At 58.5% G+C, this 461,373-nt stretch carries 386 protein-coding genes, 10 tRNA genes and 1 pseudogene (2 of these 397 running past the window's edge); 193 read left to right on the forward strand and 204 right to left on the reverse strand.

All coding sequences use genetic code 11. The features are described from left to right. The 3 genes and pseudogenes from K0V07_RS07500 to K0V07_RS16520 all read right to left on the reverse strand — a co-directional run. Window positions 1-2,372: the 5' portion of a S8 family peptidase gene (locus K0V07_RS07500; RefSeq protein ID WP_220623912.1), read on the reverse strand. The gene continues 193 nt to the left of window position 1, outside the view; the window shows 2,372 of its 2,565 coding nt (coding positions 1-2,372); its start codon is at window positions 2,370-2,372; the stop codon falls past the left edge of the window. Window positions 2,373-2,375: 3 nt separating this feature from the next. Further along, window positions 2,376-3,347, reverse strand: coding sequence for an ATP-binding protein (locus K0V07_RS07505; protein WP_220623913.1), 972 nt, complete (start codon window positions 3,345-3,347; stop codon window positions 2,376-2,378). Between the two features lie 546 nt (window positions 3,348-3,893). After that, window positions 3,894-4,031 (reverse strand): annotated as a pseudogene (locus K0V07_RS16520) (IS1595 family transposase); the annotation flags it as partial. Window positions 4,032-4,655: 624 nt separating this feature from the next. Here K0V07_RS16520 and K0V07_RS07510 point away from each other — a divergent pair. From K0V07_RS07510 to K0V07_RS07520, 3 genes are all read left to right on the forward strand, one after another. After that, window positions 4,656-4,904, forward strand: coding sequence for a hypothetical protein (locus tag K0V07_RS07510; protein ID WP_220623914.1), 249 nt, complete (start codon window positions 4,656-4,658; stop codon window positions 4,902-4,904). Next, complete coding sequence (locus K0V07_RS07515) at window positions 4,894-6,183, forward strand: hypothetical protein (RefSeq protein WP_220623915.1); 1,290 nt, start codon at window positions 4,894-4,896, stop codon at window positions 6,181-6,183. Before K0V07_RS07510 ends, K0V07_RS07515 begins: the two co-directional genes overlap by 11 nt. 183 nt (window positions 6,184-6,366) lie before the next feature. After that, the gene (locus tag K0V07_RS07520; RefSeq protein ID WP_220623916.1) at window positions 6,367-6,870 is read left to right on the forward strand and encodes a hypothetical protein; all 504 of its coding nucleotides are present in this window, start codon (window positions 6,367-6,369) and stop codon (window positions 6,868-6,870) included. A gap of 2,032 nt (window positions 6,871-8,902) precedes the next feature. On the opposite strand, the gene K0V07_RS07525 is transcribed toward K0V07_RS07520, so the two are convergent. Next, a tRNA-Asp gene (locus tag K0V07_RS07525) sits at window positions 8,903-8,979 on the reverse strand. A 193-nt stretch (window positions 8,980-9,172) separates the two neighbouring features. On the opposite strand from K0V07_RS07525, the gene K0V07_RS07530 reads away from it, so the two are divergent. Further along, the gene (locus K0V07_RS07530) at window positions 9,173-10,237 is read left to right on the forward strand and encodes a vWA domain-containing protein (RefSeq protein ID WP_220623917.1); all 1,065 of its coding nucleotides are present in this window, start codon (window positions 9,173-9,175) and stop codon (window positions 10,235-10,237) included. 32 nt (window positions 10,238-10,269) lie between these two features. Here the strand turns inward: K0V07_RS07530 and K0V07_RS07535 are convergent, their stop codons facing one another. After that, window positions 10,270-10,803 (reverse strand): hypothetical protein, encoded by a 534-nt coding sequence (locus K0V07_RS07535; protein ID WP_220623918.1) that lies wholly within the window; start codon window positions 10,801-10,803, stop codon window positions 10,270-10,272. A gap of 42 nt (window positions 10,804-10,845) precedes the next feature. Here K0V07_RS07535 and K0V07_RS07540 point away from each other — a divergent pair, with 42 nt between their 5' ends. After that, a complete protein-coding gene (locus K0V07_RS07540) occupies window positions 10,846-11,583 on the forward strand; it encodes a DUF374 domain-containing protein (protein ID WP_220623919.1) in 738 nt (245 codons plus the stop codon). Between the two features lie 199 nt (window positions 11,584-11,782). Here K0V07_RS07540 and K0V07_RS07545 read toward each other — a convergent pair whose 3' ends face one another. The 7 genes from K0V07_RS07545 to ppdK form a co-directional block, all read right to left on the reverse strand. Then, window positions 11,783-12,181 carry a hypothetical protein gene (locus tag K0V07_RS07545; protein WP_220623920.1) on the reverse strand — a complete coding sequence of 133 codons (399 nt, stop codon included), beginning with the start codon at window positions 12,179-12,181 and terminating at the stop codon, window positions 11,783-11,785. 150 nt (window positions 12,182-12,331) lie between these two features. After that, window positions 12,332-15,097 carry an MMPL family transporter gene (locus K0V07_RS07550; RefSeq protein WP_220623921.1) on the reverse strand — a complete coding sequence of 922 codons (2,766 nt, stop codon included), beginning with the start codon at window positions 15,095-15,097 and terminating at the stop codon, window positions 12,332-12,334. Window positions 15,098-15,224: 127 nt separating this feature from the next. Beyond that, window positions 15,225-16,097 carry an outer membrane lipoprotein-sorting protein gene (locus K0V07_RS07555; RefSeq protein ID WP_220623922.1) on the reverse strand — a complete coding sequence of 291 codons (873 nt, stop codon included), beginning with the start codon at window positions 16,095-16,097 and terminating at the stop codon, window positions 15,225-15,227. A 90-nt stretch (window positions 16,098-16,187) separates the two neighbouring features. After that, entirely contained in the window at window positions 16,188-16,838 is a 651-nt protein-coding gene (locus tag K0V07_RS07560; RefSeq protein WP_220623923.1) for a response regulator transcription factor, read from the reverse strand. A 212-nt stretch (window positions 16,839-17,050) separates the two neighbouring features. Further along, complete coding sequence (gene hflX / locus K0V07_RS07565) at window positions 17,051-18,340, reverse strand: GTPase HflX (RefSeq protein ID WP_255568173.1); 1,290 nt, start codon at window positions 18,338-18,340, stop codon at window positions 17,051-17,053. An 82-nt stretch (window positions 18,341-18,422) separates the two neighbouring features. Then, the gene (locus K0V07_RS07570; protein ID WP_220623924.1) at window positions 18,423-18,815 is read right to left on the reverse strand and encodes a GxxExxY protein; all 393 of its coding nucleotides are present in this window, start codon (window positions 18,813-18,815) and stop codon (window positions 18,423-18,425) included. 157 nt (window positions 18,816-18,972) lie between these two features. Continuing rightward, window positions 18,973-21,729, reverse strand: coding sequence for a pyruvate, phosphate dikinase (gene ppdK / locus K0V07_RS07575; RefSeq protein ID WP_220623925.1), 2,757 nt, complete (start codon window positions 21,727-21,729; stop codon window positions 18,973-18,975). Between the two features lie 127 nt (window positions 21,730-21,856). On the opposite strand from ppdK, the gene tatC reads away from it, so the two are divergent. Both tatC and K0V07_RS07585 read left to right on the forward strand, forming a co-directional pair. Further along, on the forward strand, window positions 21,857-22,675 hold the full coding sequence (tatC, locus tag K0V07_RS07580) for a twin-arginine translocase subunit TatC (protein WP_220623926.1): 819 nt from the start codon (window positions 21,857-21,859) through the stop codon (window positions 22,673-22,675). Between the two features lie 137 nt (window positions 22,676-22,812). After that, entirely contained in the window at window positions 22,813-23,568 is a 756-nt protein-coding gene (locus tag K0V07_RS07585) for a thioester domain-containing protein (protein ID WP_220623927.1), read from the forward strand. 168 nt (window positions 23,569-23,736) lie between these two features. Here the strand turns inward: K0V07_RS07585 and K0V07_RS07590 are convergent, their stop codons facing one another. Together K0V07_RS07590 and K0V07_RS07595 are read right to left on the reverse strand one after the other, a co-directional pair. After that, the gene (locus K0V07_RS07590) at window positions 23,737-24,246 is read right to left on the reverse strand and encodes a hypothetical protein (protein ID WP_220623928.1); all 510 of its coding nucleotides are present in this window, start codon (window positions 24,244-24,246) and stop codon (window positions 23,737-23,739) included. A gap of 292 nt (window positions 24,247-24,538) precedes the next feature. Then, window positions 24,539-24,784 carry a hypothetical protein gene (locus K0V07_RS07595; protein WP_220623929.1) on the reverse strand — a complete coding sequence of 82 codons (246 nt, stop codon included), beginning with the start codon at window positions 24,782-24,784 and terminating at the stop codon, window positions 24,539-24,541. Between the two features lie 219 nt (window positions 24,785-25,003). On the opposite strand from K0V07_RS07595, the gene K0V07_RS07600 reads away from it, so the two are divergent. Next, window positions 25,004-25,261, forward strand: a complete 258-nt coding sequence (locus K0V07_RS07600) for a YecH family metal-binding protein (protein ID WP_220623930.1) — start codon at window positions 25,004-25,006, stop codon at window positions 25,259-25,261. A gap of 18 nt (window positions 25,262-25,279) precedes the next feature. Here K0V07_RS07600 and K0V07_RS07605 read toward each other — a convergent pair whose 3' ends face one another. Further along, entirely contained in the window at window positions 25,280-26,212 is a 933-nt protein-coding gene (locus tag K0V07_RS07605; RefSeq protein ID WP_220623931.1) for a hypothetical protein, read from the reverse strand. Between the two features lie 204 nt (window positions 26,213-26,416). Here K0V07_RS07605 and K0V07_RS07610 point away from each other — a divergent pair, with 204 nt between their 5' ends. The 3 genes from K0V07_RS07610 to K0V07_RS07620 are packed head-to-tail and all read left to right on the forward strand — an operon-like array spanning window position 26,417 to window position 30,308. Continuing rightward, window positions 26,417-26,938 carry a DinB family protein gene (locus tag K0V07_RS07610; RefSeq protein WP_220623932.1) on the forward strand — a complete coding sequence of 174 codons (522 nt, stop codon included), beginning with the start codon at window positions 26,417-26,419 and terminating at the stop codon, window positions 26,936-26,938. Then, window positions 26,926-27,669 (forward strand): NRDE family protein, encoded by a 744-nt coding sequence (locus tag K0V07_RS07615; protein WP_220623933.1) that lies wholly within the window; start codon window positions 26,926-26,928, stop codon window positions 27,667-27,669. Before K0V07_RS07610 ends, K0V07_RS07615 begins: the two co-directional genes overlap by 13 nt. Before the next feature lie 5 nt (window positions 27,670-27,674). Continuing rightward, complete coding sequence (locus tag K0V07_RS07620; protein WP_220623934.1) at window positions 27,675-30,308, forward strand: alpha/beta fold hydrolase; 2,634 nt, start codon at window positions 27,675-27,677, stop codon at window positions 30,306-30,308. Window positions 30,309-30,510: 202 nt separating this feature from the next. Here the strand turns inward: K0V07_RS07620 and K0V07_RS07625 are convergent, their stop codons facing one another. The 3 genes from K0V07_RS07625 to eno form a co-directional block, all read right to left on the reverse strand. Further along, complete coding sequence (locus K0V07_RS07625; protein ID WP_220623935.1) at window positions 30,511-31,020, reverse strand: response regulator; 510 nt, start codon at window positions 31,018-31,020, stop codon at window positions 30,511-30,513. 117 nt (window positions 31,021-31,137) lie between these two features. Further along, complete coding sequence (locus K0V07_RS07630) at window positions 31,138-32,058, reverse strand: tetratricopeptide repeat protein (protein WP_220623936.1); 921 nt, start codon at window positions 32,056-32,058, stop codon at window positions 31,138-31,140. Window positions 32,059-32,457: 399 nt separating this feature from the next. Then, on the reverse strand, window positions 32,458-33,768 hold the full coding sequence (gene eno, locus K0V07_RS07635; protein WP_220623937.1) for a phosphopyruvate hydratase: 1,311 nt from the start codon (window positions 33,766-33,768) through the stop codon (window positions 32,458-32,460). A gap of 366 nt (window positions 33,769-34,134) precedes the next feature. Between eno and K0V07_RS07640 the strand changes: the two genes are divergently transcribed. Continuing rightward, window positions 34,135-35,403, forward strand: coding sequence for a DEAD/DEAH box helicase (locus K0V07_RS07640; RefSeq protein WP_220623938.1), 1,269 nt, complete (start codon window positions 34,135-34,137; stop codon window positions 35,401-35,403). 256 nt (window positions 35,404-35,659) lie between these two features. Here the strand turns inward: K0V07_RS07640 and uvrA are convergent, their stop codons facing one another. Together uvrA and K0V07_RS07650 are read right to left on the reverse strand one after the other, a co-directional pair. Next, window positions 35,660-41,158 carry an excinuclease ABC subunit UvrA gene (gene uvrA / locus K0V07_RS07645; protein ID WP_220623939.1) on the reverse strand — a complete coding sequence of 1,833 codons (5,499 nt, stop codon included), beginning with the start codon at window positions 41,156-41,158 and terminating at the stop codon, window positions 35,660-35,662. Between the two features lie 281 nt (window positions 41,159-41,439). Beyond that, window positions 41,440-42,030 (reverse strand): TetR/AcrR family transcriptional regulator, encoded by a 591-nt coding sequence (locus K0V07_RS07650; protein ID WP_220623940.1) that lies wholly within the window; start codon window positions 42,028-42,030, stop codon window positions 41,440-41,442. Window positions 42,031-42,242: 212 nt separating this feature from the next. Between K0V07_RS07650 and K0V07_RS07655 the strand changes: the two genes are divergently transcribed. After that, window positions 42,243-44,498, forward strand: a complete 2,256-nt coding sequence (locus K0V07_RS07655; RefSeq protein ID WP_220623941.1) for a hypothetical protein — start codon at window positions 42,243-42,245, stop codon at window positions 44,496-44,498. A gap of 176 nt (window positions 44,499-44,674) precedes the next feature. On the opposite strand, the gene K0V07_RS07660 is transcribed toward K0V07_RS07655, so the two are convergent. Continuing rightward, window positions 44,675-45,133 (reverse strand): acetolactate synthase, encoded by a 459-nt coding sequence (locus K0V07_RS07660; protein ID WP_220623942.1) that lies wholly within the window; start codon window positions 45,131-45,133, stop codon window positions 44,675-44,677. Window positions 45,134-45,218: 85 nt separating this feature from the next. Here K0V07_RS07660 and mgrA point away from each other — a divergent pair, with 85 nt between their 5' ends. Next, window positions 45,219-46,208 (forward strand): L-glyceraldehyde 3-phosphate reductase, encoded by a 990-nt coding sequence (mgrA, locus tag K0V07_RS07665; protein ID WP_220623943.1) that lies wholly within the window; start codon window positions 45,219-45,221, stop codon window positions 46,206-46,208. A gap of 68 nt (window positions 46,209-46,276) precedes the next feature. Further along, entirely contained in the window at window positions 46,277-47,062 is a 786-nt protein-coding gene (locus K0V07_RS07670; protein WP_220623944.1) for an endonuclease/exonuclease/phosphatase family protein, read from the forward strand. Between the two features lie 163 nt (window positions 47,063-47,225). Here K0V07_RS07670 and K0V07_RS07675 read toward each other — a convergent pair whose 3' ends face one another. Further along, window positions 47,226-47,999 carry a hypothetical protein gene (locus tag K0V07_RS07675; protein WP_220623945.1) on the reverse strand — a complete coding sequence of 258 codons (774 nt, stop codon included), beginning with the start codon at window positions 47,997-47,999 and terminating at the stop codon, window positions 47,226-47,228. A 185-nt stretch (window positions 48,000-48,184) separates the two neighbouring features. Between K0V07_RS07675 and K0V07_RS07680 the strand changes: the two genes are divergently transcribed. Beyond that, window positions 48,185-49,261: a quinone-dependent dihydroorotate dehydrogenase gene (locus K0V07_RS07680; protein ID WP_220623946.1), complete on the forward strand. Its 1,077-nt coding sequence runs from the start codon at window positions 48,185-48,187 to the stop codon at window positions 49,259-49,261. Window positions 49,262-49,609: 348 nt separating this feature from the next. Continuing rightward, entirely contained in the window at window positions 49,610-51,250 is a 1,641-nt protein-coding gene (locus K0V07_RS07685; RefSeq protein WP_220623947.1) for a fumarate hydratase, read from the forward strand. A gap of 291 nt (window positions 51,251-51,541) precedes the next feature. Here K0V07_RS07685 and K0V07_RS07690 read toward each other — a convergent pair. Continuing rightward, window positions 51,542-51,626: transfer RNA gene (locus K0V07_RS07690), tRNA-Leu, on the reverse strand. Window positions 51,627-51,915: 289 nt separating this feature from the next. Here K0V07_RS07690 and K0V07_RS07695 point away from each other — a divergent pair. Continuing rightward, window positions 51,916-53,742, forward strand: a complete 1,827-nt coding sequence (locus K0V07_RS07695) for a hypothetical protein (RefSeq protein WP_220623948.1) — start codon at window positions 51,916-51,918, stop codon at window positions 53,740-53,742. Between the two features lie 88 nt (window positions 53,743-53,830). On the opposite strand, the gene tsaE is transcribed toward K0V07_RS07695, so the two are convergent. The 7 genes from tsaE to K0V07_RS07730 all read right to left on the reverse strand — a co-directional run bounded on the left by tsaE (window position 53,831) and on the right by K0V07_RS07730 (window position 59,953). Further along, window positions 53,831-54,286 (reverse strand): tRNA (adenosine(37)-N6)-threonylcarbamoyltransferase complex ATPase subunit type 1 TsaE, encoded by a 456-nt coding sequence (gene tsaE / locus K0V07_RS07700; RefSeq protein ID WP_220623949.1) that lies wholly within the window; start codon window positions 54,284-54,286, stop codon window positions 53,831-53,833. Further along, on the reverse strand, window positions 54,283-55,221 hold the full coding sequence (locus K0V07_RS07705) for a thiamine-phosphate kinase (protein ID WP_220623950.1): 939 nt from the start codon (window positions 55,219-55,221) through the stop codon (window positions 54,283-54,285). The genes tsaE and K0V07_RS07705 overlap by 4 nt, the downstream gene beginning before the upstream one ends. Before the next feature lie 38 nt (window positions 55,222-55,259). Next, window positions 55,260-56,111: a CPBP family intramembrane glutamic endopeptidase gene (locus K0V07_RS07710; protein ID WP_220623951.1), complete on the reverse strand. Its 852-nt coding sequence runs from the start codon at window positions 56,109-56,111 to the stop codon at window positions 55,260-55,262. A 12-nt stretch (window positions 56,112-56,123) separates the two neighbouring features. Next, on the reverse strand, window positions 56,124-57,401 hold the full coding sequence (locus tag K0V07_RS07715; RefSeq protein ID WP_220623952.1) for a dihydroorotase: 1,278 nt from the start codon (window positions 57,399-57,401) through the stop codon (window positions 56,124-56,126). Continuing rightward, window positions 57,398-58,351, reverse strand: coding sequence for an aspartate carbamoyltransferase catalytic subunit (locus K0V07_RS07720; RefSeq protein WP_220623953.1), 954 nt, complete (start codon window positions 58,349-58,351; stop codon window positions 57,398-57,400). The genes K0V07_RS07715 and K0V07_RS07720 overlap by 4 nt, the downstream gene beginning before the upstream one ends. Continuing rightward, a complete protein-coding gene (pyrR, locus tag K0V07_RS07725) occupies window positions 58,348-58,884 on the reverse strand; it encodes a bifunctional pyr operon transcriptional regulator/uracil phosphoribosyltransferase PyrR (RefSeq protein WP_220623954.1) in 537 nt (178 codons plus the stop codon). Before pyrR ends, K0V07_RS07720 begins: the two co-directional genes overlap by 4 nt. 64 nt (window positions 58,885-58,948) lie before the next feature. After that, window positions 58,949-59,953 carry a site-2 protease family protein gene (locus K0V07_RS07730; protein ID WP_220623955.1) on the reverse strand — a complete coding sequence of 335 codons (1,005 nt, stop codon included), beginning with the start codon at window positions 59,951-59,953 and terminating at the stop codon, window positions 58,949-58,951. A gap of 63 nt (window positions 59,954-60,016) precedes the next feature. Here K0V07_RS07730 and K0V07_RS07735 point away from each other — a divergent pair, with 63 nt between their 5' ends. From K0V07_RS07735 to K0V07_RS07810, 16 genes are all read left to right on the forward strand, one after another. Then, window positions 60,017-61,555 carry a sigma-54 dependent transcriptional regulator gene (locus K0V07_RS07735; RefSeq protein ID WP_220623956.1) on the forward strand — a complete coding sequence of 513 codons (1,539 nt, stop codon included), beginning with the start codon at window positions 60,017-60,019 and terminating at the stop codon, window positions 61,553-61,555. Between the two features lie 60 nt (window positions 61,556-61,615). Beyond that, window positions 61,616-62,762, forward strand: a protein-coding gene (prfB, locus tag K0V07_RS07740) for a peptide chain release factor 2 (protein WP_220623957.1) whose coding sequence is annotated in 2 segments (ribosomal slippage) — window positions 61,616-61,690 and window positions 61,692-62,762 — 1,146 coding nt in all. Because the reading frame shifts where the segments join, the coding sequence is not laid out codon by codon here. Window positions 62,763-62,786: 24 nt separating this feature from the next. Then, on the forward strand, window positions 62,787-63,524 hold the full coding sequence (locus K0V07_RS07745) for a hypothetical protein (protein WP_220623958.1): 738 nt from the start codon (window positions 62,787-62,789) through the stop codon (window positions 63,522-63,524). Between the two features lie 106 nt (window positions 63,525-63,630). Next, the gene (locus K0V07_RS07750; RefSeq protein WP_220623959.1) at window positions 63,631-65,049 is read left to right on the forward strand and encodes a hypothetical protein; all 1,419 of its coding nucleotides are present in this window, start codon (window positions 63,631-63,633) and stop codon (window positions 65,047-65,049) included. Between the two features lie 176 nt (window positions 65,050-65,225). Further along, entirely contained in the window at window positions 65,226-65,993 is a 768-nt protein-coding gene (locus K0V07_RS07755) for a DUF3450 family protein (RefSeq protein ID WP_220623960.1), read from the forward strand. 21 nt (window positions 65,994-66,014) lie between these two features. Continuing rightward, a complete protein-coding gene (locus K0V07_RS07760) occupies window positions 66,015-67,406 on the forward strand; it encodes a MotA/TolQ/ExbB proton channel family protein (protein ID WP_220623961.1) in 1,392 nt (463 codons plus the stop codon). Window positions 67,407-67,416: 10 nt separating this feature from the next. Next, complete coding sequence (locus K0V07_RS07765; RefSeq protein WP_220623962.1) at window positions 67,417-68,001, forward strand: MotA/TolQ/ExbB proton channel family protein; 585 nt, start codon at window positions 67,417-67,419, stop codon at window positions 67,999-68,001. Window positions 68,002-68,019: 18 nt separating this feature from the next. Beyond that, complete coding sequence (locus K0V07_RS07770) at window positions 68,020-68,418, forward strand: biopolymer transporter ExbD (RefSeq protein ID WP_220623963.1); 399 nt, start codon at window positions 68,020-68,022, stop codon at window positions 68,416-68,418. Between the two features lie 9 nt (window positions 68,419-68,427). Next, a complete protein-coding gene (locus tag K0V07_RS07775) occupies window positions 68,428-68,832 on the forward strand; it encodes a biopolymer transporter ExbD (protein WP_220623964.1) in 405 nt (134 codons plus the stop codon). 9 nt (window positions 68,833-68,841) lie between these two features. Further along, window positions 68,842-69,498 carry an energy transducer TonB gene (locus K0V07_RS07780; protein ID WP_220623965.1) on the forward strand — a complete coding sequence of 219 codons (657 nt, stop codon included), beginning with the start codon at window positions 68,842-68,844 and terminating at the stop codon, window positions 69,496-69,498. Continuing rightward, window positions 69,495-70,898, forward strand: coding sequence for a tetratricopeptide repeat protein (locus K0V07_RS07785; protein ID WP_220623966.1), 1,404 nt, complete (start codon window positions 69,495-69,497; stop codon window positions 70,896-70,898). Before K0V07_RS07780 ends, K0V07_RS07785 begins: the two co-directional genes overlap by 4 nt. 36 nt (window positions 70,899-70,934) lie before the next feature. Beyond that, entirely contained in the window at window positions 70,935-71,714 is a 780-nt protein-coding gene (locus tag K0V07_RS07790) for a hypothetical protein (RefSeq protein ID WP_220623967.1), read from the forward strand. After that, window positions 71,707-72,498 carry a hypothetical protein gene (locus K0V07_RS07795; protein ID WP_220623968.1) on the forward strand — a complete coding sequence of 264 codons (792 nt, stop codon included), beginning with the start codon at window positions 71,707-71,709 and terminating at the stop codon, window positions 72,496-72,498. Before K0V07_RS07790 ends, K0V07_RS07795 begins: the two co-directional genes overlap by 8 nt. Before the next feature lie 249 nt (window positions 72,499-72,747). After that, on the forward strand, window positions 72,748-75,843 hold the full coding sequence (locus K0V07_RS07800) for a TonB-dependent receptor (RefSeq protein ID WP_255568176.1): 3,096 nt from the start codon (window positions 72,748-72,750) through the stop codon (window positions 75,841-75,843). 94 nt (window positions 75,844-75,937) lie between these two features. Continuing rightward, a complete protein-coding gene (locus tag K0V07_RS07805; protein WP_220623970.1) occupies window positions 75,938-77,515 on the forward strand; it encodes a hypothetical protein in 1,578 nt (525 codons plus the stop codon). A gap of 103 nt (window positions 77,516-77,618) precedes the next feature. Further along, window positions 77,619-78,380, forward strand: coding sequence for a PEP-CTERM sorting domain-containing protein (locus tag K0V07_RS07810; RefSeq protein ID WP_220623971.1), 762 nt, complete (start codon window positions 77,619-77,621; stop codon window positions 78,378-78,380). Between the two features lie 167 nt (window positions 78,381-78,547). Here K0V07_RS07810 and surE read toward each other — a convergent pair whose 3' ends face one another. The 8 genes from surE to K0V07_RS07850 all read right to left on the reverse strand — a co-directional run bounded on the left by surE (window position 78,548) and on the right by K0V07_RS07850 (window position 87,280). Further along, entirely contained in the window at window positions 78,548-79,333 is a 786-nt protein-coding gene (gene surE, locus K0V07_RS07815) for a 5'/3'-nucleotidase SurE (protein WP_220623972.1), read from the reverse strand. Window positions 79,334-79,593: 260 nt separating this feature from the next. Then, a complete protein-coding gene (locus K0V07_RS07820) occupies window positions 79,594-81,828 on the reverse strand; it encodes a polyribonucleotide nucleotidyltransferase (protein WP_220623973.1) in 2,235 nt (744 codons plus the stop codon). A 167-nt stretch (window positions 81,829-81,995) separates the two neighbouring features. Next, window positions 81,996-82,262, reverse strand: coding sequence for a 30S ribosomal protein S15 (gene rpsO / locus K0V07_RS07825; RefSeq protein ID WP_220623974.1), 267 nt, complete (start codon window positions 82,260-82,262; stop codon window positions 81,996-81,998). Window positions 82,263-83,151: 889 nt separating this feature from the next. Next, window positions 83,152-83,520 carry a DUF721 domain-containing protein gene (locus tag K0V07_RS07830; RefSeq protein ID WP_220623975.1) on the reverse strand — a complete coding sequence of 123 codons (369 nt, stop codon included), beginning with the start codon at window positions 83,518-83,520 and terminating at the stop codon, window positions 83,152-83,154. 25 nt (window positions 83,521-83,545) lie between these two features. Continuing rightward, on the reverse strand, window positions 83,546-84,256 hold the full coding sequence (locus K0V07_RS07835) for an HAD-IA family hydrolase (RefSeq protein WP_220623976.1): 711 nt from the start codon (window positions 84,254-84,256) through the stop codon (window positions 83,546-83,548). Between the two features lie 60 nt (window positions 84,257-84,316). Continuing rightward, window positions 84,317-85,483: a glycosyltransferase gene (locus tag K0V07_RS07840; RefSeq protein ID WP_220623977.1), complete on the reverse strand. Its 1,167-nt coding sequence runs from the start codon at window positions 85,481-85,483 to the stop codon at window positions 84,317-84,319. After that, the gene (locus K0V07_RS07845; protein ID WP_220623978.1) at window positions 85,476-86,273 is read right to left on the reverse strand and encodes a glycosyltransferase family 2 protein; all 798 of its coding nucleotides are present in this window, start codon (window positions 86,271-86,273) and stop codon (window positions 85,476-85,478) included. The genes K0V07_RS07840 and K0V07_RS07845 overlap by 8 nt, the downstream gene beginning before the upstream one ends. Beyond that, window positions 86,270-87,280 (reverse strand): glycosyltransferase family 9 protein, encoded by a 1,011-nt coding sequence (locus tag K0V07_RS07850; protein ID WP_220623979.1) that lies wholly within the window; start codon window positions 87,278-87,280, stop codon window positions 86,270-86,272. The genes K0V07_RS07845 and K0V07_RS07850 overlap by 4 nt, the downstream gene beginning before the upstream one ends. On the opposite strand from K0V07_RS07850, the gene K0V07_RS07855 reads away from it, so the two are divergent. Together K0V07_RS07855 and K0V07_RS07860 are read left to right on the forward strand one after the other, a co-directional pair. Beyond that, window positions 87,255-88,325 (forward strand): glycosyltransferase family 9 protein, encoded by a 1,071-nt coding sequence (locus K0V07_RS07855; protein WP_220623980.1) that lies wholly within the window; start codon window positions 87,255-87,257, stop codon window positions 88,323-88,325. The two genes, K0V07_RS07850 and K0V07_RS07855, sit on opposite strands and share 26 nt — an antisense overlap. Then, on the forward strand, window positions 88,322-89,152 hold the full coding sequence (locus K0V07_RS07860) for a glycosyltransferase (RefSeq protein ID WP_220623981.1): 831 nt from the start codon (window positions 88,322-88,324) through the stop codon (window positions 89,150-89,152). Before K0V07_RS07855 ends, K0V07_RS07860 begins: the two co-directional genes overlap by 4 nt. Window positions 89,153-89,422: 270 nt before the next feature. Here the strand turns inward: K0V07_RS07860 and K0V07_RS07865 are convergent, their stop codons facing one another. Next, entirely contained in the window at window positions 89,423-90,601 is a 1,179-nt protein-coding gene (locus tag K0V07_RS07865) for a glycosyltransferase family 9 protein (RefSeq protein ID WP_220623982.1), read from the reverse strand. 193 nt (window positions 90,602-90,794) lie between these two features. Here K0V07_RS07865 and K0V07_RS07870 point away from each other — a divergent pair, with 193 nt between their 5' ends. Beyond that, the gene (locus K0V07_RS07870) at window positions 90,795-91,706 is read left to right on the forward strand and encodes a glycosyltransferase (RefSeq protein ID WP_220623983.1); all 912 of its coding nucleotides are present in this window, start codon (window positions 90,795-90,797) and stop codon (window positions 91,704-91,706) included. 9 nt (window positions 91,707-91,715) lie between these two features. On the opposite strand, the gene K0V07_RS07875 is transcribed toward K0V07_RS07870, so the two are convergent. The 10 genes from K0V07_RS07875 to K0V07_RS07920 form a co-directional block, all read right to left on the reverse strand. Next, on the reverse strand, window positions 91,716-92,297 hold the full coding sequence (locus tag K0V07_RS07875; RefSeq protein ID WP_220623984.1) for a class I SAM-dependent methyltransferase: 582 nt from the start codon (window positions 92,295-92,297) through the stop codon (window positions 91,716-91,718). Window positions 92,298-92,613: 316 nt separating this feature from the next. Next, window positions 92,614-93,540, reverse strand: coding sequence for a hypothetical protein (locus K0V07_RS07880; RefSeq protein ID WP_220623985.1), 927 nt, complete (start codon window positions 93,538-93,540; stop codon window positions 92,614-92,616). A gap of 41 nt (window positions 93,541-93,581) precedes the next feature. Next, window positions 93,582-94,484, reverse strand: coding sequence for a glycosyltransferase (locus K0V07_RS07885; protein ID WP_220623986.1), 903 nt, complete (start codon window positions 94,482-94,484; stop codon window positions 93,582-93,584). A gap of 141 nt (window positions 94,485-94,625) precedes the next feature. Further along, window positions 94,626-95,525: a hypothetical protein gene (locus tag K0V07_RS07890; RefSeq protein WP_220623987.1), complete on the reverse strand. Its 900-nt coding sequence runs from the start codon at window positions 95,523-95,525 to the stop codon at window positions 94,626-94,628. Window positions 95,526-95,624: 99 nt separating this feature from the next. Next, a complete protein-coding gene (locus K0V07_RS07895; RefSeq protein ID WP_220623988.1) occupies window positions 95,625-96,560 on the reverse strand; it encodes a hypothetical protein in 936 nt (311 codons plus the stop codon). A 3-nt stretch (window positions 96,561-96,563) separates the two neighbouring features. Further along, a complete protein-coding gene (locus K0V07_RS07900) occupies window positions 96,564-98,249 on the reverse strand; it encodes an ABC transporter ATP-binding protein (RefSeq protein ID WP_220623989.1) in 1,686 nt (561 codons plus the stop codon). 169 nt (window positions 98,250-98,418) lie between these two features. Next, complete coding sequence (rfbA, locus tag K0V07_RS07905) at window positions 98,419-99,276, reverse strand: glucose-1-phosphate thymidylyltransferase RfbA (RefSeq protein WP_220623990.1); 858 nt, start codon at window positions 99,274-99,276, stop codon at window positions 98,419-98,421. An 81-nt stretch (window positions 99,277-99,357) separates the two neighbouring features. Beyond that, window positions 99,358-100,425, reverse strand: a complete 1,068-nt coding sequence (rfbB, locus tag K0V07_RS07910; protein ID WP_255568178.1) for a dTDP-glucose 4,6-dehydratase — start codon at window positions 100,423-100,425, stop codon at window positions 99,358-99,360. A 189-nt stretch (window positions 100,426-100,614) separates the two neighbouring features. Then, the gene (typA, locus tag K0V07_RS07915) at window positions 100,615-102,453 is read right to left on the reverse strand and encodes a translational GTPase TypA (protein WP_220623991.1); all 1,839 of its coding nucleotides are present in this window, start codon (window positions 102,451-102,453) and stop codon (window positions 100,615-100,617) included. Window positions 102,454-102,686: 233 nt separating this feature from the next. Beyond that, a complete protein-coding gene (locus K0V07_RS07920) occupies window positions 102,687-103,169 on the reverse strand; it encodes a hypothetical protein (protein ID WP_220623992.1) in 483 nt (160 codons plus the stop codon). A gap of 132 nt (window positions 103,170-103,301) precedes the next feature. On the opposite strand from K0V07_RS07920, the gene K0V07_RS07925 reads away from it, so the two are divergent. From K0V07_RS07925 to K0V07_RS07975, 11 genes are all read left to right on the forward strand, one after another. Then, window positions 103,302-104,411 carry an oligogalacturonate lyase family protein gene (locus tag K0V07_RS07925; protein ID WP_220623993.1) on the forward strand — a complete coding sequence of 370 codons (1,110 nt, stop codon included), beginning with the start codon at window positions 103,302-103,304 and terminating at the stop codon, window positions 104,409-104,411. Between the two features lie 293 nt (window positions 104,412-104,704). Then, window positions 104,705-104,780, forward strand: a tRNA-Thr gene (locus tag K0V07_RS07930). A gap of 196 nt (window positions 104,781-104,976) precedes the next feature. After that, the gene (locus K0V07_RS07935) at window positions 104,977-105,462 is read left to right on the forward strand and encodes a hypothetical protein (RefSeq protein WP_220623994.1); all 486 of its coding nucleotides are present in this window, start codon (window positions 104,977-104,979) and stop codon (window positions 105,460-105,462) included. Window positions 105,463-105,852: 390 nt separating this feature from the next. Then, window positions 105,853-106,713 (forward strand): hypothetical protein, encoded by an 861-nt coding sequence (locus K0V07_RS07940; protein WP_220623995.1) that lies wholly within the window; start codon window positions 105,853-105,855, stop codon window positions 106,711-106,713. A gap of 270 nt (window positions 106,714-106,983) precedes the next feature. Then, window positions 106,984-108,018, forward strand: coding sequence for a LacI family DNA-binding transcriptional regulator (locus K0V07_RS07945; protein ID WP_220623996.1), 1,035 nt, complete (start codon window positions 106,984-106,986; stop codon window positions 108,016-108,018). A 121-nt stretch (window positions 108,019-108,139) separates the two neighbouring features. Beyond that, entirely contained in the window at window positions 108,140-108,814 is a 675-nt protein-coding gene (locus K0V07_RS07950; protein ID WP_220623997.1) for a type II secretion system protein, read from the forward strand. A gap of 31 nt (window positions 108,815-108,845) precedes the next feature. Beyond that, window positions 108,846-109,463: a hypothetical protein gene (locus tag K0V07_RS07955; protein ID WP_220623998.1), complete on the forward strand. Its 618-nt coding sequence runs from the start codon at window positions 108,846-108,848 to the stop codon at window positions 109,461-109,463. 21 nt (window positions 109,464-109,484) lie between these two features. Next, window positions 109,485-111,428 (forward strand): heparinase II/III family protein, encoded by a 1,944-nt coding sequence (locus K0V07_RS07960; RefSeq protein WP_220623999.1) that lies wholly within the window; start codon window positions 109,485-109,487, stop codon window positions 111,426-111,428. Between the two features lie 55 nt (window positions 111,429-111,483). Continuing rightward, entirely contained in the window at window positions 111,484-112,170 is a 687-nt protein-coding gene (locus K0V07_RS07965) for a DUF6250 domain-containing protein (protein WP_220624000.1), read from the forward strand. Between the two features lie 1,024 nt (window positions 112,171-113,194). Further along, entirely contained in the window at window positions 113,195-113,422 is a 228-nt protein-coding gene (locus K0V07_RS07970) for a hypothetical protein (protein WP_220624001.1), read from the forward strand. 59 nt (window positions 113,423-113,481) lie between these two features. Beyond that, a complete protein-coding gene (locus tag K0V07_RS07975; RefSeq protein ID WP_220624002.1) occupies window positions 113,482-114,129 on the forward strand; it encodes a Fic family protein in 648 nt (215 codons plus the stop codon). A gap of 263 nt (window positions 114,130-114,392) precedes the next feature. Here the strand turns inward: K0V07_RS07975 and K0V07_RS16660 are convergent, their stop codons facing one another. Both K0V07_RS16660 and K0V07_RS07985 read right to left on the reverse strand, forming a co-directional pair. Next, window positions 114,393-114,692 (reverse strand): topoisomerase DNA-binding C4 zinc finger domain-containing protein, encoded by a 300-nt coding sequence (locus tag K0V07_RS16660; protein ID WP_345778164.1) that lies wholly within the window; start codon window positions 114,690-114,692, stop codon window positions 114,393-114,395. Next, on the reverse strand, window positions 114,649-115,068 hold the full coding sequence (locus tag K0V07_RS07985) for a nuclease-related domain-containing protein (RefSeq protein WP_220624004.1): 420 nt from the start codon (window positions 115,066-115,068) through the stop codon (window positions 114,649-114,651). The genes K0V07_RS16660 and K0V07_RS07985 overlap by 44 nt, the downstream gene beginning before the upstream one ends. Before the next feature lie 425 nt (window positions 115,069-115,493). On the opposite strand from K0V07_RS07985, the gene K0V07_RS07990 reads away from it, so the two are divergent. From K0V07_RS07990 to K0V07_RS08005, 4 genes are all read left to right on the forward strand, one after another. Further along, entirely contained in the window at window positions 115,494-116,210 is a 717-nt protein-coding gene (locus K0V07_RS07990) for a hypothetical protein (RefSeq protein WP_220624005.1), read from the forward strand. A 7-nt stretch (window positions 116,211-116,217) separates the two neighbouring features. Next, window positions 116,218-117,696, forward strand: coding sequence for a serine/threonine-protein kinase (locus K0V07_RS07995; RefSeq protein ID WP_220623315.1), 1,479 nt, complete (start codon window positions 116,218-116,220; stop codon window positions 117,694-117,696). A 181-nt stretch (window positions 117,697-117,877) separates the two neighbouring features. Further along, on the forward strand, window positions 117,878-119,845 hold the full coding sequence (locus tag K0V07_RS08000; protein WP_220623316.1) for a DUF5131 family protein: 1,968 nt from the start codon (window positions 117,878-117,880) through the stop codon (window positions 119,843-119,845). Window positions 119,846-119,858: 13 nt separating this feature from the next. Then, window positions 119,859-120,938, forward strand: coding sequence for a hypothetical protein (locus tag K0V07_RS08005; protein WP_220623317.1), 1,080 nt, complete (start codon window positions 119,859-119,861; stop codon window positions 120,936-120,938). A 241-nt stretch (window positions 120,939-121,179) separates the two neighbouring features. Here the strand turns inward: K0V07_RS08005 and K0V07_RS08010 are convergent, their stop codons facing one another. From K0V07_RS08010 to K0V07_RS08020, 3 genes are read right to left on the reverse strand one after another with little or no spacing between them, the layout of a single operon-like run. Continuing rightward, a complete protein-coding gene (locus K0V07_RS08010; protein ID WP_220624006.1) occupies window positions 121,180-121,737 on the reverse strand; it encodes a hypothetical protein in 558 nt (185 codons plus the stop codon). Window positions 121,738-121,765: 28 nt separating this feature from the next. Next, complete coding sequence (locus K0V07_RS08015) at window positions 121,766-122,194, reverse strand: hypothetical protein (protein WP_220624007.1); 429 nt, start codon at window positions 122,192-122,194, stop codon at window positions 121,766-121,768. Window positions 122,195-122,204: 10 nt separating this feature from the next. Further along, window positions 122,205-123,389 carry a hypothetical protein gene (locus K0V07_RS08020; protein WP_220624008.1) on the reverse strand — a complete coding sequence of 395 codons (1,185 nt, stop codon included), beginning with the start codon at window positions 123,387-123,389 and terminating at the stop codon, window positions 122,205-122,207. 130 nt (window positions 123,390-123,519) lie between these two features. Here K0V07_RS08020 and K0V07_RS08025 point away from each other — a divergent pair, with 130 nt between their 5' ends. The 7 genes from K0V07_RS08025 to K0V07_RS08055 all read left to right on the forward strand — a co-directional run bounded on the left by K0V07_RS08025 (window position 123,520) and on the right by K0V07_RS08055 (window position 134,116). Further along, window positions 123,520-123,789 carry a helix-turn-helix transcriptional regulator gene (locus K0V07_RS08025; RefSeq protein ID WP_220624009.1) on the forward strand — a complete coding sequence of 90 codons (270 nt, stop codon included), beginning with the start codon at window positions 123,520-123,522 and terminating at the stop codon, window positions 123,787-123,789. Window positions 123,790-124,215: 426 nt separating this feature from the next. Then, window positions 124,216-124,392 (forward strand): type II toxin-antitoxin system ParD family antitoxin, encoded by a 177-nt coding sequence (locus K0V07_RS08030; protein WP_220624010.1) that lies wholly within the window; start codon window positions 124,216-124,218, stop codon window positions 124,390-124,392. Window positions 124,393-124,397: 5 nt separating this feature from the next. Then, window positions 124,398-126,416 carry a class I SAM-dependent DNA methyltransferase gene (locus tag K0V07_RS08035; RefSeq protein WP_220624011.1) on the forward strand — a complete coding sequence of 673 codons (2,019 nt, stop codon included), beginning with the start codon at window positions 124,398-124,400 and terminating at the stop codon, window positions 126,414-126,416. A 161-nt stretch (window positions 126,417-126,577) separates the two neighbouring features. Beyond that, window positions 126,578-127,672, forward strand: coding sequence for a restriction endonuclease subunit S (locus K0V07_RS08040; RefSeq protein WP_220624012.1), 1,095 nt, complete (start codon window positions 126,578-126,580; stop codon window positions 127,670-127,672). A gap of 3 nt (window positions 127,673-127,675) precedes the next feature. Then, window positions 127,676-128,878 (forward strand): Shedu immune nuclease family protein, encoded by a 1,203-nt coding sequence (locus tag K0V07_RS08045; protein ID WP_220624013.1) that lies wholly within the window; start codon window positions 127,676-127,678, stop codon window positions 128,876-128,878. Next, entirely contained in the window at window positions 128,871-131,846 is a 2,976-nt protein-coding gene (locus tag K0V07_RS08050; protein WP_220624014.1) for a DEAD/DEAH box helicase family protein, read from the forward strand. The genes K0V07_RS08045 and K0V07_RS08050 overlap by 8 nt, the downstream gene beginning before the upstream one ends. A 32-nt stretch (window positions 131,847-131,878) precedes the next feature. After that, window positions 131,879-134,116 (forward strand): DUF262 domain-containing protein, encoded by a 2,238-nt coding sequence (locus K0V07_RS08055; RefSeq protein ID WP_220624015.1) that lies wholly within the window; start codon window positions 131,879-131,881, stop codon window positions 134,114-134,116. Window positions 134,117-134,411: 295 nt separating this feature from the next. Here the strand turns inward: K0V07_RS08055 and K0V07_RS08060 are convergent, their stop codons facing one another. The 4 genes from K0V07_RS08060 to K0V07_RS08075 all read right to left on the reverse strand — a co-directional run bounded on the left by K0V07_RS08060 (window position 134,412) and on the right by K0V07_RS08075 (window position 137,747). After that, window positions 134,412-135,929: an IS66 family transposase gene (locus K0V07_RS08060; protein WP_220622081.1), complete on the reverse strand. Its 1,518-nt coding sequence runs from the start codon at window positions 135,927-135,929 to the stop codon at window positions 134,412-134,414. A 45-nt stretch (window positions 135,930-135,974) separates the two neighbouring features. Further along, complete coding sequence (gene tnpB / locus K0V07_RS08065) at window positions 135,975-136,331, reverse strand: IS66 family insertion sequence element accessory protein TnpB (RefSeq protein ID WP_220622080.1); 357 nt, start codon at window positions 136,329-136,331, stop codon at window positions 135,975-135,977. Further along, complete coding sequence (locus K0V07_RS08070) at window positions 136,325-136,630, reverse strand: hypothetical protein (RefSeq protein WP_185676817.1); 306 nt, start codon at window positions 136,628-136,630, stop codon at window positions 136,325-136,327. Before K0V07_RS08070 ends, tnpB begins: the two co-directional genes overlap by 7 nt. Window positions 136,631-136,829: 199 nt before the next feature. Then, a complete protein-coding gene (locus K0V07_RS08075) occupies window positions 136,830-137,747 on the reverse strand; it encodes a hypothetical protein (RefSeq protein ID WP_220624016.1) in 918 nt (305 codons plus the stop codon). A gap of 136 nt (window positions 137,748-137,883) precedes the next feature. Between K0V07_RS08075 and K0V07_RS08080 the strand changes: the two genes are divergently transcribed. The 4 genes from K0V07_RS08080 (at window position 137,884) to K0V07_RS08095 (ending at window position 143,189) form a co-directional block, all read left to right on the forward strand. After that, window positions 137,884-138,207, forward strand: coding sequence for a hypothetical protein (locus K0V07_RS08080; protein WP_220624017.1), 324 nt, complete (start codon window positions 137,884-137,886; stop codon window positions 138,205-138,207). Window positions 138,208-138,210: 3 nt separating this feature from the next. Further along, on the forward strand, window positions 138,211-139,698 hold the full coding sequence (locus K0V07_RS08085; RefSeq protein WP_220624018.1) for a hypothetical protein: 1,488 nt from the start codon (window positions 138,211-138,213) through the stop codon (window positions 139,696-139,698). Window positions 139,699-139,823: 125 nt separating this feature from the next. After that, entirely contained in the window at window positions 139,824-140,822 is a 999-nt protein-coding gene (locus K0V07_RS08090) for a WYL domain-containing protein (RefSeq protein WP_220624019.1), read from the forward strand. 114 nt (window positions 140,823-140,936) lie between these two features. Then, window positions 140,937-143,189 carry a DUF262 domain-containing protein gene (locus K0V07_RS08095; protein WP_220624020.1) on the forward strand — a complete coding sequence of 751 codons (2,253 nt, stop codon included), beginning with the start codon at window positions 140,937-140,939 and terminating at the stop codon, window positions 143,187-143,189. Window positions 143,190-143,258: 69 nt separating this feature from the next. Here K0V07_RS08095 and K0V07_RS08100 read toward each other — a convergent pair whose 3' ends face one another. Continuing rightward, window positions 143,259-143,498 carry a hypothetical protein gene (locus K0V07_RS08100; protein WP_220624021.1) on the reverse strand — a complete coding sequence of 80 codons (240 nt, stop codon included), beginning with the start codon at window positions 143,496-143,498 and terminating at the stop codon, window positions 143,259-143,261. Then, the gene (locus K0V07_RS08105) at window positions 143,485-144,003 is read right to left on the reverse strand and encodes a 3'-5' exonuclease (protein ID WP_220624022.1); all 519 of its coding nucleotides are present in this window, start codon (window positions 144,001-144,003) and stop codon (window positions 143,485-143,487) included. Before K0V07_RS08105 ends, K0V07_RS08100 begins: the two co-directional genes overlap by 14 nt. Window positions 144,004-144,086: 83 nt before the next feature. Here K0V07_RS08105 and K0V07_RS08110 point away from each other — a divergent pair, with 83 nt between their 5' ends. The 6 genes from K0V07_RS08110 to K0V07_RS08135 all read left to right on the forward strand — a co-directional run bounded on the left by K0V07_RS08110 (window position 144,087) and on the right by K0V07_RS08135 (window position 147,995). Beyond that, on the forward strand, window positions 144,087-145,217 hold the full coding sequence (locus K0V07_RS08110; protein WP_220624023.1) for an RHS repeat-associated core domain-containing protein: 1,131 nt from the start codon (window positions 144,087-144,089) through the stop codon (window positions 145,215-145,217). After that, window positions 145,207-145,563, forward strand: coding sequence for a hypothetical protein (locus K0V07_RS08115; RefSeq protein ID WP_220624024.1), 357 nt, complete (start codon window positions 145,207-145,209; stop codon window positions 145,561-145,563). Before K0V07_RS08110 ends, K0V07_RS08115 begins: the two co-directional genes overlap by 11 nt. A gap of 66 nt (window positions 145,564-145,629) precedes the next feature. After that, the gene (locus K0V07_RS08120; protein WP_220624025.1) at window positions 145,630-146,394 is read left to right on the forward strand and encodes a hypothetical protein; all 765 of its coding nucleotides are present in this window, start codon (window positions 145,630-145,632) and stop codon (window positions 146,392-146,394) included. Continuing rightward, on the forward strand, window positions 146,378-146,776 hold the full coding sequence (locus K0V07_RS08125; protein WP_220624026.1) for a hypothetical protein: 399 nt from the start codon (window positions 146,378-146,380) through the stop codon (window positions 146,774-146,776). Before K0V07_RS08120 ends, K0V07_RS08125 begins: the two co-directional genes overlap by 17 nt. A gap of 4 nt (window positions 146,777-146,780) precedes the next feature. Further along, window positions 146,781-147,158 carry a hypothetical protein gene (locus K0V07_RS08130; RefSeq protein ID WP_220624027.1) on the forward strand — a complete coding sequence of 126 codons (378 nt, stop codon included), beginning with the start codon at window positions 146,781-146,783 and terminating at the stop codon, window positions 147,156-147,158. 270 nt (window positions 147,159-147,428) lie between these two features. Beyond that, the gene (locus K0V07_RS08135; RefSeq protein ID WP_255568187.1) at window positions 147,429-147,995 is read left to right on the forward strand and encodes a DUF1573 domain-containing protein; all 567 of its coding nucleotides are present in this window, start codon (window positions 147,429-147,431) and stop codon (window positions 147,993-147,995) included. A 264-nt stretch (window positions 147,996-148,259) separates the two neighbouring features. Here K0V07_RS08135 and K0V07_RS08140 read toward each other — a convergent pair whose 3' ends face one another. From K0V07_RS08140 to K0V07_RS08170, 7 genes are all read right to left on the reverse strand, one after another. Next, window positions 148,260-149,030 (reverse strand): DUF932 domain-containing protein, encoded by a 771-nt coding sequence (locus K0V07_RS08140; protein WP_220624029.1) that lies wholly within the window; start codon window positions 149,028-149,030, stop codon window positions 148,260-148,262. A 260-nt stretch (window positions 149,031-149,290) separates the two neighbouring features. Next, window positions 149,291-149,527, reverse strand: coding sequence for a hypothetical protein (locus K0V07_RS08145; RefSeq protein WP_220622020.1), 237 nt, complete (start codon window positions 149,525-149,527; stop codon window positions 149,291-149,293). After that, on the reverse strand, window positions 149,511-149,783 hold the full coding sequence (locus K0V07_RS08150) for a hypothetical protein (RefSeq protein WP_220623350.1): 273 nt from the start codon (window positions 149,781-149,783) through the stop codon (window positions 149,511-149,513). Before K0V07_RS08150 ends, K0V07_RS08145 begins: the two co-directional genes overlap by 17 nt. Next, on the reverse strand, window positions 149,780-150,601 hold the full coding sequence (locus K0V07_RS08155) for a PD-(D/E)XK nuclease family protein (protein ID WP_220623351.1): 822 nt from the start codon (window positions 150,599-150,601) through the stop codon (window positions 149,780-149,782). The genes K0V07_RS08150 and K0V07_RS08155 overlap by 4 nt, the downstream gene beginning before the upstream one ends. Beyond that, complete coding sequence (locus tag K0V07_RS08160) at window positions 150,598-151,074, reverse strand: hypothetical protein (RefSeq protein WP_220624030.1); 477 nt, start codon at window positions 151,072-151,074, stop codon at window positions 150,598-150,600. The genes K0V07_RS08155 and K0V07_RS08160 overlap by 4 nt, the downstream gene beginning before the upstream one ends. Window positions 151,075-151,216: 142 nt before the next feature. Further along, on the reverse strand, window positions 151,217-152,614 hold the full coding sequence (locus K0V07_RS08165) for a hypothetical protein (RefSeq protein WP_220624031.1): 1,398 nt from the start codon (window positions 152,612-152,614) through the stop codon (window positions 151,217-151,219). Window positions 152,615-153,082: 468 nt separating this feature from the next. Next, window positions 153,083-154,114 (reverse strand): LacI family DNA-binding transcriptional regulator, encoded by a 1,032-nt coding sequence (locus tag K0V07_RS08170; RefSeq protein WP_220624032.1) that lies wholly within the window; start codon window positions 154,112-154,114, stop codon window positions 153,083-153,085. Between the two features lie 237 nt (window positions 154,115-154,351). Here K0V07_RS08170 and K0V07_RS08175 point away from each other — a divergent pair, with 237 nt between their 5' ends. The 4 genes from K0V07_RS08175 to K0V07_RS08190 all read left to right on the forward strand — a co-directional run bounded on the left by K0V07_RS08175 (window position 154,352) and on the right by K0V07_RS08190 (window position 158,589). After that, on the forward strand, window positions 154,352-156,448 hold the full coding sequence (locus K0V07_RS08175; RefSeq protein WP_220624033.1) for a heparinase II/III family protein: 2,097 nt from the start codon (window positions 154,352-154,354) through the stop codon (window positions 156,446-156,448). Beyond that, window positions 156,420-157,103, forward strand: coding sequence for a hypothetical protein (locus K0V07_RS08180; RefSeq protein ID WP_220624034.1), 684 nt, complete (start codon window positions 156,420-156,422; stop codon window positions 157,101-157,103). Before K0V07_RS08175 ends, K0V07_RS08180 begins: the two co-directional genes overlap by 29 nt. Window positions 157,104-157,161: 58 nt before the next feature. Continuing rightward, window positions 157,162-157,782, forward strand: coding sequence for a hypothetical protein (locus K0V07_RS08185; RefSeq protein ID WP_220624035.1), 621 nt, complete (start codon window positions 157,162-157,164; stop codon window positions 157,780-157,782). 84 nt (window positions 157,783-157,866) lie between these two features. After that, window positions 157,867-158,589: a hypothetical protein gene (locus tag K0V07_RS08190; RefSeq protein ID WP_220624036.1), complete on the forward strand. Its 723-nt coding sequence runs from the start codon at window positions 157,867-157,869 to the stop codon at window positions 158,587-158,589. 248 nt (window positions 158,590-158,837) lie between these two features. Here the strand turns inward: K0V07_RS08190 and K0V07_RS08195 are convergent, their stop codons facing one another. Further along, on the reverse strand, window positions 158,838-159,665 hold the full coding sequence (locus K0V07_RS08195; RefSeq protein ID WP_220624037.1) for an AraC family transcriptional regulator: 828 nt from the start codon (window positions 159,663-159,665) through the stop codon (window positions 158,838-158,840). 449 nt (window positions 159,666-160,114) lie between these two features. Between K0V07_RS08195 and K0V07_RS08200 the strand changes: the two genes are divergently transcribed. From K0V07_RS08200 to K0V07_RS08220, 5 genes are all read left to right on the forward strand, one after another. Next, entirely contained in the window at window positions 160,115-160,801 is a 687-nt protein-coding gene (locus K0V07_RS08200) for a prolyl oligopeptidase family serine peptidase (protein ID WP_220624038.1), read from the forward strand. A 330-nt stretch (window positions 160,802-161,131) separates the two neighbouring features. Next, window positions 161,132-161,911 (forward strand): AraC family transcriptional regulator, encoded by a 780-nt coding sequence (locus tag K0V07_RS08205; RefSeq protein WP_220624039.1) that lies wholly within the window; start codon window positions 161,132-161,134, stop codon window positions 161,909-161,911. 244 nt (window positions 161,912-162,155) lie between these two features. Then, entirely contained in the window at window positions 162,156-162,977 is an 822-nt protein-coding gene (locus K0V07_RS08210; protein WP_220624040.1) for a PEP-CTERM sorting domain-containing protein, read from the forward strand. Between the two features lie 126 nt (window positions 162,978-163,103). Continuing rightward, window positions 163,104-163,793 carry a type II secretion system protein gene (locus tag K0V07_RS08215; protein WP_220624041.1) on the forward strand — a complete coding sequence of 230 codons (690 nt, stop codon included), beginning with the start codon at window positions 163,104-163,106 and terminating at the stop codon, window positions 163,791-163,793. Window positions 163,794-163,843: 50 nt separating this feature from the next. Next, a complete protein-coding gene (locus K0V07_RS08220; RefSeq protein ID WP_220624042.1) occupies window positions 163,844-167,122 on the forward strand; it encodes a hypothetical protein in 3,279 nt (1,092 codons plus the stop codon). A 443-nt stretch (window positions 167,123-167,565) separates the two neighbouring features. Here the strand turns inward: K0V07_RS08220 and K0V07_RS08225 are convergent, their stop codons facing one another. After that, window positions 167,566-169,860 (reverse strand): hypothetical protein, encoded by a 2,295-nt coding sequence (locus tag K0V07_RS08225; protein WP_220624043.1) that lies wholly within the window; start codon window positions 169,858-169,860, stop codon window positions 167,566-167,568. Window positions 169,861-169,963: 103 nt separating this feature from the next. Continuing rightward, window positions 169,964-171,802, reverse strand: coding sequence for a hypothetical protein (locus K0V07_RS08230; RefSeq protein ID WP_220624044.1), 1,839 nt, complete (start codon window positions 171,800-171,802; stop codon window positions 169,964-169,966). Window positions 171,803-172,066: 264 nt separating this feature from the next. Between K0V07_RS08230 and K0V07_RS08235 the strand changes: the two genes are divergently transcribed. Then, window positions 172,067-172,966: an AraC family transcriptional regulator gene (locus K0V07_RS08235; protein WP_220624045.1), complete on the forward strand. Its 900-nt coding sequence runs from the start codon at window positions 172,067-172,069 to the stop codon at window positions 172,964-172,966. A gap of 204 nt (window positions 172,967-173,170) precedes the next feature. Further along, on the forward strand, window positions 173,171-175,072 hold the full coding sequence (locus K0V07_RS08240; protein WP_220624046.1) for a beta-L-arabinofuranosidase domain-containing protein: 1,902 nt from the start codon (window positions 173,171-173,173) through the stop codon (window positions 175,070-175,072). A gap of 222 nt (window positions 175,073-175,294) precedes the next feature. On the opposite strand, the gene K0V07_RS08245 is transcribed toward K0V07_RS08240, so the two are convergent. After that, window positions 175,295-177,124: a hypothetical protein gene (locus K0V07_RS08245; RefSeq protein ID WP_220624047.1), complete on the reverse strand. Its 1,830-nt coding sequence runs from the start codon at window positions 177,122-177,124 to the stop codon at window positions 175,295-175,297. Window positions 177,125-177,619: 495 nt separating this feature from the next. Between K0V07_RS08245 and K0V07_RS08250 the strand changes: the two genes are divergently transcribed. After that, window positions 177,620-178,585, forward strand: a complete 966-nt coding sequence (locus tag K0V07_RS08250) for a LacI family DNA-binding transcriptional regulator (RefSeq protein ID WP_220620920.1) — start codon at window positions 177,620-177,622, stop codon at window positions 178,583-178,585. An 85-nt stretch (window positions 178,586-178,670) separates the two neighbouring features. Here the strand turns inward: K0V07_RS08250 and K0V07_RS08255 are convergent, their stop codons facing one another. The 4 genes from K0V07_RS08255 to K0V07_RS08270 all read right to left on the reverse strand — a co-directional run bounded on the left by K0V07_RS08255 (window position 178,671) and on the right by K0V07_RS08270 (window position 183,246). Then, window positions 178,671-180,035: a sulfatase-like hydrolase/transferase gene (locus K0V07_RS08255; protein WP_220620921.1), complete on the reverse strand. Its 1,365-nt coding sequence runs from the start codon at window positions 180,033-180,035 to the stop codon at window positions 178,671-178,673. A 95-nt stretch (window positions 180,036-180,130) separates the two neighbouring features. Beyond that, entirely contained in the window at window positions 180,131-181,174 is a 1,044-nt protein-coding gene (locus K0V07_RS08260) for a hydroxyacid dehydrogenase (RefSeq protein ID WP_220620922.1), read from the reverse strand. A 105-nt stretch (window positions 181,175-181,279) separates the two neighbouring features. Further along, on the reverse strand, window positions 181,280-182,116 hold the full coding sequence (locus tag K0V07_RS08265; protein ID WP_220620923.1) for a hypothetical protein: 837 nt from the start codon (window positions 182,114-182,116) through the stop codon (window positions 181,280-181,282). 104 nt (window positions 182,117-182,220) lie between these two features. Next, entirely contained in the window at window positions 182,221-183,246 is a 1,026-nt protein-coding gene (locus K0V07_RS08270) for a LacI family DNA-binding transcriptional regulator (RefSeq protein ID WP_220620924.1), read from the reverse strand. A 74-nt stretch (window positions 183,247-183,320) separates the two neighbouring features. On the opposite strand from K0V07_RS08270, the gene K0V07_RS08275 reads away from it, so the two are divergent. Next, complete coding sequence (locus K0V07_RS08275; RefSeq protein WP_220620925.1) at window positions 183,321-183,929, forward strand: prepilin-type N-terminal cleavage/methylation domain-containing protein; 609 nt, start codon at window positions 183,321-183,323, stop codon at window positions 183,927-183,929. Between the two features lie 72 nt (window positions 183,930-184,001). Continuing rightward, window positions 184,002-185,891: a heparinase II/III family protein gene (locus K0V07_RS08280; RefSeq protein ID WP_220620926.1), complete on the forward strand. Its 1,890-nt coding sequence runs from the start codon at window positions 184,002-184,004 to the stop codon at window positions 185,889-185,891. Window positions 185,892-185,933: 42 nt separating this feature from the next. On the opposite strand, the gene K0V07_RS08285 is transcribed toward K0V07_RS08280, so the two are convergent. Then, on the reverse strand, window positions 185,934-186,902 hold the full coding sequence (locus K0V07_RS08285; protein ID WP_220620927.1) for a LacI family DNA-binding transcriptional regulator: 969 nt from the start codon (window positions 186,900-186,902) through the stop codon (window positions 185,934-185,936). Between the two features lie 278 nt (window positions 186,903-187,180). Here K0V07_RS08285 and K0V07_RS08290 point away from each other — a divergent pair, with 278 nt between their 5' ends. Further along, on the forward strand, window positions 187,181-188,140 hold the full coding sequence (locus K0V07_RS08290; protein WP_220620928.1) for an NAD(P)H-quinone oxidoreductase: 960 nt from the start codon (window positions 187,181-187,183) through the stop codon (window positions 188,138-188,140). Window positions 188,141-188,169: 29 nt separating this feature from the next. Here the strand turns inward: K0V07_RS08290 and K0V07_RS08295 are convergent, their stop codons facing one another. The 9 genes from K0V07_RS08295 to K0V07_RS08335 form a co-directional block, all read right to left on the reverse strand. Beyond that, the gene (locus K0V07_RS08295) at window positions 188,170-188,958 is read right to left on the reverse strand and encodes an alpha/beta hydrolase (RefSeq protein WP_220620929.1); all 789 of its coding nucleotides are present in this window, start codon (window positions 188,956-188,958) and stop codon (window positions 188,170-188,172) included. Window positions 188,959-189,080: 122 nt separating this feature from the next. After that, entirely contained in the window at window positions 189,081-190,919 is a 1,839-nt protein-coding gene (gene ilvD / locus K0V07_RS08300) for a dihydroxy-acid dehydratase (protein WP_220620930.1), read from the reverse strand. A 226-nt stretch (window positions 190,920-191,145) separates the two neighbouring features. Beyond that, window positions 191,146-191,604 carry a hypothetical protein gene (locus K0V07_RS08305; protein WP_220620931.1) on the reverse strand — a complete coding sequence of 153 codons (459 nt, stop codon included), beginning with the start codon at window positions 191,602-191,604 and terminating at the stop codon, window positions 191,146-191,148. A 35-nt stretch (window positions 191,605-191,639) separates the two neighbouring features. Further along, entirely contained in the window at window positions 191,640-192,101 is a 462-nt protein-coding gene (locus K0V07_RS08310; protein WP_220620932.1) for a DUF5069 domain-containing protein, read from the reverse strand. A gap of 24 nt (window positions 192,102-192,125) precedes the next feature. Then, window positions 192,126-192,554, reverse strand: a complete 429-nt coding sequence (locus K0V07_RS08315; protein ID WP_220620933.1) for a nuclear transport factor 2 family protein — start codon at window positions 192,552-192,554, stop codon at window positions 192,126-192,128. Window positions 192,555-192,623: 69 nt separating this feature from the next. Continuing rightward, window positions 192,624-193,184: a carboxymuconolactone decarboxylase family protein gene (locus K0V07_RS08320; protein WP_220620934.1), complete on the reverse strand. Its 561-nt coding sequence runs from the start codon at window positions 193,182-193,184 to the stop codon at window positions 192,624-192,626. 89 nt (window positions 193,185-193,273) lie between these two features. After that, the gene (locus K0V07_RS08325) at window positions 193,274-193,834 is read right to left on the reverse strand and encodes a TetR/AcrR family transcriptional regulator (protein ID WP_220620935.1); all 561 of its coding nucleotides are present in this window, start codon (window positions 193,832-193,834) and stop codon (window positions 193,274-193,276) included. 138 nt (window positions 193,835-193,972) lie between these two features. Beyond that, complete coding sequence (locus K0V07_RS08330) at window positions 193,973-194,656, reverse strand: LrgB family protein (protein WP_220620936.1); 684 nt, start codon at window positions 194,654-194,656, stop codon at window positions 193,973-193,975. Then, on the reverse strand, window positions 194,640-195,050 hold the full coding sequence (locus tag K0V07_RS08335) for a CidA/LrgA family protein (RefSeq protein ID WP_220620937.1): 411 nt from the start codon (window positions 195,048-195,050) through the stop codon (window positions 194,640-194,642). The genes K0V07_RS08330 and K0V07_RS08335 overlap by 17 nt, the downstream gene beginning before the upstream one ends. Window positions 195,051-195,126: 76 nt before the next feature. On the opposite strand from K0V07_RS08335, the gene K0V07_RS08340 reads away from it, so the two are divergent. The 3 genes from K0V07_RS08340 (at window position 195,127) to K0V07_RS08350 (ending at window position 199,101) form a co-directional block, all read left to right on the forward strand. Continuing rightward, window positions 195,127-196,011 (forward strand): LysR family transcriptional regulator, encoded by an 885-nt coding sequence (locus K0V07_RS08340; RefSeq protein WP_220620938.1) that lies wholly within the window; start codon window positions 195,127-195,129, stop codon window positions 196,009-196,011. Window positions 196,012-196,202: 191 nt separating this feature from the next. Beyond that, a complete protein-coding gene (locus tag K0V07_RS08345) occupies window positions 196,203-198,086 on the forward strand; it encodes a beta-L-arabinofuranosidase domain-containing protein (protein ID WP_220620939.1) in 1,884 nt (627 codons plus the stop codon). Between the two features lie 166 nt (window positions 198,087-198,252). Continuing rightward, window positions 198,253-199,101, forward strand: a complete 849-nt coding sequence (locus K0V07_RS08350; protein ID WP_220620940.1) for a helix-turn-helix domain-containing protein — start codon at window positions 198,253-198,255, stop codon at window positions 199,099-199,101. Between the two features lie 47 nt (window positions 199,102-199,148). Here the strand turns inward: K0V07_RS08350 and K0V07_RS08355 are convergent, their stop codons facing one another. The 11 genes from K0V07_RS08355 to K0V07_RS08405 all read right to left on the reverse strand — a co-directional run bounded on the left by K0V07_RS08355 (window position 199,149) and on the right by K0V07_RS08405 (window position 212,635). After that, entirely contained in the window at window positions 199,149-201,479 is a 2,331-nt protein-coding gene (locus tag K0V07_RS08355; RefSeq protein ID WP_220620941.1) for a glycoside hydrolase family 2 TIM barrel-domain containing protein, read from the reverse strand. 105 nt (window positions 201,480-201,584) lie between these two features. Beyond that, window positions 201,585-202,952 carry a hypothetical protein gene (locus K0V07_RS08360; RefSeq protein ID WP_220620942.1) on the reverse strand — a complete coding sequence of 456 codons (1,368 nt, stop codon included), beginning with the start codon at window positions 202,950-202,952 and terminating at the stop codon, window positions 201,585-201,587. A 27-nt stretch (window positions 202,953-202,979) separates the two neighbouring features. Continuing rightward, window positions 202,980-203,813, reverse strand: a complete 834-nt coding sequence (locus K0V07_RS08365) for a class II fructose-bisphosphate aldolase (protein WP_220620943.1) — start codon at window positions 203,811-203,813, stop codon at window positions 202,980-202,982. 2 nt (window positions 203,814-203,815) lie between these two features. Further along, complete coding sequence (locus K0V07_RS08370) at window positions 203,816-204,895, reverse strand: (Fe-S)-binding protein (RefSeq protein ID WP_220620944.1); 1,080 nt, start codon at window positions 204,893-204,895, stop codon at window positions 203,816-203,818. Window positions 204,896-204,943: 48 nt separating this feature from the next. After that, a complete protein-coding gene (locus tag K0V07_RS08375; RefSeq protein ID WP_220620945.1) occupies window positions 204,944-206,383 on the reverse strand; it encodes an FAD-binding oxidoreductase in 1,440 nt (479 codons plus the stop codon). A gap of 44 nt (window positions 206,384-206,427) precedes the next feature. Continuing rightward, window positions 206,428-207,924: a xylulokinase gene (xylB, locus tag K0V07_RS08380; RefSeq protein WP_220620946.1), complete on the reverse strand. Its 1,497-nt coding sequence runs from the start codon at window positions 207,922-207,924 to the stop codon at window positions 206,428-206,430. A gap of 9 nt (window positions 207,925-207,933) precedes the next feature. Further along, window positions 207,934-208,728, reverse strand: coding sequence for a 5-deoxy-glucuronate isomerase (gene iolB / locus K0V07_RS08385; RefSeq protein WP_220620947.1), 795 nt, complete (start codon window positions 208,726-208,728; stop codon window positions 207,934-207,936). An 18-nt stretch (window positions 208,729-208,746) separates the two neighbouring features. Further along, on the reverse strand, window positions 208,747-209,676 hold the full coding sequence (locus K0V07_RS08390) for a PfkB family carbohydrate kinase (RefSeq protein WP_220620948.1): 930 nt from the start codon (window positions 209,674-209,676) through the stop codon (window positions 208,747-208,749). A gap of 283 nt (window positions 209,677-209,959) precedes the next feature. Further along, a complete protein-coding gene (locus tag K0V07_RS08395) occupies window positions 209,960-210,763 on the reverse strand; it encodes a DeoR/GlpR family DNA-binding transcription regulator (RefSeq protein WP_220620949.1) in 804 nt (267 codons plus the stop codon). 107 nt (window positions 210,764-210,870) lie between these two features. Beyond that, window positions 210,871-211,737 carry a glycoside hydrolase family 16 protein gene (locus tag K0V07_RS08400; RefSeq protein ID WP_220620950.1) on the reverse strand — a complete coding sequence of 289 codons (867 nt, stop codon included), beginning with the start codon at window positions 211,735-211,737 and terminating at the stop codon, window positions 210,871-210,873. Window positions 211,738-211,801: 64 nt separating this feature from the next. Then, window positions 211,802-212,635, reverse strand: coding sequence for a hypothetical protein (locus K0V07_RS08405; RefSeq protein ID WP_220620951.1), 834 nt, complete (start codon window positions 212,633-212,635; stop codon window positions 211,802-211,804). 305 nt (window positions 212,636-212,940) lie between these two features. Here K0V07_RS08405 and K0V07_RS08410 point away from each other — a divergent pair, with 305 nt between their 5' ends. After that, the gene (locus K0V07_RS08410; protein WP_220620952.1) at window positions 212,941-213,999 is read left to right on the forward strand and encodes a LacI family DNA-binding transcriptional regulator; all 1,059 of its coding nucleotides are present in this window, start codon (window positions 212,941-212,943) and stop codon (window positions 213,997-213,999) included. Window positions 214,000-214,124: 125 nt separating this feature from the next. Here K0V07_RS08410 and K0V07_RS08415 read toward each other — a convergent pair whose 3' ends face one another. Beyond that, window positions 214,125-215,141, reverse strand: coding sequence for a hydroxyacid dehydrogenase (locus K0V07_RS08415; protein ID WP_220620953.1), 1,017 nt, complete (start codon window positions 215,139-215,141; stop codon window positions 214,125-214,127). A gap of 263 nt (window positions 215,142-215,404) precedes the next feature. Continuing rightward, window positions 215,405-216,940 carry a bifunctional GNAT family N-acetyltransferase/carbon-nitrogen hydrolase family protein gene (locus tag K0V07_RS08420; RefSeq protein WP_220620954.1) on the reverse strand — a complete coding sequence of 512 codons (1,536 nt, stop codon included), beginning with the start codon at window positions 216,938-216,940 and terminating at the stop codon, window positions 215,405-215,407. A gap of 223 nt (window positions 216,941-217,163) precedes the next feature. Between K0V07_RS08420 and K0V07_RS08425 the strand changes: the two genes are divergently transcribed. The 5 genes from K0V07_RS08425 (at window position 217,164) to K0V07_RS08445 (ending at window position 221,090) form a co-directional block, all read left to right on the forward strand. Next, window positions 217,164-217,679, forward strand: a complete 516-nt coding sequence (locus tag K0V07_RS08425; RefSeq protein ID WP_220620955.1) for a hypothetical protein — start codon at window positions 217,164-217,166, stop codon at window positions 217,677-217,679. Window positions 217,680-217,696: 17 nt separating this feature from the next. After that, entirely contained in the window at window positions 217,697-217,858 is a 162-nt protein-coding gene (locus K0V07_RS08430; RefSeq protein WP_220620956.1) for a hypothetical protein, read from the forward strand. A gap of 19 nt (window positions 217,859-217,877) precedes the next feature. Then, entirely contained in the window at window positions 217,878-218,558 is a 681-nt protein-coding gene (locus K0V07_RS08435) for a PspA/IM30 family protein (RefSeq protein ID WP_220620957.1), read from the forward strand. A gap of 21 nt (window positions 218,559-218,579) precedes the next feature. After that, window positions 218,580-219,275, forward strand: coding sequence for an OB-fold-containig protein (locus tag K0V07_RS08440; protein WP_220620958.1), 696 nt, complete (start codon window positions 218,580-218,582; stop codon window positions 219,273-219,275). A 75-nt stretch (window positions 219,276-219,350) separates the two neighbouring features. Beyond that, the gene (locus tag K0V07_RS08445; protein ID WP_220620959.1) at window positions 219,351-221,090 is read left to right on the forward strand and encodes a flotillin domain-containing protein; all 1,740 of its coding nucleotides are present in this window, start codon (window positions 219,351-219,353) and stop codon (window positions 221,088-221,090) included. Between the two features lie 110 nt (window positions 221,091-221,200). On the opposite strand, the gene K0V07_RS08450 is transcribed toward K0V07_RS08445, so the two are convergent. Further along, window positions 221,201-221,276 (reverse strand) — tRNA-Ala (locus tag K0V07_RS08450). Window positions 221,277-221,630: 354 nt separating this feature from the next. Here K0V07_RS08450 and ndk point away from each other — a divergent pair. Then, window positions 221,631-222,050: a nucleoside-diphosphate kinase gene (gene ndk / locus K0V07_RS08455; protein WP_220620960.1), complete on the forward strand. Its 420-nt coding sequence runs from the start codon at window positions 221,631-221,633 to the stop codon at window positions 222,048-222,050. Window positions 222,051-222,172: 122 nt separating this feature from the next. Here the strand turns inward: ndk and K0V07_RS08460 are convergent, their stop codons facing one another. The 4 genes from K0V07_RS08460 to K0V07_RS08475 form a co-directional block, all read right to left on the reverse strand. Continuing rightward, window positions 222,173-222,880, reverse strand: a complete 708-nt coding sequence (locus K0V07_RS08460; protein WP_220624077.1) for a prepilin-type N-terminal cleavage/methylation domain-containing protein — start codon at window positions 222,878-222,880, stop codon at window positions 222,173-222,175. Window positions 222,881-223,263: 383 nt separating this feature from the next. After that, window positions 223,264-223,887 carry a DUF445 family protein gene (locus K0V07_RS08465; RefSeq protein WP_220620961.1) on the reverse strand — a complete coding sequence of 208 codons (624 nt, stop codon included), beginning with the start codon at window positions 223,885-223,887 and terminating at the stop codon, window positions 223,264-223,266. A 124-nt stretch (window positions 223,888-224,011) separates the two neighbouring features. Next, complete coding sequence (locus K0V07_RS08470) at window positions 224,012-226,186, reverse strand: right-handed parallel beta-helix repeat-containing protein (RefSeq protein WP_220620962.1); 2,175 nt, start codon at window positions 226,184-226,186, stop codon at window positions 224,012-224,014. 62 nt (window positions 226,187-226,248) lie between these two features. Further along, a complete protein-coding gene (locus tag K0V07_RS08475) occupies window positions 226,249-227,511 on the reverse strand; it encodes a tagaturonate epimerase family protein (protein WP_220620963.1) in 1,263 nt (420 codons plus the stop codon). Window positions 227,512-227,597: 86 nt separating this feature from the next. On the opposite strand from K0V07_RS08475, the gene K0V07_RS08480 reads away from it, so the two are divergent. The 9 genes from K0V07_RS08480 (at window position 227,598) to K0V07_RS08520 (ending at window position 236,261) form a co-directional block, all read left to right on the forward strand. Beyond that, on the forward strand, window positions 227,598-228,641 hold the full coding sequence (locus K0V07_RS08480; RefSeq protein WP_220620964.1) for a LacI family DNA-binding transcriptional regulator: 1,044 nt from the start codon (window positions 227,598-227,600) through the stop codon (window positions 228,639-228,641). A 105-nt stretch (window positions 228,642-228,746) separates the two neighbouring features. Continuing rightward, a complete protein-coding gene (locus tag K0V07_RS08485) occupies window positions 228,747-229,724 on the forward strand; it encodes a phosphoglycerate dehydrogenase (RefSeq protein ID WP_220620965.1) in 978 nt (325 codons plus the stop codon). Window positions 229,725-229,854: 130 nt separating this feature from the next. Next, window positions 229,855-230,955, forward strand: a complete 1,101-nt coding sequence (locus tag K0V07_RS08490) for an Ldh family oxidoreductase (protein ID WP_220620966.1) — start codon at window positions 229,855-229,857, stop codon at window positions 230,953-230,955. Window positions 230,956-231,036: 81 nt separating this feature from the next. After that, window positions 231,037-231,510: a hypothetical protein gene (locus K0V07_RS08495; protein WP_220620967.1), complete on the forward strand. Its 474-nt coding sequence runs from the start codon at window positions 231,037-231,039 to the stop codon at window positions 231,508-231,510. 47 nt (window positions 231,511-231,557) lie between these two features. Further along, the gene (locus tag K0V07_RS08500) at window positions 231,558-232,655 is read left to right on the forward strand and encodes a sugar kinase (RefSeq protein ID WP_220620968.1); all 1,098 of its coding nucleotides are present in this window, start codon (window positions 231,558-231,560) and stop codon (window positions 232,653-232,655) included. Between the two features lie 58 nt (window positions 232,656-232,713). Next, window positions 232,714-233,112, forward strand: a complete 399-nt coding sequence (locus K0V07_RS08505) for a GxxExxY protein (RefSeq protein WP_220620969.1) — start codon at window positions 232,714-232,716, stop codon at window positions 233,110-233,112. A gap of 34 nt (window positions 233,113-233,146) precedes the next feature. Further along, window positions 233,147-233,926: an SDR family oxidoreductase gene (locus K0V07_RS08510; protein WP_220620970.1), complete on the forward strand. Its 780-nt coding sequence runs from the start codon at window positions 233,147-233,149 to the stop codon at window positions 233,924-233,926. Between the two features lie 193 nt (window positions 233,927-234,119). Beyond that, a complete protein-coding gene (uxaC, locus tag K0V07_RS08515; RefSeq protein WP_220620971.1) occupies window positions 234,120-235,529 on the forward strand; it encodes a glucuronate isomerase in 1,410 nt (469 codons plus the stop codon). Window positions 235,530-235,553: 24 nt separating this feature from the next. Continuing rightward, window positions 235,554-236,261 (forward strand): thioredoxin-like domain-containing protein, encoded by a 708-nt coding sequence (locus tag K0V07_RS08520; RefSeq protein WP_220620972.1) that lies wholly within the window; start codon window positions 235,554-235,556, stop codon window positions 236,259-236,261. Between the two features lie 17 nt (window positions 236,262-236,278). Here K0V07_RS08520 and K0V07_RS08525 read toward each other — a convergent pair whose 3' ends face one another. Together K0V07_RS08525 and K0V07_RS08530 are read right to left on the reverse strand one after the other, a co-directional pair. Next, entirely contained in the window at window positions 236,279-237,727 is a 1,449-nt protein-coding gene (locus K0V07_RS08525; RefSeq protein ID WP_220620973.1) for a DUF2867 domain-containing protein, read from the reverse strand. Between the two features lie 67 nt (window positions 237,728-237,794). Continuing rightward, window positions 237,795-239,105: an acetylxylan esterase gene (locus K0V07_RS08530; protein ID WP_220620974.1), complete on the reverse strand. Its 1,311-nt coding sequence runs from the start codon at window positions 239,103-239,105 to the stop codon at window positions 237,795-237,797. Between the two features lie 275 nt (window positions 239,106-239,380). Here K0V07_RS08530 and K0V07_RS08535 point away from each other — a divergent pair, with 275 nt between their 5' ends. From K0V07_RS08535 to K0V07_RS08545, 3 genes are read left to right on the forward strand one after another with little or no spacing between them, the layout of a single operon-like run. Continuing rightward, window positions 239,381-240,535: an efflux RND transporter periplasmic adaptor subunit gene (locus tag K0V07_RS08535; RefSeq protein WP_220620975.1), complete on the forward strand. Its 1,155-nt coding sequence runs from the start codon at window positions 239,381-239,383 to the stop codon at window positions 240,533-240,535. A 13-nt stretch (window positions 240,536-240,548) separates the two neighbouring features. Beyond that, window positions 240,549-243,701: a multidrug efflux RND transporter permease subunit gene (locus tag K0V07_RS08540; protein WP_220620976.1), complete on the forward strand. Its 3,153-nt coding sequence runs from the start codon at window positions 240,549-240,551 to the stop codon at window positions 243,699-243,701. Then, window positions 243,691-246,135, forward strand: a complete 2,445-nt coding sequence (locus K0V07_RS08545) for a TolC family protein (protein ID WP_220620977.1) — start codon at window positions 243,691-243,693, stop codon at window positions 246,133-246,135. The genes K0V07_RS08540 and K0V07_RS08545 overlap by 11 nt, the downstream gene beginning before the upstream one ends. 140 nt (window positions 246,136-246,275) lie before the next feature. Here the strand turns inward: K0V07_RS08545 and K0V07_RS08550 are convergent. Further along, a tRNA-Pro gene (locus tag K0V07_RS08550) sits at window positions 246,276-246,353 on the reverse strand. A 231-nt stretch (window positions 246,354-246,584) separates the two neighbouring features. On the opposite strand from K0V07_RS08550, the gene K0V07_RS08555 reads away from it, so the two are divergent. The 12 genes from K0V07_RS08555 to K0V07_RS08610 all read left to right on the forward strand — a co-directional run bounded on the left by K0V07_RS08555 (window position 246,585) and on the right by K0V07_RS08610 (window position 259,223). After that, window positions 246,585-247,700, forward strand: a complete 1,116-nt coding sequence (locus tag K0V07_RS08555; RefSeq protein WP_220620978.1) for a TIGR02597 family protein — start codon at window positions 246,585-246,587, stop codon at window positions 247,698-247,700. A gap of 45 nt (window positions 247,701-247,745) precedes the next feature. Then, window positions 247,746-248,444 (forward strand): hypothetical protein, encoded by a 699-nt coding sequence (locus K0V07_RS08560; protein WP_220620979.1) that lies wholly within the window; start codon window positions 247,746-247,748, stop codon window positions 248,442-248,444. Between the two features lie 352 nt (window positions 248,445-248,796). Further along, window positions 248,797-249,249 (forward strand): type II secretion system major pseudopilin GspG, encoded by a 453-nt coding sequence (gspG, locus tag K0V07_RS08565; RefSeq protein ID WP_255567916.1) that lies wholly within the window; start codon window positions 248,797-248,799, stop codon window positions 249,247-249,249. A gap of 85 nt (window positions 249,250-249,334) precedes the next feature. Then, window positions 249,335-249,871, forward strand: a complete 537-nt coding sequence (locus tag K0V07_RS08570; protein WP_220620980.1) for a prepilin-type N-terminal cleavage/methylation domain-containing protein — start codon at window positions 249,335-249,337, stop codon at window positions 249,869-249,871. Next, on the forward strand, window positions 249,868-250,338 hold the full coding sequence (locus K0V07_RS08575) for a prepilin-type N-terminal cleavage/methylation domain-containing protein (RefSeq protein ID WP_220620981.1): 471 nt from the start codon (window positions 249,868-249,870) through the stop codon (window positions 250,336-250,338). The genes K0V07_RS08570 and K0V07_RS08575 overlap by 4 nt, the downstream gene beginning before the upstream one ends. Then, complete coding sequence (locus tag K0V07_RS08580) at window positions 250,335-251,000, forward strand: prepilin-type N-terminal cleavage/methylation domain-containing protein (protein WP_220620982.1); 666 nt, start codon at window positions 250,335-250,337, stop codon at window positions 250,998-251,000. Before K0V07_RS08575 ends, K0V07_RS08580 begins: the two co-directional genes overlap by 4 nt. Window positions 251,001-251,034: 34 nt before the next feature. After that, on the forward strand, window positions 251,035-252,108 hold the full coding sequence (locus K0V07_RS08585) for a type II secretion system protein GspK (protein WP_220620983.1): 1,074 nt from the start codon (window positions 251,035-251,037) through the stop codon (window positions 252,106-252,108). A gap of 24 nt (window positions 252,109-252,132) precedes the next feature. Continuing rightward, on the forward strand, window positions 252,133-253,449 hold the full coding sequence (locus K0V07_RS08590) for a PilN domain-containing protein (RefSeq protein WP_220620984.1): 1,317 nt from the start codon (window positions 252,133-252,135) through the stop codon (window positions 253,447-253,449). Next, window positions 253,446-253,985: a hypothetical protein gene (locus K0V07_RS08595; protein ID WP_220620985.1), complete on the forward strand. Its 540-nt coding sequence runs from the start codon at window positions 253,446-253,448 to the stop codon at window positions 253,983-253,985. Before K0V07_RS08590 ends, K0V07_RS08595 begins: the two co-directional genes overlap by 4 nt. Window positions 253,986-254,013: 28 nt before the next feature. Further along, window positions 254,014-256,203, forward strand: coding sequence for a secretin N-terminal domain-containing protein (locus K0V07_RS08600; RefSeq protein WP_220620986.1), 2,190 nt, complete (start codon window positions 254,014-254,016; stop codon window positions 256,201-256,203). A gap of 17 nt (window positions 256,204-256,220) precedes the next feature. Beyond that, the gene (locus K0V07_RS08605) at window positions 256,221-257,939 is read left to right on the forward strand and encodes a GspE/PulE family protein (protein ID WP_255567918.1); all 1,719 of its coding nucleotides are present in this window, start codon (window positions 256,221-256,223) and stop codon (window positions 257,937-257,939) included. A 9-nt stretch (window positions 257,940-257,948) separates the two neighbouring features. Next, complete coding sequence (locus K0V07_RS08610; RefSeq protein ID WP_220620987.1) at window positions 257,949-259,223, forward strand: type II secretion system F family protein; 1,275 nt, start codon at window positions 257,949-257,951, stop codon at window positions 259,221-259,223. An 8-nt stretch (window positions 259,224-259,231) separates the two neighbouring features. Here the strand turns inward: K0V07_RS08610 and K0V07_RS08615 are convergent, their stop codons facing one another. After that, a complete protein-coding gene (locus K0V07_RS08615) occupies window positions 259,232-260,236 on the reverse strand; it encodes an ABC transporter substrate-binding protein (protein ID WP_220620988.1) in 1,005 nt (334 codons plus the stop codon). A 59-nt stretch (window positions 260,237-260,295) separates the two neighbouring features. Here K0V07_RS08615 and K0V07_RS08620 point away from each other — a divergent pair, with 59 nt between their 5' ends. Both K0V07_RS08620 and K0V07_RS08625 read left to right on the forward strand, forming a co-directional pair. Then, complete coding sequence (locus K0V07_RS08620; protein WP_220620989.1) at window positions 260,296-261,597, forward strand: amidase; 1,302 nt, start codon at window positions 260,296-260,298, stop codon at window positions 261,595-261,597. Between the two features lie 90 nt (window positions 261,598-261,687). Further along, the gene (locus K0V07_RS08625; RefSeq protein WP_220620990.1) at window positions 261,688-262,701 is read left to right on the forward strand and encodes a hypothetical protein; all 1,014 of its coding nucleotides are present in this window, start codon (window positions 261,688-261,690) and stop codon (window positions 262,699-262,701) included. Window positions 262,702-262,796: 95 nt separating this feature from the next. On the opposite strand, the gene tsf is transcribed toward K0V07_RS08625, so the two are convergent. Genes tsf through K0V07_RS08640 form a run of 3 tightly spaced genes read right to left on the reverse strand, consistent with a single transcriptional unit; the run spans window position 262,797 to window position 264,599 of the window. Further along, window positions 262,797-263,387, reverse strand: a complete 591-nt coding sequence (tsf, locus tag K0V07_RS08630) for a translation elongation factor Ts (RefSeq protein ID WP_220620991.1) — start codon at window positions 263,385-263,387, stop codon at window positions 262,797-262,799. A gap of 23 nt (window positions 263,388-263,410) precedes the next feature. Continuing rightward, entirely contained in the window at window positions 263,411-264,277 is an 867-nt protein-coding gene (rpsB, locus tag K0V07_RS08635) for a 30S ribosomal protein S2 (protein ID WP_220620992.1), read from the reverse strand. 16 nt (window positions 264,278-264,293) lie between these two features. Further along, on the reverse strand, window positions 264,294-264,599 hold the full coding sequence (locus K0V07_RS08640; RefSeq protein WP_220620993.1) for a hypothetical protein: 306 nt from the start codon (window positions 264,597-264,599) through the stop codon (window positions 264,294-264,296). Between K0V07_RS08640 and K0V07_RS08645 the strand changes: the two genes are divergently transcribed. Next, window positions 264,563-264,639 (forward strand) — tRNA-Met (locus tag K0V07_RS08645). The two genes, K0V07_RS08640 and K0V07_RS08645, sit on opposite strands and share 37 nt — an antisense overlap. 364 nt (window positions 264,640-265,003) lie before the next feature. Here the strand turns inward: K0V07_RS08645 and K0V07_RS08650 are convergent. From K0V07_RS08650 to K0V07_RS08660, 3 genes are all read right to left on the reverse strand, one after another. Then, window positions 265,004-267,307: a hypothetical protein gene (locus K0V07_RS08650; protein ID WP_220620994.1), complete on the reverse strand. Its 2,304-nt coding sequence runs from the start codon at window positions 267,305-267,307 to the stop codon at window positions 265,004-265,006. Between the two features lie 158 nt (window positions 267,308-267,465). Beyond that, a complete protein-coding gene (locus K0V07_RS08655; protein WP_220620995.1) occupies window positions 267,466-268,485 on the reverse strand; it encodes a glycoside hydrolase family protein in 1,020 nt (339 codons plus the stop codon). 197 nt (window positions 268,486-268,682) lie between these two features. Next, entirely contained in the window at window positions 268,683-269,768 is a 1,086-nt protein-coding gene (locus K0V07_RS08660) for a LacI family DNA-binding transcriptional regulator (RefSeq protein ID WP_220620996.1), read from the reverse strand. A gap of 260 nt (window positions 269,769-270,028) precedes the next feature. Here K0V07_RS08660 and K0V07_RS08665 point away from each other — a divergent pair, with 260 nt between their 5' ends. From K0V07_RS08665 to K0V07_RS08680, 4 genes are all read left to right on the forward strand, one after another. Further along, window positions 270,029-270,943 (forward strand): LamG domain-containing protein, encoded by a 915-nt coding sequence (locus tag K0V07_RS08665; protein ID WP_220620997.1) that lies wholly within the window; start codon window positions 270,029-270,031, stop codon window positions 270,941-270,943. A gap of 105 nt (window positions 270,944-271,048) precedes the next feature. Next, window positions 271,049-273,664: an endo-1,4-beta-xylanase gene (locus tag K0V07_RS08670; protein ID WP_220620998.1), complete on the forward strand. Its 2,616-nt coding sequence runs from the start codon at window positions 271,049-271,051 to the stop codon at window positions 273,662-273,664. A 69-nt stretch (window positions 273,665-273,733) separates the two neighbouring features. Next, window positions 273,734-274,432: a DUF1559 domain-containing protein gene (locus tag K0V07_RS08675; RefSeq protein WP_220620999.1), complete on the forward strand. Its 699-nt coding sequence runs from the start codon at window positions 273,734-273,736 to the stop codon at window positions 274,430-274,432. A gap of 92 nt (window positions 274,433-274,524) precedes the next feature. Then, entirely contained in the window at window positions 274,525-276,576 is a 2,052-nt protein-coding gene (locus tag K0V07_RS08680) for a sialate O-acetylesterase (RefSeq protein WP_220621000.1), read from the forward strand. A gap of 202 nt (window positions 276,577-276,778) precedes the next feature. Here K0V07_RS08680 and K0V07_RS08685 read toward each other — a convergent pair whose 3' ends face one another. The 7 genes from K0V07_RS08685 to K0V07_RS08715 all read right to left on the reverse strand — a co-directional run bounded on the left by K0V07_RS08685 (window position 276,779) and on the right by K0V07_RS08715 (window position 282,822). Beyond that, the gene (locus tag K0V07_RS08685; protein WP_220621001.1) at window positions 276,779-277,579 is read right to left on the reverse strand and encodes a heparin lyase I family protein; all 801 of its coding nucleotides are present in this window, start codon (window positions 277,577-277,579) and stop codon (window positions 276,779-276,781) included. A 396-nt stretch (window positions 277,580-277,975) separates the two neighbouring features. Next, window positions 277,976-278,785: a heparin lyase I family protein gene (locus tag K0V07_RS08690; protein WP_220621002.1), complete on the reverse strand. Its 810-nt coding sequence runs from the start codon at window positions 278,783-278,785 to the stop codon at window positions 277,976-277,978. 326 nt (window positions 278,786-279,111) lie between these two features. Continuing rightward, window positions 279,112-279,435 carry a quaternary ammonium compound efflux SMR transporter SugE gene (gene sugE, locus K0V07_RS08695; protein WP_220624080.1) on the reverse strand — a complete coding sequence of 108 codons (324 nt, stop codon included), beginning with the start codon at window positions 279,433-279,435 and terminating at the stop codon, window positions 279,112-279,114. Between the two features lie 196 nt (window positions 279,436-279,631). Next, window positions 279,632-279,722: transfer RNA gene (locus tag K0V07_RS08700), tRNA-Ser, on the reverse strand. A 148-nt stretch (window positions 279,723-279,870) separates the two neighbouring features. After that, window positions 279,871-280,656, reverse strand: coding sequence for a heme ABC transporter ATP-binding protein (locus tag K0V07_RS08705; protein ID WP_220621003.1), 786 nt, complete (start codon window positions 280,654-280,656; stop codon window positions 279,871-279,873). A gap of 5 nt (window positions 280,657-280,661) precedes the next feature. Next, window positions 280,662-281,720, reverse strand: a complete 1,059-nt coding sequence (locus K0V07_RS08710) for an iron ABC transporter permease (protein ID WP_220621004.1) — start codon at window positions 281,718-281,720, stop codon at window positions 280,662-280,664. A gap of 127 nt (window positions 281,721-281,847) precedes the next feature. Further along, window positions 281,848-282,822, reverse strand: a complete 975-nt coding sequence (locus K0V07_RS08715; RefSeq protein ID WP_220621005.1) for an ABC transporter substrate-binding protein — start codon at window positions 282,820-282,822, stop codon at window positions 281,848-281,850. 71 nt (window positions 282,823-282,893) lie between these two features. On the opposite strand from K0V07_RS08715, the gene K0V07_RS08720 reads away from it, so the two are divergent. Beyond that, window positions 282,894-283,961, forward strand: a complete 1,068-nt coding sequence (locus K0V07_RS08720) for a ChuX/HutX family heme-like substrate-binding protein (protein WP_220621006.1) — start codon at window positions 282,894-282,896, stop codon at window positions 283,959-283,961. 287 nt (window positions 283,962-284,248) lie between these two features. Here the strand turns inward: K0V07_RS08720 and K0V07_RS08725 are convergent, their stop codons facing one another. Beyond that, complete coding sequence (locus tag K0V07_RS08725) at window positions 284,249-284,941, reverse strand: PEP-CTERM sorting domain-containing protein (protein WP_220621007.1); 693 nt, start codon at window positions 284,939-284,941, stop codon at window positions 284,249-284,251. Between the two features lie 93 nt (window positions 284,942-285,034). Here K0V07_RS08725 and K0V07_RS08730 point away from each other — a divergent pair, with 93 nt between their 5' ends. Both K0V07_RS08730 and K0V07_RS08735 read left to right on the forward strand, forming a co-directional pair. Next, window positions 285,035-286,399 (forward strand): hypothetical protein, encoded by a 1,365-nt coding sequence (locus K0V07_RS08730; protein WP_220621008.1) that lies wholly within the window; start codon window positions 285,035-285,037, stop codon window positions 286,397-286,399. Window positions 286,400-286,416: 17 nt separating this feature from the next. Beyond that, a complete protein-coding gene (locus K0V07_RS08735; RefSeq protein WP_220621009.1) occupies window positions 286,417-287,298 on the forward strand; it encodes a prepilin-type N-terminal cleavage/methylation domain-containing protein in 882 nt (293 codons plus the stop codon). 414 nt (window positions 287,299-287,712) lie between these two features. On the opposite strand, the gene K0V07_RS08740 is transcribed toward K0V07_RS08735, so the two are convergent. Then, window positions 287,713-288,723, reverse strand: a complete 1,011-nt coding sequence (locus tag K0V07_RS08740; RefSeq protein ID WP_220621010.1) for a glutamine synthetase beta-grasp domain-containing protein — start codon at window positions 288,721-288,723, stop codon at window positions 287,713-287,715. Window positions 288,724-288,880: 157 nt separating this feature from the next. On the opposite strand from K0V07_RS08740, the gene K0V07_RS08745 reads away from it, so the two are divergent. Both K0V07_RS08745 and K0V07_RS08750 read left to right on the forward strand, forming a co-directional pair. Continuing rightward, on the forward strand, window positions 288,881-289,300 hold the full coding sequence (locus K0V07_RS08745; protein WP_255567919.1) for a serine/threonine protein phosphatase: 420 nt from the start codon (window positions 288,881-288,883) through the stop codon (window positions 289,298-289,300). A 1-nt stretch (window position 289,301) separates the two neighbouring features. Further along, complete coding sequence (locus tag K0V07_RS08750) at window positions 289,302-290,138, forward strand: protein phosphatase 2C domain-containing protein (RefSeq protein ID WP_220621012.1); 837 nt, start codon at window positions 289,302-289,304, stop codon at window positions 290,136-290,138. A 112-nt stretch (window positions 290,139-290,250) separates the two neighbouring features. Here the strand turns inward: K0V07_RS08750 and pstB are convergent, their stop codons facing one another. The 5 genes from pstB to K0V07_RS08775 form a co-directional block, all read right to left on the reverse strand. Next, window positions 290,251-291,057, reverse strand: a complete 807-nt coding sequence (gene pstB, locus K0V07_RS08755) for a phosphate ABC transporter ATP-binding protein PstB (protein WP_220621013.1) — start codon at window positions 291,055-291,057, stop codon at window positions 290,251-290,253. Between the two features lie 15 nt (window positions 291,058-291,072). Continuing rightward, on the reverse strand, window positions 291,073-292,128 hold the full coding sequence (pstA, locus tag K0V07_RS08760; RefSeq protein WP_220621014.1) for a phosphate ABC transporter permease PstA: 1,056 nt from the start codon (window positions 292,126-292,128) through the stop codon (window positions 291,073-291,075). A gap of 18 nt (window positions 292,129-292,146) precedes the next feature. Next, window positions 292,147-293,715 carry a phosphate ABC transporter permease subunit PstC gene (pstC, locus tag K0V07_RS08765; RefSeq protein WP_220621015.1) on the reverse strand — a complete coding sequence of 523 codons (1,569 nt, stop codon included), beginning with the start codon at window positions 293,713-293,715 and terminating at the stop codon, window positions 292,147-292,149. Between the two features lie 118 nt (window positions 293,716-293,833). Beyond that, the gene (locus K0V07_RS08770; RefSeq protein ID WP_220621016.1) at window positions 293,834-294,715 is read right to left on the reverse strand and encodes a phosphate ABC transporter substrate-binding protein; all 882 of its coding nucleotides are present in this window, start codon (window positions 294,713-294,715) and stop codon (window positions 293,834-293,836) included. A gap of 98 nt (window positions 294,716-294,813) precedes the next feature. Beyond that, a complete protein-coding gene (locus K0V07_RS08775; RefSeq protein ID WP_220621017.1) occupies window positions 294,814-296,043 on the reverse strand; it encodes an N-acetylmuramoyl-L-alanine amidase in 1,230 nt (409 codons plus the stop codon). A gap of 95 nt (window positions 296,044-296,138) precedes the next feature. On the opposite strand from K0V07_RS08775, the gene K0V07_RS08780 reads away from it, so the two are divergent. From K0V07_RS08780 to K0V07_RS08790, 3 genes are all read left to right on the forward strand, one after another. Continuing rightward, on the forward strand, window positions 296,139-296,888 hold the full coding sequence (locus tag K0V07_RS08780) for a uracil-DNA glycosylase family protein (RefSeq protein ID WP_220621018.1): 750 nt from the start codon (window positions 296,139-296,141) through the stop codon (window positions 296,886-296,888). A 204-nt stretch (window positions 296,889-297,092) separates the two neighbouring features. Beyond that, the gene (gene ykgO / locus K0V07_RS08785; protein WP_185675278.1) at window positions 297,093-297,218 is read left to right on the forward strand and encodes a type B 50S ribosomal protein L36; all 126 of its coding nucleotides are present in this window, start codon (window positions 297,093-297,095) and stop codon (window positions 297,216-297,218) included. Window positions 297,219-297,235: 17 nt separating this feature from the next. Then, window positions 297,236-297,487 (forward strand): type B 50S ribosomal protein L31, encoded by a 252-nt coding sequence (locus tag K0V07_RS08790; protein ID WP_220621019.1) that lies wholly within the window; start codon window positions 297,236-297,238, stop codon window positions 297,485-297,487. Between the two features lie 264 nt (window positions 297,488-297,751). Here K0V07_RS08790 and K0V07_RS08795 read toward each other — a convergent pair whose 3' ends face one another. The 6 genes from K0V07_RS08795 to K0V07_RS08820 form a co-directional block, all read right to left on the reverse strand. Further along, a complete protein-coding gene (locus K0V07_RS08795; RefSeq protein WP_220621020.1) occupies window positions 297,752-298,015 on the reverse strand; it encodes a hypothetical protein in 264 nt (87 codons plus the stop codon). Window positions 298,016-298,018: 3 nt separating this feature from the next. Then, the gene (locus K0V07_RS08800; RefSeq protein WP_220621021.1) at window positions 298,019-299,683 is read right to left on the reverse strand and encodes a ComEC/Rec2 family competence protein; all 1,665 of its coding nucleotides are present in this window, start codon (window positions 299,681-299,683) and stop codon (window positions 298,019-298,021) included. Between the two features lie 76 nt (window positions 299,684-299,759). Continuing rightward, on the reverse strand, window positions 299,760-300,671 hold the full coding sequence (locus K0V07_RS08805) for a bile acid:sodium symporter family protein (protein WP_220621022.1): 912 nt from the start codon (window positions 300,669-300,671) through the stop codon (window positions 299,760-299,762). Between the two features lie 17 nt (window positions 300,672-300,688). Further along, window positions 300,689-301,486 carry a bifunctional hydroxymethylpyrimidine kinase/phosphomethylpyrimidine kinase gene (gene thiD, locus K0V07_RS08810; RefSeq protein ID WP_220621023.1) on the reverse strand — a complete coding sequence of 266 codons (798 nt, stop codon included), beginning with the start codon at window positions 301,484-301,486 and terminating at the stop codon, window positions 300,689-300,691. A gap of 136 nt (window positions 301,487-301,622) precedes the next feature. Next, window positions 301,623-302,651: an NAD(P)-dependent oxidoreductase gene (locus K0V07_RS08815; protein WP_220621024.1), complete on the reverse strand. Its 1,029-nt coding sequence runs from the start codon at window positions 302,649-302,651 to the stop codon at window positions 301,623-301,625. A 91-nt stretch (window positions 302,652-302,742) separates the two neighbouring features. Further along, the gene (locus K0V07_RS08820) at window positions 302,743-303,567 is read right to left on the reverse strand and encodes an MBL fold metallo-hydrolase (protein ID WP_220621025.1); all 825 of its coding nucleotides are present in this window, start codon (window positions 303,565-303,567) and stop codon (window positions 302,743-302,745) included. Between the two features lie 30 nt (window positions 303,568-303,597). Between K0V07_RS08820 and K0V07_RS08825 the strand changes: the two genes are divergently transcribed. Next, window positions 303,598-304,512, forward strand: coding sequence for a hypothetical protein (locus K0V07_RS08825; RefSeq protein WP_220621026.1), 915 nt, complete (start codon window positions 303,598-303,600; stop codon window positions 304,510-304,512). Window positions 304,513-304,575: 63 nt separating this feature from the next. Here K0V07_RS08825 and K0V07_RS08830 read toward each other — a convergent pair whose 3' ends face one another. The 3 genes from K0V07_RS08830 to K0V07_RS08840 all read right to left on the reverse strand — a co-directional run bounded on the left by K0V07_RS08830 (window position 304,576) and on the right by K0V07_RS08840 (window position 309,590). Then, the gene (locus K0V07_RS08830; RefSeq protein ID WP_220621027.1) at window positions 304,576-306,711 is read right to left on the reverse strand and encodes a heparinase II/III family protein; all 2,136 of its coding nucleotides are present in this window, start codon (window positions 306,709-306,711) and stop codon (window positions 304,576-304,578) included. An 8-nt stretch (window positions 306,712-306,719) separates the two neighbouring features. Further along, the gene (locus tag K0V07_RS08835; RefSeq protein ID WP_220621028.1) at window positions 306,720-308,180 is read right to left on the reverse strand and encodes a sulfatase; all 1,461 of its coding nucleotides are present in this window, start codon (window positions 308,178-308,180) and stop codon (window positions 306,720-306,722) included. A gap of 336 nt (window positions 308,181-308,516) precedes the next feature. Further along, entirely contained in the window at window positions 308,517-309,590 is a 1,074-nt protein-coding gene (locus tag K0V07_RS08840; RefSeq protein ID WP_220621029.1) for a LacI family DNA-binding transcriptional regulator, read from the reverse strand. A 188-nt stretch (window positions 309,591-309,778) separates the two neighbouring features. Between K0V07_RS08840 and K0V07_RS08845 the strand changes: the two genes are divergently transcribed. From K0V07_RS08845 to K0V07_RS08855, 3 genes are all read left to right on the forward strand, one after another. Then, window positions 309,779-310,630, forward strand: a complete 852-nt coding sequence (locus tag K0V07_RS08845) for a PEP-CTERM sorting domain-containing protein (protein WP_220621030.1) — start codon at window positions 309,779-309,781, stop codon at window positions 310,628-310,630. A 221-nt stretch (window positions 310,631-310,851) separates the two neighbouring features. Next, a complete protein-coding gene (locus K0V07_RS08850; RefSeq protein ID WP_220621031.1) occupies window positions 310,852-312,246 on the forward strand; it encodes a sulfatase in 1,395 nt (464 codons plus the stop codon). Window positions 312,247-312,412: 166 nt separating this feature from the next. Further along, window positions 312,413-312,499: transfer RNA gene (locus tag K0V07_RS08855), tRNA-Leu, on the forward strand. 1 nt (window position 312,500) lies between these two features. Here the strand turns inward: K0V07_RS08855 and ugpC are convergent. From ugpC to K0V07_RS08870, 3 genes are all read right to left on the reverse strand, one after another. After that, entirely contained in the window at window positions 312,501-313,619 is a 1,119-nt protein-coding gene (gene ugpC, locus K0V07_RS08860) for a sn-glycerol-3-phosphate ABC transporter ATP-binding protein UgpC (RefSeq protein WP_286652997.1), read from the reverse strand. Window positions 313,620-313,806: 187 nt separating this feature from the next. After that, entirely contained in the window at window positions 313,807-314,427 is a 621-nt protein-coding gene (locus K0V07_RS08865) for a carbonic anhydrase (RefSeq protein ID WP_220621033.1), read from the reverse strand. 360 nt (window positions 314,428-314,787) lie between these two features. Then, a tRNA-Arg gene (locus K0V07_RS08870) sits at window positions 314,788-314,864 on the reverse strand. 262 nt (window positions 314,865-315,126) lie between these two features. Here K0V07_RS08870 and xylA (K0V07_RS08875) point away from each other — a divergent pair. After that, the gene (gene xylA, locus K0V07_RS08875; protein ID WP_220621034.1) at window positions 315,127-316,434 is read left to right on the forward strand and encodes a xylose isomerase; all 1,308 of its coding nucleotides are present in this window, start codon (window positions 315,127-315,129) and stop codon (window positions 316,432-316,434) included. Window positions 316,435-316,453: 19 nt separating this feature from the next. On the opposite strand, the gene K0V07_RS08880 is transcribed toward xylA (K0V07_RS08875), so the two are convergent. Together K0V07_RS08880 and K0V07_RS08885 are read right to left on the reverse strand one after the other, a co-directional pair. Then, window positions 316,454-316,804 (reverse strand): diacylglycerol kinase family protein, encoded by a 351-nt coding sequence (locus K0V07_RS08880; RefSeq protein WP_220621035.1) that lies wholly within the window; start codon window positions 316,802-316,804, stop codon window positions 316,454-316,456. 68 nt (window positions 316,805-316,872) lie between these two features. After that, window positions 316,873-318,201 (reverse strand): PQQ-dependent sugar dehydrogenase, encoded by a 1,329-nt coding sequence (locus K0V07_RS08885; RefSeq protein WP_220621036.1) that lies wholly within the window; start codon window positions 318,199-318,201, stop codon window positions 316,873-316,875. Window positions 318,202-318,309: 108 nt separating this feature from the next. Here K0V07_RS08885 and K0V07_RS08890 point away from each other — a divergent pair, with 108 nt between their 5' ends. Continuing rightward, window positions 318,310-319,443: an ATP-dependent 6-phosphofructokinase gene (locus K0V07_RS08890; protein WP_220621037.1), complete on the forward strand. Its 1,134-nt coding sequence runs from the start codon at window positions 318,310-318,312 to the stop codon at window positions 319,441-319,443. 108 nt (window positions 319,444-319,551) lie between these two features. Further along, window positions 319,552-321,051 (forward strand): FAD-linked oxidase C-terminal domain-containing protein, encoded by a 1,500-nt coding sequence (locus tag K0V07_RS08895; RefSeq protein ID WP_220621038.1) that lies wholly within the window; start codon window positions 319,552-319,554, stop codon window positions 321,049-321,051. A 72-nt stretch (window positions 321,052-321,123) separates the two neighbouring features. Here the strand turns inward: K0V07_RS08895 and K0V07_RS08900 are convergent, their stop codons facing one another. The 4 genes from K0V07_RS08900 to leuA form a co-directional block, all read right to left on the reverse strand. After that, the gene (locus K0V07_RS08900) at window positions 321,124-321,792 is read right to left on the reverse strand and encodes a hypothetical protein (RefSeq protein ID WP_220621039.1); all 669 of its coding nucleotides are present in this window, start codon (window positions 321,790-321,792) and stop codon (window positions 321,124-321,126) included. Window positions 321,793-321,883: 91 nt separating this feature from the next. Next, window positions 321,884-322,867, reverse strand: a complete 984-nt coding sequence (locus tag K0V07_RS08905; protein ID WP_220621040.1) for a hypothetical protein — start codon at window positions 322,865-322,867, stop codon at window positions 321,884-321,886. A gap of 90 nt (window positions 322,868-322,957) precedes the next feature. Then, window positions 322,958-323,908, reverse strand: a complete 951-nt coding sequence (locus K0V07_RS08910; protein ID WP_220621041.1) for a hypothetical protein — start codon at window positions 323,906-323,908, stop codon at window positions 322,958-322,960. Window positions 323,909-324,260: 352 nt separating this feature from the next. Beyond that, window positions 324,261-325,964: a 2-isopropylmalate synthase gene (leuA, locus tag K0V07_RS08915; protein ID WP_220621042.1), complete on the reverse strand. Its 1,704-nt coding sequence runs from the start codon at window positions 325,962-325,964 to the stop codon at window positions 324,261-324,263. Window positions 325,965-326,287: 323 nt separating this feature from the next. Between leuA and K0V07_RS08920 the strand changes: the two genes are divergently transcribed. Further along, a complete protein-coding gene (locus K0V07_RS08920; protein ID WP_220621043.1) occupies window positions 326,288-326,845 on the forward strand; it encodes a flavoprotein in 558 nt (185 codons plus the stop codon). Window positions 326,846-326,999: 154 nt separating this feature from the next. Here the strand turns inward: K0V07_RS08920 and K0V07_RS08925 are convergent, their stop codons facing one another. The 4 genes from K0V07_RS08925 to ispH all read right to left on the reverse strand — a co-directional run bounded on the left by K0V07_RS08925 (window position 327,000) and on the right by ispH (window position 331,404). Continuing rightward, window positions 327,000-327,752 carry a DUF2071 domain-containing protein gene (locus K0V07_RS08925; RefSeq protein WP_220621044.1) on the reverse strand — a complete coding sequence of 251 codons (753 nt, stop codon included), beginning with the start codon at window positions 327,750-327,752 and terminating at the stop codon, window positions 327,000-327,002. 160 nt (window positions 327,753-327,912) lie between these two features. Continuing rightward, on the reverse strand, window positions 327,913-329,319 hold the full coding sequence (locus K0V07_RS08930) for an aspartate aminotransferase family protein (protein ID WP_220621045.1): 1,407 nt from the start codon (window positions 329,317-329,319) through the stop codon (window positions 327,913-327,915). Between the two features lie 277 nt (window positions 329,320-329,596). Continuing rightward, window positions 329,597-330,490, reverse strand: a complete 894-nt coding sequence (locus K0V07_RS08935; protein ID WP_220621046.1) for a DUF3313 domain-containing protein — start codon at window positions 330,488-330,490, stop codon at window positions 329,597-329,599. Between the two features lie 41 nt (window positions 330,491-330,531). After that, window positions 330,532-331,404, reverse strand: coding sequence for a 4-hydroxy-3-methylbut-2-enyl diphosphate reductase (ispH, locus tag K0V07_RS08940; protein WP_220621047.1), 873 nt, complete (start codon window positions 331,402-331,404; stop codon window positions 330,532-330,534). Window positions 331,405-331,508: 104 nt separating this feature from the next. Between ispH and K0V07_RS08945 the strand changes: the two genes are divergently transcribed. Next, entirely contained in the window at window positions 331,509-332,525 is a 1,017-nt protein-coding gene (locus K0V07_RS08945; protein ID WP_220621048.1) for a tRNA-dihydrouridine synthase family protein, read from the forward strand. A 304-nt stretch (window positions 332,526-332,829) separates the two neighbouring features. Then, window positions 332,830-334,551 (forward strand): ATP-binding cassette domain-containing protein, encoded by a 1,722-nt coding sequence (locus tag K0V07_RS08950; RefSeq protein WP_220621049.1) that lies wholly within the window; start codon window positions 332,830-332,832, stop codon window positions 334,549-334,551. Between the two features lie 236 nt (window positions 334,552-334,787). Here the strand turns inward: K0V07_RS08950 and K0V07_RS08955 are convergent, their stop codons facing one another. Continuing rightward, window positions 334,788-335,681, reverse strand: a complete 894-nt coding sequence (locus tag K0V07_RS08955; protein ID WP_220621050.1) for an alpha/beta hydrolase — start codon at window positions 335,679-335,681, stop codon at window positions 334,788-334,790. A 197-nt stretch (window positions 335,682-335,878) separates the two neighbouring features. Between K0V07_RS08955 and K0V07_RS08960 the strand changes: the two genes are divergently transcribed. The 3 genes from K0V07_RS08960 (at window position 335,879) to K0V07_RS08970 (ending at window position 339,063) form a co-directional block, all read left to right on the forward strand. Beyond that, window positions 335,879-336,259 (forward strand): hypothetical protein, encoded by a 381-nt coding sequence (locus tag K0V07_RS08960; RefSeq protein WP_220621051.1) that lies wholly within the window; start codon window positions 335,879-335,881, stop codon window positions 336,257-336,259. A 70-nt stretch (window positions 336,260-336,329) separates the two neighbouring features. Then, window positions 336,330-338,294 carry a hypothetical protein gene (locus K0V07_RS08965; RefSeq protein ID WP_220621052.1) on the forward strand — a complete coding sequence of 655 codons (1,965 nt, stop codon included), beginning with the start codon at window positions 336,330-336,332 and terminating at the stop codon, window positions 338,292-338,294. A gap of 172 nt (window positions 338,295-338,466) precedes the next feature. After that, the gene (locus tag K0V07_RS08970) at window positions 338,467-339,063 is read left to right on the forward strand and encodes a PEP-CTERM sorting domain-containing protein (protein WP_220621053.1); all 597 of its coding nucleotides are present in this window, start codon (window positions 338,467-338,469) and stop codon (window positions 339,061-339,063) included. Between the two features lie 55 nt (window positions 339,064-339,118). Here K0V07_RS08970 and K0V07_RS08975 read toward each other — a convergent pair whose 3' ends face one another. After that, a complete protein-coding gene (locus K0V07_RS08975) occupies window positions 339,119-339,928 on the reverse strand; it encodes a cation diffusion facilitator family transporter (protein ID WP_220624081.1) in 810 nt (269 codons plus the stop codon). 282 nt (window positions 339,929-340,210) lie between these two features. Here K0V07_RS08975 and K0V07_RS08980 point away from each other — a divergent pair, with 282 nt between their 5' ends. From K0V07_RS08980 to K0V07_RS08990, 3 genes are all read left to right on the forward strand, one after another. Further along, window positions 340,211-340,621, forward strand: a complete 411-nt coding sequence (locus K0V07_RS08980; RefSeq protein ID WP_220621054.1) for a biopolymer transporter ExbD — start codon at window positions 340,211-340,213, stop codon at window positions 340,619-340,621. Window position 340,622: 1 nt separating this feature from the next. After that, window positions 340,623-341,054, forward strand: a complete 432-nt coding sequence (locus K0V07_RS08985) for a biopolymer transporter ExbD (RefSeq protein WP_220621055.1) — start codon at window positions 340,623-340,625, stop codon at window positions 341,052-341,054. Window positions 341,055-341,285: 231 nt separating this feature from the next. Next, a complete protein-coding gene (locus K0V07_RS08990) occupies window positions 341,286-341,675 on the forward strand; it encodes a hypothetical protein (protein WP_220621056.1) in 390 nt (129 codons plus the stop codon). 129 nt (window positions 341,676-341,804) lie between these two features. Here the strand turns inward: K0V07_RS08990 and trxB are convergent, their stop codons facing one another. The 3 genes from trxB to K0V07_RS09005 all read right to left on the reverse strand — a co-directional run bounded on the left by trxB (window position 341,805) and on the right by K0V07_RS09005 (window position 344,604). After that, window positions 341,805-342,746 (reverse strand): thioredoxin-disulfide reductase, encoded by a 942-nt coding sequence (gene trxB, locus K0V07_RS08995; RefSeq protein ID WP_220621057.1) that lies wholly within the window; start codon window positions 342,744-342,746, stop codon window positions 341,805-341,807. A gap of 94 nt (window positions 342,747-342,840) precedes the next feature. Then, the gene (locus K0V07_RS09000) at window positions 342,841-343,467 is read right to left on the reverse strand and encodes a peroxiredoxin (RefSeq protein ID WP_220621058.1); all 627 of its coding nucleotides are present in this window, start codon (window positions 343,465-343,467) and stop codon (window positions 342,841-342,843) included. 246 nt (window positions 343,468-343,713) lie between these two features. Beyond that, on the reverse strand, window positions 343,714-344,604 hold the full coding sequence (locus K0V07_RS09005; RefSeq protein WP_220621059.1) for a PEP-CTERM sorting domain-containing protein: 891 nt from the start codon (window positions 344,602-344,604) through the stop codon (window positions 343,714-343,716). Between the two features lie 226 nt (window positions 344,605-344,830). Between K0V07_RS09005 and K0V07_RS09010 the strand changes: the two genes are divergently transcribed. Then, window positions 344,831-345,613 carry a hypothetical protein gene (locus tag K0V07_RS09010; RefSeq protein WP_220621060.1) on the forward strand — a complete coding sequence of 261 codons (783 nt, stop codon included), beginning with the start codon at window positions 344,831-344,833 and terminating at the stop codon, window positions 345,611-345,613. A 52-nt stretch (window positions 345,614-345,665) separates the two neighbouring features. On the opposite strand, the gene K0V07_RS09015 is transcribed toward K0V07_RS09010, so the two are convergent. Beyond that, a complete protein-coding gene (locus tag K0V07_RS09015) occupies window positions 345,666-346,973 on the reverse strand; it encodes a serine protease (RefSeq protein ID WP_220621061.1) in 1,308 nt (435 codons plus the stop codon). A 152-nt stretch (window positions 346,974-347,125) separates the two neighbouring features. Between K0V07_RS09015 and K0V07_RS09020 the strand changes: the two genes are divergently transcribed. Continuing rightward, window positions 347,126-347,923, forward strand: a complete 798-nt coding sequence (locus K0V07_RS09020) for a TatD family hydrolase (protein ID WP_220621062.1) — start codon at window positions 347,126-347,128, stop codon at window positions 347,921-347,923. Here the strand turns inward: K0V07_RS09020 and K0V07_RS09025 are convergent. The 6 genes from K0V07_RS09025 to K0V07_RS09050 form a co-directional block, all read right to left on the reverse strand. Next, window positions 347,910-348,512, reverse strand: coding sequence for a hypothetical protein (locus K0V07_RS09025; protein ID WP_220621063.1), 603 nt, complete (start codon window positions 348,510-348,512; stop codon window positions 347,910-347,912). The two genes, K0V07_RS09020 and K0V07_RS09025, sit on opposite strands and share 14 nt — an antisense overlap. An 84-nt stretch (window positions 348,513-348,596) precedes the next feature. Beyond that, complete coding sequence (locus K0V07_RS09030) at window positions 348,597-349,193, reverse strand: LemA family protein (RefSeq protein WP_255567925.1); 597 nt, start codon at window positions 349,191-349,193, stop codon at window positions 348,597-348,599. A 31-nt stretch (window positions 349,194-349,224) separates the two neighbouring features. Beyond that, window positions 349,225-349,926 carry a hypothetical protein gene (locus K0V07_RS09035; protein WP_220621064.1) on the reverse strand — a complete coding sequence of 234 codons (702 nt, stop codon included), beginning with the start codon at window positions 349,924-349,926 and terminating at the stop codon, window positions 349,225-349,227. Between the two features lie 60 nt (window positions 349,927-349,986). After that, window positions 349,987-350,832 (reverse strand): TPM domain-containing protein, encoded by an 846-nt coding sequence (locus tag K0V07_RS09040; protein ID WP_220621065.1) that lies wholly within the window; start codon window positions 350,830-350,832, stop codon window positions 349,987-349,989. A gap of 227 nt (window positions 350,833-351,059) precedes the next feature. After that, window positions 351,060-352,304, reverse strand: a complete 1,245-nt coding sequence (locus K0V07_RS09045; protein ID WP_220621066.1) for a DUF1501 domain-containing protein — start codon at window positions 352,302-352,304, stop codon at window positions 351,060-351,062. A 16-nt stretch (window positions 352,305-352,320) separates the two neighbouring features. Continuing rightward, window positions 352,321-353,811: a DUF1800 domain-containing protein gene (locus K0V07_RS09050; protein ID WP_220621067.1), complete on the reverse strand. Its 1,491-nt coding sequence runs from the start codon at window positions 353,809-353,811 to the stop codon at window positions 352,321-352,323. A gap of 98 nt (window positions 353,812-353,909) precedes the next feature. On the opposite strand from K0V07_RS09050, the gene K0V07_RS09055 reads away from it, so the two are divergent. Next, window positions 353,910-354,512 carry a hypothetical protein gene (locus K0V07_RS09055; RefSeq protein ID WP_220621068.1) on the forward strand — a complete coding sequence of 201 codons (603 nt, stop codon included), beginning with the start codon at window positions 353,910-353,912 and terminating at the stop codon, window positions 354,510-354,512. Between the two features lie 84 nt (window positions 354,513-354,596). Here the strand turns inward: K0V07_RS09055 and alr are convergent, their stop codons facing one another. The 5 genes from alr to K0V07_RS09080 form a co-directional block, all read right to left on the reverse strand. Continuing rightward, entirely contained in the window at window positions 354,597-355,730 is a 1,134-nt protein-coding gene (alr, locus tag K0V07_RS09060; protein WP_220621069.1) for an alanine racemase, read from the reverse strand. 191 nt (window positions 355,731-355,921) lie between these two features. Then, complete coding sequence (locus K0V07_RS09065) at window positions 355,922-356,584, reverse strand: hypothetical protein (protein WP_220621070.1); 663 nt, start codon at window positions 356,582-356,584, stop codon at window positions 355,922-355,924. 15 nt (window positions 356,585-356,599) lie between these two features. Next, complete coding sequence (locus tag K0V07_RS09070; protein ID WP_220621071.1) at window positions 356,600-356,911, reverse strand: hypothetical protein; 312 nt, start codon at window positions 356,909-356,911, stop codon at window positions 356,600-356,602. Between the two features lie 17 nt (window positions 356,912-356,928). Beyond that, window positions 356,929-358,383, reverse strand: coding sequence for an RNA polymerase factor sigma-54 (gene rpoN, locus K0V07_RS09075; protein ID WP_220621072.1), 1,455 nt, complete (start codon window positions 358,381-358,383; stop codon window positions 356,929-356,931). Between the two features lie 60 nt (window positions 358,384-358,443). After that, complete coding sequence (locus K0V07_RS09080) at window positions 358,444-359,427, reverse strand: serine/threonine-protein kinase (protein WP_255567926.1); 984 nt, start codon at window positions 359,425-359,427, stop codon at window positions 358,444-358,446. Between the two features lie 106 nt (window positions 359,428-359,533). Between K0V07_RS09080 and K0V07_RS09085 the strand changes: the two genes are divergently transcribed. After that, a complete protein-coding gene (locus K0V07_RS09085) occupies window positions 359,534-359,851 on the forward strand; it encodes an iron-sulfur cluster assembly accessory protein (RefSeq protein WP_220621073.1) in 318 nt (105 codons plus the stop codon). Window positions 359,852-360,182: 331 nt separating this feature from the next. Here the strand turns inward: K0V07_RS09085 and K0V07_RS09090 are convergent, their stop codons facing one another. The 3 genes from K0V07_RS09090 to K0V07_RS09100 form a co-directional block, all read right to left on the reverse strand. After that, the gene (locus K0V07_RS09090) at window positions 360,183-360,569 is read right to left on the reverse strand and encodes a VOC family protein (RefSeq protein WP_220621074.1); all 387 of its coding nucleotides are present in this window, start codon (window positions 360,567-360,569) and stop codon (window positions 360,183-360,185) included. A gap of 246 nt (window positions 360,570-360,815) precedes the next feature. Beyond that, window positions 360,816-361,511, reverse strand: coding sequence for a bifunctional demethylmenaquinone methyltransferase/2-methoxy-6-polyprenyl-1,4-benzoquinol methylase UbiE (ubiE, locus tag K0V07_RS09095; RefSeq protein ID WP_220621075.1), 696 nt, complete (start codon window positions 361,509-361,511; stop codon window positions 360,816-360,818). Window positions 361,512-361,595: 84 nt separating this feature from the next. After that, window positions 361,596-362,087: a hypothetical protein gene (locus tag K0V07_RS09100; protein WP_220621076.1), complete on the reverse strand. Its 492-nt coding sequence runs from the start codon at window positions 362,085-362,087 to the stop codon at window positions 361,596-361,598. Window positions 362,088-362,234: 147 nt separating this feature from the next. Between K0V07_RS09100 and K0V07_RS09105 the strand changes: the two genes are divergently transcribed. Continuing rightward, window positions 362,235-363,074, forward strand: a complete 840-nt coding sequence (locus tag K0V07_RS09105; RefSeq protein ID WP_220621077.1) for a hypothetical protein — start codon at window positions 362,235-362,237, stop codon at window positions 363,072-363,074. Window positions 363,075-363,407: 333 nt separating this feature from the next. On the opposite strand, the gene K0V07_RS09110 is transcribed toward K0V07_RS09105, so the two are convergent. After that, window positions 363,408-365,003, reverse strand: a complete 1,596-nt coding sequence (locus tag K0V07_RS09110; RefSeq protein ID WP_220621078.1) for an AAA family ATPase — start codon at window positions 365,001-365,003, stop codon at window positions 363,408-363,410. Window positions 365,004-365,234: 231 nt separating this feature from the next. On the opposite strand from K0V07_RS09110, the gene K0V07_RS09115 reads away from it, so the two are divergent. From K0V07_RS09115 to K0V07_RS09150, 8 genes are all read left to right on the forward strand, one after another. Next, complete coding sequence (locus tag K0V07_RS09115; protein WP_220621079.1) at window positions 365,235-365,561, forward strand: HU family DNA-binding protein; 327 nt, start codon at window positions 365,235-365,237, stop codon at window positions 365,559-365,561. 367 nt (window positions 365,562-365,928) lie between these two features. Then, the gene (locus tag K0V07_RS09120; protein ID WP_220621080.1) at window positions 365,929-366,276 is read left to right on the forward strand and encodes a metalloregulator ArsR/SmtB family transcription factor; all 348 of its coding nucleotides are present in this window, start codon (window positions 365,929-365,931) and stop codon (window positions 366,274-366,276) included. 32 nt (window positions 366,277-366,308) lie between these two features. Continuing rightward, window positions 366,309-366,485, forward strand: a complete 177-nt coding sequence (locus K0V07_RS09125; RefSeq protein ID WP_220621081.1) for a hypothetical protein — start codon at window positions 366,309-366,311, stop codon at window positions 366,483-366,485. Next, window positions 366,476-367,429, forward strand: a complete 954-nt coding sequence (locus tag K0V07_RS09130; protein ID WP_220621082.1) for a permease — start codon at window positions 366,476-366,478, stop codon at window positions 367,427-367,429. Before K0V07_RS09125 ends, K0V07_RS09130 begins: the two co-directional genes overlap by 10 nt. Before the next feature lie 124 nt (window positions 367,430-367,553). After that, complete coding sequence (locus K0V07_RS09135; protein ID WP_220621083.1) at window positions 367,554-368,741, forward strand: DUF2851 family protein; 1,188 nt, start codon at window positions 367,554-367,556, stop codon at window positions 368,739-368,741. A gap of 33 nt (window positions 368,742-368,774) precedes the next feature. Next, window positions 368,775-371,972 (forward strand): AsmA family protein, encoded by a 3,198-nt coding sequence (locus tag K0V07_RS09140; protein WP_220621084.1) that lies wholly within the window; start codon window positions 368,775-368,777, stop codon window positions 371,970-371,972. A gap of 49 nt (window positions 371,973-372,021) precedes the next feature. Next, complete coding sequence (locus K0V07_RS09145; protein WP_220621085.1) at window positions 372,022-373,314, forward strand: anaerobic sulfatase maturase; 1,293 nt, start codon at window positions 372,022-372,024, stop codon at window positions 373,312-373,314. Window positions 373,315-373,398: 84 nt separating this feature from the next. Then, window positions 373,399-374,034 carry a hypothetical protein gene (locus K0V07_RS09150; RefSeq protein WP_220621086.1) on the forward strand — a complete coding sequence of 212 codons (636 nt, stop codon included), beginning with the start codon at window positions 373,399-373,401 and terminating at the stop codon, window positions 374,032-374,034. A gap of 355 nt (window positions 374,035-374,389) precedes the next feature. On the opposite strand, the gene gatB is transcribed toward K0V07_RS09150, so the two are convergent. The 10 genes from gatB to rpmI all read right to left on the reverse strand — a co-directional run bounded on the left by gatB (window position 374,390) and on the right by rpmI (window position 384,401). Further along, complete coding sequence (gene gatB, locus K0V07_RS09155) at window positions 374,390-375,859, reverse strand: Asp-tRNA(Asn)/Glu-tRNA(Gln) amidotransferase subunit GatB (protein ID WP_220621087.1); 1,470 nt, start codon at window positions 375,857-375,859, stop codon at window positions 374,390-374,392. Window positions 375,860-375,899: 40 nt separating this feature from the next. Beyond that, the gene (locus K0V07_RS09160; protein ID WP_220621088.1) at window positions 375,900-376,415 is read right to left on the reverse strand and encodes a hypothetical protein; all 516 of its coding nucleotides are present in this window, start codon (window positions 376,413-376,415) and stop codon (window positions 375,900-375,902) included. A 24-nt stretch (window positions 376,416-376,439) separates the two neighbouring features. Continuing rightward, window positions 376,440-377,903, reverse strand: coding sequence for an Asp-tRNA(Asn)/Glu-tRNA(Gln) amidotransferase subunit GatA (gatA, locus tag K0V07_RS09165; protein WP_220621089.1), 1,464 nt, complete (start codon window positions 377,901-377,903; stop codon window positions 376,440-376,442). A gap of 105 nt (window positions 377,904-378,008) precedes the next feature. Further along, window positions 378,009-378,302: an Asp-tRNA(Asn)/Glu-tRNA(Gln) amidotransferase subunit GatC gene (gatC, locus tag K0V07_RS09170; protein WP_220621090.1), complete on the reverse strand. Its 294-nt coding sequence runs from the start codon at window positions 378,300-378,302 to the stop codon at window positions 378,009-378,011. A 112-nt stretch (window positions 378,303-378,414) separates the two neighbouring features. Next, window positions 378,415-379,668 carry an SLC13 family permease gene (locus K0V07_RS09175; RefSeq protein ID WP_220621091.1) on the reverse strand — a complete coding sequence of 418 codons (1,254 nt, stop codon included), beginning with the start codon at window positions 379,666-379,668 and terminating at the stop codon, window positions 378,415-378,417. A 173-nt stretch (window positions 379,669-379,841) separates the two neighbouring features. Next, window positions 379,842-382,265 carry a phenylalanine--tRNA ligase subunit beta gene (gene pheT, locus K0V07_RS09180; RefSeq protein ID WP_220621092.1) on the reverse strand — a complete coding sequence of 808 codons (2,424 nt, stop codon included), beginning with the start codon at window positions 382,263-382,265 and terminating at the stop codon, window positions 379,842-379,844. 58 nt (window positions 382,266-382,323) lie between these two features. Then, window positions 382,324-382,524, reverse strand: coding sequence for a hypothetical protein (locus tag K0V07_RS09185; protein ID WP_220621093.1), 201 nt, complete (start codon window positions 382,522-382,524; stop codon window positions 382,324-382,326). A gap of 49 nt (window positions 382,525-382,573) precedes the next feature. Next, window positions 382,574-383,614, reverse strand: a complete 1,041-nt coding sequence (pheS, locus tag K0V07_RS09190) for a phenylalanine--tRNA ligase subunit alpha (protein WP_220621094.1) — start codon at window positions 383,612-383,614, stop codon at window positions 382,574-382,576. 141 nt (window positions 383,615-383,755) lie between these two features. Further along, a complete protein-coding gene (rplT, locus tag K0V07_RS09195) occupies window positions 383,756-384,115 on the reverse strand; it encodes a 50S ribosomal protein L20 (RefSeq protein ID WP_220621095.1) in 360 nt (119 codons plus the stop codon). Window positions 384,116-384,200: 85 nt separating this feature from the next. Next, on the reverse strand, window positions 384,201-384,401 hold the full coding sequence (gene rpmI, locus K0V07_RS09200) for a 50S ribosomal protein L35 (protein ID WP_220621096.1): 201 nt from the start codon (window positions 384,399-384,401) through the stop codon (window positions 384,201-384,203). Between the two features lie 219 nt (window positions 384,402-384,620). Here rpmI and K0V07_RS09205 point away from each other — a divergent pair, with 219 nt between their 5' ends. Beyond that, window positions 384,621-385,040 carry a Minf_1886 family protein gene (locus tag K0V07_RS09205; protein WP_220621097.1) on the forward strand — a complete coding sequence of 140 codons (420 nt, stop codon included), beginning with the start codon at window positions 384,621-384,623 and terminating at the stop codon, window positions 385,038-385,040. A gap of 188 nt (window positions 385,041-385,228) precedes the next feature. Here K0V07_RS09205 and K0V07_RS09210 read toward each other — a convergent pair whose 3' ends face one another. The 4 genes from K0V07_RS09210 to K0V07_RS09225 all read right to left on the reverse strand — a co-directional run bounded on the left by K0V07_RS09210 (window position 385,229) and on the right by K0V07_RS09225 (window position 391,392). Then, the gene (locus K0V07_RS09210) at window positions 385,229-385,957 is read right to left on the reverse strand and encodes an ATP-binding cassette domain-containing protein (RefSeq protein ID WP_220624084.1); all 729 of its coding nucleotides are present in this window, start codon (window positions 385,955-385,957) and stop codon (window positions 385,229-385,231) included. 175 nt (window positions 385,958-386,132) lie between these two features. Beyond that, the gene (locus K0V07_RS09215) at window positions 386,133-386,969 is read right to left on the reverse strand and encodes an ABC transporter ATP-binding protein (RefSeq protein ID WP_220621098.1); all 837 of its coding nucleotides are present in this window, start codon (window positions 386,967-386,969) and stop codon (window positions 386,133-386,135) included. A gap of 23 nt (window positions 386,970-386,992) precedes the next feature. Next, the gene (locus K0V07_RS09220; protein ID WP_220621099.1) at window positions 386,993-389,455 is read right to left on the reverse strand and encodes an ABC transporter permease subunit; all 2,463 of its coding nucleotides are present in this window, start codon (window positions 389,453-389,455) and stop codon (window positions 386,993-386,995) included. Next, the gene (locus K0V07_RS09225; protein WP_220621100.1) at window positions 389,452-391,392 is read right to left on the reverse strand and encodes an ABC transporter substrate-binding protein; all 1,941 of its coding nucleotides are present in this window, start codon (window positions 391,390-391,392) and stop codon (window positions 389,452-389,454) included. The genes K0V07_RS09220 and K0V07_RS09225 overlap by 4 nt, the downstream gene beginning before the upstream one ends. A gap of 167 nt (window positions 391,393-391,559) precedes the next feature. Here K0V07_RS09225 and K0V07_RS09230 point away from each other — a divergent pair, with 167 nt between their 5' ends. Next, entirely contained in the window at window positions 391,560-392,099 is a 540-nt protein-coding gene (locus K0V07_RS09230) for a hypothetical protein (protein ID WP_220621101.1), read from the forward strand. Between the two features lie 276 nt (window positions 392,100-392,375). Here the strand turns inward: K0V07_RS09230 and K0V07_RS09235 are convergent, their stop codons facing one another. Beyond that, window positions 392,376-393,494: a LacI family DNA-binding transcriptional regulator gene (locus tag K0V07_RS09235; RefSeq protein WP_220621102.1), complete on the reverse strand. Its 1,119-nt coding sequence runs from the start codon at window positions 393,492-393,494 to the stop codon at window positions 392,376-392,378. 60 nt (window positions 393,495-393,554) lie between these two features. On the opposite strand from K0V07_RS09235, the gene K0V07_RS09240 reads away from it, so the two are divergent. The 3 genes from K0V07_RS09240 to araD are packed head-to-tail and all read left to right on the forward strand — an operon-like array spanning window position 393,555 to window position 397,472. Beyond that, window positions 393,555-395,330 carry a ribulokinase gene (locus K0V07_RS09240; RefSeq protein ID WP_220621103.1) on the forward strand — a complete coding sequence of 592 codons (1,776 nt, stop codon included), beginning with the start codon at window positions 393,555-393,557 and terminating at the stop codon, window positions 395,328-395,330. After that, window positions 395,266-396,768: an L-arabinose isomerase gene (araA, locus tag K0V07_RS09245; protein WP_220621104.1), complete on the forward strand. Its 1,503-nt coding sequence runs from the start codon at window positions 395,266-395,268 to the stop codon at window positions 396,766-396,768. Before K0V07_RS09240 ends, araA begins: the two co-directional genes overlap by 65 nt. A 5-nt stretch (window positions 396,769-396,773) precedes the next feature. Next, window positions 396,774-397,472 (forward strand): L-ribulose-5-phosphate 4-epimerase AraD, encoded by a 699-nt coding sequence (araD, locus tag K0V07_RS09250; RefSeq protein ID WP_220621105.1) that lies wholly within the window; start codon window positions 396,774-396,776, stop codon window positions 397,470-397,472. Between the two features lie 76 nt (window positions 397,473-397,548). Here the strand turns inward: araD and K0V07_RS09255 are convergent, their stop codons facing one another. Then, complete coding sequence (locus K0V07_RS09255) at window positions 397,549-398,307, reverse strand: AraC family transcriptional regulator (protein ID WP_220621106.1); 759 nt, start codon at window positions 398,305-398,307, stop codon at window positions 397,549-397,551. A gap of 98 nt (window positions 398,308-398,405) precedes the next feature. Here K0V07_RS09255 and xylA (K0V07_RS09260) point away from each other — a divergent pair, with 98 nt between their 5' ends. Beyond that, the gene (gene xylA, locus K0V07_RS09260; RefSeq protein ID WP_220621107.1) at window positions 398,406-399,713 is read left to right on the forward strand and encodes a xylose isomerase; all 1,308 of its coding nucleotides are present in this window, start codon (window positions 398,406-398,408) and stop codon (window positions 399,711-399,713) included. 39 nt (window positions 399,714-399,752) lie between these two features. Next, window positions 399,753-401,312, forward strand: coding sequence for an FGGY family carbohydrate kinase (locus K0V07_RS09265; protein ID WP_220621108.1), 1,560 nt, complete (start codon window positions 399,753-399,755; stop codon window positions 401,310-401,312). Between the two features lie 12 nt (window positions 401,313-401,324). Here K0V07_RS09265 and K0V07_RS09270 read toward each other — a convergent pair whose 3' ends face one another. Continuing rightward, entirely contained in the window at window positions 401,325-402,866 is a 1,542-nt protein-coding gene (locus K0V07_RS09270; protein WP_220621109.1) for a YifB family Mg chelatase-like AAA ATPase, read from the reverse strand. A 365-nt stretch (window positions 402,867-403,231) separates the two neighbouring features. On the opposite strand from K0V07_RS09270, the gene K0V07_RS09275 reads away from it, so the two are divergent. After that, on the forward strand, window positions 403,232-409,945 hold the full coding sequence (locus tag K0V07_RS09275; RefSeq protein ID WP_220621110.1) for a LamG-like jellyroll fold domain-containing protein: 6,714 nt from the start codon (window positions 403,232-403,234) through the stop codon (window positions 409,943-409,945). Between the two features lie 220 nt (window positions 409,946-410,165). Here K0V07_RS09275 and K0V07_RS09280 read toward each other — a convergent pair whose 3' ends face one another. Continuing rightward, window positions 410,166-410,501, reverse strand: coding sequence for a hypothetical protein (locus K0V07_RS09280; protein WP_220621111.1), 336 nt, complete (start codon window positions 410,499-410,501; stop codon window positions 410,166-410,168). Window positions 410,502-410,513: 12 nt separating this feature from the next. Between K0V07_RS09280 and K0V07_RS09285 the strand changes: the two genes are divergently transcribed. After that, a complete protein-coding gene (locus K0V07_RS09285; RefSeq protein ID WP_220621112.1) occupies window positions 410,514-412,616 on the forward strand; it encodes a heparinase II/III family protein in 2,103 nt (700 codons plus the stop codon). Window positions 412,617-412,663: 47 nt separating this feature from the next. Here K0V07_RS09285 and K0V07_RS09290 read toward each other — a convergent pair whose 3' ends face one another. Together K0V07_RS09290 and K0V07_RS09295 are read right to left on the reverse strand one after the other, a co-directional pair. Further along, window positions 412,664-415,327: a hypothetical protein gene (locus tag K0V07_RS09290; protein WP_220621113.1), complete on the reverse strand. Its 2,664-nt coding sequence runs from the start codon at window positions 415,325-415,327 to the stop codon at window positions 412,664-412,666. A 308-nt stretch (window positions 415,328-415,635) separates the two neighbouring features. Then, window positions 415,636-415,869, reverse strand: coding sequence for a helix-turn-helix transcriptional regulator (locus K0V07_RS09295; RefSeq protein ID WP_220621114.1), 234 nt, complete (start codon window positions 415,867-415,869; stop codon window positions 415,636-415,638). A 100-nt stretch (window positions 415,870-415,969) separates the two neighbouring features. Between K0V07_RS09295 and K0V07_RS09300 the strand changes: the two genes are divergently transcribed. From K0V07_RS09300 to K0V07_RS09340, 9 genes are all read left to right on the forward strand, one after another. After that, window positions 415,970-417,127 (forward strand): SGNH/GDSL hydrolase family protein, encoded by a 1,158-nt coding sequence (locus tag K0V07_RS09300; RefSeq protein WP_220621115.1) that lies wholly within the window; start codon window positions 415,970-415,972, stop codon window positions 417,125-417,127. A gap of 62 nt (window positions 417,128-417,189) precedes the next feature. Next, the gene (locus K0V07_RS09305; protein WP_255567930.1) at window positions 417,190-418,557 is read left to right on the forward strand and encodes a replication-associated recombination protein A; all 1,368 of its coding nucleotides are present in this window, start codon (window positions 417,190-417,192) and stop codon (window positions 418,555-418,557) included. A gap of 182 nt (window positions 418,558-418,739) precedes the next feature. After that, complete coding sequence (locus K0V07_RS09310) at window positions 418,740-419,852, forward strand: substrate-binding domain-containing protein (RefSeq protein WP_220621116.1); 1,113 nt, start codon at window positions 418,740-418,742, stop codon at window positions 419,850-419,852. Between the two features lie 120 nt (window positions 419,853-419,972). Then, a complete protein-coding gene (locus K0V07_RS09315; RefSeq protein ID WP_220624086.1) occupies window positions 419,973-420,674 on the forward strand; it encodes a prepilin-type N-terminal cleavage/methylation domain-containing protein in 702 nt (233 codons plus the stop codon). Window positions 420,675-420,808: 134 nt separating this feature from the next. Then, the gene (locus K0V07_RS09320; protein WP_220621117.1) at window positions 420,809-422,632 is read left to right on the forward strand and encodes a hypothetical protein; all 1,824 of its coding nucleotides are present in this window, start codon (window positions 420,809-420,811) and stop codon (window positions 422,630-422,632) included. 93 nt (window positions 422,633-422,725) lie between these two features. Then, window positions 422,726-424,696, forward strand: coding sequence for a heparinase II/III family protein (locus tag K0V07_RS09325; protein ID WP_220621118.1), 1,971 nt, complete (start codon window positions 422,726-422,728; stop codon window positions 424,694-424,696). Window positions 424,697-424,821: 125 nt separating this feature from the next. Beyond that, window positions 424,822-425,751, forward strand: a complete 930-nt coding sequence (locus K0V07_RS09330; protein ID WP_220621119.1) for a dihydrodipicolinate synthase family protein — start codon at window positions 424,822-424,824, stop codon at window positions 425,749-425,751. A 103-nt stretch (window positions 425,752-425,854) separates the two neighbouring features. Then, window positions 425,855-427,687, forward strand: coding sequence for a hypothetical protein (locus K0V07_RS09335; RefSeq protein ID WP_220621120.1), 1,833 nt, complete (start codon window positions 425,855-425,857; stop codon window positions 427,685-427,687). 140 nt (window positions 427,688-427,827) lie between these two features. Further along, on the forward strand, window positions 427,828-429,369 hold the full coding sequence (locus K0V07_RS09340; RefSeq protein WP_220621121.1) for a sulfatase: 1,542 nt from the start codon (window positions 427,828-427,830) through the stop codon (window positions 429,367-429,369). Window positions 429,370-429,513: 144 nt separating this feature from the next. Here the strand turns inward: K0V07_RS09340 and K0V07_RS09345 are convergent, their stop codons facing one another. Beyond that, complete coding sequence (locus K0V07_RS09345; RefSeq protein ID WP_220621122.1) at window positions 429,514-432,330, reverse strand: FAD-dependent oxidoreductase; 2,817 nt, start codon at window positions 432,328-432,330, stop codon at window positions 429,514-429,516. Between the two features lie 111 nt (window positions 432,331-432,441). On the opposite strand from K0V07_RS09345, the gene K0V07_RS09350 reads away from it, so the two are divergent. After that, window positions 432,442-433,515 carry a LacI family DNA-binding transcriptional regulator gene (locus K0V07_RS09350; RefSeq protein ID WP_220621123.1) on the forward strand — a complete coding sequence of 358 codons (1,074 nt, stop codon included), beginning with the start codon at window positions 432,442-432,444 and terminating at the stop codon, window positions 433,513-433,515. 61 nt (window positions 433,516-433,576) lie between these two features. On the opposite strand, the gene K0V07_RS09355 is transcribed toward K0V07_RS09350, so the two are convergent. The 8 genes from K0V07_RS09355 to K0V07_RS09390 all read right to left on the reverse strand — a co-directional run bounded on the left by K0V07_RS09355 (window position 433,577) and on the right by K0V07_RS09390 (window position 445,502). Beyond that, a complete protein-coding gene (locus tag K0V07_RS09355; protein WP_220621124.1) occupies window positions 433,577-436,756 on the reverse strand; it encodes an alginate lyase family protein in 3,180 nt (1,059 codons plus the stop codon). Between the two features lie 232 nt (window positions 436,757-436,988). Further along, complete coding sequence (locus tag K0V07_RS09360) at window positions 436,989-437,897, reverse strand: hypothetical protein (protein WP_220621125.1); 909 nt, start codon at window positions 437,895-437,897, stop codon at window positions 436,989-436,991. 207 nt (window positions 437,898-438,104) lie between these two features. Continuing rightward, window positions 438,105-440,096, reverse strand: coding sequence for a heparinase II/III family protein (locus K0V07_RS09365; protein WP_220621126.1), 1,992 nt, complete (start codon window positions 440,094-440,096; stop codon window positions 438,105-438,107). A 29-nt stretch (window positions 440,097-440,125) separates the two neighbouring features. Further along, window positions 440,126-441,166, reverse strand: a complete 1,041-nt coding sequence (locus K0V07_RS09370; RefSeq protein ID WP_220621127.1) for a LacI family DNA-binding transcriptional regulator — start codon at window positions 441,164-441,166, stop codon at window positions 440,126-440,128. A gap of 213 nt (window positions 441,167-441,379) precedes the next feature. Continuing rightward, window positions 441,380-442,228: a PEP-CTERM sorting domain-containing protein gene (locus tag K0V07_RS09375; protein ID WP_220621128.1), complete on the reverse strand. Its 849-nt coding sequence runs from the start codon at window positions 442,226-442,228 to the stop codon at window positions 441,380-441,382. A 171-nt stretch (window positions 442,229-442,399) separates the two neighbouring features. After that, window positions 442,400-443,158 carry a hypothetical protein gene (locus K0V07_RS09380; RefSeq protein ID WP_220621129.1) on the reverse strand — a complete coding sequence of 253 codons (759 nt, stop codon included), beginning with the start codon at window positions 443,156-443,158 and terminating at the stop codon, window positions 442,400-442,402. Between the two features lie 148 nt (window positions 443,159-443,306). Further along, on the reverse strand, window positions 443,307-444,161 hold the full coding sequence (locus tag K0V07_RS09385) for a PEP-CTERM sorting domain-containing protein (RefSeq protein WP_220621130.1): 855 nt from the start codon (window positions 444,159-444,161) through the stop codon (window positions 443,307-443,309). Between the two features lie 180 nt (window positions 444,162-444,341). Continuing rightward, window positions 444,342-445,502, reverse strand: a complete 1,161-nt coding sequence (locus K0V07_RS09390) for a hypothetical protein (protein ID WP_220621131.1) — start codon at window positions 445,500-445,502, stop codon at window positions 444,342-444,344. 221 nt (window positions 445,503-445,723) lie between these two features. Between K0V07_RS09390 and K0V07_RS09395 the strand changes: the two genes are divergently transcribed. The 5 genes from K0V07_RS09395 to K0V07_RS09415 all read left to right on the forward strand — a co-directional run bounded on the left by K0V07_RS09395 (window position 445,724) and on the right by K0V07_RS09415 (window position 449,509). Continuing rightward, complete coding sequence (locus K0V07_RS09395; protein ID WP_220621132.1) at window positions 445,724-446,191, forward strand: hypothetical protein; 468 nt, start codon at window positions 445,724-445,726, stop codon at window positions 446,189-446,191. Window positions 446,192-446,254: 63 nt separating this feature from the next. Further along, window positions 446,255-446,737: a phage holin family protein gene (locus tag K0V07_RS09400; RefSeq protein ID WP_220621133.1), complete on the forward strand. Its 483-nt coding sequence runs from the start codon at window positions 446,255-446,257 to the stop codon at window positions 446,735-446,737. Between the two features lie 158 nt (window positions 446,738-446,895). Continuing rightward, window positions 446,896-448,293 carry a dihydrolipoyl dehydrogenase gene (gene lpdA / locus K0V07_RS09405; RefSeq protein ID WP_220621134.1) on the forward strand — a complete coding sequence of 466 codons (1,398 nt, stop codon included), beginning with the start codon at window positions 446,896-446,898 and terminating at the stop codon, window positions 448,291-448,293. A gap of 262 nt (window positions 448,294-448,555) precedes the next feature. After that, on the forward strand, window positions 448,556-449,191 hold the full coding sequence (locus tag K0V07_RS09410) for a histidine phosphatase family protein (RefSeq protein ID WP_220621135.1): 636 nt from the start codon (window positions 448,556-448,558) through the stop codon (window positions 449,189-449,191). A 243-nt stretch (window positions 449,192-449,434) separates the two neighbouring features. Beyond that, window positions 449,435-449,509, forward strand: a tRNA-Arg gene (locus tag K0V07_RS09415). A gap of 99 nt (window positions 449,510-449,608) precedes the next feature. Here the strand turns inward: K0V07_RS09415 and K0V07_RS09420 are convergent. From K0V07_RS09420 to K0V07_RS09435, 4 genes are all read right to left on the reverse strand, one after another. Then, window positions 449,609-450,421, reverse strand: a complete 813-nt coding sequence (locus K0V07_RS09420; RefSeq protein WP_220621136.1) for a carbonic anhydrase family protein — start codon at window positions 450,419-450,421, stop codon at window positions 449,609-449,611. A 204-nt stretch (window positions 450,422-450,625) separates the two neighbouring features. After that, window positions 450,626-451,057 (reverse strand): L-fucose mutarotase, encoded by a 432-nt coding sequence (gene fucU / locus K0V07_RS09425; RefSeq protein ID WP_220621137.1) that lies wholly within the window; start codon window positions 451,055-451,057, stop codon window positions 450,626-450,628. Window positions 451,058-451,174: 117 nt separating this feature from the next. Next, window positions 451,175-452,242 carry a Gfo/Idh/MocA family oxidoreductase gene (locus K0V07_RS09430; RefSeq protein WP_220621138.1) on the reverse strand — a complete coding sequence of 356 codons (1,068 nt, stop codon included), beginning with the start codon at window positions 452,240-452,242 and terminating at the stop codon, window positions 451,175-451,177. Between the two features lie 104 nt (window positions 452,243-452,346). Further along, entirely contained in the window at window positions 452,347-453,138 is a 792-nt protein-coding gene (locus K0V07_RS09435) for a TIM barrel protein (RefSeq protein ID WP_220621139.1), read from the reverse strand. A 111-nt stretch (window positions 453,139-453,249) separates the two neighbouring features. On the opposite strand from K0V07_RS09435, the gene K0V07_RS09440 reads away from it, so the two are divergent. Further along, window positions 453,250-454,059 (forward strand): helix-turn-helix domain-containing protein, encoded by an 810-nt coding sequence (locus K0V07_RS09440; protein WP_220621140.1) that lies wholly within the window; start codon window positions 453,250-453,252, stop codon window positions 454,057-454,059. Window positions 454,060-454,314: 255 nt separating this feature from the next. Further along, window positions 454,315-455,274: an FAD-dependent oxidoreductase gene (locus K0V07_RS09445; RefSeq protein WP_286653062.1), complete on the forward strand. Its 960-nt coding sequence runs from the start codon at window positions 454,315-454,317 to the stop codon at window positions 455,272-455,274. An 8-nt stretch (window positions 455,275-455,282) separates the two neighbouring features. Here K0V07_RS09445 and K0V07_RS09450 read toward each other — a convergent pair whose 3' ends face one another. Continuing rightward, window positions 455,283-456,134 carry a hypothetical protein gene (locus tag K0V07_RS09450; protein WP_220621142.1) on the reverse strand — a complete coding sequence of 284 codons (852 nt, stop codon included), beginning with the start codon at window positions 456,132-456,134 and terminating at the stop codon, window positions 455,283-455,285. Window positions 456,135-456,335: 201 nt separating this feature from the next. On the opposite strand from K0V07_RS09450, the gene K0V07_RS09455 reads away from it, so the two are divergent. The 5 genes from K0V07_RS09455 to K0V07_RS09475 form a co-directional block, all read left to right on the forward strand. Beyond that, the gene (locus K0V07_RS09455; RefSeq protein WP_220621143.1) at window positions 456,336-457,403 is read left to right on the forward strand and encodes a hypothetical protein; all 1,068 of its coding nucleotides are present in this window, start codon (window positions 456,336-456,338) and stop codon (window positions 457,401-457,403) included. Window positions 457,404-457,458: 55 nt separating this feature from the next. Beyond that, a complete protein-coding gene (gene coaE, locus K0V07_RS09460; protein WP_220621144.1) occupies window positions 457,459-458,055 on the forward strand; it encodes a dephospho-CoA kinase in 597 nt (198 codons plus the stop codon). Between the two features lie 74 nt (window positions 458,056-458,129). Continuing rightward, window positions 458,130-460,238 carry a transcription termination factor Rho gene (rho, locus tag K0V07_RS09465; protein WP_345778155.1) on the forward strand — a complete coding sequence of 703 codons (2,109 nt, stop codon included), beginning with the start codon at window positions 458,130-458,132 and terminating at the stop codon, window positions 460,236-460,238. Window positions 460,239-460,446: 208 nt separating this feature from the next. Beyond that, window positions 460,447-460,875 carry an Rrf2 family transcriptional regulator gene (locus K0V07_RS09470; RefSeq protein ID WP_220621145.1) on the forward strand — a complete coding sequence of 143 codons (429 nt, stop codon included), beginning with the start codon at window positions 460,447-460,449 and terminating at the stop codon, window positions 460,873-460,875. An 82-nt stretch (window positions 460,876-460,957) separates the two neighbouring features. After that, window positions 460,958-461,373 carry the beginning of an SDR family oxidoreductase gene (locus tag K0V07_RS09475; protein WP_220621146.1) on the forward strand. It continues 430 nt past the right edge of the window, so only the first 416 of its 846 coding nucleotides appear in the window; the start codon lies at window positions 460,958-460,960; the stop codon falls past the right edge of the window.

Consider the following 461,373-nt stretch of genomic DNA (forward strand, 5'->3'; position numbering starts at 1 on the left):
GCAACGGTCCAGTCTTTTTGCACTGTCCCGTTTTTGCGATGACCACCTCGAATCACGCCGTGATTATCTTGTCTGGCCAACATCCAACTGAAGGAATTACCTCTGATAGTGGGGTCATCGCTGAAGTCTTTAATTGCTCGATTCTTGAAATCGTGGAAATCCTCCCCCGAGTTACTGGTATGCCAATCTAGCCAAACCCCGAGATAGCCTCGTCGCGATTTACGTGTTCTCCTAGGCTCTGCAACATACGAGAGTGTTACATCGATTCGAACCGGAAAATCTGCTCCGGGAGCTCGAATTGCATCTGGAATCGGAACACCAAAAATCAATCCTTCTCCGGCCCTGATTTCATACTCTTCGTCTGGAATGAGGCAAACGCGCGTAGGAGCATTCTCAGTTGCCCTTTCTAAATTGGGCACACCGTATCCGAGAGTCTTTAAGGCAAAACATTGTTGTGTTGGGTCGGCACGCTCAGCCCAATCGGGCCAGCGTGCTGAGTTTACAATCAACGCTCGATACAGAAGTGGACTTCGATTCTCAAATTGCGTGGCTAAGATGCCTGCGATGTGTGCGACCTTAGGGGCTGAGAACGATGTCCCGACTTGGTCCCGAGCTATTGCAGGACCACCGTCTAAAGTCGAACGTGCCATCTGAGGGCAGACCTCAGAAACAGTGCTCAACGAAGGTGGCACCCCTGTATCGCGAACTAAGTCTCCGCCATATTCAACCACTTCGGGTTTAATGCTATTCCACATTCCAAACCCAGAACGGCTAAAGGCAGAAGGATGTAACGCATCCGAAACAGAGCGTTTGATGCCATTATCATAAAAATCGCTGCTTATCGATCCTACGGTCAATGCTTGAAGGCTTTGAGCAGGATTGGCAATGCGGCTGTTGGGTTCTTCTAGGTAAAATGGATATTCCCGACCGGCAGAAATGTGGTCGATGATTCCGGGATTTGTAGTGCGGCTTCCTCTGTCGTGGATGTTACCTGCTGCTTGAATGAATAAAACGTCCTCATGATAACTCAAATAATCGATGGATGCCGCCCAGGTGCTCATTCGCTGGGTTCGATATGGCATATTTGCAGCAATTGAATGCTGGTAAATTCTGGTTTTTTCCGAATAACGACGAACTATTTCCTGAAGAAGAACTGGAGGATACAAGTTTAGCGGAAGATTGCAGTGACGATCAAGCACACGTGCATTTATAAGCCAAAATGGAGAAACGTGGATGCCTGTGTCTGGAACATTTTGCGGATAAAGGCATGTACTTGCAACCCGAGTCCCATGGCCTCCCTCTACTACGTAGTCGGCAACATCGTCATACGGTTCGCCTGGGATAAAGCAAAAGGAATCAGCAGTAGCAATGGCTGCGGCCAACCATCGGTGGCCCTCTTGTATTCCGCTATCGACAACACAGATTGACGGGGCATCCGAGCTCGGTTGGCTGAGTTCAAAATCGTCACCATCGGATGGGGCGTTGAGCGGTGACGTTAGTGGCTGCTCTACTTCATCAGGAATCGTAATTTCGAAGACATTCGGGTGGTTTTTTATTAGATCCGTGAATCCCTCGCCGCTCATCTGAATCCGCATGGAGAAGCTATCGGGGAATTCAACCAAGCCATCATCAAAAATCCCTTTTATTTCGCCGCCATAGTGCTTGATGAGTTCTTCAAGATCAGCTTCTCGCTGGAGTCTCAAAGTGTCATATGCATCCCAATAATTTCTGACATCACGGGCGTGCTCTTCACGCTTCTTTTGGTTGGTTTCGGGCTTCCACCTTTTGTTTTGTTTGGGCTTGGCCTTCGGCTTCTTGTGAGGAGCAACTTCAATGGAGACATCTAAGGTAAAGGGGGCGTCCTTGCGGAAGGGCCAGTAATCTCTAAGTTTCTCGTCGAGTAACCGTTCGATTCGCCTTGGGTCATCTACTTCTGGATAGACTTCGAGGATGCTAGCCATCTTTCCTCCACCATGCTCCTCCTTTATGAATTGTTTGAGGCGCTCTTGAACGGTTTGAAGGTTGACGTCCTCTGTGGCGACGATGACGAACCCTTCATCATATTCTGCCACAAACTCTAAATTTAGCGTTTGAGAAAGCCATTCCAATACGTCGTCGTCTTCATCTGGAATCTGTAGAAGAAATGCATCGCCTCCAGATATTTCAGGCAGGCCAGCGGTCTTTCGTTCTTCCTTTCGATTCCGTGCAGATTCTGAGAACGAACTGAATCGATCAGCTAGATAGGCCCCATGCTCTGCCCTTCGCTCCTCATTTTCTTTGACGCGGTCCGGTTTTTCGCCTCCGCCTTCCAGCTTTGCATTGCCTCGAAATTTGTGGATGAGGGGTAAGTGGGGAAAGTCGGTGTTGGCCATTGCTTAAAAATGTCGTTTCACGTCCTGAGCTGCTGATTCTAGATCTTCCAAGGCTACCTCTTTACGGTTTGCCATAACTGAGCGCTTCGCAGCGTTCTGAGCAATACGCTCAACTTCACTGAAACTGAAACCATCTAAACTAGCCGCGAAATGCTCCAGATGGAGCTTTTTTGATACCTTCAATGCGGACAAGCTTTGTTCAAGCAAACGTGCGATCTCGATGATCCCAGGCATTGGGATTTCGACAGCTTCGTCAAATCGACGATATATTGCCTGATCCAGAGCCTCATAATGGTTTGTTGCAGCAATAACCAGTCCATCGCCACGATAGTCCTCTAGTAGCTGCAGCAGCATATTAACAACGCGGGAGACTTCGCCAACGTCATTATGGGCACCCCGTGCACGGGCAATCGTATCGCATTCATCCAAAAAGAGAGCGCAGGGCTGTGCTTCTGCTGCCTCGAAAATTTTGCCTAGATTGGATGCGGTCTCTCCAAAGTATGACGAGATTAAGGTGTCAAAGCGCACTTTGTGGAGAGGGAGTCCTGTTGCCCAAGCAATTCGTTCGGCCCCCAAGCTTTTCCCACAGCCGGGAGGGCCGTAGAAGAGGATGCGTTGGCGTGCCCTCAAGCCAAACTTCGACAATCGAGTACGAGCGGCATACTCCTTTTCTATGCGAAAAAAACGTTGCTCAATCGTGTCTGGAAGAACCATGTGATGCCGTAACTGATCATGCTCCAGTACCTGGACTAGAGGAGCTGAATCTCGGCGGGTTGAGGGCAAGGGAGCAAGCTTGCGAATCGGTGCTGACTGCTTGGCATCTGCTTTGGCGAGTTTACGCTCAAGGTCTTCGGCTAGTTTCGTGTGCCCTAGACGCTTCTCGTCTGCCACAATAGCACGACATACCGCCTTCAAGTCCAAGTCGGAACCGGCTTGGACACTGGCGAAAAGGCGTTTGAGGAGAGTGGCTTTCATGCAGATTTATGTAACAAAAGATAATATATGGTAGATGAGAGAAATTCTGCAATCTTTCTTGCCATATCTTTGTGTATGAGCGCTGTCAAAGCATCCGTTCTTGCTCTGAACCCATTTCCATGGTTGAAGATACTGATCAACAGGTTCTTACGTTCGAATTGGAATATTCCCTTGAATAGACTGCTTACAACGTTTCTGGGGTTTTATGGCTGGCTGGATCAGCCGTTGCCAACGGTTGACCGTCGATTATCTTCTGGAGGAAAAGCTTCACAGACAAAGGGCTGTGAGGGCCGATCATAAAAGTGGACGGTTAGGCCGGACCCCGATGAGCCGCCGGAAAACAGGGAGGAGGTGCCCGAAGCGGTCTGAAAACCCATTCGTTAACAATTTTTCGACCTTCGGAGATTGCGGAGAAAATCTTCAACTTTCCGAACTGCGCCACGCTTGGGCAGCCAAAATTTCCTTTCGGAAACGCTCCCTGCTTCCGATTGACTCCTGAGACCCCGAGACCACGTTTGGCTCGGAATTTTTTAGGGGCTGACCTAGCTAATGGTGTTTATTTGCGCCTCGGACCCAGTGTTTAAGCTGGCTGAGGAGCTGTTTGTGATTTCCAGGGTTAAAACGCCATTCGCACTCTTTTAGAAACCAGTAGAAATTGTCGGGTTTAATGCTGTTGAAGCGCCGTGCCTGAGTCCCACCTTTTGGCCCAGCGGTTATGATGGATTTCCGGTTGTGTGGCTGTGTTGGTTGGTTTAATTGCTTGGCAAGCTGGGTCGGGGTGAGCAAGCCCAGAGAACGATGAGACTTTAGTGATTATGCGGAGGCCCGCAGTCATCGAAGATGACGCGTGATTCACTGGGGGAGATGAATTCGCAATTGAGGCATGTTTTCACTGCGTTCGAGTGTCGCCAAGGCGGAGTCGAAGAAGCGATAACCCCTACGTCAAGGGATACTGACTAAAGCGAACTGGTTGCCTTACCATTTGTCACTGCCTCGCTTTTTTGCGCAGCTGGCCGCTATCGGCGCATGGCTATGTCCATTGGTTGCGTATAATGCCGTGAATGGATTTGTGCGTTTTTACCGCACGATAAGTCTGATGAGGCGTCCTAAATATCTACTGGGATGCAGGTGGCTTGCACCTAATCTGTTGCAAGCATCGTTCGAGCATCGCTATGGGCGATCTATGCGTGTGTGGAGTTCAGCGGTAAACGGGCGCAATTAAGGCAATTTGGGGGAAATTTAGGGAACATGCTATTTTTTTGAAAAAAAACTTGGTGATTTTCGCCCGATTGCTCAAAAGGAGATATCATGGAAAATTCCAACGAACTCAATTTAACTCCTAGTAATAATACTCTCAGCATTGAGAAATATACCAAGGTCCTGAAGGATAATGGACTTGATCCTAATGCTCCGGGCTTATTGCAAATCTTGATACGGAAGCACAGTGAGTCACTCACGTATGGTCTTGTGTCTAGAGCATACGCCGAGTGGAGGTCGCAAAAAAATAAAGCTAAGGATCGTGCCAAATCGGCGGAGGAGGGTAAAAATGAAAAATAAAAGATCCCCGCTTAGGGGAAGGATTTCATCCAAGGTAAATACGGATCGAGCGATTGAGCACCTAGACTCACAGAGTAAACAGCATCGAAAAGATCAAGAGTTTATTCAGGAGGCTCGTTCACATGCCAAAAATAAGTATGGAGACGCTTTTAATATATTTCCTAATACTAGGCTAAAATATCCGAGTCTTAAAGGTGGAATGCGACTGGATCGGGACGGAATGATGCTGTCAAAAGAGCAGTATAAGCTCCTGATGAAACGCATCAGTGAGGATAGAGGTTGGTATTACTCTGTAGTGGTTGACAAGTATGGTCGTAATAGAACGCGAAAACGAAAAACAACCCCACTAAGGCAGATTGCAATTTCCTTTCGCCCGGATTTTGCGTTAGCGTTTAATGAGCTAGAGCATTCAAAGAATCCGCCTGTTGGTAACTTTTTGAAGAACGTTTTGATGCCTGCGCTGGTGCAGGAATTTGTAATAACGACAGGCTTACAGATTGTGGCATCTGCGGTACACCCGGAGGAAGGTATGCTTCACGTGCATCTTATTTATTCATGCGTTTCGGAGGAGCATCAACTACTTTGGGCGAAAGATGGTCGTGGCCGTCGGGGGGTGCGTTTGCTTGGACCTTCAGGGACGGGTGTTTTGCGTTTGGAAGAGGGTGGGCTGATGGACGCAAAAATTGCTGAGCAGTCCAGACTCAACCTGAGAGATCGGCTAGCCAGTACGCAGGGTGAGGAACCTCTGGATTTACGCCTATCTTATACCGTAGATGCGCTGTGCTCAATGTTCTTTGAGCGACGCGGTTTAACTTCGTTGCTGGCTAAATCAAGAGACCAGTATCGGTCTTATTTGGTCCAAAAAATTAAGCAGCGTCCCGAGTCGATGAAGAAAGAGATTCGGTCACTAAGAGATAATCTCAGCGAGATGGAAGCGAAGATAAATAAGCTTCAGGAGGCGTTATTAATAAAAAAACATAGTGAACGTAGATATCTAGAGGTCTCGATCCATGAGCGTTTGAAAGGCATTGTTCCAACTGAGATCCTTCGTAACTCGAGTTCATTTCAAGATATTCTTAGTCAGCTATATGAAGACGGTACCGATGCTACTCTAAAAATAGTAAAGAGCCTCGCGTCCAATCATGAAATTCCTGTTAGTTTCGAAGAGAGGGAGATGGCCTTGTATGATATTTCCCACTGGTATGTTGGTCGTCCAGATCCAGGGATTAAGCGTACCATTAATACTAAAGAAAACAAAATCGATAGGGACATCTCGTGATGAATTCTATCTATTTTATGAAGAATATTGTGATGTAGCAATCGGCCAAGTTAAACTAAACTTTAATTTTACCTGTTTTTTACGAAAAAAATCCACAGTGCCTTGGATTTTTTTAGATTAAACCACATAAGAAACTAGGCGCTCATGCTTAAATAAAAAAATATAATTAATGCTATGAAAAATATGTTCAAAGACGAACCAAAAACAAGCAACGATTGGTTTCAGCTTAGCCTGACATCCGATACACCACAAAAGGCAGTTTTAAGCTATGGAGGTACGGAGATCGCATCCGCTGAATGCAAGATTAAATATCTTCTGGTGGCTCTTGGTGAAGGGCCTCGTGAATTTCATGATTTATCTCATAATCAGTATTATTTTTACGATACCCATTTGCCGATATCCTCATTCTACGCATGTATTATTGCGGATCTGCTAAGCACTTTGAGCGTATTTTGCATGATGGATCATCGCCAAAAAATGCTGTATGATGCATGGACGACAAGTGATTTCCTGACGAGATTTAATGGAGGTATGTGCTTGATCAAAAAGAAGTTAAAAGATGAGACTCCTGGCGGTGTGATGAGTCTATTTAAGGATTTTGATGATCAACGGACTCTTATTTCGTACCGGAACTATCAGATAAATGTAATATACTTGGATTGGGAGAAGGAGCTTGGTATTTCATGAGGCAATGACTGTGTCCGCAGAGGTCTGTTTGTAAAGAAGGTCTATCTCCGTTCTTAATGATCTCACTGCCAATCAAAGGCACAAGTGTTCGTTGAGGCATGTCTTCGCTTCGCTTGCGTGTCGCCGTGTCATAGGCACAAGCTTGGTACGTCTCTGTCTTTGCCGTTGACGCTTTTGACGTAGACGCCTGGGCTTGGGGTTCCGGACTGCATGATCTCTCCCTGCGGTCACTTTTCTTCAAAAAATGTCCGAAATCGATGCTCGGGTGACTCTTTCCCATCGACTGATATGCGCTGAAGCGACAAAATAATGAGCATATGATTTCGCTTTCCAATCTGAAAAAGACTATTGGTACGCCCAAGTGACTGAGTGATGCGTATTAATGCGACTACGTGCAATACTGCAGATTTCATTACGCCTTAACTCAAAAATGAATGAAGTCACTGTTTGCTGATAATCGGTGACTTGTGTGAGTACCCAGGCCCGTAACCCAATCCCCCATATATTACATGTTTTCCTATTGATGGTGTCTGAGTCCCACGCTTTAGCCCAGTAGTGAAAGAATATGAAATCTGTAAGGATTCTGAAGGCTTGGAAGGGAGGCAAAGGTGATGATTTTGATGACTTATCTGGGTATCTTGCGATAAGATGCTCAGAAACTGTGATGCCGACCGTTGATTTCTAGACCGAGAGAGGGTACCTCTGTGTGACCTAATTCGAAGTCTAATACTTCTATAAGTAGATATGTATCTAGCATATATATTCTTAATGGCATGGGGATGGTCTCGATTTTAAGTAAGCTATTTATTAGTTTTTTTCCTGGTCGAATCTTATTGTTCAAGACGCGAGATAGCTCTGACCGAGAAACTCCCAGAAAATTTGCAAATTCGTAAACTTTCATATTTTGGTCTAATCTCATGTCGTTGATCATTGAACAGAGGTCTTGCGTGATAGATGCTTGATATTCGGCCGGGACAAATTGTTTACTCATTCCAAATGACATAGTTCATTTTAATTATTATATCGAGTAAGATGTGCGGAGAAAACGCACAAATACGTAAAATCGGCTGAAGCGTGCGGGAAAAGCGCACAACATTAAGGTAGGCAGGCTGCCTGCCAATATATTACCGGCCAGATAATATCGCGGTTTCGTATCGTTAACCTCATGATTTTACCCAAATTGCTGGTATTATAAGATATCGATAGTCTTTTTTTCACTTTCTCCTTTTTTTTGGATCTGGTCGGGCCATATGAAGGAGGGTGAACCCAGTTACATCACCTTACAGTCAAGACAGGGATTTGTCGTCTTTGAGGGGGAGTTGTGGGATAAAAATAACGGAAGGCTGTTTTTACGAAGGTGTCTATTTTAACGGCTATGTACCAATATGGATTCGCCCACCTGAATCAGGGGAACGATGCCCCTGGACCACGTTATCCCATGGCGGGTTTTATGACTGGATTAGTAGTTTGGGACGACGAACAATTATATTTAAGTTTAACCCGGATACGGTGACGGGAACACGACTATTTTGGCTACCGAGTGTCATGTGTGCGTTTCGAGGAGGACGGTGCAAGCAAACTGCGCCATATCGTCATGAACTTGATGATCGAAAAGTACTTTTTCCTCCAATACCTCCCAAATTTATTCGTGCCCCTCGGAGGCATCAGCATTGTCCCTGGACGGGATTGTCTCAAAGTGGATTTATATCCATTCAAAAGCGTTATGGCCGACGTATCGCGTCACGTATGGATGATTCTAAGGGCAGGGGGACGACCTTAGTTTGGTTGCCCGAATTAATTCAGGAAATGATGAATGAGGCAGAAAATTTAGGTTATTGGCTCACTGAATAGTGTGTGTGCGGGCGGCTTTGCGTGGGGTTGGGGCTGTTTCTGAATGCTCGTTTCGAGTGTGCATATTGACGCCATTGTGTAGGCTGACGGATGTAGTGGTGTGGTAACTTTGTGGTAACTTTTGCCTGCATGGGTATGCAAAAAAGCCTGTAAGCGATTTGCTTACAGGCTTTTAAAAAAGTGGCGGGATGGACGGGACTCGAACCCGCGACCTCCGGCGTGACAGGCCGGCGTTCTAACCAACTGAACTACCACCCCTCGAAAGAGGAAAGAGGCCGAAGTTAGTTGATGGGCGCGGTATGTCAAGCGGTCAATTCGCACTTTTTTCAGAAAGGTTGCTTTTTCTTTTTCGGCATCGGTCTGAATCCAGTATTTATGGGCTCTCCAGTAGGTTTTATGGGAGTAAAGTTCGCAGTTTACGAAGCGTGGGCGGGTGTCTAGCGTGCCAGATATGCCGGATCGCCAAAGCCCGGGCCGCCTGGCCGCTATGAAGTCTGCCCACCGGGGGCGGGGGAAAACCGGTGCCCTGGCTATGGCCTTGGTCGTGCAGGCTATACTGCTGCTGGCGGCGGTCGTGGTGATGGTTGCGGTGCCCTCAGGGCGTAAAGACCCGGCTTTTGTCGCGGGTAAGCGCATTAGCCTGCCGCAACGAGAGCTCGACCACCGGGTGGCCCTGAATGAGTTTCAGCAGGCAGCTGGGGTCTCGATGCCTGTGGAGAAGATTTCGGCGGTCTCGCTACTGGCCGAGGATACGCTGCCGGAACTACCCGAGCTGCCGAGCGATAGCTTCAGCCCCTTCGTGCTGGAAAACCCTGCCCCTGATGCGCAGGCGATGCTGGGAGAGTCCGGGCTGAGTGCGGCTCTGGAGGGGTTGGGGGGCGGCGTCTCAGAGTTGGACCTATTCGGCGTCCGGGAGGGGGCGGCGCGCTTCGTCATTGTGGTGGACACCTCGAACTCCATGTTCGAGCGCCAACGCGATGGCGTGAAGTACCGTTTCGACTTCAGTCTGATAAAAGACGAGATCACCGCGCTCATCGCCGGGCTGAGCTCAGATACGCAGTTTGACCTCATCGTCTACGAGGGCGGATCGCTCGCCTGGCAGCCTCAGCTCATGCGGGCCTCCCTCGCAAACAAGGAGGCCGCTACCGAGTGGCTGAGGGGGCTGAGTGAGAGCCCAGGGGCCTCCATCTCCAGTCGTAGCAGCCCTGGCCCGAAACTTATCGAAGGCGGTGGCACCCGGCTCGATACCGCGCTAAAGCAGGCCTTTAGCTTTGCCCCGGAGGTCATCTTTGTCGTTACAGACGGCGAGATCAACCGCTCCGGCAAGACCATTTCCGAGGAGGAGGTGCTCGATATCATCCGGGAGCTGCAGCGTTCTCTGCCTGAACCGGCCCGTATCCACGTCATCCATTACCAGACGACGGTCAGCAAGCCGGAAGAGGTGGCCTCCATGCGCGCGATTGCGGGTCGCAACAGTGGGCGCTTTCGGCAGATCGAGGCTGTGCCGGTCGAGTGAGACCGAGGACGTGGGGCAGTCTTTGGGCCTTCTCAGGGATTTTCGAGTGCTAGTAGAGCGCTTCGCCACAGGTCTGCCTCCCCGGGGTGTCCATGGGCGGAGAGTCCATCGCTAATCGCGCTATCCGTGGGCTCGGCCACGATATGGCGTGGGTCGCCCGGGAGTTGTGGATCAACGGCCCGTACGAGCCGCCAGCAGGCCCAGGCGCGCCAGCTCTTGCGGGCAGCGTCACTCCCGCGCACACGGTCAGCCAGGTGCTGGAAATGCACGCGAGGGTTACCGATAAAGACGCCGGTTGGATTGTGAGCGACGATCCATGCTGTAGCCCTGTAGGGGAGCGGCCACTCCCTCAGGACTGGCTCAGAGCCATCCATCTGCGCGAACAGAGCTCTATCCAGAGCCAGCAGGCTACGGGCTGAGAGGCCGCGCATCCACAGGGTTTGTGCGTAGCGCAGGGCGACCGGATAAAAGTCGGCACCGGGCGAGGAGCGGTAAGGGGCGAGCGAGCGCCATGACATGCCAGGATCGGCCTCAGGGAGGTAGGGGCAGGGATCGGGCGTGTCCATCGGAGGTAAGGTTTTCGTACGCGGGGATGGCTTGCAACGTCAATGTGCCTGCGCTTGAATGCCGCCGTATTGGAGACGCCGCAGACACAGAGAAAACGCCGAGAGGCTCAGAATATCCGGGGAAAGGAACGCTTTGCGATCTGGCTGGGCTCCTGGCTGGTCTGGGCATGGACACGCTCTCTGCGCCTGCATGCGGACGAGCAGACGCGTGCTGTGCTCTCGGAGCGGCTGACCGGTGTGCACATGCTGTGGCATAACCGGCTCTTCATGATTTCCGAGGTGGGGCGTCGCTACATGAAGTACCCAGGCCGGAACTTCTATGGCCTGATCAGTGGCAGTAAGGATGGAGCCTGGCTCTCAGGGATTTTTTCCAAGCTCGATATCGAGCCGATACGGGGCTCCAGTAGTTGGCGAGGGACGGAGGCCCTCCGCGAGATCGTCCGCTTACTGCGGGACGGGAATGATGTCGGAATCACCCCGGACGGCCCCCGTGGGCCCTGCTACAGTGTGCAGCGTGGCGCACTGGTGGCTGCGCGTAGTGCGGGGGTCGCTATCACACTGACTGCGGTCAACCCCGCCCATACCTGGCGCTTGAAGAGCTGGGACCGCTTTTACCTCCCGGTCCCGTTTACTCGGGTCGAGGTGCGCTCGATCAAGTTCAAGAATTTCGCTGAGCTGGAACGCGCTGCGGGTGGTGAAGACCCGGCAGCGTATATCCGGCGTCGCCTGCTGGAGCTTTCCGGGATACAGGAGTCAGAGGCTGACGCGGGGAATGAATGACGCGTGCCGAGGCTCTGAGCTATAAGCCGGCGACGGCTCTACTGGCTTCTCGAAGAAGGTAACAGTAATACTGGCCAGACGGGAACGATATCCCAGTCTGTCGGTACAAGCGTCTCTGCCCAAAGAACACAGCAACCGGTCGGGCTGCGTACAGCCGTTAACCCGGTTTGAGGCGTTGCTAAGGGCAGCAGAGGCGAGCTTAGAAAGTCGGCGAAGAGACGGAGGTGCCGCCTGCAGCTACGGTGAGGTTTTCACCTTCGGCCCAGATTTCATCATTGATGACGAATTTGAAGACGACGCCTTCCTTGGCGCTTGCCGTCGACCAGGTCCAGTCACCATCCACACAATCCATGAGGAGGCCCTTGTCCCAGTCGAGACCGCCACCTTCACCGCGGATGTAAAGGTTGTTACCCCAGCCGATGTCGACCTTTGCGATCACCGTGGTGAGAGGGGAGGCAGCCTTTTTAACCGTCTTCTTGGCAGCGACTTTCTTGGCAACTTTCTTTGCAACCGTTTTCTTTACTGCCGTCTTTTTAACAGCGGTCTTCTTCACGGCGGCTTTCTTCACAGCCTTCTTTGCAGCTTTTTTTGTAGCCATAGTTTTGTCAGTTTAGATTGAGGGGCAGTCCCTAACCCTTAGCACATGAGTGGGTGACTGCAAGTCGATTCCCTAACCGTCTTATCATCGTGACGCACGATGTGCATGTATTAGCGGGCTGTATCCAAAAAAAACTATTTTGGACGTTAGCTACTTGCTTTGGCTTTTGGGCGGGAACGGGTTGTTGGTGTTCATGCGCGAGAGGGAATCGTTGAGGCGCATGCCTAAAACACGTGAGAGATTCAGGAACAGCTTACTGGAAAGGAATGGGCTGGAGCGTTGGAGCTTGAGCATGCTGTCCCAGTCCAGGACGAGCAGCTTGCCCGCGGTGCTTGCGGTTACATCGGCGGTACGGCGCACGCTGGAGACCAGGGCAACTTCACCGACTACACCGCCCAGCGAGAGCGTGGAGAGGACGAGTTTATTGCCTTCAACCTGCTTGCTGACTTCAAACTCCCCATCGATCACCACGTACATGCGGTGCCCGAGCTCGCCCTCGCGGATGATGCGTTGGCCAGGCTCGCAGTCCTCGATGTTGGCCAGCAGGATCAGCTTTTTCGCCTGCCATTTACTCATGCCTGCAAAGACCGGCGAAGACTCGATGAGCGCCTGACGAAGGTTAAAGCCGATGACATCCCAGAGGGTGATCAAGCGTGTGGTGGACAGCAGCACGGGCGTCAGCAGGACGTCGGCCGCAAAGGCCAGCAGCATGACGAAGGCGCTCAGCAGGCCGAACTGCATGACGGGCAGGAAACTGGAAAAACCGAGCACGAGAAACCCGCCGGCCAGGCCGAACGAGGTCGTCATCACCGGGTAAAACTCGGAGCGTAAAGCGCTGGCGATGGCGGGCATCTCCTCCTTGTGCACCTTCAGCTCTTTGTTATAGCGCACCATCAGGTGCAGGGTGTCGTCCACGGCGATGCCAATGGTGATGGCGGCCACCATGCAGGTGCCGACGTTGAGCGGGATGCCCGTCAGCCCCATCAGCCCGAAGACCATCAGTACGGCGAAAACATTTGAAAAAACCGTCAGCAGACCTGCGCGGCACGAGAGGAACAACAGGCCCACCGTGATGAACAAAAAGGCGATCATGCTGGAGAGTGAGAGCACCTGCCCGGTGATCACCTTGTCCACAGCGCGGGAAGCCAGCACGGACTGCCCCGTCACGCTGTAGCCATGCATCCCGAACTCTCCGCTGCCGAGTTTGTTCTCGATCTCGTCCACGAGTTGATTGAAGGCGCTACTGTCATTCAGATTGCAGCGCAGGGTCAGGTTGACGGCAGAAAAGTCACCGCTGACGTACGGCTGGAGAGTGGAGCGGTGGAAAAACAGCAGGTACTGAGCGACCAGCCCATCCTTGTCCGGGACTTTGAGCATGGCCGGGTCATCTCCGAACATAGCCTTGTTCACGAGGGCGAGGTAGTCATTCAGGCCGATGACCTTATCGACATCATCGCGCTGCCGCAGCCACTCGCTGAGCTTCTCCACCTGCATTAGCTTCTTGGCCTGACGGTATTCGCCCGGCTCGCCTTCCAGGGTGATGTAGGCGACCTTGCTGCCACTCAGGCGCGACGAGACCGTGTTGAGCTTTTCCAGGATGGGAGAGTCTGGCCGCAGGAAGCTCAGCAGGTCGTTGCTGACCTTGATCTGCGGGATCAGGAACAGGCAGGGTACGCAAAGAATCGCGAATACGGCGATGACCGTGCGCGGGCGGCCGATCGCATGGGTCATGATCCAGTGGCGGACTCGCAGAGTGAGGCGGCGCTGGCGTGAGTTTTGCTCGCTGCCCTTGGAATTACTGCGGATGAAGCGCCCGAAGAAGCGCAGATACGCAGGCAGAAACATGGCGGAGACGGCGAAGCGGGCAATCAAGCCGAAGGCCGCACTCATGCCGAAGTCCTGCATGATCTGCAGGGCATTGATGCCCGTCACGGCAAAGCCGAGCGTCGTCGTCATTGCGGTGAGCATCAGGGTCAGCCCGATACGCCCGGCTACGGCCTCGATGGCGGCCAGCCCGGTGATGCCCTCGTCGCGAATCTCCCGATACTCGGTCAGGATGTGGACATCCTCGGTGGCCCCGATGATCAGGATCAGCGCCGGGACGATGTAGTTGAGCATCCCGATGGGGATACCCGCCATGGACATGAAGCCCAGGGTCCAGATCGTAGCGATGGCGGCATTGATGACCGGGATGAGCGATGCCTGTACGCTGCCCATGAGCAGCCCGATTAGCCCGATCAGGATCAGGCAGGAGAGGGGCAGGAGAAACTTCTGGTCGCCGAGGATGTAGTCGCTCATCCACACGTGAATGGCGGGTGAGCCGACTTGAAAGACCCGGTCAAACTTCCCGTTGTAATTTTTCAGGATACCCTCGATGCTCTCGTAGACTTTGCGGTCGTAATGACTTTCCGAGGAGGTAGAGGGCTTGAGGTAAAGGCTTAGCAGAGTGGCCTCGCCGTCTTCGGACAGGATCGCTCGCGTCAGCAGGGGATTGGCCTTTGCGACTGTTTTGAGCCAGTCAGCTTCCTTCTGCGTCTCAGGGACGCGCTTCACGAGTGGAGAGGTGTCGACCCAACCGCCGGAGCCGGTGATGTTTTTAGCGGTAAAGAGGTTCTCCTCCCGCTGGACCTCGGGGAGCTTTTTCAGGTCCAGTGTCAGCTGCTTGAGCAGAGCCAGCTTCTCGGGGCTAAACAGCTGGGTGTCCTCGATGTAGACTGAGGCCAACTGGTCAGAGCCGAATTCGTCGCGCACGGCTTCATAGCGCATGCGTTCGGGGCTATCGTGCGGGATGAGTTCGTCCGTGGAGACGTTGATCTCCAAGCGCATAGCCTGCCACAAGCCGAAGCCTGTAAGCAGCAGAAATACCCCAAAGACTCCCAGGGCATGCCGGTAGCAAAACTGGAAGAGACGTGACACCCGTTAAGCGATCAGCGAGGGCGTGATTACCCGTGCTGATGATCTTGCAACATAGGGGTTTTACCCTCGGTCACAAGCGAAATGCGTGTAGGACAGTATCGTAATTAACGAATTTGCCCAGAGCCGTTCAGCTCTTGTTGCTGTCGTCCGTATGCGGCTCGTCAAGGATCTCCAGGAGTGCTTCGTTGCTGGCATCTTGGGTTTGGAGGGATTCAACCGTGAAAACCTCTTCGGGGACATCCTTGTTCAAGCGGGCCTTGAGCACCGTCATGATCGAAGTGGTGTTGTTCAGGTGGTTGTTCATCGTGGCGCGGCGCGGGCGCTCCGTCATGCCGTCCACCTCGGAGGAGTTGTAGTCGTAGCCGTTAAAGGTCTTATACGGTTCGCGCTCACCCTCGGCGTAAAACTCGACGCGCAGGATGTTGTAGTCCTCCTTGTCGATGTAGAGCAGGCGACTGGCGTAGTCCTGCCGGTTCTTGATGTCCACATTCGCAGGAGCCGACATGATGACATACACCTCGCGGCCCTCCAGCTCCTCGTCGAGCAGACGGTAGTACTGGAACTCGTTCGTATTCTCCTTGCGCAGATCGTCAAAGGTGAAGTCCGAGCCCATGAAGGGTGTATTCTTCTGCGAGCCGGTGATCTGACGCGCCTGTCCGAGCGCTGGAAGGTAAAAGTACTGTTCGCTTTCGTCGCCGCCTTTTTCCTTGGTCAGCAGAGCGACCCCGCTGATATCGTCGGGGGCGAGGAAGCGGATCAGGTAGCGCAGGTTGCCGTCTTTGTCGGGTTTCACCGCGCTGAGCATCTCGCGCACCTGGGTGTTCCCGCCTTCATCGACGATGACCATCTTGATCAGGTCGACCTCGGAGTTCACGGCCTGGCGAGTCTTGAGCTCGCCCATGATCTCGTCGGCGGTTTTGTAGCTGGCTTTGCGAAAGCCCGACAGCGGAAGTATGGCTGCGAGCAGTACACAAGCGATGGCGATCCGTGGGAAAGTCATAACCGTAGCAGGAATAAACTTAATGTAGCGTATTAGGGCGGCTGTCAATGAAAGTTGGTCTCCCCAGACGCATATCAGCTCAGTTACAGGCTAGTTAAGCTGCTGGGGATTGTCGATCAGGCCAAAGGAAAGAGCCTGGCGAGTGAGGCCTGCGACGTCGTGGACGCCGAGCTTCTTCATCAGGTTCGCGCGGTGGGTGTCGGCCGTCTTCACGCTGATGTCGAGTTTCGCTGCGATTTCCTTGCTGGTGCAGCTCTCGGCGATCAGTTGGAGGACCTGCCGTTCGCGCGGTGTCAGCTCCTCCAGAGAATCCCCTTGGCTGGGGTTGATCATGATTTCGCGCATGATGTCCACGATGCGCGGGCCGAAATAGCTCTGGCCGGCCGCAATCTTTTCCAGTGCGACCTCCAGTTCGTTCAAATTCGCGTCCTTCTCGATAAAGCCCTCGATACCGGCTTCGAGTACCTTGCGGACCACGTTTTTACTCGGGAAGGCCGAGAAGACGAGGATGTCCGGCTTGCGGTCGGCGTTTTTGAGCTGGCGGAGCACCTCGACGCCGTTGAGCTGCGGGAGCATGATGTCCAGCACGACGATGTCAGGCTTTTTATCGTTAATCTCACGCAGGGCCTCGTGCCCATCAGCCAAAGCCCCGACGACTTCGATACCGGGGTACGACTCCAACAAGCGGCAGATCAGGTCCCGCAGGATGGTTTGGTCTTCTACAACAACGACGCGCTTCATGAGAGATATCAGTGACACTACAATGATCGCCCCGGCTTTGGCAATCCCCTTTACGACAGGGAAACCGCTGTGCGCAAGGGGCTGTGATCCTGAGAGGGGCGTGAAGAATGACCCTGACTGCCTACAAGAAAGCCTGTAGTCCCCGGCGCAGGAGAAGCAGAAAGAAATACTGGCTGCTCCAACGATAGCCGTATCGGAGCTCTGAGTGTCGACTACGATTGGACAAACTTGAACTCCGCGACCGCGTCCACAAGGCGGGTGGGGATGTTACCGTGGATGAGGACGCCCTCGTTCTGCGCCTCCTCGTCCTGGACGGCTCCGGCCTCATGGAGCTTGTTGATCAGGTCGTAGCGGCTGTGGGGGATGAGCAGGGTCATCGGTTCGGCAAACTCGCGCAGCATCTGCTCACACTTGTCCAGTAGCTGGTCCATGCCCTCGCCGGTGTGGGCGCTGATAAAGATCGCGTTGGGGTGGTCGTGGTGCAGCTCGGCCTCATGCAGGCCGTCGATGCCTCGGTCGATCTTGTTAAAGACCGTGAGGATGTTTTTCGTCTCGGCGCCCAGTTCCTTGAGGACGCTGAGGGTGGTTTTGTAGTGGGCCTCGGCTTCGGGGCTGGAGGCATCGACCACATGGATGAGAAAGGTCGAGACGATGGCCTCCTCAAGCGTGGCCTTGAAGGCCTCGACCAGGCGGTGCGGCAGACGGCGGACAAAGCCGACCGTGTCGGTGACGAGCAGGGCCTGCCCGGAGGGTAGCTCCATGCGGCGGGTGGTCGGGTCGAGCGTGGCGAAGAGCTTATCCGCGGCGAGGACCTTGGACCCGGTCAGGCGGTTGAGCAGGGAGGATTTACCGGCGTTGGTGTAGCCGACGATCGCGGCCGAGGGCAGGGGTACCTTCATGCGTTGCTTGCGCTGGGTCTCGCGGTGGCGCACGACGTCCTTGAGCTCGGTCTTGAGCTTTGAGATGCGCGTGCGGATCATGCGCTGGTCCAGCTCGAGCTGGGTTTCCCCGGCGTCACGCTGGAGAGCGCCACCGCCGCGCTGGCGGTCAAGGTGGGTCCACGCGCGCTTCATGCGCGGCAGCTGGTACTCAAGCTGAGCCAGCTCGACCTGGAGGCTGGCTTCCTTAGTCGAGGCGCGCCGGTTGAAAATGTCCAAGATGATTTCCTGCCGGTCGATGACGAGGATCTTTCCGTCGCCCTCACGCTCCCAGTTGCGCTGCTGCGCGGGGGTGAGCTCCTCGTCGAAGATGATCGAGTCGCACTCCTCCTTGGCAACCTCTTCGAGCACTTCCTTCACCTTGCCGGTGCCGAGCAGGAACGCCGACTGCGGCTCACGGATGCGGACGATCTTGCGCAGGCCGACGCCGACCCTGAGGTTTGCCGCCAGCTCTTCGAGTTCATCAAGCAGGCTCTCGGCTTCGCCCGCGTACATGCCGGGGCGCTCCACGCCCAGCAGGCAGGCGCGGTTGATCATGGGGTTCAGGTCGTCAGTATCGATCATGGAAAGAGAAGGGGATTAACCGCAAAGGCGCAAAGACGCAAAGGAGAATGTTGACGCAGTTGGAGAACGGTTTGGGCCGTCTTTAACGGCTTAGGACGAGACGCCGGATACCATGCTTGATTAACGGGGTATTGAAGTTGATGAGAAGACCGAGTTGGTTACCGGTTAATTTCAGGTAAGTGAGTAATTGAGCCTGATGTAGCGGTGTCAATTCCTCGGTCGATTTGAGTTCAAGGATGACTTTTCTTTCCATCCAGATGTCGAGTCTGAGGCCAGCATCCAGTTGTACGCCATCATAGATGACGGGGAGGCGGACTTGTGTCTCAATGCTCAGGTTTTGCTTGGAAAGTTCATGGAACAGGCACTTCTCATAAACTGATTCCAGCAACCCGGGACCGAGTGCCGTATGTACTCTGTAGGCGCAATCAACGGCTTTTTTAGCCAAGGAGTTTTCAATTCCCAAGAGGGGTTCCATTTATTTCTACTACAAAGACCGAAAGCGCGGAGGCGGTAAAGCCAGAAGTCAATGCTCCTCCTTTGCGCCTTCGCGTCTTCGCGGTTAATTCCCTCCCCCAAAAAAAAGCCCCGGCGCGAGGGCCGGGGCTTTGAAAGGAGGGAATGCGCTTCGCGGGTTAGGCGAGGGCAGCCTGCGCGGCGGCCAGACGGGCGACCGGGACGCGGGGCGGCGAGCAGCTGACGTAGTTCAGGCCCACATTGTGGAAGAACTTGATCGATGCCGGGTCGCCACCGTGCTCACCACAGATGCCGAGCTTGATGTCGGAGCGGGTGGACTTACCACCTTCGACGCCCATTTCGACGAGCTTGCCGACGCCGTTCTGGTCGATGCTGGCGAAGGGATTCTGCGGCAGGATGTCGAGATCCTTGTAGCGCTGCAGGAAGCTGCCAGCGTCGTCACGGCTCATGCCCAGACCGGTCTGGGTGAGGTCGTTCGTGCCGAAGCTGAAGAACTGGGCGGACTCGGCGATCTCGGCGGCGCGGACAGCGGCGCGCGGGATTTCGATCATCGTGCCGACCATGTAGTCGATCTTGACCTTCTTCTTTTCCATGACTTCGGCGGCCACCTTGTGGATCACCTCGGACTGGAGCTTGAGCTCGGCTGCGAAGCCTACGAGCGGGACCATGACCTCGACCTTGACCGGAACCTTCTTCTTGCCGGTGAGGCAGGAAGCGGCGGCCTCGAAGATCGCACGGGCCTGCATTTCGGTGATTTCCGGGTAGGAAATACCGAGGCGGCAGCCGCGGTGGCCAAGCATCGGGTTTTCTTCGTGCAGGCTCTTGACGCGCTCGGCGACGAGCTCGGAGCTGACGCCCAGCTTTTCGGCAATGGCGTTACGGGCAGCGGCGTCGTGCGGGAGGAACTCATGCAGCGGCGGGTCGAGCAGGCGGATGGTGACCGCGCGGCCTTCCATAGCCTTGAAGAGACCGGTGAAGTCCTTGCGCTGGAAGGGCAGGAGCTTCTTCAGAGCCTTGCGGCGCTCGGCTTCGTCGCTGGCCAGGATCATCTGACGCATGAAGGTGATGCGATCGCCTTCGAAGAACATGTGCTCGGTACGGGTCAGGCCGATGCCTTCTGCGCCGAGGGCGACAGCCATCTTGGCCTGGGCCGGGGTGTCGGCGTTGGTGCGCACACCCAGCTTGCGGTACTTGTCAGCCCACTTCATGACCGTGTCGAAGATCTGGTAGGTGTAGCTCTTGGCAGGCTTGAGCTTGCCGCTGAGCACCTGGTCGACTTCGGACGGAGCGGTCGGGATCTGGCCGGCGAAGATAGCACCGGTGGTACCGTCGATGGAGATGAAATCACCTTCCTTGAGGACTGTGCTGCCGACTGCGAGGGTCTTCTTTTCGTAGTCGATCATGACTTCCTGAGCACCGCAGACGCAGACCTTGCCCATCTGGCGGGCGACGAGGGCGGCGTGCGAGGAAACCCCGCCACGGCTGGTCAGGATACCTTCGGCGGCGATCATGCCACGGAGGTCTTCCGGGGAAGTTTCGACACGGCACAGGACGCACTTCTTACCCTGGTGGGCGTAGTGCTCAGCCTGGGCGGCGGAGAAAACGATGTGGCCGGTGGCGGCACCGGGGCCGGCGGGCAGACCGGAGGTCATCGGCTTGGACTTCTTGACCTCGGCGATGTCGAAGACCGGGACCAGCAGGCTGGAAATGGAGTCAGCCGGGATGCGCTTGACGGCAGCCTTTTCGCTGCACAGGCGGGACTTGTTCATTTCCACGGCGATGCGGACAGCGGCGAGGCCGGTGCGCTTACCGTTACGGGTCTGGAGCATGTACAGCTTCTTGTCCTCAACGGTGAACTCGAAGTCCTGCATGTCCTTGAAGTGCTTCTCCAGCTTGCGGCGGACCAGTTCGAGTTCATTGTAGGACTCGGGCATTTCCTCGGCCAGCTTGGCGATCGGCTTGGGGGTGCGCACGCCGGCGACGACGTCTTCGCCCTGAGCGTTGATCAGGTACTCACCGTAGAAGACGTTTTCACCGTTGGCGGGGTCGCGGGTGAAGGCCACACCGGTGGCGGAGGTGTCACCCATGTTACCAAAGACCATGGTCTGGACGTTGACGGCCGTACCCCAGGCGGCGGGGATGTTGTACTTTTGGCGGTACAGGATGGCGCGCTCGTTCTGCCAGGAGCCGAAGACGGCACCGACGGCACCCCAGAGCTGGTCGTAGGGATCTTCCGGGAAGGAGCTCTTGGTGCGCTGCTTGATCAGCTTCTTGAAGCGGGAAATCAGCTCCTTGAGGTCGTCGGCGGAAAGGTCGCTGTCGAGCTCGGCACCGACTTCCTTCTTGAGGGCGGTCATGACCTCGTCGAAGGGTTCGTGCTCGTGCTCGGTGCGGGACTGCACGCCCATGACGACGTCACCGTACATCTGGATGAAGCGGCGGTAGCAGTCGTAGGCGAAGCGCTCGTTACCGGAGCGGGTGGCGAGGGCTTCGACGGTCTTATCGTTGAGGCCGAGGTTCAGGATGGTGTCCATCATGCCGGGCATCGACTCGCGAGCACCGGAGCGGACGGAGAACAGCAGCGGGTTGGTGCTGTCGCCAAATTTCTTACCTGTTTGTTTTTCTACCGTGGCGACGGAGGCCTTGACCTCGGATTCGAGGGTCTTGGGGTAGGTGCACTTATTATCATAGTAGTAGGTACACACTTCCGTGGTGATGGTGAAACCGGGAGGCACCGGCAGACCGATGCGGGCCATTTCGGCGAGGTTGGCACCTTTGCCGCCGAGGAGCGACTTCATGGTCGTTTCGCCGTCGGTCTTCTTACCGAAGTCGTAGACGTACTTGACTGCCTTTGCGGAGGCGGCCTTTTTGGTCTTGGCCGAACGTACGGTTTTCTTTGCTGCTTTTTTGGGCATCCTGTTTATGGGTAGTACGGCGGCGGATTTGCCGCACGTGACGTGGTTTAAGTATTGAACGTAGGTAAGGAAACCGCGATAGAAAAAGGTTTCCAGCACACCTGTCAACGGAAAGCTGGTGATGGCTATGATGGACGAACCGCATAACGGCGAAGAACTCACGGACGATTCCTCTCAACAGGAACCCAGCACGATGGGGCTCCTCGATCACCTGGAGGAGCTGCGCTGGGCCGTGCTCAAGAGCATCAGCGCCGTGATTGCCGGTGTGGTTATCACTGCGTTTTTCTTTCCAAGCTTCTTTGCGGCTCTGCGCTATCCTCTGGACCGGGCGGTGAAAAATGAACCGAGCGAGTTGGTTGCGCTGACGACGACGACCGTCATGGGCGTGTTTTCCGTCATTATCCAGGTGTGCATGATCGGGGGGATTGCGCTGGGACTGCCTTTTGTGCTGTACCATTTTTCGCGCTTTGTTGCGCCGGGACTGACGGAAAAAGAAAAGCGCGTACTCGTGCCGGCATGTGCGGCGACGTTCGTGCTTTTCGTGCTCGGGTGTCTGTTCAGTTATTTTATGGTGCTGCCGGTGGGCCTGGAGATGACGCTGTTGCTGAACAAGCAGCTCGACCTCGGCATTATCTGGACAGCGCAAAGCTACTACAGCCTGGTCGTTTGGATGATGGTCGGGGCGGGGCTAGCGTTTGAGTTTCCGCTCGTGCTGATCTTGCTGCAATACATCGGCGTCGTAACGCCGCAGCAACTGCGAGAACACTGGCGTGTGGCGATTGTGCTGGTCGTGGTCGCCTCGGCGTTTCTCACGCCTGCCGATCCGATTTCGACCATTATGCTCGGAGTCGTGCTTTTCCTGTTTTACTTGGGATCGATTTATATCGGTGCGCGACTCGTGCGCAAACGCGATGCGGATATCGACGCCTATCTAGACGGAGAGTAACGCTGCCAGGAATTTTCCTGCCCGTAGCGCCTCTTGTTTTTGTTCCTTTGAAACTCTGAATAAGGTGCAACGATACTTGTTTCTCATTGTTGAACGGGATTGCTATCTGATGTACCGTTATTTATATCCTCTGAATTATGAAGCCTGATCGGTTTATCTTTCCCTTGGGGAAACTCATATCTGCTGCGGTGATACTTGTGGCTGCGGTAGCCGTGCAGGCTACACCGGTTTCGTTCACCTTTAACAGCTTCACCCACTCCAAGACCGTCAGCGGGAGCTATGACGGAGGGAATCTTTCCGATCTCTATGTGGGTAATATCAATATAGCATTCAAGGACACGTCGGGCACCAGCAGTGCCAATGTCGTGGCCTTCTGCATGGAGCTGTCCCAGGGGCTAAACATAGGGCAGTCCTACAACTACACGGCAACGACGCTGACCGCCGCGGGGCTTTCTGATGCCCAGGCCCGCCTCGTTTCGATCCTTTACGACCAGTACTATGCCGGTCCGACGACTCAGGACTGGAATTCCGTCAATACCGGGGCTTTTCAGCTGGCGCTCTGGGAGTTGACCCACGATACGGATGGCAGCCTGTGGTCTGACGAGGGTGACTTCTATATTCAGAGCGAGGGTAGCAACAAACAGGTGTCGAAGATTGCTAACGAATATCTGACCGATATCTATGAGCTGGCATCTGACGCAAACTACGAGCCCTATTCACAGCTGGTTTCCCTGACCAATGCCGAGAGCCAGGATTTGATCGTGATGGCCTCGATGGTGCCCGGCTATGATGGCGGGACTGTGGTTGCCGTTCCCTTTGGGGTTAATCCGCTACCGGGCATGGCCATTGTTGGTCTGTTTGCCTGGCGCAGACTAAAAAAGCGCAGGGCTTGAGCCTGTAATAAAGCTTTTCCGAGAAGCTCCGGTCGATGGCCGGGGCTTTTCTTTTGGGGTAAATCCTGGAATTTGGGCAAAAAAGGGGGAGTCCGTCTCTCACCCCGGACTCCCCACGCCGGCTCTAAAGGCCGGTTAATCCCCTAATCTATTCTCTCTGTCTATACCTCAAAAAGTCTCTTGCGAAACTTCTAGGAGGGATAAAAGCACGTAACGGCCGACCTTGGTTTCTACCGGACGGGCGTTAATATGGTAGCTGCGTGTTTCATGATTACTGCCATTGACGGTGCGCAGCGTGCAGTCGTCTTTGGCGTCCTCGCCCTCGAAGGCGCGGTCCACTGTCGTGTTGACAGGGCATTTGCCGCAGCCTGGGGCTGTCCCGCAGCCCGAACGGCGCAGGGTGGAGGATTCGCAACCGAGCAGTTCGCCGATTCGCAGACCAACCAGCAGGCTGTCATTGGCCATATCGAGGAGGCCGGAAAAGCTCCGGTTGGCGAACACTACCTGGCGATGACGGTTCAAAACCGCCCAGGCGCCGGGCATGACTTCGATCACGCGCCGCAGATGGGAAAGCCGCTCGATGCGGGAGGCTTCCTGACGGATCGACTCCTTCGAGCAGCGCACCGGAGCGGCGCGACGCTTCGAATTAGTAGACCGTGTTGCTGCGGCTGTTGTCATATTGCCGTTACATTAGTCACACTCATGGGCTATGCAATAAAAGATTAGCAAAAATGGATATCGCAAACGCACAAATTAAATATGCTAATTGAAACAAACAGGCAACCTTTCCTAATGGGGCTTTGGCAAACGCATGAGTGCTAAGCCTCATTCTGCCCGGGAGGTCAGACTCCGACTGGGTTCGCGGTCATATCCCTATAACTCAAGGGGAAGTGACCAGTGGTCCGCTGGGGTGGGACAATAAAAAAGGGCCTATTAGAGGCCCTGAAATACAGTGTGTTCTGCTGTGATTTTAATTGCTCTTTTTTCGGCGCATTTGGTCGACCAATGTGACCCGAAACAGGCAAAGGGCCAGCCAGGTAAAGCCGCCCATGACCACCGAGCAGTAGCCCGAGAAGATCATTTTCCACACCGGATCATAGATCGGCACGTGCGGAGGGATGATCACGAACATGAACACGAGAAAAACACAAAAGGCGATCGCCACATCGACGAGCGCTCCCGTAATGCCAACCAGCTTCCGGTTTTCACTTTCCATGGGCCTAACGTGTATGAACCGAGCCCGGCAGTCAAAATAAATTTATAGGCGTGATTACGGATGCTTGCGCCCGCCGCCGGTGATGCTGCCATCCCTCGGAAAGTGGAGATTTTAGCGGTGTATGAAAGATCTCTGAAACGTTTGCCCAAAGTGGTGCTTGTCGGTCTGGCTGGCATCGGGATTGCTCCCGGACAGCAGTAACTATCCGCCAAAACGAGAATGTCAGAAGATAATAAGCAGATTCACGGGCATGCGGTCATGGATATGATGATCGCTGCGGACAAACCTTATTCGCGCGAAACCCTGCGGGCAGAGATCATCCAGCGCTACGGGGAGGATGCCCGCTTCTACACCTGTTCAGCGAGTGATCTGGATGCGGACGAGCTTATTGATTTTCTGGAAGCGCACGGTAAGTTTGCGGGAGCGGACAGCTCCTTCCGTGTCGATCCTTCGAAGCGCTGTGCTGACGACGAATAGGCGAGTGCTTCAAGTAGCCTAGAAGCTGGCGCCGATTTCAAAGCCGAGGGTCGCACCGGGTTCGGCCTTGATGGTCTGGTACTTGTTGCGGTTGGCCCGGAAGTCGTACTCGCGGAAGAAATCGCCCTGGGCAAAGGCACGTACGTAAAACGGCCCGCCGAAACGGTGGGTGACACCCAGTGTCGCGCTGACGGATTGAGCTTCGACGGACGGGTTGACCTCGCTGCTGGCTGCGGCGACGTACTGCTTGTTGAGCTGGAAGCTGCTTGAGTTGTACTGCACCGTGAAGTCGAGGATCGTTTCCTGGTCGGCATTGAGGTCGTAGACCAGGGTGATGCCGTTAAAGCTGCGGACACGGAGGTTTTCGTTCACCTTCCACTCGATGAAGGCGACCGGCCAGTAGCGGACGGACTGCTCAAGGTTGGAGATGACCAGGACCCCGAAGGAGAAGCTGAAGTTCTTGAAGAACTCGTAGCTGGCACCGACGCTGGCGGAGTAGGAGTCGCCGCCGGTCAGGGAGGCGTCGCCGGACTCGGCCCCGAGGCTGCCGCTGGCCATGGCATATGCGCCCCAATCGCTGTCCTCAAACTGGTACTGGTAGATAGCGCTGAGTTCGATCTGGTTGACATCGCTGAAGTAGCTCGTGGCGCCGCCGGACCAGTCGTAGTCGCTGTAGCCGTAGTTGAAGGTCACGTTCAGGCGGTTTTCGTTCCAGGCCTTTTTATAGCTCAGGGTGGTCTCCAGCTCCATGACGGACACGTCGCCGTTGACGCCGTTTTTCAGGTTGCTGGGGAAGGCGTAGCTCACGCCTTGGCCGATGGTGATGCCGACGGGGACCTCGGGGGAGAAAATGTCGAGAAAGGTGCCCGAGGTGGTCAACTGCTGGGCCTGTGCGCCCGTGGTCAGAAGTCCGACGATGGTGAGAATGGCAAAAAGTTTTTTGTGTCGCATGAAAGAGTATTATTCAAAAAGTTATTGGAATAATGTCAAGCTCTCCAGAACGGCGTTTTTTTTCGGAGTTTGTCGCTTGATGAGATGGTTCCTATTGAAAGGAAACCTTGCCATACACGTCAAATTGAAACATCACAAGCGGGACAGGCACGCGGTATGCGTCCCCTGATCCAGCTCTCTCTTTATAACCCATCGGGAACCACTATGTTGCAACTTGTCCACGACAATGTGCGCTGCCTGTGTCAGGGGATTGACCTGATCAACTCTCTGCCCGAAGGCGAGTACACGCGTCGTCATTCGGAGTGTTTCGGCAGTACCATCGGTGGCCACATGCGCCACAACCTCGACCACTACGAACGCTTTATGCAGGACTGGCGCTCCGGCCGCATCGACTACGATGCCCGCAGCCGCGATCCGGGGGTGGAGTCCGACCCAGCTCTCGCGCTCAATCGCCTGCTGGAGATAAAGGCTGGCCTTGAGGCGGTGGGTGAGTCCGATCTGGATGCTTCTGTGACGGTGATCATGGACAGCGGTGGTGATCCCTCTGTGTGCGGTCCCAGTCGCTCCAGTGTCAGGCGCGAGCTTCAGTTTTTAATCAGCCATACGGTTCACCACTATGCGCTTATCACCGTGCTGTGCCAACTGCGCGGCATCGAGACGGCTCCGGACTTTGGAGTGGCTCCCAGTACCTTGCGCTATCGCGGGCAGTCCTCATGTGCACGGTAACCTGGTGGAGCACCTCTGACGGCTACGAGCTGTACTTCAACCGCGACGAGTTCAAGACGCGGCTGCCCGGCCTGCCTCCCGAGGAGCTGGAGCTGGCGGGCGTACGCTATCTGAGCCCGAGGGATGCCGATGAAGGTGGGACCTGGCTGCTCGTTAACGAGGTCGGCCTCTGTGTCTGCCTCATCAATCAGCACCCCCTGCGTAGACCGGTGCCCCGTGGGGAACGGGTGAGCCGCGGCCATCTGGTGCGCGGCATGGCATCTTGTCTAAAAGCGAGGGAGGTTGCCGAGCGCCTGCGCGGGTGTGACCTGTTCGCGTATCGGCCTTTTCAGATGATCGCGGTCGAGCCGGGTGGCAGCGGGACGGCCTGGACCTGGGACGGGCACGAGCTGGCGGAGTCTCTCAATGCTCATGAAGCGATGCCCTTTACCTCGTCGTCTTATCTGTCCGAGCAGATCATCCGGCACCGCCGGGAGCGTTTTGCCCAGATCGTGGCACAGCGTGGGGACCCGAGTCCGGAGGATTTGCTGGCCTTTCACCGTGAGCACAATGTCGAGGCGGGCGCCTTCTCCGTCTGCATGCAGCGTGACGATGCCGAGACGGTGAGCTTGGCTCAGGTGGTTGTCCGCCCGGATACGATCGCCATGACCTATTCGCAGAAAGTTCCGGGACAGCCCGCATTTGCGCAGCCGGTACGCGCTAGCCTGAAACCCAGATCCTGCCTCTCCTGACCAATATGTCCGCTGCTAACAAGAATCCGCGTGAAAGCCGTAAGCTGCGCCTGCGTGCGACATTGACAGGCGTTTTTCTGCTGGTGCTGCTTGCCTCCTGGCTGTGGCGGCACTTTACGCTGCCCGAGGAGGGGCCGCTGACATCCGGCCAGCAGCGCATCGAGCTGCCGGAGTGGAAGGTGGACCGTGAAACCGGCAAGAACATCCAGCTCGCCTATCGTGACCTGCCCGCTACCTCAGGCGAGGCTGATGCCCCGGTGCTCATCATGGTGCACGGCAGCCCGATGGCCTCTGAGGCTTTTGATAAACTCATCCCCGAACTCAACGAACACTGCCGGCTCATCCTGCCCGATATGCCTGGCTTTGGGGGCTCGACTCGCGACGTGCCGGACTACTCGATCCGCTCGCATGCGCATGCGGTGCTCGATCTGATGGATGCGCTTGATATCGAGCAGGCCAACCTGCTCGGCTACAGCCAGGGTGGGGGCGTCGTGCTCAACGTGGCCGAACTCGCGCCGGAGCGCGTCGAGAGCCTGACCCTGCTCTCGGCTATCGGTGTGCAGGACTACGAGCTCACCGGAGACTACACGCTCAACCATGGCCTCTACGGGATGCAGTTGCTGGTGCTGACGATTGCCCGCGAGGTCATTCCGCATTTTGGAGCACTCGATCAGTCCATGTTTAACGTGCGCTATGCGCGTAACTTCTGGGACAGCGACCAGCGCCCTCTGCGTGGCATCCTGGAGGATTACGATGGTCCGATGTTGATCGTGCAGGGGGACCGCGACTTTTTTGTTCCGCCCTCCGGTGCCAGAGAGCACCACCGCATCGTGCCTCAGAGCGAGCTGGAGATACTTGGTGGCGGGCACCTGCTTCCCTTTAAAAAGCCGCATGAGGTCGGTGAGCGTGTAAAAGCCTTTGTGCAAAAGGTAAAAGCGGGCGCGGCGAAGCTGCGTCACGATGCCTCGCCGGAGCGTCTGCTCCAGGCCGCCTCTGATCAGCGGGTGCCCCGTCGTGAGGCGGGAGGGCGCACGCTGGCCTTTTACAGCGCGCTACTCGTGCTGGGCACACAGGTCGCCGAGGACCTGACGTGCATCTCTGCCGGTTTCCTTGCGGCGCGGGGTGTGGTGCCATTCTGGGTCGGGACCGTGGCCTGTATCTTCGGTATATTTGTGGGAGACATGCTGCTGTATCTGGCCGGGCGAATCTTTGGCCGCCGCGCACTGCGGCATGCACCGATCAAGTGGATGCTCAAGGAGCGTGACCTGAGCTCGATGGAGGAGTGGTTCCAGCAGCGCGGCCCGATGCTGATCGTGGCCTCACGGTTTATGCCGGGCACGCGCATCCCGGTCTTTTTCGGGGCGGGTATGCTGCATATGTCCACCGGTAAATTTGCCCTCTACTTCTTCCTCGCGGCTGCAGCGTGGACGCCCTGTCTGGTTGGCTTGGCCTGGTGGATGGGGGATGCCTTCATCGGCTACTTTGAGCGTTTTGAGAAGTTCGCCATCGTCGGCCTGCTCGGGGTGGTAGTCCTGATCATGCTGGTTCTGCACTTGCTGGTCCCGATGTTTACCTGGCGAGGACGCCGCCGTCTATATGGACGCTGGCGCAGATGGGTCCGCTGGGAGTATTGGCCGACCTGGGTCTTTTACCCGCCGGTGGCGCTGTATGTTTTCTGGCTGGGGCTGCGCTACCGGCATCCGGCTCTCTTTACAGCGGTCAACCCCGGGATGGGTAACGGCAGCGGCTTCTCTGGTGAGTCCAAAGTGGAGATCCTGGATAAGCTGCGCGGGGCGGGTGAGGCTGTGGCAACGTGGACTGTGCTCGGGGTGGATACGCCTCTGGCCCTCAAAGAAGCTGAGCTGCGGGCCTTTATGGCGCAGGATGAGGTGGACTTTCCCCTCGTGCTGAAGCCCGATGTCGGCGAGCGCGGCAGCGGTGTGGCTATCGTGCACGACTGGGAGCAGGTCCGCGACTACCTGCAGCGCTGCCCGGATACCGTTATCGCTCAGCGTTATGTGCCTGGTCGTGAATACGGCATCTTTTATATCCGCTACCCCTGGGAGGAAAAGGGGCGTATCTTCGGCATTACCGACAAGCGCTTTACGTCAGTGACTGGCGACGGCAAGACGCCGCTGGAGGAGCTGATCCTGCGTGATGACCGCGCCGTGTGTATGCGCGCTTTCTTCGAGCAGAAGCACAGCGACCACCTGAGCGATGTCGTCCCGGCCGGGGAGACGTACGTGCTCGCCGAGTTGGGGACGCACTGTCGCGGGTCTCTCTTTCTGGATGGGAGCCATCTGACGACAGAGCCTTTGCGGGCCTGGGTGCAGTCGGTCAGCGATTGCTACGAGGGCTTTTACTTTGGCCGCTACGATGTGCGTGTGCCCTCGGAAGAGGATCTCAAGGCTGGCAAAAACCTTACGGTGATCGAGCTCAATGGCGTCAGCTCAGAGGCGACCTGGATCTACGACCCTAAGCATTCGGCTCTGTTTGGCTGGCGCACGCTGTTAGAGCAGTGGCGGATCGCCTTTCAGATCGCGGATTGGAATCGCAAACACGGAGCACGGCCCGATACCTGCCGGGCAACCCTGCGCGCGATCTTCAGCCGTGGCGTGCGCGAGCCCTTCGAGGCCTGACCAGGGCTAGCCCTGGACCCGTGATCCTTCAGATCACTCTTGGAATTTTCAGGAGAAAATGCCGTGTAGATGTATCGGCTCTTTGCCAATGAATCGCATTTTATGGGGGTAACCGCATTGTTGAGGTTTTGATTCAGCGATGTACGGGATCGAAAGTACTGGCACAGTCAAACCTGCTATGGGGTCTGCGTGCGCAGAGCCCCTAAGCCCGTAAATCACGCTCAGGGCTACTTCCCAGCTCTGCGCGCAGGCGGGCGTTTTCCTCTTCGAGCTTTTTGTTGGCCTGCTGGAGGCGAAAGAGTTTTTCCTCAGTGGCGCGCTGGAAGGCCATGCGCTCGATCGCATTATTGAGCGAGCGCAGCAGACGATCGGGGGAGAGGGTAGGCTTTTTCAGGTAATCCTGCGCCCCGCGCTTCATCGCCTCGACCGCGGTGGCTTCGTCGCCGTGGCCGGTCAGGACGACGATGGGCCAGCAGAGGGCCTTGAATGTGCGGCGAAGTTCCAGGATGAAGTCCAGCCCCTGCATGCCCGGTAGTTGGAGGTCCAGCACGATCGCGTCCACCTTGACCGTGCGGCAATAGTTAAGCGCCTCGTCGGCATTAGCGGCCTCAAGGACTTGATTGGTAAATTCCTGATCGGTCCCCAGGTACTGCGTAATCAGTCCGCGGTCCAGGGGATTGTCATCAACAACGAGTATGCGGCGTTTGTCCAAAACTGCCTTTGTCAGGGGTGAAGGGTCCAAGATACTGTTTTATCGGTGTAGTGCAACGGTTTGTTGTTCTTTGCCAATCGCTAATGATCGGATGTCCACCGCGAGAGGGGGGGCAGCCTATGGCTGTGCCTGGGTGAGTTGGTGTTCACTTGCCTCCTGCAAGGCTTTGGCGCGGACGTCGTTGGGATCCTTTTGCAGGAGTTGCTCTGCGTAGAACTGTGCCGCAGCGGCGTCTCCGCGCAGGAGCAGCAGCTCGGCCTTCGCGTAGGGGAACTCGCCGTACCAGGGAGCGGCCCGCTCGGCATTGAGGAGGAGTGCCTCTGCCTGAGCCGGGTTGCCGTTAATGGCTTCGAGCCGTGCCCACTCGACGGCTGCAGCGACGTTGCCGGAGTTGGTTTGCGCGGTGTGGACGATGCGTTCAGCATCGCCGCGCGACCAGCGAGCGGAGTCTTCGACGGACAGGGCTGCAACCCATACGCATAGCCCGATGCCAACAAGCAGGTAGAGCTGCTTCCAGGGGGCGGGGCTACGCGGCCGGCGCGCGATACGAAAACACTGGATCAGCAGACTGGCCATCATCAGCGACAGACCCAGCCCGGGGGCGAGCAGGTAGGCCTGCGAAAACGGTTGGCCGCCCAGCTCGATCGCGATGCCGACTGGCAAGAGCCAGAGCACTGCCCAGCCGAGGCCGATCACGACCCACGGGTTGTATTTACGCAGACGCCAGGCATGCCGGAGCATGAGCACGAGGATGAGCCAGAACAGCAGGTTGATCGCAAAGAGCGCCTTGGGATCGAGTGGTCGCAGCACCCAGTCCCGCCCAAAGGGCCACAACCACCAGCCCATGTGCTCCAAAATGACGTAGGCCAGCGTGAAAAATCGTTCGCCAAATGAGGATGGGGCGATGAGCGAACCGATGAGCGAACTGGGCGTGCTCGGTGCGCCCATCAAGACGGACTGGGTCGCCGGGGCCAGCAGCCAGATGATCGCGGCCAGCGAGAGCAGCTTCTTGTCGGGAGGAAAGGGTTTAGGCTTCAAGAGACGAACAGGATTGGCGGTTCGCCGGGGCGGTTCAACCTTTTATGCGGGCTTACGCAGCCCGCACCCGCGGCAGCCGAGGGCTGCACTTTCGATGCTGCGCATCGTGTCGGCGCTTACGGTAATGAACTAAGTTCATTACCGTAAGCGCCGAGCAGAGCATCAAAACTGGGGTGCCACCGTCACTCGCGGGAGATGGCATTTCCTTGCACAGGCCCCAGATTTGTTTGTGTCAGTGTCGATCCTGTTGGCCATGCCACCGCGTTGGCGGTGGCATCAGTGATGCGTTAGCATCACGGGTGCAGGGCATGCCCTGCAAAAAAAGCCCGGTCGTTTTCACGACCGGGCTTGGAAAGGGTGCTAATTTAAGCCGTTGGCTTAGAGCTTGCCGACGGCAGCTTACAACTTGCCGCCGTAGATGGCGTCGTCACCCAGTTCCTCTTCGATGCGGAGGAGCTGGTTGTACTTGGCCACGCGGTCGGAGCGGCTGAGCGAACCGGTCTTGATCTGGCCGGCGTTGGTAGCCACAGCGATGTCGGCGATGGTGCAGTCTTCGGTTTCGCCCGAGCGGTGGGAGATAACCGAGGTGTAACCGGCTTCCTTGGCCATTTCAATGGCGTCGAGGGTTTCGGTCAGCGAGCCGATCTGGTTCACCTTGACGAGAATCGAGTTGGCGGTGCCGGAGTCGATGCCCTTCTTGAGGAACTGCGTGTTGGTGACGAAGAGGTCGTCGCCCACGAGCTGGGTCTTGTCGCCGATGGCGTCGGTCAGCTTCTTCCAGCCGTCCCAGTCGTTTTCATCGCAGCCGTCTTCGATGGAGCGGATCGGGTACTTCTTCTGCAGGTCAGCGTAGAAGGCGACCATTTCCTCAGCGGTGAGCTCGTCACCCGAGGACTTCTTAAAGACGTACTTCTTCTTCTTCTTGTCGTAGAATTCGCTGGAGGCGACGTCGAGGGCGAAGACGATGTCCTTACCGAGCTTGTAGCCGGCGTCCTTGATGGCCTTGGCGATAGCGTCGAGAGCGTCCGTGGTGCTGTCGAGGTTCGGGGCGAAGCCACCTTCGTCACCGACGGCGGTGGAGAGACCCTTGGCCTTGAGAACCTTCTTCAGAGCGTGGAAGGTTTCAGCGCCCATGCGGATAGCTTCGCGGAAGGTCTTGGCGCCGATCGGCATGATCATGAACTCCTGGAAGTCGATCGGAGCGTCGGAGTGGGCACCACCGTTCATGATGTTCATCATGGGGACGGGGAGGACCTTGGCGTTCGGGCCACCGATGTACTTGTAAAGGGGCAGGCCCAAGGCGTCGGCAGCGGCGTGCGCGGTAGCGAGCGAAACGCCGAGGATGGCGTTGGCGCCGAGCTTCTTCTTGTTGGCGGTGCCGTCGAGGGCGAACATGGTCTTATCCACGCCGACCTGATCGCAGGCATCCATGCCGATCAGCTCAGGGCAGATGATCTCGTTGACATTGCGGACAGCCTTGACGACGCCCTTACCGAGGTAACGGGTCTTGTTACCGAAACCCTTCGGGAATTCCTTGGCGGCGACGGTGCCGTCGCGCAGTTCCCAGGCTTCGTGCTCGCCGGTGGAGGCCCCGGAGGGGACAGCGGCGCGGCCGATGGACCCGCTTTCGAGTTCGACGTCCACCTCGACGGTGGGATTGCCGCGTGAGTCGAGAATTTCGCGTGCGCGTATATCAACGATGGTGGTCATAGCGAGTCATGGACTATCCTAGAGGGGCGTTCTGTCAATGGTTAATGGGAACACCCTCATAATTAAAGCTAACTGCGAAGTGGCCATAATCTAGTCTTATGGGCGTGATGATTTTTATTCGACAGGTGGCATTAGCTGGGGCTTTGCCGTCCATTAACGGGGCCATGCTTTGAACTTGCCAAAAACGTGTAAAAGGCTTTTGTATGTGGGTGTGGAGCCGTTTGCTCCGCGCGCCCGCGCCCTCGCGCCGGTGCTATCCGTACCGGGTGACCGAGCCGGGCCCGCGCACAAGACTGTGCCGCCTTTTTCGTTTACCTGACCCGATTGATTCGGGGCAGTCTGCCCGGTTTATCCGAAAAAGTACACATGTCAGAAATTACATTCCACGATCTGCCGCTGGCAGACCCGCTTCACCGTGCTCTGGGTGAGCACGATTACCAGACTCCCTCACCGATCCAGGCCCAGGCCATTCCCGTTATCCTCGAAGGACGCGACCTGCTGGGTAGTGCTCAGACCGGCACCGGCAAGACCGCTGCCTTTGCGCTGCCGATCCTGCACCGGATTCACACGCAGCCCCGCGAGCTTGAGCCCAACGAAGTGCGCGCCCTGATCCTCGTGCCGACGCGCGAGCTGGCCGTGCAGGTGGACCGCAGCTTTGAAAAGTACGGCGCCTATGTCGATTTCCGCGCGCTCGTCGTTTACGGCGGGGTGGGCTTCGAGCATCAGGTCAAGACGCTGAAAAAGGGCGTCGATGTGCTCGTGGCAACACCGGGCCGTCTGCTCGACCTGCACAGCCAGGGTTACGTAGACCTGAGCAATGTCAAGGTGCTCGTCCTGGACGAAGCCGACCGCATGCTCGACATGGGCTTCCTGCCTGATATGCGCCGCATCATTTCCATGCTGCCGCACGAGCGCCAGACGCTCTTCCTCTCAGCGACGCTCGGCCACAGCATTCAGAGCCTGGCCAAATCCATCCTGAAGGACCCGGTCACCGTCACGGTGAACCCGCCGTCCTCCACGGCCGAGAAAATCGAGCAGCAGGTCCTCTTTGTCCGCAGCAACGACAAGGCCGAACTCCTCGCACACCTGCTTCAGCAGATGGGTGACGACGAGGCTCAGCTCATGCTCGTCTTTTCCCGCACCAAGCACGGAGCCGAGCGCCTCGTGAAAAAGCTCCGCAAGGCCGGCATCGAAGCCGATGCCATCCACGGGGACAAGACTCAGGGTGCCCGCGAAAAGGCCCTCGACAAGTTCCGCGAGGGTAAGGTCAATGTGCTCGTCGCCACTGACGTGGCCGCACGCGGCATCGACGTCAAGGGCATCACGCACGTGGTCAACTACGACTTTCCGAATCAGCCCGAGTCCTATGTGCACCGTATCGGCCGCACCGCCCGCGCCGGTGAGGAAGGCGAAGCGATTACCTTCTGCTCGGACGAGGATATGAATGTCCTCTGGGATGTGGAAAAAATGATCCGCCAGCCGATCAAGATCCTCAAGGATCATCCCTTCCACTGTGAAGACCTGGAGCAGCTCCACCTCGGTCGTCGCGAGGCGCTGAAAAAGATTGTGAAGCAGGAACGTCCCCGTCGCCGTAACCGCGGTGGTGGCCCCGTCCGCGTCCGCAAGGCATTCTAATCTTTTGCGGGCTTACGCAGCCCGCACCCGCGGCAGGCAGAGCCTGCACTTTCGATGCTGCGCATCGTGTCAGCGTTTATTGAAAGCCGTTACACGGCTTTCAATAAACGCTGGGCAAAGCATCAAAACTGGGTCGAACCATCTCAGGGGTGATCCGTTGCCGGGGTAGCGACTGCAAGGAGCGTAGGGGCGCTAGCCCCTCATTGCCAGCGGAGGCACTCCGCCGTGGGCGCGGGGCGCGGAGCCCCGCAATTTCCTACAGCTTCTCCTTCAGATACGGAGCGGTCGGGCTATTCTTGGTTTTTATCAGGCCGGGGAGAGCGCCCTGGTAGAGGATGTGACCCCCGGCTTCGCCCCCGTCGGGGCCGACCTCGACGACGTAGTCGGCCTCGGCGATGAGGTCGAGGTTGTGCTCGATGACGACAACGCTGTGCCCCTGGTCCACCAGCCGGTGTAGCAGCTCGATCAGGCGCTCGCAGTCGCGCATGTGCAGACCGATGGTCGGCTCCTCCAGCAGGTAGAGGTTGCGGCGCAGCAGGCCGCGCGACTTTTCCTTAAACGAGGGCAGTCCGGTGGACAGCTCGCTGACGAGCTTCAGGCGCTGAGCCTCGCCGCCGGAGAGGGTGGGGCTGCTCTGCCCGAGTGTGAGGTAGCCCAAGCCGGTCTCTACCATGAGCCCGAGCATGTCGGAGAGGCGGCTGTGGAAGCTGAAAAACTCCGCTGCCTCCTCGAAGCTCATAGCGAGCACATCGGCGATAGTCTTGCCGTTCCAGCGGATATCCGCCAGCTCGGGGCCGTAGCGGGTGCCGTGGCAGTCCTCGCAGGGGACATACTGGTCCGGCAGGAAACTCATCTCCAGCTTGATCCGCCCCGCGCCCGCGCAGGTCTCGCAACGCCCGCCCTTGGTGTTAAAGGAAAAGTGCCCGGCGGTGTAGCCGTGGATCTTCGCCTCGGGCAGCGATGCGAAAAACTGCCGGATGATGTCAAAGGCACCGATGTAGGTGGCGGGTGTGGAGCGCGGGGTTTTTCCGATCGGCTCCTGATCGACCTCGATGACGGCCCGGAAGGCGTCGGCGTTGTAAAGGTCCTTGCAGGGCAGTCCGAGGTCGGTGCCGGTCAGCTTACGGGATTTCTTTTTGATCGCGGTCTCGACCGCGGGCTTGAGCAGGCCGCGGATGAGGGTGGACTTGCCCGCTCCGGAGATGCCGCAGACCATCACGAGTCGTCCCAATGGTAGTCGCAGGTCATCGCCTTTCAGATTGCGCAGGGCAGGCTCGCGCAGGGCGAGCCAGTCGTGCGCCTTCGAACGCGGGGACCATTTGGTCGGAAGCTTGCGGTACTGACCGCGTAGCGGGTGAGCGATCCCGTTCTTTAAGTACTCCCCTGTGAGCGACTCGGGATTCTTGATGATTTTATCGTAATGGCCCTCGGCGAGGAGATTACCACCGTGGATGCCAGCGCCGGGCCCGAGGTCGATTATGTTGTCGGCAGCGCGCATGGTGTCGTCGTCGTGCTCGACCACGAGGAGCGTGTTACCCTTGTCGCGGAGGGCGTGGAGCGAGCGGATGAGCTCGTCGTTGTCACGGGCGTGCAGGCCGATGGAGGGCTCGTCGAGGACGTAGAGCACACCGGAAAGGTTTGAGCCCAACTGCGCGGCCAGTCTGATGCGCTGAGCCTCGCCACCGGAGAGGGTGTTCGTCGCACGATCGAGCGTGAGATAGCCCAACCCTACGCGGTCCATGAACTTCAGGCGCTCCTCAATCTCGGGGGTGATTTCCTTGGCGATGCGCTTGCCGCGCGGATCGAGCTTGAGCGCATGAAGGGTGTCGAGCAGGCGCTGAGGCGGTAGGGCAAGGAGCTGTGGGAGGGAGAGGCTGCCGCTGGCGGTGTCGATGAGGACGGCACGGCTGACGGGGTTCAGGCGGGTACCCTCGCAGGTGGGGCACGGTTCACCGTCATCGGTGTCGTCGGGGACCTCTTCGAAGTCCTCATTGTCGCGCATCCACTTAAAAATCCGCCCGTAGCCGTGGCAGGCCGGGCACCACCCCTTGGCGGAGTTCCACGAGAAGTGCTTCGGGTCGAGCTCGGGGTAGGCCTCACCCGTGGCCGGATCGGTGCGTGTCGTAGAAAACCATGACAAAATGCCGCCGCGGGTGCTGAGAATAAAGCACGCGCCCTTGCCGTGTTTGAGGGCCTCGGGCAGGAGCTTCAGGGACGCGGGCTCGTCCTGCGGGTCGAGCTCCCAGACCAGCTCGATGTCGTGCTCGCTGTAGCGGTCGAGTTTTTTAAAATTGTCCAATTCGACCAGATCCCCATCGCAGCGCATAAGCGTGAAACCGTGGTCGCGGGCCCAGTTGGCCAGTGGCTCGTGGTGGCCCTTGCGGGCGCGGACGACGGGTGCGCACAGGTAAAGTGAGCGGGCATTGGCGGCTTGCTTTGAGGCGAGAGTCTGGAGGAACTTTTTGCGTAGCGCCGGGCGCGACATGGCCACAAGCGGCTCTCCGGTGACAGGGCTGTGCTGCGTGCCGACCTTGGCGTAGAGCAGGCGCAGGTACTGGGCCACCTCGGTAATCGTCGCTACAGTGGATTTGCGGCTGCCGCGGGTGACACGCTGCTCGATGGCGACGGTCGGCTGCACGCCGCTGAGGTCGTCAATGTCGGGGCGCTGGAGCTGCTCGACGAACTGCCGCGCGTAGGACGACATCGACTCCATGAAGCGCCGCTGCCCCTCGGCGAACACGATGTCGAAGGCGAGCGAGGACTTGCCTGAGCCGGAGACACCGGTCACGACATTGAGCTGATGCTGCGGGATCGAGAGGTCGAGGTTACGCAGGTTATGCTCGCGTGCCCCGAGGATACGGAGCTGGCCGTCGTGTGAGGCGGGCTTGGTGCGGGCGCTTTTTTTCTTGGAAGTTTTTGTCTTCGTGGGCGTCGTTGCTTTTCCACTACAAAGCTCCTTGAGAAATGGAGCTGTCGCGCACTTGGTCTTGGTGAGTCCTTGGGGTGGCCCCTGGAAGACGACCTGTCCGCCGCCGGAGCCGGCCTCGGGGCCGAGCTCGATCACCCAGTCAGCGCAGCGGAGGATGTCGAGCTGGTGCTCGATCACGACCAGACTGTGTCCGGCACTGACAAGCTTTTGCAGGACGCCGATGAGGCGCTTGACGTCATCGCGGTGCAGGCCGGTGGTCGGCTCGTCGAGCAGCAGGAGCGCGTTTTCCTCGTTGGCGCGCGCGAGGTACTTAACCAGCTTGAGGCGTTGGCACTCGCCGCCGGAGAGGGTGTTCAGAGGCTGTCCGAGGGTGAGGTAGCCCAGGCCGACCTCGGCAAGGGACCGCAGGCGGCTGACGATGCGTGCGCTGTCCTTGAAAAAGGTCAGTGCCTCGTTGACATCGAGCGCCAGCACATCGGCGACGCTTTTGTCATTCCAGCGGATGGCGAGCACCTCGGGCTTGAAGCGCTTGCCTTCGCAGACGGGGCAGGGGACGAAGACGTCGGCCAGGAACTGCATCTCGATGCGCTCGTAGCCGAGGCCCTGGCAGTGCTCGCAGCGGCCCTGCCCGCTGTTAAAGGAAAAGTGCGAGGCGGTCAGTCCGGCGGCCTTGGCCGTCTCGGTACGTGCGAACTGCTGGCGGATGTCGTCCCAGGCCTCGCAGTAGAGGGCGGCGTTTGAGCGAGGTGTCTTGCTGACGGGGGACTGGTCCACGAGGACAATGTCGCCGAGCTTATCGTCACCTGAGATAGCAGCGATTTCTGCCGGGTCTTCGGCCATCTTTCCGCGTTTGGCGAGCAGGCCCTGGTGAATGACGTTGGAGAGGAGGGTGGATTTGCCGGAGCCACTGACGCCGCTGAGAGCGACGAAGCGCCCCAGTGGGATCTCCACGTCGAGATTCCTCAGGTTGTGCTTGCTGGCTTTCTTAAAGGCGAGCTTTGGCGTGTTTTTGACGGGGCGGATTGTATCCGTATTTTCAATACTTAAACGCCCGGATAGGTAGCCACCGGTGAGGCTGGTTTTGCTCTTAAGGATTTGATCCGGGGTGCCCTGGAAGACGATTTGCCCGCCCGCAGAGCCGGGCTCGGGGCCGAGCTCGATCAACTGGTCAGCGGCGCGCATGACGGCCTCGTCATGCTCGACCACGACCACGGTGTTACCCGCGTCGGTGAGGCGGCGCAGGATGGAGACCAGCCGGTCGATGTCTCGCGAGTGCAGGCCGACGGAGGGCTCATCGAGCACGAAGAGCGTGTCCACCAGTGCCGTTCCGAGGCAGGTGGTGAGGTTGACGCGCTCGACCTCGCCACCGGAGAGGGTGCGGCTGGCACGGTCGAGGGTGAGGTAGCCGAGGCCGACCTCGTTGAGGTAGCGCAGGCGGGTGAGGATGGCCTCGTGCGCCAGCTCGGACTGGTGGGCGCGGTCGTTGTTCTTGGCGCGTGCCGGGGCGTGCTTCTCGATCAGAGCGAGGAGGTCGGAGACGGGAAGCTGGTATAATTCGGGTAGCGTGTGATGCTGCCACTTCCAGTTAAGGGCCTCCGGGATGAGGCGTGTGCCGTGGCAGTCCGGACAGGTGGTGTAGGAGCGAAATTTTGAAAGAAAGACCCGCACGTGCATCTTGTAGGTCGTGCTTTCGAGCCAGTCGAAGAACCGCCGTACGCCATACCACTTGCGGGAGCTTCCGGGCTCGTTCCAGTCGTAGTCGGGCTCGCCTTCGATGACCCACTCGCGGTCCTTCTCCGGCATGTCACGCCAGGGGACATCCGTGCGCACGCCTTTCTTTTTTGCACGGGAGACAAGGTCGCGCAGGCTCTCGCTGTAGACCTGCCCCTGAAAGGCGCGGATCGCACCGTCTTCGATGGAGATTGAGCTGTCGGGGATGACGAGCCGGTAGTCGATCTCGATGACGCGGCCAAAGCCCCGGCACTTCGGGCAGGCACCGACGGGGGAGTTGAAGGAAAAGAGCCCAGGGCGGGCTGGGCGGTAATGCTTGCCGGTGGTGGGGGAGTGGAGCCCCTCGGAGAAGTGCCCCAGCTCGACAGCTTGGTCTTTGTCGCCGGAGAAAAGAAATAACTCTCCCTGCCCGAAGTGGAGCGCCTGGGTGGCGGCCTCCAGAAAGCGGGAGCGGGCGGCCTGCTCCAGCTTGAGCTTGTCGGCGATGACCCAGACGGTCGTACCCGTGAAGTCTGTATCGAAGCTCTCAATACGATGGACGTTCCCGTCGGCGATCAGACGCGTGTAGCCCTGAGCGGATACGGGGCCAAGGATGTCGGGCCACTTGAGCTTGGCGGGTTTTTCGATCTTAAAGCAGACGAGGGCCTGGCTGCCGGGCCAGGCCGCGAGCGACTTCTTCCAGATCGAGGCGGGATTGTCGTCCTCGATGACCTCTCCTGTGTCGGGATCGTGCAGATGGCCGACATGGCAGAACCACACCTTGAAGTAGTCGCATAGCTCCGTCATGGTGCCGACGGTGGAGCGCGAGGTTTTGACCGTGTTGCTCTGCTCGATGGCGATAGAGGGGCGGATGTTCTCGATGGCATCGACCTCGGGCCGGTCGAGCATTTCGAGGAACTGCCGGGTGTAGGGCGAGAATGTCTCGACGTAGCGGCGCTGACCCTCGGCGTGCAGGGTGTCAAATACGAGGGAGGACTTACCGGTGCCGCTCAGACCCGTTACGCAGATGAGTTTACCCAGCGGGAGGTCGAGGTCGAAGCCCTTTAAATTGTTCTGATGGACGCCGCGCAGGCGGATGGAGTCGAAGGTAGCCATGGTTGCGAAGTGCTAAACATGTGTGCACTTGTTGAAAAAAGCAAGCGGTGCGTGACCGCACGGGACATTAATGGGGCTCTGCCCCATCGCTCACTGCGTTCGCTGCCCCGGCAGGACATAGTCCTGCACCTGTGATCATCCTGGCATTTTTAGGAGATAATGCCATACGCAGTGATTTTGGCCCACACATCAGTAATCACTCACACGATGCGCCGCATCGAAAGTGCAGGGTCCGCCTGCCGCAGGTCCGGGCTGCGCAAGCCCGGGGAAGTCCTGCCAGCTTAGAGCAGATTGGTGGGGAGGTCTTCCTCTTCCGGCTCGGGGGGGGCGGTTTGCAGGGCCTTTTCGCGGGCCTCGGTGGGCACGCTGGGCGCGTAGGCGAAGCTCTTGAGTGCGATCAGGACATCTTCGTCGGGCACGCTATCTTCAAGGACCGGTCGCAGACAGCTCAGGAAGGCGCGCCCGGCCTCGTCGCCGGGATGGGCGAACTCCTCGACTTCGCGCCAGAAGTGTTGGCGCTGCTCATCGATGGCCCGCGTAAGCGGATTGGTGGTATTCGTACGCCAGGAGAGCAGGGCACGCGTGAGCGGGCGTGAGCGCAAGGCCTTGCGGTAGGCGTCGACAAAGGCTTCCAGGCTGCCGGTGTCGTCCTCGGGAAAGAGAGTCGCGGCGGCAGGAAAGAACTCGGTATGGGTGGCGATGTGGGCAAGCAGCCCATCGAGGCCCTGAAAATAGCGGTAGATGAGGACCTTGTCCACGCCGGAGCGGGTTGCGACCAGGTTGATCCCGAAGCTGTTGAAGCCGTCTTTGACGATCAGGTCCACCGCGGCCTGTACGATACGGTCTTCGGTCTGGGCGCGGTTTCGCTTCATGGGGTGTTCATATAAGGGGTCGGCTGTGAGACTGTCAAACGCAAGTATGAGCGAGAAGCGTGCCTGTCTTCCGGAAGTGGTATCAAAGCGGCGGATTTTGTTTTAATTTTCATAAAACCTTGTCAGTCATCGCTACTGCCGTATCTAGTGAAAGGCAGTACGTGACCGAGGATTTGTCAAAAGCAACCCCAGGAGCCCCCACGGCGAAGTCTGTGCGCTATTTCCGTGCCGGTGGCTTTAACCAGCTCTATCTGGAGACGGTGGAGGATCTGAAGGTCCTTGCTGATCTGGACCAGACGCTATGGGTCGCCTCCAGCTGCCCCACGACCGGGCTCGATCTGGAAGAGGCCACCCTGAAGCTGATGGATACCGACGGGGACGGGCGCATTCGTGTGCCGGAGATTCTCACGGCTGTCCACTGGACGCTCGATGTGCTGAAGGATCCCTCCAGCCTGCCCGAAGGACGTGACTGGCTCTCGCTGGACCAGCTCAATCAGGACAATGACGCCGGAGCACGCCTGTACGAGGCCGTGCGGCGAATCCTGCGCAACCTCGAGCGCTACGATGACACGAAGATCGCCCTCGCCGATGCGCTGAACCGAAAGGGCATCTTTGCCGTGGCCAAGAGTAATGGCGACGGTGTGATCCCGGTGGCGGCGGCGGATGGACCGGTTGTGGCGCAGGTCATTCAGGACATCCTCAATACGGTCGGAGGTGCCACGGATCGCAGTGGCGAGACGGGGATCACCGCTGCCGGTGTAAACACCTTTTACACGGCCCTGCAGTCCTATGTGGACTGGTGGGCGAATGCTCACCCTGCCATGCGCAACCAGCTCCTCGCAGAGGGGACCGAGCCCGCTGATTTACCGGAGCTGGACGCCACGATCTTCCCGTTGGGTGACCAGACGGCAGCGGCATCGGCTGCCGTGGAGGCCATTGCCGCGAAGATCGAAGACTACTTCGAAAACTGCGAAGTAGCGGCCTTTGATGCGCAGGCGGTGAACTTTTTCAACTTTTCAGACCGCGACCTGGGGCAGCTCGGTGGCCGGACAAAGGCTGAAGTCGAGGAGATGCTGCAAAAGCTGCCGCTGGCACGCGTTCAGGCGGATCAGCCGCTACCGCTGGCCGAGGGGGTAAACCCGTACTATGCCTCTGCGCTGACTGCGCTTAACCAGGCGGCGATTGCCCCCGTCCTCGGAGAGGAAAAAACCGTCCTCATGCGTGAGGAGTGGAGCCGCCTGCGGGCGACCTTTGCGCCCTACCGGGCCTGGATAGCCGCCAAAGCCGGTGGTGAGGTGGAGAAGCTCGGCCTGCCGCGGATCTTGGAGCTGCTGCGCGAAAACATGCGCCCCGCCCTCGACGTCCTGATAAAGGTGGACGAAGCCATCGCGGCTGAAATCCTCGCCGTGGATGAGGTCGAGAAGCTCCTGCGCTACCACCGTGATCTTTTCCGGCTGTTGAAAAACTACGTGTCCATGCCCGAGTTTTTCGATACGGACAGCCGTGCGGTCTTCCAGATGGGCAAGCTGATCATCGACGGGTGCGCACTGAGTCTGTGCGTGGATGTCGAGGACATGAACAAACATGCGCTCATCGCCGAGAAGTCCGGCATCTTTTTGGTTTACTGCGAACTTACCCGCAAGGACCAGCCCGCCAAAAAACTGATCTGCGCCGCAGTGACCTACCGCAGCGTCGGGCGCATCACGGTCGGCAAGAACGCGGTCTTCTACGACCGTTTCGGGAAAGACTGGGACGCGCGTGTCGTCAAGGTGATCAGCAACCCGATCAGCCTGCGCGAGGCCGCGCTGTCGCCCTTCAAAAAGATCGGGGCGTTGATCAGTACGCAGATGGATAAGCTGGCGTCCTCTCGTGAAAAAGCGATTGAGACAAACGTCACTCAGGGGTTTTCCAACGTCGACAAGTCGCTGGCCTCCGGATCGGGGGCCAAGCCCGCGACAACGCCCGACAAGCCCAGTGGCGGGCTCGGTGTCGGCGGTATGCTGGCCGGTGGTGGTGTGGCCCTGGCCGCGTTGACCTCGTCCTTTGCCTTTATCGCGCAGACTTTTCAGAAGGTGAACAACCTTCAGATCCTGTACACGGCGATTGTGATCATGCTGTGTATCATGCTGCCCTCGATGCTTGTCGGTTATTTCAAGTTGCGTTCACGGGACATCGGCATGGTGCTGGAGGCTTGCGGCTGGGCCATTAACGGCCGGATGCGGATCAACCTGCGCCTGGCCCGCCAGTTGATGCAGGTGGGGCGCTTCTCGAAGCTCTCCCAGCGCACCTACCCGGACTACGCCCAGAAGCGCGGCGGCGTCTGGCGTGTGGTGCTGTGGCTATGGTTCTTCGGGCTGGCTGTGACGCTGGGCACTTACCTGTATCGCACCTACTGGATGAAGCCGAAGCCCGAGCCGGTACCTGTCGTGCAGGAGGTGGAGGCGGCGCCCGCGAGCGAGCCCAAGTAGCGTTTAGGTACTCGTGTACCGTTGGCTTAGTTCTTTAAATAATGAACTGGCCACAAAAAGGCACAAAATGCGCCATCGATGTCAGAACCGCTCTGCGCCTTTGCGTCTCTGCGGTGAAATATTTTCGCGAAGAATATAGCTAACACCATACTAGGGGTGCAGGACTCTGTCCTGCCTCAGCGGGCGATGTCGGTGTGGCAGAGGACGCGGATGCCGCTTTGGGTGAGGACTTCGGCAGCCAGGTCGTTATCCTCCAGACGCATGACCAGCCCGCTTTTACCGCCGGGGCGGGTCAGCATGGGGTAGGCGTAGTGGATGTTGATCTCGGCCTGTACGAGGGCACAGGTGACCCGCTTCAGGTCTTTCTCGGTATTGATCTCGGCCACCACGACCTCGTTGAGCGAAAAGGCGAAGCCCTGCTCGTGGAAGAAGGCGTTCGCCTGATCCCAGTAATCGACGATGATGCGGATGATGACATTGTCGGTCGTGTCGACCGAGGTCACCGACATGATGTGGATGTCGTGCGAAGCGAGCATCATGATGATGTCGTTCAAACGGCCCACTTTATTGTCCGCGAAAATGGAAAATTGCCGGACCGCTTCGCGGCCGGGGTTCTGAATCGTTTCAGACGGCATGAGTGCTTAATGTAACGCAGTTTGCGCAAATTGACAGTTAAAAAGCGGCTTGCGCTCGCGGGGGGCATACAGCCAATCTCATGCCATGAGCTATCGCCCCGCTGACAACCGCTACGAAAAAACGCCCTACGTCCGCTGCGGGCGCTCAGGCCTGAAGCTGCCAGAGATTTCACTGGGGCTGTGGCACAACTTCGGGGGCGTGGATGTGGAGGAAAATGCCCGGGCCATGATCCTGCACAGTTTCGACCAGGGGATCACGCACTTCGACCTGGCGAACAACTACGGGCCGCCTCCCGGCTCGGCTGAGGAGACCTTTGGGCGTGTGCTCAAGCGGGATCTGCTCCCCTGGCGTGACGAGTTGATCATCTCGACCAAGGCCGGCTACCACATGTGGAAAGGCCCTTACGGCGAGTGGGGATCACGCAAATACATGCTCAGCAGCCTGGACCAGAGTCTTGAGCGCATGGGGCTGGACTACGTGGACATCTTTTACTCACACCGCCCGGACCCGGACACGCCGCTGGAGGAGACGGTCGGGGCGCTGGCCACCGCCGTGCAGAGTGGGCGGGCGCTCTACGTCGGGATTTCCAACTACGACGCGACCCGCACACGGGAGGCTTCGCGCCTGCTGCGCGAGTGGAAAATCCCCTGCCTGATCCATCAGCCGCGCTACAACATGTTTGACCGCTGGATCGAGCCCGAGCTGTGCCCGGCATTGAGCGAGGAGGGGATCGGCTGTATCGTTTTCAGCCCGCTGGCGCAGGGAATGCTGACCGGACGCTATCTGGATGGGCTGCCGGAGGACTCCCGCGCGGTCAAGTCCCATGGATTTCTCAAGGAAGCCGCTGTCCGCGAGCAATTGCCCAAGATCAAAGCCCTCAATGAGGTGGCCCAAGCCCGTGGTCAGACCCTGGCGCAGCTCGCCATTGCCTGGGTGCTGCGTCTGCCCGAGGTGACCTCCGCCCTGATCGGGGCCAGCCGTGTCGCGCAGATCGACGATTGTCTGGCCGCGCTCGACGCCCCGGCTTTCAGTGATGAGGAGCTGGCCAAGATCGAGACGATTCTGGCGGAGTAGGGGGCTTCGTACGCCTTTAACCGTATGGCAGGGTTGCGCCCTCTCGAAGATGCTATATAAAGACTGACGTGGGACAAACGCTCAAACTCCTGACCTTTAACATCGCGCACGGGCGCGGCCTCTCGCTCTACCAGGGGTTTCACTCGGAGAAGGCGATCCGGCGTAACCTGTCGCGGATTGCCGGGCTGCTGAGTGAGAGTGGCGCGGACATTGTCGCCCTGCAGGAGGTGGACGAGCGGTCGCACTGGAACAAAAACCTCAACCTCGCCCGGCTGATTCAGGAGGAGGCGGGCTATGGGCATGCGCAGATCGGCGTCAACAACCGGCGTGCCGGGGGCAAGCCACTGGCCTACGGTAACGCCATCCTTTCGCGCCACCCGGTGCATTTCTGGGAGAACAACCCCTTTGGCAGTGCTACGCTCGGGGAGAAGGGCTTCCTGTACGCCGAGGTGGACGTGGGTGGGCACCATGTACCGTTGATCAACCTGCATCTGGACTTCCGCTCGCGCAAACGGCGCATCTGGCAGGTCGAGCGTGTGGTGCAGTACATGCGCCAGCGACCTTGCCCACGCAGTGGGGAGGGCGTGGTCGCGCCGATTATTTGCGGCGATTTCAATAGCCGTTCCTCGCCGGACGGGGACGCGGTCAACCACCTCTTTCAGACTGTGCTGGCCCATGGTGACTACCGGCTCTATCCGACCGATGCGAAGACCTTCCCGACCTACTGGCCGCGCAAGGCGATCGATTTTGTCTTTGTGCCGGAGCCGTACCGGGTTGTGCAGGAGAGCGTCCCCAAGTCCTACCTGTCGGACCACTTGCCCGTGCTGGTCGAGCTTGAGATGCCGGGACGATAGGCCAGGACCTGCGATCCTCCGGATCACTTGGACATTTTCAGGGGAAAATGCCGGTGGTGAGCGCTTTGCTTCCATGGGAACGTGAGGCCACATCAAGCGTTCGCATGAAAAAACCGCCTCCGGGTCGGGAAGCGGTTTTGAAAAGCAAAGCGTGGTTCAGGACTTACTTGCGGCGGCGTGAGCGAGGTTCTTCTTCCTCCTCTTCATCGTCATCGCTGTAGTCGTCGTCATCACTGTCGGAGTCGCCGTTTTCATCGTCTTCGTCCTCCTCGTCTTCGTCCTCGTCCCACTTCATGGTTTCGTCTTCTTCGATCTTTTCATCGTCGTCGACGTCCGGGAAGTCTTCCTCGATTTCGTCCTCGGGGTTCTTTTCCTCGGCTTCGTCGTCCTCGAGCTCGGCTTCATAGCCAGCGGGGACGTATTCGAGGATGGAGTTGAGCTCGACAAAGACGTGGATGGCGCGGCCTTCCATGAAGTCGGCGTTCTGCTCCTCGCGGATTTCCTCCTCCAGCTCCTCGATGGTGAGCTTCTGCTCGAAGTCGATGGTGTCGTTGAGCAGCTTCACACGCAGGCGCGTGATGTGGTCGAGGAAGTCGGCGTAGGGGCCTTTTTCCTCGTCGATGATGTCTGCCAGGGCGAAGAGCATGTCCTCGCTCTCCAGGAGCGAATCATTGACGCGGACGAGGCGGAGGCGGTTGTCGTCGAGTTTCTTGTCGATCTTGAACTTGTAAAAGGCCGACTCGAGGACTTCCGGCTGAAAATCGTAGTCGCGCAGCGGCTCGATCTGATCGATGACGTGCGAGACCTGGCGGGGGTCGATGATGCTCAGCCCGTCCACGTCCCAGTGGACGTCGTCGCTGATTTCTTCAACCCACCAGTTGAGGTCTTCACCGAGGCGGACGATGCACCATTCCAATACCGAAGATGTTTTTGCCATATGTGCGATTGGGGATGTTCGAAAATAAAGGTTTGTCAAGGGAGGGCAAAAGGTGTGTGCATTTTCCTCCGTTAGTTTGTTGAATGCACCAGCTTTGAAAGTTTTTTAAGCGCTATTCCAAGGGAAAAATGTAATTTTTTTGCCATACGCCATAACTCGGCGCTGGCAGCCTGAACTTTAGATATATGGGAGACCTGTACGAACACGTCGTCCGCCCCGTCCTTTTCAAGACTGACGCGGAAAGCGCCCACGAACGCTCGATCAGCTGGCTGAAGCTGCTGATGCGGGCTCGTCCGTTGGCAAATCTCATGGCGGCCTACAACCGCCCTGGCAAGAATCGCCCCGTGAAATGCTTCGGGCTGACCTTCCCGAACCCGGTGGGGCTGGCCGCAGGCTACGACAAGAATGCCACGGTCTGGCCGGTCATGCCGGCTCTGGGCTTCGGCTTCGTCGAGGTGGGCACCGTCACCTGGCACGAGCAGCCCGGCAACCAGCGTCCGCGTATCTTCCGCCTGATCAAGGACGAGGCCGTGATCAACCGCATGGGCTTCAACAATGACGGCGCCAAGGCCGTGGCCGAGCGTCTGGCCCGCTCCGGCGAGTTTAAGCGCCGCAAGATCCCCCTGGGGATGAATATCGGCAAGAGCAAGATCGCCAGCCTGGAGCAGGCCCCTGAGGATTACCTGAACTCTTACCACGCCTTGGCCGACTTCGCCGACTACTTTACCATCAACGTCAGCAGCCCGAACACGCCCCAGCTGCGTGAACTCCAAGCCAAGGCCCGGCTGCGTGACCTGCTCTCGACCCTCCTGCAGGCTGACGCCGAGCGCGCCCGCAAGCTTGGAGTGGCCCGTCTGCCTTTCCTCGTAAAGATCGCTCCCGACCTGACCTACCGTCAGGTGGACGATGTGCTGGAAACGGTTCAGGACCTGGGAATGGCTGGCGTAGTCGCCACCAACACCATGGTTGAGCGCCCCGAAGGCATTGACGATGGCGGTGAGAGTGGTGGCCTCAGCGGCCGCCCCATTCACACTCGCTCGGTGCAGATGGTGAACTACATCCACCGCTCGACCGGCGGTAAGCTGCCCATCATCGGCGTGGGAGGCATCATGGATGCCCGTAGCGCCGGGCAGATGCTGGACGCAGGAGCCAGCCTCGTGCAGGTCTACACCGGCATGATCTATCGCGGTCCCTTCTTCGCTCGCGACATCGTGCAGGCCCTCCAGTGGAACAACGCCGAGTGGGTTGGTGCCCGCGCCTAGGCGGGTTGCACCCGCTGGCACTCCGGCTGGAGCAGCATACATGGGGCTCTGCCCCATCGCTCGCTAGGGCTCGCTGCCCCGGTGCGTGACCGCACAGGAAAATGAGTGACTGTGCGCCCCCAAGCGCTGCGGTAGATACGTTGGACCTGCATTTGTTCAGCGAGTCTGTGGCGATAGAAATCTCGCCATGGCATTTTCTCCTGAAAATGCCATCCAGATGCGAAGCATCTAGGGTCCAGGGCCGCGCCCTGGGGATTTTGGTGTTGCAAGGGTGGGAGATTATTAGCTTTTCTACTTGGATGCTGCCGGGCGTATCCGGTGGCTTAATGACTGTACCGACTACTGGCCATGCCGACACCGCAATTCGCCTACCAAGACACCTTCCCGCTGGGGAAGGACGACACTCAGTACCGCCTCCTGTCCAAGGAAGGCGTCTCCACCGCCGAGTTTGAGGGTAAGAAGGTCCTCAAGGTGAGCCCGGAGGCCCTGACTTTCCTGGCTCGCGAGGCTTTCAAGGACATCGCTTTCCATCTGCGCCCGGCGCACCTCAAGCAGGTTTCCGCCATCCTCGACGACCCCGAGGCGAGCGAAAACGACCGCATGGTGGCGCTGACCATGCTCCGCAACGCCGAAGTGGCCGCGCACGGCATCCTGCCTTTCTGTCAGGACACCGGCACCGCTACCGTGGTGGGCAAGAAGGGCCAGCAGATCTGGACCGAGGGTGACGACGCCGAGGCCATCTCGCGCGGCGTGTACGAGACCTACACGCAGGAAAATCTGCGCTACTCGCAGACGGTGGCGCTCGACATGTACAAGGAGAAGAACACCGGCTGCAACCTGCCGGCGCAGATCGACCTGTACGCCACCAAGGGCGACGCCTACAAGTTCCTCTTTGTCGCCAAGGGCGGCGGCTCGGCCAACAAGACCTACCTTTATCAGGAAACCAAGGCCCTCCTGAACCCGAAGAGCCTGGAAAAGTTCTGCATCGAGAAGATGGCCAGCCTCGGTACTGCGGCCTGCCCGCCGTACCACCTGGCCTTCGTCATCGGCGGCACCTCCGCCGAGACTTGCCTGAAGACGGTCAAGCTCGCCTCCACCAAGTACCTCGACTCCCTCCCGACTGAGGGCAACGACGGTGGCCAGGCCTTCCGCGACGTGGAGATGGAAAAGCTCCTGCTCAAGCGCGCTCAGGAGCTGGGCATCGGCGCTCAGTTCGGCGGTAAGTACTTCGCGCTGGACGTGCGGGTGGTTCGCCTGCCGCGCCACGGGGCTTCCTGCCCGGTGGGCATCGGCGTCTCCTGCTCGGCTGACCGCAACGTCAAGGCCAAGATCGACGCGGACGGCATCTGGCTCGAACAGCTTGAAAACGACCCGGCCCAGTACATCCCCGAGGAGTACCGCCAGCTGGGTGAGGACAAGGATGCGGTCAAGATCGACCTCAACCGCCCGATGCCCGACATCCTGGCTGAGCTGACCAAGTACCCGGTGACGACCCGCCTGTCGCTCTCCGGCACGATCGTGGTCGCCCGCGACATCGCCCACGCCAAGCTCAAGGAGCGCATCGACGCCGGTGAGGGACTGCCCGAGTACATCAAGAAGCACCCCGTCTACTACGCTGGCCCTGCCAAGACCCCCGAAGGCTACGCCTCCGGCTCATTTGGGCCGACCACGGCAGGCCGTATGGACAGCTACGTTGGGCTTTTCCAGGAAAACGGTGGCTCCATGGTGATGATTGCCAAGGGCAACCGCAGTCAGCAGGTGACGGATGCCTGCCAGAAGTTTGGCGGTTTCTACCTCGGCTCCATCGGTGGCCCGGCTGCTCTGCTGGCCAAGGAGAACATCAAGAAGGTCGAGCTGCTCGAATACCCGGAACTGGGTATGGAAGCCATCTGGAAGATCGAAGTGGAAGACTTCCCGGCCTTCATCCTCGTGGACGATAAGGGCAACGACTTCTTCAAGCAGATCCAGGGCTGCAACGTCTGCCACTAAGGCAGCGAGAGGCCCCTCCAGAGCCGTCTGAGCACGGTTCTGATCCTATTTACAACGCCTCGGCCAATCCGGCCGGGGCGTTTTTGTGTCTAGTGGGGGAGGGTGGCGCGAGTGGCGGTTGCGTGACTGAAAAGTGACTGTTGGTAAACGCCAAAACACCGCAATAACCCGCAAAAACCGCATTGTGCGCGCTGAGCGCCTTTGTCTAAGAAATACCAGCACACGCGCATAACCTTCTGGATATAAGCACTTAGAACGAAAAAAAAGCCCGCAAATGCGGGCTTTTAAAAGTGGTGCTCAGGATGGGACTCGAACCCATACACCTCTCGGCACCGCCCCCTCAAGACGGCGTGTCTACCAATTCCACCACCTGAGCAGATCGTGTGAAATGAAGCAGAAAGAGAAAACGTGTTGCGGGAGCCTGCGCAACAAAAAACTTCATCTGTTTTCTGATTTCGTTCCAGCAAGGGTGCTTCGATGGTATGAAAAACGCTTTGAAAAGGCCAAATCACCTTATTCCATGGGCACATCTTCCCTATAAAGCTTATTGCCATGGGTCCGTTTTTCCTCCTAGTGTGCGGTCTTTCGCTTGGAAACCCGACCCCATTGCCTGGACGGTAAACGCTACAAAACTTTTTCCTCTTCACATTCTCTGCTGCGGTAACATGGCTGGAACATCACAATCCGGTAAGGATGCGGACAACCCCTCCGCTATTGACTTAAGCGAACTGCAGGACCTCAGTTTGGGGCCTGACTGGACGAGCGGTAAGTCCATCACGACGCATACGCGGGACCGTGGTCGTAATGACCGTGGCCCTGCTGGCAAGCGTGGGGGACCTCCCTCCGCGCGCCGTGACCGCCGCCCGGCGCGTCCTCCCCGCGAAGGAGGCTCACGCGATGAGCGCGCCTCGCGCGACCAGCGTGGCGGGGGCAACCGTCGCCGTGACCGCCGTGAGGAAGCCGCCCCGCAGGAGGAGTACCAGCCGATCGTGGAGGTGCTTTTCTATCCCGAGGATATTCCTTTCAAGGCCCTGTGCCACGCGATCAAGACCTCTTGCCGCACCTACGAACTTTTTGAGCTGGCCCGCCTGATCCTGAGCAAGCCCGAGCGCTATGTGACGGTGATGAAGCCGCTGCCCGGTATGCCCGGCTCGATCGAGCGCTTTGTGGTTTCCGTGCCAGACGGTCTGCCGTTCGAGTCCGAGGAGGCCGCGCTGAGCCACGTGATGGAGCAGCATCTGGATCGCTTTTTCACCACTGAAGAGGTTGAGATCGACCCGCCCAAGGGCTCGTTCCAGATCGTCAATCGCTGCGGGGTGACCGGTGAGCTGTTGGGACCCCCCAACTACCACCGCTATCAGGCCCTGCTGGCTGAGCACCATGCCCGCCGCCTGCCGAATATGCCGTTTGAGCGTTTTCAGCAGAAGATCGAGGCGGTCAAGGAGCAGGAGGTCATCGATGCATGGCTGAAGAAAATGTCCTGCGTGACCCGCTTCAAGGTCATCTCCCCGCGTGAGGGTGAGCCTGAGGCTCTGGATGGGGTCGAGGCCGCAAAGCATTTCCTGCTGGCCAAGCGCCGCAGCGAGGTCGTCCGCGACTCCGAGCAGGTACGCCTCTCCGGCAAGCTTGTGGAAAAGCTCCCCGATGGCCCGATCGCCCGCTCGGTCAAGGCTGTGCACGAGCGTCAGCTGCGCTTCCCGCTGGATACGGCGAATAACCTGCGCGGCCGCCTGCGCCGGATGAACTTCACCATCTACAAGCGTGGCGCCAAGGGCGTTTCCTACGTCTGCGCGGTGAAGCGTGCCTTCCGTGAGCAGGGCAGTAACTTCTCCGAGTCCATTCAGGAACTGATCGATTTTATCGAGAACCACCAGAACATCAACGTCTCGGCACTGCCGGAGGCGTTCCTGGGGATCTCGCTCGACAAGACGGGGCCGCAGCCCCTGCCGCCTGAAAAGGCCCCGGCCATCGAAAAGGTGCCCGAGGAAGAGGCTGCGAAGATCGTCGAGGCTCATGAAAAGAGCCGTCTGGCTGAGCAGGAAGAAGAAGCCTCCGCCGAATCAGAAACTCCCGCTGCCGAGCCCGCCCCCGCTGCCGAGAAGAAAGCATTGAGCGCCGAGGATAAGCAGCTCCAGCAGCTTTTTGCCGATTTGCGTTGGCTGGTCGGTGAGGGCTACGTGACCGAGTTTGGCGACGGGAAGCTCTTCGCCAATCCGCCGGTGGCCGCTCCTGCTCCCAAGGCTGAGAAGCCTGCTCCGACCTCTGACGAGAAAGCGACTGAAGCCGCCTCCGAAGAAAAGCCTGCCGAGCCTGTAGCTGAGACCGCTGCCCCTGAAGCACCCGCTGCCAAGGAAGCCCCGGTAGAGGCTGCTGCCGAATCTGAGAGCCCGAAGTCCGAGGATGCTGAGTCTGTTGCGCCTGCGGCAGAGGTATCTGAGACCGAAGCTCCGTCGGAAGACCAGTCTGGCGAGGAAGATAAGCCCAAAGCCTGATCACTGACTCGGACGCTTGATCGCTCTGTGACTCTCTACCCGCCAGGGGGAGGTTTTCCCGTCGCCCATTTTCGGGCGGTGTCTGGGATTACGTCCCCGTGCTTTCGAGCCGGACGGTGCGTACGCTGCCGCTCTCGAAGCTGAAGCGCAGCCGCCAGGCTTTACGGAGCCAGTAGGGCTCGAAGCGCTCGGGCCACTCGACGGCGAGCAGCCAGGGGGACTCAAGCAGATCCTCAAGCATCAACCCATCGGCGTCACCGCTCTGCTCCAGCCGGTAGGCATCCAGATGGATGAGCTGGCGCGTGCCGCGGTAGAGATTGTAGATGTTGTAGGTCGGGCTGGTGACGGGGCGCGTGATGCCGAGTCCTCCGGCCAAGCCGCTGATAAAGGTGGTCTTACCGGTGCCCAGGTCACCGTAGAGGGCAAGCACGGTGTCTGCTGGTAAAAGCCCCGCCAGCTCGCTGCCCAGCTCGCGAGTCTCATCGCTGCTCTCACTGCGGACGCCTGCGCGGAGTCTCTCCAGAAATGCCGTGTCCATGCTCATTGGCCACTCAGGTGCTGATAGCCTCCATTCGGAAAAAGGGGCTTATCGGTCGCGTCGTCGATCATGTGGCCGGCGTCGTCGATGGAGTCGGCTTCCGCTACACGGCCGATCAGGCTCAGGGATAGTTCGAAGTCTTTTTTCCACGCCTCCATGAGGGGGGCTAGGTCCGTCTGCCCATCCAGGATGGTCAGCAGCTCATAGTCTTCTCCGTCGCAGCAGGCATGCTCCAGGGCGCTGAGGCCATCCTGCTCCGAGCGGGCATGAGCTGCGGCATCGATAGGGACAGAGGAAATGTCCAGCCGGGCACAGATGTCCGGATGCAGCATCGCGGTCAGGTCCTTGGCCAGGCCATCGGTAAGGTCCATCATCGCCTTGACCTCCGGGCGCGCGGCCAGCCACAGGCCTTCGTTCAGGCGAGGGACAAAGGCTGCGTGTTTACCCAGCAGGCTGCCGCCGAGACTTCCGGTGACGGCGACATGGTCGCCGGGAGCGGCTCCGTGGCGAACCACCGGCCGCTCCGCCTCGCCGTAAAGGGTCAACGTCGCCGAGAAGCTACGGCCGTCGGTCGCGCTGATGTCACCCCCGACAATCTGGGTTTTGTAGGTCAGGGCGCAGACCTTCAGGCCGTTGAAAAACCGTTCCAGCCAGTTGAGCGAAACGTTGGGCGAAAGAATGAGCGAGACAACGGCGCTCACGGGGCGTCCACCCATGGCCGCGATGTCGCTGAGGTTGCGCTTGAGGAGCTTGGCGCCCGTCTGCTCCGGGGGCAGGCTATCGTCGAAGTGCCGCCCATAGACGACCGGGTCCACCGTTAGCAGCGGGCTGCCATGGGGCTGGGGTAGGACGGCGCAGTCGTCGCCCATACCGGCAGGAGGGGGCGGAGAGGCTGTGCCGAGCCAGCCGTTGATACACCGGATCAGAGCCCTTTCCCCCATACTGCCTACACATTGGACGGAACTATGGCTGAAAGGTGTCATACAGGATTCGATTGGAGGATTTCAGGAGCGATCGCGAAGACCAGAAGGGTGTTCAGGTTGAAACAGGCATGCAGGGCGATGGGGACCAGGATCGAGCCAGAGCGTTCGTAGGAGCGCCCCAACAGCATCGCCAGTAAGAACAACGGCACGAATTGCAGCAGATTAAAGTGCATGAGGGCAAACACCAAGGAGCTCAATGTCAGCGCGACCAGCGGATGCAGGCGTCCCTTGAGGAAGCGGTAGAGCGCGCCGCGGAAGATCAGCTCCTCGACCACCGGGGCGATGATACCGGCCATGAGGACGACCAGCAGCCATTCGACGGGGCCGTCGAGCTTGCCCAACTGCTCAACCAGTGCCTGGTACGGGATTTGAGCAATCCACCCCAGATCCCGCAACCATGAGAGGATATGCCGCCAGATCAGACCCGTAAAGGTCAGCAGGGGTATCGCGGCCATGAAGTAGAACGCACCCGTACGCAGAGCGGTAGTGGTACGCAGGCGGGCCGGGTTCAGCATCAGGGAGAATCCCTGGCTGTGCCGCATCGCTACCGCGAACAGCCCGAAGACGCCGACCTGTGCGGCCAGAAACTGGAAGACCGTCCCGTACGGCCACCGCGCTTGCTCACCCGCGAGCGAGGTAAATATCCGGTAGCCGATGTCTTGCCCCACCGCCTGGATGGCGAAGATGCCCAGAAAGAACGCGACGAACTCAAAGATGCGGATCCGCCAGGGCTCCAGCCCGTAGCCCTTGGTGCGCAGGTTGCGCTGGATGTCCAGCCCCAGGCAGATGCAGCCACCGACCAGCAGCAGCAGCGAGTAGGTGCTGGCAATGAGTTCGGGGGTCAACATGCCCTCGGTCAATTAATTCAGGACGTTGCGCCCGTTGACAAAGGTGGCCTTGACCTTGCCGTGCAGGGTCTGGCCGAGCCAGGGCGAGTTGTGAGAGAGGCTTTGCAGGTTCTCCGCCGTGACGGTCCATGACGTCTCCGTGTCAAAAACGGTGATGTCCGCGTCCGCACCCTCGGAGAGCGTGCCTTTGGGCAGACCGATGACCTTGGCGGCCTTGTGCGTGAGGAAGCTGATGAGCTGCGGCAGACTGCAGTGGCCGGTCTTCACGAGGGTTTCCAGGCAGACCGAGAGCGCCGTCTCCAGGCCATTCATGCCGAAGGGCGCGTAGTCGAACTCGCGGTCCTTTTCCATCTCGGTATGCGGGGCATGCGCGGTGGCGATACAGTCGATCGTGCCGTCGCAGAGGGCTTCGATCAGGGCCTGGCGGTCCTCTTCGCTGCGCAGGGGCGGTACGGTCTTCAGATGGGTGTTGTAGTCCTTCAGGGCGGCGTCGGTGAGGGAAAGGTGCTGGGGGGTGACCTCAGCGCTGACGGGGATGCCCCGCTCCTTGGCGCGGCGGATGACGTCCACGCTGTAGGCAGAGGAAACCTGCTGGATGTGGATGCGCGCTCCGGAGTGGTGCGAGAGGATAACGTCGCGGCCGACCATGATGTCCTCGGCGGCGCGGGGCATACCGCGCATGCCCAGACGCAGGGACCACTTGCCCTCGTGCATGACGCTCTTATCCGTCATGGCGGCGTCCTCGCAGTGGTCCAGCACGACGAGCCCAAACATCGCTGCGTACTCGAGTGCGCGGCGCATGATCTCGTTGTTCTGGATGCAGTGGCCGCCGTCGGTCACGGCAACAACCCCGGCCTCCTTGAGGGAGCCGGTGGGGGCGAGCTTCTTACCCTCGCGCCCGGCTGTCAGGCAGCCGGTGGGGAATACGTTGACGACGGCATCGCGCTCAATGCGCTCGTTGATAAACTGGATGGTCCCGGCGTTGTCGGCAGGGGGCTTGGTGTTGGGCATGCAGACGATGCTGGTGTAGCCCCCGGCGGCAGCGGCGCGGGTGCCCGAGGCAATCGTCTCCTTGTGGCTGTCGCCGGGCTCGCGCAGGTGCACGTGCAGGTCCACAAAACCGGGGCTCACGATCATGCCTTTGGCGTCGAATACGGTGGCATTCTTGCGCTCGTCATCCGTTAGGGAGGCGGCGATTTTACCGTCGCGCACATAGAGATCGCCGGTTTCGTCGCGGTTGTTGGCGGGGTCGATGATGCGCCCGCCGCTGATGCAAAGGATTTCGCTCATTGGGCCGTGGAAAGAGACTGGGTGGAGGCGCACAGGTAGAGGGCGGCCATGCGGACGGCGATGCCGTTGGTGACCTGGTCGAGGATGACGGAGCGGCTGGAGTCGGCCAGATCAGAGTCCAGCTCGACGCCGCGGTTGATCGGTCCGGGGTGCATGATGATGGCCTCGGGCTTCAGCCAGGCGGCGCGGCGCTTGTTCAGGCCAAACATGCTCGTGTACTCGCCGAGGGAGGGGAAATGGGTGGAGGTCTGGCGCTCGTGCTGAATGCGCAGCAGCATGACGGCGTCCGCCCCGTCCAGGGCTTTTTTAAGGTCATGGCAGACGGTGACGCCCATTTCCTCAAACCCGTGGGGCACGAGGGTGGAGGGGCCGGCCAGGGTGACATGTGCGCCGAGCTTTTGCAGGCACCAGATGTTGGAGCGAGCCACACGGCTGAAGAGGATGTCCCCGAGGATGGTGATGCGCTTCCCGGTCAGGTCGGGGCCGATCTTTTCCCGCAGGGTGTAGGCATCGAGCAGGGCCTGGGTTGGGTGCTCATGGGCACCGTCACCGGCGTTGACGACGGGGATGTCGATAATCTCGCTCAGGTACTTGGCCGATCCGGCGGCCGAGTGCCGCATGATGATCATGTCCGCGCTCAGGGCCTGAATGTTTCGGGCCGTGTCGCGCAGGGTCTCCCCCTTGACGAGGCTGCTGGCATCCCCGGTGACGGTGATGACATCCGCGGACAGGCGGGTGGCGGCGATTTCAAAGGCCAGCCGCGTGCGCGTGCTGGGCTCCATGAACAGGTTAACGACGGTTACCCCCCTGAGGGAAGGTAGCTTTTTGACTGAACGGCCAAGGGTCGATTTGAAGTTCTCGGCAGTGGCAAAAAGAATGTCGAGCTCTTCGCGGGAAAGATCCTCGATCGCGATCAGGTCTTTACGGGTCCAGGCGGGCAAAGGCGTCATGCTTGCAGAATTTCCACAGTGTCAAGCGACGGGTTTTCGGTGTCCAGTTTAACTTTCACTTTTTGCGCAGGGTCGGTGTCCAGCGGGAGTCCGGTGAAGTCCGGCTGCACGGGCAGGCGGCGTCCGCCTCGGTCGCACAGGACGGCCAGATAGACACGGGCCGGGCGACCGAGGTCAAATACCTCATTGAGGGCGGCGCGAACGGTGCGCCCGGAGTGGATGACATCGTCGGCCAGCACGACAGTCGCCCCCTCGATGGGGAAGGGCAGGTCGGTGCGGTCCTTGACGCTTGGGATCGGGTTGCTGCGGATGTCGTCGCGGTGAAAGGTGACGTTGACGCTTCCGACAGGTACCTCGTACCCGAGCTTGGCCGAGAGCGCGGTAGAAAGCTTGTGAGCGAAGGGGATGCCGCCGTTGGCGATACCGATTAGGGCCAGATTTTTGACTGGGCCGGCAGCCTCGGCAATCTCCGCGCCCATGCGTTCGAGGGCCTCGCTGATACGTGCGGCCTCAATCGTGGTTTGGGTCTTCATGCAATCGGGAGAGATTACGCCTCTTGTCTCACGTTGCGCAATGGCATTTTAAGACCCGAGCTCATCAGTGTTGCGGAGGCAGAACCGGCGGCTGGGGAGGCGTGTTGGGGCCGCTGTAGGCCTGACCGTGGGCGCTGCTTCTGAACTGGCGGCGGGTGTGGGCGATGTGCAGCGCCCGATCAAAGAAGGCCGTCCGGACGGCTCCGACAAAGGAGTCCCCCTCGAAGACCGGGTAGAGGCGGTCGGCCTGGGACTTGAACAGCGGAGCGTAGAACTCCAGCGGCCAGACGGTTTGCAGGACGGGGGTGGTGCCGAGCAGCGGCTCAACTTCCTCCCAGCGGGCGGGCAGGGTGACGTCCGCGATGGTCAGCCCGGCGTAGGATTCGACCGTGCGCAGCTGGCGAAACTCCATTTCCCCGCCGATGATAATGAACGCGAAAAGCGCCACTGTCAGCGGGCTGTGCAGGTAAAAGGCCGCCCCGGCTATGGCGAGAATCCCGAGCACCTTACCCGTGTGGACCGCGATTTTGGTCGCTGTCAGGTAGTCGTAGCGCATGGCCAGCAGCGCTCGCAGCACGCGCCCGCCGTCCATCGGAAAGATGGGCAGCAAGTTAAACAGGCCCATGATGATGTTCCAGGCTATGAGCATGGTCAGGATCTCCAGCGGATGCAGGCTGAAGGGGTTGTAGCTGAAATAGCTCGGTACGCCCAACACCGCGAACAGTGCGCCCGCGATGAGGAAGTTGACCAGCGGCCCGGCAGCCGTGATGATCAGCTCCTTGCGGGGCTCACGCGGGATGTGGCTAAACTGCGCCATGCCCCCGATGGGCAGCAGTAAAATGCGGGGGATGCGTACGCCGTAGCGCCGCGCAGCCAGGCAGTGCCCGTACTCGTGCATGAGTACGGAGGTGAAAATGAGCGCCGTAAAGATCATGCCGCCGGCGATTCCGGCCGGTCCGGCCTCCTGATAGCCCCACATGGCGACGAGCCCCAGTAGCAGCGCGAAGCTCGCATGCACCTCCACCTGGATGCCAAAGAGACGAAACAACTTGATTGACCACCTACGCATGTCCGCTAGAGCATGTATCTTTACCCCGGCCTCATCGGGCACGGGTGTAATAGTTATTATTCCATGAGCAAAAAAAGTCCAGTCGTTCTGGTTATTGATGACGATACCGAGATCCGCTACTCGCTGGAGCGCATCCTCTCGGCCCGCCAGTACCAGGTCGTTACCGCCGACAGCGGGGAAGAGGGCCTGAAGGTCGCCAAGGAGGTGAACCCGGTGGTCATCCTGCTGGATAACCGCATGGGCGGGATGAGCGGGATCGAGACCCTCCAGCACCTGCGCCACACCAGCCCGCAGGCCATGGTCATCCTGATGACCGCCTTTGGGACAGCGCAGACCGCGATCGAGGCGATGAAGTTCGGGGCCTTCGACTACATCATCAAACCCTTTGACGTGAAAAAGATCCTCGGCCTCGTCGAGAAGGCCGTTTCGGCCTACGAGGATTCGCACCAGGAAAAGGAAGGCGTAGCCCCCGTCCTGAACTCCGAGGACTACAAGGAGGGCATCGTTGGCTCCTCCGAGCCGATGCAGGAGGTGCTGAAGATCATCGGCCAGGTCGCCGCCAGTGATGCTACTGTCATGATCACTGGTGAGAGCGGGACCGGTAAGGAACTGGTCGCCCGCTGCATCTACCAGCACAGCCACCGCAACGGTAAGGCCTTTATCGCCGTCAACTGTGCGGCCATCCCCGAGAATCTGATCGAGAGCGAGCTGTTCGGGCACGAGAAGGGCTCCTTCACCGGGGCCACCGGCCAGCGCAAGGGCAAGTTCGAGCTTTGCGACGGGGGAACGATCTTTCTGGATGAAATCGGGGACATGTCGCCCCCGACACAGACCAAGATCCTCCGCGCCCTTCAGGAGGGTGAGATCCAGCGCGTCGGCGGGACCGATACGATCAAGGTCGATGTGCGCCTGATTGCCGCCACCAACAAGGATCTGGAGCACATGGTTTCCGAGAACACTTTCCGTGAAGACCTCTACTACCGGTTGAATGTCTTCCGCATCCGCCTGCCCAGCCTGCGCGAGCGGCTGGAGGACATCCCGATGCTGGTCGAGTACATGCTCCAGAAGCTGGTCAAAGACCGCAAGGCGCGCGTCAGCCGTGTTTCCACGGATGCGCTGGCCATTCTCCAGGCCCACAACTGGCCCGGTAATGTCCGCGAGCTGGAGAACGTGATGTTCCGCAGCGCGGTCATCGCACAGGGCGACACGATCCTGCGTAAGGACCTGCCGACGGAGATCGTATCCGCCGTCGGGGATAAGGTGAAGCTTGCCGCGGTGCCATCCGAGGATGCTCCCGCTGAAGAGATCGAGGTCCGTGAGCCGGATCAGCCAGAGGCAATGGGAGCGCCCGCCGCCGTGCAGGAGCCGACCACGATCATTGCCGATACGCCTCCTCCGCCCAGCCCGGACGAAGCCTTTGATCTGGCCTTTGCGACCGCGCTGGAGCGCAACGACACAAATGTGCTCGTCGAGGTCGAAAAGGAAGTCATCCGCCGCGCCCTGTCGCATACGGGTGGTAACCAGGCCAAGGCCGCCAGCATCCTCGGCATCACCCGTGCGACTCTAAAGAAGCGCATGGACCAGTACGACATCACGGTCTGAGCCAGGGAGAGCCCTGCTGACCACCCATATCTTTCATTTAACTTTTCACTTTCATTACCCATGACTATCGAACCCGAATTGCGCACCCTGATCGACGAAATCACCAAGAGAGCCGGATACCTTTGGAGGTATCTTTGACGTCGAGGGTAAGCAGCAACGCATAGGCGAGCTGGAGCAGGAGATGGGTGCGCCCAGCTTCTGGGACAGCCAGGAAGCGGCCCAGAAGGTCATCGGTGAGTCCAACCTGCTCAAGAGCGCCATCAGCGGCATCGTCGGCTACAAGGCCAAGGTCGATGACATGAAGGCTCTCGCCGAGCTGGTCGAGGAGGCCGATGACGAAGAGGGCGAGGAGTTTGTAGGCGAACTGGCTGCGAGCGTCGAAGCTCTGCGCAAGGAGCTCGACGAGATCGAGATCCAGTCCTTCCTCTCCGGCCCGATGGACCGCAACAACGCCATCCTCAGCATCCATGCCGGGGCGGGCGGGACCGAGTCCTGCGACTGGGCGGACATGCTCCTGCGCCAGTATACTCGCTGGGCCGAGCGCCGGGGCTTCACCGTCGAGGTGCTCGACATCGGTGCCGGTGAAGAAGCCGGGATCAATAGCGCTTCGTTGCGCATTGTCGGCCCCTATGCCTACGGCTACTGCAAGGCCGAGCGCGGCGTGCACCGCCTTGTGCGTATCAGTCCCTTTGATGCGAATAAGCGCCGCCACACCTCTTTCTGCTCGGTGGACGTGATCGCCGAAGTCGCCGACGATATCGACATTGAGATCAACGATGATGACCTGCGCATCGACACCTACCGCTCCAGCGGCAAGGGCGGTCAGCACGTCAACAAGACCGACTCGGCGGTGCGCATCACGCACTTGCCGACGAATATCGTCGTGCAGTGCCAGAACGAGCGCTCCCAGATCAAGAACAAAGCCAGCGCGATGAAGCAGCTCAAGAGCCGCCTCTACGAGTTTGAGGAGGACAAGAAGCGCTCCGAGATGGAAAAGTTTTACGGCGAGAAGGGCGAAATCGGCTGGGGCAACCAGATCCGCAGCTATGTCTTCCAGCCGTACCAGATGGTGAAGGACCTGCGTACTGGCGTCGAAACCGGTAACATCCAGGCCGTGCAGGACGGCGATCTTGACGCCTTCATCCACGCCTGGCTCCGCGCCGGCTGCCCGACCTCCCGCAATAAAGACATCAAGATGGACGATTAACCGAAAGGCCGTTGTTCTATCCTTATGCTCGGAAGCTACGATCTCGCCGTCGCCATCTATGGTGAGCAGCTGCACGCAGTCAACCGCAAGGGTAAGCGCGCCTCCGCGCCTTTGCCTGCTGGCTTCCCACTGGCTGGAGATCCGGTGGCACAGGATAAGGCGTTTCGCGAGATATTTAGGCGCGTCAGTAAACCGCTTCTTCCGCGTTTGTTCCTGATTCCGCCGAGAGTCGTGCTGGCGGCGAATATGGTCTCCGAGTTGCAGCGGCGGTTTTATAAGGAGTTAATGATTCACGCCGGATGTCGCGAAATTCTGCTGCTGGAGGGCGGGATGGCCGTTGCTCTAGGCTCGTCGGACCAGGACGTCTTCAAAGGCGTGAAGCGGACCTACCTGTTGTGCGAGCCGGGGTGTCTGGAGTTGTACGCGATTGACGGTCCGAGCTGCGCACTTGCGGTCCGCGTGCAGGCCGAATCGTTTTTTCTTTCGCGACCGTTTCCGACACTTGTCCAAGAATGCGGAAATACGGGCTTTACTCACGAAGGCTTCCAGCGCCTTCGCGGTGAGCTGGATGCCCTGCGGGTTGAGAAATATCTGGAGGAAGGACTATTTGTGTGGTCAGCGCATGAGGTCGACAAGGAGACACTGGACTGGATTAGTCAGCTCAATGTGAGCACGCAGGTACTGAGCCCGGAGTGTATGCTTGATGGTGCGCAAGCGATTTTACCCGACCTGAAGGTCACGCTGGCGGTGAAACCTTCCTGAGGGGGCTCATTGCTTCCTTCATAAAAACACGCCGCTGACTTGCTGTGGGGCGGAAAAGGTTTTCCCTTTTCAGGTTTACTGATTATGGATGGAGCCCACCTTTGCCATGCCTACGCTTGATTACCAGACCATCAAGGCCTCGCTTGAGGCTCAACCGCTTTTCGAAGACAAGACCTGGCGCCTCTCGCCCGAGGCTTGGCCGTTGACGCCCGCTCAGCTTAAAGAGATCGAGCAGATCGGGCAGGCGTGCCGCGATTTTTACCTCGCCCTCGACATCCTCTACCGGCGCTCCTGGGAGGGGAAGAACCTCCTGCGCAACAAGGAACTCGTCGCCCCCTGGGTGGCTGACTACCTCGACCGCGGCAAGCCGATGCGTGTGATCGAGCATGCCCGCCACCCGCAGTTCAAGGGCTTTATGCCGCAGATTCTGCGGCCGGATCTGCTCCTGACGGAGGATGGCTTTGCGCTGACCGAGATGGACTCCGTCCCCGGTGGCATCGGGCTGACCGACTTTTTAAACGGCCTCTACGCCGGTGGCGAGGACGACGCTGTTATCGGCGGTGCTGACGGCATGCGTCAGAGCTTTTATCGTGCGCTGGCTGCGACCGCGCCGGATAAATCCGACCCGCTCATTGCCGTGGTGGTCAGCGACGAAGCCGTCACCTACCGGCCCGAGTTTGAGTACCTCGCCGCGCGTCTGCGCGAGGAGGGTAAGCGTGTGTACGTCTACCATCCGACGGACATTATGCCGCTGGGCAGGACGCTCTGCGTCAACGTGGACGGTAATCCTGAGCCGATCGACATCATTTACCGCTTCTTCGAGCTGTTCGATCTGGGCAATGTTTCCACTGCGCAGTTTATTTTGGAAGCAGCCGAGAGCGGGGATGTCGTGGTGACGCCCCCGATGAAGGCCTTTCAGGAGGAGAAGCTGAACCTCGCCCTGCTGCACCATCATGTGCTGGACGACTTCTGGCGCGAGAATCTGCCCAAGCGCTCCTACAAGACGCTGAAGAAAATCGTGCCGCACTCGTGGATCATGGACCCGGTGGAGCTGCCGCCGAACGCCGTGCTCGACGCTCCGCATGCGCAGGGTAAGCCCATTCGCCGTTGGGAAGAGCTTGGCGAAGCCACGCAAAAGGAGCGAAACCTGATTATCAAGGCCAGTGGTTTTCACGAGCTGGCCTGGGGGGCGCGCAGTGTCGTGCTCGGCTCGGATGTCTCCAAGGGCGACTGGCAGGAAGGCATCGCCAATGCGGTCGAGATGGCCGACTCCACGCTTCACGTGCTACAGGATTACCACAAGCCCAAGCGCACGCCACACCCGGTGTATAACGAGGAGGGTAAGGCCTCTGCGATGGAGGGACGCCTGCGTTTGTGTCCGTTTTATATGATTGAGGGCGATGCCGTGTCTTTGAACGGGATACTCGCCACTTTTTGCCCGGCCGATAAGAAGATCATCCACGGGATGAGAGATGCCGCAATGTTGCCCTGTCGAGCCCTTCCTGCGGCTGATCGGGCAGGGTGATTGCAACGAAATTGTAACAGAGCAGTAAAGGCGCTTGGGCATTGGGCTTAAGCGCCTTTTTTGCGTCCGCAATTGTTACAAAATTAGCCCTTCGTCACCCAACTTTAACATTAGAAACCTAGTCAGGGCGGGCTTTTTTTGCTCAGTAGGCTGCTTTCCAAAACCTTTTTGCGTCTATGAAGCTGAAGCCTATTTTTATGATCACGCTCTGCCTGGCAGCGACTCCGTTGCTCGGGCAGGATGCTTCGCCGGTTAAGCAGGCGAAGAGCAAGCTCGATAAGTGGGTCGAGACCCAGCAACTCATCTCGGAAGAGAAAAGCGACTGGACGGCAGAGCAAGTGTCGCTGGCCGATACCAAAGAACTTTTGCAGAAACAGCTCGAAGCCCTTGATGAGAAAATCAAGGAGATGGAGGATACGGCGACTGAGGCCGATAACGAGCGCAACGATCTGCTGCTCCAGCGTGCTGGATACATGCGTGCGAATAAGAGCCTCGCGGAAACGATCAGTGGCCTGGAAAAGCGCCTGAAGGATCAGACCGCCTATTATCCGCAGCCACTGCTGGATATGGTTGATCCGCTGCTGGTGCGTATCCCCGAGAACCCGGAAGAGACGGATGCCTCTCTCGGCCAGCGCGTGCAGAACATCGTCGGGATTCTTTCCCAGGCGCAGAAGTTTAACAACATGATCACCTTCATCGGTGAGACACAGGATGTCGAAGGCAGTGACAAGCAGGTGCAGGTCTGGACGTTCTACTGGGGATTGGGCGCAGCTTTCTATGTTGATGAGCTCGGCCACGTCGCCGGTTACGGGATGCCCACTCCCGAGGGATGGGTCTTCACACAGGACGATAGCATCGCTGCTCGGGTGAGTAAGATGCGCGCCTACTACGAAAACACCGATCAGGACATCAAGTTCGTTCCGGTTCCGGTAACGATCCAATAACTTTCAAGTTCTCAGCAAACCATGAAATCTCTTTTTAAGACCTTCGCGGGGGCGCTACTCGCCTGTTGTGCCTGTCAGTTCGCCTCCGGCCAGGATATGAATCAAGTCCAGCAGAAAGTGGACGCCGACCTTAGCCGGTCACTCGCTGAGCTGTCCGAACTGCGCAGCCAAATTGCCGAAGAGAAGATTCCTCTCTCTAAGGAAATCAGCAGCCTGGAAGACCAGGTACTGAGCCGCCAGCGTGAGTACGATCGCTTGCTGAGAGCTCGCGACAGTCGCAACCTCGACCTTGATCAGCTCAAGAAGCAGGTGGACTCGATGGCCAAGTCCAACGAATACATCACCGGGCTGCTCAACGAATACGTGCGTAACCTGGAAGCGCAGATCCCGATCAGCGAGTTTACCCGCTATGAAGACACGCTGAACAAAGCTAAATTTGCTCCCGGTAACACGAACCTCGATCAGGAGGAGAAGCTGGCCGCTCAGGTGCAGGCTCTCGATGTCGCCCTGGCGCGGATGGACGAGCTGATCGGCGGTTACACGTTCGAGGGGCAGGCACTTTCGCCCGACGGTATTCTTGAGGACGGTAAATTCCTCGTTCTGGGGCCGACGGTTTTCTTTGCCAGCAATGACGGACTGGTCGTGGGTCAGGCCGAAACTCAGGTCAATACTGCTGACCCCATCGTGGTTCAGTTGCCCGCTCAGTTTAATGCGGGGCTCTCTGAGTTGATCACCCAGGGTACCGGTACCCTGCCGGCTGACACCACACTGGGCAAGGCCATCAAGGTCGAGCGCTCGAGCGACACCTTTGCCGAGCACATCGAAAAGGGCAGCTATGTGGGCTATGTCATCATCGGACTGGGCGTGGTAGCCTTGCTGTTGGGCTCGTTCAAGGTGATCGAGATTTCGAGCTTCAAGACCGCGTCTGTAAAGGATGTGCAGGACACGCTCGATCTCTTGGCTGAGGGTAAAACCGAGGAAGCCGAGGCGCGCGCCAATCAGGTCAAGGGAGTTGCCGGTGAAATGCTTGCCCGTGGAGCGGAGCACTCCAAGGAAAAGCGCGGTGTGATTGAGGAGCTGATGTATGAGCGCATCCTCAAATGCCGTCCGAACCTCGAACGTTTTCTTCCCTTCATCGCCCTGATTGCGGCAGCCGCTCCTCTTCTGGGGCTGCTGGGTACGGTTATCGGGATGATCCGCACCTTTAACCTCATCACGATCTTCGGTACCGGGGATGCACAGTCGCTCTCCAAGGGTATTTCTGAAGCGCTGGTGACGACGGAGCTCGGCCTCATCGTTGCCATCCCTGCACTGCTGCTGCATGGCGGTTTATCCCGCTTTGCCAAACGCAAGCTGGCTCAACTGGAGCAGGCCGCCGTGGCCTTCCTCAACGGGCTTAGCCTGATCAAGTAGGTACGCATCCATGTGGGAAAAAATCATAGATATCTGGGACGGCGGAGGCTGGGTCATGATACCGCTGGCTCTGCTGGCGTTCATGACGTATGCGACCGCCTTTCAGGTGCTGCTTTATTTATTTACGACCAACTTGGGCAAAGTAAATGAAGAGGTCTGGAAGAAGTGGATCGATAATCCTGAAGAAGGCGAAGGCCGTGTCGGTGAGATTATCAAGTATGCCATGTTAGGGGAGGGGATGCAGAAGAACATCCGCCGTCGTTTCGATGAGGTTCGCCTGAGTGTGACCGGTATGATCGACCGCCGGGTGATCTTTATTTCTTCTCTCGTGGCGACTGCTCCACTGATGGGGCTACTGGGTACGGTTATCGGGATGCTCCTGACGTTCTACGGGATTTCTCAGTCCGGCGGAGCCGAGACGGCCGAGGTTGTGGCCGATGGTATTCGCAAGGCCCTGATCACGACACAGACCGGTCTCACGATCGCCCTGCCTGGCGTATTTATCGTTATGGTTATTCAACGCAAGAAGCACGCCCTGGAGGCCTGCCTCTCCCGCCTGGAGTCCATGGTCCTGACCGTGTCCAAAGCTACCTAGCTCCTACTTTTTAGTTGTATGCCACGCCACAGAGTTATCGAGGAAGAAGCCGCGCCGGAGATCAACTTATCTCCGATGATCGACTGTATCTTTATCCTGCTGATCTTCTTTATCGTTACGACGGTCTTCGTCGAGGAAGTCGGTCTGGATGTGAACAAGCCGCAGGCGGCCTCTTCTGTTTCCATTGAAGAAAATGACACCATCGAATTTCTGGTCACCGCCGATGGAGAGGTCCTCTACGAGGGCGAGGATATCGGAGTGAATGGTGTAGCCCCGAAGATCAAGCAGTTGATGGTCGGTGAAGATATTCCCGTCAGCATCAAGTGCGAGAAGAAGGGGCAGTTCGGAATGATGGCCAAGGTATATGCCGAGGCCGTGAATGCCGGAGCCGAGAACGTACACTACGTACCCAAATGATTTTCAGCCATGCCACGCGCTAGCATAACCGACGAGCAGGATACCGTAGCGGAGATTAATTTGTCTCCGATGATCGACTGTATCTTCATTCTGCTGATCTTTTTCATTGTTACAACGGTCTTCGTGGATGAAGCGGGGGTCGATGTGAACAAGCCCAATGTCGCGACATACCGGAAACTGGACAAAAACAGTATCCAGATAGCGATTACCGCTGACGACCGTGTGATCTATGGGGGTAAGGAAATCGGTGTTGGGGGCGTGGCTCCCCGCATCAAGCAAGCTCTCATCAAGGGCACGGTTCCGGTTAATGTCCAGTGTGATGAACGCGCCAGTGTGGAGACCTTCGACCGGGTCGTTACAGAGGCTAAGCTGGCTGGAGCCGCCGAGGTGAACTTCTCAGCACTCAAACGATAGGGCCTACGCATGACGCAGATTTATCATCCGTCGAAGACAAAGCCACGGCACGTTGTGCTCGGTCTACTTATCGGCGCTGTTTTTACCTTCATCGTTTTCCTGTTGGTGCCGCTTACGCAGTTCATCGCTGAGGTTAAGCTGGAAGACGACGATATTGAGCAGATGGACATTGCCTTTACTCCGCCCGATGTCCTCGAAGTGGAGGAAGAACCACCGCCACCGAAGGAGGAGGAAGAGCCGCCTGAAATGGAGGAGACTCCAGACCTTTCTCTTGAGCAGCTGGAGCTGTCCTTGAACCCCGGCATGGGGGGGGACTTAGCGGGGGATTTCGCCTTACCCGGTATGGGTATCGGCAAAGCGGATTTGGACATCTCGTCTATCTTTGACCTGGACGATCTGGACAAGCAGCCGCGCGCCTTGAACCAGCCGCCACCACGATACCCGCGCGCCTTCATGCGTAAGAAGATCAGCGGTTTCGTTAAGCTGATGTTCGTCGTCGATGAAAATGGAAAAGTGCGAGACATCGAAGTGCTCGAGTCCACGCACAAAGACTTTGCTGATGCGGCCGTCGAGGCTGTTAAACGCTGGAAATTTGAACCCGGAACCAAGAACGGGGAGAAGGTACGCACCCGCGTACGCATCCCGATCCCATTTAATATAAAATGAACAATAATCTGATGCTAAAAACCATCCTCGCGATGGCTCTCTGCAGCTTCGGCTCGGCTCTGGCTCAAGGGCAGGAGACTGAAACGGTGGTGGTGAGCGCAGCGCCAACTTCCGCCTATGCTCAGCAGTTCTGGAGCAACCCGGAATTCATCAAGCGTTTTCTGGGTAGCTATGGCTTTAACTCGCAGATAGAGCCCGAGGTCACCGACGACGAAGTCGAGCTGTTCCGTGACCTTGTGGAACTGATCCAGGTCGACCCGCAGGCGGCTGCACTCAAGCTGCAGGAGGAGATGGACGGCAACAGCAGCGCCGCGCTGAATTTCGTTTTGGCCAATTTGTATTTCCAGGACGGAGATTTGGACAACGCCGCGAAGTACTACTCGGTTGCGATCGAGAAATTCCCGGATTTCCGCCGTGCTCATAAGAATCTTGGGCTGCTCAAAATGCAGCAGCAGGATCTGGCTGGTGCCGCTGAGCACCTGAGCCGTGCGATCGAGCTGGGTGATTATGATGGCCGTAACTACGGACTTCTGGGCTATTGCTACATCGACAGCGAGGATTACGTCGCCGCCGAGTCAGCCTACCGGACAGCAATCCTTCAGGAGCCGAAAGTTAATGACTGGAAGCTCGGTCTGGCTCAGGCTCTGCTCGGGCAGGAAGAATATTCCGAGGCTCATGCGCTTTTCCAGAGCCTGATTGAGGCTGACCCGACTAACGCTGACCTGTGGCTTTATCAGGTTAATACCGCCCTGGGGATGGACCGCGCACGTGAGGCTGCGGTCAATATCGAGGTCGTGCGCCGCCTTGGCGGTGTCAAGCCCTCCAGCCTGAAGCTGCTCGGTGATGTCTACATGAGCCTGCGCATCTACGACAACGCGGTTGAGGTATACGAGGAGCTTCTGAGCCAGGACGAAAAGGGGCAGTATAAGGACGCAGGGATGCGGACCGCCAAGTATCTGACCATGGCTGGACGGAGCGAACAGGCGTCCATGCTGATCGAAACGGTTGAAACCCGCTATCCCGATTTGACCGAAGATGATCAGATCGAGCTGCTGCTCCTCAAGGCACAGGTCGCGCGCAAGGAGGGTAATGATGAGCAGGCCAAGCAGGCCTTTGCTGATATCGTTGAGCGTGATCCGCTCAATGGTGAAGCTCTCATGGAGCTGGCCTCCTATGAGCAGGGCGCTGGCAACACCGCCAAAGCGATGTTCCTCTACGAAAACGCGGCAAAGGTCGACGGTTTCGAATTCAAGGCCCTCTTAAGCCAGGCTCGTATCAAGGTTAGCGAGCGCAAGTTTGACGAGGCGATCCCCCTTCTGCGCACAGCTCTGCAGTACAAGGATGACGAGCGTGTGGCTCAATTCCTGGAGCGTGTCGAGCGCGCCGCGAAAAATACCTGAGTCCTGTTTCTTCCACTCCTGGCGAATCTCGAACCAATGAAACGACTGTTCAGAATAGGCTCTATGATGATGGTACTTCCCTGTGCCATCATGAGCGGTCTGTCGGCTTTCGGTTCCTTGAGTGAGCATTCACCTTTCCTTCCTCCTGGTCACAACGAAACGAAGCCGCTGCCAAGCACTGCTAAGGCTCGTACGCCTGTATCGACGATGCCCAATTTGACGCTACGTGGCGTGATGCAACTGGGCGGACGCGAAATGCTGAGCATTCAGAACGAAAGTAGCGGGAAGTCTGAGTGGGTGGAAGTGAATGGCCATGCGATGGGCGTCAATGTCATTGCCTACGACTCCAGACAGCGCTGTGCGACACTGATGTATCAAGGCCAACGGGTACAGCTCTCGATGGCAGATATGGAGGAGCCTTCTCCCTCTACAGTGTTCCGGGGGCAATTGAGTCAGCAAGAGGTCCAAGCATCTTCGTCCTCATCCATGACGAATGCAGTGGGCCCCGGTGAGACCGGCACGATCGCATTCGAGAAACTCAACCCTCGTTTGCGCGCCTTGTACCTGCGTGGCGATCATGCTGATGACTTGCGTAGAGCAGGCGTGCGTGGTGGCCCAGGGCAAAACAAACAATCGCAGTCGTCTGAATCTCAGGTGGCAGAGCTCGTCGCGCAGGAGAGGCAGAATGCCATGAGCGCACAAAGTGCACCGCGTCAGAAGAAGAACCCCACGGTTTTCACACAGCCAACCATCAACAACGCACTCACTGCCGCTGAAAAAGCGTTAAGGCGACAACAACTGGGTTACAATGAATAAAGAATTGCTCATCATTATGGCAGCGATTGCCTTGGGCGCTTCATCTGTCCGGGCGGCATCGACACCAGAATACGAGGTCTTTTCGGAGTATTGGCCACAGCGAGTGGAAATGACCGAGGCTTTGAAGCTGGATAACGGTACCCAGTTGAAGGCCGGTCAGGGCTTTATCCTGATCCGGGTGCAAGATGGTAAACTGCTGGCCGACTTTGGCCATAAGGGGCTCCAATACATTGATCCGGGTCTGACGGATTTTAAGGAGCAGTACGCCAGAAATCTCCATGAAAGAACATGGGACAATCCTGGCAATACGACGTCTGTTCTGGGGCGGACGTGTTTCATGCCCGATACCATGAAGCAATGTCAGCCCGATCAGTTGGATTCCTATGACTTTGTGTTGCTGGTCTATGTAGATGTGGGGGCAGAGGGAACGGCCGAAATCATCGATTCCGTAAACGCTATTTCAAATCGTGTCGAGATGCCTCAGGCACAGACCGCCGTTGTCATCATCCCTCTGGATGAAACCAAGGAGGAACTCAAAGAGGACCTGGCCAAGAGCGATATAAGCCAGCCCGTTATGTTTCAGTTCCTGGCTGAGGGCTATCGAATCTCATTTGATCATCATCCCGAGAAAACACCCGCCGTACTGCTAGATAAAAATGGTCGTGTGTTGAAGTCCTTCCGGCTGGAGGAGGTCCTGGATAAGCCAACCTTTGTCTCGAAGGTTTATGCGGCGGAGCAAGCTCAGCGAGCCGAGCGCTCTGCTCCCCAAAGGGAAAGTATGTAGCTCGCAACTGCGGGACGTGAACGCGTACCGCCTCGAAATTTTACATCGGCTATGAATTGCTACTTCATATTTATTTCCAACTGCTGTGCCCGCTACGGGAGGCGAATGGCTGCATGGGCGGCCATGGCTCTGCTGGGCTGCCTGTGCTCTTATGCGCAGGATACCGGTGACGATCAAAATCTGGATCCGCAAGCAGCGGGTACGGGCACTGTCCAGGGTTCAGTGATAGATTCAGCAACAGGGGAGGCCGTGCCGTCGGTAGCGGTTGTCCTGGAATGGCCAGATGAAGCTGGTCGTGAGCTTTCGAACGAAGTTGATCGCAAGAAGACTGTGCTGACGGATGAGCAGGGCGCCTACGAGATCAAGGACCTGCCTGCTGGTACCTACAACCTCAAGATGATCAAGGCCGGGTATGAAGTGGGTACCCTGCGGCAGGTCAAGGTCGAACCCGGTAAAGACACAGAGTCCAACTTTGCGCTGCTGCCCAAGAAGGCCGAGATGAGCGATGACATCTTTGACCTGGAAGCCTTTGAAGTGACCGCCGAAAGCTATGGCGAGGGGAGCCAGGACTGGCTGAGTAATTTGAAACAGGAGTCGACCGGCTCGATTGACTTTCTCTCTGTTGAGGATTTTGCGAAGTTTGGTGGGACGGACTTGTCTGATATTGTCCAGCGTATCCCTGGTGTCACCGTTGTCGAAGGTCAGTTCGCGGTGGTGCGTGGTCTTGGTGACCGCTACAACAGTACGCTCGTAAACGGTCTGCCGGTGCCCAGTCCGGACCCTGTCCGCCAAGGTCTCCAGCTCGACCTGTTCCCGACCTCGATCATGTCGAGTGTGGTGACGCAAAAAACATTTATGCCGGATATGCCGAGTAACTCGTCGGGGGCCGGATTTAATTTGATCACGAAGAGCTATCCGGAAGAGACGACTGTGTTCTTCAAGGCCGGTGTCCGCTTTAACTCAAATTCTCAGGAAACTTTTTTGAGCAACCCAGAGGCCGGGATGGCCGATAACTTTGCGAACGGCGTTAAGGAGCGGCCGAGTGCGCCCTCTCCGGGGCCTTCGGCGGAGGTGCGTGCGCAGACTTCGCGTCAAATCGTTCCCGTGACTGGTAAGGCTCCAATCGGATTGTCCTTCGAGGCTGGCGCGGGCTCTACCATCGAAGTGGGGGGGCGTAAGTTGGGCCTGGTGTTTTCTTCGGCTTACAACAGCTCCTACGATACCCAGTTTGGGGAGCAGCAGGACCGCTATGCTACCAATAGTACGTACCGGATCGTTCCTCCCGGCTTTCCGGGGCCGACCTTCTTTGGGGATCCTGGATCTCTTTTTGAGAACGAGTTGTGGGCCAGTGGCCTGCACTATGATATGACGACTTCTGAGGCTCAGGTTCAGATTGGCATTCTCGCTGGAGTCGGGTACGAGTTGGATAAGGACGGGGATAACCGCGTTGATTTCACCTTCCTGTTCAGCCAGACTGGAACGGACTTTGTTCAGACAGCCGAAAATGGCTACCTGCCGAGTGGTTATAGCCAGGGGACTACCGGTAACCCCGATACCGACCGTGGGTTCGGGGACCCGACTGCAGGTGGCCTGGTCAATAATATCGTGGGGCGTGACGGTAACAATACCCTCACCGTAAATACGAATACGATCTCCTACGAGCAGCGTAACCTGCAGATATACCAACTCAGCGGTGATCACACCTTGAACGAGTTGGACGACCTGCACGTTAGCTGGGGGGCCACCATCTCCTCGACAGAGAGCAAGACTCCGCATGAAACCGTAACGAACTACCTGTATGATAACGGTACTGGCCCGACATCAGAAGGCTACCTGTATGCCCGGCCCAGCTCGATCGGTACGGATGAAGCATTTTTGACCGAAACATGGAGAAACATCACCGAAGACCTCTATGGGGCACGGATGGATTTTGATTACAATTGGGAGGATCCGTATTCAGACTTTCTGTTCGGCAAACTCCTCAGTGGTATTTTCTGGAGTAAGTCGACGCGTGATACCGAGCAGGTAGATACGGTCTTTTACGGGACCACGAATAATGTGCGCTATGATACTGAGCAGGAAGTCGTAGATGCGATTCTGTCGAGTGCTTCCACCAGCGCCGCAGTTAATAATGCCTTCGCGTTGAACACACGTGACGACATAGCCGGCTATGTTTCGATGGACATTAACATCACCGACTCGTTTAAGATTTCGGGGGGTGGGAGATTTGGGAACCTGCAGATCACCTCACAGGGGGACTCTAACTACTCCCCGACGGTGACACTGGCTGACTTTCTGAACTCCAAAGGCCTTGGTAATCCTGATATCCGCAATGGCTCATTGTTGGGCTTTGAGACGCTTCCCAATGACAGCCAGTCTCTCATCCTGATTCAACAGCAGTTGGATGCAGGAGGAGAGATTAACCGAACGTTTGGCCTTCCGGCAGCCAGCTTTGCCTGGGATATCACCGATGAGGTCGTGCTACGCGGCGGCTATAGCCAGACCATCGCCCAGCCTTCATTTCGAGAGCTTTCACCGATATTTTCGCGTGAGCTGGGGACGGGGGATACCGTGGTTGGTAATCCGCTGCTGCAGCTATCCGATGTGGAAAGCTTTGACCTGCGACTGGAGTACAACTTCCGCCCCGGAAGCACGGTCTCTGTGAGTGGTTTTTATAAGACGATTGAAAATCCAATCGAGCAGATCGTCCTGCTTGATCCAGGCGGTGGTAACTCTGTGGTAAGCTTTTTTAACAACCCAAATACGGCAACTGTTCGTGGGGTTGAGTTCGATTTTCAGACCTCGATGGACTTCATCGCTGAAGAACTGGCCTATTTTTCCTTTGGGGCGAATTTTACCTACATCGATGCCTGGGTGCCGTATTCAGACAACGTTCTGGCAACTTACTTTACCGGCGTGCCGGGTACGAATGTCTCGGGACCGTATGTCGGGGATGACGGCCCACCTCTGGGGAATAACGACCTGCCTTCGAAGCGTCGTCTCTTTGACCAGCCCGAGTACATCGCCAATGCGAACATTACCTACAATAACCCGGATTGGGGCTCGGCGATTACTCTGTCGGTCTACACGCAAAGCGACGTGCTGACGGCTGTTGGTTCCGGTACCAATAACAGTGTGGACCAGTATACGGCAGCGTTTTATCAGCTGGACCTTACTTTCAGTCAGGAGCTTACGGAAAATATGCAGCTGAGCTTTCGCGTGACGAATCTCACGGATACCACGCGGTCCATTATTTATGCGCCTGATCAACTGGATAACACGGAGACCCGCCAGAGCTACAAGCTCGGTCAGAGCTACTCGATTTCCCTCAAGTACACCTTCTGAGGAAGTCTTTGTCACACAAATGTAATAAAGACGCAATCAAACTGCCACCTGCTTCGTGGATAATGGCCACTCATTTCACTAACCCATTACATACATGACTAACAAACTCTACGTCTACGCTCTGAGTACATTTGCCGCTGTGGCTGGTCTCCAGGCCCAAACGGTTTTGGACCAAAACCTGCCGCAGATCGACCTCGTCGGTACTAACTACGAAATTAACGCTGACCTGACTCTCAACCTGGCCGGTAGCCCTTATATCCTTGAGGGTACGACCATTGTGACTGCTGGTCACACGCTCACGATCGAGCCTGGTGTTATCGTTCGCGGTCAGCCCGAAGTTGTTGAAAACTCGGACATCCCCGGTAGCCTGATCGTCGCTCGTGGCGCTACCATCGATGCTGAAGGCACCGTCTCCGATCCGATCATCTTCACGACCGCCGCCACCCCGTCCCGCACACGTTGGACGTCTGGCGCCTTCCTTGATTCCGATCCGGCCGGCAGCCCGCTGCCTCCTACGGATGGCACTAATGATAATGTCGCTCTGTGGGGTGGTGTGGTTCTGCTCGGTTATGCACCGACCAACCTCGGCTACAACTCTGACACATCTGTCAGCGGTGAAGGTACGATTGAAGGTTTCGGTCAGACCGGTGAGAACTTCACCTACGGTGGCCGCAATCCGAACGACAGCTCCGGTACGCTCAAGTACGTCTCCATCCGCCACACGGGTAACTCCATCAAGGAAGGTGACGAAGTGCAGGGCCTGACCATCGGTGCTGTCGGCATGGGCACGCAGCTCGAGTACATCGACATCTACTGCTCCAGTGACGACGGTATCGAAATCTTCGGTGGTACGTCCGCTCTCAAGTACATCATGATCAGCTACGCTGCTGACGATGGCCTCGACCTCGACCAGGGCTACTGCGGCTACATCCAGTTCGCCTTTATCCTTGGTAATGGCCTGACCAACTCGGCTGGTGGCCTCGGTCCGAACAGCCTCGCTGAGTGGGACGGTGACGACGGCTCCGACACCATCGACGGCGCTCCCTTCGCCCACCCGACCTTCTACAACTTCACCTTCTTCGGTACGGGTACGGCTTCCATCAACTATGAAGACCAGATCGCTTTCCGCCTGCGTAACTCCTTCGGTGGCGACCTGTACAATAGTGTGATCGCCTTCATCCCGCAGATCGACATCCTGTCGATCCAGACCCAGGGCAACACCTACGCCACTGGTGCTGGCTACCCGAGCCCCGCTCCGAGTGCTCAGGTCCAGGCTGGTACGCTCAACATCGCCGGTACCCTCTGGTGGGATGTGTCTGGCAACGACGCTACTGCCATCGCTGACAGCGCCATCGGTACGGACATTCTCCAGAACAACCTCGGTGGTCTTGCTCCCGGTGCCAGCAACAATGTCGTCGGCACCAACCCGTACTTCGCCGGTTCCGGTCTCGTGGCTGACGCCAACGACCAGTCCGCTACTAACGGCCTGAACCCGGTTCCGTACGTCGGCGTCTCCCCGGCCCCGATCGCCTACACCAACGTGTTCTTCGACAAGGTTGACTACATCGGTGCTTTCGAAAACAGCGCTGAAAAGCCCCTGTGGACCACCGGTTGGACCGCTATGAACATCCGTGAAGTCCTCGTCGACAACGGTAACGGCGACACCCTGTAAGATCTGAAGAAGTTTTTCTAGAAGATCTATACTCTGCTAATTCTATAATACACAACTGCCGTCGGGGTAAATCCCCCGGCGGCAGTCCAAAAAAACAACAAGCATGAAAAAGTTTATAGTTGCCGCAGCCCTTCTAAGCGTGGCTGCCTCTTATTCGAGCGCTGCTCTGCTTGTCGGTGGATGGTCATTTTCCGACAGCTTGCAGACGAACTCCACATTTACCAGCGATGTGACTGACATGACCGGTGCTACTATCTACATGGATGGTACAAACGGTTCGGACAGTTTCCAGCAGGCCGAGTTCCCTCCCGGTGCTCAGCAGATCGTCGGTGATAATGTCGCTCAGAACACGGATATCCTCAGCCGCCCGACGGTCGGTGATAACTATGCGCAGATGAGCAACTCCCCCGCCAAGAGCCTGCTCTTTGTGGATAACACCTACTTCGGTAACGAGCGTGACGCTAACGGCCTGAGCTTCGTCATTGCTGCTGATGCTCTGAACACGGGTTACTACACGGACATCACGCTGAGCTACGGCGCTGCCCTGCTGAACTCGGCCGGCTCGACGACCATCACTTGGGAGATCAGCTACACTGGTGCTACCAGCGGTTTTGAGCAGACTGTTGCTCTGACCACGACCACCGCCCTCTCCAGTGGCGGTGAGCTGGAATCCACTAGCTTTACCGGCTCCGGGACGCAGTTCTGGATCAAGGGTACCCTGAGCGATGTGACTGAAGGGAATGCCTTCCTGGTGGACAACCTCCAGGTCTACGGTAACGCTGTTCCGGAACCCTCGACCTACGCCGCTATCGCCGGTGGTCTGGCCCTGGCCTTCGTGGCCCTGCGTCGCCGCCTGCGCAAGTAAGCGTATCGGTTACTGCTTTAAACAAAAGCGCCTCCCAAACGGGAGGCGCTTTTTTTGGCGTTTCGTGCCGAAGAGTATCTGAGCCGAATCGCCTACGGGTAGGGCTCCGCGCGGTTATTATGGTGCGTCGGGGCCGATTGCCCTATGTCGAGCTTCAGGGGCCGCTTTTAACTGGCCGGCGTCGGTACTGCGATGGAGGCTAGGTCGAGAACCGTATAGCTGATTTTGCCGGCGTTGAGGGCCTGCATATCGTCGAGCTGACCATGGGGGACGGGCTCGCGCTCGACCTTGTTGAAGTGGAAGTGGTTCTCCCCGGTACGCGCGAACAGGGAATGCATCGGCATGGGGGAGGGGATGGTACGGACGACCTCGGTGTCTGCGTAGGTGCGCTTGGGGAAGTTGATGTTGTGGACCGTCGGCGAGGTCGGACGCTGCCCGGTGACGGCCAGGGCCAGCTCCACGCCCTGCACGGCCGAGCATTTGACGGACTCAGCCATTTCGCCTTCGGCCTGACCGTTTTTCTGGCGGATAGCCTCAAAGTCCACCTGCGGGATTACGTGCGAGAACGCCACGGCGGGCAGCCCCCAGAACGCCCCCTCCATGGCGCCTGCAACGGTACCAGAGGACAGGATAAGCGGCAGGCAGGCGTTGTAGCCCAGGTTGATGCCGGAGCAGACGACGTCGGGCTTACGGTCGCCCATGAGGTGCCCGAGCGCGATGTTGACGCAGTCGCTCGGCGTGCCGTCCAGCGCGTAAGCGGGGCAGTGCAGCCCGGCGACCTCGGCCATATCAATCTGGCGGCGGCGGCTCATGGCGCGGCCGATCCAGCTCTGTTCGCCCATAGGGGCGGCTACGAAAACATCAAATTTGTCGAGCATCGCCTCGACCAGTACCCGCAGGAACCAGGAGTCGATGCCGTCGTCGTTTGTGATCAGTGCAAGCGGTTTGGACATGGAAATAGTAATAATAGAATAAGCCACAGAGTCACAGAGAGCGCAGAGTCTATTCTTCAGGAAGGCCTTGGCGTCCTGTGGTGGTAAAGGAAAAGGGTAGTCTCAACTTTTATTAAGAGTGTCGCAACCCACAAAAAATCCCGGCTCCTTGCGGAACCGGGACTTGTTAAATGGATGTTGCCTGTGGGCTGGCAGTGTCCCATTCAGGATAGGCGCGTAGCGCCGTAAGGGCGGAGCCCTTCAATGCCACTAGGTGCAACCTAGTCGCGGGGGCGGCGGTCGCCACGGCCACCACGCCCACGATCGCCACCACGGCCACGGCCGCCACGGTCACCACCGGAGCGTTCGGGCTTGGGCTTGGGCTCGTAGGGGATGCCCTGGGCTTCAGCGAGAGCGGCGCGGCGGCTCAGGCGAACCTTGCCGCGGTCGTCACGACCGATGCACTTGACGACGATCTCGTCGCCAACCTTGCAGACGTCCTCGACCTTTTCGACGCGGAAGTCGGCCAGCTCGGAAACGTGGACGAGGCCTTCCTGGCCGGGCAGACATTCGACGAAGGCGCCAAACTCCTTGGTGGAGCGGACGATACCCTTGTAGGTCTTACCTTCTTCGATTTCAGCCGTGACCATTTCGACTTCCTTGACGGCGCGGGCCATGCTTTCGCCATCGGTGGCGAAGACGAAGACCTTACCGCTGTTGTCCTCGGCGATATCGAGCTGGGCACCGGTGATTTCGGTGATGCGCTTGATGTTCTTACCGCCGGGGCCGATGAGCATGCCGATCTTTTCCGGGTCGATCTGGAGGGTTTCAATACGCGGGGCGTATTCCTTCAGCTCGCTGTTCGGAGTGGCGATGGCTTCGGTGATGAAACCGAGGATCTGGTCGCGGGCAATCTTGTTGCGCTTGACGGCTTCCTTGGCGATCTCGAAGGGCAGGCCCTGGATCTTCAGGTCGAGCTGGAAGCCCGTGATGCCTTCGGAGGTGCCGCAGATCTTGAAGTCCATGTCGCCGAAGTGGTCCTCGGCGCCGAGGATGTCCGTCAGGATGACGTGCTGGTTGATCGTGCCGCTTTCGTCAGTCTTGGTGACGAGGCCGCAGGAGATACCGGCAACCGGGGCGGTGATCGGCACACCGGCGTCCATCAGGGCGAGGGTACCACCACAGACGGAGGCCATGGAGGTCGAGCCGTTGGACTCCATGATGTCGGAGACCACGCGGATGGCGTAGGGGAACTCGTCCTCAGCGGGGAGCACGGGCAGGAGCGAACGCTCAGCCAGGGCACCGTGGCCGATTTCACGACGGCCGGGGCCGGTGAAGCGGCCGCACTCGCCGACGGAGAAGGGCGGGAAGTTGTAGTGCAGGATGAACGACTTCGAGCGGGGACCGCCGGTGAGGCCGTCGAGATCCTGGGTGTCACGGCTGGTACCGAGCGTGATGTTAACGACGCTCTGGGTTTCACCGCGCTGGAAGAGGGCTGAACCGTGGACGCGCGGGAGCACGTCGGTTTCGCAGAGGATCGGACGCAGGTCTTCAGGACCGCGGCCGTCAACACGCTTGCCGGAGTCGAGGATGTTCTGGCGGTAGACTTCCTCCTGGAGGACTTCAAAGGCCATGGAGATCTGGTTCTCGTCGAACTCTTCTTCGCCGACCTTTTCCTTTACGAACTCGGAGCAGGCATCCTTGAGGGCATTAACAGCGGCCTCGCGGTCCTGCTTCTTGTCCTGGAAAACGGCTTCGGAGAGCTTACCAGCGGTCTGCTCGCGGCACATTTCGAGGATCTCGGGCTTGGCGTTGTGCAGCTCGAATTCCTTCTTGGTCTTGGCGACCTGGGCGGCGAGGTCCTTCTGGGCGGCGATGATGGGCTGAATGGCCTGATGGGCGAACTCCAGAGCGGCGACGAAGCGGTCGTCCTCCATCTGGTCGGCCGAGCCTTCGATCATCATCATTTCCTTTTCGTTACCGACGTAGATGAGGTCCAGGGTGGACTCGAACATCTGCTCGTTGGTCGGGTTGACGACGAACTCGCCGTCGATCTCGCCGAGGCGGACGCAGCCGATGGGGCCGTTCCACGGTACATCGGAGCACATCAGGGCGGCGGAGGCGCCGTTGACCATGAGGACGTCCGGCTCGTTAACGAGGTCGGTCGTCATCAGGATACCGATGACCTGTACTTCATTCAGGAAGCCCTTGGGGAAAAGCGGGCGCAGGGGGCGGTCGCAAAGGCGCGAGGTCAGGATTTCCTTTTCGGAGGGGCGTCCTTCACGCTTGAAGTACCCACCCGGGAAACGCCCGGCAGCGGAGAACTTTTCGCGGTAGTCGACCGTAAGGGGGAAGAAGTCCTGGCCGGGCCGCATCGTGGTGGCGGCGGTGGCACTGACGAAAACTTCCGTTTCCCCCAGGGAGATAGTGACGGCGCCGCTGGCCTGCTTGGCGATGGTGCCCGTCGAGATAGTGATTCCGAGGTCACCAGCGGTGACCGAGTATTTTTGCTTCATTGGGATTCGTTTTGGATTACGGGATATGCCGGGGACGGATCGGACGTCGTAGCGCCGGCATGACGCTATTTGTTCGGAGTGCAGCACGGCTCATTGAGTCGCGGCGCCTCCCGAAAGTGGGTTATAAAAAAGCCGCCCGAGTTAACCACTGGGCGGCCTTTGCTGGACTAGCGGCGCAGACCGAGGCGACCGATGATCTCGTTATACTTATCGAGCTGGGTACGCTTCAGGTAGTTCAGGAGTTTTCTGCGGCGCGAAGTCATCGCGATCAGCCCGCGGCGCGAGTGGAAGTCCTTCCGGTGCGTGCGCAGGTGGTTGGTGAGGTGGGTGACGCGGGCGGTCAGAAGCGCGATCTGCACTTCACATGAGCCGGTATCCTTGTCGTGTACCTTGTATTCTTCGATGACTTTGTTTTTGTCTACAGCTTCAGCCATATTGATGTTTTTCGATTGCACGGCTGCCAGGACCGCCTCGCAGGAGGGGCCGTATCCCCAGCCACTCGCCGGAGATACCGTTAACAGCACCCGGAGGTGCTGGGCCGCGGAAGCGGACGAACGAGCCGTCGGCTTCTAACGCAAAGGCAAGGAGCATGTGGTTTTAGCGGAGACTTTCAAGGACAATCTTACCCACCTTTATACCGCCTTTTGGGGCCGTCTACGCCCGTGATAATATTTTATCATTTAGGCTCAGGCCCGCTGGGGGGTAGCAAAGCGGGCCGTCTGCGTGCCGACGACCCGCCCGCTAGCCGTGATGCCATGAAAGTGCTATCACGGGATAGCTTGTCTTAAGATGCTTTCAGGGGTTTAGATATTCCAAGAAATCTAATCCTGGTTCTGCGGCCCACCTCGTCACTCTTATTGAAGGTGGGCCGCAGAGGGGAGTGCAACTCATCTAACTGTGTTGCTTTGGGGTATGTCTCTCTCTCGCTTACAGGGGTAGTCAGAGTCGTCTTCGGTAGCGCGGGAGCGGGCCGCCTGCGTGCCGGCGGCCCGCTTGCCAGCGTGGGTCAGCCTGGGAGCTGAAACCGCACTGGCGAGATTCCCTAGAACCTAGACGGTATGCGGGATGTCATTCTGGATCTTTGGGGTTCGGGGTAGGGGTTGAAGAGCCTTTTAGGAGGGGGAGTCTTAATTGGCTCTATGCCTGATTATATCGGTATGATTAGACACTCTTTAAGAGTGATTTAGGAAAAATTATCACATGCAAATAGATTGCAGTTTAAGCCCCCTGCGGAGCCTGAGATACCCCCGTCCAGTCGGGGGACTTTTCACAGAGCATTTGCCGTCGTATGATAGGCCTTCGAAGGGCCCTAAGTGCCTGCGATCAACCGTTGAGAATCGCGATCTCGTTAATCGTGTGGCAGCCGGGCAGACGGTGGATCTGGCGCAGGATACGGTGCTGGTTGAACTGCAGCTCCTGGCGAATGACGGGGCTCCCGGCGAGGATGATCAGCTTGCGGCCATTGGCGATGCGCTGCGGACGGCAACGGTGTGCGGTGCGTTCGCCCACGATCTCCTTCCAGTGCTGCATGATCACGTCCTCGATGTTGTCCTGGCCGATCTGGTGACGCTCCAGCAGGACCTCGACCAGATTGTCGAGCGAGGTGGTTCTGCGCATCTTGGCCCGCGAGCGGCTGCCGGGAATCCCGCGCAGGCTGGCGATCAGATCTTCAATGTCGGGCCGGAAATGCACAGCCCCTACGCAAGCGCATTTCGGCTCACTCTGCAAGACTTGCCGCCAGTTCCGGTAAACCATCCATACGCGGAACGCCGGGAGTGGGCTCGCCCCGCTCGTTGACGAAGGCTGACTTCTTCCCCACCTGCACCACGCGCCATCCGGCGTTGAGCGCCCCGGCAATGTCCTCGTGCGGGGTGTCTCCGATATGCAGCAAATGCTCCGGGGCTACCCCGAGTGCCTGCTCGGCGGCGGCAAACATCTCACGGCGTGGCTTCCCTGCTCCGACGACGCTGGAGAGGATGACGGCGTCAAAGTACACGTCCAGCTCCAGGGCCTTCAGTAGTCCCAGCAGGCGCTCGTCATTGTTCGAGAGGATGCCCAGCCGGTAACCACGCTCGCGCAGCAGACCCAGAATCTCGTGCACACCGGGAAGCATCCGCCAGCTGGTGGGCCGCGCGTAGCCGAGCCATAGTTCCTCGAAAAGCTCGGGGAGCGTTTCCGGCGGGCACAGGCCCTCGAAGGTTAGCTCGACGATCTGACTCCAGCCCTCACGGTTGAGGATACCTCCGCGCGGCCCGGCATTGACCTGCTTAAAGGCCCGTACGAAGCGCCGCTGAAGCTCGGTGGAGTCCGCATGGTGCCCAAACAGTGCCAGAGCGGCTGCATAGGTCTCGCCCACGGAGGGGTGGGGGTCCAGCAGAGTACCCGCCACGTCGAAGGTGATGGCGCGGATGTTTTCAAAAATACTCATCGTAAAAAGAATACTTGGAGGTCCATTGGTGCCGCAGGGGGCAGCTTCAAAGACGCTCCTTTAATACCCAACCGACTGAATGACCTCGCGGAAGTTCTCCACGCTGACCATCCGGGCGTAGGCGTGGAGCTGTGGGGTGAAGGTGTCGCGCCACTGCGGGTAGGTGCCGAATATCTCGGTCAGGACGCGGAGCAGATCAGTCTCGTTCTGGTCCTTGAAGGTGAAGCCGAGCTGATGGTTCTCCACGGTCTTACCGATCAGGTGATGGTCGCTGGCCAGTACGGGGCGCTCGGCCAGAGCGGACTGGGAGAGCAGGTTGGCCACGCCGTAGTGCCCGAGGTAGGGGATGGTGACGAGGTCCGAGGCGCGCAGGCAGTCGGCCTCTTCCTGGCTGGAAATGTAGTAGTTGAGCACCTTGCCCTTGCCGGATTTTTCCAGCCGTTCCAGGGCGGGGAGCCACTCGGCATCGGCGGGTTGGCGTCCGGCCACCACGAGGCGGTAGTCCGTCGCAGGCGGGAGTTTTTCCAGTGCCTTGAGTAAAAGGTGCAGTCCCTTACGGCGGGCGCCGAGCCCGTAGTGCAGGAGTACGGGGACGTCGGCGGGCAGACCGAGACGCTCGCGGGCTTCCTCGCGCGGGGCGGTAAACTCCCCCTCGGCTGGGCACGGACAGTAGTGGAACTTCGTGCGAAACTTCTCCAGGGTGGGGCGACCGATGAGGGTGTCATCGAGCAGGAAGACGTGCTTGAAGAGTCCGGCCTTATCGAGGCGGGAGAAGCCGATCTTTTTGCTCAGGTTGCGCGGAGACAGGCCCGGCTCCAGGAAGCGCGGGCGGTGGTAGATGCCGGAGAGGCCGCAGCGGATGGCCTTGAGCGGGTTGGACCCGAGAGCGGCAGTGCGCAGGAGCTTCGAGCCAAACTCATCGAGGCTGTTAACGAAAACCGCGTCGGGCTGTACTTGCTCATAGGCGTGAAGCAGGGCGGGGATGGCCGCGCCGCCGTGGAGCTCGCCGTCCTCGCCATAGAGGCTGATGAAGCGGCTGCGCTCGGCGATGTGCGGGTGCTTCTCGGTAAGGATTTTCAGGGCCTTGTTCTCGCGCAGGTCGGCGGCCACGGTGACCGTGTAGCCCTTGTCGGCGAGAGCCTCGACGATGAGGCCGGTCCAGAGCATGTGGTGCCCTTCCGTGCGGGGCTCGAAGAAGAGAATGTGGGTGCCGTTGGGCTCACTCATGGGGAGGTTCCTGCGCGCGGACAAACTTGGCCTCGTAGATCTTACTGTAGCGGTAGAACGTGGCAAAGGCCTGGAAGAACGCGATGTAAAAGCCCGGGAACCCGTCGAGGAACCCGCGCCGGATGAAGTAGGCGCGGAAAAAGCGCCAGAAAGAGCGGAAGATCACCGGGAAGGTGTGCCAGTGCTTGGTTTTGGCCGCCTTGCGTTCGGCGAAGATGTCCCCGAAGTAGGCGATCTTGCTGGCCTGGTGGTTGAGGTCACGGAAGCTGAAGTGGAGCAGGTCACCGTCGAGTTTACGGGCTTGCCCGTCGAGCTCGATTTTGTCGTGCTCACGGCTGCCGGTCCAGCGGCCCTTGCCGTTGCGGAACAGGCGCAGGCTGTGGTCCGGGTACCAGTCCCCGTGGGTGATCCAGCGCCCGAGGAACCAGACCTTGCGGGGAAAATACGCTCCATTAAACGCCGGATCATCGGCCTCGACAAAGGCGCGGATGGAGGCGGCGAGCTTTTCGGAAACGACTTCGTCCGAGTCGATACACAGGACCCAGGGCAGGGTGGCCTTGGAGAGAGCGATGGCCTTCTGGTCACGGTGACCGTGCCAGGGCTCTTCGTAGAGGGTGGCGCCGTACTCGTCGCGGGCGATGGCCTCGGTGCCGTCGGTGCAGTCGTTGTGGACGAGCACGATCTCGCTGGCCAGGTCCTTGACGCTGTCCAGACAGCGCCGGATGCGGTCGGCCTCGTTACTGGCGATCACGCACACGCTGAGCGGAAGTTTTTGCGGGGCAGTCGTCATCGGGCAAGCATCTCCAGGGCGGTTTCGCAGGCTTGGGCGACGGAAATGCCGTCCAGGCAGCGCTGGGGCTGGGCGCAGGTGTGCAGGTGTCCGGAGCAGGGGCAGAGACCGCCCTGCAGGTGGCGGTTGGCGGGTCCGAGCGGAGCCCAGCGACTGGCCGCGCTCGGGCCGAAAAGCCCCAGCGTGGGCACACCCAGTCCGGCGGCAATGTGTAGCGGGGCGGTGTCGGGCGAGATAAAGAGCCGGGCTCGGGCCACGGTGGCGATAAAGAGATCGAGCGTGGCGAAGCGGGGCAGGATGTTCGCCTGAGGATCGGCCTGGCGCAGCTCGTCGAGCAGGGCCTGCTCGCGTTCGCTCGGCCCGGCGGTGAAGGCCACCGGATGCCCGGCGGCGGAAAGTTGCTGGCCGAGCTCGGCCCAGCGGGTGGCGGGCCATTCCTTTTTCGGCTGACTGGTCGAGAGGTGGCACAGGACGGTTCCCGCGGGCAGGAGTTGCTCGGCTTCAGGGGAGGGGGCCGGGGCTGCCAGATGCGGGACGCATTCCTCGGCCAAGAAGGGTACGTCCCAGCCGCTGAGGACATGAGCATCGCGCACGACCTCGTGGCGGGTCAGATCGAGCTCCTCGACCGTGGTGCTGTAGCACCACTTGCGGCCCGCAAAGCCCTTCGGCGCGAAAACCCCGAGGCGCTCCTTTGCGCCGATCAGGCGGCTGACGATAGCCCCGCGGTCGTTACCCACGAAGTCCACCGAGCGGTCAAACTTCTCCGCGCGTAGCTGGCGGATCTGGGGCCAGCAGGCGCTGAGGCGCACTTTTCCCCGGGTGCGCGGAAAGCTCCAGACCCGGTCAATCCAGTCCAGCCCTTGCAGAAAGGGGGCGGCCTCGGCGGCGACCAGCACATGCAGCTCGGCCTCGGGCCATTGACGCCGGAGCATGCGCAGTGACGGAAGCATGATAATTACGTCACCAAGATACTTGAACTTAATGGCGAGAATCTTCAGCTTCTTCACGGTGAATGTGGTTTCTGATAGCCCGGATGCGGCGCATTTTTATGAAAAGATCAGGCAGGCTCGCAAGGTGCTGGTGCTCGATCTGGGTTTTCTGGGTGATACCGTCCAACTGATACCCGCCTGCCGCCGTATCAGGCAAGCACTTCCTGAGGCCGAGCTGCACGTGATGGTGGCCGACCACATCAAGGCTGTGCTGCGGCTGACCCCGTGGATCGACCGCGTGTGGGGTTATCCGCGCTTTCCGAAGTCCGAGAGCCTGCTCAAGGACCTGCCCCGTGTGAAGCAGCTGAGACGGGGAAAATTTGACGCCGTTATCAACCTCAACGGCTCGGACCGCTCCAGTATCCTGACCGCTCTCAGCGGCGCGAAGCACCGGCTAGGGCGCGTCCCCCCGAAGCCCGCGCTGTTCTGGAAGTGGTGCTTCACGGACTGGGTGTACGCTCCATTTGGGCAAATGCCGGTCTGGCAGGCCCGCTGGAATTGCCTCGATGGGGCCGGGTTTCCGCAGGCGGAGCCGGACTTCGGGGCGGAAATCCCGGCTGAGGTCCGGGCGTCGGCAGCGGAAAAGCTGGGCGAGGCGGGCGAGTACCTGCACATCAGCCCCTTTACTACGCTCGACTATAAGGAGCTGCCCATCCCGCAGTTGGCGGCATTTTTGAACCAACTCAACGCCGAGTCCGGGCGGCGACTGGTTATCTCCTGCGCTCCCAACGAGCGCGAATGCGGCAAGCTGCGTGAACTGCGTGCAGCGTTGAATTTCGAGCCATGGCGGGTCTTTGACGGGAGCCTCTCGCTGCTGGAGGTGGCCGCCGCTATCGCCGGGGCACAGCTGCACATCGGGGGTGACTCCGGGGCCATGCACCTGGCTGTGATGATGGATACGCCGACCTTTACCTGGTTCCGGCGCTACGATAACCTCGTCGAGTGGATGCCCACCGGCGAAAAGCACTGGCAAGTCATCGGCGAAGCCAGTGAGCAGGGCCTGCAAGGCATTACGCCCGAAGCCATGCTGGAAAAGGCGCGGGAGGCGCTGGCCGTATTATGAAGTTTAGTGTCGTCACCCCTTGTTTCAATGCCATGCGTTTCCTGCCGGATACGGTGGCCTCGGTGCGCCATGCGCTGGCCGGGCGCGACTACGAGCACGTGGTCGCCGATGGTGGCAGCACAGACGGAACGGTGGACTTTCTGCGTGATCAGCCGGACCTCAACTGGCGCTCTGAGCCGGACGGCGGCATGTACGAGGCGCTGAACAAGGCCGTCTCGCGGGCCAGCGGAGAGGTCATCGGCCACCTCAATACCGACGAGCAGTACAACCGGGCGGGCTTGCAGGCGGCGCTGGACATTTTTGAGAGTGACCCGTCTGTCGATGCGGTCTTTAGCCCCACCGTGATGGTCGATGCCGAGGGGGAGTTTATCCAGCTGTTTAAGCAGGTGGTGGTGCCTCGTGTGATCGACACGCATTGGCATATGCCCGTGCAGTCCTGCTCGCTGCTCTACCGTCGGCGCTGCTGGGAGCGCGAGCCCTACGATACCTCCTACCGACTGGTGGCCGACCATGTGTGGTTCCGGCACCAGATGGAGCGCGGGATGAAGCTGGCCTGCGTGCCCGAGCCGATCGGTATCTTTACCTGGCACGCGGATAACCTTAGCAGCTCCGAGGGCAAGACCTCGGGCGAGGACGCGCTGGCCGACATCGACCGCAAGTCCATGCGCATCAAGCTGGCCAAGGACACCTACCGGCTGCGCAAGTGGTTGGCCGGAGGCTACAAGCCTACGCCGGTGCGCTACGAGCAGTTTCATCAAGGGAAGCTGGAAACGCACACCGTAGAGCGCCCCTGCCTGAAGGTCCGTCGTGACCTGCGCGGGGGCTAGTGTGCTGTTACCGAAGTTCGTGGTATAATTATTTCACCGCAGAGACGCAAAGACGCAGAGCGGTCTCTGGCAGTATGAGGGCTTTTGTACATTTTGTGGCCCTGTTCGTTAATGAATATTGGACTCGTGTGGGGGGCCTTTTCTTTTGGATGCTTCTCTTGGATCACTGCTTTCCAGCAACGCTGGAAAGCAGTGATCCAAGATGCGATGCGGTAGCATCGAAAGTGCAGGCTGTGCCTGCCGCGGGTTTGAGGGCGCGTAGCCCCAAAATCAAGTGTCCAGCGCGGTCCGCATCTGCTCGGCAAAGGCGCGGACGTCGATCTCGTGGACGCAGCGCGGGACCGGGTAGGGGCACTCCCAGTCGCAGCCGTAACAGGGGAGGCGGTGATGGAGCCAGACCTGGCGGGCTGAGCGCGTCCAGGGTCCCCACTGGCCGAATTGGCCCCCTGCCAACACGATGAAGGCGCGTTTGTCCAGGGCGGTGGCGAGGTGGGCGGTAAAGGTATCGGTGCTGACCACCGCGTGCGCCTGGCCGACCTGCTCGACGAAGGCTTTCAGGCTGGCCCGGCAGGAGACCTCGGTTTTCAGGTCGGGACGCTTTTCGCGCAGAAACGCTGCCAGCTCCGTAAGTTTGTTTTCCTGGGAGGGGCTACCGCAGAGACGAAGCAGGTCGATGCGGTCCGCAGTAAAGGGAGCGACGAGCTGAAGGAGTAGCTCGGGCGGGATGTCGCGGATCGGCTCGGAGCCCAGAGGAGATACGATCAGGGTCGCGTTCGTATCCTCAGGGGCTGGCATTTGCGGGAGGAGGGCCTCGACATTCGCTGGGGCGGGTGAGATCTGCGAGAGCACCGCCAGGTGGCGGTACAGTTCGGTCGGCTGCGTGGGGGTTGTAGGGGGTGTAAATACCAGCGGCTTCAGCCACCCGGATTCGCTCTTGCGTAGCCAGTCTTCGTCCTGACTGGAGGGCAGGGCGAGGGCGTGAATGCTTTTCGCCTGTATCCAGCTCAAACAAAGTGAAAAGAAGTCGCTGCGCTGGTGGCGCAGGCAGATGAGCTCGTCGCAGGCGATGGCACTGAGTTGAGCGCGGATCTTAGCGCATTTTTCCTGTTCCTTGCGCGGCCGACAGTCAAAGGGGATGGCGAGTCGGGGAAACCCCGGCAGAAGTATCTCTGCCAGGGGCTCTGCCACCTCGGAGACGATGAGCAGGCACTGCTCAGGAGGATGATTACCACAGGCCGCGCGGATACTGGCCGATGACAGTAGCAGGTCGCCCAGGCGGTCGGGCTTGAAGATCACCCGTTTATACGCACGCGTAGCTTCAGCACCGGGCATGTGCCCACGCAGCCTGTTATAGGCCCGTTGGCTTTTGATTCTTCTCAACCACTTCACAGCGTTCAGGATGCGCCCGTAAAAGGCGCTGGCTGCGCCGGGCAGTTCAGGTCGCAGCATCCGTAGCCAGTGCCCCCGAGGCAAGTCAATTACTCAAACGGGATAAGACTGGCAGGTTGGACTGGATTTTTAGATCATCCGGGCTTAGCTTCCTACCTTCTCTTTTCTGTCTCATCGCGCCTATCATGCATCTTCCCGGATTGGCTGAAGTGGGTTGAGGGGATGAAAAGGGGCCGCGTTAAAAAGGACATCCATGGAGACCATCGTAGCAGTTTTTTCTTACAAACGGGCAGATAAGCTCCGGGCCGTTCTGGACGCCCTGAAGGGGCAGTCGATCGACAAAGTTTATCATTTTTGCGATGGGGCACGGACACCGGCCGACCAGGAGGCCGTCGAGGAAAACCGCCGTCTAGTGCAGGCTTTCGATCCCGGCTGCCCGCAGGAGGTTGTCCTGCGCGAGAAAAACCTCGGCCTTGCGGCAAATCTCGTGGGTGGGCTCAACTACGTCTTTGAGCGGCATGAGACGGCAATCATCCTGGAGGATGATATTGTTCCGAGGCCGGGCTTCTTTGAGTATATGAGCAGCGCGTTAGAGCGTTTTTCGGACCGTAAAGACATCTTCTCCGTCTCTGCCGCCCATGAACTCAAAGGCTACCCTGGGGAGTTGCCGGAGCTGTTTCTGAGTCGACGTTTTTTCTGCTGGGGGTGGGCCAGCTGGGCGGACCGCTGGCAGGCGATCAGCGAGGATGTTACCGCTGGGGTCATCCCCTACAAAAAGTATTGGGAGGTGCCCAGGCATAGTGGTGGTGACTTTCCGTGGTTGGTCAGGAGTCATTACCTGGGCCGAAATGCTAACCTGTGGGCTTTCAAGGTTGCCCTTCATACCATGTCACGAGAGTGGACGCATGTCTGCTGCCGTGATATCCTGGTGGACAACATTGGTTTCGACGGCACGGGTGAGAATTGCCCGGAGGATGCCGAAGCTTTGGCATCTGCGACCATGCCTGCGCACCGGGTCGATGATATGCCCGAGCCGGAGACTTCACCGCTGATTGATGCAGCTGTGGCCGCGGCTCATGTGGTCGATGAGGGGAGCCATTGCAAGCGTCTCCGGCGCCGGCTATCCTACTACTTTATGCGGCTTATGGGCTCCGGGAACGCTTGAGCAGAGTGCTCAAACCAGATGCTCCCGGGCGAACTCTGCGTCCGGTATTGTCCGACTTCCGAACTGTTTACGGTACCGCTTGCACCGCTTAGCCGATGAGCGGCGAATCTTTTTCAGGAGTCTCTTGCTGGTCGGCTCCTTGGAGAAAAGATGGATGTCGTAGTCGCTGCAAAAATGGTAGCCAAATGCCTGACCTAAGCGCCTGAGGCTTTCCTCAGTGTAGAATGCAACGTGTTGACCATCGTCCAGAAAATACCACCAGTCTGGGTCCTGACCGGTGTATAGGCATGTGCTGAAGAACACATACTCCGGGTCGAAGGCAAAGATTTCCTTGAAGTCCGTCATCGGGTCAGGGAAATGCTCGGCCACCTCAAAGGCCGTGATCATGCGTGGCTTTGTCCCGGCGGGTAGCCGGTCTGCTTCAAACCCAATCGCAAAAACATTGGAGGCGTACCGGTCATAATAATGGTAGTTCATACCATAGTCCCGGCATATTCGGACCATCATCCCAGTCCCTGCTCCGAAGTCCAGGCAGGGCTCGTCCCCACCGATCCCCAGCTTGTCCGCGAGGGCGACCGTCAGCTGTCCCATCCCCAGTGAGCGAGATACCATCCCTGTGTCCGGGGCGAAGGATAACTGTGCATAAGCCTCCTCCAGCCAGTACGGTGGCTCTGTTTGCACATGCCCACATTCCGGGCACTTATAGAACGCCACCGGATATTTCTTTACCAATTGTTTCTGGAAAAAGAAATGGGTGCTTGAGCCACAGATACGACAGTTCGTTGTGGCGTCTGTTGGGTGATGAGTAGTGATAGGGGCGTCCGGTTGATTTTAGATGTTTTTCGCTCTGCGAATCCTGGATAATTTCATTATCAAATGATGTGACGGAGCCAACAAAAAATGCGTGTCAGCCGGCCGGGTTTTCCCAGTAGCCCTGAGAGTAAAGATCGTCAACGGGCTGGAAGTCCTCCAGTCTTAGCGTCTGCGATTCCTGGGTGATCTCGTAGCGGGGGATGCCAGCGATAAAGGCGCTCCAGTGATTGAAGGTCGAAGGCGGGCCCATGACATAGTCGCACACGCTCAGTGCGTACAAATCACCGGTGAGCGACCCGGGGCCGGGCTTCCAGTCAACCCCGGGAAAGGCATCGGTGGGTATGGGTTCATCTGAGCAGGCAATGAACGTCGCCTTACGCCCGCCCAGGTTGCTCACGAGCGACTTGGCGAGTTGGGCGTATTGATCCAACGAGAAGTAAAACTCGCCGCCTCCGAACTCTCTGTAGTCGCCGCGCCGGATATGGACGCCGACTAGAATGTCTTCGGCCTCGGCTCGTACCTGCTCGAGGTATTGACGCTCCGCGTTGCTGGGCTTGAGGGCGAGAAGTTCCTGCAACTGTGCACGGTGCTTTTGCAGGATGGCAGGATGGCAGTAAGTGTAAAAGCTTGGCAGGAGCGTCAGTCGGCAGTTGAAAACAGCAGCCAGTGACTCCGGAGAGGATAGCAGGAGCGGTTCGGCCTTGGTTCCTTCAAGGATTTGGCAGCGCAACAGTCGCTGTAAAAAGGGGGACTTGAGAGTCCAGTCCAATATCTTTCTCTGAAGCCGACGCCAATGCTTGCGGATCGGGTGCCCGGCATAGTGGACCAGGCTGGTGTCATAACTCTCCAGGCTGTAGAGCTTGACTCTAAAGCCGTACTCCAGGGCTGTGGCCAGCGTATACGCTGTGCACTGGAGGCGGTTCCCGAAGCGGCCACTTCGGCTGATCATGGCTACCGTCGGGCGCTTGAAGCGCCGTTTTTCCGCAGGGAGGCTGGGGATTTGTCGAGGGTCTCTGCGCACGGAGGGTGGTTCTGGAGTCGGAGATTGCATGTTGGGCCTCTCTATGCCCAGTCCGGAAGGGTGCGCTTGAGCAACCAACGCTTGAAGCCGGTGACGGGCCCTGCGGGGGCTGGCCACGGATTGAAAGAGCGCATGCGTTTCTTGGCGGGCCCCTGAAAGTGCAACATCAGCGCAGGGATGACCTCGCCGCTGTCCTCGCGCTTGAGGGTGGGGACGAGCCTGCCGTCCTGTTGTTCCCAGCGCACGCACTTCACCGTGCGCCGTCCGGCTTTAGCACTGACGAAGCCATCGGGCACGTGTATGTTAATATCCAAGTACCCGGCGCAGGAGATTTTGTCGTACTGCTGGCCGTCTTGCCCGGAGGAGATGTACTCGTAGAAGAGCTGCATTTCGCCGAGGGTTTTGAGCTGCTTCTTCTTGCGGGCCTCATCGTGGAGGCGCTGTGCGTTCGCGAGGTACTCTTCGTCGGTATACCGGCTCAGGATGTGGTCGAGGAAGCCGTCCAGCGGCCCCCGAATGACCGAGAAGTGCGGCGACCAACCGCAGCAGTACAGATGCTTATCACCGAGTTGGGCCAGGAAGGGGCTGACATCCCCGAAAACCATGACATCGCTGTCGACCAGGAAGAGCGTGCGCCCGCCCAGTTCCTGGCGCAGGGTTTCGAGCATATACCAGCGCTCCAGCACGAAGCGTTCGTAGAACTCGTCAAAGACGGAGATGTGGCGGTAGCTCTTTTTGAAGCGTTCCAGTTTCTCCGAGGGTAGAGAGGCAAAACTCCGGCACTCGACCTGGTATTCATCTTTCCAGTCTGGAGTATGTTCACTGACTAGAATAATCCCGGCTTCGGGGTTCGAGCTGCGCACGCTTTCGACCGCGAAGCGCAGGTACTTCGGGAGTCGACCATAATGAAAGAATACGAAACTGGGGGGCTGAGCGGTTTCCACGGTATAGCCTGGGTGGGTCTGTTTAGGTCCATCGGGCAGTCCCGAATAGATTAAACTGAGGTATCATGAATTCGGGCCGGATGGGGTCAATGGCATATTGGGTAGCTCCAAGACAGTGAACAAAGCCCCGCTTCGCCCGCTTTACCAGTAGCAGCCGTCTTCTACCACGCCGATTTTGGAGGGGCGTTCGTCCCCGCTGGGAGTGACCCAGTGCTCATTGATGTACGGGGTAAAGGGCGTGTCAGCCTCCGCCCAACGTTTCCCGGTGACTCCGAACCATGCCTGTGTCGATCCGCCCAGATGAATGCCGATCTTACCCTGCTGTTTGGCATGTGTGCACAGGGGCATGGACCAGGCACCAGCCCCTACGAGCATAACGTCGTAATCGATGGTGTCCATCTGTGCTTTGAGCGCATCAAGTGCACTGAACCAGTCTGGGTACTGTGGTTCATCAAGCATGTAGGAATAGAGGGGGACCTTGAGGCCCTTGATCTCGAACTCCGGCAATACCGTGTGGGGGTGGCGTTCCCAGATCAGTTCGCGTTTGCGGTATTGCTGTATGATGCTCTCGCAGAAGGGCGAGACCACGAGCACGCGCTTACCGGCCAGCTCTTCCGTCCAGGGCGTATACTCCACTCGGTTGATGCAATCGAGCCCGCGAAAGGGGATCAGAGTGGCTTGAGGGACGTATTTGGTGAGGATATTCTCTTCGCCCTTGTTATACCAGGCGATCAGCATGTCCGCCTCGGGTAGTATCTCCCGGTAGAGCCGCACCATCCGGTAGAAGATATCCTTACGCATGGGGTAGACGCCGGAAAGCTCGTACAGAGTTTTTCCTGGGCGCTTCCAGCTCAGGTTATAAGGAAAAGGCGGGCGGAACCACCGCTCGGCGAAACGCAGGCACTTACACTCGGTGCCGCCAATTTTACCAATGACTGCCGGTGTGGAGGATGAGATCGTATCCCGTATGCGTGCGATGGCGTCCTCAACACTCAAGAGCGTGCGACCTGCATAAGACTGTGGAGCGGCTGGTTGTGTCATGGGTTGTTGTATGCGGTTGCTTCAGAAAACGGTGCTCTGCCCCCGGGCGCAAACCAAACTTACCGTGAGAGTACCCATACGTGGGACGGGAAGTCCTGCTTAAAAGGGGAGCTTTTTACGTAGCTTGCGGGCGTATTTGTGTAGGGTAAACGAGCGTCGGTTTCTTTTCCAATCCCTGACGATCGCCGGGTCGCTCAAGCGTACCCAATCTTTCATCTGCCATTTAGCTTTGCCTCCGCAATGGAGCCCCAGAAAGGGAATCTTTTCTCCATCCTCAAGCCAAAGGCCGTATGGGCGTCCATTTTCCCAGTAAAGGCGAACGAGGCCATCCTGCATCTCCCAGCCTGTCTCGACGCCCATATTGTGGTCGATGGCCTGCTGCCCTCGATACTCGGAGGGGCAGGTATTCAGGACGCGGTCCCGGTTACGCTCATAGAGCAGCCCGATGGCTATCATTTCCGTGACGGCGGCCGGGTTGTGAGGATTGCTATCGCCCCCGTGCTTGAGATAGTCCTCGTCGAGCTCACGACTCAGAGAGCTTGGCTCAAACATCTCGCGCATGATGTCCACCATTTGGTCCAGCAGCGTGACATCCTGAAGCAGCGAAAGGGCTCCTGTCGCTGTGATCAGCCCTGTCTGTGCGCGGCTCACCGTGAGCCCCCAGGGGGCCAACTCGGTCCGTAGCTCAACCAGGTCACCAAAGATAAGCACGTCGGTGTCTATGATGAAGCAGCTCTCCAGCTCATGCGCTTTGATAAAATCACGCATGAAGGCCCACTTCTGAAAGCAGAAACGCAGCCACTCCGCATGCCGGGGCACCGGGTTGCGGTGGCGATAAAGCTCTCCGATCTCCCTGGCCGTCTGGAAATAGTCGCTGTAGGCGTAGTGCTCGACGCCCTTATAGTACCGGTTTATGTCGTCTCCCAGCAGGATGAGCCGAGAGTCCGGGTTGGACTGTCGGGCCTGGGCAATCGTGTGAGAGATATAAAAGCTGTCGCCCTGGTGGGGGATCAGGATGGCTGGAGCCGAAGGCATCGTTTAGGATTGGTTGGTGACAAGCTTCTGGAAGACAGGAGAGGTCAGCATCAGTTCTTCATGGGTGCCAGAAGCCACGATTTTCCCGCCGTCAAAGACCAACAGTCGCTCGGCGTGTTTGAAGGTGCTGCGGCGGTGCGCGATGGTGATGACCGTGCGATTTTTGACGAGTTTATCGATCGCTGACTGGATGCAGGCCTCGCTCTCGGCGTCCAGCGCAGAGGTCGCTTCGTCGAGCAAGAGAATCGGTGCGTCTCTGAGGATCGCGCGTGCGATGGCGATACGCTGTTTCTGGCCCCCTGAGAGCAGGCGACCGTTTTCGCCGCAGGATGTGTTATAGCCTTCCTTGAAGTCGCTGATGAAATCGTGGGCGTAGGCTTCGCGGGCCGCCTGCATGACTTCCTCGTCGGTGGCGCCTGGCCGACCTAGACGAATGTTCTCTAAGAGCGAAATATTAAAGAGCACCGGGTGCTGCGATACCAGGGCGATCTGATTGCGCAGGTCTGCGAGGCGCATGTCCTGACTGGCAATATCGTCGATCTGGATGGTGCCCGAAGTCGGATCGTAGAGCCGGGGTATCAGCTTCATGAACGTGGACTTACCCGAGCCACTTGGGCCGACCAATGCGCAGTGCTGGCCAGCCGGGATGGTCACGCTGATATCTTCCAGCACCGGGGTGTCCACTTTATACTCAAAGGATACATTCTCGAAGGTTACGCTCCCCCGGACTTTATTGACTGTGACGGGGTTCTCCGGGTCCGTTATCGGGTTTTCCAGTTGGAGTGTCTGCTCCAGACGGTCGAAGGAGGCGTGGGAGCTGTGGAAATTGTTTACGATGTTCAGGATCTTCTTGAGCGGATCCAGCGTCATGTAGAGGGCGAATCCCAACCCGGCAAACGTACCATAGTCGATGTTGGAATAGTACGCATACAAAAACAAACCTGCGATGATCGTGATGGACATGATCTCCATGATCGGGTTCTGCATGCGCTGGTACTTGATCATCTTGAGCTCGTTCTGGATGTATTTATCCATCTCGATATTGTAGAACATGCGCTGCTGGTCTTCGAGGTTGAAGGCCCGGACCTCTTGCACCGCATCCAGGTTTTCCTTCGTCATCTGAGTCATCGAGGCGTAGCTCTCTTGGAGTTGCTTGCCCCGTCTCTTCAGCTTTTTGCGCAGCAATATCACCGGGATGGCGAAGCAGAAGGCTGCTGCGATAAACCCCAGAAAGAACGCGGTCTCACGGCTATCCCAAGAGAGGTAAACCAGGGCACTGATCCCCGATATCATGATGAACGGCTGCCGTAGTAACTCGGTGAGTACCTCCATCACCACGGTTTGCACGCGGCCGGTATCGCTGCCGATACGCGTCAGCGTGTCTCCGGTTGAACGGCTGTCAAAATACGAAATCGGCAGTTGCTGGAGCTTATGAAAGATATCGTTGCGCAACTGCTTCATGCTGCGCCAGCTGCAGATGCTCATCAGGTAGGAGCTGAAGAAGTTACTGATGCCACGGATCGCAAAAACCAGCGGTAGCAACGCAGCTACGCCGATAATTTTCCAGGTCTCAACCTCGATCGCTTCCTTACCGGCCTCGTGAAGGAAATTCTTGATGACTTTTTCCGTGATGACGGGCAGCCCGAAGCCGCTGAGCACGCTATAAATAAGCCCACATGTAAAAGCCACGGCAAAGAGCTTCCAATGCGGTCTTATGTATCTGCTGTATTTGAGTATATGCTTGAACACAATTAACTGCAATCTCTGCCTTCGGGCCTTTCAAAGGCAACCCAAATCTCCCGACGCAGATGGTTGGCAAGAGGCTCATTCCCCCCCTCTGGTAGATGAATTTCAGGTATTACTGTAGCTTGAGGAGGTAGTCGCCGTACCCGCTTTTGGCGTATTGTTGGGCGAGGTCGGCGAGTTGGTCTCTGGAAATGTAGCCCATGCGCCAGGCGACCTCCTCGATGCATCCGATTTTAGTCCCTTGGCGCTCCTCGATCACGCGTACAAAGGTGGAGGCCTCGTTCAGCGAGGCGAAGGTCCCGGTATCCAGCCAGGCGATGCCTCTGTTAAACGGGCGCACATTCAGGCATCCCTGCCCCAGGTAGGCGTTGATGACAGAGGTGATCTCGTATTCGCCCCGGGCTGACGGCTGGACGGACTTAGCGATATCACAGACCTGCTCATCAAAGAAATACAGGCCCGGAATCGCGTAATTGCTCTTGGGGTGGGGTGGTTTTTCCTCGATGGAGAGGGTCTTCCCGTCGGCTGAGAACTCTACCACGCCGTATCGCTCTGGATCTTTGACCGGCGCGGCGAAGATCGTGCAGCCGGGATTTTTTGACTGTTGACGAAGCATTCCCCCAAAGCCGGACCCATAGAAGATATTGTCACCCAAAATGAGGGCGGCTTTCTCTCCGGCCAAAAAGTCTTCCCCGATCACAAAGGCTTGAGCCAGACCATCGGGGGCCGCCTGCTCGGCGTAGCTGAATGAACAGCCTAATTTTGCTCCGTCTCCCAGTAGGGCTTCGAAACTGGCCCGGTCCTGCGGCGTGGTAATGAAAAGAATCTCCCGGATGCCCGCCAGCATCAGGACGGAGAGCGGGTAGTAGATCATCGGCTTATCGTAAACCGGGATGAGCTGCTTCGAAATCGCCAGCGTGATCGGGTGCAGACGCGTGCCGGACCCTCCTGCCAGGATAATGCCTTTCATTGTCTGTTAATGGTAGGGGGACGTATCGGGCTGACTCAAGCCGCAATACTGGACCCCGGCTGAATATAAATCTCCGCCCAGTTATGCGCGCCGGGTGTCGAGGCCGAGTCGATTCAGTTGGTACTCTCCACTCAGGATGTGTTCCCACCAGGTTCGGTTGTCCAGGTACCATTGGACGGTTTTGCGCAGGCCGGAGGTCAGACTTTCTGTCGGAGACCAGTCCAGCTCACGCTGGATCTTACGTGAATCGATGGCATACCGCAGGTCGTGCCCCGGACGCTCTTCGACGAACGAGATCAGGCTCTCGTAGCTCTTGCCGTCGGGGGCAGGCTGAAGCTCGTCGAGGAGCTGGCAGAGCATTTTGACCAGGTCGATGTTCCGGCATTCGCTATTGCCCCCGATGTTGTAGGTCTCACCGGGCTTGCCGTGCTGCCAGGCTTTCCAGAGCGCCCGGCAGTGGTCACCCACATAGAGCCAGTCGCGGACATTCTCCCCCTTGCCGTAGACGGGGATGGGCTCTCCCTTGAGGCACTTGAGGATGGCGACCGGGATGAGCTTTTCCGGAAACTGGTAGGGGCCGTAATTGTTTGAGCAGTTTGTGACGATCACCGGCAGCCCATAGGTGTGGTGCCAGGCGTGTGCCAGATGGTCAGAGGCGGCCTTGCTGGCAGAGTAGGGGGAACGCGGCTGATAGGCCGTCGTTTCGCTGAAGGCCGGATCGCTGGGGCCGAGGGAGCCGTAAACCTCGTCTGTGGAGACGTGCAGGAAGCGGAACTGCCCGCGCTTACTCTCGGTGAGGCTGTGGTAGTGCTCCAAGGCTCCTTGCAGGAGGTTATAAGTGCCCAGGATGTTCGTCTGGATAAACTGATCGGGGCCGTCGATCGAGCGGTCCACATGGGACTCGGCAGCCAGATGCAGGACGCCATCGGGCTGATGCTCGGCGAACAGCTTGCGTACAGCACTGGCGTCGCACAGGTCGGTCTGGCAAAAGGTGTAGTTGGGCCGGTCTTTGATGTCGGCCAGAGATTCCAGGTTGCCCGCGTAGGTGAGCTTGTCGACATTGACTACGTGCACCTCTGGTTGCGTAACCAGATACCTGACCAGATTTGAGCCGATGAAACCTGCTCCGCCAGTGAGGAGTAACTTCATGATGTTGAGTTGTGCGGCAAGCTGTGTCATGGCCGCCCGGTTATGCCGTTAACGCATGAACGAGGGGCCGGGAGGTCGTTGCTGTTCACCCTCTCACATTTGGGCACGCAGAGGCAAGGGCGCAATGCTGGTGCCCTGCGCGAATCTCTTGCCAGCGGTTGGGCCTGCAACCCTCGCCGAGTGGTCCGTTTAGTCGCGCTTCATGCGCTTGGTGATCTTGCGGCGCATCTCGGAGTCGAGGATACGCTTGCGCAGGCGCAGGTGGTGCGGGGTGACCTCTACCAGCTCGTCGGCGGCGATGTACTCGATCGCACGCTCCAGCGAGAAGCGGATGGGCGGGGCCAGCTGGACATTTTTGTCGTTCCCGGAGGAGCGCATGTTGTCGAGGTGCTTGGCCTTGCAGGGGTTGACCGGGAGGTCTTCCTTACGGGGGCATTCGCCCACGATCTGGCCGTTGTAAATATCCTCACCGGGGGCGACGAAGAGCTTGCCGCGCGCCTGGATGATGTCGAGGGAGTAGGGCATACTCGTGCCCGTTTCCATCGAGACGAGGGTACCGGTCTGGCGGGTGACGATCTCGCCGCTGCGCGGGCGATACTCCAGGAACATATGTGAGCACACGCCGTGGCCGCTGGTCAGGGTGACCAGATCGCTCTCAAAGCCGATCAGCCCGCGGGTGGAAATCTCCGCCTCGACGGTGACGCCTGCCGCATGGTGCTCCATGTTCGTGATCTGGGCCTTGCGGTTGGAGAGGTTCTCCATGACCGAGCCGAGCATGTCCTCGGGGACTTCGACCCAGACCTGCTCGTAAGGCTCGCATGTGGTGCCGTCGATTTCTTTATAAAGCACGGTCGGGCGCGAGGCCATGACCTCGTAGCCTTCACGGCGCATGGTCTCCAGCAGCACGGCGATCTGCATCGCTCCACGGGCTGCGACGAGGAAGCGCGTGCCCTCGTCGGTGTCTCGGACCTGGATGGAAATGTTACTCTTGGTCTCGCGGATGAGGCGCTCGCGGATTTGGCGCGAGGTCACCTTCTTGCCGTCTTTACCGGCCAGCGGACCGTCATTGACGTGAAATTCCATCTCGATCGTGGCCGGGTCAATGGTCACAAACGGCATGGGCTCGGCTTCCTTTTCGGCGGCGAGGGTGTCCCCGATGTCGATCTCTTCAAAGCCAGCGATGCCCACGATGTCGCCTGCACCCATGGTCTCGACAGGGGTCACCCCGAGGCCGGTGAAGCGGATGAGCTTGGTGATCTTGATGCGCTGGCGTTCGCCGTTTTTGCGCAGAGCGTAAATGGTGTCACCGTTGGAAACTGTGCCCGAGAGGATACGGCCGATGGCCAGGCGCCCGACGAAGTCGTCCCAGTCGATATTCGAGACCAGCATGCGGAACTCGCCCTCCTCGACCTGCGGGGCCGGGACGTGCTCGACGATCGTTTCAAAGAGGTCGGTCATGTTCTCGCGCGGGCCGTCCAGCTTGTTGTCGGCCCAGCCGTTCTTGGCCGAGGCATAGAGGAAGGGGGCGTTGAACTGGTCTTCGGAGGCCTCCAGATCGAGGAATAGCTCCAGCACCTTGTCGTGCACCCAGTCGGCGCGTGAAGTCTCGCGGTCCACTTTGTTGATCACGCAAATGGTCTTCAGGCCGTGGCCGAGGGCCTTGCGGAGCACCCAGCGGGTCTGGGCCTGCGGGCCGCCCACGGCGTCGGTGAGCAGCAGCACACCGTCCACCATCTTCATCACGCGCTCAACCTCGGCACCGAAGTCCGCGTGCCCTGGCGTGTCCACGATATTAATCGTGTAGCCGTTCCACTGGATGGCGGTGTTCTTGGCCTTGATGGTGATGCCCTTTTCGCGCTCGAGGTCCATGCTGTCCATGGCGCGCTCGGGGACGGCCTGGTTCTCGCGATAGGTGCCAGCTTGTTGCAGCAGACAGTCCACCAGGGTGGTCTTACCGTGGTCGACGTGTGCGATGATTGCGATATTGCGGATCTTTTCCGCTGTTGCGAGGGTGGCCGTGGCGCTCATAGAAATCTGAATAAAGCGCGCCAAGGTGACAGCTTTCCGGCAAATAGCGAGCCCGGAGTTGGGCGGACGCAAAACACCGTCCGCCCCCGATTCGTGGTCATTTTAGGGTCGATGAGGTGTTGCTGGCATCAACCCTCTAATCGGCAGTGGCTTACGGGATTGTTCTAAAAGCTTGGGATATTTATGCCACCGTGAGGTTGTTTGGGGCGACAAGCGTAATTTCTTTTTGTCGCTCAGTCGTCAGTCAGGCGCTTTTGCAGATCCCAGTCCTTGATCGCCTTCATCTGTTCTTTCGTTCCTATGTAGAGACTCCCGCATCCCTTCGTATAGGGGTTGCCGTTAGCGATCGGATAAAAACCCAGGTGCAGATAACCCTCGGCTGGGATCTTGATCCGCAGCTCAAAGGGGCCACTGCCACTCTCAAGGTAAAGCTTCTGGCCGGTCTTCAGCTGTGTCTTTCCATCGCCACGGGTCTGGGTGACGGTCAGTAGCATGATCGCCTCCTGGTGACTCTCCAGCTGGTAGTGCCCGCGTACGACGACTACGTCGCCCGGCTCGAAGTCCCCCCGCGTGGCGTAAACCTCCTCGATCTCGACGTGGTCCCCCTCCAGAAATGCGCTTGGCCCCAGCGTGTAGGGAACCTCGTGGATGACGACCTCGGCCCGCAGCAGAGACAGGCCTGCACATAGAATCAGCAGGGGTAGGAGGGCTTTCATAGCCCGAGTCTGGCCTTGTCCCGTGAGGGTGTCAATCAAGCTGAGCGAAGCGGCTGATCGAGGCTCGCCTTATGCGTATGTGTGCGTGGGGTCTTACTGGACTTTGACCGGTGATATTAAGAGAAAATTAGGATGCGTAGAGAACTCAAGACTCAGGCCGATCCTGTTTCCGGTATCGAGGTGACACAGCTCACGGATTACCGTGGGCACAGCCACCATCTGTATTTTACGAATCCGGGATGGTACGATGACGGCAAAAAGCTGCTCTTCGCATCGGACCGTGAGAACCGCAGAAACCTCTTTGGGCTGGATCTGAAAAGCGGCGACATCGAGCAGCTCACGGATCTGGATGAGCACTACCGGAGCTTTCTCTCGGTCTGCGTCAACCCCGTGCGCCCGGAGGCTTACTACCGGGACCGGGAGGGCTTTTACGCGCTTGATCTGCACACCGGCAAGAGCCGCCAGATTTACCACATCGACGGGGACTGGAGGCTCCACATGAGTAACTGCGACGCCAGCGGCGAGTATGTGTATGTCGGTATTTTTCATGACCCGCACAAGCTCTCCGAGCAGGGCTTTACGACCTTTGTGCAGATGTGGGAGTCCCGCCCCCTGAGCCGCATCGTCCAGATCGCCTGCCAGACCGGGGAGAGCCGGGTCATTTACGAAAAGGACTGCTGGACCGGGCACCTGAATACCTCTCCGACCCGCCCTGAGCTTATCAGCTTCTGCTACGAAGGCCCCTGGGACAAGGTGGGGCAGCGCATCTGGATCATGAATGTCGTCACCGGTAAAATTCATCCCCTGCGGCCTGTGACGGGTGAGGAGATGATCGGCCATGAGTACTGGTATGCCGACGGCGAGCACATCGGGTATCACGGGCATAAGCGCCCCGGCCTGGCCATGCTCGGTTTTATCCGCTACGACAATACCGACCAGTGCGATACGGACTTCCCGACGGGGGGCAACACCGGGCACATCTTTTCACTGGATGACCAGTTAATCGTCGGCGACGGGGACGGTCTGATTAAATGCTGGCGGCGTGAGGGTGATGGCTACTCCAAGCCCCGCATCATCTGCTCGCATGATTCCGGTTTGCGGTTTCAGATCACCCACCCGCATCCCCGTATCTCCCCCGATGGCCGCAGCATTATCTTCACCTCTGACCGCACCAGCTACGGCAACCTATACCGCGTACCGGTTCCGCCCTTCGAGGAGCTGGAGGAGTACGTTCAGCCCTAAGCGAGCGGGGGGCATCCCATGCAGCGATATAGGCGTGGGCCATGACTGCCCTGCCAATTGTCAGCATCGGGCCAGCTTATTCTGGGAATAACCCTACGCATCTGCCTGTTGGGTAAATCGCTGGAGGTGCCATCATAGAGTGGCTCATCACACGGCTTTGCAGAGAATGTGCGAATGCCGATATCCCACTTGACGAGTGCCCGGTGAGAGCTAGTATGCGCCCCAGATTGGCAAATGTCACTCGCGTGAACGACCGGCCCTCTGCGCCACGTTACGCCATGTTTCGCCAGCATGCCGGGTTAGCTCAGTTGGTAGAGCAACTGATTTGTAATCAGTAGGTCGTCGGTTCGACTCCGTCCCCCGGCTCCACTTTTCTCAAGCGGTTTTCGCTGATAAGCAGGGGCTTACGAGATGTTTGGGTATATGGGCCGAGTCTCATCCAGTCTCAATAAATTTCGCCCAGTCTCGAAAAACCCCCTGTTTTTGGGCAACTATTTGGGCAACTATTTTTGAGCTTTTCAGACCTGTTTCGGACGGATAGTCCTCATGGTAGTAATCCTGCCCGATGAGCGCTGCCCCGAAGTACGATCCCAACAACGAGATTTTTGTCCGACGTGAGGACTTTGACCGTGTCTTTTTGAAGGCCATCCCCAAGGCGACATTCCACCGCTGGGTCAGTGAAGGTAAGATCAAGAAGGCCCGGGACCTGGAGGGGTGGTACCTGCTGAACAAAACGCTCGTACACCAAGGGATGGAGCCAGTGGACGTCGAGGAGTTCCGACAGGAGCGGCAGGAGGTGCCCCAGGGCCTAAAGAACAGCCAGTTACTTTACATCGCCGTCCTGCAATCCGACGCCGCCTTCGAGATATTATCCCCACCGCGTTTTAAACTTCCCGGCACACTGACCCCGGAAGAGGTCGGCAAAATCCAAATCCTGAAGGCCGAACACCTGAAGGTCATGGACCTTTACACGGAACGGTCCGAGCGCATCATCTACCGGCATGGTTTCCTGGATGCCCTGGATGCGGCAGCTTTCGTTGATCGAGAATAAGTGGTAGGGGCTTGGGATGCGTCCCTAGGATATCTTCAGATATAATCCATGGCTATCATCATGGGATGGCCTTCATGCTGTGGCATCTGGGCGGTACTTCGGCTCCGAACTCTGCATGGTTGCTTAGGGCTTGTGCTGGAAACCCAGAACACAGCAGCGTCACCTGTCGTATCCATTTTGAGTAATGCTTTGCTCTATAGTTAGAACATAATGTGTATTGTCTCAGGTGAGCTGTTTTCGTAAATGATGGTGCCGTAGATGTGGTAATGAATACCCCAACATCCAGGCCGGATGACGATGCTTGTGCTGTCTATTGAAAACAGGGCAAGGCAAGTATTACTTGCGCACAGACGCTTTCCCATAAAATCAAACCCTAAGACCATACTATCAATGAAGAACAAAGCCCTAACCCTTGCACTGTTTTCCTGTGTTGTTTGCACCGCTGGCTTCGGCCAATGGACGTCCCAGCTCTCCGACAACTTCGACAGCTACAGCTTCGGAGATCAGCCGGGTGGCTACTGGTACAACTCCAGCGCCACGACGGATACTGGCGCAAACTCCCTCGTGACCAATCAGGACGGGGGTACCAGCTCCACCAATGTGACGCTGCCAGCCAATAACCTCGGAGGCGGCAATGCCCTCTATTTCTTTGACACTTCTGGCGGGGCTACGCGTGCGGCGATGAATGTCAGCTCCACAGGTAGCAACTTTGATGTCGTGCGGGTAAGCTTCGACTTCAGCCTTCCGACCATTGTCAGTGGTACATCGACCTTTGGTGTAATCACGCTGACCAGCGCTGATAACACTAATTTTTCCAGCAGTAGCGACCGGGCTGTCTCGATCAGTGTGAAAAACGATGGCCAACTGGTCTGGAGTGGCGGCAGCCATACGCTGAGTAACCCGAGCAGTGCGCATTCGCTCTCGATCGTGGCCAATGGTACGGACGCCGACTATTCCTATGCTGCTCTTGATGGTAGCGGGACGAGCACCATCTCCAGCTACAGCTTCGACCTTTACGTCGACGATGCGCTGATCAAAACATCTATCGCATTCTCTACCGATTCGGTTGAGCTGGGACGCTTTGGGTTTACGACATTTGGCGGGGCACAGGGAGACTTCATGATTGATAACCTGGAGATGTACTCTGCCGCAATCCCCGAGGCCTCCACCATGATGCTGCTCGCGCTGAGTCTGGGGGTGCTCCCGATGGCGTTGCGCTATCGGGCCCGCCGGAAGTCGCGTACGAATTAGTAAAATCATTGGGGATATACTGAGGTGTAGGCGCTCCCGTGCCAGGAGTACCTGCACCTGATGAAGGGGACATCCGTAAAGTCTCTGTTGTGGTTGTGTGCCCGCGTGTGAGGATTATTGGGTTTTTCCTCACCCGGGCACGCGAGGGTTGAGAAGACTTTCAGGACGAAATAACCTCGATCGCATAGATGCGCCTGCGTTGCTGCAGGTTAGCCTCTTTGTACTTTATTGTTCGCGTATCGGGCGAAGAAAACTCATTTTGCGCGAAGAGTGAAACGCGTTACCCTTAAGGATGTCGCCCAGGAGGCGGGGCTTCATGTCACCTCGGTGTCCATGGCCATGCGGAACCATCCGCGTATCTCATCGGCCACTCGGGAGCGGGTTCAGGCGATTGCCAAGCGTATGGGCTATTGTCCGGATCCGGTTTTGTCTGCACTGAATGCCTATCGCCATAGTAAGCAGCGGCCCGCCTATCAGGCGACGCTGGCCTGGATCAACGACGGACCCCACCGGCCAGAGAATGAAATGCCGTGGTGGTACAGCGATTACTTTGTCAGTGCGCAGGAGCGTGCCCAGGAGCTGGGCTACAAGCTTGAGGAGTACTGTATCCCGGACCTGAAGATGGACGGCGTCGGCATCTCCCGTATGCTGAGCAGCCGGAACATTCCGGGGATCATTATTGCTCCCCTGCCACTGGGGCGCACGCATACCATCGACCTGAAGTGGGACCGTTTCTCTGCGCTCGCTATCGGGTACTCCCTGATCCGTCCACGCCTGCATGTTGTGACTAATCACCACTACCTGACGATGCAGGAGGTCATTACAAAGCTGCGTTCCCTGGGCTATGAGCGTGTGAGCCTCGTTTGCTGTCACGATAATGATCGCCGGGTCAACTACGCCTATACGGCCATGCACTGGGTGGATTATTATCAGCAGCCGACTTCACGCCGAGTGCCGCCCTTGATGTTCAAAGAGGCGTTGCCCACGCAAGAGAAGCTTTTGCGTTGGTATGAACGCTATAAGCCCACTGCTGTGATCTGCAATGACCAGAAGATTACCCAGATGTTTGTCGATCTCGGCATTATGCCAGGGCGGGACATTGCTGTTGCCAGTGCGCGTGCGAGTAATCCGCCTGGCGAGCGGGTCCATGCCGGAATGGATCAGAACGGCCATTCCATCGGTTCGCTGTCTGTGGATATTTTGGTTGGGATGATGCAGCGTAACGAGCGCGGTATCCCTGCTGTGCCAAATGTGACGATGGTAAACAGTCAGTGGGTCTCTGGCTGGACTGTGAAGGAAGATTGATTCTCCTGTCCCTGGCAGTGCGTGCAATGCGTAGCTATTGGGAGCATATGTCTCCTTGTTGCTCTATAGATAGAACTATGGAGTGTTTGCTGGGGTTGATGACCGGAGACATATTGAATGCATGCTTAGTACCCGTCGTTACCCCCTGTGGCGAGGATTCACCCTGATTGAGCTTTTGGCAGTTATCGCTATTATGGCGGTCTTGATGGCGATTCTCATCCCGATGGGCCGCAGTGTGCGCGCAGCAGCCGATGATGCGGGATGCGCTTCAAACCTGAGACAGATCGGTACGGCCGTTCAGCTCTATGTAAACGAAAACTCCGGCTACCTGCCGGGGCCATCATGGTCGGCGATCTCGGTGCAGTACAGCCCCCGTGCTGATATTCAAAACACCACTTACGGGATCCGCTATAATCTGTTTACGCACTTGGTCCCTTATTTAAGTCACCTTTCGCAGACAGGTGCCCGTACCTACGAGGAACTCGCGTGTCCGGGCTGGCGGAGGGAAGCCACTGACTTAACCAAGCCCTGCTACATCGCCCAAGACACCTTGCGCGATAGTAAGGGCGTTACTTTCCGCCCATGGGGTAATGCGGGATCCGGTGAGGCGCCGAGCGAATCCGTTTACCAGATCGAGTCGCCGTCCAGCACATGGGCAATCCGCGATGTGGATAAAGGTAATTTCTCGAATACATCCTCCTCTTACTATTCCAGTTTGCCGGACAGGCCTGTTCATGGTGATCACCGGAATGTCCTCTACTTCGACTGGCATGTTGGCTCAGTGGATGCAGACTAAGCCTACTCCTTGAATACGAAAATTTGAATCCATGACCTGCGCTAAAACTTATCCCTCATTCTTCTATTTGAAACGTGTGCTGATGGCTGGTCTGATGCTGGCTGGCACCACTATGCTGCATGCCTCTGACGATCTGATCGAGAACGGCACTTTCGAGCACGGAAAGAGCAATTGGCGTATCTATATCCCTGACGGTAATGATGGGGTCGGCGCGCAGTTCGACATCACGCAGGAAGCACAGGACGGCGTTGTTTCTTCCGTAGCCTGTCTCAAGTCGACAGAGACAGCCCGCTTTTGCATCAGCCAAAAGAAAACACCTACGCTGGAACCGGGGCGGTATCGCCTCCAGGCTCGTGTACGTGCCGGGGATGACTTTGAGCCTAAGAAATGGACGCCGGGTTTTGTGGTGCGGCTGACGCAGAAGTTCAAGGATGGACGCAAACCCGTTCACGTCTTTGTTAACTGGAAAGGACAAAAATCCACTTCGATCAAATTCCCGGGTCAAGACCCTCTGCCAACGTCATGGACGACGATAGAGGTCGTGCTTGGTGTCGATGATACTACTCGCGACGTTAGCCTCGACTTCTTTATCTGGGAGGGGAAGGGGAGCGTTTATCTGGATGATGTTTCGCTGGTTCGCCTCGACTAGTTGGATTTTACCATGTTTGCCATGAAAACCCCCATCTCCTACATGTGTCTGACCGTTGTCTCTTTGTTGATTACGGCTGCCTGCTCAAGGCCATCCGTGGAGGTGCCTGCCTCCTCTGAAGGCGCGGCTTCCTCAGTCGCTATCGATAATGCTTCGGCAGATGTGTCCTCCCAGGTTCCGCTCTTGCTCTCGGGCGAACGGCTCTCTCATATCCGCGAGCAGGCTCGTCAGGACCCCTTGCTGGAGGAGGTGCTGGAAATGTTGCGATCGGTGGGTGAGGCTAACCTTGAAGAGCCGCCGATTGGCCCCCTGGAAAAATCGCCGGAGTTGCAGCAATGCCGTCGCGCTTCCAGCCGTTTGCTGACGAATGCCTTTCTCTATCGACTGGATGGCGATGAGCGCTACCTCTACCGCACGCGTGAGAACCTGTTGCAGGTCTGCGACTGGCCGGACTGGAACCCCCGCAAATTTCTCTGTGAGGGTGAGACGGCCTTTGCCGTAGCCGTTACGTATTCGTGGATCGCAGACAAGCTGTCGGAAGAAGACGCGGCCACCATCAAGGCTGCGCTCTACGACAATCTTCTCAGGGATGCCCCGCAGTATTACTCGCGTACGCCGATCAAGGGGCTGAACTGGCACGCTTTCGGAGAGAGTGCCAAGACCATCAATAACTGGAACTTTATCTGTAACGCGGGCTTCCTCGCCGCGGCGATTGTTTTGCAGAGTGATTACCCCGAGCTGTCGGGGCAGGTGATTACGGATGTGGGAGAATCGTTGCCGCTGGCAATGGTCAACTACGCGCCGGATGGTATCTGGCCAGAGGGCCCCGTGTACTGGCACTATGGGACGGGCTATCTGGTCAATACTCTTGAGTTGCTTCATCAACAGGGCGGCCAGGCGGCTGTCGTCGAGGAGAAGCTGGTGCAGATGTCGGGCTTTGCCAACACGCTGGACTACATCCTCAATGCTTTTGGCCCGAGCGGAGTGGCATTTAATTATGCCGACTGTAAGCCCGTGCCGGAGTATCGTGGCAATATCTTTAACCATCTGTGGCTGGCCAAACGCTTTCAGCGTAGCGATACGCTGCCACTGCTCAGGGACATCGTCAAAAAACGGCTCGATGCCTCTACGGGTATGGATTGGTCCCGGGATGGTCGCCCGCTACTCTTTTCGGCACTGTATTTCCCGAGCGAGCAGAAGCAGGGGGCCGAAACACAACTGCCGCTGGATATCTTTATGGATGGAAACACCGAGTTGGTGGTCATGCGCTCGGACGATGGGCCTGAGCCGATGTGGGCTGCTCTCAAGGGCGGGTTTAATGGACTGCCTCACGGGCATCTCGACCTGGGCTCATTTGTGCTGGAGTCGCAGGGCGTACGCTGGGCTCAGGATCTCGGCCCAGAGGCTTATCTGCCCGGCTATTGGCAGGACCAAAACGGCGGCTCGCGTTGGGAGTTTTACCGGACGAATAATCGCAGCCACAGCACGCTGACACTGGGTGATGCACTACAGGATGCTAACGCACAGGCAGAGGTCGTGGAATTCTCCTCAATGCCGGATGAAGTCTCGGCTACGATTGATCTGTCGGCGGTTTATCCGGGGCAGGTAGACAGCCTGACGCGTACGCTCACGATGTGGCGATCTGCGAGTGACGATGATAATTCACCACCTGAGTTGCTGGTCGAAGATACCTTCGAGGGGCTGAGAGGTGGCACAGAAGTGACGTGGCGTATGATGACGCAGGCTCAGGCTCGTATTGCGGAGGATGGCCGATCAGTCGTCTTGGAGCAGGCAGGAAAGTCGTTGCGGCTGGAAATCGTTGAAGGCGATGCCTCCGCGCAGTTTTCGCTGCGTCCGGCCATCCCACCGACCATGCTTGAAGATCCCAATGAGGGCTATTCTGAGTTGCTTATTAAGTGGACGCCGACCGAGGATAACGAAGTGCTCGGTGTGAGCATCCGGTAGTCATTCAATCGATTGTTTTGGTTTAGGGATGTGCTTTTCAAAAGTAGTCCGGGGCGTGCTATCTGTAGCCGCGGTGCCACTCATCCCGTCTGCCTTGTCGGGTGACATTTACGAGGTCGGCGGTCGCGATTATTGTGTGGAGTGGAGGCTGAATGAGACCTTTGACTCGGATGGCTGGGCGAGTCGTTGGACGGTGGAAAGCCAGGGTTCAACGGTCGTTGCCGAGGAGGGGATGCTACGTATTCGCCGTAACGGTGTTGATAAGGCGACGGGAGGGGTGACGGTGTGGTACGATGAGGATTTGCCGAAAAATGTTCTCATCGTCGTCGATGCCTCAACGGCACCGGGAGATCATGCCTGTAATCTGAACTTCTTCATCCATGCAAGCGAAGCTGACGGTAGCCCACTGATCTATGGGCGCAGTGCTGAGTATAAACTATACCATGAGATTCCGAACTACCTCTTTACGCTGACGGGAGGGTTTATGGACGGGTGGGCTCGGGGTCGCCGTAATCCGGGCTTTGTGCTGGTGCACGAAGACAAAAGTATCCGCGTTGAATCGGGCCAGCGCTACGAGATCACCATAGTTGTCGATGACGGCCAACTGAGCTATTACCTGAATGGAAAGTTGATTCACCGCTACGTGGATGAGGATCCTCTTCCGGGAGGGCGTTTGGGTCTAAGAAGTTGGTTTTCGGATATAGACTTCGATCGGATACGGATCGCAGCCATCGTAGAATAAGGGCAGTATTCAGATCTAAAAACTTGGTACAACTGCTATTCATCACTCCGATGCCCAACGTAAAAGCTCGGAGTTCTCCTTCTCCAAGTCGCGTAGCCTCACGTCCAAGCCGCCATACTTCCGCTTGTAGCGGTGATACGTCGCCCGTGCTCGCGGCAGGCTTCTTCTAAGTTTAGAGCTTCGCTTGCGCGAAGGGTACGGATAATCTCTTCGGTGCTTCGTCTTCCTCGTTTCATCCTCGAATATCTGTCATTTGACAGAAAATCATTTCATTAACAATGGACCGGTTTTGAGAGGCTCAGACATGGTTTCCTGGATGCCCTGGATGCGGCAGCTTTCGTTGATGGAGAATAAGTGGTCGGGAGCTGGTAGGGGAGAGAGGAAGTAACCCTGTATTCGCTATCATGAAACGACATATCATCGGGCACATAACAGCCCTCTGCGCCGACTTTTTTGACCTCGTTGGCGTAAATCACGCAGAAAACAAAAACGAACGTGCACCTGGAGTACCCTGAAATCCGGGGGAGGGGATCGATTTGGGGTCAAATCCTAGTGGGCTTAGAAAAGGTATTTATTTCTTAAATTGCTTATTGATAGGTGTTTAAGTAGTTTTTTCTTGTTATGCTGTGTTTGGGCGAGTGTTTTCGCTTACTAATATTTAGCAAAAAATTATGCGCAAAATTCTACTAAGGGGTGAATTGCGGGCGATAAGTAGGTGTTATTGACGCTTAATAGTAACTATTTTTCCCAAAAACAGGCCTTATTATTCTTATTGCTACTAAGACTGACCTTATTGGGAATCGGTTTTGAGAGGTAGCCCGACGAGGGGGTGGGGCGTTTTTTGAGGAGGGCTGAAATGTGTCCCCCCTGAGGGATATTCAGGTGTAAACTATGGTTGTCATTGAGGCTATGTTAAATGCCCACATTCAGAATATGACTATTTATTATTGTTTTAGAATGTGCTCAGTCCTATGAAATTTAGGCAGGAATATGGATTGATGAGCGTTACTAGTGCAGTACACTCATGGCACATTACTGCACAGTTAGACTTGAGGCCCGCCTCATGGCCTTCGCCATCGTTTTCGACGAGTGGCTCGCGGAAGGAAAAGTCCGCGGCTACGCCGAACTGACCGCGATCAGTGGTATGGACCGTTCCGACGTCACCCACATCATGAACCTGCGCCTACTGGAACCGGAGAAGCAGGAGCGGCGGCTCGGGATTCGCCTTGAAGCAGGAACCGGTTGTCCGTAGCGTGTCTCTATACTTGTGAATGGCAAATACCGCAGTCTTGAAATCAGGATGGAGTAAGCATGAGTGTAGGCAAGTATCAAACCTCTGCGGGAATTGAGGGCGAATACCAGCCCGGTTCCCGAAAGCGTGTCCTTCGCAATTTATTGGGCATTACCAGCAAGCAGGCCATGGACGAGGCGGAATTCGAGGCTCTGATCGGCGTTCAAGACTGCTATTTGGATGGGGTGACGGAAGATACTGTTTTCACTGCGAATCTATTGCGTCAAATGCACAGGGAGTGGTTGGGGAGCATTTATGAGTGGGCAGGGAGCTATCGAACGGTGGAAATGTCGAAGGCCGGCTTTACGTGGCCCCCTGCTTTTCGCGTTGCGGCCAACATGGAGAGCTTCGAAAGGGATATCCTTCGGAAGATGACACCGTTTCGGCTGGAGGGTCTTGATGCCGGATGCGTTGCCTTGGCCCAAGTGCATGCCGAATTTCTATTGATCCATCCTTTCCGCGAAGGCAACGGTCGAATGGCTCGCTGGTTGACGGATTTGATGTGCCTGCAGGCAGGTTTGCCGCAACCCGAATACGGGTTCGTGGGGCGAGGAAGCCGCCAGAACCAACAGGCTTACCTCCAAGGCGTCATTCGTGGGTATGAGCAAGATTACCGCGCCTTGGCGGATTTTTTCCAGAAGTCCTTGGAGCGAAGCACCACCCGGTGATTGCGAGGCAAACGCAAACCTTCAAAAACGGAGGACTCGTAGGTGCGCCGCTCCAACAGAGAGCGAATCTCCGCAACAGAGTGCACCGCTAGGTGGGGATTGGACTGGCGAAGCGACGGCATGATTTTCCCACAAATATAAGGCATCCTTTTCCAATCGTCAACCGGAATAGCCCGTGATGGAGAGGGCATTTCTGGGGGGTAGAAAAAATGTTCGTTCTTCTGCGTGGGCGTTATTCGAGGATTCCGGGGTACCCCTGCAATTTACAGGCTTTTGGTATATTTGCATTTCGGATACGCCGAGCAACCGAGAAAGGAGTTGCCTGCGTTTTTACCACTCCTGGCGGTTCTGACGACTAATGCTTTTCCGCATTTGGGGCAGACGGTTGTGGAGGCATGACGGCTCTCCAGCGATTGCAGATGTGCCCGACGAGTGAGGGTGGGGTCGTTCCGCAGGCCGGTCAGATATCCCAAGGCCAGGGATGCTTCTTCGGCGCTCACGATCAGTTCGCGGAAACTCTTAATGTAGGGAACCAGGCCCCGGTTCATGACATTGGCGGGCATTTCGGTTTTGAAGGTGCATTCCCCGATGAAAAACACGACGGAGAGGAAACGGTCTTCCGGCAACCCCCATAGATGCGCTCAGGCACTTGATGTGTCGATAATTCTGGTGCAGGGGATTTTGAAAGCTGGATTTTTTGCCGTAAAGTGATTGTGTCCACTTGGCCTGCTTCTCCCCGCCGAAGATCCAGCCGGAATAGTTTTTCGTCTCAATGACAAAGATGCCGACCCGGGAAACAATGACATGGTCGATTTGCGTAGTGCCGTTAGTGGAGGGGGCGATCACGTCATGAAAACGCGGATAGCACTGCTTATCGAGCGTCGCCCAAATCCCAAGAGAAGTCATTTTCTCACCAAGCCAGCCTTTCAACAAACTCATACAACTGGATATTGACTGTTGCATGGCTGAACGCCATTCGATTTTTATCCGTTTTGCATTCCCCAGTCTTATCGGATTGTTGATTTAACTGGGCCGATTCTGAGGTGGTTTTCAGAAAATGGGGCCGGATTTTTGGCGGGTCGGTGTGCCCGCGACAGGGAAAAAATGGGGTAGCAGAGCGGACTTGTCCTGCCGCCCGCATGCACAACTTTGAGGCCTGTCTGCCCTGGTCCCATGTCCTTCAATCCCTATATCTATGGGCGTTCGGGGGCGATTGGCTCCTTCCCGCGATGTCAACCATGGTTGACACCCAACCCTCAGTATTGGTGGGATTACGGACTTTTTAGGGTGTTTTTTCATGGACCACGGGAAATAACCAAATAGAGATAAGGGAGTTTTCGTATCTTTATGACCCCCTGATAGCGATGAATAGCACGCGCAGTGATATCCCCGAGACGACCCGTACGACGGTCGATATCCTGCTTGGCCCGGATAATCCCAGACGTCAGGCCCGCGTTGCTGAAATCGCCGCGATCTATCAGCCTGTTTTAAGAGGGGTTGCCGCCAGCTTTTTGCTCAAGCATGCGGGCAATGGCGAGGGCTTATCAGAGGTGGAGGACCTTGCTGGCAATGAAGTCCTGCTGATGCTGGACCCCGGTCGCGATTATTTCTCGACGTATGACCCGATACGTGGACGGCTGAGGCATTGGATCAAGAGCAGGATCCGCCGCCATGTGCTCGACCACTGGCGTAAGCGCAGGAAGCTGGTGGCGTCCGAACTGGACGAGGAGCACATGCACTCGGAGTCGCAAATCGTCCAGTGCATCGATGAGCTTGAGGTGAACGAAGTCTTTCGTTTGGCCATGCGTCTGACCGCCGAGCACTATGCCGAGCTGGGTCAGTCCGAGCGCTATGAGGCCTATAAGGAACTGAAGTCCGGACAGGAGCGTTCGTCCGGCGTGCAGGCGATGGGCGAGTGGGAGATGCGCACCATCAAGAGCGAGGTGGCCTCCTACATCCGTCAGCAGGCTCTCTGGCGGGCAGCCTTGACGGTGTCCGACAACCCGGAGGATGTGTACGAGCTGGCCGGGGCAGTCTGGGACCGGGCCAAGAACAAGAAAACCCTCGATCTGGATTTTTAAGGGTGTCATGGATTTTTCCGACGACGAGTTGAAGGGCCTGATCGCAGGAGACGGCGGTGCTTTTGACCCCGGAGAGATTATCGGCAATAACTTCGAGGTCCTGGAGTTTATCAAGGAGGGAGCGGACGCGGAGGTGTACCGCGTCAGGAACCTGACAGACGGGCAGGAGTATGCGGCCAAGGTGCCGAAGGATGCGAATGCCTATGGGCAGTTCGAGCACGAGATCGAGTTGTATAATATTTTGAGTCGTCGGCATCGTTCGGAGCACTTGGTGCGGGTGCACCCCTCGATCGACCACCATGGCTGCCCGGTCTTCATTATGGAGTATTTGCACGGTCATACCTTGGCCGAGCGTATTCAGTCCGGGAAGGCGCTTCGCCCGCGGGAGATCGTCAAGATCATCAAAGATATCCTCAGTGGGCTGTCCGAGCTGCACCGCTCAGGGATTATCCACTGCGACGTCAACCCGAACAATGTCATGATCACGCAGCACGGGGCCGTGTTGTTCGATCTGAGCGCGGGCGTCCTAAGCGAGAAGGTCGGTGGGCGTACGCCCAGACGCGGGACCAAGGGCTACATGCCGCCGGATGAATACCTTTCCTATGCCTGGGATGTTTATTCGGTCGGCGTGATTTACTATCAGCTGATGCTCGGAGATTACCCGGCCTGGACGCGACCGGTCGGTGTGCAGGACGAGACGACCAAATCGCTGACGATACCAGAGAAGTTCGGGCGCTACCTGGGGGCGCGTCCGATCGTGGAAAAGGCCCTGCAGCTGGACCCGGATAAGCGCTACCGCAATGCCACGCAGATGCTCGCTCAAATGCGCAACCCGGTCCACAGCCAGCGTTTGTTTGAGGGGATGAATATTTTTAAACGCCGCCACCCACTGTCGTTCTGTGTATTGGGCTTCGTGCTTGTGATCGTTGTGCTGGCTGGTGTTGGGGGCTATCTTTGGTCTACTGGACGAGCCGAGAAACTCAGGGATACCTACTCGCTGAACCTGACCCATCAGGACCATGCCCTCGGATGGTGCTTTCTGTCGAGTGAGGCCTGGGACCTGCACAAGCAGATACAGACGCAACAAAGCGCAATGGATTCACAAGACGGGGCCATCGTAGCAATCGACGAGGTGTTGCTGCGTCTGAAGGATGATGGCAGTAAGCAGTATACGCTCACGCTTGAGTTTTCTTCGTTAGCCAGTGGCAGGTCAGAGGCGGTGGAATTTCCGTTGGAGTGGTCGGAGGTCCAGGGCGGCTACTGCCTGGACCTGAAAGATGCCAGAGTGGTTAAGGGGATCACCCCGAAAACCCGCGTGCTTATCAAATTGAAACGTCACCGGCGTTTGTGGTTGGATAAGGAGTACGCGGCCCCTGAGCGGGCTTTCCAGAGACTTCAGCCTACCCCGAATGGGTGGGTGAGCTGGGAGGACGATGGTACGTCCTTCAGCCTGAGAGTTGGCGGCAGCTACCTGTCCGCGAACTGAGTTTTGCCCCCGGATCGAGATCGATCGGAGAGGGTATTGCTGTGTTTAGGCCTGTGTCCATGCTGGATTTGCGGGGCCGTGCTGTCTTTGCATTTTGAATGCGGGGTAGGGGGATGAGCCTGCCCTAAAAACTTTTTTTCAAAAAAATCCCTCAGGGTGCGGGTGCTCATGCGTAACGGGTATGAAGGGTCGAAACAACTTCGGCCTAAAACTCAAAAATATAAGAAAAACCATGAGTAAAGAAACTCATCCGACCTGGTGCGACAGCACCGCGAATCCCATGATGGGCGGCAAACACAGTGAACTGTTTGCTCCCGCCGACACGATCCTCGATAGCATCGACAAGGTCGTTCATGCCCAGTGTGGCGACTGGACGGAAGGCCAGGCCCGCGAGCTCTACGCAGAGCTGATTAACGAAGCCTACGATGCGATCGAAGCGCCCAGCGAGCATCACAGCAAAGCACTCACCACCACGAACCTCTACCACCTTCGCAAGAAATTTATCGCGAAGGTGAAAGCCGATTACGGGAAGCATTCTTCCGCTGCTGCCCATCGGGCAATTGAGGAGCGGATCACTAGCCATGCTGCCATGCAGCATTTCAAGAAGGGCTACAGCCTGGTAAATCCGGAACGTAAGCCGAAGAAGGGATATGCTCCCACCTTTGAGAGCGTGACCAAATTCAATGGCAGGGGCCGTAAGGCTGCTGCCCTGTCAGACCTGCTTGGCTGTCGCTCGGCAAATGAAGCATGGAAAGTACCGCTCGCCCGCATCATCTGCATCGGTGACCTCGGAGATGCCTTCAGCGATGAGGCGAATTTCGAGTTTCTCGAAGCAGAAATGAAGCAGGCAATCCGTAGTGAAGCAGGCCAGAAACACCTCTGGGTCTGGTCAACCATGTGCCCCGATGTGATGGGCAAGTTCGCTGAACGCATTGGCGGTTTTTTTACCAATGTCTGTGTGATGACGACGCTCACCCGTGTCGACGAAGTCAATCTGAAGCGCTTGGATGATCTCAAGGCCGTCAACGCAGCCATGCGGGCACTATGCCTCATGCCCGCAGCCGAGATTGAGATGGATAAGCTGAATCTCGATAGCATCGACTGGGTCATCCTCGAAGGGGAAAGCAAGCACGGCAAATATCCTCGTGCCTTGACGGTTGAGTGGGTGGAAAAGCTGCGTGCGCACTGTCAGGAGCAGGGCGTGGCTTTCTACCTGCAGCAACTGGGCGGCAATCCATCACAAAACGGCATGACGCTCGGGCTGAAGGACGGGGACGGTGCGGACTGGGACGAATGGTCCTCCACGCTACGTGTGCGCGAATTCCCGCAGGCCTTCCATGAGTTCCGAAAAGAGGAGTTGGATAGTCCGGGCACGGAGTATCCCGACCGGAGTAAGGGGCGTCCGAATACGTCCACCTTGCCCGCTCTGCCTATGGATAAGCTCAATGAAGCCGAGCGCGAGGAGCTGGAGCAGTGCGAGGAATGTATTCAGCGTGGAAAGCATGTATTCGAGAAAGTCGGCTATGCGCTGCTGAAGATCAAGAACGACCGACTCTACCGCGAAAAATACAAAAGCTTCCAGGAGTACTGCGAACTGAAGCATGGGTTCTCGCGTCAATACGGTTACTTGGTAGCCAATGCCGTTGCAGCAAAGGAAATTATCTCTCCGAAGCTTGCCGCGCGTGGTCTGCCGTTAATCGAAACGGAGCGAGGCTTGAGGCTCTTCGGTGGCCTCAAAGGCAGTGCCTATGATGAGGTGATCGATATCGTTGCGGAGGAAATCGGTGAGGAAAAGGCATCCATTCCTTACCCGATTATCGAAAAGGCGGTCAAAACCATCAAGCAGAAGTCCAAGAAGCCGAAGGGGCCTGAACTCGATGATTCTATGGAGGACAAGGCACCGGTGAACGATGCTGTGATGCTCGGTACCGATCTGATGATCGATGAGGATGACACGCCACCGATAAGGCTGAGCAAGCCGATATTCCGGGGATTTCTCCCTCAATCGACCAGCGATAAGTGTACTTCGTCAGGCGAGGGACTCGCTGCCAAACTGCGGCGAGCTGTATCAATGGCAGAAAAAGGTGATCTGACTCAGGTCTACGAGGTTTTGGAAGCGATCCTGAAAGAAAAGGAAGTCAGGTCCTGAACGATAACTCACAATGGCCCGTCAGGCGTGGAAATATGCCTGGCGGGCAACCTTTAACAAAAAAAACATGAACTACACATCACCTTATTCCTACAACTTCAAGGAGTTGATCCGTCAGCGAAAACGATATGCCAAGGCTCTGGTTTCATTATGTGCAACGCTTCCTGGACCGAACAAGGGGTTATACACACTGATCATTCGGGACCTGATTTATCACTTTGACCGTACCGCAGCAGGCTATTGCCGATCCTCTATCAAGCATGACGGTAGACTCTGGAATGCGGATAACTACGAGGTCCTGACGAAGCGGTATAATAGGAAACTCAAAAAGCCTGTCAGCGTAAAGACCGTGAAGCGGTACCATGCTGACATGAAGAAAAATGGGCTGCTCTATACCTCTCGCTACATTTTTCGTGGCAAGAATACCCTGCATCGAAGCATTAATATCCCGGTTATGGAGGAGGTGCTTCTGAGCGTGGATCGAGCAATTCGCCTGCGCAACGATAAAGCGTTGCAAGAGCACGAATATGACGAACTGAGGTCTATGGTTGATGAAGCGAAACGCAAAGACATATGCCGCGAGAAATATGGCGTTGTCCCGTTTACCTATCAGACGAACGGTGAAATCGATCAGATTGTGGAATCCACGATCGAATTTGGCCACCTGTTGTTCAACCTGGGGCGGCTTACCGACACGGCGAAACGACCGACGCAGCGAGCTCGGGCCAGAATCAGGCGATTGGTTGAGCTTCGCATTCTCGGCCCTCAGTTTCTTGTTTGTTTGCGAGCCGCAATAGACCATGGGGAGTTCGAGAACGAAAAGTCTATCATCACGCACCGTTTTTGGCCAAATTGGCTGGAGACTTTTTACCCCGAAGAAGGAGAGGAGTCTATTGAGGATGGCCTTGCCGCTTCCTGGTTCCAGTTTGATGGTGCAGAGGATTCGACATGGATGACGCCCAGCATGCGGTACAACTTTCGGCGATGCCATGGGTTGTTCTGCGGGTATCTGGATAGTGTGAGGTACGCTGAAAGTACCAAAAAACTTGTTCAGGAAGCTACGGAGAGTACGGGTGAAAACGAGATTGTGTAATGTCCCTGATCCTTCCGGATTTGTCCCTGGGAAGCCATATTTTTTCCTCAAGGCTGTCCCTAAGGAATGTCCCCAATATTACTGAATGTGTTACTGAATTGAATATACTGAATATGTCCTGAATTCTTATCTGAACAATATAAAGAGAAAGAGACCTCACCTTACTGGTGAGGTCTTTCTATGTCTTTTATATTTAGCTAAACACGTAGATCCATGTCGTCCATGCTTGTCGTTCGACAGATCATCCATCGGCTGTGTGCTGGTACTGTACTCCATCGAAGATATAAACATGCTGGGAGTGGGGGATGCCTGTGTTCAGGGTTTGATGTCCTTCCTCGTTCACAAACTCCAGGGAACCATCACCGTCAAAGTCCCAAAAGTAATACACCTCTCCAGTCCCCTCTATCGGGGACAGTTCTTTAGGCCCATCCTCATGCAGGATAAAGACGCGCATCACCCAGGCAGGGGAACCCGACGCGGGAAAGGTTTTTACGCTCTCCAGAACAGCCAAGGCTGGGACCCCGTTTACAGGTATCGGTTCCCAAGGTTCCAGAAAACAGAAGATCGACATAGGCTCATAGGGCAGTTCCAGGCAGGTGTCCGCGCCCAACCTCTTTGCATACCTTGGCCTAATCGTTAGGGGCACCTGATCCTTCAGGGGGATTTGGATTTCTGTGACATAACCTTCAGCGTCTTTTTCCAGGTTAATCTCATGCTCACTGGCAGCCGTTGTTGCCATACCACTTAGGAAGCACGTCAAGAAGGCCACCAGGAGGGTGCTGGAGAGCGTTTTAATCATCAAAGGCCAGATGGGTTGCTTGCCGCATTTAAAGAGGCTGAGAGGGCGTTTGGGCGTTGGGCTTCTTGGGGCACAGGTTGATCCCGTTTCCCAGGCGGATCGGAATGACCCGTATCGGCAGTTCGAAGCTCTGCACGACCTGTTGCAGACGCGTCAGATATTTTTCCTGATCAGGCTTTTCGATGACCAGGATGATGGCTGCTTGTCGTCCGGTTTGAGCAGCGTAGTTCAGGCTCTGCCCGATGGCTTCGGCCCACTTGTCAGCAAAGTCCACCTCGATGGCATAGGTATCGGTCAGGATGTCGCAGCGGGTGCCGTTGGGGAGGGCGACCTCTGTCTGGCCGTTCAACTGCGTGGCCGCACGTACCTGATAAAACGCTTCCGGGTGTTCACGCGCTGCCTCCAGGGGCAATGAGCAGATGCCTGCCAGCCCAACCACCAGCAGGAGACGGAGCACTGTGCCCGCGCTAACTGGACTCGGTTGGCTCATCCTCTGCCTTGGCGGGTATCGTGTGCTGTTGTTTGTAGGCGTTGATGACCTGCATGCGCCGCTGGTTCAGCTTCGCTCCCTGTTCGCACAGGTCGATCCGTTGCAGGGTGTCATTACGCCACTCCAGCTTTTCAGAGGCAACCTCCTGCATGATCGGGAAGGTTCGCTGTGAGCCATCGGCCATCATGATGGGGTCCGAACGTCCTGCGTAGACCAGATCCCGTTCTGCCCACCCGGGGGTATAAAAGACCGTCTCTTGCGTCCTGATGAAGACCAGCTGCTCTCCGACCTCGACCAGGTAAGCCCTCCAGCCCTCACCCGTGATTTCCTGGTCGATCGATGTTTGGCTCAGGTAAAACCGTACCCTTTCTCCGAACTCCTCTTCGCGCTCCTTCAGCATTTCCTGCAAGCCCTTTCCGTACTTTTCGTAGGTCATAGAGGGCATGCCCGTCGTTGTCATCAGGCCCCCCTTGTCGTCCTGCACATAGGCATACGCGTTGTCGTAGGCGATAGAGGACTCGTTTTTAGGCATCATGGTGAGTCCAGGGATTGACGGGAGTCTGTCCCATTGAGCGAACACGCTTTGGTAAATGGTTTCCTGGGTATCCACGGACAGCGCTGACAGGGCAATCCGGTAGTACCGGTCGCCGCTGCGGTAGATGATCGCGTCCAACCCGTCGAGCATCACCACGCAGCCCTCGATGCTTTGCCCAGCGGCATTTTCGAGAGTCATGGGATCGGTTAAACTCCGTCCGTGTCGCAGCGAGTCCAGACGTCCTTGCAGGTCTTTGACCGCGTTGACCACGTGCTCGTTTTGCTCCAGCTCACGACGAGATTTTCTCAGTAGCTGCTCCCCTCGGGCCCGTATGTCTGCCTTGCTCAACGACCGTCCGCTGACAAAGCTTCTCATGTCGCCGGTATTACTCATGCTCTGAGCCTCTTTGATTTTGTCCATCAGTTGCGCATTGCGGAGCTCCAGGCGCGTCAGCAGCGATGGCCACACAGACGGATCGTCCAGACTGTAGTTGCGGCACCATGACGCGAAGGTCGGGTCCTGCTTCAGCAGGATAAAGAGGTCGTCGCGCTCATAGCCTGATTTGTTCAAGGTCTCGTTGATGGAGAACGCGTCCGGCCCGCCGAAAGCCAGAGGGGACACGCACATGATCAGAAGTGCACACAGGGCCAAGTGTACGAGACTTTTAACCGGCCAGTAGGAGAGGGGCGTATTCACAAAACAACCCCAGCGATCACGGGTAACAAAGGCAAGTCTTTTCCCCTACAATCACTGGGGTATGGATTCCGTCGAACGTGTCGCCCGCCGAACCCGTGAGCTTCGTCAGAAGCACGGCCTGACCCAACAGGAGTTGGCCGAACTGGCCGACATGTCAGAGAAGTTCCTCCAGCAGATCGAGGCCTGCCGTAAAAAGGAAATCTGGGTCAGCACCGTTGAGCGCATCGCCGCCGCCTTCAGCCTGGACGTGCATGAATTCCTCGCCCCCGACCTTCCCAGCACCTCTAGGCTTGCCAAGAAAGTCCCCAGCAGCCGGGTACATAGAAGGTAAGGGGATAGGGAGTCTGCTCGGAATAGTGTCAACCATGGTTGACATCTTCCCTCGGGGTAGGGTTGGGCCGTACACTCGGGCTGCTCACCACACTTGGGTTTCGGTAAAAGAAATCGCACCCGATCCCTTCGAAACCAACCTCCAAGGCATGGGCTACACTCGGGCTATGCCCTCCTTCCGCCCAAGCCTTGACACCCCTCTACAACTTAACACTCAATCACATTATTAACCCGCTCAGACTAACAATCAACGCGGTACAGTTTGTATAGGCAGGTCCGCTTCAATATACCATCCTCCTGGTGATCGAACGCTACACGGACTCGCACTGTTTCGTGTTCATCCCTTAGTAAAGGATAGCTGTTGGACCAATAGTTTATTAGTAACAAACTTTGACATTATTGGTCGTTCGTCCAGCATCATGGCGGAATGAATGTTTCCCTAACCGATAAGCTGGAGGATTTCGTCAACGAACTGGTGGCGCAGGGCCGCTATCGCTCTGCCAGCGAAGTCGTCCGCGAAGGGCTTCGGCTGCTTGAAATTAGGGAAGCTCAGCTCAAAAGCGCGTCTGAGATACCCAAAGTGATCAAGACACCTAAGAAGTAACTTTTATGCCCGAAGCGAATATTTCCAACCTAAGTTCCTTTTCATGGTCTATCGCAGAAATTCTGCGGGGTGACTTCAAACAGTCCGAGTATGGCAAGGTGATCTTGCCTTTTGTGGTGCTTCGGCGTTTGGACTGCATTCTCGAAGCCTCGAAGGATGCCGTGCACGCTGCGAATGACAGCTTGCCCGATGGCATCGATGATGCCACGCGGGACATGATGCTCTTCGAGGCCGTTGGTGACGGCATACAGGTCTACAATACGAGCAAGTTCACTTTCGCGAAGCTCAAGGGACAGGATGCCGCCGACCTGCATTCCAATTTGGTCAACTACATCACCAGCTTCTCGCCCAACGTTCGCGACATCTTTCTGGATAAGTTCCGTTTCACGGAGCAACTGAAGCGGCTCAAGGATGGCGGTATCCTCTGGCAGGTCTTCGAGCGTTTCGCATCTATCGACCTGCACCCGTCCGCCCTCACCAATCTGGAGATGGGCTACCTCTTCGAGGATTTGATCCGCCGCTTCTCGGAAATCTCGAATGAGACCGCAGGGGAACACTTTACCCCGCGTGAAGTGATCCGCTTGATCGTCGAGCTACTGATTGCTCAGGACGACAGTAAGCTGGCGGGTAAAGGCGTGATCAGGCAAATTTACGATCCGGCTTGCGGCACGGGCGGTATGCTCGCACTGGCTGAAGAAGCCTTGAAGCAGTTCAACCCCGATGCGCGGGTGGAACTCTTTGGTCAGGAGCTAAACCCAGAGTCCTTTGCCATTTGCCAGTCCGACATGCTGGTGACGGGGCATGACCCCGCCAATATCGCTTTCGGCAATACTTTGACCGAAGACGCGCACGGCTCGAAAAAATTTCACTACATGCTCTCCAATCCGCCTTATGGCGTGGACTGGAAGAAATACGCTGATCCGATCAAGGATGAGCACGCCGAGAAGGGCTTTGATGGACGTTTCGGTGCAGGTTTGCCCCGTATCAGTGACGGTCAGCTTCTCTTCTTGCTGCACATGATTTCCAAAATGCGTGACGACGAAAACGGCAGTCGCGCAGGTATTGTCATGAACGGCTCGCCGCTCTTCACGGGGGGCGCAGGCTCCGGTGAAAGCGAAATCCGCCGATGGATGTTTGAGCAAGACCTTGTTGAGGCCATCGTCGCGCTGCCGACTGACCTTTTCTACAACACGGGCATTCAGACTTATGTTTGGCTCCTAAATAACCGGAAGCCGAAACAACGCCGCGACAGGGTGCAGCTCATCGACGCAAGCAGTGAACGCTTTTGGCAATCAATGCGTAAGAGCCTTGGCTCTAAACGTCGTGCTATTCCCGATGATGCACGCCATGAGATTGTTAAAATCTATGCGGGTATGCTCAACGGCGACGGCGAGTATGCCGAATTCTCGAAAATTTTTGATGCCTCAGACTTTGGCTATCGTGAGATTCGTGTCGAGCGTCCGCTCAAGCTGAACTTCCAAGTGACGGATGAACGCCTAGAGCAACTCAAAGAGGCGAAACCATTCCAGAAACTGGATGAAGCGGATCAGGAAAGCATCCTCGATGCTTTGGCTCAACTTCCCGACGAGAAGTTTATGAACCACGATAGGTTCAGTAAAGTGCTGAACAAAGCCTTGAAAACAACGGAACTGAAAATCGGTGCCCCCATCAAGAAAGCCATTCTTGCCGCACTCTCGGAGCGCGACGAAGAAGCCGATGTTTGCACCGATAAAGACGGTAATCCTGAACCGGATACGGAATTGCGCGATCATGAGCTCGTTCCGCTCAAGGAAAATTGGAAGGAGTATGTTGCCCGTGAAGTCACGCCATTTGTTCCTGATGCATGGGTCGACGCCAACCACACTGATACACAGGACGGCGAAATCGGGCGTGTCGGTTACGAGATCAACTTCAACCGTTACTTTTACCAGTATGTTCCACCGCGCCCATTGGACGAAATCGACACGGAAATGAAGACACTTGAGGCGGAAATTGCCAACTTGCTCAAGGAGGTTGCAGGGTGAGTTCGATATCCAATCAGAGGTTTACAAAGATTACGGACTGCACGCGTTGGCCGAGCAAACGCGCACGCTTTTTATTTCGTGAAAGCCGCCAGAGGGCATCCGATGGCGATGAGGCACTCACTGCTAGCCAAAGCCATGGAGTGATTTCTCAAAAGAGATACATGGAGCTATCTGGAAATCGAGTGACGCTAGCATTAGCTGGGACTGATAACTTTCTTCATGTTGATCGTGATGATTTTGTAATCAGTCTGAGAACCTTTGAGGGCGGGATTGAACGCGCCTATGACACAGGATGCATTAGTCCTGCATACACGGTAATGAAGTCTTCGAGTGAAGTGCTTCCGCCGTATTATCATTATTTGCTAAAGTCCCATAGTTTCATTTCAGGGCTTCAAACTACCGTTACTGGAATACGAGACGGTAAGACGGTAAGATTTGATAACTTTGCTGACTTGATATTGCCAGTTCCCGCGCGCAAAGATCAGCAAGCGATTGCTGATTTCCTTGACTACGAGACCGCTCGCATTGACCAGCTCATCGAGAAGAAGAAACGGCTGGTTGCTTTAGCTTCTTCCTACGTCGAATCACTTGTGGATAGAGCAATTTCTGACTCAAGCTTACCTCGCAAACGCTTTGAGTATCTCACCCGCCGAATGACTCGACCTGTTGATCTTAACAATCACGACGAACTCGTTCGGTTAGGCTTATACAATAGAGGTCGAGGGATTTTTAAAAAGCCTGCCGCAGATGAGGAGGGTATGGGTGCGTCAGATTTCCATTTTATAAAATCTGGCGATCTTATCATAAGCGGCCAATTCGCATGGGAAGGCGCGGTAGCGATGGCAACAGATGACGAGGAAGGATGCGTAGTCTCCCATCGCTATCCTGTTTTCCGAGCTACCGACTCTATAAAGACCGCTTATTTACTCGGCTTTCTCAGAACAAAGCTAGGCGATTTCCTCCTGAATGACTGTTCACGGGGTTCCGCTGGAAGAAACCGACCTTTGAATGCTTGGCGTCTTGGCAAGGAAAAGATTCCAGTGCCTTCTATCGCCTTACAGGAAGAAGTCGAAAGAGCCGTAGTCGCCCATCGAAAAATCAAAATAAAGACTGAAGAATCCATCGAGAAACTGAATGAGTTCCGTTCTGCCTTAATCACGGCGGCAGTCACGGGACAAATCGACGTAAACAAATGGAGCCGCCGAGGGCATTCCGACGCGAAGCTGGATGCCATTGCGAAAGAAATGGAGGCCTAGCGTATGATCGATTTCACAAGGCACGAAGACAAACTCATCATGCGCTATCAGCCAGAGCGCAATGAGGCGTGGCTTGTGGAGCCGTTACAGCGGGACGACGACATCCCGCTTTCGAGCAGGACGTTCTTTGTCCGACAAGAGATTTACCGAGCAGACATAGATGACAGTGATTACGGCATGGATGCCTGCTATCGATTCATCGTCGGGCAGCTCGAAGGCGAGTATTATCGGATGGATAGGCGTTTTCTGGGCATTGAATACGATCTATTCATGCACCAGTCGCTTGCCTTCAAACGCACGACGTTTGTGGCTAAGACTAATCTGGCGATTTTCAGGGGCTTTAATAATTACGGCTTTGAAGAGCTTTGGATCGGCGGGGATAGACCTGATGCATTGCCCAAGCCAGTCTTTGAGGAAATGCTCGATCAGTTCCCGACGACTTGGGAGCTGAAGAGATACGCCAATGCCAGGGTGAGCAGCATCATACGGAACTATGTGCCGCACGAAGTCGATTTTGAGGAGAAGTATCGCTCCTACATGGAGCGAAAACAGTCTCGACAAGGCTTTCAGCCATTGGAGGTCTTTTCCGATTACGAAGCCGAGAAATACTCCGACCTACTGGAGAAGCTGAAGGACATGCTTGCGCAGGCCGAAGGCTATACCGAAGTGCAATGGCAGGCAGAGATCATTCAGATCATTCAGCTACTTTATCCAAAATACGTGCATGCCATTCCCGAAGCTCCCGTTAGAGATAGCCTTGCGGGTAAAAATCGTAAGATTGATTTCATGCTAGTGGATGCATCCGGCTACGTGGATGCCGTCGAGCTGAAGAAGCCCTTTGCTGAGTGTATCGTTACGAATAACCGTTACCGCGATAATCACGTTCCCATGCGTGAACTGAATGGCACGGTCATGCAGCTCGAAAAATACCTGTATCATCTGAACCGCTGGGGGCAGCAGGGAGAGAAAAAACTGAATGAACGCTACGGCGACCAGCTCCCTGATGGTGTAGCCATTAAAGTCGTGAACCCAAGCGGCATGATCATCATGGGGCGCGACAAAGACCTCACAGAGGATCAGCGCAACGATTTTGAGGTGATACGAAGGAAGTATCGCCATGTCTTAGAAATTATGACTTACGATGATATGCTAAGACGCCTTGAAGTTATCCGAAACCAATTGAAGAGAGACGCAGACAATGGCTAAGACGAACAGCTCCATCCACAAAGAAATCGTGCTAGAAGAGCATCTGGTGCAGAACCTATGCTTTGGCTTGGGATATGAAGAGCGCTCGCCGGATGACTTTGACCGCAATCTGGCACTCGATACGGACGTGCTGATCGAGTTTATCCAGCAGACCCAAGCGGATGAGTGGGAAAAACTGACCGCACAATACGCAGACAGCGCGAAGGCCGAGCTACTGAAGCAGCTTGAGAAGGCATTGAAATCTCGCGGCACTCTGGACGTGCTACGCCATGGTCTGAAGCTGATCCCGAATATCCAGCTTCGCTTCTGTTTCTTTCAACCCGCATCCGGCCTGAATGCGGAGCTGGTTTCGCTTTACGAGAACAATCGCCTCACGGTGATCCGGCAGCTCAAATACAGTCAGAAGAATGAAAACGCCATCGACGTTGGGCTGTTTCTAAACGGCATCCCTGTGGCGACACTGGAGCTGAAGAACCTGCTTACAGGTTCCACCTTCAAACACGCGGAGCGGCAATACATCAAAGACCGCTCTCCGGCGGGAGAGCCTTTGCTGACCTTTAAGCGCGGGGCACTCGTGCATTTCGCTCTGGATGAAGACAACGTGTCTATGACTACACGCCTCCAGAACGGAAAAACCCACTTTTTGCCCTTCAATCGGGGCAATGAAGGCGGGGCTGGCAATCCAGACGTGCCGAATGAATTTCGTGTCGCCTATCTCTACAACGACATCGCTGACGAAGACTGGCAGCGCAAAGCGGTATTCAGCCGCGAAGCTTTGCTGGCGATCATTGGCCGCTTCATGCACTTGAGCAAGGAGGCGAATAAGGCCGAAGTGATGATCTTCCCACGCTTTCAACAACTGGATGCGGTATTGAAAATCATGGCACACGCCAAAGCGAAAGGCACTGGCCACAATTACCTCATCCAACACTCGGCTGGCTCTGGTAAGTCCAACACGATTGGCTGGACAGCCCACCAAGTCATCAACCTACACACCGAGGCGGACGAACCGATTTTCGATACGGCGATTATCGTGACCGACCGTATCGTGCTCGACCGCCAGCTTCAGAATACGGTGAAGCAGTTTGAGCAGACGAAAGGCGTGGTGAAAAAGATCGATGGCACGTCCAAGCAGCTCAAGAAGGCGATTGAGGGCGGAGCGCGGATCATCATCACGACAATCCAGAAGTTCGGCACCGATCATTTGAAAACCGTGGCGGGGCAATCAGAGCGAAAATTTGCCATCCTGATTGACGAGGCGCACGGCTCGCAGTCTGGAAAGACTGCTCAGGCCATGACCGATGCACTGACACGGGAAGCCTCTTCGAGTGACGACATCGAAGACATTATTGCCGAATATCAGAAAGGCCGAGGCCCTCAGCCCAATATCAGCTACTTCGCTTTCACCGCTACACCCCGCAACGTGACACTGGAGCGTTTTGGGATACGCGGAGCAGATGGGCTGCCGAGGGCTTTCCACCTTTATTCTATGCGACAGGCTATCGAAGAAGGCTTCATTCTTGATGTCCTGCAAAACTACATGACCTACTCGGCTTACTACAAGCTGGAGAAAACGATTGAGGACGATCCGACGCTGCACACGAAGAAAGCACAGCGTAAGGTGGCTAAATTCGCTCACCTGCATCCGACCGCAATCAGCCAGAAAGTCGAAGTGATTGTGGAACACTTCCGCCGACACGTCATGCAGGAGCTGCATGGACAAGCCAAGGCAATGGTCGTCACTGCCAGCCGTGAAGCCGCCTTGCGCTACTATCAGGGGCTTCAGGAATATATCCGCAAGCAGGGCTATACGGATATGAAGGCACTGGTCGCATTTTCCGGTGAGCTGGAAATCGACGGTGTAACCTATACCGAAGCTGCCGTGAATGGGTTCTCGGAAACGCAGCTTCCCGAAAAGTTTGATACCGAAGAAGACTATCGCCTTCTCATTGTCGCGGAGAAATATCAGACGGGCTTCGACCAGCCGAAACTTTGCTCCATGTATGTGGATCGTAAACTGGCCGGACTACAAGCAGTGCAAACCCTGTCCCGCCTGAACCGCACAATGGTAGGCAAGAAGAACACGTATATCCTCGATTTTCAGAACTCAATCGACGACATCAAAGAAGCCTTCCGTCCCTTCTTCCAAGCGACCACGCTTGAAGAGACTTCAGACCCCAATCAGATTTATGACCTCGAAGCCAAACTCAGGGGCTTTGCCATTCTGGACGAAGGTGAAATCGACCGCTTTTCCGAGATTTTCTTCAGTGTCGATTTAACTTCGAATGATCGAATTCAGCTCGAAGGCTTGGTGCGGGAAGCAGTCAATCGCTTCAGCTATGAGGATGACGAAGGGAAGCAGGAGGAATTTCGCCAGCTTCTGAGGAGCTTCATGCGCTTCTACGCATTTGTCGCCCAGATCGTCAGGCTCTCCGACAACAGCTTGGAAAAGCTTTATGCTTACACCGCTTGGCTCGTGCGCTTGTTGCCGAACCGCGAAGTGCCGCCTGAAATCGAAATCACCAACGAGATGTTGGAGTTGCAGGCGTTCAAAGTCAGCCAGCTGGAAGCTGGCAGCGCGTCACTAGGCGTTGAGGAAGATCAAGCCTTGTATCCAATCAAGGAGTTTGGAGCGAAAACTTACACTCCCGAAGAGGAAAAGTCGCTATCTGAAATCATTGATTCATTCAACGACCGACACGGCACGAACTTCAGCAAGGAAGACTTCCTGCGCTTCGAGCAGGTAAACAAGGAAATCATGGATGAGGACATGAAGGAAATGCTGCGAAACAATCCGCCGGACGTGGTTTTCTCAGCCTTCAGTAATGCCTTCTTCCGTGGCGCAATCCGTATGTTCCAACGGGATTCCGAGATGAAGAACATCATCCTAACCGATGAGAAGGCACGCGAGCAGGCCATCCAGCATTTCTTCAGCCGCGCCATGCGCGAAGCACGAGAGAGCGCGTAGAATAATCTAGAAACAGCTTATACAACCTTGACATGAAAGACGCACAAAAGCCCGACCATATCAGCCTGAACACGCTCATTTCGCGATTAAAGGAAGGGCGTTTTATGATACCCGACTTCCAACGTGAATTCGAGTGGAAGCCATGGGACATTCGTGACCTGATGCGATCAATATTCCTCGATTACTACATCGGGAGCCTGCTTTTGTGGAAAGGTAAGGATGAGAATTTCGAGGCTTTGAGTTGCGAACCTGTTTACGGCACAGATGGAGCTGGAAATCGCGAGCACATCGTGCTCGATGGTCAGCAGAGACTCACCGCGATGAATTATGCGTTCACCGCGCCCAATCAGCCACTTCCATCCAGAAGTAATCCATACTATTACTTCATTCGAGTGGATCGGTTTATGGCTGAGGAGTATGACCAAGCCTTTGAGTATGACTGGACAAAGCAGCGTCGGAACAAGTTGGAAAACGATCTCGAACACCAATATGCCGAGCACATTTTCCCTCTCTGGATAATCGGCCAAGGCGGTCGAAAGCTCTACAAGTGGTCAGACGGCTACGCGGACTATTGGAAAAAGAAAACGGAAGAAGCAGCGACCTCAGGCGATAGCGCACTTGAAGAAATTGCCCGTAAGCATTCTGAGAATGCATTGATCTTCGATGAGCATATTCAAGGCATCACGGAGCAATACCAAGTTTCATATATCGAATTGGATCGAGATATTGGTGTGGATAAGGTCTGTGACATATTCACCCAGATCAACAGCAAGGGCGTTCGCCTCGATGTCTTCGACCTTATCAACGCACTGCTGAAGCCAAAGGGCTTGCAGCTGAAACACCTATGGCGTGAGGCCAAAAGCCGTTTGGAGTTTGTCGAAAGTGATAAGCTAAACGTCTATATCCTTCAGGTGATGTCCATTCTGGTGCAGGCGTATTGTTCGCCGAAGTATCTCTACTTCCTTCTTCCAGCACAGGAGAAACCAGTGCGTGATCCTGATGGCACCCGACGCAAGGAGGTTCTTATTCCAGATACGAATGCTTTTGAAAGCCGTTGGAACAAGGCTGTCGATGCACTGGAAAATGCAATCAAGATTCTCAGGCATCCGCAGGAGTATGGTGCGGTATCGTCCAAATATCTGCCATACGTTTCTATTCTCCCTGCTTTCGCGGCAATACGCCAAGCTACGAAGTTGGTTGAACCGAATAAGCAGATAGATGCTCAGCGAAAAATTCGTCACTGGTATTGGGCTTCTATCTTCAACAGTCGCTATTCAGGCTCCGTTGAATCAACAGCCGCACGTGACTTTCTGGATATTAGGGAGTGGATCGACGATGACGCAGCGCAGCCGGCATTGATTGCTGAATTCTCTCAGAGATTTCGCAACCTAGATTTTCGTAAGGAAACCAGCACTCAAAGCTCGGTCTATAAGGGGGTGTTCAACTTGCTTGTGTTGAAAGGTGCCCGTGACTGGATGACCAGCGATGTTCCCCATCACGATGAGTTGGACGACCATCACATCGTTCCGGTTTCGCGCGGAAAGGATGATTTGGACCTCAAGGGCGATGCCATTCATACCATCCTTAACAGAACACCGCTCACCGCTGACACCAATCGCAAGGTAATTGGCAACAAGCTTCCCAATGAGTATCTCCCTGAACTGATACAAGAGAACGGATTAGAGCAGGTTCGAGGTATGATGGAATCACACCTCATATCCGCTAAAGCCTTGGATATTTTGCTCAGAGATCCGTTTGCGCCGGATGATTTCGACGAATTCATCAGCGAGCGGCAGCGAAGTATTCAGGAAGCCATTGAAAATCTTCTGATTAAGGAACGCCTCGACCTCAGCCCTCAGTTGAGAGAGCTGGATGAGGCAGTCGAAACGACCGAACTTGGCTTGAGATACTGTGTGCAGGAAATCGTTGCACAGGATGGCAAAGAGTTTCCGCCTCACATTCTGGCCAAGGTTAAGGAGCGCATCCAGAGGGCGGACAAGAAGGATGCATCCTTCGATGCAGATTATTATTCAGAGATAAAGGGGCAGCTCGAATACTTCGACCTCAGAGAATTGCAGGACACAATCCTAAACAAAGCTCTATGGCCTGACTTTGAACCAAAATTCAAAAACAAAGAGGCTCTGATGACTAAATTCGGGCAGCTCGCCGAGATGCGCAATGGCATTCGCCATAGCAGAAACCTCAGCGAGATTACCCGTAAGGAAGGTGAAGCCGCGCTTCTTTGGTTTAAAGAGGTGCTTGGTAATTAAAACTACGTCTCATGGATACCATCAAAAAGCTAAGGATTATCTGTCTGAGCCTCCCTCAAGTGGTCCATTGCTGATGAGATGATTTTCTGTCAAACGACAGATAATCGAGTATGAAACGAGGAAGACCAAGCACCGAAGAGGTCATCCGTATTCTTCGCGCAAGCGAAGTGTGCATTCATGGGCCGTAAGCGTCATGCCAAGCACCGTTTGATTTTGCTTGCCGCGTCGTTTGCGGTGTCGCTTGCGTTGGAGGGGGGCGCGTACGCCGTGTCCCCGGGGATTGGGCTGGTCGGCCTCAGGCGGCGTTTGCCGGCAGGAGTCGTTTGCTCTTGGCGATGGCGGCAGGGGTGTAGGCTTGGATTTGCCAGTTGGTGGCGGCGGGGAGTTCCCTGAGCAGGAGGAGGAGGTACTGGTAGGGGTCGAGTCCGTATCGTTTGGCAGACTCGATGAGGGTGTAAAGGATGGCAGCGGTTCTTCCTGATGTTTCCGAGCCGATAAAGGTCCAGTTTTTGGCGCCGATCTTGGTGGGGCGGATGGCTCGCTCGACCTCGTTGTTGTCGATGTCGATGGCCCCGTTTTGGAGGAAGGCTTCCAGTCCGCTCCACTGGCCCAGGGCGTAGTCGATGGCCTTGGCCATGGAGCACTGGGGGCGGTAGCGCTGGCGCAGGATGGGCAAGGCCCTTTTCAGGCGGGCCACGACGGGGGCCGACTGCGTGGCACGCCGAGCTGACCGCAAGGCGGGTCCGGCCTTGTCGTCACGCAGGCGTTGCTCAACGCGGTAAAGCTGGGCGATCTGCCCGAGTATCCATCCGGCCACGCTCGGGGCGTGTTCGCGAGCTTCAAAAAACTTGCGCCGGGTATGGGCCCAGCAACTGGCCAACTGAACCGGTCCCTGTTCCAGCTCCAGGTCCGGTCCGGCGCGTTGTCTGGCCACACTGGGATAGGCGGCGTAGCCGTCACACTGGATAATGCCTCGGTAGTGCTCGGGGAGTATCTGCTGGAGGCACTCGGCTGAGCGGCTCGGATGCCAGATGTAAATGACGTAGCCGTTGGGCAGGGAGCAGACCCACAGGTAGCCCTTGGCGGTTTGGCCCCGGCCCGGATCAAGGTACGGGATGGGCGTCTCATCGATTTGCAGGTAGGCGTGGGCCATCTGCTCGCGGGCCATCCACTCGTAGAGCAACTGGCAGGTATCGGCGGCCAGGTCCACCCAGCGACACAGGGTCTGCCGCGAGAGCTCCACGCCTGCGCGCCGGTAAATCTGCGACTGCCGGTAAAGCGGAAGGTGATCGGCATATTTGCCGATCACCACCTGAGCGATCAGTTCCGGGGTGGCCAGGCAGCGTTCCTGCATACACGGAGGCAGCGGCGCGATCACCGGCGCGGTAAAGGGAGCGTCCTTGCGGACGTACTTGCGCCGGATCAGGCGGCGACGGTAAAAGCGCCCCGGCTCGTAATCGAGCTGCTCGCTGACCTCTTCGCCCATCAGCCGCCACTCTTGCGGGCAAGCCAGCACCTCGTCCGGGTCGAGCACGACTTCCTTCACCGGCAGGTGCTCGGGCACGCGCGGACCGGGGCGGCGGGGCTTGCTCGGAGCCTTTTGGGTGACTCCCGCGGGCGGCTCAACGGCGGCGGGAGCCTCGTCTATTTTTTCCGCAAGCCCTCCGAGCAGCTCAAGTTGCGCGGGGTCCAGCTTCTCGCTCTTTTTGCCGTAAAGGGCACGCACCAGCGCGTCGATCTTCTCCCGCAACAACCGGTTTTCCAACTGAGCCGCCTCCAGTTTGGCTTCGAGGGCGGCTTCGCGGTCGGTCATGATGCCATCACTGTATCCATTTTAGCATGACAGTAAAGCTCATTATCACGGCTCGCGTTCATACCAGGGTAAAAACTTTGCCCCCTGCATCTGCACCCCGTCGCACAACAGCACAAACGCCTCCGGGCGCAGCCGCAGCTTCACTGCCGTGGGGTCCGTCGAGACTGGCCAACTGAAGCGACCAACCTCCAACCTTTTGTTCAGGAGCCACAAACCCGTCCCGTCGAAGTAAAGCGCCTTCAGGCGTGTGCGCCGCTTGTTCGTGAACAAAAACAGCGCTCCCCCGCGCACCGATTCCTTCAGGCGCTGCGTCACCAGCGCTTCCAGTCCACTAAACCCTTTGCGCATGTCGCAAGGCTCCAGCGCCACGAACACACGCAGACTCCCGCTGAAGCTCAGCATGACTCCTCCCGCAAGGCCCGCAGCAGCGCCACCGCCAGGGCAATATCCTCACGCCGGGCGATATGCACCTTCAGCCCGCCCGGCGTCTCCACCTCGACAGAGCCTCCAGTGCCCGCGCCCCCATCCAACACCGCCTCAACCAGCGCAATAGGGCCGGTCGTTCCGGTCAGCCCGGCTTCCCCGCTAAGAACACGATGCCGCGCCCGCACCCACCGCCTGAACGTCCCATCCCTCACCCCCAGACCCTCCGCAAATGCTCGCTCGCTCAGCCCGCTACGCTCGAACGCATCCAAGATCAACTCTCGCTGCCCGGGCGACACCCTCGACACCCCAGCCAGCTCCCGCCTCAGCAACTCAAGCTCACTCAAGCCTGCGCTCCCGGCATCACATTCTGGCGGACAAGGCGTAATCTCCATGCCTACCGAATATACGACAACCCCCGCCCCCGCGGGCAGAATAAATCAACGGCACTTGGTATGACGCTTACCATGGGCCTGCTCAATGATCAGTGGACGAGCTTATAAATTGCCATACGCCCGGATTCTCGAGCAATAGGTCAAATCCAGCATTTTGATGGACAAGGTTCAATAGGGCATGATCCCATTGGACGCCTGGATTTATAGCCAAGCGTTCCCAGTTAATGCGGTCTGCATAACGCATCACCAGTTGGTGATCCCATGGAACTGCTCGATTTGCAGACAGGGCGTTCCAATTCCAAGCGCCTGTGAATTTATCCATGATTTCGTTGCTAAAACAGAACCCCTCATTCTGGCTAAGCAAGTTCCAGTGTTCCAGTTGTGCCCATTGCAGAAAATCGTCAAAGTCCACCGGGTAGGACGCATTTTTCAAGAGGTTGAGACGTTCTTTCGGAGATAAGAACTCCGTTGTAAGTTGCTGCAAGACATGACTGCTCCACGGTAATGCCGGGTTATCGGCCATCATCAGCCAATTGAGCGACTCTTTTTCGCTGTAGATGAAGTCGATACTCCAAAAGCTTCCTCGGTTCTGGCTGAGCGACCAATAGTGCACCTGTTTCCGGAACCGCTCAATACGACTGGAACACCAATAAATCGATGCGTTATTGCTGATTGATTTCCAATGTAGGTTATCGCTTTCGTTGCTCAGGAAATCATCTGTCCATGGAAAGCCAATGTTTTTGGAAAACTCTGCGCGGTGCCACGGGAAGCGGTAGTATTTATCTACGGACCACGGCAGGGATGGGTTTGAACTGAGATTGTACAGGTCTAGTCGATCCATTCGCGCTGAAATGAAATTCCACGACCACTCAAAGCTCTGATTTAGGCTTAGTAGCCGCCAGTCCAATGCGTGCTCGATGCGTGGGGTGTCAGAGGGTTTGAAATGCCCATACCTTGATGCCAATTGAGCAACGAGTGTTCGAAATGTTTCAGCGTCCATCGTTCCGGGAGATGATTTTTGTCATGGAGTGGGTTTTTGACAGTATATCGCCTCCCGCGACACAGTACGTCGCACTCGAGTGTATGATGGGAATGTGATCAAACAGATCACATCAATTAACCTATTCATCGATCACATGGCTAAACTCATACTCGAACACCCTGCGACAGGGATTATCAAAAACGCGCCTGTCGGCTTCTCTTGGACGACACTTTTCTTTCCTGCCTTACCCGCTTTATTTCGTGGGGACATAAAGGGATTTATCATCCAAGTTTTTCTGGATTGTTTGCTTTTGGGGATTCCTGTCGTCGTCTTCCCCTTTATCTACAACAAGCAGTTTTTGATGCGTCTTTTGCGTGAGGGCTATAAAGTGGTTGAGGCCAAAGGAGGCAATTTGGAGTCAGCAAGCCACAAGCTGAAAATCAAACTGCCAACATTGGAGCATTCGGCCTCTGTCTAACACATGGAGAACGCTTTCCGCTGGATAATCTCCCTCGGAACGTCTGATTCCAGTTCTATTCGCCCACCACTATCAGTAACGATGGATTTAAATAAAAACAGGCTCTACGTTTACGGACAACTCCCGAGACGCCAAAAGGAAATGGATCTTCAAGGGCTCTGTAAGCTTGGTTTGCACGAGTGCTACGGCGTCGATTATGATGAGATACGCATTGGCCAGTCAACCGACGGGGGACTGGGTTGCTGTTCAAAGCCTAGTCTTCGCTCATTCCAGCTTTGTGAACGAATGGATTACGAGTTGAGTCAGATCAAGGAAGCTGGGCTTGAGGGTGATTTTCTCCTTGCATGGGACATTGTTAATTGGGCTCGTGAGCAAGGCATCGCAGTCAGTCCAGGAGCCCGAGCTGCCCCGAGCTCTCTGGTCTCTTATTTGCTACGGATTACCGATGTGTGCCCCATCCGCTTCGGTTTGCTATTTGAACGCCTGCTAACCGACAAGCCGACGTTTTTCGTGGAGCTGTGCATGCACAGAGGAAAAGAGGTTCTTGACTATGCGAAATCTAAGTATGGTCAGCGTTGCACCATCCGTCAGGAATCGGCGACTCCCTCGGAGATTCATGAGATGAGGGGAGTTGAGTATCTAAAGCCGTGTACGCTGGTTATATCAGATGTGCTGACCGATCATGAAGCTCCGTCGCCTAAAGGTTCCGTGAAGAGTGATTTACCCCGCGTTGCCCCAGGAGCTGAATATGGCAAATCCTTGGAAATAGGCATGCGAGGGCTGAATGCACTAACGGTGATTCAAGATGCGGTGAGACGCATTCGTAGGCGGGCGGCATACCGGCGCTTTGATATAGAGCGTATCTCGCTTGATGACCCGGCGACGTTCAAATACATTTGCGACAATAGTACGACGGCCATCTTCCAGTTGGGTGTTGGTGGAATGGATGAACACTGTCGAGAATGCAGAGTGCACTCTGTAGAGGATATTGCTGCCCTGATTGCGATGTGCGGTGTGTTTGCGGGGAAATTTATCCCTCAGTATCTTGGGGGAAGAAAGCGCGCTGAAAGAATTCGAGCAGAGCATCCTCTCTTGGCGGATATGTGTAAAGAAACGTCCGGTATACTGCTCTACCAGGAGCAATTGATGCTGGCCCTTCAGGCTATTGCTGGTTTCAGCCTGATTGAAGCAAACACGCTCCGTATCGATTTTGGAAAGAAGACCAAGTCGACCATGGAAGTGCACCGGGAAGCGTTTATCAAAGGTGCACAAAGGGTAAAATATCTCCCAAAACAGGAAGCCCATGAGTTGTTCGGTCTCTTGTATGAATCTGTGGTGTACACCTCTAGTAAGTCGCACGCCCTTGCTTATGCGGTGACGAGTTATCGCACCGCATACTTGAAGGCACACTTTTACAGCGAGTACATGTGGGCAATCGTTAACTCGGCATCTGGGATGGCCTTTGTGCAGGAGGAATCGTCCGTGCGATGACGGGGCTGTGTGCTGGATGTTGTTCGGTTTTCGTTCTCTCCGTGGCTTTTGTAAATAAAACTTGATAACGTTAGCAGTTGCGACATGAAATGACGCATTAATGGGTACCATTTGAGCCGCAACTTATGGCAAAATCGCATAATTATTTAGCTGTCGAACGTCAGTGGACTCTGCTTCGCCTTATCCCGGAGCATCCCCCTGGTGTCACCACAAGTCAGCTTTTTGAGCGATTAAAGGAAGATGGACACTCGGTTGCCAAGCGTACGGTTGAGCGGGATCTTGAGCAGCTGTCCCGGCAGTTTGGTATCGCCTGTAATGACGTTAGCAAGCCGTACGGTTGGTATTGGCTGAAGGGCAAAAAAGACCTGCTCGAATCGCTGGAGATCAAGGAGGCTGTGTCGTTGGCGATGGCTGAGAATATCCTGAGCCAACTACTTCCCCTGCCAATGCAAGAAGAGCTGGCTACGATCTTTGCGGATGCGCGTAAAAAACTGAGCGCATTGTCTGGGCATCCATTGGTGCGTCTTCAGGATAAGGTCCGCTATGTTGCTCCAAGCTTACATTTTGAGAGACCTTACATTCGCAACGGCATCCTCAAGGTCCTGAAGGAGGCCTTGATGGAGGATCGACAGATCACCTCGCAGTACGCTCCATTTGATCAAAAGGATAGGGAACTGCGTCTGCATCCGCTGGGGCTCGTCCAGCGAGGGCCGGTTCTGTACCTGGTGGCAAGGGCTTTTGACTATGACGATGTACGCTTTTATGCCGTTCATCGCTTCAGCAAAGTCGAGCTGCTTTCAGAAAAAGCCACGGCTCCAGCTGGTTTCTCCATCGATGAACTGGTTGAGCAAAACGCCTTTGATTTCGGATCGGGCGAGATGATTACTGTTAAGGCCCGGCTCAACAACACGCTCGCCATGTACTTGGCTGAGACACCGCTAGAGCCCAAGCAAAAACTCTCGCCTCAAAACGGACACTACATGCTCACAGCTCGCGTTCGCGACAGTTGGCAACTGTATTTCTGGATACTTTCACAGGGCGATCAGATCGAAGTTCTCGCGCCAAAATTACTGAGAAATGCGATTGCTGATACGGTGAAGGAAATTTACAAATTATATCATTAGGCAGGTCACTGGTTCAGCCTCCAGAAAACAAATGCCATCCACGCTTTACCTTCGTTACTTGAATTCAATTACCAATGGCAGCAATGGCTGTCGCATATAATCAGTACATATTCTATGAACATTTGGAGATTGTCATCAAGCTGGAGCCAAGATGGGAATTATGACTCCACTATCCTTGATATTTTTTGGAAACATGGAGTCGTTTTTATCCGCGATGACGGAAAGCCCTTACATTCCGTTAACCATGCCGATAATGATGAGGAAGGAGACCTTATCGCCGTAACCGATGGTGATCGCATCGTGGGTTTAGCAAAGCCCCTAACTGCCGTTTTAGACTTCACTGAGCTGAAGATGGGGCTGAGAAAGTCGGATGCACAAAGACTGTCTGATGCCGAGGCCGACATCCGGGGATTTCGAGTGCGCTTCCTCAATGTATCTGATCTGGATGATCTTGGGGATCAAGAACCGAGTCGCTTTTGCCGTATTAATGACGAAACACTCAAAACTCGACTCAAAGAGATTTGGACGTCGAAGAATTGTGAAGACGCCAGCAAAGCTTTCAAAATTGAGGCATCAACCAAGACCTTGGATAAACTGATTCGCGAAAAGGGTGACCAGGATGTGACCCTCTACCAAGTTCCCGTATACCAGCGCCCATATGCCTGGGGAGAGGATCAAATACAGCGTTTTCTTGGTGACATTATCCGAGGCATAAACAAGGGCGAAGACATGTTTATCGGAACCATACAGCTTTCGGCGAAACGTTTGTTGGATCCAAGAGGCGAATACTACCAGGAAGTCATTGATGGACAGCAAAGACTGACTACCTGCGCTCTGATTTTGAAAGCTCTTGAGCTCCTCAGTCCTGATGAGTCTTTTTCGGCTTTCACGAAACAGTTCACTTGGATCGAGACACGAGTCAGCAACGGCCTAATGCAGAAGTATCTCGATCAAACCCTGTTTGAAAACGCGTTGGAAGATAGTTCGGAGCTGAATATCTATGCGACCAACCTCAAGCTTATCAAAAAAATACTCGAAGAATGGATGAGCAAAGACGGGGAAGAAAATTCATGGCAATACAACCCGCTTGAGCTCTTTGAATACCTCACAAAGAAGCTTCATTTCGTTGTCATCCAAACCGAGGCCGGGCTTTCCAAAACACTCCAGATTTTTAATACCATCAACACTGCAGGTCTAGATCTCAACGGAGGCGACCTGTTCAAGGTTAGAGCATACGAATACTTCAAGGACTATCATCAATTCGACTGTTTCGATGACATCAGCGAACTGTATGAAAAGATTGACCGTATAAACTCAAACAAAAGACGTTCAGTTTGCTCGATTCAAGAGGTTCTCAATATATACCAGACTATCATCGTGGGCAAGACATACGACCCCACTCCAGATAAACAGTCAGGACTCCCCATTTCCACGATCCGTTTTGCTCCAGAAACGTTCTTCGAGCGTCTTTTTGATACCCGTTTCGGCATTCAACGTTGGGAAAACTTTACCAGCGTCACCAAACTCGACCTAGCAAGTCGCATCATCGACCTGAATGAACTTCAATGGATTGTCGAAGAATGCAACCGACTCGATAGTAAATGGTATAGTAACAATCTGTATACTGAGACTTTTTTGGCGTTCAATCTGATCTATAATAGTCGATATTCGGAGTATATACATCTCTGGCACGTCTTCAGGTTTGCCTACAAAGACCATGAAAACAGGCAAAAGCTTTCGACGGAATACATGAAGGCCTTGGCTCGCCTATTTACGATCTACAGTATCATCTATGCCAAAAAGGTGAACGAGATGCATACCTATATTGGAAATCTGGTTCGTGAGATGTTCAACGAGTCGGCAGAAAATATCATCGATAAGCTAAATGAAAAAATTGAAACAAAAAGAGACCATTTCTACTCAGAACTCGATTCGCAGTTCGCATGGTATCCGACCCCAAAGAACCTGCTCTGCCGGCTTTTGGAATGGTTGGCCAGAGAGCCCGCCCAAAGAGACCCTAGTGAAACTCGCATGATCTTTGAGGGATCATACGACATTGAGCACATTCAGTCTTTAAACGACATTAAACAAGAGGAGCGAGAGGCAATCTCAAAGGAATGGGGTGATAAGATCAACGGGCTTGGCAACCTGATGTTGCTCGAATACGACATCAACCGCTCCATCGGTAATAAGACCTTTGATTTAAAAATCCTTCGCTATGGCGGCGACGAAGAGGATTGCAGTAAGCTAACAGTCCCCAACTCCATTTCCAAAGACTATCAAGGAAACAAAATCTGGAAAATGGAATTTGGAGAGAAGAAGCTTCAGAACGATAAAGAACAGCTGATGCGCTTCATCTTCGGATAGACTGATGACCTGGCCGTGTCCTCTAGAACTGGACCGCTTGCAAAGTTAGTCTGAGTGCTTAGAAAGGACTCAGAAGATGAAAGGCAAGCCGTCCTCTACAGACTGATGCTGATACTTCTTCAGCAGTGACTCGAAGTGGGCGTGGCGGTACTCCTCCGAAGGGGAGTCTGTCGGGGTGTACTCCAGCCACTCGGCAATATCTTCTCCATTCAAGTCCTCGTCCTTGAGGAATTTCGTGAGGGTGCGTGGTGGCCGCAGTAAACGTACGGCCCATGGTTTTAGGCAACTTGTGAGGTCAAACGTTTCCATATGTGCTTTCAATGGCTGTTAAAGAAGCTGGTACTTGGTTTATGCAGCACCTCAGGTAGAGTGTTGCACAGGCCATTGCATCGGAAAGGGCGTCGTGGTGATTCAGGGGGATGCCAAGCTCCTGGCAAAGGGGCCCGAGGCCTTTTCCGTAAATCCGATACGTGCAGTGCCCCGAAAAAGTCGGCATTTCCATCCCGTAATGAGAGAGGGTTTGCTCCAGGCAGCCGAAGTCGAACGAGCTGTTATGGGCGACGACAGTTTGGCCTTCGATATACGGGTGTATCTGGGGCCAGACTTGATCGAAGGTTGGAGAGTTTTGAGTATCCCACCTGTGAATGCCGTGTATTTTAGAGAAAGAGCGCCAGTAGTAATTGTCTGGCGGCTGTACAAGCAGGCTCAGTTTATCTACGACCGTACCGTCAACTACACGCACAAGCCCAACTTGGCAAATGCTCCAACGGTAGCCCTGCGCGGTTTCGAAATCGAGTGCAGTGAATGTTTCCATATATGGAATTCTTTTGTGTGTGACTTGTGCAGTATAGGGCTTTTGTGCGTCAGAATATGACGCATGGAGCAGATTATCTCGCTGTGGCAGAGGAGACCGGTTCGGTTTACCTGGCCCCGAACCCAGAGAATTTTGTTTACGACGCGGACGGCAATCTTAAGCTGGATGGACGTTGGTCCTACTCCTGGGACGCCGAAAACCGCCTCATCGCCATGCAACCAACCACGGATGCCCTTGCCGCCGGTGTACCCAACCGGAAATTGGAATTTTCGTATGATGCGCAAGGCCGCCGCTATAAAAAGACGGTTTTGGACTGGAGCGACGCCAGCTCGGCCTATGTTGTCTCCTCGGCCACACTATATCTCTACGACGGCTGGAACGTGATCGCTGAGCGCTCGGCCACGGACAAGTATTACCTGTGGGGGCTAGACCTGAGCGGCTCGCTCCAAGGAGCAGGCGGCGTTGGCGGGCTGCTGGAGGTCTCCGTGACAGATGAAACCGCCGGAACGCACACTTATGCCCCCGCTTACGACGGTAATGGCAATGTCATGGCCTATGTGGACGCCTCCAGTGGCGAAGTCGCTGCGCAGTTCGAGTATGGCCCCTTCGGTGAGCCCCTGCGTGCGACCGGTAGCGCTGCCGACGAGCTCACCTACCGCTTCTCCACTAAATACACCGACCCCGAGTCCGGTCTCCTCTACTACGGCTATCGCTACTACTCTCCCGGAATAGGGCGTTGGCCATCTAGAGACCCAATCGGTGAGGACGGTGGAGTTAACCTTTACGGAATGGTCAATAATGACCCGATTAATTACTGGGATGTGCTGGGTCGTTGGCCAAATTTTCTTTCATGCTTTGGGGTTACTGGAGATGCAAGTGAGTATCCTGATCCGAGGGAAACCTGCCTGACAAGCAACCGAGAGGGTTTTTACAGGCATTGCGTTAACACTTGTTTGCTGAGTAGATGCTTATCGACGATTAATCCAGTATTGGGACCAATTATAGCAGAGCAAGTCGCTCTTGAGGCAGGAGGCGATCGTGGCACAGGCAACTCCGATACAGAAGCAAATGAACATGGAGTCGGAAACACGTATGGGGTCGGAACATGTGAGAGTATGTGCCTGAATGACTTCAATTCATACGTAGCTGAAAATTGCTGTAGCACTGACGAGATGCTAGATAAGTCTGATTCGTCTTGTTGTGATGAAGAATAATAAGATTATATTATTAGCATTCTTTCTAGTGCTACTGTGTGTTGCACTTATTGGAATGACTTTACTTACAAGCATGAAGCTAACCTCATATCGAAATCTTGCTAATGCAGTTCACTTTGAAACTAAGAATGATATTGTGGAATCAGGTGGGTTTAGTCGAGTCGAGCACTTATCGAGTTACGAGTTTATCAAGGGCTCTATCCCTGAAGGCCTAGACATTGATGATCTCTGGGTTAATACACAAATTGAAGTTTACTCGGCAGGGGGTGTGCCAGCGAGATTTGCTATTTTCATTATAGATAAAGATACGAAAGATATCTTATTTTATTATTGGGTAGCTGCGTAGTGAGTTTTCGTTTTTCCGAAGGAATCCCCCTTAGCCGCCTTCATTACTTAGGCTGATGCCCGTAAAATGGTCGCCATCAATCAAGCCTACGCCCTGAGCGAAACAGGCAACCCCACGCAAAACCGCGTCGGGAGTTTTTTTGATCGCACCCAGCCCCGTGCCTGGCGAAGCCAGCCGCCAAGCCGCACAGCCACTAAGGAAAAAACAGGCACCCTTACGATAACCGTGTCGGGTCGCCCCTTTTGGCTCTCAAGAGACCCGATTGAGGAAAAGGGAGGGCTGAATTTGTATAGTTTCGTTAAAAACGATGGAATTAATTTCTTGGATGTTGCTGGCTTAGAGGCAGTCGGAGGAACCCCAACTGTACCTGGTTTGCCTCCGACAACTGAATTTCAGCCTCCGACCCCGCCTGCTACACCAAGTGGGGCAAGCGGTTCTGCGGCTGATTTGGCAACGCAGGTCAAAGAGTTCATGGATAAGCTAGATGATGCAAAGATAGATGCTGACTTAACTTCACTACTAAACGGTTCAATGTTAATTTGTCATCAGGAACGTATACAGATGGGTGAGCCTGAGGGCTGTGGGTGTTGCATATTAAGAATCTTGGCAGAGATGCAGTATCCTCGGACGAAAGGTGGTCGTGGTCTGTTTAATATTGGTCCGTACAGACCAGGCTTGCCACCCAGTGGTCGCATTGAGAAAATAAGATCTTACAAAATTCGCTATGTACCCAAAAACTGTGATAAAATCAGCTACTCTTCAGTTTTCGAAGATGAAGTATATAGTGCAACAGATTACAGTGCAGTGATTTATTATGGGCGGACTCTTTAATATAAGATGCGTTATTGCACTGCTATCATGCGTTTATTTGGTAGCATGTACTGACAATGATGATTCGCCAGGGGCTCCAATTGTCCTGAAGCGCGGCGACAATATTCTGTTTCGATCTGACTCCGTTACGGAGATAGATGTATATGGGATGCGAGCTGAAGTGGATTTATCTAGTTCTGACTCAATCGAATTGGCTAAGTCTATCGGCTTGGAACAGGGGAATGGTATGGTTTATGATTTATACCTTGGAGAAATACTATATATGAAAGATGTTAATTTTGTTTTTAGTGAAGACGATGATTTTGATTTGCTTTCTATACCATTTTCTATGGATTGTGTTTCTAGATTAAACGAAGTCGGTATTGATATTATCTACAAATAAATTCATGAAAATTATAGCTTTATTATTGGTCATGTCATGTTTATGGACCTCCTGTGGGTTGGGTGTAAAAAGGGGGGTTCCTGTTGTTATTAAAAACGGTGATAAGGTGCTTTTTGAATCAGAACCAATCAGTGAGGTGCGTATTGGCACAGGTAGTGCGGATTTTATTTTTTCAACTAATGACTTGAAGCGTTACGAAAAGTTCATGCGTGAAGGTGCTTCCAACGGTTTGTCTGTTGATGTTTATTTAGGTGATTTGCCATATGTCAAAAACGCGCCAATTGTTTTTTATTCAGATGGGATTAGAACTAAGCCCATTATACCACTTCCAAACGACTATGAATCTAAATTTGAAGAAGCTGGATTCAGTACTATACGCTAGTAATCCCAATCCAACTAACAAATCCTCCGCGATGCTCCCTCCACAGTCGTCAAAGCCAAGCTCCTGAACGAAGCCATTGACGCCGATTAAATCATAGGTGTCATAGCTACGGGATCAATGACGACTACGATTTTAAATGACTGCTGCAATTGCAATCCAACGGCGCTCCACGTGACGCTTACTATTAATGTCACATTCTTGAGTTTTACGCTGTGCGTTTTCCCCTTGTTCGCACATGCCGGGCTTCGGTGGGAGCATACGCGTTTGACTGTGCCGGTGGAGGTGGGGCAGGAGCAGGCCGTGGGGGTATATGCCTTTAAGAATACCGGGAATGAGCCAGTGACGATTCTGGATATCCACTCCAACTGCGGCTGCACGGTGCCTGAGCTGGAAAAAAAGACTTACGAGCCGGGCGAATCCGGCGAGATCAAGGCCATCTTTACCCTCGGTGACCGTACCGGACCACAACGTAAGGTGCTGACGGTGAACACAGATATGCCAGGGCACCCGATCACCCGTCTTGTCCTGGAGGCCAATATCCCCAAGTTGATGACCATTGCGCCCAGAATTCTCATCTGGCGAAAAGGGACCGCCAACGAGAATAAAGAGATCTATGTAACGACGGATCCGGCGAATAGCATCTCAATCGAAAAAGATGCCGATGGCTACGATGCTCCGTGGTATGAGCTGGTGCCGGACGAGGATAAACCCGGGCGCTACGTCGTGCTCGTGCACCCCGAGAGCACTGAAGTCAGCAGGAAGCTGAAATTCCTGATCGTCGTGACTACCCCCGAGGGGAAGCAGGTAAAAAACGGCGCCTTTATCCTCGTGCGTTGACCCTCGCGGGCGATACGTTGGCTATCGTTTCTGAGCTTGGATAAAGGATACGATGAACTACAGAGTTCGTTGCCTGCTCGGACATATCGTTTCTAATTGTCCTGCACCTTCCAGCTAAAAGAAAAGCCCCCGTGCGCCCCTTGTATGCGGGACGACAGGGGCAGGGGCTTTTCTAGATGTAAACCATGGTTTACATGGTAGGTGATTGCACTGCTTAGAGCGCCCCTACCTGCACAGGATGGGTGGCAGTGCCTCTCATCCCCCTCAATTCAAACCCAGTGCTGTATCGAGGAGTTGGTGGAGGCGGTGGGTACGGGTGGGCAGGAGGTTGAGGTTGCCTTTGAGGGCCTCGGTGAAGGCGTTCTGGAGGCTCCAGGCGGTACGGGGCTTAAAGGCCGCGTGTCGGGGTTGACGCCACTCCTGCAGGACCTTGGGGATGGAGCTGTTGGCCATGACACCGGCATCGACGGCACGTACAATCAGATCGTGAGCGGTACGATCCTGAAGCGTGATGCGACGGTAGTAATCCACCCGGCGGTCATGTTTATCCCAGTGATGCTTGAGCCCTGACACCGCCTCCCGGGCAAGGCCAGGCAGATCCTGCAGGATACGCGGAGTATGTTTGCGGGCCAGTTGAATTTCTCCTGAGAACGAGAGATTATCGCAAACTAAAACCTGGCTCCCGGCTACGACTCCCGCTGAGAAGCGTTGATCGTGGCTGTTGCGGACGCCGACGACATAGGTGTATTCAAGTCCGGATACGGGGGCGTCCACTTCGATCAGCCCGAAGTAACGCGCATTGTCATGGGTGAGCCCGTGGGCTTGGCCTGTGACGGTAAAGCCCTGTTCGAGCAGGGCACGTTCGACGACTTGTAACAACCGGATGTGCGGGATCGGTCTCCAGGTGGAGGTTGCCCGGGGAGTCTTGATCTGGGCAAGGTCGCACCGGCTGACGGCATGGCTGCCGCAGTGCAGGAGCAGGTTGCAGCGTTGAGGGGCTGCGGGTGAGACGGGTTCAATCGTGTCTGTGATCATGGTGTTGATGTGTTGAGTTTGAGGGTTAAAAACTACGAAAAACGTCCTGTTTTCGTAGCTTTTGGAAAATGCTGATTCGCCTGTATGTTAGGTAAATACTGGCCTGAGAGGCAGTGGTGTCGTAATCGAGTATGGGATGTCCCAGACCCTGTTACCGCACCGAAGGGGCAGATGGGATGGCCTCCGATGTTTGGAAAAACAAAAGCCCCGCCTCGTGTGATCGAGGCGGGGCTGTATTGGCCGGGCATGACATGTGAGGCTCAGCGGTAGCGTTCACGGTCCCGTTCGTACTCGGGGTATTCCGGGACGAAGGGCGAACGTCTCACCGCTCCCACGGCATAACCAATGGACCCGATGAGGACGGCTACGGAGATGACCAGGAACGGGCTGAGCGTTTCCTTGGCCTCATTGACCGCCCCGATGGCGACCGGCCCCACCAGCGTGCCGACGCTGTAGGCAGTCAGCGCGACGAGCACGAGCTTAAGGACGGCATTCATGATGAGGCTGACTGTTATGTTTACGTTTTATCCGGCGCTGCGGGTTCAGGTGCTTATACCTGGCCGCCCGCACAATACTGCTTCCCCAGATGAGAGAACAGGCGACCGAGCATCCCCCGACCCAGTAGAGGGCATGGGCCAGTGGCAGGAGGACGGGTTGCTCGACCGGAGGAGGTGAGGGTGGCTCGTCGTGGTCGTTGAGCATAAAAATGCCCGCGCCCACGCTGATCACGGTGATGAGGATGGCCTGGATCATCGCGCCCCTCCCGTCCATTTTGCGCACTGCGAGCGGTAGCTGCACCAGGCACAGTGCATGCCTGGCTGTGGATGAAACCGCTCATGGTAAATGCCGTCCACCGCCGCACAGGCAATGTCCAGCACGCGCTGTTTCTCTCGTTCGCTCGCCGGTGCCAGCCGGTGTACGATAATCTTCGGGACCTTGGTTTTTACGATGAAAACCAGTTCGCGGCCCTCGACCTTTTCGCCCGTTGCCGATTCGATAAGCAGTTGGTAGAGCGTGAGCTGTGCCTCGTGCTGGAAGGCTTCGAGCTGGATGTTTGGGGTGCTCGCGCAGGTCTTGTAATCGACCGGTACGTTGCCCACCCGAACCAGATCGATGTACCCGAGCACGGGGCTGGGGATGTCCGGCAGGTCCTCCTCCAGTTGGACTTCGACACCGAGTGGAAGCTCTGTCATCTGCCCGTGCTCGGAGTCCAGGTAGGCCTCGACCATTTTGATGCCTTTGTCGTGATTGGTCTGTCGCGTATCCATGTTCGGATACACAGGGGCCTCATCAGGCGTATTAAACGCCTGTGTGAAGGCCTCGATCACCGTCGTCCGCTCATGGCACTCCCCACGCCAGCGAGCGCGGTGGAAGTGCTGCAAGGCGGCGTGGACAGCCTTACCCAGGTGCAGGCTGGGGGAGACAGGCTCGGACAACTTAAGGACCTTCTTGTACCAGAACTTCAGCGGACAGGTCAGGTAGAGTTTGACCGTGCTGGCCGAGATGTGATCAAGCAGGCCATCGGTGGAGGGATGCTGGCCGTTGTGGTCGTGTTCCAGTGGCTGGATCATGACCGGTTCCTCCCCTTGGCAGAGCCGTAGGTGCCGATCAGTTCGTCGATCAGCCCGGAGGCCTGCATCTTGTTGAGGCGGGTGAGGGGCGTCTGGAAGCGGCTTTGGGATAGCTCTTCCAGCGCATCTGTCGTGATGCCGTGCTCCTTCATCATCCGCTCGATCAGGGCCTGTTGTTTAGGTGAACAAGCCCACCCGGTCGATGCCTGTCGGTTGAAGTCCGGGCGGTTGGGATCTGCCCGTAGCGGTGTACGTGCGGGCTCGTGTAGCGATGAACCGGATACAGGCAAAAAGCCCGTCTCCTGGATGTCCCGGTCCACCGCGTCCTGCAGTTGCCGGTACAGGTGCGTGCTGGCCTGCTGGATGTGGGCGAGGTCGTTAACCTCCGTGCGGACCGTGATCGAGTACTGGTGCGAAGAGTACTGCGGCAGGCCCAGCTTCTTCGAGTAGTTGGCTTCGAGGGTGATAGCCATGAGGAATCCTTTCGAATGCGACCGTGTGGGTACGAAAAAGCCCGGCGACGGGTCAGTGTCTGCCGGGCTTCTGATAGCGAGATCGTCCCGCCATCACCGATATATAACGCAGGTCGAATGCTTTTTGCGCAGGGGAGGGGGCTTACAGCCCGAGTGCCCGTTGTCGCTGCCAGTAGCCGTTCTTGGGCAAGTCGATCTTGTGCTTGATGCAGCGCTTGCGGATCGCGTTGTCCGAGATCCCTAAATCCTTGGACAGCTTCGATAATGGTTTTTCCCACACCAGTTTGGCCAGCTCTGTGTCGTCGGGCCAGTTGTCGAGGCCTTGTCCCGTGGGAAGATCGACCGTGACGGTTTTCAGGGATTCAGGAGAAATTTCCCAGTAGGCATCGACGGACTTGGGATCATCGATGACGTCGCGGTAATGCCGCTCGATCATCGTTCTGGACGTGCCGTTGTTGAACGCTGTGTAAGCGTCATCCTTGTCGCGCTCCAGCTGAAAGCTGATCGAGGTGTGCCGGATGATGTCCTGCACCCAGTGCTCGGCTTGAGTGGCTGCTTTGAGGACCTTCATCTTATAGGCTGAGCCCTTGGGCTGACCTGTAAATGGAAACTTTTTCAGCCAGGTGGAAAGGATATCCGGCTTGGGAACCCGTCTGTTCATCTGACGACGTAATTTCCCTCCTGTGACAACGATGTACTCGTCCTTGATGTTCTTGGGCTCAAGGTCATCGATTTCACTCGGGCGTAGTCCTGCAAAGAGCCCAAGTGCGATGACCGCAGCCATGGCTCCGTCGCTGTAGAGCATGGACGCTCGGAGCAGGCGCTTAGCTTCATCGAGGGACAGGATTGAAACCTGGGAGGTGTCGGCTGGAAGCTTGTCTAGCCTGATGCACGGGTTTTCAACCGCATAGTGATGACGAACGCACCAGTTGAAGAAGGTGCTTAGACTGCGTCTGTAGGTTCGCTGCGTGTTGATATTTTTGTACTTGGCCAGCAGTGGCTCAATGGCTTTCAGCCCGATCTGATGCACCAGCGTATTCGGGTTCATGCGCTGGAGGAGTTTCAGGCCTGTCGTATAGTAGGCGAGGGTTCGCTTACTGTGCCCCTCTTTGCTTTTCAGAAAACGTTCAATCGCAGCGCCGACGGCTATATCTTCAAGCTCAGGCTTATAGTGTTGGGCGAGAAAATGAACGGCCCCATCCAGAGATAATCCTGTTTTGGCATGGACTGCGGCTTCCAGCTTTCGGTAGTGGGCTACAATCTCAGCCACTGAGGTCCCTGATGCTAAGTTGATGGCACTCTCGGCATCAGCCAACTGCTCACGGGATAAAGAGGTGCGTTGGAGCTGGTAGTTGATCGCAGCGCCCTCGGCCTCGGTTTCTATGCGTGCTCTGTGTTCGACGGCATCGGATTTGTAGCGGAAATTCTTCCGTTCTCGCTTCCCGTCGGGCCAGTAACCCGTTACTCTCCAAGATGTGGTACCACTATCGTTCGTGTATGCTTTGACCTTGAAACGTTCATCTTTCTTGGGCCGGGACATAGCTGATATTGGGCAACTATTTGGGCAATTGGCAACTCTTTTGTCGAATATATATTTTTTAGTTGCTGTATAACATAGTTTAACAAAACTTAGATGTAGGTTTTGTAATCAGTAGGTCGTCGGTTCGACTCCGTCCCCCGGCTCCACTTTTCTTAAGCGGTTTTCGCTGATATAGAGAGCGTTACGAGACGCTTGGGCATATGGGCCGAGTCTCATTCAGTCTCAATAAATTCCGTCCAGTCTCGAAGAACCCCCTGTTTTGGGGCAACTTTTTTGGCCACTGTTTTTGAGCTTTTCGGGTTAGCCGCAGACGAATCGTTCTGTGGTATCAACCCTGACTGATGAGTGCTTCTCCAAGTACACCTCGGACAGCGAGACTTTTAACCTGCGAGTAGGAGAGGGGCGTTATCACAATTACAACCCCAGCGGTCGCAGGCAACAAGAGGGAGCCTGGAAACCCAGTCGTGTTCAGCTTTGGTATGCGACGGTTTGTCCATCCACCCATCTCCCGTCAATGAGGTGGAAAACCGGGACATCTGGGACGCCACGTTCTCTTCGGTTTATCATTTCAATTAGAAAATCAACCGCCTTTGCTCCTATGATTTTAGGATTCTCATGAATGCCCGATAGCAGTTCCCCATTGTCTTGCACAGAGATCATGGCAAAGCCGGTTTCTTGTGGGACTCGCACACCAGCTTCTTGAAGCCAGCCGTAGGGCTCGATGTTGATACTGATCACGACGTCAGGTCTGTGTTTTTGAAACCACTTTAAGAATATCTCATCGGTGAAGTTCTTGGATATGAGCGTGGGAATCCGCTCTCGACTGCCAAAGTGCTGTCGTTGTAAGGAATTGAAGGTGTTGGACCAGCTATGGTCAACTCGTGCGTCGCTTTCTTCGCGCACCGCCATTCCGGGACGTTGATAGCCCATCTCAATCAACTTGCTGAACGCAATTTTCATGGATCGCGCATGATGCATGGTGACGACATGTAGTTGCGGTTTGACCAGGGTGTATCCAAACGCGATGGCCGAGAACTGCTCGAAGCTGAAATCCAGAATGGTATTGGGGTTTGGCTGGGGGGCCAGCAGAAGCCCGTCGATACCGCGCGCATGCAGGATGCGCTCCATGCGGGTATGACTCATGCCCTCAGAGCGCAGGGCAAAGTCCTCCAGTGTGTAGCCCAACTCCGCTGCGCGCTCACTGGCACCTGCATGATACTCTTCAAAAATCGACAAGGATCGCCATGTCCGACCATCTGAATCGTTGGAAATCCACGCAAGGTTCGCGTGAAAACGAGCCGCCTTGGTCCGCTTGCGGTATGATGCCAAGCCACTCAGATAAGGGTCGGGAGAGTAATTGAGCTCCTGGGCAACGCGTTGGACTTCAGCACGGGTATCGGGTGGAATGCTGGAATCATTGCGTAATGCACGCGATACCGTTGACTGGGTCAGTCCCAGTTTTTTGGCTATACTGCTTTGGGTAACGCGGGGGGGCTCCATTAGTGGGGAATTTGGCAGAGAAAGTGGAGTATTTCAAGTCCACGCATATGTATGCGCGCCACTAGGGTGGTATATGGCTCCCGAGGATATATGGTGGATGGTATGGTAACAATGCGCGATCAAAGCCTGAAAGCAGCTGTTGTCACTCGATGCCCCCTACATCGCTTTTCCCGTTGCGAGGATAAAGGCCTTTGGCGTGGTGTCGGTAGTCGTGTGGTCAGGCAACGGAGGCATTTCATGGATCGTCTGCCTACCGGACAGGGTCTTTCCCGGTACCCCACAGCGCTGCGGACGTCGCTCTACTTTTTCGCATGCTTATTTTTTGCCAGTGGGTGCTTCGGCCAGAATGCTGAGGAGTTAACCGTGATGCCTGCTATCGGAGATGGGGATGGACGTTTTGTAAAAGTTGAAAAGACGAGGTTGCCCGCTCCAGATCCGATTAACGCAGAAGCCATCGCCGAATTGGTACCATTTGTGTCGGAGGAACCTCTTGGGCTGGGAGCACCCGTGTCGGACCGGGCGTTCTGGGAGCCTTTGGCCCGTCTTCCCGGGGCGGATGAGGTCATAGCCTCCGCCGAGTCTTTAGTCGATGCTCCGATACCCCAATTGACCGAGGAGCTGTGGCTGCGTTATCAGACTGAGAATGATCGTTATGCCTATCAAACGCCTTACACGCAGCTCACCTATCATTTGACGGATCTGGCCTTGGCGGAAGCTCTTGAAGATGCTGGCCGTTTTCTGCCGCAGATCGAAAACTATCTAGAGGCATTTCTCGATTTACCGACGTGGAGCACTCCCGCTCATGGAAGCGATATGGCGGTCTATCGTGGTGAGTGTATCGTCATCGATCTGCATGCCTCCCAAACCGCTTGGCTTCTTGCCACTGTGGAGTATTGGTTCGCGGATGAGCTTCCTGAGGAATTGAATCTTAGATTGGTAGAGGAGGTTAAGCGGCGCGTGCTCACTCCATACTTGTCTGCTATCCGCAGGGGACAGCCCTTGTGGTGGATGGTGAGACCGAATAACTGGACTGCTGTGTGTGCGGGCTCAATCACCGGCGCAGCTCTTGCTCTTGAGCCAGACCCGGAGACGCGCGCAGAGTATATCCTATGCGCGTCTGAGTTGCTTGAGCGCTACATCGACACCTTCTCGGACGAGGGCATTTCCGACGAGGGGATGAACTACTGGACCTACGGCTTTTCGCACTTCCTGTGGGCAAGTGAGGCGATACGCAAATCCACCGGTAATCAGGTGGACATACTGGCGGATGACAAAGTCTTCAAAGTCAGCCAGATCCCACGCTCCATGGCTATTTCCGGAAAGACCTATCCCGCCTTTGGTGATCAAAAGATTTATGGAAAGCCGGATGCATCCTTGTACGATTTTGCCTCCATGCGGTACGGGCTTCCGTACTCACGGGATTTCGACAAGGTAGACATCGGCATACACAGCAAGGTGCGTCCACCGCTGGCTGCTTTGTCCATCGCCCCCTTCGGTTCTTCTGCCCCGCAGGTGCAGGATTATTCACCACCTTCGAATGCGTTGGAGGATCAGGGCCTGCGCAGTTGGTTTCCCGGCAGTCAGTATTTTGTTTGTCGTCCGGGGACTGTCGATAGCTCTGGACTGGGAATCGCGATACATGGCGGGAATAATGGCGTATCGCATAACCACAACGACCTGGGGAGCTATGTTGTGGTCAAAGACGGTGTCCCCGTTCTGCTGGACCCCGGCTCTGAGATTTATACCGGCCTTACATTTGGGCCTACCCGCTACCAGAGCCAGATGCATAATTCGTATGGGCATCCGGTGCCACTTGTCGCAGATCGCATGCAGAAAACAGGGGCTGAAGGCTATTCCACCGTCCTCCATGCGGACGCCACTCCGAGCGTGGATAGCATAACGCTGGACCTCACCCATGCTTATCGTAGTGATTCACTGCTTTCGGTTACCCGCACACTGAGCTACCAACGCTCAGCAGAGCCGGTCAGCGCGTCAGTTCGCATCGTGGATGAGGCTTCTTTTAGCCAGCCCCAGAATTTCTCGACAGCGCTCATCACGCTGGGAGATTTCCAGATTATCAATGCCACGACGGTCATGATCACCTACGAGGGAGTCTCTCTTTATGCGCAGGTCGATACTCGCGGCGCTGATTTCACTTTTATCGAAACCCCAGTTACCGGTTTCAAGCTACCCAATGGATTAGAGCCAAAGCGTATGGGAATTGCGCTTAACTCTCCTCTAATGGCCCCATATGTCGCCGTCGAGATAACATCGAATCCACCCCAAATTCAGAGTTTGCCAGCGAATGAAGAACTTACCTCTACCCAAAAATGAGAAAGCATCAAAGGCCTTTGCCCTCATTGAGCTCATCACAGTCATATCTATCATCTTAATCCTGGCAGGTATCCTGATCCCTGTCATGGGGATCGTCAGAGAGCAATCATCCCGGGCAATTGAAACATCAAACCTGCGCCAAATCGGCTCGATGGTATTGCTCTATTCCCACGATCATGGGGATACTCTGCCCGGTCCGCTCTATCCGAAGCAGAAGCCTCGGTACAAAGAGTTGATCGTGAATGATGATGGTGTGAGGACCAAGGACCTTGCATCTATGTTGGCGACCTACGCCGATCTGCCACTCGATGGGAGGCAATGGCGAGATTTTTCACTGCTAAGCTCGCCAAAATTTGAGGCAGCCCGTGAATCGAATGGCTCAGGATTCGCGACCTACTCCTATCTCATGCAGCAGGAAGCCAGTGACAATAATCGGCAAAGCCCCTGGGGGACGATAAGCACCGATCAGCCGTTTACGCTCGCGCAACTCGCGGAGAGGGTAGACGGCCAGCGATGGGCGATGCAGGCGCTGGACATGGACAATCTACCTTCAGGTATGAACTCCTCGAATGTCCTTGCCGATCCCGTTTTTGAGGATTCACGCGCTACGCTTTATTTTGATTGGCACGTCGATTTTGTGCCCATCGAGAACTGAGAATCAGGCTTATCCGAAAGACAAAGACAGACACCACTCGTTTAGAAATATCCTAGAGATGAAAATACTTCCCATAATTCTTATATTTTTCTCCTCACTGGCGTGCGCGCAAGATGATGTTCTTGTTTCCTACTCATTTGATGGCGCGAGCAGTTTAAGCGAGATGCTGTCTCCCTCAAAGGTTCATCGCCAGGTCTCTGCAACGTCTATCACCGGTAAGAATCTCACCGTGGTGCCGCAGCACGCTTTCGCGAGATCTTTGGAGAACCGCCTGGCGGCGAGAGCCAACATCAAAACGCGTCGCCCCTCGGTCAATGATGCACTTGAGAATAATACTTATTTCTCTTTCACGATTACTCCCGAGGCGGGTCAGGAGATCGTTTTCAGCGAGCTGACATTCACTGCTCAAGGTGGAGGGGAGTCTCCCTGTCGGGCCTTCTACGTCTTTTGCCAGGCTGATGGGTTCTCCGCTCAGGACCTGCTTCTCAGTGCGATCCAGGCGGGCAATGAAGATGACACGCTGAACAGTGAAAACCCAACCTCTTATTCCATTAAGTTGCCCGACATGCGTGTAAATGCGCCGTCGGAATTTCGCATTTATATCAATTCAGACTCAGACCGTAAGACTGTGATCTTTAATGATATCACACTGCACGGAAAGGTGTCCGCCGGTCGATGATCGGTGTTGGCATCAAGTATAAATTCTAATCACGAGAGTGACAATAAACCCTCACCAAACAATAACCCAAAATACATCGAATAAATGACAGTACCTACCTCAAAATTAAAACATCTGTTTTTAGCAGGCTTATTCATTGCTGCCCCGATCGTAACGCACGCAGATGTCATCGTATCCTATGGCTTTGATGGTGCTTCATCTTTGTCCGAGATGCTAGAGCCCTCCTCAGTTGCTAACAATGTAGCGGCCTCATCGATAGCTGCAAACAATGTGACCGTGGTTCCTCAACATGGCTTTGCCAGCGACCCTGATAATCAGTTGGCGGCTAAGGCCGATATCACCACATCGTCCCTGTCGGTATCGTCGACGCTGTCGAATGAGACATATTTCTCCTTCACGTTGACGCCGGATGCTGGCCAGCAAATCACATTCGATAGCCTGACGTTTACCGCTCAGGGTGGTGGTTCCTCCGTTTACCGCGCCTTCTATGTCTTTAGTAGCGCTACGGGATTTGAGGCGGCCGATGTCCTAGAGAGTGGCATACAAGAAGGTGAAGCCACAGACACGCTGAATAGTACGGGCGAGACGCTCTATACGATCACGTTTTCCAGCTTGGTCGTTACCTCTGAGACGGAATTCCGGTTTTATATTGATTCGGACTCAACCAGCCGGACGGTCATCTTCGATGACGTAACGGTTAACGGAACGGTCTCAGCGGTCCCGGAGGCATCGACCACTGCGCTTGTCATCGGTGTATTGGCGATTATGGCCACGCTTATACGGCGCAGAGCAGGCAGCCTCAAGTAAGGGCCATTCGTTGACCAGCGAGCGCATCATCACGGTGGTGCGGTATTGTTCAGGCATTTCTTGAATGCCTGCATGTCATTCTATGTGAACTTAGTGAGCGGGTCCAGGCCTGCTGCCAGGGGCATTTTTATTCGGAGGGTGAGTGAGGCCGAGTTTGCCGGGAAGGCTAGGGTGGCCTTCTGGATAGACAGCTTTATGCTTGAGGCGCGGGTGGGGTGACCGGATTGGAAGTGGGTGGGATGTGGATGTTATCCCGTCGTGTGCCGATCGCGAAACGCACGCGGAGAATCGCCTCCCACTCGCTTAAAGAAACGCGAGAACTGGAATGCATCCGGGAATCCGAGCTCGGTGGCGATTTCTCCGACAGGCAACGGTGACTCCAAAAGCAGCCTGCGTGCGACTTCGAAGCGATACTGATCTACAAACTTCTTGGCCGGCATGCCGAGGTAGCGTTTGAAGATACGGTTCAGGTACTGCGTCGAGCAGCCTGCTGTTTCGGCCAATTCGCCTACTCGTACCGACTTCCCTGCGGCCACACGCGATTCGACAAGCTTTTTGGCCGCGCTGATCATCTCGTCCTCAACCAGCGATGGTCGTTTTTCGCCAATATGGATCGCGAGCACGGCAGCGATCAGGTGCTCAATTACTACGCGTGTCTCCTCGTCGGGATTATCACCTGTCGCTGTCGTATCCAGGAGTGCCTGGTGCAAGCAGTTACGGAGGGGCCCCGGTTTCACGGTAGACACCGGGTAGAGTGATGTGAGTTCATCCGCTGAAAACTTGAAAGTCCATCCGAGCTTGCCTTGGGGATGGATGAACAAGTGAGAGCATTGCGGTGGGATCAGTACAATATCTCTGTCTTTCGGCCTCAGCTTTTTCTCGCCGAAACGTATCGTAAACCCACCCGTCTCGACCACTTCCATCTGCCAATAGGGGTGCACATGTTCGGTGTGCTTCCAGCTCTTGGTTTTATGCCCCTCGATCTGTACAAGGCTCACCTCAATCGGGGAATATGCTCGGCGATGGTTGAGCTTGTCAAGGTGCTGGTCCCACGCGCTGTTGGGTTCGATCGGCATATTGGAGGAGTTTCCTTTTTGCTATGTTTTGCATGGGTCCATCTATTCTGCAAGCGCGATTACCCTGCTATAGTTACATCGTAAACTTTTCAGCCAATACCGATATGAGTGTAAACCAGCCCGCTAGTTTTGACCCTGTTCTTAGCCATGTTCGCCTTTGTGAGCAGAGTAAGCCCGTACTCACATGGGGAGGTCATGGCTTTCCCGAATGGAGGGCTCAGGCTGCTGCCCGGCTCTCGCAGCTGTTGGGGCTGGACACAATGTTTTTTCAACTCCGGCCATCCCTCGATGTGCGGAGCGTATGGCACCGTGAGCATCCGCTCGGGACTATTGAGAAAATCATTTTTACCAGTGAGCCCGGTGCGGATGTCCCCGCCTATGTTTGTATTCCCCATGGCTTTCGAGCACCCGGACCTTTTTTTGTCTGCCTCCAAGGGCATTCGACGGGCATGCACAACAGCATTGCGGTCGACATTAAAGATGAGCGCCTGCCTATCGAAATCAAGGGGGACAGAGACTTCGGTCTGGGCTGTATGAAGCGCGGTATCGCCGCCCTGTGTATCGAGCAGCGGGCTTTCGGGGAGCGCGAAAGTCCGCGTGACGGACAGGGGAATCGGTGCCATGCCGCCTCGATGCAGGCGTTGATGCTTGGTCGCACACTTATCGGTGAGCGTATTTACGACGTCGATCGTGCCTTGGATTATCTGATGACTCGCGGGGATGTTGATCCGGCCCGCATTGGGGTTCTGGGGCAGTCCGGTGGAGGAACCGTGGCCGCCTTTGCAGGCGGTCTGCTTGGGCGTATTACCCACATCATTGCCTCGTGTAGCTTCAGCAGTTTCGCGGCCTCCATCATGAGTGTGCATCACTGCCAGTGTAATTATGTGCCCGGGCTGCTCCGCTATCTCGAAGCCGCAGATGTCGCTGGGCTTGCCGCCCCTAAACCTCTGGTGATCGTAAACGGCCGCCACGATGATATATTCCCGCTTCAAGCCGCAGAAAGCGAATTTGAGCGCCTGCGTTCCATTTACGCCGCGGCTGGAAGACCGGATAACTGCCGCCACGTCGTCGGTGAAGAGGGGCACCGCTTTTATGCGGACCTTGCGTGGCGAGCGATGTTTGATCTTCTGAACTGAGCTTTAGGTTTCTTGAGGCAGCACCGTTGAGTGTATCGCCGCCGCCTTCTGCTGGACGTGCACGAATTCCGTGCCCTCGACCTACCCAGCAACCGCCAAACTCGCCAAAGCAGCCGCCAGCAGCCGGGTGCACTGGAGGTGAGGTACATGCGTGTTTGTACATTCGCGGATATTGAAATCTACGGACTAAAACCTTGTCTTGTATCAGTATGTAGCTTTGATCGCATTTTAATGTGTAGCCTGCTTTCTCTTACCCCTGAGTCATGGCAACAGTGCCGCGCGGATCTGCTGTGTCTGCGATGGGGGGCGCCTGCTGAAGATGGCCGAGTCATGGAGTGCAGCCCCAATGAGCTCACTGCCTGGTACATCGAGGCCGGCCAGGTCAAGGTGACAACATCGCGGAGAAAATTCACTGTCCGAAAAGGGGAGTGGATCTTCTTGCCGACGGGATACCGACGTCAGGAGTTCAGCGATGCTTCGCGTATTTTTTCGGTTGCTTTTGACGTGAGCTGGCAGGATAGCCACCGGCCGGTTCTGGATTTACGTCCTGGTCTCGTCGCGCCCTCTACGGACGCTCTGGACGCAGCGATGAAGGTCATCCGTCGCCAGCGTGAGAACTCCGAGAAGTTTGAGTGGCACTTTCACCATATCGTGTGTGATATGCGCGAAAACTTTGAGTTTCAAAGCTGGTTCCTCGGATGGCTCAGGGACGTGCTTTCTGTTTTGCGCGATTATCTGCCTGAGCTTGAGAACTCAAGTGAGATGGACCCCCGGGTGGACGCAGCCCGTCGCTGGATTGAGGATCAGCCAGAAGCTCAGCCTATTGCCGATTTTCAGGGGGCGGCGGCTCAAGCCAAACTGAGCCTGGGTCATCTGAATAAGCTCTTTCTTGATTGTTACCATCAAAGCCTGCATGGCTTTCATGAGCAGCGTCGTTTTCGCTATGCCTGCAGTCGGTTAATTGAGCCTGACAGTCGCATCAAATCCGTAGCCTATGAGATGGGGTTTAACGACCTGTCCAAGTTTTCGAATTGGTTTAAGCGGCTCAAGCAAGTTTCTCCCAGGGAGTACCGGCGAAAGAATGCGAGTGATGCAGCCGGAAAGGGGTAAATAGCTCATTGCCGAGCTTAGCATTTTGAGGTGTTCTCAATGCTATAGTTAAGAGGCTAGATTGCACCTTTCATTGACCTTTATACCAGCTTACTTGCTAGGGGTTGGGATGTGTGTCTTGTGTAGTTTTCTAAAGTTTTTGGGCCATAATTGGCCAAATTTATGAGAAAATGTAAAGTTTTGCTTAAAATGAGCAACTTATTCGCCTTCCCGTTAAGCGATGTGACAGGCTATTTTACTAGCCATGATCTACAATACCTCGAGACATCCCATCTTCGCCTTTTCTAAATTAATCGCGCTGGGGGCGCTTGCTACCCTCGGCTTTGCTGCGACATCGTCGCTGTCAGCCCAACTCATCGAGAACGGCTCTTTTGAGAGTTGGACAGACGGCATGCCGGATGACTGGACGCTAGCATCCGCCCCCGAGCCCACCCAGATTAGTGGTCTCGTGGCGGGATCGGATTCTGCTGTGCTGATGACAACCGGTGGTCGGATTTCTCAGAATATTGTCGAGGCTCCTGAGCAGGCTGTACTTTCCCTGACGTTTGCTTCCAGTGCTGCCGCTACTTCGAGCGCTCGGGCTTTCTCGATCGCTATCGGTGTTAATGGGGGGATCCCTTCGATTAATCTTCGTCTCTTTAATACGACGGGAGACTCTGGTTCTCAATTGCTGAGTCTGCGCGCCTACGATGGCATTTCGAAACAGTATGTGACCATCGCTGAGAACGCCTTTACTGCGTCCGTCTATGACACTGAGGCAGGGTCGTTCACGACCTTGAATGCTTACAACATGTCCATCAATGTCGACTATATGTCCGAAACGCCGTCCTATTCTATCGCTTACGGCGCAGTCGGCGGGGAAATGACGACGATTTCGAATATAAGCTATTTTCAGGATGCGACGATCTCGACGGTGAATGCTGTCTATCTCACTGACGCTGGCGCTGGCTGTTACTATGCGGTAGATAATATGTCTTTGGCTTCCGTTCCTGAGCCGGAGTCCTCCACCTTCATCTTGCTTGGGCTTACGCTTGCTTTCATGCTCTTCCTGCGTCGTAGGAAATAAGCCTCGAACAGCTTTCCTCCAGAGCGTTTATTGCTTTCTACATAAGTAGACATGCGCTTACCGTTTATCTGCTGAAGGGCAGGATAAACGCTCCTACCCATGCCCCCACGGAACTTAAAGTTACGCATGAAGAGATTGCGGCCAGATCTTGGTTTTTCTCTGGTCGAGTTGCTGTGTGCGATTGCTGTGATCGCTATACTGATGATGGTTGTAGTCTCCACTCTCTCGCGGGTGAAGGTACATTCTCAGCGATCACAAAGCGTTGCCAATCTCAAGTCTATCGGTCAGGCTATCATGCTGTACAGTGCTGACCATCAAGGGGTTCTCCCATTGATGTGCTCAGCGGACCGGTGGGGGAGTCCGATCTGGAGCACAAACGTACTGCCAGAGTATCTGGATAATAACATGACCGAGGTGCCCGGCGACAGGACCATTAACTCGGTGTTTGTAGATCCGTTACTGGAGTTCGAGAAACATGGTTCGCTCGGTGATTACGCTGCCAACGCTGAAGTGCTGCGGGGGTTCCCAAGCTATCCTGGCGAGGATGGTCTGCGGCTATCCAAGCTGGCACAGGCTGATACCTCGCGTCTCATGATGGTGATGGCTGCAGAGAATGGCGGCTCGGACCTGCTTCATGGGATGTGGTACATACTCCCGATTTACTTGAGAGGGAGTTTGTTTGATAACCCCAGGGCGAGACCGAGTACACGCGACATTGGAGTGGTGTTGGGCGTATTCGTGGACGGACATGTTGCTGCTGTTCCCGAGGCCGAGTTTGCCGAGAACTACCGTGATTACCTTTTTCTGGAGCCTTGAATGATCATCGTATCGTTATCGGCCGTCTATAATCATAAAATTAGTATAAAATGATTTTTAGAAATTTACTTATTGGCTTACTCTTGGGAGGTGCACTTGGCTATGCGAATGAGGGCGATTTACTGTCCGTCTGGCAGTACGATACGCCCGGCGATTATCGTTTTCATGTGGTGCCCGATAATGTTGCGACGATTGACAGCAACACGGGTGAGGTGACTCCCGGCGGTGAGAAAGCTGTCGCCATCAGCTTGGTAAAGCTGGTTTCAGGGGCATTACCGTGGGATATTCAATTCTCTTGCGACTATGATGGCGCGCTCAGTGCCGGAAAGAGCTACGAGGTCAGCTTTGCCTGCCGGGCCACTGTGCCGGGCGTGATTAAAGTTTGCTCGGGACTTCGCAATAAGCCGTTTACGCCCATTGCCGGATCCATGGCGGATATCGATGTGACGGAGGACTGGAGGACTGTATCCTTCCGGTTCACCGTTGATCAGGATTGGCAACCACCGCTCACAATCTCACGTATGATGCTGGCAGATTACGGTGAGCCCTCGACTCTGTACATCGGCCCCATCTCGCTGCGTGAGTTGCCGTCGCTGCTTCCTCTGGCTGTCGAAGACGAGTGGGTGGTGTGTTTGGATGCCGATAAGCCAATGGATGTAGCGACCTTTCAGGATGGGTTTGCCACCTCGAAGGGGGAAGCCTCTCCCATGCTGGTGACAGCTACCGAAGGTGATATCGACCTGGCGGCTTTGGCTGGTGAGAGTCAGGAAAAGCGTAGTGCTATTCTCTACAACGAGTTCTATTCACCGAGTGCAGGGAAGATGCGAATCGGGGTTTCCGCCGATTGGTGGATGGAGATTTTCGTCAACGGAAAATCAGTCTATAGCACGCTAGCGGCAGGCAATCTGTCGAATAGCTTTACGGTTAACGACCATGTCGTAGAGTTTCCCGTCATGGAGGGAGTGAATCTCCTGGCTGTGCGTGTCTTGAGTGGCTCAGAGGGTTGGCGTTTTACCTATGGCGTGCCCACCCGGGCACCGGATGAGGTTGGGCTTTATGTTGTGCGGCCGAGTCACGAGTGGAAGCCTGTGAATATGGGAGCCTACATCGTCAAGGCCGGGACGGCTTTGGACTTTTCCCGGTTGCTGGGAGAGCCGGTACCAGCGGGGACGTTTGGGCGTCTGATCGTTTCGGAGGAGGGGAATCTGGCTTTTGAAAACGCCAAAGAGAAGCCGGTGCGCTTTATTTCCTTTAACTGCATGCTCAGCAAATGGCGAAAAAAAGTGCATACCTGGACGAAGCAGGATATCGAAAACTATGCGGATGCTATAGCCCGGCAGGGATACAATATGGTCCGCTTGCATTTCAATGAGCGCTTCCTGTTGGGATACAAGATTCATGATACTCCACATCGGACACTTGCGGAAACGGGTATCCCCGAAAGCGCCTCAGAGATACCGTTTGATGAAGAGAACTATGAACGCTTCGAGTACCTGATTTACTGCCTGAAAATGCGGGGGATTTATGTCAACCTCGACTTGATGGGATCGCACGGGGGTTATACGTTGGCATACCCGTCTAAGGTCGCCTCAGAAAACAGCTTTCGGGTACAGCTACTCATTAACCCTGAGTACCGTAAGCACTGGTATCAAGCGATCGAGTACTTGCTGACGCGGGCCAATCCCTATACGGGCCTAAGCCTGAAAGACGACCCCATGATTGCCCTGGTTGAGCCGCTGAATGAGCAAGATCTTCGTCTGTATGATAAAGGAATGATGGCTGCTCTCACTCCCGCCTTCACCGAATATCTGAAGAGTAAGTACGGCACCGACAAAGCGCTTCAAGAGGCGTGGGGCGAGGCATCCGTCACTTTTGCCACAGTGCCTGATATTGATGAAACGATACTGAGAAAAGGGGACACCCGGTCGGATGATGCTGGTACTTTCCTGATCGATACGATGTCGGAGATGACAAAGTGGTACTACGATTCGCTACGTCAGATCGGCTACAATGGGTTGATCTCTCAGTGGGACATGATCATGCGGACAATGGAGATTCCGGTGCGGGCGTTGATGCCGGTGATTGCCCAGCACAGCTACTTTAGCCACCCGACTCATGGCATCCCGACTAAGAATTTGGCGCAAAAGTCAATGAACTGGCGATACACGCTGGGTAATCCCGATTATGACGTCATGGTGGTACAGGAAAGCTCCCTGAACTCCAGTTACTTCAGGGCTTCAGCCGCCGCACGCTTTCTGGACCGTCCATTTCTGATCACGGAGTACTCACATAGTTCATTTAATCGTTACCGTCATGAAAGGGGCCTTTATTTCGGAGCCTACGCCGCGTTTCAGGATTGGGATTGTCTGACTGCGCATGGCGAACTGGCAGCGGTCAGAGACACGACTGCTGAGCCTTTGGCTACCTTTGAGAGTGCCGTAGATCCTATCTCCAAGGCTTCCGAGACGGTGGCAGCACTTGCATTCCTGCGGCGGGATGTGGGTGAAGCAAAGCATTCGGTCGAGTTCCCGTTGACGCGTGACCTCCTTTTCCCACAGCACTTTTTAGCTGCGATTAGTGATGACTATGCGAAGCTCTCCATGCTGACCAAGATCGGTATATCCTATAACCAGGTCGAACCGCTGATGCCTGTGGGGGTATGTACTCCGACGCTGCAAATCGTACCGGAGGATTTCTCGCCGCTCCAGGTTACCACTTGGTACGTCAAGGCGTCTTCATCGGATTCAAACATGCTTCCTTCCTTGGTTCAGGATGTCCGCGAGGCAGGGATCCTCTCGGGCCAGAATAAAACTAACGCCGAGGAACACATTTACCAAAGCGATACCGAGGAAATCATTCTCGACGCTCAGGAGGAGACCATGACGGTGATCAGTCCTCGTCTCGAAGGCGCAATCGTGAAAGAGGATGTCCCAGTGCAACTGGACCGTATGCATATTGATTCATGTTCAAAGCCTGCGTCAATTGTGCTCGCGTCTCTGAATCGTGATCAGGATATACGGGATGCTGATCGTCTGCTGCTGGTGCTGGCGACGAACGCCCTCAATGACGGCATGACCTTTGAGCGTCCAAATATGGTTCTTCTCGCAGAGGTCGGCCAACTTCCAGTCCTCATGGAATCTGTTCAGTGCGAGATCAAGATTGAAACATCACAGTCCACGCTTCCCAGGGTGTTTGCCTTGAATATGGACGGAACCCGGTCCGAAGAAATTTCCAGCAAGTTGAGGGATGGAAAGTTGATCATAAGCCTGGATACAGCGAAGCTTGAGTACGGAACACCGTACTTCGAGATCGTCTATTCCGAAAAATAGGCGCATTGGGTAACCTTTACGACGAGGCCCTCACTTTAACTAGAAGTGGGGGCCTCATTTTGCCTGAAGGGGTACAGCCGCTGCAATCAGTGACAGCTGTTGCGCCTAGGCACAGAGGGGTCGCAGGGGAGGCATTGCTTCTCTGGTTATCGCGTCGGAGCGGGAGTGTCGGTAATCGTGTCGATAGGGGGAGCGATAAGCATCAGGCTTAGCTTTTTCTACCGGGGACACGGCGCTCAACGCGCAGCCTGCGAGGGCTTGCTCCGTGAGTCGAAGGCGCGGCCTGGCCTGCCGGTTTGCATGTTGTGTGACCGCATGCTCCGGGGGCGGTGTGTGCATGTTTATACGGGCTGTACTTTGACTTGCGGCGGGTGACGTGTGGCCTTCTGCCCCCTGCTCCCGGCGACTGCGGGACACTCTCCGGGCAGCGTGTGCCATAGACTCTACTTGTCCTTATCGTCAGCCTTTGTGCTAAAGGCGGCTTTGTCCATGAGGGAGACTTCTCCCTCTACGCGACCATCGTCGAGCGGGTTGTCGATGCGGTTCTTCAGGTCTCGGAACAGTTGACGGGTATCAATAATCCCACCGATCATGAACCAGATCGTGCTGACCATGCCCATGATGGCCGGGACCATGATGAACGTGATGAAAAAGTACACGCTCCACCAGTGCTTGGGCCAGGGGCTGATGAGGTTCCAGATCAGCACAACCAGAAAGGACAGGAAAAACTTGAAGAAAATGGAGTAATAGAAGATCGCCCAGGCGATGATGCGGTCTCCCTTGGTGTAGTCGGGCGTGATGCCGATGAGTTTCTTGAACACCGTGCGCCAGCTCCAGGCGGTATCGATGTGCTTCTCGCCGTCGATGTTGTACTTACCGCGGTGGAGAAGTCGCTCCAGGTTGTAGGGCTTCTTACAGGTCAGCAGCGACACGACTACATAGCCCAGGATGCCGAGCAGGATGGCCATGAAATACAGCTCGTACGAGTTGATCGGGAACTTCACGGCGCTCATCTTCCACTCGATGTAGGGCGAGAAGGGGCTGGAAACGGTAACCAGAAAACGACCGATCGGGTCCACCCATCCGTGTTGGTCGAGGAAGGGGTAGATGACGTCTGCCCATTTGCGCTGAAGGAATAGGCCCAGGATGGAAAAACCACTGCCAAAGGTCAGCGCGGTGTAGGCGCCTGCCGTCGTTCCGAATCGGCTGTACAGGCCAAACACCATAATCGGCCCAGCTCCTCCCATCCAGATCGCGGTCATGATGGTTACAAACATATTGATGTAGTCCAGGCTGACAAAGAGCATGGAGAAACACCAAAAGAAGACGGCAATGACGAGGGAGCAAAGGCGAAGCACCCAGATGTGCTGACGCGGTGTGAGTGGCCTTTTCAGGTTGGGCAGTATCACGTCCTGCACTATGCTCGCCGAGCTGTTGAAGATGCGTGAGTCATCCGTCGAGAGCATGAGCATCAGCATGAGCAGGCAGAACAGGCCCGTCAGCCCGATGGGGAATATCTGCCGCAGGGCGACAGGCATCATCATCTGAAAGTACTGGGTGCGATACTGCTGGAATTGGCGATTCCCGTCCGCGCTGTCACCGAGCACTTCGTGGGCGGTATCGAAATACACCGTGTCGAGATTGCTTTTCTGGGAGAGTGGGGGATCCATGCCAATGACATGATGTTGCTCCGGGAGCGCCGCGATTCGTGCATCCAGCTCTCCGCGCAGCGAGTCGTCTTCGATGACCTTTTCCGTGATCTTCTCCGAGAGTTCGGCACGGATTTCATGCGCCTGTGTGGCATGATTACGGTGGGTCATGACCGTGATGATCAAGATCGCAATCGCTATGCCCATGAACGCGGAGAGCCCTGCCCGCCAGGCTCCCAGGAGGCCCGCCATTTTCTGCTCGTGGGGTGTGCGGGCCGAGCACGAGGTGTCGCTGCCTATCCAGCTGGCTCGGTTCAGCACAGAGCTGACCACCTGCACCAGGAGTGCAAAAATGTTAAAGTCTCTCAGTTCATCGATGTCAAAGGGGTTTAGAAAGCTCTGCCCATCGACTCGGTCCAACATCGTAGGGGCGATCTCGCTGCCCCAGGAGACATGGAGAATCAGGTAGCCGGTGATAATGACAAAAACCGGGTATGCGATCAGACCCTGGAAACAGTCCGTCAGCAGGAGCGAGACGCGTCCACCCGGCCAGATGATGATGATGGCCATGATCAGGACCAGAGTGACCACAATCCCGTAGCACGGAATCGGAATCCCGAAGATCATAACCTGGTGCGGGAGTCCGAGATAGTAGATGAAAAAGTTGGCAGCGATCGCAGGGCCAATGGCGTTGGTCAGTAGCTCAGATAGCGTACGTAGTATCGAAGCCAATACACGAAAGCGCCGACTGTAGCGCATCTCCAGAAACTGCCCCATCGAGAGCGCCTTGGTTTCGCGGAAGCGGTAGACGCAGTAGCCCGTCAGACCCATGAATATGCTGACAGGGATCGTCAGGAAATACCAGAACGCCAGCCCGTAGCCGGTTTGATACTTCATCTCTACCATCCCCACCAGCGTGATGATGCTGAGTGTGGCGGTCATGTCGCCGACAGAGATCACGTAGCGCCCGGCGACTCGCCCTGCGGCCAGAAAGTCAACCACGCCGTGGATATACCTGCGCGAGTAGGCAGACAGGAGCAGGATCGATAAGGTCGGGATAATGACGATCAGGTAGTCAACAAGATGCATGGCGGGGGTATATTTGCGGGCATGGGGGGCAAAAAGTCGAGGAGGTGCCCGGCAGGCACATTGCCGGGCACTCCTGTCGATACGAGGACACGCGCTATCAGCCTCAGACTCGCGTGTTATCGTACTCTAGCTGATATAGCACACTATCAGGAGCTTGGAGAGTATCCTCGAAGCTGTCGCAATCGGTGGCTACGACACGTCCGGAGAACAGTTCTCTGACACTGCTGCATTTGGCGGGAAGCTGGAACGTCCTGAGGCCGCCCGTGGCGGTATGGGCGGCGAGGAGGCGAGAGTTGGCATAGACGGGCTCACCCACTGCACCGTAGAGATGCACGCCAGCAGAGTCGGCTATGGCGCGCAGGGAAGCGGCCGAGGGGCTAAGGTCGGAGTGCAGGACAGATGTCCAGCCCCCAAAGTCTTTCTCCTGAATGCTGCCTGGCTTGTAGGGGAGACCGGTTAGTTTCTCGACATTGGCCTCATCGTAGTGACCGTCAGCGATGACGCCTGCCATGTGAATCCAAAGGAGAGTCCGGCCTTGCGCGGCGATTTTGTTTTTCAACTCCTCGGCTTTGTCAGTGTCGCAGGCGAAGAGATTGGGGAAGATGACCAGCTTGAACTGCGTGAAGTCGATCCTGTCGATATCGGCAGTGGAGTAGAGGCTGTAGGGAGCACCGATACGCCCAAGAGGTTGACGCAACGTTCTGAACACATCGATCACGCGCTTGTCGTATTCGTTCAGGGCGAGGCAGCTGTCGGCATCGACGAGGACGGCGATTTCGCTCGCGTCTGCCGCGGGCGTCTCAACTTGCTCATCCCAGATGTCTTTCATCTGCTCCAGAGCCTGCAGGACATTCTTGGAATCGTACCAGTGGTTCCACATGTCGAACCACCAGAGCGAAACACCCTTGGTGAGAGCCAGTGAGAACTCTCGACGCAGCCCGGCTATGGACGAGGGCTCATCGGACCAGCGATGATTCCACGATTCGCCCCAGGGGATGCCCCATGGGAGAAGGGGGTTGCCGTTTGCCGTATGCGTAAAGTGGTCAATCTCCCGGATATAGCCCTTACCGTGCAGCTTCATGCTGTCGATGAGCGACATGTACCCGCTGGCACCTCCCATCTCACGATCCGCATAAGTGCCGGGAGAGATAAAGAAATCGATGTCGTCGGAGGCGAACACCTTGTCGTATCCCAAGTGCCCGTAGGAGACGAGTCGCTCGTGTCCGTGCTCGAGGACGTAGCCGTAGAAAACACCGAGATCGACACGGTGGTCGATGATCGACTGGGCCTGCTCGGCAAAGTAAAGAATCGTATCGGCGATCAGGTTACGGCTGAAATCCCAATACCGGATGCTGAGCCCGTCTGCCTGAGGGTCTTTCAGAAGTCCATGAGCAGCAGATGTACGCTCTCGCATAGACGGTAGATCAGTCGAATCTTCATTGCCCTGCTCGGCACACCACTGGCGCCACGCATCGATCCTGCTCGGTGACTCCTGCCCGTGGGAAGCGTCTTGCCATTCGCAGGTTGCTCCGGCGCACAGGATATAGCTTTTGATATGTTCGCCGTACTTCTGCTCACAGTGTTCCAAAAAGGCGTGCAGGTACTCGGTGGCCTCTTTGCGCCACCGCGTGTCGCCAGCTACCTTGCCGAGGTTGTAAAAGGAGTCGTCATAGCGGGAAAAACGCGTGAGCCAGTTTGGCGTGTTCAGGTCGATCATGCAGAGGAACTGCGTGCTCGGGTTGACCTCCAGTATCTCGTCAAACTGGCGGTCCAGGTACTCCCACTTATAGACGCCGAAGTGCATCCAGTTGGGGCGATGCTGACTGTATTCGACACCCAGGCTGTTGAGTGTGTTGGAGGGGTAGATACACACCGTATCGACTCCGAGTTCCACGAATTGGGCAACGGTATCCTGTTTAGGCCAGAATGAGCGGTAGGCCATAAATGGTTTTGCCTTGGAGGATACTCCTCCATCTATGGTGCCGGATACGGTCGCGGTGTTGCTTTCAGCAGCCGCGTGTGAAGGGGGGCGAATCGAGTGTGTCATCCCTAACAATGCTCTCTCGCTTCACCGCAATCCTCAATCTGATTGAGTTTCCCATTTTTCACAAAACTTTAGTTTTATGAAGATTTTGGCCGTTGGATATAATCTTTGTGTTTTCGACTCATGGTGGACAATATCCAATATTTTTGCTAGATGCATGGCATGTCTTTGAAAGACGCTCTTCCTGGCGTCTCTTTGTCCCCAAACGGTTTTATCTTCATGTCTGTACCAGATTCTAGCTCATCGGTGGATGGTAGGGAATCCCATGTGAAACATGCCTCTCCGCACCACGGTTTTATTTGTGGGTATCGTCACTGTCAGCCGGAAACTTCGCCCTGGAAGCAGCGTATCACTGATCGGGCCGGATTGCTACTGTGCGTGGACGGAGAGGGAGTTATCTCCTACGGGGATGATGATCGGCTGTCCGCTGTGTCTGGTGATCTTATTCTTCTGAAGCCCAGTGTCGCACACGCCTTTCAACCTGTCGGGACCTGGCATTTTCTCTGGTTTCATTTTCCGATCCGGTCGCATGTCATGCATGCTCTGCAGTGGCCAGAGCCGATTCCGGGGCTAGGGAAGGCAAGCCTTTTGCACGAGGACTTTATGCAGTCGCAGACTTCGCTGCTGGAGGCCCATCGGCTTGATTTGCAGCGTACACGTAATTGGAGTGAGCTGGCTCTCATCCTCGTGGAAAGTGCACTGGTGCGCGGCTACAATCAAAACATGGCGGAAGCGGCGGGTATCGACCGTAGGGTGCAGGCTGCTCAAAAGCTTCTGGCGGAGAGCGATGGGAGTATCGATCAGATTGCCAGACTATGCGGTGTGTCCAGGACGGCTCTGTACGAGAAATTTAAGAAAGCTGTCGGGGTTTCTCCTCGGCAGTACCGTGAGGAGGCTTTGCTTAGGCGCGCAGTACAGCTCCTTGCATTGCCTGAGTTGTCGATTGCGGAGATCTCGGAGCAGGTTGGCATGCCAGATCCCTATTACTTCTCCACGCGTTTTCGTAAGGCGTTTGGACAGGCTCCCCGAGACTATCGCAAGCGATTGTTTGCGGGCAGTTAATAGCCCTGATTTTTGTCACAGGCACAGCGCCGACCATCTCGCGTCATACCGATTTGTCTGCGTGTTTGATGTCGAGCCGGTGTTTTCGGACAAAATTAAAGGTAATATGGATGTTAAGCTATTTTCGGAATGCCTGTAATAAAGTATTCTATGAGCGATCTGTATTTTGAGTCACCTGTACCTCCTAAAAGATTGGAATCGCTTATGAAAGTATCCTCACACTCCGAGACTTTGCCGCCTTCATTGGGCCGACTGCGCCTGAGCGGACCTGTTGCTGAGCACCTGGAAACCTTTGCTTACGAGCGCATCATCTCCGAGCGGGCGCATCGGGTGGTCTTTCACGAAGCGGAGGACGCATTTCGCAATAAGCTGGACGACAGCTCCGGCGTGCATGGCATCTGGCAGGGCGAGTACTGGGGTAAATGGATGATCGGCGCAGTGCGTCACTGTGAGTATGTCCACGACACGGAACTTAAGGAGTTTATCCGAACCAGCGTGCATACGCTGATGGAGATGCAGGAGCCCTCCGGGTATATCGGCACTTACCGTGACCCGATGAACATTTTCCCCGCTGACCCTGCTGTGACCGAAAAGGCGCTGGGGTGGCCGTGTAACTGGAACTGGAACATCTGGTGCCGCAAGTACACCCTGTGGGGCCTGCTAGAGGCCTACCGCCTGCTCGGCGAGTCGGAGATCTTGCACGCGGCCGAGCGGCTGGCCATGCACTTAATTACCTCGCTGAAGGAGAATGGGATACGACTCGGACAGACGGGAACCTTTGCCGGGGTGGCCAGCGGCTCGATTCTCAAGCCAATGCTGCTGCTGTATCGTCAGACCGGGGATGAGCGCTACCTGGAATTTTCCCAGGAGATCGTGGCTGATTGGAGGCGCGAGGACGACCTGTGTCCGAACCTTATCACTAACGCGCTTAGCGGAAAGCCGGTCCATGAGTGGTACGGGAATCCCCATGACTTCGCCAAGGCCTACGAGATGATGTCCTGCTTCGAAGGAGTCATCGAGCTCTACCGAATCACGCGAGAGCGCGAACTGCTCGAAAGCGTCATCTGTTTTCACCGGCTGCTAAAAGAGCATGAGTACAACGTGGTCCACTCGGTCGGCTTTAATGACATCTTTCACCATGGGTCCTCGCAGATCAGTGCCATCACTGAGCCCTGCGATGTTATCCACTGGATGCGCCTGAACGGAGAGCTCTACCTGGAGACCGGTGACAGCGTTTACCTGGACGATTTTGAGCTGGCATTCTATAACCCCTTTCTGGCCTCCGTGTGTCGGGACGGTAAGTGGGGAGCCCGTGGCGTGCGCAGCCATACTCGCCATCTCTACGTTTTTGAGCAGGCCAAAATGAAGCATAACCACTGCTGTGTGGACAACATGCCGCGAGGCTTCCTCAACTTCGCCCAAATGGCCACCACCGTGAACGATAACGGTGTTTCGGTGAACTTCTATTCGCCTTTTGAGTCCGAGCTGGAGCTGCCCTCCGGCGGCTCGATCAAGCTCTGTGTCAGCGGTGACTATCTCGGTACCGGTAAGGTGCAGATCACCTGGGATGCAAAGCTTGATAAGCCCATTGTGCTGCGCCTTCGTATCCCGGGATGGGCGATGTCAGCCACGCTGGAGATCGAGGGTGCGCTGGAAACTGAGCGTACGACGCCAACGGGAGAGGGGGAGTGGTTTGACCTTGCCGTCGAGTCCGGTCAGTCCAGTGCAGAGTTGTGCTTTGAGCGCGAGCTTGTTGTGCGTGAGCACGCAGCTACGCCTGATGTTCCGGCCTGGCACCGCAAGCGCTGGATTGAGCCAGGCATCGAGTCGTTGATGCGTACTGAGCGTGGCAGCACTCTGCAGTACGGGCCGCTATTGCTCGCCCGCAGTCGTTTTATCGGAAATACGGAGGAGGAGATGTTTGGCCCGCCGCTGTCGGCCGGTTTTACGTGCACGCTCACGCCCATCGCACCCAACGGAGTGGACTATGCCTTCGAGGCCGAGATACATGATGGCAGTCGATCGCTTCAGACAAAGGTCTGTGACTTTGCATCTGCCGGGAACGTCATCACCGAAGAGGCGAAGCTGTTCAGCGTTTTCTTTTAGTATCGAGGGGCGACGTGTGTCTGCGCGGCATCTGTGGCATTTGAAGGGTGCGGAGTCAAGGCATGCTGAGAGCTGCGGCTGGCTTAACGTGCTACCAGAACTTTTCGAAACTAACCTTTAAGTCATGGGCTGCCTTTATAACCAAACGCTCAGTCACACCATTGACCCGTCTGGACTGAATCTCAACGGGGTACTGTTTGCGTAGACAGGTCAAGGCCACGGTCAGGCCTGGTCAGACCCGGTTGCAGCCTGATTGAGATTGCCGACGTGTTCGGGCTCTTCCTTTTCTGAGGCCTCCCGAGCCGCCATAATAGCCTCCACGTTTTTCTGCGCACGGAGCCCGCCGAGGTATAGCAGCAGTCCCGATAGGATGACGAAAAGGGACACCGCCAGGATGCAGAGGCGGCTGAATAGATCATTGGGGACGAGCAGGATCAGCATAATCAGCGCTCCCACCGCCATGACGGACTTACCCAGCAAGTAGTACTGAGCATAGTCGATGGTGGACGAGCCAATCTCCTTCTCGTAGTCGATCGGCTTGTGCATCATCTTGAAGAAGTTGTCGATCTCCTCACGAGATTTCTCGGAGGAGGTACGGTTCATCAGGCGGCAGACAATGGTCGCCAGTGTCCCACAGATCAAAATCCACATCGTGCGCTCCTGGACCGTCCACTGCTCGCCGCTCAGGTAGCCGTCGATAAACGACCAGATCGAGGGGATCATGCAGCCTCCAAAGATCGGGAAATATGACCATTTGGGTAGCTTTTTGAGCCACAGGCCCATCAGCTTGGGGAAGCCCATCGGCACGCCGATGACCGAGCCGATGATCAGATAGGCATCAAAGAGTGCGATCTCGCTCTGGTTCGCCAGCAGCAGCGCATAGCTCACAATGATCAACCCGAGGATCAGCGTTGAGATATGGCAGATGCGGATATCTGTTTTCGGTGAAAGTTCCTTGTGGTACCCAAGCGCCCCCCGCAAGCGAGGGATCATGTTGCGGGCAATAACGCCCACCTGGCCGTTTAGCCCGGAGTCCATGCTACTCATCGTAGCCGCAAACATGGCCGCAATCATCATGCCCATCATGCCGTTGGGGAGGAGTTTCATGGCGATAAACGCGTAGGCTGTCTCGGTCGGTTTCTCCACAGCACTGGCCATGATCTCATCCGCGAACATGAACCGCGCAACCATCGGCGGGACGAACCAGATCAGGCTCCCGATGGCCATCATGATAAAGGCCCACCAGGAGGCACGGGCGGCTTCCTTGCCGTCGCGCGCCGAGATATAACGCCCGGCTGAGCTGAGGCTGATCTGACTGTATAGCTGCATGAAAAAGATCACGATGGCCCACTTGTATGTGAAGCGGTCTCCCGAGAAGTGACCCGGATCGTTAAAGAAGCGAAAATCCTCCGCGAAGCGCGGATCGCTGAAATAACTGAAGAACTCTCCAAATCCCCCAATGGCTCGCAGCGACAGGAAAAACACCAGCGCCGTAATCGCAAACATCACCAGTGCCTGCACAAAGTCCGTCGCCATGACCGCCCATTTCCCCCCGGTGGTGGAGTAGAAAACCACGATCAGGCAGATCGTTATCATGACGGGCACCAGTGGCAGGTTCAGCACCGTGCTGGCAAAGAGCGAGAGCGCGTACAGCTGGATGGCAGCCCCAAACGGCCCCAGGAACACACCGGCGATGGCCGAGAACTGCTCGACCGATATGCCGAAGCGCATGCGTATCACATCCACGGTCGTGTAGGCCCGCGTCTGCCTGAACCATGGACCCAGGAACAGCCCCCCGACCGCAAATCCAGCACAGTTAGCCAGGTAAAGAACCAGCAGGCTCGGCCCAGCCTCGTAGGCTGCCGAAGCGTTTCCCGTAAAGGTGAAGGCACTGATTCCACTCATCAGGATACTCGTACCGACCAGCCACCATGTGCCACGACCACCGCCGCGCACGAAGTCGCTGAGGTCTTTGTTGAAACGGGCAAAAACCATGCCCAGCAGAAGCAGGACACCAAGATAAAGGGAAAGGGTAATGTATTCGATATTCATTTTTTTGAGGGAGCCTGGACTATAGCCTAAACTCCTTTTTCTTATAAGCGGATTCGACCAATACCCCATTTCGCCCTGTACTGTGGCAGTCGGATATGCTGCGGACACCGATTGCTGTGCACGCGGTGGTCAGAGGTTGTGGGGTATGTGTGTTCATGAGTGTTCAGGGGAATGCGTAGGCCGATACTCTGGACAGCTTCTTATCATGAGGTCTATAAGCTTCGGAACAAGGACAATGCTGAAAACATAATGTAAATAGAGGTGTAAATGTCGTCAGCTTTCATTTTGTTTACAATCCATAGGAGATTGGGACGATAGTTGTCCTGCTATGTGTCTAATGTCAGCGACGCTGGTTGTCTTTTCAGTGTAATGGTTGGCTTTTATACCTGACGAAAGTCACAAACCGGCTCCGTGGTAAGCGTTTCTGTGAAAATTGACTGTAAATAGGCGTGGGATTATGGTTTTTTATCCTCAACTTTCAAAATTACCCCCAAAATGCCTACGATCCATGAAATCGCCAGGGAGGCTGAGGTCTCGATTGCGACCGTTTCCCGTGTGTTCAGTAACCACCCCAATGTGAAAGAGGAGCTGCGTGAGCGCGTCCTGCGCGTGGCCCGGGCGCATGACTACTACCCACGCCTGTCCAATCGACGTCGCACGGTGATCCTGATCACGCCCTCGCGCTCGGAGCACCCCGTGCAAAACTACGTGGACATGGTCGTCTCCCATCTGGCAGAGGCCTCCTCCCGGCGTGGCTACCGGATCGAAATCCTGTCCGAGGACGGCCTGGACAAGCTCGACAACACGCAGTTTTGCGGGGCCATCCAGATCAGCTCCGGCGAGTCTCCCTGGAAAAACTGGGGGCGGCGCTTCGACGCTCCGCTGGTTATCATCGACCGCGAGGTGCCCGGTGGCTTTGAGCAGGTCACATCCGTGCGCTCAAACGAGGAGCAGGGGATGGAGCTGGCCATCGACTATCTCTACCGGCTGGGCCATCGCCGCATCGGCTGCCTCATCAGTAACTCCCGGTTGGGGAACCCGCAGCTGCGCATGCGTTGCCTGGAAGAATCCCTGACCCGGCGCGGGCTACCGGCAGAAAGCTATTTCCTGCGGCTGGCGAGTGAGGTCGAGTATGTGGAGGAGGTGGGTAAGCTGCTGCGTCACGGCGTGGACGCCATCTTTGCGCCGGGGGGATCGGGCGGTATCATTACCGCCTATGCGCTCTCCCTGTATGGTAAGCGGATTCCCGAGGAGATTTCGCTTATCTCCTCGGAGCGGGTGATGGTCTCGCGCTACTGTGTGCCCTCACAAACAACGATTACACAGGATTACAGTAAGCTGGCGTCGATTGCTGTGGACGCCATCGACGCCGCTCTGCGCCGGGACTCTTTCCCGCGCGAAACGATCCTCGATTACCAGCTCATTGAGCGGAACAGTGTCATCGACAGAAAACCGGCCTGACCATCTGGAGTTGTGTCACGGCTCGCACTGAAGTGTGCGAGCGAGGCCATGCCGACTCAATCAGCTTTGAGTGTAGACCGCATTCTTACGCGGGGGCCGTGTGGCGCATGAAGCAGTTCTTAAGCTCTTCGACTTTTTGCGTATTTTCTGCGGCGATGTTGTTGAGTTCGGCTGGGTCGTTTTTGAGGTCGAAGAGCAGGTCCGGTACGGGCTGGGGGGCATCGAGCTGCTGCTTGAAGCCGCGGTTGGTGTCGTAGCCGGTTATCCACTTCCAGCGCCCGTCGCAGGCAGACTTCCAGTTGCCCAGTCCCGAGAAGACCGCCTCGCGGTTTGAGCGCGCGTTGCCCTCCAGGATTGCACGCAGGGAGCAGGCGTCATTGTAGCGTGGAGTTTCCCCGCAGGCGTAGTCCAGGAAGGTTGCGGAGAGGTCAATGAGGGAGACGGCGGAGTCGTTGGTCCCGGTGGCCTTCACGCCCGGCCCGGCGATGCAGAGCGGGATGCCGACGGAGGCCTGATAGGGCAGGTTCTTACCGAAAAATCCCTTGTCGCAGAGCATGTCGCCGTGGTCGCTGGAGATGACGATCAAAGTCTCCTCATCCTCCCCGCGCTCATGGATGACCTGCAGCATGCGGCCGACCCAGCGGTCGATGTTTTCAATCATGGCGGCGTAGGCGCGCCGGGTGTTCTGGCGGGTTTCGGGGTCCGCCAGCTCAGAGGGAGGCGGCTCTCCAAATGTGCGCCCGCGCACGGAGTCAAACATGCTGTGGGTGGTGTCCATGGGGGAGTGCGGCCCGCAAAAATTCACCTGTAGGAACCAGGGGGATTGTGTACCAGCGCCCTGCAGTAGATCAACGGCCTGCTGGCCGACAAAGTTGTCCAGGTAAGCCCGGTCGGGGAGGGGAGTCGGCGCATTGCTGTAGTAGTCCCTACGCCCATTCAGGTCGGCGATGTGGACATCGAGCAGGCCTTCACTTTTGAGAAAGGATGTGTAGGGGCACAGATTGTCGCGGGCTCCTTCGGTTACGCCGTCGATTTTACCGCTGACATCGGCGCCGCCGTTGAAGCCCCAGTGGTCGAGGCGGTTGGTGCCGTCAGGCAGAGGGTGCTGCCCGTTTGGGCTCCAGTCGTTGGCATCCTTGGCCAGGTCGTACTTGCCACAGCCGAGCACCTGGTAGCCGGTTTCGCGCAGGCGCTGATAGAAGGTCTGTTCATCCAGATCGAGGTCGTCGCTGTTGCTCTTGACCGCGCAGTGCTCGTACTCCCTACCTGTGGCGAGGCAGGCGCGGGCCGGTGCGCAGAGGGGAGAGGGCGTGACGGCATGGCTAAAGCTCAGGCCCCGCCGTGCCACACTCTGGCAAAAGGGGAGCCGCAGCGGCAGCTCACTCTGCCAGGACCAGTCGTGCCGCCACTGGTCGGGAAAAACAAAGAGGATGTTCGGTGGTCTTTTCATCAAGTGCGATTATTGAGAAGCTGCTGAGCAGATGACTGTTCCGGGTGAACCTAGGCCGGTCCGCCTTTATCAATTACTATGGCATGACGGTCCGTTTATGTGGCCCGGTCATAGCTGATGAGGTCCACTAGATCATGCGGAGATTCTCCGCGCAGGAATCGTTCTATATTCTGCACGGCGTGTTGCCCAAGTAATGCGAGCTGGTCGGCCGTCGGACCAGCGATATGCGGTGTCGCGAGGAGCCCGGGTGTTGTTACCAGAGGCGAATCGCAGGCCATCGGTTCAGTGATACAGACATCGGTGGCGATGCGAAGTCTGCCGCTGGACGCTTCCTTTAGCAGGGCATCCTCGTCCACGATAGCACCGCGCCCGACGTTGACGAAGATAGAGCCGTCGGGGATGGTCGCCAGCAGTTCTGCCGTCAGGCTGTCACGGGATAGCTCGGTAAGGGCTTCACAGCCGAAGAACACGTCGCAGGATTGGCAAAGTTCTTTGAGCGACTGGCAGGGGGTGACTCCTTCCTCATGCATGAGCTTGTGCGGGACACCCTCAGAGAATGCCCGTATCTCGACGGAAAAAGGGCGTAGCAGCTGGACCAGTGTACGAGCCACCCGTCCAAAGCCGTGGATGCTGACACGCTTGCCGAAAAGGGTACGCGTGCCCAGATGCGTCAGCCTGCGCTGCCGGGGTGGTTGCTGGATATACGCAGGCCACTGGGGCAGACTGCGCAGAGCACCCAGGGCCAGTAGCAAGGCGTACTCGGCTACCTGAGGAGCGCACATCGCACCCCAGTTTGAGACGAGCCCGCCACGCTCGATAAAGGAGCGGGGGACGATGCCACGGACAGAACCGGTCACATGGCTGACGTAGCGCAGCGGACAGTCCTCCTGCTCCAGCCAGGCGGAGGGCAGGGGAGGCGTGCTCCATGAGGTGAGGAGGACGGTTGGCCGCAGGGTCTGGAGCTGCTCCTCCCAGTCTTGGGCCGGGACGTCTATCGCCTGGGCTCCGTCGATCTCTGCATCGATCCCGTTGGGGAAAAAGTATTGCCGACACCGTTCGTTCAGGGAGTAAGCGATGCGTTGTTGTTTGAGATCGTCTGAGGCGTTCTCCCGTTCTTTGGCTGAGTTCTGCTTTAACATAGGTACAAGCATCCCGTGTTGCACGCTTGGGGCGCCAACTCGCAGGAATCGATATGGGGTTTATATACGGAGGGGCGTCTAAAGAGATATACCCCAAGCCTGCCCTTAACGGCGGCCCTTCACTCGCTTCAGGAACGCCAGCAGCAAGGTCGCAGCAAGCAGTATGGCGGCACTTTCCGACGGCTCGGGGATCGAGGCGTTACTGTCGATGGACAGATTATCGATATAGAGTGAGCCCACATACTGAGCTTTGGACACGAAGTTAAAGCTGTTCAGCGAGGTACCGGTGCTGATGTTGCCGGTGTTACTGACGCCGCTGGCAACGCGTGTCCCGTTGAGCCACACATCCATCATGCCGGAGGCCACGGTGCCACCCTCATAGGTCAGTGCTGAGCCCGTATTGTTGAAGACGACCACGAGGTTGTTGACTGTGTCTTGAGTGTAGCTCGCGACGGCATCCTGCTTCGTGATGGAGCCGCCCGTGTACAGGTAGAAGGATCCGTCCTGGATCGACAATGCGAATGCGGAGGTGCTGTTACCGTTACCGGTGCCCCAACGCATGATCCAGCCGTCACCCGTGCTGCCAGTGGGGTCGTAGAAGTCCAGGGAGATTTGTCCGCTCTGAGTGGAGTTGAAGGTATTGGTAGCCGCCATGGGCTGGAGGCTGGTATCATAGCTGGTGACAGCCATGTTCAGGAACTGGTTGGATGTCCCCTGCCCGAACAGATTTCCGGTGTCAGCAACGACGGTAAAGGTCTTGTTGGCATTGGTGAGGGTCGTTTTCCAGATTTCCGGGGACTCACCTGTAGGCAGTGACTCTGGCACTGGCGAGTAACCGTTGAAGTTATCCTCGACGAGTACGGCCCCTTGCGCGCAGAGACTAAAACTGGACAGGGCACCACAGAGTAGAAACAGGTAACAATTTTGGGATATTTTTTTCATAGGCCTTTACTCAATCTCAGTCTGATTGATTTCACAAACCATGGGTTGTTCACCAAGGTTAATGATAACCGCTATATTCCAGTAGAAAACGGTAACGCCAGGGCTTACTGAGCGGAGCGCAGGCTTCCGCCGTTGTACCAGCTGCCTTCTATCAGGATACAGCGCGGGTTGTCGCTCAGTCCTCTCTCGCCGTTGTGGAGCATGGACACGAGCATGGTGACCGCTTCTTCGCCGATGAGTGTCGAGTTCTCGACGATACTGGAGACGCCCGGAGTCTCGGCAGAGTAGGTGAACCCGGCTACGCCGATGTCACGCGGGCATTCCAGGCCAGCGGCATCCAGTGTCTTCTTGATTTTCCAGTCAACCGTGACGACCGCATCCAGCCGGTTCTCATCGACCCACGCACGAAACTCCTGATGGTAGCCTTTGTGATCATAGGACAGGGGCGGGATCGGCTCAAACCCGTACAGGTGTACGGCTGTCAGGTAGCCGGCGAGGCAGTTGTAGTCCGTGCGTTCGTTAAATTCCCAAGGGTAAGCGTAGCCAATGCGCTTATAGCCGCGTCTGGCCAACTCCCGCATCGTCGTCAGGACGTTTTTGCAGTGGGCCGCCGTTATCATATTCAACCGCGGCTTCTGAAGAGTGTAGCCAAAGGTGACGGAGGCGAAGTTCTCCCACGGGAAGTCGATTTGTGTAAGCTGGTTGGGCTGGGGGCAGACAAGGATACCCGCGATGTTGCGAGCCTTGAAAATAGAGGCCATGCGCTTGGAGGTCATGCCTGCAGTCGTTAAATCGAAGATCTCCAGCTTATAGCCGTGACTGGCAGCCTGAGCTTGGGCTCCGTTGAAGTAGTCTCGATAGTGGCGGACATTATGCCAGTTCCACTCCTGCGAACTGCGGACCATCCAGGCCAGAGTCCCGTGAAAGGCGACCGGCCGGGACTGCGAACTGTACGCGGCCAGGGCCGAGAGCATCGGGTCACGCACGTAGCCCAGCTCTTTGGCCAGCTGCATGATGCGCTCACGCGTTTCCTGCGGTATACCGGGATGGTTCTTGAGCGCCAGACTCACCGTAGAGCGGTGGACGTTCGCCTTCTCGGCGATGTCTTTCTGGGTAACTCGCTGTGCCATTCACCTTGGTTAACGGACGATGGGTTGTCTGACAAGCTTACTTGTGCAACTTTATGGGCATAACCAACCCCGTTATGCTTTTCTCCAAACCCCACCGGGCATTTTCGCTGCTCGAGTTATTGGCGGCCATCGCGATTATAGCGATCCTGGCATCCATCATTATCCCCATTGGTTTCCGTAGTATCGCAACCACTGAGAAGACCCGCTGTGCTGCCAACCTGCGTCAAATCGGCCAGACGCTGCAGCTCTATCTGAATGATCACAGCCTTCAGTTTCCCGGCCCCTTATACTCGGATATGAGTGCGTGGGCGCCGCGTGGTAGTCACATGCCGACTGTGCTGGAGGACTATATGACGCCGTCAGAGACGATTGGCTCCCGGCGCTATTTCGATATGTTTTTCTGCCCGGCCTGTGTCCGTCGCGCTACAGATACGCGCTCGATGGCAGAGATTAAATCTTACAGCACCGGGAGAAATCCACGGATATTTGGCTACCAGCACAACCGATACCCTCAGGCGGTGATGCGGTTGACCGATATCGAATCTCCGCCCACCACCGTCGTGCTGCAGGATGCTTCTGGAGCTTCAAACGGCATCACCAGCACCGCCCACGAAGCCTTTCGAAATGTGCTCTACGTAGACTGGCATGTGGAGAGCGTGCCCGAGGAGGAGTTCAGTAACTAGCTTCAGCTTTTCACTAAGCCACGATTCATGACTGCATTTCAAAAAAGATATATTTTGATCATTTCTATTTTAATGGCATTTGCGCTCGCAGGCTGCTCCGATCCGGATCCCGCCCCGCAAGCCTACGCATGGGAGGTGTCCGATTCTGCGCTGGAGGATCGGGCCTGGGATATCGCCGGCATGCTTCCGGTGGAGCCTGGCTCCTATGTGCCGCCAGTTAGTGATCGTAGTGCATGGGAGGCATACGGTCGGCAGAGCCCGCAGCTGTTAGCCAAGGCTAAGACGTTCCTGAATCAACCGGTCCCGGCCTTGCCCGACGACCTCTATCTGACGTTCACAACCAAGGGTACACGCAAGGGGTACGAGCGCCCGTATTCCGCACGAATCGAGCGTCTGGGCACATTCACCGCCGCAGAAGCTGTCGCAAACAACGGGCAATTCATCCCTGCCATCGAAAGGGAGCTGCAAGCCATCCTCGTTGAGAAGACGTGGGTGATGCCGGCGCATGACCGTGACCTCAAGAACTTCAACGGCGAGGTCGTCGATGTCGATTTGGGGGCGTCCCGGCGAGGGCTCGCCGTCGCTGGTGTGCTGACGCTCTTGGGAGATAAACTCTCTCCTGAACTCACTGAACAGGCTCACGCTGAGCTGAAGCGCAGAGTATTTGATCCCTACCTGAAGCGTTTGACGGGCCAGGACGACTCGCTGTGCAAATGGATGAAATGGGATAACAACTGGAACGCCGTCTGCCACTCGGGTGTCGTGGCGGCAGCACTCTTTACACTGCCTTCTGAGGATACGCGCGGGTTGATCGTGGCCGGGGCAGAGGCCGCACTGCCTCGCTATTTTAACAGTTTTCGCAGTGATGGTTTTTGTACCGAAGGCCTGTCCTACTGGAACTATGGATTCGGGCACTATGTGACCTTGGCGGAAACGCTTTGGCGATTGAGCGAAGGCGAGATAGACCTCTATGAGAGCCCACTGGTCCGCAAGATCGCCACCTATCCGGCGCGTCTGGAGATGGCTCCGCGCCAGTTCCCCTCCTTTGGGGACAGCCCGCGAAACCCTCAGCCAGAGGCCTGGATACTCGATGTGTGTGCCAGCCACCTGCCGCTGTCCGGCGATGTGAAACAGGAACCGTACCCTGCGATCCCGCTGTTTCTGGAGCAGTGCTTTCGGGTGTCGTTTAGCCCGTCCAGACCGCTCTCGCTCGCCGCGATGAGAGAGGACCAACTGCGCAGCTGGTTCCCGGAGGCGCAGGTCTATGTCGGGCGCATGCCGGGTGATTCTTCTGAGCAAATGGCGATCGCCGTCAAGGGCGGGCGCAACGGAGAAAATCACGGACACAACGATCTGGGGCAGTTCATCATCGCTAATCAAGGCCGACAGGTCATCACCGACCCCGGCGGTGAGGCGTACACGGCGGCTACTTTCGGCCCCAAGCGCTATGAGTCGCCGATGCTGAACTCCATCGGCCACCCGGTGCCTGTCATTGCCGGGCAACTACAGGGCAGCGAAAGAACCGCGACGACAGAGGTGGTGAGCACTGATTTTACCGATGGGGAGGATCGGGTCGTCTTCGATCTCAAAGGCGCGTACGCGGTCTCTACGTTGGCAAAGCTCGAACGCGAGTATGTCTATATGCGTCAGGGCGCAGGCGAGCTGCAGGTGACCGATACGGTGGCATTCTCCAAGCCCGAGGCCTTCGCCAGCTCATTGATAACTTACGGCAGTGTTGAGCAAATGAGCCCCAGCGAACTCCTGATTACGGATGGAGACGCCCGTCTGCATGTCAAAATAGATAGCGGCGATGTGCCCTTCTCAGTCGAGCAGGAGCTGGTGCGCCCGAAGGGGCCTCTACGTGTGCTGATCTCGCTGGATGATCCTCTTGTGAAGGCGACCATGAGCTACCATTTTTCCGTAGGATCGGAGATAGCCCCGCAGCATGCGAATGAGGAATGAGCCCCCGGCTCCTGCCGTGAGGTAGTAGGCGGCTTCGTCTCCTCAGGCCCGCGCTGCGACACTGTCGCGTGAAATTAACTGGTAGGGGAGCATCGTGCTGGCCGGGGTGGTGTCTCCCTCGATACGGGCTTCGATCAGGTCTGCGGTGCTAGCGGCCATGGCCTGATAGTCGGGGGTGATGGTCGTCAGGGGCGGGACTGTGTACTGGGATATTTTCGTCTGCTCCGAGGCGATGAGTGCAATGTCCTCGGGGACGCGGCGGTTGTAGAGCGAAAAGGCGTACAGGGAGACGATCCCGGCATTACCGCCGGGGCAGAAGAGCGCGTCGATGTCCTGCTTGAGGAGCTTTCCGATCAGCTCCACATATTTGTCGCTGCCCGGTCCCGAGAAGCAGACCAGCGAGTCGTCGCAGGGCAGGCCAGTCTCCTTGAGTGCTTTGAAGATGCCGTTCTGGCGCCGCGTGGCATTACCGGTATGGGGGGAGCCGTGAATGATGCACCCGATCTTTTTGTAGCCGCGCTCATGCAGGTGCTGGATAGCTTGCCGCATGCCCTGCTCCTCATCTGAGCGCACGTAAAAGACGTCCGGGCTCTCGGTGGGGCCTTCGCGGTCCATGATGATCAAGGGCATGGCGTAGCGTTCGCTCCAGTCGCTGAACTCCGCAGGCTCGGCGCCGATGGCGATAGCCGCGCAAAACTGGATGGCATCGAGACGTTCCCGGTTATCGCCGGGAAGGATCTCCAGCCGGAACCCTCGCTTGGACATTTCCTGGACGAGGGCCATGAGGATCATGTCCACGCAGCTCTGCACGGGATAGACCGGGTCGTAGGGAGTGATCACGACCACGTTCTTCTGCTTCAGGGTCAGGCGTGGATGATAGCCGTGCTCGCGTGCGACCGAGAACACCCGTTTACGCACCTCCAGGCGGATGTTCGGATGGTGGTTGAACACGCGTGAGACGGTTGCGGCGGATACGCCTGCGATTTTTGCAATTTCGTGAATCTTAGCCATAGCAGGCCCTGGGGGTGATTGTTTTTCAGTGGGTATTTGATATTTACACGATGTGGGCGCGTTTTTCGCTCTTGGTTTCAATCATGTGCATGATTCGTGAAACTTACACATGCTATATGCAAATTATTCCGTTGATGGGCAAGATTTTATCTCCTGAGATAGGCCATGCCTCAGGAGGTTTTCCTTCCGTCTTCAGGGACTGTTAACGCCTGCCGAGGCCATCCTGTTGCGGCATCTGCCGCACCCTAAACCTTTACCCCCTTACTTTGACCTAACCTATGAACGCCGTAATCATCGACGACGATAAGCGCCTCGTCTGGTCCTCTGTGGCGGACCCTGTGCGCGCAGAGAATGAGATTTTAGTGCAGGTACATGCCGCCGCGCTGAATCGCGCTGACCTGATGCAGCGCGAGGGTAACTATCCGCCCCCGCCCGGATGGCCGGAGTGGCCGGGCCTGGAGGTGGCGGGCGTCGTCCTCGAAGCACCGTCTGGCTCCCGCTGGAAGCCGGGCGACAAGGTCTGCGCCCTGTTGGGCGGAGGCGGCTATGCTGAAAAAGTCGTTGTCCCTGCGGACATGGCGCTACCGGTCCCGGAGGGGCTCAGCATGGCCGAGGCTGCGGCGATCCCGGAGGCTTTTGCGACGTCCTACCTGAACCTGTGCCTAGAGGGCGGGATGCAGGCTGGCGACACGGTCTTCATCCAGGCCGGGGCCAGTGGCTTGGGGATGGCGGCCATCCAGCTTGCCAAGACGCTCGGCGCTAAGGTCGTGACGACGGTCGGCTCCGAGGATAAGGCGCGCTTCGTCCGCGAGCTGGGGGCAGACGTGATCATCAACCGCAAGCAGCAAAACATTGCCGAGGTCCTCGCCCAGCATCCGGTCGATGTCGCCATGGACTGTGTGGCTGGTCCAAACCTCGGACCCTGCCTGGAGACGATGGCCCGTGGTGGGCGCTGGATTATCATCGCCACCTTGGGTGCTGCCAGCAGTGAGCTGAACATGCTCGATTTCTTTAAGCGCGGGGTGAAACTCATCGGCAGCACGCTACGCAGTCGCACTAGCGAGATGAAGGCCGATATCCTCAAGGGGCTCGAAGATCAGCTCTGGCCCGCTTTTTCCTCCGGAGCGATCCAGGTGCTCATCCATGAGACGCTGCCCATGGCCGACGCTGAGAAGGCGCACGCGATCCTCGAACGACAGGAGAATCTCGGTAAGGTTGTCCTCACGCTGGAGCCTTAGGCAGCATCGTTCAGCCAACGCCGGTAAAGTTACCGGTGCTTGGCGAGCATGCGCAGGATGGCGTCACGGACTTCGGGCACGAGCGTGCGGTCCGCGAGATTCGCCTCTCCGGCACCGTCTTGAAACAGCCCGTGCTTGTCACCCGGTCCATCGAAGCGGAAGACCTCGCAGGGCCTGTTCACGGCTCGGTAGGCCTGCTCAATGATGTCGGCGTGCTCGATGGTCACGAGCTGGTCGTTCTCGGAGTGAATGCAGTTCAGGGGAGGGGACTGATCGCTGACGTAGTAGCGTGGCGAGGCGTCTCTTAAAAAGGCTTCCTCGACCGGGCCGCCGGTGAATTTTTCCCAAAACTCCGGCTTATCCAGACAGAACTGGGTCTGCCACAGCGCCACATCGGTGATACCGGAAAGGTTCAGGATCGAGCGTACCCGCTGCAGGGGCAGGCGAAGTCCTGCCATCAGGGCGAGGTGTCCACCGGCCGATCCTCCGACGATGTCAATCTGGTCGAGATCCAGTTCACGCATGGCCGGGTGGCCAGCGTCCATCAGGAACTTTGCCCCGCGGATGCAATCATCGCCACAGGCTGGCCACGGGTGGGTCGCTGTCAGTCTGTAGTTAATGTTGAATACAGCATAACCATGCTCCGCCAATAGCCTGGCGATGGGCTCGATACTCGTCTTTTCCATCGATACCCATCCGCCCCCATGGATGAGTAGGGCTGCTGGTGCCCCACGGGGGTTGTCGGGCAGGAACAGGTCGGCTTTCCCATCTGTGCCGAGGTCGTCTGCGAAGGAGATGTCGTTGATGCGCTGATACATGCTACAGGGATGAGATGAATACGTAAAACCTAGCCCTGTCTCCTGGGGGAGAACGAGCAAAAAGGCGCTAAGTATATCGCAGCCGATCTCACCTGCCGGGCAGGTGGCTTCGCTGCCTGACGCTACTGATTGAGGTCGCGCACGCCGCCACGGTCCGCACTGGTGGTCAGGCGGGCATAGGCCTGCAGGGCGGTGCTCACGACGCGGTTGCGCTTCGGCTTCCAGCCGTCGGCCCCCTTGGCGTCTTCGGCAGCACGGCGTTTGGCCAGCTCCTCATCACTGATGGTGATGTTGATCGTGCGTCCGGGGATGTCGATCTCGACGGTGTCGCCCTCGTGGATCAGCCCGATCGCGCCGCCGCTGGCAGCCTCGGGGCTGACGTGGCCGATGGAGAGTCCACTCGTGCCGCCGGAGAAACGTCCGTCGGTGATGAGCGCGCACTGCTTACCGAGGCCCTTGGACTTCAGGTAGCTGGTCGGGTAAAGCATCTCCTGCATGCCGGGGCCGCCCTTGGGGCCTTCGTAGCGGATGACGACGACGTCGCCAGCCACGACCTGGTCGGTCAGGATGGACTGGACGGCGGCGTCCTGGCTCTCGAAGACGCGGGCGCGTCCGGTGAACTTGAGGATCGACTCGTCCACACCGGCGGTCTTCACGATGCAGCCGTTGAGGGCGATGTTGCCCTTGAGCACGGCGAGGCCGCCATCCTTGGAGTAGGCGTGCTCGACATCGCGCACGCAGCCTTCGGCCGGGTCGGTGTCGAGGGACTCCCAGCGAGCTTCCTGGGAAAAGGCGCTCGTGGTACGCTTGCGACCGGGCGCGGCGGCGAAAAACTTTTTGGCGCTTTCGGTGGCCTTGCCGCGCAGGTCCCAGAAATCGATGGCTTGGCCGAGGCTGACCGAGTGCACGGTGGGAATATCGCGATGAAGGAGCCCACCACGGTCCAGCTCCCCGAGCAGGCGCATGATGCCCCCGGCGCGGTGAACGTCCTCGATGTGGTACTTCTGTGTGTTCGGAGCGACCTTACACAGGCAGGGGACCTTGCGGGAGAGCCGGTCGATGTCGTCCATGGTGAAGTCCACCTCGGCGCTCTGGGCACTGGCCAGCAGGTGCAGCACGGTGTTGGTGGAGCCGCCCATGGCGATGTCGAGGCTCATGGCGTTTTCAAACGCCTCAAAGGTGGCGATGTTGCGCGGCAGCACGGACTCATTGCCTTCTTCATAGTAGGCGCGGGCCAGCTCGACGATGCGGCGGCCAGCCTCCTGGAAGAGACCCTTGCGGTCCTTGTGGGTGGCCACGACCGTGCCGTTACCGGGGAGACTCAGGCCGAGGGCCTCGGTCAGGCAGTTCATGCTGTTGGCGGTAAACATGCCCGAGCACGAGCCGCAGGTCGGGCAGGCATTCTGCTCGATGAGGTCAATCTCCTCGTCGCTGACGCTTTCGTCGGCGGCGGCGACCATGCTGTCCACCAGGTCGAGCTTGCGGGTCTGCCCGTTAACGACGGTGACACCAGCCTCCATCGGACCCCCAGAGACAAAGATGGCTGGGATGTTCAGGCGCAGGGCAGCCATGAGCATGCCGGGTGTGATCTTGTCGCAGTTGGAGATGCACACCAGGGCGTCGGCGCGGTGCGCGTTGACCATGTACTCGACCGAGTCGGCGATGATCTCACGGCTGGGCAGGCTGTAGAGCATGCCATCGTGGCCCATGGCGATACCGTCGTCCACGGCGATGGTGTTGAACTCGCGACCGATGCCGCCAGCCTTGGCGATTTCCGAGGCGACGAGCTGTCCGAGATCCTTGAGGTGGACGTGCCCGGGTACGAACTGGGTAAAGGAGTTCGCGATGGCAATGATGGGCTTGCCAAAGTCTTCGTTCTTCACGCCGGTGGCGCGCCACAGGGCGCGTGCGCCGGCCATGTTACGGCCGTGGGTGGTGGTGCGGGATCTGTATGCTGGCATGTCTTTTCTAAGGGTAATCACATAACCAAACCGAAAAACGCCCTTAACTCAATAGCTGAAAGCTTAAAGGTGAAATCCGTCCGCGGACCCGAATCGAGAAATCAAAACCCGTTTAAAGCGTGCATCCGTATGACTTGCAAAGAGATATGCGGCTTTGGTGCGCACAAAAAAGCATGGCCCATCTGGGCCATGCTTCGAAAGTGGGTGGATCGCTCTGGCGTGCGGGTTAGCAGGCGGTTGCCTCTGCCGCTTTTTTAGAGCAGCAGCTCATTGCTCCGTCCGGGGACTCCTCACGGAAGCAGTACGCCAGCGGAATCGCGTAGAGCCAGTGGCGGGCCATCGACAGGACGGGGAAGATGACGCCTCCCTCCAGCCCGGCTATCCCCAGCCCCAGTAGCGGGAAAAGGAGGAACCAGACCAGCATCACAGTCTCCAGACTCGTGAAGAACAGCGCACGGAGCCAGCCCGGACCGATAAGCGACGGTGAGAGCGCCGCATAGATGGCGGCGAGGGCAACGCCATTACCGTAGTGCATCAGGAGCGCGACCGCGAAGGGCACGCCCACGGCATCGGCGAGCACGTGGGGGATGTCCCACCAGGTGCCGGTGAACAGGAAGCCGGTGATATCAAAGAGCAAAGTCCCAATGACGCCGGCGAGTATTGCTTTATACCAGTTTATTTTCATGTGTTTACCTTTCTGTAGGGGATAAAGTGAGGGGCTCAGGCCTGCCCGCCGAAGCGGAGGTAGTCGTCGAGGTCCAGGTACTCAAAGAGCGTGCCGATGTCCGGACGTGACGGGGTCTGTGCGCCCGCGAATTCCGCAAACCAGCTGCGAGCTTCGATACTCAGACCCGGCAGGTTCTCGATCCAGTGGCTCCATGCCTGAACCTCGTGTGGGCGAAGCTTTGGCTGTGCGCTCTCTTGCACCCACTGGAGAATGGCCCAGTCTCCGGTAGTCACGCCTACCTGAGTAAGAAAGGCGTCGGGGCTTAGCCCGATGAATTTAAAGAGCTCCATGTCGAGCAGGCTGTCATCGCCATAGAGATAGTCGCCGAGGGTTCCGGCGAGCTGGGCCCGGGCTTTGTCAATCAGCCGGGGCAGGTGGGCGAAGCCACCCAGGCGGACGCGTGCGCTGCGTGGAGCGCGCGTGCGTAAGTCGTGGAGTTGGTGTGAGAGTGTCATGCGTTAGAAGAGGGTGGAGGTTGATTAATGGGCCTGAAGCCGACGCTTGGCCTCAAGGATGGGTTGGTCGTTGATGGACGCGAAGCGGCGGGCCATGAGCCCGTTTGCGTCGAACTCCCAGTTCTCGTTGCCATGCGAGCGGTACCATTGGCCGGAGTCATCGCGCCACTCGTACTCGAAGCGTACCGCGATGCGATTGTCGCTGAAGGCCCAGAGGCTTTTCCTGAGCTTGTAGTCCAGCTCGCGTTCCCACTTGCGGGTGAGAAAGGCGACGATGGCCTCGCGCCCATGGATGAACTCCGCACGGTTGCGCCACTCGGAGTCCTCGGTGTAGGCGAGGGAGACGCGGACCGGGTCCCGGGAGTTCCAGGCGTCCTCGGCCAGTTGGACTTTTTCGCGGGCAGTGGCCTCGGTAAATGGAGGCAGGGGAGGGCGTTGTGGTTGTGTGTGCATGGTTGGTTTCTTTGAGGCGGCGGAAGGGTGAGGCTTCCGCCGCCCGGAGGTAGACAGGTTGTTGGCCGCTTAATGGGAGCAGGCACAGCTCGGCCCGTGGGACTTCACGACAGGGAAGTCGATCTCCGTCTGGGCGAAGCGGTTGAAGTAGTTGGTGAAGACGTTCAGGGCTACGTTGGCGACGACCTCGGCGGCCTCCTCCTCCGTCACGCCGGCATCTGCGATGCTCGCGTAGGTCCGGTCAGAGACGTTCCCCTGAGTCGCGAGGAGGTGGCGCGTCAGTACGAGAATCGCCTGCTCCTTACGGTCTTCGGATTCGCCGTTGCGTGCCGCCTCGATCTCGGAGGCGGGGATCTTCATCACACCGCCGATGGCTGTGTGGGCGCTCAGGCAGTAGTCGCACTGGTTCTGCTCGGCTACCAGCAGGGCGATCTTCTCGCGGGTCACAGCCGGGAGCTTACCGCCGGAGACGGCGCCGCTCAGGTTCAGGTAGCCCTGGAGGGCTGACGCGCTGTGCCCGAGGGCTTTTACCATATTGGGGACGAGGCCCAGCTTCTTCTGCACAGCCTCGTAGAGGGCGGCGATGGGTTGCGGGACTTCGGTGGATTCGAGGGTCTTGATTCTGCTCATTGTTTTTAGGTGTGTTTGTTGTTATTGCCATAAACCGACCGGTCGGTCTGTTTGTGGGTAAAGAAAAAGACGTATGAAAATGAATAACCTTACAAAAGGTTGTTGGCCTGCTGCTTGGCAGTCTGCGCAGGCCAGGGCGCGCGAAAGTTCTGCATATGAACGATCGAGGCCTCGAAAAGCAGGAAAAGCGTGTTCGCTGTTTGCTCACGCTGAGCGCGGGGGAGGTCGGGCTGGTGCTTGTCCACGAGGGACTGGAAAAAGTCGAGGAGGCCCTGCTTGTGGTCGAGGATCTGTTTGCGCAGGGGGCTGTCAGGCTCAGGGGTTTCGGCGAGTGTGTTCAGGAAGGCGCACCCGCGGTAGTCGCAATCCGCCATCCACTGCTCCAGGAAATCGAAGGCGGCGAGGATCTGTGTGCGAGGTGTTCGTTTGGTGTCCACGGCGTCATGGAGCCATTTGTTCCAGGTGTGGTGCCGGGCCTTCAACCAGGCGACGCCGAGCTCTTCCTTGGACTTGAAGAAAGAGTAGAAGGTGCCCTTTGCGGCCCCGGCCTGCTGGATGATCTGCTGGATGCCGGTCTGGTGGTAGCCCTGCTCGTAGAAAAGCTTGGAGGCTACCTCCAGAATGTTATCGCGCTTAGTTTTGTGCTCCATGATGGAAGTGAATTTACGCAAACCGACCGGTCGGTCAAGTGGTTTTTTAATTTTAGAAGAATCTGGAATTATCCGGGCAGTGTCTGGGGCTAGGGGGATCTTGCTTTGTACCGCTAAGCACTCCTACGTCGCTCGTCTTTAAAAGAGGGTATAGAGCGCGACGGCGAGGATAGTGAATTGTCCGGAGAAGATCATGATCAGGCTGGCGATAACGCCCTCCTCTTGTCCGAGCTCAGTGGCCTTGGCGACCCCGGCTCCGTGAGCGCCCATCCCGAAGAGAGCCCCCCGCGCGAAGCACGAGCGCACCGGCAGAACGTGTAGGAGCGTCTCTCCGACAGCCGCACCAAAGAGACCTGTCAGCGCTGTGAATACGGCGGTGAGCTCAGGGATGCCCCCCAGCAGCCGTGAGGCGTCCATGGCCAGTGGAGTGGTGATCGAGCGTGGAAGCAGACTGGCCCGCAGCTCAGGGGAAAGCTCAAACAGGGATGCGAACGCCCAGGAGCTGGCGATGGCCAGCGTGCTGCCGATGACGACCCCTGCGCACAGCAGTACCCAGTGCTGGCGAATCATCGTGCGGTGCCGGTGGATCGGAATGGCAAAAGCAACCGTGGCTGGGCCGAGGAGCCAGACCAGCCAGTGCGTCCCGCGCAGGTATTCATGGTAGGATGTGCGCATGAGGACAATCAGCAGCCCGCAGACGACCCACGTCACCAGCATGGGCGAGCTCCACCAGCGTCCATAGCTGCGGTGCAGACGCCGGGCCGCCAGGTATACACCCAGCGTACACAGGCACCAGAAAAGCGCTTTAGCGAGCGGCGGCATGGTTTAGCCGGAACCCAAGCTCTACCACACAGGCCGTACCCATCATCACGATGAGAGTGCAGGCCAGCACAGTGATAACCAGTTTAACCCCCAGCAGGCTGAGCATCTCGGGGTGGTCTACGAGTGCGAGCATGGCGGGTACGAAGAACAGCATGAGGTGGCTCAGCAGGCTGTCGGCCCCGTGCTCGAACCATCCTAGCGGCAGGATGCCGCGGTCCAGCATGAGCCAGAGCAGCATCAGCCCGACCAGACTACCGGGGATCGGTAGGTGCAGGTATGAGGAAAGCATTTGAGCGAGCCACCAGACGCCGATCAAGGCCCCGACCTGGAGCAGCTGCCGGGAGGCGCGGATCGGGAGAAAAGGTGCCATTGAGGATCGCAGCTCGACTTTCATGGTCCGGATTATAACACGCCGATAGATATTCTATAAATGAATTGATAGAATAATAAATATTCTTAAAAGGAATAACATGGAGCTGAGGCATTTGGAGTGTTTGGCGGAGGTCGTCCGTCGGGGCGGGTTCTCCGCTGCGGCGAGGACGCTGGGGATGTCACAGCCCACGGTGAGCAAGGCCCTCGGACAGTTGGAGCACGAGTGCGGGGCGCGTCTGCTGGACCGGCTGAAGGAGGGAGTACGCCTGACCGAGGCCGGCGAGCGTGTCCTCAAGCGAGCCAAGGTCATGCTGGCCGAGCGAGACCACCTGAACGCGGAACTGGCCGAACTGCGTGGACTCGAGACCGGGCGTTTACGCCTCGGCCTGCCCGTACTGGGCAGCAGTATCCTTTTCGCGCCGCTCGTGGCTGAGTACCGCCGGTGCTATCCCGGGATCGAGGTCGACCTGCGCGAGCATGGCAGCCGCCACTTGGAGGAGCAGGTGCGCAGTGGTGAGATCGAGATGGGGGCGACGCTGGCCCCTGTGCCCGCTGACTTCGAATGGCAGCAGGTGGCCGACGAGCCGCTGGCCGCGCTGCTGCCCGCCGGGCATCCTTTGGCCGAGCGCGAGACGGTGAAGTTTAAAGAGCTGACGGACAGCCCCTTTATCCTCTTTGAGAGCGGCTTCGTGCTGAATGTCCTGCTGGGCAAGGCCTGCCGTAAGCGAGGGGTCGAGCTGAACGTCGCTGCCCGTGGTGCGCACGCTGACTTTATCATCGCGCTGGTATCGGCGGGGCTCGGGGTGTCTGTGCTGCCGCGACTGGTGATCGAGACACGCAACCATAGCTCCATCCGTACTCCGCTTATCGAGGACAAGGACATGCGCTGGAAGCTGGGGCTGATCTGGCGGCGGAACCTGTCGCTATCGCCCGCTGCCAGCCGATGGCTGAGCCTGGTGCGGGAGCATCGCGGGCAGGGTTAGCGGAAGCGGAGGGCTTACTCAGCGCGCACATGGCGCAGAGATGACCTCTGATGGTGACCTTGCTGGTTTAGACTATATCAAAGGTTTGTTGGACCATGGCTCATTCCCTAAAAAGGCGTTTGCGGATATAATATTCGCCCAGTACGGACTCCGAAAATGAGGTCCGGATAACCCGAATACTTTATCCAATTGTGAAAACATCATCCTCCCGTAAGTCTTCTCCCTCCAGCCTTGGAGCCCTGCACCTGAGCGGCCCGGTCGCCCACCACATGGAGCGTTTTTCGTACGAGCGCATTACCTCGGAGTGCGCGCATACGGTCGTCTTCCATGAGGCCGAGGAGGCTTTTCGTACGAAGATCGATGACAGCTCGGGCGTTCATGGGATCTGGCAGGGCGAGTACTGGGGTAAATGGATGATCGGAGCCGTCCGCCACTGCGAGTACACGGAGGACGCCGACCTGAAGGACTTTATCCGCAAGAGCGTGCATACGCTGATCGCGATGCAGGAGCCCTCCGGCTACATCGGGACCTACCGCGATCCGATGTATGTCCTGCCAGCAGACCCGAAGGTGACCGAAAAGGTCCTCGGGGAGGCCCTGGACTGGAACTGGAATATCTGGTGCCGCAAGTACACGCTGTGGGGCTTGCTGGAGGCCTACCGACTGCTCGGCGAGTCGGAGATCCTGCAGGCGGCTGAGCGTTTGGCCGCCCACCTGATCAGTTCTCTGCGTGAACTTGGTATCCGCCTCGGGGAGACCGGGACGTTTGCAGGTATTCCCAGCGGCTCCATCCTCAAGCCCATGGTGCTGCTCTACCAGGCAAGCGGTAACGAAGCCTACCTGGACTTTGCCAGGCAGATCGTCGCCGACTGGCAGCGTGAGGATGGCCTGCGCCCGAACCTGATCGCTAAGGCGCTCAGCGGGCAGCCCGTGCATGAGTGGTACCCCGACCCCAAGCGCTGGGCCAAGGCCTATGAGATGATGTCCTGCTTTGACGGCATCATCGCCCTCTATCGTGTCACCGGGGAGTCCGTGCTCCTTGAGAGCGCGATCGCGTTTCACCGGCTGCTCAAGCAGTACGAGTACAACGCCGTCCACTCGGTCGGCTTTAACGACATCTTTTACCATGGCGCATCGCAGCTGAACGCCATCTCCGAGCCCTGCGATGTGATCCACTGGATGCGTCTTTGCGGCGAGCTGTTTCTGGAAACAGACGACAAGGCCTATCTGGACGACTTCGAGCTGGCCTTCTACAACCCCTTCCTGGCCTCTGTCTGCCGGGACGGCAAGTGGGGCTCACGCGGCGTTCGCACCCATACCCGCCACCTCTATGCCTTTGGGCAGGCGAAGATGAAGCACAACCACTGCTGCGTGGATAATGTCCCACGCGGGTTCCTCAACTTTGCCCAGATGGCCGTCACCCTTGAGGCCGATACGGTCTCGATCAACTTCTATTCACCCTTTGAGAGTGAGCTGGCGCTACCCGATGGAGGTGCGATTTCGGTCGGCATCAGCGGAGATTATCCCGGCGACGGTAAGGTCGCTATCAACTGGAATGTCGCAGGGACCTCCCCCGTAAAGCTTCGCCTGCGTATCCCCGCATGGGCGACGCAGGCCACCCTGGCGCATGCCGGAAGCGTGCAGACCGGGGCAGGGGACTGGTTTGAGCTGGTAGCCGAACCGGGCGCGGGAACGGCGGAGATGGCTTTCGACCGCGAGGTTGTCGTGCGCGAGCACGCCGCCCAGGAAGACATCGCTGACTGGTACCGGATGCGCTGGACGGAGCCGGGTATCGAGGAGCTGATGCGCACAGAGCGCGGCAGTACCCTGCAGTATGGGCCGCTGCTGCTGGCCCGCAGCCGCTTCCTGGGGAATACCGAGGAGGAAATGTTTGGCGACCCATTGCCTGCCGGCAGTACTTGTACTCTGAGCCCGATTGAGTCCGACGCTGTCGACTATGCCTTTGAGGCGGAGTGGAAAGCCGGTGATCGCAGCCTGCTTACCCGAGTCTGTGACTACGCTTCGGCGGGTAATCAGGTGACGGACGACACAAAGCTGTTCAGCGTCTTTTTCTAGCCGATTGAGGTAGGGTTTGGCTGATCGCCAGGTAACTCATCGGCCCGCGGTGTGCGTGCTGCTATCCTTTGGGCTTTATCTCGCACTCCTGCTGACCATGCTGGGTAGAGTGATCGCGGGCTGAGCGGGAGAGCCATGCCACCACCCTGAGCCTGCCCAGATGACGATGTCAACGCGCCCTCCAGTAACGCCCATTATAAGCAAGCACATCAAGAACCCGGATGAGCAGAACGACTTCATCTGCGGGTATCGCTATTGTCATGCCGAGACCGTGTCGTGGCAGCAGCGGATTACAGACCGCTATGGGCTGATGCTGTGTGTCAGGGGCTCGGGGGAGATTTCTCATGGCTCCCAATGTCTGAAAGTGAAGTCGCGCGACCTGATCCTGCTCAAGCCGAACTACGACCACGCCTTTCACGCATGCGGGGATTGGGACTTCTTGTGGTTTCACTTCCACACGCGCCCCCACGTGACCTCTGCGATGGATTGGCCTGAGGCAATCCCGGGAGTCGGCCGCACTCACCTCGTCAAAGCCGAGTATGATGCATCTCTGGCCGCGATGACCGAGGCCCACCAGCTGGACTTAAAGCGCTCCAGTAACTGGCGGGAGTTATCGATGCTCCTGCTGGAGTGCACGATGATTCGCGGCTACAACAGTCACGCCAGCGAGTCAGCCGGTATCAACTCCCAGATGCAGATGGCCCAGCAGCTTCTCATCGACTCGGACGATAGCATTGATCAGATCGCTCAACGCTGCGGGCTTTCCCGGGCGGGGCTGTTCGCAAAATTCAAAAAAGCCGTCGGGGTCTCTCCCGGCCAATACCGGGAGGAGGCCCGCCTGCGCCGGGCTGCTCAGCTCCTGGAGATGCCGGGCTTCACCGTGTCCGAGATCGCCGATCAGGTTGGGATGCCTGACCCCTTTTATTTCTCCACACGCTTCCGCAAGGTCTATAAAATTTCACCCAGCCAATACCGCAAGCAGCTGCTCAAGGACGGTCGCCGCTCAAGCCGCTAGCGCGGATATTCAGCCCTGCTATCTGTCCGGGCGTTAATCTGCGAAAACTACAGGTCGATTTCCAGTGTGGCGGGTTTTAAGCCTTCGGCGTGAGCATACACTCTGAGTTGGCCGGGCTTGCTGCCGACTCTGATCGCACAAGCGCACACTCCGGCCCACATGCGCCGGTCCGGGCACTGAGGGGGAATATGGTCGGTATGGTCGGAGCCGGTACCGGCCACAGACCCGAGCCCATTTGTCGTGAAGCTAATGAAGGGTGACGCATCGGGCACCAGCTGCCCCGCCTCATCGACACAGGTGCAGTGCACGACAGCGAGGTCACAACCGTTGGGGCTCAGGTCATCGCCATTCATGAGCTCGAGGCGTAGTTCACGGGCTTGCCCGCTCGTTACCTTGAGGTCTTCACAGACTGGCTGACCGTCGCGGTAGCCCACGGCTTTGACTTCACCGGGGTGGTAGGCGACCTGAAATTCGACATGCCCGTAGGGCTCGTTCTTTTTGCGGCCGAGGCTTTTCCCGTCCTGAAGGAGCTCCACTTCCTCGCAGTTGTGGTACACGCACGCGCGAATCATTTCGCCCTCGCGGCCGGACAGGTTCCAGTGCGGCAGGATGTGCACCATGGGTTGGTCCGTCCAGTGAGACCTGTTTTGCCAGAAGGCGTCTTTCCTGATCAGGTATAGATCGTAGGCGCCGGAGACAGAGCACAGGCGGGGCCATGCCGCCTCACCTCGGTGTTCGATGCCCGCCCACTGGAATGCACCCGCCAGCCAGGGGCGTGCCATGAAGTACTTCCAGGTGCGTTCCCGCCCCATGAAGGACTGGTTGACGTCGCGGTCGTAGCAGTCGAGGCGGCCGCGATACTCGTCCTCGGGTAGATACCAGCCCCGCGTCGTGCCGGTGGCGCAGCACTCGCTGGAGATAATGGTCTTGGTCGGGTATTTTTCGTGGAGGGTGTCGTAGGCCGGAAGATTATAGTTCACCCCGATGATGTCCGAGATGTCGTTGACGGTGGCCATAGCCGGGTTATTGGAGATGGCTGTCATCACCGGGCGTGAGTCATCGAGTCGCTTGGCGTAGGCGTACATGGTCTGCACGATACGTCGGCCCTCGTCCGTCTCGTGGAAGGGCTCTTCGTTACCGACGCTCCACATGATCACGCTCGGGCGGTTACGGTCGCGCTTCATGAGCATCTCCAGCTGAGCCAGTCCCTCCGGAGTGGACTCAAACCAGCGCGTTTCGTTCATGACCATGAGCCCGAGGCGGTCGCAGGCCTCCATCGTCTCCTCGGCATGCGGGTAGTGAGCGGTGCGCAGGGCATTGGCGCCCATGTCTTTCATCAGGCGCATCCGGTAGCGGTGGATGTTGTCCGGGACGGCCTTACCCGTGAGCCCGTAGTCCTGATGGCAGCAGACACCCTTGATGACCGTTTTCTCGCCGTTCAGCCAGAAGCCTTCACCGTTAAACTCGAGCGTGCGAAAGCCAAAGCTCACCGAGTACTCATCCAGGGGATCTCCCTGCGGCGAGCGAAGCGTGGTTCTAAGCGTGTATAAATGCGGGTGGTTCATGTGCCACAGTAGCGGATTCGCTACCTGCATCTCCGCTTGGGCCTTGCCCAGGTGCTTGCGGTTCACGCTCACCGCTGTATCCGCCGTGCAGATACAGCTCCCATTGGGGTCGATGACTTCGTGAGTGATGTTGATCTCGGCAGGCTCAAAGGAATCGTTGCGTATCGTCGTTTCAACCGGGACGCACCATTGGCCGTCGTCGAGTGCTTTGGGGTTTACCCACACACCATAGGTATCTACCGAGAGCAGGGCTGTTTTCTTTAGCCAGACATGGCGGTAGAGTCCGCCGCCTTGGTACCACCAGCCCTCGTGGCTATCGGATTGGACGTACACCGCGACCGTATTGTCTTCTCCGTAGCGCACGACGTCCGTGATATCGACTTCGAAAGAGGTGTAGCCGCAGAAGTTATGCGCCATCTGGCAGCCGTTGACATAGACGGTGGCGTGGGTTGCCACACCGTCGAAGTACAGCGACAGCCTTTTATCCCGGTCCGATTCCTCCACTACGAAACGTTTGCGGTACCAGGCATTGTCGTATTTGAAGAAGCCCAGCGTTTGGTTTTTCGCAGGGTCCGGCGTGCCTTCGATGATGTAATCATGCGGCAGGGTGACGTGCTCCCAGGGAGTGTTGTCAAGGAGCTGGTCTCCCCCGTACACATCCAGGCTGTCACGGTAATAGCGTGCAGCCGGACCGCTTAGCATGCGTTCGGTCTTTGAGGATATGTAAGTCGCGCTCTTCAGGGTGGGGGACGGCACGTCGATATCCCCACGATGAAAAAGCCAGTCTTCGTCAAAGCAGATTTGTTCTCTCATGGCGTAAACTTTCTCCAGTCAGTGAATGCGACTTCTGTGCTGGAGATTGGACGGGGGTAACCCAATCGGTGTCTAGTGTAGGAGTGGTGCTACGCGAGCCCAAGGTTAATCGATGACAACGGGTTCGATTTTGCGGAGTCGGCAGAGGTCTTTAAGCTCCTCGACGATGTCGCCGTGGATGACAGAGAAGTGGTGCTCGAAGCCGCCGTAGACAAGTGTCTCGGATATCTTCGACAGGTCGGCGTCGAACTTGATCTTCATCGGATTGCCGCGCAGGACCTGCTCGGTGGGGATGGCGGTGCCGGTGGTAATGAGCATGCGGTAGCCGTCTCCGTTTTGGTTTTCGCTCAGGCGGGCCATGGTGACTTTTCCGGTTTTGATTGGGAACTCCATGGTGAGGCCCTTCTTGCCACCGCCGTCCATGATCGAGTGCTTGCGCAGCTCGGGCTTGGCTGATGAGCAGCAAAGGGAGGCCGGAGCTGCCCCGCAGTGCCAGGTCATGCCGACGTTTTCATCCGAGTCGATAGAGATCAAATCGCAGAAGAAGGGCAGCTCGCCGGTCAGCTCGTGCTCCATCATCATCGTGACGGTGCCGTAGATGTCGCCTTCGCAGCCGGTGAGGATGCCCTCGTCGTTGAGGAGGCTGGAGATCGCGCACACGGCGATGCCGAGCATGTCCCCAAACTCCGGCCAGCAGCGCACGGCGAAGCTGGTGAGATGGTACTTGTCCTTTAGTTCGAGGAAGGCCTCGTAGAGGGCAGCACCTTTGCTCAGTTCGGACTCGTTTACGCCCTCTGACGGGGTCCCGGAACCCGTCAGCACCTTCAAGCCTTCGGCCTGCTTTTGCTCGGAGATTTTGCGGGTACTTTCGATCAGTTCCCAAAGTGTGATCAGCTCGATCTCCACGCCCAGCTCACGGCGCAGCAGCAGCTCGTCCGCATTGGAGGCATAGAAGCCGGGCACGCGGTTGCCGACGACCCCGAGCTTGAAGCGCGAAAGCGACTTGAGACACTTGAAGACGTTGAGCTTTTTCCCCAGCGCCCCGGCTGCATCCTCCAGCGGCGCGTGTACGTGCAGGTACTCGTAGCCGAGCACCCACATCGCGTGGGCGTTCATGTTGACCGCGCAGAAGGAGTTCGAGCTGATGCGCCCGCCCTGCATCGGCGGCTCTGGCATCGACCACAGCAGCACCGGCACCTTTAGACGCTCGACCAGCATAGGGACGACTGCGCCGAGAGCGAAGGTGATGAAGTGGACCACAAGCACGTCCACGCGCTCTGTTTCGAGCTTCTCGATCAAAGCCTGCGCCTCGGCCTCGGTGGTGATGATGGTCTCGCCGCCTACGGTGCGTGCGCCGGGTGAGGACTGGATAAGAGCCTCCCGGCCCTGAGCCCGAATCGCTTCGAGGTGTTTGTCTACCCAGCTGCCTTTGGCGCAGGGGACGTAGCCGATGGTGAGGTTAGAATCGCTCATAAGAATCAAGAGGTAACAAGTCGGTGACTATGCCCGGCCGCAGGCCAGGCGGATTTTCTGTTGAGCCAGCTTCGAAGCGTGCTCGGTGACGGGATCCATAAAAAGGTCGATGGCGTTGAACTTACCCCGCTGGGCGTCTACCTGCGCTTCGAGTGCTTTCAGGTATTCGGCCATGAACTCGGTGGCGATGTTCATCTTGGAGAAGCCGGCGGCGATCACTTCCTTGACCTTATCCTCCGGCGTATCCGAGCCGCCATGCAGCACCAGTGGTATGCTGACGGCCTCCCCGCAGGCGCGGGCGAGATCCGTACGGATGACGGGAGTGGTTTTATAAAAACCGTGGGCAGTGCCGACGGCAGCCGCCATGGCGTCCACGCCGGTCTCCTCCACGAATGCCTTGACCTCGTCCGCGCTCGGCAGGGGCGGGGTCTCGGTGTCCGTGCCGGGGATGTGCCCGAGCTCACCCTCGATGCTCAAGCCCGCCTCATGGGCGAGCTTGACGGCCTCCCTGGTCTCGCGGATGTTCTGTTCGTAGGGCTTGGCCGATCCGTCGTACATGACAGATGAAAAGCCGTACTCGATCGCCATCCTGACCTGCTCATGCGTCTGCCCATGGTCCATGTGCAGCGCTACCGGCAGCGATGTCTTCGAGGCCAGATGTCGCACCAGCGCAGCCATGTAGGGGGCCTTGCCGGTATTGAACAGGCGATGGTACACCTGGAAAATGACCGGCATCTGCTCACGCTCAGCAGCCTGCAAGACCGCCAAAGCGGTCTCCGTGTTGACGACATTAAATGCGCACACGGCGCGCTTTTCGGAGCGCGCCTGTGGCAGGATTTCGTTAAGGGTGACCAGTGGCATGACTAGACGGCGGCGGGAGTTTGAGCTTGGGCCAGGCAGGCCTGCTCCAGTGTGAGGACGTTCAGCTTCGGCTCGGTGCAAGCGGTCAGTACCTCATAGGTGTAGGGGCTGGCGGTGACGAGGATATCCTCGGTGCTGTCCATCTCCTGGATCAGGCGAGCCCGCAAGCGGGCGGCCAGGGTGGGGCGGATCTTATCAAAGACAACCGAGCCCTCGCCCAGCGCGAACGACTCTTCGGCGTTTGTGCCGAGCGGGCGCAGATCGCATCCGGCGGCCTTGAGCAGGGCTCGCGGCTCCTCGGCCATGTCGTTGTAGTTACGCAGAAAATCGCTATCGATGTAGTAAACCGTAGAAGCGTTTTCGGGCAGCTTGAGCTTTCCAGATTCGACCAGCTTGAGCAGGTACTCGCTGGTGTGAAGGACTTCGATGCTGTCGAGTGCAGCGCCCCACTTGGCGAAGTCGTTCTTAAGCGCGTCATACGCAGCCGGGCAGGAAACAACCACACTCTTGCAGCCGCTCTTCTCGATCAGCGCCTTGACCTGTGCAGCCAGTTCGGCGGCGTCCTTGGTATAGCCCAGCGCGCCCAGGGCCTTGCCGGTGTCGCTGACGGAGAGTGTTTCGTAAGACACACCTGCCAGCTCCATCAGGCCGGCGAAGGCGTCAGCCGCGGCGATGGCGCCGGCGGTGTATGTCGTGCTTTTCAAATACAGCACTTCACAGCCCTCTCCGCTCAGCTGCGGATCAAAGTCCGCCTTGAGCGCGTCGGCCACGGCCTGTACCTCGGCGGGTGCAAGGCCCTGCTCGACCACATCGCAGCGGGCGGCCAGGGCGAGCCCGGCCTCGTCAAAGTGACTGACGCAGTGCTTGCGGCAGGCGGCCGAGAGTGTGTTGTCGTAGAAGGTCTTGATGAAGTCCGGATTACTCCACTGCTCGGGCTTCATGCTGAGGCGGTCGATGATGAGCGCGTTGCCGCGCGGGATGTCAGCCTCGCGAAAGCTGACGTTGGCGGTCGTCGCCAGGTGCCGGCACATGAAGCAGAAGCGGCAGGCATTGATGACGTCGCGGTAAGAGTCGGTGTTCATAGTCGTGATCCTCTCAAAGATGTATTTTAGGTTGTCATACTGCGGCAACTACACGCCGAAGCCCATTTTTCCGGGGTTCATGATGCCGAGCGGGTCCATGGCGGTCTTGATGCGCTTGAGTACGTCGAAGGCCTCGCCGTAGAGCTCGGGCATCATGCGGCCCAGCTTGAGCCCGACGCCGTGGTGCTCGTTGATAACTCCGCCGTTGGCGATGGCGGCGCGCACGGCCGTGTCCCAGATTTTGTTGTAGAGGGCGACAGCTTCGTTGGGGTCCTGCGGCGGCTCCTCGATGATGAAGCGCGCATAGAGCATCGCTCCCCACTCGTACCAGTGCGAGAAGTGACCGATGAATGTGGCCTCGGGGAAGTTGTCGTTGACGGCGTTTTTCATCGCCCAGTAGACCTTCTCGATGTTGGTAAAGGTGGCCACCGTATCGAGTGTGCCGAAGGCCTGTGGCATGTGGAACATGTAGGGCGGATAGAAGAACTTGTAGCGGTTTTCCCACCAGGTTTCCCCAGCTTCGGTGCCGAGATCCTCGGGGTCCTGTTTTTCACAGATCGCACAGGCCTTGGCCATTTCCAGGTCCACCATCTCCCTGGGGCCATCGAAGCCGAAGACCAGGTACGAACCTTCGCGGTCAATGTCCAGCACGCGCTTGATCAGGCGGGCGGTTTCAGGATTGTCGTAAAGACGGATCGCGCACGGACGCAGACGCGAGGTCATGATCTCCGCTCCGGCCGCCATCGCCGTGTGCATATCCTTGAAGAGGTAGGCGTGGAATTTCCGACACTCGGGGATCGGGTGAATTTTCAGCGTGGCCTTGGTCATGACACCCAGCGTGCCCTCGCTGCCGAGGAAGAGCTGGGTGAGGTCCGGACCAGAGGCATGGCGCGGCACGGGTAGGGTGTTAATGATCTTCCCCTCGGGGGTGACCATCTCCACGGACATGGTCATGTCTTCGATTTTGCCGTACTTGGTCGAAAGCACGCCGGTGCCGCGGTGGGCGAGGAAGCCCCCGAGCGTGGCGCAGCCGATCGATGCCGGGAAGTGCATGGTGGAGAAGCCCGCCTTTTCCGTGGCCCACTCCAGCTGCTGCATATTGCAGCCGGTCTCCGCCGTGATGGTCAGCGCCTTCTCGTCAACCTCGATCACGCGGTTGAGTTTCTTCGTATCCAGGCTGATGCCTCCGAAAACGGGCAGCGCGCCGCCCTGCGAGCCGGAGCCGCCGCCCCAGGGTGTGACGGGGATCTTGTACTTGTTGGCGATTTTCATCACCTCGGCCACAGCCTCGGTCGTCTCCGGAGTCACGATGATGTCCGGGCAGCGCGGGGTCTCGCCACGGTCGTGCCAGAGTTCGGGCACCCAGTAGTAGTCGATGGAGTGCCCCAGCTTATCGGAGGCATCGATGGAGACATTGTCTTCGCCGATGGCCCAGGTTAGCTCGCTGCGGATCATCTCGAAGAGGTAATGCGTCGTTTGCGGAAGCATGGGATTTTTCTAGTTTGGATTAAAGGCCGCGTGCCCGGCGCTCGTTAGTCGATTTCACGGTAGACATCCGCCAGCACGTCGTGGATGCGGGTGTACAAGGGAAAGGCTTTGGCGTAGCGGGCGACATTGTCGGGCTGCGGCTTGACCGGCTCGCGCTCACGCAGGCATTTTTTCACCGCGTCGCGTTCGTCGCTAAAGACGCCGGTACCGACACCGGCCAGCAGGCAGGAGCCGTAGGAGGCATCGCAGCCGGAGGGCCGGATGATCTCCCGCCCAAAGACATCGGCCACGATCTGCGTCCACAGCTCGCTCTTGGCGCCGCCGCCAATCAGGCGCAGTTCATTCACGGGCAGCTGCATCTCTTCAATCGTGCGGAAGCAGTCGCGCAGGGAGAAGACGACCCCCTCCAGCAGGGCACGGATGAAGTCGTCGCGTGTGTGGCGCATGGTCGCGCCGACAAAGCTTGCCCGCAGCTTTGGGTCCCAGTACGGGGCGCGTTCACCTAAAAGATACGGGTGGAAAAAGAGACCATGTGCACCGGCGCTCGAACGCGCAGCAGCATCATCCATCAGGTCGTAAACCTTACGGCCCGTACGGGCGGCCTCGTCGATCTCGGCTTGGCCAAAAAGGTCGCGGAACCACCGCTGAGAGCGGGCGGCGCAATTTGTCGCCACCACCGTGAACCAAAGTCCCGGCACCACATGCGAATAGGTCAGTGTGCGAGCATTGGGCACGGGTTTGTCCGTCATGACATTGACGTTGCCCGCCGTAGCCATCTTGAGAATAAGGCTACCTGGCTCAATCGCGCCCGCGGCATAGTCTTCAATCGCAGCGTCGGATGTGCCGCATACGACCGGAATGCCTGCGGGCAGCCCAAACTCTCGGGCGGCCTGTTCAGTGATAGTACCCGTCACCGTCGTCGGGTTGACCAGATCAGGCAGGATCTCCTGCCGGATGCCTGCGAGCTCGCACAGCGGCTCGGACCAGTCCTGCCGCGCCATATCAAAAAAGAGCGTGCCCTGCGCCTCGATCTTATCCGTACAACACACGGCGGTGAGACGCCAGCGCACGTAATCTTTCACAAAGAGCATGTGCTCGGTCTTGCGTAGCGCCTCCGGCTCGTGCCGACTCAGCCAGAGCATCTGCGGCAGCGTCCAGGTCGGCGCGGCCATCTGGTAGGCGGTCTTGAAAATCAACTCGCCGTGCTCGGCGTTGAGCTCGGCTGCCTCTGCAGCGCTCCGCTGGTCGGTCCACATGATGACCGGGCGCACGGGCTGCATGTGTTTGTCCAGCAGCACGGCGTTGTGGGTAGAGCCGTCCACGGCGATGGCATCGACTTTTTTCAGATCGATCTTTTCGCGCAGCTGATCGAGGCAAGCGCGTACGGCCACGCACCAGTCCTCGGGGTTCTGCTCGGCCCAGCCGGGATGCGGCTGTGCGCTCTCGTACTCGGCGAAGCCCTCGCCATGCACGACGCCACTCGCGTCGATCGCGGTGACTTTGCAGCCACTGGTGCCGATATCTATGCCTAGAAGGTACATGGCGAAAGCCTACTGCATGCGCGCTGCATGGACGGGGTCTTCGTAGCGCTTGAAGCCGCGTTCGTGTCCCGCCATGACCCACAGGTAGTACATGGTGTATCCGGGGGTGTTCACCGTCGGGTGGTAGCCCTCGGGGATGACGATCGTGTCGTTTTCGCGCACTGGGTAGGCGACATCGGTGCTGGTGTCATCGGTGTAGATCAACTGCAGACCGAAGCCGGTGGACGGGTTGAAGCGGTAAAAGTACAGCTCTTCCATGTCCAGCTCGCCGGGCGGGTTGTGGAAGTCGTGGCGGTGCGGCGGGTAGCTGGCCCAGTTTGCCGAGGGCACCCAGGCCTCGCCGACGAACAAGTGCTGCGCGGGTGCGTCGTCACCGATCATGATGACCGCCTCGCGCTGGCAGCCGTCCTTGCCCAGCTTCATATACGTGTCCTTGACGTCATCGGCGGTGTAGAGGACGGGCTCTCCGGATTTGTCGCAGGGGGATTCGGCGATGGCGACCTCGACCGCGCTCTGGCCGGTCAGCTTGACCTCACACTGGGGCGGGATGTAGAGCGTGTACGGATCGCCAGAAAAGACATCCTTGCGGGCTCCGATCACGCCAAAGTCTTTGCCGCCCGCCTCAGCGTTGCAGGTGCCTCCGAGCACGACGAGCACCAGCTCCTTTTCGCCGGAGTTCACGGACCAGTCTTCGCCGGGGGCAAGCTTGAGCAGTCCAAAGCCGGTCATTGCCATGCCTTTTTCGCCAATGTCAAAGATGCGGTTAAAGCCGTCCGCAGCGGGGGTTTTGATTAAATGTGTCATGATAAATGGGGGCTGTGTTTAAAGGGATGGCGCTGTCGCGCTCTTGATAAAGGCGAGGGCTTCCTCACGGGTCGGGATGCCGGTGCGACCGCCAAGCTTGCGGCACTTCATGGCCGCAACTGCGGAAGCAAAATGCAGGCAGTCAGCCAAGTCCGGGCCACTGGCCATCGTGTCCACATAGCGGGCTGCAAAAGCTCCGTGAAAGACATCACCTGCGCCCGTGGTGTCCACCACCTTGACATCGGGTGTAGGGATTTCGTGGATACGCTTCCCGTCAAAGCCAATCGAGCCGTTGCGCCCGAGCGTCACCCCTGTCCACTCCGGTCCTAGCCGGTGGAGTGCGCGGGCAGCTGCCTGTGGGTCTTTTTCGCCCGTGAATCTTTCGGCAAATACCTCCGAGGCGATCACCACCGTGCAGAGCGATAGGAGCCGTTCGATATCGTTCACGAGTGTCCCGGCATCGAGAAAGACGGGGATGTCATGCGCACGGGCAATCTCTGCTGCGCGGATAGCCGCGGGTGTCTGATGACCGTCCAGATGGAGCGCGCGAGCGGAGAGGATCGCCTCTTCGCTGACCTCATCCGGAGTGAGGGGAGCTGCGCCGCCATGGGTCCAGGCGATGCTGCGCTTACCGGTGGACTGATCGACCCAGCAATAGGCCGTCGCTGACGAGGTTTCGGTACGTTTTACCAACCACTCCGTGCTGACTCCTTCTGTGGCGAAGTCTGAGAGGATATTCTCACCGTTGCGATCATCACCGATAGCCCCGATAAAGGTGGTCTTTGCACCGAGACGGGCTGCGGCCGCGATAGCGGTTGCTGCGGGGCCACCGCCTTGCTCAATGCTTTGAACGATCTGTACCTTGTCGTCCAGTGGGATGTGGGGCAGCAGACAGAGCGTGTCCCAACTGCAATAGCCCAGGCCCAGGATGTCTGATTTCGATTTCATCGGATAAAAACAAGCGGTTTGGCCGTACTCAGGAATCTAGGCCACATGATATGTTTGAGAACATGCTAGATGCTCTGCTTGGGGTCAATGATAAATATGAAAATAATATCGAGTAAATTATCACTTATGGATGATAATTTGGATTTGGGATAAGCTTTCTGTAAAGGGGCGCGCGGTCGATTTTGAAACGCGGGGTGGGGTGATGAGCAGGCACAGTAAGGCCGTTGATTGATGCCTGCCGCGGCGCTTTACGCTGCGGGGAGGCATGCTTTGTTCCAGTGGACTAGAGTATACGGGTCTGGGACTTCGTGCAGGCTTCCTGGATGTCCTCGGGCGGCTGCGTGTCAGACACCAAAACTGATAACTTTGTGAGATCACAAATGCCAAAAAGTGCTTCCCGCTGGAACTTGGAGGAGTCAGCCAGCAATATCGGGCTTGCCATGTCGGTGAGCCCACCCAGGAACCGGGCATGGTCTTCCTGGAACGTGAATGCCCCGTTTACGCTGATTCCGACGGCAGAGAAAAACAGCTTTGTGATGCGCATGCTCTCTACTGTCTTGGTCGCTATCCCGCCCAGAAACGAGTGTAGCTGGGGGTTGTAGGTGCCCCCGATGCTGATCAGTGTCATCGTCGGCGGCAGTGAGGGGAACTCATTGATAATCGCGCAGGAGTTGGTGATAATGGTCAGCCGGCCGAGGTTTAGTGCAGCAGCCTCTCGGGCCAGTTGCAGCACCGTGGTCGAGGAATCGAGAAAAACCACATCATCCTCCTGCAAGAGGGTAGCCGCCTTGCGGGCGATCTTGCGTTTCGCATCCAACTGTCGGGTCATTCGCTCTCCGAAGCGGGATTGCGCCCAATCCTCTGGCCGCGATTCAGCTTCGATGTAACCTACGCCACCATGTGTCCGGGATATCAGTCCTTCTCCGGCCAGTTCGTTCACATCCCGATAAATAGTGGGGATAGAGACATCGAACTGCTGGCCGATCTCCTCGACAGTGCAATGGCGGCGATTTTTGATAAAATCGAGGATTTCACGCCTCCTTGTCTGACTGGGTTTGTTGCCTGATATCGCTTTCACCGCCAGCATGTTGATGATAAATTCTCATTTTTTACAAGTATATAATCACCTCGCGCCCTCCTCCAGGTGGTTAAGCCACGGACATGGGGGAGGGCACGGTGGGAAGCGGGATGGGATTATACCGCGTCGAAAACACGGACGTAATCGACCTCGAAGAAATCGGGAAGGACGGCGTTGTGGAGATCCTTCGATGCGCGGGAGGGGAAGCCGTCTTCACCGCTGGCGACTTCTTCGAGCCCACCGCGGTTGACGCCAAAGCCTTCATGGTGGTAGCCGTGGCACTCGGTCGAGACGAGGATGTACTGCTCGACCTCCGAGACCGGCGCTTTTTGCACCCCGACCTCTTTACCGTCCGCATAGAACACGTATCCATCCGGGCTCCAGTCTACCGCATAGCGATGCCAGCCATCTTCTGTCTCTTCGTAGGGATACCAGAAATGACCGTGCCAGGTAGAGTCCTTGCCGTAACCGCCCCAGCCGTTTCCGCAGCCGATCAGCCCCTGCTTGTGCTGCTTGTAGTTCTCCATGATGTCGCATTCGACTCCGCCGAAGCGGGGGTCGGGGTGCGCACCGATACACGGTGACTGCAGCCAGAAGGCTGCATGCCATCCGGGATTCTTGGGCAGACGGCAGCGGATCTCATAGAAGCCATAGCGGTGCAGGAACTTCATCGGCTGGTAGGAGCCAAAGGGCCAGAAGCCGTCGCTGTCCTTGGGGATGTCATAGGTGAGAGAGCCCGTCTGCAGGTGGGCTGAGTAAAACTCGCCGTCTTTCTTGACCAGATTGATACGCAGCTTGCTGTCATCGACCTCGACGCCCTCAGTCGTGAAAGTCGGGGAAGGACGCCCCCAGAAGTTCAGCCGATAGTTCCACTTGGATTCGTCCAGCTCCTCGCCGTCAAACTCGTCATTCCAGACCAGTTTCCAGTTTTTGTTTTCGGGCAGCAGGCTGTCTGCATGCCCATTCAGTTGGTAGCTCTTCATTCCGGGGTGTTCTTTGATTGCGATTATTCTAGTCCTGCAGTGTTAGGCGGAAACTTAATGATGACTATGCCTGGCTCTTGGAATAGCGCTTGCGCAGCGTGGCAATAGTGATCGGCAGGATGACAAGTGCGAGCCAACCGGCTGTGCTGGACTCGGGGATGCTGATGGCTGAGTTTACTTCGATGTTGTCCAGGTAGATTTCACCGCTGAAGCCAGCCTTGGGGTTAAAGTTGAACATTCCGATGGGGGTGTCTTGCGCGAGACCTCCAGAGTTGTTGGGAATGTCTTGGCCGATGAGCTGGTTATTCAGGTAGACATCGATCGTGCCTGCAGCGATTGTCTGGCCGGAGTAGTCCAACTCGCTGGACGAGTTGTTGAAGACGATGGTCAGGCTGTTGACCGTATCGGTGCTGTATGTGGCCAGCTCATCTCCTTTTCCGACATAGGTTTCGGCGCTGGAGTAGATGACGCCTTTGTTGATTAATAGGGCAAAGGCTGTTGAGCTGTTCGAGCTCGAAGTGCCGACGCGTAGGATGAGATAGTCACTGCTGGACCAGCTTGAGGACTCGGGTGTATAAAAATCAAAGCTCATCTGCCCGGTAGTGGACGTATTCGCGAAGGTATTGGTCGAGATGACGGCCTGGCTCGCGATATTGCTACCCGATAGCAGGGCGTACTTGTTGTCTGTTCCGGGAAAGATTTGCGACGAGTCATTCTCTGCGTCGAAGGTGATGACACTCGATACGCCATTCCAGTTGTCGGTGGGGGTGCCATGGGGGATCGTCTGGCCGGCGGTGTACTCGTCAAAGCTCTCTTCGAACATGACGGTGGCGTTGGCCTGTGTGAAAGCTCCGATAGAGAGCATCAGGGCAGTGGGGAGAATAAGCTTTTTAAACATGTTGGCTGTGTGGTTGGGGTTATGAGATTTGATGGCTCGAACTTAGGGTATTCGGGAGAGGCCGGAAAGCCCCTCATCACACACACAGTTTTGTCATGTTTTAAATAGCGTTTTGTTTGCGTCGTATTAATTTCGGTAGGTCACTTGAAAGCCTTTTGTCTATTGCGTTTTCAATAATCGAATGACCACTTCGATCGAATCGCATTAAGGCCATTCGTTCAGGCATCATTTTCCTGTTTTCCAGTAGATCTGTAGAACTTTCATTCTTGACTGTTTCGTAAACCTGGGATGATTCACGCAGGTGTGTGAGTAAGCAAAAACGTATCACTCAGCAAGATATTGCCCGGCGTGCTGGCGTCCACCGTTCGACAGTTTCGCAGGCTCTGAAGAATCATCCGGTCATCCCGAGAAAGACATGTGAGCGTATTCAGCGGCTCGCTGAGGAGATGGGTTACCGGCCTGATCCGATGCTTTCGGCTTTGGCCTCATACCGTAACCGCAACCATGCGCACACGTTCATGGGGACAATGGCCTGGCTTTATATCACCGACCGTGAGCCGTTGGATAGCTGGCGCTACAGCCGCACAAATGTGCTCTACTACGAGGGTGCCTTGAAGCGGGCTGACCAGCATGGCTACAAACTGGAGCTGTTTGAGTTTAACAGTCAGGAAATCTCGATACAGCGCATGGCTTCCATCCTTAAGGCCCGCAACATCGCAGGTGTGCTTTTATGTCCCTTGCGTGGGGCCAATATCGAAATGGATTTTTGCTGGGATGACTTTTCGTTTATTACCTTCGGGTACAGCCTTAAAAAGCCCGAGCTTCACACGGTCACTTCTACGCAGTACCGTTCCATGGTGCAGACCATGAACAAGATGCACGAGCGCGGCTATCGGCGGATCGCCTACGTGTTTAACAACGAGCACAGTAAACGCACCGATAACAATTATCTGTCTGCCTATCTGTCCGCCCAGTTCCAGATCGGAGAACCGCCGCTGGTTTTCGACTATGAGTGGCGGGACGCAAAAGATCTGGCTCAGCGCCTCGAATCCGTTGACCTGGAGGCCATTGTCACGGGTGACCCTTATCTCATGGAGCGCATGCAAAAGGTTGGGGTGCGTGTGCCTGAAGACACTGCCATGGCCTGCCCGCTACTGCTGTCCAACACGAGTGATCAAACAGGAGTGTACGAGAACTCCGAGCATATCGGTGTCGTTGCTGTCGATTGCTTGACGAAGCTCATCATGCACGGTGATCGAGGCATCCCAAAGCTTGTCCAGCGAACCCATATCGAAGGGGAGTGGATCGAGGGAAAAAGTCTTCCGGACCGTCGCAAGCAGAAGAAAACTCCGCGTCGAACTTGATAAGGCAGGGATGCTCCGCTCGAGGTTTAGAGCCATCAGCATCCTCTATGGGCCGCTCGTTATCTAGCGCATTCCTGCACGGTTGAGTCTGTGATGAAGTGGGCCTGGCAACTACATTTATCAGGTCAGGTCGATCTCAAGTACGCAGCTAAATCGACCTGTGCCAGTACGGGTTCGCCGTGCAGGTAGCGGTTGATGTTTTCCAGTGCGAAAACACCGCAACTGGGGCGTATGTCCTGAGTCGGCCCGGCGATGTGAGGTGAAAGGACGACATCATCCAGCTCAAACAAAGGTGAGTGATGGGGCAGGGGTTCTGATTCGAAAACATCCAAGCCAACGCGAATGTCACCCCGGCGAATGCGTTGGATGAGGGCATCCTCGTCGACCAGCGCACCGCGGCCGACATTGATAAATACGGCCCCTGAGGGAAGCCGGTTGATCAGAGAAGCGTCTATGCAGCCCTTATTGTCCGGCCTGAGAGCTTCACACTCTATCAGCACTTCGTTCTCTGCGAATAAGGTCTCCAGCGAGTCTACGGGGGTGACGTCATGCTGCTGCATGTACTCGGGCGATACACCTTCCGAATGCGCCGAGATGGTGACATTAAAAGCTTTAAGCAGGCGTACGATTTCACGTGCGACAAGTCCGAACCCGTGTAGGCCGACGCGTTTCCCGATGAGGGTGCGCGTATTTAGATTCGCTTTGCTCCTCACGTACTCCTCCCGGGGAGTTTGCATGGTTGTGCGCCATGTCGGCATCCGCCTGAGGCAGGCGAGAGTCAATAAAAGGGCATGCTCGGCGACTGGCGCACTGGCTAATGTCCCCCAGTTACTAACGATGATGTCTTTCCCGAATACGCTTTCGGGTACGACCTTCCTGACCGACCCTGCTAAGTGGCAGCAATATTTTACCCCAAACCACGGGCTATCGACGATTTCCTCGGTCAGAGGGGGCGTGGTCCATGCGCTCAGCAAGATTTCCGGATCGTACTCTTGCAGTGATTTTTCCCACGAGTCTTGATTCAGGCCATTTGTGTCGATCAGCTTCCAGCACAGGTTCTCGTCGCTATCCGGGAGCCCATTGGGGAAAAAGTAGCCTAGCTCCACGCTTCCGGCAGCAATCAGGACGCGCTTTTGTCCCACGCATTCATGGACGCTGGATCTAGGGCATAAGTCCTTGTCGGGACTCGATGTGTGCACAGGTTGCATGTATTCCAATCTAAACTAACGCGTTTAAATAAAAAAGCCCGCCCCCACCCACACAGTCCTGTAAGCCCTGGACAGGGCTATCGAAAGGGTAGGGAACGGGATGCAACCAGTCAAAGGAGGGCGGGAATTGGCCCTCCTGTCGGTCCGGTCAAATGCGTTGAGCCAGCACTGCGCGTCTGCCGGTAGACAGGCCGGGCTTACCCCTTTTTACCGATCAGGGAGCAGCGGTAGAGGTCCTTGCGGCGGTTTTTCAGGATTTGCACTGAGCCGTGAGAGTGGAGCTGTTTCAAGCTGGGCAGGTGGACGTCGCCGATGAGCGTCATCTCGGTATTTGGCGTGCACTCGGCCTTGACCCCGTTTTCGGGGAAGGCGAAATCGCTCGGGGTAAAGATCGCGCTCTGGGCGTAGGAGATGTCCATGTTGTGTACGCGGGGGAGATTACCGACGCACCCGGCGATGACCACGTAGCATTCGTTTTCAATGGCACGGGCACGAGCGCAGCTGCGCACGCGGTTGTAGCCGTTTTGCGTGTCTGTCTGGAAGGGGACGAACAGGATCTGCATGCCCTGGTCGGCCATGATGCGTGAGAGCTCGGGGAACTCCACATCGTAGCAAACCTGGATGCCGATGGTCCCCGCGTCGGTCTCATAGGTGCGCACCTGGTCGCCGCCTGCCATGGCGAAGCGGCTTGTCTCGTCCGGCGTGGTGTGAACCTTGTAAATGCTCTCCATCGTGCCGTCGCGGCGGCACAGCACGGACAGGTTGCGCAGCTTGCCGTCTTTGCCGATCTCCGGCATGGTGCCAGCAATGATGTTGACGTTGTAGCTCATGGCGAGCTCGCGCAGGTTTTCCTTGAGCTGCTGGGTGTAGCCCGCCAGGCCACGGATGGCCTCGACCTCACTGAGTTCGTTAAACTCGGCCATGAGCGGGGCGCAGAAGTACTCCGGGAAAATGCAGAAATCGCTTTCGTAATCGCTGACCGCGTCCACGAAGTACTCCACGTGCTGCATGAGTGTTTCCAGCGAGGTGATCGAGCGCATCTGCCACTGCACGACACCGATGCGGACATCCTCCTTTGTCGCGCCGACGAGGATTTCGTTTTTCTCATAGTGGATGTTGATCCACTCCAGCAGCGTGGCGTAGCTGCGGCTCTGCTCGTCCTCGGGGTCATAACCGCGCAGGATCTTTTTGACGTGGAAGTCGTTCGAGAGCTGGAAGTTCAGGGTCGGGTCATGGATTTCGCGAGCGCGCACCTTGTCGATGTACTGGCGCGGGCTCAGCTCCTTGGCATACCCGGCGTACTTGGGGATGCGCCCCCCGGCGATGATCGCGCGGAGGTTCAGGTTCTCGCATAGCTCCTTGCGCGCGTCATAGAGGCGCCGCCCGAGGCGCAGGTCGCGAAAGTCCGGGTGCACGAAAACCTCGATGCCGTAGAGCACATCGCCGTCAGGGTCGTGGGTGGTAAACTTGTAGTCGCCGGTGATCTGCTTGTAGGTGTGCTTGTCGCCGTACTTGTCGTAATCGACGATAATGGCCAGCGCGATGGCGACGACGCGCCCGTCGGCTTCGATGCACAGTTGCCCCTCGGGAAACATCTTGATGAGGCGCTCAATGTCCCGCTGAGACCACGGCTCGTAGTTGGCCCCGCGATAGGCTTCGAGCATGGTTTTACGGGTCTGCCGGTAATCCTCAGGCTGGAGATTCCTCAGCGTAATCTGTGCGGTCTTATCCATGCCCATAGGTTGCATGCACTTATACGTGTCCGCAACGTCGCATATGTTTTTCGATAGGAGATCTTGTTGGAGTGGGCCGTTTGATGGGCCGTGTGGGCATGGTTCAGACGAATGATCGATTTTTCTTGAATATTTAAAATATATTTGCATAACTATTATGCATATTCGCCTCCCGCCATCCATCCACCCCCCTAAAAAGTCTCACCTCAAGCCCCTCACTGCCATGAATGAGCCAGTTAAGACCGTACCGATCAGCGGCCGCATCAGTCAGCAGGATTACGATTTCATGATGCAGCACTCCTTTGGCGGAAAAGTGACCGCCAGCGAGAAGCTTCGTCATGTGGCCTCTTTTTTTCGTCAGTACCATGAGCATTTCGGTACTTATGCCGAGGGGGTTGAGGAGCTGAACCGGCTGACGGAGCCCGCGCGCAAGAATCTGAAGAAGCTGGAGTACGAGCAGAATGTTCATTCTGAGCTTGTTGACATCGTCACAAACATCCTGCCGCTTGGGTTGGCTCATCTGGCTAGCAGGCAGCAGGAGCCGCCTCAGAAAGAGCAGCTGCCCTATCTGCTGGAAACCGAGGAGCGCCTGCTGACGCTAGTTCTTCGGCTGGTTGAGCAGGTGCTTCGACTGGGGCTGACGTCAGAGTCCCCCACTTATAACCCCCATCTGCTGGAGGATAAATTACAGACGATTTCCGAATTGGTTGGACTGTTGTCCAAGCGCAAACAGAGTTAGTATCATACCCGATTATCATGAGCTTGTTTACCCGATTGTTTAATAAATCTCGGCGTGAATCCGATGGTTTGAAACAAGAACAGCGTGAAGCCATCGTCGATCTGCTGGGTGCCGACGGTAAGGCTGACTCTGAAAAAGAATTTTTGACCCGGATGCGCACTGTGCTGCATCTGGACTAACCCCCAACGCCATACTGTTATGAACGATACCATCAGTAGCCGCATACGGCGGATTATCACGGGCACCGCCAGCTCCATTGTCTCAAAGATCGAAGGGCTGGCCCCGGAGGTTGTGTTGGAACAGGCCATCTCGGAGGTCGATGCCGCGCTCGACGAGGTCAAGGCCGAGCTGGGACGCATCACCGCTCAGAAGTACCATGTCTCCAAAGCCATGACCAAGCTCAACGAAGAGCATTCCTCTATCGAGGAGCAGACCATGGAGGCACACAAGCAGGGCCGTAAGGACTTGGTGGAGGCCGCGATTTCCCGTCAGCTCGACATTGAGGATCAGCTCCCGGCTCTGGAAAGCCAGTTGGGAGATCTGGGCCGTCAGGAAGAGGAGCTGAATAAAGCGATCGCCGGTCTTGTCGCCAAGCGCAACGAGATGGACGACGAGCTGTTCGAGTTTAAAAAGACTCAGCAGGAAGCGTCTGTCACCGGTGCTCCTGATGCACCCGGCGGGATGCCTGCCAGTGGCAGCGCCACCGCCAAGGCCGACCGTGCCGAACGCGCTTTCTCAAGGGTGATTCAGGACGCGACCGGCGTACGCCGCACGGCCATGAAAGCGGGCTCTGAAGAAAGTGGAAAGCTGGTAGAGCTCGCCCACTTGAACAAGAAAGCCCGGATCGAAGCGCGCATGAAAGCGCTCTCCAACCAGTAGTGTCGGCGACGACGCACCCGCATGTACGCTCATTTTATCGCACAGGAGAACCTGCCCTTCGCGGTGGCGTTGGGTTTGTTTTTCCTCATCGGCATCCTTCAAACCGTTAGTTTGCTGACGGGGATCAGCCTATTCGGTTGGGTTGATGACCTGATCCCGGACTTCGAGGCTGACCTCCCCAGCGAGCTTAGCGTTGATGCCGATGTCGAGATGGGCGAGGGGAGCGTCGAGCACTCCTGGGTAGCGGATGTCTTTGGCTGGATGAACTTCGGCCGCGTCCCGTTTATCATCAGCTTCCTGCTCTTCCTGTTTCTGTTCTCCTGCATTGGCTACAACGTCCAGTTGTTCCTCTCCGAGAGCGGGATCGGGCTGCTGCCAGCCATCGTCATCGCGCCCTTGTCGCTGGTCGCTGCGGTGTTTCCTCTGAAGTGGGGCAATGCCCTGTTTGGGCACATCCTGCCTAAAGACGAGACGAACGCCGTGTCCAGCCACAGCTATGTGGGCCGCGTGGCGACGATCACGATTGGCGAGGCCACTCACGAGCGTGCCGCTGAGGCTAAACTCAAGGGGCCGCTCGGGCGCACGCACTATGTCATGGTGCGAGCTGATCGCGAGGAGGCTTCTTTTAAGCAAGGGGAGCATGTGCTGCTTGTCGCCGAGGATGACGGTGAGTTCACCTGCATCGCCCCCAATAACCCGCACCTCGACGGTGCGTGACAGACCGCCTCGGAGGTCCGCCGCTCAAACTGAGCACCCTTTATCTCTATACACTAACGATTACTCACAAACGCCATGTTTAATATTAATATACTGATTTGGATCGGCATTGCCTTTGCCGCTCTGGTTTTCTTCGGTGTCGTCGTTGCACGGCTTTATAAGCGCTCCTCTAAGGAGCTGGCTTTCGTTCGTACCGGTCTTGGAGGCGAGAAGGTCATCCTTGATGGCGGTGCGATCAGCCTGCCGGTTTTCCAGGAAATCATTCCTGTAAACATGCGGACCCTGCGTCTGCAGGTGGACCGTAAAAACGAGGACGGCCTTATTACTGCGGACCGCATGCGTGTCGATGTGACGGCTGAGTTCTACGTCCGCGTCCGCCCGGAAAAGGAGTCCATCGCCAAGGCCGCACAGACACTCGGTGACCGCACACTGCAGCCTGAGATGCTCAAAGAGCTGCTGCAGGGTAAGTTTGTGGACTCGCTGCGCGCGGTGGCCGCAGGTCTGACCATGGAGCAGCTGCACGAGCAGCGGGCTGAGTTTGTCCAGTCGGTGCAATCTTCCGTGAGCGAAGACTTGCTGAAGAACGGTCTTGAGCTGGAGTCCGTTTCACTGACTGCACTCGACCAGACCGGCCGCACTTACTTTAAGGAAGACAACGCCTTTGATGCTCAGGGCCTGGCCAAGCTGACCATGATCACTGAGGCCAAGCGTGAGGAGCGCAACCGTATCGAGCAGGACACACGTGTGCTCATTGAGACGAAGAACCTGGAGGCCGCCCGCCAGAGCTTCCATATCAAGCGCGACGAGGAGATGGCCCGGCTCGATCAGGAGCGCGAGGTCGCCTTCGCCACCGCCTCACAGGAATCTCTCGTTGCCACTGAAAAGGCTACCCGTAAGCGCGAAGCCGAAGAGGCCCGTATCGTCCAGGAGCAAAAGGAGAAGGAGGCCGCTATCGCATCCGAACAGGCCGTGAAGGAGCGAGACATCACTCGCGAGCAGGCGATTAAGGAGCGCGATATTCACGCCAAGCGCCAAGTCGAGGAGGCCGACATCGATCGGCAGCAGTCCGTTGAAATTAAAAAGCAGACGGCTGATATCGCGGTGGCCAAAAAATCTGAAGAACAGTCGGAGGCCGAAGCCCAGGCTGCCAAGGCTCGCTCGCTGATGGTCAAGGAAGAGGAAAATGTCGTGACCGTGCGCCAGACCTCTGTGGCCAACCGTGAAAAGGAAATCCAGTTGATTAAGGCCCGCGAGGCTGCCGAAAAGGAAGCCATCGATATCAAGGTGGCTGCTGAAGCCGAGAAACAGGCCGCGCTCGACAAGGCAGAGGCGGCTGTCACCGAGGCCAAGGCTAGTGCCGAGCGTATCCGCATCGTGGCGGAGGCCGACCAGAAGCGTTTCGAGGTCGAAGCCTACGGCGAGAAGGCGATCAACGAAGCCAAGAATCTGCTGAGCCAGGAGATCATCAACTTCGAGATCCGCAAGATCCTTGCCCAGGTCGCACCTCAGATTATCGAGGCCAGCGTCAAGCCGATGGAAAAGATCGACAGCATCAAGATCGTCTCGACCAACGGCTTTGCCGTACCGGGTTCGAATGGCAGCAGCAACGGCTCCAACGGCGGCTCTTTGGCTCCGGCCAGCTCCGGTGGCATGCCGAATCAGTTGATGGAGTCCCTGCTCGCTTACCGGATGAACTCGCCCATCGTGGACAAGCTCCTGCACGAGCTCGGCATCGATCCGTCCCGCCCAGGTGGCCTGGCTGATGATCTGGCCGACGCGCTTGATAGCGGCAAGAGCGATCCGGAGAAGTCCTGATCTGTACCGTAAGCTAAACTTCCTGCGGGGCGTCGTTGGGCGCCCCGTTTTTTTGGCTGGTACTCTCCGGGATGAAAAAGCCCTCCGGGTTCGGGAGGGCTGGAAAGAATTGGTGGAGCCGATCGGGATCGAACCGACGACCTCGTCATTGCGAACGACGCGCTCTTCCAACTGAGCTACGGCCCCACGCCTTGAAAAATTAGCTATGAGCTTTGTCTGCCAGCAGGTCAAGGCAAAGCGCAGGCGTCGTCAGCCATTTTAAATAAGGGAAGCTTACTGTTCTTTTCTGGATGGGCACTGATGCTGGGCCCGAATGATGCCAATGTTCGATGTTGAATGGGTGGGGGACTTGTGGCAGGTGTAGGCATTTCCGACCTGCCATCCGGGAGGCCTCTTATATCTTTGGGTCGTAAAATAAGGGCTGGTGGTAACGTATGACAGGCAGCGTGTTATTTAGGGCGGTGCCGCCGGGGAGCCAGATAAGGGCTTGTCATGGCCGGAGGTTTCCCGCATACCGGGCCGGATAGACATATCAATATCATGGAAAAAACCCTGATCATTCTCAAACCTGACTGCATGGAGCGTAAGCTCTGGGGCGCCGTTCTGGATCGCTTCGCCAAGGTGAACCTTGGCATTGTCGCCTGTAAGATGATAGAGCTGACCGAAGATCAGCTGCGTGAGCATTATTCGCATATCTCGGATAAGCCGTTCTTCCCGCGGATTGCTGAGTTCATGGGCTCTCGACCGGTGCTCGTTATGGTCTTCAAGGGGCCGAACTGCATCAAGCGTGTGCGTTCGATCCTCGGGCCGACGGACTCGGTCGAGGCTCCGGCTGGCACGATTCGTGGCGACATGGGCGCGGACAAGATGAAGAATCTGGTTCACGCCTCGGATAGCGTCGAGTCGGCTGAAGCCGAAATCCAGTGCTTCTTCCCCAACGAGAAGCTCTTCGACGACTAGCCCGACTCAGAGTCCCTCTCACACTCAGTCATTTTTCACAGACCGGCTCCGCATCCTGCGGTGCCGGTCTGTTTTTTTAGATTTTCCTCCGGCAGGCCCCGGCGGAATCAATACCGTGTGTTTTAATTCGGGCCCCAGGGGGCCTCTTCGCGAGAGCTGGTGTTTCCCCAGGGGATGTCGTCGAGGGTGAGTGGCTGCACGGAGCCATCGGCGAACAGCATGTTTATGACGCCGTTATGGCGCTGGATGGCAGAGACATCTCCATACCTCTGCCGCTCAAAGTTCGGGCGTGAGTAGTGTGCGAACTCCCGCTCGTCGCAGTCAGCGACCAGGTAGGTTTTGGAGGGGTGCTCCACGTTTCCCAGTCGCACATTTCCCGGCTCGCTCTCCATGGCAGAGGTAAAGAGGCCGAGCAGGTTCAGGTTGGCGGCATAGGAGGATGCCGACATGGTGCCTCGGGCGATTTTAGAGGCGGAGGGGCAGCTGAAGGCTTCGTGGGGGAGTTCTTGTGCATTGCCCACGGCGCGCGCTTCTTCTTCGGAAATCGCATACAGCAGCAAGGCATAGTCCCAGGAGTGCATCGTTTCCCTGCTCACGGTGTAGGGCAGGTAGCCGTCGTTATCCAGGGCGTAGCTGTGGAAAAGAACGCCGATCTGACGGAGATTTGACGTACATTTGCTGGCGTTGGCCTTATCTCGTATCTCACTGGCCGCAGGGATTAAAATGGTCAGCAGGACGAGTATGACGGCCATGACAACGAGCAGCTCGGTCAGGGTAAATCCCCGGCGGATGGCCGGAGCAGGGTATCGGGGGTCGAGGGGTTTTTTCATGAGGGGTTTGGTTAGTATGGGACTTGAAAGCGTCTTCCACGATCTGCCCGGACGAGCCGAATCCTCTCCGGGCAGGGGCATTGATACCGCTATGGCGGTGGTGCAGGCTGATGGCCTGAGTTCCCCAACGTCGCAGCATGCGCAGGCTGCGTGCAGAACACAGCTGGATGCTGGTCAACCGCGCTTAGGCGATGGCCTTGAAACTGATACCACCGAGGTATCAGGAAGTCTTTTGTGGGGCTGGGGTGATCGGGCAGGATAATAACCCTACACTGCTCAAGGTGCCCACTTCGGCAAAAAGTATTCCGCCGAATACGTTCAATGACGCCATGATTAGGTGGTCTGCCCTAGGGGCTCGTCCAGGCTTGAGGCAAAGGGACAGACTAGGCTGCACCGATGGCTAAGAGGATGGCGACCTGGGCCACACCGATGATAAAGCCGAGGATACCCCCGAGCCACTCGATGAGGCGAAATTCGCGGGTCGCCACCTGTTTGACCACCTCTTCGAGTTTATCGAGGTCAAAGTCGGCGATGCGCTGGCGTACGATGTCCCGGATCTGGAGGTGTTTCTCCAGGTCCTCGGCCAGATTGTCGCGCATTTTATCGGCCTCCTCGTGGACGGCGTCCACCGCCGCTTTCTCGATCATGCCGAGGGTGCGGTCGTTGATAAAAGCGCCGATCAGCGGGATCGCCTGGAGCTTGCGGCCCGCCTTTTCACGGACGACGCGCCGGACGAACTCGTCCAGCCGCCCGCTGACGTCCAGCCGCTCCAGCTCCGTGCGGATGGTATGCTGGCTGAGGACCTCGCGCTCGATGACCTCGGCCACGGTGTCAGCGACGTCGTTCTGACGGCGGGGAATCAGCCCCTGCCAGGTAAAGAAGAGCAGCCGTACCGGGCGGCGGGGGCGGAAAAGCATGCGAATGGCCACCCAGTTCGTCAGCCAGCCGATAAAGGCGGTCACGAAGGGGATCCACAAGAGAGGGAGGATGGCGTCCAGTCCGGGCATACGTGTAAAGAGTCAGCTTCGCACAGCGACGGTTCCCTGACAAGCGCTTTGAGGTGTTCGCTGCCCCCAAACTGCAGCAAAAGCGCTCTGGGGTGCTTGCTGCCCGTCAGGCTAATGTCTGCTGCTACTTGTCCGAATCCAATGTATCCGGATGGGGCTGCGGATGGGCAGCCTCGAACTGCTCCCGGTGGTCTTCGGGCAGCTCGATCGCAGTCCAGTTAGCGCGGTCGTGGACGGGGGAGTCCGGCTCCGGCTCGTAGCGTCGGGTGTCTTTGTTGCGGGTCAGTTTCGGGTCGGCGAAGCGTGAGTCGAGGTCCTGCCCGGTGGCCATCTGCCAGCCGGAGAGATTGATCTGCAGCGCGTCGAGCTGTGCGGCCTGATCGGGCTCAAAGGCCATCCACCACAGATTGCGGGAAGATTTTAGTGTATTGTAGAAATCCGGCCACTCGGCATACGGAACCTTGATCAGGCAGGTTATGTCGGGTTGGACCAGTTGTGTGCTGAAAATGTTGTCGCGCCATGTCCAGTTCTCCGTGCGGACGGTCTCCTCCGCCTGATCGGTCCAGTCAACAACCGGGCGTGCGGGGAGGCGGAGGACCTCGATCTGCGCTTCAAGGTTGTCGGCAAAGATGTTGTCCTCCAGCAAGCCGTTGCGAGCGTTGGCGAGGATGAGCCCGACTCCGTTGCGGACAAACTGGTTGCCTCTGATAACAAACGGCCCCTGACTGGCGCTCAGCTTGAGGCCGCCGGGCCAGTTATCCTCGAAAAGCGAATCCACGATGCGGATGCCCCGGTTGTTGTAGTCGAGCCAGAGGCCGGGGGCGAAGTTGACGGAGGCTTCGAGATGACTTATCAGTCCCCGGTGGGCGTTACTGAGCAGCAGTCCGGCCCGGTTCCACAGGTAGGGTGGGTTGTTCTGTTGCTCATTCCAGAACGAACGCTGATTGCTGCCATTGACCGCGCAGTCCTCGATGCGAAAGTTCAGCAAACGCGAGGCGGAGATGCCGCTACCGCCGTTGCCGCGGGTGTGGACGCGGCGCAGAGTGACAGCCTCGCTTACGGGTTGGAGCTTACGCTGGACGTTGATGTCGATGCCGCTTCCGCCGTTTCCGCTGACATAGACATCCTCGATTAAGACATTGCGGCAGCTGTCCAGATGCAGGCCGTTTTGCACGGAGTTGACCAGAGAGAGGTTGCGCAGGACGAGGTTGGGCTTATCGACGATGTAGAGACAGGCGCTGGCGTTTTTGCGGCCAGGGTTGAGGTTTGTCGAGGCCTCGATCACGGTGTCATCGGGTGTTTCGCCCTCAGGGAGGCAGACGAGCACATAGCCGTCGGAGCGGTCGCGCAGGTAACCGTCACTCACATAAAAGCTCCCAATCTCTCCGAAAATGGCGAGATTCTCCGGCTTTTCGACCATCACCAGTGGGGCTCCCAAAAGGCCTCCGGCGAAAAGTCGCTCGCGACGTCGCACGATATACGGCGGATATCCGACTCCCTCCGGGTCGCGGGCGCGGCTGTTGACGATGCCCGAGGGGCGGCTTTCCTTGCCCCACTTGTTAATCGCCGTGACGTAGTAGGTGTAGCTGTTGTTCTCGAAGGCCGTGGAGGGCTCCAGATCGGTGTCTTCCCAGGTGGTTTCGCGGACCTCGTCGGCGACGAGCTCGTAGTCCTGCCCCGTTCGTCCGACCCGCTGACGGTAAATGCGGTAGCAGGCGGTAGGGTCGCTTCCCTCACCGGGAGGCTCCCAGCTCAGGGCAACACTGTGGGCACGGCTTTGGGACACGAGGCGTTGCGGGGCCAGAGGGCCCTGGCTGCTGGACCAGCTCTGGTCCAGTGTGAAATCGCCCCAGTCGTGGGTCCAGGAGTGGCGCCAGATGTTTTTCTCTTTATCGACGAGTGACCAGTGGCTGGTAAGGGGCTCGCTGCCGGTGATAATGGTGTAGAGGGCGGAGTCCCCCTCGATCACCAGCAGAGCGCCGAGCGAGTTACCGGGGATGGTGATCGACTCGCGATAAATAGACGGGGTGATGCCGATACGCACCGGGATGTCACGCTCCAGATACTGCATGGCGGCGTTGACGGCGTCCTGGATGGTCTTGAACGGTGCGTCGGTCGGATCGGCTCCCTCCGGCAGGATGTAGGTCGGGTCCACCCGCAGGTAAATCTGCTCGACGGATTCGTCGATAGATGCGCCGGTGGGGGGCGTGTTTACATCGACTTCTGACGGCGGGGAGGCATTCGCCAGCGACAGCAGTGAGAGAGAGACAGAAAGACTGAGCGTAAGCGCACGGCGCATCTTGTTATAGCGGACGATATTGGCCGATACTTAACAAGCTTTTTGTCGCGTATGAAGCGCGCTCAGGCCTCCTCGGGCTCCAGAAGAGAAAGGTGTTTGCCGAGGCACAGGGCCAGGGCCTCCCGGTACTCGTCCGTGTGGGCGGCGAGCACTTCGTGGATGGCTTCGTTAAAGGGCAGGCCGCTGGCACGGCGACCGAGCACGAGAATCGAGCCAAAGGTCACATGCAGCAACTGCCGTCCGATGCGCTCCCCGAAGTAGGCCAGCTCGGCATCGGCGGGCCAGGAGTGGGCCAGCGCGTCCACCTCCTCCTGAGTGGTGGAGACCAGAAAGGAGCCTCGCTCCTCCGAAAAGTGGGAGGCGGCGTAGGCAGCGATCTCCTTGAACAGCTCCGGCTCCTCACGCCAGACGACGCGCAGGGCCTCCAGATAGCTGGTGCCCCCGGTCTTGATGTGCAGCAAATCCCCGCAGATACGGGCAATCGAGGGGTAGAGCGAAAATTTTTCGGAGCCGCTGTGGACGGAGATTTTGTAGGGGCCGAGCTTGCGGGCGAGAGCGGCGTGACGCTCCAGCTCCTCGTTAAAGACATCAATGTCGCCGACGTAGTCGATGCCCTTTTCGAAGCGGCTCACGAAGCGCGGGGCGATGGCGACGGGGCTGACGCCGCGGCGCTTGAGCTCCGTGGCGAGAAAGAGGTGCTCGCGGTGGGTAGTCGCGCCGATGGTCTCGTCCACCGCCACCTCTACCTCAAAGGGGCGGTCTGTGCAGTGGCGGGCGACAGTGGCATGGAGCCGGGCGGCCTCCGCCGTGGCGCGGGCGTACTTGACGGCGGCGCGCAGCAGGGACTCCTCGTCAAAGGCGAGGGGAGGCCCCTGGTCGATGTCCCATTTTTCGCCCAGGTAGCGTTCTTCCCAGCCCTTGGGCATGACGCCCTCGCGCACGAGTTTCTCTGCTTCGGCCTGCAGCTCGTCCTCCTGCATCGTGTCAGCCTCCTGAACGACGGCCTCGCTCGGATCGAGGGTAAAGTAGGTGAAGCCCGCCTCCACCATGCTCAGGATGTCCAGGTCGGTTTTCAAGTGGTCGGCATCTGCTCCCCACGGGCGCGTGTAGCGGGCCTCTTCGACGGCTTGCTGTGCGGCCTCGACGACCTGGTCGGCGCGGCGACGGGTGCGGCTGATTTCGCGGATGGACTGCTGGGCGAGCATCCCCCGGAAGCTCGATTCCTTTAGCGCGGCCAGATGGCCGGGGCCAGCCAGACCGAGGCGATCGCCGAAGCCGAACGACTTTTTCAGGCCGAGAATGACAGGTTTGTTTGTGTGTACCATGCGTGGTATGTCTTGACAGAGCGGACGAAAAGCCGACACGTGTTAGGTGGTCCTTAACGTTTCCAGCCTTTCCCAAGCCCAGCACCATGTCAACTCGTCCCTCCAGGCCCGCCACCGCCGCCGCACTGGCCCGCCATCTTGGTTTATCGAGGTGGACAGTCTCGCGGGTTCTCAACGGGCATCCCGGCGTTCTCCCGGCTACGGTTGAGCGTGTGCAGCAGGCGATGCAGGAGCTCGGCTACCAGCCCAACGCCCTGGCCCGTGGCCTGCGTGGAGGGCCGACCGGCACGATCGGCATCTGTTTTCAGGAGATCGAGACGCCGATTCTCGTGCGTAAGAGCTCGATGCTGCAGCAGCTGCTGCGTGAGCAGGGGCGGCATACGATGATCGAGCTGACCGTGGGCAGTCCCGGCCTCGAAGAGCGGATCATCGCGCACTTTCTATCGATGCGGGTGGACGGCATCGTCTTGATCGGCTCGCGCCTGAGCGAGGACGACCCCGGCCCCCGCAATGCGCGCGAGCAGGGAACGCCCGTCGTCTGGATCGACCCGGAAAAGCCCGGCATCGACCACCGCGTTACGCTTGACCGTGCCTATTCGATGAAGCTCAGCCTCGAATATTTGCACAGTCTCGGGCATCGGAGCTTTGTCACACTCGGGCTTGACCCGACCGACGCCTATGGGGCGGCCAAGCTGGCCGGGCTCGCGCATACCGCCCAAAAGCTCGGCCTGAACTGGAAGCAGGATTTTACGCATCTGTGCCGTGAGGGTAAGCAGCAGCATGACTATGCCTATGGTGAACATATGGCCGAGTTGCTGTTGGAGAAAAAACCGGAAGCCACCGCCGCCATCGTGCTCAACGACCGGGTGGCAATCGGTATGATGCACCGCCTGCGCAAGGACGGGTGGCGCTTCCCCCAGGATTTATCGTTGGTCAGCTATGACAACAACGACATTGCGGCCTATGCCTGGCCTCCGCTCACGACGATCGACCAGCGCGTCGAGTCCATGATGCGGGCGGCTGCCGACATGCTTGATGCCCTTATTGAGGGTGGGGAAGCGGCGGAAGCCATTCAGCCTCAGTTGATTCGGCCCACCCTGATCGAGCGCGAATCCGCCGTGCAGGTTTAGGGCCTGCCTGGCTGAGGATTTGTTGAGTTATCGCTATTTCTGATGCTTCGGGCTTGACGCGAACCCTACACGTGTGTGATTTTGGTGGGATTCTATAGTTCTCTCATGGCAAAAATACTCCTTACCACTACCTCCTACCAGGATACACCGGGTCCGCACCACGACCTGCTCAACGGCTCCGGCCACGAAGTCCAGCGCGAGCGCGGCCCGCTCTCCGAGCAGCAGATGCTCGATCTGGTGGGCGACTTTGACGCTTTTCTCTGCGGGGATGACGCCATCACCCGCAAGGTGCTCGAAAAGGCTTCTCCCAAGCTCAAGATCATCGCCAAGTACGGCATCGGCGTGGACAAGATTGATGTCGAGGCCGCTACTGAGATGGGGATGCCGATCTGCTTCACGCCGGGTGTGAATCACACCACGGTGGCCGAGCACAGCTTTGGGCTGATGCTGGCGCTTTTTCGCAACCTCGTGGAGGAGGTCAACTACGTGCGCGCCGGGCAGTGGAAGCGCATCACCGGGCACGAGATCATGGGTAAGACCATCGGGATCATCGGCCTCGGCCGCATCGGTAAGGAGATGGTTATCCGCGCCAAGGCTTTTGGCCTGAACGTCATCGGTAACGACCTGTACTGGCCCGAGGAGTTCGCCGCCGAGCATGGGGTCGAGCGTGCCGAGACCTTTGATGAGATTTTTGAAAAGGCGGACATTATTTCGCTGCACACCAACCTCACCGCCGAGACCCGCGACCTCATCAGTGCCAAGTCCATGGCCAAGATGAAGGACGGCGTTATCATCCTCAACTGCGCCCGTGGTGAGCTGGTCAACACCGCCGATATGGTGGAGGGGCTCAAGTCCGGCAAAATCGGCGGCTACGGTGCGGACGTGCTCGATGAAGAGCCGCCCAGTGCCGACCATCCGCTGCTGAGTGCTCCGCACTGCGTGATCACGCCGCATATCGGCTCGCGCACGCACGAGTCCGTGCAGCGTCAGGCTATCATGGCCACCAAAAACCTGCTCCTGTGCCTCGAAGGCAAACCGCCGCTGGCCCAGATCAACGACGTTCCCGTCCCCGCTTTAGACTAAATTTTATTTTTGGTCACAGCGTTCACAGAGGAGGCCCAGAGAACACAGAGTTTTCAGAATAATATTTCTCCGAGTGCTCTGTGCTTTCTCTGTGAGCTCTGTGGCCAGCCAATTAAAAATATCCCATATCATGTCCGAAACTTTCTACATCGTTCCCGAGTCCGAGCATAACGCTCTGGTCGTTGCCGCCTACCGCCACCGTGGTTTCACCGAAGACGAGGCCGCCGCTGCCGCTCGTTTCTCCGCCCACGCCAGCCGCCACGGCATTCGCACCCATAACGCGATCAAGGCCCTGCACCTCGATCACCTTTTTGGCTCCATGGCTGGTGGCTGTAAGCCGAATGCCCAGATCGAGAAGAAGTCCACCCGCTTTGCCGCGAGTGAGATCTGGAATGCCAACCGCAAGCTCGGTCAGGCCACCGCCTACGAGGCGATGGATACCGCTATTGCGCTGGCGGATAAGTACGGGATCGGACAGGTTTCGGTGGACAACGCCTTTCACTACCTCTGGGGTGGGGGCTACGTGATGGAGGCCGCCGCGCGCGGTTATATCGCCTATACAAACTGTACCGCAGCACTGGCCGAAGTCGTGCCCTTCATGGGTAAGTTCCCCACGCTCGGGACTAATCCGCACTCCTGGGGCTTTCCCACGACGGACGCGGTCGGCTTCCCGCTGGTTGTGGACTGGGCGACCTCCGTGGTTGCGATGGGGCGCGTGCAGCAGTTCGCCCGTGAGGGCACCCAGCTTCCCGCCGGTGCCGCCGTGGACAAGAACGGTAAGCCCACCACCGAGCCGACCGAGGTAGCCGCTCTGACGACCTTCGGGGCACACAAGGGCTATGGCCTCTCGCTCATCAACGAGCTGATGGGCGCCTTCATCGGTGGCTCGCTGCCGACCCTGCGCTCGCGCTGGGAAAAGCAGCCCGACGAGAAGCATACGCCGGCCTTTTACTTTCAGGTTATCCACCCCGAGGCCGTGTCTGGCGGGGACTTTGCCCTTGGTCGCGATCAGGCTGCAAATGTCAAGGCCGTCCTCGCCGACATCCTCGGTCATGGTAACGAATCCTGCATCCTGCCGGGCCAGATTGAGGCTGAGGCTGCCAAGCGCTCGGACGCGGCCGGTGGTCTGCTCTTCTCGCGGGCCGAGATCGATGCCTTTAACGAGATCGCACAGGAGTGCGGCGAGAAGGGCTGGAAGCGGGACGACTTCGCCGTGGCCCCCGATGCCTAAAGGCATGCGGGCGCGCCACCTCGGCGAGTTCGTCGAGATGCGCGCTTGCCGAGCCTGTGCTGATGCGCTACATCCTGCCTCATGAAAGCTTTGATCATCCGTTGTCTTTTCGTCGCCTCCCTGCTGTTACCCGGTCTGCTCCGGGCAGAAACGGTCAATCCGCAGGCGGCGATCATCGGGACCTGGGTGATTGATTCGGAGGAGAGCTGGGCCAACTTTGAGGATTCTTCGGAGTGGGCACAGATGACCCCTGAGCAGCGGGTGGACTTCAGCGCGACGATGTGGCCCAAGGCTCTCGAAAAGCTGCTTTTCACCGCCTACCATTTCTCAAAGGGTGAGATCACAATCGTCCACAAGGAGAACCAGATCCGCATCCCCGCGCGCTACATCACTGCCAGCGGGAAAACCTTGACTGTGATCATGGGCGAGCAGCCCAACGTCACCACGCTGACCATCACCTTTTATAACGCTGATCAAATCAACATCCGCTCAGCCGGTGAAGTCCGCCCCAACTACTATGTGTGGAAGCGGCGCGGTAAGGCTCAGCAGCCCTGAACATTTAAACCATCAAATCCTTAGATAGACCTAAAGAGACACTACCCATGGCCATTGATATCAAGCCCAAGGAATCCTGCCAATATGACATTATCTCGCTCGGCGAGGTGATGCTGCGCCTCGACCCCGGTGAGGGCCGCGTGCACACCGCCCGTCAGTTCACCGCCTGGGAAGGTGGCGGCGAGTATAACGTGGCCCGTGGCCTGCGCCGCTGCTTCGGCCTGCGCGCCGCAGTGGTGACCGCCTTTGCCGAGAACCCCGTCGGTCGCCTGATCGAGGACTTTATCCTGCAGGGTGGCGTCGATACCCGCTTTATCCAGTGGAAGGACTACGATGGCGTCGGCCGTACCGTGCGTAACGGCCTCAACTTCACCGAGCGCGGCTACGGTATCCGTGGCGCTGTCGGCGTGCCGGACCGTGGCCACACCGCAGCCAGCCAGCTCAAGGTCGGCGACGTTGACTGGGAATACATTTTCGGCGAATGCGGCGTGCGCTGGTTCCACACCGGTGGCATCTATGCAGCCCTTTCCGACACCACGCCGGACGTTGTCATCGAGGCGGTCAAGATCGCCAAGAAGCACGGCACCATCGTCTCCTACGACCTCAACTACCGCCCCTCGCTGTGGAAGTCCATCGGTGGCCACGCCAAGTGCCAGGAAGTCAACCGCGAGATCGCCAAGTACGTGGACGTCATGATCGGCAACGAAGAAGACTTCACCGCGTGCCTCGGCTTCGAGGTCGAGGGTGTGAGCGAGCAGATCGGTAACATCCAGGTCGAAAGCTTTAAGAAGATGATCGCCACCGCCGTGAAGGAGTTCCCGAACTTCCAGGCCACTGGCACGACGTTGCGCGAGGTCCACACCGCCACCGTCAACGACTGGAGCGCCATTTGCTGGCACGACGGCGAGTTCTACGAGTCGCAGCAGTACCCGCGCCTTGAGATCATGGACCGCGTCGGCGGCGGCGACAGCTTCGCCAGCGGCCTCGTCTATGGCTTCCTCGCCAAGAACGACCCGCAGCAGGCCGTCGACTACGGTGCCGCCCACGGTGCCCTCGCCATGACCACCCCCGGTGACACCACCATGGCCTCCTGCAAGGAAGTCGAAAAGATCATGAAGGGCGGCGGCGCCCGCGTCGTGCGCTAGAATTGAAAATATATTTATAACCGCAAAGAGCGCAAAGGGCACAAAGAGGTTCGAAACGATGGACGTCGAAGCAGCAGCTGGGACCGTTATCGATGCTGCCATTGAGGTGCATCGCTTACTGGGGCCCGGACTGTTGGAGAATGCGTACGAGCTTTGTCTGGCGCACGAGTTGTCCCTCCGGGGTGTAAGCTTTGTGCGCCAGAAGTGTCTTCCTGTCGTCTATAAGGATTACCAGGTTGAAGATGCCTATCGTGTGGATTTGCTCGTGGAGAATTGTCTGCTGGTTGAACTGAAGTCTGTCGAAAAAATGACTGATGTTCACATGGCCCAGGTCCTTACATACTTAAAATTGTCTGACCTACAGCTTGGATTACTTCTCAACTTTAACACGACCCTTATGAAGCATGGGATTCGACGAGTGGTGCACAATTACCACCCAAGCTCTTCGTGTTCTTAGCGTTCTTTGCGGTTAATCCGAATAACTTAAAACCATGTCTGATTACTTAAACAAACTTTTCTCCCTCGAAGGTAAAACCGCGGTCATCATCGGTGGCACGGGTGAGCTCTGCGGTGCGATGGCCGAGGGCCTGGCTGGTGCCGGAGCCGAGGTCGTACTCGTTGGCCGCAGCGAGGAGAAGGCTGCCGCTCGTCTCGAAAAACTCCGCGCCTTCCACGGCAAGAGCTACTTTGAGTCCTGCGAAGTTGGTGACTCCGAACAGCGCAAGGACCTCCTCGAGCGCGTGCTCAAGAAGTCCGGTCAGGTCGATATCCTGGTCAACGGTGCCGGTGTGAACAGCCCGACTCCGTTCTTCGAGATCACCGAGGAAGAGGTCGACCGCATCCTCGACGTTAACTTCAAGGCCCTGCTGTCCTGCTGCCAGGTCTTCGGTAAGTACTTTGTCGAGCGCGGCCAAGGTGGCTCGATTATCAACGTCGGCTCCATGTCCGGGGTGACGCCGCTCTCGCGCGTGTTCACTTACTCGGCCAGCAAGGCAGCCGTCCACAACCTCTCGAAGAACCTCGCCCGCGAGTGGGCCACGCAGAAGATCCGCGTTAACACCCTCGTGCCCGGATTCTTCCCCGCCGAGCAGAACCGCAAGGTCCTCACGCCTGAGCGCGTTGAGCAGATCATGGGGCACACCCCGATGAAGCGTTTCGGCGAAGCCGCCGAGCTGATCGGTGCGACCATCCTGCTCGCCAGCGATGCCGGTAGCTTTATCACCGGGGCCGAGATCCTTGTCGACGGTGGCTACGCCGCCATGACGATCTAGTGTAAACATCAAGAACTGGCCACAGAGCTCACAGAGGAGGCACCGAGCCCACAGAGCGGGTGCTTTCTTTTTTATTCAAAAACAAACACGTGTAAGCTTTTTCGTATTCATCTTTTAAAGACAAACATCTCTGTGCTCTCAGTGAGCTCTGTGACCCAAACATTTTCTCCCGAACCCACCAACCACCACGCCCATGAAACCCTTCATCCACGACGATTTCCTCCTGCAGACCGAGGCCGCCCGGCGCCTCTATCACGACTACGCCAAGGACGAGCCGATCTTTGACTACCACTGCCACCTGCCTCCGCAGGACGTGGCCGCCGACCGCCGCTTCGCGAACCTCTTCGAGATCTGGCTGGAGGGTGACCACTACAAGTGGCGCGCCATGCGCACCAACGGTGTGTCCGAGGAGCTATGCACCGGCGGGGCCGACCCGTACGACAAGTTCCTCGCCTGGTGTAAGACCGTCCCCAACACCCTGCGTAACCCGCTCTACCACTGGAGCCATCTGGAGCTGGTGCGCTACTTCGGGATCGACGAGATCGTCAACGAAAAGACGGCCCCGGCCATCTGGGAGGCCGCCAACGCTCGTCTGGCCGAGCCCGACATGAGCGCCAAGGGTATTCTCGACAAGTTTGATGTGCGTGTGGTCTGCACGACGGATGATCCGGTTGACTCGCTGGAGCACCATCAGGCCATCGCCGCCTCCGGGATCAAGACCCGCATCTACCCGACCTTCCGCCCTGACAAGGCCATGCAGCTCGCTGACCTCGACGCCTACGGCGCGTGGTGTGACAAGCTCGCCGCCGTCTCCGGCGTGGACACCGGCACCTTCCAGGGACTGCTTGATGGTATCAAGCAGCGCCACGACTTCTTCCACAGCATGGGAGGGCGTCTCTCCGACCACGGCATGAACCACTGCCCGACGGAGATCTGCGACAAGGCCGAAGCGACCCGTATCTTTGAGAAGACCCGCGCCAAGCAGGCCGTGACTCCGGCCGAGGAAAACCGTCTCGCGGGTTTCCTCATGGTTTACTTCGGTCAGCTCGACGCTGAGAAGGGCTGGACGAAGCAGCTCCACCTCGGCGCCATGCGTAATAACAACGCAGCCTCGCTGCGTAACCTCGGCCCGGACACCGGCTTTGACTCGATCGGTGATTACCCGCAGGGCGTGGCGCTCTCGCGCTACCTCGACGCGCTGGCCACCGACGGCTGCCTGCCGAAGATCGTCATGTACAACCTCAACCCGGCCGACAACTACCTCTTTGCCACCATGGCGGGTAACTTCCAGGACGGCACCGAGGCCGGTAAGATCCAGTTCGGCAGCGGCTGGTGGTTCCTCGATCAAAAGGAGGGTATGGAGATGCAGATGAATGCGCTGGGTAACCTCGGCCTGTTCTCACGCTTTGTCGGTATGCTGACGGACTCCCGCAGCTTCCTGAGCTACCCGCGCCACGAGTATTTCCGCCGCGTGATGTGTAATCTCGTCGGTGGCGAAATGGAGCGCGGTGAGCTGCCGGGTGACTTCGAGCTGGTCGGCGGGATGATCAAAAACATCTGCTTCGATAACGCGCGTAACTTCTTTGGGCTGGAACTCGGGTAAAATAAGTCTGATAGTGTCGGCGTCATGCGCCGTCTTATCTGTTTTTTCCTGCTGCTCGCAGCTAGCTTTTCGCACGCCCGCACCTGGACGGATGTCCAGGGGCGGACCATGGATGCCGAGGCCGTCTCCTTTGAGGGAGACGGCTTGGTCAACTTCCGTAAGACCGACGGGATGGTCTATTCCTTTCCGTTGGCTTCATTGTGCGCTGAGGACCAGGCCTATCTTCAGGAGCAGCTCGCCACTGGCCAGTTAAAGGCTGCCCCGCTGGAGCCGACTGGCTTTACCTCCTGGCTGGATATCAATCTCGTATCTCTCCAGAACGGCACGCTGCAGCGTCTGCGTGATGCGGATATGTCACAGGTCAAGTACATCGCCGTGTACCAGTCGGCGCACTGGTGCCCGCCGTGCCGCCAGTTCACACCGAAGCTGGTCAAGTTCTACAACCGGCAGAGGCCTAAGCACCCGAACTTCGAGATCGTATTCGTCAGCAGCGATCGCGACGAGGAGGCCATGCAGAAGTATATGGAAGAGATGGAGATGCCCTGGCCCGCTATCGAGTATGATCGCCGTAAGAGCGGTCAGGTGGATAAGTCCTCCGGCAATGGCATCCCCTGTCTCATGATCTTTGACCGCGAGGGTAATGTGATCATGGACAGCTACACCGACGGCGGAGAAAAGTATATCGGCCCGACCGCTGTCATGCGCCGTTTGGGCGAACTCATCGCCGAGTAGGAGCCTTTCTGGTCCGCCTAGCTTTGATTCGGTGGTGTGTCGGTGGGGGCAGGCTGGGTCTCCGCCAGCTTGCCGACAGAGCGGATCATGGCGCTAAAGATGTACTTGTGCACGAGGTACAGGCTGTACCAGTAGAGCACGCCGGGGAACCCCTGCGGGCGAAAGATCGCGCTCTGGACGAGTCGTGTGCCGCTACCCTCGGGCCAGGCTTCCCACTGCAGCCAGGCGCGGCCGGGCACTTTCATTTCGGCGCGCAGGCGCAGCAGCTTGGGTTCGCGGACCTCCTCGACCCGCCAGAAGTCCACCGTCTCGCCGGGCAGGAGCTTTTGCGGGTCCCGGCGTCCCCGCCGCAGACCCGGTCCGCCCACCACACGGTCCATCATCCCGCGTAGCCGCCAGGCCCAGTTCATGACGAGCCAGCCGCGATCACCGCCGAGACTGCAGAAGGCCCGAAACGCCGCCTCCGGATCGGCGTCAACATGGAGCGTACGCTCTTCCCGGATCGTGCCCTCCCAGTCGATCAGGCGGTAGGTGGGGCCTTCGCCGAGGGCTCCGCTCCAGCGTGTCTCGATGTCGCTGTGGGAGATTTTGATCAAAGCCAGCTCGACCGCCTCGATGTAGGGGAGGGGCTCGATCATCGGAAACAGCTCTCGTGCCCGGCTGATATCCGCCTCCAGCGGCTGGACGATCCCCTCGATCAGAGGCACGGCGAGGCTGTTGGGGATGGGGGTGACCAGGCCCACCCAGCGTGCCGCCAGCCCCGGTGTCAGCACGGGAAGCGGATAGATGAAGCGCTTCAGCCCACGCACCTGCGCGTAGCCTAGCATCATTTCCTTAAAGGTCATAGCGCTGGGAGCACCCACCTCAACGATCCCCAGAGGCGGCTGATTGAGTGCCTCGATCAGATAGGCCAGAATGTCGCGGACCGCGATTGGCTGGACGAGGTTTTTAACCCACTTGGGGGCGACCATGACGGGGAGCCGCTCCGTCAGGTAGCGCACCATCTCAAAGCTGGCCGAGCCCGAGCCGATGATCGGCCCGGCGCGAAACTCCGTCACCGGCAGGTGTTCACGCAGGATGTCACCCGTGCTGGCGCGGCTCTGCAAGTGTCGCGAGACTTGCGTGCTGCGGGGCATGAGTCCGCCCAGGTAGATCGTGTGCGGAATGTGACGTGCAGCCTCGCAGAAGTGCCGGGCAGCGGCGTTGTCCCGCCCCTCGAATCCGCTGCCGCTGTTCATGGAGTGGACGAGGTAGTAGGCGGCGTCAAAGCCCTCCAACTGCCGGGTCCACTCACCCTCGCCATCGAGCAGGTCACCCTGAAGGATGGAAACTTGCGGGAACCACGGGCGTCCCTCCAGCCGGGTCGGATCGCGGGCCAACACCGTCACGTGATGACCCGCAGCGAGCAGGCGGGGAGCGAGACGCCCACCGATATACCCGGTAGCTCCGGTGAGGAGGATGCGCATGCGTTGAATCAATACACCGTGAGGTGTTTTTCAACTCATCGCGGCATCTTGCTGGCCTGTTCGGAAACTATTCCGCTTCAACCGGAGGCTGCTTGCCCTGCACAATATCGTTGAGCCAGAGTCTCTCCTGCGCACGGAATGTCTCGTGGGAGTTGAGCTTCGTGCTCTTGTGGCCAGCCGGGGGCATGGGAATCACTTCCACCGGGCCCTGGATCTGGTTGGCGGCGGCGTAGACGCCGGGAGCCGGGCAGGTTGTGTCACCGAGGCCGACACCGATCAGGGTGGGGCACTTGATCTTCGAGCAGAAGTTGACCACATCGTAGTACTCGGCGGCGCGGCGAACCGCTTCGGGGTCCTTGTCCTTGGTGGCGTAGTACCATTTGGGCCAGCCGGGGGAGTTCCCGGCGACAGGGCCGTTGAGGTCGCAGCCGGCAGGCACATTGGCGATAGCAGCGGTGACGACATCGTTGCAAAGCGCGGCGGTGACAAGCGTCTGCAGGCCACCCTGGCTGCCACCCCGTACGACGAGTATCTTGCCGTCCCAGTCGGGGCGGGTCTTCAGGTAGCGCACTGCCTGGTAGCAGGACAGATACATGCGCAGAAAGTAGCTGGTTTCGCGGTCGTCGTTACCGATGTCTGGATACCTCTTGAGGTCGCCGTTCTTGAGCTCGCTGTAGTACTCCTTCGACTCGTAGATCGGCAGGTCGTGGGCGATGATGTTCATCGCCAGCCAGCCAGACTCGGCAGGGCTGCAGACCCAGCTTTTAGAGAGAGGGTAGACTCCAGCGTACTGCACGATGAGCAGGGCCGGGAGCTTGCCCTTGGCATCCTTGGGGCGGGCGATCTGGCCATGGACTTTGCTGCCGTTGATGTTATCCAGAGTGACCTGCCACAGCTCGACGTCATCCCGGTTGGTGGCTTCCGGCGTGAGCTCGGGGTTCAGCGGGATGCTGTTGATCAGCTTGATCTTTTCGGACCAGAACGCGTCGAAGTCCGCGGGCTTGGGCAGCGAGGGCTCAATCTTTTCCGGGGAGAAGGCCGCACCGGTGATGGCCTTGATGTTGCCGGACTTGACCTCAAACATCAGCGTGCCGGGGTTGTCGCGGGTCGTGGTAAAGCTGCCCTTGCCGTCCGTCAGGGTCACGGTGCCCTTGTCGATGGTGCCGAGGGCGTTGGATTTGACCTGATAGGTAGCCGACTCGGGGGCGGCTTCGCCATCAGCGAGATCAACGGTCTCAATCGTCCAGGTGACATTCTCACCGGGGGTGTAGATGCCGTCTTCGTGGTCGGTGCGGACTTTAAAGTCCGCCGCCCACACGGCGGTGGAAAGGCTCAGGGCTCCAAGGATAAGGAGGGGGTTCAGGCGAGATACATGCATGATGAAACGATGTTAACTGGAGTTACGAGAACAAGCTGGCTGTCCTGCGCTTGGCGGCGGCCAGAGCAAAGCGTTGATTAAGTCGCATGCGAGGCGATGGGTCAAGGCTGTGGTGGGGAGACTGTTGCAGGCACAGGTGAGCACAGGTGCCGGGATGTTTATAGTTGCTGCTCGGACGGTGAGTAGTAACATGCCGTCAGTCCCTTCGATGTTCATACGTGCCAGTTGTCGCTCTCTATCTGGCTGGCCTGTGTGGACACTTATTTGTTTCTCCCATGCTTTTGCATCGCTTCGGATCTATCTGCTCGGGCCGTCGCACGAAAGTGGTCGTGCCCGCTTTTGCGCTGGGGTGCTCACTCGTATTGATGACGGGTTGCGCTCCGAAAAACGAATTTGTCGCGCCGCCACCGCCTTCTGTGGTCGTCGCGCCCCCCTACCAGGGTGAGGTCACTGTCTACACTCCAGTGGGTGGACAGACCAGTGCCCGCGACAGCGTGGAGATACGTGCACGCGTCAGCGGCTATCTGGAGAGCGTGGACTTCACACCCGGCTCGACCGTGAAGACGGGGGACCTGCTTTTTACGATTGAGCCACAGCTCTACGAAGCGGCGCTCCAATCAAGCAAAGGTCAGCTGGACAGCGCAAATGCCAGCCGGGATCTGGCCCAGACGACTTACCAGCGCAACGAGCAGCTCTTTACCTCGGATGCCATCTCGGAGCTGGATCTGCTTCGCAGCCAGGCTGAGCTGGAGCTGAGCGAGGCCAGCGTGTCGCAGGCAGAGGCAGCCGTCGAGTCGGCCAGCCTCGATTTGGGGTACACAAAGATTTACGCACCGCTGACCGGGCGGATTTCCCGCGAGCGTGTCACGGTCGGTAACCTCGTCGGCTCCGGGGAGCCAACCCTGCTGGCCACCATCGTCCAGATGGACCCGATGGACATTTATATCAACATTGATGAGCGCACCCTGCTGACGTTTCTCAAGGAGTATGGCCAGAAGCGCAGCACGGACATGAAGGGCTCAACCGTCTTGCTCGAGCTGAGCGATGGCACGGTCTACTCCCGAAAGGGGCGCGTTGATTACGTCTCCAACCGACTCGACTCAGCCACCGGTACACTGGAGATGCGGGTCAGCTTTCCCAATCCCGACGGCACGCTCATCCCCGGCCTGTACGGTAAGGTGCTCTTCCCGAATACTTACGATGACGCCATCGTCGTGCCCGAGGAATGTATCCAGATGGACATGACCGGCAACTATGTGCTGGTGGTGAACTCCGAGAACGTCGTGGAAACCCGCTACATCGAAAAGGGGCCGCTCGTCGATGAGGGCAGGGTGGTGACGGAGGGGCTCGGGGCGGACGAGCACGTCATCGTCAACGGTATCCAGCGTGCCCGGCCGGGCATCACGGTCACCCCGCAGAACCCGTCCTGAGGAGCGCGCGCGTATGTTCAGTCACTTTTTCATCCGTCGCCCGATCTTCGCCGCGGTCCTGTCCATTGTCATCATGCTGCTGGGGGGCTTTGCCCTCATCACGCTGCCGATTGAGCGCTACCCGGACATTGCCCCGCCCTCCGTGCAGGTCGTAGCGAACTACCCCGGCGCGGATGCCCAGACCGTGGCCGACACCGTGGCCTCTCCCATCGAGCAGGCCGTGAACGGGGTCGAGAACATGATCTACATGTCCAGCACCTGCGGTAATGACGGGAGCATGACGCTGACGGTCTCCTTTGCCACCGGGACAGACCCGGACATGTCGCAGGTCTTCGTCCAGAACCGCGTTAACAAGGTCATGTCTCAGCTCCCGCAGGAGGTGCAGCGGCTCGGCGTGCAGGTGGACAAGCAGATGAAGGATGCGAACCTCTACCTGGCGCTGACTTCACCCGATGGGCGCTACGATGACATCTTTCTGGCCAACTACGTTAACCTCCGCATCAAGGACGAGCTCGCCCGCGTCGCCGGAGTGGGGAAGGTGCAGACCTTTGGCGCCGGTAACTACAGTATGCGCCTCTGGCTGGACCCGGACAAGATGCAGGTGCGCCGCGTCACGGTAGACGAGGTGCTCCAGGCCGTAAAGGAGCAGAACGTGCAGGTCGCCGCCGGTAACATCGGTGAGCCGCCCGCCCCCGAGGGCCAACAGTTTCAGTACACGATTAACGTCAAGGGCCGCCTGAGCGACCCGCAGGAGTTTGCCGCCATCATCCTGCGCACGGGTGAGGACGGGCAGGTCCTGCGTCTGGGGGATGTGGCCGACATCGAGCTCGGGGCCGAGACCTACAACGTGCAGGCTCAGCTCAACGGCATGCCCGCCGCCGCCATGGCCATCTATCAGGTGCCCGGCGCGAACGCGCTAAACGTCGCCAAAGGGATCAAGGCCAAGGTCGCCGATCTTTCCGAGAGCTTCCCCGAGGGGATCGAGATGACGGTGGTCTACGATAACACCCGCATGATCGTGGCCTCGATCGAGGAGGTGGTGGTGACGCTTTTCATCACGCTGATCCTTGTCGTGCTGGTGGTCTACATCTTCCTGCAAAGTTTCCGGGCCACCCTTATCCCCACGCTGACCATTCCGGTCTCATTGATCGGTACGTTTGGGGCCATGGCCGTGCTCGGCTTTTCCATCAATCTGCTCACACTCTTCGGGCTGATCCTCGTCATCGGTATCGTGGTGGACGATGCTATCGTGGTGGTCGAGAACTGTACCCGCCACCTGGAGGAGGGGATGTCCCCGAAGGACGCGGCCTTTAAGACCATGATAGAGGTCAGTGGTCCGGTGGTGGCAACTACGCTGGTGCTGCTGGCGGTGTTTGTGCCCACGGCGTTCATGGGCGGGATCACAGGGATACTTTTCCAGCAGTTCGCGCTCACGATCTCGGTGGCCACGGTCTTCTCCTCGATCAACGCCCTCACGCTCAGCCCGGCGCTGTGCGGGGTGCTGCTGAGAAAAAGCAGCGGGCGCACGAACTGGTTCTTCCGCCTGTTCAACCTCGGGATGGACAAGACCACCAACGGCTACCACGCCACGGTGCGCGCGGTCATGCGCAAGGCCGCTATCGGGGTCATGCTCTTTGTCGGGATGACGGTGCTCGCCATGTGGGGCTTTGTCCAGCTGCCGACCGGGTTCGTGCCTCAGGAGGACGAGGGCTACTGCATCATTTCGGTCCAGCTGCCGGATGCCTCCTCCCTCCAGCGCACTACGGCTGTCATGGATCAGGTCAACGGCATCGTGGGCGACACCGACGGTGTGCAGAACTACATGACCATCTCCGGTTTTTCGCTGCTCGATGGCGCGGCCTCCTCAAACATGGCCTTCTGTATCGCTGTGTTCAAGGACTGGTCCGAGCGCCCGCCCGACCAGCACCAGAGCGTCCTGCTCGGTAAGCTCAACGGCCGACTCACGCGCATGCTGGATGCGATCGGTTTCGCCTTCCCGACGCCATCACTGCCAGGGCTCGGCCTGACCGGTGGCTTTACCTTCATGCTTCAGGACCGCGGGGGTGCTGGGATGGAGACGCTTGAGCAGGTGGCCAACGAGTTTATCGCGGACGGGAACACCCAGTCCGCCATCACCGGGATGAGTACGACCTTCCGGGCCAACGTGCCGCAGCTCTTCGTCGATATTAATCGCGAGCAGGTGAAAAACCGCGGGCTCTCGCTCACGTCGGTTTTTGATACCATGCAGACCTATCTCGGTTCCTCCTACGTGAACGACTTCACGCTCTACAACCGGGTCTTTAAGGTCAAGGCACAGGCCGCCAGTGAATACCGTACAGTCGCCGCCGACATCGGAAAACTGGAGATACCGACCCCCGGCGGCGAGATGACCCCGCTCGCTGGCTTGATCGATGTCAGCGAGGTCCTCGGGCCGCAGACCATTACCCGCTATAATCTCTACCCCTCCGTCAAGGTGATGGGTAACAACGCCGCTGGCTACAGCTCCGGGCAGGCGATGGGGGTGATCGAGAACATGGCCACGCAGAAGCTGCCTACCTCGATGGGCTACGAGTGGACGGATATGTCCTACCAGCAACAGGTGGCCAGCGGGAGCACCACAGTCATCTTCGCCCTCGCCATCGTGCTGGTCTATCTGGTGCTGGCCGCTCAGTATGAGAGCTGGACGCTGCCGCTGTCGGTCTGTCTCTCCGTGCCCACGGCTCTGCTGGGGGCGGTGGCTGCGCTCATGATTCGCGGCTACGATAACAACCTCTACACCCAGATCGGTATCGTGCTGCTGATCGGTCTATCGACCAAAAGCGCGATCCTTATTGTCGAGTTTGCCAAGGAGCAGCGAGACAGTGGCATGAGTCCTTTTGACGCGGCCTTGAGCGCCGCCCGCCTGCGCTTCCGCGCCGTGCTGATGACGGCCTTTTCCTTCATCCTGGGCGTGCTGCCGCTACTCGTCGCCACGGGTGCCGGGGCCGAGAGTCGCAAGGCGATCGGCACCTCGGTCTTTGGCGGTATGCTGGTGGCCACGGCTGTCAGTGTCGTCGTGGTGCCGATGCTTTACTATGTCATTCAGGTGCTGTCGGAGAAGTTCGGCCGCTCCCAACCCATTTCCTCTGCCCCTGCGGGCGACAACGACTCTGGCCATGAAGCCTAGTATTTTCCTTACCCTTTTCGCCTTTCTGCTGGCTGGTGCCGCGCACGCCCAGACGACCGCATCTACTGTCATGTCTGGCGGCGACACCGCCAATACCGCCACCGGTAAAACGCTGTCCACCTACACGATTGCCGTGGTGCGGGACGGAGCCTCTCCGGTCTTCACGGAGCAGGCTGCTATCGTTGAGCAGGAGTTGCGCGGTCTCATCCGGGGTAAAACCGCGATCCGCTTTAAACAGAGCGCGACCTTTGATGCCCAGTGGGACCCCGAAGGAGCGGACGAGGCTCTCCAGGCAGCCTTGGCGGATACGGAGGTGGACGCTGTGCTGCTGCAGGGGCTGCTCGTGATGCAGGCCGCCACTCAGGCCGATAGCCCCTTACCAAAGCCCGTGGTCGGCTCGTGGCTGCAGGAGCCCGAGATGATCAACCTGCTGCTCGATGAAATGGGCCGCTCCACCGTCCCGAACCTCAACGTCGTGGTCGCCGGGCATACCGTGCGGGAGGATTTGAAGGACTTCGTCGGCCTGGTGGACTTTGCCAAGCTCTATGTACTGGTCGATGCCGCCTATGGCGACAGTGTGGCCTTTATCCAGGATTACCTGAATGAGGTCGAGACGGCGGTCCCGGCCGAGCTGGTAGTCGTGGATATGGGGGACTCTGCGCAGGCCGTATTGGATCAACTTCCCGGCAATGCCCGTGCGGTGTATCTTTTTCCGCCTCTGCAGATGGATGAGACCGCTCGCAAAGCGCTTATCGCTGGCATCAATGCCCGGGGCATCCCGTCTTTTGCCTATCTGGGCGAGCCCGCTGTGCGCAACGGGGTGCTGGCAGGCTCAATGCCGGACGTGCGGCTCCAGCTCGCCCGCCGCCAGGCGCTGAACTTCCAGCGGGTGATGAGTGGGGACAAGCCCGAGTCCCTGCCGTCACGCATCCGTATCGAGCCTAAGCTCTACCTCAACGCGCTCACCGCGCAGCAGATCGGCTACGACATCGCGTTCGAGACCGCTGCCGGGGCCGAGGTGCTCTTTGAAAATGAAATCGAAATCGGCGACCCGATCGAGCTGATTGGCGCGATTGACCAGGCGCTCCGGTACAACTTCGAGTACCTCTCTCGCCAGCAGGACACCCAGGTCAGCTACGAGGACAAGCGCATGGCTCTGAGCCCGTTGCTGCCGCAGATCAGCGCCGTCACAGCCTACAATCAGGTCGATGCCGGTACGGTTTATGCCTCTGGCGGGGCCACCCCGAAGGTTGCCGCCAATGTCGGAGTTCGCATCAGCCAGATCATTTACAGTGACAAGCGCTTGGCGAACTTCCGCATCGCGGGGCAGAACTACCAGGCCGCCACGCTGCAGGAGGAGGTCACCCGGCTGGACATCATCCAGGATACCTCGCTGGCCTACATCAACTACCTCTCGGCGCGGGCGGTGGAGCGCATCGCCCGTGACAATCTCGCCGTCACCCGGCGAAATGTCGAGCTGGCCCGCATCCGTGAAGAGGTGGGTACCGGGGGTAGGGAAGAGGTTTACCGCTTTGAGGCAGCCGAGGCTTCGGACCGGGCTCAGGTGTCTGACGCGCAGGCCGCCGTCGAGCAGGCGCTGGTCGCCCTGAACCAGATGCTCGGCGAGGATCTGAGCAAGCGCTGGATACCGCGCGACCTCGCGCTCGATTCCCCGCATTTCCGGGATGTGGTGGACACCGCCTCCGGGCTCATCGGCACCCGTGCCGATTATGAGCGCTTCCGCCTGTTTTCACTCCAGTACGGGGTTTCCCGCAGCCCTGAAGTCGGCGCCTATGACCGGCTCATCCAGGGGCAGGAGCTGAGCCTCGACCAGAAGGAGCGCTCCTTCTACATCCCCGAGGTCGCCGCCAATTTTAACTACACCAATACCTTTCACCAGAGCAGCGAATACAACCCGCTGCTCTACCCGGACGATGATGCCTGGCTCGTGACGGTGGAGGCGGAGCTGCCGATCTTTGAGGGGGGGAGGCGCGTCTTTGATGTGATCCGTCAACGCTCGGTCGTGCGCGGGCTGCAGTACACCCGCGACCTGACCCGCCAGCTCGTGCAGCAGCGGATCCTCAATGCCATCTACTCGCTGGCGGCCTCCCGCTCGAACATCGAGTACAGCCAGGTCGCCGCTGACCGTGCCAACCGCAACCTCGACATCGTCACGGAAAAATACCGCCAGGGCATGGTCAACAACATCGACCTCATCGATGCGCAGAACGAAGCCTTTACCCAGCGCCAGAACGAGACCCTCGCCGTGTACGGGTTCTTGCAGTTCCTCGTCTCGTACATGCGCTCGATCAGCTTTTACGAGTTCTATGCCGACGCTGCCCAGCGGGACGCATGGATTCGCCAGACCGAGGCCTTTATCAACCGTGAGCCGGGGATGGCATATCCCGCAGGTGGCGCCTCCTCCATGCAGTAGTTGAGTCCAATTGGGGCAAATATCCCGGGCGGTCGGCTGATCCGACAATGATCGCTCATAGGCAGGCGTAAGCCGGGCGAGCTGAGATAAACGTCTTAACGGGGGGCCGTTATATCTTGTTGCCAGATACTGGCTTAAAATGGTCGGGCTGAGAGGATTCGAACCTCCGACCCCTACACCCCCAGTGTAGTGCGCTAACCAGACTGCGCTACAGCCCGCGACCAAAGGGGAGAAGAATTACAAAGATTACAGTTCTGTCAAAGAAAAACAAATGGAAGTTTTGGGATTGTGATATCGCGTTTTTTTCTGTTAGCGTTTCGGAGTTATCAGGGGGGATTTAAGGCATAGATGTGCCATTTACGCCTTACCTCTCATAATTTTATTGCGTTTTAGTCGCAATAAGGCCATCTATTGGCTCTTAAATCGCCATCTCATCTATCCATCCTTCAATGAAAATCAGTACCGCTCTAGTCCTCTCCGCAGGCATACTCTCGGCTGCACCGCTCACCAGCACTGCCGAAACTGCCTACACGCCACCCGTCATGGCTTCCAGCACACAACTGCAGGAAGGCCTGAATGTTGTTGGCGTGACCGCTTTGAATGCCATCGAGGCAACCGGCGTCATCGACTCCATTGATAGCGTTGACGGTGAGGGCTATACCACTCTGGTTGTGACCGATGTCCCTGAGGACTGGGGAACCTACGACCAACAAAACCAGGGCGGTATTGTACAATACAACGGCATTGTTGGTTATCAGGATGTGCCCATGTATTACTTGGAAGTTACCTCCGGTGATCAGCAGGGTTTGATTTTGGATGTTGTTGCTACGGAGGCAGGTGCTGAAAATACCCTGACTGTGGGGACTGACCTCACGGGTATGGATGCCATTTTTGCCGACCAGACTTTTGCTGTCCGCCAAAAGCGTACGATTGCCGATGTTTTCGGTGCGGATAATGAAGCTGGTCTGACGGGTGGAAACAGCTTCAGCAGCTCTGATTTGGTGTATGTTTACATCAACGGCAATTTCGAGATGTTTTACTACCAGGAATGGCCTGAGGAGCTTAACAACAATGGCTGGCGACAGATTAGTGATTTTGAAACATCCATGGATGACATCTGCGTCGACCCAGACCTTGGGCTGATTGTCTATATCCGCAATGCAGGGACGACGGTGAATCTCGTAACCGCAGGTGATGTTAAAACAGGCACTGCGCGCACGGCCTTTACCACTGGGCTGAACCCCATCAACATGAAGTTCCCGGTTGGGATGACTTTGGGGTCTTCTGGATTGTACAATGGAGACTCGGAGAATCCTGTTTTACAGGGGGGGATGAGTTTTTCGACCGCTGACCTCGTTTATGTTTTAATCCCGGACGAGAGTCGGTTTGAGATGTACTACTACCAGGAATGGCCTGAGGAGCTTAACAACAATGGCTGGCGACAAATTAGTGATTTTGAAACATCCATGGACAATGTTGAGATCCCAAATGGAGCAATGATTATTGTCTACCGCCGTGCGAGTGAAGCGACGGAGTGGACATTGCCACAACCTTTCAGCCTTTAGTGCTATTGATCTATAATCAATAATTTCACACGAATACCTTTTGAAATGTACAACAAGTTTCACCATTATCTGACTGCCAGTCTGCTCTTAATCGCTACCACTGCTTGCTGGGCACAAACGGCGACGACAACCATCAAATGGGGAGGAGATAACCCCATCGGTAGTTCCTTCTTGCTTAGCGACTCAACTGGCGAGCTCTTTGACAATAACGCCATTGTTGCCATGGGTTACTTTAATGCTGGGTTTGATATCGGCGCTAACGTAACGGATGTGCAGGCTATCTACGATAATTTGGTCGTGCTCGATACTGCAATCGTTGGCGAAGGTGAGCAGTCCTATTACGATGGCTTTGTTACTGCTGATACTACGATTGATACCACTACGCCCGACGGTAGTGCCGCAGTTGGACAAGTCGTCTATTATTGGGTTTTAGCCGGTGTTACCACTTACTCTGAAGAGATTTTGTCCAGCATCGCTGAGATGGCCTTGGTCACGGATAGCTCATGGGATGTCGGTGAAACCCCCGGAGCCATTCCGAATGGTACTGTCAGTGGCAACACCTATAATATCGCGACGAACTACCTCGACACGATTGTTTATGGCACTGACGGTGGTGCTGGAGTTGGTGCTGGTAGTATTACCATTCGTACTGCCCAAGTCGTTCCTGAGCCGGCGTTTTATGCGGCAGGGCTGGGGATCGTTGCTCTGATGGTAGCATGGGTGCGTCGTCGCCGGGCTGCCTAAGTAATCTTTATCCGCTTTGACTTTCCAATCCCCGCCTGTTGGCGGGGATTTTTTTGTCGCGTGGGCTGTGGTGTGCCTGAGTTTAATCAGGGAGCAGATAAGCGGTGGAATGTGTGAAATCAGCGCGTTTAGCTGCAACTTTTAGTGGCCAGAGGTGTTTTAGGCGTCACAGGGAATCCGTCACTCTGGAGGGCAGGGCGGGTTGCCTTCTGCTATCGTGCTTTTTCACCCATGATCGTCACCTATTCGTCATATTCGCCTTCCAGTTAGAACTTGGATTTCCGGCCCGAGCGGTAGAGAATATCCCCTTTGCCGCCCTTGTGGCCAAGACTTCCAATATCCGTTAATTCCTATGATCGACAACCGAGTTCCCCTCTCCGCCGCCAAATCCGTGGCCCGCACGGTCCGGCGCGGTTTTACGCTGATTGAAATCCTGATCGTCATCGCGCTGATCGCCATGCTGGCGGGCGCGAGCATCGTCGCCCTCGACAAGCTGTTCGGAGGTGGTCAGGAGAGTATCGCCCAGACTTTTTGTGAAACCACCGGCCCCACGGCGCTGATGGCCTACCGCCTGAATATGGGCGGCTATCCGACGACGGATCAGGGCCTGGCTGCGCTACGGACGGCTCCCTCCAACGCCGGTAACCGCTGGAAGGGCCCCTACCTGAAAAAGGAGCCTGTCGATCCGTGGGGTAACCCCTACCAGTATCGCCAGCCCGGCACCCATAACACCGACGGCTACGACCTGTGGTCCTTCGGGCCGGACGGTAAGGAAGGCTCGGACGACATCGGTAACTGGGAATAAGCCTGCTTCCTCGGCCGGGAGATTCATCGAGCTTCCGGCCTGCTCGCGCCCTGGCGCTTTCACCCTGCAACGAGAACTGCACGCCTTGCCCTGCCGACATGCCCAGTCCTGTTCCCGTATCCGGGGGTTTACCCTGGTCGAGATCGTCATTGTCATCGGCCTGCTGTGCATGGTGACGGGGCTGGTCGTGAGTAATCTGGAAAACCTCCTGCCGGCGTTCCAGAGTACGCCGCTGGAGGTGCAGTTCCGTAAGGCTGTGCGTGAGGCACGGATCAAGGCGGCGACGTCGAACCACCCGGTTTACCTGCGCTTTGATGACGTGGCGGAGGAGTTTCAGGTGGTGGATCGTGCCCCAGCGTCCGAGGAGGACATGGACGCGCCAGTCATCACGAATCCGGAGGTGACGGTGGAGTTCTTCCCAGTGCCCGCCGAGGCCGAGGGTGGCCTGGGGCGCACGTCGGATGTCGATTGGGATGAGCCGCTCCCTCAGTTGCAGTTTCACCCCTCGGGGGTCTCGCAGCCTGCGCAGGTGCGCTTTCGCTGGCGCACGGGTGAGGAGTCTGTCCTGAGTCTGGACCCTTTCTCCAGCGGACCGCTGGCCAGCAAGGAGCTTTTTGAATGAGCACGCAAGCCCAACGCCGGGGCCTTAGTCTGATCGAGGTCGTGATCGCGCTGGCCATCTTTGCCGGTGTGGTGGGGATGCTCAGCCAGGCTGTCCAGATGTCGGTGCATGCCATGGACACCCTGGATGAGGATACCCGGCGTGAGCAGGAGTTGCGCTTTGCCGTGCGTGAGATCCTTCAGGTGAGCGGCCGCGAAGACATGGAGGACGGCGGCGATATCCAGACGCTCGACTCGGGAAATATTCACTGGGAGGCCGAGGTCGAGGAGACGGATATTGTGGACCTCTTTACACTGCGCCTGACCCTGGAGTGGGAGGAAGTGCCGGGAGACGAGGACGGCCAGGGGACGTACCTGCGTGAGCAGAGCCTGTATGTACTGCGACCCGAGTGGTCGGTGAGTGATGAGCGCTCGACGCTGCTCGATGATAAAACCCGGGACCTGCAAAATTCACGACGCGGCCTATGAACGACTCCCGAACATATCGCCGTACGCGTGGCTTTACCCTGATCGAGGTGGTGCTGTCCATCGGGCTGGGCGGCATGCTGTTGATCGCGGCGGCTTCGTTTTTGTTCGGGATTTTCAGGCTGAAGGTGAACCTGGAGGAGCGGCCTGCCTTCGAGGAGCACATCGAGGGGGTGGAGCGTTTCCTGGACTTTGCCTTCGCCAATGCGATTGCGGACGAAGAGGAGGAGGACGCGCAGCCGGTCGCCTTTGCGGAGATACCCGGCGTGACGCTTGGGCAGGACGAGGTGCTCAGCTTTCGCCTCACGGGCGAGCTGCCGCTCTTTGTCGAGCCGGAGACTTACCTGCCCGAGGTAGACTGCTACCTGGTCTTCAACCGGCAGGACGGGCTCTATCTGCTCTGGCAGAGCGATGAGATGGCAGCGGAGGATTCCGACGACCTGCGCCGCACGCCGCTCTCGCCCTATGTTACCAGTCTCCTCTACGCCTACTATGACGCCGAGGACGACGAGTGGGAGGTCTCCGAGGAGCCTGAGGATGCCGATCAGGGCGGGCTGAAGATGCCCGACATGATCAAAGTGATTTTTACTCACCCAGCGGATGAACACGAGCAGATCATCGAGATCCTGCTCCCAACCTATGATGCCGATGTGCCGCTGGTGTGATCATAGGAGCTCTCCGCGCCGGGGCGCCATACTCATGATCGTGCTGGTCATGATCTTCCTCATCTCGGTCTTGATCGTGAAGGTGATCGAGGACCTGACGATGCAGGTGCGGGCACGCACGGTTCAGGTTTCCCGCGACGAGCTGCGGTTTGTGGGGCTATCGGCTCTGGAGAGTACGCTGGCCGTCCTCAACGAGATTCGTGAGATCGACGGGATGCTGAGTGGACCGGCTCAGGGGTGGACGGATCCGATGGCCTATGCCGATACGCTGACCTGGCCCGAGGGCCTCGAGATCGAGGTAACAGTGACAGACGAGACCGGGAAATTTCCCCTCAATGAGGTCACCGGGTCGCAGTTGGTGGCGTTTTTCGATACGCTGGATGTTGACTACAGCGATGCCGAGACGCTCAGCGACTCCCTGCTGGACTGGATGGATGAGGACGACGATACGCGCCTCAACGGGGCTGAGAAGAACTTCTACGAGGACGAGGACCCGCCCATTTCTCCTGCTAATGCGCCCTTGAACAGTTGGGAAGCTTTGCGTTATATCAAGGGGTTCAAGGAGCTGTTTTTCGACGAAAAAGGCGCGCCAAACGAGCTGCATACGCGCTTCACCCAATCCTTTTCCCTGCACACCACCGCCGATCCCAACATGAATACCGCCCAGGCAGACGTGCTTGAGACTCTCAGCGAGCAATATGGCTTCGATGACGAGTACCTGATCGACCAGCGTAATGGCCAGGACCGCATTCCGGGGACCGATGACGACGAGTTTTTCACCAGCGCCGATGACATCACGGCTCTGGGCATATCTATCGGGGAGACTCCGGCCAGCTACACCTGTGAGGTGCTCAAGATCGAGGTGCGGGTGAGCTTTGGTGAAAAAGCATACCTCCTGACCGCGCTGGTTGATACCGGCGAGGGTTCTGATGATGACGAGGATAGCAGTAGCGGTAATGCCTCTGGCAGCCCGTCTTCGCCCTCGACCTCTACGCCGGGGGGATCGACAAGTACGACGACAGGCGGGGGTAGCAGCACAACAAGCGGTAGCGAGAGCACGTACCCTTTTACGCTCGTAAAGCTGGTAGAAAGTATGGAGATCGATTGAGCGATGGTCAGGCTTAAACAATTTATGCAGGATAACGCGGCGACCATGCCGCGTACGGTGAGCTTTGTGCCGGGTAACCTGTTCTTTACCCGTACGCTTGAGCTGCCCGAGGGGATGCGCCCGGTAGATGTTCCGTCGTTTGCGGAGTTGACGCTGGAGGAGATGTCGCCGTTTTCGCTGGAGCACTTGGCCTGGGGGTACCAGATGGACGCCTCCGCCCGCTGGCTGCTGATCGTGGCGGCCTGCCAGCCCCGCCTACCTGTCGCCCTTACAGCCTCATGGGATGAGGCGCTCTTTGTCCTGCCTGCTTTTTATCCGCTGCTGTGTGCCGGTCAGCCGACGCAGGGTGCACCGGCGATCCTCTATGGTAACTGCCTGACACTTGCGCACTACGGCGAGCAGGCATGCCCGCTGCCGACGGGCTTTACCCATCACCTGATCGAGACCGATGGCGATCCGCTGCCCGAGGCGTTTGCCATTTACGCCAGCGAGCGCCCCTCCGAGGCAAAGGACTCGGGCCTCTTCGTACTGGAGGAAGCCCGCGAGGGTAGGGATGGGACCGTAGCGTTTGATCTGTCCTGTGTGAAGCGGGAGAATGTCGAAAACATGGGGGCTGATATGCCCGCATCCGCTGTGGAGTCACATGATGGCGAACCGATGGCCGATGCCCCGGTGCCCGGTCAGCCTGTTGTCTACCGTATTGATGATACGGATACGATCTGGCCGACGGATCTGCGTGATTCAGCCTTTAAGGCCAGTGAGCAAAAATCCCGCCGTCTGGGGGCCGCTCTCTGGAAGGGGATGCTCATAGCCGGCGCTGTGGCTGCGGTCCTGCTGCTTCTTGCCGTGGGCTGGGCAGTGCTGGCTGGTATGGTTTCATCCCGACAGAGCAAGATCGCCAAGCAGACGCCTCAGATCATGGCGCTGGAACTGAAAGAGCAAAACCTTGAAGAGCTCAAGCAGTTCGCAGGCTCACCCTTCCGGCCCTTTACGATTCTCGAAGCGGTGAACGATGTGAAGCTCAACCGCATGGGGAAGAACGGGGTGTATTTTGATTCAGTGGCCCTGAATAAAGACAATGAAGTCACAATTCGCGGTAAGGCGGGCAGCATTGTCGAGGTGAACCAGTTTGCGGATGCGCTGACGGACTCCGGGCTTTTTGAGCAGATCAGCCCGCCTGACTACCAGTCCCGCGGGAGCGGAGAGGTGCGCTTCACGCTGGAGCTGCGCTACCTGCCGCCACCGAGTGGTGTCGATCCGATTGAGACCGTTCCGGCCCAGAGCGCGGAGTCTCAGGATGAGGCGATCGAGCCTGAATCTGCTAGCGAGGAGGCCGTATGATCCGCCGACTTTTTAAACGTCTGAGCCTGCGCGAGCAGGTCCTGCTAAGCGGCCTGATCTGGTGCGCTTTACTCATACTTTGCGTCTTCTTGCTGGCAGGCATCGTTGGCTCGGTGCGGCAGATGCGCGAGACCGGAGAGATGCTCGACTACCACCGCCAGTGGTATGCGATGGAGCCCATCCTGGAGGATGAGTTACGCGAGGCCATGGAGAAGCTGAATCCGGAGAAGACCTTCTCGGGAGCTGCTCTGGCCGGGCGGATTGATGCCCTGGCGCGCAGCTCGCGGGTGACCCCGACGATCAACACCCCACGCGCACGCGCGGACGACAAGCTCAAGATCTACTCGATGCGGGTGAACCTGCAAAAAGACGGGTTGCCCGAGCTGTTGGAGTTTGATCAGAAAATCCAGGAGGAGTGGCCCTACATCAAGATCGAGAGCATTCGCATCAGTGCGGATAACCGCAACCGCGAGGAGCACGACGCCCTTTACATTATTAACTCATTTGAATTCAATGCAGACCAGGGCCAGCCCTAAGGGGCGCCCGTTATACCCAACCGGAAACATGAAATCCCGTTCACCACTTTTACAGCGATTGACGGCGTTGCTTGCGCTGGGAGCTTTCTGCACCAGTTTTGTCTTTGGGCAGCCAGCTAGCCCGCCCTCGACGATCCCCGTGCGCTCGTCTTCCCGGATCGCTTCGCCTGCACCACAGGACACACCCAGCTTCCAGCCCACCGCGCAGGCGGCCCCTGAGGAGCGTGATCAGTCTGTGGGTAACCTCGTTCTGGTGGACGAGAGTGCACAGCAGGTACTCAGGCTGATCGAGACGCTCTCGGGTAAGGCCATCCTGCGCGCGCAGAACCTGCCTCCCGTCAAGATTACCTTTGACAGCCATGGGCCCATGACGCGCCAGGAGGCGCTCATCGCTCTGGAGAGTTTGCTCAGCCTCAATGGCATCGCGCTGACCCCGATGGGGAGCTTTATCAAGGCGGTGACCTATCAGGACGTGGCCCGCCAGGTGCCCGAGTTCATCGAGGGTAGCGCGCTTGATTACCCGGCGAGCGAAAAGTTCTACACCATGCTCATGCGCCTGAAGTACCTCAGCGTATCCGGCGGTGAATACAAAGAGATCATCGAGCCGATTATGTCCCCCAATCCGATCGGCAAGTCGGTGGCCCTCCCGAAGGCAAACTCCCTCCTGCTCACCGATACGCTGATCAACCTCCAGCGTGTGGAGGAGGTGTTGATTCAGGCTGATACTCCGCGCGATATCGATGAGGAGGTGCTCTTTTACCCCCTGCGAAACATGCAGGCCCGCGATCTACAGTCGCGCCTTCAGAATCTGCTCCTGAGCCAGGGCAGTGCGCTTAGCAAGTACTTCATGAACAACACGACGATCGAGGCCGACGAGCGTACGAATCAACTGATTGTGCTTACGCACCCGACCAACGTCACCATGCTCAACTCGATTATCGAGAGCTTTGACATCGATGTGGAGCCACAGACCAGCAGCGAGGTCTTTTACATCAAACACGCGCAGGCTATCGATGTGCAGACGCTCCTCGACTCCGTTGTCTCCGGTCAGCAGCAAACTCGCGAAGAGGAGCCCGAGAACGCTGTCGGCAGAAACACTGAGGGTGGGGCACCTCAGGGGCCGGCCGCGGGTGCTGGCAATGCACCGGCCGCCCCCCCGACACAGTCTGCTTCATCAAGTGTGGACGGGATTGACACCGGTAACCTTCAGTTTAGCAAGTACATCACGATCGTGGCCGACGAGCGCAGTAACGCCGTTGTTGTCTACGGGACCAAGAGCGACATTAAGCAGATCAGCGACCTGATCGATAAAATCGACGTCGTGCTGGCGCAGGTTTTGATCGAGGTCATCATCGCGGAGGTCACGCTGGACAAGGACGAGGTCAGCGGCCTGACCTCGCTCGGCCTGACGCGTGACAGTACGGCCTGGGGCGGGCTTGTCGCTCAGACACAGACACCCAGCATCGGTGGGACTCCGGCTTTTGACATTACGGCGACTGCCGACCTGAAGGAGTTTTCCGTCACCTTCGGGCCTGCTCTGTCCTCCGGGAAACTGCGTGTGCTGCAGGCTCCGGTTCTGGCCACGACGCATAATCAGGAGGCGACAGTCAACGTCAGCGAGTCGCGCCCCTTTGTGACCGGTAGCACGACCTCGCAGACGAATCCCGATGCTACGACCAGCACCGTGAATTACCGTGATGTCGGCATCGAGCTTACGGTTAAGCCGCTCATCGGCTCCAACGGCGTCGTACAGATGGAGATCGACCAGAAGGTCGAGAACGTCGTGCCGGACAGCAGTACGGACGTGCTCGGGGTCGATACGCCGATCGTTGCCGTGCGCGAGGCGACATCCTTCGTCAGCGTGACAGACCAGCAGATTATCGTGCTGGCGGGCTTGCAGGAGTCGAGCATTAGCCGGACGAATCAGGAGGTCTTTTTACTGAGTAAGATACCGCTGCTTGGAGAGCTCTTTAAACCGGAGACCAACGCGGACTATCGCCGCGAGCTCATGATCTTTATCAAACCGAACGTGATCTACGCACAGACCGACGCTACCCGCATCGCGAACCGTACGATCCACAATCTGGATAACGGCTCCAGCGTGCAGCAGTACCTGGATAACCCGGACATGAGCGAGGTCTACGACAACGAGATCTACGAGCCGCCTGCCGAACCTATCGAACGGCCTGCGAAAAAGACTTACGGCCCCAACCGTTAACCCTTGCTGTCAGCGACGTGAAAGTGGACGAGCAGATATTGGCCCGGCTCAGTGAGGAGCAGCAGGAGGCCTTTCACGAAATCCCGCGCCAGGAGCGGACCGGGTTTCTGGCGGTAGCCTGGAACACGACCGAGGGCGACGTCCTGAAAGAGCTGGCGGAGCTCGCGAGACTTGAGGTTCTGGACGACATCCGTCTGTCCGAGGCCCCGGAGGATGCGCTGCCGTTGCGCCTGATCAATGAGTATCAATGCCTGCCTGTGCATGTCGCCGATACTCCGGAGGGGCAGCTAAACCTCATCACGGCCTGGCCACCGGATGCGGTGATGGACGACTGGATCCTCGCCGCCTGTGGCCGCCGCCCCCACTGGTATCTGGGGCCTGCCGCCAAGGTCAACGAGACGATCACGCAGGTTTTTGGGGTTGGCTCGGGCAGCCTCGACTCGGACGAGCTGGAGGGCTTCTCCGAGGTGTCCGAGGACAACCGTCAGGAGGACGACGAAGACGCCGCGCTCATCCGTTTTGTTAATGAGGTCATTACCAAGGCCATTGCCGACCGTGCGACGGACATCCACTTTGAGCCGCAGAAGGAGTCTCTCCAGATCCGCTATCGTATCGACGGGGAGCTGGTGCCGGTCCGCGTGCCGGATAATCTGGTCCAGTTCCAGCGGGCGATTATCTCGCGCCTGAAGATCATGGCGCGGCTGAATATCTCCGAGCGCCGTCGCCCGCAGGACGGGCGCATCAGCTTTACGGTCGGTAAGGAAGATATCGATATCCGTATCTCCTCGCTGCCCATCATGTACGGGGAGAGCGTCAGCCTCCGCCTGCTCAGCAACAAGAGCCAGCCGGTGACGATCGAGGACCTGGGCTTCCTGCCGCGCGACATAAACAAGATTAACCAGATCCTGACGCGTCCGCACGGCATCGTGCTGGCAACGGGGCCGACCGGCTCCGGTAAGTCCACCTCGCTGAGCGCCTTTTTGCGGCAGATTCGCGACCCGCGACGCCGCATCATCACCATTGAGGACCCGGTCGAATACGAGATCGAAAATGTCAATCAGGTGCAGGTGCACCATGAGATCGGGCTTACCTTTGCCAGTACGCTACGCAGTGTGCTGCGTCAGGACCCGGACGTGATCATGGTCGGGGAAATCCGTGACCGCGAAACGGCGGAGATCGCCATCCGCGCCTCTCTGACCGGTCACCTTGTGCTCAGTACGCTGCACACGAATGATGCTCCGGGCGCACTCACGCGCTTGATCGATATGGAGATCGAGCCTTTCCTCATCGCCTCGTCGGTTGAGCTGGTCATCGCCCAGCGGCTGGTGCGCCGCCTCTGCCCACGGTGTAGCCGTGAGGCGGATATGGAGCTGGCCCATCTGGGCTCCTGCCTCGTGGCGCTCCACGTCGACCCGACCGAGGTGCAGCATGGCCACCTGCTGCGTGAGCCCGGCGGCTGCGATCATTGCCGGGGCTTGGGGTACCGGGGCCGCGTTGGGCTGTTCGAGATTTTACAGGTCTCCGAGGAGATTCACGAGATGATCATCCACAAGGCCTCCGCGCGCGATATTCGCCACCGGGCTGAGGCGCAGGGGATGAGCACGCTGCAGACCAGCGGGTGGGAGCAGTGTAAGCGCGGGATCACCTCGCTGGACGAGATCATGCGCTACGCGGACCTGGTCGTGGAGGACGAGGCTCCTGCCGCCCCCGAGGACACGCCGCCACCGCTCAGCTAACCTTTTACGATGCCTGTTTTTACATACCGTGGGATCGACGCATCCGGCAAAGCCAGCTCGGGTACGCTGGAGGCTGCGGACCGCCGTCAGGTCATCCAGAAGCTGCGGGCACGTCGCATCCAGCCGCTGGATATCCGCCAGAGCCGGAAGAAATCCCGGTCCGGGCGGGCGGAGCCGGAGCTGGATGCGGTACCGACGGCCTCCGAGTCGAAGTCCTCACGCGCTTCGAAGACGGGGCGCTTCAAGCGTAAGTCTTCTCTGGCTCTACCGTTTTTCCGGAAGCTCTACCAGCTCCACAACAGCGGGATGTCCGTGGGGGACGCCATGCAGCTGATGACGCAGCGCATGTCTGACCCAGGGCTGAAAGAACTCTCCGAGCATAGCTACAAGGACTTGTCTGAGGGGCGGACACTGGCCGTCTCCATGCGCTCGCAGCCCGCTGTGTTTGACCCGATGATGGCGCACCTGATCGATGCCGGTGAGGCCACCGGTAATGTCGTGCCCATCCTGCAGAACCTGATCGAGCACCTGGAGCGCAAGGCCGAGCTGAAGTCCAAGATGATCACGGCGCTGGTCTACCCGATTTTCCTGATCTTTGTAGCCTTGGGGGTGGTGGCGCTGTTCCTGTTTTTCCTGTTGCCGCGCATCCAGTCCATGCTCGACTCGCTGGGTGAGAAGCTAAACCTGGCGGCCCGAGTCCTGATTGGATTTTCCGAGTTCCTGCTCAAGGACGGCCCGTTTATACTCGGTGCGCTGGTGCTGGTCTTCGCGTTTATCATGCAGTGGCGAAAGTCCGACAAGGGACGACTGGCGACGGACCGCTGGCTGCTCAAGCTGCCCTTGATCAAAAGCCTCGTCTATCACGCGGAGGTCACGCGCATGACCAATGTGCTGGCCATCCTGCTTGGGAACGGGGTGAACACGACGGAGAGCCTGCGGCTGGCCGAAAACACGATCAATAACCGCATCATACTGGAGCGCTATCGGGCTGCGCGTGCCATGATCAACGACGGGGCTCCGTTCTCTATCGCCTTTAAAAAGTACCAGCTGCTGCCCGATCTGGATCTGGACATCATCAGTATCGGTGAAAATACCGGCAGCCTGGTGGACGGCTTTACCGAGGTCTTTAAAACTCACTCCGAGGAGCTGGAGTCGAAGATGAAGTTTGCCACCTCTCTCGTGGCCGGTGTGGCTCTGACCTCCGCCTTTGTCATGGTGGCCGTCCTGACACTCGGGATCGTGATGAGCATCCTCAACGTCAGCCAGAACCTGATGAATCAGTAGCGTCGGGTTTACTCTTTTTCGGTCGGGGCGATGGACTCGGCCAGGACTTGATCGAGGGTGACCTGGTCGGGCTTGAGGACGCCGAGCTGGACCAGCGTATCGATCTCCTGCTGCATCCGCTTGGGGCTGATCGTGCCGTAGCCCTCACCCTCGGCCGGGTCGGCAGCGAGCCGGTGCTGGATGATCATATCGCGGGAGTAGGCCAGAAACTCGTCCGTCACGCCGTCGGTGCGCATCTTTTTCATCAGGGCGTTTCCGGGGGTGGGGTCGCCCTCCAGATAGTCGCGCCAGCCGCGTACATAGGCCCGGACGAATGCCTCTGCAGCCTCCGGCTGGCGGGCGAGAAATTTATCGTTGGCGAAGAGCGTGGCGTAGGCGTGCCAGCCCCCTTCGGCGAGGGTGAGCAGTTTAACCTTCGCGCCTGCTTTTTCCATGAAGTAGGGCTCGGCGATGTAGAAGCCCTCCTGGATGAATGCCGGGTCGTTCAGAAACAGGCCAATACCGAAGTTCTGCGCGATGACCTTGAAGTCGATGTCGTAGCGCTGCTTCAGAAAGGGAATCCACAGGGCCTCCGGGCGTGCCATGATTGTCTTCCCGTTGATCTGACTGAAGTCGCTTATCGGGTTGTCGGCGTGGAGGATAAGGGCGGTCGGAATCTCGTGAAAGACCCCTGCTATATTCGAGACAGGGATGCCGCGCGCGGCTGCCCGGATCACCTGTGTGCTGGAGCTTTGGCCGATCTGGGCATCGGCAGCGGCTACGGTCTCCAGTACGAGGACATTGGCACCGCCGGGGCGGAGCGTGACCTTGAGCCCTTCTTCCTCGAAGTAGCCTTTGGCCTGCGCCTGAAAGAGGCCGCCATGCTCGGGCTCGGGCACCCAGTCGAGCTGGACGGTGATGGGGATCAGCTTGTCAGACTCGCTATCCGCGCTTTGATGGGGTTGAGGCTTCGAACATGCTGCCAGCAAGCACGCGAAGAATATGTAGGCCAGCAGTTGAAAGTATCTCTTCATGGCGTTTATTTTACTAAACTGTTATTTAACCGCCGAGCGCGGATGTCGATTTATTAAGAGTGAAATCCAGGGCTGACATCTTACCTTACCCCAGAGATGACTTTGCCACCTGGCAAGAACGCTGGTCAAGAAACCCCGATGATGTGGCGACTGAGCTGACGCGCCGATTGGCGCTGATGCCGGAGCAACTCAGGCGCGCGGTTTTCGCCAGTGTGCCGGACGAAGATCAAATCCGGGAGCAAATCGCGGACGTTGACGATGCGGATGCATTGCCGGGCGTGCCGTTCGTCGTGAAGGACCTTTTCGATATGGCAGGCATGCTAACAAGGGCCGGATCGACCTTTCTCGATGAGGTGCGCAACGTACCGTCGGAAACCTCGAAGCTGGTGGAGAACCTCCAGGATAACGGCATGATTTTCAGCGGGAAAACCCAGCTGAATGAGTTCGCGTTCGGGCTGAGCGGGGAGAACCCGCATAGCGGAGATTGTCCGCACCCGCGCGTGCCCGATGCCCTCACCGGTGGGTCCAGCAGTGGCTCGGCCTGGGCGGTGGCCTCAGGGCTCGTGCCCTTCGCATTGGGGACGGATACGGCGGGCTCGATTCGTGTGCCGGCTGCTTTCTGCGGCATCTATGGCCTGCGCTTGGTCCCTAATGCCTGGTCGCGCACAGGATGCTTTCCGCTGGCACCGAGCTTTGACACGGTGGGCTGGTTTACCTCCACGGCGGAGGACATGCGCCGGGCCACCTCGATACTCGTCGCCGAAACCAGAGACGACGTTGGCCGCGGTTTATTCTGCGCAGGAGCCTTTGAAGACAGCCATCCCGAATTGCGTGCGGCTGCAGAGCGCATCGCGCAGTACCTGGAGCTGGAGCGTGACCCCGAGCTGGAAAAGTGGTCCAGGGGCATCATTTTGGGCTGCGAGCCCGCCTTTGACGTGCTGCGCAACCAGGAAGCCTACGAGGTCCACGCTCAGTGGCTCGATCTGATGAAGGACCGCTACAGCATAGAGGTCTGGGAGCGTATCAACCGTGGACGGCACCGTGACCCCTCGGCGATCAGTCTCGCGTGGGATAAGCGTGAGCAGGCCCGCAAGCTGATTCAAATCGTGTTCGATCAGTATGACTTTCTGGTCCTGCCCGTCACTCCCGTACCGACGCCCAGAAAAAGCGAAGTAACGGAGGAGCTGCGCCGACGCTTGCTTACCCTGAACATCCCGGCGAGTTTCTGCGCTCAGCCCGTGCTGACGGTACCACTCCAGCTCGCCGACGGGCGAAGCGGTGGGCTCCAGTTCATCTTCAGAGATATGCCCAGCACGGCGGTAGGCCCGCTGATGGAAGTGATGGAGGCTTATCGGGTGTAGGTCGCTCCTGAGCCTTGGCTCAGGTAGGTCAAAAGTTAGTGGCAGCTTTGTCTGGCTAGGCAGATGTCACTCACCTATAGCTGGACGTCTATGTCACGGAAGCCGACACTCGCGATCGACTGGAACCGGGCGGCAGAGCTACTGGCTCAGCTGGAAAAGGAAATCCTGCGGCAGGTCGTCACTGCCCGGAACGCTGACAGTGCGCGCGCCCTCAGCGGCATCGCCGAGGTGACCTGTGCGGATACGATCTACGCCGTCGACAAGATCAGCGAGGCGGTGATCTGTGAGTGGTTCACCCGCAACTGGCCTGCCGAGTGGCCGGTCGAGTTCGTGATGGAAGGGGCGGAAAATGGTCCAGCTCTGACTTTCCCTCTCGGCACGCCGCCAGAGCAGACACTGCTCAAGTGCCTGATCGACCCCATCGATGGCACGCGTGGGCTAATGTACGATAAACGCTCGGCCTGGGCGCTGGCTGGGCTAGCTCCTCAGCGGGGGAGTGCCAATACACTGCGTGATATCGAAGTGGCTGTGATGACCGAGCTGCCTGTGTCCCGGCAGCGGCTGGCCGACCAGATAAGCGCCGTGCGGGGGCAGGGAATACGGGCCCGGCGGATTGACCTGGCAGATGATAGCGAGGTTCCTGTTCAACTGCGCCCCAGTCATGCAGAGCGTGTCGAGCATGCCTTTGGGACCGTCTCGCGGTTCTGTCCGGAAGCGCTGGTCCTGCTGGCACAGTTTGAGGAAACGCTCTGGCGGATAGTCGGGGAGGGGAGCCTGCCGGTCGTATTCAATGACCAATACATTTCCACCGGTGGGCAGTTTTATGAACTGCTGGCGGGGCATGATCTTTTCATCGCCGATGTGCGCCCACTGGCCTTTGCCAAGCTCGGCCTGCCGCCGGGGCTGGTCTGCCACCCCTATGATGTGAGCACGGTTCTCGCGCTGAGCGAGGGTGGCTGTGTGATCGAGCAGCCTGACGGCAGCCCGCTGGATGGGCCTATGGATACGGTGACGCCAGTCAGCTGGATCGCGTATGCGAACGAACGGCTGGCCAGCCGCCTGCGCCCTGCGGTACAGACCGCGCTCGCTGAAGTCTTGCTCTGAGCTGAGCCTGCCGGAATGGCGTAGCGTATATTTCGCAAAGAAAAACCCCGATCCGCGAACGGACCGGGGTTTTTCGTAAAAGCTTGTTTGCTTGATTAGTCGCCGATGGCGTAGCGAACGAAGCGGCGGATCTTGAGGTTTTCGCCGATGGTCTGGATCTTCTGCGTGAGCAGTTCGCCCACGGTCTGATCGGTGTTCTTGACGAACGGCTGCTCAAGCAGGCAGTTCTGCTCGAGGTACTTGTTGACCTTACCTTCGACGATCTTTTCGACCGCAGCGGCGGGCTTACCCTCGGCCTGACCCATGGCAGCTTCCTTTTCCTTTTCCAGGATGGCAGGATCGACTTCCTCACGGCTGACGGCGATCGGGCTGGCGGCAGCAATGTGCATGCAGACGTCGCGGGCAAAAGCCTTGAAATCGTCGTTCTTGGCGACGAAGTCAGACTCGCAGTTGATCTCGATCATGACACCGACCTTGCCACCCATGTGGATGTAAGACTCGATGATGCCTTCGGAGGCTTCGCGACCGGCCTTCTTGGCGGCCTTGGCGATGCCCTTCTTTTTGAGGATGGCAATTGCACCTTCTTCGTCGCCATTGGCTTCGACGAGGGCGCCCTTGCAGTCCATTAATCCGGCTCCGGTGCGTTTGCGGAGCTCGTTAACCATGCTTGCGGAAATGGTGGCCATTGTTCAGCTGGGTTAGCTAGTAATTACTTGTTTTCTTCAGTGGTGGGTTCAGCGGCAGCGGGAGCTGCTTCCTCGGCCGGAGCCTGCTCCTGCTTCACTTCTTCCTCGTCGACCATCAGGTCGGGAGAAATGGTTACTTCGGGCTGTGCCTCGGTGAAATCGCGTTGGACCATCGGAGTGATGTCCTTCTGGGTGATGGTCGGCTCGGAGCGACGGGCGAGGCCGTTCTGGATGGCTTCGAGGACGACCTCGACGACCAGACGGATGGCCTTGACGGCGTCGTCATTACCCGGGATCGGGTAGCCGACCAGCGACGGGTCGGAGTTGGTATCGACCAGAGCGATAACGGGGATCTTCAGGCGCTTGGCCTCGGCGACGGCGATGGCTTCGGTCTTCACGTCGATGACGAACATCGCGGCGGGGACCTTCTTCATCTCGAGGATACCCTCGAAATTGCGGTGCATACGGGCCATTTCGCGGCGGATGGCAGCGGATTCCTTACCCGGCAGCTTCTGCAGGGAGCCGTCAGCTTCCATAGCCAGGAAGCGCTTGTACTTCTCAAGGCTCTTCTCGACGGTTTGGAAATTGGTGAGGGTGCCGCCGAGCCAGCGGTTGGCGCAGAAGGGCATGCCGACGGTGTTACCGGCTTCGCGGACGATTTCCTGAGCCTGGCGCTTGGTGCCGACGAACAGGATGTCCTTGCCAGATGCGACGAGCTCTTCGGCGTAGGCACATGCCTTTTCGAGCAGACCGTAGGTCTTTTCGAGGTTGATGATGGAGATGCCGTGGCGGTGATCGTACACGTACGGCTTGGACTTCGGGTTCCAGCGGCGGACCTGGTGTCCGAAGTGTACGCCTGCGTCGAGGAGGTCTTTTACAGTGATGTTCATGATCTTTGGCTCCGTATCAGAGCGGCATGGCCGGCTGATCTTGGATCGTTGGGTTTGTTTGCTTTCTTGAGTGTTTGTTTCCGTGTCTGCCCGGAATGGGCATCCAACAAAAGAGGAGAAAAGATAGGTTGCCGCCTGGGGAAGGCAATCCCTTTTTCTGCCAGAGCCCTGTTTTTGTCTGAGACTGTTTCGCATCCGGAGGGTCGTTTTGTGGCAAATATAAAAAAAATGAAAATAGTTCTTGAAAAGATTCCCGAAAATGATGCTGTAGCGCTTTCCCTTTGATGCAGGGTGGAGCAGCTCGGTAGCTCGTCAGGCTCATAACCTGAAGGTCCTTGGTTCAAATCCAAGCCCTGCACCCAATTTCTAAAAGCCCGTCTGGTAAGTACTTGACGGGCTTTTTTTTGTCACCATTCCGGGGTGATGATGAGCATTTTCTGGCGCAAAATACCCGTGCTTCGCCATGAAGAGCCCGAGCTGCCGTGTCAGCATCCGGTTAAAGCAGCAGGCCAATAGGCCTGAAGGCTGTAACAGGCCACCGTCCCTTGAGACGTCGATGAAAGAGCAGGCTCCAGCCGTCCGTTGTCCGGTTTCGTCCTCAAGGGTGGCCGTGGGAAGGCGTTTCCCTCGGGTCCACAGGGGTTGCAGGTGGTTCTCCGAAAAGGGGAGGACACCGCTCCGTTCTAGGGCAGCGCGTTGCGCAGTGAAGGGAGAGGGTGCCCTGTGTTACTGGTCCTTTTTCGTGTACTTGTGCTCACGAGCGTCAAAGGCTGCCTGGTCCATGAGCGAGACACCGCCCTCGACTCGGCCGTCATCGAGCGGGTTGTCGATACGGTCCTTGAGGTCGCGGAAGAGGCGGCGCACATCGAGGATGCCGCCGATCATAAACCAGACGGTTGTGATGACGCCGACGAGCATGGCCACTGCGATATAGGTGATGAAGAAATATACGCTCCACCAGTGATCGGGCCAGGGGCTGATAAGGTTCCAGATCAGCACAATCAGGAAGCACCCGATAAACTTGTAGACGATAGAGTAGTAAAAGATCGACCAGGCGATGATGCGGTCGCCACGGGTATAGTCGGGAGTGATGCCGACCAGTTTTTTGACAATGTTTCTCGGCGTCCACGGCACGGTGATGTGCTTCTCGTCGTCGATGCTGTACTCGCCGCGGTGGAGCATCCGCTCCAGATTGTAGGGCTTTTTACAGGTGATCAGCGAGATGATGATATAGGAGCTGATGCCGAGCAGGATTGAGATAAAGTAGAACTCGTAGGAATTGATCGGGCATTTGACCGCGCTCATCTTCCACTCGATGTAGGGGTTAAAGGGGCGTGAGGCTGCCACCAGGAAGTTACTTACGGCCTCGACCCAGCCATGGCGCTCCAGGAAGGGGTAGATCATGTCTGGCCAGTTACGCTGCAGGAAGAGGCTCATCAGGGAAAAACCGCTGCCGAACAGCAAGGCGGCATACGCCCCCCAGGTAGTCCCAAAGCGGCTGTACAACCCGAACACCATGATCGGACCGGCTCCGCCCAGCCAGATCGCGGTCATGATCGTGGTGAACATGTTGATATAGTCCAGGCTCACGAAGAGCATGGAGAAGCACCAGAAAAAGACGGCGATGAATAGCGTCACTATGCGCAGGAGCCACAGGTGTTGCCGACTGCTCAGTGGCCTCTTCAGGTAGGGGAGGATCACGTCTTGCACCAGCGTCGAGGAGGCGTTGAAGATACGCGAATCGTCCGTGGAGAGCATGAGCATCAGCATCAGCAGGCAGAACAACCCGGTCAGCCCGATCGGGAAAATCTGCCTCAGCGCGACGGGCATCATCATCTGGTAGTACTGAGTACGGTACTCCTGGAAATGCGTGTTCCCCTCCGTGTCGTCGCCAAACATATCGTGAGCGGCGCCAAGGTAGACGGTGTCGATATTGCTCTGCTGCGAGAGGGGTGGGTCCTGGCCGATGACGTGATGCTGCTCGGGGATGGCCGCGATCTGTGTGTCAAAGGCTTTGCGCTCGGCCTCATCCGTGATGACCTTTTCGGAGATTTTTGCCGACAGCTCCGTGCGAATGTCTTTGGCCCGTGCGGCGTGATTCTGGTGCGTCATCACCGTAATGATGAGGATGGCGATGGCGATCCCCATGAAGGTCGAGAGTCCCGCGCGCCACGATCCCAGCAGACCGGCCATCTTTTGCTCGTGGGGGGTGCGGGCTGAGCCCGAGGTGTCATTACCGATCCAGCTGGCGCGGTTGAGCACAGAGCTGATTACCGTTACCACAAGTGCGAAGATGTTAAAGTCCCGCAGGTCGGCCATGTCCATCGGGTTGAAGAAGCTCTGGCCCGGCACCCGGTCCATGAGAGTGGGGGCGATTTCGCCACTCCAGGAAACGGTCAGGATGAGATAGCCGGTGATGATGACAAAGACCGGGTAGGAGATGAGCCCCTGAAAGCAGTCGGTCAGCAGCAGCGAGACGCGCCCGCCCGGCCAGATAACGATCATGGCCATGATCAGGACCAGCGTCACCACGATGCCGTAGCAGGGGAAGGGGATGCCCCAGATCATGATGCTGTGCGGCAGGCCCAGATAGTAGATAAAGAAGTTGGCCGCGATGGCGGGCCCGATAGCGTTGGTCAGTAGCTCGGAAATGGTGCGCAAGGTCGAGGCCAGCACGCGAAAACGGCGGCTGTAGCGCATCTCCAGAAACTGCCCCATGGAGAGCGCCTTGGTCTCACGAAAGCGGTAGATGCAGTACCCGGTCAACCCCATGAAAATACTGACCGGGATGATCATGAACTGCCAGAAGGCCAGCGCGTAGCCGGTCTGGTACTTCATCTCCACCAACCCGACCAGGTACATGATGCTCATGGCATTGGTCATGTCCCCGACCGAGATGACGTAGCGGCCAGCTACACGACCGGCCGCCAGAAAGTCCACGACACCGTGCACATATTTACGCGAGTGAAAGGACAGCCACAGGATGGCCAGGGTGGGGATGATGACGATGAGCCAGTCAAGGAAATGCATGGGGTATGGGGAGGGCTAGGAGGGCGTTTGAGCCTGGGAAATGTGTGGTTAGTGAACTTGCGGGCGCTGTCTGCTGTGCTAGCTCCTATCCATTTGCTCTGGGCAGAGCATAGACAATAAACCAGCAGCGTCGAGAGGATGCATCGTCCGATGAAGCGCTATTCGATCGGGATGGCAATGCTCCAGGTGTTAAAGGCGTTACGGAAGCCGCCCGGCCCATCGGCAGCCGCTGCGAATAAATAAACGGGGTGATTGCCGTCATCAAACAGGAGCTGCGGGCGCTCCAGGCATCCGAGGTCGCGAACGCTGCCGTCTGTGTAGGCTACACTGCGTGAGTAGGCCTTGGGCTTGGGCATCAGCTGCCAGTCGAGACCATCAACTGAGGTGAAATGGGCGCCGGCATGTTTTTCGCCAGTGATGCCCCCCAGCATGTCCTTGGCCAGCATCTCGTAGTGGTCGCCTGCCCACCAGACAAAGGGGTCCTCGATGAAGTCACCGCTTTCGAAGACAAGTACCGGCTCATCTTGAAGCCGCTCAAAGGGCCCCTCCGGGCTGTCTGCCGCGGCGACCCCGATACGCAGGCCGTCGGGTGTATTGGAGCGGTAATACAGCAGCGTCCGGCCATCCGGGCGGACGACTGGAGCCGGGTTTGTCACGATGCGGTTGTCCCAACGGTCAGGGCGTATATCCAGGACCGGCTTGTCGAGGGGTTGCCAGGGGCCATAGACGGACTTTGAAGTGGCGAGCCCGATGCGGATATTGGAGTAGCTCTGTGCGCTTAGCTCCTCCAGCTCTTGCGTTGAGGTCGGATCGTAGTTGGAGCCGATGTAGTAGAGCAGGTAGGTGTCCTCGAACTTACGGATGGTCGGATTGTGGGCCATGCGGGCGTCCCAGGCGTTTATGTCTGAGCAGGGGAGCACTTTATCCACAAATGTATAGGGGCCGCTGGGGGTGTCTGATACCGCATGGACGATCTCGGAGTGCAGCGTGTACCCGGCAAACATCGGGTACTCCTTTGACCAGCGCGAGGCAAACAAGTGGTAGCGGTTGTCTTCGCCAAGGATGGCCGACCCGCACCATACCCAGTATCCGGGGATACTGAATGCCCCCTCTGAGGGAACCGGCTGGAGCCTGTCTAAAAATGAGCCACAATTGGCCTGCGCTGGGACTGCTTTCATCCCACTATAAAAAGATCCCCGTACGGTTACGACAATCCGCGGGTCGTGCGTATCATTGCACGGCAGTGTTTAAACGGGCCGAGCGGGCGCTCTGGGAGGGGCAGGAAATCGCAGGAAACGAGTTGGGGTTAGCCGTTAGGATTCGGCTTTCATCGTACAAAGTAAGTCGGTGCAAGTTGCAAAGGGGAGGCCGCTGTCTAGGCCCCGGTGGTGCGCTTGCGTTTACGGAATGCGGCAGGCAGCTCCATCTGGCTGGCTGCGATGAGGGTATGCCCATCCACCCACTCGTTGTCGGTCTGGATGGTGATGCGGGCAGGAGGCACTCCAAACAGGTTGTTGTTCAGCTTATGAATCAGGTGAACGACGGCCTGATTTCCCATAAATTCGGCATTGATGCTGATACCCGAGTACTTGGACATTCTGGGGTCGTTCACATTCGCATTGAGATTGACGAGGCCGACATTCTCCGGGGTTTCGATGTCCATGTTCGCCAGTCGTGCCTCGATGCTGGGCAGCAGGTGATTCGAACTGATGATGACCTGAGGCTTCTCCTTCTTAATCCATGCATCGATGGGTTCTTCATTATCGGTGCGGCGGGTCAGTAGCGTGGGGATATGGGCCAGCTCGGGGTGCAGGCTGACAAAGTAGGTGTACGCGGCGGTGAGCAGACCTTCATTTTTCTCATGGACCCGGCGTGTGAGCACGAGGCCGATGCGCGTATGCCCCATGGCTACGCATTGCTCCATCGCCCGGATGACAGAGTGAAAGCTGTCGGGGACGACCCGGTCCAGCAGGGGCTCGGTGAATGAGTACTCCAGCGAGACTGAGGCGAAGTGCTCCCAGTCCAAGTTAAACGATCCGTGAGCCTCGGGCAGGGGGGCGAGGATGAGGCCGCGAATGTTGCGGTTGATCAGGATCTGGTTCAACCGCTTCTCGGACATGTCCTGATTAATCGTGAAAATCTCGACTTTGTACCCGTTGAGGTCGGCAACCTTGGTGACGCCGTTAAAGTGGTCGGTTATGTAGTCCCTCTGGTGCTGGACGTAGGCTAATACCGTGGGAGTCGTGAGCTGAGCATGCTGATGGCGCAGGGTGGAGAGCGCGGAGATGAGGGGATTCGGGCGGTAGCCCAGTGAGTCCGCTGCCTCACGTACTTTTTCCTGTACCGTCTTTGTAATGCGCGGGTCATGTTTGAGCGCACGCGATACGGTAGAAATATGAACGTTGGCCAGGCGGGCAACGTCGGCCATGGTGACGCCTACATGGGTCTTTTTCTCCTTCATGGGATTCCGAGAGTGGCAGGTTCAGGTCTTGTCAGTAGGGTAGATAAGCGGAAAGCGCGCGGGCGCATTTAAGAATTACATCATGCTTAGCAGCTTCTTTTCCTACTATATGAGTTGTTTATGAATGTAAACAACGCTGTGCGACGGTTTGCATAGAGGCGGTCTTGTGAAGTCGGTGTATAGGCACATAGATTTGCCGACATGGAGTTAATCTGGCTCCACCGACAACATACGAAAAGACAAATATCCCAACAATAGCTATGAATATACGATCCATTCTTCTCGGGGGCACAGCCCTGATTGTTACCCCCATTCTGGCAAACGCCCAGACCATGCTGGTGGAGTATCTCTTTAACGGGACAGGCACCACCGTCCAAAATACCGGCACGCTCGCCAATGCCGACCTGAACATGCTCAATAGTGATAATCAGGCCGCGGACCTCTATGGTAGCGCAGGCTCCGGTGTTTCGGGCTCGGCTTCCGATTTCAGCTTTAACAATACGGCGTCCACCGGTATGGGAACCGTTTCCGGTCAGAGTTTTGTCGGGGGACGTGCTGAAGCTTCGAGCTCCTTCAGCATGGACTCACAGGCGTCCTTTACGATCACCGGTTGGCTCAATACAACCGCCCTTGAAGGGTCGTCCGGGAATATCCTGGATCTGTATAATACGAGTGGTGAAAACCCGGTGGGGGTTCGCCTGTCCTATTCGCTTGGATCGGGGGGTACGGTTGGTTCTCTTGGGCTGAAAATTAATGGTGAGAACTATCCCTCCAGTACGGGAGGTGGCACTTTCCATTCCGGAGGGGAATGGGTGTTCTTTGCTGTGACCTACGATGGTACTGCGACCACGAACAATGTTGTTTTCTACATTGGGGATAAGGAGACCTCGGTCGTCAAGAATGCCACCCGTAGTAGTGCAGAAGGCACGGTTGCCTTTACGGATGCAGACATGACGATCGGTAATGTCGAGGGCTGGAACGGCCGCCCCTTTGACGGTATGCTGGATGATATCCGCATGTTTGGGTCAACGACTGATGCTTCTGGCGTCCTGTCGATCTCCGAGATCGAGGCCTACCGCGCCGCTGATGCCATCCCCGAGCCGAGCGAGTCCGCAATGATCCTCGGTGGTGTCTTACTGCTGCTGGCGCTGCTTCGCCGCCGCGCCTCCAAGTAGATCGTATTTCGTTTTAAAAAATCCCCTGATCACCCACAGTAGACAGGTATCTCCCTGTTGCTTGACGCCTCAAAAATGAAAAATTCGTATAAAATAAGAGTATGTATGTTGATCGGCACGCTGGCTGTTATGGCTGGCTCCGTGGTCAAGGCTGACCAGCCATCGTCAGCCTTGACCAACCCCGGCTTTGAGGCGCCGTATACACCAGCAGTCAGCACGTCACATGGGATAAGTGGCAAGGCGACTGTGACGGGGGAAATCGCCAAGGGATGGAGCGATAACTCCTCGTGGGCACCGGTGGTGGTGCACTACAGTGAGGCTTCAGGACTGGATGCCCACAGTGGAGATAGCGCTCAGCAGATTGCTATCGAGTCGATGAAGGACGGGCGCTTGCAGTTCGTTCAGCCCGTACAGATGAAGGCGGGGGAGGCTTACCGTGGCTCTATGTGGCTGCGGGCGTCGGGGTTTGTGACGGCGACGCTGTCGTTTCAAATGACGAAAAAGCCTTACCGTGCCGTCTCGCAGCAGCACATCGTTATCTCGCCGGAGTGGCGGGAGTACTCGGTCAGTGGGATGTCTAAGGAGGGTGAGCGAGCCTTTTTCATGCTGGGGATACCCAAGCTGGGTGATAGTTCCGCCACGATCTGGGTGGATGACGCCTCGGTTAAGAATATGGGTGATGCCGGCTCGGAGGCTCCTCCCCGGGAGGGCAACCTGCTCAACAACGGTTCGTTCGAGACAGAACTCTCCGGTGGATGGGGTGTATGGGTACGTGAATATAACTACCTGCAGGACGCCATTCGCACGGAGTTTCAGGACGATCGTCCCAGCTTTGACACCGAGACAAAAGTCGATGGGGTTCAATCCCTGCGCATTGATGTGCCCGATGCCCGCGCCGCGCTAGTGGCTTCGCCCTTTGTGCCGTACCATTTCAATCGTGAGCATACAGCCTCGATTATGCTTAAGGCAAGTCGGCCGACGATGGCGACTTTTTACATCGATGGTGTTCCGGATAGCCAAAAGCGGATCATGATCGAAAAGGAGTGGAAGCGCTTTTCGGTCTCGGCGGAGCTGCCCTATGGCGAGATGACACGTTTTGTCCTGCGACTGTGGCCGGATAAGGCGACAACGATCTGGGCTGACGCTGCGCAAATCGAAGAAAAGCCGGAAGCGACCGAAGAGTATATAGCCGCATGGCCGGTTGAATTGGGGATCAACGTCACGCGTCCGGGCGGAATTGTTTTCGATGGGGAAGCTGCTCCGGTGCTTATCACGACAGGTGGTGAACCTCTCCCTGAGGGTGCGCATCTGAGCTGGGAAGTGCATGCCCTAAAGGGTGAAAATGTCACGCTGCCGGATCTGGCGCTGCCTGCCACAACAGTCGAGGCCCCCCAGTCACGTATGGAGTATGAGATCGAACCTTCAGCAGAGGGACCCCGCGGGATGTTTATGATCCGCGGTAAGGTCGTCGATGCCGAGGGGAACGATCTGTCGGCACCCGTTGAGGCGATCTTTGCCCGCCTGCCGCAGCCCCGCGAGCTTCCTGCCGAGAAGTCCTTCTTTGGCGCTCACTGCCACCTGACTCCCGAGCTGATCGAGATCCTGCGCGGGACGGGGTTCCGCTGGGTGCGCCTGCATGATACCAGTAACCTCACCAAGTGGCGCTACGTGGAAGAGAACAAGGGTGAATTTGTCTTCCAGGACGAGGGCATCGATGCCGCCCGTGCCGCTGGACTGCAGATTCTTGGCATGCTCGACGGTGCACCGCCCTGGGCGATGAAAGAGCCGCGTGCCCTGCTCGGTAATCACTCTGTCTATAACCTGCCGGATATCCCCAACGCCTATGAGTATTGGGCCCGTTACGTGGACAAAACGGTGGAGCACTACAAGGGCCGCGTTGACTACTGGGAGGTCTGGAATGAGCCCTGGGCCAACGAAAGCCGTTTCGGGCTCTCGTCAGAGATGTATGCCGACCTGCTCATGTATGCCTACGATGCGGCCAAAGATGCCAACCCTGAGTCGGTCATCGTCGGCGTCAACTCGGTTGCCCATAGCAAGCAGGGGGATGATTTTACCGCTGGAGTACTGGCCATTACCGGGCTGGACTACTTCGACATCTTCTCCGTCCATAACTATAACCCCTCGCTCTACGGCGGCCACCCTTCGCAGGCCGACAAGATCGTTGAGAAGTTCGACGGCTATATGGCTAAGTACGGTGAGCCCAAACCGATCTGGGATACCGAGGGCGGTCCCGGTGTAACCACCTCGTGGTACTGGGCCAACGAAGATGACGAGATGATGATCCGCCAGCAGATGGCCCATCTTGTCCGCTTTGATGTGACGCAGATGGCTGCGGGCATTGAGCGCTTCTTTTACTACAGCATATATTTCCACCAGAGCCGGGGCGCCAAGTCGGGCTTCCCCACGGTGGAGCACGATCGCTCAATTCACCCGGTGATGGCAGTTAGCGCGGTTCTGGCCAGCCTGGTCGATGGTGCCACCAGCAAGGGCTACGTAACGCCTCAGGACGGTATCGAAGGCTATCGCTTTGTCCAGGATGACGGGATGGACATCTCCGTGCTGTGGAGTGTGGATGGAAGCGTGCAGGAGTATCTGAAGCAGAAGGATACCGAGGTCTGGGATGTGCTGGGTAACAGTCTGGATAGTTCTACCATTCCCCTGTCTGTTGAGCCCATCTATGTAATTCGTAAGCAGCCTTAATCTTGGGTTTAACACTTCGGTAAAAATGCGAAAGACTCCCTAATCGAAACCCTGGAGAAACTACCCCCCATGCCCCAGCTAAATTCCAGTCATACCACACGGTTCCGATGGTCTGATAATGTACGCCCTGCATTTTCGCTGGTCGAGCTCATGGTCGTAATGGTTGTCCTGGCCGTGCTGGCGGCTGTGCTGGTCCCCATGGCCTCCACGATCATGCGGGACAGTAATCAAACCAAGTGCGTCCAGAACCTGCGCTCGATTGGAGTGGCGATGCACCTGTATGCCAGCGACCACGGCGGTAAACTTCCAGGGCCGACCTATAACAGCCAAAAGGCAGGGCCGGATGACCGTCGCTTCCTCGCCTATTATTTACTGCCCTATATCGGCCACCCAAATGAAGGGGCGGGGAGTAGTTACCCGGAGTCAGCGCCGATCAGGCTCTTGTGGACCACACCCGTCTTGGAGTTCCGCTGCCCCTCGACGGAGGACGATGAGATTTCCTACGTGGCTGCGCACTCGATCCGCTCAGACACCAACACGAACATGAGCCCCTGGGGACTCGTATCTGGCAGCTATGGCCGCAACATGGAGCCGATGACACTACTGCAGCTTGACAGCCACTACGCCTTGGCCGGTCAGTGGGCGATCCGGGATCGCTATGGAGTCGCTCCGGCCTATCGCCCGAGTACGAATCAACCTGTCGGACCTCCCCGCCATGGTTTGACCAACGTGCTCTTTTTCGATGGACACGTCGAGGGTGAGAAATAAACTGTGATAGCCGATGTTACTGTCGGCACGGGGTAGCCCTGCTTGTGTGCCCGTGCTTGTCCCTTTAACGATTGCTAACGCCATTCTTCCCAATGAAATCCTGTTTGTTGTTTGCCAGTATGATGCTGGCCATTACTGCCACCGCTGAGGTGAATCTACCTGCGATTATTTCCGATCACATGGTCCTGCGTAAGGCTGCGGACACCCCTGTCTGGGGGACAGCCGCACCGGACGAAACCGTCAAAGTGACCCTCGCAGATGCAACGGCGACGGCGACAGCCGATGCTGACGGAAACTGGCAGGTGGAGCTCGACCTGAGCGACTCGGCCCCCGGCCCCTTTGAGATGTCGGTGACCGGCAAGAACCAGCTCGTCGTCCATGATGTGCTGGTGGGCGAGGTCTGGGTGGCCTCCGGGCAGTCGAACATGGGCTTCCTGCTTGAGCGGGAGCGCAGTAGTGCCGAAGAGATTCCGCAGAGTAATTACCCGATGATCCGGCAGTTCCAGGTTGCCCCGTATGTCTCTATCCCTGAGCCGCGCGAGGAGTGCGAAGGTAAATGGGTCGTATGCAGCCCGGAAACGGCGGGTCGCTTTACCGCCGTCGGTTATTTCTTTGCCAAGTCGCTCGTGCAGGAGCTGGATGTGCCGGTCGGTTTGCTTTTTAACGCCTGGGGCGGGACACCGGTTGAGGCCTGGATGAGTCAGGACGCCATCGCTCAGAACGCAGACCTGAAAGCACGTGGCGATAAGGCGATCAAGGACCAGATCGAGTACAAGCCGCGCAAAAAAGCCTACGATAAGGCTTTCGCCCAGTGGTTGAAAGATACGGGCCGCGAAGATCATTTCCCGAAGGACGTCGAAGCCTATGCAGGCATGGATGTGGACACGACAGACTGGCAGCGTATTGATATGCCGAGCACAATTTTCGGAGGCGACCTGCCCGAGGATGGCGTGGTGTGGCTGCGTGGGGAGGTAAACATCCCCGCCAACATGCTCAACGGGAAGATCCCCGTTCGTATTGGCAGTATGGAGGCGTTCCCGACAGTTTACTGGAACGGTGAAAAGGTCAGCACCGGGACCTTTGAAAACTATCCGGGGAAGGGCTACACCTATCGCTATTACATCAGTGCTCCTCACCTGAAAGAGGGTAAGAATGTCGTGGCTATCCGCTTCTATGCCCCCTACGGCAACACAGAGAAAGTTGATGTGCATTGCGATTTCGCGCCGTTTATCGATGGCCTGAAGGCTAAGGTCGAGTACACGCTTCCGCCGCTCACTCCCGCGCAAAAAACCTCCATGCCGCAGGCGCTGGACAATCCGCTGCGAGGGCAGGATGTGGCGACATACCTTTACAACGGCATGATCGCCCCGATCCTGCGCTACGGCATCTCGGGCGTGATCTGGTACCAAGGGGAGAGTAATGTCAGCCGTGGCTACGATTACCGCATCGCCTTTCCGCTCATGATCCAGGATTGGCGGGAAAAGTGGGGGCAGGGTGACTTTCCGTTCTATTTTTGCCAGCTGGCTAATATCGGGGACAAACAGAGGACGCCCGAGAAATCGGCTTGGGCAGCGACACGCGAATCTCAGGCTGCTGCTCTCGACCTGCCGAATACCGGTATGGCCGTGCTGATCGATCTGGGCGAGGCCAAGGACGTACATGCGCGCAACAAGTCCGATGTCGGCGACCGTCTGGCCCGTATCGCGCTGGCCGAGACCTACGGTCAGGATGTGGAGCCTTTCGGCCCGATGTTCGAGTCCATGGACATTGAGGGCGACAAGCTCGTACTGAGTTTCTCCCATGTCGGGGATGGTCTGGAGGCTAAATCGGTTCCTGACACGTACGTACTCTCTTCACTGTCTGGAAAGACTGCTCCGCTCGTCCGCAACAGTCCCGAAAGTGAGCTGGAAGGATTCGCCGTTTGCGGGAAGGACCGCAAATGGGCCTGGGCCGAGGCGAAGATCGAGGGGGATCAGGTCGTTGTCTGGTCCGATAGCGTTAAGGAGCCCATCGCGGTCCGCTACAGCTGGGGTAACAACCCAAGCGGAAACCTGTACAACAGCAGTGGCCTGCCAGCAGCACCTTTCCGCACGGATGAGTTCCCGGTCTCCAGTCAGGGTAACCATTACTACAAGGCGGACTGAGCTCAGGTTTCTGATTGTCCTTTTGCGGCTCGTTTCGAACGCATGTGGACAGGGGGGGACTGTCACGAACGACTTGAAGTTCCTCGGGCAAATCCCGGCTCTGCCATCCATTTAAAAAGCCCTCGGTTTTCACCGAGGGCTTTCTTATTTAGAATACTGGCGGGCGACGCTGGTTTATCGCCGCCGTTGGCTGCTGCGTCGTTTACTGAGGGACGACGTCGTAGTAGTCGGCGTTAGCATCGCCGATACGGATCTCGTCGAAGTAGATGTCTCCGTCCCCCCCACCATTGGACGGATAGAGGCCGATCTTCAGGTACTCTTCATGATCTCTGGCAGTACCGCTCCGGTCCAGGGTCGCGATATTGGGGCCGGTGTCACGGTAGACGAGCTCGTCGTTAATCCAGATTTCCCAAAAGCCAGAGGAGTCAGCCGCATAGCGGAAGTGACAGACGACATCGTACCAGACGAATTTTGAGAATCGGAGCGGGACCTTGATCTGCCCCTGCACGGCACCTCCTGTGAGGGGAGGGACATTGATGAGGGCGTCATTGGTGGACATGCGCAGGTAGAGGTCGCCTCCCACCATGGCCTGCATGGTGAAGCCATTGACCCCGGCCCCGACGCTCCAGTCGTTGTCATGGGGGACGGAGTGATGCTGTAGGATGATGCCGCACTCCTCCACCTGCTGCCAGACCTGAAAGCTGAAGCCGAGCCAGTACTCTTCTTCCCACTGGAAGCGATCGGTAATGGGGACGAGCTCTGCACGGCGGTCGCCATTGGCGCCAAATGTCTGCATATGGACGGCGTAGCTGCCGCTGCGTACGGGGCTGGAAACGACTTCGATCAACGAGGTAGGCCCGTCGATACTGGTGCTCCATTTAGTGGTGTAGTCTCCGGATTCGAAGCCGTCCTCGAAGAGGATTTCGGCATCGGCCTGAAACATAGGCATGCAGCAGCATGCGAGGAGTGCGATACATGAGGTCGGGGTTTTGACTCTTAGCATTACGTTTTATATTTGGGGTTACGAGATGGCAAAGCAACGGGCTGCGGGGCTGTGACGCACGTCACGTAGTGCGCCTTGTACAGAGCAAAATACGGGCGTCGCTGATCGTCTTCAGCAGCTTTCGCAGGGGTAGGGGGCAGGAGGTCTTTGTTGGCAGGAGGGGTCCCACGCAGCACATGCGAACCAGTATGGTTGCCGAGGTATGCCTGTAAAGGGACGCTCTACAAACACACGTTTGTAGCGAGGGGAGGGGGCGCTTCGCTCTGGCAGACGACCATCCTGCGAGTCTGCTCATCCTGAGTGCTGCGCGCATTGAAAAAGCCCCCGGCTTTCACCGAGGGCTTTATCATTGGAAGGTTAGAGGAGACGGGCGAGCTGATCGCCGTGTCCTGATCCTCAATCGATCATTGCGGGACGAACGTCGTAATAGCTGGCGTTGGCGTCGCCGATACGGATCTCGTCGAAGAAGACCTCTCCGTCTGCGCCGTTTCTGGACGGGTAGAGGCCGATTTTCAGGTACTCTTCAGGATCTCTGTTTGTGCCACTGCGGTCCAACACGCCGATGTTCGGGCCCGCATCGCGATAGACGAGCTCGTCGTTGATCCAGACTTCCCAAAAGCCGGTAGAGTCGGCCGCATAGCGGAAGTGGCACACCACATCATACCAGACGTGCTTTGTGAATCTGAGGGGCACCCTGATTTGCCCCCAATCAGCCCCGGTCCCATCGGGCGTTTTATGGATGATGGCGTCATTGGTCGACACATGCAGATCGAGAAAGCCTCCGCTAAAGGCCTTTAGGGTAAAGCCGTTGGGGCCGGCGCCGACGCTCCAGTCCCTGTCGTGGGGGACTGAGTGGTGCTGGACGATAATACCACACTCACCGACATACTGCCTGACCTGGAAGCTGAAGCCGAGCCAGTACTCCTGCTCCCAATAGAAGCTCTCTGTGATGGGGACAAGCTCAGCGCGGCGGTCGCCATTAGCGCCGGTGGTCTTCATGTGGACGGCGTAGCTGCCACTGCGTACGGGGCTGGAAACGACCTCGATCAGCGAGGTTGGTCCTTCGGCACTGGTATTCCATTTCGTGGTGTAGTCTCCGGATTCGAAGCCGTCCTCGAAGAGGATTTCGGCATTCACCTGAGACATCGGGATGCAGCAGCATGCGAGGAGGGCGATACATGAGATCGGGGTTTTGACTCTTGGCATAACGATTTATACGTGGGGTTAACGAGATGGCAAAGCAACTGGCTGCGAAGGTACCTGGGCACATCCCGTGACGTGCCTTTTGCCTGGCAAAAGCCGAGCATCGCTGATCGTCGTCAGCGTTTTTCGCAGGGGCAGGGGGCAGGGGGTCTTTGTCGGCAGGAGGGGTCCTACGCAGCACATGCGGGCTAGTATTGCCCTTGTCGTACGCCTGTAAAGGGTGGCGCTACTCGTACATGATTGTAACGCCTGCATCACCCATCAGGGGCGCGATTACGGGCTGCTGCCCCGTCCTGATAAACGATACGGGACCTGCCTTTAGCCGACCTTCAGCTCGCAGTCGTGCTCATCTTAAGCCCGGCAATCCCGACGATGATCAGCAGGACGCAGACGACTTTGATGACATGGGCAGGCTCTCCTAAAAAGAGCATGCCGATCACCGTCGTACCCACGATGCCGATCCCGACCCATACCGCATAGGCGACGCCCATGGGGAGCGCGCGCATCGCGACACCGAGCAGGAATATGCTCAGGACCATGGCCAGTACCGTTCCGACGGTAGGCCACAGGCGGGAAAACCCTTCCGTGTATTTGAGACCAACGGCCCAGCCGATTTCCAGCAGGCCAGCGACAATCAGAATTAACCAATGCATCATTCATGGGGATTGCTGGGGCCGTCCCCAATTTGAATGCTAAAAGCCGAGGTCGTCCTCGCTCCGATGGCTGCTACCTTCGCGGCCTTTATGGGAAATGGCAAGGCCCCCGAAGGGATTTTTCTGGGGTGTGCTGGGAGCCTTTCGGACCCGGCAGCTAGTTACAAAAAAAGCCCTTCCGTAGAAGGGCAAAAAGTGGCGGAGAGGGAGGGATTTGAACCCTCGGTACCCTTTTGGGGCACGCATCTTTAGCAAAGATGTGCATTCGGCCACTCTGCCACCTCTCCAGACCGTAACTGACGTTGCGGCCAGTAAAGCGGGTAAACAACCGATCGATGGCGTTGCTGTCAATGCCTTTTCGTCGCTTTGCCGTCTTTGGACCGGTGAAGATATTTCCGGTCCAAAGGCCCCGGCCGGTTGCGCAGTCCAGGGCGGTTAGGCGCGGGGCAGCGTCTGCATAAAGGGGGCACCGTTTTTATCGGTATGGAGCACTGCCTGGACGTTAAACACATCCTCGACGCGTGCCTCGGTCAGGACTTCGGAGGTCGGTCCGTCCGCCGCTACAGCCCCGCCACTGATGAGCACGGTCTCGTCGGCATAGCTGAGGGCGAGGTTGATGTCGTGCAGGATGGCAAGCACCCCCACACCCTCGGCGGCCAGCTCACGGGCGATGCGCAAGGTGCCATGCTGGTGGGCGAGGTCGAGACCAGCCACGGGCTCATCCATCAGCAGATAGCGCGGGCACTGCTCCTGGGGCTCCCAGATCTGGGCCAGAACGCGTGCCAGATGGACGCGCTGGCGCTCGCCGCCCGAAAGTTCGAGGTAGTAGCGGTTTTCAAAATCCTGCAGATCGACGCGGCGCAGGGCCAGCTGGCAGATCTCGCGGTCCCGGAGAGTCTCGCCACGCTGGACGTGGGGCGTGCGGCCCATGAGCACGACGTCGCGGACGGTAAAGTTAAAGGCCAGCCGTGGCTCTTGAGGGAGGACGGCGCGCACCTGGGCGAGGTCGCGCGTGTGCCAGTCGTGGAGGGCTTTATTTTCCAGTAAAATCTCGCCCTTGCTGGGGGTGAGCTCACCGGTGAGGATTTTCAAAAGCGTGGATTTACCGGCGCCATTGGTGCCGAGCAGGGCCACGAGCTTACCCGGCTGGAGGCTGAGCGATACGCCGTCGAGCACAGCGTGCTTACCGTAGGAAAAGGTCAGTTGGCGGGCTTCGAGCATCGGGACTAGATAGAGAGCTTGCGTTTGGCGGACAGGAGCAGCCCGAGGAAGAACGGGCCACCGATCAGGGCGGTGAGGATGCCGATCTGCAGCTCGGCAGGGGCGACAAGTGTACGTGCGCCGAGGTCCGCTCCGACGAGGACGGCACCGCCGAGGATGGCCGATCCGGGCAGCAGCCAGCGGTGGTCGGGACCGAGGCTGATCCGGATCATATGCGGGACAACCAGCCCCACAAAGCCGATGACCCCGCAGGCGGCCACGGTGATGCCCACCATTGCCGCGGTGACGAAGATCAGGCCCCGCTTGACGAGCTGGACGTTGACGCCGAGCTGGAAGGCCTCGGCCTCGCCGAGGAGAAAGGCGTTGAGGGCACGCCATTGGCTGAGGACCCACGCGCCCCCGGCCAGGGTCAGCCCCGCTACGAGCAGGGCGCTCTGCCAGTTCGCACCCGCCAGGCTGCCAAGAGTCCAGAATGTGATGGTGCGGATCTGGGTGTCGTCGGCGAAGCGCGTCACCACGTAGCCGATGAGGGCTCCAGAGATGGCGTTGATGGCGATGCCTGTCAGCAGCATGGTGGCGATATGGGTGCGGCCACCGATGCTGGAGAGTCGGTAAATGAGAAAGGTCACGCCAACGCCCCCGGCCATCGCGAAAATGGGCAGCATATACTGGACGAGGTGGGCAGAGGCTCCGGCGATGATGCCCCCAAACAAGATAGCCAGCACGCCGCCGGTTGCCGCCCCGCTGGAGACACCGATGATGCCAGGGTCGGCGAGGGGATTACGAAACAGGCCCTGCATGGCCGCTCCGGCGAGAGAAATGCCTGCCCCGACAGCCAGCCCGAGCACGATGCGCGGCAGGCGCAGGTCCCAGACGACGGTATCTGTGAGCACGGCAGGCTGCTCTGAGGTGAGGCCGAGTCGGTAGGCCAGTACCTGGGCCGTCTCTCCGGAGGAAAACTCAACCGGGCCGGTGTTCAGGCTGTATAGACAGATCGCAATCGTGAACACCCCCATGAGGGCGAGCAGGACAATTTTAGCGGAATGGGAACGGGCGGGATTCATCCTCGAAGGTGTGAACGTCAGGCGCGTTGGCTGGGTTCAAGCCAACCAGTAAAGGCGCTTCGTGGGCGGGGAACAAGCAAGGATTCCCCGCCGAAGCGGAAAACGGAAGGCGAGCCTGGCCAGGCAATTAGCTGTCGGCTGGAGCCGGAGCGATCAGCTCGGACCAGGAGGAGGTAACCTCGCCGAGGCGGGGACCGAAGCTCAAGTCCTCCATCGGTACGGTCTCCACACGACCACTTTTGATGGCGGGAATCTGGCTGAGCTGCGGCATCCCGAGCAGGACCTTGGCGTCACCAGGGCCTGAGCCGTGCCCTACGCTCGTACCCAGCAGGATCACATCCGGGCGGGAGGCGATGAGGGCCTCCAGTGCGAAAGGCTGGTAGCCGTTGACGTCGGAGGCGGCATTGACGCCCCCGGCCAGCTTAATCAGCTCATCGGCGCGGGTTCCCTTACCAGCGACTTTACCGGCGCGGGTGGGGGTGGGCGACTGCATGAAAAAGACGATGCGCGGCTTTTGCGGCCACTGGGAGGACGCCATCTCGACGTCTGTCAGCTTCTCCTGGATGGAGGCGGTCAGCTCGGCAGCCTTCTCCTCTTCGCCGAGGGCCTGGCCGACGATTTCCAGCGAGGTGTAGAGGGCGTCGGGGCTGGTGGGGTCCGGGCACCAGACGACCGGTACGTTAACGCGCTTCAGTGCGGCCTTGGCGGCTGGCGGGCCGAGGGCCTCACTGGTCACGATGATGTCGGGGTTCAGCGAAAGGACGCCCTCGGGCGAAATTTGGCGAATGTAGCCGACCTTGGGCAGGCGGGTCGCCGCGGGAGGGTAGGTGCTGGAGAGGTCGACGGCGACGACTTCGTCACCCTTGCCCAGCGCGTAAACGATCTCCGTCGGTGCGCCACCGATGCTGATGATGCGGGTGCTCTCGCTCTCCGGGGCCTTGGCGGTGTCCACTTGCGGGTGGTTTTTCGGCATCGGGCCGGTTTTACCGGTAATGGGGCAAACGGCGGGCGCGGCCGTTTCGTTTGCCTGAAGCATGGGCGTGATAAGCAGGGCCGCGAGGACGCCTGCGTATGCGAAGAAGGTCTGATTATGGTTTTTCACGGTTCCAGTATTGACCAAAGAGCTAAAACGACGTGTATTTGTGACTCAATCTCAAACTTTATAAAAAAGATATGGTAAACGCAACGATCAAAGAAGCTACTTCTCCGCAGGAACTCAAAGCCCGCTGGGATGAACTCCTGAGCGCTAATCCCAAGCTGCGTATCCGCAATGCCGCCGATGAACTCGGCGTGAGCGAGGCCGAGCTGCTGGCCACACAGTGCGGGGGTACGGTGACCCGTCTGGCCGTCTCCGACTGGGAACCTTTTATGCAGGCCTGGAAGGGTCTGGGGCGGGTCATGGTGCTGACGCGTAATGAAAACTGCGTCCACGAAAAGACCGGTGAGTACGAGGAGATCCACCCGCTGGTACACGGTGGCAAGGTCGGCCTGACCACGGGCAAGGATATCGACCTGCGCCTGTTCATGGGTGGCTGGAAGCACGCCTTTGCGGTGGAAGATCTTTCCATCCCCGGTGGCCACAGCCGCTCGCTTCAGATCTTTGACCCGACGGGTACCGCCATTCACAAGATCTACGTCAAGAGCGATCAGGGGATCGAGCCTTTCCAAAAGCTCGTCGAGCAGTTCCGCGCTGAAGATCAGGCACTTGGCTTTACCGCCGAGGCCGCCGAGCCGAAGCGCCCGGAAATGCCGGATGAGCAGATCGACAAGGACGCGCTCCTGAACGGCTGGAAGAACCTCAAGGACACACATGACTTCTTCCCGCTGCTGATGAAGAACCGTGCTGGCCGCCAGCAGGCGCTGCGTTTGGCCGAGGGTGTCTTCACTCAGAAAGTGGACAATAGCTCCGCCCGTAAGGTGCTTGATCTGGCCAGTGAACAGGGGACATCGATCATGGTGTTTGTCGGCAATGACCACTGCATCCAGATTCACACCGGCCCGGTGAAGAAGGTGATGGAGTACCAGGATTGGTACAATGTCATGGACCCCGGCTTTAACCTGCACCTCAAGGAATCGGGGATCGATGCTTGCTGGATCGTGCGCAAGCCTACTGCTGACGGAGACGTTACGTCACTGGAAGTTTTTGACAAGGATGGCGAGGTGATCGTGCAGTTCTTTGGCGAGCGTAAGCCCGGCAGCCCTGAGCTGGAGAGCTGGCGTGACCTGGTCAAGGCCATCTAAGGCGTCCCGCCTTTGACTTTTTAAACTGGCAGTCATTGAGCCGTGGTTCCCGAAAGGGGCCACGGCTTTTTTGTGGCTGCGAGGGTGTTGCCCGGTTGCGGTAGCCGGAGGTATTTAGTCCGTCTTTCTCCAGACACGTGAGTGTGTTTTTGCATCGGTGTATTCATGAGCGAATACGTAGCCGTTTTGTCCTGCTCGCATGTGGAAGTGTTTACGCAAAGAAAAAGGCCGGTCGAATAAACGACCGGCCTTCTTGTTTCTTATGAGGGATCTATGACTGTATGACTTTACTTCTGGGAAAGCTTACGGCGGCGCAGCAGAACCACGGTGAGGACACCAAGACCGGCCAGAGCGGCGTAGGTCGAGGGCTCGGGCACGGCGATGGCCGAGTAGGTGTCACCTTCGGTCAGGCTAATGCCCCAAAGGATCGCGTGTGCATTTGTCGTAAAGGTGATCGAGTAGTCGGTGATCGTGCTCTCGATGCTGGAGAGATCCCACTGGTAGACGTCGATCGTGCTGCTGCCGGTCTGGCCGCCCCCATTGTAGGTATGGCTACCGGCGTAGTTACCGATGTAGCTTGCAGCAAGCTCCTGGCTGCCGCCGTTGTAGCTCAGGGTGATCGTGTCCATGCCCTGGGCGTTCTCGAACTGCAGTACGAGGGTCGAGAGGTCAGTGATCGGTGAACCCGAGCTAATGGTGTAGGTCGATGCCGAGGCGTTATAGATATAGTCGGAGCTGCTGAAATAGCTACCGCCCGCAGTAATGTTCAGGTCGGCGTCGATGCCGGAGGCGGTGATCGGATCCGGCCAGGTGTCGCTACCAGGGTAGCTACTCGGGTATGTCGGATAGTTAGTCGGGTTCAGGTCCGTCCAGCTGCCTGTTTCGGTGTTCCCCGGGAGATTAAAGGCCATAAAATCGGCGTGTGAAACTGCCGGCGCTAGCAGGGCGGCGGTCAGAGCGATAAGTTTCGTAGTTTTCATAGGTTAGTTATTGACTGTGGTAATGAGACTCGATAACAATAGACGCATAAAACTGAGACTGAGTTTCAAATGCAAGAGATTTTTTCAAAAAAAATGCATCGGTGGGGTAAACAGGTGCTGGGAGCCCTGAGCCTCTGTCTGATGACGAGTGGCCTGCAGGGGCAAACCGACTTCTTTTGGTACAATGCGATTGTTCCGGCTTTTGACGGGGAGCCCAACAGCGAGTTCGCGCAGTTTGACCGCGTGCAGTATGCTTATACTTCGTGGGAGGACCCGTTTAACACGTCTGCTCCTACAGAGGTGAACACGCCCACGCCGGCCTCCATAAACCCGAGCACGCTGACCACAAACGAGGACGCTGTGCTCGCGCAGATCGGGACGGACACCGCATTTATCACCAGCCATCCCGGGATATACAGCTTCTCGGAGTCGATGAGCTTCATTGTCTACGACAATCCTGCTTACAGCCCCGGCCAGGTGATTTTTCAGGTTAACACGGTGGGAAGTCTGCCGGACCAGGAGGCATTCATTTACTTCCGTGAGACTGAGGGGGGACCGCTGGTCGGTCCGATCCCTTACACCCATATCGGATTCTTGACCGGGGGTGATCCGAACTCCGGAGACGGGCAGGGCATTATGGCCTGGGAGTGGGACCTGAGCGGCTACGACGTGGCTGAGTACTATATTACGTTCGGTTCATCGGGTACGAGCATGAGCCTGTGGTGGGCGACGCTGGACACCTGGGATGGTTTCTCGGCTGAGCTCAGTAACGCCATCTTCCCGAAGACCAACACGAATTTCGCTACCGGAGCCGTTGGTTCCGTCGAGCACGAGCTCTCGGGTGGCGGTGGCCCCCGGATTACCTATGAGCCGGGCGATGAGGTGGTGCTGACCGCTGTCGCTGAGGATGGCTGGGTCTTCGTTCGCTGGACGGGCGATGTCAACTCTACCAGCTCTTCCATCGTGACGACGATCGACGGCAACCTCGACGTGAAGGCTATTTTCGCGCCCCAGACCTACGATAAGTGGAAGGAAAACATTATCCTGCCCGCGTTTACCGGCAGCAACCCCGTGGTGAATGGTGCCCGTGATGCCGACCCGAACCGGAACGGCCTCGTCAACATCCTCGAATACGCCTTTGGCGGCACTCCTGAGGAGATCAGCACCCCGGAGGCCTTCCCGGTGGCCGGTGTCACAGAGGATGGTAAGCACTTGACCCTGACCTACCGGCAGCAGCCGGAGGCGACCGACCTGACCTACCACGCCATGGTCTCAAATGATCTCGAAAGCTGGAACTACAACGGCGACGGCTCCGAGCAGACCTATACCTCCATCGATATTTCCCCCTCCATCAACGAAGATGGGACACAGACCGTTATTGTTACCGACCTGACCGACCTAAGCACCCTGCCGGCTGGAACCAACCGGCAGATGCGCCTCCAAGTGATCCTGGAATAATTCAGCAAAACCGAAGAATGAGTAACAATACGTCTATTATCCGCCGGGCCCGTAAGGGTCTGAGTCTGGTCGAGTTGATGGTCGCCGTCGCGGTGATCGGACTGCTCAGTAGCCTGACCTTTGCTGTCAGTACCAAAGTCAGTGAACACGCCGCGTTGACCAATGAGTCTGCTGTGGCCCGCAACATGGTGACCGCTTTCCTGCTATTTCCGCAGGATAATAATGGGGCACTGATGCGAGGTAAGGGGACCGAGCCGCGCAAGAACATTACCGGGTTCGACGGGCTGAGCCTGGATCCGGGCGAGGAGTCGGCCATGCGCTGGCCCTGGAAGCTTGCCAACCAGATGCCGGGTGGCGCCCAGGACCTGTTTACGAGCGCGCATCAGGACTACTATGCTTACCTGCGGGAGCGCCATGATGCCTACGGGATCAGCCTGACGCCTTCTCTCGGTTTGAACATGGTCTTTGTGGGCGGTAACTTCCGCAGCAGTACACTCTCGCCGCAGGCCGTGACCTATGCCAGCCGCCGTGACCGGGAGGGGACCCCGACTTTTCCCAATGACTACTGTGTCACCCGTCCGAATATTGCCTACAAGCCCAGCGAGTTGATCGTCTTCGTGTCCACCTTCAGTGAGTATGCGGAGAACTGGGAGGATATCGGCTACTATATCGCAAATGCGCCCATCACGCCGGACGGCATGCGCTGGGGCAGCTACAATGAGGATATCCCGGCGAACATGGGCTTTGTCCATCTGCGTCACAACGAAAAGGCAGTGGTCGCCATGCTTGATGGCAGTGTCGGCCTGATGGGCGAAGACGAGCTGCGCGACATGCGCCACTGGTCAAACCAGGCTGCTCGTTATGATGACGCGAATTTTGAGAATTTTAGCCGGAACTAAGTGATATACAGATGCGTCTCAGTTGATGCATCCTTTTCGGATGTGGCAGCTATGAGATAGGAAAGTTGTTATTTTCTTAAAATATTAAGAAATAATTTGCTGAATTTGCTTTTTTGTGGAACCTTTGACGCACGTCAAAGTCAGAACTTTCCAGAATACGAGTTTTAGCAAGGAGTTCCGGCCTTATCCGGAACGTTTTGGGGTAGAAACAGATGCCGCCATTCCCGCAAGGGGATGGCGGTTATCATTTATATAGGCCGGGAAAGAGCCGTGGTGGACGGGCTGGCCTTCCGGGAGTGAAGGGTGGGGAGACGCTCTTTCTGTTGGGGCCTGCGGGTCTACTCTCCGGGCACAAAAAAACGGCGCTCCATGGGGAGCGCCGTTGGAAAGCTAAGTAAGCTAGAGGACCAGACCTTAGGCGGTCGGGACTTCCGCGATCGTCTTGAGGACGCGGGAGCAGATCCGGTAGGGGTCGCCCTGCGAGTTCGGACGGCGGTCTTCCAGGTAGCCCTTGTAGTCGTTCTTGACGAAGCTGTGCGGGACACGGATGGAGGCACCACGGTCAGCCACACCCCAGGAGAACTTGTCGATCGACTGGGTTTCGTGCAGACCGGTCAGACGCATGTGGTTGTCCGGGCCGTAGGCAGCGATGTGCTCGTCCTTGTTCTTTTCGAAGGCGTCCATCAGCTTGAGGAAGTACTCCTTACCGCCGACAGTGCGGAGGTATTCGGTCGAGAAGTTGCAGTGCATGCCGGAGCCGTTCCAGTCGCCCTGGAAGGGCTTACAGTGGTACTCAACGACGACTTCGTACTTTTCGCAGAGGCGCTCGAGCAGGTAGCGGGCGACCCAGATGTCGTCAGCACACTTCTTGGAGCCCTTGGCGAAGACCTGGAATTCCCACTGGCCCTTGGCCACTTCGGCGTTGATACCTTCGTGGTTGATGCCAGCTTCGATGCAGAGCTCAAGGTGTTCGTCCACGATAGCGCGGGCGATGCTGCCAACGTTTTCGTAGCCCACGCCGGTGTAGTATTCACCCTGCGGGTTCGGGTAGCCGGATTCCGGCCAGCCCAGAGGACGACCGTCTTGGAAGAGGAAGTATTCTTGCTCGAGGCCGAACCATGCATTTTCGTCGTCTTCGATCGTGGCACGCATGTTGGTCGGGTGCGGGGTGCCGTCGGGGAGCATAACCTCACACATCACGATAAAGGCGTCATTGCGGCCGGCATCGGGATACAGGGCGACAGGCTTGAGCACGCAGTCAGAGCTGCTGCCTTCGGCCTGCTTGGTCGAACTGCCGTCAAAACCCCACTCAGGGCAATCTTCGACGCTCTTGGGCGCTTCGCTGGCGAGGCGGGTTTTACCACGGAGATTCGGCACGGGCGTGTAGCCGTCGAGCCAAATGTATTCTAGCTTGTATTTTGTCATGGGTTATTATGTGTTCGAAGCAGTTGGTTGACCGGGACAGCTATATGGTCCCTTTCTCTTTAGATTGAGGGTCAGGAAGTTTCAGCAGAAGCGGTGCCAGTTTGTCAATTTGGTAAATTTTTTCATGCACGATATTAAGGACACTAAACAGGCCAGTGTGAGAATTACATACGATGGCCGCGTCCACAAGCGCTACCGTGGCCCGATGGCCCGCCAGCGCTACGAAAACGAAGTCCGGGTGCTGCGTTACCTGGAAAAAAAGGGCTGCGACTACGTCCCGCGCCTCCTGCATGCCGACCCCGACGAGGGCGATGGCTACATCGTCACCACCAACTGCGGTAAAGTGGTGGACAAGATCGCCTCAGAAAAAGCCGACGCGCTGTTTAAAGAGCTGGAAGATAAATATGGGGTGCGCCACGAGGACCGCTTTCCGCGCAACATCACCTACAACGACTGGACGGGTAAGTTTAACGTCATCGACTTCGAGTTTGCCACTATCCTGGAAAGCGGTGAAGGGCTGACGCTGGAGGAGGTCCAGGAGCACCGTGCAGGCGAAGGATGGGAGCGTAAGGACTGAGATGAGCGAATCAACGGCCAGCCCTGAAACCCTCCGCTTATCCTGGTCCGGCATGACTCATCCGGGCCGGTTTCGCAAAAATAACGAAGATGCCTTTTTAGCGCTGACCGTCGACCCCCAGGAGATGCGCCTGCTGGGTAAAGATGGCTCCGCACCGATGGACGGCTGCGACTTTATCTTTGCCGTCAGTGACGGCATGGGGGGTGCCAACGCCGGTGAGTTTGCCAGCCGGGTAGCCATTGACCGGATTTCGCACACTCTGCCGCGCAGCTTCTGGCTCGGAGCCATGGGGATGCGCCGTGGGGCCGGTGAGTGGCTGGATAATCTTTTTACCGAGATCCATGCCGAGATGGGTAAAATGAGCCTTGTCTACCCGGAGTGCCGCGGGATGGGTGCCACCCTGAGCATGTGCTGGTTTGCGCCGGGGCGGATGACCTTTGCCCATGTCGGTGACAGTCGCATCTACTACATGCCAAAGGACGGCGAGCTTCGCCAGATCAGCGAAGACCATACCCATGTCGGCTGGCTCCTGCGCACGGGGCAGATCACGGAGTCGCAGGCTCGTTTTCATCCCGGTAAGAGCGGCCTCCAGCAGGTGCTCGGCGGTAACGTCAGTAACCCTGATCCGCAGATCGGCGCCGTTGACTACGAGCCGGGGGATGTCTTTGTCCTGACGACTGATGGCATCACCGACGGGCTTTCGCGGCCCGGCATCGAGGGAGTGGTCAAAACGGGTCCCAAGAACGGCAAGACCCTTTCGCGCCTCCTGATCGACGAGGCGATGTTCAACTCCGGCCGCGATAACCTCACCGCCCTCGTCATCGAGATCGCGGAGTGAGGTGGAATGGAGAGGCGGGGCTACGCCTGATTGTCCCGTGCGGTCACGCACCCAGGGGCAGCGAACGCAGTGAGCGATGGGGTGGAACCCCATCAATGCTGATCCAGCCGGATTAACCGAAGCGGCCGCTGACGTAGGCCTCGGTTTGGGGGTCTTTGGGGTTCATAAAGATGGCCTCGGTTACGTTGTGCTCGACGAGGCGCCCCAGATAGAAAAATGCGGTGTGGTCGCTGACGCGGGCTGCCTGCTGCATATTATGGGTCACGATGACGATCGTATAGTCCAGCCGCAGGGAGTGGATCAGCTCCTCGACCTTGGAGGTGGCGACGGGGTCGAGCGCCGAGCAGGGCTCGTCCATGAGCAGGATTTCCGGCTCCACGGCGAGGGCGCGAGCGATACACAGGCGCTGTTGCTGGCCACCTGAGAGGGTCATCGCGCTGTCGTTGAGACGGTCTTTTACCTCGTCCCACAGAGCGGCCGCGCGGAGGCACTTCTCGACGGTTTCGTCGAGCCGGTCGCGGTGATGAACCCCCTGGATGCGCATCCCGTAGGCGATATTGTCGTAGATCGACTTGGGGAAGGGGTTGGACTTCTGGAAGACCATCCCGACCTTTTTGCGCAGCTCGATGACATCGATGCTGCGGTCGTAGATGTCGTAGCCGCCGATCAGGATGCGCCCACCGGCTACGCGGGCGGAGTCGGTGAGATCGTTGAGGCGGTTGAGGCAGCGCAGCAGGGTGGTCTTACCACAGCCGGAGGGGCCGATTAGGGCCGTCACACTGTTCGGGTTTACGGTCAGATTGATGTCCTTGAGCGCCTGATTCTGCCCGTAGTAGAAGTCGAAGTGCTCGATCTTGATCAGCGTCTCTGGCTGCTCCTGAGGGGCGGCGTCCGGGTTTGCTGTCGGGGAGGATTCCATGGGAGCGATAAAGGATTACCAGTTGTGGCGGGAGCGGATCTTGATCCGCAGTAGGATGGAGGTCAACGCCATGACGGCGACGATGATCAGAAAGACAAAGGCCGTGCCGTACTGCATGCGCTCGGTGTAGGCGTTCTGCGGGAGCTTGGCGCTGACGACATAGAGGTGGTAGGGCAGGGCCATCACACCCTGGAAGAAAAAGTCGTACCAATGGTCGAGCCCCTCCCAGGGGAGCTGGTCGCGCAGCAGGTAGGCGGCGGTGAACATGATGGGAGCGGTTTCTCCGGCCACCCGGGCGATGCCGAGAATAGACGAGGTGAGGATACCCGGCAGGGCGTAGGGCAGCACGCTGGTCCGGATCATGGTCCAGCGGGTGGCGCCGAGTGCCAGAGAGGCTTCCCGGAATCCCGTGGGCACGCTGCGCAGGGCCTCCTCACTGGCAGAGATGATAACCGGGAGCACCATAAAGGCCAGGGTGAACCACCCCGCCAGGAGCGAGATATTCCAGTCCAGGAAAATCACGAACAGCCCGAAGCCGAACAGCCCGTACACGATTGACGGCACACCCGCCAAGTTGAGGATGGACAGGCGGATGAGGCGCAGCAGCGGGCCGCTGCTGCCGTACTCGCTCAGGAAGATCGCGCTGGCGATACCCAGCAGCATGGCGATGGTCATGGCACCGGCCACAAGAAGCAGGGTGCCGATAATCGCCGGGAAAATACCGCCACCGGCATGCGCATAGGTGCGGTCCGGCGGGGGAGTGAGGCCGTTTGCCTCGTAGGTGGCCCGGAACTGCGAGTCGCTCAGCTCGTGGGTCTTGCCGTCGGCTTCAAAGACATGGAGCGTCTCCGGGGCCTGGGTGAGGAACTCCACGTTGATGTACGGCCACTCGGCCTGGAAAACCGCCTGCGAGCCCTTGATGGCAATCGTCAGAAGAATCGTCGATATGCACAGCAGGATAAAGTACGTCAGCCCCCGCAGTCCCCAGCGCACCACCAGCTCGACCCGCCGCGTGGTCGAGGGACGCGGCAGGAACGGGTTGTGGGCTGGCTCTGAGAGGGACGTTTTCACGGTGGATGTCGTTGCGGGCTATTCGCCCACGCGGGTGTGGTGGAAAATCTTTTGAGCGGCGAAGTTGATCAGCAGGGTGAGCAGGAACAGCACCACCCCCACACAGAAAAGCGCGCGGTAGTGGATGCCGCCTTGGGCGACCTCGCCCATCTCCTGGGCGATGATCCCGGTCATGGTATGGACCGGCTGGAAGGCGACGCCCGGCCCCTCGGTGAAGTCCGGGATGCGGATGCGGTTCCCCGCGCACAGCAGCACCACCATCGTCTCGCCAATGACGCGACCGATGCCGAGCAGGACGGCTGAGACAATGCCGCTGATGGCGGACGGCACGACGATAAACATGGTGGTCTGGAAGCGCGTCGCACCCAGTGCCAGTGAGGACTCGGCATAGATGCGGGGGACGCGGTTGATGGCGTCTTCAGACAGGGTGAAAATCGTCGGGATGGCCATCAGCGCGAGCAGGCACCCCGCCGTAAAGGCGTTGAGGCGCTCGGCCACCGGGAAGCCCGGTAGCCAGTCCAGCCATGGGACTTGCGAGACTTCGCGCACCAGTGTCCCGAAGACCGCGATGCCGAAGAAACCGATCACCACGGACGGGATGGCGGTGATGAACTCGATGCACGGCTTGATGAAACTGGATTCGCCGCGCCGGGCCATCTGGTTGGTGTAGATGGCTGCGCCCACCCCAAAGGGGATGGCCAGCAGGATGGCGATGCCGGTGACCATCAGCGAGCCGGTCAGCAGAGGCAGCAGCCCAAACAGGCTGTGCCCGTTGTTGTTCACGATCCAGTGGTCGCCGAACAGGAAGGCCTTGATCGATTCCATCAGGCCGACATGCTGCTCGGGGCTGGCCTCGGCCAGCGCAGCGGCATAGCGGGGCAGCCCGGCGGCGAAGGCGATCGCATTCTGCCGGAAGCTCTCGGCCTCGGAGCGGAGCGCCGGGTCGTTTAGCTCCGGGAACTCTCTCAGCACGCGCAGGATGTCGTTTTCGAGCTGGTTGTTGAGAGCGGTCAGCTCGGGAAAGCTGGCTTTGATCTGGCTGATCGTGCCTGCGTAGTCGATCTCGTGCTCATGGCCGTCATGAGCGTGGCCCGGCGCATCACGGTGCTCGATAGCGTTGGATTTCGCCTCTTTATAGGTCTCCGAGGCGAGGTCGCGCACCTTGATCTGGTAGTTGCGCAGGGGCAGGGAAAGGTCGCTGAAGCTGTAGATGTAGGCCTGCATGGGGGCCGTTTGCCGGGCAATGTCTTCCCGGCTCAGGCCTTTGCTCTCAAGCGTTTCGATCTGCTGTTTACGGATGTTGACGAGCTGCCCGAGCAGGACGTTGAACTGGTTGTGCTCCTGCTTGACGATGGAGGAGTACTCCATCCCGCTGCGGCGGAACAGCTCCATGTCCGAGCGGTATTGGGGGAAAAACGACAGGCCTTCACGAAACAGAAAGAAGGTGATCAGCAGCAGGACGATGACCGCCACGATGGCATTACCTCCGAAAAAGGCCTTCAGCAGTGCCTGCCGACCAACCCCGAGCAGCCGGTCCTCGCGGCGGCGGCTCAGATGAAACTCGGTCTGGGGAGGCGTGGCTTTCATGGGAGGCGTGGTTGCTGAACTTGTGGGCAAACCCGTTTCGACAGCAACCCCTGAATGCGTGGGAGGGATGGGCAGATGCTTGTGCTCACGGTCGGGTCTCTCTGGTCTCGGGGGTTGGCTACTCGGTGTCTGAATCCAGGTAGATTTCGTTCATCCGTGAGGCTGGCAGGAAGTCCACGCTCTCCACCACGGCCTGCCCCTCAGGGCTGACGATGAAGTCGATGAACTCCTGGACAATGGGGGTGCGCTCTTTACTGACATCGACGTAGAGATACAGCGGGCGGGCCAGCGGATAGCTGTTGTTGGAGGGCATCTTGCCGTCCACCGGCAGCACTTTGACACCGGGGGTGTGGATGTAGGCCAGCCCCACATAGCCGACTCCGTACGGGTTGTGCGCGACCTCGGCGGCGATTTGCTCATTACCGGCCAGCTTTTGCGCGAAAGGGGAGTAATTGCGGCGATGCAGGGAAAGTCTCTGGAATAGGCTGTATGTGCCCGAAGAGGTATTACGCGTATAGATGGAAATGTTTCCGCTCATCGGGCTGATCGCGCTCCAGTCCTCCACGTCGCCGGTAAAGATCATCTCGATCTCCCGCAGCCCGAGCTTTTTCAGGGGGTTGTCCTCGTTGACGATGATGGCGATTCCGTCAACACCGACAGGGATGGGCTCAAGTTTGACGCCCTTGGCATTGGCGGCGCTCAACTCGCTGCTCTGAAGCTCGCGGCTGGACATGGCGAGGTCCGCCTTACCGTCGATGATGGCTGCGATGCCCGTGCGCGAGCCTTCCGCCGAGATTTCAAAGGTGACGGTCTCGCCCTGATTTTTCTTCTGGGCGATGAATTCCTCCTTCAGCCGGGGCATGAGCTTGGCTCCCAGCGTATCCGAGCCCTTGATGACGATTTTATCCGAAGCCTGCGCGGTCGCACAAATCAACAGCATCCAGCCCAGTAACAGCGAGGCTGGCAGGAGTTTTTTGCGCAGGTGGAGGAGTGATCTCATCAGGAATGTTTCCGTTTTAACCGGACGTATATATCAGAGTAATGTTACGTCCATGTGAATAATGGGCTTTTTCTTTAAAATATTCGTAGCAACAGCGTTTACGGCCCGCTGGCTCTGAGCATGAGGAGCCCCTCAACGACGCCCTGAGCGTACTCCTCGACGAGTCCATCCGGCAGCGGCTCGGGGGCTTCGGCTTCGGCCTTGAGCCGAGGGTAGACGGCCTGACTGTTGGCGACATAGGGCTCCAAGAAGACGACGGGGCAGCTGTAGAGGCGGTTCGCGAGGAGGTTGCGCCCCCACACATAGGGCTGACCGACGAGGGGGACGGCATTGGAGCCGGTGTAGCGGAAAGGCGGCAGGCCGGTCGCGTCGGCCAGCCCGGCCGCCACAGCAGCGGCGACCTCGGCCTCCACGCTGCCGGAGTCGTTGAGCAGCTTGATCAGCATCTCGGCCCGGACATCGTCGTAGGAGAGCTCCTGCGCGCTGTAGGCACCGTTGACGAGCGCGTGCAGGTGATTGGGAGTGAGCAGCGTCGGCTGTGCCGGATTGGGGAACTCCTCGGCGTTGATGTGCAGGCAGATAACGAGATCGGGGCGTAGCTGCTCGTTGACGAGCTCTGCACGGGCACGGATATCGCTGACCCGGTAGAAAAGGATGTTACTCAGGCGCTGGAGGTCAGCTGGGGTGGGGGCTGGCCCCTGTGGGTTCTGGTCCGCATACCAGGCCTCCGCCCGGGGGCGCAAGCTTTCCGGCGTCTCTGCCGTGACGGGGCCGGGCTGATCGCGCACGAGGCTGACCTGGGCTCCGAGGGCCTGCAGTTTCTTTTTCAGGACCTGTGCCACAGACAGCACGAGATCCCCCTCCTGGATGAGCGGCCCGCCCTCAATGCTCCAGCTGCGCCCCTCCTGTGGGCCATAGCTGCCGCCGAGATGGCCGGGGTCGAGCGCGATGTGCCATCCGGTAAAGGGCTGCTCAGCCGAGGCCTCTGCCAACAGTTCCTCGGGTTTACGCCAGCGGCGGGGCACGGGGGCGGCGGTTTCGGTACTCTCAGCGAAGACCAGCCGGTAGGGCGCGCTGTCGGTGCCTGTCTGGATGAGGGCGGCCTCGGGGGTGACGGTGATACACCCCGTCCATGCGCCCCGCGGCGCATAAAGCGTATCGAGTCGCCTCAGGAACTCCTCTCGGGTCAGTGTGCGCTGGAAGACATCGAGGGTGCTCCAGTCGGGATGTTGGCCGAGGCTGGTCACGTGATTAGCGTAGGTGAGAGGGGGCCAGAGTGAGGCGAGCAGGATGACAAAGGCGAAGATGAGGCGTGCGGGCTTGCGCATAGCGGGCTTTCGGGCATGAATCCGGACAAGTCTTTCATTCAATCAACGCCTGGCACTGACCAGGTTGTTGCTTTAAAAAACATCACTCTAGTCCTATGTCTCCTGCCGAACAACTGCAAAGCGCGGCCAAACGCCTGCGCGAAGAGCTGGCGGGGTTGCGCTTTGGCGCGCCCGTTACCCACATCTACCAGCCCCTCGACTACGCCTGGGAACCCCATGCCCAATATCTGGAAAAATACGGCAACGCGACCAAGCGGGTAATCTTTATGGGGATGAACCCCGGCCCCTTTGGCATGGCGCAGACGGGGGTGCCCTTTGGGGAGATCGAGGCCGTGCGGGACTGGATCGGGATAGAGGCTCCGGTGGGCAAGCCCCCGGTCGAGCACCCGAAGCGCCCGGTCGACGGGTTTGCCTGCACGCGCTCCGAGGTCAGCGGGCGGCGCCTGTGGGGGCTGTTCGCGGAGAAATTCGGCCCCGCGCAAAATTTTTTCCGGGAGCATTTCGTCGCCAACTACATCCCGCTGCTGTTCTTGCAGGCTGATGAAAAGGGCTGCCGGAATATCGCCCCCGACAAGCTCGGGGCCGCTGACTCGGCCGCCCTGCTCGCTGCCTGCGACGAGCACCTGCGCACGGTGGTCGAGGTCTTACAGCCCGAGTGGGTGATCGGCGTGGGTAAATTTGCCGAGGGGCGCGCCCGCGAGGCGCTCGGCCCGGACGGCCCGAAGATAGGGACCGTCCTGCATCCCAGCCCCGCCAGTCCCGCCGCCAACCGCGGCTGGGCCCCGCAGGCCACAGCCCAGCTTGAGGCCCTCGGCATCTGGGTGCGTGACCGCACAGGACATTGATGGGGCGCTACGCGCCTGCCCCGGCTGAATAGCTGGGGAGCTTTTTTATGCCTCAAAGTCTTCGTCATCCCGCCGCCTTGGCGGTGGCATCGGTGATGCTCCGCCGCGCATCCCAGGGACAGGACTTGCCCTGAGGGGAAAATAGTCGTTGACAATAGCGGGGGAGAGGTCTTTTTTCGTCCGCTTTCCATCAATTTCAGAGCCATGAAAGTCGTATCTTCCATCAAATCGCTCAAGAACCGCCACCCGGACTGCCAGGTAGTCCGCCGTCGTGGACGGATCTATGTCATCAACAAAACCAACCCCCGCTTCAAGGCGCGGCAGGGCTAACCTTTTAAGGCGCAAGCGTGAAAAAAGATCTTCATCCCAAGTACCAGCCCGTCGCCTTCGTTGACGTTGAAACTGGCAGCAAGTTCCTGACCCGCTCCACGGTCCGCACCTCTCAGAAGGAAACGATCGACGGCGTCGAGTACGGTGTCGTGGTTTGCGACGTGACGAGCCACTCGCACCCGGCCTTTACCGGTGAAAAGCGTTTTGTGGACACCGCCGGCCGCGTGGAAAAGTTCCAGAACAAGTTCCGCCGTCGCCGCGGCAACTAAGCCCGGAGCTGCAACACTTTTACCTGACGCCGCCTCACGAGGGCGGCGTTTTTTTGTGTCAGGGGGCGGGCCACAGGCTCACTGCCGGCGTGCGTGGCATCCGTTTAGTTCTTTATTATATTTGGGGCTCTGCGCCCCCAATCCCCGCAGCAGGCAAAGCCTGCACTTTCGATGCTGCGCATCGCGTCCAGGATTATGCGGACGTGACACTGGCCCCTCAGTGCCAGCGGGGGATAACTTACGCTGCGCGGCCTAAGCCCAGGTCTATCCCTGGCGGACCTTGTCCTTGGCCGCTTCGCGTTCCTCATCGAGACGGGCGCGCTCGTTGAGGAGCTGTTTCTCGATAGCGGCGCGCTCGTCGTGACCGGCTTTAGCGAGCTGTCCTTGGAGGAAAATCTCCTTTTCGGCGATCTTCGCATCGTACTTTTTGTCGATGTCGGCCAGTGCGGCCTTTTGCTCAGGGCTCAGCTTGACGGCTGGTTCGCTCTTTTCGAGCCGTTCCATGGCGAGTTCGTAGGCGCTCTTCATGGTCTAGAGCTTGGCGAATTCTGCCCCAAAGACAAGCACGGGGGTGAGGATGGCTGGCGGAATCAAATACGCGACCGGATGGTGTCTTGCCCAGCGGGACACGGCCAGCAGACTAAGCAGTAGCGCGAGCGAGGCCGTAGGTGCTACCCACTCAGCCCGAAACCCCGCCTGCCAAAATCCACCCGGCAGCGTGATGGATGAGCTGACCACAGCCCACATCTCCCAGATGACGGGCCGGATCGCGGCATTGACGATGGCTCCCAGGGCGGGGATCGCTGCCAGCCCGATGATCGCAGAGGCGAGAGCTCCGACGATGACGATCGTCGCCAGCGGGATCAGGATAAGATTTAACAGGACAGCGCCGGGAGCGAAGATATTGAAGTACTCGATCGTCAGCGGGCTGGCGAAAATAAACGCGGCCACCGACACCGCGAGCGACGCACACAGGATTTTTAGCAGATACCGCAGCAGACGCTGGAAACGGCTCAAGCTGTCGGCGGGAATGAGCCGGTACGGGTCGAGCCGTGCCATCGCCCACTCCGATAGCGGGGCAGCATAGAGCAGCAGGGCAGCGACAACCAGATAGGAGAGCTGGAACCCGGCGGAGAATAGTTGGCGTGGGTCTATTAAAAGCACGGCCAGGGCCGATCCCAACAGGGCGGAGAAGGGCGCGGGCCTGCGGCGGAAGAGCTGGGCACCCCAGTAAAACGCTACCATGAGAAACGCGCGCAGGGCCGACGGCGGTGCGCCGATGATCTGCACGTAGAGCAGCAGCAGGGCCAGCCCGAGCGCCGCTGCTGTCGGGGCAGGTACGCGCAGCAGCCGCAGAATAAGCGCAAAGGCCCCCGCGATGATCCCCACGTGCAGCCCGCTGACGGCGAACAGGTGCATGGTCCCGCTGGCGATAAAGGTTTCCTTCTGTGAGCGGGCCAGCTCCCCCTTGTCCCCGAGGAACATCGCGGCAGCCACACCGGCCAGCGCTTGCTCACCAGCGGTCTCGGCGCCCGCGTGCAGCGCGGTGTTGATGCGGCGGTTCATGTGGTGGCACCAGCGCCTAAAGCCGCTCGCGGTATGCTCGATCTGGAGCGCGTCCCCTTGGCCGATCTGGAGCACGTAGCCGCTTTGCACCAGATACTGCTCGAAGCCGTTCAAATCGTCGTCCGGATTCAGCCGGGTAACTTTTCCCCGCGCCCGAATAGTGGCTCCCGGCAGGGCTTCGCCCCGATCGATGTCTTCAGCCCACAGTGAAAACGCTATCGGCTGCCCATGCAGATACGGCTGGAGTCTCGGGGCCTCACTCACCGTGGCCAGCCCGCTCAGGCGCGGAAACTTTTTTCCGGTCTGGAAGACCCGGTCGATCTTCAGGGCGACCTCCGCCTCTCGCGGCGTAAAGCTCTCGGGCGGCAGGGCAGGGGGCTCACGGTGCAGCGCGCAGGCCCACGCCAGGAGCGCCCCGGATACGATGATCAGGAATCCCCAGACAGGCCTCACAAACCACCGCTCACGCAGGGTCAATACACACGCGCAGGCGGCCACGGCCAGCCCCGTCGCAGCGAGTGCCACCGGGGGCACAGTGGCTCCCAGCACCCGCGCCAGGATGATGCCCCAGACCAGGGGAGCCGCCAGCCAGAGCAGCGGGGCGTGTCCATCGGTACGTGGGGCGGGCATGCTTTTAGTGATTCAGAAAATCAGGCTTTGATAAATGCCAAATGCTAAAAAGCACGGTGTGCAGTTGGGAGCGTCTTCAGTGGTCGTCCTGGCGACGCCACCATCCGGCCAGGAGCGAGCCGGTGATGTTGTGCCAGATCGAGAAAAGCGCACCGGGCAGGGCGGCGGCAGCCGAGAAGTATTTGATCGCCAGTGCCACCGCGAGGCCGGAGTTCTGCATCCCTACCTCGATAGCCAGCGTGCGGCAGGTGCGCGCGTCTCGCCCGAGCAGGTGCGGGACGCCATAGCCGAGCGCAAGTCCTGTGGCATTGTGCAGGGCGATTGCCAGCGCCACCGCCAGCCCCATCTCTCCGATACTGGTCCGGTTGAGGGCGACAATGATCGCGATGATCAGCACGATGGCGGCGACGGACAGGAGCGGGAACACGTGCTGCACCGGACGCAGGCGCTGCCCGAAAAACCGGTTCACGATCATCCCGGCCAGGACGGGCACGAGCACGATCTTGGCAATGCTCAGGAGCATGGGGCCGGCGGGGACGGGTACCCGCGTGCCTGCGTAGAGGAGCGTCAGCAGGGGGGTGGCGAGGACGGCCAGCAGGGTTGACACCGTGGTCAGCGTGATGGAGAGGGCGACGTCTCCGCGCCCCAGGTAGCAGATAACATTCGAGGCTGTGCCTCCCGGGCAGCTCCCCACAAGCACCAGCCCGGCCAGCAGCATCGGGGGCAGGTCAAGCGCCGCAGCGATGGCCCACGCCGCCAGTGGCATGACCAGGTACTGCAGGGCGACACCAAGCAGAATCGTGCCCGGTCGCCGCAGCACCGCTGCGAAATTATCCCAGCTCAGGGTGAGCCCCATGCCGAGCATTACCAGCCCCAGCAGGGGGACGATGGCAGGCTTTAGCGCTGCAAAGGGCGCTGGTATGGCGTAGGCCAGTCCTGAGAATAGGATGGCCCAGACCGGAAAGAGTGAGGTGAAGCGTGCGCTCAAAACGATGCCTCCACTGCCTAGGCGTTGTCGATGCCGACTCCGTGGCTGATGAAGTTCTCACCACGGACACGCAGGGGCTGCTTCATCGCGCTTTGCAGATACGCATGAGCAGCGGTGACGGCCTCGGCCAGCTCTAGTCCCCGTGCGAGGTGTGCGGCGATGGATGATGATAGCGTGCAGCCGCTGCCGTGCGTATTGACATTATCAATACGTTTAGAGCTTAGCTGATATGGCTCATCGCCGGGGATGGCGAGGGTGTCGATGAGAGTGCCGCCGGGTAGGTGGCCGCCTTTGAGCAGGACGGCGGTTCCGTATTTCTCGCATAGCTCCTGAGCCGTGGCGGCGAGCTTATCCACACGCTCCACGGGGCGACCGAGTAGGACGGTGGCCTCGTCGAGATTGGGAGTGATCAGGGTGGCACACGGCAGCAGTTCTTTCTCCAGTGTGGCGACGGCGTCGGGCTGGAGCAGGACGGCGCCCGAGGTGGAGACCATGACCGGGTCCACCACGGCGGGGATGTTCTCACGCTGGATAAAGCGGGCGGTGGTCTCGATCAGGGGGGCGGAAAAAAGCATGCCCGTTTTCAGCGCGCGGATGGGGAAGTAGGCGGCCAGTTGATCGAGCTGTGCCTGGAGGAAATCCGGGGGAACCTCGTGGATCGCGCTGACGCCCTCGGGGTTCTGTGCCGTGAGTGCCGCAAAGGCGCTGACCCCGTACACGCCGTGCGCGGCAAAGGTCAACAGGTCGGCCTGGATGCCGGCCCCGGCTCCGCTGTCGGAGGTGGCGATGGTGAGGGCGACGGGCAGTTCGCTCATAGGTATCGATGCAATGCGAACCGCCCGCCTATGGCAAGCTCTGGCTGGGGCGAAGCGCTGGCGTTGTCTATGCCGTTGCATAAAAAATGCCTGAGGCGTGTGGCCTCAGGCATGGGGTGGAAATTACAGTGCTGCGTTAGCTGCGCTTTCTTGCAGCCTTCCGGGCCGTTTTCTTCGCCACCTTGCGAGCCGTTGACTTCTTGGCGGCCTTCTTCGTAGCTTTACGGGCCGTCTTGCGAGCCGGGCGCTTCTTTTTCGCGCCGTGGCGTCCGGGGAATGTCAGCTCCGCTACGCCGGACTTATCGAGCTCGCCCAGGCCCTCGGCCGTCATCTTGTCGTACTGCTCTTTGGTCGCAGTAGCGACAGGGAGCTTCAGGCGGCTCTTGCGGGCCAGCTTGAGTGCGATGCCGGAATCCTTGGCCGCGTGAGAGGCCGAGAAAAAGCAGTCGTGGTCGCGCTTGATCATGTCCTCGGAGTCCGTTTCCAGCACGCGGCTGTTGGCCCCTGTCTGCGAGAAGACCCGGCAGAGCAGGTCGAGGTCAATGCCGAGCGCTTTACCCAGGCCGAGTCCTTCGGCGAGGCCCGCGGTGTTGATATTCATGACCATGTTGACCAGTGCCTTGACCTCGGCAGCCTTGCCCGCCTTGCCGACGTAGATCAGGTCCTTGCTCAAGTCGCTGAGCACGGGCTCGACCTTCTTAAAGGTCTTTTCTTCGCCACCGATCATGAGATAGAGGGTGCCTTCGCGGGCCTGCGTAATGGACGAGGCCATACAGCCCTCCAGTGTCTGGGCGCGGCGGCGACGTGCGAGCTTTTGGATGTCGCGGTGAAGCTCCGGGGTGACAGTGGCGCAGTTGATGAAAACCTTACCGGCGGATTTCTCCAGCAGGTTGTCGCGCTTAGCCGTGAAGATACGCTTCATGGCTGTGTCGTTCGTGACGACGGTCAACACGATATCCGAGGCGGCGGTGACTTCGCTCAGCTTGGCCGGAGCGGCACAGCCCAGTTCTTCAGCGAGTGATTCGGCCGAGGGGCGGTGGACATCGTACACGGCGCTCACGGGGTAACCACAGTCCGCCAGGCGACGCGCCATATTCGCGCCCATACGGCCCACGCCGACAACGCCGACAGCGGGTTTGGTTTTACGGGATTTTTTCTTAGGCATAATCAGCAATACAGGGCAAACGCTGAGACCGCAAGCAGGCGGCGCACAAAAGCGTCCTGTATGGGGGAAAGGGGATGTGAAAGTCTCTCGCCTAGGCGAGGCAGGGGTTGTGCTCGCGCTCCTCGGCGACGGTTGTCATCGGGCCGTGGCCCGGGCAGAGGATGGACTCCGGGGGGAGGGTCAATATCTTCTCGCGATTGTTGCGCAGAGCTTGCTCCCAGGCACTGGGTGCGCCACCCATCGACCCGGCAAAAAGCGAGTCCCCCACAACGGCTACGGTGCTCTTGAGCCCCTGGACAACGAAGGTCATGCCGCCTGCGGAGTGCCCGGCTGTGTCCAGGGAGAGGACACCGAGGGATCCGAGTGTAAAGCTGGCGCCCGCATCGATGGCGGCTGCACCGTCGATGGGCTCGTGGCAGGAGATGTAGGTCGGAGGGTTGCCGGTCTCTTTCTGCAGGCGTGGCAGATCCTTGATGTGGTCGCCGTGTGAGTGGGTCAGCAGGATGAGCCGGACGTTCAGCTCGTGCTGCCTGATGGCCTCGAGTATGGGGGTCGCATCGGCCCCGCTGTCAAAGGCGATGGCGTCGCGGGTCTGAGGGTCGTAAATAATATAGGCATTAACGGTCATGCCTTCGTAGCCCTCGGGGTAGGGGGTTGTAATGGCCAGGAGGCCTTCCGTCTGGACTTCGGCAGGCTGGTACTTACCGGCACCCAGATCGACGAGGGCATCCGCATTCAGGTTCAGGTGGGGGGCAAGAGCCCGGAGGGCGGCCTCGTCTGTTTCTCCATTTTTGACTTCGGTCAGACGCTCCTTGCTCAAACCGGATTTTTCGCTTAGCTGTTCGTCTGTCAGGCCAAGACCGCTTTGTGCCTTGGCGACGACGTCTTCAGCGTTGTCTTCGAGGTGTAAGACCATGTCTGCGCATACTGCTAATTTCCTACTAAAATGACAAGAGCAATTCCGATACTATCTGGTATACTGGCGATGCTGGTGGCGGGCTGTGCCAGCTCAGAGGTACCCTACACGCGTGTGTCTGTCCCGATCACTGCCCCGCGTAAGATCGAGCCCGCCGCGAGCTTCCATTCCCACCTCATTGATGAAAGCTCGGGCATTGCCAAAAGTACCCGCTACGAGGGTGTGTATTGGACTCACAATGACAGCGGTGACCGCGCCCGGATATTTCCGGTGACCCTGCAGGGGGAGACCGTCGCCATGGGAGACGGGCTGGGCATACCCGTGAAGCTTGCGCAGAGTCGGGACTGGGAGGACATCGCCTCGGACCACAAGGGGAACCTGCTGATCGGCGACTTTGGTAACAACGCCAACATGCGTGAAGACCTCTGTGTGTATATCGTGCCTGAGCCCAACCCCATCGATGCGAACCAGGCCATCGTCAAGCGCGCGATCCCGTTTTACTTCCCTGAACAAAAATCCTTTCCTCCCGCCGAGGCGAACTTCGATGTAGAGGCGATCTTTGTCGCCAATGATACCTGGTATGTGCTGACCAAGCACCGTGCCGACGCCGATACCTGCCTCTATCGTTTCGACTCCTACCGCGAGGATAAGCCCAACGCGCTGACACTCGTGTGCCGCTTCGGGGCGCGCGGGATGGTGACCGCTGCCGATGCCTTGCCCGACGGCAGCCGCGTGGCCGTGCTCTCCTATGACAACGTATGGGTCTTTGAGCCACCCGAGGGAGACATCGACCGCCTGCCGGAGGGCAAGGTCTACTGGCGTCCCTACCGCCTCGGGCAGTGCGAGGCCATCTGCTTTATCGATCGTGACACGCTGCTGGTCACCAACGAGCAGGGAAAACTCTTCGTCATCCCCATCACGGATCTGATCGAGGTCCAGCAATAGAACGGCCGCTGTTTTCACAGCAGCATTCCGTTTGCTCTCCAGTGCGCGAGATTCGCGCCCGCTCTACTTCTGGGCCGGAGGGGTCGGGCTGATCGTCACTGCGATGCAGGCCTTTTTAACCGGTGATGTCAGGTAGATGCCCAGACGGTGGGCGACGGGCTTCTCGGGTTTGAAGAATCCCAGCACCGGGCTCTCGGCGATAGCGAAGGGCTCGCCGCCGGTGTCGATGGTCGCATAGAGGGACACGCCTTTGTGCGTGACCTTGACCGTCGAATCGTCGAGGACTTCAAAGCTGCCACGCGAGACCAGAGCGGTCGAAAAGGCTTCCGGCTGGCTGTTGAGAACACAGTCGGTGACGACGATTGAGCCGGGGTTGTTTTTTCCGGGGCGCTCATAGCGAAGGGTGCGTACCAGCTGCTCAAGGCCAGGTGAACGATAGCCCTGGGTCATGTCGATCGTGATGGTGTCGGTCTGATCACCGGCGGTCGCGCTGATGACTTCACCGTAGGAGTCTTTACCGAGCTTCTGCATGCGCCCGGCGACGAGCGGGACCGGGTGCCCGAATGAATTGTTCAGGCTCACGTCATAGCGATGCTTGCTGAAGGACTTGGCGGAGTAGCGCTCCATGCCGGGGTCGAGCAGGACGGGCTCGCCCTCGTACTCGACGACATAGCTGCCGATATCATTGTGGTTGTGGTGCTCACCGTTATTGCTGATGCGGATGGCGACGCTCATGCCTTTATCGGCATCGGGGCCGGGGCGGCAGATGTACTGCTCGCTGTTGGGGAACCAGCTCCGAAGCGCCGGATCGTCCATGCTCAGGTCTGCGGCGTTGAAGTTTTTAACCTGCGGAGCGTCCTCACCAAAGGACCGGATGATGAGCGAGTAAAGATGCGGCCCGAGCGAGTGGCGCGCTCCGCGGTTGATCACGCCAAACTCGCTGCGGTCGGCGCCGGGGAGCCCGTAGCGGACAGCCGAAAACCGAACCAGACGCATGTCCGGTGAGCCGGTCGCTGACTGGTCTCCGAACGCCCCATAGACGCCGTCGGAGAGCTCGAGGGTGACGGGTGACTGGCTGATGCGAAACACCTGCTCGTTATCCAGCAGGTCGATCGCGCCCTGCGTGGATTTGCGGATCTCCTCGCTGGCGTAGAGGAAATGCCCGTAGCCGTAGGTCCAGTAGCCAAGACCTTCCTCGCTGATGCCCTCCGTGCTGAAACTGTCGATATAGCGCCCGAGTATGACCTCGGCGATGGCGATGAACTCAGCCCGCAGTTTGGGGTCCGTCTCCAGCGTCAGCGCTGCCCCGGTGATCGAGCCGCCGCAGACGGCGGTCCAGTTGTTCGGACTGACCATCCACCAGAACGGCTTACCGGTGCGGACGGCCTTCAGGTAGGGGCCGAGCACACGGTGCTCGATCTCGGATTTCACGCGGGCGTGCAGAGCGGGGTCCAGGACATCGGCGAGCCAGTAGTCTATCGTGGCCAGTGTCCACGCGAGCTGCGAGGAGGGCAGGTCGATGGTGATTTCCTTCCCCTCGAAGACGTTCAGGCTTTTGTTATGGGAGGGGATGCTCCAGGCCCCCTGATCGAGGATGGCGGTCAGTGTCGCCTCCAAGGCGGGCAGAAAGCGTCCCTTGTACTCCAGGGCTTCGCCCAGGGCCAGGTCGCGCAGCCGCTCGTAGCGGGAGTTTGCCGCCTCCTGGTAGGGGAGCCGGCTCCCGGTCTTTTCATAGGATTGCCAAAGCTCTTTCGTGATCGGGACGATCGGATCGTTAAGCGCCTTCTCGGCGCACTTCATCAAAAAGTCAGCCTCCGGCTGAGCAGCAAGGGCGTCCCAGACTTCACGATTGCTGGCGGGGGCTCCGACTCCTACCGGCTCGGTCGTCAGGGTGGCAGCGATCTTGTCGATCTGCTCCGCAGTGGGTACGGGTGGCGGCGGGAGCTTTTCACGCCCGGCATAGATATTGTTTAGCTCTTCGTCTCCCAGCGCGGGGAGCGGGTCGGGCGCGTCAAAGGTCGCGATGGTCGCCTCTGTCGGTGCGAGCGGTGCGGCGACAGAGGCCTTGGGGGTGGTCGGTGCTTCAGGGGCTGTTTTTGCCTGCTCCTGACACCCGGTGCTAAACAGGCTAAGCGCAGCCAGTGACAGGGCTGGAAGGGTGGTCAGGAGGGGTTTTTTGAGGGAAATGGGTGTAAGCATGTTAATGATTATTTGCTGTCCGGGAGGGGCCATTCGGCGTTGAGCTGGGCAAGCAGCTTGGCCTGAACGTCTGCGTAGGCCGGGTCGTTGGCGAGGTTCTTGGTTTCCGGTTGGGGCAGGGAGTAGTCGTAGAGTTCCAGGGCGAGGACCTTGCCGGTCTTGGCGTCCCACCAGCGGTTGAGGCGGTAGTCTCCACTGCGGACGCTGCGCCCCTCGATACTGCCATCCCAGTTCATGGCGGCGTTTTTGCCGCCCTTACCGCGAAGCGTCTCGGTATAGGCGACGTCCTTGCCCTGGGCATTCGGGTCGAGCATCTGCGGCATCAGGCTCTTACCGGCCAATCCCGGCGGGTGGGGAAGCTCCAGGAAGTCGAGCACCGTCGGGTACAGGTCGATGAGCTCAACGGCCTGGTCGATGCGCAGGGGCTGGGCCTTGTTACCGGGGACGTGGATGATCAGCGGCACGCCGCAAGTGGCCTCGAAGAGCGCGGATTTGTCCCAGCGGCCATTGTCGCCCACATGGAATCCATGGTCGGCGGTGAAGATAACGAGCGTCTCGTCCTGCAGGTCGAGCTCCTTGATGGCGTCCATGATCTGGCCGACCAGGTCGTCAACGAAGCTGGCCGAGGCGTAGTGGCCGATCATTTGCTCGTACTCGACATCGTAGCGCGGGTCTCCGGGCTGGAGGGCGGCCTTACGGCTCCCGCGCACGGCGAGGGAAGGCGCCCCTTCGGGGATGCCGCCCGGCTCGGGGAAGGGAAGTGTCTCGTCCGCGTACAGGTCAAAGAACTTCTTCGGCGCGGCAAAGGGCCGGTGGGGGCGCTGGTAGCCGACATAGAGGAAAAAGGGTTCGTCCTTTAGCTCGCGCATGATCTCGATGGCCTTCTGCGTCACCCGGCCGTCCGGATAGGCGGAGTCCGGCGCGTCCGCGGATTCAGTGAGCGGCCCCATTTTGATCCAGCCACCTTTCCAGCCGTTGTTGCGGTCGAAGTTGTCCTGGAAAATCTTCTGGTTTTCGGGCAGGGCGTATTGATCCGCACCGCCGGCTTCGCCCAAGTCGCGGCGTGACCACGAGGCCGGGTCGGGCGGACCGTAGGTCTTGCCCAGTCCGATGGAGGTGTAGCCAAACTTTTGCAGGTACTGGGGCAGCGTCTGCACATCGGGCAGGAAGTTACGGAAGCGCGACTTGCGGTAGTTGTTGTCGCGGGTGCCGACAGCGTCGGGGCGCATACCGGTCATGATGCTGGCCCGTGAGGGTGTGCAGATTGTGGCCTGGACGTAGGCATGCTCGAAGAGGCTGCCCTCGTCGGCCAGTTGATCCAGATTGGGGGAAATGACCGGGCCGCCGTAGCACTCGAGGCGGGTGCTCAAGTCATCGGCGAGGATAAAGACGACGTTCTTGGCGCTGGCTGCCTGGGTGGTGAAGGCAAGGGCAAAGCCCATAGAGATAGTACGCAGGATTTGCTTCATAAAAAGTCAGGTGGGGTGAGGGGAGGTGAAAGTGCGAGCCTAGGGTCTGTTCAGGTAAACGCTCAAAGCGGCTTAAGCTGGGTCTTTTTGATCTGGAATCGACGTTTTTCGACTCGATGAATCTTGATTCACTTCGTCTCAAAACATCAATCCAGCCTCGAAAAATTCCTCAGCTATCCATCTTTTCCGTTTACCTGAACAGACCCTAGTGATCCGTGCTACCGGACCTCAATAGAATCTGCGATGCATACGTATTAAGTGGTCGGCGAAGATAGATGCCTGAATCTGTGGTCGGAAAGGGGGACAAGCGAGTTGCGTTGAATGAAGGGAAATGCGTCAGGCGCGCCCTGTGCGTTTGGTTTGTTTTCTGACCGTTTGGCCGTCTTTCCAGACGCTCTCAAGCTGGAGCATGCGCCGGACTTCCGGCACCCCGAACTCGCGGCGCCGAATCGCTCCGACCAGTACATCCACCGCGGCGGCTCCGACCGACTGGGGATGCTCATGGATGCCAGCATAATAACGCTCCTGCTCCAGGCAGGAGAACTGGGCAATACCGATGTCGCGAGGGCTGTGGACGCCGATCTCTTTCAGCGTATTTTCGACAAAGGGGGTATAGTCCGAGAGGACGGCCACCGCGTCCGGGCGGTATTGGAGGTACCAGGCTTGCAGCAGTTCTGCCTCTCGGCTGTATGAGGAGCGTAGGCGCAGGGTGGGGATCAGCTTTTGCAGCCCCGAGCCGAGCACGCTGATTTCGAATCCCTGTGGCCATAGATGGTGGTTAAACTTGCCGATTTCCTTGGGGCCCAGCGATATGATAGCGGCGACCCGGCGATAGCCCAGCGCGTGGAGATTGCGGACGATCTCCGAGGCGTTGTAGTAGTGGTTCGGGCAGACCGAGTGGAAGCGCGGCTCCGTGACCGACCAACCAAAGGTGACGGCGGCGAAGTGCTTCCACTCGAGCTTGAGTGCCGGGCCGGGATGCAGGAGGGGCGGCAGGATGACGCCCTCGATCCCGCGGTTGTAAAGGATGTCCGATAAGCGGCGCTGGTTGGGGGCCTGCATATCCACCTCGAAGTTCTCCAGCCGGTAACCGCTTTTGAGTGCCTGCTGCTGGGCCCCCTCCCGATAATGGAGCCAGGCAGAGTCACTATAGCTTTTCAGCTTGTAGACCTCAGGGTCATTCAGCCAGGCCAGTGTGCCGTGGTAGCCTTTCTCCTGAAGGTTTTCTCGGTAGGAGGCCAGGGCGGTCAGCATGGGGTCTTTGAAGTAACCCAAACGCCGTGCCGTCCGCAGGACCTTCTGGCGGGTTTTCTCACTGATGCGGGGGTCGTCGCGCAGGGCCAGGCTGACGGTGGGCTGACTCAGTCCGGTTGCCTCGGCAAGGTCTTTCTGGGTAACAAGGTCGGCCATGCTTACTTGATAGATGAAGGCTGGAATGCGGTGTGGGGACAGTACAACGAGCCGAGCCTGAACTCAAATGAAATTAATAAGTATAAACAGAGCCCTCCGTGGACACTGGCAGGGGCCCGGTCTAGGTATTAGAGTGTGCTGGAAACAGTAGCACCCAAACCCTTCAACCCCTCGAAACACGACACCCTATGGACAAAAAAACACTTTTACTCAGCCTCTCAACAATCGCGCTATCGGCCCTGTGTCAGGCGCAGTGGACGGACCTCGTCTCCGATGACTTCAACAGCTACTCCTTTGGCGATCAGCCGGGTGGTAACTGGTACAACACGAATGCTCCTTCCAATACCGGGGGCAACGATAACGTGACCAACGAGGAGGGCGGCACCAACCCCTATGGCGTGACGCTTCCGGCCAGTGTCTTTGGCAGCGGAAACGCTCTGTACTTTTATGATCTTTCCGATAGCCAGATCGCGCGTGCGGGGATCAACTTTGGGGACAACAGCCAGAGCTACGACATCGTGCGGGCCAGCTTTGATTTCAGCTTTGCCCAGCTGACCAGCGGCACCTCTAACTTTGGCACGATCTGCTTCACCAGTGCGGATACGGATGCCTTCTCGGGGGGGACGACGCACAGTGTGCATATCAGCCTCTTCAACGACGGTAAACTCGGCTGGACCGGTGGAAACCTCTCGGTTTCAGATCCCACGGGTGCCCATACGATGGACATCGTCGCCAATGGGACGGACAGCAACTTCTCCTACACGTCGCTCGCCGGTAGCGGATCGGTGACCCTGTCGGCCTATTCCTTCGACCTGTATGTCGATGGCGTGCTGGTCGCCGCATCGGTAGGCTTTACCACGCCGAGTGTTGAGCTCGGGCGCTTTGGGATCGTGACCTTCGGGGGCACGGAGGGCGAGTTCATGATCGATAACTTGGAGACGTACACCACCACCGTTCCCGAGCCCGCAGAGTCGGCTGCGCTGTTGGCCCTCGTTGTCGGGCTGTCGGCTCTGGTGCTGCGTCGTCGCCGCAAGCTTTAATCCCGGAGAGGGGTCCGGGATGTCCAAAAGGCGCCACCGGAACGCATTGTTCCGGTGGCCCCCGATGACTCCTCGCCATTCGTTGTTGCTGCTGGTGTCGGGGCGCAGTGGGTCTGCATACGTATGTAACGCGGATTCGATGGACTTGGCGTCAGTGTTAAAACTATGCTGTGACCCCATAGCGTGCATTGATACGTTTTACCCCTTAGGAGACTATTTTTATGAAGCGTGTTTATCTCTTGTTTGTGCTGGGTGCTGCCCTGAGCGTGAATCTCTCCGCGGCTACGCCTGAGCGCCCGAATGTGCTCTTCATCGCCGTGGACGATATGAACGACTGGGTCGGCCCTCTCGAAGACGAGGAAGCCGCGCTCACGCCAAACATGGATGCGCTCTCGGCCTCCGGAGAGGTCTTTTCCCGTGCCTACTGCTCATCCCCGGCCTGTAATCCCTCGCGCACAGCGATCCTCACCGGGATGAGCGCCGCCACGACGGGCATCTATCTCAATGACCAGCCCTGGCGTCCGCACATGCCCGACGTCGTCACGCTGCCGCAGCTTTTCCGTGAAAACGGCTACCTCTCCGTCGGCCTGGGGAAGATTTATCATAACCGCTACAACGGAGACAAAGCCTCCTGGGATGTATACAAACGCTTCGGCCACGGTATCTGGCCCGAGGACCCGGTGGAGACGGAGTACCCCGGTAAGGGGCAGTACGACTGGGGTCCGGTCGATGCCCCGGATCCGGCATTCGGGGACTATAACTGCGCCACTGAGGCGGTGAAGTTCCTCTCCGAGCCACAGGACAGGCCGTTCTTCCTCGGCGTTGGTTTCATCCGCCCGCACCTGCCGTTCTACTGCCCGCCGCGCTTCTTTGACCTCTATCCGATGGATGAGGTGGTCATGCCAGAGGTAAAGGATGACGACCTCGAAGACATACCGCTGGCCGGTAAAAAGACCGCCTGGAAATACCGTGGGCCGAACTATAAAAAAATGGAGTCTCAGGGCGACATCATGCGCCGGGCGATCCAGGCCTATCGCGCATGCATTTCCTTTACCGACGAGCAGGTCGGCCGCGTTCTCGATGCCCTGAAAAACAGCCCCTACGCCGACAACACCATTGTCGTGCTCTGGAGTGACCACGGCTTCCACCTCGGCGAGAAGCAACACTTTACGAAGTACACGCTCTGGGAGGAGTCCGACCGCGTGCTGCTAATCTTCCGGGTGCCCGGCGTGACTGAGCCCGGCACCGTCAGCTCCCGTACGGTTAGCCTGCTGGATCTCTATCCGACGCTGGCTCAGCTCTGTGAATTGAAAGATGTGCCCACAGTCCTGGAAGGGCGCAGCCTCGTCCCGCTGATGAAAGACCCCGAGGAAGCCTGGCCCTATCCGGCCGTGACGACCAACTTCTACGGCAATCACGCCGTGCGCTCGGAGCGCTGGCGCTACATCCGCTACGAGAACGGCGACGAGGAGCTCTACGACCACGATGTCGACCCCAATGAGTGGACCAACCTCGCCAATGACCCTGCCTACGCCTCCGTAAAAACCGACCTGGCCCAGTGGCTCCCGACCACCAACGCTCCGAACGCCCCCCGCGAAGAAGAGCGCAAGCACTAGGCTAGACTCTGAGGGTTGGCTCCACGCTCCCTGGAAGGGGGTGGCGCTTTAGCTCATCTGGTCTGCGACATCGGCTCAAAAAACTTCTTGGCGTTTGCGGTCTTGCGTTCGCTGAGAATTTCTTTTCTGTTTGCCGTTTCGTCTGGCCGGTCATGACCGGAAACCTGCTCAGGTGGCGGAATTGGCAGACGCACTGGACTTAGGATCCAGTGGCCGCAAGGCCGTGCGGGTTCGAGTCCCGCCCTGAGCACCATTTATATTTCGTCGAGGCGATCCCCGCTTGCCGGGTCAAAGAGCAGGGCCTTGGCCGTGTCGAAGCGCAGGCGGATTTCCTCTCCGGCGCGGAAGGAGTGGTCGGCGTGGACGCGCGCGATAAAGGGTGCCGCTCCTGTATTGAAATATAGATACGTCTCCGCACCCATCGGCTCGGCGACGTCGATTCGCATCATGATCGGGGAGGTCCCTGTCGTGTCCACGTGGATATCCTCGGGGCGGATGCCGAGGACAACGGACCGAGCATGAAGGGATGGTTCAACACTGTCGCGTGGAGGAAGCTTTACCTTGAGTGCGGAAGCGGAGGGACTGTCTTCAATGAAGCTGATTTCATCGCTCTGACGCTCGACCTTCCCGTGGAAAAAGTTCATCGGCGGGCTGCCGATGAAGCCCCCGACAAAAGTATTCGCCGGTTGTTTGTAGAGGGTCAGCGGCGTGTCAACCTGCATGAGGTTTCCGTCTTTCATCACGCAGATGCGCTCACCCATGGTCATGGCCTCCGTCTGGTCATGGGTGACGTAGATCATGGTCGCTTCGAGCCGCTTGTGCAGACGGGAAATCTCGGTGCGCATCTGCACGCGCATCTTGGCATCGAGGTTGGAGAGGGGCTCGTCGAACAGAAAGACCTTGGGCTTGCGGACGAGGGCGCGGCCCACGGCCACGCGCTGACGTTGCCCGCCAGAGAGCGCCTTGGGGCGGCGGTCGAGCAGCTCGCCGAGCCCGAGGATGTCGGCGGCCTCCTCGACCCGCTGACGGATCTCCCTGGTCGGGAGTTTGCGCAGCTTCAGCCCGAATGCCATGTTGTCGTAGACGCTCATGTGCGGGTACAGCGCGTAGTTCTGGAAAACCATGGCGATGTCCCGGTCCTTGGGGGCCACGTCATTGACGATGCGTCCGTCGATGGCGATCGTTCCGCTGGTGATCTCCTCTAGCCCGGCAACCATGCGCAGGGTGGTGGACTTCCCGCAGCCGGAGGGGCCGACCAGAACCATAAACTCGCGGTCGCGGATCTCCAGGTCGATCCCTTTGACCGCGGCAAAGGCCGGCTTACGGGCTTCCCGGTATTCTTTGACGAGATTGCAGATGCTGACGGTGGCCACGTGGGTGCGATTTGGGATGCGCGTTAGAAACCTGCGTGCATGGCACGGTGTTTCAGCGGAGGGGAGCAAGCTATACAATCGCGCGCTCGGCATGCAAGGTTCGTTGTCTGCGCGAATATTCTCACGGCATGCAGACAACGCTCCCGAAGCTACCACTCGTGGCTTAGCTTATCGTGCCGGGAGGGGCTTACTCCGGGGGCAGGCCATCAAAGAAATCCACCAGACCAGTCTCAAGGGAATACTCAGCACCGACGACGAGCAGTCCGTCATTGAGGATGAGGCGCTCAAGCAGGGCTGAGCCGCTGCGTAGCATCTGGGCAGCCATGCGGACGTTTGAGCGCACAGCCCGGTGCTTAAGCACGGGCTCGCTGTCGTCTTCGTGGACGAGCTCCTCGATCGCAGGGCGGATGCGATTGACGATGGAGAGCAGGCCGGGGGAGTTCTGGGAGTCGGGGTTGCGGATCGTGTCCAAGGTTGCGCTGACGGCCCCGCAACTGCTGTGGCCAAGCACAACGACGAGTCGTGTTCCGAAGCTCTCCGCCGCAAACTCGACGCTCCCGATCTGGGAGGATGCGACGACATTCCCGGCCACACGGATAACGAACAGGTCTCCCAGACCTTGGTCGAAGACGATTTCGACCGGGACCCTGGAATCTGAACAGCCGAGGATGACTGCAAACGGAGCCTGTCCCGCCACCAGATCGGGCTTATGGGCCTGGGCGATCATGGTATCGATACTACGCACCCCGGTGGCGAAACGTTTGTTACCTTCACGCAGACGGGCTAGGGCTTCCAATGCATCTATCATTAGGGGTTAAAGTGTAAACAGCTTCTCTTATAGCAAGATCGGAAGTGCTTTTTATTCCCGACCGTCCAGTGGGGCAGGGAGGCCATTGGTTGTCCGCAATCGGTCCGACATGGCTTCCCGTCCGGCTCGATGCATACCGCTGCTAACTGAGGTGACGCATCCTGAATGGGTGGACGTATGATGCCTAGACACGAGGCTAATGCCTCTGCGAGCCCGGTCGCTGTGTGGAGACACAATGTGTGCCAGCATTTACCGTTATTTCCGGATTTTACCGAATCGTGTCGGACTTTACCGGACTGGGCCAAATTTGCGGGACAGCCGCCAAAGCCCTGAAAATGCGGAACTTCCGCTAAATTCAAATGGCACACCCGAAGGGAGTCGAACCCCTAACCTCCTGATCCGTAGTCAGGCGCTCTATCCAATTGAGCTACGGGTGCACGCTTGAAGGAAAGCGTGGGATTCAAAGCATCGTACCGGGGCTTGGCAAGCAGAACTTTTACGAAAAATGCATTTTATTTGTACGGCGTTATTCGCGGTAAAAACCGGGCGATAGTCCGTAATGGCTTGGGCTGTAATAACCTGTAGGACGATGGGCTTGACTCTGAGCCCTTGCCGTGATTGAAAGGGCCTGTCCGCGACGGTGTTTGCTGGCCGTGCGCAGTTTCTCACCCAACCCATTCCCCTCCTCTTTCTCTCGTTATGCCTGAATACTTTGACGTCCCTGTCATTCCCTTCGAAGGCCCCGGTACTGAAAACCCGCTGGCCTTCCGTCACTACAATGCCGATGAAGTCGTCGGCGATAAGACGATGCGTGAGCATCTGCGTTTCGCGTGTGCGTACTGGCATACGATGCGAAATCCCCTCAGTGACCCTTTCGGCGTGGGCACGGCACAGATGCCCTGGGATGATGGCTCGCAGACGCTGGCAAACGCCAAGAAGCGGGTAAAAGTCTTTTTCGAATTTCTGCATAAGTGCGGGATCGACTACTACTGCTTCCACGACCGCGACATCGCGCCCGAGGGTAAGACCCTGGCTCAGAGCAACCGCAACCTGGACTCCGTGGTGGCGGAGTTCAAGCGGCAGCAGGACCGCACGGGTAAGAAGCTACTCTGGGGCACGGCCTGCCTGTTTACGCATCCGCGCTATAATCAGGGGGCGGCGACCTCGCCGTATCTGGATGTCTTCACCTACGCGGCTGCTCAGGTGAAAAAAGCCATGGAGGTCACGCATGAACTCGGTGGCGAGGGGTTCACATTTTGGGGAGGGCGTGAAGGCTACTCCACGCTCTGGAACACAGATATGAAGCGCGAGCTGGACCACCTGGCGGCATTCCTGCACATGGCCGTCGATCACGCCCGGCGCATCGGCTTCAAGGGGCAGTTCTACATCGAGCCCAAGCCACAGGAGCCGACGACGCATCAGTACGACTCCGATGTGGCCGCGTGTTTAAACTTCCTGCGTGAGTATGATCTGCTCGACCACTTCAAGCTCAACATCGAGACCAACCACGCCACGCTGGCCGGGCACAGTATGCTGCATGAGCTGCTGGTCGCCGCTACGGCGGGCGCTCTCGGGTCGATCGACGCCAACTCTGGCACGCCGCACTGCGGGTGGGATACGGACCAGTTCCCGACGGACATTTACCTGGGTACGCAGATCATGCTCGTCGTACTGAAGATGGGGGGATTCACCACCGGGGGGCTGAACTTTGACGCTAAGCGCCGCCGCGAGTCCTTTGAGCCCGTCGATCTTTTCCATGCCCATATCGGCGGTATGGATACGCTGGCTCGCGGGCTGAAGATCGCTCACCGCATCATCGAGGACCATCGCATCTGCGACTTGATTTCAGAGCGATACTCCAGCTGGGAGAGCGCGCTGGGGCACCGGATCGAGACGGGTAAGCTGACCTTGGTCGAGCTGGAGAAAATCGCTCTCCGTAAGAAAGAGCCGATCACCCCCTCGGGAAGGCAGGAGATGCTCGAAAATATGGTCAACGACTATATGTAGTTGCCCGCCAATACGCTTTTCAGAGTCTCTGGGCGACGATGATGGCGGCTACTGCCAGTGACGCCAGGGCGCAGATGAGGACCGCAGCCGCCGCCATATCCTTGGCGCGACGCAGGCGTGGGCGGCGCTCCAGGGTGACCTCGTCAGCGAGTTCCTCCAGGGCGGAGTTAAAGGCCTCGGCCGCCAGTACCAGTGCGATACACAGGATGACTGCGAGCCATTCGCCTGCAGACAGTTTTAGGATAAAACCTGCGATGACCGTCACTGAGGCCGCAGCGATTTGGAGCCTGGGGTGGCAGCCATGCGCGGCAAACGTCGCCAGCCCTCGTAGCGCGTGGCGAAAGGCGTCAAGGCGAGGGCGGAGCTTCATAGCTGCGGGGATTGTTTTTGTAGATAAAACCGCGTCTGCGTCCTCAATGTTTCTATCCCTTAGTGCCTTTAGTCTTCGTAGCTGATTCTCCAGAGGCGACCCTGTCGCGAATCGCTGACGTAGAGGCTGCCGTCGGGGCCGACGGCCAGGCCGACCGGGCGGGCCTTGGCTGAGCCGGGGCTTTTGACCTCGGCTTCACCCGCGAAGCCATCAGCAAAGATTTCCCATCCGCCGGAGGGCTTCTCACCGTCGAAGGGGACAAAGACGATGTTGTAGCCACCCTGCATGAGCGGGGCGCGGTTCCACGACCCATGAAAGGCGATGAAGGCACCGCCCTCATAGCGCTCGGGGAATTGGCTGCCGGTGTAGAAGGTGAGGCCGTTCGGGGCCCAGTGGGCGGGCAGGGCGATGACCGGATCCTGAAACTGCGGGTCTCCCTCCAGCCCGCGGATGAGGCCGGGGCGCCAGACGGTCTTGCCGTTACCGCCGTACTCGGGGGCGAGCATGCGTTTGTTACTGGACGGGTCCCAGTAGGTGTAGGGCCAGCCGGCATTGCTGCCCTCGGTGAGGAGGTGCATCTCCTCGGCGGGGAGGCGGGCATTGTCGCTCTGGGTATAGAGCTTGGGGAAGAGGTTGCTGAGCTGGTCGCGCCCGTGCATGACCGTGTAGAGCTGGTTGGAGGCCGGGTTCCAGGCGAGTGCCACGCAATTACGCAGGCCGGTGGCGAAGCGTTTACCGTCGCTCTGGCGCTGGTCGGTCTGTGTGGCGTCAAAGACCCAGATGCCACCGCTGCGGTCGAGTTGGGGGCAGTTGACGATACCGGCAGAGCCGGGTGTGCGCTGCTTTTCCTGGCAGGCGTTTGACGGGGCCCCGGAATTGACGAAGAGCCGCCCCTCGCCATCGAGGGCGATGGATTTGGCGTTGTGTGCGTATTGGCGCGGGAAGCCCGCCACGACCGTCTCGATGGGGCCTGACGGGACGAGCTCATTACCGGCAAACTCCTGGCGCATGACCTCGGTGGAGCTGGAGTAGTACAGGTATTCGATCGGGCCAGCCGGGGTGCTGACGGTGACCAGTGCGGCCCCCGTACCCTCGCCGGGGCCGAAGTACTCCACCTGGTCGTATTTGCCGTCTGCGTTCGTATCGCGCAGGGCGGCGATGCCACCTCCCTCCGTCCGCTTACTCAGCCGCACGTAGATGTCGCCGTTCTCGCGCACGGTCAGGTGGCGGGCGGGCCCGACCGCCTCGTTGATGACCTCGGCCTTAAACCCGGCAGGCAGGCTTAGGCCGTCCGCGGCGGGGCCCAGCGGCGGCTGGGCGGGGTTCTGGTTCGGGAGCTGGGCGAGCAAACCAAGCGGCAGGCCCAGGCACAGGAGGAGAAAGAGAGATCGTGGCATGGGATTGGCTATGAGTCCTGGAGGTTAAAACTTAAAGCACCGCTACTGTCGTCGCGGATAGGGGACTTGTCAAAGTCGCTTGTCATGGCGTATAGTCTTTTCCCAGTTATGGCCCGTAAGCCGAAAACCAAATGTATTGGCATCCTCACCTCCGGCGGGGACTGCCCAGGATTGAACGCCGCCATCCGCGGGGTGGCCAAAGCCGCTATTCACCACGGGATCAAAGTTCTCGGGGTCATGGATGGTTTCCGGGGCTTGGTGGAGAACCGCTTTACGCCGCTCGATGACGCGCAGGTCTCCGGTATCCTGACTCTTGGGGGCACGCTGCTGGGGACCAGCCGCGATAAGCCGCACAAGATGCCGATGGGCGACCAGGTCCTCGATATGACCGAAGTCGCCGTGGCCAACGCCAAGGCCCAGCAGATCGACTGCCTGGTCTGTCTCGGTGGTAACGGTACCCAGAAAAACGCCCTGCGCATCCAGAAGGCCGGGCTCAACGTCCTCACGCTGCCCAAGACCATTGATAACGATGTGGCCGTGACGGACGTGTCTTTCGGCTTCGATACGGCGATGAATATCGCGACCGACGCCATTGACCGCCTGCACACCACCGCGACCAGCCACCACCGCGTCATTGTCTGCGAGCTGATGGGCCACAAGGCCGGTTGGCTGGCACTGGGCGCGGGTATCGCCGGGGGCGCGGATGTTGTTCTGATTCCCGAGATTCCCTACGACTTGAATGTTGTGGCCGAGCACTTGATCGAGCGCCGTAAGCACAACAAACGCTTTTCCATCATCGCTGTCGCCGAAGGCGCTATCTCCAAGGCCGAAGCCTCTCAAACCGACGAGGAAAAAGAGAAAAAGAAAAAGGCCAAAAAGAAGACCGCCGCCCGCAAGCACAAGCCCGGCGAGCCGCATCTGGTGCAGGAGTCGCTGGATAGCCGCATCGCCCGCGAGCTTCAGCAGATGACAGGTCTGGAGGCGCGCACGACTTCTCTCGGGCACGTCCAGCGGGGTGGCTCACCCAGCGCGCGTGACCGCCTGCTGTGTACGCTGCTTGGCACCATGGCTGGCCGCCTGCTGGCCGAGGGGCACTACAACCACATGATCGCGGTCAAGGGAACGCAGGCTGTGCCGGTCCCGCTGGAAAAGGTGGCAGGCATCATCAAGACCGTGCCCCACGATCACGACTGGCTGAAGTCCGCCATGCTCGTGGAGACCTGCCTCGGCGACCACCGGTAGGGGAGCAGATTTCCATCACAACAAGGCTGCGGTAGGCTGTAGACCATCGCAGAGGCTTGGGTGTTTTTTCCCTTTCCGGGGGAGGCCCTCATGCCTTATGTATGGACGATGAGCAAGTCTTCCGAAAGCGCCGGCTACGCCGACTCACGCCGTCAGGCGCTCGCCCTGCGCCAACTGCGCAAGGCATTCGCCAGTGGCCGTATCGAGACCGGTGAGCTGGCCCTGAAAACGGCTTCGCTAGACACCTGTCGTCTGGCTCATATGCCTGCGGCCGTCCTGCACCCGGCCTGCGATGAGGAAGTCTCTGCCACCCTGCGATTAGCCAACAAGTATCGCGTGCCGGTGACGACGCGCGGGGCAGGCTCGGCGACCACGGGGGCGACGACGCCCATCCTTGGCGGCTGGGTGCTGGACTTGTCATCCTGGGACTCTATTGAAATCGATGCGGTCAGTGGCTACGCGCATGTCGGTGCAGGTGCATTGAATGCCAAGATCGACGAGGCGGCAGCGAAGAAGGGGTGGTTTTACCCGCCGGACCCCTCCTCGAAGGGGTACTCGACCATCGGAGGTAACATCGCCTGCAACGCCGGGGGACTGCGGGCGGCCAAGTACGGCGTGACCCGTGACTATGTGGTGGCGCTGGAGGGATTTCTGCCCACCGGTGAGCCGGTCAAGTGGGGGCTGCCGCTGAAAAAGTACGTCTCCGGCTTTAATCTGCGTGATCTGTGGATCGGCTCGGAAGGGATGCTCGGCGTCGTCACCAAGGCCACGCTCAAGCTCATCCCGCGCCCCTCTGTGCGGGCGACGTGGCTGGCCGCCTACAAGAGTGAGGCAGCGGCTCTGCGTACGGTGAAGCGGATCCTCAAGGCACGGTTGGTGCCGTCCATTTTAGAGTTTATCGACCGGCAGACGCTGGAGTGCTTTTTACGCAAGCATGAGCGTGCCGGCACCCTTGGTACGCTGCCCTTTCGGGTCAAGCCGGGCGACCTGGCTCCGGCCATGCTCCTGATGGAGATCGACGGTGATGCGGCTCAGGTGCGTCGCCAGCTCAAGGGGGCCCGTGAGCTTCTGGGGACCGGTGCCCAGTGGGTGAGGCAGGCCCGCGACGACGCGCAGGCGGAGGCGCTCTGGCGTATCCGTCGGACTTGCTCGCAGGCGATGTTTCAGATGGGCGACACGAAGCTCAATGAAGACATTGTCGTGCCTCTGGATGCCCAGCTCCCGCTGCTCAAGTACACGCTGGAGGTTAAGAAAAAGACCGGTCTGGCCACACCGACCTTTGGCCATGCTGCCGACGGAAACTTCCACGTCCACGTCATGTTTGACTGGGATGATCCCGAGCAGCGCGCGCGTGCCAAGACCTCGATCGAGCTGATCATGCGCAAGGTGGTCGAGCTGGGTGGGTCCATCACCGGCGAGCACGGGATCGGCCTCGCCAAGAGCCCCTTCCTGCACCTCCAGCATACCGAGGCGGAGATCGCTGCGATGAGGCGCATCAAGGACGCACTCGACCCGGCCTGGATTCTCAACCCCGGTAAGATGTTCGAGCCCTTCGACATGTGGCAGGTCCCGCGTGTGCGCGATTGGCGTTTCCCGTGGGATCATTGATCGAATCGGGCGCATAAAAAAGCCTCCCGGTTTACCCGGAAGGCTTTTTTTTATAAATGGTGTAGTGAGGCTCTAGAGCTTCATTTGGTTCGCCATGTTGTCCAAGACCTGCTCAAGGTCGCCGCCATCGGATTCGGTGGTGAAGCCGATGAATTTGTGCATGTCATTGAGATCACCGGCTGTGAGAAGGGTACACATGTAGCGTTTGTAGGTCTTCCCGTCGATGTTTTCGGTTTCAATCCCGGTAATGCGGTTCCAGGGGCGACCATTGAGCTCAAATGTTGAGGAGCTCGTAATCGTCATGACCTCGCCAAGGCGTTCGGTGACATGGTTCCTTGATCGTGCCATGACCATGTCACGGATCGCCGTGTGTTTATCGAGGGGTTCAGGAACATTGTGGAGACTATACGTGAAAATGATGATTGTTCTGAAATTACCAGCAATCAGTTCATCGGGGCGGTAGATGAAAAGGGTCTTTCCGCTGCTGTTGTATGTTTGTCTAGTCTCCGTAATCAGGTTCATGACCCTTTGGGAGCCTGTTGAGGCCTCCGCATGAGCGAGTGACTCGAACTCCTCCGGCGTACTCGCCTGATAACCGGGTGGCAGCGGGAACGAAAATCCGCGCCGACCCACGTTTTGGGCACTTACCGTGTTGTTGGCGACGGTGGGGGTTTCGAGGGTGAGGCATCCGCCCAGGATGAGAGTGGCGCAAAACAGCAGGATAACAGGAGTATAACGCATGTGAGAGGTATGCGTGATGTGCCTGCTACGGACAAGTTATTATTACTTACTCAGTGTATAATGGAATAGCTGTTGATTGGGTAAAGTACCTCTAATGGGCCGTCTTTGCCGCTGTAGATGTTTCCGTTGGGATGTTGGCGGCATCCGTCCTGTCGGTGGGCGGTGGGGCGATTTCTTCGGGGGTGCGCTGATAGCCTGTGAGCAGAGAGGCCGTCATCATCTCCATCGCATCGGTCATGCGGGTGAGGTCATTCGGGCGTGCCCATCCTTCCACCGCGTAGAGCATATCTTTGCTTCGTGTGATAGCGTAGAGAAAGTACCACTCGACAGGCTTGGGAGCGTCAGGAGAGGGGACTTCCGAAGGTTCCTCGAATGCGTCTGCTGAGGCCGTTTGATCCGAGGTTTCGTCTGATGTTTGGGGTTCCGAGTCTGCGGTGGACTGGTCGAGGTCGGGGTAGGTAAATGGGGTCGCCAGGCGTGCGGCTAGCCAGACCCATTGGCGGCCTGCTATCGTACGCGTCTCGACGGAGACGTCCGTAGCTTCCGTGGCGAGGGTGCCCGCCAGCCAGCTTGCCAGGCTGCTCAGGTTGCCGTCCCTGAGCGGGGGAAATGCCGCGGCTCCGGCAGTGTTATGGGCATTGATGGTGCTGAAAACCAGGAAGGGCGAGGGCGCTGCCATATCCTGCTGATCGAGAGAGACCAGCAAGATGTCCTCGCCACCGGTGCTGAAGTAGGCGCGGTAGTTCGGGCGGCGATAGAGAAGCAGGTCGGCGCGCAGTTTCTGCTCAAGGGCCTGAGTGGCCGTGATGGACGAAAAGCCCGAGGCCTCCTCGGTCTCCAGCCACTGGGGCGTATAGGGGACGTGCGGCAGGTACTCGGGCAGGGCCTGTGCGGTGAAACCAGCCGGGACATCGACCTGATAGCCGCGCGGGATGGCCGCTGAGCTGGTGATGCTCTCAGCGGTCAGGGTGGCTGGCTCAGTCGTGAGGCATCCGCTCAGGGCGGGCAGGCTCAGCAGCAGGACGGCGGCAAGCAGTCGGCTGAAACGCGGTTGATCCGTCGAAACGTGCGGCATGGAGCAGGGACTATGTGAGAGAAGCCGAGACGAGCTCAAGCTGATAGGTGAGGGATTGGGAAGGCGCTTCGGACGCACAGACGTGCAGCTTTAGTAGTGCTGCTTGCCGTCTACGTAGATGCGCACAGAGGAGGCGTTTTCAGGCATAAAGTTATCCGGCGGGAAATGCCAGGTGCCGATGATCTGGTTAAGCGCCTGGACGTGGCGATCAAGGCTATCGGCCGGGCCGGTGAGGATGATGCGGTAGCTGCCATGCTTACGTGCGCCGTAGGTCAGGAGCATGGCCTCCTGCGGGTCGGCGAGGACGGAGGTGGGCTGGCGCAGGTAGAGCTGCTGCCAGGGGCGGTCGTCGATCTCAAGGGTGTCGTCACCGGCCAGTTGCAGGTCCGGCTGTCGTGCGAGCAGACTCGCCAGGGACTTGCGGGCCCAGTCCTCCTGCGTGGTTGACCAGGGGCCGGTCTCGATCAGCACGTAGATGCCCTCCTGATAGGCGAGGGCGCTGATCTCCTCGGTGTTGTAAAGGATGCGCCATCCAGCCGGGATGAGGACACGGTACGGGTAGGTCTTGCCGTGCAGGACCGTGCGAACCGTCAGCGGCTGCGTGTTGGTACGGGCGGCTTTCAATGCGGGCAGACTGAGGTCGGGACCGGTGCCCGTGGCGGCAGGGTTGGACTCAGGCTGAGGTGTGGTGGGCGTGGGCTGCTCGGGTGCTGGCGGTGTGTTTTTATCCGGGGCAGCAGGCGTGGTTTCCGGCTCACTTTTCGGCTTCGGTTTGGCGGGTTTGCCGTCGAGGTCCTGCTCGATCTCGTTGAGCGTGCCGACTTCGAGGTCAAGGAGTTCGTTGAACTTGCCGACGGTGTCCGACTGGACAATCTCCGGGACGAATTCCGCCGTCGCTTCCCAATCGCCTGCGATGGGCGTTTCAGCCTCGGAGGGCGTGTCCTCAGTCGTCGTTTCGTCCAGACTATCGAGATAAAGATAGCCCGCCAAACTGGCCAGGCCCAGCCCGGCCGAAAATAGCAGTAGGTAGCTCGCCCGCATAATCCGAGTCATACTTTAGCCAGGATGGCGCCGGGTACAACCCCGAAGCCACCCGTCACGCTGAGGCTCATCCCTTATTTTTTTCGCCTTTGGGTAGAGAGCTGAGGATAATCAGGTTATTGACCAGGATGACGATAAGCCAAGGGAGAGGATGATTGAGGGCTTCCTTGAGCGGAGAGTCTGGGTGGGGCCACCCAAGCCAGGTCATGACGACCAGAGCGAAGAGAATCCAACCGAGGCATTGACGTTTAACCAGAGACATGGGCAAGCGTTGTTGAGGGTGTACCGACAAAAACAGGCTGCCCGGTGAGGGGCAGCCTGTCGAGGTAAAGTCAGTGGTGGAGCGGCGCGCTCAGCCTTCAGCTTTGAGGCGGTTAAAGGCCGAGACGAGGGCCTTCAGGCCGGCCATCTCGATGGAGCTGTCGATACCGCAGCCCCAGGTCAGCCGCCCGGTATCCTCGTCCTGCAGCTGGACATAGGCGGCGCTGTTGGAGGCCGAGCCTTTACCCACGGAGTGGGAGCGGTAGTCGGTCAGGCGGAAGTGCTTCCAGCCCTGCTGATCCACGGCGTTGACAAAGGCGCTGATCGGGCCGTTACCGGTGCCCTCGATCTGGAGTGACTTACCCTGGTACATGACCTGCGCCATGCAGCGGACCATGCCGGGAGTCTCCGTCTGGTGAAACAGCTCGTACTCGCCCAGCTCCAGCGGGTCGGTCAAGTTGACAAAGTTCTGCTCAAAGACCTCGCGGATTTCGTCGGCGTTGAGCTCCTTTTGCTGGCGGTCGGCCTCGTCGTTGACGACCTTGCCGACCTCCGGGTGCATGCTCTTGGGGAGCTCCAGCCCGTGCTCGGTGTCCATGATGTAGGCCACGCCGCCCTTGCCACTCTGGCTGTTGATGCGGATGATGGCCTCGTAGGTCCGGCCGATGTCCTCGGGGTCGATGGTCAGGTACGGGACCTCCCACGCCGGGTGCTCCTCGTCCGACTTTTTGCGGCGGTCCAGCCCCTTCTTGATGGCGTCCTGATGGCTACCGGAAAAGGCCGTGAAGACCAGCTCGCCGCCGTAGGGATGGCGCTCGTGTACGCCCATGCGGGTGCAGCGCTCATAGACGGCACGGATGCTGGAGAGGTCGGAGAAGTCCAGCCCGGTCTCGATGCCGTGGCTGTTCATGTTCAAGGCGACGTTGACGATGTCGAGGTTACCGGTGCGCTCGCCGTTCCCGAAGAGCGTGCCCTCGACGCGGTCGGCCCCGGCCAGTAAGCCCAGCTCGGTGGCGGCCACGCCGGTGCCGCGGTCGTTGTGGGTGTGCAGGGAGACGAACACTGTGTCGCGGTTCTTGATCGTGCGGCAGAAGTACTCGATCTGGTCGGCATGGACATTCGGGGTGGTCCACTCGACGGTCGCAGGCAGATTCAGGATCATGCGGCGCTCCTGAGTGGGCTTCCACTGGTCCATGACGGCCTCGCAGATCTCGATCGCGTAGTCGATCTCGGTGTCGTTAAAGCTCTCGGGCGAGTACTCCATGGTGATCTCGCTGCCCTCAGCCTCGGCTTCATCGGCCAACTGGCGCACCAACTGGGCACCCTTGATGGCGATCTGCTTGATGTCGTCCTTGCTGGCGTCGGAGAAGGTGATCTTGCGCTGCAGCGGGGAGGTGGAGTTGTAGAGGTGCACGATGGCGCGCTTGACGCCCTTCAAGGCCTCGAAGGAGCGACGGATCAAATGCTCGCGGGCCTGCACCAGAATCTGGACCTGCACGTCGTCGGGGATCTCGTTCTGCTCCACCAGGCGGCGCAGGAAGTCGAACTCAGTCTGGGAGGCCGAGGGGAAGCCCACCTCGATCTGCTTGAAGCCGATCTTCACGAGCAGGCGGAACATCTCCAGCTTCTCCTCGATGTTCATCGGGATGGCGAGGGCCTGATTGCCGTCGCGCAGATCAACGCTGCACCAGATGGGAGCGTTTTCGATCACGCGGTCCGGCCATTGGCGGTCCTTCAGCGGGATGCTGAAGCGCCGGTGGAAGGGGACGTACTTGCGAATACTGGAGGGTTTCATGAAAAGCCGTTTGTGGGAAAAGGTTGAACGTTAGGTAAACCGGAAAAAGCACTCAAGCGTGCAATGAAGAATAGACACAACACCTCTGTGGGGTGATTCAATCCGTGTCTGAGTGGCCGATCCAACGGCCTCGCCCCGCCTCGGGGGCATGTGACATCCCGCTACTCCCCCTCAGGGGAGAAGCACCGAACCAAGAAGGTGGCGGAATGCTGCGACGTTCATGAGACGCCAATATCCGCCCGCAAAGGCCGATTGTCAAGGCTTCCCTGTGCGGGCATTTTTTGGCTGCTATTGGGGAAGGAACCGGCTACAACACCGTTATTATGCCACTACAAGGCAAAACCATTGTCCTCGGCGTCACCGGCTCTATCGCTGCCTACAAGGCCGCCGATATCGCCTCCCAGCTCACACGGCTGGGCGCCAGTGTGCACTGTGTGATGACCAAAGAGGCCACGCACATCATCGGACCGCTCACGCTGCAGACGCTCTCCCGCAACCCGGTGGGGACGGATATGTGGCAGCAGTCGAAGGACTGGCAGCCGGAGCACATCGAGCTGGCTGACTCAGCTGATCTGTTTCTGGTCGCGCCTGCCACCGCGAACATCATTGCCTGTTTCGCCCATGGGCTCGCACCGGACCTGCTGACCTCGATCTACCTGGCCACGCTGGCACCGGTCATCATTGCCCCAGCCATGAATGGCAAAATGTACCGGCATCCGGCCACGCAGGCCAACATGGACACCCTGCGTGCGCGGGGTACGCAGTTTATCGAGCCGCAAAAAGGCGGCATGCTCGCCTGCGGCTATGAAGGCGAGGGGAAGCTATCCCCGGTGGATGAAATCGTGGCCCGTGTGGCCGCGTTTTTCCAGAAGAATCATTGAGGTCGTGTCCGCTGAGGATGCTGGGTGTTGACTGCGTTTTGCGTTATCAGCGGGCACAAAAAACGGGCTTGCCCGCGTGTACCGCAGACAAGCCCGCCTGTAGAAAAATCTAACTGAGCCTTACTTGCCGGGCATGGTGCCGACAGCGCAGCTCTTACTGGAGCCCGTAGACGTCCACCTTGACCTTGTCCACGTAGTGCTTGGCATCAGGCGGCGTGGAAGGAAGCGGGAGGTCGTCCAGACAGAGCGGGATGGTGTCAAAGGTAGCGACGTCAGCCTCCTGATAACGATAGGGGGAGTGGGCGACCTGGCCACGGCGGAGCTTACCGTCGTCCCAGGCGTAGAAGTAATAGCGCTCCAGCAGGAAGAAGGGGAGGGTGTCCGGCTCGGGGATGCGAATCTGCCCCTGTCCTCCGTAGCGGAAGACCGAGAGCCGGTAGCTGCCGTAGGGGGCGCCGCCGTAGCGGTCTGCGCGGCGGCAGGTATAGTGCACATCATCGGTGATGGCGGCCTTCATCCGGGCCTGGAAATACGGGAGCTTGAAGAACTTGCGGGCGATCCAGACGGCCGGGCCGCTGCTGCAGTCCAGCGAGTAGAACCACACGCCGGGCACGCCATTGTCGTCGTAGACATAGGTGCGGACATTTAACTCCAGAAAGTGGGAGAGCAGCGGCAGGGCGGGGAGCCGACGGGGGCGCGCCCAGTTCATGACAAAGGGAACGATGCTCAGCCACGCACTATCCTCGGCCAGGTCGACATGTAGTCCCGGCGGGAGGGTGTCCTGGATGAGTTGCGGATCGACCTTCCAGTGAAGCAGCAGCAGGTGCTCCCAATGCTGTAAAAATGCCAGGGACGCCTTACCGTCCGGTTCTCGGGCTGCCAGTCGCTGATCCGTGGTGGGGAGCATATTTTTTGGAGGATGTCGTAGGGGAAACTACAGGTTAACCTCTAGTGGGCGCGCAGGGGGTAAGGCCAGCAAAAACTGTTTACAAATAATGGCTTCGGCATTTTTCAGCTAAGCTTTAGTGCCGAAATTGGATTAAGCGTCACCTCCGGCGCCCGGGCTTTTAAGCCTGGGCTGTCTGCTTCTGGCGCTTCTGACCGATAGCGGTTTTGACCAGATTTGTCCCAAACTCCCACATCGGTCCGGGGAACTTCGTCACCTCGGACAGGACATTGTCGAAGGCCTGCACGCAGCGGTCTACCTCTTGCTGCCCGATGATGAGCGGCGGAAGCAGCTTGACCACGTCCATGTTGTGCCCGGCCACGTGGGTCAGGATGCGGTGGTTGGCCATCAGTGAGCTGACGACCATCTGCGCGAACAGCTCCTGATTCACTTTGTGGATGGCCTTCCATGCCATCTTGAGCTTGAGCGAACGGGGTTGCTGGAACTCGACGGCGATCATGCAGCCTTTACCACGCACTTCCTTGATCAGGTCGTGGCGAGCCTTGAGGTTGTTGAGGCCATCCATCAGCTTTTCACCCATGACCCGGCTGTTTTCGACCAGGTTCTCGGACTGGAGTACCTCAAGCGAGGCCAGCCCGGAGGCCATGGCCAGGTTATTACGGCCAAAAGTGGTGGAGTGCACGACGCAGCGGTCGAGCCGGGAGAAGACCCCCTGGTAAATCTTGCGGGTGGTGACGATGGCGGCACAGGGGACATAGCCACCGGAAAGGGCCTTGGCCATGGTCACGATGTCCGGCTCCAGATCCCAGTGCTGGAACCCGAAGAGCTTACCGGTGCGTCCGAGGCCGGTCTGGACCTCGTCGGCGATAAAGAGAGCCCCGTACTTGCGGCACAGGTCCTGCGCAGCGGGGAAATAGTGATCATCGGGGATGTGGACGCCCTTACCCTGTACGGGCTCTGCGATAAACGCAGCCACATCGCCTTGCTTCAGCTTGGCTTCGAGGTCGGCTACGTCGTTGAAGGCGACCTTTTCTACCCCCGGCAGGAACGGACCAAAGCCCTCCTGGAACTGTGCGTTCTGGGTGGCACTGAGGGAGCCGTAGCTCAGGCCATGATAGGCCCCGGAAAGAGACAGGATGCGGGTGCGGCCGGTGGCGGCGCGGGCAAACTTAAAGGCACCCTCGACGGCTTCGGTGCCGGAGTTGGCGAAGAAGCAGGCATCCAGATGCGGCGGCGTGATCTCGACAACCTTCTCTGCCAGCAGCCCGCTGAGCAGGGCGCAGTCCATCTGCACCATATTCGGCAGGTCCAGGGAGAGGACGTCTTCGATCGCTTTGCGCACGACAGGGTGGTTACGGCCCATGTTGTAGACCCCGTAACCACTGAGAAAGTCCAGATAGTCACGGCCGTCCATGTCGTAAAGGTAGGACCCTTCGGCGCGGGCGTAGACTTTGTCGAAGCCGATCGTGCCCAGCACTTTGGCCAGGGTACGGTTGACGTACTTATGATGCAGGTCGTAGTTCTCGCCCTGTCGTTCGGTAATAATTGCTCTCAGATCGAAGGCCATGGTTTTATCCAATCCGCCATTTATAGCGCCTCATGCGGAAATTGCAATGCTTGGTGAGGCTTTAGCCTGCCACTGTCGAAAATGACAGCAGGTTTTATGACAAGTATCATTGTCCGCGATAAGACTCGGTTGAAAAATAGGTAATATTCAGTCTCCCAACAAAAGGAAAAAGTTCCTTCTCCTGTGTCTGGGAATCGGTAAAAGGGTGAAGGGGAGTGATCTACGAAAAAGTCAGCTCCGTCCAGACGGCTGCCGGACGAAAGAGGCGACGGGGGAATCAGTCGTTGCTGTCCTGCCCGTGGGCTTTCTCCACACGAGCGGTAAAACGCTGGGCCCAGGTTTGAACCGCCTCTGCGATGTCGCCCCATTTGTTCATGCTCTGGCGCACTTCGAGCTTTTTCCCGGCTAGCGTGTCGATGACTGCGCCCTCGCGCTGGCCGGAGACTGAGTCGAGCATCTCTGCCTCGATAGAAATAGAACCGACGCCCATCGGGGTGCCGCCTGTGGCCTGGTTGGCCGCATCGGCGATCCGCGCATAGGGCATCCACGAGCCTGCGTACATGACCGGGTTACCGGGGACGACGTTGACGATGGCGATCCGCAGCACAGCCACGCCTTCACCCCGCTGGAAGACGACCGGATAGCCTGCCGCATCGAGGGCTTTGGTCAGCTCGGCGCGAAAGTAGTCGGTCAGCTTCTTGAGATCGTCCGGGTTGACACCCTTGAACTGGGCATCATTGGCGGTGTAGACGATGATCGGCGAGATGATGAACTTATCGTAGTGGGCCAGCTCGCCCTCCTCGCGTACCCAGACCCAGGCTCCCGTGTCGGAGTCTTCCTTAAACCCTTCGTAGCTGGGCAGAAAGCCCGACTTCGTCATGGGCGCTTCCTTGGTCGGCATGACAGAGCTCACGCCTTCCTTGATCGGATCCGTGACGGCGCCGACAACCTGCTGGGCGGGGCCGGGCTGGCTGTCCGCATCCAGTGAAGAGCTGGAGCTGAGGATGGCGCTATTATCGGTGATGTTCTGGGTGCGCTGGTTCACGCGGTCACGCAGATTACCGAGAATACCCCCGCCCAGGATGCCTTCCTGGCTGCTGCTGTCGTCACTCTGGGCGTGCAGACAGACTGCACCTGTAAGGAGACAGATGGCCAGGGTGAGGAATTTCATGGCACAAAAGCGTGGCTAAGACGGAATCGTCAAGCGGCAGGCTAGGCCTTCTGGAGCTGCTCGACGACTTCCTGGATGAGGAATTCCGGGGTCGAGGCACCGGCGGTCACACCGATTCGCTTGTAGTTCTTCCGGAGGTGTTCGAAGTCCAGCTCGGAGGCCGTCTCGACGTGGTAGGCGGGCAGTCCGGTTTTTTCCACCAGAGCGGCGAGCTTACGGGTGTTGGCCGAGTGGCGACCACCGACCACAACAATGGCTTCGGCGCCGGAGTCCTTGAGGACGTGGATGTCGCTCTGGCGTTCCTTGGTGGCACCGCAAATGGTATCAAAGACCTGGGCTTCCGGGTAGGTTTCCTTGAGGATGCCGGCCAGGCGCTCAAACTCGTCGGTGAACATCGTGGACTGCGAGACGAAGCAAACCTTGTCGCCAAGATTGGGCAGGGCGCGGATGTCGTCCTCGTTTTTGACCACATAGCCACGGTCCTCGGTGTAGCCCATCAGGCCGATGACCTCGGGGTGCACGGGGTCGCCAAAGATCACGGTGGTGAAGCCCTTGCGGGAGTGCAGCTTGATCTTACCGGCGATGATGCCCACGTCCGGGCAGGTGGCGTCCTTGAAGTCCATGCCGAGCTCCTTCAGGTAGGTGCGGCGCTCAGGGGAGATGCCGTGGGCACGCACGACCAGGACACCGTGTTCACGGTCCTGCTCGGTGACTTTGACTTCAGTCTTGCTCTGGTAATCGCCGACTTCCTGGATGCCGACGGCTTCCAGTTTTTCCATCATCTGCTTGTTGTGGATCAGGGGGCCGTCGGTGTAGACCGGGCGCTTGCCCTCTTCGGCAAATTTGGCTGCGACGTTGATGGCGCGTTCCACTCCCCAGCAAAAGCCGGCGCTTTGGGCTCGTATAACTTCCATGGTAAAAATAGCTCTGTAAACCTACTTAGCCTGTTTCGCCATTGCAAATACGCAAGGGTATTTTTAATGGCTCCTATTCGCTATGTTTATAAGAAACGCTGATCATGCCTGATAATCTGCCCTGGTTCGCCGGGGGGGCTTTCCCCCTCTATCTGGCTCCGATGGCCCGCTACACGGACTTCGGCTTCCGCCAGCTGTGCAAGGAGCAGGGCGCCGATGTGATGGTGACGGAGTTTGTCCAGGCCGACGGTCTTCTGCGCGGCGGTCCCCAGGCCTGGCGGGCGGTGGACTTCACCGAGGGTCAGCGACCGATGGGCGTCCAGCTTTTCGGCTCAAATCCCGAGACGATGGCCGAGGCGGCCCGCCGTGTCTGGGAAAAGGTACGCCCGGACTTTATCGACATCAACTACGGCTGCCCGGCCTGCAAGGTCATCGACCAGAACGCCGGTTCCTCCCTGCTGCGGGACCTCGACCGGCTCGGCGCGGTAGCCGAGGCGGTGGTCAAGGCCCTGCCGGAGTGCCCCGTGACCGCCAAGATCCGTATCGGCTGGGACCACAAGTCCATCGTCGCGATGGAGGTGGGCAAGATCCTGACCGATGTCGGTATCCGCGCGCTCGCGGTACACGGGCGCACGAAGGAGCAGGGCTACGGCGGGCACGCCGACTGGGACGTGATCGAGCAGGTGGCCCGCGAGCTGCCCATCCCCGTCATCGGCAACGGCGACGTGCGCGACTGGCACTTCGTGGCCCGCATGCGCAGGGAGTCCGCTGTCTCCGGCCTCATGATCGGCCGTGCCGCGCTCGGCTACCCGTGGATTTTCAATGTCATCAAGCAGACCCTCGCCACCGGCGAGGCCCCCGAGCCCCCCACCGTGCGTGAACGCTGGGCCACGGTTTTTCGCTATCTGGACCTGCTGCTGAAGGGCCCGTACAAGGCCAAGCCCGCGGACGACATCGCCTGGATGCGCGCCAAGGTCAAATCCCTGACCAAGGACATGGCCGGCTCCCGCAAGCTCCGCCCCGCCATCGACCGCGTTAAATCCCTCGACGAACTGCGCGCCCTCTCGCAGGAACACCTCGCCGAGTACGGCGAGCCGCCGGGCTATTCATGCTGGGGGTAAGCGGTGCGTGACCGCACAGGACGTTTTTTTTCGAAGAAGCTCACACGGAGGCACAGGGGCACGGAGATAGGTTCGCTGGCGTCTGATGATTGATCCTCTGCAATGGAAAGAGCGACAAGCCGACGAGCCAACCTTCGAACTATAGTGTGCCGGGGCTATTTTGATGATTTCTCCCTTTTTTCTCCGTGCCCCTGTGCCTCCGTGTGAGTCTTTGTCTTCTCCCCTTTGCGTACTTCGCGTCCTTTGCGGTTAATCTATTCGGGATTTGCCAAGCTGCGTGTGTCGCATTACTCACTGGTCTTCAATGATCCATTGCCGCGAGCTGACCGTTAAAACCCCCGATGGCAAGACGACGCTCCTGCGCGGGGCTTCGGCGGAGTTTTTGGCGGGCGGCATGAACGCCGTTATCGGCCCCTCGGGCTGCGGTAAGACCACCCTGATGAAGGCCATCCTCGGTATCCTTCCTGCCACGGGTGAGGCGTACTGCGGGGGAGACCGGATCACCCGTTCGGAGGACCTGGTGGGGCGGGTTGGGTTCGCGCCGCAGTTCAGCATCGCCCAGCCCAAGCTGACGGTGGAGGAGTCCCTGCGCTACGCGCTGGAGCTGTACGTGAGCGACGCGGACGAGCGCGCCCGGCGGCTGGAGACGATTTTAACGGTCATTGGGCTGGCCGAGCACCGGGCCAAGCGCGTGGAGTCGCTCTCCGGGGGACAACTGCGCCGCATCGGCCTCGGGCTGGAGCTGACGCTCGACCCGCCGTGCCTGATCTGCGACGAGGTCACCTCCGGGCTCGACCCGCTCTCCGAGGACCAGATCCTCGCGCTCATGCGCACGCTCTGCGAGCAGCGGGGGAAAACCTTTCTGTGCATCATCCACAACCTCGCCAAGCTCGACTGCTTTGATCGGATCACGGTCGTCTACGAGGGCGACGTGGTCTTTCAGGGGACGCTGCCCGCGCTGTGCGCGTTCTTTGAGATCCCCGATGCGCTGCACCTCTACGATCGGCTCAACACCCAGCCGCTGGCCCATTGGCAACAGCGGTGGAGCGAGCAACGAGGCGCCGCGCTTGCCCCGGGAGGCGAGGGGAGTGGTGCTGCTGAGGAGACGACGGTAAGTGCATCCTTCGAGTCAGAGCCAGCACAGACAGAAACACCTGCCCCGACCGCAGCCCGACCGGGGCATGTCTCGCAGTTGCTGACGCTTTTGCAGCGGCGCTTTGTATTGTTTTTCCGCGACACCGGTTACCTATGGCTGACGCTGGCCATCACCTTCGGGTTCCCGTGTCTGGTGGTGATCTTCGCGCTCGACGGGCTGCCGCAGATTCAGTCCCTCGCGCTCGACCGCTCGCTGGGCTTTTTGGATGAGCTGCAGCAAAACATGCAGTTCAAGATCGAGGCGATGGAGACGGCCTCGCTGGTGACGGGGCTGGTCATGTTTCAGGTCATCCTGCTCACGCTGATGGGCTCAAACAACGGCGCGCGTGAAATCGCCGCCGAGCGCAGCCTCTACGAGAAGGAGCGCCTGAGCGGGCTCGGCGTGGTGCCCTACGCGCTCTCGAAGATTGTTTTTGTGCTGCTGATCGCGGCGTTCCAGGGGGCGTGGATGACCTTCTTCGTCAAAGTGATCTGCCGCTTCCCCGGTCCGTGGCTGACGCAGCTGGCGATGCTCATCCTTGTGTGCGGTTCGATGAGTCTGGTCTGTCTGGGCTTTTCGGCGCTGTGCAAGTCGGCGGAAAAGGCCAGCCTGCTCTCGATTTATCTGGTCGGTTTTCAGCTTCCGCTCTCGGGCGTGGTGCTGGCTCTGCCAGACGCGCTGGTGTGGTTCTGCCGACCGTTTATCAACAGCTACTGGGGCTGGGCCGGGTACTTGAGCTCCATGCTCGACACGCGCCTGTGGGACGCCTTTCGCGAGAACAACGCCGACTGGGTTGCATCGCCCGCGCAGGCCATCGCTGTGCTCGTGCTACAGGGGGCTGCCGCTGCTGCCCTCATCCTCTGGGGCTGCTCCCGCACAAGGGGGGCGTGACCGCACAGGACACTCCGGCTGGAGCAGCATTAAGGGGCTTCGCCCCTACGCTCGAAGTCAATGGTAATTTGCCTACAAGGATGATAGGCTGCTCAGGTGAGGTGAGCGGACTTTGTTTGGGTTGGCGACAATCGCCGCTGCCCATGCCACCGCTAAGGCGGTGGCATCAATGCTGCTCCAGCCGGAGTCACAGGTGCAGGACCGCGTCCTGCCGCTCACTGCGTTCGCTGTCCCGATTACTTCTTGCCGGTCTTTTCGGGAGACGGCGGTTTGAGCGTAGGCTGGCCCTGAAGGTAGCCGAGGGACTCGAGAAACTTGTCCGCTTCGATCAACGTGAGGGTGTAGTGCTCCGGGTTTTTGCTTTTATTAAAGAAGCCGTGTTTCTGGCCTTCGTAGATGTGGAGATCGCAGCGGACGCCCACGTTCTGCATGCGCTTCTGGTACTCCTCGACGGTGGCAACGGGGACCAGCTGGTCACTGTCGCCGATGAGGATGACGGTGGGCGGGGCGTCGGCGTCGATGTTGTTCATGGGCGAGAAGCTCTCCCAGTAGTCCTTGACGCGCTCGTAGCCGTAGCCGTTGGGGCCGTTGTCGATGACGGGGTTGAAAAGCACGAGTGCATCCGGGGTGCAGCTGACGGAGGTGTCGGCGTCCTCGTCATAGGCATCGACCAGTGCGGTCGCCGCCGCCACGTGGCCACCGGCCGAGCCGCCACCGGCGGCGAGCATGTCGGGATCGATGCCGAGCTCATCGGCGTGGGCGCGGACCCAGCGCATGGCGGACTTGCCGTCACTGACGCACTTGCGCGGATCGGTGCCGTGTCCTTTTTCGGTCCGGTACTCCGGGCAGATGGCGACCATGCCGCGCGAGGCCAGGTACTTGGCTTGTTGGGAAAAATGCGAGGCGCTGCCGCCTTTCCAGCCACCCCCGAAAAAGAGCACGATGGCGGGTGTTTGATCGGAAGGCTTATGACCCTCGGGGTAGTACACGTACAGGTTCAGCGTTCCCTGGTCGGTCTTTTTGTAGGGGATCACCGCGTCGGCCTTGGGGCCACCGTAGGCGGCACCGAGAGTCACCAGCGAGGCGAGGGTACAAAACAAAACGCGAAGGGATGAACTGAGCTTTATCATGGGTAAAACTATTAGGCCCGGGAGCTGTCCGGGAATCAAGGGTTTTCAAGGATACGGCAGCGACATACTTATGCGCACATGTAAATGCCCTTTGCTTGGGCTGTAAGAGCGCGCTTGCCATGCAACTTTATGACCGTAGAGTGGTTAGCATCTATTAGCATCTACTAACCCGGCTGCCCGGCGCTCCGGATTTTCGTATGGCTTCCTCGAAATTCAACCCCCTTGTTTCGGCGGCGATCTTTATCGGCGTGGTCGCCGTGATTGCGGTCATGCTGCTGGTGATGCGTTCGGACGGGATTGGCTCGCTGGAGTCCTTTCCTGCGCAGACCTACCGCAGCCAGCCCTCCAACCTGCTCGGTAACGAGTACGCGCTCACTGCGCAGATTCACTCCCTGCTGGACTGGGAGGAAGGCACCGGGCGGTTGCTCGCCGTGGTGCCGGATGACTCGGACCAGCGCCTGCCGGTCTTCATCCCCGACGCCCTCGGCCTGAGCATTCACACCGGCCAGCGCTACAAGATGAAGGTAGCCATCCGCCAGGGCGGGCTCATCTACGTGGAAGATTTGGAGAAGTACTAAAATTTCGCCGACTATGCTGGTAGCCCTCTAACCCTTTATACGCCCTCTCAACCCAAGTCCTTTCGTCGACATGCGCACCCTGTCTTTGCTTCTGCTGACCAGCCTATCGGCCGCCACTTTGATCGCGCAGGCCCCGCCAAGTGTCGGCCTGCCTACGCGCACGACGCCAAAGGCCCAGCCTGCAGCCGCCCCGGCTGCCCAGCCGTCCAACGCCAACACGATGAATGTCGGCTCCGGCGGCGGGATGTTTGAGAGCGAAACACTGCGGGCGTTTTCCAAGGACCTCTTTGACACCGACAGCGACGCGGTGGATCTGGAGGAGGGGACGCTCAACTGGAAGGGCCGCACCTTCGCCATCGGGAACTCTCGCGTGGTACGTGCGCGCTTCGAGCGCTACCTGGCCACCCCCGCGCTGCCGGATGACGAGGACGTTTACCTCGGCATTATCGAGCGGGTGCACGAACTGCTCTCGCAGGTCGGGCAGGGTGAGGTCAAGGACGCCCAGCAGCTCAACGACGAGCTCTTCGAGGCGTGGCAACTTTTGTTCGTCGCTGCCCGCTACGAGATGGACGGGGGCACCTCGCTGGTTATTGCCAATCAGGTTTACAACGTTTGGCGCATCCGCGACGAGAACGTCAACCTCGATCAGGCGCAGGTGATGCTGGCCGATGAACAGAGGAAGATTCAGGACGAGCTGGTATCCGGCGACTGGTACAAAAAGGTCGAGTTTGACGAGAACCAGAGGCTCAAGGCACAGGGCCGGCACACCGGCGAAACCTTTGAAGGAATCACCGAGGCGACGTTCCGGGCGGAGCGACTGGCCGAGACGCAGGCCCGTATCACCGGGCTGGAGGCCCAGCGCGTGACCAACGGCCTGCAGGCGAAGCTGCAGTTCCAGTCGCAGTTGCTGAACATGTTGCTCTCCCGCCGCTTCGAGCACTGCCTGATCGGGTGCATGTTCTACCGCTACGTTTTCAAGGGCTCGCACATGCAGATGATCGTCGGGCAGGAGCAGCTCAAGGGCTTTATCCCGATTTCGGATTTTTCACCGACGGTGGAGACGCTGGAGTTTATCGCCCGCGAGGCCATGGCCGATGTCAAAAGCGGCATGCGCACGGTGGAGACGCTCTATGATGGCAACGAGCGCTACGGCGCACTGGAGCGCCTGCAGGAAACGTACTACCTGGGTGAATACATGCCGCAGGTGCTGGAGTTCCCGCCGGAGAAAAAGCGCGAGCTGCTCAAGCTCTACCGCCTCGTGCGCGAGGTGCAGATGCTGGCCGACCTGAAGGACTACGGCGCGATTGAGGCCAGTGTGGACCAGATTGGTGAGATCGCGCAGGACTTCCCCGCCTCTCGTGTGCTCTCTGCAGTACGCTCAGCTGAGCGCCTGAGTAACCTCTCTCTGCTGGCCGCCCAGCAGGCCCTCGCCATGGGGCAGACAGACAAGGCCGAGAAGTCCCTCGCCCGCGCCACCGAGATCTGGCCGCTGAACCCGGCCATCAAGACCTTCACCCTCGACATCGCCAACCGCGCGGACATCTCCACGCAGGCCACGCTGATGTTTGACCAGCTCTACACCCGCGAAGACTTTAGGCAGATCTACGACCGGCGCACGGAGTTCGCCGCCGCGCTGATGCAGGACCCGCTGCGCTCCGAGCAGCTGCAGCAGGTGGCCGAGCGCGTCGGCACGGTCGATATGCTCATCGCCGCTGCTCAGGAGCAGTCCGAGCAGGAGAATGCCTACGAAGCGTGGGAGATGCTCCTGCGTGCCACCGATCTGGAGCCCAACGACCCCTCGCTCGCTCGCGCCAAGGCGGCAGTCGCCCCGCGTGTGGCGGACTTTGTCGGGGCGGTCGATGCCGCCGAGCGGGCCGAGAAAAACGGCCAATACGCCGTGAGCCTCAGCCGTTTTCTTGCGGCGCAGGATATTTACCCGGCCTCCAAGACGTGTCGCATCGGCATCGAGCGCGTGAGTAAAGAGCTGATGGACCAGATCAAGGAAACGCAGGCCAAGCAGGACGCGGAGGGCTGAACCTGCCTGTCGCGGCGTTTTTCCAGACCCAAACCGCCGGGCTCCTGTGTGAAGGGCAAGGTCTGCGACTTTGCTTTTGGCTCTGCTGGAGTGGGGTCTACACACTGGACAGGGAGCTTTACGCTTGTGTAAAAAGCGAAGCCGAATAGCTGTAGGTGTACTAATTTACGTTATGAGGTTCGCTACTCTGTCTTTCTTCGCGCTAAGCGTGCTCTGCCCGTTGGCTTCGGCTGAGATCCCGGTGCTCAACTACAGCTACTCAACGTCCCCCTCCGGCAGCTATCCAGATAGTGGCGGTACGGAGTTGACGGATGGTGTAGACGAGACGGTTGCCTGGGGGAGTGGTATGACTATCGACGGCTCAGATGCAGTACCGCTGGTAGGCTGGTTGAACAATAACGCTAGCATCACCTTTAATTTCTCCGAGGAGGAAACGATCCGCAGCGTCACCGTTTGGGCCGCGGATAGCGATAACTACGCTGGTGTGGGGTTGCCCGCAACGATCACGCTCTCAACCCCCGGTGAGGCCTTTTCGCAGACTTTCAACGTGGTCAATCCTGCCGGTAACGGTACGACGATACCGCTCACCTTTAGCGGGTTTTCCGTGACGACGGATCAGTTTGTTGTGAGCTTTACCCGTGCGTCTCAGTGGACGATGCTTTCGGAGGTTGAGTTTTCCGACGTGCCCGAGCCCGCCCACGTCGGGGCGGTTCTCGCTCTGGGGGCTCTGCTTTGGGTTGGCGTACGTCGCCAGCGCAAGCAGGCGTAGCTAACTGCTCGTCTTAGGAGCTAATGGACCGGCGCTGAGAGACTGACGTCCGCAGCTACTCAGTGTCTTTATCGACGACCAGTGAGCACTCCTTACAGCGTCCGGATTCGAACTGAATCGTGGCGTGGTTGATGCCGAAGTGTTCGTGCAGCTCGTGTTCGATGCGGTTAAGGAGCTCCGTGGTCTGGCTGACCATGCGGTCCTCGATCTCCACGTGCGCCTCGAAGTGTACGTTCTGCTCGTTGAGCGCCCAGAGGTGCGCGTGGTGGACATTGCAGACACCGTCCATGTCGCTGATCGCCGCGTCGATTTCCTCTAGGGTGGGGGACTCGGGAGCGGCCATCATGAGGATCTTTGAGGCGTGCCAGACGATGGCCCAGCTGGCCTTGATCAGCCAGATTGAGATAAGCACCGTCAGCAGCGGGTCCACCCAGGTAGCGGACTCCCAGACGAGGATCACGATCCCGCCTGCAATGACGCAGATGCTGACGATGGCGTCGCTCAACACATGCAGGTAGGCGGCGCGCATGTTAAGGTTTTCCTTGGAGCCACGCTGGAGCATGACAGCCATCACGATATTCGCGATGAGGCCGATGAGGGCGACGCCAGCCATGATGCCCGGCTCGATCGGCTCGGGGTGGATGAAGCGCATGACCGCCTCGTACATCAGCCACAGGCTCAGGCCGATTAGCACGCCGGAGTTGAGGACAGCGGCCATGATCTCAGCCCGCTTGAGCCCAAAGGTGAAGCTGTGTGTGCTTTTGGCATCACCCAGGCGCAGCGCAAAATAGCTGATGACCAGAGCAAGGGCATCGGTGGCGGTGTGGAGGGCATCCGAGAGCAGCGCGAGGCTGCCGGAAATGATCCCGCGGTGATCTGTGCCGCGGTGATCACCAGGCTGATCATCATAGCCTGCAGCAGGCGCTTGCGGGGAACTCCTGGCGGGGCGTGGCTGTGACCGTGCCCGTGGGAATGGCCGTGACCGTCCGAATGGCTATGCGTATGCGCGTGAGTGTGCATGTGTTTCTGGCTTTAATGAAACGGAATCTCAGGTGGCAAGCGTGGAGAATGGAATTTCTTTGTGACGACTCTGCAGGCCGCTCCAGGCTTGACTTTGGGGGCATAGGGCGGTGCGCTTGCTGTTGCAATGAGGTTGCGTAAACGCGAGCATCCGGAGGCGGATTTTCAGATGGCGCCCATGATCGACATGGTGTTTCTGCTGCTGGTTTTCTTTCTCTTTGCCGGGACGCTCGCCCGCGCCGATAAGCCCCGCGACGTCGATCTGCCGGAGTCCGCCCAAAGCGAGGTCCCCGACAACACCGCTCACCGGGCGATTGTATCTGTGGAGGCCGACGGTACGGTGTACCTCGGTGCCGAGAAGGTCACGCTGGCGCAGTTGAGCAGCCGGCTGATGTGCGCCCTGAGTGCGCAGCCGCAGCTGGCAGTCGATGTGCGGGCGGACCGGACCACGCCCTATGGAAAAATCCGCCCCGTCCTCAATGCCTGTGCCGAAGCCGGTGTGAGCGAGGTCATTTACGCCACCGTCCAGACGAACTGATATGGCCCGGCTGCGCAGAAAACCCGATGATCGCGTGGGCATCCCGCTGGCGCCCATGATCGACTGCGTCTTTCTGCTGCTGATCTTTTTCATGGTTTCGACGACGCTGGAGGAGCAGGAAGCGGACCTTTCTTTCGAGCTTCCGGGAACGGTTGAGACGATGGCTCCGCTGGACATCCCCGACGAGCAAGTGATCGAAATCCGTGACGACGGGCAGGCCGTGGTCAACGACTATGCCTACGATCGCCCCGCCTCCACGCACTACACGGAGTTGGCCGTTATGCTCGGGCGCTATCAGGCAGCCTGTACCTCGACGCATAGTGAGGCCAGGGTCACACTTGCCCCTGCCGACGGCACTCCGCATCAGGCAGTGGTTAAGGTCATGGACGCCTGCGCCCGCGCCGGGGTGCACGATGTGCAGTTCGCGCAGTAGGTGCGGAGAGTTTGAGCGTTTGAAGGTTGGGGAAGGGGGGCGAAGACGGGGGAGCTGTCCGCCCATGGCTTTTCTTCCGGAAAAACCATCCCGATCCGGAGGATCACGGGTCGAGGGTTATGCCTCGGGGGGCAGCGACTGCAAGGAGCGATGGGGCGGAGCCCCATCATTGCTGCTCCAGCCGGAGTTTGCGGTTGCCAGTGGGAGAGGCTTGGGGAAAATGGTGGGCATATGGCATTGGTCCCCGTCCTCGTCTCGATCCTGCTTATTTTTTTACTGCTGTTTTTCGCCACGTTCTTCCTGCGTCTGGGGGCGAGTGTGGCCGGTGTGCCCAAGCACAAGAACACCCTTGGCCGGGCGGTGCTCATCCTGCTCATCACCTGGCTGGTCATCACCGCACTGGGTGGAGCGGGGACGTTTATCCCCGGTTTGGGTAATATTCTGGGGGTGCTGATCGCCGTATTGATTAACGTCCTGATCATTGGCGGTATCTTCGATGTGACCTTTGGCAAAGCCTTCGTGACCTATATCTTCAGTCTGGTCTTTCAGGTCGTATTCATCGCGATCGGCGTCCTTATCCTCGGGCTGCTCGGCGTGAGTGCTGCCGCTCTGGCTGCGTAAAGTTGTCGATAGAGTTCCCTCAAAACCTCACTATGGGCGAGTAGGGGGTGCCAGTCTCAGGGTACGAAAAACGGCGGGCTCATGTGAACCCGCCGTCAAAGATATTCAGCCTGGAAATCCAGGGGTGGCTTAGACGCCGACTCCGTGTGCCTCGGCCAGGTGGCGCTCGGCGGAGATGGCGGCGCGGCAGCCCATGCCCGCGGCGGTGATGGCCTGGCGGTAAACATGGTCCGAGCAGTCACCGGCGACGTACACACCTTCGAGGTCCGTGTGGACACCGCTGGAGTGGTTGGAGACGATGTAGCCTTCCTCGTCGGTCGGGATCTCGTCACCGAGGAAATGCGTATTCGGGATGTGCCCGATCGCGATAAAGAAGCCCTTTGACTCGAGTTCGGAAACCTCACCGGTGATGACGTCCTTGATGCGCACGGCGCGCATGTTACCGGTTTCGTCGGCGAGGACTTCCTCGGGGACGGTGTTCCAGCGCACGTCGATCTTTTCGTGGGCGACGACGCGGTCGGCCATGATCTTGGAGGCGCGGAACTCGTCACGACGGTGCAGGACGGTGACCTTGCTGGCGAAGCGGGTCAGGAAAAGAGCCTCTTCGCAGGCGGAGTCTCCGCCACCAACGACGACCACATCCATACCACGGTAAAAAGCTCCGTCGCAGGTCGCGCAGGTGGTGACACCCTTGCCGCCAAACATTTCCTTCTCACCGGGGATGCCGAGCAGGCGCGGGCGTGCGCCGGTGGCGACGATGAGGGTGCGGGTTTCGTAGGTCTTGGTGGAGGACTTGAGGACCTTGATGTCGCCCTTGAGGTCAACCGATACGATCTCGTCGCTGGCGAACTTCGCCCCGAAGCGGGCGGCTTGCTTGCGGATGTTATCGGTCAGAGTGAAGCCGTCGATCCCCTCCGGGAAGCCGGGAAAGTTTTCCACCTCGGAGGTGGTGGTGAGCTGGCCGCCGGGCTGGGTGCCCTCGATCACGAGCGGTTCGAGGTTAGCGCGGGCGGCATAGATGGCGGCGGTCAGGCCGGCGCAACCGGTTCCGATGATGATGACGTTTTCCATGATGTGAATAAAGGGCGTGTGAAACAGAGTTAGAAGTCAAAACAGCGAGCCCGGGCGGAGCATAAGCTCCGCCACTAGGCATGCTGCGAAACGGTTATTTACCGAGGTAAGCGGCGACACCCTCGTGGGTGGCGTTCATGGCTTCCTCGCCCTTCTGCCAGTTCATCGGGCAGACTTCGCCGTACTGCTCGAAGTGCTGGAGCGCGTCGATCATGCGGATGGCTTCACCGATGCTGCGGCCCAGCGGCAGGTCGTTGACGATCTGGTGGCGCACGACGCCTTCCTTGTCGATCAGGAACAGGCCGCGGTAGGCGACGAGCTCGCCGCTGGCCACGAGGTTACCCTCGACGTCGATGTCGTAGTCGCCGGTGAGCACATCATAGGCCGAGGCGATGGTCTTGTTCGTGTCGGCCACAAGCGGGTACTCGACGCCCTCGATGCCGCCCTGCTTGCGCGGGGTGTTGACCCAGGCCCAGTGGCACTGCTCGGTGTCGGTCGAGCAGCCGATGACCTGCACGTTGCGTTCCTCGAACTGGCCGAGAGCTTCCTGGAAGGCGATGATCTCGGTCGGGCACACGAAGGTGAAGTCCTTCGGGTAGAAGAACAGCACGACGTACTTGTCCCCCAGGAACTGATCGAGCGTGAAGCTTTCCACGATCTGCCCCTTGACACAGGCGGCGGCGTTAAAATTCGGAGCTTTCTTTCCAACTAGAACTGACATGATTCGTTGCGTTTGGTAATTATACCGGCAAGCAGTGCTTGCGCGGCTTGAATCGAATGAGAGAAGCAGCAGGAGTCAAGCCGGGGCCGGTATTGTTACCATATTAAGATATTATGAGCACGATAGGCGGCTCCTATCGCGAATGGTAGCAACCCCTACAACAGAACAGGCCTCCCCGAACTCGGAGGAGGCCTGCCAGCACCGCCTGGCTGGACGGTGTTGTGTGGTGTATGTGCTTTTTTTACGCTAGCGCATGATGGAACGGCGCTTGCGCAGGAGCAGAGAAAAGACGAGTACGCCTGCTCCAGCCGTCAGCGCCCAGGTGGAGGGCTCGGGGACGGCGGCCGGGAGTATCGAAGTGGTACCGTAGTCAATGCTGCTCTGGTCCAGCTGCAGGGCGTAGAGCTGGGCGTGCTCGACAGCAGTGAAGCTGATGGAGATTTCGCTGATGTCGTCGTAGTCGCTGACATCCCACTGGTAGGCGTAGAGGTTGATATAGACGTCCTCCATACCGCTGGGCATCTCCATTTGGCCGTTATAGGCGGCCATCACCAGCTCGGAGATGGTGGGGGCGATCGTGATGGTCTCGCTCTCCCCATAGGACAGGGTCAGGATGGGGGACTGGAGGCCATTCTCGGGATCATCGTAGTAGTCGTAGCCCCAGGCCTCACCGATCTGGACCTGAAAGGCCAGGGTGTTGACGTCGTCGAGCGGTGAGCTGTCAACGACACCAACGGTCCCCCCGTTGGTATTCACCACGGTGCCGAAGCTCCCGTAGTAGAGCGAGTCACCGGAAGGGAAGGGCCCCCCGGCGGCGCCGTTGGAGATCTTGACGAGTTCAGCCGAGCTGGATGCACCCGAGTGGAGCTGTGACCCGATACCCCCGGGCCATGCGCTTGTCGCGTCAAAAAATCCCGGATAGCCGGAGTTCCCCGTGAAGGTGTGCTCCGTACCATGCACCGTTTTCGTCTTGGAGGACGAGCTCAGGTTGTACCAGCCATCGTACTTGGTTTCGCCTCCCATGGAGACGGCTTGTGGGATGGCGTCTGTGATCCCGGTGTATTGAGCATAGCTGGCCGCTCCAGAGAGCAGCAGGAGCGTGCAGACAGTAGATGAGATGCTTGTTCGTGTATTCATAGTAAATGAGAATAGGATTGACTCTCAATAAAGACATTATTGAGATTGAGTGTCAATATCGAATTAGAAAAATAAACATGGGGTATGTTTAATGAATCTTAAAAATCATATATATCTGAATTATAATGAGTTGGATGGTGCTGAGCGCGCCTCATCTGCCGTCGGGACTGGAACCGGGAAGTGCCTTAAATCTCAAAAAAGTCTCAAAAATGGAGGCTTCACGCTGATGGAGATGCTTGTCTGTCTCGCAGTGGTAGGGGTGCTGACCAGTCTCACCTTCACGGTGGTGCATAAGGCCGGTAGCTATGCGGACATGTCCAATGAGGTATCGGCTGCCCGGCGACTGATCGGCGGGTTCCATCTGTACTCGCAGGATCACAGCGGGCGCTTTATGCCGGGGCTGGACCGTACGGTCAGCTCGATCGCGTACCGGGATCGTCAGGTTTCATTCGCCGAGGCTCCACACCGGTATCCGTTCAGAATCGCGCCTTACCTGAACTACGAGCTCGATGGCGCCATTTTCGTGAACGGCAACCGAGAGCAGATTGAGGAGATGTACGGGACATCCGGATCGATTCACGATTACATCGTGAGCCTCTGGCCCGCATTCGGGATGAATATGTTCTTCGTCGGGGGCAAGGTCGACGGTGCCGGGGACTTAATGGTCGAGCAGCAGAACGACGTCATCAGTCGTCAATCGCAGATGGAGGACTCGATCATCGTGTTTGCATCCGGCGGATTGAGAGCGTCCGCCGGGATGAACGTAGACGATGACATCCTGGGGTACCACGAGGTGCGGGCTCCGCACACATGGTCCAGTATGGGCTGGAAGGAGAGTTCAAACCCCGGCGAGTACGGTAATGTGGCCTTCCGTCACGACGGTAAGGCGGTCTGTGCTTTTCTGGACGGCAGCGTCCAGACGATGAAGGCCGAGGAGCTGCGCGACATGCGCTTATGGAGTTCCCAGGCCGCCCGGCGCAACGACCCCGGTTACCGCCCATCAAACTGAGTCCACTCGCCCATGGATGAACGGCTGGGTTGTGCCGCCTGAATTTACTTAGCTACTTACGTACGCGCTTCTCGGCTTCCTGAATGTTCTTGGAGAGGTAGTCGCGGATTTTGACCTCCCGCTCGATCATCTCGTCGAAGTACGGGTAGTAGGTCGTCAGTTGCGGACCACCAATGGCATTGCTCAGGCGCATGTGCTTGACGTAGGCGCGGTAGGTGTCGTCATGGATGATCCCGTCGAGCTGGCGAAAGAGCGTGGCATAGATCTCCCGCAGGGAGTCACGGCCGATCCTGTCGCTGATGGACTTGCGGCGGGCTTGCTCATTGGCCTGGTCGATGAACTCCATGAGCTGCGCATCGTCGCGCCACTCATCGCTGTCTGCATAGAGGAAGATGGCGACGTTCTGGCGCTGGGTGCGGAAGCTTTCCAGCTCGTCGTTCTGGCGGCAGAAGCGGGGCAGGTCGATGGGGTACCAGTCGTTTGCCGAGTCGATCCGATAGCCGTAGTAGCGGATCTTGCTCTTGATGGCGGACTGCTCGTTGTTGAACGATTCCTTGTCGAAGTAGTTCTCGATGGGGACCTGTTCTGCGTAGCTGAGCACACCGATGATCTTGCCGCTGTCGATGTGGATAATGGGGCTGCCGCTGTTTCCCTCGTAGACGGGGGCGTCGTGCTCGACCTTGGTCGGTCCAATGCCGACGACGCGGCCCTCGGTCCAGATCATGGTGCCACCGCCCTTGCTGTTACCGGGGATGACGATGAAGTCGCCCGGCTTGACGTTGGTGGCGACCTGCGGCTCGAACTCCAGTGCGACCTGCTCGTAGTCCGCCTCTTCGGCGAAACGCAGGATGCACAGGTCATGCTCCCTGGCCCCGTAAATCGATTGCAGCGTGAGCTTGCGACCATCGAGCGTGCGGGCATCAAGCTTTTGCAAGCCGCCGCCGTAGGAGTCGCCAGCTCCCGCGCAGGCGAGCATATGGATATTCGTTAACAGAAAGGGGATGCCCTGTACCTTGCAGATGAAGGCAGTGCCGGTTCCGTTGTCGCCCTCCAGTAGCACGAGGGCCTGCTGGTACTGGGCTTTATCAAAGCCGGAGGCACTGGCGTGTGCGGCGGCTGGTCCATCCTGGCGTGCTTGCCACTCCACCTTTGCTATGAGTGCATCTGCGTAGACTTGCGGGTAGTGGATCTGAAGCCACTCCATCGTGCCCGGCTCAGGGTCATCGACAGGGGGGGATGTGGGGTTGCTCGGCTGCAGCCATGGGTTGTCATTGCTCGGTCGGTCGGTCTGTGACCAAAGCTGGCCGCTGCAAAAGGCGATGATTCCGGCCAGAAAAAGGGCTCTCAAGGGGGCATTCATAGTAGCGGATGGACGGTAGCATTTTGTAAAAGATGCGCTGGATGGGGTAAAGTTTTTTTGTCCTATGTTGTGCCTGCTCGCGCTGTGTGTGAGGATCACGCGAGAAATCGAAGCTTGGAATGGGACTGCTCAGCCTCAAGAGTTACGGGGGTATGCAATTGATCGACACCCACTGCCATCTGGAACGTTTTCACCGCACGGGCGAGCTCGACGCAGTCCTGAAACGTGCTGCCGAGGCGGGTGTCGAACGGCTGATCTCGATCGGAACCAGCTCCGATGACTGGCCGCTCTACCAGCAGCTAGCCGGGCAATATCCGGGCCGCATCGACTGGGCCGCCGGGCTGCACCCCTCCGATGTCGGTGAGGACTGGGAGGAGCAGGTCGAGATGCTGCCACGCTATTGGGAGCAGGGGCCGCGGCCGGTAGCGCTCGGGGAGATCGGGCTCGATCGCTTTCGACTGCCCAGTGACACGGCCGAGGCGGCTACGCTTATCGTACGCCAGGAGAAGGCCTTCCGGCGGCAGCTTGAGCTGGCGGCCCGCTTTGAGATGCCGGTGATCGTGCACTCACGTAATGCTTTTGAGGCCAGCCTCGCCGCCATCGATCAAAGCGGTTTCCCATGGGAGCGCGTCGTTTTTCACTGCTTTGTGGATGGTGCAAGGCAGATGCGCCAGCTGCGCGAGCGGGGCGGACGCGGCTCCTTTACCGGTATCGTTACCTATAAGAATGCGCCCGAGGTGCGTGAAGCCTGCCATGAGCAGGGGCTGGAAACGCTGATGGTGGAGACGGATGCACCGTATCTGGCACCGGTCCCTCACCGGGGGAAACCCTGCGAACCCTGTATGGTGCGCGATACGGCTCTCTTTATCGCGCAGGAGCTGGGGGTGTCTCCCGAGGAGTTGGCCGCGACTACGACCGCGAACGCCCGAGCTTTCTTTAATTTGAGCTAGGAACGGGCGTGGGGGAGGAGGCCTTGCGCATTTTCCCACGCATGGTCAGCATGGCAACCCGACCTCCGATGGAGACCTCTTCGTAGCCATCGACGAGCAGGAGCTGCCCCTCGCTATCTTCGGAGAAACTATCCGTCAGCTTGCGCCCGAGTATCGAGTCATCGTTGACCGAAATCCAGCTGATGCGTTTACCATCTTCGCTCACGATCCCCTGGAAGAAGTGCTCGTTCGTGCCCTGGACGGTTTCTGTATAGATCTTCCCTTTTTCAATATAGGTGCGTGAGGTCGAGGTGGAGAGGTCGCCCATCGAGGCCATGACTGCCTGTCCTTTGAGGACGGTCACGCCATCCACTTCATCCCACCAGTACTGCTGCTCGATCTCGATGGTCTGGATGACCTGCTTGAGGTTGAGAATCTCAAAGGTGCCAACCCAGCGCCCGACGTACTGATCGAGCACGGTTTTGAGCTTCGCTGTTTTGTGCGTAGTGCTTTCGTCTGCGGATGCTGGTGTGGTCTCGGCCTGTTGGGCGACCAGCGGAGACAGCGTGCAGAGGCATAGCGAGAGTACGGCGATGAGGCGATTAGGCATAGGGCTGAAGTGCAGTTTCACGCTTTTGGATGCAATCGTTTTCTTTAACCAGCCCTCGTAAAGAGCCGACGTCGGGCGCTTTTACTAGCTGCCCGTACCAAAGTCGACCTTGGGGGCGGTGGCAGCGTCTTCGACGGCCTCGAAGTACTCGTCGCGGCGCTCCATGCCGGTCATGCCGGCGACGAGGCTGTTGGGAAAGACGCGGATGGCGGCGTTGTATTGCTGGACGGCCTCGTTATAGCGGCGGCGCTCCACGGCGATCCGGTTCTCGGTGCCTTCGAGCTGGGATTGCAGCGCGAGGAAGTTCTGGTTGGCCTTGAGGTCTGGGTAGCGCTCGACCACGACCATGAGGCGCCCGAGCGCGCTCTGGAGCTGCCCGGCGATTTCGGCCTTCTCGTTGACGTTCTCGGCCTTGGCCCACTGGCTGCGCAGGGCGGTGACCTCGGTGAGGACATCCGATTCGTGCTCGGCGTAGCCCTTGACGGTTTCTACGAGGTTGGGGATCAGGTCAAAGCGCCGCTGGAGCACGGTTTCGACCTGGGCCCAGGAGCCGTTGACCTGCTCGTCGAGCGTGACGAGCTTGTTGTAGCGGCCCATCAGCGAGAGGGCTACGATGAACACGATAAGCATTGCGACACCGGCCACGATGGCGGCGATCATTCCACATCCGGGTTTTTTCATGGCTGTATAGAGAGGTTAGGGACTGCGTAGCCTACTTATCTTCGAGTGAGTCTATGGCATCAACCATTTGTTCCACGCTGGCGAGGTAGGCGGCGAAAAGGGTGGGGATGTCGCCGGGCTTGGCGGCCTTGCGCTTGATGGCATCGACCTGGCGGAACGGCTCCGGGTCGAAGCTGATGGCCCCGGCCAGCGCGCCGAGCGCTTCGTCGTTGCAGGCGGGCACCTCCTTGCCCAGGCAGCGGAGGCTGGCGCGGACCAGAGTGGTGAAGGTCGCCAGCGAGCCCACGAGCGTTTGCGTGACCAGGTCGGGCTTACCCCCGGCGGCGAGGTAACGCTCGCGCAGCTGGATGAGCGCGCCCTTGAGCTCGTGCTCCAGCTGCCAGCGCAGGTGGTGCGTCTCGACTACCAGCCCGTTGAGCGGGTCGTCCCCGGACAGCACCTTATAGTGCGCCTGCATGTCCAGCAGCTCGATGGGGAAGGCGTCCCGGGACTGCTGCAGGCGGGCCTCGGTGAACATCAGCGGGGCGCGGTTGCCGGCTTTGACCCACGACTGGGCGGGCTTGGCGAGCTTGTCCAGCACGGCCATGTCCAGGCGCTTGCAGGTGACCATGAGGTTAAAGTCCGAGCGCGTGCCACTGTGGTCGCCGCGCGCCGCTGAGCCGTACAGGATGACGGAGACAAGCTCCTCGCCGAGGGTGTCTTGCAGGGTTTGGGTAAAGCTTTCCGGTGTCATGATGTTTAAAAGGGTCCTGTTGAAGTATAAGTGTGAGATTACAACTGAGTGAAAGCGGGGCTACCAGCCGCCGCTGGCGCCGCCTCCGCCGGAGCTTCCGCCCCCGAAGCCGCCAAAGCCGCCGCCTCCTCCTCCGCCGCCGAAGCCACCGCCGCTCCAGCCACCGCCGCTCCAGCCTCCGCCACCCCAACCGCTGCCCCAGCGACTGCTCCCACGCCCGGAACGTCGGCGGTTGAAGACCCAGATGGGCAATATGAAAAAGAAGATGAAGAACAGCACAGGGAAGACGAAATAGATCTGCTCTTGGGAAGTCCTGCTCGTCTGCCTGGTTGCAGTAGCGCTCTGGTTGAGCTCCTGTCGGATGGCGGGGTCGCCCTTGATGAGGCCGTTGAGCTTGTTGACGACCTGGCGGATGCCGCCGCTGTAGTCGTTCCGACGGAAGGCGGGAGCCGCGACGGTGTCGATCAGCAGCTTGGCCTGGGCGTCCGTGATCGTGCCCTCCAGCCCGTAGCCGACCTCGATGCGCATCTTACGGTCGTTTTTAGCGACAAGGAAAAGCACGCCCTGATCGTACTCGGCCCCGCCGATCCCCCATTTTTCAAAGAGACGGTTGGTGAAGTCGTCGATCTGGCCGCCGTCGAGAGAGTTCACCGTCACGACTACGATGGCCGCGCTGTGTTCGTCCCAGGCCTGTCGGGCCGTCGTCTCGATGGCGGCCTCGTCTCCGGATTGAATGAGGTTGGCAAAGTCATGCACCGCCTTGGATTTGTCCTGCGGCAGCGTTTGCCACAGCTCCGCGGCATGCAGACCCGGCCCGATGCAAAGTAGGCAGAGGGTCGCGGCCAAAATCAGCAGGCTGAGCGGGTAATAGAGACGGCGGGGTTGCTCCAGGGGGACGCCAGGCATGGGCCTATCACGGAGCAGGACAGTCGTGCTTGCAAGGACAGAACCTCGGAGCGCCCCGAAAACGCTATCCCTTAGCAGAAGCCATCATTGGCTGGAGTAGGCTGGGTTATCCAGTTTGCGTACAAGACCTAGAGCGCCAGTGCGATGAGCAGGCCGAGTCCGAGCAGCAGGGCAAGGGCGCTCAGCGCGGCGGCTTCGCGGCGGGTGAGTTTCAGCAGCATGGCGGACTAGACGAAGTTCAGCGGTGTGAACGGATGGCTGATGACCTTCGAGGGGTCCGCCTGCATCCACTTCTTGAGGACGGTTGAGTACACCTGACGGAAGTCGGTGGAGTAGGTCAGGTCCTGATTCTTTTTTACGCTCAGGTCCGGGGCTTGGCCGACCAGGGTATTCTGTACGCGGTTGCCCATCACAAAGAGCGGGGCAGCTGTGCCATGGTCGGTCCCGGCGCTGGCGTTCTCGTTCGGGCGGCGCCCGAACTCGGAAAAGGTCATGGTCAGAACCTGATCCTGCAGCCCGTGCTTTTTCAGGTCTTTCTGGAAGGTAGCCAGCGAGCTGGACAGCTCACTGAGGAGGCGGCTGTGTTTGTTGGCCTGACCGGAGTGGGTGTCGTAGCCGCTCTGGCGTACGAAGTACACGCGTGTTTCCATGCCGGCCGCGATAAGAGCGGCCACGCGCTTGAGGGATTGAGCGAGCCCGTTTTTATCGTACTGAGCCATGGGCTTATACTTCTCAAGGATGTCGTTGACGCGCCGCTCGGTGACGAGTGCGTCCATCAGCGTATGCTGGAGGTAGCTGGCATTACCGTCATTTTCACCGATGGAGTTGGTACCCTCCAGCAGACTGATCACGCCATCGGAGGATTTACGCATGCCTCCGCGGGCGGGCATCCCAAAAATGTTGTGCGGGATTTCCGCCTGGCAGGACTGGGGCATCTCATCGCCGATGTGAATCGCATCGGGGCCGGTCTTGTTCTGGGGGCTCCCGGCGCATTCAGCATCCAGGTAGCGGCCAATCCATCCGCTGCTGCCGGTTTCATCGCTGTCGGTGGCGGTTTCCCATATCTCGGTGGAGCGGAAGTGGCTGCGGTTCGGATTGGGGTAGCCGACATTCTGAACGATGGATAACTGGCCTTCCTTCCAAAGTTCGCTCATCTCACCCATGGAGGGGTGCAGGCCGGTTGCGTCATCCAGGCGGATGACCTCTTTGGCCGGGATGGCGAGCTTGGGGCGGAGCTTGTAGTATTGGTCGTTGGTAAAGGGGACTACGGTGTTCAGGCCGTCGTTACCGCCTGCCAGCTGGACGAGTACCAGGATGCTGCGGTCTCGCTCGGCTCCGGGGACCTGGGCGGCTGTGGCCCGGGTCAGAAACGCCGGGACGAAGCTACTGAACGCGAGCAGCCCGAGCCCCCCGGCCGAGTTGCGGAGGAATTCGCGGCGCGTGAGGGGAAAGCGAGGTGCGGAGTCGTTCATGGGCGGTCAGAGTAGATTAACAAAGGTGGTACTGCGGGCACTGCAGGAGGGTGAGGATGACATCGCGGGTGCTGTGGTATTTTCCGTTTTCAGCCTTGGCGAGGTAGTCCTCCAGTCGTTTCTGGAAGTCATTGTTGAGCGGTTTGGAGAAGAGCTGCAAGCACAGCTCATTGACGACCGTCGGCGCACCTTTCTGGTACATGGCCACCATCTCCTTTCCGCTGATGCTGAAGCGGGTGTAGCCCTCGGCCCTTGCCGCTTTGATGTCCTGGACCTGATCGGCGTTGAGCTTCTCCTCGTTGATGCCCCAGAAGAGACTGCGCGTTAGCTGGCGGCGGGCTTCCAGCGTGGTGGCGTTGATCCAGTGGCGTCCGCCGACCCAGCCGCGGACATTGGGCGGGTTGTAGAACTCCTGCCCCATCGAGCGGAGGAAGCCCAGCGTGCGGGAGGCCAGCGGAACGACATCCAGGTCCATATCCTGGCACATGCCCAGGTAGTACTGGACCGGGCTTTTGATGAGGTTACCGCGAAACTCCGGGGCGTAAAAAGCGCGGCTGCTGAAAAAGGTAATGAGCAGGTAGCTCATGTCGAAGCCGTGGGCCTTCCAGAGCTGGCCGAGCTCGCTGACGTAGGACTCTGGCAGCGGGTCCTCCGTTAAATAGAACGCGATCAGCTCGCGCGGGACGAAGGTCTGCGCCGCCTCCTGCTGGTAGACAATGTCGATGACCTCGTCTCCGCCAAAATTCCCCGTTTGCCCGAACACGGTTTTCTCTCCGTTGTCGTGCTGGTTGGGGATAAACTTGAAACCCTCGTCTCCGTAGCGGTAGCCGGTGAAGGCGCGGGCTGCCTCTTTGATGTCCTTCTCGGTGTAATTGCCCTCGCCCAGCGTGAAGAGCTCGAACAGCTCGCGGGCGAAGTTCTCGTTCGGGGCCCGTTTGGTGTTCCGGTTGAGATTGAGATACTTGATCATGGCCGGCGAGCGGCTGACCTGCTTGGCCAGCTCGGGGTAGGAGCCCAGCCCCTGCTCGCGGAGCAGTGCCTGATGATCGTAAAGCTGTCCCGTTTCCTGCACCGCCTGCCGCCCCACCACGAAGATATCCTGCAGGAACATGACATACTTCTCCTGCGGGGAGTACTCCGGCTGCCGGGCGAACTGGAGCCAGCGGATGCCATAGTCCCGGTAGGAGTTGATATTCATCTCCCGCTGCTTGCGGCGGAGCTCGTTCTTCTCCTTGGGGTCCTCTGTCTCGCGGATCATGCTGCGCATCTGGACCATGCCTTCGGAGGCCATGAGCGTCTCTTGCGGCTCAGTCATCGGGGTGGCCTTCGAGAACCACTTCTTGAGCGTTGCCTCAAGGCCGCGTGCACGCACCTCTTTGACCTGCTCCGGGTTCGAGGCAAAGCCAGCCCTGCGCAGCAGATGCTGGATCTCCTGCGTGCCCCACTGGTCTGTGGGGATCGTTTGCCAGGCTTGGCGGGGGGTAAGGTTTTTTATGCTCGTAGTCACCGCTAATCAGTGTATAACCTGCGCGGTCAGATAAAGTTACTGATAATGTGGCTTTATTTTAACTCATAACCGCTTAAACGCAAAACGTAATTTACCCTATGCGCAACCTGGTCCAGACCTCATGTTTGCTCGTGTGCGGAGCCCTTTTCTCTCTCGTGGGTTTCAGCGGCTGCGATACGATCGATAACTCGGAGAATATCTCTACAATCGCGTCGATGAAGACCTTTTACATGGCCGAGGTCACAGGCTCTGTCGGTGGCTTCTCGTCGCGAAACCAGCAGGACGTGCTTGTCCTGACTCAGGAGATGGTCGCTCGGCAGCTCGAGTCGCTCGGCTACCAGGAAGTCGGCTCAGACAAGGATGCCGATATGACCGTGATCCCCAGCTGGAGCTTTTATCAGGACCGCAAGCTGAGAGTGCAGAACAACGATCCGACGCTCTACGAGTCTCCGCTGAATCAGGCCAGCAGTGCAAACATGGCCCGCATGGGTGTGGAAGTGCTCGGTGGCAGCGGCCAGGTCCTCTGGAGCTCGCTCGCACGCTGGGGCGTGACAGCCTCTGTCGCTACCGCTAATGATTTTTCGCGTCAGGCTGAGCTCGCGCTGCAGGGCTTCCCCGATTGTGAAGTCGCACCCGAGGCCAAGGCTGCTCCGGCCATGCCGCCACTGCCTCCTCTGCCCGTGGGCGAAGGGGAAAATTAGACCCCGGCTGACACAACCTTTTCTAAAACACCTCGCCCTTGTGCGGGGTGTTTTTTTGTAAACAAGGGGCGGGCTTGTGGGACGCTATTGTTCGCGGGAGGTGCGATAGAGTCGGGGGACGCGCTTGGTGATCGAGCAGAACGCCTCCCATGGAATACACATGGCCCACTGGCTAAACTCCTGCACCTCGATGCACTCATCACCCTGATGCCCGATGAGGGTGACGCGGTCTCCCGCCTGCGCCTCGGGGCAGTCCGTCAGATCGACGATGGTCTGGTCCATCGTTACCCGCCCCAGTACCGGGCACCGGTGCCCGCGGATGATGACTTGGGCGCGGTTACTGGCGGTCGTGGGGATGCCGTCTCCGTAGCCAGCAGTGAGCACGCCCAGGCGCGAGTCACGAGTCAGCTGAAAAGTCTGCCCGTAGCTGATACTGGTGCCCGCTGGCAGGCTTTTCGTGATGCCGACGCGGGTATGGAAGCTCAGGACGGGCTCGGGTTTGAGCTCGGCCAGGAAAGAATCCGGGTAGGGGAGGCAGCCAAACTGCAGCAGCCCGATACGGACGGCATTGAAGGGGGAATCGGGGCTGAGCGATTCCAGCCCGGCGCTGTTGTCGGCATGGATGAGCAGCTTGGAGGTGTCGAGGTCCGGCAGTGTCTCCAGCGCATGCAGAAAGCGGTTGCGCTGCTCGCTGGTAAATGCCGGGTCTGTGTCGGCGCTGGAGAAGTGGGTAAATATCCCGGCCAGCTTCAGGCCGGCGGCAGCCATGACTTTTTCGTAGAGGGAGGCTGCGTCCTCGTGCCAGACGCCCAGTCGCCCCATGCCGGTGTCGATTTTCAGGTGGACGGGGAGGATGGTGTTGGCGCGGGCTGCAGCCGCCGAGAGGCGGTCCACCTCCTCGGGGGTCGAGATCGTGGCGGTCAGATCATACTCGGCCAGATAGCGCTCTTCCTCGGGCAGGATGGGGCCGAGAACCAGAATCGGCCAGCCTCGGCCAACTTCGCGCAGCTCGGCGCCTTCATAGACGTTGGCCACGGCAAACATACTGGCCCCGCTCTGCATGAGTCGGGCGACCATGCGCGGCATGCCATGCCCATAGGCGTCGGCCTTGACCACGGCTACGTACTGCATATGCGGCGGCAGCGCCGCCCGTATCCGGCCCAGGTTGCGCTCCAGTGCGCCCAAGTCTATTTCCGCCCAGCAACGATATGCTTTCATCTATCCCGTCAGCTAATCACGACCCGCCACGACGCGCAATGCAGCAAATGACCGGGACGGGTTTTTTGTTGTTTTCCGGGCCTGCGCGGCCTAACCATCAGGGCGAAAGTGCAGGGGCCGGCTGGACCAGCAATCATGGGGCGAAGCCCCATCAGTGATCCGAAGGATCGCAGGTGCAGGACACTGTCCTGCTAGCGGTGGCGTTCCGGTGTCCAGGTGCGGTAAGTCGCCTCGTTCACGAGAAACAGGCCGGGAGCCTCGACGGAGCGCAGCAGGCCGGGGGAGGCGAGCAGCTCCGGGTGGGCGGAGAGATCGTTGAGCACGGGGACGGCCCGCTCGGGCGGCGTGTGCCAGCTCTTGCGCTGGCGCAGGTGGTAGATGGGTGCTTCGAGCGCGTCGATGACCTCGGGCTCGACCTCGGCGATTTCGCCGTCCGGACAGGTGAGTAAATTCCAGCGTGTCTGCCGGGCCTCGGCGATGACGTGAAAGGGCTCCTCCGGTTGTTCCGTGGCGTTGATGAGCGCGGCGGCGAGAGAGAGACTGCGGCAGGCCAATGACTCGGCGTCGGCCCAGGCGGGGAGGGCCTGCCAGGAGCGGATGGCCATGGCGGCGAGCCGGATGCCCAGCACCGATCCCGGCCCCTCACAGTGGATGAAGCCCCCGACTTGCTCCAGTTTGAGTTTCGCCTCGACGAGGCAGCTTTTGACCAGCGAGAAAATACTCTCCAGCGCCGGGCTTTCCTGCGATTTAATAGACAGCCAGTGGCTGTCGCGCCAGAGTCCGGCCTGCACTTGGACGGAGCTGGCATCGAGGAAAAGGTAAATGCGATTCGGGGTCACAGGAAGCAGGGGCACGGGCGGCGTAGCCGGTTACTTTTTACTCCAGGGCTGGTCCATGAGGTTTTCGATATCGCCTGCGGCCAGAAGCTTCCAGAGGGAGAAAATCCGCTGGTTCGAAAGCTCTTCCATCTCGCGTTCGGGGACGGGGCGCAGGTTGTTCTCCAGTGTGACATAGCCGCCGGGAAAAACCGAGATGCACCAGCCAGTCTCCAGGTGAGTGAGCCAGACGTCGGGAGCGGACTCGTCGCCCTCCTCCTCGCCGACGGAGAGCAGCAGCTCCTTCAAATGTTCGTCAGTCGGATTGATTTCGGTAATGCCGTCGCGGCTGGTGGTGTGATACATGGGAGGCAATCGGTGTCTCAGTTATATCTGCGGCGGAGATTGGTGGGGAGGATGCCCAGCTCTTCGCGGTACTTGGCCACGGTGCGGCGGGCGATCTTGATGTCCTTTTCGGCCAGGATGGCCACGATCCCCTGATCGCTGAAAGGTTTGGCCGGCTCTTCGTCCTCGATGATGTGGGCGATCTGGTCCTTGACGCTCTTGTTGGAAAAGGTCTGCCCGTCCTGGCCCTGATAGCCGGGAGTGAAGAAGTACTTGAACTCGAAAACGCCGTGCGGGGTTTCGATGAATTTGTTGGCGATGGCGCGGGAGACGGTTGTCTCGTGAACACCGACCAGCTCGGCCACCTGATTCATCGTCAACGGGCGTAGCTTGGAGACGCCCTCCTCGAAAAAGTCGTGCTGCAGGCGGAGGATTTCGCGGGTTATGCGCTCAATGGTCTGCTGGCGCTGCTCGATGGAGTTGATGAGAAACTTACCGGAGCGGATTTTTTCCCGCACGTACTCGCGGTCCTTGCCGTTCACGATGCCGCGGGCGATCATTTCCTTGTAGGCATGGGAGATGCGCAGGCGCGGGATGTAGTCGTTGTTGAGGTGGATGATCCACTCGTCCCCGTCTTTTTCCACCCGCACATCGGGCACGATGACGCGGTTGGAGTCGTCCCCGAACTTGCGGCCGGGGGCCGGGTCGAGCATGGCGATTTCCTCAATCGCTTCCTGCACGTCCTCGGCCGGGGAGGAAACTTTGCGGGCGAGCTCCGGGATGCGGCGGCGCAACAGCAGATCAAAGTGGTCCTTGATGATGCGGGCGGGCAGGGACTTGTGCCGCCCCTGCAGGTGGAGCTGCGTCAGCAGGCAGTCCTGTAAATCCTTTGCACCGATCCCGGCCGGATCAAAGCTCTTCAGCGCCTCGGCGGCGCTCTGTACGCTGGAGAGCGGCAGGTTCGCCATGAGCGCGAGGTCGGAGAGGCTGGAGGTCAGAAAGCCGCGGTCATCGAGGCTGCCGACGAGGTAGTCCATGGCGGCGCGCTCAAGCTCGTCGAGCTCGGAGAGGTCGGCCTGTCGCAGGAGGTGCTCCTGCAGGGAGGTCTCCGAGGTCAGCGAATCGAAAAAGTGCTGGCGGCGCTCCTCGTCATCACGCGAGTACGAGCCAGCGGAGTTTTCCTGGGCGAAGTATTCGCGGAACTCCTCGTTGAGGTTGCTCAGGACGGAGTAGTCGCTGTCGCTCATCTCCATCTCGCGGGGGCGCTCCTCGTCCTCGGAGCTTGAGCTGTCGGGGTCGGCAGACTGCTGCTCGATGCTGACGCCCTCCATGGGCAGCTCCTCCAGCGTCGGGTTGGCCTGAAGCTCTTCGAGGATAGTGTTACGCAGCTCCAGGGCTGGGGCCTGGAGAATCTTCAGCGACTGGCGCAGCTGCGGTGCGAGCACCAGCGACTGCGTCTGCTTCTGAACCTGCTGAAACCCTTGGTTGGCCATCTGTGCTAATCGTCGTCATTGGCGCGGGGTCTCGCCAGGTGTGAAGTGTTAAAGAGTTGCTCAAGCCTTTCCTGTGAACCAGCGGGTGCTGGCGGAGCCACCCTTGCTGCTGTACAGATCCTTCAGGTAGACCGAGAGCTTTTCATTCGTGGGGCCATAGCCGTCGCTGTAGAGGTAGACCTCCAGCGCGGTAAGCATCTCGGAGGCTGTCTGGTAGCGGTCTTCGCGGGGGCGAGCCAGGCAGCGGTGGAGGATGTCGTTGAGCTTCGAGTCGATGCCCTCGCGCATGCGCGTGAAGTCCGGCAGGTCGAGGTACTCGATCTTGTGCCGGGTCTGTTCGGGTATTTCGCCCTCGAAAATGTTGTAACCCAGCAGCAGCTCGGAGAGCACAATGCCGCAGGGGAAAATGTCTGCCCGCTCGTCGGTGATTTCCTTGCGGGCCTGCTCGGGCGAGAGGTACTCGTCCTTACCGGCGATCACTTCGCCCTCCTCATTGTACATCAGGTCCAGGGCCTTCGCGATGCCGAAGTCGGTCAGCTTCACGTCACCCTCATAGGCGAGCATGATGTTTTTCGGGCCCACGTCGCGGTGGACGATGCCCAGGGGGCGCCCGTACATGTCGCGTTTGTTATGGGCGTAGGCCAGGCCGCGGCAGATGCGCGAGACGATGAATACCGCCAGCTCGATCGGGACGAGCTGGTTGGTCTCCATGTGCTTGTTGATAAACTCCTCGGTGTTGATGCCGTTGACGTACTCCATGACCATGAAGTACTGCCCGTCGATCGAGCCGAGGTGGTAGGTCTGCACGATGTTCGTGTGGATGAGGTCGGCTACCAGGCGGGCCTCACCGATGAAGTTCGCCCGAAACTCGTCGATGGCGGAGAACTCCTCGCGAATCACCTTGATGGCTACGACCTTGCTGAACTCGTCGGTCCCGTGCTGGCGGGCCTCGTAGACCATGCCCATTCCCCCCTCCGCAATCTGGCGGACGAGTTCGTACTCCATGTTGTCGATGAGTCGTTTATGGGCTACCACAATCCTCATAGTCTAGGGGGTGATTTGCCCCGCGCAAGCGGTTTTTTGGAAACTGAGCACGAAACCTGCTTGCTCCCATTGACAGCCACCACCATCGACATATAAACTTATTGCCATGATTAAGCTCACTGAAAGTGCCGCCGAACGTATTTCCTCTCTCCGCGATAAACTCAAGGATGACACCAAGTTCCTGCGCCTGTTCGTCGAGCCGGGCGGCTGCTCCGGCTTTGAGTACGGGATGAGCTTCGACGAGGAGAAGGACGGCGATACCAAGATGGAGAGCATGGGCGTGACCCTGCTCGTGGACGCCGCCAGCATGCCGTACCTCGACGGCTGCGTGATCAACTTTGACGACGGTCTCACCGGCAAGGGCTTTGACATCGTCAACCCGAACGCCACCAGCACCTGCGGCTGCGGCAAGAGCTTCAGCTAGGCAGGGCGTAGCCCTGCACCGCAGATGCTTCGCATCTGGATGGATGCCACGGGTTGCACCCGCTGGCACCCATGGGCCTTTGCCCTATCGCTTACTGCGTTCGCTGCCCTCTTTAATTTCATGCCCATGCCGGCGCCCAAGCGGAGCCATTCGTGATGCGTTAGCATTACAGGTACAGGACTCGTTCTGGTGGTGGGACCCAGTTTGGATGCTCTGCTCAGCGATTAGTAAAAACAGAGAATCTGTTTTTACTAATCGCTGATACGATGCGCAGCATCGAAAGTGCAGCCGATGGCTGCTGCGGGTCTGGACTGCATAAGCCCAGGGGAAATCAAAGGGCGAGGATTTCGACTTCGTAGCCGTCGGGGTCGGTGATGAAGGCCATCTTGTGGTCGTTGTCGGGGGTAAACTTTTCCTTCCAGTCGCCGGGCCACACTTCGATACCCGCGTCTTCGAGCATCTGGCAGTGGGCTACGACATCGTCCACGCGGATGCAGGTGTGCACGAGATCCTCGGGGACTTCGACCTTGTAGTCGGGTGAGTAGGTCAGCTCCAGCTTGTGGGCGCTGCCGGGGATCTGCATGTGAACGAGTTGGTTGCCGGAGGGGGACTTGTCGGTGCGCTTGAGCACTTCAAAGCCGCAGGTCTTGCAGTACCAGTCGATAGATTTGTCGAGATCGCTGACGCGGATGCGGGTGTGGTCAAAGGAAATAGGCATGGGTGTGGGAAGTCTGAGTGGTTATTTCTAGTGAAAGCGCAAACGTATAGCGACACGGGCTTTATTGCAAACCCTTGCGTGCAACGCGGACCAATCCGATGGCCAACGCTCTTTGCTTCTCTTTATCGTGGGGTAGTCGCTTCCCGGTTCGGGGTAGCGGCCTGGATGATGGTGGTCGGTGTCGCTTTGACTCTCCCTTTGCTTCAGGCAAAGGGAGCTGTGATCCAGAGGGTCACGGGTCCAGGGCTATGCCCTGGCCTCATGGATGGCGACGATGCCGCCGGTCATGGGGATGGCTTTGACCTCAGCGAAGCCGACATCGCGCAGCTGCTGGGCGAAGACCGGGCGGGCAGGGAACTTCTCAATCGAGTCACCGAGGTATTCGTAGGCGTCGCGGTTACCGGTGGCCATGCGGGCCATGAGCGGGAGGATGCCCTTGAGGTAGGCGTAGTAAAAGGGCTTCATCCACCACGAGGGCTGGGAAAACTCCAGGATGAAGGCCGCGCCGCCGGGGCGCAGGACGCGGAGCATCTCGCGCATGCCGCGTTCGCGGTCCTCGAAGTTGCGCAGCCCAAAAGAGATGGTGATGGCATCGACAGTGGCGTCGTTGAGAGGCAGGTTCATGCAGTCCCCAAAGGCGAAGCGCAGGTTCTCGGTGCCTGGGCGCTGCTTCTTTTTCTCCTCGGCCTGGTCGAGCATGGGCTGGCAGAAATCCAGCCCGGTGACGGCGACGCGGGGGCCGAGCGTCTCGCGCAGGGTAAAGGCGACATCGCCGCTGCCGGTGGCCAGATCCACCACGTCCTTAGGGTCGCGGGCCTTGACCATAGCGGCCAGCTTACGGCGCCAGCGATAGTCCTGCCCGAAACTAAGCAGGTGGTTGGCGCAGTCATAGCGACTGGCGATCCCGGCAAACATCCGGCTGATGGCGGCTCCTTCTGGCATGGCCTTGTTTAAAAACAGGCTTCGTGCTGTGACGGCAAATCCTTTTCGCAGGCACGGCGTTTTACGGGGCGTTGAGGCGTTGCTCTACTGATCGCTCTCCTCGGACTGGCGGGCTGTGTCGGCGATCATTTTCTTGAGGCCCTCAGGCAGGACATCGGCCTTGCGGCTCAGGTAGGGGCGGACAGGGATGCGGTAGCTGTAGGCCCCCTCGTAGCGGTCATTGCCGTAGTCTACCAGCACATAGAGGTAGGGGAGAAAGGACTCCTCGATTTCAAAACTGGTGTAGAATAGATCGTCCGTCCACTCCTGGTGCCACATGCGGGCGGTCAGTTCAGCGTCGCTGTGCCCCGGCTTCTGGATGACGATGCGAAACCCATCAAAGCTCTTTCGGCGGCTCTTTTTCTCAGCATCGACACCGATGATGTAGATCTGGGTGCCGTGCCGCACCTTCAGTGGTTCGAAGCCCAGGCGGATGCCTGTTTTCTGTGCCTGATCCGGCGTCAGGGGGATGATCTCGCGCTCAACGGCGTGCCCCATCGTGAAAAACAGCTGGGCGAGCAGGGTAAGTAGAATCACGCGCAACATGGAGGGCAGATTGTGGTGAAAACTCGCGGTGGCTGCCAGTCAGAAAATACTGCTGCATGTATGTTATACTTTTAATGGCATAATTATGTCAAAAATGAATTGACGGGCAACGTGCGGGTGGTGTCTTTGGGCATAGCTATGTCAATACGCGCTAAATCCATATTAACCATAACCGGCCTGACTGTGGCCATCTGCACCACTCAGGCCGGGGTGTACTCCGGGCCGAGTGATATCGCCCATGCTATCGATCCGGCGGTCCACTACACCTCCACAAAGCTTGCGGGGTGGGCGGAAACGGTCGCCGACTACAGTCCGACGGACGAGGTCAGCGCCAGCTACGCCACTCCTGATAAAGCGCTTGGTTATTACAACACAGGCACGGTCAGCCTCGGGGACCTCAGTTCTGATAAAATCGCGACTGGGGTTACTCCCGGCAGCATTACGCTGGGCTTCGGCGCCGGTTTTTCCAATGGGGACGGCTGGGACTTCGCCGTCTTCGAGAACGGCTTCACCAGTGGAAATAATCTCTTTATGGAGCTCGCCTATGTGGAGGTGAGTACGAACGGGGTGGACTTCGCGCGCTTCGACAGCATCTCGACCAACACCAGCAGTGCGGCCGGTAGCGGAGCATTTTCGTATTATGATACGACCAATGTCTACAACCTCGCGGGCAAAAGCGCCGGTGGCTACGGGACGACCTTTGACCTGAACGACCTGCTCGATCATCAGCTCGTCATCGACGGTATCGTGGATCTCGATGCGATCAACTATGTACGCCTCGTCGATATCCCCGGAGACGGCAGCTATCTGGACAGCGAGGGCAACCCGATCATCGACAACTACCATACGTCCGGCTCGGGTGGACTCGACCTGCGCGCCATCGGCTACGCCTACGCTGTGCCGGAGCCGCGCCACTACGCCATGCTGGCCGGTGCGCTCGCACTGGTCCTTGCCTGGCTGCGTCGGCGTACGCGCTAAAGGAATTCGCTTTTCCTGCTACTTGCGTGGCTTTGCCCGCGCATCCTGTATATATGTAAGCCACGGTCCAGTGAGGGGCCGTGGCTTTCTTTTTGCAGGACGCGATCCTGCACCCGCCAGGCCGAGTTCTAGACCTGTGATGCTGGCGCATCACGGAGGCCTCCGCTTGGAGCGTCGGCCTGGGCCACAGCGGTTGTCGCCGCCTCAAACGAACTTTACTCGTCCGACACTGGTAGCGTGAGAAAATCTGTAGGCAAATCGGTATTGACTGCGAGCGATGGGGCAGAACCCCATCATTGACTCCAGCTGTAACCCGGCTGGGCTCTGTGTAGTTTACCCGTTGCTCTCGTTGAAGCTGGCCACGACCCACTGGGAGAGTTCCTTGTCGGGGTCCTGGGCGGCTGCTTCGTTGATGGTAAACTCGGTGCGTCCGGTGTTGCGGCTGATGATCTGGAGGCCGTGCTGGAAGTCCTTGAAGCGCTGCTCGCAGACCGCGCGGATAGTTTTGTCCTGCTCGGTCGCGGCGGCGATGATGACCTCGGCGGCGGCGTCCTCAAACTGCAGGCTGAAGCCGTGGGTGTTGCGGAAGGCCTCACTGAAGCGCTCGATGTCTGCTTTCCAGACATCATCCTGCAGGTGGAGGTTTTCCACGATCAGCTCCTTCAGCGCCTTCTCCGGCTCGGTCAGGGTGTCGGTGGTGACTTCAAAGGATTTGATCGCGGTCGAGGGCAGCTCAAACTTATAGTCGCGGAACAACCGCTCCAGCACGGTCATGAGGCCGCGAGCGCCGGTCTTCTCAGCGTGGGCCTGGCGGGCGACTTCCTGGATCGCCTCCGTGGTGATGTTAAAGCTGATGTCGTACCCGGAGAAGTCACTGCGGTACTGGTTGAGCAGCGAGCCCTCGGAGGATGTTAGGATCTCCGCCAGGTCCGTGGGCTGGAGGGACTCGCAGGCCACGCGCACCGGGATACGCCCGATGAACTCCGGCTCGAAGCCGTACTTGATGAAGTCGGCCGAGGCAGACTGCTTGAGGTAGCCGTAGGGGTCCGCATCCTCGTCACCGGGGTGAGCGGCGAAACCGATGGAGGCGGCCTCGACGCGCTTTTTGACCGATTCGGCCAGCTTGTCAAAGGCACCGCTGACGATGAACAGGATGTGCCGCGTGCTGATCGTCTTGGGCTGCTCCTTTTTACCGCCGCCCCCGCGCTGCATGGACATCATGGCCTGCATCTGGCCCATAATGTCGTTGGGGGCGAAGAGATTGACCTCAGTGTCCTCCATCAGCTTGAGCAGGTTGATCTGCACGCCGCGTCCGGACACGTCCTTGCCTGCGCCTTCTCCGGCACTGGCGATCTTGTCGATCTCGTCGATATAAATGATCCCGTATTGCGCCAGCTCGACGTTGTTGTTGGCGGCCTTGACCAGATCGCGCACGAGGTCCTCCACGTCGTAGCCGACATAGCCGGTCTCGGAGAACTTGGTGGCGTCGGCTTTAATGAAGGGAACGCCGATGAGGCGGGCGATATTGCGCATCAGGTAGGTCTTACCCACACCGGTCGGCCCGAGCAGGAGGATGTTCTGCTTGCTGTACTCGCGCTCGCGCAGTTGCTGGTTTTCCAGGCACTGGCGCACGTGGTTGTAGTGGTCGCAGATGGCGACTGAGAGGACTTTCTTCGCCTCCGCCTGCTTGATCACGTAGCGGTTGAGGTGGTCGCGGATTTCCTTCGGCTTGAGGCTAAACTCACGGATGCGGCGCAGGACCTCGTCGTCCTTTTCCTTTTGCTCGGGTGGCGGGGCCTCCACGTGCTCAGCGCCGCCGGGCTGCTGCACGCCCATGCCCATGTTGGCCAGGCCGGGGTTTTTCCGGATCATGTCCTGAATGTTTTTTTGAAGCTCCTCAAAGGGGTTCTTGTCGTCTTTATCGCTCATGAATGAAAGGGGATTGAAGTTGAAAGTCAGGCCGCGGCGCGCGCATTTTAAACGCGCTTGGCATACCAGCGGTAAGCGCTACGGACAGGGACGAGATGAAAAAGTAACGGGTTTTTGTCCGACGGCGGCAACTAAATTGGGTTTGACATGGCCACCCCCCAGGCAAAATATCGTATCTCCATCGTACAAATATCGTTGCACCAGAACTAAATACCTTTAAGACTACTTTTTATGGCCGGGAACCTTACCAAGCGGGACATCGTACTTGCCATCTATGACAAGACCAACTTCCCGCAAAAAGAAGTCCGGGAAACGGTCCAGCTCACGCTGGATTGTATTGCCGACGCCTTGGCGGAAGGGCGTAATGTTGAGTTGCGCAATTTTGGCGTATTTGAAGTGCAGGTCCGCAAGAGCCGCATCGGACGTAACCCGAACCGCCCTGAGACCGACGTGGTCATTCCGACGCGCGCCGTGATCAAGTTCAAGGCCGGTAAGGAGCTCAAGGCTGCGCTGAAAGACATCGACCTGGATAAGCTCCAGGAGCCGAAGCAGGACTAGGCTTTCCCGATAGCTGACTTTTCTAAACGACCCATATGGGTCGTTTTTTTGTGTCTGTCTTTGGGGGGTACGCTTCTCGGATGGATGTTTTTGTGTATAATAATTGACTAAATCCGGAACGTTTTTCTGAGGAATTATAGATTTATCTATTAAATAGCGTTTTTGGGCACGGACCTTGCTGTTTTGTTGTTAATTATATTTTACATCCGGTCAATTTGCTTTTGTCGTTATCGAAGTGGTTGTTCGATAAGTAACCTGGGCGGCGGTCTTCTATAGGGGCCGCCGTTTTGGTATTGGAGCAGGGGTTATGAGCGGGGAGCGGAGACTTTCACTTGACAGGATATGCATTTAGGGGAATGTATTGACCATGGGTGTCATACAGGTCTATAAATGCCTCTGCGATGAGCAGCGGCTGCGCATCTTGAACCTCCTGAAGGAGGGGCCGCTGTGCGTGTGCCAGTTGATGGAGATTCTCGAGGCGGACCAGGTCAAGATATCCAAGCAGCTCAGCTACATGAAGCGCATGGGCATGGTCGAGGGCGAGCGTCAGGCCCAGTGGATGGTCTACCGGCTGGCCGATGTCGAGCAGCCCCTGTTGATGGAAAACCTGAAATGCCTGCAGGACTGCGCGGGTGAGTCGTTGGCTTTTGCGCAGGACCTTCGCCGCCGTCAGGCAGTCGTCAGCCGTGCTGATGGCGGCCCATGCTCTAGTTGAGCATAGACGAATTTTTTAAACGTATCAAAACCATGAATACTACTGAAAATGCCAAGCCGGCTGAAGCAGAGAAAAAGCCGGGCCTGTTCAAGCGCCTGTTTAACAAGCTCGATCAGGGGATGAAGGCGAAGGCCGACGAGAAAGCCAGCTCGGGCTGCTGCTGCGGCAGCGGTTCCAAGGACGGCAAGGGCGGTAGTAAATGCTGCTGAGCCTGATCGACCACCTTGTCTATGAGTGGATGGGCTTCGACCCGGCCTCGCGGCTGGGCGGGGCTATTCACTTTTTCTTCTACGACACGGTAAAAATATTTCTGCTGCTGGCGGTGATGATCTTCATCATCGGCATTATCCGCAGCTACCTGCCGCAGGATCGTCTGCGCCGGTGGATGAGTGGCGGCGGGCTGGGGGGAAACTTTGTGGCCGCGCTCTTCGGGGCGGTGACGCCCTTTTGCTCGTGCTCGTCGATCCCGATTTTTATCAGCCTGCTGCGGGCCGGAGTCCCGCTGGGGGTGACCTTTTCCTTCCTTATTACCTCCCCGCTGATCAACGAGTATCTGGTCGTACTGATGGCGGGCGAGTTCGGCGTGCCGGTCACACTGGCCTATGTGGTGAGTGGCCTGGCCATCGGTACGTTTGCCGGTGCAGTGCTGGGAAAACTGCGTCTGGAAGGGCAGTTGGAGTCGGACATCACCACGGGTGAGTCCACGAGCGACAGCCTGGTTTTTGAGAGTTTCGGGGCTCGACTGCGCTATGGCTGGAGTGAGGCTGTCGATGTCATTCGGCAGATCTGGGTCTGGGTGCTGGTCGGGGTCGCCATCGGTGCCTTTATCCATAACTACGTGCCCCAGGAGGTTATACAGAATGCTCTGGCGGCGACGGGCGTGTTTTCTGTTCCGATTGCCACTCTGCTGGGGGTTCCCATGTATGGCAGCTGCGCGGCCATTGTGCCGGTGGCCGTGGTGCTCTTTGAGAAGGGCATCCCGCTGGGCACGGCACTGGCCTTTATGATGGCGATGGCGGCCCTGAGCCTGCCGGAGGCCGTTATGCTGCGCCGCACGATGCGCCTGCCGTTGATTGCGCTCTTTTTCGCGATTACGACGGTGGGCATTATATTGACCGGCTACCTCCTGAACTTTCTCGCTCAGTATCTGTGAGCGCCCGGACACACTAGGGGCACGACTGCCCGTGCCGTGCGTCTGTCGGCTTCTGTGAAAGACGCTCGCCAGTGTGCTCGTTATTATCGTAAAATATAATATTGTTATTTTATGATACGTGGCTATGGTCGAGAAAAAGATACATACGGTGGATATACAGGGTGAATACGGCACCATGACGGTGTCCGAGCGGGTGCTGCAAAAAATCTGGCAGCGCGGCGATTTCCTGCAGGAGCGGTTGCGTACGCTGGAGGGGCAGCGGTTGTCGATTCAGAGCCGGGGCCGGTGGAACCACCAGGAAGGGCCGGACTTCCGGGAGGCGAGCCTGATGCTGGATGGCCGCGCGCTGGAGGGAGACGTGGAGGTGCACTTTTACCCGCAGGACTGGTTCCTGCACGGGCACGACCGGGACCCGCATTTCGACCGGGTGGCACTGCACGTGTGCCTTTTTCCGCCTCTGAAGCCTCAGAAGCCCGCTGTCACTGCGCAGGGGCATTGGCCACCGACGCTGGTGTTGCTGGACCGGCTCAATCAGGACCTGGAGAGCTACGCCTCGGATGAGGCCCTGCTCGCGCTTGAGCAGACGGAGCGGCTGGCCGCGCTGGATGTGATGGCCGTGATGCCGTTGGAGGATCGCCTGGAGGAGCTGCGCGAGCGGGCGGGGCGGCGTTGGCGTCAGAAGGCCGCCTTTGCCCGTCGCAGGTTGGGTGAGATGGAGTGGGAGAGAGCCTGTCACCTGACGGTGCTGGAGGTGCTCGGCTATCGCCGTAACCGTGGCCCCATGGCGACTCTGGCGCGGCGTTATCCGCCCGCGATGATGGCCCGATTGAGTGCGGATGAGCTTTATGAGGAGATGACGGGGCAGTGGGCGCTGGCAGGGCTGCGCCCCCCGAACCACCCGCGTCGCCGCCTGGCGCAGTACCTGCACCTCCTGCACGAGCGTCCGGACTGGCCGGAGACGCTGCGTGAGTGGGGCCTTAAAAAGGGCCTCTGCGCAAAGGCCTCGCTCCCGACAGGCGCTGCGCGTAAGCGCGGTCTGGGTACGGCCCGCAAGTCCCTTTCGGATAACGTGCTGGCGGGTGCGGTGGGCGGCAGCCGACTGGACACGCTGGTGGTGGACGCCCTGCTGCCGCTGCTGGCGGTCAAGACCGGGGCGGAGCTTTTCGGGGCGTGGTTTCACTGGTGGTCCGGCGATATGCCCGATGCTCTGAAGCATTTTCTGGCGCAGGCCGATATCGTGGGTAAAGGGCGCCCGGCGGCCAACGGATGGTCGCAAGGGGGCTGGCAGCTGCTTTTGGAAAGCGGCTTGTAATTGGGCGGTTTTGGGGGAACATTACCGCTACCCATGAAACTGTTAAAGTGGCTCCTCATTCTCCTCTCCGTCGTGGTCGTCCTCGTGGTGGCCGGCGTTCTCTTTGTTCTTAATAGTGCCAGCTTCCAGAAATCGATCGTACTCGGTGCGCTCGAGAAGCAGGCCGAGGTGCCCGAGTTCGGGTACTTTAAAGCCGGGCTGAGCGATGTGACCATCCGCTCGCTGGCGGTGGAAAAAGACGGCATGGTCGTCGGGCTCGACGAGCTGACCCTGAAGTATTCGTTCTGGGACTTTCTGCTGAACAAGGAAGTCCGGGTGGACGATCTGGCCGTGAGCGGTCTGGTGGTGAATATGCGCGGGCCGTCGGTCCCGATGGGTCCCGGACCGGTGATCCCTCAAAAGAGCAGCCCGAGCGAGGTCTCGCCGCAGCCGTTGTCAGAAAAGACATCCGGCAAGGCCGAGCATGAGTCTTTCGAGCCGGAGCCCTTCAAGGGTCTTTTCACCCATGGGGTGCTGCCCTTTAAGCTCTACGTGGGCAAGGTCGATGTGGACGCCCAGGTGTTGCTGCCCGGCCGCCAGAACGTGAAGGCGACGCTGAGCGGCGGAGGGATCGAGCCCGGCGCCAGTGGTCAGCTTGTGCTGACTGTGAACTTTGAAGACGGGGCTGAGCAGGCGCAGCTCAGCCAGGGTAAGCTCGACGCGACGCTGACCCTGACGCAGGACGAGGACGCTGCCATCACACGTGTGCAGCTGGCCGCCACGGTCGAGGGGGACAGTGCGGTGGTCGCCGATGCCCCGACCCTTGCCTTTAATGCGGATCTGGCTCAGCAGGCCGACAAGACCGAGACTTACCTCGTCACGCTGGCCGAGGCCGCCAAGCCGGAGTCTCCGCTGATGAAGCTTGATGCGGGTTTCGATCCGGCCAAGGAGCGCCTCAAAGGCACGCTGACGCTGGCTGCGAACGATGCGCAGGTGGCCGCCGTCGCCCCGCAGGATAAGCTCCCGACCTTCCAGCTCGATGGCGATCTGGACTTTGACCTGGATTCGGACGGTGGCGATGGCTCGGTGCTGGGTAAGTTCCGGCTCGTGCTCGACCAGCTTACGCGGGTGCGCCCGGAGTTGGCAGAGCTGGGGCAGGTGACCTTGAGTGCGAATCTGGAGGCCGAGGGTGCCGACAAGGTCATGACCCTGAAACACGCGACCGCTGGCCTCGCCAGTGCGAATCAGGGGCAACTGCTGGTGCTCGAAACATTAAAGCCGATCTCCGCCCGGTGTGGCGAAGACGTCGAGATGCCCGAGCTGAGCGGTGAGCTCGTCCGGCTGACCCTGAATGCCCTGCCGCTTTCGCTGGTGGAGCCGTGGGTGCCCGGCATTACGATGAGCGGCCAGCCGCTCTCGACGCAGGTGCTCGTCAGCGGCGTCGATGATGGTGCTTACCGGATCACTTTCCCACAGGGGCTCAGCGTGGCCGACCTCTCCGTCTCCAAGGACGGACAGGCCCTGCTCAATGCGCTGACCGTAGCTGCCCAGCCGACTGTGACCTACAAGGGTGACGAGGCCGAGGTGATGGTCGAAGGCCTTAACCTCTCCAGCCGCGGGGTCCCGTTGGCTCAGGGTGAGCTGAGCCTGAAGGCTGACTCGCTCGACGAAGCCCAACCCGATGCCCAGGTCAAGGCCCGCCTCTCCGGCGACCTGGCGCAGCTGCTGAAGCAGCCTGCCCTGAACGCCTATAACAACGTGGCTGCCGGGACCTTCTCGACGGAGGCCGATGTTGACTACGAGGAGGGTAAGGGGGAATTCGAGCTCAAGGCAGAGCTGAAGAGCCTCATCGTGCGCCAGCCCATGAAGCAGGTGCCGCTCATGACTCTGGAGGCGAAAGGCGAGCTCGATGCCGACCGCAAGATAGAGGTCGAGGCACCCTTCGTCCTGAATACTTCCGAGGGTAACACTGATCTCCACCTCAAGGCCGAACTCGAAAAGAGCGGTGCCGTGCAGACCTTTGACGTGACCCTGGAGGGCGACCAGCTCGACCTCGACGGGGTGCAGCTGCTTGCTGCAGCTTTTAAGAATCCCAATGCCGCCACGGCTGCGCAGCCTTCGTCTGCACCGACAGCGCCTGCTGCCACGCCGACGCAGCCCACCGGGAAACGGTCTTCTGTCAGCCCCACTGCGACCGCAGGCACGCAGGCTGATAGCGCTCCCTTCTGGCAGGGCTTTGCCGGTCAGGCTTCGGCCAAGATCGGTAAGATCTACATGCAGAAGTACCGGCTCGACGATGCGACCTTTAAGCTCGATCTGACCGAGAACAAACTGAGTGTCGATCCGCTTGCAGCGACCTTTGCCGGGGCCCCGCTCAAGGCTGATGCGCTCATCACCTTCACTCCCGGCGCAAGCCCCTACGACCTGAACAGCAACCTGAGCTTCTCCCAGTTCAATGTGGGGAAGTTCCTCGTGCAGGAGCAGCCGGGCGCGACTCCGCCGGTGACGGGCATGTTTGATGTGACCGGCACGGCCACTGGCAACGGACCGACCATGAACGCCCTGCTGGAAAAGATTCAGGGTAAGTTCAGCCTCGTCGGTAAGGACGGTAAGCTGCGTGTGCTCGCTGCTGCTGGCCAGGAGGGGCTCGGCAATCTGGCGGGGATTGGGCTCGGGGTTGCCTCCATGTTTCAGAAAAATCAGCGGACAGGTGTGCAGACTGCCCAGAAGCTTATCCAAATGCTTCAGCAGATCGACTACGACCGCTTCGCCATCGTGGCCGAGCGTGCGCAAAACCTCGACATCAACCTGAGCGAGCTGGCCCTGACCGGCCCGGAGATCCGTATGCAGGGCACGGGTAAGGTCACCTACGCCGACGGCACCGCTCTCCCGAATCAGGCGCTCAGCGGGCAGATCAATCTCGCCGCCAAGGGCAACGCTGCCGAGCTCTTCTCGGATCTGCGCATGCTGTCTAACCCCAAGCCCGACGCGAACGGCTACTATGAGGCATTCTCGTTCCCGCTGAAGGGTACGCTGTCCAAGCCCGATTTCTCTGCCCTTAATCAGAAGCTGGTGAGTGCCGCCGTGGCCACCGCCACGGATAGTGACTCTGGCCGAATGAATAAAGACCAGCCCGGGGCTACGACCGGGACCGAGTCTGGAGAGGAGACCACCGAGCCCGCACAGAGCAATGAAGACGCTGCCCGCAATGCCGTGAAGGGCTTGCTCAACGGGCTGTTTAATAATAAGTAAGATTCTATTTTTGATGGCGAATAATACTCCCCAGCCGACACCCCCGCGCATGTCAGTGAGCCAGGCTTCCGCGCCGTTTCACATCATGACCAAGCCCATGGGGCCGCTGTGCAACCTCGACTGCAAGTACTGCTTTTATCTCGAAAAGGAGGGCCTCTTCCCCAGTAACGAGCGCTTTAAGATGCGCCCCGATCTGTTGGAGGCCTATATCCGCGACTACATCGCGGCCCAGCCCGGCCACACCGTGTCCTTTGCCTGGCAGGGTGGGGAGCCGACCTTGGCTGGTGTTAAATTCTTCCGTCAGGTAGTCGAGCTCCAAAGGAAGTACGCCGCCGGGCGCCAGATCGAGAACGCCCTGCAGACCAACGGCACGCTGCTCGATGACGAGTGGTGCGAGTTCCTGGCGCAGGAGGGCTTTCTCGTGGGCATCAGTATCGACGGCCCCGAGCAGCTTCACGATGCCGGGCGTGTGGATAAGCAGGGGCGCTCCAGCTACCGGCAGGTCATCCGTGGTATCGAGATGGCCCGTAAGCACAAGGTCGAGTTTAACACCCTGACCGTGGTCAGCAGTGCAAACGCCGAGCAACCGCTGGAGGTGTACAAGTTTTTGCGAAACATCGGCTCGACCTACATCCAGTTTATCCCGCTGGTCGAGCGTGCCGCTGACGAGGCCTCCGCCGAGCTCGGGCTCAGCCTCGGCCTGCCGCCGGACTTCGATAACCCGCCAGCCCCGCACAAGCCGATCGTGACGAAGTGGACCGTCGACTCCCACGCGTGGGGCCGGTTCCTGTGCAAGATTTTCGACCGCTGGGTCACCCGTGACGTGGGCAAGACCTTCGTGCAGCAGTTCGACGTGTCCCTCGGTAAATGGCTGGGCATGCCCGGCGGCACCTGCGTGCTGGCTGAGACCTGCGGTAAGGCCTTCGCACTGGAGCACAACGGCGATTTGTATGCGTGTGACCACTACGTGTACCCGCGCTACAAGCTGGGCAACATCCTGAATACCTCGATCTCGGCGATGGCCGACGGCGCGGAGGCCATGAAGTTCGGGAACGACAAACGCGACAAGCTCACGCAGTATTGCCGCGAGTGCGAGGTGCGCTTCGCCTGTAACGGCGATTGCCCCAAGCACCGCTTCACCTTTACCCCGGACGGTGATTTCGGGCTCAGCCACCTTTGCGCCGGGTACAGGATGTTCTTCAACCACATCGATCCGGCGATGAAGATCATGGCCGACCTCTACCACCAGCGCCGCCCCTCCTCCGAGATCATGGACATTATCAAGAAGCAGCCCAACATCCTCAAGGGGAACAAAGTCGGGACCGCATCCCGACGAGGCTGATCGCAGAGATGCGTACGCTGCGCGAGCCTCCGCCTATCACTTAACGCTGGCCACACAAACCGAACCTTCGTTAGCATTCATGATATGAAGTCCGCCTTTTTCTTATCTGTCCTCGCTGCTCTGCTCGTGCTGAGCGGTTGCTGTAAAAAACAACCGGCTACGCTTCCCGGCCAGACTCCCGAGGGCTTCGCGCTGCTCTATGATGTGACCAGCCAGGAGCAGGACGTGGACAAGTTGCTCTGGATCAAAGAACCGGGGCCAAAGATTTCTGCCTGGGTCAAGGACATCGCTACCTTTAACAAAAAAGTCTCCGTGCAGCTTGAGGCCTGGAAGAAGGACGGCACCATCGAGAATCTGGAGAACCTCTCGCTGCCTCCCGCCGAGATGGAGGCCCGCGCCCGCGCCGCTGCCGAGACGACCGGCGACCTGCTCTTCGACACCGATGCGGACCTGCGCCTGGTCATGATCTATTCGCAGCTGCAGTCGCTCGGGTATTGCTCGGATCTTTGTTACGCCATCGCCCGGCTCCCCTATGGTGAGCCTCTGGCCGACACTCTCAACGAGTGGGTGGATGACTACAACAAGCTCAAGTCCACCGGCATGGAGCTGATCAAGCAGGGTGAGGTGGCTCCGGCTCCTGCGACCCCGGCCCCCGATAGCTCAAAGACTCCGACCGACAAATCCAACACAGCTGGCGGCCACGGTCCCTCCCAGAACTAATAAAGGGAGTACTAACTGGGCTTGTGCAGCCCAGACCCGCAGCAGGCGAAGCCTGCACTTCCGATGCTGCGCATCGCATCAGCGTTTGTTGAAACCAGCGACGCTGGTTTCAACAAACGCTGAGAGGCATCAAAACTGGGTCGCCACCTTTTCTACTGCGCTCGCGTATGGCTTTACCTGAGCAGTGCGTGCGTCAGGAAAGACTAAAATGTCGATTTATGGTTTGTGCGCAGCACGGGCCATGAATCGAAAGTGCAGGCTAAAATGCTGGTCCGACTGGAGCAGCAATGGCGGCGTAGGGGGATTTATCCCCCTCAATGCCACCGGGTGCAACCCGGCGCGGAGCCCCCAAGTGTTACCCTAAAACCTTGGCGAGCAGCTCCTGGATTTTGCGGGGGTCGGCCTTGCCCTGAGTGGCCTTCATGATGGGGCCGATGAGGGAGTTGATCGCCTTCTTGTTGCCTTCCTTGAACTCCGAGATCGCCTTCTCGTGTTTAGAGTCGGCGGCGACCTCACGGATGATGGCCTCAAGCTCGTCGGCGTTGTCCTCGGCCTGCAGGCCCTTTTCCTCGACGAGGGTAGAGGGCATCTTGCCGGTGGCATACATGTCGATAAAGACGTCCTTGGCGATGTGCTTGGTGATGACACCGTCCTCGATCAGCAGGGTGAGCTCGGCGATGTGGGCCGGGGTCAGCTTGCAGTCGCTCAGAGGCAGGCGGCCTTCTTCCTTGCCGCCGGAGAGCTCGCGCAGCAGGTCGTTGGCGATGATGTTGGCCACGGCCTTGGGGGCGACTTTGCCTTTGGTGTCTTCGAGGGCTTCTTCGAAAAAGTCGGCCAGTTCCTTATCCGGGCAGAGGACAGAGGTCACGGTGTAGGGCAGATCCATCTGCTCCATGAAGCGACGCTGCCGGTCAAAGGGCAGCTCGGGCAGCTCCTTGGCGAGCACGTCGAGCTGCTCCTGCCCGATGGTGACGGGCATCAGGTCGGGCTCGGGGAAATAGCGGTAGTCGTGGGACTCTTCCTTGTCGCGCATCTTCGTGGTGACCTGTGTGGTCGGGTCCCAGCGGCGCGTTTGCTGGTAAATGGTCTCACCGGAGGTGACGGCGTGGATCTGACGCTTGATCTCGTAGGCCACGGCATTACGGACGCCCGAGATGGTGTTCATGTTCTTCAGCTCGACCTTCACGCCCAGCTCCTTCTGCCCCTTGGGGCGCACGGAGATGTTGGCGTCGCAGCGCATCTGGCCCTTCTCCATGTCACAGTCGGAGAGACCAGCGGCGAGGATGTTGTTGCGCAGCGCGGTCAGGAACGCGAAGACCTCGTCGGCGTTGTGCATGTCCGGCTCGGTCACGATCTCGCAGAGCGGGGCACCGGCGCGGTTGTAGTCCACCAGGCTGTCGTTGGCGAAGTGGGTGAGCTTGCCCACGTCCTCCTCCAGGTGGATGCGGGTCAGCTCGACCATGCGGTGGTCGCCCATGACATTACGCGAAGCCCCGAGCATCTCGATCTCGACCTCGCCGCCCTCGCAGATGGGCTGGTCGTACTGGGAGAGCTGGTAGTTCTTCGGGCTGTCCGGATAGAAGTAGTTTTTGCGGTCCCACTTGCAGCGCTCGGCGATCTTGCACTTGCACAGCAGGCCGAGCAGCACGGTCTTGCGGACGGCTTCCTTGTTCATGACCGGGAGCACGCCGGGCAGGGCGAGCACGACGGGGTCGGTCAGGGTGTTCGGCTCGGCCCCGTAATAGTAGGGCGCGCGCGTGAACATTTTCGATTTCGTCTTCAGCTGAACGTGGACTTCCAGCCCGATGTCTGCGGTAAATTCCATGATAAAGAAAAGAGGTTAAACGTCAAAAGAGTCGTTGGCGTCAGTTGTTGCTTCCACTGCTAAGCTCGCTGTCATTATGGTCGTAGGACGGAGGTAAACTGTCCACATAGTCGAATGCGTCTTGAAGCTGTTTTCGAGCCTGATCTGTGGCTTCTTGGCTTGCCAGTTCGGTCGATGAAGTTTGCACGTGAAATGTTTGGTTCAGGAACTGCTCAGGCCGCTCGGCCATATAGGCTTTGGCCTTCTTCAAATGCTTACGAATATCTTTATCTTTTTTTGTGTAGTGGCTGGTTTTGTGGAGTTCTACCAGGGACAAAAATGTCCCCCGGAGTATAACTTCGTGGTCGCTGGTGATGCCATTGATGTTTTCGTTTTCGGCTTTTTCCAAGGTTGAGTAGGAGGCGATAAGAGTCAGGAGACGAGCGTCGATATAGTAATCCTCCAGTGTCTCGTCATACTTGAAATTTGCATATCGCAGGGCCAGATCACCTCCGATGTATGCACCAACAATCATCCCCAGGAGCAGTAGTAACCAGCGATTTTTGAGTGCCTTCATCTTATCAGTGAACAACCAATCTGTCTATGACAACGTCGCCACGGCGTCCTTCCAGTTGTGGGCCTGTTCGTAGCGGTGGGCGACGGCGAGCAGCTCGTCTTCGGCGAAGGGCTTGCCGATCAGTTGCAGGCCGATGGGCAGCTTGCTTGAGGTGAAGCCGCAGGGGACGGAAATGCCCGGCAGCCCGGCGAGGTTGACGTTGATGGTGTAGATGTCGTTCAGGTACATCGACAGCGGGTCTTCCTTGGCCCCGAGCTTAAAGGATGGGGTGGGGGTGGTCGGCGTGAGGATCGTGTCCACTGATTTGAAGACGTTCATGAACTCCTCGCGGATGAGGGTGCGGACCTTTTGCGCGCGCAGGTAGTAGGCATCGTAGTAGCCGCTGGAGAGCACGTAGGTGCCCAGAATGATGCGGCGCTTGACCTCTTCGCCGAAGCCCTCGGCACGGCTCTTGTAGTACAGGTCGATGGCGTCCTTGGCGTCCTTGGTGCGGTGGGTGCAGCGGATGCCGTCGTAGCGGGCGAGGTTCGAGGAGGCCTCGGCCGTGGCCAGAATGTAGTAGGTCGGGATGGCGTACTCGGTCATGGGGAGGGAAACCTCCTGCACCGTGTGGCCGTCCTTTTCGTAAAAGGCGATAGCGTCCTCGACCGCGGCCTTGATCTCGGGGTCCAGCCCCTCGGCGAAGCACTCCTTGGGCACGCCGATGGTCCACGGGCCTTCCTTTTCGGAGAGGGCGGCGCGGTAGTCGGGGATCTCGGTCTTGTAGGAGGTGGAGTCGCGGCGGTCGTGCCCGGCGATGGCCTGGAGCAGGAGCGCGGCGTCCTCGACCGTGCGGGCAAAGGGTCCGATCTGGTCCAGCGAGGAGGCAAAGGCGGCCAGGCCGTAGCGGGAGACGAGCCCGTAGGTCGGCTTCAGGCCGACCACGCCACAAAAGGCCGCTGGCTGGCGAATGGAGCCGCCGGTGTCGGAGCCGATAGAGAGGGGGGCCTCCAGCGCGGCGACGCTGGCCGCACTGCCGCCGGAGCTGCCACCGGGCACGCAGTCGGTGTTCCATGGGTTACGGCTGGTGTGAAAGGCGGAGTTCTCCGTGGAGGAGCCCATGGCGAACTCGTCCATATTCAGACGGCCCCACAGCACTGCGCCCTGCGTCTTCAAAAGCTCGGTGACGTGCGCGTCGTAGGGTGATATGAAGTCCTCCAGCATACGGCTGGAGCAGGTCAGCGGCTGGTCCTTGACCGCGAGGATGTCCTTCAGCGCGACAGGGATGCCGTCCAGCGGCCCGGCGGCCTGACCGGCCTTGCGGCGCTCGTCACTGGCCTTGGCCTGGGCGAGGGTCCACTCGGCATCGCGCGAGTTGAAGGCCTTGACGCGGTCTTCTACCGCATCGGTGCGGGCGATGAAGGCCTGGGCGACCTCGACGGCGGAGACGGCCTTGCTGGCGAGCGCGGCGGAGAGCTCGGCGGCGGTCTTATGAATAATGTCACTCATGGATGAAAAGTCGTTTAAAAAATTTAGCCACAGAGGTGTGGAGACCACAGAGAGATTAGTGAGAAGCCGTTGGCCTCAGTGTCTTCTGTGTACCAGTGGCAATCCTCAAGCATCCTCCACCACTTTGGGGACGACGACCTGGTTGTCGCGCTGGGCGGGGGCGTTGCGGAGGGCCTGCTCGACGGGCAGGGGCTTGTGCGGCTCGTCGTCGTCGAGCACGTTCTCCAGCGCAAAGGCGTGCGCCATCGGCTCGACGCCGGAAACGTCTACCTCATTGAGCTTATCCACGTAGGCGAGGATGTTCCCCAACTGCTCGGGAAAGGTCCGTTTTTCCTCCTCGGTCAGGTCGATCCGCGCCAGGCGCGCCACATAGTCGATGTCTATCTTTTCAGACGGCATCCGGTCTTTCTAACACCCCTCGGCCAGAGGTCACGGAGATTTTTCGTCAGGTTTCGTACCTAGGGCCGAGGCTGGCGGCGAATCACTGTGCCGCGAACCCCTGAAAAGCGCCTCAATGGGCCATGAGCAGGATCCAACCCGCGGCCATGGCCAGGCTGGCCAGGCTGACGGGCAGGCCCGCCTTGGCGAACTCCCCAAAGCCGATTTTGATCCCGCAGGCGGCGGCTTGCTCGACCACGATGATCCCCGCCAGACTGCCAAAGATGATCATGTTACTGGAGAACCCGGTACTCAGCGCCAGAGCAGCCCCCAGGGCGTCTGCGCCTGCCCCCGGATGCAGGTAGGGCGTCAGCAGCATGACGGTCGGGTTGTTACCCACGATGTTGCTAAGCACACCGCCCACGCAGAAGAGCGAGAGCGGGTGGTTCAGGTCGATGCCACTTTTATCCAGCCCGGCGAGAATTTCCTGAGGGAGTCCGGTGTTGGAAAAGGCTTGGTTGACGACGAACAGCCCCATGATCAGCAGCAGGAGGTTGCCGTCCACATGCCGCAGCATGTCCTTCGAGGAGGTGCGGCGGCTGATCAGGAGGGTGCCTGCCCCGGCCAGTGCTATTAGCTCGCGCGGCCAGCTGCTGAAGATAAAGGCGACGATCACTACGGTGGCGATGATCCCGGCCTTGGCCGTCTCGATCTTGTCCAGCGGTTGCAGGACCTCCTCCGGTGGCGGTGCATCGGCAGACTTGGGCGCCGCCCAGCGATTGCGGTACATGAAGGCCAGGATGCCCCAGATCAACGGCAACGAGAGCAGCGCGGGCAGACCGGCAACTTTCAGGAAGCCGTTAAAGGACAGCCCCAGCCCCTGCGCGGCGATCATGTTCTGCGGGCTGCCGATAAGCGTGCCCGCAGACCCGGCATTTGCGGCGAAACAGAACGCCAGCAGAAACGGCACGGGGTTGAGCCCGCGGGCCAGCGTGAGCGAGACCAGCAGCGGCGTCATGGCGACGACGATCACGTCGTTGGTCAGCAAGGCCGAGAGGCCTCCGCCGACCGCGATCAATACCGCCAGCAGTACGGGCGGGCTGACGGGCAGGGCAGCGACCTTGTGTACCGTCCAGTCGTAGAACCCCGCCACCGCGAAAGCCGACGAAACCACCATCAGCCCGAACAGCATCCCGATCGTGCGGTAGTCGATCGCGTCCCACGAGGCCTGCGGGCTGATCGCCCCGATGCTCAGCATGGCCAGCGCACCGACGATGGCCGCGCCCGTGCGGTCGAGCTTGAACCCCGGCAGCGTGCCGAAACCCATCGCCACATAAACGAGGAGAAAGACGACAAGCGTCGCGTCGGTGAGTCCGTCAAAATGCATAGGGAAGGGCTTGCTGGTAAGAGTCTTACGAACCAGTTTTATTCAATCTTCCGGATAGGTCACGCTGTTTTTTATGCACAGGGGTGATGTGCACGTAACAAAGGCATCTTGGCCAGAGATGAAAAGAGCACGCAGAAAACTGCGTGCTCTTTGGAAAAACGTTGGCGGTTGCGTTACACCCGCAGTTCGTAGCCCATCTTTTTCATCGACTCCTGGATGGCGTCAAAGGCGGTGTTGACCTCCTTGTCCTTGAGGGTGCGGTCGGGGGCGCGGAAGCTGATGGCGTAGGCCAGGCTCTTCTTGCCCTCGGGCAGGCCCTGTCCGGCGTAGAGGTCAAAGGCTTCGACGCCCTCGCAGGCGAACGCCTTGCCCACGGCCTTGCTGGCAGCCTTGAGCAGGTCGCGGCGCACGGTCTCGGCGGTGGTGTCCACGTCCACGACGAGCGCGAGGTCACGGGTCGAGGCCGGGAAGCTGGTGAAGGGGGTCAGGCGCACGGCCGACTTCTTGCCCTTTTTCTCTAAAAACTCGGGCAGGATGATGAGCTCACCGGCCAGTACGAGCGTGTCCAGATCCCAGTCCTTGGTGGCATCGACGTTGATGAGACCGGCAAAGGCTTTGTAGCCGTTTTTCTTCCAGCAGGCGGCGCGGGCGGAGTGGTCCGGCTGCCAGAAGGCCTCGTCCTCGATCACCTTGTAGTCGAGCTTCTGAGGCTTGATTCCGGCGAGGGTGGCCAGCTCGGCGACGAGCTTTTTGGCGGTGAAAAAGTCCGGGGCCTCGCGGTCGCGCCAGCGGCGGCGGCCGTCGTCCACGGCGATGACAAAGGCGACGCTGGCCAGCTCCCAGAGCTTGCCCTCGACGGTGCGGAAGACACGCCCGGTCTCGCAGAGGCGGGCCGGGTGGTTACCGTTGTTGGCGTTCAGGCGCAGAGCATCGAGCAGGCCGGGGATGAGCGAGGGGCGCAGGTGGCTCTGCTCGGCGGTCAGCGGGTTGTCGAGCTTGAGGGCGTCGGCGCGCTCCTGGCCGAACCACTTGGCGACGCCGGCGCCGTCGGTCAAAGTATAATGCGAGCACTCGGCGAAGTCCGCCCCGGCGAGCTTTTGCACGGCCTGGCGGTTAAAGACGGCCAGTGCGTCGTCCTCACGGGTGAGGCCGGTTGCCTTGACGGGGGCTTCCGGGATCTCCGGGGTGCCGTGCAGGCGGATGAATTCCTCGACCAGGTCGATCGGGCGGTCCACCTCCGGGCGGAAGGACGGGACGAGCACGCTCCACTGGTAGGCGCTGCTGTCCACCGTGAAGCCCAGGCGGGTAAAGGTGTCGGCGATGGCGCTGTCCTCGACCTCAAAGCCGCAGACGCGACGCACGTAGTCCGGCGTGATGGTGATGGTGCGGTCGCCGCGTGGGGCCTTGCCCACGGTGATGCATTCACCGACGACCTCGCCACCGGCGAGCTCAAGGATGAGGGCAATGGCGCGGCGGGCGGCGAAGTCCACCCCGACCGGATCGACATCGCGGCTGAAGCGGTGCGAGCTGTCAGAGAAAAGGTTGAGGGCGCGGGAGGTGCCACGAATCGAACCGGGGCGGAAGTACGCGCTCTCCAGGACGAGGTCCACCGTGGCGTCGTCGACCTCGGCGTCGAGGCTGCCCATGACCCCGGCGATGACGAGCGGGCGCTCGGTGTCGGCGATGACCATCATGCCCGGCGTCAGCTTGCGCTTGTGCTCGTCGAGGGTCACGATCTGCTCGCCCTCTGCAGCGGGACGGACGATGAGCTTGCCGCCCTTGATCTTGGTCGCGTCAAAGGCGTGCAGCGGCTGGCCGGTCTCCATGAGCACGTAGTTGGTCACGTCCACCACGTTGTTGATGGGGCGCAGGCCGATAGATTCGAGGGCTTTCTTGAGCCAGTCGGGGGAGGGGGCGATTTTTACGCCCTTGATGCTCCAGGCGGTATACAGTGGGCAGTCCTCGGTCTGCACATCGACGCCGCTGATCAGACCCTGGCCGGAGCCGGGGTTCAGCTTCACCTTAGGCAGGCGCAGTTCCTTGCCGTAGAGGGCAGCGATCTCGCGTGCCACGCCGATGTGGCTGAGGCAGTCGCCGCGGTTGGCAGTCAGCTCCAGCTCGATCACGGTGTCGCCACCGGGGAAAACGTCGTTGATCGGGGTGCCGATCTCGGGGCGCTGCTCCAGGATGAGCAGGCCGGAGTGGTCCTCGCCCATGCCGAGCTCCTTGGCCGAGCACATCATACCGTTGGACTCGACGCCGCGCAGCTTGCTCTTCTTGATCTTGAAGTCGCCGGGCAGGATGCAACCCTCCAACGCCACCGGTATGCGGTCGCCGACTTTGTAGTTGCTGGCACCGCAGACGATCTGGCGCGGCTCGCCGCTGTCCACCTGCACCATACAGACGCCGAGGCGGTCGGCGTCGGGGTGCTGCTCGCGGGAGAGGACCTCGCCCACGACGAGGTTTTCAAACTGGGGCAGCCCGGTGGACTCGACGCCCTCGACCTCCAGCCCGATCATGGGCAGGTCGTCGGCGAGCTGTTCGGCACTCACGTCGAGATCGACGTAGTTCTTGAGCCATTGGAGGGAAATTTTCATCGGGAAATTCTTTTATTGAATGAGTTTAACCACAGAGGCCACAGAGAGCACAGAGGGTTTATTTTTTGAGAAAAAGGTGAGTGATACCAAATTTGTTCAACACGTGAATAATCAAGAACGCAGGGATGACCCAGAAAACGATTATAAGGTGGAGCCATTCCGGGAGTTGAGCGCCTTTGGGATCCATCAAGGTTGCCATGAGCAAACCTGCCATAAAACCGATGGCAACAAACCCAACAGCGCTCCAGCGGTACCTCATTTTCTTATCACTCTCTGTGTCCTTTGTGGCCTCTGTGGTTAAGTATTCCTTAAGCGAACTGGCTGAGAAAGCGCAGGTCGTTCTGGTAAAAATAGCGGATGTCGTCGATGCCGTGGACGATCATGGCGATGCGCTCGATGCCCATCCCAAAGGCGTAGCCGGTCCACTGCTCGGGGTCGTAGCCGACGGACTTGAAGACGTTCGGGTCGACCATACCGCAGCCGCCCAGCTCGATCCACTGGTTGGAGAGCTTGCCGAGGTTGGGGGTCTTCATGTCGAGCTCGAAGGACGGCTCGGTGAAGGGGAAGAAGCTCGGGCGCAGGCGCACGGTCGAGCCCTTGCCGAAGATCTCCGCCACGAAGTAGTCGAGGATGGCCTTGAGGTCTACGACGGTGACGTTCTTGTCCACGTAGAGCCCCTCCATCTGGTGGAAGTTCGCGCTGTGGGTGGCGTCGGTGGTGTCGCGGCGAAAGACGCGGCCGGGGGAAATGATGCGCAGGGGCGGCTCCTCCTTCATCATGGTGCGGATCTGCACCGTGGAGGTGTGGGAGCGCATGAGGTAGCGCTCGGAGCCGTGCTTGGAGACGTTGTCCACGTCGGCGGCCTCGGGGAGGAAGAGCGTGTCCTGGGCGTCGCGGGCGGGGTGGTCCTCGGGGGTGTTGAGCGCGTCAAAGCAGTACCACTCGGTTTCCAGCTCGGGGCCCTCGGCCACGGTGAAGCCCACCTTGCGGAAGGCCTGCTCCATCAGGCGACGGGTCTGGGTGAGCGGGTGCAGGCTGCCCGAGGCGGTGTCGGGGCAGGGGAGCGTCGGGTCGATGGACGGGCCGAGCTTTTCGGCGGTCTCGACGGCCTCGATGCGCTCCAGCGCCTCGGCGTAAAAGGCCTCAATCTGCTGCTTGGTCGCGTTGAGGAGCTTGCCCATGGCGGGCTTGTCCTCCTTCGAGACGTCCTTCATGCCCTTCATGGCAGCGGTCAGCTTGCCGTTGGGGCCGGAGATGGTGGCCTTAAAGGCTTCGAACGCGGCGCGCTTTTCCAGCGCGGGCACGGCGCTCTCGACTTCGGTCACGATGGCTGCGAGTTGCTCTTTCATTGGTAAAAATAAAATGGATGTCTGTGTAACTGGAGACCTGGGGAAGCCTTTCGCTCGCCGTGGGATTCCAGCCAACAAAAAAGGCGGCCATAATGAGGCCGCCTTTCGGAAATATCAAGTGCGAGTGAACTCGTGCGCTTATTAGGCGCTAACCGCAGCCTTGGCCTTTTCGACCAGAGCGGCAAAGGCGGCCTCGTCATGGATGGCGAGCTCGCTCAGGGCCTTGCGGTCCAGCTCGATCTGGGCGGCTTTGAGACCGGCCATAAAGCGGCTGTAGGCGATGCCGTTCATGCGGCAGGCAGCATTGATACGGATGATCCACAGCTGGCGGAACTCCGTCTTCTTCTTGCGGCGGTCACGGTAGGCGTAGACGCCAGCGTGCATGGCGGCGTCCTTGGCGTAGCGAAACAGACGGGACTTGTTCCCGAAATAGCCCTTGGTGGACTTCAGGACGCGCTTGCGGCGTTCGCGCGAGGCGGGTGCGTTGGTTGCTCTAGGCATGTTGTATTATCTTTCTTAATGTATGGGAGCGGCAGGGTCGCCTGGTGGTTGTTCACCCCGACCAGCTCAGTTAACGGTCAATCACTTAGATATCGTGATGCGGGAGGCCGACTCGGAGCTGCTTGACGTAGCCGGACGGGACGAGCTGGTCCTGACGGGCGGCACGCTTCTGCTTTGTGCTCTTGTTGCGCAGGAGGTGGCGGTGGTTGGGTTTGCGACGCATAACCTTCCCGGTGCCGGTCACCTTGAAGCGCTTGGCCATTGCTTTGCGGGTTTTCTGACTCATGATCTTGGGAAAAGCGGAGAAAACAAAGGCTTTTGCCCCCCTTGGCAAGGAGAAATGTATAAAAATGCTCTCCGGGGCCAGCTGCTTATGGGGTTAAAAATCCCTTTTATACCTGACTTTACATCAAAGCGACTCTTTCGCGTACTTGATTCCGGCGCGGAATTTGCTATGTTAGGGGTAGCGTCTGTGAAAGGCGCGAAAGGAGTTATACGTTTATAAATGAGTGAAAATAAAGATTTTGGCGAAGTGGTAGAGCTGATCCTCAAGGAGGACGGCCGGTTCGACAAGGGGGCGTACTTTTTCGTGCGCCAGGGGCTCGACCACACGCTGCGTCAACTCGATGACGGCCCCGAGGGGCACCCCCGCCACGTCACCGGGCAGGAGCTGCTGGAGGGTATCCGTGATTTCGCCCACAACCAGTACGGGCCGCTCTCATACAGCCTGCTCGATCACTGGGGCATCCACAAGTGCGACGACTTCGGCGAAATTGTCTTCAATCTCGTCGAGTACGGCGTCCTCGGTAAGACCGACAACGACCGCAAGGAGGACTTCTGCGGCGGCTACGACTTCCGTGAGGCCTTTCTGAAGCCCTACCTGCCCAAAAACGCCAAGGGCGAGCTCCACCCCGAGCAAAGCTAGCCGAGATGCAAATCACCAAAACTGGGTCGTCTCTATAGGGAAAATCAAAAGGCAATCGCTATCGGCAATGACTTAGGCGGGCCCTCGTCAGTTGAGACATCAATGTCGGTCGATGTTTGGGCGAAGCCCGGACATCGGACCGAAAATGCAGGCTCTGCCTGCCGCGGGTTTGGGGCGCGCAGCCCCGATTAAAACCGCGGGACGGCGGCGAGGAGTTTCTTGGTGTAGTCGGATTGGGGGTGGGCGTAGATTTCGTCGGCGCTGGCCTGCTCGACGATTTTGCCCCCGGTCATGACGAGTACGTCGTCACTGATGTGCTCGACCACGGCCAGGTCGTGAGCGATAAAGAGGTACGTGAGCCCCAGCTCCTCCTGGAGGTCCTGCAGGAGGTTGATAATCTGGGCCTGGATGGACACGTCGAGCGCGCTGACCGGCTCGTCGCAGATGATGAACTCCGGCTCGACGGCGAGGGCGCGGGCGATGCCGATGCGCTGGCGCTGCCCGCCGGAAAACTCGTGCGGGTAGCGGTCCATCTGGTCGGCGGTCAGGCCGACGCGCTCCAGCAGCTGAGCCACGCGCGCGCGGCGGTCGTTTTTCGTGAGCTTGGGGAAATGAATATCGAGTGGCTCGGCCACGATCTGAAAGATCGTCATGCGCGGGTTGAGCGAGTTAAAGGGGTCCTGAAAGACCATCTGCACGCGCTTGCGGATGGCGAAAAACTCAGCCTCGGTGAGCCCGGTCAGCTCCTGTCCGTCAAACTTGATCGACCCCGCTGTGACCGGGGCCAGCCGGATGAGTGAGCGCCCGATGGTGGTCTTGCCGCTGCCGGACTCGCCCACCAGCCCGGTGGTCTTACCCTTGCGGCAGGTGAAGGACACTCCATCCACCGCCCGCACATGGTCGGTCACTCGGCGCATCAAGCCGCTGTACACCGGGTAGTGCACTTTCAGGTCGGAGACTTCAAGGAGTGTGTCGTTCACGGTTTTTTAAAGCTGAAGATGTTTTTCTTAGCCACAGAGGTGATAAGAGCACTGAGTCTGGCGCTCTGTGTTCCCTGTGTCTCTGTGGTTAACCATAATATTTAAAGTCAAATTACCCCTGAGCCAGGGCGGCGTAGTCGATGGTGGTGAGGCGTTTTTCGTGGGCGCCGAGGCGCGGGATACAGGCGATGAGGGCCTTGGTGTAGGGGTGCTGCGGGTTACGTAAAACTTCCTCTGTCGGGCCGGCTTCGACGATCTCGCCCCGGAACATCACCACGACCCGGTCGGCGAAACCGGAGACGATCCCGAAGTTGTGCGTGATGAGGATGATCGACATGGTGCGCTTCTGGCGCAGCTCGACCAGCAGGTCCATGATCTGTTTCTGGATGGTCACGTCGAGCGCGGTGGTGGGCTCGTCGGCCACGAGGATGCGCGGCTCGCAGGCCAGCGCCATGGCAATCATGACGCGCTGCTGCATGCCGCCTGAGAGCTCGTGCGGGTAGGCGCGGTGGCGCTTCTCGGGGTCGCGGATGCCGACCGCCCGCAGCGCCTCGATCACGCGCCCGGTCACGTCCTTTTCCTGCGGGAAGTGCAGCTTGATCGCCTCGGCTATCTGCATGCCGATGGTAAAGACCGGGTTGAGTGAGGTCGAGGGTTCCTGAAAAATGTATGCGATGTCCTTGCCGCGGATGCCGCGCAGCTCGCGCGCATTCATCGCCATCACGTCGCGGCCGTCGTAGAGGATTTTCCCGGAGACGCGACAGCCCGGGGGAGGGGGTAGCAGGCGCGTCAACGAGAGGGCGGTCACGGATTTGCCGGAGCCGGACTCACCGACCACGGCGAGCGTCTCACCCTCGTTCAGCGCGAACTCGATCCCCTTGACCGCCTCCAGCGTCCGCTCGCGATTGCGGAAGGAAATCTTCAGGTCCTCTACTTTTAGTAAACTCATGAAATAAACATCGTTCGCGTCCGTTATTGGTTCGAGCGCATGCGCGGGTCCACAATATCGCGTAGGGTATCGCCCATGACGTTAAAGGCAATCACGGTTATAAAGATGGCGGCGCCAGGGGTGAGCAGCCACCAGAAGTTGAGGAAAAAGACCTTCATGTCCTGCTGGGACTGCTGGAGCATCAGCCCCCACGAGGCGGAGGGCTCCTGGATGCCCAGCCCGAGGAAGCTCAGGGCGGCCTCGCCAAGGATATAGCCGGGGATGGACAGCGTGGCGGCTACCAGCAGGTAGCTGGCGAGGTTGGGTAGCAGGTGTTTTAGGAGGACCTTGCCGGTGCTCTGGCCCATGCTCTCGGCGGCGAGGATGAACTGCCGGGAGCGGATGGACAGGCTCATGCCGCGCAGCACGCGGGCCGTCCCGGCCCAGCCCACCAGCGAGAGGATGATAATGATCACGACAAACATCTGCCCGGACTCGAAGTGCGGGGCCAGCGCCGAGCGCAGGGCCAGCAGCAGGTAGAGGCCGGGGATGGCCATGAGAAACTCAACCAGGCGCATGGCCAAGAAGTCGAAACGCCCCCCGAAGTACCCGGCCAGCCCCCCGACGAGGAAGCCGATCGTCATGGTGATGCCGATCCCGATCAGTCCGATGGTGAGCGAAATCTGCGAGCCGTAGAGCAGCCGCGAGAAGATGTCGCGCCCGGTCGAGTCGCTACCCAGCAGGTACACGGGGAACTCCGCCGGATCGACCGGTTCGCCGAGCTGTTGCTCCAGTGCCTTGTAGTCGGGCAGCAGGAGGTGGCGGCTGGTTGGGATGAAGCCAAAGAGCTTGTACTCGAAGCCCTCTGCCAAGAATTTTACCGGGATGCTCTCGCCCTGTACCGCCTCGTATTTGGCGGCAGTCGGGTCGATGTTGGCGTAGACCTTGACGGCCAGCCCGCCGTCCCAGGTGAGGGCCGTCGGCGGATGAAAGGTCTGGAGCAGATTCTGGTCGGAGGCCTGGTGCGTGGCGAGAAATGGCGCGAAGGCCGCCCCGAAGTACAACAGCCCCAGCACACAGGCGGCGATCAACCCGACCGGACGGCGAAGGAGTTGACGGGCGATGGAGACGAAGGTCGGCCACGCAACTTTGAAGATAAAAGCGGCCACGGCCAGCAGGACGACCAGCCCGCCCCACTTGATCCAGCCGATCAGCGCCTGCATGGCCTCGGTGTTGCCCCACGGGATAAAGGAGATGCCCGTCAGCAGGGCGACAACTACTGCCACAAGGATGGCCGCTGGCTTCCACTGGCCCTTACGGACGATCCCGCCCGTGCCGGACTCCAGCCGGATGCGTGGGTCGCTCCAGGCCAGCAGCAGGTCGGCCACGAGGTTGCCCAGCATGAGCATGGTGCAGCCCATCATGACCGCCGCCAGCACTACGGCGTGGTCCTTGCGGGTAAAGGCTTCGAACACGAGCAGCCCCAGACCGGGGTAGTTCATGACTTTTTCCACCAGCACGGCGCCGCTGAGCAGCCCGGCCAGTGCGAACCCCAGCGAGGTCAGCAGCGGGTTGATGGCGTTGCGCAGGACGTGCCGGAACATGATCACCCGCTCGGAGACGCCCTTGGCCCGCGCCGTGGTGACAAAGTCCGACTGCATGTAGTCGAGGAAATTGGCGCGCATGATGCGCATCATCCCGGCGATGCCCCCGACCCCGAGGACGAAGGTCGGCAAAATCAGGTGGTAGGCATAGTCGGCCCAGCGAGCGGGCAGCGGCAGAAAACTGCTTGAGAGCGAGGACAGGCCGCCCGCCGGAAAGAGCCCGGTCTTGGCCGCGAAAAAGACCATCAGGATGGCGAGGAAAAACTCCGGCACGGATAGGGCTGCGTACGCGAACAGCGAGCTGAGCCGATCAAAGAACTTGTTGCGGCGGATCGCGGCCAGCACCCCCATCGGTACCGCCACCACCCAGGCAAAGGCCAGTGCGCACAGCGACAGCGCAAAGGTCGCGGGCAGGCGCTGCGCGATCAGACTGGAGACCGGGATGTTGTAGGCCCAGGACTGCCCGAGACTGGGCTTACCCCAGTGCAGCCCAAAGGTGTAGGTCGGCTCCGGTTCGGTTTCTGCCTCAGTGGCAGTTGCCGATTTTTCCTCCGACAACGTCTCCGCCGCTGGGGGCGGGGCTGCTTTGGCCTCAGATTCAGCAGAGGTGTCCGCAGATGCGGTGGGCTCCGGGTCCGTCCCGGTGTAGAGGAACTTCAGGGGCGAGAGATTGTTTAACCAGAAGGCATACTGCACGTACCAGGCGGTCGGCTCACCGTGGGCATCAACGAGTCCGTAGTCGCGCTCCATCTGCGCGATCAGCTCGTCGGAGATGTCCGGGCGCGAACGCGCCTCGGTCAGGAAGTCGCCCGGTGCGAGACTCATTAAATAAAAGACCAGTGCGCTGACCCCGAAGAGCACCGGGATCATAGAGGCGATACGGCGAAGGATGAAGCTGATCATTCGGGCACCTCCTCGGTCCAGAGCTCATCGAGATTCCACAGCAGGGTGCCGGAGGGCGGCACGACGACGTTTTTCCACTTGTTCTTGATCCCGCTGTAGCCGTAGGGGGTGACGAGGTAGAGCAGGGGAGCCTCCTCGGCCAGGATGGCCTGAATCTCCCCGAAAATCTTTACCCGCTCAGCCTCATCGAAGGTCTTCTCCTGTGCGGTGATTAATTCATCGATGCGTGCCTCCCACTCGGTCGCGGGGGTTTCCTGCCGGGGGTGCCAGATATGGTATATGCCGCTGCTGGCGTAGAGAGCCTTACTGCCGGAGGGGTCGGAGGCCCCCGCGCTGGAGCCCCAGCCGATGGCGCTCATCTCGTAGTCGTGGGTGTTGTCGATCTTCTGGATCACCACGCCGAAGTCCACGTAGCTGATGCGCAGGGAGATGCCGATAGCGGCCAGGTTTTCCTTTAAGGTCGTCGCCATGTCGGTCATACGCTGGCTACCCTCAAAGAGCATGAGCTCGATTTCGACCCGGTGTCCCTCCGGCCCGATTAACTCGTCCTGCGGGTTCCACTGGAAGCCCGCCTCGGCGAGCAGTTCGCGGGCCTTGTCGGGATCGTAGCGGTACTTGCGGACATCCGGGTTGTACCACTTGGGGTTGCCGCGGGAGATGATCGAGTCCTGCGGCTCAGCCCGCCCGAAGTACACGCCACGGGCGATTCCCTCACGGTTAAAAGCGTAGAGGATGGCCTGCCGGAAGCGCTTGTCCTGAAACCACGCCATCTTGTACGGGGCGACATAGGGGACACCCTCGTCGTTGCTGCCGGGCATGAGGTTAAACCACATGAAGGAGGCCGAGGTGCTCGGACCCCGGTCGTAGAGCGTAAAGCCGTAAACGTCCTCGCCCTTTTTGACCCAGGCTTCATCCGTCCCGGAGATACCGGCGGCGTCTGTCTGCCCGGTGGCGAAGAGTACGACCTCGGCGTTGGGGTCCTTGACGTACTTGGTCACGAGAAAGTCCAGATACGGCAGACGCTTGCCCTCGCGATCAGCTCGCCAGTAGTGCGGGTTGGGCTCGTAAACGATGCGCTCACCGGGACGATAGGCGAAGACCTTGAAAGGCCCCATCCCGACCAACTCCTCTGGGGTTTCAATCGCGGTCTGGGTGGACCACTGCTTGAGCAGGCTGCCGTCCTCGTAGGCTTCGAAAAGCTTGTGCCTCGGGATGATCGGGACAAAGCCGATGTCGTTGATAAAGGGGGAGTAAAGCTGCGGGGTGTAAAACTCGACCGTGTAGGGGTCGATCTTGCGGTACTGGATGGGCTCGCCGCCGATGGTGTACTGGGCGATGTAGCGGTTTGGGTAGCGGGGGCGGGACTTGCCGGTGTCGGGGTCGGTCGTCTCGGCGAAGATGCAGTCGAAGGTGAAGATCACGTCGTCCGCGGTAAAGGGCTCCCCATCGCTCCACTTGATGCCGCGCCGCAGGTGAAAGGTGTAGGTCTTCTTGTCCTCGCCGATCTCCCACGACTCGGCCAGCGCGGGGATGTTCTCGGTTTTGACCGGGTCCCAGCCGACCAGCCCGACCTGGAACCGCCCCATGGCGGAGGCCGAGGCGGCGTCTGCGGGCACCAGGAAATTAAACGTCTTTGGCTCGGTGGTGTCGGACACGATGAGGACACCGCCGTACTGCCCCGGCTCGCACTGCGCGGTCTCGACACCCTCCGGCAGCGGGTACTGCCCGCGCTCGATGGCAGGCGGCTCTCCACAGCCCCCCAGCAGGGCGACCAGCCCCACCAGCGCCCCCATCCGGCTCAGGGATGCCCAGCGTGTGCGCCTGACTGTTTGATGCTTCCGGGCGGGCTCGGTGCTTTTGCAGTGGGGCACGTAAGTGGCCCCCGACATGCGTACGGGCGAGTGAGTAAGGGCGGAGTTGGAGGCTGAGAGTTTCAAAAGTCTTTTCAGATCAGGCGGAACTGTTCAGCCAGTATTGAGCCGAACCGATGCGATTTGACCAGTTAATACTTTTTTTGCTCCCGAAAAAGCCGGAATTACGGACCTTGGATCGGGTGGGAGAGTCCTGATTCTGCACTCGACCGGAGGATGACTTACGGTTTTAGATGAGCTTTAGCATGGATGGAGGGACCTACTTCGAGGGCGGCGCATTATCTTTTCTGGTGGCGCGCATTGTGGCTCAGCTCGTAATCGCGCTGTACGTAGGCCTCTGCGTGGCCAAATACGTGCGCTTCTATCAGCTTCAGCATGATTTTATGCGCTCCTGCGAGGATGCCGATAACAAGCTCTACTCGGTCACTTACGATAACGGGCAGGGGCTGGGTAAGCACCGCCGCTTCGAGTACCAGAAAATCTGCCGCGAATTTCGCGACCTCATCCTCATGTACAAGCTCAGCTACGAGCGAATCGGGTTTATCGCCACTGCGATCTATATCCAGAGCTTGCTGGACAGCTTCAGCGATGCGGACTTTACGATCCAGGATGGCGAAGACGAAGAAGAGGTCCAGGAGGTGCGTAAAAAGGCCAGTAAGATCATCTCAGGGGTCGAGTTCAGCTTCGGGATGCTTCGACCCAGTGCGGTGGACATCTTCCTGCGCCCTTTCAAGAGCCTGAGCTGGAAGTCGGGCGGAGACCGCGCCGTCTAGGTCGGGGGTGCACCCTCGGCATTGACAACGGCAGTTGATGCCGACTCATGCGAACAACGCTTTTATAGAAAAGAGATGGCCCTGACGGCCGCGACTTGTTTGCGCGACCGTCAGGGCCAAATTAGGGGGACCGTGGCTTTATTAGCTTACGCTCCGAGGTGAGATGTTGGCAACGTGCCCCACCTTTTCAGAATATCAAACGGGATTTGTATTTTATAGCCCCTTATGGATGAGCTATTAACGATGTTTAAGATGAGTCTCTTGGGATTAAGGAAATTAATCCCCATTGGGGCTGCTGGACCGAGAGGGGCGCTTGGCGGCCCGTTTTCTGGCCGGGGCCTTTCTTTTGTGGGTTAGGACGCTCGGGCCGTCCACCCAGGTGGCCCCAACGAGCGTGGCCCGTGGAAAGGCCGGGACGCCGCGCTCGCCGTTGTGGATCATGCTGATGAGCATGTCGAGGGCAGCTTCCCCGGTGACATCGTTGTGTTGGTTCATGCCTGCGATCTCCGGGTGCTTGGCGCGCCACTCAAGCTGGACGACGCCGATGTCCTCCGGGATTTTTAGCCCCAGCGAGTCAATCCACTTCAGGACGACATTATAGAGCGTGAAGACCAGGTCGGGCTGTGCTTGCTTGAGCCAGCGTTTAAAGAGCGGCTCGCTGGCGGTGAGGTCGTCCTTGAGGTAGAGGGGAGGGCAGCGCCCGGAGGCGGGCAGGAGTTGTTGGGCATTGGCAAAGCCCGCGGTGAAGCGCTGGTCCACCAGTTTGTCAATGCGGTCGTGCAGGATCAGGCCGGGGCGGCGGTAGCCGAGTTTGACCGCCTGCTTCATCGCGAGGGAGGTCAGCATGTAGTGGTCGACGCAGCAGTGGGAGAGGGCGGGCTCGTGAGTGCGCACGCCGGTGACCACGACGGGAAACTCGTCCACCACCGGCTCGAACCACTCGGGGATGCGGTTCTTGTTCATCATGCCGACGAGGACCAGCCCGCGAATGCCGCGGCTGCGCAGCATGCGGGAGAACCCGCGCGCCGTGCGGCCTTTTTCATGCAGCCAAAATGAGTCGAGGCTGCAGCCCAGGTGCTCCGCGCGTCGCTTGCAGCCCTCCACATAGGTGGGGATCGTCGGGTGCTGCCGGAAGGCCAGCGGGTCTTCGTTGGCGTTGAGCAGGGCAAGGTTCAGGCGGTTGGCCGCGCCTCCGCCCTGGCGCAGGCGCGCCATCAGCTCGCTCACCACGGGGTCCTTGCTGTAGCCCATCTCGGCCGCGATGCGTGCGATGCGCTTTCGTGTTGCTTCGGGGATCTGGGGGTCGTTGCGGAGCGCGAGCGATACAGCGTTCTTTGAGACGCCAGCCTCGCGGGCCACATCGGTCATTGTGGTGCGATTGGAGCGTGGGGGCATGCTTTACTGTCAAGTCATCGGGCCGTTTACGCAAGCGGCTGAATGAGATTTTATTCAATCATGCCCTATACCCTTGGCCTTGATTACGGCACCAACTCCGCCCGCGCCATTCTCGTCCGTTGCCGAGATGGGAAAGTGGTCGGATCATGCGTGCAGGACTATCCCAGCGGCACACAAGGCGTGCTGCTATCCGAGCGCGACCATCTGGTCGCCCGCCAGCATCCCGGTGACTATCTGAGCACGCTGGAGACGATGGTGCTCGGGGCAATGGCGCAGGCCATGGAGGACTCCGAGTTTTCCCCCGACAAGGTCATCGGCATCGGCGTTGACTCGACCGGGTCGTCCCCCCTGCCGGTCATGGCCGACAACAGCGCCCTGGGTTGCCACCCGGATTATCGCGATAACCTCAATGCCCAGTGCTGGCTCTGGAAGGACCACACCAGCCACGCCGAGGCGACGAAGATCACTGACCTTTGCTGGGAGCATCGCCCGGAGTATCTCGCCAAGTGCGGCGGGACGTATTCCTCCGAGTGGTGGTGGAGTAAAATCTGGCACTGCCTGAATGCGGACCCCGATACCTTTGAAGCCTGCTACTCGTGGGTGGAGCTGTGCGACTGGGTCCCCTCTCAGTTGGCAGGAGTCACTCGGCCCGAGGATATCAAGCGCGGTGTTTGCTCTGCGGGTCACAAGGCGTTTTACGCCGAGGACTGGGGCGGGCTGCCGGACAGAGAATTTTTGGACATGCTCGATCCGAGGATCGGTGCGCTGCGAGACCGTCTCTACGACAGAGCTTATGATGCCTCGCACGCAGCGGGCAGCCTCTGCGAAGCCTGGGCGCTTCGTCTGGGGCTGCTCGCGGGCATCCCGATCGCCATCGGCGAGATGGATGTGCACTATGGTGCGATCGGCTGCGGTGTTGATGAAGGTGCACTGGTCAAGGTCATCGGGACCTCGACCTGCGACTGCACCGTCGTCCGGGCCGATAAGGAAGTGGCTGACATCCCCGGCATTTGCGGTATTGTCAAAGGCTCGATCCTGCCCGGCTACTATGGCATCGAGGCGGGGCAGTCCGCCGTCGGTGATTTGTTCAAGTGGTGGGTCGAAGGTGTCTGCCAGGGTAAGCCCGAGCTGCACTGCGAACTTACCAAAGAAATGGCCGGACTAAAGCCGGGCCAGAGTGGTCTGCTTTCGCTCGACTGGAACAACGGCAACCGCACGGTGCTGGTCGATCAGCGCCTCAGCGGGCTGATTCTTGGCCAGACCCTGCACACTACGCGTGCCGAAATCTACCGGGCGCTTATCGAGGCCACGGCCTTTGGTGCACGTATGATTCTGGAGCGGATCGCCGAGTATGGCGTGCCGGTCAAGCGCATCATCTGCGCAGGCGGCATTGCCGAAAAGAACGCCGTGCTGATGCAGATTTATGCGGACGTGACGGGGCGCAAGATCCAGGTCTCGCGCAGTGATCAGAGCTGCGCGCTCGGATCAGCCATCGCTGCGGCCGTTATTGCTGGGCCACAGGCGGGCGGTTACGAGGACTTCGCATCCGCGCAGGCAGCCATGACCGGGGTCAAGGATATCGTCTATGAGCCCAACCCGCAGGCTCACGTCGTCTACGACAAGCTCTTTGCTCTCTACCGGCAGCTGCACGATGCCTTTGGCGGCGTGAAGACCGAGGCCCTCGGCCACGTGATGAAGGACCTCATGCTCATCAAGGAGCAGAGCCTCCAGGTCGCATCCAACAAGAAAGCTTTAAAAAACAACCATACCGATGAAGAACCTTTATACCCCCGAACTGTGGTTCGTGACCGGGAGCCAGCATCTATACGGCTCTGAGGTCCTCAAGAAAGTCGCTGCTCATGCGCAGCTCGTGGCTTCGGCGCTCGACGCCGATACCTCCGTGCCTGTGCGGATCGTCTGTAAGCCGATCGTGACCACGCCGGAGGAGATCCGCAAGGTCTGCTCCGATGCTAGCGCGAGCCCTGCCTGCGCCGGGATCATTACCTGGATGCACACCTTTTCCCCTGCGAAGATGTGGATCAGCGGACTGACGCAGCTGACCAAGCCGATTTGCCACCTGCACACGCAGTTCAACCGCGACATCCCGTGGGATCGCATCGACATGGACTTTATGAACCTGAACCAGTCCGCTCACGGCGGGCGCGAGTACGGGCACATCCTGACGCGCTTGCGGATCCCCCGCGAGGTGATCGTCGGGCACTGGGAGGACCCCGTCGTGCGTGCCCGGCTGGCCGACTGGGCCGCAGTGGCTGCCGGGTGGCAGGAGATGCGCAACCTCAAGGTCGTGCGCTTCGGGGATAATATGCGCTACGTGGCCGTGACGGATGGTGACAAGGTCGAGGCTGAGCGAGTCTTCGGCGTGCAGGTAAATACGCACGCCATCGGCGACCTCGTCGAGGTGGTTAATGATCACACCGATGCCGAGGTCAACGCCCTCTGTACCGAGTATGCCGACAGCTACACCGTCGTGCCCGAGCTGCTCAAGGGCGGCGAGCGGCACGAGTCCCTACGGGATGCTGCCCGCATCGAACTGGGCATTCGCAGCTTTCTGGAGGAGGGCGGTTACGGTGCCTTTGTCGATTGCTTTGAAGACCTGCACGGCCTCAAGCAGCTCCCCGATATCGCCGCCCAGCGCCTGATGGCTGACGGCTATGGCTTCGGGCCGGAGGGAGACTGGAAGCATGCCGCGCTCGTGCGCGTGATGAAGGTCATGGGCGCGGGTAAGCCCGGCGGCACCTCGCTGATGGAGGACTACACCTACCACTTTGATCCGGCGGGCGCGCGCTGCCTCGGCTCGCACATGCTGGAGATCTGCGCCTCGCTGGCGGCGGAAAAACCGCGTTGCGAGATTCACCCGCTCGGTATCGGCGGTAAGGACGATCCCGTGCGTCTGGTCTTTGACGGGCAGACCGGCCCGGCCATTAACGCCTCGCTTATCGACATGGGCAATCGCTTCCGGCTCCTGGTCAACGTCGTCGAGAGCGTCGCGCTGCCCGAGCCGATGCCAAAGCTGCCGGTGGCCCGCGTCCTCTGGGATGCCAAGCCCGACCTCCAGACTGCGGCCCAGGCCTGGATCCTGGCCGGTGGTGCTCACCACACGGGCTTCAGCCTCAGTGTCAGCGCTGCGCAGATGGAGAGCTTTGCTGAGATGGCAGGCATCGAGTGCGTGCTCATTGACGAAAACACCGACCTGCGCGCGCTCAAGCAGGAGCTGCGTGTCGGGGAAACCTACTACGGCCTGCGCGGCCTCTAACCACCATGAACTACAAGAGTATCCGCGAAGAATGCTGCGAGGCCAACAAACGGCTTCCGGCCACCGGGCTGGTTGACCTGACCTTTGGCAACGTCAGCGTGTACGATCCGGCAGAGGCAGTCTTTGCCATCAAGCCCAGCGGTGTGGACTATGATCAGCTCACACCGGCCTCGATGGTGATCGTCGACATGGATGGCCACGTCGTCGAGGGTGACCTGCGCTACTCTTCTGATACGCCGACCCACCGCTGCCTGCTGCGCGAGTTTGCCTCCAAAGGCATACGCAGCATCGTGCACACGCACTCGCGCTCAGCGGTCGCCTTTGCTCAGGCCGGGCGTGTGCTTCCCTGTCTGGGGACCACGCACTGCGATTACTTTAACGGCTCGGTCCCGGTGACGCGTGTCATGACGGAGGCCGAAGTCGCCGACGAGTACGAGTGGAACACCGGTCTGGTGATCCTGGAAGCTTTTGCCAATATCGACCCGGCTGAGGTGCCAGCTGTGCTCGTCCGCAACCACGGGCCGTTTGCCTGGGGGGGCAGTGCCGCCAAGGCTGTGGAGACGGCGCAGGCGCTGGAGATTGTCGCCGACATGGCTTTGAAGACCCTGTCGGTTTCGCCCTATTCGCGCCCGGCCAGTCCGCATCTGCTGCGCAAGCACTTCTATCGTAAGCACGGAGTCGCCGCCTACTACGGGCAGCCGTAGTTGAAATTGAATACAAAGGAAAAAAGTCGTCCTGGCCTGTGATGCTCGCGCATCGCTGATGACTTCGCGAATCGGATCAGACCCCGAGCGTTTGGGCCCAGCGCTGGCCGCGCCGAAAATCAGAAGGAGAGAGTCCCATCTGTCGCCGGAACGCTCGTGAAAACGCGGCCGGGCTTTCGTAGCCGCACTCCAGCGCGATCTCTGTCATGTTGAGCGGTGAGTCCAGCAGCAGCTTGCTGGCGCGTGCAGTGCGAAGCTGCGAGAGAAATTCTCCGGGGGAGAGGCGCAGGTGCTTCCGAAACCAGCGCGAGAGCGTCGACAGGGACATGCCCGCGTGCGCGGCAATCGCGACGACGTCGACCCCTTCGCTCAGCCGTTCACGCGCGAAGCGTACGATGTCGCTACACGCCTGGTAGTGGGATGGCAGGTTGTCTACCTCGGTGCTCAGTGGGCGGGAGATGCCGGTCGTGCCGATGACCTTTTCGCGCGCATCGAAGATCGGGAGCTTGGTGGTCGAGCGCCACTCGATCTCCCCGAAGCGTGTGGCCAGCAGCTCCGCTTTTCGGCGCAGGGGTTTGCCTGTTTTAATCACTTGCCGGTCGTCGGCCATAAAGACCCGGGCCAGCTCTGGGTAGTAGAGGTCTGCGTCGGTTTTTCCGATGATTTCACTCTCCGGTGCGTTGACGCGCTCGGCAAAGGTCGCGTTGAGCGCCATGATGCGGAGCTTCCTGTCCTTGATCCAGAAGAGTGTCTCACTGATGTCGTCAAAAAGGGCTATCAAAGCCATCGACTCTGAGCCACTCAGAGACTTTTCGAATTTAGGATCAATGAGCATAGTGACCGATTCTGCAAAGAAAATGGCCGGTAACGCAATGCGATAGCGCACGGCTTTATGCTATAATTCGGCTTTAATCTCGAACCCCTATAATACCCATGAACAAGCATTTTAGCTGCGAAAAGATTCGCTACGAAGGCCCCACCTCAAAGAACCCGCTTGCCTTCAAGCACTACGACGCCGATGCGCTGATCGACGGTAAGCCGATGAAGGAGCACCTGCGCTTTGCCGGGGCGTACTGGCACGTCATGCGCAACGCTCTCTCCGATCCTTTCGGGGTGGGGACTGCGCACATGCCCTGGGACGATGGCTCGGACTCGGTGGAAAATGCTCTGCGCCGCGTCGATGTTTTTTTCGAGTTTCTGGACATCCTCGGGATGGAGTACTACTGCTGGCACGACCGCGACATCGCACCCGAGCTGGGCGACCTGTCTGCCTCGAACAAGGCGCTTGATGCCGTCGTCGCCCGCCTGAAGGAGAAGCAGGCGGAGACCGGAGTGAAACTCCTTTGGGGCACGGCCTGTCTCTTTAATCATCCGCGTTATGCGCAGGGTGCCTCGACCTCACCGGACCTGAATGTCTACGCCTACGCTGCCGCGCAGGTGAAGAAAGCGATGGAGTGCACGAAGGAACTCGACGGTCGCGGCTACACCTTCTGGGGAGGACGTGAAGGCTACGCCACGCTGTTGAACACCGACATGAAGCGTGAGATGGACCACATGGCGGCGTTCCTGCATATGGCTGTGGACCACGCGAAAAAGATCGGCTTTGACGGGCCGTTCTACATCGAGCCCAAGCCCCGCGAACCCACCACGCACCAGTATGACTCCGACGCGGCCGCCTGCCTGAACTTCCTGCGCGAGTACGGGCTCATGGATAAGTTCCGGCTCAACATCGAAACCAACCACGCCACCCTGGCCGGCCACAGCATGGAGCACGAGCTGACCGTCGCCGCAAACGCGGGCATGCTCGGCAGTATCGACGCCAACCGCGGCGACCCGCTCATCGGTTGGGACACGGACCAGTTCCCGACCGACATCTACCAGACCACACAGGTCATGCTCGTGGTTCTCGGGATGGGTGGCTTCACCACCGGTGGGCTGAACTTTGACGCCAAGCGCCGCCGCGAGTCCCACGAACCCCTCGACCTCATTCACGCGCACATCGGCGGCATGGACACCTTTGCTCGCGGGCTGAAGATCGCCGACGCCATCCGCCGCGATGGTCGCCTGGCAGAAATCGTCCAGCAGCGTTACGCTGGCTTCGGCGATGAGCTGGGTAAAAAGATCGAGTCCGGTCAGTGCAGCTTTGATGAGCTGGAGCGCTTTGCCCTCGCCAACGGAGAGCCTGCGCTTGATAGTGGGCGGCAGGAAATGCTGGAAAATCTCATCAACGAGTTTATCTGAGCCATCCCGGCCCGGCCACTCGCAACCCCCTGACGTCCCATGCCTCTCTCTCTCGGCCTCGACGCCTCCACGCAGAGTTTCTCCGCACTGGTCATCGACACCGATCGCGGTGAGACCGTGGCGGAGGCATCTGTAAACTTCGGTAAGGTGCTGCCGCAGTACGGCGCGCCTCAGGGATTTATGGCCGGAGGCGCTGAGGGCGAGGTGCACGCCGACCCGTGCATGTGGGTGGACGCCTTCGAGCTGTTGATGGAGGCTCTGGGCGAAGCGTGTGATTTGGCGGACATACGGGCTATTTCCGGTGCGGGCCAGCAGCATGGCTCGGTCTACTTGAACGACAGCTGGTTCGACGTGATCGGCACGCTTCGCCCCTGTGAGTCCTTATCCGAGCAGCTCGCACCCTGCCTGTCCCGCCCAACCAGCCCGATCTGGATGGACACCTCGACGGGGGAGGAGTGTCGGGAGATTGCGCAGGCTCTCGGGGGCGCGCAGCGCGTTTGCGACAAGTCCGGCTCGGTCCCGATCGAGCGTTTCACCGGTCCGCAGATCCGGCGCTTTTACAAGCAAGATCCCGAAGCCTATGCGGCCACGGCTCGCATCCATCTGGTCAGCTCGTTCCTGTGCTCGGTCTTGTGCGGCGCGGATGCACCGATCGACCGTGGCGACGGGGCAGGCATGAACCTGCTGGATATCCACCGCTGGGAGTGGGACGAGCATCTCCTGCGCGCGACCGCCCCGGACTTGCACCCAAAGCTGCCGTCGGTTGTTCCGGGGGCAACGGTTGCCGGTACGGTTTCGAACTATTTCGTGAAGCGCTTCGGTTTTACTGCGGGGACGCCGGTCACGGTCTTCAGTGGGGACAATCCCAGCAGTCTGGTCGGGATGGGCGCCAGCCGCCCCGGTAAGGTGGTGATCTCGCTGGGTACGTCCGATACGTTTTTTGCCGCGATGCCGGAGATCGTGTCCGACCCGCAAGGCTGCGGGCATGTCTTTGGTAACCCGATGGGCGGCTCGATGTCGCTGCAGTGCTTTATCAACGGCTCACTGGCCCGAGAGGCGGTGCGCGATCGCTTCGGCTATGACTGGGACCAGTTTACACAGGCGCTGGAAGCGACTCCGCCGGGGAACAATGGACAGCTCATGGTCCCGTTTTTCCGGCCCGAGATCAGCCCACGCCTAACTCTGGATGCGCCCCTGCTGGCAGGCAGTGAGGATTTTCTGAATTGGAAAAACGCGGATGCAGCCATTCGCGCCTGCGTCGAGGGGCAGTTTATGAATATGAAGCTGCGCAGCGACTGGATGCAGGTGCGCCCGGAGGTTATTTACCTGACCGGAGGTGCTTCGAGGGATACCGGGCTGGCGCAGGTCGTGGCGGATATCTTTCAGGCGCAGGTGGAGCGGCTCGCTGTGAGTAGCTCTGTCGCGATGGGGGCGGCGATGCGGGCCTCTGTCAACAGCCGCGGTGCCGATCTGGGCATGCTGGAGAAGACGTTCTGCCGACCGGTAGAGTCGGGGACGGTCAACCCCGCCGTAGATGCCGATGCCTATGCCGAGCCTTTGCGTGAATTTACAGCACTGCTGGACTCCGTTGCCAGCTAGGCGAGGGGACCCCTAATAAAACAGGTTGCGGTCGAGGCTGCGGTATTGGATGGCCTCCAGCAGGTGGGGCGTCTCGATTTTTTCCGAGCCAGCAAGGTCGGCAATCGTGCGGGTGACTTTTAAAATCCGGTCATAAGCGCGGGCCGAGAGCTGAAGCTCCTCCATGGCGCGCTGGAGCAGGTCGCCCTGCTCGGGGGTCACGGTACAGTGGGCCCGGATCTGTCGATGGCTCATACGGGCGTTACTGGTTGTCATCGGGCTGTCAGTGAAGCGCGCGCGTTGGGTGTTGCGGGCGGCTACGATGCGCTCGCGGATGACGGCCGAGCTTTCACCGGGCTCACCCTTGCGCATCTCGGTGATGGACACCGCCGGGGCCTCAATGTGCAGGTCGATGCGATCCAGTAGTGGCCCGGAAATACGGCTGCGGTAGCGCTGGATCTGCGTGGGCGAGCAGCGGCACTCCCGGCGAGGGTCGGAGAGGTAGCCGCAGGGGCAGGGATTCATCGCCGCCACCAGCATAAAGGAGCAGGGCAGGGTGATCTTTGCCGCGCTGCGTGAGATCGTCACCTCGCCGTCCTCCAGCGGCTGGCGCAGCACTTCGAGAGCCGAGCGCTTAAACTCCGGCAACTCGTCGAGAAAGAGCACCCCGTGGTGGGCGAGGGAAATTTCGCCGGGACCGGGGTGTGTGCCTCCGCCGAGCAGCCCCACGTCGCTGATCGTGTGGTGAGGTGAACGAAAAGGGCGCTGGAAGCAGCGACCTTCGCCGTTGAGGCTGACGCCAGCGGCGGACTGGATGCCGAGGATTTCCAGAAACTCGTCCAGCGACGGCTCCGGCATAATGGTCGGGATGCGCTTGGCGACCATGCTCTTTCCTGAGCCGGGCGGTCCGATCATGAGGAGGTTGTGATTTCCGGCCACGGCGATCTCGACCGCGCGGCGGACCTGCTGTTGACCCTTAATCTCGGAAAAGTCCACCGTGTGCGCGTGGTCGGGGCGACGGTAAAAGGCGCTCTGCTCGGTCGTCATCGGGGTGATGGCGTGTTCGCCCTCCAGAAAACGTACCGCCTCGTCCAGCGAACGCACCGGGTACACACTGACGCCTTCGGCGAGCACCGCCTCTTCGGCCGATTCGGCGGGGAGGAGCACGCCCTTGAGCTTCTGCTTGCGGGCCAAGAGGCCAAATGCCAGCCCACCGCGCACCGGACGCAGTGCTCCGGACAGGCTCATTTCGCCCGCGATCAAATACCCGTCGAGTGTCTCGGGGCGAAGCTGGTTCGTCGCCGCCAGCAGCCCGAGTGCGATCGGCAAGTCGTAGCACGGTCCTTCCTTGCGCAGGTGGCCGGGGGCGAGGTTGATCGTGGTGCGGGTCTGCGGCATGCGAAACCCGCTGTTGGCCAGCGCCGAAGAGACGCGGTCCTTGGACTCCTTGACGGCGGCATCGGGCAGGCCCACGAGATACACGCCCGCCTCGCCGAACTCCCCGGCATTGACCTCCACCTGCACCGGCTGAGCCTCCACCCCCACGAGTGCCCCTGAAGTAACGACGGCTAGCATATCACACAGTAGCAAGACGGACAGCGTTCGCTCTGGCAAGAGTAAGACCGCGAAATTTCAATAGCGTCTCCTGCACCGTTTGGGAGTTCTTCATAGCGTTTTAATTGTAACGATGTGTCGTCTGTGTGTGCAACGTGTCGAACTGTTCACAATGTGTAGTTTGACTTGGGAGACGCCACTCACCTTGCTGGATGTGCTACTCAACTTTACTGTTTTTAGTCGTTTTATCTTCGAGTGACCAAGGGGGGGATTCCTGGGGTCGTTTTGGGGTTGCTTCTACTTGGATGCGCTAGGGTTGAGCAGTGTCTGCCGAGCCATCGGGCCGGTGGATAAGCTATCTACACTATCTACACCACGGGATTAATATGGGACTCAAAGCATTCTTCGGAGCATGTCTGTGCTTGGGCGCTGCTGCTGTTCAGTCTGAGGCTGGCATGGTTGCGCACTGGGACTTTAATGAAGGCAGCGGCACGACCGCCACTGACTCTGTCAACTCTATCGAGGGCACCCTGCAGGGGGAAGCCGCTTGGGTTAGCGGACCGGATGGTTATGCGATCCAGATGACCAATGACGCCACAACGCAGGTCTATATCGGCGCGCCGGACGTGCTCGACATCACCGGGGCGGTGACGGTAATGGCCTGGCTCCACCCGGATGGTGCCAGCAACTACGGTAACATCGTGGGCATCGACACATATGGTGGTGCGGACAACGACCAGTATATTCTTAAGACAACAGTATACACAACCTCCCGTCTTTCGTTTCAGGTAACTTCGGATAGCTCTAGCGCAACGGCGACTGACACTGTTTCCATCGAGGAGCGTGCTGCGTCGGATGACGATGGTTGGATCCACGTCGCTGCGGTTTTCACTCCTGGTGAGTCGATCGTCCTGTACGTGAATGGTGAGGTCGTTGCTACCACGAGCACTGACATCGAGACTATGCAGAGCGCGCTGAGCGAGGAGGCTCCCTTTCGCATCGGTAACATGACCAGCAGCACCACCTGCGGTTTTAACGGTGCCATCGGCGATGTCCGTGTCTATGACAACGCGGTCAGTGCCAGCGCGATTGCAGCGCTGGTTGAAGCCCGGAGCACCTACGCCGATGATTTTGATGCCGACAGCAGTAGCAGCTATACCGGCGTGGATTCCTACAATACCGGTGGCTCCTTCTCAGTGGACACGGGTAGCGGCGAGCTCTCCACCATGGCAGCCTCTTCTAATACCTACTCGGTGCTGATCAATGATGGTGAGCACTTCCTCAAGCCCGGTCAGTACTTTGAAGCGAAATCGACTGCCGGTGTTGCCGATAGCGGCCCGCACCAGTATGCCATTGTTTCTAATACTGCTGCTCAGCCGGGCGCGACGGAAGGCTTCCGCTTCCGCCGCTCGCCAACCCTGTGCATTCAGGGTGGTGACTCTCCTGGCAGCGCCACCACGCTGGCTTCGCCGAGCCAGAGCATCGGGATTGCTTACCGCATTGCGCGCACGAGCGATACCGAGTTTGCCTTCTACTACAAAGTAGGCTCCAGCTGGGAGTATCTCGATACGTACACGCTGGATGGTGCCAGCGAGCAAATGTACGTCGGTGTGCAGAGCTATGCTGGCACAACGACCTGGGATTACCTCAAGATCGGTAACATCGCTGACATCGAAGCCGACGCGACTGAAGCTGACGATGGCGAGTACCTTTTCTCCTTTGGTGCGGTTGCCGACATCCAGTACAAAGATGTTACGGTCGCTGGTACCCGCTATTACAGCGCCTCGGTGGTTAAGCTCCCAGTCATGGTCGAGGACTTCAATGCGCGCGACCTGACCTTTGTGATCAGTCTCGGGGACTTCATCGACGCCGACTATAGCAGCTTCGCCACGATGATGGATATCTGGGAAGACCTTACGGCCCCCACTTATCAAGTCATTGGTAACCACGACATGGTCTCCGGCTCTACGCTGGCTGATATTATGACGGCGTTGGGCATGACTGAGGCGTACTACACCTTTACCTACAACGGCTGGCGTTTCATCGTCATGGACGGTAACGACAGTGGCTACGGCGTTCACTCCGACGGGCAGCTCGCCTGGGCGCGTGAGCAGCTCGACCAGGCCCTCGTTGATGGCGAGCCTGTTATCATTTTTGATCACTTCCCGATCTATCCCCAGAACACGGCCCACATCAGCAGCCAGGCTTCGGAGCTGCGCAGCCTGATCCATGATTATCCCAACATCCGCGCGTGGATTAACGGCCACAACCACGCCGGGGATTACGCCGAGTTCGAGGGTATCCACTGTCTGACAGTACATGGTATGGTCGAGACGGCGGACACCACTGCCTATGCCGAAGTTGAGATCTGGAGCAACCGTCTCGAAATCCTCGGTGAAGGACGCGAGCCGGACCGCTCTCTCTATTTTACGGAGGCGAATACGCTGGCAGCTCCGGTAGCGCTGAGTGCTGCCGACGGCACGACCGGCATCAGCATCAGCTGGGATACCTACGCCGGAACCGATGCCACTAGCTACGAGCTGCAGCGCCGCATCTCCGGTGAAAACACCGGCTACGAGAGCATCGCCACCCTGGGGATCTCGGACACGAGCTATCTCGATGAGAATGTCTCGAGCAGCTCGATGTATGTTTATCGTCTGCGTGCCGTCACCGACGGGGGCGATGCCTCCGACTGGGTGCTCACGAGCTATAAGTTGAGCAACATCCCCGGTCAGGTCACGGACCTCACCGCGACCGCCGGCGAAAACAATGCAATCGCCCTGACCTGGACGCTCGATAGCACCGGCTACGACAGCCTTATTCTTGAGCGCAGCATTGCCGGGACTGGCGAGTACGAGCTTGTTACCGCCGAGCTTTCCGGGGATTCCACCAGCTACACCGACACCGGCCTCCTCCCCAACACCGAGTACTCCTACCGTATCGCCGGGGTCGCTGCAGGCCGCCAGACCGACTGGTCCGACGCTGGCACAGCCAGCTCCGGCAGCCTGCCGGTTCTCGAGGGCGAGGCCGAGGGCCTCGTCGCCTACTGGCCCTTTGATGAGGGCACCGGCACATCCGCGGTTGATGCCACCAGTAACGGCTCCAACGGTACGCTCCAGGGCGACGCCGAGTGGACAGCGGGTGTGAGCGGCTCCGCCATCCAGATGAAACCTGACAGCGCGACTCAAGTTTATGTGGGTGCGCCCAGCCTTCTCAACATCACCGGCGCGGTCACGATTATGGCCTGGGTTCACCCGGACGGCGTCAGTAACTACGGCGTCATTGCTGGTATCGACCAGTCCGGTGGGGCGACGAATGACCAGTACGTCCTCAAGACGACCGTCTCCAGCACCTCCATGCTGACCTTCCAGGTTTCCTCAGGTGGGACTGGCTACACCGCCACTGACACCGTCTCGCTCCCCACCCGGGCTTCCCAGACGGCAAACGGTTGGGTGCATGTCGCCGGGGTCTTCACACCGGGTGAGAGTGTGAAGCTCTACGTCAACGGTGAGCTGATCACCACTACGCCGGTCAGCATCGAGACGCTTCAGAGCACACTTGATAGCAGTACTGTTCCCTTCCGCATCGGTAATATGAGCAGCAGCTCTGACTATGGCTTCAACGGTGCTATCGACGAGTTGCGCGTGTTCGCAGCCAGCGTCTCGGCCGAGGACATTGCCACCTATGCTGAGGGAGAGGCTGTTGTCGAGTTTCAGGGTACGCTTATTGCGCAGGGCTCGACCTGGTCTTATCTTGACGATGGTTCGGATCAGGGGTCGGCCTGGACGGCGGTTGATTTCGACGACTCCTCCTGGAGCAGTGGTGCCGCCCAGCTCGGTTATGGCGACGGCGACGAGACGACGATTGTTAGCTATGGTGGCAACTCTTCGAACAAGTACCCGACGACGTACTTCCGCCAGAGCTTTGAGATCGACGAGGCGAACCTCCCGCTGATCTCGCAACTCAATCTGAATATCCTGCGTGATGACGGCGCGGTCGTCTACATCAACGGAGTTGAAGTCGCCCGCGATAACATGAACTACGACTCCTTTGACTACCAGACCTACGCCTCGGGTGTGGTTGACGGTGACAGCGAGGACACCTTCTTCGCGCACATCGTCGACTCCAGCGTCCTGCAGGCTGGTACAAACGTGATCGCGGTTGAAATTCACCAGCAGCGGTCCAGCAGCTCGGACATCAGCTTCGACCTCTTCCTGGAGGCCAAGAGCAGTGCCGATGCCGAGGCTATCGCCGCCGGCTCGACGTGGTCTTATCTCGATGATGGCTCGGATCAGGGCTCGGCCTGGACAGCGATTGATTTCGACGACGCCACCTGGAGCACGGGAGTCGCCCAGCTCGGCTACGGCGGTAATGGTGAAGCCACTACGATCAGCTACGGCAATGACGCCAACGACAAGCACATCACCTACTACTTCCGTCAAAGCTTTGAAGTCGAAACTGCCAGCGATGTGGCTGGCCTGCTCTTCAAGGTGCTGCGTGATGACGGCGTTATCGTTTACCTCAACGGCCATGAGGTCGTCCGCGACAACATGCCCGCGGGGGCGATCAATTCTGAGACGTACTCCTCGGATATCATCTCGGGTGATGACGAAAACACCTTCTATGAGTTCCATGTCCCTGCCTACTACCTGATAGACGGGACCAACGTGGTGGCCGCCGAGATTCATAATCGTGACGGCACCAGCTCGGACCTCAGCTTCGACCTCTCCCTTATCCTTATGGGTGAGCTCGACGAAAACGCCGCTACCTTCACAGAGGACAGTCTGACGGCTGACGATGCTAATGCGAAGGCCGGCTATAGCTTCAGTCTCGCTTCGTACGTGAGCAACGCTGACGACGACGCTTTGACTTACAGCATCCTTGAGGGCCCGGACTGGCTTTCGGTCGACGAAAACGGTAACCTGACCGGTACGCCCGGCCCGGATGATATCGGTACGGTGACGGTGATCGTCTCGGTCAGCGATGACGATGGGGCCAGCACGATTGAGATCACGCTTACGGTCGGTTCCGTGGCCGAGCTCGCCCGTGCGCCCTTACCGAGCATCAACGACGAGGCTCTGAGCTTTGGGGTCATCCCGGATACACAGGGTGGGACCAACGGTACGCCGCCGGATGAGGCTGCCGCCATCGCTGCGCGCTTTATCGGGCACGCTCCGTCCTTCATCATTCACTGCGGCGACGTTACCGACGGTAACAGCTCGAACGGAAACACGAAGCTTTCCCAGCTTGAGGACCTCAAGGAGCTGCTGGTGAATCCGCTGGCCGAGCATGGAATCGGCTTCTACCCGGTGCGTGGTAATCACGACTCCAATGCCTACAACCAGGTCTCCAGCGGTGTCTCTGCCTGGGCGGCGGCCTTCCCGTACCTCTTTGAGGGAGACGACCCGATCGTGGACCCCACAGATGTTCCGGGGGGCAGCGTGGACTCGCCAAACGACAGCAACTTCTGCTACGTCTACTCGCCCAACGACAATGTATTCATGGTCTCGGTGGACCAGTGGAATGGCGGGGCCTCGAGTAACTACTCGGACTGGGTGGCCGCGAAGTTCAAGGAAATCCGCGAGTCTCACCCTGATGCGCATATCTTCGGCTTCTCGCACTCCGGGCTCTACGCTCTGGCGTCGCACCCGGCGATGTCCGAGTTTGTGACCGGTGGTTCCGAGCCCTATATTGCAGCGGGTAAACAGTACCAGATCGACGGTTGGTTCAGCGGACACAACCACATCTACGACCGCTCGATGGCGGTGGATCTGGAGAATGGCAGCAAGCCTTACATGTTCGACTTTACCTGCGGCTCGGCCTCGGAGAAGTTCTACTCGCTCAGCCGTACGCCGGCCGACGACCAGCATGTCAACGCGATCGTAGACAGTACCGCTACGGCGGGTCGTCCCATCGCCTACCTGATGGTCGATGTCGCCGGGCCCTTCGTCCAGACAGTCACCTATATGTCCCCGGATACGAGTGGCAGCGGTACCTTTGACGATTGGTCGGTGTGGGATGCCTACACCTACTCACGCAACGGTCTGCAGTTCACCGTGGCCGCCGGACAGAACTACAACGAGCGCGACATCGCCGACTCCGCTCCGGATGAGGATGGCTTTGTCGGTACCCGCGTCGCCATCACTGATGGCGTCAACTCCGACACCACCTCCTACACGGTTGGCGGCACGACCTTCTCTGTGTATCGAAACATCACTACAGGATGGTTGACGCGCGAGCAGTGGTACGATGCCGGTGATGCGAACGTGGTCTCCGATATCGTGAGCATCCACGGGATGACCAACGACATCGACACGAACCGCTCCGATGCCTACACGCTGACGCTCAGCTATGATGGTGACAGCCTCTCCGATGAACAGGTCGCCAGCCTCTACATCGCGGCCTTCCTCGACGAGGACACCTCCGACGATGACGAGGGTGGGTGGTACGCAGCCGCCGACCAGACCGCCGCCGGAGAGCTCGCCGCAGAGCCGCTCATGCGCGCGGCCACTGAGGAGGACGAGCTCGGCGCCTGGGGCATCGACACGGACACGCAGACCGTCTGGGTGCGCTTGGACTACCAGGGTGACTTCGCCGTGGCCTCCACGCTGACGGACTCTGATGGTGACGGCCTGGTTGACGCCTGGGAAATGGATCACTTCGGCACGCTCGCCTACGATGGCACCTCCGATGCCGATGGTGACGGCCTGACTAACCTCCAGGAGCAGGCCGTCGGTAGCTCGCCACTGGACTCCGACAGCGACAACGACCTCATCGACGATGCCACCGAAGTCCAAAACGGGCTGGACCCGACGACTGCCAACTCCTCGATCACAAACAGTATCGCCAGCGCCATCGCGAACAGTTCTGATGTCCAGTCCGCCTACGGGCTGTACACCGCCGACAGCCTCGCTTCGCTCGTCGGCCAGAGCTTGATCGAAGTCAAATCCGACAAGACGATCAGCGTCGAGTTGCAGCTATGGGAGAGCTCGGATCTGGAACACTGGACACCGCTCGGCGACTCCGAAGCAAAGACGCTCTCGGTCGGAGGATCCGGTGCGGCCTTCTACATCTGGCAGCTGGGCTCCTCCCAGGAATAGCCATCACATCAAACTCTTACACACAAGAGCGGGACCTGAATGGGTCCCGCTTTTTTTGTGTCCTATAAAGCTGTTTGTGAGAGCCGCTCTCTGGGAGGTTACCCCATGGCGTGTTAAGCGGGTCGAGGATATATGGTGGTGCCAGTATGATACTGGTTGGAAACGCGTGTGGTTTGTGATACTCAGTCCAGACCCTATGTTTACTCCGCTTGTTTCTTTTCTACTTTCGACGTGTACGTTTTGCGCTCTCAGTGCTGAGTCGATTCCACTTGCAAATCCCGGCTTCGAGGATGGTCGGACGGGTTGGGTCTTTGACTCCGCCGATGCTGGCATGAGTGTTGTTGCTGCTGAGGCAGCCCGGCAGGGAGATGCCGGGCTGCGAGTGACAGATGCCCGCACAGATGGCGGTAGCAGCGTGCGGACGGCTCCCTGGCCAGTCGAGCCCGGTGCTGGATATCGACTGGGGTTTGACGCGCGCGTGATTTCCGGTGGGGGCGTCGGCGTGTATATTCGGTTTTACGATGAAGACGGAGAGGTTCTTGATCCTTCGGCACATATCCGGAAGTTAATGGAACAAGCTGGATGGAGACGCTATACGCTGCTGGCGATTGCGCCTCCCGAGGCTGTGCAGGCTCGCGTATGGATTCACTCTTTCGAGAAGTCCGAAGTGATGGCAGACTTTGATGACTTTCTTCTGGAAAAACTCCCTGCCGAGCAAACGCGTGAAATCATGGAAGATACGATGAGCATCAGTGAGGTCGGGTTTCCCAAAGGCGATCCCGAGCAGGCCTTCAGCGAATACAAGATCTACCAGCCCGATGGTGGCGTACTGCGCACCCCGGTGGAGGACTGGGAGGGCGCACGTCGCCGCGTGGCCGACTCTCCGCGGTGGGCGCATTGGTTCGAGGGTGTGCGGGACAAGACCGAGGCCTGGATGGCCGAGCCGCGCGACCGCGCCGAGTGGCAGGCCGGCTGGTGGCATAACTTTGTCAGCCCGGTGGACGGGGCTTTTCTGCTCTGGCGAGAGGAGGTCCCCGGAGAGGATACCGACCACCTGATGAGTAAGAGCGGAGATCGTGTGGAGATCACCACGGAGATTTTCGAGGCCTGGGTCTTTGGGGTGCGCTCCCGAAACATCTCCGCCATGGTCGAGGCGGCCAGGCTCTATCGGCTGACCGGTGAGCAGCACTATCTGGACTGGGTGGCCGGGCAGTTCGATTTTTATGCGGATAACTACGAGGGGTGGGGGCATAACCCGCGCCAGCGCAAGAACTCGCACCTCGGGTGGCAATCGCTGGAGGACGCCACTTGGCTAGCCCGCCTGACGGAGGCGGCTCGTTTGATCTTTGACGCGGTGGATGAGGAGCGGCGGCAGTATTGGTTTGAGCATCTGCTCAAGCCACAGGCTGAGTTGATTAGCGCTCAGGGCAAAAGCATTCACAATATCTCCACCTGGTTCCGGGCCAGTGCGGCGCAAGTGGCGCTGCTCTATGGAGACGACGATCTGTGGGCGCGTGTGGTCGATGGCCCCTATGGGCTGCGCCAGCAGTTCCGCGAAGGCGTTACCAGCGATTACTTCTGGTACGAGCAGTCCATGGGGTACAATAACTACGTGATCACGGCGACGTATCCTCTCTTCTGCTTCGCGGCTCTGCTCGGTGAAGGTCAGCGCCTGGAGACCGAGGCGGCCATCGCGGAAAACCTGGCTCTGGCACCCTTTGCCATCCGCTTCCCGGACGGGCGCCTGCCCAACCCGGCCGACGCCAACGGTATCATCAAGCTGAGCGAAGATCGACTGGGGCGGATTTACCGGGCACTGCCAACGCGGCCCGGTCTGGCAGATGTCGCCGGGGAGTATAACTGGGATACTCTGATTGATCCGCCCGCGCAGGTGGAGGGAGAGGTGGAGCTTCCGCCGGTCGTCTCGCGCCTGATGGAGAGCTCCCGCTTTTCCCTGCTGAAAAAGGGCCCTTGGCAGGTCTTCTTCCAGTTCGGGCAGTTGGGGCGCTCACACTCGCAGTCTGAGGCGCTCAACTGGTCCGCCTATTTCGGGGATGCGGTGATCTCGCAAGACCCCGGCACCGTCGGCTACGGCTCTCCGATGAGCAACGGCTACTACCGCCGCGGACTCACGCACAATATCCCGCTGGTCGGCGGAGAAGGGCAGCAGCCCTGGAAGCGTGGCACGCTGACGGACTTCGATGCGGAGGCGGGCACAATGTCGGCGCGGCAGTCCTGGTATCGGGATGGTGTTGAGGCTGAGCGCAGCCTGAGCCTGGATGGGGATACCTTAATCGACAGTGTCGTGATAAAGGTCTCCGAAGCCGCTGCCGAGGGTAAGCCGCTCGGTCTCGCCCTGCACCTGGAGGGTAGCGCGCAGTTAGGCGACGCATTCCGCCCGGTCTCACCGGAGGATTTTCAAAAGGACCTGCCCGAGTCTTTCAAGTACTGGAAGGATGTGTCGGCCGCGCACTTTGAAGACACGGCGACGGTTCCGGTCGTCTTCGACGGCGGTCTTGTGCTGGATGTTACTTTCGCCTGTCCGGGCTCCTTTACGCTCTATGTGGCGAGCGCGCCCGGCGTGCCTCCGACACGCCACACGGCCTTCTATCTGGAGTCGGAGCAGACGCGCCACGCGCGCTTCGTGACCACGCTGACTCCTGCGCAGTAGGTGGCGACCTGAGGGTGATGGAGCTTATTGATTAACGAGCTGCGTCACTAGTCTCGGCGGCACTTGTCCTCTAAAAGCTTGGCCACGAGGCCGGTCCAGCCGGTCTGGTGGCTGGCTCCGACGCCGCGACCGTTGTCCCCGTCGAAGTACTCATTAAACAGGACGAGATCCTTGAAGTGCTCGTCGCGGTACCAATCGGCATGCAGCCGGTGCACAGCGCGGTCGCCGTTGTTATCGGGCAGGAAGATTGCGCACAGGCGGCGGGAAAGCTCGGAGGCGGCTTCCTGGAGGTTGACCCAGTTTCCGGAGCCGGTGGGGAGCTCGACCTTGAGGTCGTCACCGTAGAAGTGGTGATACTTTTCCAGCGACTCGATGAGCAGGAAATTCAACGGGAACCAGATGGGACCTCGCCAGTTGGAGTTCCCCCCGAAGAGCCCGCTGTTCGACTCGGCGGGCTGATAAGAGACGGAGAACTCCCGCCCGTGGTAGTCCAGCCGGAAGGGCTGCTCGCGGTGCGCCTTGGAGAGGGAGCGCAGCCCATAGGCGGAGAGGAACTCATCCTCGTCGAAGAGGTAGCGCAGCACGCGCTCCAGCCGCTTGCGGGACGGGATGGCCAGCAGCAGCTTGGCGCCCTCTTCCTTGCCGCCGCCAAACTCCAGGCAGGAGGCTTCCTTGGCAAAGACTTCATTGTGCTTGAGAAACCACTGCATGCGCTTCTTGAAGCGCGGGAGCTTCTCGATGGTCTCCACGGGCAGGACCTCGACCGCGCATACCGGCACCAGCCCGACCATGGAGCGGATGGCCATCGGGATCGTGGTGTCGTCGGCCTGAAGCATGTCGTAGTAAAAGCCGTCCTGCTCGTTCCACAGACCGGTGCCGCCGAGGGTGTTCATGGCCTCGGCGATGGCGACAAAGTGCTCGAAGAATTTCGAGGCCACACCCTCGTAGGCTGGGTCGTTCCCGGCCAGCTCAAGTGAGATCGAGAGCATGGTGGCGCAGAAGAATGCCATCCACGCAGTGCCGTCGGCCTGCTCCAGGTGGTAGCCATCGGGCAGAGGCTGGGAGCGGTCAAAGGCCCCGATGTTATCGAGTCCGAGGAAGCCGCCGGAGAAGAGGTTCTTGCCGTGCGGGTCCTTGCGGTTGACCCACCAGGTGAAGTTGATCAGCAGCTTGTGGAAGCACTGGGCGAGGAAGTCCAGGTCGCGTGCGCCACGCTTGCCGGTCATCTTGTAGACGCGCCAGACCGCCCAGGCGTGCACGGGCGGGTTTACGTCGGAGAAGTTCCACTCGTAGGCCGGTATTTGACCGTTGGGGTGCATGTACCACTCGCGCAGCATGAGGATGAGCTGCCGCTTCGCGAAGTCCGGATCGATCTTGTCAAAGGGGATCATGTGGAAGGCCAGGTCCCAGGCGGCGAACCACGGGTACTCCCACTTGTCGGGCATGGAGATGACGTCGCGACTGTAGAGGTTTTCCCATTCCTCGTTACGGCCATGCAGGCGGGAGTCGGGCGGGGTCGGCTCGCCGGGATCTCCGTGGAGCCAGTCCTTCACCACGTAGTGGTAGAACTGCTTGGAGTGCAGCAGCCCGGCGTAGGCCTGGCGGATGACCTGCTCCTCGTGCGGGTGCAGCCCGTCCTCACCAAGAATGTCACGGTAATAGGAGTCGGTCTCCGCGCTGCGGGTTTTAAAGGTCTTCTCAAAGTCCGGCCCGAACGCTTTGTTCTTCCCGCGCTTGGCTTTCATCACCAGTCGCAGGCGCAGGGTGCGGCTCTGCCCGGGGGGCAGCTCCAGACGGTAGTGCGCAGCGGCCTTGGTGCCATGCTGCTCAGGGTTGACTGCATCCTGATCTCCCTCGCACAGCAGGCGGTTGAAGGCGTCCTTGACGTAAGGGGTGGCGTTCGCCGAGCCGAAGAGCTTTTCGCTGTTGCTCTCGTTTTCGGTAAACAGCCAGGCCTCGGGATCGTCTTCAGCCTCGAGGATGAACTCCTCCAGATTGTCGTGGCCAGCGGCCAGGAGGCCCGTATCCGTTTTTTCAATACGTGGCTTCAGGGTGCAGCCCTCGTGCGAGCAGCCCCAGATCCAGGTGTTGCGAAACCAGAGGGTGGGGAGCAGGTGGAGGGTTGCGGTGTCCGTGCCGCGGTTGGCGACTGTGAGCTTGATGAGGATGTCGTTGGGGCCTGCCTTCGCGTACTCGGCGAAGACGTCGAAGTAGCGGTTGTCGTTCATCACCCCGGTGTCGAGCAGCTCGAACTCTGGCTGGTTAAACCCGCGCCGTCCATTCTCAGCGACCAGCCACTCATAGGGGTAGGCGGCCTGCGGATACTTGTAGAGGCTCTTCAGATAGCTGTGGGTGGGGCTGGAATCCAGATAGTAGTAGAGCTCCTTGCAGTCCTCACCGTGGTTACCCTCCGGCCCCGAAAGCCCGAAGAGACGCTCCTTGAGGATGGGGTCTTTCTCGTTCCACAGGGCCAGTGCAAAGCAGAGGCGGCACTCGCGGTCGGTGATGCCCAGCAGGCCGTCCTCGCCCCAGCGATAGGCGCGGCTGCGTGCCTGCTCGTGCGGGAAGTAGGTCCACGCTTCGCCGTCGGGCGAGTAGTCCTCGCGGACGGTGCCCCACTGGCGCTCGGAGAGGTAGGGGCCCCAGCGTTTCCAGTTCTTTTCACGGTCCAGGGATTCGTCGAGGCGCTGTTTTTCGGGATTAGTCGGCATGGGAAATCGTAGGTGGATGAAGTGAGAGAACCATACTCCGTGCTGGTCGAAGGTAGCATGCCAGCGTGCAAATGGCGGGCCAAGGCGAAAGTTTTATCGGGGTGGTGGCGGAGGGCCACTGCTGAGCGCACGAATGCCGTCTCTTGCGAGGGAATTGTCGTGGATTAATCGACCTTACCCTTGAGGGAGGTCGGAGGCATTGATTTTTCGTTCGGTGGCAACTGGGTCAGGTAGGCTCGGATTTTAGCGATCACCCATTGCTCCGCGTTGGGATATCCCTCGCGCTTGGCCATATTTTCAATCAGGGCTCATTCATTATTGCTGAATTCCAGCGTCGTGTCCGCCTTGGCATATCCATGGGGAAGCTTACCGAAGATGAGTAGATTCAGCAGGCGTTGCTCCGGAGCCTTTATCTTTCGTTTGCCACTGAGAACGCCATGGATGGCGTATTTGTCCCAACCGACCAGCTCCCCAAATTCAACCTGAGTCATGCCTTTGTCAGCGATCCACTGATTGAGAAATTCCTTGGTAATGGGGGGCATTCCTACGTGTCCGTAGAGAATCCGTTGGACTTGTTCAACTTTCTTTCTTGTTTGGTTGAGAATTATCAACTTGTGTGTTGTGAAAGTTCAACCATTGCTCATGAACGTAATCATAAAACTGGAAAAACACTTAAATCAGAAACAATGCGAAAGCTTCCGGGAACAAGCTCGCCTGCATGGCCGCACGTTATCTGAGCATGCCGCTCATCTGTTATTTTCCCCCGAGGCACCGGGGGCAGCTCCGTCCCAGGATGGTCTAGGAAAAAGAACACACGCCTCAGACTGGAGCCTCACGGGCAAGAAAAAATGGTATCTGTTGCTGGGGCTGGTACTTTTCTTCGCAGTGAGCGAAGTGGTGTGTCGTTACTGGGTTGGGCTCGGCGATCCGCCGCTTTCCATCGCGCATCCTGCGATCGAGTACATGTTCAAGCCCTCGTGCACCTACTCGCGTTTTGGCAACCGTTTTTCGACTAACGCCTACGGGATGCGTTCAGATGACATTTCGTCACAGCGTCAGGGCAACGAGGTGCGTTTGCTGGTGCTGGGAGACTCGATCCCGAACGGTGGCAACCTGACCGACCAGGACGAACTGGCCACGGAAATCCTTAAAAAACAGCTTGGAAAGCAGATGAGAGTCCCCGTTTACGTGGGTAATGTTTCTGCCGGTTCCTGGGGGCCGCCGAATCTGCTCGCTTATGTCAAGCAATACGGCACGTTCGAGGCGGATGCGGCTGTCATCGTCCTTAATCGTGAAGACATTGACGACTTCCCAACCTTTGCGCCGCTTAATCCCCATACTCATCCTACAGTCTCTCCGCATTCGGCCCTAGGGGAGCTATGCACTCGATACGCGCTGCCGAGGCTCGCCGCTATACTGAAACGCACCCCGCAAGCAGAAAAGGAGAAGGAGCATGAAGTGGGCCCGAACTGCCTGCCTGAACTTGGGGAACTCATCGAAAAGCTCAAGGCCGATGGGGTCGTTGTCGCGGTCCTCTATCATCCTTCCCGGCGGGAAGTTGAAGTGGACGGTAATTTTAAGCCAGACCGGGCCTATGATGAGTTCGCGCAGTACTGTGACGAGATCGGTGTTCCTTTCTTCTGTTTGGATCAGCGCTACAAGGAGGCCGTTCGCTCTGGACAAAATCCGTTCCGCGACGGGATGCATCCGAATGCCTATGGGCAAGCCTTGATGGCTGAAGAGATTATGGGAATTCTGCAGTCGCAAGGGATCGTCAGCCAATGGTCTGAGCGAAATTGAATTGAGCAAGCTTTCAGTTTGGGCTGGAAAAAAGAGGGTGTGTGTACAAATATTCACCCCTCTTGAGCAACGATTTCCAGTCCAGCCTGTTTGACGAGTCCTCGTCACAAAAAGGGGCCTCCGAAGGTGATGCCTCCCCGGCGAGCAACACGCAGCGGCACCGTCCGCTGGCGGTGCGCATGCGCCCCCGTGATCTCTCCGAAGTCCTCGGGCAGGACCATCTGCTGGGCGAGGGCTCACTCCTGCCCAAGCTCATCCGTACGGACACCTTTGGGAGTCTGCTTTTTTACGGACCTCCCGGCTGCGGAAAAACCACGCTGGCCGAGGTCATCGCCCAGGAGACCGGCGCGAAGTGTGTGCGGATCAACGCCGTCATGTCGAATGTGGCCGAGTTGCGGGACATCCTGCGCATGGCGCGCTACGATGCGGCGCACGAGACGATTTTGTTTATCGACGAGATCCACCGCTTTAACAAGGCGCAGCAGGATCTGCTCCTGCCAGATGTGGAGGCGGGTAACATCCGCCTGATCGGTGCGACCACGCACAACCCCGGCTTTTACATCATCGACCCATTGCTGAGTCGCAGCCATCTCTTCCGGCTGGAGCCGCTGCCCGAGTCGGCCACAGTGGACCTGCTGAGGCGCGCCCTGGAGGATGCCGAGCGTGGGCTCGGAGCGGCACGCTGTACGGCGGAGGACGCCGTACTGGTCGGTCTCGCACGCCTGTGCGACGGCGATATGCGCCGCGCGCTCAACGCGCTGGAAACGCTCGTGCTCAGCCAGCCCACCGGTAGTGAGATCACACCGGCTGAACTGGAGGTCTTCGCCCGCGAGCGGCAGATTCGCTACGATGCAGACGAGGACGAGCACTACGACACGATTTCGGCTTTCATCAAAAGCGTGCGTGGCTCTGACCCGGACGCGGCGCTCTACTGGTTGGCCAAGATGGTCGAGGGTGGGGAAGACCCGCGCTTTATTGCCCGGCGTTTAATTATTCTCGCCTCCGAGGATATCGGGCTGGCGGACTCGCGCGCTCTGCCGCTGGCTACGGCTGCGCTGCAGGCGGTGGAGTTTATCGGGATGCCCGAGGCTGCGCTCACACTGAGCCATGCCACACTGTTTCTCTCACTGTGCCCGAAAAGCAACTCTGCCACCGAGGCGATATCCCGGGCGCGCCGGGCGATCAAGGAAGGACCGGTGCAGTCAGTGCCCCAGTGGCTGCGGGACAGTCACAGTAAAATCGGCAAGCAGCTCGGCCACGGCGACACGTATCAGTATTCCCATGACAGCCCGGATCACATCTCCGGGCAGGAGTACATGTTGGACCCGCTGGAGCTCTACAAGCCCAGTCCATATGGGGCGGAGGCCTCGCTGGCCGAGCGTCTGGCACAGTGGAAGGAACTCAAGCACCAGCGCCAGAACGATAGCTGAGGGCGAGCCTCTGTGCTCCACTCAAACCTCGCAATAACACACCTGCTTTTAACCATTTTTAAGAGTAGCTAGGGTGTTTTTATAGTGTTATTAAAAAAATAACACTACATTTGGGTTTTTAATTCAAGTGTTCTGGCACAGTTATAGGGGCACTCCCTTATCCATTCGACCCACCCCGCCGAATGACGCTTGTTCCCAAAAATACATTATCCAATCAGACTGCCCTGCGCCTGAAGGAACTGATCGCCCAGAATACCTGGAGTGGTTGGCTGCCGAGTGAGCGGGCCCTGAGTAAGACCCTGCAGGTCAGCCACAGCACACTGCGCCGGGCTCTGGAACAGCTACGCTACGAGGGGATCCTCGAAACCCGCCACGGCGTGGGGAACCGCATCTGCCAGGTGCCGGAGCCCACAGGCGCGACCCTTGAGGAGGGCGAGTCGAGTGTGGGCCTGATCACGCCCAAGTCCACGATCAGCCTGCGTCCATTTTCCCTGTGGGTAGACATTTTCCGGGAGATGCTGTTCGAGGCCGGCTGGCGTTTGAAGATCTACACCGGTACGAAGTACTACCGCACGAACCCCTCTGCGATCCTGAATAAACTGGTGGAGCAGAACGGGCATACCTCGTGGGTGCTTGTGCTCTCCAGTGTGGCGATGCAGCGCTGGTTCCAGGCACGTCAACTGCCTGCGGTGCTGGCCGGGACGAACCACGAAAACGTGAGCCTGCCGGGCGTGGACATCGATCACCGCGCGATTTGCCGCCATGCGGTGGGCACGTTGATCCGGGCCGGTCACCGCCACATGGTACTGTTTCTGCCGCAGTCGCGCAGGGCAGGGGACTTGCGCTCGGAGGTCGGGTTCTTCGAGGGCATCAGCACCTCTGCCTATGCTAAAAGCATCACGGCGAACGTGATTTACCATGACGACGTGGATGCGCAGAGCATTAACAAATGCCTGGCGCGCTTGTTCATGACGGCGCCTGAGCGTCGGCCGACAGCGATGATCATCGCCAACCCGTATGTGTATGTCACGACGCGGATGTTTCTGGCCGAAAATGGCCTCAAGGTCCCGCAGGATGTTTCCCTCATCGCACGCGAAGACGACCCACTGTTTTCCTATCTCACACCGAATCCCTCCCGCTATCTGAACCAATCCGAAATATACGCACGCAAGCTCATGCACATGGCGATGGAGCTTCCCACTCACCGGCATGCCGTCGCCAGCGAATGCCAGTATCTGCTGCCAAAGTTTTTCGCCGGCAAGACGGTGGCGCGTCCACCGGATACGGCGGCCTAGTGTGTATCGAAATAGAGAACACCTGATTAGTTTCGCACGAAAATACCTTACGAATAAAAGTTAACGCATAATCGTTTTACTGTTCCCAACACCCCTTAGCACCCCTGCCCACATCTCCCCATGTCCCCGATGATTTCACGCACGTTCAGGCGCCCGGCTTTCTCCCTGGTCGAGCTTTTGGCCGTGATCGCAGTGGTCGCGATTCTTTCTGCGCTGCTCATGACCGGTGTCGGACACGTGCGGGAAAACATGGCGAGCACTCACTGCCTCTCGAACCTGCGCCGCCTCCAGATGGCGAACATCACCTACGCGAATTCGAATCCGCAGCGTATGTATGTGCCGACATTCAGCAACGGCTCCGAAGTCGCCTCGTCGGGGCGCGTCCTGTGGCACAGTAACGACGCCTTTCTACCGTTCCTCGAAGTCGAAAAGTTCACCGACAGGTCTAACTGGCCGCCGACCTTCTGGCCGGATGAATACATCTGCCCGATGGCGACCGTCGAGGGGGGGCGTATCGACCGCTGCTATGCCTCGAACTGGACGGATATGCCCTTTGGCCGTAGCTATAATGCTCTGGGCGCGGTGGCCGCAGTCCGGGTGACGGATGTGATTCGCCCCGGCGAGGTGATTGCCTTCGTCGATGCTCCCAACTGGCTCGTGAATTACCCCTTTAACGAGTATGTGGGAGAGATCACCACGAACAACGCGATCGGGTATCGTCACAAGGGAAAGGCCAATGTCGTTTTTTATGACGGGCACGTAGACAGCTACCCGCCCGAGATTCTGGAGAACACTCCATCCATGTGGCAAATCAGCCACTGAAGCACCTTCTCTTTGATCTGAATATAAGCCATCAGAAGTATAAAATCTTATAAATAAATAATTTCGGTGATGCGCGTGCGCACGTTTACAGAGCCGACCTACCTAACGAACAACCTCCAAAACCTGCTAATCTCATGAGATACACGAACGAAATACTCCGCTTGATTCCCAAGCCTGCCCTGTCGCTGAAAAGCGCCTGTCTGTTTTCCCTGCTACCTGCTGCCCTGAGCGCACAAACCATTGTCTGGGACAGTGCGACGGAGGGTGGCCTCTGGTCTGATGGGACTAACTGGGTGGACGGCTCTGCGCCAGGAGCTGGTGAGACGGCTGTGCTCGGTGATGCCGCAGCTGACCGCACTGTCACTTATGACGCCAGTGCGTCGGGTACTGTAGGTGGGCTGACGATGACGCAGACCTCGGCCTTTGCGAATACAGTTGAGGTTCAGCGTACGCTGGAGCTGACCGACGAGTTGGTGCTCGGGTCCTCGACCGGTACCACCGTTGTCAACCTGAACACCTCGACCGAGAGCGGGATCACCACCGGCTCGGTGCTGACGGCTTCCTCCGGCGTGACCTTGAACTCCGGCGGCGTGCTTGAGTTTAACCGATTGCTGGTCGACACCGATGCGGTTTCCTCGACTCAGCAACTGGTGGGCGATCTGACGATCAGCGGAGGTACGCTCAACGTGTACTCGGCTACCCGCAGTGGTACGACGACGCGCAACACGTTTACGCACTCAGTCAACGGTTCGCTGACGATGGACAGCGGCTCCATTATTCTTAAGACCACTCCGGACAGCAGCGACACGGTCCTGACCGATACGCGCCTGCTGGTGAACGGCAATTTCACCATGACCGGTGGCAGTCTCTCTGTCGCCGATGGCTACTCAACCGCTCGTGCCTTGATGGTGGATGGTGCCCAGACCACGATCGGCAGTGGTGCGGATCTCGGTGAGACGGGTATTACGCTGGTTAACTTCACAGTCGATCAGCGCATCGATAGCGAGGTTGCTCTGAACTGGCTTTATCTTGAGGCACTGGGGGATACGACGAAGACCCTGAACCTCGCCGAAGTCTCCGGCGGTAATGTCGAGCGTATCAACTTCATCCAGCGCGGCACCGGTAAAACACTCACGCTGAAACTCGACAGTGATGTTTCGCTGCGATCCGGTGGCTATGTGACGACGGACTCCACGGGCGCTCCCACGGGCGGCACGGTGACCTTTGCGATCGATACGAACGGCCACACGCTGGACCTGACAAATGGGCAGGGCCTCTTCCGCAATAGCAAGTCCACCACGACGACGAACTGGGTTTTCAAGGGTAACGGCACCATCAAGGAGAACGACTTCGACCTGAGCCTCGCCAGCACGACGAGCGTTGAAGGGACCACAACCCTCATCGCTGTAGGCGGGGACGGTACCCGGAACGAACTGGCCGGTAACAACTCGGACGGTATCTCCGCCGACTCGACCTTCATCTACGCAGGTAACGCCAGCGCCGCTAACGCCGCAATCCTCAGTAGTAACCGCAGCATCGGGCACCTGATCGTCCGCAGTGGTGCCCTGCAGTTGGAGGAGGCGATCGACGCCACCTCTATCACTGTGAACACCAATGCCCAGTTGATTGCCGACAGCTTCACCTACGCTGATACGTTCTCGATCGAGTTCGACGAGGCTGCGACGGAAGGCGACTTCCAGATTTTGGATTTCAACAGCCAAAGCGGTACGGTGAGCACCGTGACGCTGACCGGCTTCTATGATGATGTCGCCCTGAGCGATAACGGCAGCGGTGTCTGGACGACGGAGCTGGAAGGCATGCTCTACTCCTTTACGAAGAGCAACGGCCTGCTCCACGTCGAGGCGGCTATCCCCGAGGCATCTTCGGTCGGTCTGTACCTGGCCCTGATGGCTTTGATTTCGCGTATGGCGTTGAAGCGCCGCAGCAACCGCGGTTAATCTGTCTTGCGAGCCGGGGGCGGCGTGCAGCCTCCGGCTTTTCGATGACTTTCAAATTGTTTTTCGATGTTTCCATTTCGATTGTTTCGTTTCGTGAATCTGGCTCTGCCGGTCGGTCTTATGCTGACGGTGAGTGCCTGCGGCTCTGAGCCCAAGGCAGCCGTCAGCAATGCCGAACTCTCGCGGCAGGACTTGCCGCTGGTGAGTGAGGCGCGTGTGGAGGAGATCACCGAGTGGATGCCTGCTGAGCCGCAGGTGCTCTATCCGCGTGCGGATGATCGCGCGGTCTGGGATCGCTGGTATCCCACGAAAGAGGGGCAGACCGTGATCGAGCGGGCGCAGGTGGCGATGGGCGAGCGCCCGGACATCCTGACGCAAGCGCTCTATGACGACTTCAAGCTGACGGGCGACCGCCAGAGTTTTGAGAAGCCCTTTTGGAAGCGGTTGAAGAATCTGCAATATCTGGTCATGGCCGAGGCGCTGGAGAACAAGGGTCGCTTCCTGCCCGCCATCGAAAGCTACGTGTCGGCTATCAATGATGAGCCCGCGTGGATCATGCCCGCCCACGCCGGTGACCGGAAGCTCTGGGAAGATAACTACGACAAGATCGATCTCGGGGCGTCGATCCGTGGGTGGTCTCTGGCCTGTACGGACTGGGTCCTGCAGGATCGTCTCCAGCCCGAGACACGCGAACGCATTCGCGAGGAGGTCAATGCCCGTGTGCTTGAGCCCTATCTGGAGCATATCAACAGCGGCGTCACGGGGGACTTCTGGTTCCTGAGAGCCAGTAATAACTGGAACGCGGTCTGCAATGCCGGGGTGCTCGGCATGGCACTGATCCTGATGGAAGCTCCTGAAGACCGGGCCCGGATCGCGGCGGCCTTTGAGCTGTATACGCAGCGCTTTATCGAGGGCTTCGGTGATGATGGGTTTTGCCAGGAAGGCTTGGGCTACTGGAACTTCGGGTTCGGCTTCTACCTGGTCGGGGCCGATCTGCTCAAGCACGCCACGGGTGGGGAGCTGGACCTGCTCTCGACGGATAAGATTCGGGCGATCTCGCAGTTCGGACGGCGCTGGCAGATCTCCGGTAACCATTACCCGGCGTTCAGTGATGCGCGGCTGACAGATAAGCCCGCGGGCTGGATGCTCGACTACATTGCCGTAAACTTTGGAGAGGGCACGATCAGCCCAGTCCCGAATCTCAAGGCCGGGCTGAATGTTTCGCTGCTGGATGTCTCGCTGCCGCGGCCCGAGGTGCCTGAAAAGGCGAGTGCCTCCCCGCTGGCCCTGCGTGACTGGTTCCCCGATGGTGGGGCATTGATCAGCCGTCGCCATCCGGACCCGAACAAGGGCTTGGCTGTGGCGATGAAGTCCGGCCACAACGCGCAACTGCACAACCATAACGACTCGGGCTCCTACGTCATCGCCAACAACGGGCATCTCGCGGCAGGCGATCTCGGGCGCGATGCCTATGTGAAAGATACGTTCAACGAGAACCGCTACCGCAGTCAGGCGATCAACTCCTTTGGGCATCCGGTGCCGCTGGTGGCGGGTAAGCAGCAGAGCCGGGGTGCTCAGGCGCGCGCAGTCAGTGTGCAGACAGATTTTAGCGAGACCTCTGACATGTGGGAGATGGAGCTGACCAGCGCCTACGACGTGCCCGCTCTGGAGGAGCTGATCCGCACGTATATCTTTGATCGGGCAGGGGGTGGGGCGCTGGAGATTCTCGACGAGGTTCGCTTCAAGGAAGGCAGCCCGGAGGACTTCGGCACGGCGATCGTGGTGCTGCCGGGGTATAAATTTGAAATACTCGACGAGCAGTCCCTGCGCATCCGCAATGCCGAAGACCCGAGCGGTAAGTCCGATCTGCTCGTCCGGTACGAAGAGCTTGGGGGCCAGGCGCTCGTGCTAAATCAAAAGCCGGTCATCGGCATCGTCCCCAACGACCCCCCACGCGGCACTCGACTGGGGATCGACCTGGCGGAGCCCGCCGAGGAGGCGACGCTACGGCTGACCTTCACGCCCTGGCCGGAGACGATAGGGGAAACGGCTTCTTTGGACTGATCCTGAATGAACCGTTCGGGGCGTCTCGTTCCGAATGTGAACACTGATATTTGACAATTTAATCACAAAATAATTAAATCGCGGGCGCTTTTCGAAGCCTCTCCGCGCGAACCTGATTTTAAGCTATGGAAGCATTGAATGGATTGGTGGCTGCACCGTTTACGCCCATGGGGCCTGATGGAGAGTTAAACCTGTCAGTCATCCCGGCCTATGCTGAGATGCTGGCCCAGCGCGGGGTGAGTGGAGCCTTTGTCTGCGGTACGACCGGGGAGGGGGCCTCCCTGAGCGTTGAGGAGCGCGAGGCTGTGGCAGCGGCGTGGATGAAGGCGAGGCCGGAGGGCTTTAAAGTGATCGTACATGTCGGGCACACCGCCCAGCCCGAGGCCTGCCGACTGGCGGCGCACGCCTCCACTGTCGGCGCCGATGCGATTTCTGCCATGGCCCCGTTCTTCTTCCGCCCGCAGGACTGCGAAGACCTGGTCGAGTGGTGCGTGCCAATCGCGGCCTCGGCCCCCGGCTTACCCTTTTATTACTATAATATCCCCAGCATGACCGGGGTGGATTTCTCGGGGGAGGAGTTCCTGACACGAGCCCATGGTCGGATTCCTAATCTGCGTGGCATCAAGTACACTTATGAGGATGTTAAGGACTACTCGGCCTGCTTGGCATTTGCAGATGGTAAATACGATATTCTCTTCGGGCGCGACGAGCTACTGCTCGAAGGTTGGAGCGCTGGCGCGCGCGGTGCGGTCGGGAGTACCTATAACTATGCCTCTCCCCTCTACCTGGGCCTGATTGATGCACTGGCGTCGGGGGACTCCATAGAAGCCCGCGAGCTCCAAAATAAGTCCATACGTATGATCGATATCTGCAATGGAATCGGGGTTGGCCACCTGGCTGCGAGCAAGGCTCTGATGGGACTGCTGGGGGTGGACTGTGGTCCGGTCCGCAGCCCGCTCAAACAGCCGGATGCTACCCAGGTCGAGGAGATGGTCAAAGCGCTGGAAGATGAGGGTTTTTTTGAGTACGCACAAATCGAGCCACGGCTGGTCTGAGGGAAGGTTTCACCTGAGTGACCAAGTTATTATACGGGTGGTGATCGAATCCGATTGTATGAAAAAGGAGTTTCGGCTATAGACCCTCCTTCCCTCAGAGAAAATGAATATCGAATACATTACCCTTTCCCTTTATCTTGGTGTCTTGCTTGTCCTGGGCATGGTTTTTGCCCGTTTCAACAAGGACCTCAGCGACTTCGTTCGTGGTGGTGGCCGCGGCACGTGGTGGCTGGTTGGTACGAGTATCCTGATGAGCGGGATCAGTGCCTTTACTTTTACCGGAAACGCGTCCGCAGCCTACGAGGCCGGCCCCAGTCTGCTGGTTATCTATCTGGCTAACTGTATGGGGTTTGCCGCAGGCGGTCTTTTTCTGGGGCGGTGGTTCCGGCAGACCCGGGCCTATACGGGTGCCGATGTCGTACGGACGAGATACGGGGTGCCGGTGGAGCAGTTTTCTGCCGTCGCCGGGGTGTTTCTTGGACCCTTTGGGGCTGCTATCCAGCTCTACGCGCTCTCGCTCTTTGCGAGTACGGTGCTGAACCTACCGCTGATTCCCGTTATGGTCTCGATCTGCCTGATCGTGGTTTTCTACTCCACCACAGGGGGAAAATGGGCGGTCATGGCGACGGACTTTGTGCAGGCGCTGGTCATGTTTGCGATTACGGCGCTGGTGTTTTACCTCTCACTGCGTGCGATCGGGGGATTTGGAGAATTTTTCAGCTATTTCAAAGATCCGCGTTTCGCGGAGGACTTCCGCTTCATTAACGATCCGGGCCATTTCCCGGGAGACCGCTTCACCTATCAGTGGGCCGTGGTGGTCTTTTTCATGCAGTTCTACGGGCAGATCAGCCTGAGCTCTGCCGGGCGCTACATCGCTGCCCGCGACGGTAGGGAAGCCTCCCGTGCCTCCTGGTGGGGCTTCATCATGATGGCGATCGGGAGCCTGATCTGGTTCGTCCCGCCGATGGTTGCGCGCTTCATGTTTGCGGATGAGATCATGGCCAGCGGTCTGGAGAAACCGACCGAGACGGCTTACGCCTTTATCGCCATGAAGCTCCTGCCCAACGGGATGATGGGCATGATGATTGCGGCCATGTTCGCGGCTACGATGAGCAGCATGGACTCCGGCCTGAATGGCCAGGTGGGTGTTATCGCCCGTAATATCATTCCTCGCCTGCGGGGTGCTTTGGGTTACCACAAGGACCTTTCGCCGAAGACGGAAATCCGGATCTGTCACATCGCCACGCTGGTTCTGGGCGCGATCATCATTTGCTATGCGCTGCTGCTGGCAAATCAGAGTGAGATTGCTCTCTTTGACGCGTACCTGATCATCGGCTCGGTCATTGGGGTGCCGATGGGCTTCCCGATGCTGATGGGCCTGTGGATCAAGAAGTTGCCCAAGTGGTCGTACTTCCCGATTTTTGCCGGCTGTATGATCCCCTCGATCTGGTCGTTTATCGACGGCCACCTGACCGGTGTGCAGTGGACGATCCAGGAGCGTACGATGTGGATTCTGGTCTGCGGGGGGCTTGCTACGGTTGCATGCCGCTTCATGTACCGTACCGTTTCCGAGAAATCCCGCGAGGAGATCGACGGCTTCTTCAAGACGATGCATAACCCGATCGATTACGAGAAGGAAATTGGCTCCTCGGTCATCGACTACGCGCAGTACTATCTGCTCGGTAAGTCCGTGATGGTGGTGGGTGCCCTCGTTTTGTTTATCCTGCTCGTTCCCAACGATATGTTCAACCGCCTGTGCATTCTGGCTGTGTCGTTCTTCGTTATCTTTTCGGGGCTCCTGCTATACCTCGGCGGACGCCGTGCGCAGAAGCGTGTGGAGGCGATTATGGCTGCGCGTGAGACCTCTGAACAAGAGGAGGAGTCCGAGCCGGTCGGAGATTTCAGTCAGGCTGCAATCGAGACTGATAAGGCCTGATCTTCCGTAAAAACTGGACTGAATTAATTTGAGCGAGCCCCCATACCCGAAACGGGTACGGGGGTTTTCCATACGTATTAAACGCGTACAGGATGAAGGCGCTTGCGCTGCTGCTCGCGCGGAGGAAAATAGGAGTTCCGATGAAAGTTGTTTACGTCCTTTTTGATTCGCTCAATCGCCACCTTTTGCCCCCTTACGGAGGCTCGATCATTGCCCCGAATTTCCAGCGTCTGGCCGAGCGGAGCGTCACTTTTGACACTTCCTATGTTTGCAGCATGCCCTGCATCCCGGCGCGTCGCGATATGCATACCGGGCGTCCAAACTTTCTGCACCGCGCCTGGGGTCCGCTTGAGCCGTTTGACGACTCGATGCCGAAGATGCTGCGTGATGCCGGTGTGTACACCCACCTCGTTAGCGATCACTGCCACTACTGGGAAGAGGGTGGTACTAACTACCACACGAAGTTTAACACCTGGGAGGCGATTCGTGGCCAGGAGGGTGACCCGTGGTTCCCGCAGGTGCGTGACCCCGAGCCGACTGAGGCCTCCATCCTGCGTTCGGAGACAGGCTCGCTGAAGCGCCCCTGCTCGGGTGCCGACGCGATGGTCCGGCAGGACGTGATCAATCGGCAGGCCATGCCCGAGCCACACCTGCAGCCGATGTCTCAGGTCTTCACTCAGGCCCGTCATTTTGTAGAGCGTAACCATGCCGAGGATAACTGGTTCCTGCAGATTGAGACTTTTGACCCGCACGAGCCGTTCTTCAGCCACCGCTGCTACAAGGATCTCTACGACGAGCATTTCAAGAACTACAAGGGCCGCGATATTGACTGGCCTCCGTACCGGGCGGTGAAGGAAACGCCGGAAGAGGTCGAGCACATGCGCTATCAATACGCAGCGCTCGTCTCCATGTGCGACGAAAAGATGGGGCATGTGCTGGACTGGATGGACCAGTACGAGATGTGGGATGATACCATGCTCATCGTCGGCACGGACCATGGGTTCCTGTTGGGCGAACATGACTGCTGGGCCAAGTGCTGGACTCCCTTCTACGAGGAGATCGCGCACACCCCGTTCTTTGTCTGGGACCCACGCAGCGGGGCCCGTAACGAGCGCCGCAAGGCCCTCGTCCAGCCCTCGATCGACGTCGTCCCGACCGTGCTGGGTGCCTTTGGGCAGGAGCCGACCCCGCGCATGACCGGGCACGACCTGGCAGCGACGGTGGCCGACGATACCCCCGTGCGCGAGACCGCGGTCTTCGGGTTGTTCGGGGCGCACGTCAACATCACCGATGGGCGCTACGTCTACATGCGCGGCAACCCGGACGGCCAGCCCAATAGCCCTCTGTACGAGTATACGCTGATGCCCGCCAACATGCGGGAGGCATTCCCAACATCGCGCTTCCAGGAGCCGTTTGAAACCGCGAGTTTTGATTTTACCCAAGGTTGCCACGTGATGAAAATCCCCGCTGCCTCGGGTATGCCGGGAGGTGAGTCCATCACTCCGACGTTCGACACGAAGCTGTTTGATCTGAATCAGGATCCGGATCAGGAGTCACCGATTCAGGATGCAGCGGTGGAGGAGCGTCTGCTGGCCGCGCTTGATGGACACATGCGTCAGCTAGATGCCCCTATCGAGCAGTGGGAGCGCCTCGGCATGGCCTGCGAGACGGCCAAGCTCTAGGCTTCAAGACGCCGAGCTTATCAAATTATAGCGCCCACGTCTGGTACGCAGGCGCAGGATGACTGACGCCTCAATGTAGGCGACTGCGTGAGTCGCTCCCGCGTAAGCTATACGCTGGCAATGTAGGCTTGTAGCGGAAAATCGCTACACGGTGGCCGCTGCCGGGGCCTTGGGGGCAGACTCCAGCTGGGCGTAGGCTTCGCGTACGAATCCGCGTTCATCCTGCGCAAAGGCGAGGGCCTCTGGCTGGATGGGCAGCCCGAGCTGCGTGCGTGTACGAGCGATGATCAGATGCAGCTGCCAGGAGTGGTCCTGGTGCGTGACGACGCCCTGGTCGTTATAGAGCTTCTTCTGGGGGATCTTGTAGATCGTATGCCACAGCGAGCGCGAGGGCGGTTGGACGGCATCATCCACCGGGCTGGCCGTCAATGCCTCAAGGGCGCTGACGAGGGTGGGGTGCGGACCGACGCGCTCGGCGAGGCGCTCCAGCGTCCCGGCCAGGATCGTGCGCACGTTTAAGGGCATGTCCTTCTGTCCGGCGAGCTGGCAAAGCGCATCGAGGCACTCGCTGTCGCCGCCACGGCGCAGCATCATGACCGCCTGCAGCCAGAACGGGATGTCCACGCACTGGCCGAATGCACCGGGTACCCAGTGCTCTTCGGGATCGGGTCCTTTTTCCTGATCCAGGATTGCTTGGATGAGGCGCGGCTGTGCGCGGCCGTCTCCCCACATGGCGAGGATGGCGGCGCTGTAAAAAGATTCGGTGGGCTCGGAGCTGTTGAGACGCTCCAGCAGGGCGTCGCGATACTGCTCCTGCTCTTCATACAGATACCAGAGGAAGACGCCGGGGAGCTTTTTCTCAAAGCAGGCGAGCAGGTCGTCCGGGCGCGGGTTGGTGTCTTCAACCGGATCGCTGGCACCGCTCTCTGCGAGCATGGCCTGCAGCTGGTCCATCGGCACGCGGCGGCTTTCACCATCTAAGGGCAGGCAGAGTACGGCGGCGTAGCCAGCGGCTTCACCGAAGCGCTGCATCTCCCGCTGCATGCGCAGCCCGTAGGAGGCGTCATTACTGATGCCGGATGCACGGCAGGCGATCCATACGTTGGTCAGACCTTCGGGGAGGAGTGAGCGGTACGGGACCTGGCAGTACTGGAGGTTCTTAAAGCCGCGGCAAATCCAGTAATAAAACGCGAGCTCGTCGCTCTCGAATTCGAAGTCCACGGAGTGCGTGTCGGCGACCGTGCGGACCTCGCCAATGCTGTCTTCAAAGCTGTGATGCGCGACGAGGTCGTCGAGGGTGACGGCGTAGTCTGTCGCCACATTACGGGTCTGGCGGACGCCGAGCGCGGCAGCCATGGTGATCGGGCGGTGGTCGGCGCTCCAGTCCTTGCACTTATACTGGGCCAGGCCGGTTAGCTTGGCACGGGTGGCGTCGCATGGGTCGTTAAAGTCAGCCCAGCCCGCGTCGAAGTTACCGCCATGCACGAGCAGGCCGCGCGGGCCGCTGCGCAGATAGAGGCCGGACTGGGAGTAGGCCAGCTTACGGGCGTCTCCGGGGCGTCCCTCGTTATTGATCGGGGTGCCGGCATGGTGGCATAGGTCGCCGTCGCCGGTAGAGTCGATGAAGGCGGTGGCAGGGATACGGGTCAAAACGCCGTCGACCATCGCGATCAAGGCCAGCACGCGACCGCTGTCATCCTTACAGACTTCACATAGATGGGTGTTTCCGAGGAAGCGGACGCCGTCCTGGTCGAACTGCTTGAGCAGGACGAGTTTCTTGGCGTCGTGGTGCCAGCTGCCTTTTGCGGTGTGGCCGGTGAAAAGCTCGCAGGCCAGACCGGTGGTCTTATCCAGCTCGTCCTGGATGCCGCCGGGGTGCCCGTAGAAATAGCCACAGATCATCCCACCTGTACCGATGCCACCGGGATAGGCGGCCTGGTCGAGACAGAGCACACGCGCCCCCTTGCGGGCGGCGGCAATCGCTGCCACGGCTCCGGCGGTGCCAGTGCCAGCGACGACGACATCGTAGCCTTTGAGCTCCTCGGTGGGCTGGAGCTCGCACTCGGGCAGCTCGGAGAGGGCCTCTTGGGCGTCCTCACCGGGAACGAGTTTGAGCGCTCTGAGACCGAGCTCGAAGCGTTCGTTGAGGGTCTCGATTTTATCAGCCTGGAGTGCCGGGCTGAGGACGAAAAGGTTGGAGGGCAGGCCTTCCTGGGTGGGGGCCTTGGACTGGCTGTAAACCGGGTAGTCCTTCAGAGAGCAGTGGCTGACGACGAAGTGCGGGCAGTCCGCACCTGAGCGCAGGCTCTGCAACTGCTTTTCGAGTTCGGTGTGCCAGAGGCCTTTGGCTTTCCAGCGCAGGTGGCGCTCATTCGGGCTGCCGGGGATGGACTCCCATGTCAGGTCCGAGTCTTCCGCGACCAGCTTGGCCGCATGGGCATCAAGCCGCTCAATATCGCTATCGCAGTAGATGACTGCGGTACGCATCAGGGCATCCGGCTGCTTGGGCTGCACCTTGGCACCGGCACAGAGGCTGGCGAGGGTGCCGCGCTCGCTGGCATCGACAAAGGTATGGGCCTGGATATTGCGGAGGCCTTTCTTCGTAGAGACGGTGAGGGCCTGCAGGGTGCTACCCTCTACGGAGACTGCGACTGCCGGGGTGTAGAGCAGGGTGCTCAGGGGAGCCTGGGTGTTGAGAAGCTCGTCCGCAGCGGTGATTTCCATCCGCGGGGCGTCGACGGATACCATGCCCTCGGGCAGCCACTCGCGGAGCTTTTCACCGGCGTCAGCGGCATCGACTTCCAGCGCGCGGCTGGATTCCCACAGGAGGTCTCCGTCCTCGCCGACGAGTACGGTACTGAGACCCTGGCTGGCCAAGGCACGGGCGGCAGAAAAGCCGACCCAACCGCTGCCATAAACGGTAACGTGGTTGACCCGGTCAAAGGGAGACGAGGCTTCCATGGGATTTAATTGCATCTTACTACAGTGGGGAATACGCTTGCTGAAGGCAAATGGATGATTATTGCACTTGTTCAACGGACAGCAATTTTTTGAGACTAAATAACCTACCCCATGTCCTCTGATAAATCCAGAACAACCCTTCAGGATATCGCTGATCGTCTGGGCTACGGGCGCTCAACCATATCGCTCGCGCTGCGCAACCATACGAGCCTGCCCAAGGCGACCCGCGATAAGATCCAGCGGGTCGCGAGGGAAATGGGGTATCAGCCCAGTCCGCTGGTTTCGGCGCTGATGGCGCAGATCCGGGACAAGCGAAAGAGCCAGCGTGAGCAGATCGGCATTGTCACGCGTTTTGATGGACCGATACGGCAGGTGAAGGTTTCCGGGCATTATTATCAACTGCTGTACAAGGCGATCGAGGAGGCGGCCACCGATTTAGGCTACGACATCACAGAATTCCCGATCCGCAAAGAGACGCCGATGCTGTCGGGCAAGCGTCTGTCGCACATTCTCAAAACCCGCAATATTCACGGGCTTATCTTCTTTCCCGGCGGAAATTTCTTCGGGGACAAGGACTTCCCCGAACTGGAGTGGGAGCATTTTTCCACGGTGATGATCGGGTATAATACCTGCCTGACCGAGCACCATTCCGTGAACTCCCACTATAGCTATGATATCGACCTGGCCCTGCAGCACGCGATTCGCTGTGGTTATAAGCGGATAGGGCTGACCATCACGGAGTTTATGGAGCGTGCGACGGACTTCGGCTGGAGCTCCCGCTTCATGCTCTATCAGAGTCGTATCGCTCCTGAGGACCGTATTCCGATCATGCACTTTAATGACTACGACGAGGTCGTGCCCTGGTTCCAGGAGTACCGGCCCGAGGTCATCCTGTGTGCGGATAATGGCCCGATCCATGCACTGGAGAGGGTTGGTCTGAGTGTCCCGAAGGACGCAGGGGTCATCTTGCTCATTCAGCGCAACATCGAAGGTTGTGCGGGCGTGAACCCCTTCACGGACGAGGTGGGGCGCGCTTCGGTGGAGCTGCTTAACTCGCTGCTACAGACAAACCAGCGCGGTCTGCCACAGTTTGCCCGCAATATTACGGTCAAAGGAAGCTGGGTGCCCGGAGCATCCTTCCCAGAACCAGCCGAGTCATCAGCACAAAAAAAGACCGGGCGCTGAAGTCTGCTTCAGCACCCGGCCTGGGTAAGATTATCAAGGAGAGTCGGCTTTCGCCAGTGCTCTACTTTGTCGGATTGCTGGCCGTCGGCGACTTGGACTCAGGGATGAACTGCGCGTTATTGAGGCGCAGGTTGACGGTCTGGTCTAGCTTCTCGCGGACGATTTCGCTGGCGCGGGCCAGTTCCGGAGAGTCGTACTCTTCAGCAGCCTGGAGGAAGATGACAAGCGCCTGACCATACACGCCGCGCATGTTGCCGATCTCCTGCTTGGGCCACGGCTTCTCGCCGATGACGTAGGGGAGGAGGTACATGCAGGCGACTTTGATCGCGGGCGAGCCGGGCTTGTTCGGGCTCTCGTAGTTCCACAGGTCCATGCCGAGGTACTTGCCGCAGTTGGCGAGGGTGACGAGGGACTTGAGGCTGTAGAGGCTGTAGGAGAAGCTGCGGTTACGCTCGTTCTCGTAGACGAAGATACCCTCCGGGGAGATCTGGTCGTCGAAGTAGGTGTGGGCCCGTTCCATGGCGGTCTCGGCGCGTTCGCGATTACCGGCGTACAGCGAGTAGACGGCGACCTGTGCGGTGTACCAGGAGCCATGGTTATTCTTGTTCTGGGCTTCTTCCTTACCGAAGGGGCTGGTGACCAGCCACTCGGTGTATTCATCGAACCACTGCTTGAGGCCGTCTTCGTTCTCCTGCGTCCAGGCCTCAGAGCCGGGCAGCAGCTTAACAAAGTCGAGCATGCGGATCATGTCGGCCCCGAAGATGATGCCAATGGGCATGCCCTCGTGGACGCCCGGCTGGGATGAGCCGAAGTTGAAGTTCGGGTTCATGCGCGTGCTGGGGTCGATGAACCAGGTGTGCAGGAAGTCGGTAGCCTTGGTGGCGTACGCTTCTTCTTCGGTGTAGAACCAGGCCTGCCCGAGCTCGACGACGCTGCTGCGCAGATCGCGGAAGCGCTGCATGTCGTACTTGTCGGTCGTGCTGTCCGGGTTGATCAGGCCGTCCTGGCGGATCCAGGGCATCCCGTCCTCGGTGTTCGGGTTGGGCCAGGAGTACTTACCAATGGTGTGGAAGTCATGCGGATCACCGGAGGAGGCTACCATCTTCTGCGGGTCAGTGACGGTGAGCAGGGGCTTGGACAGTTCCTTGTCGGCGCGGGCCTTGAGCGCGTCCACGGCTTCGACAAATGCGGGGACGCCGTCCTCGTAGGCTTTGCGGTTGGCCACGAGATCAGCGTAGTTCATCTGGATCAGCTCCGGGGTACCGGTCGGGATGGCGATCGAGGGAACCTTGTCCTTGCTGGGCATTGCGCTCACGGTCTCAGCACTGACGGAGATCGTGCTTTCCAGGTCGAGGCCGTCCACGGCTTCGGTGGTCTGAATCACGACGCTGGCATGCGTGCCGGGGCGCTCATTCTTCGGACGGTAGATCGTGTTGTCCGGCATGGTTTCGACCCAGACCTTGACGGGCTGGTTTGCGTCGTAGGTGATATCGATATTACCGACGCGGATACCGTTTTCCAGAGTCTTGTACGGGGTGTCGGCGGGGACGGCGAGGTGCCAGCGGAAGGTGATGAAGTCGGGCTCCTTGAGGACGACGTGGTCGCTGACGTCGAGGTACTCGGCATCCCAGGTGGCGGTGCGTTCCCAGGTGTCAACGCTGGCATAGCAGGCTGAGCCGTCGACGCTGACTTCGCCGCCGCTCTTGTCGAGGCGGTGAACGGTCATCGGGGCGGTTTTACCCTCGGGGTCGCGGAGCTGTCCGGCCCCGCCCTTGAGCGCTGCGTCGGAGAGCTTTTCGGGGGGCAGGTTACCGACCTGGAGCACGTTGTGACCGGCTACGCTGCGGTAGTGAGTCGGGTGATCCTTAATGCCATAGGAGAATAAACCGGCCTCCATGAGCACGGGCTGACCCTTGACGACGTAGCTGAGGTGGCCGCGGTCCTGGTGGTCGTGGAAGTCAGTGGGGTGACCACCGCGCATCCAGAAGCCCGAGGCGTCCTTGTCCCAGCTGTTGCGCCAGTTGACGCGTGTGGCGATGGGGTAGTACTCGAAAAGCGGCGCCTCCACGGGCGTGACGGTCGAGGCCGCAGCGAGTGTGCCGTCCAGCGAGGTCGGGTAGTTCTTACCGAGCGGTCCGGTAAAGGCCCACTTGGCGACGGGGTTACCGGTCATGGCGACGAAGGTAGCCAGCATTTCAGAGCTGGCACCGAAGGAGCCGCAGTCAAAGGCGTTAACGCAGGTGCCGCCAGGCTGCTCGTGCTCGACGAGCCAGACGGGGAAGTTCTGCATGAAGGGGTGGTCGATCAGGCGGGTGTCGCCGTGCAGGGCGGCGTCACGGGCAGCGGATACAATGCCGTCTACGGCCAGAGTCCCGTAGGACATGCCTTCGACGAATTCGCCCTTTTCGCCCTGTGAATTAAGCGAGCGCAGCAGGTTCTGGACGGCCAGCTCGTAAGCCTCAGGGTGCTTGTCCTTACCGACAAAGAGGCAGGCGCGCAGCAGACCCTCGTTCGGGATGATCCACTGGTTACTGTAGACGGCTTCCTTGTCGTAGTACCAGGTGCGCTTGGTTTCGTAGTCGTCGAGCAGGCCGACGATTTCTTCCTCCATGCGCTGCTTGAGGGCCGCCATCAGCTCCGGCGGGATGGAGTTGTCGGGCATGCACTCGACCGTGTCGCAGATCATGCGGATGGCCCAGCCCGTGCCGAGCCATGCGCCGTCACCCTCGGGGGGGAGGGTCGGCCGGCCATTGTTGATCGACCAGCCGGGGCGTTCAAAAGGAACCCAGGTGGCGACTTCTTCCAACTGCTCGATCACATAGTCCGAGTAGCGGCTGTTACCGGTGAGGTTTGCCGCTGTGGCGACAACCGGCAGGCGTCCGGAGAGCTGGTGGGCGAAGCGGGCATCGGCCAGCGAGAGCGCGCTCTTTTTCCACGTCTCCGGCGAGACCTTGTTCATGTGCGCCGGTTGCGTGTTGTACTTTAGCGCGCCCATCTCCCGCAGAGTGTCGAGATCGTCCGTGCGGACCATCTTGTCGCTTTGGGAGTATTTCTCGGCCAGGCTGAGCAGGGCCTGGACTCGGGATGAGTCGGGGTCCAGCTCTGAGATCTGCTCACGCAGCGTCAGTGTGTAGGTCGGCTGGCCGTCCTTGGATTGAACCACCGTGGCGCTCTGAGCGGCAGGGGTGGTTGCCGGTTTATCGGCGAATAGGGTGCCCCCAAGAAAGAGGGGACACAGCATGAGTGCTGTGGTTAGTCGAGGGTATCGCATGTGCATGGGTTGACGAGGTGAAGCTACGTACTTTATGGGATAATGAAAGTGTGCGGTGACTGACTCGATCAGACAAACAAATACAGAGGCGAAGTTACCTCCGCCTCTGGAAATTTGTCTTTCACTCTCCCCAAACGCTCCAGAGGGAGCGCTTGAAAAGTTTATGTGGTGAAAAAAGTGTTTTGCTGAAGAACGCTCGATCCTAGCGGCGGCTCTTGCTGCGCTTGTAGCGATTCGCGAGCAGGAGGACGCACAGCCCGAAGAGCAGGCCGGTGGTGGCCGGCTCGGGGATGGAGGCGGTCACGACGGAGTCCCAGTCCGTGCCGATGCGCATATCGTCGAGCAGGAAGTAGGAGTTTTCGTCAGCCAGGAAGAAACTGCGGATCTGCAGGCCGCCGAAACCGGTGGAGCCCGTGTCGTCAATGTCTATGGTGGCTACAATGGTGTTGAGCGTGGTAGACTCGTCGGTTGTCGCGGGATTCAGCCAGAGGGTAGCTGTATTGTACTTGCTGCCGTCCCAGCCGCTGTACTTGACCACCGCAAAGTAGGTCGTTGCGTACTGGATGTGGTTGTCAACGAGGTCCTGGTTCGAGCTGCCGCCATTACGGACGCCTGCGTCACCGCCCTTGGCGATGATGCCGATGGTGCTGTTTTGAGCGACGAATTCGTTCTGTCCATCCACCGGTGCATAGTGGGTGAATTCGTTACCGATATTACCCGTGGCGTTGTCGTTGTTCACGACTTGAAAAATGAAGCTGGAGAAGTAGTTCTGCCCGGAGGTGTCGGGAGTTGAGTAGATATTACGGGCCAGAATCAGTGGGGCGTCGTTGGTAATCTTAATCGCGTTACCACCGCCGCGGACAACACCGCCTTGATTGTAAGTCATGGATGAACCATCTACTACTTCAACCACAAAGCTGTTGTTGTTATACCAGCTGTCGTTCCAGCCGGAGCCACCGCTTTGGCCGATGACATTCGTGCCAGTGGTGTATCCGTTGAAATCGTCATAGGCGATGGGGGCGGCAGCCTGTGCCCACAGACTGAGCAGACAGCCGACGGTAGCGGCCAGGGAAGTCTTTGAAAAAACAGAGGAAGTCATTCTCATTTTCATGGATTGCGTTCGTTGGGGTTGTTGCGGTTTCTTCGCCTGCGAACTTTTATTTCATGAAACGCGTTTTCTTCTCAAATGAAAGGTTACTACACTCGTTTAGTGAACGTTGTGACCGGAGGCTTGGTCTGCTTGTGGTCGGTTGAGAAAGATTTTGCAGGGCTCGTCGTCTTTCTTTTCGTCTGGGGGGAGGGGTATTCGAGATAACACTTAGTTCGCCTCTCCCGATGTCGGCTCGACCTCGATCAGGGTGCTCAGCTTGAGTGCTTCGACGGGCTGCTCGGAGCGGATAACGAGACAGTAGTGGGGTGATTTGCGCCCTATCGTGTTATCGAGTACGGTTTCGAGTCGTGCGGTGATCGGTTGATTTGCAGAGAAGCGTATGGTGTAGCCTTCGGCTTTGAGGATGCCCGGCTCGAGTGTGAGTTCCGCTTTGGGCATTTTCCAGTAGCGCCATTTTATGTCCTCCGCGGGGGCGGCGAGGTGCCAGCGAAAGAGTGCGATGTCCGGAGTCTCCATGACGACCTCATCGGTGACCTCCACCGTGTGTGCATCCCACTGAGCCGAGCGGGTCCACACCTTGACGGCTGGGTAAGCACCGCTCATGTCTGCGGAGACACTGCCGCCGTCCAGATCGAGCCAGTCAACGCTCAGGGGCGCCTCTTTCTGGCCGTCGCCTCGGGGCTGCCCTGCAGCCAGCAGTTCTTCTTCGGTGGAGTTTGCGAGGTCCAGGTCTCCGACCTGAAGAACATTGTGGGCCGTGACGTAGCGGCTGCGCAGGAAGACATCCGGGTCGCCATAGCTAAAGGTGCCGGCCTCAATCAGAATCGCGCGGCCCTCGGAGATGAAGTTGATGTGGCCGCGGTCCTGGTGGTCATGGAAGTCGGTCTTGCTGCCACCGCGCATCCAGAAGCCCGAGGCGTTGTCTTCCCAGCTGTCGCGCCAGATGACGGTCTGGTTTTTCGGGAACTCGTTATAGAGCGGCGGTTCGACGGCATCGGTGGCAGGTATCGTGGCGCAGAGCAGGCCATAGAGTGACGGGTCACGGGTCTTCGAGTAGTGGTTACGGACCCAGAGTCCCTCTGGGCTGCCGAGTAAAACCGCTGAGCGCGAGAACATGCTCATGAAGCGCACCAATCCCCCGCGTGCGCCGAAGCCGTTGTCGAAATTGTTGACGATATATTCGCCCGGCTGGATCTGGGCGGCGATCCATACGGGGTAGTTTTTGAGGAAGGGATGGTCGATAAGGCGACGGTCTCCGTCCAGGGCACTGTGATAGGCGGCTGACATCAGACTGGCCACGGTGACAGCGGAGTACATGAGCCCCTCGACGAACTCTCCCTTTTCCCCCTGCGAGTCCATCGTCTCAAGCAGGCATTGGACGCCGTACTCGTAAGCCTCGGGGTGTTTGTCGCGACCGAGGAAAAGCGTGGCGTTAACCAGCCCGGCCATCGGCAGCGCCCATTGGTTGGAAAAGACAACGTGGCCGCGAACATACCACGGACGTTCGTTTTTCCAGTCGTCAAGGATACGCGCAACTTCGCGCTCGAACAGAGCATCGACCGCTGCCCGTAACTCGGGGCTGATCTCCTCGGGGGGCAGGATGTCCAAGACCTCGACGCAGGTCTGTATGCCGCGCCCGGTAGCCAGCCAGACGCCATCGCCATCGGGGGGAGGCGGTGCCTGCCGGGAGTAGGAGGACCAGCCGGGGCGCTGAAGCGGGTCCCAGGTGGTGAGCTCTTCGACCTGATCGAGCGCGTGCTGGAGGTAGGCGCGGTCATCCGTCAGGACGTAGGCACTGGCCAGCAGGTAGGCCTCATTGACGATGGTGTCGGAGGCTGTCGCATCCGAACGCCCGAGGGCGAAGGCCTCGCGGAAAGATTCGTCAGAGGTGCTATAGCGCGGGTCCCAGTAAATGCGCGGTGAGTTCTTCAGTTCCTCCAGATTGTAGGCGCGGCGGACGATAGGCTTCTTGAGAGAGACGGTCGCCCGGTCTACGAGGACTTTGCGCTGTTCGGCCAAGGTTGGATCGTGCTTGGCGCGCAGGAGCAGTTCACGAAAGGTTTCAAGTTTTACGTCCGAGGTCGCGGTGACGGGTTCGATGCCCTGATCGGGCATCTCCTGAGCATAGGCGCAAAGCGCGGTACTGCAAAGCAATGCGGCGAGTAGCAGCGAGTGGGGGAGTGAGGTAGCGTTGGTCATGGGGGTAGCGGATTGTGGGGGGGCGAATACTAGGTCGGTTGATCCTCGGGGAAAGAGTACCCGGGGGACCAACTGCCCTTGATCGCAACGGTCTGTGGGTAGGAAGGGGGGCCGAACTGATTTGTCTGGAGCAGCTGGACGAGCAGGTCGACCGCAACACTCCCGAGCCGCTCCGTGTGCGGATTGATGCCGGCCATGTCGCTGTTTCCGCGGTTAGTCAGGTGGATCAGGCGGACGTCGCCGGGGACACTGATCCCAATCTTTGCTAAAGCTTTTTTAACATCGGCGATTGAGATGAGGATGACTTCCGGGCGGTGTTTGCTGTACCACTCAGGGCTTTCTTCAAGAAGGTCACTTATGGTACGGGAAAGAAGTACGGGGACACGCTGTTCCTCGGGCATGCTCTGTTGGAAGAACAGAAAACGTGAAGCCCAAGTGTGATTGGTCGCACGGTCAGCAGATTGATCAATGGCGAGTCCGATTCGTGTGTAGCCTGCATGGAGGGCCCGCTGAATAGCGCAGTCGATGTCGTAGTAGTAATCAGTGGCAACCTGGTGCAGGTTTCTCTGGCTGGTGTTAAACCCGACGAGGACGGTGGTCAGGTCGGGAGAGTTCAGCAGCGGATAGTCCATGGTGACAGTGTCATTGTCGCGACCGGGAAGCAGGAGTACTCCGTGGATGCCGCGCGCCTTGAGAATTCCACTGATGCGGGAGTCGCTGATGGTATTATCTCCGAGGTAGAACTCGTCCACACCGTAGCCACGCATCTCAGCCTGCTTATTGGCCGAATCGTAGATCATGCGGTAAAAATCATTGATCTTACGGCTTGTGTGAATAGGGCGCGTGAAGCGGCTGATTATGGCGACACTCTCCTTGCGGGGGCAACGCTTGTCCCGTACCTGGCGCATGAGAGCGGAGACCAGTGGATTTGGGCGGTAGCCTAGCTCGTGGGCGGCCTCCTGAATCGCTTTCAGTGTCTCTGGCTTCAGGCTCGGGTCATTACGCAAGGCCAGGGATACGGTCGAGAGTGCGTAGCCGGTGGCGTTGGAAATATCCCGGAGGGTAGGCATGATGTGCTTAAGGAGCTCGACTTAAGGGTGTCGTTTTGCGGGACACGTACTTCTAGAGTGTGATCCGGTTTGGAATGAGCTGCAAACCCGTTCTGATATTGATAACGTGACTCCCGCAGCGACAGAAGTGCGGCGGGAACCTTTAGCCCAAGCATGGCTGGCCATCGGCTGGGATGACCGGGCGATATGCACTGGGCCTGGATAAAATGGTCTCTAGCGACGACGCAGACGCAGGCCGATCAGTGCCAGCAGCCCCAGTCCGAGCATGCCCATGGTGGATGGCTCGGGGACGGAGGTGAAAGCTACGTCATCCAATCCTATGATCGGGACAACGCTCGTGCCAGCATCTTGGTTGAAGGTGATGCTGATCGAAGCGATGTCGTAGTCGTCGGACTCATAGCCGAAGTAGAGTGCGTTGGGGTCATTGGGGTCATCCGTGTCCAGCTCCGAGTATAGGACGGTCTGGGAGGAGAGCACGCCACTGGAGGCGTCGAGGAATTCTACTACGATGGATGATGTCAACGCGAAGCGGGCTGCCGGTGCGGTGAGGGTGAAGCCGGCAGCCTGTACACTATTGACGCCGGTGGTGAACTCTTCTGTGCCGCTGTTGTAGCTGCCAAAGTCGATCGTTATGGTGGGCGTGAGAGCTTCGGTCGCGTTGGTGGGTAGGTAAATGTAGTAGCCAGAGTTGGTCGCGGTATCCGGAGTAGAGGAAGTTAAGAACCCAGGGTTCGTGATTTCATTTCCGGTGTTGGTGCCGCTGAAGCTTTTGGTGTAGCGGAGGTCGGGCAGGGTACTGTCGGTGTAGCTGACGATGTTCGTGAGGCCAGAGCTAGAGAAGCCGGGGACACTCTGCAGGGCATAAATGTCACTTCGTGCATTCAGTGTTGCACTCGAAGTGCTGCCGGTGGCCTCCAGAGTGATCGAGCGGGTGGGGGCGATAACGGTGCCAGGTCCCTCCGCCAGAGGAAGATCGGTGACGACGGCAGCCGATACGGTGCCGGCGGCGAGAACGAGAGAGCAAAAGCTCAGGGCAAGGTGCATTTTATGGGGTATCTGCATGACTCAATATTACATATCGGTGCATCTGTGCCGCAAAAAGTATTCCTTTGAACACGTTCAAAGCCGTGCGCGACAGAGTACTGCGAGAGATAAAAAAAGGCCGCGCTTGTGCGCGGCCTGAGTGCCCGTCTGGGGCAAAATCAATAATGCCAACCTGGCTGGTTTGTTCGCTTACTCTGTCGCAAATGCGATGTCGTCGAGACCAAGGAGCGGTGAGTTGTCTTTGACGGTGCCGGCCTTCTGATTGATGTCGATCTGGATCGAGGCGATACTGTCGCCGCTGGCTGCATAGCCGAAGTAGATGCTCACGGTTTTCGTGGTGGCGGTATCCAGATCGGAAGCAGGGATGGCCTGGGTGCTGAGGACCTTACCGCTGGTGGACAGGAATTTCACCTGGATGGAGTCTGTCAGCCGGTAACGTACGCCCGGAGCCACCATCGTGAAGGCGGCTACGGCGACACCGGGCTTGCCGGTGGTGAACGCTTTGGAGCTGGCTTCGTAGCTGCCGAAGTCAATCGTCACCGAGTATGTAAAGGGGGCCTTGCTATCCATGCCCGGGTGGATGAGGTAGCCGGAGCCATAGGAGCTGAGGAAGCCACTGCTGGAAATTTCCTTACCGGTGCCGCTTTTTTCGCCTTCCTGCGGCGTGATGCGGATGGCCAGATCGTCCGCGCCAAAGGTAAAGATGTTGGTCTTGTTGGCAGAGCTGCCCGTGAAGTTCTGCAGGACGCAAATGTCGGCCCGGGATTCGAGGGTGCTTTGGGCGGTGCTGCCGGAAGCGGCCTTGATGTCGGGGCGGTTGGGGGCGATGCTGTTAGCGGCTCCCTTGGAGAGGGAAGCCGTGGTGGAGACGTTGGCCGCAAATGCCGTGCTGGAAAGTGCGAGGGCTGCCACGCCGATCAGTGTCGTAAAGGTAACAGGGTACTTCATCCCGGCAGTTTGTGCCAAGTCCTGCTCCGGCTCAAAGCTAAAGACACTGTACCCGTTTAATCCAAAGGCTGCGGAAGGGACTCGCTGTGAACACAAAAAAGGCCGTACCCAGCGGTACGGCCTGAAAGAGGAAATAACAGTTGTTCCCTTAGCGGCGCCGGCGGCGGATGAGCATGCCCACGAGGACGGCTGCACCCAGCAGGGCGGCGCTGGTGGAGGGCTCAGGGATCGAGGTGAAGGTGATGTCATCAAGGCCTACCATCATGCTGCTGGCGAGTGTACCGGCATCACGGTTGATGGTGATTTCGACCGAGCCGATCAAATCGCCGGTGGTCTCATACCCGAAGTACATGCCGGGGTTGCTTGAGGCATCGTTGATAATGTCAGTGCCCAGAATGGTTTGGGTCGAGAGGGTCGAGCCTGAGGTGGACTTGAACTCGACGACGATCGAGTCGGTCAGCTCAAGGCGTCCCTTGGCAGAGTTGAGGGTGAAGGCACTGGCATAAACTCCCGTGCCGGTGGTAAACTCTTCTGTGCTGGAGTTATAGCTGCCAAAATCAATCGCGAGGGCATAGCTGATGGCAGAGGCCTCAGTTGTCGGTGTCTGGATGATATAGGCCGAACCATAAGAACTTGCGAACGAGTCATTGGTCGTGTTCTCGGTGGAGGTAGAGCTCCAGAAATTCGCAGGATCTGAGGCGAGGCGGATCTGAACGTCCGGCTTAGTCTCGTCGGTAAAGGCAAAGATGGCCGTCGTTTTGGAGGCGATGCCAGTGAAGTTCTGCAGGACAAACAGGTCGGAGCGGGCTTCCAGCGTGCTCTGGGCTGTGCTGCCTGAGCCGGTCAGCGTCGGCGTGCGGTCAGGAGCGATGACGTCGCCCGGACCTTCTGCCAGCGTGATATCGGTGGTAACGGTTGCCGCTGTAGCGGTGCTAAACGCAAAGACAGATGCGGCAAGGAGTTTGGCTATATATCGAGGGGTGATCATAGTGTATAATCTCATTGTTCTAGTGACTGCTTTAAAGTGAAAAATTTGCTCAATGTATTTAATACATATAGAACCGTGGCTGCATTTTTAGGCACTTGGTGCGCCTGTATTTGCCGACGGTTCAACTCTATTCGCTCGGCTCAGTCGTCCGGGCGATAGCGGTGTAAGGGGCGAAGGCTGATTACGTTTCAGCTCTTACTCAGTGGCGTCGGTCAGCTTCTTACGCCGACTGCGCCAGCCCATATAGGCTGCACCCAGGGTTAGCAATATGCCGCCCATAACGGTGCTTGGCTCGGGGATCACGGAGAAGTTCGAGAAGGGGACTAGCTGGCCGTTGGCGAGGAGTTTGGCCCCGTAGATACCGGGCGCCATGCCCTCGGGGTTCACAAAGCTGATCGAGTTGACCTGGTCGGCGGTCAGGCTGCTGGCGTCTGTGCCGAAGTAAATCTGGCTGAACTCGCTTTCGCTGTTATTGTTCCCCCAGTTTGTGATGAGGAGGGTGCCGCTCCAGGTGCTGCTACTGCTGTCGGCGAAGTTGAGTGTACCGCCTTCGCCCAAGTCGATGGTAGAGGCAGAGGAAAGAGTCAGGCTGCCGAGCGTTTCGGAGTTCCCGCCGGTGGCGAAGTTACCGCCCGCCAGCTCCATGGAGGTGTTGTTGTCGATCTGGTTGGAGGAGGCGAGCAGGAGCGTGCCCCCCGAAACGGAGATGTTACCCGTCACGGCTGTCGCGCCGTTACTCTTGTCCAGAACGACGGTACCGTCCTGGATGTTCAGGCTGTTGAGATTGTTGTTTTCGGAGCCGGTCAGCACCAGCGTGCTGTTGCCTTCCTTGGTGATCCCGCCGTTCGGGGCGACTGTGTCCCACTGCCAGCCCTTGTTGACCGCGCCGTTAATGATCAGGGTACCACCATGGTCACCGGTGATGAGGATATCGTCGTGCAGGTCGATCCCGCTGTTGATGATCGCGGTGCCGGTATGATTGACGCTGATGACCGGCGAGTTGGTAAATTTGAAAATCTTCTCGGACGAGTGGTTGTCGATGGTGTAGGTCGAGTTCCCCAGGCTCGTCTTGAAATTGATCTCCTTCTGGGTGTGGATCCACCCGTCGTTAAACGAGTAGGTCCCCTTGCCGAAGTTCATGATCGTGTTGGCGGCTGCCGGATCATCGTACTGCGAGGGGGGAGCGACGCCTCCAGCCCAGTTGGCACCGCTGGACCAGCCGTCGTACCAGGGGGTTCCTTTCCAGTTGTACACATCTCCGGCCCGCAGGGTGAAGGGCGCACAGGCTAGCGCCACGCAGGCGGTGATGGCACCTGCGCGAAGGAGAGTGGAACGGGATGTTAGGAGTTTGTGCATCGTCTTGTCGGCAAGATACATGTCTTGCCTCTATACTAGTAATATCGACCAAACGGCTGTTTGGACAAGGGCTTAAGGTGCGGTTTTTTGAGACTTTTATTTTTTCGCGTGTAACGTGCTGTGCAGCAACGGCATGCGTACTTTTTATGAAAAAATTGTCAAGTCTTGCTCAATGGCGGTTCTCGCTTGAGGGGTTGGTGGGGGCGTGCTAGCTTGGGTCCATGCTTCGTCCTGCCCTTTATGCCTTCATATGCCTGTTTTTGAGCTTTTCCGTGGCTCAGGCTCAGGAGGAAGCCCCTCAGCCCAATCTGGACGCGCTCAAGGTCGGGGACCCGCTGACCCCCGAGGACGGCGTTTACTGGAATCTGCAGGGTGAAGAAGGCATGATAAACCTGCGGTTTGTCGGTACGCGGCTACGCCTGTACTTTGTGGATGGGGCAGGGGAGCTGATTGAGCCTCCATACCCCATCGCGCTCGTGCGCTATGAAAATGCCGTTCGTACCGGCGGTAACCGCCAGTTGACGAAGCTCACGCTTGCCGGAGACGGCCTCTACCTGGCCAGCCCGCGGGTGATTCCGCAGCCACTGCGCTATCGGGTCTGGGTGCTGCTCAAGACCAACGAGTCCGATGGGGAGGAGAAGGATACTCAGTCCTACCCGCAGCGGATTCTCAGCGGGCTGGGGCAGTAAGGCTGCTTTTCAAGTCGTTTTGCAGGGTTGCCAGCGCCCAAGAGGCGTGCGAAAGTAGGGGCCGTGCAGGAACAACGCCGCCAGAAAAAACAGATCAACTTTCTCAAGCTCTTACAGAGCTGGATACTCATCGCCTTGGGGGTGCTCTTGGCCTCCAGCCTGAGTGATGGCGTCAGCTACGACTCGCGCGGCACCTTCGTGCTCGTGGTGCTGCTGGTGAGCCTCTTTAACCTCGTGATCCGCCCGGTGCTGATCCTGTTCGCGCTGCCGTTCGTGGTCTTCACCTTCGGGCTCGGGCTGGTCGTGATCAATGCCCTGGTGTTGCTCTTGGTTGAGGCGGTGGTGCCGGGCTTTCACCTGGCGTCTTTCTGGTCAGCCATCTGGGTGGCGATCGTGATCAGCTTCGTCTCGCTGGTGGCAAATATGCTCATGGGCACTAGCCGGGTAAAGGTATCCGTCAAGCGCACAGGTCCACCCAAGGACGGCCCGCACGGGTCCACCGGTAAAAACCTGTCGAGCAAGGACGACGACGTGATCGACATCTGATCGCCCCGCTTCATCTCGCAGCTTCGCCCGCCCCTCCATCACCCTTTCTCTGGTGCTTGGCGTACCCTCTGTACGCCGAATGCGAAACAAAACCGAAGCGGCATTGACGGCCCGCCCGATTGCGGCTTTAGTGCTCCTTTCCTCTAAGATATACCGATATGGCAGACGAACCGACATACGATCTGGTAGTAATTGGCGGCGGACCCGCCGGATATGCGGGCGCGATTCGCGCCGGACAGCTGGGCAAGAAAGTGGCCTGCGTCGAAATGGAACGCGCGGGCGGCACCTGCCTGAACTGGGGCTGTATCCCCTCCAAGGCCTTGCTTAAGAGCGCCGAGCTGTACCGTACCATGCAGCACGCCGAAGACTTTGGGTTCACCGTGGGTGACATCAAGGTCGACTTCGCCAAGGTGGTGGAGCGCTCACGTGGCGTCGCCAATCAGATGGCCAAGGGCATCGAATTTCTCTTCCGTAAGAACAAGGTCGAGTACATCCGCGGCAAGGCCCAGATCAACGTCCCCGGCCTGGTCGAGATCACCGACGGCGAGGACAAGGGTAAGATCCTTTCTACCAAAAACATTCTCATCGCCACCGGTTGCCGCGCTCGCATGCTGCCTGGCCTCCAGCCCGACGGTAAGCGCGTCATGACCGCCCGCGAGATCCTCGATCGTCGCGACCTGCCCAAGTCCTGCATCGTTCTCGGTGCCGGTGCCATCGGCATGGAATTCGCCTACTTCATGAACTCTTTCGGCTGCGAGGTGACCATCGTGGAAATGCTCCCGAACGTGCTCCCCGTCGAAGACGAGGAAGTGTCGAAGTTCGTCGAGCGCGCCTTTAAGAAGCAGGGGATAAACATCCTCACCGACACGAAGGCCGACAATATCGCGGTGACCGACGACGGCGTCACCCTCGATGCGGTCAAGGACGGCAAACCCACGCCGCTGAAGGCCGAGAGCCTGCTCGTGGCTATCGGGGTCGGCGCCAACATGGAGGGCCTGCTCTCCAAGAAGGTCCGTCTCGAAATGGACCGCAAGTACATCAAGGTCGACCGCCACTACAATACCTCCGTTAAAGGCATCTACGCCGCTGGTGACATTATCGGGCCGCCCTGGCTCGCACACGTCGCCACCTACGAGGCCGTGCAGGCTGTCAACGGCATCTTTGGCCACGGCGAGCCGCGTCCGATGGAGCGCTTCCCCGGATGCACCTACTGCCAGCCGCAGGTCGCCAGCATCGGTATGACCGAGCGCGACGTGAAGGAAAAGGGCCTCAAGTACAAGGTCGGCAAGTTCCCCTTTACCGCCTCCGGTAAGGCTGTCGCCGCCGCCGAGTCCGACGGCTTTGTTAAGCTGATCGTGGCCGAGGAAGACGGCGAGATCCTGGGCGCGCACATCACCGGCCATGAAGCCACCGAGCTGATCGCCGAGTACGCCCTGGGCATGGAGCTGGAAGCTACCTGGGAAGAAATTCACGGGACCATCCACGCTCACCCGACCCTGAGCGAAGCCCTCATGGAAGCCGCCGCCGCCACCCACGGCGAAGCCATTCATATTTAGCCGCAGTCAGTGGAGTTGCGGGGCTGCGCGCCCCGCAACCGCTGTGCGTGACCGCACTGGACATTGATGGGGCGACGCCCCATCGCTCACTGCGTTCGCTGCCCCAATAACAGGCATCTCCTATGGACTATGTCTTGGGGTGGCGACCCAGTTTGGGTACTTGAGCATCGGCGATTGCGGCAAGCATCTAAAATGCAAGCTTCGCTTGCCGCGAGTCCGGGCTGCGTAAGCCCGTAAACAAAAACATTCTTTTATCCAAGCCATGACCCGAGTCATCATCATCCGCCACGGCGAGACCGAGTGGAATCTGCAAGGTCGCTATCAGGGGCAGGATAACTCACCCCTGACCGCGCGGGGTGTTGCCCAGGCCGAAGCGGTGGGGCAGCGTCTGGCGGGCGTGCATCTGGATGCTCTCGTTTCAAGCGACCTGCAGCGGGCTGTTGATACGGCGGATCGCATTGCTGCTCCGCATACGGGCACGCCACGCTTTACCGACGATCGGTTGCGCGAGCGCAACTTTGGCAAACTCACGGCGATGACCCGTGTCGAGGCTCTGGAGAAATACCCGGAGGAGGAAAAGAGCTACCTCAGCCACGACCCGGACTACCGCATCCCCGGTGGTGAGAGTCTGCGTGATGTGTACGACCGTACTGCCGCTGCGCTCGATGAGTGGGCGGCGCGCTATGAGGGCAAGACGCTCTGCGTGGTCACGCACGGCGGCGCGCTTGGGCAGTTCCTGCGCTACGTGCTGGGCATCCCGCTCAATCACCGGCGCGCGTACAAGTTCGTCAACTGCGCCTACACGGAGTTCTCTTGGGAGGACGGGCACTGGCTCCTGCATACTTGGGGTGATATCCATCACCTGGCGCATCTCGGCGCCGAAGACGACATCCGCTGACGGCTATCGCCCTTCACTCTCGATCCTGTGCATCGGGATGGTTTTGTCTGAGCGATATTATGGACATCGCAGTGGCGGTGCGCCCTGTTGAGGTAGGGTGGGCTGGAACGGCTGCCCAGCGAGTCGCCGCTGCTGAACGGTGCCTCTGGTTTTCCAGATAGCGTTCTCCAAAAGAATGCTGCAGCAGCTGGACCTTTCGTCTTGTCATCGGCGCGTAACACGCCATCGTGTGTCCTTTCTGCTGCTCCCGTAGTTCAATGGATAGAATGTCGGTTTCCGGTACCGAAGATTCGGGTTCGACTCCCGGCGGGAGTACCAGCTTTAACCCGGGCACAAAAAAGCGGCAGGGGTTAGCCTGCCGCCGAAAGGGAAATGTCGCTTAGGTGCGATGATGATGCTGGTGGCCAGCGTTATCGCTTAGCTCTCGGTTTCGAAGAACTCGACCTCGCCGGTGTCCAGGTGGTAGACCCCGCCGACGATGATGATCTCGCCGTCATCCTCCATTTGCTTGAGGATCGGGCTTTCCTTGCGGATCTGCTCCATAGCGAGCTTGACGTTGTCGTCGCACACGGCCTGGACGAACTCCGAGTTGCTCACGTCAGCATCACCAGAGAAGTTGGACTGAGCTTCTTTCACCGCAGGCTGGATTTTGGAGAGCATCGCAGTGATGTTGCCCAGCTCGACGCCCTGGATGGCAGAGCGGACGGCACCGCAGCGGTCATGGCCGAGGACGAGGATGAGCTTTGAGCCGGAAACCTTGCAGGCGAACTCCATGCTGCCGAGCATGTCTTCGTTGACGATGTTACCGGCTACGCGGGCGACAAAGAGGTCACCGATGCCACGGTGGAATACATCCTCGACCGGCACGCGTGAGTCCAGGCAGGAAAGGATGACAGCCATGGGATACTGTCCGGCGGAGGCATCACGCACGCGCTGCGAGTTGTTGCGCACGGTCAGGTTGTCCGCGATGTACTCTTTGTTGCCTTCCTTGAGGATCGTCAGCACCTGCTCGGGCTCGAGCTGAGATTGATCCTGTTGAGTCAGGACGGTGTTGGGGATCACCTCCGACTCGGGGATCGTGACCATCTTGCCAGCGGGGCAGGCGGCCATTTTGTCGGCTGGAGCCTTGGCCGTCTTGTCGGTCGAGCAGCAGGAGGTGCCTGCCTGGAGGCTGACCGCTGAGCCTATGAGGCCGATGGAGAGAATCGAAACAGCTAACGTCTTTTTCATAGGAGGATGCAGGTTGGTGTGTGAGAGACCCGCCATCCGCACGTACGGCATGTGACGGGGATTGACCGCCTTTATTAATCCTATGTCGTCACTACGTCAAACACTAGGGTGATTTATTTATGCAGCCCGGAAGATGCACTTATCGAGCCTCAGCACCTGCTGGGCTGAGTGGTTTATTGGAAGGCGGTCGACGGTCGTGCCTGCTCAGCAGGGGGTGACGCCTTTTTTGAGCAGGATGTTGCCGTACTTGGCAGTCTCGCCGGTCATGAGTACGGCAAAGGCACCCTGTGCGCGCTCGTAAAAGGCAAAGCGGTCGATGCGGGCAATGTGCGGCGCGTCGGGCGCGTGCTTTTTGATCGGGACGAGATAGGACTTCTCAACGTCAGGATCGAGGGTGTCGCCAGCGACCGCAGCCATCATGATCAGTGGCGTGTCCACATAGGCATCGAGCTCGAAGAGCGGCAGGATCGCATCGAGCAGCTCGGGGATGCGCAGCCCGTCGGCGCGAAGGACGCGATCGTTGAAGCTCTCGCCGGGGAAGTGTGCGTCGGCCAGCACGATTTCGTCACCGTGACCCATGCGGGCGAGCACGGCGAGCAGTTCGGGGGAAATAAGAGGGGAGATACCTTTAAGCATGACGGGAAAAGACGGTTGATGCCACGTGCCAACCGGTTGGTCCGGGGTGCGACAGAACTCGTAGGCTAGTGAACGCCTTGGCCGATGGGAAGCCGTTTTTGGGGCCACAGCGCGCGTTTAGTGCTGCGCGAAGGCGGGGTTTGCGGCACGTACGGCGTCGATGACGTTCACGACGGCGACTCCCTGCTCGACGGTGATCGGGTACTGCACGCCTTCGCGGATGGCGGCATAGAGAGCGTACCAGATCCGGTGCAGGTCGTCCGGAGCGGCGGGACAGGCGGTGATCTTTTCCTCGACCCAGTTGACGGTCTCCAGGTCGGCGTAGCCGGAGGTGAAGCCGCCTTCGAGGGGCGGGTTTCCGTCGATGGCTGTGTTTTGCTTAAAAACCTGATCGGGGTCGATGTACTTGAGGTGGATCTCGTGGCCACGGCAGGTCAGGGCGCCGCGTGTGCCAAAGACGGTGTAGTCGTTTTGCGGGAGGGCGGCGCCACCGCTGATTTCCAGATCGACGACCAGGCCGCTCTCGCCCTTGAAGACGATCTTGACGTGGTCCTCGGCATCACCGATGGCGGCGATGCACTTGAGGTCGCTCCACATGTCCTGCACCTTGTAGTCGAGGAACTGCAGGGCGTGGTCGATGATGTGCGGGCCCCAGTTGTTGAGCTGGCCACCGCCGCAGGAGAGGAGGGTCTGCCAGTCACTGCGGCGAAAGTAGCTGTGGCGGCAGAGCTTGATCTCAGCCACCTGCCCGAGCTTACCGGAGGCAATGATGCCCTTGATGTTGTTAAAGGGGGCCTCGAAGCGGCGGTTGTGGCGCAGGAAGAGCTTACCGGGGTACTGCTTGTCCAGCTCCAGCAGTCTGGCGCCGTCCGCACGGGTGAGGGCGATCGGCTTTTCGAGGAAAACGAATTTGCCGGTGCTCAGGGCGCGTTCGCAGTGCGAGACGTGATCCTGAGAGCGTGTGGCGATGGAGATCAGGTCTACGTCCGCGGCCTGAAGAAACGCTTCCTCACTGTCGTAGGCGGGGGCTCCGGTTTTTTCGCTGAAAATGCGGTTACGCTCGGGGTCGATGTCCATCCCGGCGCGGATTTCGAACTGCTGCGGGTATTGCTGGAGCTCCGAGACGTGTGTGATGAGACCGGCCCGGCCGAGCCCCCAAATGCCAACCTTGATTTTCTCTGACATGTTTCTGATCTGTCTGTTTTGTCGGATAGTGACAACAGAATGGGCCGAGGCAATGTTACATCGGCCCGGCCCATTGAAAATGTGTGCTTCGTCTTGCTGTCTGCTTACAGGCCCTTGGAGCTGAGGAAGTCGTAGCTGGACTTGAGGCAGTCGAAGGGGTCGCGGTAGCAGTTGTCCTGCTCGACGCAGTACCAGTCGACGCCAGCCTTTTCGCAGGCGGGTAGGATGCCAGCCCAGTCCATGTTACCCTCGCCGATGGGGGCCATGCGAGTTTCGTTACCCGGCTCGTGGACTTCCTTGTCCTTGAGGTGGATGACGGGGACGCGCCCGGCACAGCGCTCCATGAAGGGTACGCAGTTCGCGCCGGAGTGCTCCAGCCAGTAGAGGTCAAACTCGAGCATGAAGTCCGGGGTGCTCTCATCGATCAGGATGTCGAGCAAGGTCTTGCCGCCCGGCTCGGGACGGAAGAACTCGATGGCGTGGTTGTGCAGGCCGAAGCGGATACCGGCGGCCTTGAGCTGCTCGACGACCGGGGTGGCTTCCTGGAGGAAGCGCCGGTAGTCCTCATAGGTGTAGGCGTAGCTGCGGGGGATGATGCCGATGGCGGTATAGTCGCAGCCGAGGGTCTGGTGAAAATCGATCTCCGCCTGGATGTTCTGGGTAAAGGACTCGAGGGGGCGGTGCGTGGCGATGCACTTGAGCCCGTTGTCGTCGAGCATCTGGCGGGCGGTCTTCGCATCCACCTCCGGGGCGTCGCCATTCATCGCGCCCACTGCGGAGAGCTGGACGGCGGGGTAGCCGATGTCGCTGATGGCCTTCAAGGTCTTGGCCAGGTCGGCGGCGGTCTTCGTGTGCTCACGCACGGTGTACATCTGTACGGCGGTCTTGGATTGCATAAGGGGGATGAGTTCGGGGTTGCCGGAGTGGTTTCTGTTAACGCGTAAGCCTACCAGAATTGAATGCATTTTAAAATGGTCAATAGCGACAAATATTTGCTAAATCACGGCATGAATGCATCATCGGGATTTCCGTCCCTGCGGATTAATGTGCTGGGGCGTCCCATCCCTTCCTCGCAGTGGACCTGGGCTCCCGGAACGATGAAGGACTACGACCTGATTTTGATGCTTGAGGGGAAGGGCACTTATTTCGGAGGTGGGGAGTCGTGGCCGGTTGCGCCGGGCTCCTGCATGTTGTACCGCCCCGGTGATGATTATCAGGGCGTGCAGGATCCGGATAGCCCGGTGGCCATGATTTTTATCCACTTTGACGTATTAGATAGAAAAAAGCGGCCTACGCCGGATATGCCGGAAAACTTTCTCCCGATGCATTTCAAGGTCGAGCAGTTCGAGTTTGTGCGGACGCTTGCCCAGCGGGTGCTGGAGACTTACCGACGCCCTGCGATACTCGATGAGGTCGGAGAGTCTGCCCAGTGGCTGCGCACGCTCCTGCTGGAGCTGGGGCGGCAGGCGCAGCGGCCTCGATGGCAGGGGCTGGAGCGCGAGCAGTCAGAGGCTGTCGATCGCCTGTGTCAGGAGATTCGGGATCGGGTAGGGGCGCCGTGGCGGCTGGCGGATATTGCCGGGCGCTTGGGCTGCGGCCCTGAGCATGCGGGGCGGCTTTTCCGGAAGTACCGAGGCGTGGCGCCGGGGGAGTACGTCATCCAGGCCCGCATCGAAGCGGCGCGCGCGCTTCTGGATGCCTCCTCGCTGAGTATCGGCCAGATTGCCGAAACACTGGGCTTTTGTGATATCTATGCGCTGAGTCGCCAGTTTAAGGCAAAAACCGGCCTGAGCCCACGCGCATTTCGACAGCGATGATGGGTGATACTGGTATGTTTTAAACATATTTGTTTAATTTGAAAGGTGTGCCGTCTACATGATTTTATAATGTCAATGTGAGTATTTTACTTACCATGAGTACGATATGCTGCTGTATCGGAAGTGGATTGATGCTCTATTATTGGGTTGTAAACGGGCAAAATCTTGTTTGCATGCCTGTGCCGGTAAAACGGTTTCGCTCGTTGCTTAGTTACCTTTAAAGAATAGAAAATCGGATATATGGGGGAGATTCGGATGGATGTCGCCGTAGTAGGGGCCGGCTTGGCCGGGCTTTTGGCTGCTCAAGCACTATCTCGTAAGGGCTGTCGAGTTGTGGTCCTGGAAAAAAGCCGTGGCCTGGGTGGGCGTATGGCTACCCGCCGGTTCGGAGGAGCCGTTTTTGACCACGGTGTGCAGCATTTTACCGCTCGTACGGCACGCTTTCGGGAGCAGGTCGCAGCCTGGCAACTGGCTGGAGTGGCCCTGCCGTGGTATTCGGTTGTCAACGAAAGCGGCGAGGAGAGTGTCTGCTATCGTGGAAATCCCGCCATGAACGCGGTGGGCAAGCATTTGGCTCAAGGGCTGGACGTACGGACGGAGTCACTGGTCACCTCTGCGATCAGGGGGAAGGATGGCTGGCGTCTGCGTGTGGAGGGCTCAGAAGCGGTTGAGGCGCGGTATTTATTGATGACGGCCCCTGCGGAGCAGTCCCGAGCGATCCTGGATGCGGGCGGTTTTGCCTGGCCGTCGGAAATTTCCTCGCTGCTGCGGAATGTCAACTATGTGAAAATGCTGACCTTGTTAGCCACGCTGGATGGCCCCAGCGGGTTGCCTGCACCTGGCATCTGGGAGCCCGCTCGCGGGGAGTCCGTGCTATGGGTGGCCGATAATGCGATGAAGGGCATCTCGCCGCAACCATGCCTGACGATCCACAGTGGAGCGGATTTTGCCCAGCGTTATTATGATGCGCCCGATGAGGTGCGTGTGCCGTTGCTGTTAAGCTCTGTCCTGCCCCATATACAGGCAGGCGTGCAGCGTACGCAGGTGCACCGTTGGCGCTACGCCTTTCGGCGCGAGGGGATCGACGGCTCATTTCTGGCCCACCCGGAGACGGGGCTGTGGTTTGCCGGGGACGCCTTTATCGATGAGCGGGTAGAGGGTGCCGTGCTTTCCGGGCTGGCTGCGGCCGATTCGCTGGCCGAGTCAATGGCCTGAGAGAGCGCTTAAGCCAAGGCTTCCACCGCGGCCTGAATGCGTGCAAGGTTGGCCTTCACGTTTTCCTGATAAGGGTTCTCGCCAGTGCGAGGGTCTTCGAGGAAGCGCCATTGATTCCCGCACTCGTTTTCCATGCGCGGGACGACAAACTTTTCGTAGAAGCCGGGCGTTTTGCGCAGGAGGTCTTCGTAGTTATCGTAGGGCCACTTCTCCTTGGGGATACCCTGATAGGTGTAGCTCTCGATGAATTCGCGGTAGAGGAAGGGAAGCTTTTCGAGGTAACGCGGGTCACTGATCTGCCCGATGAAGTCCGCCGTGCAGACACTCTGGCCGAGCACTTTCTCGATCGGGCTGGAGAAGGGGATCTGCTCGATATTGGCACGGGGGCCGGTGCAGCGGATCAGATTTTCGACGAAGAGGATGTCTTCCGGCGGCCACTTTAGCTGCTCCAGATAGGCGCGTGCATGGCGGCAGCTGCGCTGCTCGTGGATATGAGTGTACTTGGCTCCGCTGCCGTCGTCGTCACCGATCTCTTTGAGATAGCCCATGTCATGGAGCAGGATGGCGATGAGGGCGCGGTTGAAGTCATCTGCGCTGATGGCAGGGAGCGTGCCACTATGGTGCCGGTTGGTGATCAGGAAGACCAGGCAGAGCGTGGTCTGCAGGGTGTGCTCCAGATCGTGGTAGGCCGTATCCATGGGCTGGAAGCCCGGATAATTGCCCTCAAACATATCCGTCACGGACTCAAAACGCGGGAGGATATAGTCGCTGGAGCTCGCCGGGAAGGCCTGCTCGAAGAGACAAACCACCTGCCGCGCGATGGTGCGCGGATCACCCAAATCCATTTCGTTGAGACGCAAATGGAAACTCTCCTGTTGTTTTTCTGTCGAAATAGTGGATGCTACGGTATAGGGCCAAGGCTCTAACTTTCAACGGCATTTTTTCACAAGTGTTACTAGCCTCTGGTTGACCGAAACAGGGGGATTGTCGTTGTCAGGAGAAGCTTGGCATTCAATATTTATCTTTTCCTTAATCCTCTTTCGGTCGATTAACCCTTTGTTATGGAGCTTCCTTTACCACGCATCAGCCACTTCAAGGCCAGTTTTATTCTGCTGGCGATGCTTTGCGCTGCGCCTTGGGGGTATGCTCAGGCCGCGGATGAGCAGCCGACCACGATCGAGGAGATCGTCGGTGCCCAGACCCTGACGCCTGGCGATCCGCTGCCTGACGATGTGCTCATGCAAATCATGCGCCTCTACGTCGGCAGTTGGCATGGTTCGATCGACCTGACGGATAAGTACGGGACTGTGATTCAGACGCTTCCGGTCGAGTCCGAGTACCGCCTGGAAAAAAAGGACGGTAAGACCATGCTGCTCGGGCGTTTCCAATTCGGGCGCAGCAGCGAGGCAAAATACTCCTCTTCGGAGGCGGAAATTTCCAAGGGCTACCTGCTCAACCGTATTAACCAGCAGGGCAAAAACACCGTCTATCGGGGTGAGATCGAGGGTGGCCGCATCGCCTGGCGCGAGTACGGGGTGCCGCGCAGCGAGTACAACGTTTTCTATGAGAGCTTCGGGGAGCGCAATGACCGGCGTGTCTGCACGACGCAAAGCCGCAACCTCATGCGTGATGCCGATGGTGTAGAAAAAACCTATTTTACCGCAGGTCGCTATCTTTACGCCGGTCCGGTTAACGAGTGGACATTGCCGGAGCCCAGTTTTAAGGCAGCCGTTGTCCCCTCCGTGGAGACTCCCGATGCCCCGGCTAAATCAGGAATGGCGACGCTGGGAGACCTGACCCGTAAGCGCAGTGCCAGCACTACGCAGGTGGAAACCGAACCTGCACCCGATCTGAAAACCGCGCGCGCAGAGATTGCTTCCTTGCAGGAACAGCTTGAGGCCGAGCAGGCAGCATCAGCCAAATTGCGGGCACGTATCGAGCAGCTTGAGGCCAAGATTGCCGAGCTGACCGGCCAGCCGGTCCCCACAGTTGAAGATGCCTCCACTGAGGCGACCGCATCTGCGCCTGATAGCGCGCCCACCGATGATACGGGAGCGGCTGCGGCCACTCAGGACAGCGACGACGATTCGGATAGTGGGCGCAGCTCCTTCCGCAGCCGTGTGCGCTAGGTCGGTATCTGCGCGATACGATGAGCTGGGCAGACAGGCCAAAACGACGCTTTTTGTGAAAGACGGAATCAAACTAGGGCTGACGGGCGGAATCGGTTGCGGCAAGTCCACGGCGGGCGCCTTATTCGAGAAGGGCGGCTTCCGCGTTGTCGACTGCGATCGCATCGTGCGCGACCTTCTGGAGAGCGATTCCGGGGTGCATACCGCGCTGCGAGAGCGCTTCGGGGAGCAAGTCATGCTGCCGGAGGGTGGGGTGGACCGGGCGGCGATTGCGGCTATTGTTTTTCAGGATGCCGAGGCGCTCAAGTGGCTCGAATCCCTGCTTCACCCGCTTGTCGAAGGGGTTTGGAGGGATCAGTTAAGCAGTGATCCGGGGGCTAACTGGTGTGTGGAAATCCCGCTGCTGTTTGAAAAAAATCTTGAAAAGCACTTCGATTTCACTGTTTGTTTAGCTTCGTCCGAAGCGGTCCAGCTGGATCGCCTTGCCGCCAGGGGGCTTTCACGAGACCAAGCGAAAGCCCGGATTCAGCGGCAGCTTCCCCTAGAGCAGAAAATCTCACGCGCGGATTTCGTCCTTTTTAATGACGGATCGCAGGATTTTCTCCGGCAGCAGGTATTTCAACTGATTGACCAACTAACCACCGTTTCCTGACCAGCCAACCGGGCTTGTAAAGACCATCTCCCACCGGACAGGTGGATTCCGGCATGCCCTGTGATTGACCCGCCATGAGCGAACCTGACGAAATGAATTTCACGCTGGAGAGCGACCAGGCTCCCGCGCCCAAGAAAAAGACCGCCCGCAAGAGCGTCCGCCGCGGCTCCGCCCGTAAGAAAGCGGTTGCCCCCACGGATGATGCTCCGCAGGAGAGCGCGCCTGAGCCTCAGGCCGCCGCCAGCTCCGAGTCTGCCCCTCAGGACGAGCCCAAGCCTAAGAAGAAGATCGCTCGCAAGCAGGCCCGTAAGGCCAAGGAAGAAGAGGACGACATCCCCCAGACTTTTTCCGCCGACCCCGACGATGTGGACGACTACGGTGACCGCGACGCCCGCAACCGTCGTCAGGATGATGATCGCGATAGCGACAACGACCGCGACGATAACAGCGATAATTCCCGCGAGCCTAGAGGCGACGAGAGAGCCTCCCGCCAGGATTCCCGCGATAATGGCGACGACTCCGATGGCTCTGATAACCGCTCCGGTCGCGGTGATTCGAATCAGAACCGGAACAACAACCGCCCCAACCAGCAGAACCGCGGTAACGACAAATACAATCGTCGCGACAAAAACCAGCAGGGCGGTAAGCAGCACTGGCAGCCGAAGGGGAACAAGAATTTCAAGAAGGGCAACTTCCAGCCCGGCGGCAACCCGAACCAGCAGGGCGGCAAGAAGGGCAAGTTTAACAAGAACCAGCGCAAGAAGGGCTTCTTCCAGCCTGCCGGTGGTTTCGCCGCCTCCAGCGACGATGATTACGATCCGCCCGTGTACGACTCGCTCCTCGATGACGAGTCGCTCAACACCGCTGAAGCCTTTGATGCTCTCCGTGCGGAGAAAACAGCCGGTGAGGCTGAGGCCATTTCTTATAATGAGCTTAACGAGCTGAACCTGCCCGACCTCGAAAAGCGTGCCCGCGAGCTGGGTGCCGAGTGGGAGGGTGCGCCGGTTAAAAAGAAGCTCCTTCGCGCCATTCTCGACAAGGCTTCCACCGATAACACACCGGTGCGAGCCCGTGGGATTGTAGAGCTGGCCGACGATGGCTACGGCTTCATCGTGTACGAGTCCGAGCAGTACCGCGTACTGTCCGAGAGTGCGTTCCTGCACAGCAGCTTTGCCGAGCGTTACGGCCTGCAGCGTGGCCACATCGTGGATGTGCTCCTGCACCCGGCCCGTGAAAACGAGACGACCCCCTTTGTCATTGGCGTTGAGAAGATCATGGACACCGAGCCGGAGTCCGTGCAGCACCTCACGCCCTTTACCGAGCTGGTGCCGTACTACCCGCTGGAGCGTATCCTGCTGGAGTGCCCGCCCGACGAGGTGGATTGGGATAACAACTCCATGCGCATCGTGGACCTGCTCACGCCTATCGGGCTGGGGCAGCGCGGGCTCATCGTGGCCCCGCCGCGTACGGGTAAGACCGTCCTCATGCAGGGCATGGCCAAGGCTATCACGAAGAACCGCCCCGACGTTCACCTCATCATTCTGCTCGTGGACGAGCGTCCCGAGGAAGTGACGGACTTCCGCCGCCAGGTGGAAGAGGCCGAGGTGATTTGCTCGACCTTTGACGAGTCGGCCGAGAGCCATGTGCACGCGGCTGAGATGGTCATCGAAAAGTCGCGCCGCATGGTGGAAAGCGGTAAGGACGTGGTCATCCTGCTGGACTCGATCACGCGTCTGGCCCGCGCCTACAACACCCTCATGCCCAGCAGCGGCAAGATCCTCTCCGGTGGTGTCGAGGCTGGTGCCCTCCAGAAGCCCAAGCGTTTCTTCGGGTCGGCCCGTAACATCGAGGGCGGCGGCAGCCTGACCATTCTGGGCACGGCGCTCGTCGATACCGGCAGTAAGATGGATGAGGTTATTTTCGAGGAGTTCAAGGGCACCGGTAACATGGAGCTTCACCTCGACCGTGATCTGGTCAATAAGCGGATTTACCCGGCGCTCAACTTTGAGAAGAGTGGCACGCGTAAGGAAGAACTGCTCTACCACCCGCACGAGATGGAGAAAATCTATGCCCTGCGTCGCGCGATGAAGGGCGTTCCCTCCACCGAGGCCATGGAGATGCTCATCACCCGCATCAAGAAGACCAAGACCAACGCCGAGTTCCTCATGACTATGAGCCGCTAGCGGGGTGCCCCCGTTGGCACTGAGGGGCTCCGCCCCTACGGTACTGCGTGCCTACCTCTGGCAGGGATAGTGATCCGACGGGATCATCGGTGCAGCATGGTGTCCACTTACAGGCGTTTGCGGAGTAGAGGATTTTTTTCAAAAAAAGTGTTCTGCTCTTTGACAAATGCCATTTTCGTAACTATGTTTGTTACGTAATTTAAACATCATGGTCAACAGCCGCATGACAGTCGCCATTCACGTGCTTTGCCTCCTCGCCTATGTGCGGGGGACGGAGAACGTGACATCGGATTACATCGCCGGGAGTGTAAACACGAACCCGGTGGTCATCCGGCGGCTGCTGGCATCACTGCGCAAGGCGGGCATTGTCAGCTCGCAGGGCGGCAGTACCGGGGGCTGGTCCTTGTCACGTCCTCCGGAGTCGATCAGCCTGCTCGATATCTATCGCTTGCTGGAGCCGGGCGACCTCTTTGCCATGCACAATAAAAAGCCCAATCCTCGCTGCCCGATCGGGCGCGAAATCCAGGACAGCATCGGCGTCTACTACCAGCGTGCCGAGCAGGGCCTGGAGCGTGAGCTGGCGGGTGTGACGATTGCCGACGTCCTGGGCAGCGTGCGCGCCTCTATCGGCGAATGACATCTTTTTAATTTTAAACGTAACAATGTTGGTGACGAAAGGCCGCTGACATCACACTCAGAATCGAAAACGCAAAACGAAAATGAAAACAGGTATAACAGGAGCCAGCGGCCAGTTAGGGCGCTTGGTGATCGAACAGTTAAAACAAAGAGGTGCTACCGATTCGCTCGTAGCCCTGGTGCGCTCGCCGGAAAAGGTGAAGGATCTCGGCGTCGAGGCGCGGGCGGCGGACTACGATCAGCCTGAGACGCTGGAAGCTGCCCTGAAGGGCATCGACACACTCTTGCTCATCTCGGGCAGCGAGGTTGGCCAACGCGAGCGTCAGCACAAAAACGTGATCGAGGCGGCGAAGGCAGTTGGTGTCCGCTGGATCGTTTATACCAGCCTGCTGCATGCCGACACCTCGGTACTGGATCTGGCGGCGGAGCACGTTGCCACTGAGGCCGCCCTGCAGGCATCGGGTATCCCCTATACGCTTCTGCGCAATGGCTGGTATAC

It is taken from the genome of Ruficoccus sp. ZRK36, from assembly GCF_019603315.1.
Classification (GTDB): Bacteria; Verrucomicrobiota; Verrucomicrobiia; order Opitutales; family Cerasicoccaceae; genus Ruficoccus.

Bases quoted from the DNA above. Each gene is read 5' to 3' on its own strand.
- K0V07_RS08350 (WP_220620940.1), top strand. From the start codon at position 198,253: ATGTCAACGCGCCCTCCAGTAACGCCCATTATAAGCAAGCACATCAAG.
- K0V07_RS09055 (WP_220621068.1), top strand. From the start codon at position 353,910: ATGCGCAACCTGGTCCAGACCTCATGTTTGCTCGTGTGCGGAGCCCTT.
- gatB (WP_220621087.1), bottom strand. From the start codon at position 375,859: ATGGAATTTACCGCAGACATCGGGCTGGAAGTCCACGTTCAGCTGAAG.
- K0V07_RS08160 (WP_220624030.1), bottom strand. From the start codon at position 151,074: ATGGCTATCACCCTCGAAGCCAACTACTCGAAGAAGCTGGGCCTGCCG.
- K0V07_RS08955 (WP_220621050.1), bottom strand. From the start codon at position 335,681: ATGATAAAGCTCAGTTCATCCCTTCGCGTTTTGTTTTGTACCCTCGCC.
- K0V07_RS08535 (WP_220620975.1), top strand. From the start codon at position 239,381: ATGCTTTTGCATCGCTTCGGATCTATCTGCTCGGGCCGTCGCACGAAA.
- K0V07_RS09140 (WP_220621084.1), top strand. From the start codon at position 368,775: ATGAAACTGTTAAAGTGGCTCCTCATTCTCCTCTCCGTCGTGGTCGTC.
- K0V07_RS07870 (WP_220623983.1), top strand. From the start codon at position 90,795: ATGGAGACCATCGTAGCAGTTTTTTCTTACAAACGGGCAGATAAGCTC.
- K0V07_RS07600 (WP_220623930.1), top strand. From the start codon at position 25,004: ATGTCAGAAGATAATAAGCAGATTCACGGGCATGCGGTCATGGATATG.
- K0V07_RS08815 (WP_220621024.1), bottom strand. From the start codon at position 302,651: ATGCCTAAGAAAAAATCCCGTAAAACCAAACCCGCTGTCGGCGTTGTC.
- K0V07_RS08660 (WP_220620996.1), bottom strand. From the start codon at position 269,768: ATGAAGGAGAAAAAGACCCATGTAGGCGTCACCATGGCCGACGTTGCC.
- K0V07_RS08900 (WP_220621039.1), bottom strand. From the start codon at position 321,792: ATGCGTTATACTCCTGTTATCCTGCTGTTTTGCGCCACTCTCATCCTG.
- K0V07_RS07735 (WP_220623956.1), top strand. From the start codon at position 60,017: ATGAGCAAAAAAAGTCCAGTCGTTCTGGTTATTGATGACGATACCGAG.
- araD (WP_220621105.1), top strand. From the start codon at position 396,774: ATGAACTACAAGAGTATCCGCGAAGAATGCTGCGAGGCCAACAAACGG.
- K0V07_RS07660 (WP_220623942.1), bottom strand. From the start codon at position 45,133: ATGCCGTCTGAAACGATTCAGAACCCCGGCCGCGAAGCGGTCCGGCAA.
- K0V07_RS07515 (WP_220623915.1), top strand. From the start codon at position 4,894: ATGAAAAATAAAAGATCCCCGCTTAGGGGAAGGATTTCATCCAAGGTA.
- K0V07_RS07940 (WP_220623995.1), top strand. From the start codon at position 105,853: ATGAAGAACAAAGCCCTAACCCTTGCACTGTTTTCCTGTGTTGTTTGC.
- K0V07_RS08910 (WP_220621041.1), bottom strand. From the start codon at position 323,908: ATGCGGGCGAGCTACCTACTGCTATTTTCGGCCGGGCTGGGCCTGGCC.
- rpmI (WP_220621096.1), bottom strand. From the start codon at position 384,401: ATGAGTCAGAAAACCCGCAAAGCAATGGCCAAGCGCTTCAAGGTGACC.
- K0V07_RS07595 (WP_220623929.1), bottom strand. From the start codon at position 24,784: ATGGAAAGTGAAAACCGGAAGCTGGTTGGCATTACGGGAGCGCTCGTC.
- K0V07_RS08460 (WP_220624077.1), bottom strand. From the start codon at position 222,880: ATGAAAAAACCCCTCGACCCCCGATACCCTGCTCCGGCCATCCGCCGG.
- K0V07_RS08655 (WP_220620995.1), bottom strand. From the start codon at position 268,485: ATGAAAGCAGTCCCAGCGCAGGCCAATTGTGGCTCATTTTTAGACAGG.
- tsaE (WP_220623949.1), bottom strand. From the start codon at position 54,286: ATGAGCATGGACACGGCATTTCTGGAGAGACTCCGCGCAGGCGTCCGC.
- K0V07_RS07775 (WP_220623964.1), top strand. From the start codon at position 68,428: ATGCCACGCGCTAGCATAACCGACGAGCAGGATACCGTAGCGGAGATT.
- K0V07_RS09470 (WP_220621145.1), top strand. From the start codon at position 460,447: ATGGTCAACAGCCGCATGACAGTCGCCATTCACGTGCTTTGCCTCCTC.
- K0V07_RS08480 (WP_220620964.1), top strand. From the start codon at position 227,598: ATGTCAACTCGTCCCTCCAGGCCCGCCACCGCCGCCGCACTGGCCCGC.
- K0V07_RS09290 (WP_220621113.1), bottom strand. From the start codon at position 415,327: ATGCCGACTAATCCCGAAAAACAGCGCCTCGACGAATCCCTGGACCGT.
- K0V07_RS08395 (WP_220620949.1), bottom strand. From the start codon at position 210,763: ATGCTGGCGGTGAAAGCGATATCAGGCAACAAACCCAGTCAGACAAGG.
- K0V07_RS08985 (WP_220621055.1), top strand. From the start codon at position 340,623: ATGGCCCGGCTGCGCAGAAAACCCGATGATCGCGTGGGCATCCCGCTG.
- K0V07_RS07795 (WP_220623968.1), top strand. From the start codon at position 71,707: ATGAATAAAGAATTGCTCATCATTATGGCAGCGATTGCCTTGGGCGCT.
- K0V07_RS08125 (WP_220624026.1), top strand. From the start codon at position 146,378: ATGGGCGGACTCTTTAATATAAGATGCGTTATTGCACTGCTATCATGC.
- K0V07_RS07960 (WP_220623999.1), top strand. From the start codon at position 109,485: ATGAAAACCCCCATCTCCTACATGTGTCTGACCGTTGTCTCTTTGTTG.
- K0V07_RS07750 (WP_220623959.1), top strand. From the start codon at position 63,631: ATGCCTACGCTTGATTACCAGACCATCAAGGCCTCGCTTGAGGCTCAA.
- K0V07_RS07705 (WP_220623950.1), bottom strand. From the start codon at position 55,221: ATGGGGGAAAGGGCTCTGATCCGGTGTATCAACGGCTGGCTCGGCACA.
- K0V07_RS07935 (WP_220623994.1), top strand. From the start codon at position 104,977: ATGAGCGCTGCCCCGAAGTACGATCCCAACAACGAGATTTTTGTCCGA.
- K0V07_RS08680 (WP_220621000.1), top strand. From the start codon at position 274,525: ATGAAATCCTGTTTGTTGTTTGCCAGTATGATGCTGGCCATTACTGCC.
- K0V07_RS07755 (WP_220623960.1), top strand. From the start codon at position 65,226: ATGAAGCTGAAGCCTATTTTTATGATCACGCTCTGCCTGGCAGCGACT.
- K0V07_RS09315 (WP_220624086.1), top strand. From the start codon at position 419,973: ATGTCCCCGATGATTTCACGCACGTTCAGGCGCCCGGCTTTCTCCCTG.
- K0V07_RS08970 (WP_220621053.1), top strand. From the start codon at position 338,467: ATGAGGTTCGCTACTCTGTCTTTCTTCGCGCTAAGCGTGCTCTGCCCG.
- K0V07_RS07780 (WP_220623965.1), top strand. From the start codon at position 68,842: ATGACGCAGATTTATCATCCGTCGAAGACAAAGCCACGGCACGTTGTG.
- K0V07_RS09370 (WP_220621127.1), bottom strand. From the start codon at position 441,166: ATGCCTACCCTCCGGGATATTTCCAACGCCACCGGCTACGCACTCTCG.
- K0V07_RS09300 (WP_220621115.1), top strand. From the start codon at position 415,970: ATGAACGTAATCATAAAACTGGAAAAACACTTAAATCAGAAACAATGC.
- K0V07_RS09025 (WP_220621063.1), bottom strand. From the start codon at position 348,512: ATGCCTAATCGCCTCATCGCCGTACTCTCGCTATGCCTCTGCACGCTG.
- K0V07_RS08045 (WP_220624013.1), top strand. From the start codon at position 127,676: ATGATCGATTTCACAAGGCACGAAGACAAACTCATCATGCGCTATCAG.
- rplT (WP_220621095.1), bottom strand. From the start codon at position 384,115: ATGCCTAGAGCAACCAACGCACCCGCCTCGCGCGAACGCCGCAAGCGC.
- K0V07_RS08260 (WP_220620922.1), bottom strand. From the start codon at position 181,174: ATGTTAAAGCAGAACTCAGCCAAAGAACGGGAGAACGCCTCAGACGAT.
- K0V07_RS08710 (WP_220621004.1), bottom strand. From the start codon at position 281,720: ATGAATCCCGCCCGTTCCCATTCCGCTAAAATTGTCCTGCTCGCCCTC.
- K0V07_RS08960 (WP_220621051.1), top strand. From the start codon at position 335,879: ATGGCTTCCTCGAAATTCAACCCCCTTGTTTCGGCGGCGATCTTTATC.
- K0V07_RS09445 (WP_286653062.1), top strand. From the start codon at position 454,315: ATGGATGTCGCCGTAGTAGGGGCCGGCTTGGCCGGGCTTTTGGCTGCT.
- K0V07_RS07990 (WP_220624005.1), top strand. From the start codon at position 115,494: ATGAATAGCACGCGCAGTGATATCCCCGAGACGACCCGTACGACGGTC.
- K0V07_RS08080 (WP_220624017.1), top strand. From the start codon at position 137,884: ATGGCTAAACTCATACTCGAACACCCTGCGACAGGGATTATCAAAAAC.
- eno (WP_220623937.1), bottom strand. From the start codon at position 33,768: ATGACCACCATCGTTGATATACGCGCACGCGAAATTCTCGACTCACGC.
- K0V07_RS07765 (WP_220623962.1), top strand. From the start codon at position 67,417: ATGTGGGAAAAAATCATAGATATCTGGGACGGCGGAGGCTGGGTCATG.
- K0V07_RS08510 (WP_220620970.1), top strand. From the start codon at position 233,147: ATGTCTGATTACTTAAACAAACTTTTCTCCCTCGAAGGTAAAACCGCG.
- K0V07_RS08150 (WP_220623350.1), bottom strand. From the start codon at position 149,783: ATGATCCAGGCCATCCTCATCACCGTGATCAGCGTGGGCGCGGGCATT.
- thiD (WP_220621023.1), bottom strand. From the start codon at position 301,486: ATGAGCGAACTGCCCGTCGCCCTCACCATCGCCACCTCCGACAGCGGA.
- K0V07_RS08140 (WP_220624029.1), bottom strand. From the start codon at position 149,030: ATGATCACAGACACGATTGAACCCGTCTCACCCGCAGCCCCTCAACGC.
- K0V07_RS07920 (WP_220623992.1), bottom strand. From the start codon at position 103,169: ATGAAAGCCCTCCTACCCCTGCTGATTCTATGTGCAGGCCTGTCTCTG.
- K0V07_RS07585 (WP_220623927.1), top strand. From the start codon at position 22,813: ATGAAGCCTGATCGGTTTATCTTTCCCTTGGGGAAACTCATATCTGCT.
- K0V07_RS09045 (WP_220621066.1), bottom strand. From the start codon at position 352,304: ATGAACGACTCCGCACCTCGCTTTCCCCTCACGCGCCGCGAATTCCTC.
- K0V07_RS07790 (WP_220623967.1), top strand. From the start codon at position 70,935: ATGAAACGACTGTTCAGAATAGGCTCTATGATGATGGTACTTCCCTGT.
- K0V07_RS07955 (WP_220623998.1), top strand. From the start codon at position 108,846: ATGACCTGCGCTAAAACTTATCCCTCATTCTTCTATTTGAAACGTGTG.
- rpoN (WP_220621072.1), bottom strand. From the start codon at position 358,383: ATGGCCAACCAAGGGTTTCAGCAGGTTCAGAAGCAGACGCAGTCGCTG.
- K0V07_RS07540 (WP_220623919.1), top strand. From the start codon at position 10,846: ATGTGCCTGCGCTTGAATGCCGCCGTATTGGAGACGCCGCAGACACAG.
- surE (WP_220623972.1), bottom strand. From the start codon at position 79,333: ATGTCCAAACCGCTTGCACTGATCACAAACGACGACGGCATCGACTCC.
- K0V07_RS08835 (WP_220621028.1), bottom strand. From the start codon at position 308,180: ATGAAGCAAATCCTGCGTACTATCTCTATGGGCTTTGCCCTTGCCTTC.
- K0V07_RS08890 (WP_220621037.1), top strand. From the start codon at position 318,310: ATGGCCCGTAAGCCGAAAACCAAATGTATTGGCATCCTCACCTCCGGC.
- K0V07_RS08170 (WP_220624032.1), bottom strand. From the start codon at position 154,114: ATGGAGCCCCCCCGCGTTACCCAAAGCAGTATAGCCAAAAAACTGGGA.
- K0V07_RS08295 (WP_220620929.1), bottom strand. From the start codon at position 188,958: ATGTATCAGCGCATCAACGACATCTCCTTCGCAGACGACCTCGGCACA.
- ilvD (WP_220620930.1), bottom strand. From the start codon at position 190,919: ATGCCAGCATACAGATCCCGCACCACCACCCACGGCCGTAACATGGCC.
- K0V07_RS09115 (WP_220621079.1), top strand. From the start codon at position 365,235: ATGGCCGGGAACCTTACCAAGCGGGACATCGTACTTGCCATCTATGAC.
- K0V07_RS07505 (WP_220623913.1), bottom strand. From the start codon at position 3,347: ATGAAAGCCACTCTCCTCAAACGCCTTTTCGCCAGTGTCCAAGCCGGT.
- K0V07_RS07840 (WP_220623977.1), bottom strand. From the start codon at position 85,483: ATGAGTGAGCCCAACGGCACCCACATTCTCTTCTTCGAGCCCCGCACG.
- K0V07_RS08025 (WP_220624009.1), top strand. From the start codon at position 123,520: ATGGATTCCGTCGAACGTGTCGCCCGCCGAACCCGTGAGCTTCGTCAG.
- K0V07_RS07895 (WP_220623988.1), bottom strand. From the start codon at position 96,560: ATGCCTTCGGCTCCAGCCATCCTGATCCCCCACCAGGGCGACAGCTTT.
- K0V07_RS09110 (WP_220621078.1), bottom strand. From the start codon at position 365,003: ATGAGCGATAAAGACGACAAGAACCCCTTTGAGGAGCTTCAAAAAAAC.
- tnpB (WP_220622080.1), bottom strand. From the start codon at position 136,331: ATGCTGAGCTTCAGCGGGAGTCTGCGTGTGTTCGTGGCGCTGGAGCCT.
- K0V07_RS09355 (WP_220621124.1), bottom strand. From the start codon at position 436,756: ATGCTGTGTCCCCTCTTTCTTGGGGGCACCCTATTCGCCGATAAACCG.
- K0V07_RS08525 (WP_220620973.1), bottom strand. From the start codon at position 237,727: ATGCGCATCCTCCTCACCGGAGCTACCGGGTATATCGGTGGGCGTCTC.
- gspG (WP_255567916.1), top strand. From the start codon at position 248,797: ATGATCGACAACCGAGTTCCCCTCTCCGCCGCCAAATCCGTGGCCCGC.
- K0V07_RS08200 (WP_220624038.1), top strand. From the start codon at position 160,115: ATGCACAACAGCATTGCGGTCGACATTAAAGATGAGCGCCTGCCTATC.
- K0V07_RS08935 (WP_220621046.1), bottom strand. From the start codon at position 330,490: ATGAAATTCCTCACCCTGGCCATCTGTCTCCTTACAGGTGCAGTCTGT.
- K0V07_RS08490 (WP_220620966.1), top strand. From the start codon at position 229,855: ATGTCCGAAACTTTCTACATCGTTCCCGAGTCCGAGCATAACGCTCTG.
- rho (WP_345778155.1), top strand. From the start codon at position 458,130: ATGAGCGAACCTGACGAAATGAATTTCACGCTGGAGAGCGACCAGGCT.
- K0V07_RS08155 (WP_220623351.1), bottom strand. From the start codon at position 150,601: ATGATCCAGCCACTGGAACACGACCACAACGGCCAGCATCCCTCCACC.
- K0V07_RS08820 (WP_220621025.1), bottom strand. From the start codon at position 303,567: ATGGTCTTACACCTCGAAGACAACGCTGAAGACGTCGTCGCCAAGGCA.
- K0V07_RS08420 (WP_220620954.1), bottom strand. From the start codon at position 216,940: ATGGATAAGACCGCACAGATTACGCTGAGGAATCTCCAGCCTGAGGAT.
- K0V07_RS07715 (WP_220623952.1), bottom strand. From the start codon at position 57,401: ATGAGCGAAATCCTTTGCATCAGCGGCGGGCGCATCATCGACCCCGCC.
- K0V07_RS08775 (WP_220621017.1), bottom strand. From the start codon at position 296,043: ATGCGCAAGCCCGCACGCCTCATCTTCGCCTTTGTCATCCTGCTCGCC.
- K0V07_RS08540 (WP_220620976.1), top strand. From the start codon at position 240,549: ATGTTCAGTCACTTTTTCATCCGTCGCCCGATCTTCGCCGCGGTCCTG.
- K0V07_RS08185 (WP_220624035.1), top strand. From the start codon at position 157,162: ATGAAAATACTTCCCATAATTCTTATATTTTTCTCCTCACTGGCGTGC.
- K0V07_RS08010 (WP_220624006.1), bottom strand. From the start codon at position 121,737: ATGATTAAAACGCTCTCCAGCACCCTCCTGGTGGCCTTCTTGACGTGC.
- K0V07_RS09030 (WP_255567925.1), bottom strand. From the start codon at position 349,193: ATGAAAAAACCCGGATGTGGAATGATCGCCGCCATCGTGGCCGGTGTC.
- K0V07_RS08265 (WP_220620923.1), bottom strand. From the start codon at position 182,116: ATGAAAAAAATATCCCAAAATTGTTACCTGTTTCTACTCTGTGGTGCC.
- K0V07_RS08280 (WP_220620926.1), top strand. From the start codon at position 184,002: ATGGCATTTGCGCTCGCAGGCTGCTCCGATCCGGATCCCGCCCCGCAA.
- K0V07_RS07605 (WP_220623931.1), bottom strand. From the start codon at position 26,212: ATGCGACACAAAAAACTTTTTGCCATTCTCACCATCGTCGGACTTCTG.
- K0V07_RS09385 (WP_220621130.1), bottom strand. From the start codon at position 444,161: ATGAGATTATACACTATGATCACCCCTCGATATATAGCCAAACTCCTT.
- K0V07_RS08190 (WP_220624036.1), top strand. From the start codon at position 157,867: ATGACAGTACCTACCTCAAAATTAAAACATCTGTTTTTAGCAGGCTTA.
- K0V07_RS09135 (WP_220621083.1), top strand. From the start codon at position 367,554: ATGGTCGAGAAAAAGATACATACGGTGGATATACAGGGTGAATACGGC.
- K0V07_RS08930 (WP_220621045.1), bottom strand. From the start codon at position 329,319: ATGGCCTTCGATCTGAGAGCAATTATTACCGAACGACAGGGCGAGAAC.
- K0V07_RS08585 (WP_220620983.1), top strand. From the start codon at position 251,035: ATGATCGTGCTGGTCATGATCTTCCTCATCTCGGTCTTGATCGTGAAG.
- K0V07_RS09390 (WP_220621131.1), bottom strand. From the start codon at position 445,502: ATGCACAAACTCCTAACATCCCGTTCCACTCTCCTTCGCGCAGGTGCC.
- K0V07_RS09080 (WP_255567926.1), bottom strand. From the start codon at position 359,427: ATGAGGATTGTGGTAGCCCATAAACGACTCATCGACAACATGGAGTAC.
- ndk (WP_220620960.1), top strand. From the start codon at position 221,631: ATGGAAAAAACCCTGATCATTCTCAAACCTGACTGCATGGAGCGTAAG.
- K0V07_RS08575 (WP_220620981.1), top strand. From the start codon at position 249,868: ATGAGCACGCAAGCCCAACGCCGGGGCCTTAGTCTGATCGAGGTCGTG.
- K0V07_RS07925 (WP_220623993.1), top strand. From the start codon at position 103,302: ATGCGTAGAGAACTCAAGACTCAGGCCGATCCTGTTTCCGGTATCGAG.
- K0V07_RS08665 (WP_220620997.1), top strand. From the start codon at position 270,029: ATGAATATACGATCCATTCTTCTCGGGGGCACAGCCCTGATTGTTACC.
- K0V07_RS08905 (WP_220621040.1), bottom strand. From the start codon at position 322,867: ATGCCGCACGTTTCGACGGATCAACCGCGTTTCAGCCGACTGCTTGCC.
- K0V07_RS08390 (WP_220620948.1), bottom strand. From the start codon at position 209,676: ATGAAATCGAAATCAGACATCCTGGGCCTGGGCTATTGCAGTTGGGAC.
- K0V07_RS07530 (WP_220623917.1), top strand. From the start codon at position 9,173: ATGCCGGATCGCCAAAGCCCGGGCCGCCTGGCCGCTATGAAGTCTGCC.
- K0V07_RS08580 (WP_220620982.1), top strand. From the start codon at position 250,335: ATGAACGACTCCCGAACATATCGCCGTACGCGTGGCTTTACCCTGATC.
- K0V07_RS08020 (WP_220624008.1), bottom strand. From the start codon at position 123,389: ATGTGCGTGTCCCCTCTGGCTTTCGGCGGGCCGGACGCGTTCTCCATC.
- K0V07_RS08405 (WP_220620951.1), bottom strand. From the start codon at position 212,635: ATGTTTAAAAAGCTTATTCTCCCCACTGCCCTGATGCTCTCTATCGGA.
- K0V07_RS08375 (WP_220620945.1), bottom strand. From the start codon at position 206,383: ATGCTTCCGCAAACGACGCATTACCTCTTCGAGATGATCCGCAGCGAG.
- K0V07_RS09395 (WP_220621132.1), top strand. From the start codon at position 445,724: ATGCTTCGTCCTGCCCTTTATGCCTTCATATGCCTGTTTTTGAGCTTT.
- rfbA (WP_220623990.1), bottom strand. From the start codon at position 99,276: ATGAAAGGCATTATCCTGGCAGGAGGGTCCGGCACGCGTCTGCACCCG.
- K0V07_RS09420 (WP_220621136.1), bottom strand. From the start codon at position 450,421: ATGAAAAAGACGTTAGCTGTTTCGATTCTCTCCATCGGCCTCATAGGC.
- K0V07_RS08445 (WP_220620959.1), top strand. From the start codon at position 219,351: ATGTTTAATATTAATATACTGATTTGGATCGGCATTGCCTTTGCCGCT.
- iolB (WP_220620947.1), bottom strand. From the start codon at position 208,728: ATGACACATTTAATCAAAACCCCCGCTGCGGACGGCTTTAACCGCATC.
- K0V07_RS08060 (WP_220622081.1), bottom strand. From the start codon at position 135,929: ATGACCGACCGCGAAGCCGCCCTCGAAGCCAAACTGGAGGCGGCTCAG.
- K0V07_RS07650 (WP_220623940.1), bottom strand. From the start codon at position 42,030: ATGAAGCGAAACCGCGCCCAGACCGAAGACCGTATCGTACAGGCCGCG.
- fucU (WP_220621137.1), bottom strand. From the start codon at position 451,057: ATGCTTAAAGGTATCTCCCCTCTTATTTCCCCCGAACTGCTCGCCGTG.
- K0V07_RS08640 (WP_220620993.1), bottom strand. From the start codon at position 264,599: ATGAGCCTGACGAGCTACCGAGCTGCTCCACCCTGCATCAAAGGGAAA.
- K0V07_RS07730 (WP_220623955.1), bottom strand. From the start codon at position 59,953: ATGCGTAGGTGGTCAATCAAGTTGTTTCGTCTCTTTGGCATCCAGGTG.
- K0V07_RS08740 (WP_220621010.1), bottom strand. From the start codon at position 288,723: ATGACAAAATACAAGCTAGAATACATTTGGCTCGACGGCTACACGCCC.
- K0V07_RS08950 (WP_220621049.1), top strand. From the start codon at position 332,830: ATGATCCATTGCCGCGAGCTGACCGTTAAAACCCCCGATGGCAAGACG.
- K0V07_RS08215 (WP_220624041.1), top strand. From the start codon at position 163,104: ATGAAGAGATTGCGGCCAGATCTTGGTTTTTCTCTGGTCGAGTTGCTG.
- K0V07_RS08225 (WP_220624043.1), bottom strand. From the start codon at position 169,860: ATGCATCTTGTTGACTACCTGATCGTCATTATCCCGACCTTATCGATC.
- K0V07_RS09035 (WP_220621064.1), bottom strand. From the start codon at position 349,926: ATGACACCGGAAAGCTTTACCCAAACCCTGCAAGACACCCTCGGCGAG.
- pheT (WP_220621092.1), bottom strand. From the start codon at position 382,265: ATGAAAATTTCCCTCCAATGGCTCAAGAACTACGTCGATCTCGACGTG.
- K0V07_RS08505 (WP_220620969.1), top strand. From the start codon at position 232,714: ATGGACGTCGAAGCAGCAGCTGGGACCGTTATCGATGCTGCCATTGAG.
- K0V07_RS08705 (WP_220621003.1), bottom strand. From the start codon at position 280,656: ATGCTCGAAGCCCGCCAACTGACCTTTTCCTACGGTAAGCACGCTGTG.
- K0V07_RS09275 (WP_220621110.1), top strand. From the start codon at position 403,232: ATGGGACTCAAAGCATTCTTCGGAGCATGTCTGTGCTTGGGCGCTGCT.
- K0V07_RS07675 (WP_220623945.1), bottom strand. From the start codon at position 47,999: ATGGCAAAAACATCTTCGGTATTGGAATGGTGCATCGTCCGCCTCGGT.
- K0V07_RS08980 (WP_220621054.1), top strand. From the start codon at position 340,211: ATGAGGTTGCGTAAACGCGAGCATCCGGAGGCGGATTTTCAGATGGCG.
- K0V07_RS08325 (WP_220620935.1), bottom strand. From the start codon at position 193,834: ATGGAGCACAAAACTAAGCGCGATAACATTCTGGAGGTAGCCTCCAAG.
- K0V07_RS07620 (WP_220623934.1), top strand. From the start codon at position 27,675: ATGTCCGCTGCTAACAAGAATCCGCGTGAAAGCCGTAAGCTGCGCCTG.
- xylA (WP_220621034.1), top strand. From the start codon at position 315,127: ATGCCTGAATACTTTGACGTCCCTGTCATTCCCTTCGAAGGCCCCGGT.
- gatC (WP_220621090.1), bottom strand. From the start codon at position 378,302: ATGCCGTCTGAAAAGATAGACATCGACTATGTGGCGCGCCTGGCGCGG.
- K0V07_RS07745 (WP_220623958.1), top strand. From the start codon at position 62,787: ATGCTCGGAAGCTACGATCTCGCCGTCGCCATCTATGGTGAGCAGCTG.
- K0V07_RS07995 (WP_220623315.1), top strand. From the start codon at position 116,218: ATGGATTTTTCCGACGACGAGTTGAAGGGCCTGATCGCAGGAGACGGC.
- ykgO (WP_185675278.1), top strand. From the start codon at position 297,093: ATGAAAGTCGTATCTTCCATCAAATCGCTCAAGAACCGCCACCCGGAC.
- K0V07_RS07875 (WP_220623984.1), bottom strand. From the start codon at position 92,297: ATGGGACAGCTGACGGTCGCCCTCGCGGACAAGCTGGGGATCGGTGGG.
- K0V07_RS08530 (WP_220620974.1), bottom strand. From the start codon at position 239,105: ATGCATGTATCTCGCCTGAACCCCCTCCTTATCCTTGGAGCCCTGAGC.
- K0V07_RS08865 (WP_220621033.1), bottom strand. From the start codon at position 314,427: ATGATAGATGCATTGGAAGCCCTAGCCCGTCTGCGTGAAGGTAACAAA.
- K0V07_RS08560 (WP_220620979.1), top strand. From the start codon at position 247,746: ATGTACAACAAGTTTCACCATTATCTGACTGCCAGTCTGCTCTTAATC.
- K0V07_RS08685 (WP_220621001.1), bottom strand. From the start codon at position 277,579: ATGCTAAGAGTCAAAACCCCGACCTCATGTATCGCACTCCTCGCATGC.
- K0V07_RS08255 (WP_220620921.1), bottom strand. From the start codon at position 180,035: ATGAAAAGACCACCGAACATCCTCTTTGTTTTTCCCGACCAGTGGCGG.
- pheS (WP_220621094.1), bottom strand. From the start codon at position 383,614: ATGAAAGAGCAACTCGCAGCCATCGTGACCGAAGTCGAGAGCGCCGTG.
- K0V07_RS09265 (WP_220621108.1), top strand. From the start codon at position 399,753: ATGCCTCTCTCTCTCGGCCTCGACGCCTCCACGCAGAGTTTCTCCGCA.
- K0V07_RS09090 (WP_220621074.1), bottom strand. From the start codon at position 360,569: ATGCCTATTTCCTTTGACCACACCCGCATCCGCGTCAGCGATCTCGAC.
- K0V07_RS08370 (WP_220620944.1), bottom strand. From the start codon at position 204,895: ATGAACACCGACTCTTACCGCGACGTCATCAATGCCTGCCGCTTCTGC.
- K0V07_RS08830 (WP_220621027.1), bottom strand. From the start codon at position 306,711: ATGCTTACACCCATTTCCCTCAAAAAACCCCTCCTGACCACCCTTCCA.
- K0V07_RS08945 (WP_220621048.1), top strand. From the start codon at position 331,509: ATGCCTGATAATCTGCCCTGGTTCGCCGGGGGGGCTTTCCCCCTCTAT.
- K0V07_RS08000 (WP_220623316.1), top strand. From the start codon at position 117,878: ATGAAGGGTCGAAACAACTTCGGCCTAAAACTCAAAAATATAAGAAAA.
- K0V07_RS09160 (WP_220621088.1), bottom strand. From the start codon at position 376,415: ATGAAGGCACTCAAAAATCGCTGGTTACTACTGCTCCTGGGGATGATT.
- K0V07_RS09285 (WP_220621112.1), top strand. From the start codon at position 410,514: ATGGAACAAGCTGGATGGAGACGCTATACGCTGCTGGCGATTGCGCCT.
- K0V07_RS09005 (WP_220621059.1), bottom strand. From the start codon at position 344,604: ATGAATACACGAACAAGCATCTCATCTACTGTCTGCACGCTCCTGCTG.
- K0V07_RS08895 (WP_220621038.1), top strand. From the start codon at position 319,552: ATGAGCAAGTCTTCCGAAAGCGCCGGCTACGCCGACTCACGCCGTCAG.
- K0V07_RS07685 (WP_220623947.1), top strand. From the start codon at position 49,610: ATGCCGACACCGCAATTCGCCTACCAAGACACCTTCCCGCTGGGGAAG.
- K0V07_RS09085 (WP_220621073.1), top strand. From the start codon at position 359,534: ATGATTAAGCTCACTGAAAGTGCCGCCGAACGTATTTCCTCTCTCCGC.
- K0V07_RS08430 (WP_220620956.1), top strand. From the start codon at position 217,697: ATGAGCTTGTTTACCCGATTGTTTAATAAATCTCGGCGTGAATCCGAT.
- K0V07_RS08305 (WP_220620931.1), bottom strand. From the start codon at position 191,604: ATGAAAATAAACTGGTATAAAGCAATACTCGCCGGCGTCATTGGGACT.
- K0V07_RS09335 (WP_220621120.1), top strand. From the start codon at position 425,855: ATGAATATCGAATACATTACCCTTTCCCTTTATCTTGGTGTCTTGCTT.
- K0V07_RS09210 (WP_220624084.1), bottom strand. From the start codon at position 385,957: ATGCGCCGAGTGACCGACCATGTGCGGGCGGTGGATGGAGTGTCCTTC.
- K0V07_RS08360 (WP_220620942.1), bottom strand. From the start codon at position 202,952: ATGAGCGATTCTAACCTCACCATCGGCTACGTCCCCTGCGCCAAAGGC.
- K0V07_RS09440 (WP_220621140.1), top strand. From the start codon at position 453,250: ATGAATGCATCATCGGGATTTCCGTCCCTGCGGATTAATGTGCTGGGG.
- K0V07_RS08235 (WP_220624045.1), top strand. From the start codon at position 172,067: ATGTCTTTGAAAGACGCTCTTCCTGGCGTCTCTTTGTCCCCAAACGGT.
- K0V07_RS08290 (WP_220620928.1), top strand. From the start codon at position 187,181: ATGAACGCCGTAATCATCGACGACGATAAGCGCCTCGTCTGGTCCTCT.
- K0V07_RS08320 (WP_220620934.1), bottom strand. From the start codon at position 193,184: ATGAGCAGAATCAAGACCCTCGAATCCACCGAAGTCCCGCAACCCATC.
- K0V07_RS08435 (WP_220620957.1), top strand. From the start codon at position 217,878: ATGAACGATACCATCAGTAGCCGCATACGGCGGATTATCACGGGCACC.
- K0V07_RS08030 (WP_220624010.1), top strand. From the start codon at position 124,216: ATGAATGTTTCCCTAACCGATAAGCTGGAGGATTTCGTCAACGAACTG.
- K0V07_RS08545 (WP_220620977.1), top strand. From the start codon at position 243,691: ATGAAGCCTAGTATTTTCCTTACCCTTTTCGCCTTTCTGCTGGCTGGT.
- K0V07_RS08500 (WP_220620968.1), top strand. From the start codon at position 231,558: ATGGCCATTGATATCAAGCCCAAGGAATCCTGCCAATATGACATTATC.
- K0V07_RS09235 (WP_220621102.1), bottom strand. From the start codon at position 393,494: ATGCCCCCACGCTCCAATCGCACCACAATGACCGATGTGGCCCGCGAG.
- K0V07_RS08040 (WP_220624012.1), top strand. From the start codon at position 126,578: ATGGAGCTATCTGGAAATCGAGTGACGCTAGCATTAGCTGGGACTGAT.
- K0V07_RS08310 (WP_220620932.1), bottom strand. From the start codon at position 192,101: ATGACACTCTCACACCAACTCCACGACTTACGCACGCGCGCTCCACGC.
- K0V07_RS08465 (WP_220620961.1), bottom strand. From the start codon at position 223,887: ATGCCCGGACTGGACGCCATCCTCCCTCTCTTGTGGATCCCCTTCGTG.
- K0V07_RS09015 (WP_220621061.1), bottom strand. From the start codon at position 346,973: ATGAATGCCCCCTTGAGAGCCCTTTTTCTGGCCGGAATCATCGCCTTT.
- K0V07_RS07570 (WP_220623924.1), bottom strand. From the start codon at position 18,815: ATGGAACCCCTCTTGGGAATTGAAAACTCCTTGGCTAAAAAAGCCGTT.
- pstC (WP_220621015.1), bottom strand. From the start codon at position 293,715: ATGAAAGCCACGCCTCCCCAGACCGAGTTTCATCTGAGCCGCCGCCGC.
- K0V07_RS07805 (WP_220623970.1), top strand. From the start codon at position 75,938: ATGACTAACAAACTCTACGTCTACGCTCTGAGTACATTTGCCGCTGTG.
- K0V07_RS09130 (WP_220621082.1), top strand. From the start codon at position 366,476: ATGCTGCTGAGCCTGATCGACCACCTTGTCTATGAGTGGATGGGCTTC.
- K0V07_RS08750 (WP_220621012.1), top strand. From the start codon at position 289,302: ATGAGCGAATCAACGGCCAGCCCTGAAACCCTCCGCTTATCCTGGTCC.
- K0V07_RS07820 (WP_220623973.1), bottom strand. From the start codon at position 81,828: ATGAAGCAAAAATACTCGGTCACCGCTGGTGACCTCGGAATCACTATC.
- K0V07_RS08180 (WP_220624034.1), top strand. From the start codon at position 156,420: ATGAAGAACTTACCTCTACCCAAAAATGAGAAAGCATCAAAGGCCTTT.
- K0V07_RS09175 (WP_220621091.1), bottom strand. From the start codon at position 379,668: ATGCATTTTGACGGACTCACCGACGCGACGCTTGTCGTCTTTCTCCTC.
- K0V07_RS09000 (WP_220621058.1), bottom strand. From the start codon at position 343,467: ATGTCAGTTCTAGTTGGAAAGAAAGCTCCGAATTTTAACGCCGCCGCC.
- K0V07_RS07520 (WP_220623916.1), top strand. From the start codon at position 6,367: ATGTTCAAAGACGAACCAAAAACAAGCAACGATTGGTTTCAGCTTAGC.
- K0V07_RS08130 (WP_220624027.1), top strand. From the start codon at position 146,781: ATGAAAATTATAGCTTTATTATTGGTCATGTCATGTTTATGGACCTCC.
- K0V07_RS08520 (WP_220620972.1), top strand. From the start codon at position 235,554: ATGCGCCGTCTTATCTGTTTTTTCCTGCTGCTCGCAGCTAGCTTTTCG.
- K0V07_RS08005 (WP_220623317.1), top strand. From the start codon at position 119,859: ATGGCCCGTCAGGCGTGGAAATATGCCTGGCGGGCAACCTTTAACAAA.
- K0V07_RS08825 (WP_220621026.1), top strand. From the start codon at position 303,598: ATGACAAGAGCAATTCCGATACTATCTGGTATACTGGCGATGCTGGTG.
- K0V07_RS07695 (WP_220623948.1), top strand. From the start codon at position 51,916: ATGGCTGGAACATCACAATCCGGTAAGGATGCGGACAACCCCTCCGCT.
- K0V07_RS08440 (WP_220620958.1), top strand. From the start codon at position 218,580: ATGTACGCTCATTTTATCGCACAGGAGAACCTGCCCTTCGCGGTGGCG.
- K0V07_RS08555 (WP_220620978.1), top strand. From the start codon at position 246,585: ATGAAAATCAGTACCGCTCTAGTCCTCTCCGCAGGCATACTCTCGGCT.
- K0V07_RS08165 (WP_220624031.1), bottom strand. From the start codon at position 152,614: ATGTCCCGGCCCAAGAAAGATGAACGTTTCAAGGTCAAAGCATACACG.
- gatA (WP_220621089.1), bottom strand. From the start codon at position 377,903: ATGAGTGACATTATTCATAAGACCGCCGCCGAGCTCTCCGCCGCGCTC.
- rpsB (WP_220620992.1), bottom strand. From the start codon at position 264,277: ATGAACATCACTGTAAAAGACCTCCTCGACGCAGGCGTACACTTCGGA.
- K0V07_RS08245 (WP_220624047.1), bottom strand. From the start codon at position 177,124: ATGAATATCGAATACATTACCCTTTCCCTTTATCTTGGTGTCCTGCTT.
- K0V07_RS08725 (WP_220621007.1), bottom strand. From the start codon at position 284,941: ATGAAAACTACGAAACTTATCGCTCTGACCGCCGCCCTGCTAGCGCCG.
- K0V07_RS07985 (WP_220624004.1), bottom strand. From the start codon at position 115,068: ATGAGTTTGTTGAAAGGCTGGCTTGGTGAGAAAATGACTTCTCTTGGG.
- ppdK (WP_220623925.1), bottom strand. From the start codon at position 21,729: ATGCCCAAAAAAGCAGCAAAGAAAACCGTACGTTCGGCCAAGACCAAA.
- K0V07_RS09340 (WP_220621121.1), top strand. From the start codon at position 427,828: ATGAAAGTTGTTTACGTCCTTTTTGATTCGCTCAATCGCCACCTTTTG.
- K0V07_RS09345 (WP_220621122.1), bottom strand. From the start codon at position 432,330: ATGGAAGCCTCGTCTCCCTTTGACCGGGTCAACCACGTTACCGTTTAT.
- K0V07_RS09120 (WP_220621080.1), top strand. From the start codon at position 365,929: ATGGGTGTCATACAGGTCTATAAATGCCTCTGCGATGAGCAGCGGCTG.
- K0V07_RS08330 (WP_220620936.1), bottom strand. From the start codon at position 194,656: ATGCCGCCGCTCGCTAAAGCGCTTTTCTGGTGCCTGTGTACGCTGGGT.
- K0V07_RS08315 (WP_220620933.1), bottom strand. From the start codon at position 192,554: ATGCACACACAACCACAACGCCCTCCCCTGCCTCCATTTACCGAGGCC.
- K0V07_RS08990 (WP_220621056.1), top strand. From the start codon at position 341,286: ATGGCATTGGTCCCCGTCCTCGTCTCGATCCTGCTTATTTTTTTACTG.
- mgrA (WP_220623943.1), top strand. From the start codon at position 45,219: ATGAGCTATCGCCCCGCTGACAACCGCTACGAAAAAACGCCCTACGTC.
- K0V07_RS07720 (WP_220623953.1), bottom strand. From the start codon at position 58,351: ATGACGCCTTTGCCCGCCTGGACCCGTAAAGACCTGATCGCGATCGAG.
- K0V07_RS08840 (WP_220621029.1), bottom strand. From the start codon at position 309,590: ATGGCCGACCTTGTTACCCAGAAAGACCTTGCCGAGGCAACCGGACTG.
- K0V07_RS07640 (WP_220623938.1), top strand. From the start codon at position 34,135: ATGTCAGAAATTACATTCCACGATCTGCCGCTGGCAGACCCGCTTCAC.
- K0V07_RS08625 (WP_220620990.1), top strand. From the start codon at position 261,688: ATGTCACGGAAGCCGACACTCGCGATCGACTGGAACCGGGCGGCAGAG.
- K0V07_RS08340 (WP_220620938.1), top strand. From the start codon at position 195,127: ATGGAGCTGAGGCATTTGGAGTGTTTGGCGGAGGTCGTCCGTCGGGGC.
- ubiE (WP_220621075.1), bottom strand. From the start codon at position 361,511: ATGCCAGAAGGAGCCGCCATCAGCCGGATGTTTGCCGGGATCGCCAGT.
- K0V07_RS09380 (WP_220621129.1), bottom strand. From the start codon at position 443,158: ATGAAGTACCCTGTTACCTTTACGACACTGATCGGCGTGGCAGCCCTC.
- K0V07_RS09360 (WP_220621125.1), bottom strand. From the start codon at position 437,897: ATGAAAATGAGAATGACTTCCTCTGTTTTTTCAAAGACTTCCCTGGCC.
- K0V07_RS09150 (WP_220621086.1), top strand. From the start codon at position 373,399: ATGAAGTCCGCCTTTTTCTTATCTGTCCTCGCTGCTCTGCTCGTGCTG.
- K0V07_RS09280 (WP_220621111.1), bottom strand. From the start codon at position 410,501: ATGTGCCGAAGGATCAAGAACCTCTCCGTCTTCATCGTAAAACCGAAT.
- K0V07_RS07510 (WP_220623914.1), top strand. From the start codon at position 4,656: ATGGAAAATTCCAACGAACTCAATTTAACTCCTAGTAATAATACTCTC.
- trxB (WP_220621057.1), bottom strand. From the start codon at position 342,746: ATGGAAAACGTCATCATCATCGGAACCGGTTGCGCCGGCCTGACCGCC.
- K0V07_RS08610 (WP_220620987.1), top strand. From the start codon at position 257,949: ATGCCTGTTTTTACATACCGTGGGATCGACGCATCCGGCAAAGCCAGC.
- K0V07_RS08795 (WP_220621020.1), bottom strand. From the start codon at position 298,015: ATGAAGAGCGCCTACGAACTCGCCATGGAACGGCTCGAAAAGAGCGAA.
- K0V07_RS09330 (WP_220621119.1), top strand. From the start codon at position 424,822: ATGGAAGCATTGAATGGATTGGTGGCTGCACCGTTTACGCCCATGGGG.
- K0V07_RS09185 (WP_220621093.1), bottom strand. From the start codon at position 382,524: ATGAGGTACCGCTGGAGCGCTGTTGGGTTTGTTGCCATCGGTTTTATG.
- K0V07_RS09255 (WP_220621106.1), bottom strand. From the start codon at position 398,307: ATGCTCATTGATCCTAAATTCGAAAAGTCTCTGAGTGGCTCAGAGTCG.
- K0V07_RS08475 (WP_220620963.1), bottom strand. From the start codon at position 227,511: ATGGTACACACAAACAAACCTGTCATTCTCGGCCTGAAAAAGTCGTTC.
- K0V07_RS08090 (WP_220624019.1), top strand. From the start codon at position 139,824: ATGGCAAAATCGCATAATTATTTAGCTGTCGAACGTCAGTGGACTCTG.
- K0V07_RS07555 (WP_220623922.1), bottom strand. From the start codon at position 16,097: ATGACTTTCCCACGGATCGCCATCGCTTGTGTACTGCTCGCAGCCATA.
- K0V07_RS08485 (WP_220620965.1), top strand. From the start codon at position 228,747: ATGGCAAAAATACTCCTTACCACTACCTCCTACCAGGATACACCGGGT.
- typA (WP_220623991.1), bottom strand. From the start codon at position 102,453: ATGAGCGCCACGGCCACCCTCGCAACAGCGGAAAAGATCCGCAATATC.
- K0V07_RS08095 (WP_220624020.1), top strand. From the start codon at position 140,937: ATGAACATTTGGAGATTGTCATCAAGCTGGAGCCAAGATGGGAATTAT.
- sugE (WP_220624080.1), bottom strand. From the start codon at position 279,435: ATGCATTGGTTAATTCTGATTGTCGCTGGCCTGCTGGAAATCGGCTGG.
- K0V07_RS07770 (WP_220623963.1), top strand. From the start codon at position 68,020: ATGCCACGCCACAGAGTTATCGAGGAAGAAGCCGCGCCGGAGATCAAC.
- K0V07_RS07865 (WP_220623982.1), bottom strand. From the start codon at position 90,601: ATGCTGCGACCTGAACTGCCCGGCGCAGCCAGCGCCTTTTACGGGCGC.
- K0V07_RS09410 (WP_220621135.1), top strand. From the start codon at position 448,556: ATGACCCGAGTCATCATCATCCGCCACGGCGAGACCGAGTGGAATCTG.
- K0V07_RS07535 (WP_220623918.1), bottom strand. From the start codon at position 10,803: ATGGACACGCCCGATCCCTGCCCCTACCTCCCTGAGGCCGATCCTGGC.
- K0V07_RS08285 (WP_220620927.1), bottom strand. From the start codon at position 186,902: ATGGCTAAGATTCACGAAATTGCAAAAATCGCAGGCGTATCCGCCGCA.
- K0V07_RS07855 (WP_220623980.1), top strand. From the start codon at position 87,255: ATGGCGAGAATCTTCAGCTTCTTCACGGTGAATGTGGTTTCTGATAGC.
- K0V07_RS08800 (WP_220621021.1), bottom strand. From the start codon at position 299,683: ATGCCCGCCCCACGTACCGATGGACACGCCCCGCTGCTCTGGCTGGCG.
- K0V07_RS08850 (WP_220621031.1), top strand. From the start codon at position 310,852: ATGAAGCGTGTTTATCTCTTGTTTGTGCTGGGTGCTGCCCTGAGCGTG.
- K0V07_RS08595 (WP_220620985.1), top strand. From the start codon at position 253,446: ATGATCCGCCGACTTTTTAAACGTCTGAGCCTGCGCGAGCAGGTCCTG.
- K0V07_RS09320 (WP_220621117.1), top strand. From the start codon at position 420,809: ATGAGATACACGAACGAAATACTCCGCTTGATTCCCAAGCCTGCCCTG.
- K0V07_RS07560 (WP_220623923.1), bottom strand. From the start codon at position 16,838: ATGAAGCGCGTCGTTGTTGTAGAAGACCAAACCATCCTGCGGGACCTG.
- K0V07_RS09310 (WP_220621116.1), top strand. From the start codon at position 418,740: ATGACGCTTGTTCCCAAAAATACATTATCCAATCAGACTGCCCTGCGC.
- K0V07_RS08770 (WP_220621016.1), bottom strand. From the start codon at position 294,715: ATGAGATCACTCCTCCACCTGCGCAAAAAACTCCTGCCAGCCTCGCTG.
- K0V07_RS09350 (WP_220621123.1), top strand. From the start codon at position 432,442: ATGTCCTCTGATAAATCCAGAACAACCCTTCAGGATATCGCTGATCGT.
- K0V07_RS08400 (WP_220620950.1), bottom strand. From the start codon at position 211,737: ATGAAGAGCTACCAACTGAATGGGCATGCAGACAGCCTGCTGCCCGAA.
- uxaC (WP_220620971.1), top strand. From the start codon at position 234,120: ATGAAACCCTTCATCCACGACGATTTCCTCCTGCAGACCGAGGCCGCC.
- K0V07_RS08650 (WP_220620994.1), bottom strand. From the start codon at position 267,307: ATGCATTTCCTTGACTGGCTCATCGTCATCATCCCCACCCTGGCCATC.
- K0V07_RS08600 (WP_220620986.1), top strand. From the start codon at position 254,014: ATGAAATCCCGTTCACCACTTTTACAGCGATTGACGGCGTTGCTTGCG.
- K0V07_RS08100 (WP_220624021.1), bottom strand. From the start codon at position 143,498: ATGGAAACGTTTGACCTCACAAGTTGCCTAAAACCATGGGCCGTACGT.
- K0V07_RS08965 (WP_220621052.1), top strand. From the start codon at position 336,330: ATGCGCACCCTGTCTTTGCTTCTGCTGACCAGCCTATCGGCCGCCACT.
- pyrR (WP_220623954.1), bottom strand. From the start codon at position 58,884: ATGAAGACCCAAACCACGATTGAGGCCGCACGTATCAGCGAGGCCCTC.
- K0V07_RS08270 (WP_220620924.1), bottom strand. From the start codon at position 183,246: ATGGCACAGCGAGTTACCCAGAAAGACATCGCCGAGAAGGCGAACGTC.
- K0V07_RS09070 (WP_220621071.1), bottom strand. From the start codon at position 356,911: ATGTATCACACCACCAGCCGCGACGGCATTACCGAAATCAATCCGACT.
- K0V07_RS08615 (WP_220620988.1), bottom strand. From the start codon at position 260,236: ATGAAGAGATACTTTCAACTGCTGGCCTACATATTCTTCGCGTGCTTG.
- uvrA (WP_220623939.1), bottom strand. From the start codon at position 41,158: ATGGCTACCTTCGACTCCATCCGCCTGCGCGGCGTCCATCAGAACAAT.
- K0V07_RS07610 (WP_220623932.1), top strand. From the start codon at position 26,417: ATGTTGCAACTTGTCCACGACAATGTGCGCTGCCTGTGTCAGGGGATT.
- K0V07_RS07810 (WP_220623971.1), top strand. From the start codon at position 77,619: ATGAAAAAGTTTATAGTTGCCGCAGCCCTTCTAAGCGTGGCTGCCTCT.
- hflX (WP_255568173.1), bottom strand. From the start codon at position 18,340: ATGATCGATACTGACGACCTGAACCCCATGATCAACCGCGCCTGCCTG.
- ispH (WP_220621047.1), bottom strand. From the start codon at position 331,404: ATGGAAGTTATACGAGCCCAAAGCGCCGGCTTTTGCTGGGGAGTGGAA.
- K0V07_RS08275 (WP_220620925.1), top strand. From the start codon at position 183,321: ATGCTTTTCTCCAAACCCCACCGGGCATTTTCGCTGCTCGAGTTATTG.
- K0V07_RS09205 (WP_220621097.1), top strand. From the start codon at position 384,621: ATGAGTGAAAATAAAGATTTTGGCGAAGTGGTAGAGCTGATCCTCAAG.
- leuA (WP_220621042.1), bottom strand. From the start codon at position 325,964: ATGAAACCCTCCAGTATTCGCAAGTACGTCCCCTTCCACCGGCGCTTC.
- K0V07_RS08195 (WP_220624037.1), bottom strand. From the start codon at position 159,665: ATGCCGATCGAACCCAACAGCGCGTGGGACCAGCACCTTGACAAGCTC.
- K0V07_RS08730 (WP_220621008.1), top strand. From the start codon at position 285,035: ATGCATCGGTGGGGTAAACAGGTGCTGGGAGCCCTGAGCCTCTGTCTG.
- K0V07_RS07950 (WP_220623997.1), top strand. From the start codon at position 108,140: ATGCTTAGTACCCGTCGTTACCCCCTGTGGCGAGGATTCACCCTGATT.
- tsf (WP_220620991.1), bottom strand. From the start codon at position 263,387: ATGGCCACCATTTCCGCAAGCATGGTTAACGAGCTCCGCAAACGCACC.
- K0V07_RS08120 (WP_220624025.1), top strand. From the start codon at position 145,630: ATGGTCGCCATCAATCAAGCCTACGCCCTGAGCGAAACAGGCAACCCC.
- K0V07_RS09295 (WP_220621114.1), bottom strand. From the start codon at position 415,869: ATGCCCCCCATTACCAAGGAATTTCTCAATCAGTGGATCGCTGACAAA.
- K0V07_RS08365 (WP_220620943.1), bottom strand. From the start codon at position 203,813: ATGCCACTGGTCACCCTTAACGAAATCCTGCCACAGGCGCGCTCCGAA.
- K0V07_RS07860 (WP_220623981.1), top strand. From the start codon at position 88,322: ATGAAGTTTAGTGTCGTCACCCCTTGTTTCAATGCCATGCGTTTCCTG.
- K0V07_RS07615 (WP_220623933.1), top strand. From the start codon at position 26,926: ATGTGCACGGTAACCTGGTGGAGCACCTCTGACGGCTACGAGCTGTAC.
- alr (WP_220621069.1), bottom strand. From the start codon at position 355,730: ATGAAAGCATATCGTTGCTGGGCGGAAATAGACTTGGGCGCACTGGAG.
- K0V07_RS09040 (WP_220621065.1), bottom strand. From the start codon at position 350,832: ATGCCTGGCGTCCCCCTGGAGCAACCCCGCCGTCTCTATTACCCGCTC.
- K0V07_RS09020 (WP_220621062.1), top strand. From the start codon at position 347,126: ATGCAATTGATCGACACCCACTGCCATCTGGAACGTTTTCACCGCACG.
- K0V07_RS08355 (WP_220620941.1), bottom strand. From the start codon at position 201,479: ATGAGAGAACAAATCTGCTTTGACGAAGACTGGCTTTTTCATCGTGGG.
- K0V07_RS09270 (WP_220621109.1), bottom strand. From the start codon at position 402,866: ATGCTAGCCGTCGTTACTTCAGGGGCACTCGTGGGGGTGGAGGCTCAG.
- K0V07_RS07835 (WP_220623976.1), bottom strand. From the start codon at position 84,256: ATGAGTATTTTTGAAAACATCCGCGCCATCACCTTCGACGTGGCGGGT.
- pstB (WP_220621013.1), bottom strand. From the start codon at position 291,057: ATGGAATCCTCCCCGACAGCAAACCCGGACGCCGCCCCTCAGGAGCAG.
- K0V07_RS09215 (WP_220621098.1), bottom strand. From the start codon at position 386,969: ATGAGTTTACTAAAAGTAGAGGACCTGAAGATTTCCTTCCGCAATCGC.
- rpsO (WP_220623974.1), bottom strand. From the start codon at position 82,262: ATGGCTGAAGCTGTAGACAAAAACAAAGTCATCGAAGAATACAAGGTA.
- K0V07_RS08210 (WP_220624040.1), top strand. From the start codon at position 162,156: ATGATCTACAATACCTCGAGACATCCCATCTTCGCCTTTTCTAAATTA.
- K0V07_RS09435 (WP_220621139.1), bottom strand. From the start codon at position 453,138: ATGCAATCCAAGACCGCCGTACAGATGTACACCGTGCGTGAGCACACG.
- araA (WP_220621104.1), top strand. From the start codon at position 395,266: ATGAAGAACCTTTATACCCCCGAACTGTGGTTCGTGACCGGGAGCCAG.
- K0V07_RS08220 (WP_220624042.1), top strand. From the start codon at position 163,844: ATGATTTTTAGAAATTTACTTATTGGCTTACTCTTGGGAGGTGCACTT.
- K0V07_RS08590 (WP_220620984.1), top strand. From the start codon at position 252,133: ATGCAGGATAACGCGGCGACCATGCCGCGTACGGTGAGCTTTGTGCCG.
- K0V07_RS08105 (WP_220624022.1), bottom strand. From the start codon at position 144,003: ATGGAAACATTCACTGCACTCGATTTCGAAACCGCGCAGGGCTACCGT.
- K0V07_RS07680 (WP_220623946.1), top strand. From the start codon at position 48,185: ATGGGAGACCTGTACGAACACGTCGTCCGCCCCGTCCTTTTCAAGACT.
- K0V07_RS16660 (WP_345778164.1), bottom strand. From the start codon at position 114,692: ATGCCCGCCAATGTCATGAACCGGGGCCTGGTTCCCTACATTAAGAGT.
- K0V07_RS08845 (WP_220621030.1), top strand. From the start codon at position 309,779: ATGGACAAAAAAACACTTTTACTCAGCCTCTCAACAATCGCGCTATCG.
- K0V07_RS08085 (WP_220624018.1), top strand. From the start codon at position 138,211: ATGGAGAACGCTTTCCGCTGGATAATCTCCCTCGGAACGTCTGATTCC.
- K0V07_RS08880 (WP_220621035.1), bottom strand. From the start codon at position 316,804: ATGAAGCTCCGCCCTCGCCTTGACGCCTTTCGCCACGCGCTACGAGGG.
- K0V07_RS07970 (WP_220624001.1), top strand. From the start codon at position 113,195: ATGGCACATTACTGCACAGTTAGACTTGAGGCCCGCCTCATGGCCTTC.
- tatC (WP_220623926.1), top strand. From the start codon at position 21,857: ATGATGGACGAACCGCATAACGGCGAAGAACTCACGGACGATTCCTCT.
- K0V07_RS08075 (WP_220624016.1), bottom strand. From the start codon at position 137,747: ATGGACGCTGAAACATTTCGAACACTCGTTGCTCAATTGGCATCAAGG.
- K0V07_RS07760 (WP_220623961.1), top strand. From the start codon at position 66,015: ATGAAATCTCTTTTTAAGACCTTCGCGGGGGCGCTACTCGCCTGTTGT.
- K0V07_RS07975 (WP_220624002.1), top strand. From the start codon at position 113,482: ATGAGTGTAGGCAAGTATCAAACCTCTGCGGGAATTGAGGGCGAATAC.
- K0V07_RS08780 (WP_220621018.1), top strand. From the start codon at position 296,139: ATGTCTCCTGCCGAACAACTGCAAAGCGCGGCCAAACGCCTGCGCGAA.
- lpdA (WP_220621134.1), top strand. From the start codon at position 446,896: ATGGCAGACGAACCGACATACGATCTGGTAGTAATTGGCGGCGGACCC.
- K0V07_RS08205 (WP_220624039.1), top strand. From the start codon at position 161,132: ATGGAGTGCAGCCCCAATGAGCTCACTGCCTGGTACATCGAGGCCGGC.
- K0V07_RS09125 (WP_220621081.1), top strand. From the start codon at position 366,309: ATGAATACTACTGAAAATGCCAAGCCGGCTGAAGCAGAGAAAAAGCCG.
- K0V07_RS09240 (WP_220621103.1), top strand. From the start codon at position 393,555: ATGCCCTATACCCTTGGCCTTGATTACGGCACCAACTCCGCCCGCGCC.
- K0V07_RS08885 (WP_220621036.1), bottom strand. From the start codon at position 318,201: ATGCCACGATCTCTCTTTCTCCTCCTGTGCCTGGGCCTGCCGCTTGGT.
- K0V07_RS08115 (WP_220624024.1), top strand. From the start codon at position 145,207: ATGAAGAATAATAAGATTATATTATTAGCATTCTTTCTAGTGCTACTG.
- K0V07_RS08670 (WP_220620998.1), top strand. From the start codon at position 271,049: ATGTTGATCGGCACGCTGGCTGTTATGGCTGGCTCCGTGGTCAAGGCT.
- K0V07_RS09430 (WP_220621138.1), bottom strand. From the start codon at position 452,242: ATGTCAGAGAAAATCAAGGTTGGCATTTGGGGGCTCGGCCGGGCCGGT.
- K0V07_RS08050 (WP_220624014.1), top strand. From the start codon at position 128,871: ATGGCTAAGACGAACAGCTCCATCCACAAAGAAATCGTGCTAGAAGAG.
- K0V07_RS07845 (WP_220623978.1), bottom strand. From the start codon at position 86,273: ATGACGACTGCCCCGCAAAAACTTCCGCTCAGCGTGTGCGTGATCGCC.
- K0V07_RS08230 (WP_220624044.1), bottom strand. From the start codon at position 171,802: ATGGCCTACCGCTCATTCTGGCCTAAACAGGATACCGTTGCCCAATTC.
- K0V07_RS08250 (WP_220620920.1), top strand. From the start codon at position 177,620: ATGCCTACGATCCATGAAATCGCCAGGGAGGCTGAGGTCTCGATTGCG.
- K0V07_RS08925 (WP_220621044.1), bottom strand. From the start codon at position 327,752: ATGCTCCCCACCACGGATCAGCGACTGGCAGCCCGAGAACCGGACGGT.
- K0V07_RS09230 (WP_220621101.1), top strand. From the start codon at position 391,560: ATGAGCTTTAGCATGGATGGAGGGACCTACTTCGAGGGCGGCGCATTA.
- xylB (WP_220620946.1), bottom strand. From the start codon at position 207,924: ATGTACCTTCTAGGCATAGATATCGGCACCAGTGGCTGCAAAGTCACC.
- K0V07_RS07710 (WP_220623951.1), bottom strand. From the start codon at position 56,111: ATGTTGACCCCCGAACTCATTGCCAGCACCTACTCGCTGCTGCTGCTG.
- K0V07_RS08690 (WP_220621002.1), bottom strand. From the start codon at position 278,785: ATGCCAAGAGTCAAAACCCCGATCTCATGTATCGCCCTCCTCGCATGC.
- K0V07_RS08425 (WP_220620955.1), top strand. From the start codon at position 217,164: ATGAATGAGCCAGTTAAGACCGTACCGATCAGCGGCCGCATCAGTCAG.
- K0V07_RS08675 (WP_220620999.1), top strand. From the start codon at position 273,734: ATGCCCCAGCTAAATTCCAGTCATACCACACGGTTCCGATGGTCTGAT.
- K0V07_RS08735 (WP_220621009.1), top strand. From the start codon at position 286,417: ATGAGTAACAATACGTCTATTATCCGCCGGGCCCGTAAGGGTCTGAGT.
- xylA (WP_220621107.1), top strand. From the start codon at position 398,406: ATGAACAAGCATTTTAGCTGCGAAAAGATTCGCTACGAAGGCCCCACC.
- K0V07_RS09010 (WP_220621060.1), top strand. From the start codon at position 344,831: ATGGAGATGCTTGTCTGTCTCGCAGTGGTAGGGGTGCTGACCAGTCTC.
- K0V07_RS07590 (WP_220623928.1), bottom strand. From the start codon at position 24,246: ATGACAACAGCCGCAGCAACACGGTCTACTAATTCGAAGCGTCGCGCC.
- K0V07_RS07545 (WP_220623920.1), bottom strand. From the start codon at position 12,181: ATGGCTACAAAAAAAGCTGCAAAGAAGGCTGTGAAGAAAGCCGCCGTG.
- K0V07_RS08495 (WP_220620967.1), top strand. From the start codon at position 231,037: ATGAAAGCTTTGATCATCCGTTGTCTTTTCGTCGCCTCCCTGCTGTTA.
- K0V07_RS09365 (WP_220621126.1), bottom strand. From the start codon at position 440,096: ATGACCAACGCTACCTCACTCCCCCACTCGCTGCTACTCGCCGCATTG.
- K0V07_RS08335 (WP_220620937.1), bottom strand. From the start codon at position 195,050: ATGAAAGTCGAGCTGCGATCCTCAATGGCACCTTTTCTCCCGATCCGC.
- K0V07_RS09105 (WP_220621077.1), top strand. From the start codon at position 362,235: ATGTCAATACGCGCTAAATCCATATTAACCATAACCGGCCTGACTGTG.
- K0V07_RS09220 (WP_220621099.1), bottom strand. From the start codon at position 389,455: ATGATCAGCTTCATCCTTCGCCGTATCGCCTCTATGATCCCGGTGCTC.
- K0V07_RS08055 (WP_220624015.1), top strand. From the start codon at position 131,879: ATGAAAGACGCACAAAAGCCCGACCATATCAGCCTGAACACGCTCATT.
- K0V07_RS08240 (WP_220624046.1), top strand. From the start codon at position 173,171: ATGAAAGTATCCTCACACTCCGAGACTTTGCCGCCTTCATTGGGCCGA.
- K0V07_RS09375 (WP_220621128.1), bottom strand. From the start codon at position 442,228: ATGCAGATACCCCATAAAATGCACCTTGCCCTGAGCTTTTGCTCTCTC.
- K0V07_RS08175 (WP_220624033.1), top strand. From the start codon at position 154,352: ATGGATCGTCTGCCTACCGGACAGGGTCTTTCCCGGTACCCCACAGCG.
- K0V07_RS08470 (WP_220620962.1), bottom strand. From the start codon at position 226,186: ATGCGCCGTGCGCTTACGCTCAGTCTTTCTGTCTCTCTCTCACTGCTG.
- K0V07_RS09455 (WP_220621143.1), top strand. From the start codon at position 456,336: ATGGAGCTTCCTTTACCACGCATCAGCCACTTCAAGGCCAGTTTTATT.
- K0V07_RS07785 (WP_220623966.1), top strand. From the start codon at position 69,495: ATGAACAATAATCTGATGCTAAAAACCATCCTCGCGATGGCTCTCTGC.
- K0V07_RS08145 (WP_220622020.1), bottom strand. From the start codon at position 149,527: ATGAATGCCGTCCTTAAGCTCGTGCTCGTCGCGCTGACTGCCTACAGC.
- rfbB (WP_255568178.1), bottom strand. From the start codon at position 100,425: ATGAAGTTACTCCTCACTGGCGGAGCAGGTTTCATCGGCTCAAATCTG.
- K0V07_RS08720 (WP_220621006.1), top strand. From the start codon at position 282,894: ATGGTAAACGCAACGATCAAAGAAGCTACTTCTCCGCAGGAACTCAAA.
- K0V07_RS08035 (WP_220624011.1), top strand. From the start codon at position 124,398: ATGCCCGAAGCGAATATTTCCAACCTAAGTTCCTTTTCATGGTCTATC.
- K0V07_RS09145 (WP_220621085.1), top strand. From the start codon at position 372,022: ATGTCAGTGAGCCAGGCTTCCGCGCCGTTTCACATCATGACCAAGCCC.
- K0V07_RS07890 (WP_220623987.1), bottom strand. From the start codon at position 95,525: ATGACACAACCAGCCGCTCCACAGTCTTATGCAGGTCGCACGCTCTTG.
- K0V07_RS08920 (WP_220621043.1), top strand. From the start codon at position 326,288: ATGCCACTACAAGGCAAAACCATTGTCCTCGGCGTCACCGGCTCTATC.